We start from the raw sequence: 447,259 nt of genomic DNA on the forward strand, positions 1-447,259 counted from the left end.
CTGCTCAAAGGCCCTTACCTGCCCCAGACCACCGCGGGCCTCAGCCGCACCACCAGGGCGATCTTCGGGCGCTGAAGCCTGATCAGCTCAAGGGTGCCAGCTGCAGGCGCTCAGCGGATGTCGTACTTCAACCAGCGGCAATCGATGCCACCGTTGCTCACCGGAATCCGGCGGCTCGCCTTCATCCGCAGGGCGCCGGTGAGTTCGGGGTTGCCGCTCAGCAGCCACAGGGTCCAGCCCGAGCAGCGTTCTTTAGCCATGGCACCGAGGCCGGCATAGAGGGCTTCGAGATCCTCACCGGCACCGAGCCGCTCGCCGTAGGGGGGATTGCAGACGATCAACCCCGGTTGGGCTGGCGGCCTGAAATTGAGGCAGTCGCCCGGTTGCAGATCCAGCCAGGGGGCCACCCCGGCCGCTTCGGCGTTGCTGCGGGCCTGCTCCAGCACGGCAGGATCGCGCTCCATCCCCAGCACCGGCGCCAAGGGCTCTCCGCCGGGGAGGCTGCCTGCGGCAAGAGCCTGGGCCGCCGCCGTTTCCTGCCGCCAGCTGGCCCCATCGAAATCCAGCCAGTGCCGCAGGGCCAGTACGCGGCCCAGGCCCGGGGCACGCCCCAGGGCCGCGCAGGCGGCCTCGATCAACAAGGTGCCGGAGCCGCAGAGCGGATCGGCCAGGGGCACGCGGCCATCCCAGCCGGTGAAGCCGATCAGGCCGGCGGCCAGGTTTTCCTTCAGCGGCGCCAGGCCAACGGCGGCCCGCCAGCCGCGGCGATGCAGGCTGCCGGCCGAGCCATCGAGGCTGAGCACCGCCTCGCCGGCTGCGCTGAGGTGCAGGTGCAGGCAGAGATCGGGATGGGCCAGGTCGATTGAGGAACGCTCACCCCAGCGCTCCCGTTGCAGGTCGACCAGCGCATTTTTGACCTGCAGCGCCGTGAAGTGGCTGTGGCTGAGCCCCGGGGCGGTGCCACTCACCTCCACCCGAAAGCTGCGTTGCGGCGGTAGCCACTGGTCCCAGTCGACGGCACGCTGCACGCCGGCATAGAGCTGCTCGGGGCCATGGCAGGGGAAGCGGGCCAGCTCCCTCAGCAGCCGGAATGGCAATCGGGCCTGCAGGTGGATGCGGTAGAGCCCGGCGCTGTCGCAGCGGAAGGCGACGGCGCGGCGCAACGGCCGCACCTCCTCAGCGCCCAGGCCGGCCAGTTCGGCTGCTGCCAGCTGCTCAAGACCGGGAGGAAGGGCGGCGATGCAGGCAAGCGGGGCGTGCATGGAGGCTCGGGGGCGACGCTCAGCCGCTGTTCGTTGTTGCCCACCTTGGAGGTTGGCAACACCCTGCCGCGCCAGCTGCCACAATGAAGGGGTCCGTCCTCGGGCGGACTAGGTGACTCACACCGGTGCTTCGGACAGCGGTTCGATTCCGCTCAGCTCCACTTTCCACCTTCGGGCGGATCTTTCAGGGGGCTGCAATGGTTTCGACGGGGTAATAGGAGGGTGACTGAAGCCTGCTCGGTAAGAGCAAATCCGTAACAGCGAACAACATCGTTGCTTTCTCCCGTCAGCCCGCCCCTGTGGCCGCCTGACTCCTTAGGGAGATGGGGTAAGTCAGCCTTATCACCCAAATGACTCACGGGGGCTGGAAGGCCCCCATTTTATTGGTTGGGACTGGGGCCTCCTCAAGCCAACGCATCCCTCAAAGCGCTTCGTAGCGCACGTTGAGGTTGAGCCTGCCTGGACCCACTGCCGTGGCCTGCAGCACCAGCACGGCTGTTTTGCCGCTCGGGGTGCCATCCACGCTGGTGCCAGCCGGTGGATCGAAGACCAGATTCAAGCCCCACGCACCCGAAACGGTGTTGATCGTGCGCTCTTTGTAGCCCTGGCTGCTCAACGAAGTGCGCAGCTTGGCGAGCAGGTCATCGGGCGTGCCGCCCAGCTGGCCGTTGAGGCTCACCTGCCCGACCGCATTGGCAGCGAACAGGCTGGGCAGGGCGCTTGGGACCGGCAGCTTTAGGTTTTTAAGCAGGGAGGCGGCCGGGGCGGCAAAGGCTGCGGTGGCGGCGAGAACCAACGCGGCGGTGGCTGTGAACAGGGTGCGCAGAACGGTCAAATGGGAAGGGGCGGTGGGGCCTCAACCTAAGGCTGTTGGTTAGAAGCTTTGCTGTTCCGTTGGATTAGGCCGTTTGGAGGGAATACCGGTGGACTGGCTGTGATCTGCCCGCACCACCTGGCCATCGAAGTGAGATCCATCGATACCGACTACTAAGTGCACCACCTCAGGCAATCCCTCAAAACTTCCGCAACTCCCGCCGCTGGTCCCCCTGGGTTCCCTTCTGCCCATAGAACAAATACACCCCCAAGCCCAGACCCAGAAGCAGCACCGCCAGCACAGGCCACGGATTGCGGTTGCCCAAATTGCGGTTGCCCAGATTTTGGCCGGTCAGTTTGCGGGTGCTCAGCCTGGAGCTTGTGCGCTCGGGAAGGGCCCGTTGACGGCCGAGGGACAGGCGAAGGAAGGGGCGGCGGCGGCGAGCCATCAGCTTGGGCAGGGGGCTTCATGTTGCCTGGTGGCGCTTGGTTTCAGCCCTGGTCAGAACGTCGGTGGGTCATTGAGGATCGCTGCAACCCCTGAGATCCCCCAAGTTGTTCAACATCAAACAACGGTTGCAGTCGCTGCGCATGGTGGCCAGCCTCGCCGCTTTTCTCAAAAACCCTGGCGAGCTCAACAGTGTCTTTGGAGTGCTCCGCAGCCTGCATGGCAGCCCCCTGTCCACCCAGATGCAGCGTCACCTGCTGGCCAAACCCCGCATGGCGGCCCTGGTGGAAACGAACTGGCGACCGGACCCGATCGATCTGGCCCGGCTGGCGGCCCTGCCCGAGGGCAGCCTCGGCCGCCGCTATGCCGACCAGTTGCAGAGGCAGGGACTGACGCCCGAAAGCCTGATCGACCCCAGCCCAATCACCTCACCGGCCCAGTACATCACCCATCGCCTGCGCGAAACCCACGACATCGTCCATGTGCTCACCGGCTTTGGCACCGATGGCCCCGGTGAACTGGGGCTGCAGGCCTTCAACCTGGCCCAGGTGCGCTCCCCCTTGGCGGTGCTGCTGATCTTTGGTGGCCTGCTCAGCAGCCTGCAGAACGACGAACCACTTGAACCCCTGCTGCGGGCCCTGGCCCGGGGTTTTGAACTCGGCCTCGGAGCGCCCTGCCTGATCGCTTACAAGCTCGAAGAGGGCTGGGAGCGGCCATTGAGTTCCTGGCGTCAGGAGCTGGAGCTGCCAGTCAAGGCGTAACGCCGTTGAAGCCACTCCAGACCTTGAGTTCCTCGATCGTCAGCACCCCTTCCTTCGTTTCGCCATCCAGCACCCAGGTGGGGTAGGCCTTCACCGCGGCGGCCAGGCAGCGCTTACGACCGGCCTCGTCCCGGGCGCATTCCACATAGGGCAGGCGTTCGCCGGCTTCGGTGCCGAACAGATTCTTCTGAAAAAAACAGTGGGGGCACCACCAGGCTCCGTAGAACACCGCCCCACGCTCCACCAGGTGATCCACCAGGGCGAGCTGTTCGGCCGTTGATGGGGTCAGTGCCTTGCCCAGGCCGGAGGCCGCTCCCGGCGCAGCTGTTTGGGCCGCGATCGCGGCGCCGCCCTGGCCGACTGAACCGGAACCGCCCAGCCAAGCCAGCCCTGTGGCGAGCAGTCCGAGGGCCGCCACCCGTGCCAATCGGGGACTGCGGCATGGGGCGCTGGCCATCGAGCTGAAGGGCTAGGAACGTTCGAGGTTAGGCAGCCGTACGGGCTTCCGCCCTGCGGCGTCCCCCCAAACAGCCGCGCAGACTGGGAAACTGGACATCTGCGACCTGCACCTGGAGTTTCGATGGGCCTGCCTCGATGAGCGCCAATGGCTTCCGCGACTACTTCAAGGTTCTCGGTGTGGAGCGGGGTGCCGACGCCGAGGCGATCAAGCGTTCGTTTCGCAAGCTGGCCCGTCAGTTTCATCCGGATGTGAATCCCGATGACGCCGGCGCTGAAGCCAAGTTCAAAGAGATCAGCGAGGCCTACGAAGTGCTCTCAGATCCGGAGAAGCGACGCAAATACGAGCAGTTCGGCCAGTACTGGAGCCAGATGGGTGGCGGTTCTGGCGGCGGCGGCGCCCCCGGCTTCGATGTCGATTTCGGGCGTTACGGCAACTTCGACGATTTCATCAACGACCTGCTCGGCCGCTTCGGTGGTCAAGCGGGCAGTGCCGGCTTCTCAGGTGCGCCCGGCGGCTTCGGCTTCTCCGGCGGCTTTCCCGGAGGAGGGATCCCCTCTGGCTTCGGTGGGCCCGCGGGACGCACATCCGCGGCCAACCTGGATGCCGAAGCCACGATCAACCTCAGCTTCGCCGAGGCCTTCAACGGCTGTGAGCGTGCTCTGGCGGTGAATGAGGAGCGGGTGCAGGTGCGGGTACCTGCGGGGGTGAAAAACGGCAGCCGCCTGCGGCTCAAGGCCAAGGGCAACCTCCAGCCCGGCACCGGCCGCCGTGGTGATCTCTACCTCAATCTGCGGCTGGAAGACCATCCGATCTGGAAGCTCGATGGCGACCAGTTGCGCGCCGAGCTGCCGCTGAGCCTTGATGAGCTCGCCCTCGGCGGCGAGGTGCGCGTCGCCACCCCTGATGGCGAGGCCACCGTCCAGGTGCCAGCGGGGGTGGCCCTCGGCCGCAGCTTGCGCCTCAAGGGCAAAGGCTGGCCCCTCAAAGACGGCCGCGGCGATCTCCTGCTCAGCCTCAGTCTGAAGCTGCCGGAACGGTTCAGCGAGGCCGAGCGCGACCTGCTCGACCAACTGCGCCAAGCCCGCAGCCTTGACCCACGGGCTGAGTGGATGAAGGCCGCCAAGCTCTGAGCTGGCTGTGGGCTGGATTTCAGCTGCGATGATCATCATCGAGATGAATTCATCTTGTTGTTTATCTTTTGCTCCAGCTTTGGCTCCAGTTTTTGCTGAATGGAAACCAGCCAATGATGCTCTGGTTGATCATGACGAATGCCGGAAGATCTGAACAATCCTGATCGAGCTTTACAGTGGCTGATCCCTAACTTGCTGGCATGGAGCTCATCAACCGCCCGCGTCGATTGCGCCGCACGCCGGCCCTGCGGGCCATGGTGCGTGAGTTTCAGCTCAGCCCAGCTGACTTCATCTACCCGCTGTTTGTTCACGAAGGCACCAGCAACGATCCGATCGGCGCGATGCCCGGCGCCTGCCGTTGGAGCCTTGATGGGCTGGTGGAGGAGGTGGGCCGGGCCTGGGATCTCGGCATCCGCTGCGTGGTGCTCTTCCCGAAGGTGGCCGATGGCCTCAAAAGCGAGGACGGTGCTGAGTGTTTCAACGAAGGCGGCCTGATCCCCCGGGCGATTCGCCGGCTCAAGCTGGAGCACCCGGCGATGGCGGTCATGACCGACGTGGCCCTCGACCCCTACTCCTGCGACGGCCATGACGGCATCGTCAATGCCGAAGGGATCGTGCTTAACGACGAAACCGTCTCCCAGCTCTGCCGTCAGGCGGTGGCCCAGGCCCGCGCCGGCGCCGATCTGATCGGCCCCAGCGACATGATGGATGGCCGGGTCGGAGCGATCCGCGAAGCGCTCGATGAGGAGGGTTTCGAGCAGGTGGGCATCATCAGCTACACGGCTAAATACGCCTCCGCCTATTACGGCCCCTTCCGCGAAGCACTCGATTCAGCGCCTCGCCCCACCAGCTCCAAGCCGATCCCCACCGACAAATCCACCTACCAGATGGACCCGGCCAACGGCCGCGAAGCCCTGATCGAAGCCCTGCTCGATGAGCAGGAGGGTTCCGACATTCTGATGGTCAAGCCAGGCCTGGCCTACCTCGACATCATCCATCGACTGCGCCAGGAAACGGAGCTGCCGATCGCCGCCTACAACGTCAGCGGCGAATACGCGATGGTGAAGGCGGCGGCCGAGCGCGGCTGGATCGATGAGCGAGCGATCGTGCTCGAAACCCTGCTCTGCTTCAAGCGGGCTGGGGCCGATCTCATCCTCACGTACCACGCCTGTGATGCCGCGGCCTGGTTGCGCGACGGCTGAGGGCCTGTTTCCCGCCCGGGAGGGCAGCCCCGCCGACCAGAATGGAGGCACTCAAACAAAAACCGATGGCGGTGCAGCGACTGGGCCACGTGGCCCTGCGGGTGGAGGACATGCCCCGCGCCACGGCCTTCTATCAGGCCCTCGGGCTCCAGGTCACCTGGGAAGCCGACGACTGGACCTACCTCCAATCCCCCGAAAGCGGCGATGGCGTCGCCCTGCTCGCCAAGACCTACACCGCAGCCGGACCCCATTTCGCCTTTCACTTCTCAGACCGCGCTGAGGTCGAGCTGATTCACGATCGGCTGCAGGCCACCGGCCACAGCGTCGGCCCGGTGCATGACCACCGCGATGGCACGGCTTCGTTCTACTTGCAGGATCCAGAAGGCAACTGGCTGGAGATGCTCTACGAGCCCCCCACCGGGATCGTCTCCAACCAACCTGCCTTCAACCAGATTGCTACTAACCAGGCTGGTGTGGCGATTCAGGGGCCGGCTTGAGCGGAATCGAGGCCGAAACCCTGGCCTTGCTGGAGTGGCCGCGGCTGGCTGAGCATCTGGCCAGCTTCGCCAGCACGGTTGCCGGTCGCCAGCGTTGCCGGGCCCTGCCGCTGGCCGCGGACTGCGCCGCCAGCAAGCGGCGCCTGCTGGAAACCACCGAACTGCTCGGCCTCGATGGCCTCATCGAAGGCGGACTGAGTTTTCAGGGGGCCTGTGATCTGGCGGCCACCCTGCTGCATTGCAGCAAAGGCGGCACCGCCTCGGCGGAGGCGTTATTGGCGGTGGCCACCACCCTGGCGGCGGGGCGCCGCCTGCGGCGCCAGATCGAAGACCCCCAGCTGCGGCCGGCCTGCACGGATCTCGTCCAGGAGTTGCGCAGCCAGCCAGAGCTGGAGCAGCGCCTGCGCTTCTGCCTGGAAGAGGGCGGCCGGGTGGCGGATCGGGCCTGCCCTGCGCTCGCCGGGTTGCGCCAACAGCTGGCCGCCGGCCGCCTGCTACGGCGCGAGCGGCTGCAGGAGTTGCTGCGGCGCTTGGCGCCGCTGCTGCAAGACACAGTCATCTCCGAGCGCAACGGCCGGCCGGTGCTGGCGGTGAAAGCGGGGGCGGCGTCCCAGCTCAGCGGTCTGGTGCATGACACCTCGGCTTCTGGCAGCACGGTGTTCATCGAACCCCAGGCGGTGATCGCCCTGGGCAATCGCCTGCGCGAGTGGGAAGGCCAGGAGCGGCAGGCCGAGCAACGGGTGCTGGCCGAACTCAGTGGCTTAGTGGCGCTGCAGGCCGAGGCGCTGGGGCCCTTTCAGGAGGCCTTGGTCCAGCTGGATTTCGGCCTGGCCCGGGCGCGCTACGGGCTGGAGCTCGGCGCCGTGCGGCCCGAGCTCTCCGCTGATCCCGCCTCCCCCTGGCTGCTGCACGGGCTGCGCCACCCCCTTCTGCTCTGGCAGCAGCGCCATGCCGGCGGCCAGGCGGTGGTGCCGGTGAGTGTCACCGCCGCAGCGGCCCTGCGGGTGGTGGCGATCACCGGACCGAACACCGGCGGCAAAACCGTGAGCCTCAAGAGCGTCGGCCTGGCGGCCCTGATGGCCCGGGCCGGTCTGTTCCTTCCCTGCGCCGGTACGCCACGGCTGCCCTGGTGCTCCCTGGTGCTCGCCGACATCGGCGATGAACAATCCCTGCAGCAGAACCTCTCCACCTTCAGTGGCCATGTGCGCCGCATCGCCCGCATCCTGGCCGCCCTGCCAGAGCCTGCCCTGCCGCAGCCAGCAGCAGGCGCCAGCCTGGTGCTGCTCGATGAGGTGGGCGCAGGCACCGATCCGGGCGAGGGCGCGGCGCTGGCGATCGCCCTGTTGCGCCATCTGGCCGATCGGGCCCGGCTGACGCTGGCCACCACCCACTTCGGTGAGCTCAAGGCGCTGAAATACGGCGATCCCCGCTTCGAGAACGCCTCGGTGGGCTTTGATCTCGAGACTCTCTCGCCCACCTACCAGCTGCAATGGGGCATCCCCGGCCGCAGCAATGCCCTGGCGATCGCCGCGCGCCTGGGGCTCTCCGGCGACGTGATTGCGTCTGCCACCGACCTGCTCGCGCCCCGCGGCGATGGTGAGGTCAACCAGGTGATCCGCGGCCTGGAGGATCAGCGGCGCCGGCAGCAGGAGGCCGCCGAGGATGCCGCCGCCCTGCTGGCCCGCACCGAGCTGTTGCATGAGGAGTTGCTGCAGCGCTGGCAGCAGCAACAGGAGCAGTCAGCCGAGCTGCAGGAGCAGCGCCGCCAGGCGCTGGAGCTCTCGATCCGCTCGGGCCAAAAAGAGGTGCGACGGCTGATCCACCGCCTGCGCCAGGGCCAGGCCGATGGCGAGAGCGCCAGGCAGGCCGGCCAGCGGCTCAAGCGGCTGGAGCAACAGCACCGGCCCCAGCCCCAGCGCCGCGAGCCCAACGGTTGGCGGCCGGTGCTGGGAGAACGCATCCGTCTGCTCTCGCTCGGCAAGGCGGCGGAGGTGCTGGCGATCAGCCCCGGTGGGGCCGAACTCACGGTGCGCTGCGGCGTGCTGCGCCTGACTGTGGAGCTCAGCGCCATCGAGAGCCTCAGTGGCGAGAAGCCGGCCCCAGTGGAATCCGCGGCGCCGAAGGTGCAGATCCAGATGCCCGCCAGCCATCGCCGCTCCGGGCCGGAGGTGCGCACCGAGCGCAACACCGTTGATGTGCGCGGCCTGCGGGTCCATGAAGCGGAGGCCGCCGTGGAGGAAACGCTGCGTGGTGCCCGGGGCCCTGTCTGGGTGATCCATGGCATCGGCACCGGCAAGCTCAAGCGGGGGCTGCGCCAATGGCTGGACACCCTGCCCTGGGTCGAGCGGGTCAGCGACGCTGAAAAGGGCGATGGTGGACCCGGCTGCAGCGTGGTCTGGGTGGCCTAGGCCCTGAGATTGGGCAGTTCCGGTTCCGCCGCCGCCTCGGCCAGGCCCCTGGCCTCCGCCGGCAGGGGCAAGGCTTCCCCGGATGCATCGAAGAAGCGCCAGCCCGCCTGGTCGATTTCCAGATGGACCGTCTGGCCAGGGCTCATCTGCTGGGAGGGGTCGCCGCGCACCTGCACCAGGTGTCCACCATCCAGCAGGCGGCAGCTGATCAGCGCTTCGTTGCCGAGGGCTTCAACGTGGCAGACCTCGGCTTGGATGTTGCGGTTGGCAGCGGGGGCGATTTTGAGATTTTCTGGCCGCAGGCCGCCGGTGATTGCCCCTTCGTAGGCGCCGCTGGTGTAGTGGATCAGGGCCTGGCCGCTGGGCCCCTCCACCAGAAAGCGCCTGGAGCCCAGCTGCACCTGGTCGCCACCCACCGCCAGCACCGGCAGCAGGTTCATCGGCGGGCTGCCGATGAACTGGGCCACGAACAGATTCGACGGCCACTTGTAGAGCTGCATCGGCGTGCCGAGCTGTTGGAGCCGTCCGGCGTTGAGCACGGCGATGCGGTGGCCCATCGTCATCGCCTCCACCTGGTCGTGGGTGACGTAGAGGGTGGTGGTGCCGAGCTGGCGCTGCAGGTCAACGATCTGGGCCCGGGTGCCGGTGCGCAGCTTGGCGTCGAGGTTGCTGAGGGGTTCATCCATCAGAAACACCGAGGGCTGGCGGGCGATCGCCCGACCCAGCGCCACCCGTTGCTTCTGGCCGCCGGAGAGCTCCTTCGGCAGTCGATCGAGCAGGGGTGTGAGCCCGAGTTGTTCGGCCACCGTGGCGATCCGCCGGCTGATGGCCTCCTCCCGGGGCGAGGGAATCCTCAGGCCACGGGGCAGGGGCTGGCTGAGGCGATGCAGGCTGTCCTGGAGCAGTTGCGGCAGGCTGAGGGGACGGCTGCGCCGCAGGCCGAAGCCGATGTTGCCGGCCACGCTGAGGTGGGGATAGAGGGCGTAGCTCTGGAACACCATCGCCACGTTCCGCTGGGCCGGGCGCAGCCCCGTGACCGCCCGATCCCCCACCAGCACCTCGCCGCTGCTGGGGGTTTCCAATCCGGCCAGGATCCGCAGCAGGGTGCTCTTGCCGCAGCCCGACGGACCCACCAGGACGAGAAATTCGCCGTCGTGAATGGTCAGATCCAGCTGGCGGAGCACTTCCACCGGCGCACCTCCCCGCCGGGCTGGAAAGGTCTTACTGACCTGCTCGAAGCGAACCTCTGCCAAGACCGGTCCTCAGACGCAGCGATCCTAGGGTTGGCTCTTCACCTGCCCCGCTCTTCAGGGTCTCCTTTGCAGTTCATTGATCAAGCCCGCGTCGCCGTCCAGGGCGGCCGGGGCGGCGACGGCATCGTGGCCTTCCGACGTGAAAAATATGTGCCGGCCGGTGGGCCCTCCGGCGGCGATGGCGGCCATGGCGGGGCCATCTGGCTGGAGGCCGACCCCAACCTGCAGACCCTGCTTGATTTCAAGTACAAACGCCTGTTTGCTGCTCCAGAGGGGCGTCGCGGCGGACCCAACCGCAGCTCCGGTGCCGGTGGCGGTGATCTGGTGGTGCGGGTGCCCTGTGGAACCGAGGTGCGTGATCAGGTCAGCCTGGCGCTGATCGGTGATCTCGTGGAGCCGGGCGAACGCCTGCGGGTGGCGGCGGGAGGGCGCGGCGGGCTCGGCAATGCCCACTACCTCAGCAACCGCAACCGCGCTCCTGAGAAATTCACCGAGGGCAAAGACGGCGAAGAGCGCCTGATCCAGCTGGAACTCAAGCTGCTGGCTGAGGTGGGCATCATCGGCCTGCCCAACGCCGGCAAAAGCACCTTGATCAGCGTGCTTTCAGCAGCGAAACCGAAAATTGCCGACTACCCCTTCACCACCCTGGTGCCCAATCTCGGCGTCGTGCGCAGGCCAAGTGGAGATGGCACCGTGTTCGCCGACATCCCCGGCCTGATCGCCGGTGCTGCGCTGGGTGCCGGACTCGGCCACGATTTTCTGCGCCACATCGAGCGAACCAGGCTGCTCGTGCACCTGGTGGATGCCGGCAGCCCTGATGTGGTGGCCGATCTGGCGGTGGTGGAAGAGGAGCTGCTCGCCTATGGCCATGGCCTCAAGGACAGGCCCCGGCTGCTGGCCCTCAACAAGATCGAACTGCTCGACAGCGAGGCACTGGATGAAGCATCTGCACGGCTGGCAGAGCGCTGGGGAAGCGAGGTGCTCAAGATCTCAGCGGTGACCCGCTCCGGCCTTGACGGCCTGTTGGCCGCCATCTGGGAGCAGCTGGGGATCGCGGATCAGTCGTCGTAGACGCGGCACTCGGGGGCTTCCGGGTTGAGGTCGCAATAAACCTCTAGGGAATTGGGATCGTGGTCGTCTTCAGGGTGGTGGGTCTTGTACTCCTGCAGCGACTTGAGCTCGTCCTCGAGGTGGCCGAGCTTGGCTTGGTCGCCAACGGTCTTGGCGGCTTCGATTTCGGTCTGATCCTTACGGATGTGCTCGTCGATGGTGTTCATGGGTACGGTCGGTTTCGACAACCAGATCATGTCGGCTTCACCCTACGGGGCGCCGCCAGCCCTTGAGCAAGCTTTGTGGGCTGGAGCTGATCAAGCCCGCAGGTCGCTGAGCTCAAGCCAGCGTTCCTCGGCGCGGTGAATGCGCTCCGCCAGGGCCGAGAGCTCCTGGGTGAGGCTGTCGAGCTGGCCGTAGTCGCGCTCAGCGCCCGCCAGTAGCTGTTGCTCCAGCTGGCTGCGCTGCGCTTCGAGCCGGGGCAGCTGGCCCTCCAGCTCGCTGAGTTCGCGGTTTTCGCTGAAACTGCGCCGCCGCTCGTCTTCCGCACCAGCCGCCTTGTTTCCATTGCCTGCGCCGAGGCTGTTGCCAGTGCCTTTACCGGGGGGCTTGCTGGGGGCGCCGCTGGCTGCCTTGGGGCTCGCGGCCGCCGGTTTGGAGGTCGCCTGCGCTGTGGCCGGGCCGGCCTGGGCGAGATAGGCGCTGTAGTTGCCCTCAAAGCGCTTGAGCAGGCCGTCCTCGAACCAGAACAGGCGGTCGATGGTGCGATCGAGGAAGTAACGGTCGTGGGAGACCACCACCACGCAGCCACGGAAATCCTCGAGAAAATCTTCGAGCACGGTCAACGTCTGCACATCCAGATCGTTGGTGGGCTCATCGAGCAGCAGCACGTTGGGGGCCTGGATCAGCAGCCGGCAGAGATAGAGCCGTCGCCGCTCGCCCCCCGAGAGCTTGCTGATCGGACTGTGCTGCTGGGCGGGCGGGAACAAAAAGCGCTCCAGCAGCTGGGATGCGCTGACCTGGACCCCGCCGAGATCGATCTGGCTGGCCGCCTCCTGGACGTACTCGATCACTTTGCGGTCCAGGCCACCGCCAGCGACCAGAGCCTCGGCCTGTTGGTCGAAGTAGGCCAGCTGCACGGTGCTACCAAGTTCGAGGCTGCCGCCTTCGGCCTGCCGCCGGCCGGCGATCAGATCGAGAAGGCTGGATTTGCCTGAGCCGTTCGGGCCGATGATCCCGACCCGGTCTTCGGGGCTGAAGTCGTAGCTGAACTCCCGCAGCAGACTGCGTCCCCCGCCCGGTACGGCGATCGACACGTTCTCGGCCGTGATCGCCCGCTTGCCGATCCGCCGGCTGGCGGTGCTGAGGCTGAGCTGGCCCTTGGCCTGGCGGGTGGGTGCCTCGCGCATCGCCTCGATCCGTTGGATCCGGGCTTTCTGCTTCGTGCTCCTGGCCTGGGGGCCGCGGCTGAGCCATTCCAGCTCCCGCCGCAGTGCTCCCTTGAACTTGGCGGCGGTGGCGGCTTCGGCGGCCTCCTCATCGGCCTTTGTCTGCAGGTAGGCGGCGTAGTTGCCGGCGTAGCTGCGCGCTTCGCCCCGATCCACCTCGACGATCCGGCGGGTGACCCGATCGAGGAAGTAGCGGTCGTGGGTGACCAGCACCAGGGCACCGCTCAAGCGCTCCAGCTGATCCTGCAGCCACTCGATGCACTGGGCATCGAGATGGTTGGTCGGTTCATCCAGCAGCAGCACATCCGGTTCCGCCACCAGGGCCGAGGCCAGGGCGAGCCGCTTACGAAATCCGCCGGAGAGATTGCCGACCTGTTGCTGCACGTCCTGGATGCCGAGCCGGTCGAGCACCTCCAGGCACTGCTGCTCCAGGTCCCAGGCCTGGCATTGGTCAAGGCGGCCCTGCAGGGTGCCCAGCTCGGCCAGCAGGGCCGTGTGACCCGGATCCTCGGCGCTTGGTTCCTCCGCCAGGGCCTCGCTGACGGCGGTGAACCGACGCAGCAGGTCAATCTTTTCGCCGCAGCCTTCGGTCACCTGCTCCAGCACGGTGCGGCTGGCTTCAAGATCCGGCTCCTGGCTCACCATCACCACCTTGAGCCGTGGCGAGGCCCGTCGTTCCCCTTCCCCGGGCGTCTCCTGGCCGGCCAGCAGCTTGAGCAGGGTCGACTTGCCAGCCCCGTTGGGGCCGATCAGGCCCAGCCGCTCTTTCTCACCCACATGCAGCGTGAGGTTCTCGAACAGGGTTTTGATGCCGAAGTCTTTGCCGACTCCCACCAGGCTGATCAAACTCACGCGTTCGAGGGTTGTCGTTGGTTCTCCAGGTAAGCAAAGACACTCTTGTCGCCCACATCGGCGGCGGCAGGCATCGGGAACTTGCGCAGGCAGAGCAGCAGCAGCAGCCCCGCCTGAACCGCCAGCAGGGTGAAGGCGGTGCTGGTATCGAACAGGCCGGTGAGCCGGCCCAGCAGGCTCACCGGCAGCAGCAGCGTCACCCCGACCGCTTCGGCCCGCTGGAAGCAGAAAAATTCCTTGAAGCCCACGCCGGCGAGGGCGGCGAAGAACGGTCCAACGGCCCAGATCCAGCGGGAATCAGCGGCCAATGTGGGCAGCATCTGGGCCGGTCCCACCCGCAGTGCTAGGGCCAGTCCGCCCAGGCAGCCCAGCAGCCAGAACAGTTGCAGGGCGCGATGCAGGGGACGCACATAGATGTGAATCCAGCGCAGCGCCAGGCCGAGGCCGAGCGCCATCACGAGCAGCCAGGGCCAGAGCACGGTGCCGCCGTGGCTCCACAGCCAGAGCAGGGAGGCCTGGCCAGCGGCGACAGCCAGCAGGGCGAGGCGATAGCCCAGCACCTCGCGCCGGTCGGTGTCGGTGATGGTGTAGAGCCCGTAGACCCCCTCAAACACCGGATCAGCCGGGCCTGTGGCCGGGCCTTCTGGCCCTCCTGGCTGCTCGCTGATGGTTTCGGTCATGGCCGGCGCTCCCCTGGAGATCCAGACACCAGTGTGGCCAGATCGGGGCCCGCCGGCACGATTCCCGAGGGCTGCAGCGGGAACAGGGCACCGAAGTAGTCGCGCCGCCAGGCCTCCGGGAAGCAGGTGGCCTCCACGCCCGGCAGACCATGGAAGCGCCGCCGCCAGTCCCACAGGGCCGGGAACTGCCAGAGCGGCTTGCGGCTGCAGCCGAACAGGGGGGCGTAGACCATCTCCATCCGGATCAGGGTGGGGAACAGCACCACATCGGCCAGGCTGAGTTGGGAGCCGCAGATCCAGGGCCCATCTGCTGAGAGGGTCGCCTCCAGCTCGCCGAGAACGCCAAACAGCTCGGCTTCAGCGCGGTCATAGGCCGCCTGGGTGCGGGCGAAGCCGCAGCGGTACACCCCATCGTTGACAGCCCCCTGCAGCCGCCCGCGCCAGCCCTCGATGGCCTCGGCCAGCCCGGCAGGTTCCAGATCTGGCACACGTTGGCCTGGAGCTGGCCAACGGTTGAGCAATTCGATCAGGCGGGCGCTTTCTCCGACCACAATGCGGCGCTCCCCCCGGTCATAGAGCACCGGCACGGTGGCGCGGGTTCCCGCAGGCGCTCCGCAGCGGCGGTAGAGATCAATCAAGGCTTCTGCGCCCTCGAAGGGGGTCACGAAGCGCCAGCGCCCGGCCTTCGGATCAGGCTCCACGACCAGCAGCTCAAGCGATCCCTGCAGCTGGCGCAGGGCCCAGACCAGCCAGGCCCGGTGCGCCCAGGGGCAGCTGCGCCCCACAATCAGCACGTGCTGACCAGGCTGGCCGGCGCTGGCCGGCAGCGGCGGAAGGGCCACAAAGGCACCGGCCGGGCGGCGGTAGTTGCCTTCGGCATCGGCTGGCCCCAGCCCACCCATTAATTGATGCCACTGCCACTGCCAGGCCTGTCTGACGGCGGCCACCACGGGGGGGGGGATGGCCATCTTCAGGCTCCAGAGGCTGAATCAACTCTGGATCGCCATGGGCCACACCTGTAAGGCTGGGCAAAAGGCTGGGCGACCAGCCTGCAGAGGAAGGCGTGCTGATGGCGGATGGGCGGGTGCTGGTGGTGGGCGGGACCCATGGCAACGAGCGCAATGCAGCCTGGCTGCTGGAGCACTGGCGCCAGGAGACCAGCTCCCTGCAGAGCCATGGTCTGGATGTCGATCTGGTGATCGGCAACCCGGCCGCCCTTGCCGCAGGAGTGCGTTATCTCGATCGTGATCTGAATCGCTCGTTCCAGCCTGCCCTGCTGGAGGATCCCGAGCAGCAGGAGCTGGAGATCCAGCGGGCCCGCCAGTTGCTCGCTGCCCACGGCCCGAGCGGCGTCAGAGCCTGCCCGGTTGTCCTCGATCTGCACAGCACCACCGCGGCGATGGGCAACTCTCTGGTGCTCTACGGCCGCCGCCCCGCCGACCTGGCCTTGGCGGCCGGTATCCAGGGCCTGCTCGGCCTGCCGATCTACCTGCACGAAGACGATGACTCCCAGCATGGATTCCTGATCGAGCGCTGGCCCTGCGGCCTGGTGATCGAGGTGGGGCCTGTGCCCCAGGGGGTGATCACCGCCACGATCTGTCGCCAGACCCAGCTGGCCGTCGAAGCGGCCCTGCAGGTGCTGGCCGACGCCCAGGCCGGGCGGCTGAAGCTGCCGGCCCGGCTGATCGTTCACCTCCACCGCGGCAGCCTGGATCTCCCCCGTCAGGCCGATGGCCAGCCCGGCGCTTGCCTGCATCCCCAGCGCCAGCACCGGGACTGGCAGCCTCTTCACCCCGGCGACCCCCTCTTCCTCACCCCAGACGGCATAACGCTCGGCCTGGAGGCCACGGCCGATTCACCGCTCTGGCCGGTGTTCATCAACGAGGCGGCCTACGGGGAGAAGGGCATTGCCCTCAGCCTCACCCAGCAACAACACTGGCCCACTCAGGCCAGCTGGTCAGAGGCGTTGACAGACCTCTGCGCCGGGTTGGCGATCACAGCGCTGACTACGGAGTGATGCGAACGGGGCCGTTATAGATCACCTCAAGCACCTCGCGGCCATCGGCGGAGATCAACAGTTCCGTTTCAAAGCTGGCGGGGAGTTCCAGCTGTTGCCAACCGGGCGCTCCTCCCAGAAAACGGAACAGGACACCCTCGTCATTGCTCTCGACAAGACAATCCCCGGCGCTGCGGTCGTACATGCAGGCATCCGGTCGATAGAGATTAAGGCCACCGTTGAGTGTCTCGGCCTTCATGCGCGCCAGGTTGGTCGCCCGTTGCAGGTTGAACGGAAAGTCAGCCTGGGCCTCGACCTGGGTGGTGGCGATGCTCAAGCTGGCAATCACGCCAATAATCAGGCCGAACCAGAGTCGGACGGCGGGCTTCAGGCTCATGGGGAGGGCCAAGGGTGCCCATCCATCAAAGCAAGGATCAGGGCAAGGATTCAGCCGCAGGCCCAGGTGCCTTGTTCCATGGTGCAGGGCAGATCGCTGCTGGTTCCGTCCGCCCAGTAGATGCGCAGGCGATCGTCGGCACTGCCCATGCGGAAGGTGAGCGACTTGACCACTCCGGCTGGAGGTTTGCCGGCTGGATCAGCCGGATTGCTGCGTGCCGGGCTGGCAAGCCGTTGCTCGACCTGCTGCAATCGCTGCTCCAGTTCTTCGATGCGCTTGGTCTCTTTCTCCGGAGCAGACCAGCAGCCGCCCAGAGCAAGGGCCATGGCCCCAAGGCCAACCATGGCCAGGGAGCGCTGGGACAGGAAACGCCACGACATCGCCAGGCTCAGACCAAAGAATCACTGCACTCCTAGCAGTGCCCTCAGGTGTTGGCCAGGCGTTCGCTCCAGTAGATGACAGCCCCCTCTAGCTCCAGCTGGTGGCGGCGACGGCGAGCTTCATGAACCGGAACGGTTTCGGAGGAACGGGATCCTTTCAAATCCCAACAGATCAACACCATAAAAACGCTGAGGAGGGTGATTCCAAAAAAAACCTTAAATAGCTTTTGCAGCTATGGGCCCTGTTCATCTGCATGACCACACCTCCGAGCCGTTGCTCAGGCGCCGTGGCAGGGCAGGTGTGGTTTAGGCGCCTGGCAAGGGAGGTGTTTTACATGGATTTCCACACCTAGCGCAAGATTCCGTTACAGTGCCTAAGGCAACGGCAGAGCTTCGGCCTGTTGCGGCAAGGCTTTTCCTCTTCGGAGTTCCTTCACAGACTTCCTTAGAGAAAACGTCCCGCCTGCCATTCGTCCTTATCCTCGCTCCTTTTTGGGGCATAACCTCCCGTTCCTATGACCACCACCGTTCAGCAGCGCTCCGGCGCTTCTGCCTGGAGTCAGTTCTGTGAGTGGGTCACCTCCACCAACAACCGCCTGTATGTCGGTTGGTTCGGTGTGCTGATGATCCCCACCCTGCTGGCTGCCACCATCTGCTTCATCGTGGCCTTCGTGGCCGCGCCCCCTGTCGACATCGACGGCATCCGCGAGCCTGTCGCCGGCTCCTTGATGTACGGCAACAACATCATCTCCGGTGCTGTTGTTCCTTCCAGCAACGCCATCGGCCTGCACTTCTACCCGATCTGGGAAGCCGCCAGCCTCGATGAGTGGCTGTACAACGGCGGTCCCTATCAGCTGGTGATCTTCCACTTCCTGATCGGCATCTTCTGCTACATGGGCCGCGAGTGGGAACTCTCCTACCGCCTCGGCATGCGCCCCTGGATCTGTGTCGCCTACAGCGCCCCTGTGGCGGCTGCCTCGGCTGTCTTCCTGATCTACCCCTTCGGTCAGGGTTCGTTCTCTGATGGCATGCCCCTCGGCATCTCCGGCACCTTCAACTTCATGTTGGTGTTCCAAGCCGAGCACAACATCCTGATGCACCCCTTCCACATGCTGGGTGTGGCTGGTGTCTTCGGCGGCTCCCTGTTCTCGGCCATGCACGGTTCACTCGTCACCAGCTCCTTGGTGCGTGAGACGACCGAAAGCGAGAGCCAGAACTACGGTTACAAGTTCGGCCAAGAGGAAGAGACCTACAACATCGTGGCGGCCCACGGCTACTTCGGTCGTCTGATCTTCCAGTACGCCTCTTTCAACAACAGCCGCAGCCTGCACTTCCTGCTCGCCACCTGGCCGGTTGTGGGCATCTGGTTCACCGCCCTTGGCGTGAGCACGATGGCCTTCAACCTCAACGGTTTCAACTTCAATCAGTCGATCCTCGATGGCCAAGGCCGCGTGATCAACACCTGGGCTGACGTGCTGAACCGTGCCGGTCTGGGCATGGAAGTGATGCACGAGCGCAACGCTCACAACTTCCCGCTTGACCTGGCCTCTGCAGAAGCCACCCCTGTGGCTTTGATCACGCCTTCCATCGGCTGATCGCAGCGGAGTCAACCCTGTTGGCTCCAGCCATGCCTTTCACCTCAAGCCCCCCTCACTGCGAGGGGGGCTTTTTTGTGGGTTGATGGGGTCCTGACGGCTGCCGCCCCCGCCTGTTGCAGGGCCAGAGTGCCAACAACGCTTTTGGATGAGCTGGGGAGATGGAGAGGATCTGCGAGCCGGAACTGATGGACGCGCCCCTGCAGGCCCAGGCCTATGCGCAAGCGGATTTTGCCAGCAGCGATCAGGCGCTGCTCGATGGCATCGCTGACCAATTCGGCGCTGATCTCGGTGATCACATCGTCGATCTCGGCTGCGGACCAGGCAACATCACCTTCCTCCTGGCCGATCGTTACCCAAACAGCCTGGTGCTCGGTATCGACGGGGCTGCCGCGATGCTGGAGATCGCCGAAGCCCGGAGACAGTCCAAGCCCCATTGGCATCAGGCCGTTCGCTTTCGGCAGGCAGTGTTGCCCTGCGCCGATCTTCAGGCTGGCTCTGCCAGCGCTGTGGTAAGCAACAGCCTGCTTCACCATCTCCACGATCCCCAGGTGCTCTGGCAGACCGTTCATCAACTTGGTTCAGCCGGTGCGGTCGTTGTCGTGCGCGATCTGCATCGCCCCGAAACGGTTGCCGATCTTGAGGCACTGGTGGCTGCACAAATGGTCGACGCACCGGTGGTGTTGCGTGCCGATTACGCCCATTCGCTGCGGGCTGCTTTTTGCTGCGAGGAGGTGGAAGAGCAGTTGCGGCTTGCCCGGCTTAATGGCCTGACGGTGGCCAGGGTGGGCGATCGCTACCTGGAGGTGAGTGGTCGATTGCCGCTGGCTTAACCGTCTCATCTGTTCTAGCCGTGGCGCTGTTGCCCGGCTTGTGCCTGCTCCTGGAATGGTTTGTGGCGAGCGGACATGTGGGCTTCTGGGTCCACGCCGGCAAAGGTGGTAGGCAACCAAACACGTACAACCATCAGCAGGGCCATGGAGGCCAGGAAGGCACAGACAGCGAGGATCTGTCGCCAATCGGTTTCCAGCACCCCGGTGACAATCACTTCGCGCAAAACCGAAACAATCGCGATCTCCACGGACACACCGATCGAAACGCGCTGCTCCTGCAGATAGATGATCAGCAGCCGGAACAGTTCAACCAGGATCAGGATGAACAGGATGTCGGAGGTGACCGCGTGGAACTTCAGGGTGGTAAACAGGGCTTCCTGAAAAAGCCAAAACCCCTGCCCTGCAGCTGGTTTGAGCCAATCAAAGGCGCTAAACTGGCCATGACCGAGCAAATCCTTGCTCGCTACATCGTGTAACGGCCACGAATGTATCGGAAACATCATAATGGCCAGCTCTCCATCGAGGAGTTCCACCTTCCTTTTGGCGGCACACTTGATCCAGATAACCGCTGGGTGGTTCTTGCTCAGTTGATACCGTGGGAAGAGCTTGAATCGTCCTACGCACCACAGTTCAGCGCCACGATCGGAGCTCCTGCCAAATCAGTACGCCTAGCGTTTGGCGCTCTTTACATCAAGCAGCGGCTTGGTCTGAGTGATGAGGAGACTGTACTGCAGATCCAGGAAAATCCATACATGCAGTATTTTCTTGGCTTCTCTGGCTACTCAAGCAAAGCCCCTTTTGATCCATCGATGATGGTTCATTTCCGTAAGCGACTATCAGATAAAGATCTGCGCAAGATCAATGAGCTGATTGTGCAGCGAGGCAAAGAGATGCTGGTTGAAGCTGTAGCTGCCAGAGTTGATGACAGCGATGAGCCGGATCATCAAGATGGAGACGGTGGCGCGCAGCTCTCACTTGATTCGATGATCAAGCCAGCTGACTGGCCAGAAGGCAAGAACTGGGGAACGATCAGCATTGATGCTTCCTGCACCCCTGCAGACATCACCTACCCTACCGATTTGAAGCTGCTCAACGAGGCGAGGAATGGCACTGAAAAGATTATCGATGATCTTTGCCATCAGTCCAAAGGTTTTGGACGCCATCGCCCCCACTACAACCGCGAAAAAGCTCGTTTCAGCTTCCTCACGATCGCCAAGCAGAAAAAGCCAAGGCTGCGCAAAATCAAGGCTGCAGTGAGGAAGCAGCTCAGCTACCTGCAGCGCAATCTTGAGTCGATCGACGCGTTGATCGCTGTTGGGGCAAGCCTTTCTGCCCTCAAGCAGCACTGGTGGCAGAAGCTTCTGGCCTGCAGTGAACTGGCACGGCAGCAAGCCATCCTTCTCGAAAGCAATACCAGAAGCATTCCCCATCGGCTGGTGCACCTGGTTCAGAAGCAGGTGAGGCCGATCGTTCGAGGAAAAGCAAGGGCAGCTGTGGAGTTTGGTGCCAAAATCAGCATCACTGTGGAGAATGGTTTTCCATTTCTTCATCGCATCAGTTGGGATGCATACAACGAAGGTGGAGATCTCATTGCTCAGGCAGAAAAATATAAAGAAGACAATGGTTGCTACCCAGAGCGGATCTGCGCTGATCGTATCTACATCAATCGCGAGAATAGACACTTCTGCATGAGAAACGGAATCCGGCTCTCAGGCAAGCCTTTGGGGCGTCCCCCAAAGAACCCAGAGCTGAATGCTGCCCGCAAGCAGCAACTCAATGCTGATCAGCGCCGACGCAATGAGGTAGAGGGATCCTTTGGAGCTGGAAAGCGTAAGTATTCATTGGATCAGATCATGGCCAAACTCAAGCATGGTGCCGAGACCACGATCTCGATGGCCTTCATCGTGATGTGCTCCGAGAAGGTGCTGAGGCTGCTGCGCCTCTTTTTTGTCCTTATTCTGGGTTGGTTATTGGGTCTTTACAGCCTCCAGGAGGAGAACTCAGAGGGCTACTACTCTCTCAGAGGCCAATCGCACGATTTGCTGCTTGCGGTATAGGCAGCATCGAGTCGCTGGCTGTTTCGGCGAAGCACTTGCATTTTGCGTGAGTGCCTTGCTTTTGTTTTTCAGGAATTCCTAAACAACGACAGAAAGATGGCTCTGAGTTGCAGGGCCATCACGCAGAACAGACCCACGCACAACGACACCGCAATGAGGTCTTGAACCACTTCAAGAGCCTGGACGATCTGGACCCGACGGAAGGTCTGGTGCCAGGGCACGCCTTCTGACTGGCTGGATGGGGCTGCAGGCGACGGCTCTGTTCGGATGCGATGGCCGTTGGCGATCGCGTAGGCCATGGCTGGAGTTTTGGACTTGCTGGCCTGGTTGCCCGTTTTGGGCGGCAAATCAGAAACTCTCGCTGAGAGCTCAGCTGATTCGTGGCTGGTCTGCTCCGTGTCGTTGAACGCCCTGCGGTTGGATTCCGGGGGGCTTGTCTCCGTGTTGGCCATCAGTTCGGGTCTCTGCAGGATTGTGCTGAGGCAAGCCGGCTTGGCTGATCAGGCGTTGGGATCGAAGTTAATCCAAGTGGTTCTTATCGGTCAATTAAAAAATGATCAGTTCTGCTGATGTTGCTGATGGAGGAGGGCGGGTTGGGAGCGTTGGATCGCTGCTGCCACGATTTGGATCAGAACGCTCTCCAGGCAATAGGTCTGAGGTTTTTCGGCAGGTAAAAAGGGTGCATGGGTTGGGCGGTTTTGCCGAGGCGCAACACCTGCAGCGGCGGCAGAAAAGCCATCGCGGCGCGGTCGCCTGACAGTCGCGTCCGGCTTGCGTGCCCTGGCGGCCCCAGGCGGCAACAACCGTTGCTGAACTGGCGGCGCAGGCCCGCAGCCAGGCAGCGTTCTCAGGCCCCACCGGTTTCTCCGCCGCCAGCAGCGTGGCGGGATGGCGGGCCCGAAAGGCGAACAGGTTGGTCAGGCACAGGCCGCCATAACCCCAGTCCTGGGCAAAGCGGATGCAGCGGCGAGTGGTGGCATCGTCGCGCTGCCAGTGGCGCCAGAGCACGTAGCGATAAAGGCCCCAGGGGCTGAAGACGGCTGAGCGTCCCATCCGGTGTGCGTGTTGGTCAACGCAGCAACACGCCTATTTTGCCCAAATCCAATTTTGAACGATAAAAACAGTCAAATAACGGCCAAGAATCTTAATTCTGCCTCCCAATCTGCACATTGTTCTGGAGAAACGTTCTTTGGGGAATCCGAGTGAGTTCTCCAGTAACTTGGTCGATCTTCTGTTATCAGGGGGCAGGAGATAGTCGATGTCTTGTTCCTCGCTCAGCCCGCTGCTCTTACCTGCAACGTTGTTGTGCTGATACCAGCCAACTAACCGGTCCGTAGGGGGGAGTTTGCTGTTCGAGATTTTGAGAAAGCCGGTGATCGGACTTGAACCGACGACCTACTGATTACGAATCAGTTGCTCTACCACTGAGCTACACCGGCGCTTGCCTGAAACTAGCATCGGACTTCCCACCCCCCTTGCCGTCCATGCCATCGCGCCAACCTCGGCCCCTGGATCCGGAACTGAGGGCTCGCTTGCTCCAAGAGGTTCACGCTCCTTGGCGGGGGCTGCGCCGGGCCCTCTGGTTCGCCCTCAGCGCCTCGGCAGCGATTGGTCTGGCCACCATGGCTCTGCGGGTCTCCGCTGGTGGTGAGCTGGGCTCAGGGGATCTGCTCATTCAGGTCGGTGCGCTGCTGCTCTTCGGTCTGCTGCTCTGGCGTGATCGCAGTCCCAGGCCCAGCGACAGCTAGCGAGAGCGGTTCGGGCAGCAGCAAGGGCAGCCCCAGGCTCAGCCGTTGCTCTTGCGGCTCCGTTGGCTCCAGCGGACTGGCGGTGGCCAGTTGGGAGGCGGGCCTGCTCAGCAGCCAGAGAGCCTGCAGCAACTGCTGCCATTGCCAGAGCATCAGCCCAAGCAGGGCAGCCGCCAGCAACAGGGCCACCAGCCTGCTGCTGTGGCGCAAGGGGGAAAGAGCCGTGGCTATGGCGGCCTGACTGTCGCTGAGCCACAACACCGGCAGCAGAGCCAGAGCTCCGGCCGCTGCGAGCAGTTTCAGCGGCAAGGGCGACTGAAGACAGCTGAGCCTGCGCTGCTGCTCACTGCGCCCCTTGGCCGGTGTCTGCAGCAGCAACAGTGACCAGACATCAGCGGGCTGCTGCCAGAGCAGGGCTGCAGGCAAAAGAGCGCCGAGGCCCCAGCAGAGAAGCCGCTCGAGCCCTGGCAAGGGGCCCGGATCGCTTCCGGCCAGCAGCAGCAATAGCAGTAGCAGCTCGGCAGGAGCAGCAGCCAGGCCCAGCAGTTGGACCCAAAGCAGGGGCTCGCTGCGCGGGTTCACGGCGTTCAGTTGGTGCTCAGGGTGCGCCGCTGGGTGACCAGCTTGTAGGCCTCGACGCGATCCTTGTCTTGCCAGTTGGCGAAACGATCGCAGCCGATGCCGCACTCGAAACCGGTGGCCACCTCTTTGACGTCGTCCTTGTTGCGACGCAGGGAGTCGAGGTCGCCCTCGAAGACCACCTGTTTGGCGCGATGCACCCGGACCTTGCAGTTGCGCTGCAGCTTGCCGCTGGTGATGTAACAGCCGGCAACGGCTGTCTTGCCGATACTGAAAACGGCCCGCACCTCGGCTTCACCCAGGGTTTCCTCCACCATCTCTGGCTCGAGTAAGCCCTCCATCGCCGACTGAATGTCTTCCAGCAGCTTGTAGATCACCTCGTAGTCGCGCACGTCGACGCCGTTGGCATCGGCCGCCTTCTTGGCCCCTGAGGCCATGGAGGTGTTGAAGCCCACGATCACCGCCCCTGAGGCGGCAGCAAGATCCACGTCGGTTTCGGTGATCTCGCCGGGTGCCGAGAGCAGCACCCGCACCTGAACTTCGCCCTGGGGCAGTTGTTCGAGCGAGCCGAGAATCGCCTCAACGCTGCCCTGGACATCGGCCTTGAGGATGAGGTTGAGCTCCTTGAGCTCTCCTTCGCTGGCCTGGCCCGACATCGAAGCCAGCGACACCCGGCGGGAAGCCATCTGCTGGGCCAGGCGAGTCGCCCGAGCCACGTTGGCCCGGTCACCCACCACGGCGCGGGCGGCCTTCTCGTCGGCATAGACCTCGAATTCGTCGCCGGCTGTGGGCACTTCGCTGAAGCCCAGAGCCTCCACGGCGGAGGAAGGGCCAGCCAGCTTGACCCGTTGGCCGGTGTCATCCACCATCGCGCGCACCTTGCCAAGGATGGGTCCGGCAGCCAGCACATCTCCTGCCCTGAGAGTGCCGTTCTGGATCAGCAAGGTGGCCACTGGGCCCTTCGCCTTGTCGAGGTGGGCTTCGATCACGGTGCCTTTGGCCATCCGATCGGGGTTGGCCTGGAGATCTTCGACCTCCGAAACCAGCAGGATCATCTCCAGCAATTTGTCGATGTTCTCGCGTTTGATCGCGCTCACCGGCACCATCACCGTGTCGCCGCCCCAGTCTTCAGCGACGAGCTGCTGGTTGGAGAGCTCCTGCTTGACCCTCTCGGGCTGGGCTCCTTCCTTGTCGATCTTGTTGATCGCGACCACGATCGGCACTTCGGCGGCGCGGGCGTGGCTGATCGCTTCGAGGGTCTGGGGGCGAACGCCGTCATCGGCGGCCACCACCAGCACCGCCACGTCGGTGACCTTGGTGCCACGGGCGCGCATGGCGGTGAACGCCTCGTGGCCGGGGGTATCAAGGAACGTGATGGTGCGTTGTTCACCGGCGTGGCTGACATCCACCTGGTAGGCACCGATGTGCTGGGTGATGCCACCGGCTTCACCGGCGGCCACCCGGGTTTTGCGGATGGCATCGAGCAGGCTCGTTTTGCCGTGATCGACGTGGCCCATCACGGTGACCACCGGCGGCCGGCGAATCAAGTGCAGCTTGTCGCTTTCCTCGATCATCTCGACCGTCTTCTTGGCGGCCTCCTGGACGTCGTCTTCCAGGACCGGCACTCCGAACTCATCGGAGACCGTTTCGATCGTGGAGAGATCAAGGGTCTGGGTGACCGTGGCGATGATCCCTTTGAAGAACAGTGACTTGATGATCTCGGAACTCTCCACACCGAGGCGGTCGGCCAGTTCCTGCACCGTGAGGTTGCCCTCGGGCACGATCAGCATCTCGGGCCGGGCGCCCTTGGCCTCGCGTGCGGCGCGCAGTTCCATGGCACGGCGCCGCTGGCGCTGGCGCGTGGTTTCTTTCTTGCGTTTGCGGATTGCCGCCACTGGCTTGACACCAGGGGTGGCCGCACGGGTGCGGGGCCGGGCCGGACGGGCCAGGCTGGCCTGAAGAATCAGGGCCTCCTGTTCACCGGCGAAACCGCTGGTTTCAGTGGTGAGGGCATCATCGTTTTCACCGATGATGTGGACCTTCTGACGCTGCTTCTGCGGTGATTTACTGCGCAGGGCCTCGAGTTTGGCACTGTCATCCCATTCCGGCCGGCGGGCGCGGCTTGCGGGCTGCGGTGTGCGGAATCCAGGCCGTCTGGGGGCTGCCGGGGCCGTTGCTGTTGGCCGAGGACCGTCGGCTGTGGCATTGCCTATTCCCCCTTCCGGCCGCCGGGGTGGAGCGGCAGGGGTGCGACTGCCGGGGGTCTGGAGCTGCATCAGCTCGCCGGGAGACACGGGCTTGCGCATGCCCTGGGGCATGCCGCCCGGGCGCACGGGTGCGCCGGCCGTGCTGCGGACCGGTGCCGCGGGAGAAGCCGCATCGCGGCGGATCGGCTTGCCGACCAGCTCGAGTGGACTGCGGGGCGGAACCTGCCGCACCGGCGATGGCGCACGTTGCGGAGCACCGCTGGGCCGCTGGCTGAGTCCAGGCCGGGCTGAAGGCGGAGCCGGCCGGCTGCTGGTGGGGCTCGGTTGACCGCTCTGGGGCCGGCCGATCAGCTGGGGTTGGCTGCCACTGCCACTGCTGGCCGGGCGTGGCGACGATCCAGGCCGCTGCGGCGCAGCGGGGCGGGGTGCCGGTGCGCTGCCCCTGGGCAAGGGACGGGGGCTGGTGGCCGGCTTGGGGCTGGGAGAAAGGGCAGCCTCGGGCTTGCGGGCCGGCGCCGGTGGCTTGATCACGACCGGAGGAGCGGGCCTGGCCGGGGCTGGGGTGGTTTTAGGCGGACCGACGGGCCTGGCTGGTGAGGGCGCTGCAGCCGCCGTAACCGGCTTGACCGGTGCGGCAGCTGGCTTTGCCGGGGCGCCAACAATCTTGGGCAACGATGGAGCTGCCTTGGGAGCCGATGGGGCGGCCTGGGGCTTGCTGGGGCCGGTAGGCCTGGTTGGAGCCGTTGTCGTTGCTGGGGCAGCAGGCTTGGCCGGCGCTGTGACCGGTGCGCTGGCTGATGGAGCAGCTGGCGCGGGTGTCACGGCCTTCTTGACCGAGAGGATGGCCTTCGACGGAGCAGGGGTGGCTGGCGTTGGGGTTGCCCCTGCAGGCCTTGCCGGGGCAACTGGCCGGGAGGCCCTGTTGCCATTGGGCTTGATCAAGTCGCGGATGCGGCCGGCCTCGTCATCGCTGATCGAGCTGCTGTGGCTCTTGGCCGCGATCGACAGCTTCTCGGCGGCATCGAGCACGTCGCGGCTCTCCAGGCCCAAGTCCCGGGACAGCTCATAAATTCTGACTTTGCCGCTGCTGGTCATTCAGATCTCCAATCGGTCGGGGCAACGGGTGCCGCCGAGCCCCACGCACGGTGCGGCCACTGTTCATCTTGCCTCAGCGGCTGCAGCCCGTGCGTCCTCCAGCCGCTGTTGAAGTGCCGTGTGAATGGAATCCGCCACCTGGCAGCGCAGAGCCCGTTGCAGCTTCTTGCGGCGTCTGGCCTCCTCCAGGCACTCCAGGCTCGCGCAGAGGTAGGCCGAACGACCCATACCCTCATCAAGCACCACTTGTTTGGCTGGCAAACGGACCACCCGCAAGAGCAGTCGGCGATCCAGGAGCTGCCTGCAACTCACGCACCGGCGCAGAATTGGCCGGCCGCTCAACGGAGCCCGTCTTGGCTGATAGCAGCCTCGCTTGTAACAGCCTCGGCCTCTCCATCGCTTGCAGCGGCTTCGTTGGCCGGCTCATCAGAGCTGGCCACAGCGACCCCTTCCGGCTCGCCGGCTACGAATTCGCCCTGAGCGTCCTCGGCGTCGTCGCCCTCTTCGAATTCGTCCTCTGGCAGGGGGTAGAGCTCGCGCAGGCGGGCATCTTCCTCGGCACGGATCGCCTGTTCAGCCTCCAGCCGCGCCTCAGCTTCGGCTTGGATTCTTTCGTCTTCCTCGCGCAGGCCGATCAGTTCAGCGGCTTTGGCATCCTCGGCAACCTGGTCGTATTCCAGGGCATTTTTGATGTCGATCTTCCAGCCGGTCAGGCGGGCGGCGAGGCGCACGTTCTGACCTTCGCGGCCGATCGCCAGGCTGAGTTGGTCAGGTGGCACCAGCACGTGCGCGTGGTGGCCTTCGGGGTCCACCAGCCGCACCATTTCGACGCGGGCCGGGCTCAGTGAGTTGGCAAGGTACTGGCCTGGATCGGCAGACCAGCGGATCACGTCGATCTTTTCGCCGCGAAGTTCGTTGACCACCTGCTGGATACGCGAGCCGCGGGCACCGATGCAGGCACCAACTGGATCCACTTCACGCTCGATGCTGTCGACAGCCACCTTGGTGCGTGGACCGACCGAGCGGGACGGTGGATTGGCTTCCCGGGCCACGGCCACGATCCGCACCGAACCCTCCTGGATTTCGGGAACTTCGTTTTCGAAGAGGTAAACCACCAGGCCGGCATTAGCCCTGGAGACGAACAACTGGGGGCCGCGACGCGCCACTTCGGAAACTTCTTTGAGGAAGACCTTGAAGGTGGCGTTGGCCCGGTAGTTGTCATTGGGAAGCTGGTCGCGGCGCGGCAGCTCAGCCTCCACCTCAGGCCTTCCCAGGCCTGAGCTCACCGCCATGATCACCGACTGTCGCTCGAAGCGGATCACCCGGGACGTGAGCACCGGATCCTCCAGGTCGGCGAATTCCTCCTGGATCATGCGGCGCTGCTGATCGCGCAGTTTCTGGGCCAGCACCTGCTTGGTGGTGGAGGCCGCCATCCGGCCGAAATCTTCCTTTTCCGGGGTGACATCAAGCACCACGGTGTCGCCGATCTGGGCGTCTTCGGCTACTTGCTGAACCTCGACGAGCCCGATCTGGTGATCGTCGCTCTCCACTTCTTCGACGATGATCTTGCTGGCCAGAACCCGGTAGCCCTCTTCCTCAAGGTCGAGACCGACGTCAAAATTGCTGAAGTAATCCTCTTCAAAAGGATCCTCACTGATGCCGAGATAGAGCGTGCGGCGATAGCGCTCGTAGCCTTTGAGAAGGGCTTCCCGCAGCGCCGCTTCCACCACCTGGGTGGGCAGTTTCTTTTCGTCGCTGATGTCCTCGATCAGGTTCTGCAGGCCGGGGAGAAGAACGAGTGCCATCGGATCAAAAGAAGAAGTGGTGGTGGAAAGGAAGGGTCGGGCGTTTAGGCCTGGGGCGTGATCAGCCGCACGCTCTGCACATCAGCCCGGGGGATCTTGCTGGTGCGACCGCGCAGATTCAGGGAGACGGATTGGTCGTCCCGCCCCAGCAAGAGACCTTCTCGGGCGATCGCAGCTCCCTTGCTGTCCTGGAAGCGCACTTCCACGGGAAATCCACGAAAACTGTGAAAGTCGCGGTCGTCGGCAAGGACCTCGCCGATGCCTGGGCTGCTGATCTCCAGAACATAGGCCTCGGGCAGTCGCTCACTGACATCGAGGACCTCGCTGATGGCAGCGCTGAAGTCGGCGCATTCATCCAGGGTGACATCGCCCCCATCGGCCTTGCGGATCTGGATCTGCAGGCTCAAGGGAACACGGTTCGTCTGGATCTGGATTGTCACCAGCTCCAGAGCGCAGGCGTCAGCCACCGGCTGGGCCAAAAGCAGCAGCTCGGCTGTGAGGGGATCGCTCAATGGGGCAGAAACGGGTAGCGGTTCAAGAAGCCCGACCGGCTTCTGCAGTGAACTGCCCCCGTTTCGGGCAAGGGCCTGATGAAGCCATTGCAAGAAACTTTTGGGATAATGCCCGCCGGGCATAAGGCAATCGTAAGCGATGCCCTGGCGGAGACTGCATTCAGCTGGAGGCCGGCGGTTCGCCAGCGCCTACGGCTCCAGCCCCATCGAACGGTCCGAAACTGGGCGGTTCGCCGTAGAAGTCGTCGACCTGCACGGCCCCTCGCTGGGTCACGTCCTGGTTGAGGCAGCGTTGGGGTTCCTTGACGTACTGACAGACCCGGGCCCAGAGCTTGGCCCGGGTGCCCGGAGCTCCCTGGCTGAAGATCACTTGCTCCTGCCCCCCTGCCAAGCCCCGGATCTCGACTTGACAGAGCGAGCACCGCTTGAGGGTTCCAGGGAGGATCGTGCCCATGGTTTTGCCTGCGCTGTCTGGGCAACTTAAGCTTTCCCCCTCAGCATTGGGCTTGCCATGTTGCGAGCCGTGCCACATAGAGCACCCTCAGGTGAGGGCGAAGAGAACGGCTAGGTCGAGGAATTGGGTGAGGGCGTGAATCTGGATCTAGAGCTGGACCTTGTGCGCTGGAACTGGCTGGAATTGGATCTAAAGAGTTGATCGACAGGAGTTGCGGATGCGATGGCCACTGACCCGCTGGCATCAGACCCGCTTGCATCAGACCCACTTCCCTTGGTCCGCGTTCTCCAGCTCAGTGATCCCCACTTGCTCGCCGAGGCCTTTGCTTTGTATCGGGGTGTCAACCCACTGCGCGGGCTGCGGCACGGGCTGAAACAGGCCTTAGGCAGCCTCAAGCATCGCCCCGACCTGTTGCTGATCAGCGGCGACCTCTGTCAAGACGAGAGCTTGGCCGGTTACCGCCAGCTGCGCGAACTCGCTGGGCCCTTCGGGATTCCCCTGGCCCTGCTGCCCGGCAACCATGACGACCCTGCCTTGCTTCGCCAGGTCTTCAGCCAGGAGGCGAGCCTGGTGCCGACTGTTTTGGCTCCGGCGGTGCTGCCGCTGGGCCGCTGGCGCTTGATCCTGCTCTCCAGTCACCAGAGGGGCAGCACCGCCGGAGCCATCGATGGGGCCCAGCTCGATTGGCTGGGATGCCAGCTGGCCGGCGATGACGCTCCCACCTGGGTGGCCATCCACCACCCGCCCGTGCCGATCGGCAGCCCAGGCCTCGATGCCGTCGCCCTGCAACAACCGGAGCGGTTACTGACCCTGTTGACTGCAAGTCCGGCGGTCAAGGGGGTGGTGTTCGGCCACGTGCACCAGCACTGGCAGGGCGCCTTGCCGGGGCGACCGGAGGTGCCCCTGCTCGCCTGCCCTTCCACCCTTTGCGCCTTTGAGGCCGTCCAGCCCTGCCCGCTTGGACGCCCCGTGGATCCCGGTGGACGTTGGCTCGAACTGGGACCCGATGGGTGCTGGCGGCAGGAGCTGCTGCGCTGGTCTGCCCCGCCTTGAGCTCGATGGGTGCAAGGTGCAGGCCGTCGGCGTGCTTCGGGATTCTCCGTGAAGATTTCCTCCCTAGCCTTGTCGCCCTGCCCCGTACTGCCGTGTTGCTGGCCCGCCTGCCAACCGATTCACCTTCCCTGCCGAGCCAGGCTTGGCTATGGACCGAAGCCAAGCTGCGCTGGCGCCGCCGGGTTGCCGTGCTGATGGCTGCCCTGGTGGCTTTGCTGGTTCTGATGCCCGCCTTGCCGGTGGCGGCTGCCGCTCCGCTCGCTATCGGCGAACAGCCCTTGGCAGGCTCCCTCTCAAGCACGCCTGTTGCCGAAGCAGCCGACGCTCTGATGCCACCTGCCCACAGCTTCGTGGCCCAGGCCGCCCGGCGGGTGGGCGCCGCGGTGGTGCGGATCGATACGGAGCGCAGTGTGTCCCGTCAGGCCTTCGACCCTGCCCTGCTCGATCCGCTGTTGCGTGATCTGTTCGGCGACCCTGCCGGCAGCAGCCGTGAGCGCGGCCAGGGGTCGGGGGTGGTGATCGATGCCAATGGCCTGGTGCTCACCAATGCCCATGTGGTTGAGAGGGCTGACGTGGTTGAAGTCACCCTGGCCGATGGCCGCCAGGTGGATGGAAGCGTTGTCGGGGCGGATCCGGTCACCGATCTGGCCGTGGTGCGCATTCCCGGTCTCAGCGAGTTGCAGGCCGCTCCCCTCGGTGATTCCGAAGCGCTGGAGGTGGGGGATTGGGCGATTGCCCTGGGCAGCCCCTACGGCCTTGAGCGCACGGTCACCCTCGGCATCGTCAGCAGCCTGCACCGCAACATCAACAGCCTGGGCTTTGCCGACAAGCGTCTCGACCTGATCCAGACCGATGCGGCGATCAATCCCGGCAATTCAGGCGGGCCACTGATCAATTCTTCCGGCGAGGTGATCGGCATCAACACCCTGGTGCGCTCCGGACCTGGGGCCGGTCTGGGATTTGCGATCCCGATCAATCTGGCCCGGGGTGTGGCCGACCAATTGCGCAATGGTGGCCAGGTGATCCACCCCTACCTCGGCCTCCAACTGGTGCCGCTCACGGCCCGCCGCGCCCGCGATAACAACAAGGACCCCGATGCGGTGCTGCAATTGCCCGAACGCGATGGCGCCCTGGTGCAGCGTGTGCTCCCCGACAGCCCCGCCGAACTTGCCGGCCTGCGACGTGGCGATCTTGTCGTTTCCGCCGCCGATCAACCGGTGAGCGACCCATCCAGCCTGCTGCAACGGGTTGAAGTCTCACGAGTGGGTGAGGTGCTGCCGCTCAAGGTGGTGCGTGGAGCCAGGGAACTGCAGCTCTCGATCCGTCCTGCGGCCCTGCCCCACCCGGCATGAGCGGACCGGCTTGGTTGCTACGGTCACGGCCCCTTTCCAACCTTCCATGGCTGAGCTGCAGGACCAGGTGAAAAAGGCGGTGGCTGAAGCGGCTGTCGAGCAGATCCGCGATGGCATGGTGGTGGGACTGGGTTCTGGTTCAACGGCGGCGCTGATGATCCAGGCCCTTGCCGCCAAGCTCCGCTCCGGCCAGCTCTCCGGCATCACCGGCGTCACCACCTCCTTCCAAGGGGAAGTGTTGGCCGCCGACCTCGGCATCCCCCTGCAGAGCCTCAATGCTGTCGACCGGATCGATCTGGCCATCGACGGCGCCGATGAGGTGGACCCGCACTTTCAGTTGATCAAGGGAGGCGGCGCTTGCCATGTCCAGGAAAAGCTGGTGGCTCGGCGGGCTGAGCGTTTCGTGGTGGTGGTGGATGCCAGCAAGCTGGTGGAGCGCCTGAATTTGGAGTTCCTTTTGCCGGTGGAAGTGCTGCCGTCCGCCTGGCGCCAGGTGAAAGGGGATCTTGAGGCCATGGGCGCAGGCGTCACCCTGCGCATGGCCCTGCGCAAGGCCGGACCGGTGGTGACCGATCAGGGCAACCTGGTGCTGGATCTCAAGCTGGCCGCTGGAATCGAGGATCCCGCCAGCCTGGAGGGACAGATCAACAACCTGCCGGGGGTGCTGGAGAACGGCCTGTTCGTGAACATCACCGACCAGGTGCTGGTGGGGGAGATCAGCGACGGCCGGCCGGTGGTGCGGGATCTGGCGAAGCGCTGAGCCGCAACCGCACCGATTCGGCATGGCTGTGCAGCCCCTCGCTGCGCGCCAGGGTGACCACGGCGGGGCCCGTGGCCTCCAGCGCCGCGCGGTTAAAGCTGATCAGGCTGGTGTGGCGCAGAAAGGTCTCCACGCTCAGGGCCGAAGCGAAGCGGGCCGTGCCGGAGGTGGGCAGGGTGTGGTTGGGGCCAGCCAGGTAATCACCCACCGCCTCCGGGCTCCAACCCCCCAGAAAGATGGCTCCGGCATGGCGAATCCGTTCGGCCAGGGGTTCCGGCCGCTCCACCAGGAGTTCAAGGTGCTCCGGGGCGAAGCGATCGCTCAAGCGGGCCGCGTCCTCCAGGCTGGGGCAGACCACAATCAGGCCCCAGTCACGCAGGGCACTGCGGCAGACCTCGGCGCGGGGGTGGTCCAGTAACTGGGCCTCGATGGCAGCGGGTACCGCCTCGGCCAGGGCCGCACTGGTGGTGAGCAGGATGGCTGCGGCCAGGGGGTCATGTTCGGCCTGGGCCAACAGATCGGCGGCCACCTGCTGGGGCTGGGCGCTGTGGTCGGCGATCACCAGAACCTCGCTTGGACCTGCGAGGGAGTCGATGCCAACCAGGCCATAGACCGCCTTCTTGGCCAGGGTCACGTAGAGGTTGCCGGGGCCGGTGATCACATCAACGGCAGGAATCGACTCGGTTCCGTAGGCCAGGGCCGCGATCGCCTGGGCTCCCCCCACCCGGTACACCTCCTCCACCCCCGCCAGGTGGGCGGCGGCGAGCACGATCGGATTGGGCATGCCGTCACCGCCCGGCGGTGTCACCATCACCAGCCGCTCCACGCCGGCCACCCGGGCCGGTACGGCATTCATCAGCACCGTGCTGGGGTAGGCGGCGCGGCCGCCGGGGATGTAGAGCCCGGCGCGATCGACCGGCCGCCAGCGGCGTCCGAGCCGTTCGCCATGCACGCCGCTGACGCTGATGTCCTGGGGCTTCTGGCGCTGGTGGAAATCGAGAATGCGCCGGTGGGCCAGTTTCAGGGCTTCCTGAAGATCCAGCGGACACTGCTCCCAGGCGGCGGCGAGATCCTGGCTGGGAATGCGCAAGGGATCGGGGCGGACCCCATCGAAGCGTTCGCTCAACTCCAGCAGGGCCCCGTCGCCCTCCAGGCGCACCTGGCGCAGGATGGCCGCCACGCGCGCGGTGGCCGCTTCGCTTTCGGGGTTGCTGGTGCGGGCGGCGATCGCTTCAAGCCGCTGCCCGGCCTGGGCCAGATCGTGGAGCGCCGGAACGGTCAGCGGGGAGGTGGCGGCCACGGCGAGCGGACAGAAAGGCGAGATTCAAGCTAGAGCCCGGCCCAGGATGGGAGGGGCCAGCGCCGCGTTAAGATGAAGAGTCGCCGATTCAGCGCCAAAACTGCCTGTGGCCAATAACAAGTCTTCGAAGAAACGCATCGAGGTTGCCGAGCGCAACTGGCTGCTCAACCGCTCCTACAAATCGGCGGTGCGCACGCTGATGAAGCGCTGCCTCACGGCGGTATCTGCCTACAACCAGCAGCCGGATGATGAAACCCGGGTCGTGGTTCGCACCAGCTTGAACGCAGCCTTCAGCAAGATCGACAAGGCGGTCAAGCGTGGCGTGATGCACCGCAACACCGGCGCGAACCAAAAGTCGCGCCTCAGTGCCGTGGTCAAGCAGGCGATCGAACCCACCGCCACCAGCGCCTGAGCCGCTCCATCCGCCCGACCAGCACCACGGACATGGCCGCCACCAGCCAGCCGGTTCCAGTCGTCGAGACCCTTCCTTCAGGTTGCGTCGATTTGATCGACAGCCACTGCCACATCGTGTTTCGCAACTTCGAAGCCGATCTCGCTGACGTCTCCCAGCGCTGGCGGGAAGCTGGTGTGGTGGCGCTGCTCCACTCCTGCGTGGAGCCTGGCGAAATTCCGGCGATCCGTGCCCTGGCCGATCGTTTTCCGGAGCTGCGTTATTCCGTTGGCGTGCACCCACTCGATCCCCAGCACTGGCAGCCAGGCACTCCAGCCCTGCTGCGGCAGGCGGCCCTGGCCGATCCCAGGGTCGTGGCGATCGGAGAACTGGGCCTGGATCTGTTCAAGGCTTCGAACCTTGACCAGCAACTGGCCATGCTTCGCCCCCAGCTTGATCTCGCCATCGAGCTGGATCTGCCGGTGATCATTCACTGCCGCGACGCTGCTGGGCCCATGCTCGAGGAGTTGGGACGGCGCCAGCAGGATGGCCGCTGTCCCCGCGGTGTCATGCATTGCTGGGGCGGTACCCCCGATGAGATGAAAGCCTTTCTGGCGCTCGGTCTGTCGATCAGCTTCAGCGGCACTGTCACCTTCAACAGTGCCGCCGAAACCCACGCCTGTGCCCGGCAGGTTCCATCCGATCGCTATCTGATCGAAACCGATTGCCCCTTCCTGGCTCCCGTCCCGCGGCGGGGCAAGCGCAACGAGCCAGCCTTTGTGGTTTCAGTTGCCGAGCGCATGGCCGTCCTTCGGGAGGAGTCCTTCGCGCAGGTGGCGGCCACCAGTACGGCCAATGCGGTACGCCTGTTTGGTCTTCCAGTCCATCGTCACGCCCAATGTGTATGATGTTTTATTGGTCTGGCAGCGCGAGCGCTCCATTATCGACGTCGGCAGCCCTAAACCGAGCTCCATAGGAGTGATCATGGCCCGGGCTGTTCTCTTTTCAAGGGACACCGTGGTCAGCCCTTTGGGCTGCTTGCCGCCGGGAAACCCCCTGTCGGTTTTCCCCCTACCGCTGACATTGCCGTCTTCGGCCATTCCATCCTTCCCATCCGTTCTGCAGGTCCACGCATGAGCAGCGCGATCCAGGTCGCCAAGACCGTCACCTACCTGCCCGATCTTGTGGAGGTACAGCGGGCGAGTTTTAAATGGTTCCTGGAGAAGGGTCTGATCGAGGAGCTCGATAGCTTCTCGCCGATCACTGACTACACCGGAAAGCTTGAGCTCCATTTCGTTGGCACCGAGTACCGGCTGAAGCGGCCACGCCATGACGTGGAAGAGGCCAAGCGACGCGATGCCACCTTTGCCTCGCAGATGTACGTCACCTGCCGGCTGGTGAACAAGGAAACCGGAGAGATCAAGGAACAGGAAGTGTTCATCGGGGAACTTCCCCTGATGACCGAACGCGGCACCTTCATCATCAACGGCGCCGAGCGGGTGATCGTTAACCAGATCGTGCGCAGCCCGGGCGTCTACTTCAAAGATGAGCAGGACAAAAACGGTCGCAAGACCTTTAACGCCAGTCTGATCCCCAACCGGGGAGCCTGGCTGAAGTTCGAAACCGACAAGAACGATCTTCTGCACGTGCGCGTCGACAAGACCCGCAAGATCAATGCCCACGTGCTGATGCGGGCGATCGGTCTGTCCGATAACGACGTTCTCGACAAACTCAGGCATCCCGAGTACTACCGCAAGTCGATCGAGGCGGCCAACGACGAGGGCATCAGTTCCGAAGACCAGGCCCTGCTTGAGCTCTACAAGAAACTGCGGCCCGGTGAGCCTCCGTCGGTGAGTGGTGGCCAGCAGCTTCTGCACAGCCGTTTCTTCGATTCCAAGCGCTACGACCTGGGCCGGGTCGGCCGTTACAAGATCAACAAAAAGCTGCGGCTGACGATTCCTGATGCGGTGCGAACCCTCACCTCAGAAGATGTGCTCTCCACGATTGATTACCTGATCAATCTGGAACTCGATGTTGGCGGCGCTTCCCTTGATGACATCGACCACCTCGGTAATCGCCGTGTGCGCTCGGTGGGCGAACTGCTTCAGAACCAGGTTCGGGTTGGCCTCAACCGCTTGGAGCGAATCATCAAGGAGCGGATGACGGTCGGCGAGACCGAATCGCTCACCCCTGCCCAGCTGGTCAACCCCAAGCCCTTGGTGGCGGCGATCAAGGAGTTCTTCGGCTCCAGCCAGCTCAGCCAGTTCATGGATCAGACCAACCCCCTGGCGGAACTCACCCACAAGCGGCGGATCAGCGCCCTCGGCCCAGGCGGCCTCACCCGTGAGCGGGCCGGGTTTGCTGTTCGCGACATTCACCCGTCGCACTACGGCAGGATCTGTCCGATTGAAACGCCGGAAGGTCCGAATGCCGGCCTGATCGGTTCCCTGGCCACCCATGCCCGGGTGAATGAATACGGCTTCATCGAAACACCGTTCTGGCGGGTGCAGGACGGCATCGTCAACAAGCAGAACGATCCGATCTACCTCTCCGCTGACCTGGAAGATGAGTGCCGCGTCGCCCCTGGCGATGTGGCCACCGACGCCACCGGCCACATCACCGCCGAGCTGGTTCCGGTGCGCTACCGGCAGGATTTTGAGACGGTGCCACCGGAGCAGGTCGACTACGTCCAGCTCTCGCCGGTTCAGGTGATTTCGGTCGCCACTTCCTTGATCCCTTTCCTGGAGCACGACGACGCCAACCGCGCCCTGATGGGCTCCAACATGCAGCGCCAGGCGGTGCCGCTGCTGCGCCCGGAGCGTCCCCTGGTGGGAACGGGCCTGGAAACCCAGGTCGCCCGTGACTCGGGCATGGTGCCGATCACGAAGGTGAACGGCACGGTCACCTTCGTGGATGCCACGGCCATCGTGATCAGGGATGCGGAAGGCACCGACCACATCCACCACCTGCAGAAGTATCAGCGCTCCAACCAGGACACCTGCTTGAACCAGAGGCCGATTGTCGGCCAGGGTGATGAGGTGATCGCCGGCCAGGTGCTGGCCAATGGTTCGGCCTGCGAGGGCGGCGAAATCGCTCTTGGTCAGAACGTACTGATCGCCTACATGCCCTGGGAGGGCTACAACTACGAAGACGCCATCCTGGTCAGTGAGCGTCTCGTCCAGGACGACCTCTACACCTCGGTGCATATCGAGAAATACGAGATCGAAGCCCGCCAGACCAAGTTGGGCCCTGAAGAGATCACCAGGGAAATCCCCAACGTGGCTGAGGAGAGCCTCGGCCACCTCGATGAAATGGGCATCATCCGGATCGGCGCTTACGTTGAATCCGGCGACATCCTTGTTGGCAAGGTGACCCCCAAGGGTGAATCCGACCAACCACCTGAGGAGAAACTGCTGCGCGCCATCTTTGGCGAGAAAGCCCGTGATGTTCGTGACAACTCCCTGAGGGTTCCGAACACTGAGCGTGGCCGGGTTGTCGACGTGCGCATCTACACCCGCGAACAGGGCGATGAACTGCCACCTGGCGCCAACATGGTGGTGCGGGTCTATGTGGCCCAGCGGCGCAAGATCCAGGTGGGCGACAAAATGGCCGGTCGCCACGGCAACAAAGGCATCATCAGCCGCATCCTTCCGCGCGAGGACATGCCCTACCTGCCCGATGGCACACCGATCGACATCGTCCTCAACCCGTTGGGGGTTCCCTCACGGATGAATGTGGGCCAGGTCTTCGAATGCCTGATGGGTTGGGCCTCCTCCCATCTCGGTTGCCGCGTCAAGGTGGTGCCCTTCGACGAGATGCACGGCAACGAAACCTCCAAGAACACTGTTCAGAAGTATCTGGAGGAGGCGGCTGCCCAGCCTGGCAAGGACTGGGTCTACAACCCCGATAACCCCGGCAAGATCCAGCTGGTGGATGGCCGCACCGGCGAACCCTTTGACCAGCCGGTCACCGTTGGCTATGCCCACATCCTCAAACTCGTTCACCTGGTGGACGACAAGATCCACGCCCGCTCCACCGGTCCCTACTCGCTCGTCACCCAGCAGCCGTTGGGCGGCAAGGCGCAGCAGGGCGGACAGCGGCTCGGGGAGATGGAGGTCTGGGCTTTGGAGGCCTACGGCGCTGCTTACACCCTGCAGGAACTGCTCACCGTCAAATCCGACGACATGCAGGGCCGCAACGAGGCACTCAACGCCATCGTCAAGGGCAAGCCAATTCCCCGTCCAGGCACGCCGGAGTCGTTCAAGGTGCTGATGCGGGAGCTGCAGTCCCTGGGTCTCGATATCGCTGTCTACACCGATGAAGGCACCGAGGTGGATCTCATGCAGGACGTCAATCCCAGGCGCAGCACCCCCAACCGTCCCACCTATGAGTCACTCGGCGTTGCCGATTATGACGACGATTGAACTCTCAGCCTGATCCCCTCCGTTTCACTCGACGTCCGCGCGACACCCGGCCATGACCAACAGCAACTCCCGCATCGAGAACCACTTCGACTACGTCAAGATCACGCTCGCTTCTCCCGAGCGGATCCGGCAGTGGGGGCAACGCACGCTTCCCAATGGCCAAGTGGTGGGCGAAGTCACCAAGCCCGAAACGATCAACTACCGCACCCTCAAGCCCGAGATGGACGGGCTGTTCTGCGAGAAGATCTTCGGACCTTCCAAAGACTGGGAATGCCATTGCGGCAAGTACAAGCGGGTGCGGCACCGGGGGATTGTCTGCGAGCGCTGCGGCGTTGAGGTCACCGAAAGCCGGGTGCGCCGGCACCGCATGGGATTCATCAAGCTGGCGGCTCCGGTGTCCCATGTCTGGTATCTCAAGGGGATCCCCAGCTATGTGGCGATCCTGCTGGACATGCCGCTGCGGGATGTGGAGCAGATCGTTTACTTCAACTGCTATGTGGTGCTTGATAAGGGCGATCACAAGGATCTCACCTACAAGCAGCTGCTCACCGAAGATGAATGGCTGGAGATCGAGGATCAGATCTACGCCGAAGATTCTGAGATTGAGAATGAGCCGGTGGTCGGCATCGGCGCCGAAGCCCTCAAAAGCCTGCTTGAGGATCTCAATCTTGCAGAAATCGCCGAGCAGCTACGCGAAGACATCGCCGGCAGCAAAGGCCAAAAACGCGCCAAGTTGATCAAGCGCCTGCGCGTGATCGACAACTTCATCGCCACCGATGCCCGCCCCGAGTGGATGGTGCTCGATGCGATCCCGGTGATCCCACCGGATCTGCGGCCAATGGTGCAGCTTGATGGTGGCCGCTTCGCCACCAGCGACCTCAACGACCTTTATCGGCGGGTGATCAACCGCAACAACCGTCTGGCCCGGCTGCAGGAAATCCTCGCCCCTGAAATCATCGTCCGCAACGAAAAGCGGATGTTGCAGGAGGCTGTTGATGCCCTGATCGACAACGGCCGCCGCGGACGCACCGTGGTGGGGGCCAACAACCGGCCGCTCAAATCACTCAGCGACATCATTGAGGGCAAACAGGGCCGCTTCCGTCAGAACCTGCTCGGCAAACGGGTTGATTACTCCGGCCGCTCGGTGATCGTGGTGGGCCCCAAGCTCAAGATGCACCAGTGCGGACTGCCCAAGGAGATGGCGATCGAGCTGTTCCAGCCCTTCGTGATCCATCGCCTGATCCGGCAGAACATCGTCAACAACATCAAGGCCGCCAAAAAGCTGATTCAGCGCGCCGATGATGAGGTGATGCAGGTGCTTCAGGAGGTGATCGAAGGTCACCCGATCCTGCTCAACCGGGCTCCCACCCTGCACCGTCTCGGCATCCAGGCCTTCGAGCCCAAGCTTGTCGATGGTCGGGCCATCCAGCTGCACCCCCTGGTTTGCCCGGCCTTCAACGCCGACTTCGACGGTGACCAGATGGCCGTTCACGTGCCCCTGGCCATCGAGGCTCAAACGGAAGCCCGCATGTTGATGCTGGCCAGCAACAACATCCTTTCACCGGCCACCGGTGAGCCGATCATCACCCCGTCCCAGGACATGGTGCTGGGTATCTACTACCTCACAGCCGTGGATCGCAAGGAGTCCAAGCCTGACTTCGGTGACCGCAGCCGCACCTTCTCGGCCCTGCCCGACGTGCTCAATGCCTTCGATGAACGCCACCTCAAGATCCACGAATGGGTGTGGGTGCGCTTCAGCGGTGAGCTTGACGACGACGACGAAGGCGAAACCCCGATCAAGGAGGAAACCCTCAGCGACGGCACTCGCATCGAGCAGTGGAAGTACCGCCGTGATCGCCTTGATGAAGATGGTGCCCTGATCAGTCGCTACATCCTCACCACAGTGGGCCGGGTGGTGATGAACACCACAATCATCAGTTCTGTCGGCGTCGTCTGAGCTTCAGCTCTCCAGCCCTTCCCCGTTCAACCGTTCCCAGTCCTTCTCAACTGCGCGCCGCCATGACCACCACCCCTTCCAAATCCACGTCAGATCTGGGCCGCATCGCTCCGTTGAGCAAGGAGCCCCCCCGCTTTCGTAATCGGGAGATCGACAAGAAATCGCTGCGCAATCTGGTGGCCTGGGCCTACAAGCACCACGGCACGGCGGCCACAGCAGCGATGGCGGATGATCTCAAGGATCTCGGCTTCCACTACGCCACCCAGGCGGCTGTGTCGATCTCGGTTGAGGATCTGCGTATCCCTGGCGACAAGGCGGCCTTGCTCCAGCAGGCCGAAGAGCAGATCACAGCCACCGAGGAGCGCTACCGGCTAGGTGAGATCACCGAAGTGGAACGCCACACCAAGGTGATCGACACCTGGACGGAAACGAACGAGCGCCTGGTGGCGGCGGTGCGTCGCAATTTCAACGAGAACGACCCGCTCAACTCGGTCTGGATGATGGCCAACTCCGGCGCCAGGGGGAACATGTCCCAGGTGCGGCAGCTGGTGGGCATGCGGGGCTTGATGGCCAACCCCCAGGGGGAGATCATCGACCTGCCGATCCGTACCAATTTCCGCGAGGGTCTGACGGTCACTGAATACGTGATCTCCTCCTACGGCGCCCGTAAGGGCCTGGTCGACACGGCTCTGCGCACCGCTGACTCGGGCTACCTGACCCGCCGTCTGGTGGATGTGGCTCAGGACGTGATCGTGCGTGAAGACGACTGCGGCACTACCCGGGGCATCCCGATCCATGCCGATGAAAAGGGCCGCTTCTTCGCCAAGTTGGTGGGGCGTCTCGCCGCTGAACCTGTTGTCATCGGCAGCGGCAAGAGCCAGCAGCTGCTCGCTGATCGTGATGACGAGATTGACCCTGAACTCTCCGCGACGATCGAAGCCGCCGGCGTCAAAACCGTGGTGGTGCGCTCACCGCTCACCTGCGAGGCCGCCCGCTCCGTCTGCCGCAAGTGCTACGGCTGGGCCTTGGCCCACAACCAGCTGGTGGATGTCGGTGAAGCGGTGGGGATCATCGCCGCCCAGTCGATCGGCGAGCCCGGCACCCAGCTGACGATGCGTACCTTCCACACCGGTGGTGTGTCCACGGCTGAAAGTGGCGTGGTGCGTTCCCACAAAACCCTTGAGGGCGTCGTCGAGTTCGGCCCCAAAGCCCGCCTGCGTCCGTTCCGCACCCCCCATGGCGTGGAGGCCCAGGTGTCCGAAACCGACTTCACCTTGCAGGTCAAGTTCGCCGGAAAACAGAAGGCCCAGAAAGTTGATATCACCCCGGGCTCGATTCTGTTCGTTGCCGATGGTGACGCCGTTCCAGCCGATACGGTGATGACCCAGGTTTCCACGGGGTCCTCGGTCAAGAAAAGCGTTGAGAAGGCCACAAAGGATGTGATCTGCGACCTGGCTGGTCAGGTGCGTTACGAGGAGGTGATCCAGCCCCGGGAGGTCACCGATCGCCAGAACAACATCACCCTGAAGGCCCAGCGGCTCGGACGGCTGTGGGTGTTGTCTGGCGATGTCTACAACCTTCCCCCCAATGCCATTCCTGTAGTCGAGGGGAACTCTGAGGTCACCAATGGTGACGTGCTGGCGGAAAGCCGTCTGGTCAGTGAGCATGGCGGCGCCGTTCGTCTGCGTGAATCCGCAGGTGATTCACGTGAGGTGCAGATCGTCACTGCGAGCCTCACCCTCAAAGACTGCAAATTGGTTGGTGAATCCACCCACTCCGGCGAGATCTGGCACCTCGAAGGCAAGGACAACATCCGCTACCTGCTTAAGACGATGCCAGGCAGCAAGATCAGCAATGGCGAGGTGATCGCCGAACTCGCCGATAATCGCTTCCGCACCCAGACCGGTGGCATCGTCAAGTACGCCCCAGGCCTCTCGATCAAGAAGGCACGTTCGGCCAAGAATGGTTTTGAGGTGTCGAAAGGCGGCACCCTGCTCTGGGTTCCCCAGGAAACCCACGAGATCAACAAGGACATTTCCTTGCTGATGATCGAGGACGGCCAGTGGATCGAGGCCGGCACTGAAGTGGTTAAGGACATCTTCTCCCAGACCGCCGGCATCGTCACGGTGACCCAGAAGAACGACATTCTGCGGGAGATCATTGTGCGCTCCGGCAGCCTCCATCTGGTGGCCGACAGCAAGGTGCTCTCCCGCTACAGCGATGAGGGCAAAATGCACAACCCCGGTGACGAGCTTGCCTCAGGCCTGACCACCGAAGCGATGGTGTTTGTTGAGGCTGTGGATACGCCTGAAGGCGGTGCTCTGTTGCTGCGCCCTGTGGAGGAATATGCCATTCCCGATGAGGCCCATCTGCCCGATCTCGGCAGTGTCAAGCAAAATGGCGGCCCGTCGATGGGTCTCAAGGCGATCCAACGCCTCACCTACAAAGATGGTGAGTTGATTAAGTCGGTGGAGGGCATTGAACTGCTGCGCACCCAGCTGATCCTCGACACCTTTGACACCACTCCCCAGATGACGGTGGATGTGGAAGCGGTGCCCGACAAGCGTGCCAAGACGATCGAGCGACTGCAGCTGGTCATCTTGGAAACCCTGCTGGTTCGCCGCGACACCCTCTCTGACGCCAGCCATGGTTCCACCCACACTGAGCTGCAGGTGCAGGACGGTGTTTCCGTCAAACGTGGCGATGTGGTGGCCACGACCCAGATCCTTGGCAAGGAGAACGGCATTGTTCAACTGCCTGATCTGATCGATGGCGAACCCGTCCGCCGCATGATCGTTGAGCGGGCCAATGACACCCGCACCGTTGATATCGGCAAGGCCCAGCCGGTTGTTTCCGTCGGCCAGCGCCTGGTTGATGGTGAGCTGCTGGCCGAAGGGGTGATGGCCCCTTGCTGCGGCCAGGTGGAAGCCCTGGATCCTGGCAAGATCACGATCCGCCTTGGTCGCCCCTACATGGTGTCACCGGATTCGGTGCTCCACGTCCGCGATGGCGAACTGGTGCAGCGGGGTGATGCTTTGGCCCTGCTGGTGTTTGAGCGCCAGAAAACTGGTGACATCGTCCAGGGCCTGCCCCGGATCGAGGAGCTGCTTGAAGCTCGCCGTCCCAGGGAATCGGCGGTGCTCTGCCGCAAGCCCGGCACGGTCCAGATCAAGTTCGGTGAAGACGATGATTCTGTCACCGTCACGGTGATCGAACACGACGATGTCACCACCGATTACCCGATCCTGCTCGGGCGCAACGTGATGGTCAACGACGGCCAGCAGGTGACGGCTGGTGAGATGCTCACCGACGGTCCGATCAACCCCCACGAGTTGCTGGAGTGCTATTTCGACGACCTGCGCAGCCGCAAGCCCTCGATGGAGGCGGCCCAGGAAGCTATCTCGAAACTGCAGTTCCGCATGGTGCAGGAAGTGCAGAACGTCTACAAATCCCAGGGCGTCACCATCGATGACAAGCACATCGAAGTGATCGTGCGCCAGATGACCAGCAAGGTTCGCATCGAGGATGCCGGTGATACCACCCTGTTGCCCGGTGAGCTGATCGAGCTGCGTCAGGTGGAGCAGGTGAACCAGGCGATGGCGATCACCGGCGGGGCGCCGGCTGAGTTCACACCCGTGCTGCTGGGCATCACCAAGGCTTCGCTGAACACCGACAGCTTCATCTCTGCCGCCAGCTTCCAGGAGACCACCCGGGTCTTGACCGAAGCGGCGATCGAGGGCAAGAGCGACTGGCTGCGCGGCCTCAAGGAGAACGTGATCATCGGTCGCCTGATCCCGGCCGGCACGGGCTTCAGTGGCTTTGAAGAAGAATTGCGCGCTGAGGCCGGTCCTCACCCCGACATTCTTGATGAAGAAGGCGGCGGCTACCGGCGCATGCCCAATCTGCGTCCCGACTACACCGTCGAGATGCCGACAGCTCCCCAGATCAGCGCCAAGGCCGTGCTCGACGATCCCTCTGAAGCTCAGCTCGATGCTGTTCGCATTCAGCGGGGCTTGGAAGCCACCAAGAGCGCCTTCGCCGCCTTTGCCCGGCCAACCACAGAAGAGGGCCTGGAAGAGGAGCTGATCCCTGATCCTGCTGCCGTCGAGGGCCTCCAGGATGAAGGCCTGCTGAGCGAGGAATGAGCAGCATGACGCTTGATTCAACGCTGCCGCTGCAGCCACGGCTGGTGCCGAAGCGCCAGTTGCCACGTTTTGGCTTCCACCGCCACACCGAGCGCTTGAACGGTCGTTTAGCGATGCTCGGATTCATGGCCTTGGTTGGTCTGGAGTGGCAGTTGGGCCATGGGTTGCTGGCGTGGCCCTGAGTCCTGATCGTTTGCCTGCGGCTGTGCCCCTGCTTGGCTTAGGTCTTGCTGCTTTAGAAGCCAAGGCCAAGGCCCAAGGGCAACCTGGCTATCGCGGCAAGCAGCTTCACGATGGCCTCTACGCCAAAGGGGCCCGCCGGCTTGAACAGATCAATGTTCTGCCCAAGCTCTGGCGTGAGCAGCTTGCAGGCGAAGCACAGGAAACCGGCGCTGATCCGATCGGCCGCTCCAATGAGCTGCAACGCAGCGTGGCCAGGGATGGCACCACCAAGCTGCTGCTCTCCACCGCCGATGGCCTCAGCCTCGAAACCGTTGGCATTCCCAGCAAAGACCGTCTGACGGTCTGCGTCTCCAGCCAGGTGGGTTGCCCGATGGGGTGCCGTTTTTGCGCTACCGGCAAAGGCGGCCTGCAACGTTCCCTGCAGGTGCACGAGATCATCGACCAGGTGCTGGCCATCCGCGAGGTGATGCAGCAACGCCCCAGCCACGTGGTGTTCATGGGCATGGGCGAGCCCCTTCTCAACACCGAAGCAGTGCTTGAGGCCATCAACTGCCTCTGCAGCGACCTGGGCATGGCCCAGCGCCAGATCACCGTGAGCACGGTGGGCGTGGCCGGCCAGATTCCGAAACTGGCCGGCCTTGCCACCGAGCGCCTGGGTCGCAATCAGTTCACCCTGGCGGTGAGCTTGCATGCCCCCGACCAAGCGCTGCGCGAGGAGCTGATCCCCACGGCCCATGCCTACCCGATTGCCAAACTTCTTGATGATTGCCGCCACTATGTGACCGCCACCGGCCGGCGCATCAGCTTTGAATACATCCTGCTGGGCGGCCTCAACGACCACCCCCGCCAGGCGGCGGCCCTGGCCCAGTTGCTGCGCGGTTTCCAGAGCCATGTGAATCTGATCGCCTACAACCCGATCGACGAGGAAGATTTCCAGCGCCCCAGCCCGCAGCGTGTGGCGGCCTTCAAATCTGCGCTGGAGCTGCGCCATGTGGCGGTGAGTGTGCGCGCCAGCCGGGGACTGGACGAAAATGCCGCTTGCGGCCAGCTCCGGCGGCGGGTGGCGGTGGGTTAACGGTTGGCTGGTTTGCAGGTTTAATCAGTGATGGGTTGTGGCTCGCTCTCCTCAAGCAGCTTGTGCACCACGAAGTGCGTAACCAGCTCGTAGCCAGCTCGCATGACTTCTGCCACGATCAAACTCTTCCTGTTGTACGGAGATGCCAAGCGACTTCGGGTTGGCGAAGTTTCGAATTGGACAGGTAAGGCACTTGCGGCGCCGCGAACGGAGCTTGACGACCTTCTTGCGCGGGAGGAGCTTGAAAGCGCAGGGATCTACTTCTTGCTTGGAACAAATCCCGATACGGGGAATCCTCAGGCTTATATCGGTGAAGCTGAAGTGATCAGAGATCGGTTGAAGCAACACAAGGCCAAGGCTTTGGAATTCTGGAGCTCAGTCGTTGTCTTTGTCAGTAAGGACGAAAACCTCACCAAGGCGCATGTGCGGTTCTTGGAGAACCGTCTGTGGCAAGAATCGAAGATTGCGGGGCGGTACGAGCTCGAAAATGTGAACGGAAGCAACCCCAAGTTGCCTGAGTCTGATCGTGAGGAAATGGAAGTTTATCTCTCCAAAATTAGGCAGGTGTTGCCAGTACTCGGCTCAGACTTGCTTGCCCCCATTGCTGGATCCGCCAGCCCCACGAAGGATCAGCCAAACCTCGTTTGCAAGATTAAGAATGCTTTGGCGCATGGCAGGAGAACAGAGACCGGGTTCGTTGTCTTTAAGGATTCGACGGCTGTGCTGGCCCTACGTCCTTCTGCTGAGGTCCAACACCCGTTTGTTGTTGTCCTGAGACAGAAGCTCATCAAAAACGGAACTCTTGTCGAAAAGGAGGGTGTCTTCGTCTTTGGCCAGAGCACAGAATTTTCGAGCCCAAGTGCTGCAGCGGCAGTGATACACGGCGGTGGGGCGAACGGTCTCACCGCATGGCGCGATAAGTCTGGAAAAACGCTCAAGGAAATAGAAGAGGTCTGACCTCTCACTTGAGCTGAGCCAGCAACTGATAGCTCAAGTGGCGTCGCGAATCGGATCAAACGCGCCGATCACGCCGTTGCCCCTCCAGGGGGTGAGTCGCAGCATCAGCAGAAAAGCCGGCAGGGCCGCCAAGGCCGTGAACAGGAAAAAGCTGGGCCAGCCCACCTGCTCGGCCACCACACCTGCCGGGGCGGCCAGGATTGATCGGCTCAGGGCATAGACCCCGGAGAGCAGGGCGTATTGGGTCGCGGAGAAACGCGGATTGCACAGGCTCATCAGCAAGGCCACGAACACCGCTCCCACCATTCCGCCCGCCAGGTTCTCCAAGCTCACCGCCACCAGCAACCCCGGCACCCCACCGCCAAAACGGGCCAGCGCCCAGTAACTCAAGTTGCCAATCGCGCCGGCAATTGAAAACAGCCACAGCGAGCGGTTCATGCCAAGGCGCGCAAACAGCACGCCCCCCAACACCGTGCCGGCCATGGTGGCGGCGATGCCCCAGCCCGCCTGCACCGTTCCGATCAGCTCCGGCGCAAAGCCTTCCTGGATCAAGAACGGCACCACCATCAGCCCCAGCAGTCCATCAGGCCAGCGGTAGAGCAGCACCAGTAAGAGGATCAGCAGCGCCCGGCTGCCGCCTGTGCGGCGCAGAAATTCTTTCGCCGGCCCCACCACCGCCTGGCGCAGGCTCGTCACCGGATGGACGATCGGAGCCAGCCGTGGCGCCGCCAGGGTGAACGGCACCACGGCCAGCATCAGGGCGGCGGCGGCCAGGAAGGCCACCGGCCAGCCGAAGCGACCGGCCAGCACAAAGCCGCCGGCGCCGATCGCCAACATCGCCCCCCGGTATCCCAGCGAAGAGGCCGCCGCACCACCGCCGAGTTCGCTGGCTGGCAGCAGGTCGGTGCGGTAGGCGTCCACGGCAATGTCCTGGCTGGCACTGACCACGGCCAGCAGCACCGCCATCACTCCGATCAGCGTCAGGCTGGCCGCATCGGAGCTGGGCCGCAGCAGGGCCATGGCCCCGATCACCATCACCAGGGTGAGCTGCAGCACCAGCAACCAGCCCCGACGCCGGTCTGGCCATTGCAAAGGCCAGCGATCCAGCAACGGCGCCCAGAACATTTTGAGCGTGTAGGGCAGCTCCGCCAGGCCAAGCAGGCCGATCAGGCTGAGGGGCACGTTGCTGGCAGCCAGCCAACCCTGCAGCAGCCTGCTGCCCACCATGTAGGGGGTGCCGCTGGCCACTCCCTGGGCGGCCACGGCCACCAGCCGCGAGCGGGCGTCGCCTCCTGAATGACCCGATGTCGAGTCAGGGGGCAGAGTTTCAGGGTGCACAGACCAGGCACAACTGGGCGAACCCTATGCGTTCAGAATGCGAGGAAACCCGATCACGGCCTGTGTCCTTCATCCGCTCCACCTTGCTGCCGGCCGCGATCGTGCTGTTGTTCGGCCTGGCCCTGTTCGTTGTGAGTGCCCGGCTTTGGCTGCCCGGCGACATGATGGCCCCGGCTCCTGCGGGATGAGCGGGGAGCAGAGAAAAGCCCATGCCGGAATCTGTGCCGCCGTTTTCCACCAGCCCCGCTGAGCTTGGCTTCGATCCGGAACTGCTGGCCGGGGAGCTGGCCGAAGAGCTGGCCGTCGATCCGCTCGATGCTCTCGACACGATTGAGCTCTCCAGCTCCGACATCGCCGCCGAGTGCGATCTCGGTCTTGAGCTGCTCGCCCTTGGCCGCCACGAAGACCGCATGCAGGGGTTGCGGATCTTCTGCGAACACCGCGACCCCCGCGCCATTCCAAGGCTGCTGCCCCTGCTGGAGGCGAGCTGTCCGATTCTGCGGATGAGCGCCGTCTATGCACTGGGCCGTAACCCCGATCGGCAGGCTGTGGAGCCCCTGCTCAGCCTGCTGCAGAACGACAGCAACGGTTATGTGCGCAAGGCCGTGGCCTGGAGCCTGGGCAACTACCCCGAGGCCCCGGTGTTGCTGCCGTTGATCCGGGCCCTGCAGGTGGACGTAGCGGCCGTGCGGCTCTGGGCCGCCGGGTCCCTCGCCGATGCCGGCAGCACCGGCGCGGCCAAGGCCGACCAGGCCGCGGGTCAGCTGTTGCTCAGCCTGCGGATCGACAGTGAGCCTGCCGTTCGCAGCAACAGCGCCTGGTCGCTCGGACGTCTTTACGACCATCTCGTTGAGCCCCGTCAGCAGGTACTGGTGGAGGCGCTGGTGCTGGTGATGCTCAAGGACATCGACGCGACCGTGCGCGATGAGGCCAGGGTGGCGTTGGAGCAACTCGAAAGCCCCGCCGTTCTTGAGAAGATTCAGACGCTGGTGGAAGAGGGCCTGCTCAGCTGAATGGGCTGCTGGCTGTTAAATCACCGCTGGTCTCGCATCTCTCAGCTGAGCTGGAACCCGGTTAATGTTGAGAGCCACGACTGACCTCGTGATGTCTCAACACACCATTCGTTTTCGCATTCGGCCCGACGGCCGGGTGGAAGAGGTGGTGGAAGGAGTGTTGGGGGCCGGCTGTGAACAGCTCACCGAGCGGATCGAGGCCAGGCTTGGCACTGTTCAGCAGCGCCGCAGCACCTCCGAAGCGTTCCAAGCCCAGCCCCAGACCCTGACCCCCAGCCTGCCCCTCCAGCAGTCGGCCTCCTGACTTCAGGTCTGTTCCCTTTCCTTCGTTCGCCAGCCGATCCGATGTCCCACTTCAGCACCGTCAAAACGGAACTCAAGGATCGCGACGCCCTCCTTGAGGCCCTCCGTGACCTGGGCCATGAGCCTGAACTGGGTGAGCGTCCGGTGCGGGGTTACCGCGGCCAGACCGTGCTCGCCGAATTGGCCTTGCCCCAGAGCGAAGGCGGTGACATCGGTTTCCGCTGGAACCAGCAATCCGGCAGCTATGAGCTGGTGACTGACCTGGACCTCTGGAAGCAGCCGGTGCCGGTGGAGCGTTTCCTGGCCCAGCTCACCCAGCGCTACGCCCTGCGCACGATCCTGGCGGCCTCCACTCAGGAAGGTTTTCAGGTGAGTGAACAGTCGCAGCACACCGACGGCAGCATTGAACTGGTGGTGACCCGCTGGGACAGCTGAGTTGTGATGGATCCGTCGCTCGCCTTCACCGCACCGGCCCAGGTCCGGTCCAGTGCCAGCGGCGAGGAGCCGCTTCTGGGTGGTTCGCTCCGGCAAAAAGCCGTCTGGGTGGATGAAGCCGTCTGTATCGGCTGTCGCTACTGCGCCCATGTGGCTGGAAACACCTTTTTGGTGGAACCCCTCTGGGGCCGCTCCCGCGCCATCCGCCAGGACGGCAACAGCACCGAAAAGATCCAGGAGGCGATCGATACCTGCCCGGTCGACTGCATTCACTGGGTGGCCTATGAGGAGGTGGCGGCCCTCGACGAGCATTTGCAGAATCAGGAAATCCAGCCGCTTGGGTTGCCGTCTTCCTCCCGCATGAAGCGCACGCTTCCCCGCCATTGAGTGTGCCCACCCGGCGGTTCGGGCGCACCGAATTGGCCATGCCGCTGCTTTCTCTGGGCGGCATGCGCTACCAGCAGAGCTGGAGTGATCTGCCCGCTGATCAGATCACTGCCACAAGCCAGGACCAGGTTCGGGCCACCGTCGAGCGCGCCGTGGCGGTGGGGATGCACCACATCGAAACGGCACGCCATTACGGCACCTCAGAAAGACAATTGGGCTGGCTCTTGCCCGAGGTGCCAGACCCCCAGCGCCTCCTGCAGACGAAGGTTCCACCCAACCCAGACCCGGCCGTGTTCGAGGCCGAACTGGAGCGCAGTTTCGAGCGGCTGGGAGCTCAGCACCTGCACATGCTGGCCATTCATGGCCTCAACCTTCCCGAGCACCTGGAGCAGACCCTGCTCCCCGGTGGTTGCCTGGAGGTGGCCAGGCGTTGGCAGCAGCAGGGCCGGATCGGTTCGATCGGTTTCTCCACCCATGCGCCACTGCCCCTGATTCTTGAGGCGATCGAATCGGATGCCTTCGATTACATCAATCTGCACTGGTATTTCATCCGCCAGCAGAACGGCCCGGCGATTGATGCCGCCCGTGCCCACGACATGGGCCTCTTCGTGATCAGCCCCACCGACAAAGGGGGCCACCTGCATAGCCCTTCGCCGCGTTTGAACGAACTCTGTGCGCCGTTGCACCCGATCGTGTTCAACGATCTGTTCTGCCTCTCGGCTCCAGGAATCCACACGATCAGTGTGGGTGCGGCCGGTCCGGCCGATCTCGACCTTCACCTCGAAGCCGTGGCGTTGCTGCCGCAGGCTCCTCGCCTGTTGCCGCCGATCCTGGAGCGCCTGGAGAACGCCCGGGCAGAGACCCTCGGCGCCGCCTGGCTGGAGAGTTGGTCCCAGGGGCTGCCGGAGTGGCCCGACACGCCCGGCGGCATCAACCTGCCGGTGCTGCTCTGGCTCCACAATCTGCTGGAGGCCTGGGATCTGGAGAGCTACGGGCGGGCCCGCTATGGCCTGTTGGGCCAGGGTGACCACTGGTTCCCCGGCGCCAATGCCGATGCGCTCGATCACGGCGTTTCTGAAGGCGAGCTGCTTGCGGTGCTGGGCGATAGCCCCTGGGCCGAGCAGATCCCAGACCTCCTGCGCCGCCTGCGCCAGCGGCTGGGGGGCAGCCCCAGCCAGCTTCTGATCACGGCGGACTGACGATCTCCCAAGACGATCCTCAGGGCTCCCCTGTGTGTGGGGTCAGAGGACGCCGAGTGGCAACTTGGCCGGTACGCCCACCGGCCTGGGATAGCTGGCCGGGCAGGGGGCCAGGGGCCGGAGCACCACGGCGTGGCGCACGCCACGAGCCGATGGGAGGTCGCAGCGCTCCACCCGCTCGGCGGCCGCCAACAGTGGCTGCAGCGCCCGCTCCAGGCTTTGCTGATCGGCTGGCTCCCACTGGCCGCGATACAGCAGGGCGTGGCCAGTGGGAGCCAGCAAGGGCACCAGATATTCCGCGACCACTGGCGCCGCCGCCACGGCCCTGGCCAGGGCCCAGTCGAAGCGGCCACGGCAATCAGGGTCTTGGCCGGTGGTCTCCGCCCGCTCCCAGCGCACCATGACCCGCTGGCTCAAACCCAGGCTATGGGCCATGGCCCGTACGGCTTCCGCTTTGCGGCCCACCGAATCGACCAGGGTGACCTGGGCCTGGGGTAGGGCGATCGCCAGGGCTAGTCCTGGAAAACCGCCGCCGGTGCCGACATCGATCAGCGAGAGTGCGGTGGGCGGTTGCCGCAGCAGCTGTTGCCAGGGCCAGAGGCTGTCGTAGAGCTGGGAAATCCAGTAGTCGTCGCCCTCGACAAGCCGGGTGAGGTTGAGGCGGCTGTTCCAGTGGCGCAGGACCTGCTGCAAGGCCAGGAACTGTTCGCGTTGCGTTGCCGATGGCTGCCAGGCCAGAGCGGACCACACCGCGTCGTCCTGCTCAGCAGCCATCCACGCATCAATCAGGGAAGGTTTCTCTAGGATGGCGCAGTCTGCGGGCGTGGTTGGTGGCAGGTAGCGAAACCGCCTCGTCGGCCCCAAATCACTACCAATTGCTGCAGCTCCCCCAGAGCGCCACGCCCCAGGATCTGCGGCGAGCTTTCCGTTCTCTCAGCAAGCTTTATCACCCCGATACCACCAGCCTGCCGGCCGCTGATGCGGAGAACAGATTTCGGCTTCTGCAGCTGGCCTATCTCACCTTGAGCGATCCCAATCAACGCCGGGCCTATGACAACCAGTTGCAGGTGGTAGCTCCCCCGCCAGTGCTGGTGCGGCGGGTCGAGAGAGTCCAGTCGGTGCGCCGGGCCCTCTCGGGCGGCGAGTGGTTTGCCCTGGTTCTGCTGGCGGGGGCCCTGCTGCTGAGCCTGGTGCTTGGCATCAGCCTGGCCTGGTGGCGGGGCATGGAGCTGGTCACCCCCTCCATCAGCTGGCTGGAGGCCCCAGCGGTGCAGACTGCCCTTCCGCCAACAGACGACATCGGGGATGACCGCGCTGCCATCACGCCACACCCCCCTCTACAGCCATCCTTTGCCGGCCCTTGAGCGCTGGTTGGTGGAGCTGGGTGCGGCCCGGAGCCAGGCGGATCCCAGCAGCTGGGACCTGCCCCAACCCCTCTGGAGTGCCTTGATTGAACTGGAGGTCGAGGAACTCAAGGTGAGCTGGCAGCAGCAGGGCCGCACCACCGTGCGCTTGTTCTCCTACGGCCTCTCCCGTGCCGACGTGGAATCAGCCATCCTGGCTGGGCCCTGATCCCAAGGCGAAGCTCAAGCCCGATCCCGACCTGCGCGCCGGATCAGAGCTGGTCGAGGCTGTCTTCGATGGCGGCGTAGCACCGCTCCAGCTGGGCGTCATCGAGGCAGAGCGGCGGCAGTAGGTACACCACATGGCCCAAGGGCCGCAGGAAGACGCCATGGCCGAGGGCATGGCGCTGGATCTGGCGGCCAGCCCCGTTGAGATAGCCGGGATTCTCCACCTTCAGATCGAAGGCGGCGATCGTGCCGCGCAGGCGCGGGCGGCAGACCCGCGGGTGGCGCGCCAGGCGCAGAAGCAGCGGCTGATGGCGCGCTTCGAAGCTGCCGAAGAGCCCTGGGCGTGCTTCCAGCAGGCTCAGGCTGGCATTGGCGGCGGCGCAGCCCAGCGGGTTGGCGGTGAAGCTATGGCCGTGATACAGGGTGTGGGCGGGGTTGTCGCTGATGAAGCCCTGATAGAGGGCTTCACGGGCCAGGGTCACCCCCATCGGCAGGAAGCCACCGGTGAGCCCCTTGGAGAGAGCTACCAGGTCAGGTTGGAGGCCGGCGGCCTGGGCGGCGAACAGGGAGCCGGTGCGGCCGAAGCCGGTCATCACCTCATCGGTGATCAACAGGGCCCCAGCCTGGCGTACGCGCTCCTGCACGCCCCGCAGAAACTCGGGCCGCACCATCGCCATGCCACTGGCCCCCTGCACAAGCGGCTCGAGGATCACCGCAGCGGTGGGTACCGCCAGCAACTCTTCCAGTCTGGCCAGGGCCGCGGTTTCCTTGGCCTCCACCGCTTCGTCGTCCCACCAGCTGGCCGGCCAGGGGGCCCGGGCGACGGGGCAGAGCAGGGGCTCGAACGGGGCGGAGAACAGCGACCGCTCGCCCAGGGCCATGGCCCCGAAGGTGTCACCGTGATAAGCCCCCTCAAAAGCGATCAGCTGGCGCCGAGGGCTGCCTTGGTTCCGCCACCACTGCCAGGCGATCTTGAGGGCCACCTCCACGGCGGTGGAGCCGTTGTCGGAGAAGAACAGACGCTCCAGGCCGCTGGCGGCGCTCAGCCGCATCGACAGACGCTCGGCCTGGGGGTGGCGAAAGTTGGCGAAGATCACCTGCTCAAGCTCCAGGGCCTGGGCGGCGATGGCCGCGGCGATGCTGGGCTCCGCATGGCCGTGCAGGGTGACCCACCAGCTGCTGATCGCATCGATCAGGCGGCGGCCATCGGCGAGTTCCAGCAGGGCGCCACTGCCGCGAATTACGCGCAGCGGCGGCTCACTGCTCGCCACCTGGGTGGTCGGATGCCAGAGGTTGGGGTGCCAGGTTGAGGAAAGGCTCAACGGCAGCGGGGGTCGAGCTTGGCGGCCCTCGCATCCAGGGAGCAGTTGACCCACCGAACCGCTGCCATTTCGATGTCGGTGAACAGCACCAGGATCCCACCGCAGAGGAGGACGACAGCCGTGCTGACCAGCAGGTTGGTGCGTGTCATGGGGCTACGTTACAAGTGAGGCTCGCTGCCAGGCCGGAGTCGTGCCAGGCCGCAGCCAGGGTCTGGGCTGTGAGCGAGGCCAGCGGCGGCAGACAGCCGAGCACGGGGGCACCCGTCAGGGCCGCCAGGGTGCTGGGGTTGTCGGCATGGATGGGTCCGTTGAACACCAGGCCCAGCAGCGGGATCCCCCGCTGGGCCAGGGCCTCCACCGACAGCAGGGTGTGGTTCAAGGTGCCCAGGCCGCTGCGGGCCACCAGCAGCACCGGCAGTCCCCAATGGCGCACCTGGTCGATCTGAAGCAGGTCACGGCGCAACGGCACCAACAGTCCGCCGGCCGTCTCCACCACCAGGGGGGCCGTCCCGATCGGCAACTCCAGGCGGCTTGGGTCGAGCAGGTCGTGCTCCAGCTCGCCGGCCCAGTGGGGGGAGACCGGATGGCTGTAGCGGTAGGCCTCCGGCAGGATCCGCCCTTCCGCCTCGGCCTCACTGAGGCCCAGCAGGCGCCTGACCCGCTTGCTGTCGCCGCCGTCTTCGAGGCCGCACTGCACCGGCTTCCAGTAGCGGGCCTTCAGGCCCTGAACCAGCAGGGCGCTCACCACCGTCTTGCCCACATCGGTGTCGGTGCCGCAGACGATCAGCCGCTGGGTCATGGCAGGAAAGAGGAGGTCATGGCGCGGGTTTCTGCCCCACCAGCAGCAGCATCTCCCAGCTCAGGCGCTTGCCGCCACCCTCTGCAGCGGGGACGGCGGGCCAATGGGCCTCGATCCGGCGCCACTCCCCGGGCTGCAACGGGGCCACAGGGCTGGTGCCGGCCCCAAGGCTTCGGATCTGGCGCAGAAAGGTCAGGGCGCTCGGAGCCTGGCGGCTGAAGCGCAGGTGGTCGACGCGTTCGATCCGCAGGTGCCGGCTGGCCAGCTCCACCAGGCGGCTGGCCACGGGCAAGGGCAAGGCGCTGCAGGGCAGGCCAGCCGCCTGGGCGGCCTGGCGCCATTGGCAAAAACTGCCGGCCGTGGGAACCGCCAGGGCCAGCCAGCCTGCCGGGCCCAAAGACTGGCACCACCGCTCCAGGTGGCGCTCGGGCTGCTCCAGCCAGTGGAGGGCAAAGCTGGACACCAGCAGCGAGGCGCCCTGCAGTTGGCCGGGCAGCCCCAGGTTGAGGTCCCAGGTGAGCCGGTCGGCGGCCTGATCCAAGCCGAGCAGGGCGGCGCAGTTGTCCAGTCGCAGCAGGGCCAGGCCGGGACGCTGCTGTTCGATCGCCCGAGCCAGCAGGCCCGTTCCCGCCCCCAGATCGACGCAGGGGCCTGCCGGAAGGGGCAGGCCGCGGCAGTGGTGGGCCAGGCGCCATGCCACGGCCCGTTGCAGCTCTGCTCCGCGTTCATAGCGGCCTGCCTGGCGCTCGAAGCCGTCCCTCACCCGCGTGGCGAAATTCGAAGCAGGCCGAAGGGTAGGCTGGCTGCGCCCGGCGCTGCTCATCAGGGCCTCTCCAGCCAATCGAAGACCGGCTCCAACAGGTCGGCGCCCAGCAGGCTGTGGCCTGCCGTCTCGATCAGCCAGCGCTCGGCCAAGGGCAGCGACTGGCGCAACAGCAGGCGGCTGATCGGTGCCACGACCCCATCCTGACCGGCTTCGACGATCAGCACCCGGGCCTTGGCGGGAAATCCGGTTGGTAGGCCGCTGAGGGTTTCCATGCGGCGCAGGTCATGGAGCAGCCGCTGCGCGTTGATCGCTTCGCTGGAGTCGAGCCCCGGGCCGAGCGGCAGCAGGGCAGCTGACTCCGGTGCCGCCGCCTTGGTGAGGAAATCGCGCAGCATGGGCTGGGCGTCACCGGCCTCCAGCCGGGCGGCCATGCCCTGCAGGGCCGTGCGCCAACGCCGCCCACTCGGACCTTCCGGCACAAAGCGCCCGAAGCTGGCCAGCAGCACCACCGCATCGGCCTGCTGCAGCACCGCTGCCGACAACAGGTGCAGGCCGAGCGAGTGCACCATCACGGCCCGCCTACCAGCTCCTTCCTGGCCGGGGAGCCACTCAGGAGCCCGTGGCGTCAGGGGGCCATAACCGCGCTCCCCGCTGCCCCAGGCCCAGCCGCGCCGTTCGGCAGCGGCCTGCCAGGGTTGCCAGGCCCGGCTGTCGCCGGCCCAGCCGTGCATGGCGATCAGCTGCCATGGCGCAGGTTCCTGGCCATGATCTTGACCATGTTTCTCGGCAGCACCGGCACTCATGGCGCGCCTCGCTGGGGTGGTGCGCCCAGGGCCAGCAGCAACCGCTCCAGGCTTCCGGAGGGAAGATCGCGGCGCAGCACCAGCCGCAGCCTGGAGCTGCCCGTCGGCACGGTGGGCGGCCGGATGGCCACGCTCAACAGGCCGCCGCGCTCGAGCTGCTGTTGCAGGGCCAGGGCCCCATGGGCTGGGCCCACCGGCAGTGGCAGGATCGGGCCTTCCCCGGCTGGCCGCCCCCAGCCCGCCTGCTCCAGGGCCCGCCGCCAGTGGCGGGCGCGCGCCTGAAGCTGGCGGCCCATCGAGGGCTCCTCCTCCAGCAGTTCCAGGGCCGCCAGGGCGGCGGCGGCCAGGGGCGGGGCCAGGGCCGTTGAGTAGCGGAAGGCGCCGGAGGTCTGCAGCAACCACTCACCGATCGGACCATCGCCGGCCAGGAAAGCGCCGCCACTTCCGAAGGCCTTGCCGAAGGTGCCGCTGATCAGGCTGACCCCCGCCAGGCCATGGGCCAGGCCGCGCCCACCGGATCCGAGCACCCCAAGGGCGTGGGCCTCATCAACCAGCAGCAGAGCCCCGTAGTTCTGGCAGAGGCCGGCGATGACGGCCAGCTCAGGACTCGTCCCCTCCATGCTGAACAGGCTTTCTGTGAGCACGAGTAGCCGCCGCTGCGGATCCTCACGGCGCTGCTGTTGCAGCAGGGCCTCCAGCGCGGCGCTGTCGTTGTGGGCGAAACGCCGCAACCTGGCGCCGCTGGCGCGCACCCCAACCAAGAGCGAATGGTGGATCAGCCGGTCGGCCAGCACCAGGCTGTGGCGATCAGCCAGGGCGATCACTGCCGCCAGATTGGCCTGAAAGCCGCTGGGGAACAGCAAAACCCGCTCCCGACCGAGCCAGGCCGCCAGCCGCTCTTCCAGGGCGGCGTGGACGGGCCGGCTGCCGCTGATCAGGCGTGACGCTCCGGCCCCGATGCCTTGAGCATCGATGGCGGCGTGGGCCGCCGCCCGTAGTCGCGGATGGGCGCTGAGGCCCAGGTAGTCGTTACTGGCCAGGTCCAGCAGCAGGGGAGCCTGGGGCTGGTCGGCCTGAAGCAGGCCAGCTCCAGCGGGGCTGAAGCTTCGCAACTGGCGGCGCTGATCGGCGGGAAGCCTCTCCAGGGCTTCGCTCAGGGGAGAGAGGGGGTCGACAACCACGCGGCGAGCGGCCAGAACCGGGCATCGGCAGGGCCTTGCAGTCTGCCCAATCGGCCCGCTGCCCATAGAGTTTGTTCATGCTCACTGTCGGCTCCGACGCCCCACGCCCCGAGGCGGGGCGCGATTCACCTGCCCCCCTTGCGCCTGGGATTCCCTCGGCTGAGGTGCCTGCCCTTGAGCAGCTCTTTCCGTTTCCGCTCGATCCCTTTCAGCACGAGGCGATCGATGCCCTCAACCAGGGGCATTCGGTGGTGGTCAGCGCTCCCACGGGGTCCGGCAAAACCCTTGTGGGCGAATACGCCATCCACCGGGCCCTGGCCCACGGCCAGAAGGTGTTCTACACCACGCCGCTGAAGGCCCTCTCCAACCAGAAACTGCGCGATTTCCGCGAGCAGTTCGGTGCCGATCAAGTCGGCCTGATGACCGGTGATCTGAGCACGAACCGGGAGGCTCCGATCGTGGTGATGACCACCGAGATCTTCCGCAACATGCTTTACGCGGAGGTGGATCGCGGCGACGACCCCCTCGCCGATGTGGAGGCGGTGGTGCTCGATGAGTGCCACTACATGAACGACTCCCAGCGCGGCACAGTCTGGGAAGAATCGATCATTCATTGCCCACCGGCGGTGCAGCTGGTGGCGCTCTCGGCCACCGTGGCCAACGCCGGCCAGCTCACCGACTGGATCGAGCGGGTGCATGGCCCCACCACCCTGGTGATGAGTGATCACCGGCCGGTGCCCCTGGCCTTCAGCTTCTGCAGTGCCAAGGGGCTGCATCCCCTGCTCAACGACGAGAAGACGGGCCTGCATCCCAACTGCAAGGTGTGGCGCGCTCCAAAAGGCGAGCGTCGCAAGGGCAAGAGTTCGAGACCACCCCAGCCGGAGGCCGCCCCCCTGCCCTTCGTGGTGGCCCAGATGGCCGAGCGCGACATGCTGCCGGCCATCTATTTCATCTTCAGCCGCCGCGCCTGCGACAAGGCGGTGCGCGACCTCGGCCGGATCTGCCTGGTCAGCGAGGCGGAGCAGGCGGTGATCGACCGCCGCCTTGACGCCTTCGTGGCGGCCACGCCTGAGGCGGTGCGGGAGGGCGGCCACGCCGACGCGCTCAGGCGGGGGATTGCCTCACACCACGCCGGGGTGCTGCCGGCCTGGAAGGAACTGATCGAGGAACTCTTCCAGCAGGGGTTGGTCAAGGTGGTGTTTGCCACCGAAACCCTGGCGGCCGGCATCAACATGCCGGCGCGCACCACGGTGATCTCGGCCCTCTCGAAGCGAACCGAGCGGGGCCACCGGCCGCTGATGGGCAGTGAGTTCCTGCAGATGGCGGGCCGGGCCGGGCGGCGTGGCCTAGACGTGCAGGGCTATGTCGTCACGGTGCAGAGCCGTTTCGAAGGGGTGCGTGAAGCCGGAACGCTGGCCACCAGCCCGGCTGATCCGCTCGTGAGCCAGTTCACGCCCAGCTACGGCATGGTGCTCAACTTGCTGCAGCGCTATGAGCTGGCCAAGGCCAAGCAACTGGTGGAACGCAGCTTCGGCCGCTACCTGGCCACCCTCGATCTGCTCGACGACGAAGCCCGCATCCTGGAACTGCGCCAGCAACTCGACACGCTCAGTGGCCCGGTCAGCGATGTGCCCTGGGAAGCCTTTGAGGTTTATGAGAAACAGCGCGAGCGGCTGAGGGAGGAGCGGCGCCTGCTGCGCATCCTGCAGCAGCAGGCCGAGGAGACCCTGGCCAACGAACTCACTTTGGCCCTGCAGTTCGCCAGCGAAGGAACCCTGGTGAGCCTCAAGGCACCCCAGCTCAAGGGCCGGGTCACCCCGGCGGTGATCGTTGAGAAGCTGCAGGGTCCGGGCCAATTCCCCCTGTTGCTCTGCCTCACCGACGAGAACGTCTGGATCCTGGTGCCCTGCCAGGGCGTGGTGAGCCTGCATGCCGAGCTGAGTTGCCTGCAGGTGGGCCAGGCTGCGGCGCCCGAGCTGCGCCATGCCGGTGAGTTGCGCCACGGCGATCAGGCCAGTGGCGGCCTGGCCCTGGCGGTGGGCTCGATGGCCAGCCGCCACGACATGGTCACCCCCCAGTACGACCTGGCTGGTGAGGTGCGCAGCCAGGCCGAGCTGGTGGCGGAACAGGAGAGGGAACTCGAGCTGCACCCCGCCCACCGCTGGGGAGACCGCCGCCAGCTCAAGAAGCAACGGCGGCGCATGGAGGAGCTGGATCTGGAGATCGAGGAACGCCAGCGCCTGCTGCACCATCGCTCCAATCGCCATTGGGACACGTTTCTCTCCTTGATCGAGATCCTGCGCTTCTTCGGTGCGCTCGATGGCCCCGATGGCCTCGAGCCCACCGAAGTGGGCCGCACCGTGGCGGCCCTGCGTGGTGATAACGAGCTCTGGCTGGGCCTGGCCCTGATGAGCGGCCACCTCGATGCCCTCAACCCGGCCGAGCTGGCCGCGGTGTTCGAGGCGATCAGCACCGAAGTGAACCGGCCGGATCTCTGGAGCGGCTTCCTCTCACCGCCCCTGGCGGAAGAGGCCCTGCACGATCTCGGCGGGCTGCGCCGCGAGCTGCTGCGCCAGCAGGAGAAGGCCGGGGTGGTGGTGCCGGCCTGGTGGGAACCGGAGTTGATGGGTCTGGTCCATGCCTGGGCCACCGGCACCAGCTGGAGCGACCTGATCGCCAATACCTCCTTGGATGAGGGCGATGTGGTGCGCATCCTGCGCCGCACCGTCGACCTGCTGGCCCAGGTTCCCTATGCCGAAGCGATCAGCGCCCAGCTGCGCACCACAGCCCGCCAGGCCCTGCGGGCGATCAACCGCTTCCCGGTCTGCGAACTGCAGGATTCAGCGCCCGCTCCGCCTGCCACGCAGGATCCGATGTTATCTGGTAGTTGAGCATGGACCATTTGCAGCTGCTGGAATCCGGTTGATTTGCCTGCAACATCCGTCCCGATTCTTTATTTGAGTGGAGCGTCACTCAAAAGTTAAAATTAGAAAAATAAAGGTGAACTGGCGACTATCAAGCATAGCGAACAAGTCAATGATCGCTTCTTCTGATGACGCCAAAAACTCTCTGCAGAATCTTCAGCGATAGCTGGCAGGCTGGATATGGCAAGATCAACAGTCTTCGAAGTCAGTCTGAAAGGTCTGGTCTGCTTATTGGCCTTGTTATTGATCTTGGCGAAACCGATCCAATTCCAATAGGTAATCTGCTTGCCTGCCTCCTGATCAGGCCGGTCATTAGTGAGACAGTACCAAGATGAGACAGTACCCAGCTTTCTAGGCTTGATGCCTCTTTCCGTGGGTGATGGTCTGTTGGAAGGCAAACTTCCTATGGATCTGTTGGTGGCTTAGACGCGATGATCTTAAGGGCAGTACTAATGAATGGCGTACAGCGCCAGAACGGTTTCTCGTTGACTCACACCCCTGACTTTGGGCCGATTCCATGCTCCGCTTCCTCCACACGGCTGACTGGCAGCTTGGCAAGCCCTATGCCCGCGTCAGCGATGCTGACAAGCGGGCCCGTCTCAGGCAGGAGCGGCTGACTGCCATTACCCGGCTTGGGTCTGTGGCGCGCCAGCAGGGGGCGGCCTTTATTGTGGTGGCTGGGGATCTCTTCGATTCTCCCCAGCCCACCCGCGCAGACGTGTCGGCGGCCTGCAGTGCCATTGGAGCCCTGAAACTTCCGGTTCTGGTGATCCCTGGCAACCACGACCATGGCGGTGCCGGCAGTCTGTGGCAGGAGGCCTATTTCAAGGAGGAGCGAGCCCAGCTGGCTCCCAACCTGCAGGTTCTGCTGGACCGCCAGCCCTTTGCATTGGGCACGATTGGGCTGGCAGGTGGCGTAGTGCTGCCCTGTCCGCTGCTGCGCAAAGCCGAGCCCCTGGATCCCACTGCCTGGTTGCGACATCTCGACTTTTCGCCCTGGGTCGATCAACCACGCATCGCCATCGCCCATGGTTCGATCCAGGGCTTTGGGGCACTCGAGAGCTCCGACACCGACGACGAGAACCCACCGGTGCCCACCAACCGCATCGATCTGTCCTCCCTTCCCGCCGCCGAGATCGACTACATCGCCCTCGGCGATTGGCATGGGCTCAAGCAGGTGGGGCCGCGGGCTTGGTACGCAGGCTGTCACGAGATGGACCGCTTCCCCCGCTCCGCCGATTACTGCTCCGGTCAGGTGCTGGTGGTGAGCGTTGCCCGTGGCGCCCTCCCTGATGTTGTTCCGCTGCCCACGGGCGGCCTGCGTTGGCACCATCTCCACCATCGCTTCAACAGTGACGACGATCTCGGGCGTCTGGAGCAGTTGCTGCGCGAGGCGATCGGTTCGCGCAGCAATGAAGATCTACTGCTGCTCGAACTCGACGGCAGCCTCAGCCTGGCGATGGCAACCCGGTTGCAGGATCTGCTGGAGCGCCTGGAGGCCCGGCTGCTGCGGCTCAAACGGCGTGATCGCACCAGCGTTGCCCCCGATCCAGCCGAGTTGCGCCAGCTCACCGAGCGCGCCGGTGATCCACTGGTCGCTCGGGTGGCCCAGCGGCTGCAGCAACTGATTGAAGCCGGCGAGGGCGGTGGCGATTCCGCTGCTGCTGATGAGCTGGCCCGCATGGGTCTGCGTGAGTTGCACCGCGCTTGCCTAAGTGGCCATGCCGAAACGGCTGGCTCCCCTTAGACCCGCAGCCATCACCACCACGCCTCACGGCTCAGACCGGAGAGAACCAACCCCATGCGCCTGCTCTCTGCTCGAGTCCGCGACTACCGCCTCCACCGTGATCTGGCGTTGGCGTTCGATCCACGATTCACGGTGATTGCTGGCCCGAACCAGTCCGGCAAGAGCACCATCGCCGAAGCCCTCCACCGCGCCCTGTTCTTGCCGGTCAAGACCGGCGGCAGCGTGCTTGATGCGATGAAGAGCGACCCTTTCATGGCCGATCCCGAGGTGGAATTGGCCTTCAGCTGCGCCGGTGACAGCTGGGTCCTGCGCAAACGCTTTGCCGGCACCCGGGGCAGCGTTTCGCTGCAGGATTCCGGAGGCCGGAGCCTGCAGGGAGAGGCGGCAGAGGAACGGCTGGCCCAGCTGATTGGTACGGCAGCTGTGGCCCGCACCCGTGCGGCGGCTGAGCAGCTCAAGGAACGTTGGGGGCATTTGTGGGTGTGGCAGGGATCCTCCAGCGACAACCCTCTCGGCCTGCCCAGTTCCAGCTACGACCATGACCGCTTGGTCGAGCGGCTGCAGGCCGGTGCCGACCTGGGGGTGCAATCGCCCCTTGATCTGGCCGTGCTCGACGACATCCAGAGGCGCTGGGCTGAGGTGTTCACAGCCGGAGGCAGCAACCGCACACCCCAGGTGCGCAAGGGATCAGCCCTGCAACGAGCCGCCGCCGCCGCCGCTGCAGCCCGCAATGATCTCAAGGACATCGAGGACAGCCTGCAGCAGCAGCAGGGGTTCCAGCAGGCGTTTGATCAGGCTGTCGACATTCAGGTACGCATGGCTTCTGAGCTGCCCCGCTGCAGCGAAGAGCGCCAGGCCCTTGAAGGCCGCCTGCGCCGCAGCCGGGAACTGATCACCCGTGTGAACCAGGAGCGCCCTGTGCTAACGGGTCTGCGCAAAGAGTTTGACGATCGCGTGGCCGACAGGGACCAGCTGGACCACCAGCGCAAGCAGGCCGCAGCGCTCGAAGCTGCTCTGGCTCCGAAGACACGGCAGCAGGTTGATCTCAACAGCCGGCACCGAGCCGTTGAGCAGCAGCGTCAGTTGGCCCGCGGCCAGCTCGAAAGCCTGCGGCAGGCCAGTGCAGAGCGCACGGCTTGGGCAGAGGGGATCGAGCAACGGCTGCGTTGGTCCCGCCTCGAGCAGCGCCGGCAGCAACTTGCCAGCCGTCTGCGGGCTGGCGAGCAGCTTCAGGCGAATCTGGCGTCGCTGGAGAAGGATCTCGCTCTGCTCCCGGGGATCGATGCACAGGCGGTGGATCGTCTGCGCCAGCGGCAGCAGGCGCTGCAGGCTGCCCGGGTCAGGGCCGAGGCGATGGCCGCCGGCATCGAGGTGATCCGCGCCGGCCAACCGGTGCGGATCAATGGGGACCTGTTGGCGAGTGGCGGCACCAGGACGCTCTCTGCCACCGCCGTTCTTGAGGTGGGCGACAACGTCGAGCTGCGCTTGGTCCCGGGAGGAGGAACAACGGCCGCCGAGGCCCAGCAGCAGCTGGAGGCGAGTGAGGCCGCCCTCAGCAAGGAGCTGGCGCGCTGGCAGCTCGACTCCGTGGATGCCGCCGCCACAGCGGAGCGGCGTCGCAGCGACCTGCTGGGTGAGCGGGAACGGCTGCTGGAGCAGCGCGGTGCAGAGGATCCGGCCTCCATTCGTCAACAACTGGATGAGTTGCGGGAGCAGATGGATGCGCACGCCGCTGACTTCGCCCCTACCAACGCCAACGCCAACTCCAACTACAACGCCAACGCAGACTCCAACTCCGATTCCGACTCAGGCCTCGATCAGGACCCTGAGACTCTGATGGCCCGGCTGGAGTCCGACCTGCGGATCGCCCGGATCGCCAGGACGCAGGCCCTCGATGCCGAGCAGCGGCAGCTGCATTTTGTCCAGGAGGCCGAGAGCGCGCTCGATTCGCTTCTGAACGCGCTCAAGTCCGCCGACTTGGCCCTCAACGAGAGTCGGAACCAGCTGCTTGAGGCCAGGACCCGAATCGATGCCGTGTTGCAGCGCCGCGGCTCTAGCGAAGCCCTGGCGGCTGAAATCGCTGGCCTGGATGAACGCCGCCAGCGTGGAGCGGCCCAGCTCAGTGAGCTTGAGGCGGAATTATCCGCTCTGGCTCCGGAGGACCTGCAGCGCCAGGCCCAGGCTCTGGATCGAACCATCCGCTCGCTGCAGCAGCAGGAACGGGAGGCGAGCGAGGCCCGCATCCGCGCCGAGGGGAAGCTGCAGGGCGATGGGCAGGTGGATCGCCAGGCTGAGCTGGAGCAAAAGCAAGCCGATCTGGAGTCGCGGCTTTCCGAGCTCGAGCGCCTCCAGAAGGAGGCCGACATTCTCTCGCTGCTGCGGCGTTTGCTGGAGGAAGAACAGAACGCCATGGCCAGCCAGTACGCCGCGCCTCTGACCAAGCGCATTGGCGCCTACCTGGCCCATGTCTTCCCGGAGGCTCCGCGCGCGAGCCTGGCCTACGACGCCCGCGGCGGCTTCGGCAGCCTTCGGTGGCGCCGTGGCAACGAGGCGGCCTTTGCCTTCGAGCTGCTCAGCACCGGTGCCCGTGAGCAGTTCGCTGCCGCCCTGCGGGTGGCCATGGCCGAGGTGCTGGCGGAGGCCTACGACGGCAGCCTGCCCCTGGTGTTTGACGACGCTTTCGCCCATTCCGATCCAGAGCGCCAGGCCGGCGTCCAGCACATGCTGCAAGAGGCCGCCGACCGGGGGCTGCAGGTGATTCTGTTGACCTGTGATCCGGCCTCAACCATGGCGATTGAACCGGCGGGCCGGGTGTGGTTGGGCGGGGCTGGCTCCCCGATGCCGTAGCCGCCTGCTGCGCCAGTTCAAGATGGCCGGGAAGGCGACCGGATGCCATGCCCTGGTTCGTGAAGCTCGAAGAAGGCGTGGTCGACCGCGCCCGCTTCGATCGTTTTCTCCCCGACCATCTCACCTGGGTCAGGGAGCTTGAGCGGCTGGGCCATCACCCGAGTACGGGCTACTGGCGCGAGTCACTCGGCAGGAATGGCAGCGGTGCCGGTGGCATGCTCCTGTTCCAGGCCCATGATTTTGCAGAAGCCGAAGCGATCGTGCGCGGCGACCCGCTCATCGCCTCTGGCTGCGTGAGCTGGATCTTGCATGAATGGCGGGTCGTGGCGGGGGAACTGGGCCGTGGCAGAACGCCTAATGGCGAGCCAAAGTCAAAGCCAGACTCAAAGCTAGAGCCAGACGCAGAGCAGAAGTCTTGAGCTGATTCAGCTGCTCTTCGCGGCCCTGCCGAGCCCGTCGCTGCCTGCGCCGAAGAAGCTGGCCAGGCTGATCCCCGCCTCGTGGGCCGCCACGGTGACCTGCAGTTTCTGGTCCTCATCGAGCCCATCCCAGAAGGCGTGGAAGAGATCGAGCGAGGCCTTGCCGGCCCCCACGGCCCCCAGCAGCGAAAGGGGGAAGGCCAACCAGGGGAAAACCAGCAGCACTACGGAAAGCACCGCTCCGACGGCAACGCCGGTTTTGGCTGTTTCCAGGCTGGTGCTGAGGATCAGTTTCAACTGGGTGGCGCGGTCGATCTCACCTCGCTTGCGCAGGGCCTCGGTGCGCAGGGCGGTGAGCAGGGCCTGGTAGATCGCATAGGTGAGCACCCCACCGACGGTGGACTCGGAGATGAACTCACCACCACCGAAGGCACCGCCGTTGGCGTTGAGATCGACGCTGGCAAAGCCCGCCAGAGGAGCCACCTCCCAGCCGGCGCGTGGAATACGAAAAGGATCCTGTTCGCGGGACATGGCGGAGCTGCTAAGACGATAAGTCTGCTTCAAATCCTGCCGATTGGGCTGGCAACCGACGGACTGGCCTGCAGAACCTCTCGGAATAGGATGGATTTGATTGCGGCGCCATTGGATGATGGATGGCAGCACATGGAACTAGAGGTATGGACACCCCTGCGAAGAGGCTTCCACAGAGGCCTTTGTGAGCTCAGTAAAAGCAACTTGTCAGTGATTTAAACTAGGCTTTGGGCTGTAATCACAGGTTTTTTGCTAAATCTTGTGTCGTGAACTTAGGCTGCCCATGAAGCTACATCCTGAAGTTTTTGACAGAAATTTATGATTATGATAAAATAATTATCTTCGCGATTAATTCCATACCTATCTCCAAAACCGCTAGCCGTCAGCAATTTGAGGCTGAGATTTCAAGCGTGCTGCCGCGCGACCCAGCCTTGGTGCTCGTCACCGATCTCGATGGAACCCTGTTGGGCGGTTCACCTGAAAGCCGCCGCCAGCTCTATGGCTGGTTGGCGGATCAACGCCAGGAGGTGTTGCATATTTTCTGTACCGGTCGGGACCGTCGGGCCGTGCGCGCCATGCTGGATGGTGGAGTTCAGCCGCCGCCGCCAGCGCCCCATCTGGTGATCGGGGATGTGGGCTGCACGGTGGCCTGTGGCCTCAGCCTGGAAACCGTGCCGATGGCCGTCGATCCGATCGAGGCCCAGTGGAAGGTTGTGGCCCCTTTGGTCGATGGTTGCCTGGACGGGGTCGCCGGGCTCAAGCCCCAGGCCCAGCCCCCCGAGCGCCGTTACGCCTTCAACTACGAACCCGAAACGTTTGATCCCTCCATTCTCGCCAGCCTGGAGAGCCTGGGGGTGGATTGCCTGCTCTCCGATAATCAATTTCTCGACCTTCTTCCGGCTGGAGTGAACAAGGGCTCCACCTTGATGCGCTTGCTCCAGCTGCTGGACCTTCCCCCCGAGCGTGTGGTCACAGCCGGTGACACACTCAACGATCTCTCGATGTTCGAAACCGGTCTCAAGGGGGTCATGGTGGGAAATGCCGAGCCCAAACTCCGCGCCCTCCATCCCGAACTCAAGAACATCTACCTGGCTCAAGACCATGGCTGCGCAGGAATCATCGAAGGTCTGCGTCACTTCGGCATGGTGGCCCCCGATTGAGCCGGTCCAGGCTTTATTTAGGCCAAGATATAAGGCCAAGGCTTAAAGCCACGGCTCAAGGATCAGATAATTCACTGTCATCGCGGTTGATCGTCACTCCGAACGGAGCGAACAGGAAAACCAGTTCGCTCAGTCGTTCTTGATGGCCATTCAAGGCGTAGACGCCACCGGCCACGAAGTCCGCGGAGCGCTGGGCCTCCTCGGCAGACATGGAACCGAGATTGAGCAGCACCGTTTTGCGCTCACGCACCGCATGAACGGCATCGAGGACGTCTTCGAAACGCAGCGGTTCCATCAAAACCACCTCCGGAGGCAAGTCTGGGAACCGGCTCATCGCCACAGGGTGCCACGCACAGCCAGAAGCGACCAGCACCAAGGCTGAGCCTGTCGGGTCGCTTATAGATCAGGCAGAAAGTCTTCGCTGCGGAGATCGGGGCGCCGCTTCAGGGCGAACAGGGTGCCGGCGTTGCCCCGGCAAACCCGCAGCTCCTGATCCAGCACTGTCATGTCGAGCCAGGCGGGAGTGCTCTGCTGCACTCGGCGGAACAGTTGCAGGCGCTGATCACCGAGGCGTGGACCAAGCCAGCCCCCCTTCTGGAAGGACACGTTGACCCGCTGGTTACCCACCACCTCAAGGCTTGCCTCGACGCCGATCGCCGTCAGACCAGCGAGAGGACCGGCCGGCCGCAACAGATTCATGCCACGGCCCAGCTCCGGCCGCAGCACCTGCAGATTTTCCAGCCAGGGCGCCACCATTAGATAAGGGAGGCTGCTGCTGCTCCAGCGCAGCTCCCAGACCCCTGCCAGCGGAGCGCGGCTATCGGCGAGATCCGCTGGTTCCTCTTGCTCTAATGCCTCGATGAGCTGTTCCATCTGCCGGTCGGTGCACCGGCCTGGAGTGGCCATGGCCTGCAGCAATTGATCACGGTTTGACATGGCATCGGGCCTGGATGGTAAAGGTCAGGTGAAGATCGCAAGTTCAAAGACCTGGAATGCCAAAAGGTCGCTGGCGAGTTGTAGGGTGATTGCGGTTCATAGACCTCTGGCTAGCTCACAACTGGGCTAGAGCCCTCGACGGATCAGTTCAAGTTTTTTTACGTTACATGACAATTTACATAGGCAACCTTTCGTTCGACGCCGAACAAGAGGATCTCCGTGACCTTTTCAGTCAGTACGGAGAGGTTCGCCAGTGCAGCCTGCCCCTCGACCGGGAAACCGGCCGTAAGCGTGGTTTCGCCTTTGTCGAGCTGGCCAATGATGCCGAAGAACAGAAGGCCATCGACGATCTGCAGAACGTCGAATGGATGAACAGGATGATCCGGGTGAACAAGGCTGAGCCCCGTGGTGGCGGCGGCGGCGGCGGCAGCCGTGGCGGCGGTGGCGGCTACGGCGGTGGCGGTGGCGGTTACGGCGGCGGCGGCGGTGGCCGCAGCCGTTACTGAATTCGTCCAAGACATTCCCCGGTGCCATTGGAACCGAGTTCTGAATTCAGGCTTGTCTTACCTCGATAGATTGGCCTGAAATCAGGTTCTGTTTCTTGTCGTAATCCGCTCAAACCCCGCTTTGGCGGGGTTTTTTTATGGCCGCAGATGGCCTGCCTAACGCTCAGGGTCGATCGCCAGGCAGCAGGTAGGCGGCCCCTGCCGCCACGATCACCAGCGCCAGCAGGGGGGCTTCCTGCCAGCGGGCATAGGGAGTGAGGCCGCTGAGTACGTCGAGCTTGAAACGGGCGGTTGCCGCCTGTCCGGCAGGCAGCCGGCGCCGCACCTTCCCCTGACTGTCGATCACCTGGCTGGGACCGGTGTTGGCGGAGCTCACCAGCCAGCGGCCTGTTTCTATCGCCCGCAACTGAGCCAGCGCCGAGAACTGAGCCTGGAGCAGGAGCGGATAGGGATCGAGGTTGGCGGAGGCCAGCAGCCAGCCGGCACCGTTCCGGCTCGCTGCTGCCAAGGCCTGACCATCGGAGAGCTCGTAGCAGATGGCCACCCCAATTGCGCCCTCGGGCCGCGGCAACAGGCGTGAGCGTGCGCCTGGCTCCACTCCACCGACGGCCGATAGGCCGCTCCAGCGCCAGAGCCGCGCAAGCGGTACCCACTCACCGAGCGGAACCAGTCGGTGCTTGTCGATCCAGCTGCTGGCCACCAGTTGATCGGGACCAAAACGCAGCACGCTGCTGCGCAGTTCCTCGCCCTCCTGGCGAAAACCGCCGCTGAGCACCTCAACCGGCTCCTGGCTGGGCAAGTTCTGGCCCAGCACCAGCGACCCTTCCGGCAGCAGCAAGGGCCCCAGACCCTCCTGGGCAGCCTGCTGGCGGGCAGCAGCCAGCTGCTCAAGCAGGCGTCGTTGCCGGCCCGGTTCGAACTTCTCCCGGGTCGGCACCGCCGGCTGCAGCACGAGAACCTCGACCGAAGCCCCCCGCTCGGCTCGAGCGGGGGGCAGCTGACTCCACCCCAGCAGATGCAACGCCGCGGTCAGGGTGGCAAAGCCAAGCCACCAGCTCCGATTGCCGCTTCGCCGTCGCCCCACCTTTGCCGCCACTCTCGCCGCAGCCGTCGCCTCAAGGGCCCGCCAGAGCAGCCAGGCGATCAAGAGCTGGGCCGCAGCCACCAAGGCGGCCCCACCGAGGGCCCCCAGGCCGGCCAAGGCCCGATCTCCCGGCAGGGGGGAGGTTCCCAGGCCGATCCAGAACAGGGGGCTGCGCGATAACCAGACTTCTGCCAGCCCCCAGATCGCTGCCGTCAGCACAGCCGTGCTCCACCGCCTTGGCCCCAGCCAACGCACCAGCACCGACCAGAGCGCCACCAGGATGGCCGCCGCCAGACCGCAACCCAGCCAGAGCGCCAGGCACACGGGCAGGCTGAGCGGCAAAGGGATCCCCACCCAATCGAGTGGGTGCAGCCACAACAGCCAGCGATGGCTCGCCAGCACAGCCGTGCCCCCCCACAGGCCCGCCGCCCAGACGCCGGCGCCGAGTCCTTTCCTGCCCCGCGCTCCGGAATCCCGCAGTGACTGCCCCCAAAGCGGCACCAACGCCAGCCAGAGCAGGGGTGGCCAGCCCAACGGGGCCAGGCTCAGTCCAGCGAGGGTCCCGGCCAGGGCCGCAACGGGTGTGGAGACCACCCAGCCAGGTTGCCGGTCATCGCCCATGGCTTGGTGCCGAACCGTTGACCATGATTAAGGACCGCCAAACCAACTGTCGCCATGGACCGGGACAACCTGCTGCAACAGCTTCTGCTCCGTGGACTTGGCACCAGCTCCTTGGTGGCAGAACGTCTGCGCAGTGTGACCCAGGGCTGGGTCAGCAGTGGCCAGTTGGATCCCGCCCAGGCCACCACCTTGGTCGACGACGTGATGCGAGCGCTGCGGGGCGATAACCCCGAACTGGAGAAGCAGGCCGGTCGTCAGATGGAGCGCAACATCGACCACTTTCTCCAGGACGTGGGCTTGGCCCGCCAGAAAGAGATCGATGAGCTGCGTGGTCGCATCGACCGCCTGGAGCAACAGCTGCGAGCCAGGCGGGAGTCGGAGACCCCCGATGGTTGAGCGACCTCTCGCTGGCTGCGAGGGGCAACTGGCAGAATCAATTCTCCTTGAGGTTGACCCGGTGCGATGCGCGACATCCTGATCAGTACGACCGTCTGCGTGGCCTGTCTGATGGTGGCCCTGTTCAGCCAGATTCTGGCGCCCAGCAGCGTTGACGCTTCCAGCTCGACGCTGGGTGCTGACCAAATCGCCCTCCAGGCGGTGTCCCAGGCAGCCGTCCAGACAGCTGCCGTAAGACCCGCAGCTCAAGCGGCGGTGGCCACCGCCCCTGAACGCCTTGAACTCGACCCCGACGATCCCAACCCCACTCTTTTCACGATGGCTCCTGAATCCGTTGCACCTGAAACCATGTCCAGTGACAGCAACGACCTGGCCCAGGCGGCCAATCTTGGTGGCGAGATGGTGGCAGCCAAGGAACGGATCACGGCAAGCGGGCTGCGGATCACCGATCTGGTAGTCGGCGAGGGCGATGGGGCCAGCAGCGGCCAGACCGTGTCGGTGAACTATCGCGGAACTCTGGAAGATGGCACCGAATTTGACAGCAGCTATGGGCGTAACCAGCCCTTCTCCTTTCCCCTCGGTGCCGGTCGTGTGATCAAGGGCTGGGATGAGGGCGTTGATGGCATGAAGGTGGGCGGCAAGCGCAAGCTGGTGATTCCGCCGGATCTGGCCTACGGCGAGCGTGGGGCTGGCGGCGTGATTCCGGCCAATGCCACCTTGATCTTCGAAGTGGAGCTCCTCGGCGTCGGCCGCTAACGGCTAGGGGGGCTACCAGGCAACATCAACCTGAATCAATTGTTACAATGGAGGTGGGCGGTGTGACCCGTTTCCAGACCTCTTTCCAGTGTCTGGCCTGCCTGCAGATCGCGATCCTGGCGCCCGGGCCCTGGCGTTCACGCCCCCGCCGCTTTCCCTGAATTTCCTCTTCGAACCCCATGACCTTTCAGCTGCCGGCGCTTCCCTACGAACTCGACGCCCTTGAGCCCCATATCTCCCGCCAAACCCTTGAGTTCCACCACGGCAAGCACCACGCCGGCTACGTCACCAACCTCAACAAGATGGTGGAAGGCACCGATCTGGATGGCAAGGGTCTTGAAGAGGTGATCCTGGCGGTCGCCGGTGACGCCGGCAAGGCAGGCATTTTCAACAACGCGGCCCAGGTCTGGAATCACACCTTCTACTGGCAAGGGATCAAAGCGGGTGGCGGCGGTGCTCCCAGCGGAGCCCTTGCCGACAAGATCTCCGCCGATTTCGGCAGCTTCGAGGAATTCGCCACCCAGTTCAAGGCGGCCGGTGCCACCCAGTTCGGTAGCGGCTGGGCCTGGCTGGTGCTCGATGGCGGCACCCTGAAGATCACCAAGACCGCCAACGCCGACCTTCCCCTCGCCCATGGTCAGAAGGCCTTGCTCACCATGGATGTCTGGGAGCACGCCTACTACCTCGACTACCAGAACCGGCGTCCTGATTACATGACCACCTTCCTCGACAAGCTGGTCAACTGGGACTTCGTGGCCGCCAACCTGGCCGCCGCCTGATCCAGACAGCGATTCCGGTGTTGCTCCTTCAGCATCGTCTCAACCCTGTTTTGATGCCTCCGCTCCGTCGGGGGCTTTTTTTTGATCCGCTGCGGAGCCGCTTTCGCTGGCTGCTGCAGCGGGTCTTGCCGCCGGCCGCACGGCGGCTGGGGCGATCCACATCGCATCGCCATAGGAAAAGAAGCGGTAGCCCGCCGTGATCGCTTCGGCATAGAGATCCAGCAAGCGCTGGCGACCGAGCAAAGCGCTCACCAGCAGCAGCAGTGAACTGCGCGGTAGGTGGAAGTTCGTGAGCAGACCCTCCACCACCTGGAAGCGGAAACCGGGCTGGATCACTAGGTTCACCGGTCCCTGGTAAGGGGTCAGCACCCCGCCATGGAGCGCTGCGACCCCTTCGAGGCTGCGCACGCTGGTGGTGCCGATCGCGATCACCCGCCGTCCCCGCCGCCGGCAGGCCGCCACGGCCTCCACGGCTTCGGGGCTCACCTCCACCCATTCACTGTGAAGCTCCAAGGCCGTGAGGTCTTCGTCTTCGACGGGGCGGAAGGTGCCCAGGCCCACATGCAGGGTGATCCGGGTCAGCTCGACGCCCCGATCGGCGAGGGCCTTCAGCAGGGCATCGCTGAAATGGAGGCCGGCCGTGGGGGCGGCCACCGCTCCGGGTCTGCTGGCGTAGCGGGTCTGATAGCGCTCGTCGTCGCTGGGATCGTGTGCGTGGATATACGGCGGCAGCGGGATTTCGCCGTAGCGCTGCAACAGGCCTTCCATCGCCGCCGCCGTGTCGCGCTCGCTGGCAAAGCGGATCACCCGGCCGCCGCTTGGCCCGTCCACCCCGACGACCTCCACGGCCAACGGCGGTTGATTCTCGGCTTCGAGTTGCAGGATCTCGCCTGCCTTGAGCCGTTTGGCCGGTCTGGCCAAGGCCCGCCAGCAGCCATCTCCGAGGGGATCGAGCAAAAGAAGCTCCACAGCTCCGCCACTGGCCCGGCGGGCTTTCAAGCGGGCCTTGAGAACGCGGGTGTCGTTAACCACCAGCAGATCGCCGGGTTCCAGCTCCGCCTGCAGATCCCAGACCTGCAGGTGACGGGCCGAGCCGTCGGGCTCGACCGCCAGGAGCCGGGAGGCGTGGCGGGGCTCCACCGGCCGCTGGGCAATGCGCGACTCAGGCAGATCGAAGTCGTAGCTGGAGAGTCGTAGGTCGGGGTGGAGATCTCCGTCTTCAGGCGCTGCGCTCACGTCAGAGGGCCAGGCTTTCCGGGTCGGTTTCGATCAAGGCGGCAAGATCCTTGAGGAAGGCCGCGCCGTGGGTGCCATAGATGACCCGGTGGTCGGCGGTGAGGTTCACCTGCATCTGGCGCTTCACCGAGATGGAGCCGTCGCTGGCCGCCACCACGCAGGGCCGCGAAGCCGCCACAGCCAGGATGGCGCCGGTGCCCGGCGGCAGGATGGCATCAAAGCGATCGACGCCATACATGCCCAGGTTGGAGAGGGTGAAGGTGCCGGTGCTGTACTCGGCTGGCTTGAGCTGTTTGGTGCGGGAGCGGGCCACCAGGTCGGCCCAGCTGCGCGAGAGGGAATAAAGGTCGGTTTTGTCGGCGTTGGCCAAGACGGGCGTGAGCAGGCCACCGTCATCCATGGCCACCGCCACCGCCACATTGACGCTGGCCGGATAGGCCATGCCGGCCTCGCTGTAGGCCGCATTGACCTGAGGATGGCGAGCCAGGACAACCGCCACGGCCTTGGCCAACAGGGCCGTCATCGTGACCCCCTTGGCCTTCACCTGCTTGTAGAAGGCATCGAAGCGATCGGTGGTGATCGTGTAGCCGACGTGGAAGCAGGGGACGGTCAGGCTGGCCGCCATGTTGCGGATGACTGCCTGCTGCAGGGTGTTGAAGGCCACGGTCTCGCCGGGGCTGCCGAAGGCCTGGCCCAGAGGTGCCGCGCCCGCTGCCCCTGCGGCGGAGGCTCCGTTGCCTGCCAGCGCAGCGGTGGCAGGTGCGTAGGAACTGCTGCCTTCCGATACCCGGGGCACGCTCAGCGGCTGGCCGCTGGCCCGCTCCACGTCCTCGGCCTGGATGCGGCCATGGGGGCCGCTGCCGCGCAAACTTTCCAGGGCCACGCCGAGCTGCTTGGCCAGCTTCTTGGCCCGCGGTGTGGCCACCAACCGGCCGTTGGCTGCAGTTGTCGTGGCGTTGGACATCTCCGCCACCGGCGCCGTTGCCGGTGACGCCGCCACTGGAGCCACGAGGGCCTTCGCCGCTGGAGCTGGTTCAGCCGCCGGTTTCACCGGGGCCGTTGCCGCTGCAGGCGGCTTGGAGGGTGCCGCAACGGCAGCGGCAGAAGAACTAGGAGCGCTGGCCTGGGCGGCGGCGATCTCGGCCTCCGTTTCGACGATCAGGCCGATTGTTTCGCCCACGGGAGCTGATTCTCCTGCTGGCATCAACACAGCGGCAAGGAATCCCTCCTGGAAGGCCTCCACATCCATGTCTGCCTTGTCCGATTCGACCACCAGCACGGATTCACCGCGGGCAACTGGATCGCCGGGCTTTTTCAGCCACTCGACGATCTTGCCCTCCGTCATGGTGGAGCTCAGGGCGGGCATGAAAATGTCGTGGGTCGCCAAAGTCTTGATCCCAGAAGCTGCCGGCCACGCATTTTACCGGTGAAGGGGCCGTTAGGGGTGGAGCTGCGGCCCCGCTTTGGGCGTAGCCCTGATGGAGGAGGCCCTCATGGAGGTGCTCTCCAAGGGCGACGCCCTCAGAGGGAGATCGACTCAGAGGTCGTGGTCTCAGGGGCGGTGGTCTCGCCTCCCTCGATGGATTCGATCACGCCGTCACGCACCAGCACCGCCACCTGCAGCTTCTGGACCAGGTTGTCGCCCACCCTGATCTTGCAGGTGCCCTCGATTTGGCCCTGGTCAACGATTTGCTCGAACACCAGTTCCCGCACCTGGCGTTGCTGCTCGAGCAGGGTGCGCTTCTGCTCTTCGAGTTCGCTGCGCTTGCTCGCCACCTGTTGTTGCACGGAGCCCACCTGCTCCTGGACGCGCGGGTCGAGCGGATTGAGGCTCTGCCGGCGAATCTCGCTGACCAGTTGCTGACCTTCCTGTTCCAGCTGGGCAAGCTGTTGGTCGCTGTTGCTGACCGCGGCACTGAGTTCCCGCTCGGCATCCTCCTTCCAGCGTGGTGTCACCACGGCACGCACGGTGATCGTGCGTTTGATCGTTAAGGGATGGCCGTCAGTCATGGGAAGGGGGAAGCGTCCCCCAGGCTCTCAGGCCAGCGGTCAATGGGTCAACCAGCAGTCAAGGGGTCAACTGCGGTATAGCGACTCGATGGCCTCAGCATCGCGACTGGCGATCCGATCGCGGCGCTGCTTGAGGGTCTGGGTGAGCAGCCCGTTCTCGATCGTGAACGGCTCCACCAGAGCGACCCCACAGATCCGTTCATCGGAGCGGGAACCGGGGCGAGCGGCCAGCAGCCGGTTGAACTCTCCTTTGAGTGCACGCAGCACCTCGGGGCTGGGCCTCTCTGCTCGGGCCACCATCAGCGCCGCCAACTGGCGACGGTCCTGGCCGACCAGCATCAGCTGCTCCACCAGCGGGTGGGCCACCAGGGCGTCTTCCAGGGGGCCGGGCTCGATGTTTTCGCCACTGCTGAGCACGATCGTGTCCTTGGCCCGGCCAGTGAGCACCAGGGTGCCGTCGGGCATCAGGTGGCCGAGGTCGCCGGTGTCAAACCAGCCCTTGCCATCAAGCACCGCGGCTGTGGCCTCGGGATTACGGAAATAGCCGCCCATCACCTGGGGGCCCCGGCCCAGTACCCGGCCCCGCTCACCCCAGGTCAGGGGAGCGCCGCTCTCGGCATCGACAATCTTCAGGGCCGTGCCGGGCAGTGGTTGTCCGGCGCTGCCGCGGCGGTTGTGCCAGCGCCGCCGGCAGGCCAGCACCGGGCTGGTTTCGGTGAGCCCGTAGCCCACCAGGAGCTCGATGCCGATCGCTTCGAAGAAGCCATCCACGTGCAGGGCCAGGGCACCGCCGCCGCTGATTGCTGTACGCATCACCCCCCCCACCAGTTGCTGGCGCACCTTGGGCCAGAACAGCCGGGAGGCCACGCCATGCAGCGGCAGGCTTGCCAACGCCAGGCTGGCCGCCAGCAGCCGCCGCGCCGGGGGTTCGTTCGTGAGGGTGAGATTGAGGGCCCGCCGGCGCTGCAAGGCATGGAACCGGCTGATGCCCAGGGCCGTGCCGATCAAGCGGCGCCGGGAGGACGGCATGGCAGCGAGGGCATCCTCGAAGCCGGCCAGCAGCGCTTCCCAGAGGCGGGGCACGCTGATCATGTACTGCGGTTTGATCCGCTGGAGATCGCTGCGCAGGTGCTTGAGCGTGGTGTAGGCCTGCTGGCAGCCGCAGGAGAGCAGGAAATATTCGGCCATGCGCTCGTAGGCATGCCAGATCGGCAGCACGCTGAGCGCCCGATCTCCTGGCTGCGGAGACACCGCCACCCCGAGGCTGCCGAGCTGGTGCAGCAGGTTGGCGTGGCTGAGGGGAACCCCTTTGGGGCGCCCGGTGGTGCCCGAGGTGTACAGCAAGGTGGCCAGGCGCTGGGGGCCACCGGCGGGTAAGGCCGGCAGGGGCGCCGCCGCACCCCGCTGTGCAAAGGCGTCCCAGCTCAGGCAGGGCAGCACGGGCCGCACAGGGCCGTCTGTGGTGGGGCTGGTCGGGGCCACAGTCTGACTCACAGCCGGACTGTCCTCAATCACCAGTACGAAGCGCAGCGCTGCCCGTTGCTGGCTGCCTAGATCGAGATCCCGAAGCAGCTCGGACGATTCCACCACCAGGCCAATGGCGCCGGAATTCTCGAGGATGTAACGCAGTTCATCGATTGGCGCCGTGCTTCCCCGAACCGCGTCGGCGGCGCCGGCCCGCATCAGGCCCTGATCGGCCACCAGCCAGCGGGGAGAATTTTCGGCGAAGAGGGCCACCACATCACCGGCCCTCACCCCGAGGGCAGCAAAGGCGGCGGCGGCCTCGCCGATGGCGGTGTTGAGGCCCGTATAGCTGAGGCACTGGGGCGGATGGCTGTGGGGGGCCTCCAGGGCCAGCGCTTCGCCATAGCGTTCCGCCAGGGCCGGCCAGAGCTGCTCGAGGCCGTTCAGGCCGCTCCAGTCATGGCGCGCGGCCAGGGCCTGCTGATCAAGGCGATCGCCCTGCCAGTGGATCTCAGCTCTGCCTTTCACGAAGGATCCCGCTCGGTTGGCCCCTAGCCATATCACCTCCAGAGCCGCTCAGCCAGGGTCGGCGAACGCAGGGTCAAGCCAAACCGGCTGGCCAGCGCTTGCTGGAGCAGGGGTTGCACCTGCTCGGGGAGCAGACCGGGGATCCAGTCGCAAAGGCGGCCTACCGGACGATCAATCAGCCCACAGGGTGCGATGGCGCCAAATCCGCTGAGATCGCAGTTCACGTTCAGCGCTAGACCGTGCTGGCTGATCCAGCGTCGTGCTCCCACCCCGAACGCCGCCACCTTCTGACCCTCTAACCAGACACCGGTCAGGCCCTCGATGCGCTCGCCGGCCAGTCCGAGGACAGCCAAGACATCGAGCACCGCCGCTTCCAGCTCGCGCAGATAGAGGTGGAGGTCGGCGCCATGACGGCTCAGGTTCAGCACGGGATAGGCCACCAGTTGACCAGGCAGGTGGTGGGTGACCTCTCCTCCCCGATCGATCCGGAACAGGGGGGCCGGCGCTGCGGCCGGATCAAAGCGCAGGTGCTGCTCAGAGGCCCCCCGTCCCAGGGTGTAGCAATCGGGGTGCTGCACTAACAGCAAGGCTTCAGGCCCGCTGGAGTCGGCCAGCAGGCGCGCCTGCAGCACCCGCTGCCAGCCCCAGGCCAGCTGGAAGGGAACAATCGAAATGGGATCGAAAAGGATTGCGTCAAGTCGGGAATTCATGCACTCGCCTGCTTAGAATCAAACCAATCGGATCGCTGCAAAGGTGGTTCGATGCAGTTCAATTCGTTGCAGTGGAATTTGATGCAGTGAACGTTGCTCCGGCCGCTTGGGCAGGGGTGATTGCTGTTTCCACTGTTCTTGATGCAGAGGTGTTCGATGAAGCTCTTGATCCACGGACGCAATCTTGAGGTCACTCCAGCCATCCGCGATTACACGCAGGCCAAGCTAAGTCGGGCGATCAACCATTTCGAGGGTCTCGTCCAGGAAGCCGATGTCCATCTCTCCGTCGCGCGCAACCCGCGGGTGACCCAGCAGACGGCCGAGGTCACGGTCTTTGCCAACGGCATGGTGATTCGAGCCCAGGAACGCAGCGAAAACCTGTACTCCAGCATCGACATGGTGGCCGGCAAGCTCAGTCGTCAGCTCAAGCGTTACAAAGAACGTCTCAGCGATCATCATGGCGAAGAGTCTGCCTTGAAGCAGGTTGATCAGCTGGATGATGAGGCCACTGTGGCAGCCATCCAGCCGGGTGATCTGATCGGTGATCGTGAGCCTGCCCTGCCGCCGCCGGCGGTGCGGCGGAAGTATTTCTCCATGCCACGCATGGGCCTGGAGGAAGCCCTCAATCAACTGGAACTGATTGACCACGATTTTTATGTTTACCGCGATAGCAAAAGCGGTGAAATTCAGGTGGTCTATCACCGTAATCACGGCGGTTATGGAGTGATCCAATCCAAGGAGTCCTGAGCTTTTGGCCCGCGATCGCCCTGACCTTGCTCCTCTGATCGATCATGCCCTGCTCGATCCCCACCAAGGTCGGGAGGCGATTGGGCGTTGCTGCGACCAAGCCAGGCATTTCGGCTTTGCCGGAGTGTGCGTGTCCTCCCGCTGGCTGCCGGTTGCCCGGGAGCGACTCGGGCGTGACACCAAGGTGAAACTTATTGGCGTTGTGGCCTTCCCTTTCGGCGCTGTGCCCAACGCGATCAAGCGAGCTGAGGCTGAGGCGGCGGCGGAGGCCGGGGCTGATGAGCTCGATCTGGTGCCGGATTTCGGTGCCCTTGCCGATGGAAATGGCGGCGCCGTCTACGACGAGATTGCTTCGATTGTCGAGCTGGGCCTGCCGGTGAAGGTGATCCTCGAAGCAGGTCGACTGGGGCGCGAAGCCCTGCAATTGCTCGTGGAGGCCTCGATCGACGCCGGCGCCGCCTTTCTCAAGACCGGCAGTGGGTTCGGGCCGGCCGCCACCGCCGAGCAGGTCAGTGAGCTGCGGGAATTGGCGCGTGGCCGTGCCGCCATCAAGGCCTCGGGGGGAATCACCACCCTGGAGCAGGCCTTTGCCTTGGTCGAAGCGGGAGCCACTCGGCTGGGCACCAGCCGGGGGGTGGCCCTGATGGAGGCCCTGCGCCGTCCACCCTCCACTGGTTCAGCGTCCAGCATTCCATCGACGAGCCGCCAGAGCGGGGATGGGCCGGCGTGAGTCCGGACGGGCGGCTTGAGGGCTTGTGCCTCAAATCCGGCCCTCTTGGAGAGAACGATCGCCTACTCACCCTGCTCAGCGATGGCGAAGGCCTGACGCGGCTGGCGGTGCCCGGCGCCCGCAGGCCCCGCAGCAGCTTGGCGGCGGCTGTGCCGTTGTCACTGCTGCAGTTGCAGGTGAGTGGGGGCAGCGGCCTGCGACGGGTTCGTCAGCTCAAGGTGCTGCGCAGCTACAGCCAGCTGGCCCAAAGGCTGGAAACCCTGGCGGTCGCCCAGGCCCTTGCCGAGCTCTGCCTGCAGCTGGTGCCCAGTGGCGATGGGGTGGCCGGGGTCCTCGACGACTTGCTGATGCAGTTGGGTCGCCTGGAGCAGGTGGTCAAGGAACACCAGCCCAACCTCGAGGCCTTGGCGATCGCGGTGCAGGGCAGCGTTCACCTGCTCGCCCTCGGCGGCTACGGCCTGCCGCTGCAGAGCTGCGCCCGCAGCGGCCGTGCGCTGGAGCCCCCCGTGGGGAACTGGGACTGGCGCTGCAGCCTGCTGCCCAGCCTGGGCCTGCTGATTGGGGCCGAAGCAGGTGCCGTGCTGGTGCTTAATGCCTCGGAGCTGGCCCTGTTGCAGCGTCTGCCGCGGCCCGGTCTGCCCCGACGCCGGGACGGAACCCTGATCGGGCCCGAAGGGGTATGGCTGCGGCTGCTGCAATTGGTGGAGGTCTGGGGCGGCGAACACCTGGGCCGCCGCTGCCGTGCCTTCAGCCTGTTGCGCGGCTGTTTCGAGCCATCCACCCGGTTGGCCATGGGCTCTGAGCCATCATTGCCCCGTAACGGTTGACACCTTGAGCGGATACTCCAGACCCACGCCCCCGCCGGGGCCGGCCGATGCCGCAGCCAAACAGGACGAAACCAAGCAGGATCCACCGAAAGGGAAGGAAGGGCTTGAGGCGGTGCTGGCCCTGCCGGAGTTCCGGCGGCTGTGGATCGGGCAGATCTTCTCCCAGCTGGCTGACAGGTTCTACATCGTGCTGATGGTGTTCCTGATCGCCCAGTACTGGGTCACCGACACCCCCCAGGACAACGGAGCTTTGGCCGAGGCTGCCGCCACCCTGCGGCTCGACTTCGAGACCCGCACCCAGATGATCACGCTGCTGGCCACAGGGATCTATGTCGCCAATACCTTGCCCGCCATGCTCCTGGGCACGGTGGCTGGTGTCTGGGCGGATCGCTGGCCCAAGCGTCAGGTGATGGTCGCTTCCAATGCCCTGCGCGGCGGCCTGGTGCTGCTGGCTCCCCTGGCCCTGATTCCTGGCCCCTATCTGTTCGGCCTGAGCTGGGGGTACTGGGGATTGATCGGGATGACGCTGCTCGAATCGGTGCTGACCCAGTTCTTCGCCCCGGCTGAGCAGGCTGCCATTCCCCTACTGGTGCCCAGGCCGCTGCTTTTGCCAGCGATTTCTCTGTATCAGGCCACCAGCATGGGTGCCACGATCGTGGGCTTTGCCCTGGGGGATCCGGTGCTGCGGTTGCTGCGCAACGGCTTCGCGGCGATCGGGATCGGCGGCGGCGAGTTCGTGCTTTTGCCGCTCTGCTACGGGCTGGCGGCTTTTTCGATCAGCACCATTTCGATTCGCGAAACGCCGCGGCAGGAACGCGGAACCAGCGTCTGGAGTGAAATTGCCCAAGGACTGGACGTCTTGCGCGAGCGGCCCCGCCTGCGCAGCGCCATGCTCCAGCTGGTGCTCCTATACAGCATTCTTGCGGCGCTTTACGTTCTGGCGATCAGCCTGGCTTCAGCCATCCAGGGCCTCGGGCCCACCCAGTTCGGAACCCTGCTGGCGATGAGCGGCGTGGGTATGGCGGTGGGCGCCCTGGCCGTGGCCCAGCTCGGTCAAGGCCTGCGCCGCCGGCTGATGGCCACCTCCGGACTGGGCATGATTTCGTTCAGCCTGGTCCTGCTTGGCCAGGTCACCGGCAACTTGGTGCTCACCCTGGCGCTCTGTGCATTGCTTGGTATTGGTGCTTCGCTGCTGGCGATCCCGGCCCAGACCACCATCCAGGAAGACACGCCAGAGCCCCTGCGCGGCAAGGTGTTCGGCCTGCAGAACAATCTGATCAACATCGCGCTCAGCCTGCCGCTGGTCCTGGCGGGAACGGTGGTGAGTCGTTACGGGCTGCTGCCGGTGCTCTGGATCCTGGCGGCAATCGCCGCTGTCGCGGCCCTGCTGGAGCAGCCCTGGCGTCGCTGCTAGCGTTCAGTTTCAGAAGAGCGGGGCAGGTGGCTCATATCGCCTGGCTGGGCAAGAAATCCCCTTTCTGCGGCAACGTCTCCTACGGCCTCTCCACCACCGAGCGGCTCCAGCAGCTGGGCCACCGCATCAGCTTCATCCACTTCGATAATCCGTCATCTGGCCTGGGTTTTGGCTGGGATGGCCTGCAACTCGAAGGCCGCCAGACCCGAGGCAGTGCTGAGAGCCGATCCAGTGCGGTTGGCCGATCGGAGGGCGACAGCGGTGATGTGGCCTTGCCCTATCTGGTCAAATCCCAGGCCTACACGATCCCTTCGCCCGGAGCGCAACGGGAGCTGCGCGAATCGCTTGAACAGCTCAAGCCTGACCTCGTCCACGCCAGCCTCACCCTCTCGCCGCTGGATTTTCGGCTGCCAGACCTTTGCCAGCATCTGGGTGTGCCGCTGGTGGCCACCTTCCATCCGGCTTTTGATGCGGGCCTGCGCAACCTGTCGGCCGGTACCCAGCAGCTGACCTATCAGATCTATGCACCGACCCTGGCCAAGTTCGACCGGGTGATCGTGTTCTCCGATCGGCAGGCCGAGCTGCTCGCCCGGCTGGGGGTGCGCGAGGAGCGGCTGGCTGTCATCCCCAACGGGGTGGACACCGACCGTTGGCAACCTGCCCCCACCGGCGCGATCACGGCCGAACTCGCCCAGTTGCGCAGGCGGTTCCAAGGTCGTCGGGTGTTCCTCTACATGGGCCGGTTGGCCACGGAGAAGAACGTGGAGGCCTTGCTGAAGGCCTGGCGGCTGGTCCGCCCCCAGGGCTGCGTACTGCTGATCGTCGGCGATGGCCCCCTGCGCGGGTCACTGATGGCGAGCTCCGACGACCCCGATGTGGAGTGGTGGGGCGATGAAGCCGACTGCGACAAGCGGGTGGCCCTGTTGCAGCTCACCGAGGTCTTTCTGCTGCCGTCGCTGGTGGAGGGTCTGTCCCTGGCGTTGCTGGAGGCGATGGCTTGCGGAACGGCCTGTGTGGCCACCGATGCCGGCGCTGACGGTGAGGTGCTTGAGGGCGGCGCTGGCATCGTGATCAGTACCCAGGGGGTCACGACCCAACTGCGCACCCTGTTGCCAGTGTTGCGGGATCAGCCGGTCCTGACGGCCGCGCTCGGAGTCCGTGCCCGCGCCCGCGCCCTGGAGCGCTACACCCTCGGGCGCAACATCGCAGCGCTCGAATCGCTGTATGCCGAGCTGGTTCCCTTGCCATCGCTGGCGGCCTGAGTCTGGCCTCGGGCGGGTTGCTCAGCCGAGCATCGCGGCCTCCAGTCGGCTGCGGATCACGGCGGTGAGCTGGTCGACTGCGGTCCGGCGATCCGAGCGATAGAGCCCGAACTGATCACCCACCTCGATCGACTCCCCCACCACGATCGTCACCCGGCGCGGCCCCAGCGAGGGGGGCGCTTCCGCCTGGGGACTACGGATCCAGGCGATCGCCCCCCAGAGGATCAGCAGCAGCTCGCCGTAGCGGTCGATGCTGGGTTTTTCAGCCACATAGGAGCCGCTGATCGAGGCAAACTGCTCCGCCAGCCGCATGTGATTCATTTGGATGGCGGCTTCCTGGGCGCTCCAGTCGGCCAGGCTGAGCTCAAGGGCGGAGCTGCCCTCCAGATCGTCGCGGTACATGGCTTGCCAGCCCGCCTGCTCGATGCGGTGGCAGCGCTCCACGATCGAGCCCTTGGGCCGTAGCTGGAAATGGGCCTCAGCCTGCGCCAGGGCCCGCTCCCGCAGGCGCACGATCCTGGCCTGAAAGGCGGGTTCTTCGGCGCTGCTGGGCGTTTCTGTCTGCCCTGGGGGCTGGTCAGTGGGCTGCACTGGGGGCTGGCCGTAGAAAGCTTCCAGCTGGCCAAGCAGTTGTTCGGCCAGGTGAATCAGACGGCCGTAGCGCCGCTCGGGTTCTGCTGCAGCCCCGGTTGCTGGGAGTCCCAGCAGGTCTTCCATCCGGCCCAGCAGCTGATCGATCCGGTTCCAGTCGCAAGCCACCAGGTGGTATTGCAGCGCCACCGGCACGATCACGACCCGTTCGTCACGCCCCGCGGCGGCGAGATCATCGCAGCACCAGAAGGCCATCTGGGCCAGGCCGGGTTCAAGCGGGCCTAGCAGTTCCCCGTGGTTGTTGGTGCCCCCTTCCGGCGCGATCGCCAGCGGGAAGGGGCCATGGGCGCACAGGTTGCGGGCCGTTTTCAGGGCCCGGCGATCGAGCCTGCCGCGCTTGATTGTGATCCCGCCCAGTTTCGAGAGCATCCAGCCGGCCGTCTGGCCGGCCCAGAGCGGAATGCCCCTGTCGTAGAGGAACTGGCCGTGCACGGGCTGCGCCAGGGGCAACTTCAGGCGCCGGGCCGCCTTGGGTACCTCCTTCCAGACCAACTGGGCCATCACCAGCGGGTCGGTGGTGGAGGGATGGCGAAAGGCGATCAGGAGCCGGATCCGGCCGGCCTGGGCATCGGCGAACAAGCGGGCCAGGGGCTCGGACCCGCAAACCTCCACAGCCCGGACGCCGCGCCAACGCAGCAACAAGGGCAGCGCCAACCGGGCCAGGCGATGGAACCAGGGGGTGTAATCCGGTGGGATGAAGCGAAGGCCGGGCTGGACGCCCTGGATCGCGGCGCTGGGCATGGGGTTCCAAAGGGCAGCGTCAGGGACTGGGAAACAGGACGGGGGGATCGGAGCAGCGGTTGTCCGCGGTTGACTCAGCCGAACCGGGGGCGCTCCAGCTGAGGACCAGCTGGTCGGCCTCGGTGCTGCCTTGGGCTGGGAAACCAGGCAGAAAATCCTTATCGGTGGCCGGGCTGTAGGGGCCCTGTTTGATCTCCAGCATCACCGAATCCGGCTGCAGTGCCACCAGGGTGTGGAACTGGCGATCGAGCAGCAGCAGGCCGATCGCCCCCTGCAGCACAACGAGACACTCAAAGGCGGCGGCGGGAGCGGAGCGCAGGTGACAGTGGGGCCTCACGTAGGTGCCGGGCTGCAGCCTCTTATCGAACAAGGCCTGATCGAGCCGCTTGAGCATCAGGCCAGCTGCTTGGCGTAGCGATCGGACACCACCGGCCAGTTCACCACCGACCACCAGGCGTCGAGGTAGTCGGCGCGGCGGTTCTGGTACTGAAGGTAGTAGGCGTGCTCCCAGACATCGTTGCCGAGCAGCGGCGTGCCCCGCCCTTCTGGCAGGTCCATCAGCGGGTTGTCCTGGTTGGCGGTGCTCACCACCTCGAGCGTTCCCTTCGGATTGACGATCAGCCACACCCAGCCCGAGCCGAAGCGCCCTGCTCCCGCCGCCTTGAAACTGGCCTGGAACGCCTCGAAGGAGCCGAAATCGCGATCGATCGCTGTCAGCAGCTCGGGCGATGGTGCTCCGCCCTGGCCGGGCGACGTCAGCGAGGCCCAGAAAAAGCTGTGGTTCCAGTGGCCGCCGGCGTTGTTGCGCACCGCGTTCGAGCGCCGCGACGGCCGCTTCAGCAGCGCTTCGAGCTCCAGGCCGCGCAAGGCCGGTTCCGCTGCCACGGCCGCATTCAGGTTGTTCACATAGCCCTGGTGATGGCGGTCGTGGTGAATCGCCATCGTGGTGGCCTCAATTGCCGGCTCTAGCGCCGCGTTGGCGTAGGGCAGGGGCGGCAGCGAGAAGGCCGCATCGGCGGCCTGGGCCATCGGGGCTGGTGCGAAGGCCAGCAACAGGGCCAGCAGCCAGGACAGGAGCTTGGGCATGGCGTCGGGGGTGTGCAGGAGGGCTTTGTCTGCCAAGTATGGGAACGGCGGCTCAGTCGAGCGTCTGCTGGACCGCTGCTGCAGCGTCTTCGCCGCTGCGCACCGCCCCCTCGAAAAATCCTGGCCAGCGCTCGGCCACCTCGGTGCCCGCCCAGAACACCTGGCCATGGGGCCGGCGCAGGGCATCGCCGCAACGGCTCCACAGCCCCGGCGGCATCCAGGCGGCATAGGCGCCGCCCACGAACGGCATGGTCGGCCAGTCCTTGACCACAAAGGCCGCCGGAGTCAGGGCCTGCGGCCCCAGATAGGCAGCCAGATCGCCGAGCACCGCCTGCTTCTGCTCCGCTTCGTCCAGCTTTGCCCAGCGCTGGTAGCGATGGCCCACCACGAAGGCGGCCAGCACTCCCCAACCGCTTTGGGGATCGGAACTGTCGGCGCAGAGTTCCACCCAGGGGCGATCACCGATGGCGATTCCCGAGAGCCCCAGCTTGCGCCACCAGGGGCTGGTGTACACCACCAGCATTTTGGCGCAGGCGCCCATCGCCATCTCCCGCTGTAGTTCCAGGCGGTCGGCGGGCAGTTCCGGCATGAAGTGCAGGCGAGCGGCCATCGCCGGCGGCATCGCCACGATCGCGGCACGGCAGGGGTAGTGCGCTCGGTCGGTCTGGACCAGAACCGGGTGAGCGGCCCCAGCTCCTGGGAGTTCGCCCTCGCGCTGGTCCTGAACCACGCTTTGCAGCACGGCCCGCACCGGCTCGCCCAGCCGCACCACCCCCTCGCCCAGTTGCGTGGCCAGCAGGGCCGGTAGCTGGCCGGCGCCGCCATGCAGCAGCTCCTGTTCGGGCTGCTCGCCCTGGGAGGCGGTGCGCTGGCCCCAGAGCACATGCAACAGCGACACCTGCTCGGGCTCCGCTGGGCCGAGGAAGCCGACGGCGCGGCAGAAATAGGCGAAATACCAGGCGGCGAAGGGGGTGTGGGAGTGGGCGTCGATCCAGTCCTGGAAGCTGAGCTGATCGAGTTCAGCGGCGGCGGGATGGTGGTGGGGGTGACCTTCGGGCAATTGGGCCACCAGCTCCTCGAAGCGCGCCAGGGCCGCCATGGCGTCGTTCCAGTCGGCAGTCGGCACTGCCGGTGGCTGGCCTTCGGCAAAGCCCTGGAAGAACCCGGCGAAGCTGCAGCGGCTTTCGCCGAACACCAGCACGGTCTTGCCGCTATGGGGCGATTCGAAGCGGCGAATGCCGTGGCGATCGAGCAGGGCCTGCATGCGGCTCTGGCTGGGGCCCACCCACTGGCCGCCCAGGTCGATCCAGGGGTTCTGCTGTCCGGACAAGCTGCCACCGATCTCCCCACCAGCCAGCTGCAACCGCTGGCCGACCATGCGCCCGCCGAGCTCAGGGGCTGCCTCGATCAGGCGCACCGAGCGGCCGGCCACCTGCAGCGCCCGGGCCGCCACCAGGCCGGCGAGACCGGCGCCCAGCACCACCACATCAACGAGGCTCTCGCTGGGCGGCTCGGGGTTGTTCCGTGTCACCGCATCGCTGGGCCAGGCTCCCCAGATTGCCCGATGCTCTCGGCCATGCAGGCCGCGAAGGCTGCCGCAGGATCGCTGGCCTCACGGATCGGCCTGCCGATCACCAGCAAGCTGGCGCCGGCCGCCAGGGCTTGATGGGGTCCCATCACCCGGGCCTGGTCGCCGGCCGCGCTTCCCCTCGGGCGGATGCCGGGTGTCACCAGCAGGAAGGGGCGGGGGTGACTGGCCCGCAGCCGCCCCACTTCATGGGCGGAGCAGACGGCACCGCCCACACCGGCGGCCACCGCCAGGGCCGCGAGGCGTGAGCTGTGGCGCTCCAGGGGCTCGCCAACAGCCAGTTCATCTCGAAAGCGATCGGGCTCCCAGCTGGTGAGCACGGTCACGGCCAGCAGGGTGGGAGCGGGCAATCCCGCTTGCGCCGCTCCGGCCACCGCCGCCGCCTGGGCCGCCGCCAGTGCCTGGCTGCCGGCCGCAGCGTGCACCGTGATCAGCTCCGCTCCCAGGCGGGCGGCGCTGCCCACAGCCCCGGCCATGGTGGCTGGGATGTCGTGGAATTTCAGATCCAGAAACACCCGCAGGCCGCGGCGGCGCAGCTCAATGACGAGCGCCGGCCCGCAGGCGATGAACAACTCCAGGCCCACCTTCACCCAGCGCAGCTCGGGCAGGCGATCCACCAGCGCCAGGGCCAAGGCGGCCTCTGGGTAATCGAGCGCCACGATGATTCGATCAGCGGCATCTCCGCCCAACTTTGGGATCACAGGGGGTTCACCGACCGCTGCTCAGATTAAAGATCCCAGCCCGTCAGGTACCAATCAGCCGCCGGAACGTTTTCTTGCCGAGCTGCAGCACCTTGCCGTCCAGTTCGGCGGCGGCGAAGGCCTGGAGCGGGTCGCTGAGTTTGTCGCCATCGAGCCGTACCGCACCCCCCTGGATCTGCCGCCGGGCCTCGCCGCCGCTGGCGCAAAGCCCCAGCTCGCGCAGCAGGGCAAAGGCCTCAATGGGGAACTCCACCGCCGCCAGTGAAACCTCCGGCACGGTCGCCTCTGCCGTACCGGCTGAACCCAGCGCGCCTGCAGCCTTGCCACTGCCTGCGGCTACCAAGGCCGCGGCATCGGCCTGGGCCGCCAGCGCCGCAGCCTGGCCATGGCGGCCGGCGGTGATCGCCAGGGCCATCGCCTTCTGGCGCTCCCGTCCGCCGGTCGGCAGCTCGGTGAGGTTCAGCCCGGTGAGCAGGGTGAGGTACTCATCCACCACCGCATCGGGCAGTTTCTCCAGCTTCGAATACATCGAGAGCGGGTCGTCACAGAGGCCCACGGTGTTGCCCAGGCTCTTGCTCATCTTCTGCACCCCATCAAGCCCCGGCAGGATCGGCAGCAACGCCCCGAACTGGGGTCGCTGGCCGAAATGGCGCTGCAGATCGCGGCCCATCGCCACATTGAATTTCTGGTCGGTACCGCCCAGCTCCAGGTCGGAGCGCACCGCCACCGAGTCGTAGCCCTGCAGCAGCGGGTAGAGGAACTCGTGCAGGCTGATCGGCGTGCCGGAGCTGTAGCGGTTGGCGAACTCCTCTTTGGCCAGCATCTGCCCCACCGTGGCGGTGCCCAGCAGCTCGATCACCTTGGCCAGATCCAGGCCGGCGAGCCATTCGCTGTTGCGGCGTACCTCCAGCCGGCCGGGGGTCTGGAAATCCAACAGGGCGTGCTCCGGCGGCTGGCCCTGGCCCAGCTGGGCCAGGTAGGTGGCGGCGTTGGCGTCCACGGCGTCGGCGCCCAGCTGCACCCGGGTGGCGCTCTTGCCGCTGGGATCGCCGATGCGGGCGGTGAAATCGCCGATGATCAGAACGGCGGTGTGGCCGGCGTCCTGGAACGCCCGCAACTTGCGAAACAGGATGCTGTGGCCGAGATGGATGTCGCTGCCGGTGGGGTCGATGCCCAACTTGATCCGCAGGGGCCGGCCGGCTTGCTCTGCTTCGGCGAGCCGCGCCCCCATGATTTGATCAGGATCGCCCCCCCGTCCATTGGGAAACAGATCGGCCAAGCCCCTCTCCAGCCACGGCGGCAAGCCAAACCCCTGCCTCTGCGGCGCCCCCACCATCTGGCCCTGTCTCTCTTTGCCGGCGATCGTAGGCAGCGACCCTGCTGACCTCCCCGGCTCGCTCAGCCATGGGCAGGTTCAGCCTTCAGCGCCCAGCTCCCGCTTCATCCGCTCCAGGGTTTGGTTCATCTGGCTGAACATCTGCTCGGGTGTCATGCCGAACTGGCCGAGCTGGGTGCGCAGCTGCTCCACGGTGAGCTTGGCCTGGAAATCCTCGGAGAGCTCGAAGCGTTTCATGAACACCCGGTAGCGATCCATCAGCGTTTCCATCCGCTCGATGAACAATTTCTTGCCTTCCCGGTCGAACTTGCCGTAGTCGCCCCCGAGCTGGGTGAGCTGCTGGTAGTCGCCGAACAGGCGTTTGGCCTCGTCCTGAACGATCTCGGATTCGAAGAACCCCATGGAAGCGGCTAGCCGTGGTGCAATAGGAGCGATTCTGGGCGGCACCTGGCTTGGGCGGGAGTGCGGATTGACGTAATCGAGCCGCCACTACCGCTAACTTCGGGCCAGTTGTGCGTTTGGGCGAGTGCCGCCATGGCCAAGGGGCAGTGGTTGGATGCGCTGGCCCGCCGCCTGCTGGTGGCGACCGGACAGTTGCCGGCCCCGGCCGCCCGTGCAAACAACCCGGCTGGCCCAAAGACACCGGCCAGCGCCGCGGGCCTAGCGGGTGCCGATGAGATCGAGCGGGATCTGCTGGCTTTGAAGCTGGCCCAGGATCCGGACCTGCGGCTGCGCAACGCCGATGAGGTTGGTCAGCTGGCTGCCCTGGGTTGGCATCTGGATGTGAACAGGGCCACGGCCGCCGACTGGCTGCGCCTGCCCGGCATCACTCCTAATCAGGTGGACCTGCTGTTGCGGCTGCAGGCCGGAGGCGTTCAACTCAGCGGCATCGACGACCTGCAACGGGTGCTGGGCCTCCAGCCCGCCGAGGTGCACTGTTGGGAGCCCCTGCTGGCGTTCCGCTGGTACGGCGATAGCCCCCGCGACGGTTTGCTGGCCCTCGATCTCAACCGCGCCAGCACAGCCCAGCTGCAGGCTCAGCTGGGCCTGGATCCGGAGCGTGGTCAGCGGCTGGTGCGCGAGCGGGGCCGCGGCCCGTTCCAGGACCTGGCCGATCTGCAGCAACGGCTGCAGCTTCCCGCTGACCTGGTCGAAGGCCTGATTGGCAAGGTGAGCTTCGGTAAGGGGCCTTTGGGGCCGGAGCTGCCCCGGCGGCGATGACAAACTCCGCTCGACAGGGGGAGCTGTTCCCGGCGGGTGCCGGCAGCGGTGATGGACCCGGCGCGGCCGTTTCTGCCCTGCTGCCGCTGCGGCAGCGGCAATTGCTCGCTTGGCAAAATCGCTTGGCCAGCTTCCAGCAGCCGCTGTTCAAGGCACTGGGGACCCACCACCAGGCCCCGGGAGAGGCCAGTCAGGGGCAGCTGTTCGCCACGGGACGGCCTGGCATGGGCCCCGATCCTGCTGCTCTGGCTGCCCACTTCAACCCGCTGGCCCTCACCCCCCAGAGCCTGCAGTTCTGGCGCTGGCCGCAGCAGGCTCAGAACGGGGCGGCGCTCTATGTGGTGATTGACCAGCCGCCCCACCTCAACATCCCTTTGCTGCTGTACATCGGCGAAACCTCGCGGGCCGATCTGCGCTGGAAGGGCGACCATGACTGCAAGACCTACCTGGCGGCCTACGGCGAGGCCCTGCAGCAGGCCCAACTCAAGAGCCTGGCCAGCATCCGCTTCTGGGCGGACGTGCCGGTCGCGGCAAGGGCGCGCCAAGTCCTTGAGCAGGCGCTGATCCGCCGCTGGCAGCCCCCGTTCAACAAGGAAACGCGCCAACGCTGGGCGACGCCCTTCACCAGCGACCTCGGCTGAAACCCGTCCAGGGCAGGCCGTGGAGCCTGGCTACGATCGCGGCCTCAAGATTTGCGCCCCCCCATGGAGTTTCGCTGCACGCCCGTCTCGCTGAGCGACTGGGGCGGTGACACCCTGGCGGTGGGTCTGGCCCAGGACGATCACGGACCGTTGCAACAGGCCCTGGAAGCCCGCTTCGGCCCCGATCTGAGCGCCCTGCTGGAGCAGCGCCGCTTCAAGGGCAAAGCCGGCGATGTTCTCACCTTCACCCTGTTGGGCCAGGCACCGGCCCAGTTGATCGTGGTGGGGCTAGGGGAGGCGCAGGCTGGCGATGTCGCCGGTCTGCGCAGTGCCGCTGCAGCGATCGCCAGGGCAGCGGCAGCCTGTAAAGCCTCCGATCTCGGCATCGCCCTGCCCAGCGACGGACTCGATCCCAAGGCCGCGGCCCAGGCGATCGCCGAGGCGGTGCGGCTCACCCTCTATGCCGACCAGCGCTTCAAAAGCGAAGTCGAACCCGCTGCGGTGCCGGGCTCGATCAGCCTGTTGGGGCTGCCGGAGTCGGCCCAGGCCGGTCTGGATGGCCTGGGGGCGATCTGCAGCGGCGTGGAGCTGGCCCGCCAGCTGGTGGCGGCGCCGCCCAATGTGGTCACGCCCCAGGCCTTGGCCGACACCGCGGCCGAGATCGCCGGCACCTATGGCCTGGAGCTGAAGGTGCTGGAGCGCGCCGACTGTGAAGCTCTCGGCATGGGCGCTTATCTGGGCGTGTCCCAGGGCTCCGCGTTGCCGCCGAAGTTCATCCATCTCACCTACCGGCCCGTTGACGGGGCCAGCCGCCGGCTGGTGTTGATCGGCAAGGGGGTGACCTTCGATTCCGGCGGCTACAACCTCAAGACCGGTGGCTCCCAGATCGAGATGATGAAGTACGACATGGGCGGCAGTGCCGCCGTGCTCGGAGCCGCCCGGGCCATCGCCGAGCTCAAGCCAGACGGTGTGGAGGTGCACGTGATCGTGGCGGCCTGCGAAAACATGATCAGTGGCGAGGCCATCCACCCCGGCGACATCCTGACGGCCTCCAACGGCAAGACGATCGAAGTGAACAACACCGATGCCGAAGGCCGGCTCACCCTGGCCGATGCCCTCGTCTACGCCAGCGGGCTCCAGCCTGATGCGGTGGTGGATCTGGCCACCCTCACCGGGGCCTGCGTGATTGCCCTGGGTAACGAGATCGCCGGCCTCTGGTCGCCCAGCGATGGCCTCGCCGACGCCCTGCTCGAAGCCGGACGCCTCGGCGGTGAGCAGTTCTGGAGGATGCCGCTGCAGGCCTCCTACAAGGAGGGGCTCAAGAGCCCCGTGGCCGACCTCAAGAACACCGGGCCAAGGGCAGGCGGCTCCATCACCGCCGCTCTGTTCCTGCAGGATTTCATCGAAGCAGGACCGGCCTGGGCCCACCTGGACATCGCCGGCACGGTCTGGAGTGACAAGGGGCGGGGGCTGGATCCAGCCGGTGCCACGGGGTTCGGCGTGCGCACCCTTGTCGAGTGGGTAAGCCAGGGAGGACCCGCTTAAAGTTGGCCCCAACGCCTGACCGCAACGCATGGCCGTTCAGAAGATCCGCTGGTACCTCAGCGCCCAGCTCGGAGTGCTGCTGTTGCCGTCGGGGATCTGTCTCGTCGGTGAGGCGATCACCCGGCGAACCTTGCAGGAAGTCGCCCTGCTCAATCAGATGGTCTCGCCGGCCGGGCCCTGGTTCTGGTACGGAACGTTTGGTCTGATCTGTGTGACAGCCGGGGTGGGTCTGATGGTGGAAAGTGGGTTGCTGCGCGGCTATCCGCGCCAGGGGCGTATGCCAACCAGCACACCTGGCCGCTAACGAGCCGCTAGGCAGCCACTTGCTCCAGGCCCTGCATCAGGCTGGCTTCGGGGGCTTCCAGTTCGTGGATCTGCCAGCTCACCCGCTCGCCGAAACCGGCCAGCCGGCGATCGAGATCATCGGCCGCATGCTTGGGGCTGGCGAAGGGACCGATGTGGCGGGTCACCAGACCATCGCGAATCGTCAGTAAATACATCTGCAACCTCCTTCCCATCCACCCAGCGTAGGCTCAAATCCCCTGCCTAGGCAGGGCCTGGAGCAGGCCAGAAACCTGGGAACCCGTTGCCCATGAAGTGATCAGTGATCCTTCTCTGCAAGCGGCTGGTTCAACCCTGGGTAGCCTTCAGGACTTCTGCTCAGGCCATGGCACAGAGGTTCGAGCTTTTGAGCCCCAGATCTGATTGAGCCGCTGATCGCGTCCGCATGACCAGCGGTAATAGTTGTATTTGAGCTTGTTTTGGCGGGCGTAGTTCTGGTGATAGGTCTCGGCTGGCCAGAACTTGCTGAGCGGTCGGATCTGCACCCGTATCGCGGCTGCTTTCTGGTCCAGTTCCCTGCCCGCTGCCTGCAGGCTGGCGAGGGCCTGCTCCTGCTGACGTGTGCCGCTGGTGAAGATCGCCGGGCGGTAGGAGGCACCACGGTCACAGAACTGGCCGCCACCATCGAGGGGATCGACGTTGCGCCAGAACGCCCGCAGCAGGGTGGGATAGCTGATCTGGTCGGTCTCGAAGCGCACCTGCACGCTCTCGAGATGGCCGGTTCCACCGGCGGTCACCTGGCGATAGGTGGGGTTGTCTTTGGACCCACCGCTGTAGCCACTGACCGCATCGACCACTCCGGGGAGCACCTCAAGGTCGTGCTCCAGGCACCAGAAGCAACCACCGGCGAACACTGCCTCCTCGATCACGGCTTGAGCCGGCGCTGCGGAAATCAGCAGGACGACCAGACCTAAGAGCAGACCACGCACAAGCCCAGACCAGCGCAGGGCACCGGAGTGGCTGGTCTGCTGATTCGTCATGGCCGGCTCAGAACTGGTGGTGGGGAAGGTTGTCCGATCATCTTGCAGGGCTGTCAACTCCGGTGGGAGAGGGGGGCGACGGCTTTTCGAGGTTCGGGGGTCTCGGGCAGATGGTCGAGGATTTCGTTGGCCGCCCTGGCGGTGACACCCGGTTCGCCCAGGCACTTCCGCAGCCGGCGGTAGCCATCCAGCATCCGCTCGCGCGCTGGGCCGGGATCCAGGAGTGGCAGGGCGGCCGCCACCACCGCCTCGGCACTGAAGCTGTCCTGGAGCAACTCCGGAACGAGCCGCTCAGAGAGCACCAGATTCACCGGTGAGATGTGATCGACGCGGAAGTGAAGAAGATGGTGGGCGGCCCAGGCTGTGGGGCGGCTGACGCGGTATCCGACCACTTGGGGCACCCCGCGCAGGGCCAGCTCCAAATTCACAGTCCCTGACTTTGTCAGGGCGAGGTCGGCGGCGGCAGAGAGGACCGGCCGCAGGCGGTCCGCCGCTGCGGCGGGCACCACCTCACCCCGGACGCCAGCCTGACGCAGCAGGGCGGCCAGCGGGGCTTCGAATGCCGCCTGGCCCGCCGGCACTATCACCCGCAGGCCAGGGCGCTGGCGCTGCAGTTCAGCCGCCGCTGCCGCCAGGGTGGGCACCAGATAGCGCATCTCCTGGCTGCGGGAAGCGGGCAGCAGCAGCAGCAATGTTTCGCCTGCCGCCAGGCCCAGTTGCTGGCGGGCCTCCTCCCGGCTGGGTTGCTCGCTGAGCGTGTCGAGCAGGGGGTGGCCCACCCAGGTCACGTCGGCTCCCCGCTCGGCGTAGAAGCGCGCTTCTTCCGGAAAGATCGCCAGGATGCGATCGGTGAAGCCGATCAGCCGGGTGCTGCCGCCCTCACCGATGCGGAACGCCCATTCCTGGGGTGCGATGTAGTACGTGATCGACACCTTCGGCAGCCGGCGTCTGAGGGTGAGCCCCAGGCTGACATTGGCTCCCATGTAATCGATCAGCACCACACCATCGGGCGGGGTCTGGCGCAGCAGCCGGCCCACCCGCCGCTGCAGGCGCAGGGTGGGCAGCACCAACGGCAGCGCTTCCCACAGCCCCATCGCCCCCATCGGTGCGGTGTTCGCCAGCAGCCGGGCCCCGGCCCGTTCCATGCGCTCGCCGCCTAAGGCCAGGATCTCCAGCGGCAGTCCGCGCCGGGCGGCTTCGGCATGGAGGGCCTGGATCAGCAGCCCGCCTTGGAGATCCCCGGACACCTCGCCGGTGCTGATCAGCAGCCTGGCCATCAGCGGTGGTGGGGCAGGGGGCCGCGCCGTCCTGCGGTGATCGAGGCCTCAAGAAAGCTGCAGAGCTCTTCGGCGGCCGGCAACAGGTGGTCTTGGCGGATGCGGGCCAGGGCTTGCACCAGCACCTGATCGCCGCGGTACAGGCGGTTCCAGACCTCCTGCAATTGCTTCAGTTCGGCACCATCGGCGCGGTCTGAGAGCCCGCTGCGGCGCAGGCCGATCCGGTTGAGCCCTCGCAGCCGCCCCGGATGGCCCTCAACGATCGCGAAGGGAGGCACATCGCGGTCGATGCGGCTCATCCCACCCACCATCGCCAGCTTGCCGATGTGGACGAACTGATGAATGCCCAGCACCCCACCGATCACGGCCCGATCGCCAATCACCACGTGGCCGGCGATCGCCACACTGTTGGCCACCACAATCCCATCGGCCAGCTCACAGTTGTGGCCCACATGGCAATACGCCATCAGCAGATTGCCGCTGCCCAGTACGGTCTGCTCGCCATCGGCGGTGGCCCGATTGATCGTGACGCATTCGCGAATGGTGTTGTCGTTGCCGAGCACCACTTCGGTGGGGGCGCCGCTGTACTTGAGATCCTGGGGTTCAAGTCCGATGCAGGCGCCAGGAAAGATGCGATTGCGCGCGCCCATGTGCACCCGCCCTTCGATCACCACGTGGGGGCCGATTTTGCTGCCGGGGCCGATCTGCACGTCCGGGCCGATCACGGCAAACGGTCCGATTTCCACCCCACTGGCCAACTTGGCGTGGGGGTCCACCAAGGCAGTGGGATGGATCGATGTTTCCACGGCTGCGCTGGTCATTGGCTCAGTCCACCAGCGAGAACAGCAGGTCTCCGGAACACACGCGTTGTCCGTCCACCGTGACCTCGCCCTTCACTTTGCCGAAGCGCTGGCGTTTGAGCGATAGGAGTTCGCAGCTGATCCGCAACTGATCGCCCGGCACCACCGGCCGACGAAAGCGCACACCATCGATTCCAGCAAAGACGAACAGGCCCTTGGGCAGTTCGGGCATCTGCACGAGGATCAAGCCGCCAACCTGGGCCATCGCCTCAACGATCAACACCCCGGGCATCATCGGCCGGCCAGGGAAATGGCCCTGGAACTGGGGTTCGTTGAGGGTGACGTTCTTGATGGCCACGGCACGCTTACCGGGCTCATGTTCGATCAGCCGGTCGACGAGGGCAAAGGGGTAACGGTGCGGCAACAGATTGAGGATCTGCTCACTGGTCAGCAGAGGAGTGCCGGCGAGGGAAACGGTCAACGGGCTTCAGGCAGGTCGGATTGTGCAGCCAGGGCCGCCGCCAGAGCGGTGTGCAGCCCATGGGATCCGCGGAAGGCAAACACCTGAGCTCGGGGCAAGCCCACCAGCGCCAGATCGCCCAGCAGGTCCAGCAGCTTATGGCGCACCGGCTCCTGGGCAAATCGCAGCGGTGGATTCAACCACTGCTGGCCATCGCAGACCAGGGCGTTACTGAGGTCGCCGCCCTTGATCAGGCCAGCCTTCTGAAGCTGTTCCACCTGCTCGCGGAAGCCGAAGGTGCGGGCCGGTGCGATCTCGCTCACAAAACTCCGGGGGGTGAGTTCGAGGGAATAGAGCTGCCGGCCGATCGCCGGCTGGCTGAATTCGATCGCCGCGCCGATCCAGGGGCTGGTGCTGGGCAGTGCGGTGGCGAAGCTCTGGCCTTGCTGCAGGGTGATCGGGGCTGAGAGCTCCTGCAGGGGCGCCCGTTCGCCGAGGGTCGTCAGCCCTGCCTCGGCGATCGCCTCCACCCAGGCGAGGGCGGAGCCGTCGAGGAGGGGCACCTCCTCACCGTCCACGAGGATGTCGAGGTGGCTGAGGCCGGTGCCGACGATGGCGGCGAGCAGATGCTCAACGGTGGCCAGACGGCGCTGATCGAACCTGAGCGCCGTGCAGAGCTGGGTTTCGCAGACCTGGGAGGGATGGAGAGGGGTCAGCGCACCACCGGGCTGATTCAGCCAGCCCAACCGGTAGCCGGCCTGGTTGCTTGGCTCCAGGCGCACCTTTGACGTGGTGCCGCTGTGCAGGCCCACGCCCTGGCATTCAAGCGGGGCCGTCAGCGTTAGGGCCTGGGCATAGGTCTCAGGCCAGATCATGCTCAGAATTTCCAGCCAACCCCGAGGTTGAAGCGCCAGTCACCGCTGAAGTCACGGCTGGCCACCTCCAGGCGCAACGGCCCGACCGGCGTTGTCACGATCAGGCCGGTGCCCACCGAGAAGCCACTGCCTGGCTTGTTCAGCAGGCCGCCGGGATTGCCCTGCACATTCGACTGGGTGCCGAAGGTGGTGCCGCCATCGATGAACACTTGCCCGCTGATGATGCTGAACAGGGGAAAGCGGTATTCGATGGTGGCCTCCCCGAAGCTGCTGCCCACACCGAGGTCACAGTCGGAGAAGCCGCGCACGGAGTTCGATCCGCCCAGGCAGAAGGCTTCGTAGGGAGGCAGGTCGCCGATGTTGGTGCCCGCCGTGACCTGAAAGGCCAGGGCCTGTTTGCAATCGGTTGGTTCGCCAGGCTCCGGCCGGCAGCCTCTGTAGAACTTCAACCAGTTCACCGGGATGAAGAAGGAGTAGCTGCCGCGCAGGCGATTGAAGGTAGGGGAATCCGGGCCCACCGAGACGAACTGCTCGGTGCTGACGCTCAGAAAGCTGCCTGAGGTGGGGTTGCGCGGGTCGTTGAGGGTGTTGCGGGTGGCGGCTACACGCAGAGCCACCAACTGGTTGCTGCTGGCGCAATTGAAGGCGACACAGACCACATTCTCGATCGGCGCCTCGTCACCGTCGAAATTGTTGGTGCTCACGCCGAATGGCATGGATTCACCGGCGAAGTTGATCGGCCTCACTTCCTGGGCACTCGCCCCCAGCACGATGTTCCACATCGCCCGCTTGAACGGGTCGCCGCTATTGAGAGGCCGCACGAACTGGATGTTGCCACCCACCCGCTGGATCGCGATCGAATTGCCGTCGTAGTCAAACCAGCTGTTCCCTGGGGATTCGTCTTCGGCCTCATTGACGGAATCGAAGCGACGGCCTTCCGGGTTGCTCCTGGAGTTGATGTTGTAAGCAACGCTCGTGCTCGGAGCTTCGTAGAAGTCCGAGGCGGTGTTGATGTTGCCGTTGTCCTGGCTTTGATAGATCTGGGGAACGTCCCGACTGATGAACAACCGGGCCCGGAAGGCTGTGCGGTACTTGTCGCCTTTGATCCAGGGATCCGTGAACGAGATATCGGCCAGGCCGCCGAACTGCCCGTAGGTGAAGTTGACCGACATATCCCAGGCGCGGCCGATCAGGTTGGTGTCCTGGAGCTGAATTTGGCCGAAAACCCCCTGGCTCTGGCTGTAGCCGAGACCCCCTGAGAGAGAGCCAGTGGACTGCTCGACCATCCCCAGCACAATCACCACCTCGCCTGGCGTGGCAGGAACCGGCCGCAGAGTCACCTTGACATCGCCGAACAGGCCGGTGCCGTAAAGGCGCTTGATGTCTTCCTCGAGGTTGCGGCGGTTGAAGATCTCCCCCGGCTTCGTCGAGATCTCCCTGGTGACCACCCAGGGCTTGGTTTTGCCACGGATCGGTTCGCCCTCGTCGTTGGTGGCCGAACCCTCCCTGTTGAGAAATTGCACCTCCACCCCCTGGACGGTGCCTTCGCGAACGGTCAGTTCCACCACCCCCTCCGGGCTGACCCGACTCGGTCCAGTGATCCTGGCGAGCGAATAGCCCTGGTCCGAGTACCAGGTCTGCAACTCCTGCACGCGGGCCTGCAGGGTGTTGAGGTTGAGGGTCCTGTCGAAGTCGGCGGCGAAGGTGTCTTCGAGAACCTCCGGGGGAAGCTTGATGTCAGCTGTGCTGAACTCCACCTTCTGGAGCACGGGGTTGGCCGTGGCGATCACCACCAGTTGCACGCCGAGCGGGCCGTCCACCGGTTGGATGCGCACATCCGAAAACCAGCCGCTGGCATAGATGGCGGCGAGATCGGTCTGAAGCTCAGAACGGGAGACGCGGCTGCCGGGTCGGACCACCATGGCGTCGTAGACGGCCAGCTCCAGCCGTTCCGCCTCGGGGTGGCCATCAAGACCCTCGACCACGACCTCACTGATCAGCACCTTCGGCTCAGTTGGGCTCTCGGGCGCCAGGCTGCCCGGGCCTGGCGTGAGCGGGGCTGTTTGGGGCGGAGAGACCGGAATGGTGGTGTCCACTCCTGCTGGAGCCTCTGGCTGGCCTTCAAGCAGCTCTGCTGGCTCAGGGGTTGGCTCAGGGGCCTGGTCCGCATCGAGCGGGTCAGGCTGGCTCGATTGGGGCTCAGTGGATTCGGGTTCGCTTGCTTCGGCCTCAGGCGCCAGGGCTTCAGGCGTTAAGGCTTCAGGCTCCTCGGGTTGGGCCTGGGCGAGTTCGGCTTGGCTCTGGGCCGGATCGCCCTGGGCCTGAACCCGCGCCGGTGCCAGCAGCGAACAGAAAGCCAGCAGTGGCAGGGCCGCCATCAGGCCGACAGTGCCGTGCCGACGGATCCACCCAGAGAGGGAATCGGTGCTCGGGGCGTTGCGGGTGCCACCCATGATTCTCCGAGGCAATACGGCTACGCCGCAAATTGCCGTGACCTTACCGGTAGACGCGGGGTTGAGGGCAAACCCCTTGGACCCGTTTCAGGACCTCCCCATAGGCTTCGATCACGCCACCGAGGTCCTGCCGGAAGCGATCCTTGTCCAGAATTCGATCGCTGGGATCCTCCACTTGGCAGTCCCAGAGCCGACAGGTGTCCGGGCTGATCTCATCGGCAAGCACCATTTCACCGCCTGTGGTGAAGCCGAACTCAAGCTTGAAATCCACTAATTCAAGCTGCACACCGCTGAACAGATCTCGCAACAGGGCGTTGATCCAGCGGGCCAGCCGCTCCAGTTCAAGGCGTTGCTCGCCCGTCACCAGAGCCAGCCATTCCAGCCTGGCCTCGGTGAGCAGCGGATCCTCGAACGCGTCGTCCTTGTAGTACAGATCGAGCAGCGGTGGCTTCAGCGGGGTGCCAGCCGCGATCGGTAGCTGGCGGCAGAGTGAGCCTGCCGCCAGATTGCGGATCACCACCTCCAGGGGGATCACCCGCACCGGTTGCACCAGCATCCAGCGGTCGCCATCGATCCCCCGGTAATGGGTGGGTACCCCAGCCGCCGCCAGATGTTCGAGCAAGAGGGCGGAGATCCGGCAGTTGAGTGGCCCCTTCCCCTGCAACTGGGCCTTCTTGAGGGCGTTGAAGGCTGTGGCGTCATCCTTGAATTCGACGGCCAGCAGGTCGCTCTGATCGGTGCGAAAAACACGTTTGGCCTTGCCCTCATAGAGCAGGGGGCCGAGCTGGTAAGCAGTCATGGCGCAGGGGGGGACGGCAAGGGAACGGCAGGGGACGGGGTGGGGGTGTGCCCGCCACCCGAGCGGGGCGAGCGCAAGGCCCGCTCCAGTTGCTCGGCCCGGACCCTCTCGGCCGGGTCGTTACGCCGCAGCAGCCATTCGGCATAGGCATCGTCGATGCGCTGACTGAGCCGCAGGCGCCGCGCCTCACTGGCGCTGGAATCTGTGCCAGCGGCCTGTTGCAGGCTGGCCTGCAGATCGAGCAGTTCGGCGGCCAAACCCCAGGCGGCGGCCGCGGCGGCCTGGTCCAGGGCCATGTCCAGCAAGCGATTGCGTTCGGCGATCGGCATGGTCTCCAACACCAGGGCGGCCCGCTGCAGTCGCTGGGCTGCCACCCGCCCAGGCAGCCGGCCAGCCAGCAACAGGGCGGCGGCCTCCTGCTGATGGCCCTGCACGGCCAGATGATCGGCGAGTACGTCAAGGGCAGGCCTGGTTTCCAGGCTGCCGTCCTCCTGGCGCCGCATCGGCAGGGGCGTGAACTCGAGGCTGGCCAGATCCCCGGCGGCCAGGCGCCGCAAGGCTTCGGCAGCGCGGCGATGGTTCAGCCCCGCATTGGCCGCGCGCCATTGCTGAATCAACCATTGCTGACGCTCGGTTCCTGCGGCCGGGCCATAGCGATCGAGCACGGTGAGGGCCGCCTCCGGCGCCCGGCAGCTGATCAGGGCATTGGCGTTGGTGATCACCACATCGAATGGTTGGGGGGCCGGCCGCAGCTCCAGTAGCCGCTCCCGCATTTGCCGCAGCCGCTCGGGTAGATCGAAGCGGGCCGACTCCTGACAGGCCTGCTCAAAGGCTGGTAGTTCATCGCCAGCCAGGACGGCCGCAAACGCCTCGTCCGTCATGGCCATTGGAACCGCTTGCAGGGGTTCCAATGGCAGAGGTTCCACTGGTAGGGGGAACGGCTGGGCGCTGCCAAGCGCAGAGCCACCAGGCAGCAAGGCCGGAACCAGGAGCAGCCCAGCCATCCAGGATGGCCATCGCCCCGGCGCGGCCGCCCAGATGTAAAGAAGGAACGACACGTCGGGCGATCCAAGGGCCACAACCTAGGGAACCGCCCCCACCGTTCCGATTGATCCGATGACACCACTGGACCCTGCAACCGCTGCCACCCCCTCCCTGGTCCTGGTGGTGGGCTCCGGGGGGCGGGAAAATGCCCTCGCCTGGGCTCTGCGTCGCTGCCCGGGGGTCGAGCGGGTCTGGGTGGCGCCGGGTAACGGTGGAACGGCCAGCCAGCTGGGCTGCGAGCCCCTGCCGTTGGCCGCGAATGATCACGCCGGCCTGATCGCCGCCTGCCTGGAGCGTCAGGTGCAGCTTGTGGTGGTTGGACCGGAAGGCCCTCTGGCCGATGGATTGGCCGATCGCCTGCGTGAAGCTGGGCTGGCGGTGTTCGGGCCCGGCGGCGATGGCGCCAAGCTCGAGTCGAGCAAGCAGTGGGCCAAGGAACTCATGCAGGAGGCTGGCGTTCCGACGGCCGCCTACTGGGCCCCCACAAGCCGTGAGCAGGCCCTGGAGGTGGTCGAGAGCCATGGCTTGCCGCTGGTCGTCAAGGCCGATGGGCTGGCGGCCGGCAAGGGGGTCACCGTGGCCGACAGCCTGGCGACGACCCGGCAGGCCATTGAGGACATTTTTGATGGCCGCTTCACCAGCCCGGCCCTGGTGCTTGAAGAGCGGCTCAGCGGGCCGGAGGTCTCGGTGTTTGCCCTCACCGATGGCCGCACGATGGTGCTGCTCCCGCCGGCCCAGGATCACAAAAGAATCGGTGAAGGAGATACGGGTCCGAACACCGGCGGCATGGGCGCCTATGCCCCTGCCCCCCTGCTCGATGCCGATGGCCTGGAGAGGGTGCGTCAGCTGGTGCTCGAGCCCACCTTGAGGGCGTTAAGGGCGCGCGGCATCGACTATCGCGGCGTCATCTATGCCGGGCTGATGCTCACCCCTGATGGCCTCAAGGTGATCGAATTCAATTGCCGTTTCGGCGACCCTGAATGTCAGACCCTGATGCCCCTGCTGGGAGGCGAACTGGCGCAGGTGTTGCTGGCCTGCGCCAGCGGCAAGCTTGCCGAGGCGCCAAGCCTGGGCGTGGCGGAGGCTTGCAGTGCCTGCGTGGTGGCCGCCGCTGCCGGCTACCCCGATGAGCCTCGGCTCGGGGATGTGATCGAGGATCAGCTGGCCGCCAGCGCCGATCGTCAGTTGTTCCATGCCGGCAGCCGGCAGGAGCCTGGTGGCGCGATCGTTACGGCGGGCGGGCGTGTGTTGGCCGTGGTGGCCCAGGCGAAGGATTTCGACGCCGCCTTCTCGGCGGCTTACTCCGGGCTCGAGCAGGTGCGCTTCGACGGGATGCTTTATCGCCGCGATATTGGCCATCAGGTGCGGCGCTCCTAGGGTGGGCTAAAGCGACGGTTGGGTTGTGGCCGCCGAAATTTCCACCGGGGCAGCCCCCATCCTCACCAACCTGGCGGCCCGCCCGCCCCAGGCTGACGTGAGCACACGTCCTTCCCTGTGGAGGCGATTCCTGAGTTGGTGGGCCGAGTTCAGCTTGCAGACCAAGCTGCTGGCGGTGGCCACCCTTGTGGTCAGCTTGATGATGACGGGGATCACGTTCTTCGCCTTCAACAGCATCCAGAGGGATGCCCGGATGAGTGACACCCGCTTCGCCCGGGATCTTGGTCTGCTGCTCTCCGCCAATGTCACGCCCCTGGTGGCCGAGGCCAAGGACCGGGAGCTGGCGGCGGTGGCTGAACGCTTCTGGCGCTCCAGTCGCAGCCTCAGATACATCTTTTTCGCCGATCCCGATGGCGTGATCTATCTCGGCATCCCGATCAGCGGCACCAGTGGTGGCAGTGAGCTGCTGTTGAGTCGGCGCCTGGAGCTGCCGCCCGATCTGCAGCGCCGGCCCCAGAACCCCCTGATTCGCCAGCACCTCAGCCCCGATGGCCAGGTGACTGATGTGTTCGTGCCGATGGTGAGTGATGGCAAGTATCTGGGCGTGCTGGCGCTTGGCATCAATCCCAACGAGGCGGTGCTGGCCAGTGCGGCGCTCACGCGCCAAGTGACGGTGGCCGTGTTCATTTCGATCTGGGTGCTGGTGATCCTCGGAGCGGTGTTCAATGCGCTGACGATCACCCGACCGATCAAGGAGCTTCTGCAAGGGGTGCGGGCGATCGCCCTCGGCGACTTTGAGGCCCGTATCGCCTTGCCGGTGGGCGGTGAACTGGGCGAACTGCTCCAGGGCTTCAACGACATGGCCTCACGCCTGGAGGTCTACGACGCCGCCAACATTGAAGAACTCACCGCCGCCCAGGTGAAACAGCAGACCCTGATTGCCACGATGGCCGATGGGGCTGCCCTGCTGGATGGCGAGGGCCGCATCGTGCTGGTGAACCCCACCGCCCGCCGCCTGTTCCGCTGGGAGGGCCGCAATCTCGAAGGCAATGAGCTCTGCGAAGAACTTCCCGAGGTTCTGGCGATGGAATTACAGGAGCCCCTCCAGACCCTTCTCAGTGGCGAACGGGACAGCACCGATGTGCGTTGCAGCTTCGGTGAACCGCCGCGCACCTTGCGAATCGTTCTACAGACGGTGAAGGACCTCAGCGGCGAAAGTCTCAAGGGCATCGCCATGACGGTGCAGGATCTGACCCGGGAGGTGGAGCTGAATGCGGCCCAGAGTCGTTTCATCAGTAATGTCTCCCACGAACTGCGCACACCTCTGTTCAACATCAAGAGCTACGTGGAAACGCTCCACGACCTGCGCGATCAGCTCAGCGAGGAAGAAACCCAGGAGTTTCTGGCCATTGCCAACTCCGAAACCGATCGTCTCACCAGGCTGGTGAACGATGTGCTCGATCTCTCCCGGCTGGAATCAGATCGGGTCTGGAGTTTGGAGCCGATCGAGCTGCGCCCCGCCATTGAGCAGACCGTTCGCAATTACCGGCTCAACGCCATCGAGAAAGGCGTGGAGTTCGACATGGACGTCGACAGCGATCTTCCCCGGGTGATGGGCGACTGGGATCAGATCCTGCAGGTGCTCGACAATCTCGTCGGCAATGCCCTCAAGTTCACCCCTAGCGGTGGCCGGATCGTGCTCACCGCTTACCCCTGGCCCGACACCTGTCAGTTCGATCCCGTCCCGGCCCCGCTGGAGAACCATCCCTCCTGTGAATTGTCCTCGCCCTTGCCGCGGCTGAGGCTTGAAATCGCCGATAGCGGAGCCGGCATCTGCCGCGAAGATCAGCAGCGCATCTTCGATCGCTTCTTTCGGGTGGAGAATGCGGTCCATACCGAGGTGGGCACGGGCCTAGGGCTGGCGATCGTGCGCGGAATTCTCGACAAGCACGGCAGTCCCATCCGCATGGTCAGCGAGCCGGAGGTGGGAACCACGTTCTGGTTTGATTTCGCCCTTGAACATGTCGATCGCGACGAACTGATCCTCGAAGGGGAGCGGCGCCAATATGCCAATACCGATCAGCTTGCCCGGGCCGATCTTCAGGCCTAAAGGCTGAATCCACCAGTTATTGACCAACCCGCTGGAGCGGCTGGTTTGGAGTGGCTGAGGTTCAGCCTTCGTCGCTGCTGACTCCCCGCACAATGCGCGAGAGTTCGTTGCGCTCATCGATGCTGACCCGATGGGGGGAGCCGCTGATGATCCGCTCGAAGTTGGAGAAAGAATCGCGGATCTCCGGGCCATCCTTGGTGATCACAAATTCACGGATTCCCTTGTCATGGGCCGATCCACGCATCTTGAACACATTAATGACACGGGCCATCTCCCCTCGGATTTCCACATACTGAAGCAGCAGGATCGTGTCGGTGATGGTTGTGATATGGGAATCAGTGATCGAGTGACTACCAATGAACTCTTCCGATGTATTCGTGAAAAAGCCTGCGATCTCCTCTTTTTTCGCGTAGCCCGTAAGGCTGATCACAAACTGGCGGAAGGCATTAAGGCTCACACCCCTGGAGAGTGCAGAGAGGGAATCAATAGCTATTCTTGATGGCTTGAAATCGCTGATTTCAGTCTTGATGATCTGAAGATGGTCTTCGAGTCCGGTGGATTCTGGGTAGGCACAGATGATCCGAAGCAGGCCATCCTTCTCCATCTGCTCAAAGTTGATTCCCCAGCTCGTGGCATTGCGCATGAGTTGGGCGCGGGATTCCTCAAAGGCAAAAACGATCACCCTTTCCTTGTTGTGGTGAGCATTCTCCACAAACTTGCTGACCAGTAAGGTTTTGCCGGTGCCGGTTGCGCCAGTTGCCAGAATGATTGAATCTTTGAAGAAGCCGCCACCACACATCTCATCAAGCTTGGCAACACCAGAGCTGATGCGGATATTGGAAGAGCGTTGGGTCAGGCGCATCGCACCCAAGGGGATGAGGCTGACGCCATGGGTGCCGATCGTGAATGGAAACTCCCCTTTCATATGGGTTGTACCCCGGAGTTTGAGGATTTCAACTGTGCGCCTACGGCGTTCAAAATCGAGCACATTACGGAGAATAATGACGTTGTCGGAAACAAATTCTTCGACTCCATAGCGTGCGATCGGGCCATATTCCTCAACCCGCTCTGATGTCATCACCGTCGTGACACCGATCTCCTTGAGCCTGGCAATCACTCGGAAGATCTCTCGTCGTACTACGGCAAGGGCGTCGTACTGTTGAAATATGGCGGTGATTGAATCGATGGCAACACGGCGGGCTTTGTACTTTCTGATCGCGTAGTTCATTCTTTCGATCAGGCCCGAGAGATCAAAGTTACCAACCACATCTTGCCCGTTCGGATCGGGGGAAGCGTCGAGAATGAAAAGCTTGCCTTGATCAATCAATTCCTGTAGATCCCAGCCGAAACTGGAAGCATTGCGAATCACGTCAATCGGTGACTCTTCGAAGGTGACAAAGATACCAGGTTCGCCATATTTGCAGATTCCATTGTACAAAAAATGAAGCGAATAGATGGTTTTCCCTGTTCCCGATGTTCCGCTGATCAACGTGGAGCGGCCAATCGGCAGGCCGCCTTGAAGGATGTCGTCCAACCCCTCAACGCCCGTGGGAAGCTTCTTCACCAGTTGGGATGAGCTAGACGTGGGAGACATGGCCTGATGAATCGACGGTGGTGGAGAAAAGTGAAATCAGCCTGGAAATCCTTTTGCCGTTTCTGGAATTGAATATCTAGGGTTCGTTGAGTGAGTTGTCGATCAGATCCTGTTCGGAAAGCTCATCAAAAAGCAGATCAAGGCCAATCAGTACCCGTTCTCGATCCGAAAGATCACCGATGATCCGGCGAACGGGTGGAGGGAGGATCTTGGCCAGGGTGGGAGTAGCAAGAATTTTGTCTTCTTCTGCTAATTGAGGATTTTTTAGCACATCAATCACCTTGAGTGCATAGACGCCCTTGAACTCCGATTCGAGAATGTCGCGGAGTGTCTTGAGAGCGCGCATGGAATTCGGAGTGTTGCCTGCAACGTAGAGCTTGAGGATGTAGGCCTTCAGTGGTGACATCAACCGATCTCCCCAGCCACGCTGGCTATCCGCGCAGACCGCAAACTATTGGTGTGCAAAGACTCTGATGGCAGTGAACGCCGATACATCTCGCAGAGATTGGCCAGCACGTCCATCAAGGCCAGTCGATAGTCCCGAAGGAAATCATTTTTATGCCCTTTGAGTTTCAAGAGAGTCCAGAATTCATCGATCAGATTCATATGGATTTCTACGGTTTTGGTCACTGAAAGATCACTGAAATAAACGGTGTTTACGAAGCTGTCAAGGGCTTGGTTGGCAGCAGCCGGATCACGGAAATAGCTGATCAACAGGTCTCTGTAGGTGCGCTCAAGCGATTGGAGCAAGATTTCGCGTTCTTGCTTGGGCAGGTTACGTAAAAAACGGCTTGGGTCACGTTTGTAAAGCAAACCTGTGTAACCCAGTCGTTTTTTGAGACGGTCGGAGAAGTTCCACGGCGCAGCGGATTGATCTGCATCTGGATCGGCCTGATCGTTATTTTGATCGCGTCGTAGAAAGCGGGAGATCGCCGCATCAACGCTGTAACTGAGCTGTTCGAGTTGATCCTGGGCCAGATGGACTTCGGCAGCGTGGAAATCAAGCTGCCCTGTGATCGGACCCAAGATCACGGTGGGCAGCACCAATCCTTTGCTGCAGAGACGCTGGAGAGCGTCGCGATCCAGGAGACCCTGCTCAAGCAGCACCGCATCGAATTGCTCCCAGCGGCTCTCCAAAGCAGCCCCTGGATCAGCCATTTCACCGAGATCAAACAGCTCGTGGTGCGCCTCGCGAAGCCATTGGCCGCAGCTGGTTCGCAAGGCAGGATCCTTGATCAGCGAGGCGATCGTCAGGGCTGGCTGAGCCATCCACCAATGCTGGCTTCATTGCCTAGACAATAAATCTTGACGCCTGGGCAAACGGCAGTAGATGATGGGGGATCACTATTAACCTGGATGTGCGGCAGGCCTGAATAACGCCAAACCCTCGGCCCGTTTTCTTCCTTGCGAGATGAAGCGTTTGCCTGCCCACGCCTCCCGTTTCCCATGAGCCTCACTCCAGCCACCGATAGCCTCGCTCCGATGGGGATCGCCCAAGCGGCGTCCGGTCCTTACGCCATTGTCGAGGCTTCCGGCCAGCAGTTTTGGTTGCAGCCCAACCGCTACTACGACCTGGATCGCCTCCATGCCGAGGTCGATGAGACCGTCACCCTTGAGCAGGTGCTCTTGATCCGTGACTCCAGCGGCACCAGCCTCGGCCTTCCCCATGTGGAGGGCGCCTCGGTCACCCTCAAGGTGGTGTCGCATCGCCGCGGACCCAAGATCATTGTCTATAAAATGCGCCCCAAGAAGAAAACCCGTCGCAAGAACGGCCACCGCCAGGAACTCACCCGGGTGATGGTCGAGTCGATCACCGTGGGCGGCCAACCGATCAGCTGATCGCCTCTGGATGCTGCTCGGCTTGGATGCGGTCCTAAATTTCCCTCTCACTTCCCCCTCGTATTTGCTTCCATGGCCCACAAGAAAGGCACAGGCTCCACCCGTAACGGCCGCGATTCCAATTCCAAGCGTTTGGGCGTCAAGCGTTATGGCGGTGAAACCGTCACGGCCGGCTCGATCCTGATTCGCCAGCGGGGCACCTCGGTGATCCCCGGCCTGAACGTGGGCCGTGGTTCCGATGACACCCTTTATTCCTTGGTGGATGGAGTGGTCAACTTCGAGAGCATCACCCGCAGCCTGCGCAATCGCAAGCGCATCAACGTGGCTGCGGCTGTCACCGCCTGAGCCGGTAGGCCCGGGTTGTGATCAGCAGGGGGTGAAACACCTCTAGAAACCGGCTCTGCAGCGTCTCGAAAAAAGCCTCCACCAGGGCCGGTTCATCGAAGTGGAAGGGATATTCTCCTTGGTGGCCCTTGAAGAAATACCAGTTCATCAGGGCTAGTGCGCGCGGATTCATCCGGGCGGCGAATTCGTTGAGCTGGGCCGCTGGATCGGGTAGGTGCTCCAGCACGTCCAGGCAGATCACTGTGTCGAACCGCGCTGGCAGGGCTTGATCGCCCAGATCCCGGCATACCCTGAGTCGTTCGCTGAGCCCAAAGGCTTGGGCACGTTGGGCCACGAAGGCCCTGTTGTGGGGGTTGAGATCAACGAACCAGACCTGCTCCACCTCAGCGAGGCTGGCGGCCGCCAAAGCATGGCTACCGATGCCGCCGCCGAAGTCGAGCACCTGTCCGCTGGCCTGGCCGGCCTGGAGCCGCAGGGTATCGGCGATGTAGCCGGCACTGCCCAGATGCCAGGCAGCCAGCTCCAGTAGGTGCGCCGTGCCCACTGTTTCTTCGTAGAACGCTGTCGCCCGCTGGGGATCGAAGTCGACGGCACCGGGGTGCAGGGCCGCCAGATCCGAGCAGCTGGCGGGTAGGCGCTGCTCCAGGGTTTGCGGCGTGATCTGGAGATAGGCGGCCAGTTGGTCCCTGAGCGCGAAGCCGTCGCTAAGGAAGCGCTCGGGATCGAGCGCCGGCCGGCTCCAGGCGGCCCCTGCAAGGGTTGGGCCCGGAGCGGTCGGGATCGGACCGGCGTGGATCAGCTCAGGCACACCTGGTCAAAAATCGGGAACAGGCAAAAGGCTAGGGCGGGGCGCTCCCCCCAGCCAGCACCGTCTGCTCAATCTGTCTGCTCATTTGAGCTGCTCAGTCAGTTCCGCCCCCGCCCCTGGCACCTCCAGCCACTGGCGCAGCCAGGCCACCAGCAGGTAGAAGGGCAGGGTGTCGAGCAGGGCGGCGAGCAGCTTGAACAGGTAGCCACTGCCGATGAAGGCACCCAGCTGGGGCAGCACCGCTTCCCCCGGGCGCAGCGGCAGCACATGGGCGGCGTAGTGGCTGATCAGCACCACCGCGCTGGTGTCTACCAACTGACTCACCAGGGTGGAGCCGTTGTTGCGCAACCACAGGGCCCGGCCACCGCTGAAGCGCTTCCAGAAATGGAACAGCCGCACGTCGATGAACTGGGCGGCGAGATAGGCCGCCATCGAGGCCCCCACTGCTCCGAAGGCCAGGCGGCGCATCTCGAAGAACAGCGGCAATCGCCCATCGGCGTCGGCCACCGGTGCGCCCAGGCCACCGCCGTAGCCATCGAGGCCAGGCAGCACGCCCCCCAACCAGAGGATGAGCACGATCCAGCCATTCAGCACCAGCCCCGCCCAGACTAACTGCGTGGCCTTCTGCTCCCCCCAGATCTCGCTGATCAGATCGGTGCACAGAAAGGTGACCGGATAGGGCAGGGCCCCCACCGCCACCACGATCGGCAAGCCGGCGATCGTGCCGAGGCTCAAAAAGCGTGTCAGGCCAAGGATGTTCAGCATTCCCATCGTGCCGAGGAAGAGCCCGGCCAGCACCATGTAGGCCAGGTCGCGGCGGTTCTGCAGGCTCAAGGGACCAGGGGCGCTGAACATGGCCCCAGCCTGCAGGGGCTGGCGCCGGATGCAACAGTTCTCCTACCTTTTCGCCCCGTCACCCTGGCCCAACCCTGCGGTTTTCTGGTGCTCGACAAGCCTGCTGGCCTCACCTCCCACGCCTGTGTGGCCCGGGTGAGGCGCCGCTATGGGCTCAAGCGGGTAGGCCACGGCGGCACCCTGGATCCGGCCGTCACCGGGGTGCTACCGATCGCCCTGGGGTCCGCCACCCGGCTGCTGCCCTACCTGCCGGGTGGCAAGGCCTATCGCGGCACCATCCAGCTCGGCCTGCGCACCAGCAGCGACGACCTCACTGGTGAGCTGCTGGAGCGCGCCGCCGTGCCGGACCTCAGCCCCCAGCTCCTTGACGTCTGCCTGGAGGCCTTCCGCGGCCCCATCCTGCAGCGGCCTCCGCAGGTGTCGGCCGTTCATGTGGATGGCGAGAGGGCCTATGTCCGCGCCCGGCGTGGCGAAACCTCCGCGCTTGAACCGCGGCCGGTGACGATCCACCAGCTTGAGCTGCTGGGCTGGGATGGCGACAACCAGCGCCTGGAGTTGGCCGTGTCCTGCTCAGCGGGCACCTACATCCGCTCCCTGGCCCGCGATCTTGGTGCCGCCCTGGGCTGCGGCGGTGCCCTGGCCTGCCTGCGCCGCACGGAAGCCCTGGGCTTCGGCCTGGCCGGCAGCGTCAGTCTCGAGCGGCTGGAGGAAGACCCACTGCCTGCCCTGCAGCCGCCGCTGGCCGCGTTGGCCCATTTGCCGCAGCACCGCGTTCTGGCCCACGACTGGGCTGGCTGGCGCTGCGGCCGCAGCCAGGAGACCAGCCTGGTGTTGGCGCTCGATCAGGCCGTGGTCGTTCTCGGCCCAGATGGCAGTCTGGCTGGGATGGCCCGGCTTGCCGCCGAAGGCCGGCTCCAGCCCCGCCTGGTGCTGGACCCGGCCGGTTGAGCCCTCACCCCGCAGCGGAGCGCGATGGCAGGCCATAGCAAGTGGTCCCAGATCAAACGTCAGAAGGCAGTCGTCGATGCCAAACGGGGCGTCGTGTTCACCCGGCTCGGCCGCGAAATCATGGTGGCCGCCCGCAGCGGCGCCGATCCGGCCGGCAACTTTCAGTTGCGCACCGCCATTGAGAAGGCAAAGGCAGCCGGGGTACCCAACGCCAATATCGATCGGGCGATCGCCAAGGGCTCAGGCCAGGCGGGGGGGGAGGCCGATCGCTTCGAGGCGGTGCGCTACGAGGGCTATGGCCCTGGCGGCGTGGCGATCCTGGTGGAGGCGTTCACCGACAACCGCAACCGCACCGCCGCCGACCTGCGCCTGGCCTTCGGCAAGAACGGCGGCAACCTCGGTGAGACCGGCTGCGTCGGCTATCTCTTCGAGCAACAGGCTGTGGTGCGGATCGACCAGAGCGATCTGGCCGAAGAGGCGCTGCTGGAGAGCTTGCTGGAGCTCGAGGCGCTCGGTTATGAGCTCGATAGCGCTGGGGCGCTTGTCTTTGCTGATGCCACGGCCCTGGAGGCGCTGCAGGGCGGCCTGAAGGGCCAGGGCTGGCCTGTGGCCTTTTGGGAGCACCGCTGGATCGCCGCCAGTCCCTGCCACCTGGAGGCCGCCACTCCTTTGCGGGCCTGCCTCGATCTCTTGGATGCCCTGGAGGATCTCGATGACGTGCGCAGCGTCACCTCCAACCTGGACGCCGATGCGGAGCTGCTGGAGGAGGTCCTGGGCTGATCGTTCTGTTGGATCCTGTTTGAACCCAGGGCCTCAGGCGCCAAGCGCCGCCGCATCCACCCAGAGTTCAGCGCCGGGATGGCCCTGGAGCCAACTGGCCGGCAAGGCTGGATCGGGCGGGTCCTGGAGCAGACGGCGCAGGATCCTGGCCTTGCCGCCACCGCTGACCACCAAGACGATGCGCTGGGCCTGAAGGATCTCGGCAAGGCCCAGGGTGATCGCCAGGCTGGGCCCGGCCATTGGATCGCCGCCGAAATCGGCGCTGTTCTGCTCACGGGTGCTCGCGCTGAGTTCCAGGCAACGACAGGCTGCCGAGGCCAGGCAGGGGGGTTCGTTGAAGCCCACGTGGCCATTGAGCCCGAGTCCGAGCAATTGGAGGCTGAGACCACCGGCGTCGGCAATGGCCTGGCCGTAGTGGCTCGCCTCCTGGCCCGGATCTTCCGCCCGTCCATCGGGCAGACGCAGTTGTGCCTGGCCCAGGCCGAGTGGATCACCGAGTTGCTGCCGCATCGTGGCGGCGAACGAGCGGGGATCGCCGGCAGCGAGCCCCACGTATTCGTCGAGGTTGAAGCTGCGCCATCTCCGCCGCAGGTCTGCCTGTTGTTGCGCTGGCCAGGCACCCAGTTTGCGCACCAGGGCCGCGTAGATCGGCTCCATGGTGCGGCCGGTGGCCAGGCCGAGGATGCGGCCGGGATCTGCTTCCAGAGCCTGGGCCAGCGAGGTCGCCACCCGCTCGGCCAGGACGGCGGCATCGCTGGCCACCTGCACGCGGCCTGACCAGCAGGGCAGGACCGTGAAGGGAAGAGCCGCGACGCTCAGGGACTGGCCAGGGTGGCAACGGGATCGGAGGTCCATCCAGGCAAGCCTGCCGGATCGCCCGGCTGCTTGGCCAGGGGAGTTCCTGCTCCGCGGGGATAGGGGCGTACCACGGCCCCTTGGTAGTAATGGCGAAGAATCTCCTCAAACCGTTGGCCGCGTTTGGCCAGGGCATAGGCGCCCCACTGGCTCATTCCCACCCCATGGCCGAAACCGCGGCCGATCGCCACCAGACTGATCGCCGGTGGTGGTGGTGGGGGCGATGCCAGCAGGGCTCCCAATGGATCCACCAAAGGCCGAACTTCTGCCGGCACGGTGGCGAGGGCGGGCGATAGCCCGGCCAGGGGAATCCCGCTGAAGCTGAATGGTGCCGCTTCAAAGCGGACCCAGGTGCTGCGCAAGCCCAGCCGGCTGCGCAGCTGGGCGCCATTGACCACTAGCTGGCGGCCCAATGGCCCTGTCACCCTGGCCTGTCTCACCCGTCCGCTGGCGGTGGTGGCGATCACGTCGATCTGGCGTACACCGCCAGTTTCCGGAAACGCCTTCGCCAGAAGGTCCGGGGGAAGGGGCTTGCGCCATTGGCGCACCGGGCTGTTGTCATCGAAATCCTTAACGCTCACCAGGTAGGGGTGCTGCTGGGTCCAGAGGTCACCGCTGTTCTCAGTGGCGCCTCCACTGCTGCTGCTGTGGAACACCGCGTCGATTAAGGCGTTGCCATGCATCAGCACCAGGCCGTTTGTGCTGCTGGTCGCCTGGCGTGTGGAGTTGGTTTCACTTTCCAGTCCCTTGTAGACCTGGCTGCTGACGGTGGCCTTGAGATCGAAAGCGGCCAGGGGCTTGCGCTGGCGCAAGGCGTAGGTGCGCGCCGCCACGGCCTGGGCGCGCAGGGCCTCCAGCGGCCAGCTGGCGGGCATCTCACTGCCAACCACGCTGGGGAGATAGGTCTCGAGGGCGACCACGTTCACCGCCCGCAGTTGCCCATCGACCGGGCGAACCTGAAGCCGGCCGCGGTAGCGCCGTTGCTTCAGCCCGAAGGTGGCGCTTTCGGGGCGGCTGGCGAGGGGTTCGATCCAGAGTTCGGCAACGGAGACCGATCGGACTGTCGGGTCAGGACGGCCGGCGGCTTCGGCCTCGATCACCACACGGCCGCCGACCTGTCTCAGGGCCACAGCACCGCCGGCAGGAAGCCGGAGCAGTTCCTTGCCCGCAGTGTCCCGCAGCCGCAGACCACCCTCCCCAGTCACGCGGAATCCGGCCGACTCCACCAGCAGCACCCGCACCGGCGGGCCAGCGGTTGAAGCCCCCCTGGCGGATTCCGCCGCGGCGCTGCGGGCCGGAAGCGGTAAAACAGTTGCGGCCAGCAGCAGCGGCAAGGACAGGGCGCTGCCGAGCACCAGTCGTTTGCCGCGCCTGGCAGGCCGAGGCGGAGTTGAGCAAAGCAGGGGCAGGGATGCAGCCATAGACACGGTGTCAACGGTGGCTCAAGGCGAATCATTGTGACCAGTGCGGCTGAGCACTGCCAGCCCCCCAGCGGACAGCGCCGCCACTGGACCGGCTGCAGCGTGACAGCATGCGAGAAAGAGACGAACGGTGTGCAGGTCACCTTTCTTGGCACCAGTTCGGGGGTTCCAACGCGGGCCCGCAACGTGTCGGCGGTGGCCCTGCGCTTACCCCAAAGGGCGGAGCTCTGGCTGTTTGATTGCGGTGAGGGAACCCAGCATCAGTTCATGCGCAGTGATCTGAGGGTCTCGCAGTTGCGCCGGATCTTCGTGACCCACATGCATGGCGACCACGTCTTCGGCTTGCCTGGTCTGCTGGCCAGCCTTGGCATGGCGGGCAACTGCCGGGGTGTGGATCTTTACGGACCCGATCCCTTGCCGGACTTTCTCGAATCAGCCCTACACACCTCCTCCACCCGGATCGGTTATCCGCTGCGCACCCACCCCGTGCGCGAGGCGGCCCAGCAGGGGGGGGTGCTGCTCGATGACGGCGATCTCCTGGTCCGCAGCGCCCCGCTTACCCACCGCATTCCCGCCTACGCCTATCGGGTGGACCAGAAGCCACGCCCCGGACATTTCAACGTGGACAAGGCCCGGGAACTGGGCATTCCGCCAGGGCCGGTCTATGCCGACCTCAAGGCTGGACGTACCGTCACCCTTGAGGACGGTCGAATCATTCGTGGCGACACTCTCACCGGCCCCGCTCGCCCTGGCTGCAGCGTCGTCTACTGCACCGACACCGTGTTCTGTGAGGCTGCGGTGGAGCTGGCCCAAGGCGCCGATCTGCTCATCCACGAGTCCACCTTTGCCCACGCGGAGGCGGAAATGGCCTTTCAGCGCCAGCACTCCACCAGCACGATGGCCGCCCAGACCGCGGCTCTGGCAGGAGTGAAGCAACTCGTGCTCACCCATCTCAGCCCGCGCTACGTGGCCGGCAATGCCTTCACCCCCGAGGACCTGCTCGAAGAAGCCCGCGCCATCTTTGCCAACACCTTGGTGGCCAGGGATTTTCTCAGTGTGGACGTGAGCCCCGCCTAGCGGCTGGACGCCCCCGCCGGGCCGCGGGCCTGAAACACTTCTTGATTCCGCCCCAGACGACCCTTTGCCCGTGATACAAGGTCTCAGGCGCGGTGCCAACCGCCTGTTCGCCGGCTCCCTCCATGGTCTCCTTCTTCACTTCCAGCCTTCGGTCCCTGTCCCGAACCCTGCTGGTGTTCTGTCTGGCCCTGCTCGCCAGCTTCGGGTTGCCCGTTTTGGCTGTTCAGGCAGCCCAATGGGACGCTGAAACGCTCACCGTGGCGGGTAGCCCGGATGGCATTCCGGTCACCTTCAGCGAGGCTGAGTTCAAGGCTGGCCGCAAGGTCTTCAACCAAAGCTGCGGCACCTGTCATGCCGGCGGAGTCACCAAGACCAACCAGACCGTTGGCCTGGATCCCGAAACCTTGGCGCTGGCCACCCCTCCCCGTGACTCGGTGGATGCCTTGGTGGATTACATGAAGGATCCCACTTCCTATGACGGCGAATACAGCATTTCCGACGTGCACCCGAGCATGCGCAGCAGCGATGTGTTCGTCAAGATGCGTGATCTCAGCGAGGACGACCTGCGCCTGATCGCTGGTTACATCCTGGTGGCTCCCAAGATCAGCGGCATCCAGTGGGGTGGCGGCAAGATCTATTTCTGAGCCTGCCCTAAACTCCCTCTAATCCAGCTGCCGGCGGCTGTACTCACCCCTCCCCGGGAGACTGGGAGGGGTTTTTGGTTTCTTTGCGCCAGGCCATCCCCCTGGGGCCGCAACGCTCACGGCTCCTGAGCCGTCGGTCGAGGCCGGCTGTTGCCTGGATCGAGCGAACTGGGTTGCTTGCTGTACCACCACTCCTGCAGGTTGGCGCTCAGCCGCTGCGGGAAGAGGGTGATCACCGTGCGTGTCGGTTTGGCGCCAGGTTGGAGTAATTCGACCGCGTAGGACGGGCAGCGACGCGCGGCCAGATCGGCCACGAAGCGCTTGCCGATCCGGCGCCAGCTCGGTTCCTTGCTGCGCCAGGCCAAGCGGCAACTGGGCCAAGGCAGCTCTTCTCGATCAAACAGGCGACAACAGGGCCCCAGAACCCGGAAGCTGTACTGCCCGCCCAGGCTGGGATATTCGCTGCCGGGCTCCAGGAGGTCATCGACCGGAAAGGCCATGAAAAAGCCACCCGTTCGGGTGGCGGAGAAAAGGTCAGAGACCGAAGACAGGATCCATCGCAGGCGATGGTTGAACTCAAGCGATGGTCGAACCAAGAAAACTGGCCGCGGGAACCACGCCGGGGTCCAGAGGCCATGGCAGGGCTCAGTAGAGCTCTTCTTCCGCGTGGGTAGTGATCGTGACGTCTGAGGTGGGGTAAGCCACGCAGGTCAGCACGAATCCGGACTCAATCTGGTCGTCGTCGAGGAAGCTCTGGTCCGACTGATCGACAGTTCCGGTGGTGAGCTTGCCGGCGCAGGTGGAGCAAGCTCCGGCGCGACAGGAGTAAGGGAGGTCGATTCCCTGCTCCTCGGCGGCATCGAGGATGTACTGATCGTCAGGAACCTCAATGGTCTTGTTGAGGCCCTCACTCTCGTTGATGAGGGTGACCTTATAGGAAGCCATGGAAGAGATTAGGGCTCACAGGCGCCTGGACAGTCCGGGCCTGTAGGACCGCCCCTTCCTACATCGGACAGGGGCAGCTCCGCCGATCTGGAGGGCAGAGCATCGGAAGCCCAATCAAAGGGTGGGCACAGATAAGCGTGATTTATGCAACATCCGCTTGGTCGGCGCGGATCTCCAGCAGGCCCCAGCCCCCCTGGTCGCCGATCAGCCGCGTGCTCCAGCCGGCGCCGCGGCCCAGGGCCTGCTGCAGCCCAGGCAGCTGGCTCACCAACAGCCCACTAAGCAATCCGACACCAGCCCGGGAGAGCACGGCCTCGAACTGGGGAGCGAGGGCTTCGATCACCGGCGCCAGGATGTTGCAGAGCAGCAGGTCGGCTGGTTCCCCGTTCAGCAGCGCAGCGAGCCCCTCCACCGACCCCAGGGCCACCTGCAGCGGCCCACCGGGGCCTGGGCTGATGGCATTGAGGCGAGCATTGGCGGCGGTGGCACGCACGGCCAGGGGATCGGTGTCGCTGGCGCTGGCGCTGGCGGCCCCGAGCCGCAGGGCCCCGAGGGCGAGGATGCCGCTGCCGCAGCCCAGGTCGGCCACCCGCAGGCCCTCCATTGGGATCGCCTCCATCGCCTCCAAGCAGAGGCGTGTCGTCGGGTGGCTGCCGGTGCCGAAAGCGCTGCCGGGGTCAAGGCGGATCACCTGCCGGCTGGCGAACTCCTGCGGCAAGGCCAGCCAGGCCGGCAGGATCAGCAGCCGTTCCCCAACCGGATCGGCTTGCCAGTGCTGTTTCCAGCTCGAACTCCAGTCTTCTTCAGCTTGCGGCTGCCACTGGAGCGGGGGCAGGGCCAGGCCGAACGGATCGCCCAGCGGGGCCAGGGCTGCCGCCAGCTGCTCACGCTCGCTCAGCGGCCAGTCGACAGCCGGCAACCAGGCGAGCAAGCGGTGACGCTCCGGCTCGCGGGGCTGGTGCCGGATGGCGACCCGCTGGATGCCAAGCGCGGCGAGCTTCCAGAGCAGCGACTCTTCGAGCTCAGCTGGAGCGTCCATCTCCAGGCGCCACCAGTGGGGGGGCATCGGCTGCATCGGCGCGGCGCTCTGGTTGAGGGGTTACGGGGTGAAGGGAGGGTCAGAGCGTGACGGGATGGGCCTCCTGGATGCCGTTGATCGTGTGGATGTGGGCCAGCAGGCTGGGGGGGATCGGGTCGTCGATGCTGAGCACCATCACGGCGTCGCCGCGCACGATCCGGCGCCCCACCTGCATCGAGGCGATGTTGACGTTGTGCTCGCCCAGCAGGGAGCCGAGCTGACCAATGATGCCTGGCATGTCCCGGTGACGGGTGAACAGCATGTGGCGGCTGGGAGCCACGTTCACGGGGAACTCATCGATCGTGGTGATGCGCAGATCGCCTTCGGCGAACACCGCTCCAGTCACGCTGTGGCTGCCCTGGGACCCCCTTGAGGTGAGCTGCAACGATCCACCGGCGAAATCACGGCTGGTGTCGTCCTTGACCTCCACCACGTGGATGCCGCGGCTCTTCGCCTCCAAGGAGGCATTCACGTAGTTGATGCGATCGCCAAGGGCGCTTGATAGCAGACCTTTGAGTGCTCCAACCACCAGAGGCTGGGATGGATGGTTGGCGAACGCCCCCTGCAGCCGCACCTCCAACTCCTGTAGCGATCCTCCAGCCATCTGGCTGAGCAGCAGGCCCAGGGTCTCGGCCAACTGGAGATGGGGGCGGAGCTGCTCCATCACTTCCGGGGTGAGCCCGGGAATGTTCACGGCGCTGCGCGCCGGCAGGCCCAATAGCACGTCGCGGATTTGCTCAGCCACGTCGATGGAGACGTTCTCCTGGGCTTCAGCCGTGGAAGCTCCGAGGTGGGGCGTCAGGATCAGCCGCTCCCTCACCCTGCGCAGGGGGGAATCGGCTTCCAGGGGCTCATTGGAGTAAACATCAAGGGCAGCGCCGGCGATGGTGCCCGCCTCCAGTGCTTCCGCCAGGGCCTGCTCATCGACGATGCCGCCCCTGGCGCAGTTGACCAGACGGGCGGTGGGTTTCATCGACTGGAGCAACGCACCATCCACCAGATGCTCGGTATCGGGGGTGCGGGGCAGGTGAAGGCTGATGTAGTCGGCTTCGGCGAACAGAGGCTTGATCGCCAGCAGCTGCACCTGCAGCTGCTGGGCGCGCTCGGTGGAGATGAACGGGTCATAGGCGAGCACCTCCATGCCCATCGCCTTGGCCACCCGGGCCACGTGGGAGCCGATCTTGCCAAGGCCGACCACCCCTAGCTTCTTGTTGTAGAGCTCATTGCCCACATAGGTTTTGCGCTCCCAGCCGCCCGCCATCGTGCTCACGTGGGCCTGGGGGATATGGCGGGAGAGGGCGAACATCAGCGCCAGGGCATGCTCGGCGGCGGCGATGGTGTTGCCTTCCGGTGAGTTCACCACTAGGATTCCGCGCCTAGTGGCGGCAGCCACATCGACGTTGTCGACGCCCACACCGGCCCGGCCGATGATCTTCAGGCGCGGCGCGGCCTCGATCAGCGCCTCCGTCACCTGGGTGCCGGAGCGGATCATCAGGGCCTCGTAATCGCCGATGATCTTGATGAGCTCTTCGGCAGGTAGGCCGGTGCGCACGTCCACCTGCGCCACCTGGGAGAGCTTGTCGATTCCCCGTTGGTCGATCGGATCGGAAACCAGAACCTTTGTCATTATCGGGGCGAATCGGGGCGGTGGTGGGGATCAGGCCTGGAAGGTTCCAGACATCGCAGGGGGTGAAGTGTAGTGAGCTGTCGCCACGGTCCCCGGCGCCAGCGTTGAGAATCGGAGAGTTTGGGGCCTTCCGCTTGGGACTGTGTGTGGTGGTGGTGCTGGAGGATCGCAGCCAGCTGAACCGATTACGGGATCAGCTGAGTCAGCTCAGCCCTGCCCCGAAGGAGCTAGTCGCCGTTGGGGCAGGCGAAACGTCGATGGACGCCATCGAGCAGCTCAACCCGGCGATCGCCCGCCGCAACCGCCAGCAGGGAATGGTGCGTTGGTTGATGCCGTTTGGGTTCTTTGCCGGTCTGATGTTCAGCCTGATCACCAACCTGCACACCTTTGCCTTCGCCGGCTCCATTGGTGAACCGCTGATCGGAGGTCTGTTGGGCATGGGCTCCGGCTGGATGGGCAGCTACGCCGCTGCCGCCAGCGTCAGTTCCGAGACAGATGATCGAGTTCGCAGCCTGCGCAACCGGATCGATGAGGGCAACTGGCTGCTGCTGCTCGAATCCGCTTCCGGGGAAGAGATCCCCTGGATCCTGATTCAGCAGTCCAGGCCCAAGGCGGTGGTGCGCCTGACGGAAAGCTGAGCCCCGATGCCCCCCCCCAGCCCCCCCTTCTTGCTCCCCCGGGAGGCCCTGCTGGCGAGCAGCGCGAACCCCGCTGGTCTCGCCCCGCTTCTGCCCTTGGCCGAGCAGGCCTTACGCAACTGGGTACCGGTCTGGAGCAACTTTCTGACCGCGGCGATCCTCGAAGACGCCTTGGAACAGCTCGGCGGGCTCAGCGAGCTGACGCTTCAAGCCAGCGGCGGGCATTCCCAGGCGGAGCGCTGCTGTCTTCGCTTTGAGCGCAGCGACACGGCAAATTCCGAAGCGGCTCCGGAGTGGGCAGCCCTCGAGCAGGCCCCACTGCTGGGCCTGGAGATGCAGGGCAACTTCCTGTTCGATCCAGCCACTCCGGCTGATTTTCGCCAGGGCTTGCTTGCGGCTGGCGCAGCGCCAGGGGAACTCGGCGACCTTTGGGTGCGCGGCGATCGCGGTGCCCAGCTCATCACGACCCAGCCACTGGCCGCCAGGCTGGGCGGCCAGCAGATCCAAGTGCGCACGGTGGCGGTGGAATTGGAAGTGGTGCCCCTGAGTGGCCTGAAGCCGCCGGTACGGCCCCAGCCCAGGGTGCTCTCCACCGTGGAGGCCTCCCTGCGGCTCGATGCGGTGGCTTCGGCGGGTTTCGGCGTCTCCCGCAGCCGCATGGCCGACTGGATCCGCCAGGGGGTCGTGCGGATCAACTGGAGGGTGGTGCGCAGCCCCAGCCGGGAACTGGTTGAGGGTGATCGGGTGCAGCTGGACGATCGCGGTGAACTGACCGTTCTCAAGGTGGAGGCCACCAAGCGTGAGCGTTGGCGCCTGAACCTGAACCGAACCTGATTCCCGTGGGACCAGCCGCTGAGAATCTTCGGCGGGATCAAACGCCGCAGAGCCGGGCCTGGAGGGGCTGGCTGCTAAATTCCCGAAATGGGTCAACACCCATTTCCTGGGGCGATTAGCTCAGAGGTAGAGCACTACCTTGACACGGTAGGAGTCACTGGTTCGATTCCAGTATCGCCCACTCTTTTTCAATCAACGGCTCCACAAAACAGCCAATTGATCACAATTCAGGTAATTGATCACAGTTCAGGAAATTGATTAGCACCCGAGAAAAGGAATGACCGACGGGGCTCACCCTTTCAGTGTGGTCATCGGCATGGGCCGATCGGGCATTGGTGCCGCCCGGCTGCTGGCTACCCGGGGCGAGCGGGTGTTGTTGATGGAGAGCCGGCAGACGCCTGAACTCGACCAGATCGCCCAAGAGCTGCGCGCAGAGGGCATCGATGTCGCCCTTGGTACGCCGCTACGGCTGGAAAGTTTCTCGGCCTTGTTCCCTTCGCTCACCAACGTGGTGGTCAGTCCCGGTATTCCCTGGGACCACGCCGTCCTGCAGGTCATGCGGCAGCAGGGGCTTCCGGTCTGTGGCGAACTTTCGGTGGCCTGGGAGTTCAGCCGCGCCACCCCCTGGATCGGGATCACCGGCACCAATGGCAAGACCACCGTGACCCACCTGGTCGCCCACCTGCTGGAGCGGGCCGGTCTCGACGCGCCGATGGGCGGCAACGTCGGCCGCTCCGCCGCTGAATTGATGATCGAGTGCCAGATCCCGGGGGCTGCTGTGCCCGATTGGTTGGTGGTGGAGTTGAGCAGCTACCAGATCGAGGCCTCACCGGAGCTGGCTCCTCAAATCGGCCTCTGGACCACCCTCACCCCCGACCACCTGGAACGCCACGGAACGCTCGCCAACTACCGCTCGATCAAGCGTGGTCTGTTGAATCGCTGCGAGAGCCGCATCCTCAACGCCGACGATCCCGATCTCCTGGCCCACGCCGCCAGTTGGGACCGGGCCGACTGGGTCACTGCCGGCCGGCGCCAACAGTTGCCTGCCGGTCTCACTGCCCTGATCTGGGTCGAAGAGGGCGTAGTGCACGGCAGCGCCGGCCCGCTCTTCCCGGCCGATTGCCTGCAGATGCCTGGCAGCCATAACCGCCAGAACATGCTGATGGCCGCGGCCGTTGGCCTGAAACTCGGCATTGAGGCCAGCGTGATGGAGGCCGCCTTCCGTTCTTTCCCCGGGGTTCCCCACCGGTTGGAGAAGATTCGGGATCTAGCTGGTGCCAGTTGGTACAACGACAGCAAGGCCACCAACTACGACGCGGCGGAAGTGGCCCTCGCCGCCCTGCCCAGTCCGATGGTGGTGCTCGCCGGTGGGCAGGTCAAACAGGGCGATCCCCAGGCCTGGTTGAAGGCCCTCGATCGCCAGGCCGGGGCCGTCGTTCTCTATGGCGAAGCCCGCGAAACGTTTGCTGCCCTGCTGGCCTCCAGCGGTTACGGCGGTGAAGTCCATGCCTGGGAGGGCCTCAGCGAGGCCGTTGCTGAAGCCGGGCGGCTTGTCGCCAGCGGTGACTACCGCACCGTGCTGCTCTCACCAGCCTGTGCCAGCTTCGATCAATACGGCGACTTCGAAGCCCGCGGGAATCACTTCCGCTCCCTTGTCACGGCACTCGAACCCTGATGGCCATGGCTCATTGGTTGATGAAGAGCGAGCCCGACGTTTATGGCATCGACCATCTGGCCCAAGAAGGCAGCACGCTCTGGGACGGCATCCGCAATTACCAGGCGCGTAATTTCATGCGCAGCATGGCGGTGGGTGATCAGGCGTTTTTCTATCACTCCAACACCAAGCCCCCGGGCATCATCGGTTTGATGGAGGTGATCGAAACCGGGATTACCGACCCCAGTCAGTTCGAGCACACGTCTCCTTATTTCGATCCGTCCTCCAGCTCTGAAGCGCCTCGCTGGGATTGCGTTCGCTTGCGCTATCTGCGCCGCTTCAAGTACCTGCTGAGCCTTGATGCCCTGCGCGAGAACTTCAGCACCGAGGAACTCACGGTGGTGCGGCGAGGAAACCGGCTCTCGATCCTGCCGGTGCCAGCGGCTACGGCCCAACGGCTCTTCGACCTGCTGGAATCGGGGAACTGATCCCACGGCCTACGAGGCGATGGAGCCTGCCACAGCGCCCCCCCTGTTGATCGGGGCCACGCTGCGGCAGGGCTTCGAGGTCTTCGCGCGGGCCCCCGGGGCGTTCATCGCCTTCACCTTGATCGGTGCCGTCAGCCAACTGATCAGCCAGGCACTGCAAAACAGGGCCACTGCCGAGCTCGCCAGCCAGAGCGAACCGATCGTGGCCTTCGTCGCCCTGGCCCTGCTGGGTCTGCTTTGGAGTGTGGTCAGCACGCTCTGGTTCAACGTCGGCTTGATCCGCGGAGCCTGGCTGGCGCTCTCCGGCCATCCCCCCCGCCTGGCTGATCTCGTCCGCGTTGATGGCGCCGCGATGCGACGCCTGTTGGCGGTCTGGCTGCTGTTGTTGCTGGTCTTTGTCCTGATCCTCTCCAGCACCGCCCTGATCGCCGGCCTGGTGAGCTTGGTCTCTGCGCGTCTGGCCCTGCTGCCGCTGATCGCCGGTGCTGCGATCTTTGTTGCCGTCTGGAGCGGCCAGCTGATTCAGCTGCCGACCACGGTCATCGGTCAGCAAGGTGCGCTGGCCACTTTCCGCTGCGGGCAAGGGCTGCTGGCGGCCCAGGGGTGGCGGCTTCTCGTGCTGGCCTTGGCCATGGCCGGGATCCTGGCCCTGGGGCTGCTGGCGCTGGGAGTGGGGCTGCTGGTGGCGGTGCCCGTGGTGGGCTGTTGTCAGGCCGTGGCCTACCGGCAACTGCGTGATCTGGAGTCCGCTGTGGCGGCGCGCCCTCAGCGCTGAAACATATTGGCGACATAGCACTGGGTCACCGCCCGGCTCTGGACCCCGTTCTGGACCAGAAACCCGGCCAGAGCGGCTTGGAAGAGGCGGTACTGGTCCCAGTTCGGATGGGATTCAATGAAGCTGCGCATCGACCCCAGCAGGGCTTCGGGTACCTCCGCCCGCATGCTCACCACCGCTGGGTCGGGGGCCATCGGCTCGGCCGTTGGCCGAGCCGGCGGGGCCATCGCCGCAGCAGCAGGGTGATGGAACCCGCCGAGCTCAGAAACGTCCAGGTCAGGAGTGCTGAGGAAAGAAGCAGAGGCCATCGGCACGGGTTCGCTGAGACACCAGTTCTCCACACCGCCGCTGCGCCGTCAAATCGCCCAGCCGGGCTCCGGGAGCAGCGATCCCAGCCTGAGATTCCAATCCTCAGGGGCTTGTGCGGCGCCCAGGTCTCCAGCTGATCTGGCTTGAATCGATCGACGGCCCTTGTCAAGGGGAGAACCAACAGCGAGGCGTTTCTCCACAGGCTTGAGCAGGGGGCGGGGCTTCGAGCTCTTTGGGCTGGGGAAAACCTGTGCAAAATCTGCGGGGAAGCTGCGACCAGCCGGGGAGGGGTGCGGCGATCAGCAGTCCTGATCGCGCTCAAATCAGGCTGGCAGTCTCAACAGGGCGGACCGGGCCATGGGCTCGCTGGCCAGGCCATGGGCTCAAAGAGGTAAGGCCAGCAGGGCCTCGGCCCAGGCCCTACTGGCCGGCGAGGGCCAATGGCCCTCGATGCCCCGTTGCCAGGCCCCAGGGCTGAGAACAAAGCGCAGGGACCACTCGCCGCGATTGCCTTCGATGCTCATCCAGCAGCAGTCCCGCTCGCACTCCAGTGTGATGAGCTCTTCGGCCATCAAGCCTGAAGCGATCGCTTCGCGCTGTTCCAGCAAGCTGGCGATCACCTGTCGCAGCTGGAGCGCTTCTGCTGTGGTGAGCTCCGCCGCCCAGCCCTCACCACCGATCAACACAGAAAAAGGCTGGCGTGCCGGCTCCCAGGCCAGACGCCAACCTTCTCCCTCAGCGGACCAGCAACCTGGATTCAAGACAGGCGATCAGCCGGGCAACAGATCCGGCTGATCCTGTTCATCGCTGAGCTCAACGATCGTGCGCTGCACCGGCTTGACCATGGATTCCTCCAGGAGGCCATCAAAGTCGTCGAATCGGCGCTGCTTGGCCCGGAAGGCGATCTTCACGGTGGTGAGGTAGCGGTTGCTGGAGTGACGAATCAAACTCTCAGCCCGCTGAGCCAGCTCTTTGGGGTTGATCGCGGAACTGGTATACAAAACAATCTGTCAATTTCTCCAATATTAAGCCAGGGCCGCTTGGCAGACCCAGCTGCGCTGATCGGGCGCCGCGCTGATCCGTGCTGCGCTGATCAGCCAAGATTGCAGTTAGACCCACGGTCAGCTCAGCGTGCCTGATTCGCTTGGCCCCGTCACCGCCCCAGCGATTCTGTTGCCCATTGATTGAAGGGACGCTGGCCATCGACCTCGGCAGCACCACCACGGTGGTGGCTTTCCAGCCCGCAGGCGGTGGGGCAATTGAACTGGTGCCTGTCGAGCCGTTCAGTAGCGGTGCTCCTTGCGTCATCCCCAGCCTGGTCTGGCTGGCTGGAGCTGCTTCCGGGCAGGTTTTGATCGGCCGCCAGGTTCAGGAGGCCGGCCTGGCCCGCGCTGAGAGTCCCCAGCTCAGCCGCGATTTCAAGCGCTGGATCGGGGTTGGCCCCAACTCCCGGAGCCGCCCGGCCTTGCTCAGCCCAGAAGAGGCGGGCTCCCTGCTGCTGCATCGCATCTGGGAGCAGCTGCCAGACAGGCTCGCGCCGAACCGGCTGGTGCTCACCGCTCCGGTCGACGGCTACCGCGGCTACCGGCAGTGGTTGCAGGACATCAGCCAGGACTTGCCGGTGGCCGAGGTGGCCTTGGTGGATGAACCCACCGCCGCCGCCATCGGCGCTGGACTTGCCCCGGGCAGCCGTGTGCTCGTGCTGGACCTCGGCGGCGGCACCATCGATCTCGCCTTGGTGGCCCTGGAGGGCGGGCAAGGGCGGGCCGCGCCTATCGCCCAGCTGCTTCGCTTTGCCGGCCGTGATCTGGCCAGCAGCCGCCAAGCGTTGCGCTGTGCCCGGGTGCTGGGCAAGGCGGGCCTGGCCCTGGGCGGCAGAGATCTGGATCGCTGGATCGCCGCTGATCTCGCCGGTGCTGCTCCGCCCTCGGGGGCGTTGTTGGAAGCGGCTGAACAGCTCAAATGCAAGCTCAGTTTCGAGCCGTCCAGTTCCGTGCTCTGGTGCCCACCGGGAGAACCCAGCCGGGAACTCAGGCTCAGCCGCCAGGCCCTGGAGGAGCTGCTCGAGCGCAAGGGCCTGTTGCAGCTGCTCGATGATCTGCTCGAGACGGTGCTCGCAGGAGGACGTGCCCAGGGCGTCAGCCTTGGCGACGTCGATGCGGTGCTGCCCGTTGGCGGCACCAGCCGCATGCCCCTGATTCGGCGCTGGCTCGAGGAGCGTTGTGCCGGTGTTTCGATTCTCGATCAACACCCGGTTGAGGCGATCGCCGTCGGCGCGCTTGCCCTCACCCCTGGGGTGCGGATTAAGGATGTGCTCGGCCAAGGTGTTTCGCTGCGTTGCTGGGATTCGCGCAGCGAGGCCCACCGCTGGCATCCCCTGTTCCTCGCAGGTCAGGGCTGGCCGACGGCAGAGCCGCTCGAACTGGTGCTGGCCTGCAGCCGCGATGACCAACGGCAGCTGGAGCTGGTGTTGGGCGAACCAAGTCAGGAGCAGCGCGCCGAGGTGGTCTTCCGCCAGGGCCTACCCGAGCTCAGCCGGCGCGAGGCCGGGGAGAGCCGCGTGGAGCCTTGGAGCCGGCAACCGGCCGGTCTGCCCCTGGAGCCGCCCGGAAGCCGGGGGGTGGACAGGCTGCGATTGCGTTTCGGGATCAACGAGCAGGCCCAACTGACCATGGCCAGTGAAGATCTGGTCAGCGGCCGAGTCAACGAACCGATCAGCCTCGGATCGGTCCGTTAGCGACAGGGCCTGCCGTGCGGTGGACAATGGTTCGGCTGCCCCCTTGCCGGAGGCCATCAATCGATGGTATGCCTAGTAAGGAGTTGGTCTTCGTATTGCTTTCGCCTTGGCCCTTCGCCACCACAGGCTGCCCCGCTTCTGGTTGGCACTGACTCTCGGGCTAGTGGCTGCCGGTATCGGTGCGGCTTACTGGTGGGAATCCCAGCTACCGGGCCGACTGCAGCAGGCGGCGAGCGCTCGCAACTTTCCGGATTGCCTTAAATACAGCGATCAGCTCGCAGCCCTGCGCTGGATGAGTGGACGCGCGCCCAGGGAGCAGGGACTGTGTAGAAGGATCAAGGCCGAAGAGCTATGGCAGGCCACGGATTACACCGAGGCCCTGAAACTCCAGCTTTTGCTTAGCAACTCCACCGCCGGCACGTCTGAGGACAAGCAACGCCTCAATGCCTGGCAACAGGAGTTGAAGGCCAAGGCCCTGGCTCGCTTTGAAGCGGGAGATCTGGAGGGTGCCATCGACTTGCTCAGGCCGATGGGAGAGCACCAACACCCCGATGGCAACGCCTATGGCGACAATTTGCGTGAATTCTGGAATCGCAACCGCCTTCAGGAGGAGCGGGCCCGCAGCATGATCGCCCAGAAGCGTTGGTGGGAAGCCCTTGATGCACTCAATCGCCTCGACCATCCCTGGTGGTTGAGCCAGACCACGGGGCTCAAGCGCCAGGTGGAGCAGGAAATCTCCGGGCTCAAGGCCAAGGAACAGGAGCGCCACAGCCACGGCGAGATGGCTTTGAACAGCGTGCCGATCGCTGACTTGGACCGGGAGGTGCAGCGCAATATCAGCCTCGGTCTTGATGATTGGTCTGCCTTCACCAAGGCCTGCAACACGCTGGGTGGCAATTTGGTCGAAGCCGGCCCTGAAACGGCTTGTCAGCGTTGATGCGGGCCCATGACAGGATTGGGGCCCAGTGCCAATGCCCCCATGCAGCAGGGAGAACAGGTCAAGGTCAGCCAGAGCGTGGTGGTGTTCACCCACCCGGAACATCGCGGCAAGCCCTTTGATCTCCTGGGGCAGCAGGGGGAAGTGTTTCGGGTCCTTGACGATTGGAAGGGCCGTCCGATCAGCCCGACCCTGCCGGTGATCGTCGCCTTCGGGAAGTTCCGCGCCCATTTCCGGGCCGATGAACTCGAACGGGTTGGCGGGACGGCCTGATTAGCAGCGCTGCAGAAACACCCCGTCCACCCCATCCACGTCCTGGAGGCAGAGTTGGATGTTCTCCTGCCGACTGGTGGGCACGATCCGGCCGCAGAAGTCGGGTTGGATCGGCAGTTCCCGGTGACCACGGTCCACCATTACCAGCAGCCTGACCGCTTCGGGTCGGCCCCAGGTGTGCAGGGCCTCCAGTGCAGCGCGCGTGGTTCGGCCGGTAAAGATCACGTCATCGACCAGCACTACCTCACGGCCTTCGATCGCAGCCGGTAGGTGAGTGGCCTCCACCAGGCGGGTGCCGACCCGTTCGAGATCGTCGCGATAGAAGGTGGGATCAAGGCTGCCCTGGTCGACGGCATGGCCGGCGCTAGTCTCCAATTGCTGGGCCAACACCCTGGCCAGGGCAACTCCGCGGGTGGGGATGCCGAGCAGCATCAGCTTTCTACTGTCGGCCGCACTCTCGAGCACCTGGGAGGCGAGGCGATGAACGGTGCGGGTCAAGTCCTGAGCGGAGAGGATTTCCACTCGCCTGGCTGGACTCGAAGATTCCATGGCATGGCCTTAAGGAAAACCATCGTAGGAACCGGGCTGTTCATGGCCAAAAGCTGACTCTTGGGCACGGATAGAGCAAGGGGTCAACCGGGCCAAGGTAAATTCATGACAGAACGCGAATTGGACGCCGGCCCCGCAGGGGTGACACTGCCTAGATCTATGACCCATGGCATCCACGCGCAACCGTCTTCAGCCCCAGCTACCTCCCGCTCGGCCGTCAACTCTGAAGGTTCTGTAGCCCCTGTTGTGCTGGCGATTCTCGATGGCTGGGGCTATGGGGAGCCTTCCGAATCCAATGCGATTTCCCTGGCTGAAACGCCGGTGATGGATGCGCTCTGGGAGGCCTATCCCCATGCCTTGATCCAGGCCAGCGGCGCTGATGTGGGTTTGCCTGATGGTCAGATGGGCAATTCCGAAGTCGGCCATCTCACGATCGGCTCGGGACGCGTCATCCGCCAGGAATTGGTCCGGATCAGCAAAGCGGTCAAAGACGGCAGCCTGGCCCTCAATCCGGCCTTGAATGGCCTGGCCGATCGCCTCCTTGCCGATGGCGGACAGCTGCACCTGATTGGTCTCTGCTCCGACGGCGGCGTCCACAGTCATCTAAGCCATCTCGCTGGCCTGCTGCACTGGGCGGCTGGCCGCGGCATCCAGGACGTCTGCATCCACGTCATCACCGATGGCCGCGATACCCCTCCCCAGAGCGCCATCCCGTTCATTGCCCAGATCGAGGAGCAGATCGAGGCGGCTGGTGTCGGTCGCATCAGCACGCTCTGCGGCCGCTACTGGTCCATGGATCGCGATAACCGCTGGGACCGTACCGAAAAGGCCTATCGGTTGCTCACCGAAGCGACCGATTGCAGCGATCTGGGTCCAAGGCAAGCCATCGAATCGGCCTATGCCAGCGGTATCCATGACGAATTCATTGAGCCGGTGCGTTTCAGCAGTGATGTCCTCAGCCCCGGTGATGGGCTGGTCTTTTTCAACTTCCGACCCGACCGGGCCCGCCAGCTGATTCGCTCCTTGGTCGTCGAGCCCTTCGACGCCTTTCCCCGCCAACGTCTCTCACCCCTCCATCTGGTTACCTTCACGCAATACGAACTCGGGTTGCCGGTTGAGGTAGCTTTCCCACCCGAATCCCTCGACGGACTGCTGGGCCAGGTGGTCTCCGAGCACCATCTGCGCCAGTTGCGGACTGCTGAAACCGAGAAATATCCCCACGTCACCTATTTCCTCAACGGTGGCATCGAACAACCGTTCCCCGGCGAAGACCGCCAGCTGGTGCCCTCCCCCAGGGTTGCCACCTATGACCAGTCTCCGGAGATGTCCGCGGCCGTGCTCACGGCAAGCTGCATCGCCGCGATCAACAAGGGCTTGTATTCCCTGATCGTGATCAACTACGCCAACCCTGACATGGTGGGCCACACCGGCCAGATGGAGGCCACCACGGCGGCGATCGCTACGGTGGACCGTTGTGTCGGGCAGCTGCTTGAGGCCACCAACCGCAAGGGAGGAACGCTGCTGATCACGGCGGATCATGGCAATGCCGAAGTGATGGAAAGCAGCGACGGCAGGCCATGGACGGCCCACACCACCAATCCCGTGCCGGTGATTTTGGTGGAAGGCGAAAAGCGCAAATTGTCTGGCCGTGGTGCCAACGCCCATCTGCGCAGCGGCGGTGGTCTCGCCGATGTTGCCCCCACCTTGCTAGAGATTCTTGGCTTGCCCCAACCGGCACGGATGACCGGACGTTCGTTGATCGAACCAGCCGATGTGGTCACCACCTCCGGCAGTCAACCCCAGGCCCTGCAGGTTTAAGCCTCCTGGTTTCGGGCCTTGCTGGCCCGGGCCCGGGGTGTTGCCGTTACTTCGATAAGCTTGGCCGATGCTTATTGCCATTCTCTCCTGGGTCTGGATCGGCACCGGTGTGCTGCTGATCGTCAGTGTCCTTCTGCACAGTCCGAAGGGCGATGGCATGGGCGGTCTGGCCAGCAGCGGTGGCTCCATGTTCAGCAGCGCCCGCAGCGCTGAAGACACCCTGAATCGGATCAGCTGGACCCTGCTCGCAGTTTTTCTCGGTCTGGCCGTGCTGCTCAGTGCGGGCTGGTTGCGTTGAGCCCGATCAATCGCCGCAGTCTGCTCGCCGCCCTTGGCGCCATGCTTAGCCCGTTGCTCGGCGGCCGAGCGGCCGAGGCGGCCTCAAAGGCGAATGACCCCAATTGGCAGCTCAGTGAGGCGGCCTGGAAACAACGGCTCAGTCCGGCGGCCTTTGCCGTGCTCAGGCGCGAGGGCACCGAGCCGCCATTCAGCAGTCCGCTCGACAAGGAAAAGCGCAAGGGCACTTTTGTCTGTGCCGGTTGCCAGCTGCCCTTGTTCAGCTCCAGCGCCAAATTCGACAGCCGCACCGGCTGGCCAAGTTTCTGGCAGCCCTTGCCGAATGCGGTGGTCACCAAACTTGATTTCAAGTTGATCCTGCCCCGCACCGAATACCACTGCCGACGTTGCGGTGGCCACCAGGGGCATGTCTTCAACGACGGCCCCCGTCCCACCGGCAAGCGTTACTGCAACAACGGCGTCGCACTGAATTTCATTCCAGGCTGAAGGCGGTTATTCGGGTATCGAGGTGAGCCGATCCCTGGGTGACGGAAGTGCCCAAGGTTGATGGCCGACCATAAAAAAGGGCCCCCGAAGGGGCCCACATTCAGAGCAGTCGCTTCTGATCAGTAGTCGAAGTCGCCGCCCATGCCGCCGCCGCCGGCTGGAGCTGCTTCCTTCTTGTCAGGCATGTCAGCCACGATGCACTCGGTGGTGAGCACCATGCCGGCAATGGAGGCGGCGTTCTGCAGCCCCGAGCGAGTCACCTTGGCGGGGTCGACAATGCCGGCAGCCAGCATGTCCACGTACTCACCGGTGGCGGCGTTGTAACCCTCATTGAAGGGCATGCCCTTGACGTGCTCGGCCACGACGGCGCCGTTGACGCCGGCGTTCTGGGCGATCCGCATCAACGGAGCGCTCAGGGCGGAGGCCACGATGGTGGCACCGATCAGCTCCTCACCGGAGAGATTGGCAGCCGCCCACTCTTCCAGGGCCGGAGCCAGGTGAGCAAGGGTGGTGCCGCCGCCTGGAACGATGCCCTCCTCAACAGCCGCCTTGGTGGCGTTGATGGCATCTTCGAGGCGCAGCTTCTTGTCCTTCATCTCGGTTTCGGTGGCAGCGCCCACCTTCACCACGGCCACACCACCGGAGAGCTTGGCCAGGCGTTCCTGGAGCTTCTCTTTGTCGTAGGTGGAGTCGGTTTCGTCGATCTGCTTGCGGATCTGCTCGACCCGGGCTTTGACGGCCACTTCGTTGCCATCGGCCACGATGGTGGTGGTGTCTTTGTTGATGGTGATGCGGCGGGCAGTGCCGAGCATCTCCAGCTTGGTGTTCTCCAGCTTGAGACCGGCGTCCTCGGTGATCAGCTGACCATTGGTGAGAACGGCGATGTCTTCGAGCATGGCCTTGCGGCGATCACCGAAGCCGGGGGCCTTGACGGCAGCCACATTGAGCACACCGCGCAGGCGGTTCACCACCAGGGTGGCAAGGGCTTCCTTCTCGATGTCTTCGGCGATGATCAGCAGGGGCTTGCCGGTGCGGGCAATCTGCTCGAGCACAGGCACGAGATCCTGCACCAGACCGATCTTCTTGTCGGTGAGCAGGATGTAGGGCTCCTCGAGGATGGCTTCCATCCGCTCGGTGTCGGTGGCGAAGTAGGGCGAGATGTAGCCCTTGTCGAAGCGCATGCCCTCGGTGACCTCCAGTTCGGTGGTCATCGACTTGCCTTCTTCCAGGGAGATCACCCCTTCCTTACCCACTTTGTCCATCGCATCGGCGATCATCCGGCCGACTTCTTCGTCGTTGCCGGCGGAGATGGTGCCCACCTGGGCGATGGCGTTGGAATCGGAGATCGGCTTGGCATGCTCCTCGATCTTCTTGACGAGGAAGTCGGAGGCCTTGTCGATGCCCTTTTTGAGGGTGATGGCGTTGGCGCCGGCGGCCACGTTGCGCAGACCCGCCTTGACCATGGCATGGGCCAGGACGGTGGCGGTGGTGGTGCCATCACCGGCGGCGTCGTTGGTTTTGGAAGCGGCCTGACGGATCAGGGCCACGCCGGTGTTCTCGATGTGATCCTCGAGTTCGATCTCCTTGGCGATCGTGACGCCGTCATTGATGATCTGGGGTGCGCCGAATTTCTTTTCGAGCACCACGTTGCGGCCCTTGGGGCCGAGGGTGACAGCCACGGCTTCAGCCAGGATGTCGATGCCTTTTTCGAGGGCCCGTCGGGCGTTCTCGTTATAAATGATGCGTTTGGCCATGGGAATTCAGTCTCTGAAGAAGAGGATGGGGTGAAGCGGGAACAGCGGACCGGGAGCAGCGGACCGGGACCTGGGTTCAGTGAACGATCGCCAGGATGTCCTTTTCGGAGAGCAGCACGAATTCGTTGCCGCCGAGCTTGATGTCGGTGCCGGCGTACTTGCTGTAGAGCACCTGATCGCCGACGCTCACCTCAGGGGATTGGCGGGTGCCGTCGTCGTTGCGCTTGCCGGGGCCCACTTGAACCACCTCACCCACTTGGGGCTTTTCCTGGGCGGTGTCAGGAAGCAGGATTCCGCCGGCGGTTTTTTCGTCGGAGTCTGAAACCTTGACAAAGACACGGTCTCCGAGCGGCTTGACCGTGGAGACGGTGAGAGAAACAGCAGCCATGATTCAGTGCGACAACAACAGGGATGACGCCGATGACGTCATGAAACGGACGAGTTGGCACTCGTGCTCGTTGACTGCCAACCTATGGCAGCAGCGTGATCAGGCGCAATCCGCAGCAGGGGCGGTTCACCGAACAGCCAACGGCGCCACAATCGGTTGTTCGGGGCCAATCCCCCTGCCAGTGGTAAGTTGACTCCGCTTTCGGCGGGTATGGATCCCGCTGTGCGATCCCCAATCTTTCCTATGGCTGCTGCTGCTCCCGTCAACACCGGCTCTAAGGGCGTTGTGCGCCAAGTGATCGGTCCAGTGCTCGACGTGGAATTTCCTGCCGGCAAACTGCCACGCATCTTCAATGCCCTGCGCATCAGTGGCCGCAACTCCGCCGGACAGGAGATCGCCCTGACGGCCGAGGTGCAGCAGCTGCTCGGAGATCACCGCGTACGGGCGATCTCGATGAGCTCCACCGACGGTCTGGTGCGCGGCATGGAAGCCTTAGACACCGGCTCACCGATCTGTGTCCCGGTGGGAGAAGCCACCCTCGGCCGCATTTTTAACGTGCTTGGGGAGCCGGTGGACGAGCTCGGTCCTGTCACATCCAAGCTGACCGCCTCAATCCACCGCGAAGCTCCCAAGCTCACCGAGCTGGAAACCAAGCCCAAGGTGTTTGAAACCGGCATCAAGGTGATCGACCTGCTCGCCCCCTACCGCCAAGGCGGCAAGGTCGGCCTGTTTGGCGGTGCTGGCGTCGGCAAAACGGTGCTGATCCAGGAGCTGATCAACAACATCGCCAAGGAGCACGGCGGCGTCTCGGTGTTCGGTGGTGTGGGCGAGCGCACCCGCGAAGGCAACGACCTCTACGAAGAGTTCAAGGAATCCGGAGTGATCAACTCCGAGGATCTGACCAAGTCAAAAGTGGCGCTCTGCTTCGGCCAGATGAACGAGCCTCCCGGTGCTCGCATGCGCGTGGGCCTTTCGGCGCTCACCATGGCGGAGCACTTCCGCGATGTGAACAACCAGGATGTCCTGCTCTTCATCGATAATATCTTCCGCTTCGTCCAGGCAGGATCGGAAGTGAGCGCCCTGTTGGGTCGCATGCCGTCCGCCGTGGGTTATCAGCCCACCCTTGGCACCGACGTCGGCGAGCTCCAAGAGCGCATCACCTCCACCCTTGCAGGCTCCATCACATCGATTCAGGCTGTGTATGTGCCTGCCGACGATCTGACCGATCCAGCTCCCGCCACCACCTTTGCCCACCTCGATGCCACCACGGTTCTGAGCCGTGGTTTGGCCTCCAAAGGCATCTACCCGGCTGTGGATCCTCTCGATTCCACCAGCACGATGCTTCAGCCGGCCGTCGTCGGAGATGATCACTACCGGACAGCGAGGGCAGTGCAATCTACACTGCAGCGTTATAAGGAACTTCAGGATATCATTGCCATTCTTGGTCTTGATGAACTTTCTGAAGACGATCGCAGTACCGTGAACCGGGCCCGCAAGATCGAGAAATTCCTCTCTCAGCCCTTTTTCGTGGCCGAGATCTTCACGGGTATGTCCGGCAAATACGTGAAGTTGGAAGACACCATCAAGGGCTTCAACATGATTCTTTCTGGTGAGCTTGATGATCTTCCCGAAGCAGCTTTCTATCTGGTCGGCACGGTTGAAGATGTCAGGGCGAAGGCAGAAAAGCTGAGCGCTGAAGCTAAATCCTGACTTGATCATTGTTGAATCGCCATTCTGAAGACCCCTGCCGATGACAATCAACCTGCGCGTTCTGGCACCTGATCAGAGCGTTTTCGATGGCGATGCCGACGAGGTGATCCTGCCCAGCACCACAGGCCAACTGGGTATCTTGCCGGGCCATGTGTCCTTGCTGACGGCCCTTGATGTGGGCGTGATGCGTTTGCGGATGGGCAAGGATTGGACCTCCATTGCCTTGATGGGCGGTTTTGCCGAGGTGGAAGCCAACCAGGTGACTGTGCTGGTGAACATCGCTGAACTCGGCTCCAGCATTCAGCCTGATGAGGCCCAGAAGGCCCTTGAGGAGGCCCAACTTGCGGCCACCGGCTTTGAGGGCCAACCTTCAAGCAGCGACAAGATCAAGGCCCAGCAGACCCTGGCCCGTGCGCGCGCACGCCTCCAGGCCAGCCGAGCCTCCTGAAGACTGGAGACACCACAGCCAGGTCATGAAAAAAGCGCCCTTTGGGGCGCTTTTTTGTTGGTATGGCTTGGGCGTTTATTGCGCTTTGGCCAGCTGATTCAGGCCGTACCGCAGAAGGTGACGTCGGGGAACTTGAGCTTGGCCTCATCCAGCGACTTGCCTTTGCCTTCTTCCTGCCAGTAATTGATCACCTCAGTGGCCTTGTTGAGGATTTCAACGCGCTCGTTGTCGGTGATCCAGGATTTGGCTTCCAGTTCCGTCTTCATCGTTTCCCAGGCATCTTCGCGAGGCCAGAAGAAGTAGGAGGTGAGGGGGCTGGGGCCACCGCCGACGATCTGATCGACGGCCAGGGCGACGTTGGTGGGCAGCCAGAGGATCTTGAGCAAAAAGCGGCCCTCATCGGCTTTCGGCGTATGACCGGAAGGAACGCCGTCCTCATCAACCGTGGCGGTGGCTAAGGCCGCACTGGCGCCGCTCAGGGCCGGCCGCCCTTTCGTGGTGCCGTCGTCGTCTTCAGCGGCAGCGGCGGTTTCCGCCGGGGCGTGACGGGTGAGCTCCCGATTGGCAGCTCCCGGTTCGGGCGAGCTGGGGGCTGGCACACGCTTCAGCGTGGCTGGAACGGATGCAGCCGTGGAGGCTTCGGCCGCCTCAATCTCTGGAGCAGCACTGTCTGGGGCCGTCATGGGTTCGGCGCTCAAGGCATAAAATCAAACATCAAACCTACCAGCCCAGCTGAGACACCCCTGAGTCAGCAAGCCGTTCTGCTCTTCGATATCGATGGCGTGATCAGGGATGTGGGCGGCAGTTACCGTCGCGCCCTGGCTGAAACCGTGGAGCATTTTTGCGGTTGGAGGCCGCAAGCCGCTGGTATTGACGCGCTCAAGGGCGAAGGGATCTGGAACAACGACTGGGATGCCGCCCTGGAGCTGCTGCGCCGCCACGGCCACAACCCCTTGCCGGCCCATGCCGCCCTGGTGGACGTCTTCAGCCGCTTTTATTTCGGTGGCGATCCCCAGGGGGATCCCGCCGGTTGGAGCGGCTTCATTCGCAACGAACCGCTGCTGGTGGAGGCGGCCTTCTTCAAGGGCCTCAGCGCTGCCGGGATCGCCTGGGGATTTGTGAGTGGTGCCGAGCCCGGCTCAGCTCGCTATGTGCTTTCGGGCCGGCTGGACCTGGGTGATCCGCCCCTGGTGGCCATGGGCGATGCTCCCGACAAACCCGATCCCACCGGCCTGCTTCGGCTCGCCACCAGCCTCTGTGAAGGCGCCCTGGGGGCTGGAGCCCCACCCGTCGCCTATCTCGGTGACACCGTTGCTGACGTGCAGACGGTGCTGAACGCCCGCAAGCAACAGCCCGACCAGCGCTGGCTGAGCCTGGCGGTGGTGCCACCGCATCTGCAGGCTCCCGGTCTGGAGAAGCAGCGCAGCGCCTACGAAGACAGCCTGCGCGCTGCCGGGGCCGATCGGTTGCTCCCCTCCACCTCCGCACTTCAGCCCGCCAGCCTGCTCAAGTGGCTGGCCGCAGGCTCCTGATTCAGCGCTCCATCGCCGCCACCGACTTGAGCGCGGCGGCGCTGAGCACCTCATGGCCGCCCGCTGTCACGGCCACATCGTCTTCGATGCGGATGCCGATGCCTTTCCAGCGGGGATCGATGCTTGGTTGGCCTTCCGGGATGGGAAGCCGATCACTGACATACAGACCTGGCTCCACCGTGAGCACCATGCCCGGCTCCAGCGGCTGCGGATGTTCGCCGAGGCGATAGGCGCCGACATCGTGGACATCGAGGCCCAGCCAGTGGCCGGTGCGGTGCATGTAGAGGTGGCGGTAGGCCCCTTGCTCAATCAGGCCATCCACTTCTCCAACCAGCAGGCCCAGGTCCACCAGCCCCTCGACGAGCACGCGTAGGGCAGCCCCATGCACCTGCTCGGCATCGGCCTCGGGCCTGACCGTGGCGATCGCCTTCTCCTGGGCGGCGAGCACGAGTTCATAGAGGGCGCGTTGCTCGGCGCTGAAGCGCCCATTGATGGGAAAGGTTCGGGTGATGTCGCCGTTGTAGTAGTCGCTGAGGCTGCAGCCTGCATCGATCAACAGCAGGTCGCCACCCACAAGCGGGGCGTTGTTGCTGGTGTAATGCAGCACGCAGGCATTGTCTCCGCCGGCCACGATCGAGCCGTAGGCCGGTCCGCGCGCCCCCTGCTCCATGAAGTGTTGCTCGATCACCGCCTGCACCTGCCGCTCATTGAGCCCCGGCCGCGCCAGCTGGCGGGCCCGTTCATGGGCCTCCGCCGAGATCCTTCCGGCCAGGCGCATCCGCTCGAGTTCATCGGCAGACTTGCGCAGTCGCAGCGCGTGCAGGAGCGGGCAAGGTGCCACCAGGCCCAGGGCCGCCTGGCCGTTGCGGGGGGCACGGTCGAGCTGGGCGGCCCAGGCGGCCAGCAGCAACGGCTCCACATCTGGATGGCGCCCTATCCGGAAGGCGAGGCCCTCCGCTCCCTGGAGATAGCCGCCCAGCCGCTCCGCCAGCTCCTGGCGGGGATGGGCGAGATCGGCCCCGAACTGTTCGACGGCTCCTTCACATCCCCAGCGGAACCCGTTCCAGACCTCCGCGGCAGGATCCTTCGGCTCCACGAACAGAACGAAGGGGTGCTCCGGGCAATGGGGCAGGAACAGGGCCACCGCGCCGGGTTCATCAAAGCCGGTGAGATACCAGAAATCACTCTGCTGGCGGAACGGATGCTCCACATCGGCATGGTGGGTGACCAGCGGCGCCGCCGGAATAACGGCCGCCATGCCGCCGAGCTGGTCAAGAAAGCGCGCCCGGCGCTGGCCGAACTCTGCGGCGGTGATCACCATGGAGGCAAGCTCAGAACAGCAGGACGTTGGCACAACCGATTAAATGAATGCGATAGGTCCCAGAGTGCAAGGACGGTATGGGCATGAGCCGGCCACGATGACGCTGAGCGGATGAACGAGCTGCTTGGGCTGGCCGGACTGGTCGCCTTCATTCTGGTGGGTTCGGCGGTTTGCTCCGGCGTGGAAGCCGCCATGCTCACCGTCAACCCGCTGCGGGTCTACGAACTGGCAGGCCGCGACCGGCCGGTGCGCGGCGCCAAAGCCCTGCTGGCCCTCAAGACACGCATGGGCCGGGCCCTGGCGGTGCTCGTCATTCTCAACAACGGCTTCAACATCTTCGGCAGCCTGATTCTGGGCAGCTACGCCGGCTGGGTGTTCGCCTCCCAGGGGATCGACAGGGTGGCCCTGCCCTTGTTCTCGGTCGGACTCACCGTGCTGGTCATCCTGCTGGGGGAGATCCTGCCGAAGGCGATCGGCAGCCGTCTGGCCCTGCCGGTGTCGCTGGCCAGCGCCGCTCCGCTCGGCCTGGCCCTGAAATTGATGCTGCCACTGGTGCTGGTGCTGGAGCGGCTGTTGCCGGCGATCACCGCCGAGAGCGAACTCACCACCGATGAGGGCGAGATCCGCCTGCTGGCCAGGCTGGGCTCGCGCACCGGCCAGATCGAAGCCGATGAAGCCGCGATGATCGGCAAGGTGTTCCAGCTCAACGACCTGACGGCCCGCGACCTGATGGTGCCGCGGGTGTCGGCGCCGACCCTCTCGGCTGAGATCCAGCTGGAGAGCGCCAAGGCGTTGCTGCTGGCCAACACAGCCGCTTGGTGGGTGGTGTTGGGGCGCGAAGTGGATGAGGTGCTCGGGGTGGCCAGTCGCGAAAGCCTGCTGGCAGCCCTGGTGGAGGGCCGGGGTCAGGCGACCGCCCTGAGCCTGACCCTGCCGGTGGAATTCGTGCCGGAAATGATCCGGGCCGATCGTCTGCTGACGGCCTTCCGGCGCAGCAGCCATTCGGTGCGGGTGGTGGTGGATGAGTTCGGCGGCTTCGTCGGCGTGATCGGTGCCGATGCGGTGCTGGCCGTGCTGGCCGGCTGGTGGCGCCGCCCCCAACCGGCGGCGGAGCCGATCCCGTGAGCGCGACCCTGCAGGCCGCCCAGCCGGCCATCCAAACCGACAGCGCAAGCCGTTTCGAGGCTCTGCTGCTGCGCTGGCGCCAGCGCCTGGTTCTCAGCGAACGGGAGCGCTCAGCCCTGGCCCCCGAGCTGGCGGGCCTCGATCGCCAGCTGGAGCGCCTGGCCGCCCGCCGCCTCCAGGTGGCCGTTTTCGGCCGGGTCGGGGTGGGTAAGTCGAGTCTGCTCAATGCCCTGCTCGGCGAGGAGCGCTTTGCTACCGATCTGGCCCATGGCTGCACCCGCCTGCAGCAGCAGGCAGCCTGGAATCAGCCGATCTCCGGGCTTGCGGGCCTCGCCCTGATCGACACACCGGGCATCGATGAAGTGGCCGCTGCTGCCCGCCACCGCCTGGCGGCCCGGGTGGCGCTCGCGGCTGATCTGGTTCTGTTCGTGCTCGATGGCGACCTCACGGCACCGGAATCTCGGGCGCTGGAGCAGATGCTGCGCCTCGGCAAACCCCTGCTGCTGGTGGTCAACCGGATCGATTGCTGGCCTGCAGCTGAACGGGAGGCGCTGCTGGCGAGCATCCGCGGGCGCCTGTCGGCGGCGGCCCGGGATCTTGAACTGGTGGCCGTCTCGGCGGCGCCACGGCGGGCCCGGCTGCGCAGCGATGGCCGGGTCCGCAGCGAGCCGGTGGCGGCAGCGATCGGGCCGCTCCAGGATCGATTGCTGGCCCTGCTCGAAGAGCGGGGCCGCCTGCTGCTGGTGCTCAACGGCCTGCGCGCCGGCGATCGCTTCTGCCGGCATCTGCAGGCCTGGCGGCTGGGCCAGCACCGCAGGGCGGCCCAGGGGCTGATCGGCCGCTTTGCCGCACTCAAGGCCACCGGCGTGGCGACCAACCCCTTGGTGCTGATGGATCTGGCCGGATCGATGGCCATCGATGCGGCTTTGGTGGTGCAACTCTGCCGGCTCTACGGTCTCAAGATCAATGGGGCCCAGGCCAGGCGCCTGCTGGGCCGGCTCAGCGGCCACGGCGCCCTGCTGGGCGGCACCCAGATCGGCATCCAGCTGCTGCTGGGCGTGCTGCGCCAGCTGCTGCTTCTGGCCGCTCCGTTCAGCGGCGGCTTGTCGCTGGCGCCTGCCGCACCGGTCGCCCTGGCCCAGGCCGCCCTGGCCGTGCACACCACCCGTCGCACCGGCCAGCTGGCGGCGGCCGAACTCCAGCTCGGGGCCCGCCTCGGCCTCGGTGGTCCCGGTGGCCTGCTCAAGCGCCTGGCCGAGCAGGATCCCCAGGTGAACCGCTGGCTGCGTCACTGCCAGGCCAGCGACGGTGGCTTGGCCCAGGCCCTGCTGCCGTGAGTGATCTGGCCCTGTTCGGCACCAGTGCTGACCCCCCCAGCCTTGGCCACCGTTCCCTGCTCGCCGGGCTCGCCAACCACTACCCCGAGGTGCGCACCTGGGCCAGTGACAATCCCTTCAAGCAGCACGGGGCGTCCCTGCCGGTTCGGGCCGCTTTGCTGCAGGCGGTGGTCGATGGTCTCGCCAATCCCCGCCTGCGCCTGGCCCAGGAGCTCAGCAGCCCCCGGGCGCTCGACACCCTGGAGCGGGCGGCCCAGCTCTGGCCGGGCTCCCGGCTGGTCTTCGTGGTGGGCAGCGACCTGTTGCCCCAGATCCAAACGTGGTACGCGGTTCAGGCGATTCTCAGCCGCTGCCGCCTGGCGGTAGTGCCGCGCCATGGCTGGCCGCTGGACCCATCTCAGCTCGATGGCCTGCGCCAGCGGGGCGGCGAACTGGAGATCCTTCCGCTGGAGATCCCCGCCACCGCCAGCTCCCTGATCCGCCTCCACCCCGACCCCGAACTGGTGCCCGAGGAGCTGTGGCCGATGCTGCGGGAGCAGAATCTCTACGGCTTCCGTTCTCCTGAACCCAGCCAGGCGCCGCCTGGTCGGCCCAATCCCCTTCGCCACCGCCCCGTGCGCTGATGCGTCTTGCCCTGGCCCAGATCAACCCGCTGATCGGTGATCTGCAGGGCAATGCGGCCCTGTTGCTCGAGGCCAGCCGCCAGGCCGCAGCGGCCGGCGCCGATCTGGTGGTCAGCCCGGAACTCTCGCTCTGGGGCTATCCCCCCCGTGACCTGCTGTTGCGGCCGGCCCTGCTGCGCCAGCAGGCGGAGGTTCTGCGTGCCATCGCCAGCGAACTGCCCCGGGATCTGGGTCTGTTGGTGGGTGTGGCCGAGCCCCTGGCCGGCGAACACCTGCCGGCCCTGCACAACGCGGTGGCCTTGGTGGAGCCTGGCGTCTGGCGGATCGTGGCCCGCAAGCGCCTGCTGCCCAGCTACGACGTCTTCGATGAGCGCCGTTATTTCCGCCCGGCTGACCAAGCCTGCCTGCTTGCCGTGGAGCGTCGCGGCCGGCGCTGGGTGATCGGCCTGACTATCTGCGAAGACCTCTGGGTGGAGGAGGACGTGCTGGGCCACCGGCTCGCCGGGGCCGATCCGATCGCTGAGCTGTTGCCCCAGCGGCCCGACCTGCTGCTGAACATTTCGGCCTCCCCCTTCGTGCAGGGCAAGCCGGCCCTGCGTCGCCGGCTGGCCGCCGCGGCGGCGGCGCGGCTGGGCTGTCCGGTGGTGTACGTGAACCAGGTGGGTGGCAACGACGAGCTGGTTTTTGATGGCGCCAGCTTCGTGATGGATGGAGCCGGCCAGGTTCTGCTGCAAATGCCCTGTGCCTCTTCCTCCCTGGCGCTGTGGTCGCTGCCAGAGCCAGGGGCGGAGCCAGTGGTTCCGGCTGCGGCGCCGCTGGCCACAGACGAGCCCGAGCCGCTCGAGCAACTGTTCCGGGTGCTGGTGCTGGGGGTGCGCGACTACGCCCGCAAATGTGGCTTCGAGCGGGCCCTGCTGGGCCTCAGCGGCGGGATCGATTCGGCCCTCGTCGCCGTGATCGCGGCGGCGGCGCTGGGCGGGGACCACGTGGAGGCCCTGCTGCTGCCCTCCCCCTACAGCTCCGAGGGCTCCCGCTCCGATGCCACCGCCCTGGCGCTCAGGCTCGGCATCCGGCATCAGATCGTGGCGATTGCCAGCTTGATGAACGGCTTCGATGAAGCCCTGAGCGGCCCCTTGCAGGGCGCACCGGTTGGCCTGACCGCTGAGAACCTGCAATCGCGGATCCGCGGCACCCTGCTGATGGCGGTGGCCAACCAGCAAGGCCAGCTGCTGCTCGCCACCGGCAACAAGTCGGAGCTGGCGGTGGGGTACTGCACCCTCTACGGCGACATGAACGGTGGCCTGGCCGTGATCGGCGATCTCTACAAAACCACCGTGTTTCGCCTCTGTGCCTGGCTGGATTCGCCAGCGGCCGGCCCCTGCCGCTCCAGCTTTGCCCTGCCGTGTAACGGTGAATTGATCGGCACGGCCATCCGCGACAAACCGCCCAGCGCGGAATTGCGCCCTGACCAGCGCGATACCGACTCCCTTCCGGACTACGACGAACTCGATCCGCTGCTCAAAGCCCTGATCCAGGATCTGCGCAGCCCTGAGCAATTGATTGCCAGTGGCGTGGAGGCCTCCCTCGCCCATCGGGTGCACCGGCTGTTGCGGCGGGCCGAATTCAAGCGCCGGCAGGCGGCCCCCCTGCTCAAGGTCAGCGACAGGGCCTTCGGCAGTGGCTGGCGCATGCCGATTGCGGCAGGGCCACCCTGAGCGTCTTCCGCAACGCGCAGCGGCGCGCTTTGCCTCGGCAACACGGGATTTTCCACGCAAATCCCTGCAATTGGGCCTGATGCCCGCCAATCTGGGGTCAGCTTCTGAGTTGCATGACAGCCAATGACCCGGCGGCGCCGATCGCGAGCATCGGCGTTCCCACCGAGATCAAGCGGGATGAGCAGCGGGTGGCACTCACTCCCGATGGGGTGAGTGAGCTGGTCTCCAACGGTCTGGAAGTGCGTGTTCAGACTGGAGCCGGCACCGGCGCCGGGATCAGCGACGAGAGCTATGCCGCCGTGGGCGCCCGCCTGGTGAGCTGTGAAGAGGCCTGGGCTGCCCACCTCGTGGTCAAGGTCAAGGAACCGCAGCGGCAGGAGTTCGGCTTCCTGCGCCGCGATCTGGTCCTGTTCACCTATCTGCACCTGGCCGCCTATCCCGACGTGGGCAGGGCCCTGCTCGACGCCGGCACCACAGGGGTGGCCTACGAAACGGTCCAGCTCGACAACGGCAACCTTCCCCTGCTGGCGCCGATGAGTGAGATCGCCGGTCGCCTGGCGGCCCAGGTGGGGGCCCATCTGCTGGAGAAGCCCCATGGCGGTCGTGGCGTGCTGATCGGTGGCTGCACCGGGGTGCGTCCCGCCCGGGTGGTGGTGCTCGGCGGTGGCACGGTGGGCTGGAATGCGGCCCGGCTGGCGGCGGCCATGGACGCTGAGGTGCTGCTGCTGGACCATTCGCCCCAGCGCCTGCGGACTCTGGAGTCGGATCGGCGTGGCCGGATGATCGGCCTGGTGAGCAGCCGTACCTTGATCGAGCGGCTGGTGCCAACGGCCGATCTTCTGATCGGGGCCGTGCTCACCCCCGGAGGCCGGGCGCCAACGCTGGTGGATGAGGACCTGGTGCGGCGGATGAAACCCGGTTCGGTGATCGTTGATGTGGCGATCGATCAGGGGGGCTGCATCGCCACCAGCCGCGAAACCACTCACACCGATCCGGTCGTCACGATTCACGGCGTCCAGCACTACGCCGTCGGCAACATGCCCGGGGCTGTCCCGTTCACCTCCACCGAAGCCCTGGTGAGTGTCACGCTCCCCTACATCGTCGGCATTGCCGGCCGCGGCCTGCTTGAAGCCGTCACCGAGCGGCCTGAACTGCTCTCAGGGCTCAACACCGTCGACGGAGCGGTCTGCCACCCCGGCGTCGCCAAGGCCCTGGGGGTGCCCACCCGCCACCCGATGGCCTGCCTGCGCTGAACTCTTAGAGCGGCCGCAGGGGGGGCAGAGGGCGCTCTAAGGCCTCCACGGCAATCCCCTCGCGCAGGGCCAGCAGCACGCCGGCGGCTTCCGCGTAGCTCGCTGCTTTCAAGGCCTTGAGGCCAAGGGCTTCGGCCGTGATCGCCAGCAGGCAGGGATTGCCTTCCACCGCGATCAGGGGGATGCCGCGCTCGGCGCAGCTGAGCACCGCCTGGCCGCCCAGCGCCCCCGCCGGTGCCACCACCGCCCCGATCTGGCTGGGGTGGAGCAGGTCCGCCTGCAGCGGCGCGGCGGCGGCTGCATCGTCTGCAGAAAAGAGCTCGACCAGATCGGGCGCCCGGCTCAGCCCCACCAGCACGCAGGCCAGAAAGGTGTGGCCCAGTTCCTCGGCGGCGGCCCGGCCATCGAGGCCAGGGTCAAGCGGCAGGGGCAAAAGGGCCGGAGCGTGGGCACAGGGCAGGCCGAGGTGGCGGCCCAGCAGGTGGCTGATCAGTGCCTCGGCCCCTGCCAGGGCATCCACCCCATCGCCCTGGCGGTAGGCCTGCAGGGCGTCGCTGCCGGCGTCTTCGGGGAAGCGGGTCACCACCGCGATCGCGGTGGCTCCTTCCGAGCGCAGCCGCTCGGCGGCGCGCAGCAGGGTATCGGGGGCATCGAGCTGGCCCCAGCTCACGCCGCTGGGCCCTCGCGACAGGCTCACCCCGACGGCTTGATCGGTGGTCACCACCGGTCCGATCGAGAGGCCCAGGGTGGCCCGGCAGGCCTCGGCTACCTGCAGATGGCGCAGTTGCAACTCCGGCTCGATCGCCGCATCCAAGAGCAGGCCCAGACGCTGCTGGCGCACCGGGGCCAGGGCAAGGGCGCCGCTGGCAAAGCGATCGAGCGCCCAGCCCTCCACGTAGTGGAGGCGGGGATCGCTCCAGTAGAGGGCGGCCCCATTCATCACATTGGGATGGGTGATCAGGCAGCCGCTGGCGGCGGCCAGCAACCGCGCTGCCGGCAGGCCGTCGCCGGCAAAACCGCCGATCTGGCAGCCGATCCCGGTCGGGATCAACAGCAGGGTGGGCAGGGGCGCACACGGGGTCAGGGGCACAGCAGCACCGCCTCGATCCGCAGCCTGCGCCAACCAGGCTCGCCATCAGCGGCAGGCTCTGCGGCCGTGATCGCCCAGCGCAGCGGTTCCCCCTTTTCCCCCAACGCTGCGAGCAGCTGGGGCAGCAAGGGACCTGGCGCCGTCTCCAGCCAGAGATCCAACCGCTGCAGCTTCATCCTTCCTGGAGCGAACGGCTTGGGCCCGTCGGGGGCCGCTCCATCACTGGAACTGCCCGAACTGCAACTCATACACAGCATCTTCCTGGCCGGCCAGCAATTTGAGGTCGCTGCGGGGGTAGGAGACGCACAGGAGGGCGTAACCCTCGGCCTGCAGCTCGGCCTTTACCCCCATCGCTTCGCTCTGATCGACCGTGCCCTCGCTCAACTTGGCGGCGCAGGTGGTGCAGACACCCGAGCAACAGGAGCTGGGCAGGGGCACACCGGCCAGTTCCGCTGCCGCCAGCACGGTCTGGTCGGCGCGGCAGCTGAACGTATGCATGGTGCCGCTCAGCTCGGCAACAACCGTGAAGCTCTCACTCATGACAGGCGGGGGGAGACGGGGGTCCAGTGGTCGGGGGGGGGGGCCAGGTATTCGGAGGCGGAGGCGGAGGCGGAGGTGGCCTGCGCTGATTCCCCACGGGCGCTCAGAACCAGGTCGAAGCTGATCGAGAGGCGCACATCGTCGCCATCTTGATTGAGCGTGACGGCATGGTCGGTGCTGGCCGGGAACAGAACCAGCAGTCCAGCCTCGGGGGCCACATCCAGCCAGGCCGCATTGAGCGGATGGTTGGCGGCGATCGGTCCAGCATGGCCGACACCCAGCCCCGGCACGAGCTCGTTCAGCTGGCGTGGGGCGAACAGGCGCAGCGAACCGCCCCGCCCGGAGCCGTCGCCGTTGAGATAAAAGACGGCGCTGAGGTGGGCATTGGGGTGGTGATGGCGGCCCACCACCATGCCCTCTTCGCTGACCACCGGCCAGCTGCGCTGGATGAACAGGGCGATCTCCTCGAGCTTGAAGCCGAGGGCTTCGAGGTAGGCCCAGGCCTGAGCTTCAACTTGTTCGCGCAACCAGGCAAAACCAGGTAAGCGGTGCAGCTGCCAGACACCATTGAGATCGCCGGTCCAGGCACAACCTGGATCCGGGTTGCTGAGGGTGCTGCCGCGCAGGGCGAGCACGTCCTGCATCATCGCCGCCGTTGTCAGCGGGTCGGGCCCCAGGGCCACCCGCCCGAGGGCGAGCGGAAACAGCGGCTGAATCTGGAGCGTCTGGAGCGCCAGCTCAAGCCATCGCCGAGCCACCCACCACTTCCAGAATTTCCTGGGTGATGGCCGCCTGGCGGGCTTTGTTGTAATCCAGGGTGAGCGTCTTGGCGAGCTCCTTGGCGTTGTCGCTGGCGTTGTTCATGGCCGTCATCCGGCTGGCCAGTTCACTGGCGGCCGCCTCCTGCAACGAACGCAGCAGTTGGTTATCGAGATAGAGGGGCAGCAGCGCATTGAGCAGCTGGTCGGGGCTCTGCTCGAACAGGAATTCGCTCTGAAGCGCCGGAACCTCATTGGCAGACGAGGCGCCACGCTCCACGGTGAGCAGGCCTTCGCGGGTGGTGAGCCGGAAGATTTCGTCATCCTGGGCCGCCACACCCTGGGGATCGAGGGGTAGCAGGGTCTGGGAGACCGGAGCACTGCTCACCAGGTTGACGAATTTCGTGTAGATCATCTCAACTCTGTCGGTGCTTCCCGAGAGAAATTCGGCGAGAATCTCATCACCAATCTTGCCGGCCTCTGCTGCGGTTGGCACCTGCTCCAAGCCGGTGAAGGTGGAGAGGATCGGGTAGGAGCGGTTCTTGAAATAGCCGGTGGCCTTGCGGCCGATCAGGACCAGTTCCACCGTGAAGCCCTGATTCTTGAGCTCGGCGAAACGCTGTTCGGTGCGCTTGATGATGTTGGCGTTATAGCCGCCACAGAGGCCTCGATCGGCACTCACCACCACCAGGGTGATGTGGCGGAGGGGTCGCTCCTGTTCCAGCAGCGGCGTGTTGCTGACATCCTCGAAGCGAAGCCGCGACTGGAGATTTTCCAACATGCGTGCCAAGCGATCGGCGAAAGGCCGGGAGCGCAGCACCTGTTCCTGGGCCCGCCTGACCTTGGCTGCCGCCACCAGACGCATGGCCTCGGTGATCTTGCGGGTGTTCTTGACCGAACTGATCCGGTCGCGGATTGCTTTGAGGTTCGCCATGGTTCAGATGCCTCAGGCGGTGGCCAGAAGGGTGGATTTGACTTCGTTGATGGCCGCCTTCAACAACGCCTCAGACGCGTCGTTCATCTGCTTATCGGTCTGAATCTGTTCGATGAACGCCGAGGCATTGGATTTGAGGTACTCCCGCAGCTCACGCACGAACTGGCTGCACAGTTCAACGGGAACCTCATCGATCAGGCCCTTGACACCGGCATAGACCACAGCCACCTGCTCGGCCAGGATCAGCGGGCTGAATTGCGGCTGCTTGAGCAATTCGCGCAGGCGCTTGCCACGGCCCAGTTGCTTCTGCGTGGTGGCGTCGAGATCGGAGGCGAACTGGGAGAAGGCCGCCAGTTCATCAAACTGAGCCAGTTCCAGTTTGAGTGTGCCAGCGATCTTCTTGATCGCCTTGGTCTGGGCAGCGCCGCCGACCCGGCTCACCGAGATGCCCACATTGATGGCTGGCCGTAGGCCTGAGTTGAACAGATCAGAGGTGAGGAAGATCTGACCATCGGTGATCGAAATCACGTTGGTGGGGATGTAGGCCGACACGTCGCCGGCCTGGGTTTCGATGATCGGCAGGGCGGTCATGCTGCCCTTGCCCATGGCATCGGAGAGCTTGGCGGCTCTTTCGAGCAGGCGGCTGTGGCAGTAGAAAACATCGCCGGGGTAGGCCTCACGCCCGGGCGGGCGGCGCAGCAGCAGCGACATCTGGCGGTAGGCCTGGGCCTGCTTGGTGAGGTCGTCGTAGACCACCAGGGTGGCCTTGCCCTTGTACATGAAGTATTCAGCAATCGCCGCGCCGGTGTAGGGGGCCAGATATTGAAGAGCGGCAGGTTCCGAGGCGCTGGCGGCCACCACCACGGTGTAATCGAGGGCGCCGCGCTCACGCAGCACGTCCACCACGTTGGCCACCGAGGCTGATTTCTGACCGATCGCCACGTAGACGCAGACAACGTCTTCGCCCTTCTGGTTGAGGATCGTGTCGATGGCGATGGCGGTCTTGCCGGTCTGGCGATCGCCGATGATCAGCTCCCGCTGCCCACGGCCGATCGGGATCATCGCGTCGATCGCCGTGATGCCCGTCTGCATCGGCTCATGCACCGACTTGCGCTGAATGATGCCGGGGGCCATCGATTCGATCAGCCGGGTTTCGCTGGTGGCGATTTCGCCCTTGCCATCGAGGGGGAGACCCAGCGGGTTGATCACGCGGCCGAGCATGGCCTCACCGACAGGCACCTCAGCAATGCGGCCTGAGGCCTTCACGGTGCTGCCTTCCTGGATTCCCAGGCCTTCGCCCATCAGCACCGCGCCGACGTTGTCGTCCTCAAGGTTGAGGGCAATGCCCTCGGTGCCATCTTCGAATTCGAGCAATTCGCCGGCCATGGCCTTCTGCAGTCCGTAGACCCGGGCGATGCCATCACCCACCTGCAACACCGTGCCGACGTTGCTGACCGAAACGGACTTGTCATAGTCCTCGATCTGCTGCTTGAGGATGGCGCTGATCTCGTCAGGACGGATGGAAACCATGGATTCAGGTCCCCGCTCGGGGAGGTGATGGAAGGGGAGGGATTGGAGAGAGTGGCGGCTGGCGGCTGGGCTAGCCCGCCTTGGCCAGGGACAGGCCGAGGCGACGAACCTGCCCGGCCAGGCTGGCATCGATCACCTGGGAGCCCAGGCTGACGACAAAGCCGCCGATCAGGGCTGGATCAACGCTCAGATCGAATTCGACACTCTCGGTGCCGGCGACAGCGATCACTTTCTGGCGCAAGGCAAGCTGCTGGTCTTCGCTGAGCGGCGTTGCAGACGTGACGCTGGCCAGGGTGATGCCCCGCTGTTCTCGGAAAAGTTCCAAGAAGCGAATCAACACCGCATCGAGCAAGGAGAGACGCTGGCGATCGGCCATCAGCTTGAACAGGTTCAGCAGGGCTGGGGTGACCTGTTCGCCGAACAGGCTGACGAGAATCTTTTTCTTGACGTCCGGTTCAATCACCGGGGAGGTCATGGTGTCGCGCAGTTCGGCAGAAGACTCCCAGAGCACCAAGAGCTCTTTGGCCTCTGAAGCAATCAGGTCGGCTTCCTGCCGCTGCTCAGCCACCTGAAGCAGAGCATCGGCGTAGGGAGAGGCAATCGAATTGAGCAGCGGCATCAGCCTTGTCCGATGGTTTGGATGGACCGGTCGACCAGCAGGCCCTGGGATTGCTCATCGAGCTTGCCCGGCAGGATCGAAAGGGCGCGCTCGATCGCCTGGCGAGCGGCTTCCCGACGCAACTGATCACTGACACGGGCCGCCTCGGAATCGAGATCAGCCACCGCCGACTGCTTGAGACGGGCCATCTCTTCAACCGTGCGCTGTTCGCTCTCCAGCCGAATGGCATCAGCCCTGGCGACCCCATCAATCCTGATGCGCTCCGCTTTGGTCTGGGCATTCGCCAGATCTTCCTGGGCGACGATCAAAGCGGCATTGGCCTGCTGAAGTCGTTGCTCGGCTTCCTCCAGGTCGTTGAGGATGGCGCTGCGACGGCGTTCAAGAACGCTTCCCAACACCTTCGGCAGAAACCAGACCAGGCCAGCAATGACGATGGCCAGGTTGATGATGTTCGACTCGAACAAATCAAAGTTCAGGCCAAAACCACCTTCAACAGCCAATGAGCAGACGGGTAGATGGGCAAGGATCATTTCACGGCCAGCAAACGTTTGACGATCTGATCTCCGAGCTGATCAGCCTTGGATTTCAGTGATTCCAGCGCAAGCTTGCGCTCGCGATCGATCTCACTTCGGGCAGTTTCCCTGCTGGCGTTGGCCTCGGCTTGGGCAGAGGCCAGGGCACTGCGGTAAAGCCTGTCCATCTCCTGCTCGGCGTCGAGGATCAACGACTGAGACTTCTGGCGGGCCTCCTTGAGCTGGGCCTTGAGATCAGTTTCCAGCCGTTCAACCTGGGCAAGCTTCTGCTTGGCCTCGGAGCGACTGGTGCTGAGGTAGCTCTCCCGCTCTTCCACCGTTCTGCCAACGGGCCTGAAGAACAGGGCATTGAGAACGAAGGTGAGCACCACCACCTGAACCGCCATGAGAGGCAAGGTGGCGTCGAGGTCGAATAAACCTCCCTCGGGTGTGCCGGAGGCGGCGAACAGAAGCCAGCTGGTCATGGGGAAAGCGCTGGGGGAATCGAAAATGCTCGAAGAGGAGAAAATCCCTCAGCGAAGCGGTGATGGTGATCGGGCGTGCAGACGGCCGCGATCAGCCGGCGAAGGGGTTGGCGAAGAGAAGCACCAAGGCAACCACCAGGCCATAGATGGTGAGTGATTCCATGAAAGCCAGGGACAGCAGCAGGGTGCCGCGGATCTTTCCTTCGGCTTCGGGCTGACGGGCAATGCCTTCGACAGCGCCGCCGGAAGCAGTGCCTTGACCGATGCCAGGTCCGATCGAGCCGAGGCCAACGGCCAGACCAGCAGCCACAACAGACGCAGCGGAAGTGATGGAATCCATGGTGGAATGAGGGGATGTGGGGCGCCGGAGAGCGCGGGATAGGGCTGGCGCCAGGGACATCTCACCGAAGGGAGACGGGCCCGGAGCGAACCGGACCTGCGCGCAGGAGTTTTAGCAGAGGGCGGACCTGAGCCGAAGCAAGCGAGCGGCCGATCGGATCAGTGGGCCTCCTCGTGGACGGCCTCACCGATGTAGTAAGCGGCGAGGGTGGCGAAGATCAGCGCCTGAATGGCACTGGTGAACAGACCCAGGAACATCACCGGCAAGGGGACGATCAAGGGAACCAGGAAGGCAAGAACGGCCACCACCAGTTCGTCGGCAAGAATGTTGCCGAACAAACGGAAGGAAAGAGAAAGAGGTTTGGTGAAGTCTTCGACGATCTTGAACGGCAGCATGATCGGCGTGGGCTCCACGTAGTACTCGAAGTAACGGAAGCCTTTGCGGCTCAAGCCTGCGTAGAAGTACGCCAGGGAGACCAGCAGAGCTAGTGCAATGGTGGTGTTGATGTCGGCGGTGGGCGCTCCGAGTTCACCACTCGGCAGCTGAATCAACTTCCAGGGAACAAGGGCACCACCCCAGTTGCTCACGAAGATGAACAAAAAGAGGGTTCCGATGAATGGAAGCCAATCACGGTAGGCTTTTTCGCCGATGTAGTCGCGGGCGATGTTCCGGATGTACTCCCAGAGGAATTCCAGCAGGTTCTGGGTGCCGCGGGGATCGCGTTCCAACTTGCGGGTTCCTGCCACCACAACAGCCAGTAGTGCCGCAATGACCAGCCAGGAACTGATGAACACCTGGCCGTGAATCTGGAAATCACCGATTTGCCAGTAGAGGTGCTTCCCCACCTCAAGTTCGGCGAGTGGCAGGAAGGGAGGCAACGGAAACATCGGAGGGTACGGAAGTGCCGCTGCTGCGACGGACGGGTGAGCTCAGCCTGGGATCGAAGAAACCCTGGCGGGGATAAGGGCCTGAATCAATATCGCCGGCTTATAAAGCAGAAAGCCGATCAGTACTGGAACGATGTCCAGGGCTGGCAGACGGGCTGCAGCCAGAACCAGAACCACAGGAACCAACAACTGGGCTTTGCCCACATTGCGGGAATTGGAGCCGATTCGAGCCACTGAACGGGCCAGTAACTTCAGATAGAGCATGCCAGCGAAGGCACCGACCATCAGGCTGATGGCAGAACTGCTGCCAAACAGCAGGGTCGTCAACAGCACAGCCACCACCGCAATGATCAGCGTGGCCATCAGAAGACGGCTTTGCAGGCGGGCATAGTCGTCCATGCCATTGGCACAGGGAGGGGCTGGCAGAGCCAGGCCAGAAGACTCTGGATCAGCTGCCGAGGAGGGTTTCTGCGGAGCAAGCTCCCCATCCTTTCCCCTGGACAAATCTGAGAGCAGGGCAGAACGACGATCAAGGATTTCAGGAAAACCTTGCGTCGTCACCTCATTCACCTCATCCACCTTCTCGCCGCCAAGCGGGTGGGTTTCGGAGGTGCTGATACTCGCCGAATTGACAGCCTGCAAACGCCCTGAAGCTCTGCTAATGGCATTAAGAACCTATCACGTGAAGGCTTGCAGGGCCGTTGATTTCAGGGGGTTGCAGAGAGCAGCAGAAGCCGTTGCCGCCACAGTTGACGCCCCACCTCAGCCAGCTGGGCTGGGGGCCATCCCAGTGGAAGGTCAGCCAACGACTGGCCTGGCGCGGCGCTCTCCAGCGCCTTGAGCAGCTGCAACGGTTCGGGGTCAAGTTTCACTGGACGCAGATCTGGATCAAGCAGGCTCGCCCCGGGCCAGCCCCAGAGGCAGGGATTGCGCCTGCCGAAAGCTGCCAGCAGATCCTCGTCGCGGTCCCAGAGGCTGCACTCCAGGCCCCCCCGGCTGAGGAAGAACTCGAAATGGCTGATCTCTGGATCGAGGCTCTCCACCAGGGCCCACTGCTGCCTCTGGGGCAGGCCGCGAGCGCGCTCCAGCAATTCCCCCTGCAACAGGCGAGCCGGATCCCATTGCTGCGGGTTGGAGAATCCGGCGAAGTTCAGCCCCGAGCCTTCGACGAAGCGAAACAGCCCGTCGAGGTCGTAGCTCGTCTCCTGGGGATGGAGGTACATGTCGGCGAAGTTGGCATCCGCTGCTGTGTCTAGGGCCCAGCGTTGCTCGTGATGGCGGCGCAGGCGGTTGTTCTCTGGCAAATCCTGGAACAGTTGCCGGCCCAGGCGCACAGCGTCTGGAGCGTCAGCCACACCCAGGTCCTGCAGTGCCCGCTGGATGCGGTGGATCTCCCAGCGACCCGCCTTTGCATACAGAAAAAGGTGCAGCAACCCACCTGGCTTGAGCAGGCCCGCTAGGGCCAACAGTCCGGCGCCTGGCTCGCGCAGGTGGTGCAGCACACCCACTGAATTGATCAAGTCGAAGGGGCCTTCCCCCTCCAGATCCAGCAGGCTGCGTTGCTCGATGCGCAGATCGGCGGCCACAGCCGCAGCGCCGGAGCGTCGCAGGCGTTCGCGGGCCACGTCCAGGGCTCCGGCGCTGATGTCGATCGCCAGAATTTCTGCCCCTGGGTTGAGATGCGCCAGGTAATCTGTGCTCACGCCGGTACCGCAGCCCGCATCGAGGATTCGTGGTGGCTCCGCCAGGCTGGGCAGCCGGCCCGTGCAGGAACTGAAGGCAGTGTCGTAACACCAGCGCCAGTTGTATCCAGGCGGAGCTCCGTCTTGAAGGGGGTCGCCCGGGTAGGGGAAGCGGTCGTAGAAGGCGCTCACCTGCGGGGTGGCGGCGTCAGCGGGGGCCTGGGACATGGCGGCGGGGTGCGGTGTCCGACCAGGGGAGCATTTCACGGTGTTCGGCGTCCGCGCCCTACCAGGGGTTTGGGCTGCAAATATTTGTTCATAGCGCCAGGGGATGGCCGAATCGCAGCCGTACCGTGGTGCGGCCCGGTACGCGCCCCTCCATGACCGTGACCGCCAGCAGCGGCAGCAGCAGGGTCTCCCCCCAGCGCTATGACACCTTGCCGCTCTCCAGCGTCCGTCAGGCGGAACAGCAGGATCGCTTCCCTGAGAAGGGCGAACTTGACACTCTGATCACCTTTTTCAACAGCGGCGCCATCCGGCTTGAAGCGGCCCGGCGAATCTCGGCCAATGCCGATGTGATCGTCGCCAAGGCCGCCAACCGGATCTTTGCCGGAGGCACCCCCCTCTCCTATCTCGACGCGCCCCTCACCCCTGCTTTGGTGAGCAGTGCCGCGACGGCCCCCCTGGCTGCAGACCAGATTGCGGCCGCCACGTCTGTGCGCACCTTCGCCCAGGGCATCGGCGGCTCCGGTTTGCTCGGCCGCATTCTTGAAGGGGTTCAGGCCGATGCCGATGTTCGCGTCGTGCTTCCGGCTGGATTCAGCCCGATCAGCGTTGCCCGCTACGGCTCAGACCGCATGCGCAAGTCGTTGCGCGACATGGGCTGGTTCCTCCGTTACGTGGGCTATGCCGTGGTGGCCGGCGATCCCAGCATCCTGGCGGTGAACACCCGGGGGCTCCGGGATGTGCTCGAGAAGGGCTGCTCCCTGGCCGCCACCAACGTGGCCGTCCAGGAGATGCGGGCTGCGGCCGCCAACCTCTTCCGCCAGGAAACCGAGGCACGCCAGTTGGTGATCTCCTGTTTCAACGTGCTCCTCAAGGAGCTGGAGGTGCCCACACCTTCCACGCGCCAGCGGCTGGGCAGCCCTGTCAATCAGGGCCTGCAGTTGCCGGCCACCTATGCCCTGGCTGCTGAGAACCCCCAACGCTTCGTGATGAGGCCGGCTCTCTCCGGCCGGGAGAAAGCTGAAGTGATCCGGGCGGCCTACCGCCAGGTGTTTGAGCGCGACATCGTCAAGGGCTATTCCCAGGTGGTGAGTCCGGTGGAGGCCACCCAGGTGGCCCAGGGCCAGCTGTCGATGCGTGAGTTCATCCGCAGCCTTGGCCGCAGCAAGGAGTACCGGCGTCAGTTCTACGGACGCTTCTCCAACAGTCGGGTTGTGGAACTCGCCTTCCGCCATTTCCTCGGCCGTGGGGTCAGCTCAATTGAGGAGTTCCGCCGCTACTTCGCCATCGTGTCCGAGCAGGGGCATGCCGGCTTGGTGGATTCCCTGATCAACAGCATGGAATACGCCCAGGTCTTCGGCGAAGAGACCGTTCCTTTCCTGCGCGACCTCGGCGAAGAGGCCCAGGAAAGTGCCGGCTGGGGCTCAAACCGCAAACTATTCCGTTTCAGTGCGCCGTTTGAGGGCGCCCCCCAATACATCACCCTCTATGCCTCCTATCGCCAGCCGCTGCCCGATCAGCACGTCTATGGCGGCGGCAATGACCCACTCGGCCTGACTTTCGGCGCCATCTTCCCTTCCGGTACCGCCTCGGTGGCCACCCGCGCCGCACCGTTCAGCTACAGCACCCGCCGGCTCCTCGTGGGCAATGGCATGGCCCAGCCAGGTCAGATGGACAGCCCCCAGTTCCGTGCGGCCGTTCCCCGGCGGGTCGGCCCCAAGCTGGTGCGCCTGCAGCAGATCGCCACCGGTGGCGGTTCGGTGCCCAATCGCAGTGGGCAGGCAAGTGTGCGCAACACCGAGTCCAGCACCCAGGCGGTGATCCGGGCCGTGTACGTGCAGGTGCTCGGCACCACGGGTTACGCAGGCGAGCGGCTCAGCGTTGAGGAGATCAAGCTGGAGAACGGCGACATCAGCCTGCGGGAGTTCATTCGCCAAGTGGCCCGCTCCAAGGCCTTCCGTGGGCGTTATTGGTCGGGCCTGTACATCACCAAAGCCATTGAAGTGATCCACCGACGGATCCTGGGGCGGCCCACCTTCGGGCGTTCGGAAATCAACAGCTATTTCGACACCGCTGCCCGCCAAGGCTTCTACGGCGTCATCGACGCCATGCTCGCAAGCCGGGAGTACAACGATTGCTTCGGCGAGGACTGCGTCCCCTACGAACGTTTCATCACGGCGATGGATCTCAATGCCCGCCGGATTCCCACCTTCCGGCAACCCCTCAAGACCAGCGGCCAGGTGGTTTCCGCTCCGGTCGTCCGGCCCCAGGTTGACCAGCCAAAACCCTTCCGTGGCAGCGGCGATCTGACCCCCCGCAACCTTCCTGACCGTCGTTTGGCCCCGGTGGTGGGTGGCTGGACTGCGGCGATCAATGGTGAGGAGTCGCTTGGCACGGTGGCCACCACCAGTGCGCCATCCCAGAGTTTGAGGCAGCCTCCTAAGCCCACCCGTCGCTGGAGAGCCTCTTCCAACTGACGCCCGGTTACTCAAACCGTCCGATTGGGACATCATCCATTTGGCTCATTTTCGCCACCGGCGCCCGTGGACCGTTGATGCCGATGTCAAGGTCTGCGCCGAGGCCGGTGCTGTCAGGGCATTCTCTCCTCTGTTCCTCAGGGCCAAGCGCCGCCAGTTTTCCCCCTGTGGAGGGCCAGCCCCAAGCCTCAAAGCTCACTACCTTGGGTTTTGAGGTTGTTGTGTGGTTCCATGGCTTTATTCCAAGCCATAGTTGATTCACCCCCGGGAATGCTCAATCGACAGACCATCACCATGAAGTACGCGAAATAGCAAGAAAAATCAATATAGAGATCGGTTGCGAGCGGCCCACGCGCAACAAAGGGATTTTATTAACAATCTCTGCATAAACTTTTTGTTGATTTAACTCATCGAAAAGCCCTGGATCCAGACTGGTTGATCACGGACCCTTGGCTCAGGGGAAGGGAGGTTGATCCCTGGCTGGAATCGCCAAAAACCTTGGCAGCAAAGGGTTTGTCCTGATTTCGTTGCCGTGAAGAACTGTTACCACCGCGACGCTTGATCGCCCCTCTTCCCGCAGAATCAATTGGCGATCGGCCAGCTCGATTGTTCGCTTTGATTCCAACCCAAACCGCGTCGACCTCCAAGGTCTGCCGGAGGCAAGGAACCAAGGCATTCCCCTTACCCATCCGGATATCGGTCTCCTTTCGGTGACCGCTTGTTTCGAGGCAGAACTGCATGAGCATCGTCTCCAACTCGATCATCAACGCGGACGCCGAGGCCCGCTATCTCAGTCCTGGCGAACTCGACCAGATCAAGTCCTTTGTCAGCGGCGGTCAACGTCGTCTCAGAGTGGCTCAGGTCTTGAGCGAGAGCCGCGAGAGGATTGTGAAGCAGGCCGGCGGCGCCCTCTTTCAGAAGCGTCCCGACGTGATCTATCCCGGAGGCAACGCCTACGGAGAAGAGATGACGGCCACGTGTCTTCGCGACATCGACTACTACCTCCGCCTTGTGACCTACGGCATGGTGGCTGGAGATGTGACTCCCATCGAAGAGATCGGCATCATCGGTGCCCGGGAGATGTACCGCGCCCTCGGCACTCCCCTGGAGGCCATGGCCGAATCCGTCCGTGAGCTCAAGAACGCCTCCATGGGGCTGCTCAACGGAGCCGATGCCGAGGAGGCAGGCTTCTACTTCGACTACGTCATCGGCGCCCTCTCCTGAGGCCCGTCCCTTCCTGCCCCCTGCCTCTTCCCAGGACCCATGCAAGACGCGATCACCAACGTCATCAATCAGTCCGACGTCCAGGGTCTCTACCTGGACGATTCCTCAATCGGACGCCTTGAGCAGTATTTCGCCAGCGGAGAACTCCGGGTCAGAGCGGCGGCAACAATTGGTTCCAACGCTTCGGCGATCATCAAGGAAGCCGTTGCTAAAACCCTGCTCTACTCGGATATCACCCGTCCGGGCGGCAACATGTACACGACCCGTCGTTACGCCGCCTGCATCCGCGACCTCGACTACTACCTCCGCTACGCCACCTACGCCATGCTGGCAGGTGACACCTCGATTCTCGACGAGCGGGTGCTCAACGGTCTCAAGGAGACCTACAACTCCCTGGGCGTTCCCATCGGAGCCACTGTGCAGTCGATTCAGGCCATGAAGGAGATGGCCGCCTCCCTCGTCGGTCCCGATGCAGGCAGAGAGCTGGGTGTCTACCTCGATTACATCAGCTCCGGTCTGGGGAACTGATTCCACTCCGCCCCCGTTCCTGAGAGGAATCCTTCATGCGTCTGTTCAAGATCACAGCCTGCATCCCCTGCCCCGAAAAGGTGCGCAGCCAGAGGGAACTTCAGAACACCTTCTTCACCAAGTGGGTGCCCTATGAAAGCTGGTTCGCCGAGCAGCAGCGCATCATGAAACAGGGCGGAAAAATTCTGAAGGTGGAATTGGTCACCGGCCGCCGTCAAGTCAACGTTGGCAACTGATTGGCTAACGGGTTGAACCGGTAGGTTCTGCCCCCAGGTTTGGGTTCATTCCAACTCTGGGTCGTGGTTTCTTGATTCCTATTGGCACTACCCTCGCCCGGCATGTCCGGGCTTTTTTTTGGCCCCTGACCCCTGTCATTGAGACCCCCGGCACGGCTGAATGGGTGGACCTCCTCCGCTCCCTTCGCCTTGATCGGTTTTGCGAACTCCCGCTCCAGGAGCCAGCCGCCCCGCAGCCAAGCCGGAGGGGGCCAGGCCGAGGCCGATGATTCCCGGCTGCCCTGGGCTCAGTGGCCTGCCGAAGCTCGCTTGTTGATCGGCATGGTGGCGATCTGGAGCCTGGCTGGCCTGTTGATCCTGGCTTCAGCCAGCTGGTGGGTGGCCGCCCGTGAAATGGGCGATCCGGCTTTTTATCTCAAGCGTCAGCTGATCTGGCTGATCGCCAGTTGGGGGTTGCTCTGGCTGGCGATCAGCACCCCCCTGAGGCGTTGGCTGCGTCTGGCCGGTCCGGCTGTGCTGGTGGGGGTGCTGTTGATCGTCGCCACCCTGGTGGCCGGCACTCCAGTCAATGGAGCCAGTCGCTGGCTGGTGGTTGGACCAGTCCAGCTCCAGCCGTCCGAGCTGGTCAAACCATTCGTCGTCCTGCAGGGGGCCGCTTTGTTCGCCCACTGGAAGCGGATCGGCATCGATCAAAAGCTGCTGTGGCTGGGAACCTTTTCGATCCTGTTGTTGCTGATTCTCAAGCAACCCAACCTCAGCACTGCCGCGCTGACCGGCCTGCTGCTCTGGACCATGGCGCTCGCCGCAGGACTGCCCCTGCTGATGATGTTGGGCACGGCTTTCGCCGGCGGAATGATGGGCTTCGCCAGCATCATGATCAACGAGTACCAGCGGATCCGGGTGGCCTCTTTCCTCAATCCCTGGCAAGACGCCCAAGGAGATGGCTACCAACTTGTGCAAAGTCTTCTGGCGATCGGCTCCGGTGGTGTGCTGGGTGAGGGCTTTGGCCTCTCCACCCAGAAGCTTCAGTACCTGCCGATCCAATCGACTGACTTCATTTTCGCGGTATTCGCCGAAGAATTCGGATTCGTCGGATCGCTGATGCTGCTTCTTTTTCTGCTGTTGTTCGCTTTTATCGGTCTGAGGGTGGCCCTGGGGTCGCGCGGCAACCAGCAGCGCCTCGTGGCGATGGGTTGCACCACCTTGCTCGTCGGTCAGTCGATTCTCAATATCGCTGTGGCGAGCGGAGCGATGCCCACTACGGGGTTGCCCCTGCCGCTGGTTAGCTATGGGGGCAACTCTCTGCTGGCCAGCCTGGTCACGGCAGGGTTGCTGATTCGCTGCTCACTCGAATCGGCGGGATTCGACAATCGCCCCAGACGCAAGCGTCGCGAGCGGCAGGGATCTCTTGACGCTGCTGCCATTAACCCTGCCCCGATAGGCTGAGATCTTTAGCTTGTCCATGACCAGCCTGGGGCTGCAACTTGCCGACCTGGCTCGCTGGGGCGAGGAGCTCACCACCAGCTCCCTCAACGCTCCAGGTCCGCTGACCCTGGCGATCGTGTTTGCTGCCGGTCTGCTGACCAGCCTTGGCCCCTGCTCCCTCTCGCTGCTGCCGATCACGATGGCTTACATGGCTGGATTTCCGGACCATGCCGGCAGGCCATGGCAACGCAGTCTCAGTTTTGCCGGCGGAATCGTGCTGTCCCTGGTTGCCCTGGGTGGGGCCAGTGCCCTGCTGGGTAGCTTCTACGGCCAGATTCCCGGTTTCATCCCTGCACTGGTGGCGGTGCTCGCGGTGGTGATGGGGCTCAATTTGCTGGGACTGCTAAGCCTTCCCCTGCCCAGCGGCCCTGATCCGGAGCGTTGGCGTCGATACGTTCCTGCGGCCCTGGCCCCCCTGGCCACCGGTGCTGCCTTCGGATTGGCAGCCAGCCCCTGCACCACCCCGGTGCTTGCTGTGCTGTTGGCCTGGACAGCCCAACAGGGCCGTCCCTTGATTGGAATGACGCTGCTCACCTGCTTCGCTGCTGGCCAGGTAGTGCCCCTGCTGCTGGCTGGCAGCGCGGCCTCCTCGATGCAACGGCTTCTCGATCTGCGCCCTCTCAGCCGCTGGATTCCACCGATCAGTGGCGTCGTGCTTGTGGCCAGCGGCGGGCTGACACTCCTGGCCCAATGGCCTTGAGCACTCCTTCTGGTGGCCGCTCCAACCAGCGGATTCTCAGGCTGGTCGCCTGGATTTCCGACCTGCGTCTGGCGATCGGTCTGCTGCTGCTGATTGCCATGGCCAGCAGCATCGGCACCCTGATTCCCCAGCAGGAACCGAGTGATCGTTACCACCGGCTCTACGACAGCCAGCCGTGGCTTGGGCTGATCAATGCCGACTGGCTTCTCAGGCTGGAACTCGATCACGTCTATTCCAGTGGGTGGTTTCTTGGGCTATTGGCCTGGCTGGGCCTCGCCTTGGTGTTGTGCAGCTGGAGGCGTCAGTGGCCGGCACTGCGGGCGGCACTGCGCTGGATCGATTACCGCTCACCACGCCAGCTCAGCAAACTGAGCCTGGCTGAAACGATCTCCAGCCCCGATCCCAGCAACGATCTGCGCCGGCTGGAGGAGCTGCTCGAAGCGAAGGGCTGGCAATTACAGCCGGCCGAGGATCGCCTGGCGGCGCGGCGCGGGATCGGCGGACGGGTCGGGCCCCTGCTGGTTCACGCCGGCCTTGTGGTCTTGATGGTGGGCTCGGCCTGGGGAGCACTCGCTGGCGTGCGGCTCGAGCGTTTTCTGGCCCCTGGCCGGGAGCTGGAGCTGTTGGATTCCCGGGGGGACAGCCAGTTGACCCTGGCCGTGGACAGCTTCTTGATCGAGAGGGATCCGGCCGGTAGGCCCGAGCAGTTCCGCTCCCAACTGCTGCTCAAGAATTCCGCCGGTGAGCAGGTCGATACGGCCGAAGTGAGTGTCAATCACCCGCTGCGCTTCCGCGGGATGACTGTTTATCAGGCTGACTGGGCGCTGGCGGCGATCACCGTTCAGATCGGCCGCAGTCCTTTGCTGGAACTGCCGCTGCGAAGCTTGCCCGAGTTAGGGGAACAGGTCTGGGGTCTGGCCCTACCCACCCGCCCCGATGGCAGTGAGCCCGTCCTCCTCACCCTCAGCAACGAGCAGGGCCCGATCGAGGTGTTTGGAGCTGACGCCGTCTCGATCGGTCAGATCGTGCCCGGCGGCGCCCCGCTGGAAATCGGCGGCCTGCCGTTGCGGGTTGACAGCGTTCTGCCCGCCAGTGGCCTGCTGCTCAAGCGGGACCCAGGCGTGCCGTTGGTCTACACCGGCTTTGCGATCGCCCTGTTAGGGGGAGGATTGAGCCTGATCGCCACCCGCCAGCTCTGGGCCATCGCCGATTCGGCGCGGGGTCAGCTGCACCTGGCTGGCCTTTGTAATCGCAACCTCACGGCCTTGGCTGAAGAACTCCCGGCGCTGTTGGTCCTGGTCCAGGGTGGCCGCTCTCGGGAGGCCGATGCCCAGGAGGTTCAACAGGGCAGCTGAGTGCCGTGGCTGGCGCGGATCACGGTGTGAACGTTTCCCCGCGGGTTGAAGTCGGCCTCCAATTGCATCCAGACAGGTTCACAGGCTGCGACCAGGTCGTCGAGGATTCGGTTGGCCACTTCCTCATGGGAGATGCTGCGATCGCGCCAGCTGTTCACATACAGCTTCAGCGCCTTGAGCTCAAGCACGCGGGGACCGGGCTGGTAGGTCAGCCGTAACACCGCAAAGTCGGGATACCCCGAAAAAGGGCAGAGGCAGGTGAATTCAGGTAGTTCGATCGCCACGTCGTAGGGGCGACCGATCCGGGGGTTCTCGAAACAGATCAATTCGGCTGCGGCAATCTGCCGAGCGCCGTAGTGGGGCGTCTGGGTGTCTGTCATCGAGGAGGGGGGGCGAGGAGGCCGTGACTCTGCAAGCCGTTGCTGGGCAAGCCGTGATGCTGGAACAACTTGATGGTATGGAACGGCCTGAATGTTAAGAAAAGCAGGCTATGCGGCGGTTTTGTTCGCAATGAACGGTTTGCCTGGGCTACAAATGTACTGAAGGACAAAACGTTGAGCATGCTCCAGGTTCTCTGGGCATCTGTTGGAAGTAGCCCCACCGCGAGGCGAAGCAACGCTCCTTTCCGCGAAGCGGCGCCGGCCCTCGGGGCCCGTGATTCCAACCCTTCGAGGCCTTTCAGCCATGACTCCATCCACACGCGTTTACAGGGGCGTTGCCTACCCCGCCGACCATCAGCTCGCCCCCAGCCCCCAAGCTGTTGAGCATGTTTACCGCGGGGTTCACTTCGCCGAATCCCTGCGCCACGATCCAGCTCCTGCCAACGAATCCGTTGTTCTGCACTACCGGGGCAGCGTCTACCACCAACGCCGCCAAGATCTGGCCCCCCAGCTGCAGAGTCGCTGATCAAGCACAAGCCTGATCAGTTGTAGCAACTGAGACACCGTGACCCTGCATGCTCGGGCCTAATGGCTCCTTCGCAGGGTCTTGTCATGGATCTCGCTCTTGCCCCCACAACCTGTGGTTATCGCCTGCAACCAGCTTCGGCTGTGGGCATGCTTTGGCTGCAAACCCACTTCGAAGACAAGCACTGGCACCATCTCGCTGAAGGTAATGTCAGCGTGGAGCAAGCCTCTGCTGACTTGATCTGCGACGACGCCACCGCAGCGGGTCTCTGCGTCAGCCGCACGGGCCTCCCGACGATCGCGCCGGACTAGGCCCAAGTCCGTCGCACCAAGGTCTTGCTATGGACCTGACTCCTTCAACCTGCACATTCAAGTGATTCCATGAAAAAAGTCGAAGCCATCATTCGTCCCTTCAAGCTTGAGGATGTCAAGGTGGCCTTGGTCAATGCCGGCATTGTCGGGATGACCGTCAGCGAAGTGCGCGGGTTCGGCAGGCAGAAGGGACAGGTTGAGCGTTATCGGGGATCGGAATTCACCGTTGAATTTCTGCAGAAACTCAAACTTGACGTTGTCGTTGATGACGACCGCGTTGAAACGGTGGTCAACGCCATTCAGGAAGCCGCCCGCACCGGTGAGATCGGCGATGGCAAGATCTTCATCAGCACCATTGAGACCGTGATCCGCATCCGCACCGGCGACCTCGACAGCAGCGCCATCTAAGCCGGCGTGATCGGGGCCTACGGGCTTCGCTACTTGAGTGTGGCCCTCACCAAGGAATCGATCGCTGCTGGATCGAGTACTTCGAAACTCTGTTGCGATCCAGGCCTGAGCCAGAGCAAGTATTCATGGTTGCCAGCCGGACCAGTGATCGGTGAGGCCACCAGCCCTGCAGCCAGCCAGTCCTGTGCTGCGGCGGCTGTGATCACCGCTTCGAGGGCATCGGCATGGGCCACGGGATCACGCACCACGCCGCCCTTGCCGACCCGGGCCTTGCCCACCTCGAACTGGGGTTTGACCAGCACCACCGCCTCGGCCTGCTCCGCAACCAGCAACCTTCTCAGGGCAGGTAGTACCAGGGCCAAGGAAATGAACGACAGATCGGCCACGGCCAGATCTGCCCAGAGATCGCCAGGACCATAGAGCTGGTCGGAGTGGAGATGGCGGAGGTTGGTGCGTTCCTTCAGGACCACCCGTTCGTCTGTGCGCAGGCTCCAGGCCGTCTGGCCGTAGCCCACATCCACCCCGTACACCTTGCTGGCTCCGTGTTGGAGCAGGCAGTCGGTGAAGCCACCGGTGGAGATCCCGCCATCCAGGCAGATCCGGCCTTCGACCTGCAGCGGGAAGGCCTCCAGGGCCGCGATCAGTTTCTCGCCTCCCCTGGAGACAAAACGCGGCCCTGGGTCAACGTCTGGCACCAGCTCCGCTCGCACCTCCATGCCCGGCTTGTCGAAAATCTGGCCGCCCAGACGCACCCGGCCCGCCCGGATCAGCTGCTGAGCCTGCTGGCGACTGGCGACCAAGCCGAGGGCCACAAGATGGAGATCAAGGCGCTGCTTCGGGGCCATGGCCAGGGTTGTGCCGACCGGCTTGGTCGGAGCCGGCTGGAGATTCAGTGGGTACTGAACCACGGCCCAGGGCCAGAGAAGGCTCACAGCCGACCCATAGATTGGGAACAACATTGAGCTTTGCTAGTCCTTGATCGAGCGTTATTCCCTGCCTGAGATGGCCAGGATCTGGAGTGAGCAGGCCAAATTCCAGACCTGGTTAGAGGTGGAGCTGGCAGCCTGTGCAGCCCAGTGTGAGCTGGGCCGGGTCCCGGCTGAAGCGCTGGCGGAGATCCAGGCCAAGGCACGTTTCGAGCCTGAGCGGATTGCCGTGATTGAAGCGGAGGTGCGCCACGACGTGATTGCCTTCCTCACCAACGTCAATGAGCACGTCGGAGACTCTGGCCGCTACATCCACGTCGGCATGACCAGCTCCGATGTGCTCGACACTGGCCTGGCCCTGCAGCTGAAGGCCTCGGTTCAGGCCCTGCGCCATGAACTTGACGGTTTGGTGTCGGCTCTGCGTGAGCTGGCCGGGGCCCACAAGGACACGGTGATGGTTGGTCGCTCCCATGCCATCCATGGCGAGCCGATCACCTTCGGCTTCAAGGTGGCTGGCTGGCTGGCTGAAACCCTGCGCAACCAGGAACGGCTGGAGCGGTTGGAGACGGTGGTGGCCGTGGGGCAGATCAGCGGAGCGATGGGCACCTATGCCAACACCGATCCTGAGGTGGAAGCCCTCACCTGCCAACGGCTTGGTCTGGTCCCCGACACCGTCAGCACCCAGGTGATCGGCCGCGATCGGCATGCCGACTACGTCCAGACCCTGGCTTTGGTTGGCACCTCCCTGGAGCGTATCTCCACTGAAATCCGCAACCTGCAACGCACCGACGTGCTGGAGGTGGAGGAAAGCTTTGCCAAGGGCCAGAAAGGAAGCTCGGCGATGCCACACAAGCGCAACCCCATTCGCAGCGAGCGGATCAGCGGACTGGCGCGCGTGCTGCGCAGCTACACCGTGGCCGCCCTGGAGAACGTGGCCCTCTGGCATGAGCGGGACATCAGCCACAGCTCGGTGGAGCGAATGATGCTGCCGGATTGTTCCGTCACCCTCCACTTCATGCTGCGCGAGATGACCGCAGTGATCCGGGGACTGGGCGTCTATCCGGCCAACATGCAGCGCAACTTGAACGTTTATGGCGGCGTGGTGTTCAGTCAGCGGGTGCTGCTAGCCCTTGTCGAAGCCGGCATGGCCCGCGAGCAGGCCTACGCCATCGTTCAGCGGCATGCCCATAGCGCCTGGAACACCGAAGGCGGCGATTTTCGCGCCAACCTCAACGGTGATGCTGAAGTCTGCGGCCGTCTCAATACCGCCCAGCGCGAAGCCTGCTTCAGCACGGCCTTGCATCAGGCCCAGCTGGGCGTGATCTGGGAGCGGCTGGGCCTCTGAATCCCGCCCCAGCCCCTCGGAATGCTGCCGGACGATCGCTCTTTGTGGGGAAAAGGGGGTGGCGTTGAGAACCGGCTCCAAGGGCCTAGGGCAAATCATCCACAGCTTTGCGGGCTTGGGCCAGCAAGGTCTCCAGCTCGCGATCAGACGTCCCCTGCTCCAGCTGGATCTGGCTCTCGGGCGGTGGAAGTGGCGGCATTGGATCGGCGACCATGGCACGGGGTCGCGGTCTCCCGCGGCTCTTGCCGCTTCGCTCTGCCAGCCAGAGAATCACGAGAACCACCACGGCGACGATCCAACCGGTGGGTCCAGCCACAAACAGGGCTGCCACCAGAAGGATCAGCAGGCAGCCTCCGCAGCCTGAGGCACAGCCATCGCTTGGGGCGGTGCTCAAGGAAACATGCGCTTTGCTGGGACGGCAGGGATTCTATGGAGAGGCAGCTGGTTGCTCCGCGTTAAGAAAAATTTGTTTTCGATTAATCAAAAGAATCTAATCCTATTCCATTGGTTGAAAAGGGGCTTTTGGTTCGTACCTATTATGCAGAATGGGTCAGGAACAATTTCAGAAAAAACTAAGCAAGCCACCTGATAACAATTCTGATTAGGGCATTGGTTTCAGCCTCTGGGTTGCTCTGCAGATGGCAAAGAGCAGATTGTTGTCAGTGACCAGTTTAAATTTATGTTTATCAAGTTTTGATCTTACGCCTTGATTGACCCGAGTCTTGGACGGCTATTTCTAATAGGCAATGAGCTTTCTGTTAATGATTGGCATGCTCAACAGCTAGTCTACGTTGAGATCGGGAGATCCTTGAAATAAACGGGGCATGGCGAAGAGCGAAGCATGGCCTAATCTCAAGTCCACTCTGAAGAGTGCGGAACTTGCAGCATAAATAAGTAGTTTGCCGAAAGGTTTCCTGTTTTGATATTATTAATCGCCAATCCCTCAGCGCAGGCTTGTATAGGCTTCTCCGTCATTGTTGCTGTCCTGGTACTGGTGAGCTTGGTGTAGTAGTTCCTGGCTGCGTAGATAAGAGTTGATAGCGTTTCGGCTATATCAAAGTCCTCTTGGAGCCGATCCAGAACTGCCTCCTGTTCGAGACTGCGTACTGCTAAGATGAGAATCTTAGGCTCGAGTGATTCTGGCTGTTTGCCATACTGCAGCTTTGCGCTGACTGGACCAAAATATGGTATTCAGATAGGCTCTTTCTTTCACTTGCTTGGGCATATCTTTCTGCATGAAGGTCATCTCGTTTTCTAGTAACATCTATTGCAGATTTTCCGCCCTGATCACTTCTTCCGCCGTCTAACCGTATCAAACGACGGCCTGAGAATCCTGCCGCACCGTGCTCTGATTCGCATTCGGCTCTGGAGATATCTGAAGACAAAGGTGCATCTGCTGGCTACTAGGAAGCTCGGCTCTATCCGGGGTGAAGATGCAGGCTAAGCGCACAGTGATCTTCTTGGCTCAATTCATCATCCGGACTATGTCCTCGTCACCGATGGAGAACATGGTGATGGAGTTGTTTTGGGCTGTGAAGGCGGGAATCATTGTGGACGCAATAAGTAGAAGACAGCAAACAGTAAATTTAGTCTTTATATATTCAGTTCCTGAAGGCTGTAAAGCTGCCTGCAAATCTAATTCATAATTGGATCAATTCCCTCTAGAAAGGTGACGCTGCCTAGGCTGCTTACTAGCTCCACTCCCTCTGGGGTGCTCGTGAATTGACCTGCTTCACGATCAGGCTTGCCTTGGCCATCCTTGCTGAAGATCTCTACCATGCCATTGGTCCAAAATACGTATCTGCTGCTGTAGCCATCTTCCCACTGAACATTGTAAACAGTATGACCATTGATGTTTGTCGAGATGCTAGTTAGGCAAGAAAGTGATTTCGATTTCGAGTCGCGGTAGCTACGGAACGTACAGGAGCTCATGCCTGGTTCACTTGGGTTACTATCGGAGGGCTTGTTGCTGTTGTCTTCCTTTGGTTGGATTGGTTCCTCAAGGCGAGATGCTTCATTGATTTGAGTTTCGGCAACAGCGGGTGCGTCGGATTTGTTGGTATTGAGATTGCGTTTAGGCTTAGGCGCCGGGTTCTTTGATGGGCGATTGAATAAATCCAGCTTCTCAGGAGAAGAATTGTTGATACTTTTTCTTGTTTGATTCAGAGAGGACAGCCCAAGTGCAATAACTACAAACGCTGCCAATGAGCCCAAGAAAAACAAAGCGGGGATACCCGACTTGACCGATGTTGTTAGTGGACTGAGACTTGCCGATAGTTCTGGACTTGGAGGAGTGCCTTGCAGCCTTTTGTCTTGGACATTTTTTATTCCGGATTCGGACGTCTTCAAAGGTAAAGACGGTGGTAGGAAGGTAGACTCGTTGAGCTCATGGAGCAGTTCTTCGGCGCGAGCAGCAATGTCCTTCGGCTCCTCCCGGTGCGCCTTTTGGCTCATGGCTGCTGCTCCGAGAGTCTCAACAGGCGGTTGAGTAGATCCTGCTGGATCCGCAATTGTGAGCGAAGTTCGTTGATCTCACTGTCCTGTCTGGTCTGCTGCTGGCTGACCCGACGCTCAAGGCTCTCCAGTCGTCGCAACAGCATCGTCTGCTTCTCCTGCTCGGGGAATGGACGATTGCGGGGCACCATCTCACCTGGGCTGAACAATGTCCAGCTTTGGCCGCGCACCACCGGCTTGAAGATTGGAAGCATCTGCAAGACCAGATCTTGTTGCCCCTCAGACTCCAGGGCGGTGGGGAAGATGCGCTGAAAAGTCTCGCTGTCCCACACCCAGGCAGGGGAATCAGCTTGCACCCAGACGACGGCATCACCACCGATAAGCTCACAGAACTGGAACACCGAAGCGGACTCGGCCACGCTGAGGCGAAGGCCACGCTGGGTTGTGGCGGTGAGTTCTGCTGGAGCCTGGTAAGCCGCCAGGGCCTCGGGAGAGCGGCGCAGCAGACGGGTGAGCAGCAGCTCATCGACGGGCCACGGCCGGCGTGAGGGAGAAGCACTGGGCGGCTGTTGGGGCGGAGCCGGCCTGGCAGTGTGAACCTGCAGCTGCTCGACGTCTCGCTCCAGTTGCAGCAGGCGATCGAGCGGTGAAGGTGTGGCAGCCATCTCAGCGGTTCTCCTGACGCGTGAAGCGCAGCTCGATGCGGCGCCGTTCGGCACGATTCTTCGTGTCGGCGGGGGCATACCGACCATCTACCTCGATCAGGCTACCGGCGGAATAGGGGCGAATGATCAACCCTTCGCTGCCATCGGGATCCAGCCTGGCCCTGAGCTCATGGGCCACAGCCAGGGCGCGCAGCAGCCCCAGATCGGTGTTTGAGCCTGCCAGGAAACCGTTGAGCGTTGATGAACGGTTGGCCTTGGGCATCAGCAGATCGAGGTTACTCATCCCTGGTGAAGGTTGACCATCGGTGTGGCCAATCACTTCGACGCTGTCGATCCGGTACTTCTTGATGATCTCGCGAATGTCCGGTAAGCGTCGATCCAGGGCTTGTTTGAAGTCTGGGCTCAGCACATAGCTTCCGGTGCTGAAGCGGAAGGATTCCCGCTCCGTTAAAGGAACCAGGGGTGGTTTCTCGTTACTGGCTCGCGCCAGGGCTGCGATGGCCACGGTAATCAGCAGGATCAGCAGGCTAGTGCTGAGCAGGTCGGTATAGCCGATCCAGTAATTGGTGTCGCTGTTCTGGGAGCGTCGCCTGGAGCGAGCCATGATCAGCGCCCCCTCCCGTCAAGATCTCGGCCATCGGGCCCTGCCAGTGAGCTCAGACTGAGCAGGCGGGTCTCGAGATCCATCACTAACTCGATCAGCCCCTGGCTGAGGGCCTGGGCATTCCGGGTCGGTTGATCAAGCTCAATGAGTGCGGCTCGCTGGGTGTTGATGGCCGCACCAAGATCCTGCTGCAATTGATGACGTAGTTGCTCGATGGTCTCTCGGGCTTGCTTGCTGCGCTCGGCCAGCAGGGCCTCATCCTCGAATTTGGCATGCTGCACCGAACTCACAAAGGCGCTGGTGAGCTCATCGAGGCGCACCACATTGAGATTCCAGTTGGTGAGTGCACGCTCGAGTGCAGCGGCGAACACCTGGCAGCTTTCGGCCACTGAGGCATCGGTAGCCAGGCGAGCGCGGACTGATTCGGACACCTCCAAGGCCAGCTTGCGGTCGCGCATGACCTCCAGACGGGCTTCTCGCAGCTGCTTGCTGGCTTCCGTCGACGATTGGGTGCTCTGCTCCAGCGACAAGGTGGCCTGCTGCAGCGATTGAATCTCCTGTTGCATCTGCTGGCTGGCGAGTCGGCAGGTCTGCAGTTCTGTTTCGGCCGTTTTGGCGAGCAACTTCCATTCCGATTGGCTGAGCATCAGCCCATCTCGCACATCGATCAAGCGGGCACTGAGGCCATCGGAACTGGCTGTGATCTGCTCCTGGGATTCCTGTAGACCTCGTACCGATTGCTGCAAGGTCGAGGCGAAGTCAGTGTCACGAAAAGCCTGTGCCGCCTGCACGAAATCCTGCCCGCTTTCGTTGAAGGCATTGGCAACGCTGCCGAGCTGGCGAACGGCAATCTGTGCCTGGGAGGTGAGTGTGGTGTTGACACTGAAAATCTCCTTGAGCTTGGCGGAGAAAGCCTCGTTCATGGCTGATTCGACTGCTGCATGGATGGCGACAGGCAGTTCAAGGCTGGTTGCATTCAGATCCTGAATCGATTGGCGTAGGGGAGCCATCACCTTGCTGTCGAGCTGCTGGGGAAGCACCGTCTCCAGCCAGCTGCTCAACAGGGCTTCACAGCGCTCCAGAGCATTCCTGGTGCCGACGATCTGCGTCCAGATCAGCACGAGCAAACTCAGAAAGAGACCGACCAGGCTCGTCTGAAACGCGGCTCCCATGGGGGCCACAATTCCCGAGAGGGCTGTCATGGTTTCTTCGGTGCTGGCATTCTTGCCCAGGGCTCCAGCGATCTCACTCAGACCAACGGTCAGGCCGGCAAAGGTACCCAGAAGGCCCATCGAGATCAGGATCCCCGGGGCTTGCTGCAGCCAGCTCTGGGCTGATGCCGCTGTGATCTGACCAGAAAAAAAGGGCAGGGAGATGGTTTCGATCTCACCAGCACTGAATTCGGCGGTATCGACCTGATCGACATGGCAGAGCAGCGCGATGTAGCGAGTCTTGATGCGCTCGAGTCGATCACCCAGCTCCGGAATCTCCGAGTCGTCCTGGTGGAGCTGGGCCAGCCTGGTCGCCAATGGGCTGGTCAGGCGTGCCAGCCTGCGCGAGAGGTCAATCGCCAGAAAGGCCACCACCACCATCACAATCAGGATGACGACTTTTGAGAGATTGATCAGGTCGTCCATCAGGCGAAACGGTGCGTGAACATCTGGTGATGATGAGTATCTTCCATGCTAGTCACCGGTCTTAGGGGATGGCTCCATCCAGTTGGCTTGCACAGGCCGGCTTGAATCCTCGAATCACACCAGAGAACATGGTTAAGCTGAATCAGCAAGGCAAGCAAGGGCAAGGACGCCGACCGTGGAGGACAGCAAAATTGTCGTATCTCTCAAGTTTCTGCTGAGCAGCGTCAAGAAACTCAGTGACACCTTCATCGCCAGCGAGGAAAAGCTCACGCTGAGCTTGAAGGGTGTTGCCACTGATGTGGATGATCTGCAGGAGCGAATTGAGTGGCTGGAGAAGCAGCTGGTGGATCTCAGTGATAGCGCCCTGGTGGCTGCTCGCCCGCTGATGACACCAACATTGCCGGTGCACTCCGACAGCGAAGAGCGTGTTGTGCCGGCCCTCAATCTTTCCTTGGAGGCCATTCTTGATGCCTATGCGAGCACTCCAGTTCTGCTGGAGCCCTTCGCTCGGCCATGTAGCGTCAATGGTCGCACCCTCAGCGGTGAGATCGATGGCGTGGAGCTCGAGCTGTTTGTGCAGGGAACCACCTGGGCATTGGCAGGCCTCGATGGGGAGTGGTTGCTGGTGCCCCGGCCGGGAACCCTGGAGCGCCGGACTCAATTGGACTCACTTGAGCGGCTTTATAGCATCGAAGGTGTGAAGCAGTTTCCAGCCCTCCTGCATCTGATCCGACCGGCCAGAGCTGAAGCGGTGGTGCATGGCCGTAGATGGCAACTCAAGGAGAAAGGAGTGTTGAGCATGACTCCCGACCCCCTCAAGGCGAACATCTCAGGGCGCCTGGCTGAGCTTGAGCTTCGTTTGGCCAGGCTGGAAGCGTCTTCCAACTGATTCAGATGGGCGCAAGCACGATTCCTTTGGATATGACCTCCCAGATTCCCTCGTCAACTTGCATCACTTCAGCGGGCTTCTTTAATTCAGCGAACGAGATCGAGGTCTGCTCTTCATAGTCATAGATCCCCTTCTGGGGCTTGTTTGTCGTGAAGCTCTCCAGGGTCTGGGCGGTTGGACAGAGCCAGTGTCTGCCGCCACGCTGAATCAGCAAATAGCTCCCACCTCCAGTGACAACCTGCAATTGGGTTCTGCTTGTTGAGGTGCCCCGCGTCATTGCCTCTTCTGATTCCTGGGTAATATTCAGCCCTGCCACCGTTAACTCACGAATCGTGGCCCTGTCGTTGCGTTGAACAGCAGCTGAGTAGTCGGCCGTGACCTCGTCGGCAGGGGATACCGGCGGTGGCGTTGGATGGAGGCCGAGTGCGGACGGCTCGGGCGGGATAAGCTTTGCCGTGACAGTAGAGATTAAGTTGTCGTGTTTTGATAATTGCTCTCGGAATCCAGCTTGGCTGGCGGCAAGTTGCTTGTTGATCGACAGTAGTTTTTGAGTTGTGCTTGCTTCGCGCTCCACGAGGCCGCGCTTTATCGTATTGATTTCAAGCTGGTATTTCTCCATATCCTTTAATTTGCTCTCGAGTGCTCTGAGGCGCTTGCGTGCATCCAGCCTGTGTGGGCGAAGCCACCAATAGATGATCGCCAGGGAGCTCACCCCTGATAAAAATCCCAGCCCAGCCATGGCGGCCCAGCCGATCTCCCAGGGATCAACAGAAGAATCAGTTCGCTGTGCTATCGCTATAAAGCGATCAGGTGTATCTGCTGTGGTTTGCGTTGCAGCGCGAGCCGATGTTATTTGGGTGCTGCTTTGAACTTCGGGCTGTATTAGGGCTGGCAGAGTGACCACAAGCGATAAGGCCGTTGCCCCAGCAAGAATGAAAGGCAGGGGCGATCGCGAGCTTTGACTCTTCAGAAACTGCATGATGACTAAGCAGGTGCCACAGGGGAAAGAATCAGAAACGCTCGGCCCACTCACGGGCAAGGATCGTGATCAGGGCGCGCAGGCCCATCACAAACGCTGGTTCGGGCTCAAGGTCGCCGATCTCCTTGCCAACTTCGCCTTGGGCAAAGGCCTGTGCCTGCGTCGCTACATCATCCCAAAGGCTGTCGAGGGAAATCAGCTTGCGAATCGGCAGAAGACTGCTGATCTTTGCAGAGCCCAGAGCTTCGTCGTAGTTGCTGACAAACTTGCGCAACTCTGTGAGACCTCCAAGCTCGTAACTGTCTAGAAGATTGATGTTATTAGGAATCTCAATGCGATCCAACGGCCCAAAGGTAATGCCGTTGATCACAAGCTCTTCGCCGGAGAACATCAGGTCTTTGCGGGGATCAAAATTTCCCTGGAGATTGACGCCCTTGCTGATCAAGCCGCATGCTGTCTCATCCTTAAAAGCATTGGAGAGAGTTGTGGGAGCAGCTCCCTGGCGGCTCTCTACAAATCCAGAGCTCCTGCGCTGCAGCTCTTCCATCAGGATGTCGGCATCGCAGCCTTTGGAGAAAGCCCCACTCTCGTCGAGCCAGTTGATGAAACGGGCACCGTTGCCGCCCAGATACACCGGCATTGCAGCCTGCTTGCGAAGGCGCCCCTCCCTGGCCAAGGCTTTGAGAACCAGGCCGAGGTAGTGGTAAATCCCGCCAAAGCTCACCGCCATCAGGCTGATAAAGCCCAATAGTTGCTTGTCCTGCTCGGCTCGATGAATGGGCATGCGATCCTGCAGCAGTTCATCGGAGGCATAGCGCAGACAATTATCCAGCCAGCTGTTGAAGTTTGGATCCTGTCTGAGCTTGGCATCATCTTTCGCGATCTCTCCAGTGACCCCAGGTGCAAACAGAAATTGAATGAACGAGGGTTTTGATTGAAGAATGCTGGTGCAGATGTTGCGCCCAGCAAAGGGGATAGAAACCTGGTGCAGAAGCCCATTGTCCTGCCAGATGCTGATGTCGGTAGTGCCGCCACCTACATCCAGGCAGGCAGTATGAATCATCTGCCGGCCAAGATAGTTGCCGAAATAGCTGGCAAAAGCCACGGCTTCGGTCTGCAGACCTCCTTCCCCGCCATCCTCCACGAGCTGATGGCTCAGGCCTGTCAGAGCAGTGAGCTCCTGGCAGAGATCTCCCCACTGGCGCCTGTAGTTACGTGCTTCATTAGGCGAAAAGGCACTTGGATAAGAAACAGCCCATTGCACTTCTGCAGCACCACCAGCTGCAGCATTGCTGCTGATCAACAGGGCCAACTCTTTGAGGAATGGCTTCTGATAATTCAGTTGGCGCCACTTGAACCCTGTATGAACGCCGTTACCGCGCATCGCCAGGGCATTGGTGCTGGGCCACTGGACCCGAGCCTGATGATAGAGATCTGGAACTTTCCCTTTGACCTCCTGCCAGCCATAGGTGTTCAGGGCAGTGGACGTTGGCGGATTGGAATCTTTGGGAAGTAACAGCTCTGGGATGAAGAATTTATATAAGAGATTTAGCTGGTTTTCCTTTTGGGCCAGCGTCAAAGGAATGACGCGTGTTTCCAGAGGCTTACGAGCTGGACCGGTCCCGTCTTGGATGAAGAAATTGGTGAAGGAGGTGCCGAAATCAAACCCCACTCGCCAGGTGGCAGACATGTTTCCAGGCGGCGGTGGTGGATTAACTGGAATCAGCCCACACACCTCTCCTCTTTCAATCACTTTGATCAGGTCTGGAAATCGCTCAGAGGTGAAATACTTGACGTTTTCCTGGCCGTCTCGACCCGTGTGCAGTTCATAATCGCTGAAGCCATCAACCGTCAGGCCTGTGCTGCTGTCCTCACAGAAAATATAGTAGTTCTTCCACTTTTGATCGGGAATGTTGGGCCAGAGTGTGATCACTGGCAGGTCTTCATCGATCAGGTTCTGCTCCTTGATCGGAAATACTCTGGTGATCGGATAAGGATCCCTCTGCCCTTTTAATCTCAGCATCAGGGTCAGCTCGATCGCCATGCCGCCACCGGTCTGCACAAGCCTGAGGGAGCAGCTTTTGGCGAGTTCGGCGCTGCTGAACAGCTCACGCATCCGTGGCTGAAGTGGCAGCAGAGGCGTGACGGGATTGCCGTTCACCATCGGTTGGCCCTCTAGCCGATTTGGCAACCAGGAATTCACCAATGCCGCTGGCCCTGGCAGCAGGAATAGCTCTGCAAGGAAGATATCGTCCGGGGTCAGAACTTCAATCGTGTCGCCATAGAGCCGCAGCAGCTGGTTCTTGTCATACCCCACTGATTCCAGGGTTGCTGCTGCATGCAGGGTGATCTCGTTGGCGGGAAGACCAAGCCGATTGGGCATCTCCCGATCAACCAGAATCACCGGCCGATTTTCGGCTGGAGTCTTCGCCAAGGGGCGTTGGCGGCGATCCTCCAGCACGAGTTCTGCGTTGCTCGGGCTGGTGCCACCCTTGGCAGCCCTCGCGAGGAGTGCCACTGCTGTTGGTCGTGGTGGCAGGCTGACAATGCGGTTGTCGGAGAGAATGGGATCGAGAGATCGGCTATCGCTCAATCGTTGAATGAAACCGCTTAACACCTGGGCCATCTGGTTGGCCATCAACTGATTGTTGCGATCGGGAGCCGTGAGAATGCCTCGGCTGATATGACTGAGCCAAGCTGCGAGTGACTGCCGATGCTGGGCTCCCAGGCAGCTGGTCGGAGCACTGAAACAGCCTTCAGCCGTCCACTTCATCCCCTGGATCGCAGCAGGCAGATGGACCGCTGGGCAGAGCACCGTGACCGGTGATGTGAAGCCAACCACCACCCCGTCAACCTTCAGCACATGCAGGGTTGCCCAGGGGTTGCTGCCATCGGTCAGGGTGTAAAGCGCTTTTGCACCGCTTGGTTTTGATCCGAACAGGCTGCGGGCAAAGGGGCCAACGGCTTCATCCTGCTGTTCGATGTACTCCGCCAGACTGACCTGCTCTGCTTCTAGTTTCAAGCCGTAGATTTCCCACAGGCCAACGGTGGCGAAACAGCCGAAGAGTTCCTCGAGCAGGGCCTTGCCTGTGGGATACCGAGGATTGATCACCGCCTGCTCAAACTGCAGCGCCCTCGACCAAGGAGAGGGCAGTGAATTCACCCGGCTGCTGGCAACTTCGTACACGAGGCTGTCGGCAATGGTGCCTAAGTTCTGCTGGTCACGGCTTTGCCATTCGCCCGAGCGCGAACCTCCCGCCAGGGGGGGATCTGTTTTCGGGAACCAGGGATATTGAAGGATGGTCTCGGCGGTGTTGTCAGGGGCCATGGCGTCAGTGATGGTGGTGCGAGTCAGAAACTGAGTGTCCAGAGGGTGTCGGCCAGACCTGCCACACCGTTATGGGGGATGTCTTCGGGAGTGAGCTTGTCCATCTGGACCTTGATGTCTTCCACCATGTCTTGGCGCTCTTCCCTGGTTGGGCGCGCTGAACCTTTCACGACGCGATCCAGGGCATTGTCATAGTTGGGATTGCGCTGCAGCAAACTCTGGGTGAACAGCTCCTGGTTGAAGCCGGAACCGGTGTTGCTGCTGAACTGGTTGAGCCACTGCAGCAGGGTTTCGACATAGGCGTCGATGGCTGACTTGAGGTTCAGTTCTTCCGTACTGCGGATGCTGGGACGGCCTCCCTGGGTTCCTGTGGCCTTACCGCTGGGCTGAAAGAACTGCCGCGCCCAGGGGGCACCGCTGAGGAAAGAACCCATCGAGAGTTTCTGGGCTGCATCGAGTTCAAGACTGAAGTTGTTCAGCCAGGCCACCGCAAACCGGGCTCCGCGGGAGAGGCCCTCACCAACGATCTCATGATCGGGAATGTCGTTCCAGCTGATCTGATTCGCTGTGGCACGGCTGAGCACATAGGCGTAGCCAGGCTGGGAGGCTGGTTGGAGACTATGACGTAATCCCAGCCCCGCCAGCAACTCCACCAGATGGGCAGCGTTGCTTTGGGAGCGGCCGCCGATGCTGAAGCCATAGCGGGCTTTGATGTCGCTGCCGATCAGGTAGACATGATCGAAGCAGCTGGTTCCGCTACTGCGCAGGTACTGCAGGGCGGCATCTGTATTGAGCTGAAAGTTGCGGGCTTCGGCATGGACGCCCGTGCCCTCCTGTCCCTGGCCCTCGAAGTCGAAATAGGGCAGCAGCAGTGAGGCATTGACGCGGACTCTGGTCAAGCCAAGCTCAGCGAGCCATGTCTTGAGCATCTGCCCGAGGGTGGGCACTCCTGAGGCTCCAGTCCCTCCGAAAACGCTGCCGAAGAGGTGGATGATTGGAGTGTCGCCAGCACCGGCTGCCGCCTGGATATCACTGAGCATCTGTTGCCACTGCCCCGTCTGGGCTTCGCTCGCCAGGCTGATCCGGCTCATGACCGCTGAACCGATTGGCGGCCGTCCCCGGAAGCCCACATCGAGCTCAGCGCTTTGCTCCTCCGGTGGGAACAGGCAGTCGAACAGGGCGGCCAGGCCACTGGCCTGGGTCCGCAGCACGGCTTTGGGGAACACCTGATCCAAGCTGATGGCTCCCGATGCATTGCTCAGCGGGCTCCAGGTGCCGTAGTTGCGCAGCTCTCCGCGAGCGAAGTGTTCAGCCTTGTTTCCCAGCAAGGAGCGCATCTTGTCGTAGCGATCCATGGCGGTCTGAGCACGGGCCCGCAGGGTGCTCTGCTGATCGGGTTCCACCAGGAAGGTGCCGAGCCGCGGAGGCTGATCGCTGCCGTTTTGGAGCAGACCGCAGGCATGGAGATGGCAGAGAGCTTCGAGGCACTTGGCCCCGCTGCCCCCCACACCGATGGCGAAAAGACTCATCTCAGCGCCCTCCCAGCAGACGGACGGCACCTGGGACCACGAACCTGTAGGTGCGCGGAGAGGCCAGCAGTGTGGGCAACCAGAACAGAAGCAGAACGTTGAGCACCACGAACACCATCACCAACAACCAACCTCCGGCCGGTAAGGGGTAGTAATTCACCCCGCTCCCTTCGACAGGAGAAGCGGATTGAATCTGCCAGATCAGCACAGTAAAGAACAGCTGAGAGAGCCAACCCAGAAGCACCAGCAGAATAGTGGAGATCCACCACCTTGGCTGCATGCTCTTCACTTCTGCAGCATTGCGGGGCTTGCCATTCAACGTCGTGAAAATCCAGAAAAGCAAGGCAATAGTGCAGCTGATCCAGAGTATTGTGAAAGATGGGCTACTGATCTGAGGTAAGAATACATTCAGATTTTGGCCCAACAGAGCTGAAAAAAGGTTGAGAAAAATCCAGTTCTGAATGATGAAAACCCAGAGAATGCCGATCAGAACGGTGAGCCCAAGCCAGATGTACTGAGTGGATCGCATCGAAGGGCAGATTCAGGTGTGTTGGTAGGCAACGCATAGCGCAGCAGCAGGGGTGTTGGCTGCATTCATGCCAATCTGTTGTCCCAGGGTGGTCATGAGCAGGAGCAGGCCTTCAGTCTGCTCCCTGGCGCCGGCAGCTTTCGGGTCTGCGCGATCCCACTCGAGCCACCACTGCTCTGGTAGGCTGCCGCGGGGAATCGTGGCCCGCAGCAGACCGGCGGGAGCGGAGCTGGGAATGTCGAATTCCAGGCGCAGGTTCGAGCCCGCCACGCTCATGCTCTTGAGGCGAACCCCCCCCAGGTTATTGGAACTGTTTGGCGAGGTAGGAATCCGCTCAAGGCGGACCAGGCCCAGATCAGGGCGGGTGGTGCCTCCACTCCAGGGCGTGGTGGTGGCCAGCACAAGGCCGGTGGCTCCTGGATTCAGCCGAACGAATCCATAGTTACCGTTATTACTTGGCGAGTAAGTGATGTTCTGTAGGCGCACAGGACTGCCTGACGCTCCCTTGTTGTTGGGGATTGCCGCTGCTGACTTGACTGTCAATGTTTGCAGTCCTGTATTGCCGTCGAGGATCGAAAGTTCCTGGGTCGTGACACCTTTTTGGGCCATATTTCTCTGGATGTCCTGAAGCAGGGAGCTCACTTGATCGGGTTTGCCTGTGGCCAGAAGATAGAGAGGGCGATTGAGTTTTCCGGTATGGATATTGACACCTTGCGCATCGAAGACCTGCCCCTGGAATGGCAGCTTCAGGGCCAGAACCCCTGCGGAAGCCCCCTTGAGTAGATCCTTTCGGACAGCGCCGATCAGGCTGGAGATGTCACTCTGATTGACCTCAAGGTCACTCACCAGAAGCCGCAGCGGCGTGCTGCCTCCCTGGGGCTGCACGTCCCAGAGGGTCTGTAGGCTGGAAGCCACTGCGGAGTAACCGCCGCAGCCCTTGAAAAAGCAGGGATCAGTGGCCAGCGTCACCCGCTCGCCGCTGAGCTCCTGGGCCGTGCCGCCGCCGATACGGAAAGCTTTGCTGGAGAGCCCCTGAGTTTGGGCCGAAAGATTCACGGCCTGGAGCAGGTTGCGCCACCGGGAGGCATCGGCTGCTTGAGCATGGCCGAGCATCGAGCCACTGCCATCGATGCCGATCAACAGCTGGTTGGCTTGTGTGCCAACGGTGGCTGGAGTTGGATTGGCCGTGGCGTCGGCAGTTTTAATGACGCAGTCAGGTAGTTTGGGTGTACAGCCCAGAAGCATCAACGATGACAGGAACATCATGCTGAGCAGTGCTGTTGAGAATCTCAATCGACCTGGCATAAGGAGGCGCCTGTTGGCGTTCCTGAGATTTTTGATATCATATTCTTCACCTATCGATACCTAGTAACACTATTGGCGCATAGCTCGAGTCTGGCGAGTTTGAGGGCGATTGAAATATCTCTTGATTGTCTGACCATCTGCCCGGGCATCCTCCATCTCCGGCTGAGGGTGAGTGGTCGAAGGATCCTCTGCATCAAAAGAAACCGATGTATCTATTTTTACTGAACAAGGTTTGTAAGGCGCACTTTTTTGTTGCCTCTCTTACGGTAGTAGTTAAGGCTAAGCAGCGGTAGTCTTTGTAGTCGTTTCAGGTCATGGACTTATCATTAGACACTTCCCGGACTGGTCGCTCCCTTAATTATAGTCACCAGTTTCTGTTTTGCTGTATTTGTAGCTCCTGCTCTCTCTCCTTCGCTCAAGGTTGCTTCAAAGTGTGTCAGAGGCGGGGCTCTGCCCCCCCCCCCCCCCCCCCCCCCCCCCCTTTTTTTTTTTTTTTGGGGGGGGGGGGCAAGTTGAAGTGTTTCCAGCTCGACCACTTTCGCTGCCAAGTGGCTCGATGGATTAGTTCAATGTGTCGATACAGCGAGCGATGCCGTCTAGCTGTGTTTCCTCGCCAGGTTGTACAGGGTCTAGGATCCGATTGAGGCACTTCTGAGGCATGAGACAACTGAGAGCCATGTTTCACCTGCTGTCGTTATGGATACCCAGATAGCAAAGTGGCCAGTGAGAGCATTGCTCTCATGCCTGGTAGGTAATGACATGGACTCATCCTGGCAGGGTAGCTTGAGTTAGGTGAAGTCGACCAAAGGCCATAATGCTAGGCTTTTCGTTGGATAGTGGGGTAAAGATTGGAGTTCCACGGATATATTGAGACTGCTGAAGGCTTCTCTGGCATGAGTGCAGAACTTGGAATAAGCTTTTGCTCGTAATCGATCGGTCTGAGGTTGTCGATTGTTGAATGGCGACGCTTGCGGTTGTAGTAGCACTCGATCTAGAAGGCCAGATCGCGCTGCAGATGCTGGGGAGTGACCAAAACCTCGCTGTCGTCATCAAGATCAAGCCTGAGTTTGATGGTTAAAAAAATTCCTCCCCCACGGCTTTGCTCCAACAGCAGCCCTTGGCGGACATCCTGTATTTGAGATCATGTCTCCTCAGTAGAATGTGGTAGTCAGTGGCTCGGTAGCGACCGCCCTAATCCCTGTGGATGTGCAGTAGGCAAGGTTCCATTTGGCGATGATTGAGGGCTCGGTTGAGCGCCTCCACCACAATGGAAGTCCCCTTCCGGCTGTTGACCTACCGGCCGACGATGGGGCGACTGAACTGATCGATCCAAACCGTCAGATACTGCGCCGTCTTGCTGTAGTACGGATGGTGGAGATGTCGCCGGCCCAGCAGTAGTTATGAACCTTGGGCTTGTAGTTCATGCAGTAGCGGGTTTCCCTGCGCCCCGTACGCACCGCTGCTGGCCATGCTGCAAGTGCAGAATGCCTTGCGGGTCTTGCCCTGCAGCTGTGCACGTTTCAACCGCTGCGCGGAAGCTTGCGGCCTGAGCCTGGCCATACGGTGGCTCCCGACCTGGCGGCTGGCAGCTACCAACTTTTGGTGGACATGCGGGGAGCTGTAGAAGCAGCTGTGCTGCTGGAATACCGCCTGTAACTCAGCTGTGAGCACCGCGTTTTCGGACCCTGCTTTCCCGTGGCCTCCTGGCGACGGCTCCAGATGTAGTAGCCACTCCGGGGCACCCCCAGCTACCAGCAGAGCAAGGAGACATAGAAGCGGCCTTGCAGGTGGTGGATCAGACGAAACCTCTCGGCGGCAGATGCTTCTTTTATGTGGATGCGAGGCATCGTGGCCAAAGGATACGGAGGCCGGCCGCCCTTTTTGCTCGTCTTGGGGTGGCTGGGCTCAATCAGATCGATTAATGACTGCCAAGGCACCACTTCTTCCATCTCAGCCAGGAACTTTTCCCCGCTAGTGGCTCCGCCCTGCTCGGCCTTTGGCCTCTGTAACGGTGCGCTTCTTAGCCGTCGTCTGCTAGTAATACGTAAAGCCAAGCTGATTGATTGCCATCAACTCAGGACTGAACGGTGATCACAGGGCCATTGTCCCGCGTAATGGTTGAGTTTTTCAGAGTCTCCTTAGTACTGAAGCGTGATCATAGGTTGATTGTTTCGCAAATTGGATTGTTTTTCAAAAGTTTTCCCGGCGGCAAGTAGTGACGGGGTTCTTGAGCAATTCGATGACAAGCTTTCTCAGAACTTTTCTGATGCAGCAGATATTCTGCGGTAATCAACGCTCCCGCCTCTGTGCTGTAGGAGAACGTTCAGGCTTTTCCCTAGGATGTTGAGGGCGCCCAATCTGGTGATTGATTTCGTCCGCTTGCTGTGCTTTGCTCTTCCATTTTTTACAACTCCTTGATGGTGCCGGAGTGAGGAATATCCCCAAGCTGGCCGGGGCGCGAGACTTCAGGGCCCTCTTGTTGGAACCCCATGGCTCTCGATCGTTTCAGGCAGGCGCTGGCGACGTTGATGGAGCAGGCCCCCAACGATCCACTGGAGCGCGACGAGTTCTTTGAGGTGAACCCTCTGCCTGCTGAGGACGGCCCGTTCGAGCTGGTGGTGGTGGATGAGGAGAACGGCATCTTCGCGGCCCTCTATCTCGACTGTTTATTCGAGGAGGGAGACCCGGGTCAGGAGGCGATCGCCGCCCTGGTGCCGGCCTATCTGCAGAGCGCCTTTGGCCTGGAGCAGGCCGAATGGGAGGCCACCGCACCGTTCGACCTGGGCTGGCGCTCCCGGGACTTTCTCTGGTTTCTGGAATTCACCCTGCCCGGGCTCCAACCCCCGTGTCACAGCGACGGCTGAACCGGCTGTTGAAAGGCGGCTGGATCCGGGCCTACCTCGCTACCCAGCTCAGCGGCGGGCGTTGACGATCACCGGAGTGCCGCTGCCTGAAACCGTGCCAGGCAGGGCCGGCACCACCGAGGTCTGCCCGTCCCACTTGTCGAGGAAGAGCTTGTAGAGCACCTGGTCATCGAGGCTGGAGTTGAGGATCTGGTAGCGCTTGGCCTCCTGATCAGCAATCTTGACCTCGGTCTGGGCGCGCAGCAGCCTCTGGTCAGCGATCTGTTTCTGTTCGATTGCGGCCCGGTATTCCTCGGCGATCTGGAGGCCGGTGAGATCAAGACCCTGGACGATTACGTAATTGAACTTGGTCAGTTCTTCGGCCACTTTCTCTTGAACCAGTTCAGAAATGCTGTTCCATTCGGTGGCGATCGTCACCAGCTCGTATTGGGAAAACACCGATTTCAGCGCTTTGAGCAGCGAAGGCTGAATGACGCGCGCATAGATCTGGGAGTTGTCGGTAGCGATTGTTTCGTAGATTCGCGGAGTTTCCGTGGGCTTCACGGCGTACTTCACCGTGGCGGTGGCCTCGATCACCTGCAGATCCTTGGTGAGGGTGGAGAACTGCTCCGGCCGCACCTGGGTGCGCACATCGAACAGCGAGGTGGACTGAATCAACGGGGCCTTGATGTTCGGCCCCGGGCTGCGCTGGCCGCCCGTGACCTTGCCGAGAGTGGTGACCACTGCCACGTTGCCGGCCGGCACGATGAAGATCGTCTGGGTCAGCAGGATCAGCAGCGCCACCGCTGCCGCTGCGATCACCTGGAACGTGGTTCCAGGCCCATCCCCACCGGCTGGGCGCATTGAGCTCTGCATATGGTCACGAATCCTGTGTTAGCCACGACCCTAGGCATAGGACCAGAATGGGGTGACCAGCAAGCGTCGCAATGACCGGCAATCTTCAGGCGATCGGCTTCATCGCCAGCTGGGTGCTGGGCTGGGGGATCGGCGGCTCCCTGATCGATGCCGGCCTGATCAACGCCGGCGTCTATGAAATCGGCGCGAACCAGCTCGGTACCCTGACCACCTTCTCGGTCTGGAGCCTGCTCTGGGGCTGGCTCGGTTACTGGCTCTTTCAGCGCATCACCGGCTCAAAGGCCAAGCTCCCGTAGGGAACGCAGGCAATGGGCTGCGGCGGGATAGTTCTCCTGGCCCACGCCGGCCGGCAACAGAACATGAACGCGGCAGCCAGCCGCCAGGGCTGCCAGGGTGCCAGCCTGGGAATCCTCGAAGGCCCAGCAGTCTATGGGGTTATGGCCCAGGCGCAGGGCCGCTAACTGGAAAGCGTCCGGGGCGGGCTTGCCGCTGCCCAGGTCGGGATCATCGCCGTAGACACGGGTTTCCAGCAGCTCCAGCCAGGGGTGGGGCGCGCTCTTCAACGCCACCGAGCTGCTGGTGCTGCTCGTGACCAAGGCCATCGGGATCGCCAGGTCCTGACAGCGGGCCAGTAACTCGGGAGCCCCTTCCATCGGTTCTGCCATCGGTAGCAGATGGCGGGCAATCGGCTGCTGCACCGCCAGCAATTCTTCCGTGCTGGGCGGTTTCACGCCTTCCGCCTCGATCCAGGCGATCACCTGGCGGGCGTTGTCCAGGCGCCGACGTCCCCTTAGCCCCAGCAGCTGGCCTTCGCTCAGCTGCACCCCAAAGGCCAGGCCGGCTTCGCTCCAGGCCCGGCCGTGCAGTGGTTCGGTGTCGAGCAGGAGCCCGTCGAGGTCGAACAGGCAGGCGGCTGGGCGGAGCATGCCGCCATTCTTTCAGTTCCCGGTGCCCGGGATCCGGCTTGAATGGCGCCACCCATGGGGACTAGGCGATGAACGAGGAGACGATCGAATCGGTGCTGCAGGAAGCCCGCGTCTTCCAGCCGCCCGCAGCCCTGGCCGCCGGCGCCCGCATCTCCAGCCTGGAGGCGTACGAGGCCCTGGTGGCCGAGGTGGAGGCTGACCCTGACGCCTTCTGGGGACGCCAGGCCCGTGAGCTGCTGCACTGGTTCGAGCCCTTCCAGACGGTGCTCGACTGGAGCAACCCGCCCTTTGCCCGCTGGTTTGAGGGGGGCACCACCAACCTGGCCTACAACTGCCTCGATCGCCACCTGCAGGGCCCCAGGGCCGAGAAGACGGCTCTGATCTGGGAAGGCGAACCCGGCGACACGCGCCGCTTCACCTACACCGAGCTGCATGCCCAGGTCTGCAAGGCCGCCAATGCCCTGCTGGAGCTGGGCATCGGCAAAGGAGATCTGGTGGCCCTCTACATGCCGATGGTGCCGGAAGCCGCCATCGCCATGCTGGCCTGCGCCCGCATCGGTGCGCCCCATTCGGTGGTATTTGGTGGCTTCTCCGCCGAAGCCCTGCGTGACCGTCTGATCGATGGTGACGTGAAGGCGGTGATCACCGCCGATGGCGGTTTCCGCAAGGACAAGGCTGTGGCGCTCAAGCCGGCCGTGGATCAGGCCCTCGCCGGCGACGCCTGCCCCACTGTGGACCATGTGCTGGTGGTGCGCCGCACCGAGCAGCCCACGGCGATGACAGCAGGCCGCGACCACTGGTGGCACGAGCGGGTGGAGCCCGCCAGCTCCGAGCACACGGCCGAGCCGATGGCCAGCGAAGACCGGCTGTTTGTGCTCTACACCTCCGGATCCACCGGTAAACCGAAGGGGGTGGTGCACACCACCGCCGGCTACAACCTCTGGGCCCAGCTCACCTTCGAGTGGATCTTCGACCTGCGCGAAGACGACGTCCACTGGTGCACGGCCGACGTGGGCTGGATCACCGGCCACAGCTACATCGTCTATGGGCCGCTCTCCGCCGGCGCCACCACCGTGATGTACGAGGGCGCCCCACGGGCCTCGAAACCGGGTGCGTTCTGGGAGGTGATCGAGAAGCACAAGGTGAGCCTGTTTTATACCGCTCCCACGGCGATTCGTGCCTTCATGAAGAGCGGCCGCGAGGTGCCCGATCACTACGACATGGGCAGCTTGCGCATCCTGGGAACGGTGGGCGAACCGATCAACCCCGAAGCCTGGATCTGGTATCGGGAGGTGATCGGACATGGCCGCTGCCCGATCATCGACACCTGGTGGCAGACCGAAACCGGCGGCGTGATGATCAGCCCCCTGCCGGCGGCCACCCCCACCAAGCCGGGGTCCGCGACCCTGCCCCTGCCAGGCATCGCCGCCGATGTGGTCGACAGCGAAGGCCGCAGCGTCGGCGTGGATGAAGGGGGGTATCTGGCGGTGCGTCGCCCCTGGCCGGGAATGATGCGCACGGTTCACGGTGATCCCGAGCGCTTCCGCAAGAGCTACTGGGAGCACATCAGCGGCGCCGATGGTCGGCCGTTGTATTTTGCCGGTGACGGCGCCCGTCGTGATGCCGATGGCTACTTCTGGGTGATGGGCCGCGTCGACGACGTGATCAGCGTGTCGGGCCACCGGCTGGGTTCGATGGAGATCGAATCGGCCCTGGTGAGCCATCCGGCCGTGGCCGAAGCCGCCGTGGTGGGCCGCCCCGACGATCTCAAAGGGGAAGGCATCGTCGCCTTCGTGACCCTGCAGACCGGTCTCAGCGGCGATGAGGCGCTGATGGCCGAACTGCGCCAGCACGTGGGCGCCGAAATCGGCCCGATTGCCCGCCCCGATGAGATCCGCTTCAGCGATGCCCTGCCCAAGACCCGCAGCGGCAAAATCATGCGCCGCATCCTCAGGGCCTTAGCCGCTGGCGAAGAGGTGAGCGGCGACACCAGCACCCTGGAAGACCGCTCCGTGCTCGATGCCCTGCGGGTGTGATGACGAAAGCTGCCTGGCCTGGCTCAGCCGGGCAGCGAGGGCAGCATCAACCGATCGGTGCTCGCCAGGGAGGAGTCAACCAGTACCTGGAAACTTGTTGAGGTTGGGTACGTGGCCCCACCAATCCAGCAGTTGATCGGCCAGCCGGTCGATCTGCCGCTGCCTGGCCGGGTCATCGGCCCAGGCCCCCAGCAGGTTCTGGCGCAGGCCGGCGCTGGCTGGGGTGAGGTGGTCGCCGGGACGTTCGACCAGGGTCGAGGCGTCATCGGGGCGCTGCTGCAGGACGCCGATCAGCCGGCGGCTCTGGTCAAGGGCATCGTTGCCGAAGCGCAGCAGCAGGTTGCGCGGCTGGCGGTAATGCAGACCCACCAGCCGCAGGGTTTCCTGTGGTGAGGGGCTGAACTCGGTGCGCACGCCCAGGCGTGGGGCCAGATCAGCCAGCAGGGGAATGGAGCGGTCGGCGGAGAAATTGTTGAAGCACATCGCCACCAAACCGCTGCAGCCGCGGCCGCCGTCGGGGGCAAGCAGATGCAGTTTGCAACCCAGGCTGTGGCCCAGCCGCAACAGCGGTTGCTCGGCCGGTGAGGCCTGGCGCCCCCGGCGGAAGGCGCGCCAGGCTTCGGTGGCCTGGCTCTGGTGGTCGAAACCGGGCACGTAACTCCAGGCCCGGATCGCCAGCCCGCGTACAGCCAGGGCTTCCAGCAGGCGCCGGTAGCTGATCTGTGGGCTGGTGGCCAGCAAGGTGCCGCCGATGAACTCGACCGTTCCGATCGGCTCACCGGCTGGCCCCGGCGGGGACAGGCACCAGAGGCTGCCCTGCTGCTTCCAGCGGTTTGATGGTGGCGGGCGATCGGGGGAGATGGGATTCAGGCCGCCAGCAGCTGCAGGGCGGTGAGGGCTTCACGGGCATGGGCGGCCCCGTCGAGCAGGTTGCTGAACAGGTGTCGCACCACCCCCTGGCCGTCGATCACGTAGGTGACGCGGCCGGGCAGGAACAGAAGGGCGTTGGGCACCCCGAAGGCCTGGCGCAAGGCGTTGCCCCGATCCACCAGCAGGGGGTAGGGCAACTGGTGGCGCTCAGCGAAGCGGCCATGGCTGCCGGCGTCGTCGCCGCTCACGCCCCACACCTGGGCACCGAGTGCCTCGAGTGCTGTGTGGTTATCGCGGAAGGCACAGGCTTCCGCTGTGCAGCCGGGGGTGTCGTCCTTGGGATAGAAAAAAACCACCAGGGGCTGGCCCTGGAGTTGGTCGCTGCGACGCTCGACACCGTTCTGATCGCTCAGGGCAATCAGGGGAGCCCGATCTCCCACCTGGATGGCGTTGGCCACGCGGATCCGCAAACGTATGGATTCAGCCTAGGAAATTTGCCTGGGCCACGGCCCCTTGCCCAGCTGGGATCATGGGGTGGTGATGGGGTTGGCCATGGAGGAGCAAGAAACAGCTGGAACGGGCCAAAGCCTCTGGCAGCAGACCAATCTGCTCAGCCTGGTGAACGCGGAGCCAACGCCTGTCGTCGCCGTTGCCCCCTCGCTTGCTGAAGCCCCGCCAGCTCAGCCAGGTCCGTTAGCCGGGCGGCCGGTTCCGAACCGCCTGCTGATCCTCGATACGGAAACCACCGGCCTGGATCCAGCCCAGCATCACTGCATCGAAGTGGGAGCCGTGCTGTTCGACGTGCCCCATCGGGCGGTGCTCAGCCAGGTCTCCTTTTTGCTGCCTTGCCTGAGCAATGACGCCGAGGCCATCAATGGTATTCCGGCGGCGGTGAGTCGGCTGGATCAGCCCTGGCGCCAGGCCCTCGACCTTTTCAACAGCCTTGTTGAAGCCGCCGACGTGCTGGTGGCCCACAACGTTCCCTTCGATCGGCAGTGGTTCGGCCGCGGCCCCCTGCCGGCCTTAGGCAAACCCTGGCTGTGCAGCATGGAAGACCTGCGCTGGCCCGCCGAGCGCCAGCTGCGCGCCACCCCGTCGGTGCGGGATCTGGCCCTGGCCTACGGGGTGCCGGTCTGGGCGGCCCACCGCGCCCTCACCGATTGCATCTATCTGGCTCAGGTGTTCGAGCGCTGCGACGACCTTGAAGCCCTGCTCGCCGCTGGCCTTGAACCCCGCCAGCTTTACCGGGCCCAGCTCTCTTACGACGAGCGGCACCGGGCCCGCCAGGCTGGCTTTCGCTGGAACGATCCGATTCCCAAGGCCTGGAGCCGGCGGCTGAGTGAACGGGAAGCGGCGGTGGTCGGCTTTCCGGTGGCGCCTGTGACGGCCGAATGCGCCTGAGGTCGCGCCATCCAAACCGGGCTCATTGGCGCCTTTCAAAGCAAGGTTCCAGGGGCTGTGATCCGTCAGGCCTGACACGGTCGCCCAGATAGCAGCAGGAAGCGATCAGGCCCGCTGAAATCAGGTGCCGCGTGTTCTTCCCCATGGCTGGTCTGCTCTGGCAACGCCGTTCCCAGGTCGGTTGTTGCCTGTTGATCCAGGGCTTCCTGCTGAGTGTCTGCATTGGCCTCGAACGCGTCGTGCAGCCGCCCGTCCCCTATCCGGGCAGCGGCGGCATCGCTAGAACGCGTGGATGATCCGCACCCCGCCCGACTCCCTCATCTCCAGGCGACTGGAGGAGCGGCCGGGCCATCTGCCAAGTCAGCTGTTTGTCCATGGCGGAGCGGCCCCAACCCGGCTCTCGGTCCTGCGTTTTGAACCCGGGAGCATGGTTCAGATCCAGCTGGAGCGGCCCGACCAGCTCGCTCCCCTGATCGCCAGCGGTGATCCGCTCTGGGTGCGCCTCCAGGGACTGGCGGATCCGGCCCTGATCCGCCAGATCTTCCGGCAACTGGGGGTACCGGCCCAGCTGCAGGCCCCCCTGATCGACACGCCCCAGCGCACCCGCGTCGATGCGGCGGGCGATGCGGTGCTGGTGGTGATCCACCGGCTTGGTTTTGCCAAAACGCCCGCCCAGCTGATCAGCGAACAGGTGGGCCTGCTGCTGTTGCCCAACCTCTTGATCAGCCTGGAGGAGGTGCCCAAGCAGGAATCCTTTCCCCAGCTCACCCGTTGGCTGGCCAACCTGACGCCGCCCCCGAGCCGGGAGGATCTCGACGATGTTCTCCACTTTCTGATCGATGAGATGCTCGATGAGCTCTTTCCGATCCTTGAGCAGTTCTCCGATCTGCTCGATCGCTTGGAGGAGATGGCCCTGCGCGATCCCAAGCCGAAATTGCTGGCCCGCTCGTATCAGGCCCGGGTCAGTCTGCGCCGAATCCACCATCAGGTCTGGCCCCTGCGCCATCAGATCCTGATCCTGCTGCGCCAGAACCAGCGGTTACTTGGACCTGAGGCCCGCCGGGGTTTTGAGGATATGGAGCAGCATGTGCGCTTGATTTTCGAGAACACCGAGCTGCTGCGCCACCAGTGCGATGCCGTTTCCGATGCCTACATCGCCAGCACCGGCAATCGCATGAATCAGGTGATGAAAACGCTCACGATTGTGTCCAGCATTTTCGCCCCGCTCACCTTCATCGCCGGCATCTATGGGATGAATTTCAAAGTGATGCCGGAGCTGGATCTGCCATTCGGCTATTACCTTGCCCTCGCCTTGATGGCCTTCATCGCCATGCTGCAGACCTACCTGCTCTGGCGCCGGGGTTGGTTCGTGGATTGGACGGCAACACGCCGCTGATTGAGGCCTCAGGGAGCGGATGCCTGGGCCTGATTCGCTTCGCCCAGGCTGGGTTGGTGGGGGCTGGGTTGATTTTGGTTCCGGCGGCGGCTGATCCGCGAGCGGCAGGTGCTGGAGCAGTAGCGGGCATCCTGACGCCGCGCCTGGAACGGGGTGCCGCAGCAGGCGCAGAACTTCTGATGGCCGGGTGCTGGCTGGGGCTGGGCCTGACCCAGCCGCTTCAGGGCCCGTCCAGCCCCTTGACCCAGCACCAGATCAAGCCCGTAGCCCTCCCGCAGCAGGGCGGTGGTGTTGGCATAGCCCAGGGCGACGGCCAGTTGGGGGGCGTCGGCCAGCAACCTCCCCAGCACCTCAGCGAGGGGATAGCCATCGCCCCACAGCCAACGACGGCGCTCGCGCACCAGTTCGGCCCAGGCTTCTGGGGGCAGTTGATCGGCGCCATCGCGGTGATCGATGCGACTCCTGCCCCCAGCTCCAGGCAGCTTATGGCTGTCTTCAGTAGTGGCCAAGGACGAACCGGCGCTTCAAGAACCGTGCTGAACGAACCGGCCATTAAGGCAACGACCTCTGCCATCGCCTGGCCTCGGGCATGGTGAGGTGCTGGACTCGGTGGTCTATGGATGGAAGGCCGGCTTCAGCGGCTCTTTGGCCATTGCCTCAACCTGCGCCCATGGCTGACCCAACCAGCAGAGACCTATCCAGCACAGATCCAACCAGCACAGACCCAACCAGCCCTGATTTCAGCAGCGGCGCCTATGCCGCTGGCTTGATCCAGCGCCAGACCCGCAGGCTCGGACACCTGCAGGCTGAGGTGCTGGCCGATCGGGACCCCGAAGCCCTGCACCAGCTGCGGGTGACGCTGAGGCGGCTGCGAACGGCCCTGGGCCTGTTCGAGGCGGCGCTGGTTGTGCCGGCGGCGGTGAGCGACCGCCGCATTGCCAAGGTGGCGCGCCGCACCGGGCTCAGCCGTGATCTCGATGTGATGCGGGGCCAGTTGTGCTCCACCTGGCTGCCCCAGTTGCCCGGCAAGGAACAGAAGACCCTCAAGCCGCTGCTCAGGCAACTGAGCCGGGACCGCAAGCGGGCCTTTGAGGGCCTGGCCCACACCCTGCGCGGAGCCCCCTATCTCGCGCTGCTCGCCAAGCTGCAGAAGTGGCAGCGCTCTCCCAGGTTCACGCCGATCGGGCAGCTCCCCCTGCGCTCCTGGTTGTTTGAGTGGCAGACCCGGGCCTGCGCCGATCTGTTCCTGCAGGGCGGTTGGTTTGCTATCGATCCCAGCGACGACGCCCTGCATGACCTGCGCAAGGGCCTCAAGGGGGTGCGCTATTCCCTCGAATACCTCGAACCGTTCGGCCATGCCGTCCTCAGCGACTGGATCCGGGACCTACGCAAAGCTCAGGATTGTCTCGGTGATCTCCATGACCTGCAGGTGCTCGAGGCGGCACTGGACGACTATCTGGGGCGTGACCGCCGCAGGTCCCTGCCAGCCCTGCAGCAGCTGATCGAACTGCAGAAAGCGCAGCGCTGGGGGCAGTGGCTGAGCCAGGCGGAATACCAACTCGCCGATGACAGCCGCCGGGCCCTGCAGGCCAGCCTGCTTGCTCCAGAGTCGCCTGCCAGTGCTCCAATGGCCGCAGACTTGTCCCAGGCGCCCTCGGGCCATGCCGTCCGGAGCGACTCTCACCGATGAACTGCTGAGCCGCTGCCTGGAGCATGCGGCCCTGGTGGCGGTGGCCATGGCACTGGCGCTGGCGATCAGTCTGCCCCTGGGGCTCTGGATCAGCCGGCGGCCGCGCTGGGCAGGCCCGGTGCTTGCCGTGGTCAGCGCGATCCAGACGATCCCGAGCCTGGCGATCTTCGGGGTGCTGATCACCGTGCCGTTGGTGGGCGGCCTGGGGGCAAGGCCGGCGATCGTCGCCCTCACCCTCTATGCCCTGCTGCCCCTGGTGCGGGGGGTCGTCACCGGCCTCACCCTGGTGCCGCAGGGGCTGAAGGAGGCGGCGATGGCCCTGGGGCTCAACCGCCGCCAGCGCCTCTGGCGTGTGGAGGTGCCGCTCGCCCTGCCGGTGCTGATGGCCGGGGTGCGGGTGGCCATGGTGCTCACGATCGCGGTGGCGACGATCGCCGCGGCGATCGGTGCTGGCGGGCTTGGCGTTTTTCTGTTCCGTGGCATTGCCACGGTCAACAACGGCCTGATCCTGCAGGGCGCGGTTCCGGCGGCGCTGATGGCCTTGCTGGCCGACTGGGCCCTCTCCAGCCGTCGCCGCCTGCTCGCCGGCCTGGGGCTCGCTGTGGCCCTGGCCCTGGCAGCCGGCCTCTGGCTGGCCAGGCCTGCCGCCGCACCCAGCCTTGCGATCGGCTCGAAGGCCTTCACCGAGCAGCTACTGCTGGGGGAACTGCTGGCCCAGCAGATCGAAGCGCAGACCAACTTGCGCGTGCGCCGTGACTTCGCCCTTGGTGGCACCCAGATTTGCCATGAGGCGGTGCGCTCCGGCCAGATCGCCGGCTACGTGGAGTACACCGGCACCGCCTGGGCTTCGGTGCTGAATCAGGCCCCCCTGCCGGCCCAGCCGGGGCTGGACCGGGCCGAGGCGGTGTATGAGCGGGCCAGGACGCTCTACCGGCAACGCTTCGATCTCGAGATGTTCCCCTCCCTGGGCTTCGAGAACAGCTTTGCGATCCTGATCCGTGACGACCAAGCCAAGGCCCTGGGCCTCACCAAGCTCTCCCAGTTGGCTCCGCACACGCCGCAGTGGCGCGCGGGTTTCGGTTTTGAGTTTCTCAGCCGCCCTGATGGCTACCCCGGCCTGGCCCGGCTCTATGGCCTGCGCTTCAAGGAAGCGCCCCTGGAGATGGACCTGGGCCTCACCTACCGGGCCCTGGCCGAGGGCCGGGTGGATCTGATTGCCGGCGATTCCACCAACGGCCTGATCGAAACCCTGGCCTTGCGCAGCCTCATCGACGATCGCCAGTACTTCCCCCCGTATCAAGCCACTCCGGTGTTCAATGCGGCCGCCCTGCGGCGCTGGCCCCAGCTGCTGCCCGCGCTCAACGGTCTCGCCGGCCAGATCAGCGAAGCGGAGATGCGCCGCATGAATGCCGCCGTTGATGGCGAGGGGGAAGAGGTGGCTGCTGTGGTGCGGCGCTTCCGCCAGGGCAAGGGGTGGACAACCGCCGCCCACAAAAAAACCCCGCCAGGGCGGGGCTGAGGGGTGAAAGAAAGCAGATCACCAAAAAAGTGAACCCTGTGGAATCGGAGCGGCGGGATTTGAACCCACGACCCCCACTACCCCAAAGTGGTGCGCTACCAAGCTGCGCTACGCCCCGGTTGAAGCGAAGCTATCACAGCTCCTGGGGCAGCCATTTCTCCCAGTGGCGACGGCGTTTCAGCTGCTGCAGGATCCTGGTGGTGAGCCGCTCCCGCCCCAGGCCGGCATAGCCCCAGAGCCGTAGGCGGCGTGCCAGCAGCCGCAACTGGGACAGGCTCAGACCGGCGAGGCGCAGCTCGGGCTGACGCCGCCAGGCACTGGCGGCCACGGGCATGGCTTCGCCCTGCCGTTGGCCTGGCCAACTCTCCAGGGCACCGCCTGCCATCCATTCCGGCACCAGCACGAACAGCACGGCCAGCAGCCCATAGAGCTCGACGAGACCCTTTGGCAAAGGGTGAAGGTGGCGCTTGGCGTCTGACCTGGGGGGTAGATCCAAGACGGTTCAGAGCAGGGTGCCTTGCGGCTTGGGAGTCCGTTGGGGCGGGGCCTCCAGGGCCGGCGCCTCCTTCCACAACAGGGGTGGTTCCAGCGGCCCGTTCAAGCGGGCATACCAGAAGACCATGGCGAACACCAGGCCCAGGGTGGCCGCGAGCAGAAGAATCACCGTGCGATCAGGAAGGGTGCCCATAGCGCTCAGACCTGGTCGGTGCGCAGGCACTGAATCCGCATCGGCAGACGCTCCACAGTGAGTTCATCGCCCCTGAGGATCAGGCGCAGGGAATCGTTGCCATAGCGCACACCGGGCAGGGTGGAGGTTTCCCGGAACAGGGTGGTGACAGATCTCCCGGAGATCAGGGCCGCCTGGGCGTCGTTGCGCTCGACAATCACCTTGCTCTGGTTGCGGCAGAGAAAACTGTCGCGGCTGTCGTAGTTCTCCCACCAAGGAGAGCCCACGGCCAGGTTGGCCGCCTGGGCGGGCAGCCCGAGAAGCAAGGCAGTGGCTGCGATCAGCGCGTGAAACCGGGTTGACATCTACTCAGAGGCGGATCGGGGTGTTAGAGCTGCGCAGCACGCAGTGCTGCACCGACCAGTCGTACTGCTCCCAGACCTCTGGCGCCAGCAGGAAGGCACTGCCTGGAAAAGGCGTGAGCCGCACTCCGCTGGGCCGGGCGGAGCAATAGGGGCGGCTGCCAGGCCTCGCCAGGTATTGCTGGTGATGGGTTTCGGCAAAGAAGAAGGGGCGATCCGCCACGATCTCCGTGGTGATTTCTCCAAAACCTGCGGCCGTGAGCTGGCCCTGGTAGTGGCGGGCGCTGGCTTGGGCGAGGTTGAGCTGGTCGGCGTTGCGGGTCACGATCGCCGAGCGGTACTGGCTGCCGGTGTCATGGCCCTGGGCCATGCCCTGGGTGGGGTCGTGGCATTCCCAGAACAGCTTGAGCAGATCGCTGAAGCCCACCTGCTCGGTGTTCCAGACCACCCGCACCGCTTCGGTATGGCCGGTTCGGCCGGAGCAGACCTCGTCGTAGGTGGGATTCGGCGTATGGCCGGCGGCATAACCAACCGCCGTGCTCACGACACCGGGCAGGCGCCAGAATCCCTTCTCTGCCCCCCAGAAACAGCCGCAGCCGAACAGAACCTCCTGTTGATTGGGTTCCAGTTCAGCCTTCAGGGCCGACCCCAGCACCTGATGGGTGGTTTCCGTGGCGATCGGGCTGGGCCGCCCAGGCAGGGCTTCTTCGGCCGTGACGATCCTCCCTTTGGGGCTGCTGGCCGTTGATGTGAACAGTCCGAACACCGACAAAATGCTGCTGCCGCAACCCTAGGCAGGGGTTTCGACCTGTGGCGCCGACTCCAGGGAGACGTGGTTCAGCAGGGTGGTGGTGAAGGCGAACAGCAGAAACGGCAGCGAGAGCACCAGGATCATGCCAACGCCCACCAGGGCAAAGATGGGTTTGCTCGAGCCCATCAGGGCCAGGCCCGCCGCCAGGCTCACGAAGATCACCACCATCCAGATCAGCACCTGGCCGTAGATGTCGCCGAAGGTGAGGGTGCACCGCAATTTGTAGGCCTTGGTGGTCTCCATGGCGTGAACACGGGATCGATCCAGCTAAGCGCCGGTTGGAGCCTCTGATCGCTCACGTCAACAACTCGTTTGGTTCGGCCCTATCGGTTTGATCGCCGGATCGGCTGGTCTTGGTGTGGATCAGGCCACCTGCAGCTGCTCTTCGGCCTTCTGCCGCTCCCAGAGGCGGCGGTAGGTGCCGGGTTCAGCGAGCAGCTCCTGGTGGCGGCCCTGTTGCACCAGGCGGCCGTCGTCGAGCACCAGCACCCGATCACAGGCCGCCGCTGCCGAGAGCTGGTGGCTGACCATCAGGATCGTGCGGTCGCGTTGTTCACGGATCGAGCTCAGAATCGCGGCGGCGGTGTTGTTGTCCACGCTCGCCAGGGCATCGTCGAGCACCAGCAGCGGGGCGTCCACCATCAGGGCGCGGCCGAGGGCGGCCCGTTGCCGCTGGCCGCCGCTGAGGGTGATCCCCCGTTCGCCTACCAGAGTCTGATAGCCGTCCGGGAAGCCGCGGATGTCGCCTTCCAGGCGCGCTTCCCGCGCCACCGATTCCACCCGCTCCAGGTCGGCGTCTGGATCGCCGTAACGCAGGTTGTCGGCCAGGGAGGCGGTGAACAGATAGCCCTCCTGGGGCACCAGGGCCACCAGGCGGCGGAGGTCATGGAGCGCCAGGTCGGTGACGTCGACACCATCGATGAACAGCGCCCGTGCGGGCACCTCCACCATGCGGCCCAGGGCCCGGGCGAGGGTGGTCTTGCCGGATCCCACGGGCCCCACCACGGCCACCAGCTCGCCGGGATGCAGGCTGAAGCTCACATCACTGAGCGCCTCGCGCTGGGCGCCGTCGTAGCGAACGGTGAGGCCACGGGCTTCGATGCCACCGCGCCCTGCCACCGCAGCCGGCAACGGCTGATCCGGGGAGACCACGCGGGGCGTCCTTGAGAGCAGCTCCTCCACCCGATCCAGGCTCACCTGCCCGGTCTGGAAGGTGTTCAAGGTGAAGCCCAGCAGGGCGGTGGGGAAGACCAACCGCTCCACAAACAGGATCAGGGCCACCAGATTGCCGATGCTCAGCCGGCCGCTCTCGAGCTGGCCGCTGCCGAAGGCGAGCAGCAGCAGCAGGCTGATCGAGGAAATTCCTTCCAGCAGCGGGAACAGGGTGCTGCGGGTGCGGGCCAGGGAGAGGGCCGAATCGCGGTAGTCGCGATTGCGCTCGGCGAAGGCTTCCTGCTCGTTGTTCTCCTGGCCGTAGATCTTGATGGCGCTGATTCCAGAGAGATCCTCCTGAATCAGATCGGAGAGATGGGCCAGCGATTCCTGCTGCCGCCGTTGCTGCCGCATCATCCGGCCGCCGAACAGGCGCACCACCATCAACATGCCCGGATAGAGCCCCACGGCTGCCAGGGTCAGCAGCGGGTCGATCGCCAGCATCGCCGGCAGGGTGAGCGCATAGGCCAGGCCGGTGTTGGTGAGGCTGAGAATGGCAAAACCCAGCAGCCGCCGCACGTTCTCGACATCGCTGGTGGAGCGGCTGATGACATCGCCGCTGCCGGCGGTCTGTACCCAGCCCGGCTCCTGGCGCAGCATGTGCTCGAACACCTGCTGGCGCAGGCTCGCCTCCACCTGGCGTCCAACGCCGAACACCAGCATGCGGGAGACCAGCCGGGCTACCCCCATCAAGCTGGCCAGCAGGACGATCCAGCCGGCCTGGCGCAACACGGCTGAGATGGCGAACCCGTCCTGCAGGTCGTCGATCACACCCCGGACCATCAGGGGGATCATCACGCTCAGGAGGTTGACCACCAGCAGCGCCACGGCGCCTTTGGCCAGCACGCGGCGGTGCGGGCGGAGGTATTTCCAGAGCAGGCCGGGTCGGATGGCGGCCATGGAGCCAGGCAGGGCCCTCCAACCTACGAATCCTCTTGACGCCGCGCGGCCGGCCGTCGATGCCAGAGTTGAGCATCAGTCGCAATGGGCAGGGCGCAATGGGCAGGGACTGCCGATGACGAATTCCAGCCAGGGCGCCGCCCAGGTGCATCCCCTCCATGCCACCGACCGGGACGTCATTGATGGGCTGCTCGCGGTGGAGCAACCCGAAGAGACCCAGCTGGTGGATCTGGCCCGGCTGTTGATTCGCTACGACGGCTTTCCCGGCGCCGAAGACCTCCAGTTGGACCTGGCCAAGACCCTGCGCCACTGGGGTCTCAGCCGTGACCAGTTGCACCAGCGCACCCGGGCTCTCTGGTCTTCGGGTTACCGCCCAGGCATGGCGGTGGGCGGCGATGCGGTGGGCAGTGGTTTTGATACGGCGGCCCAGGACACCCCCTGAAGCGCACCGATCGCTCGGATTTCAGCGTTCAGATTTCAGCGTTCAGGGGGATAATCAACGCTTCCCCATCACCCGGCCCGGCGTGCTTTGCACCCGGGTTTTTTTCTGAGCCTTGCGGCCTCTGCGGCTGTCCACTCAGCGGCCTACTCAGCTACCCACTCAGCTGCCCACTCAACGGATCCCTTTGTCCGGATCCTCCTGGATTCCAACCCCCGACCGATGTCCCCATCTACAGCCCCATCCACAGCCCCATCCACCGCCTGGCCTGCCCTGCTGGAGACGCTTCTGGAGGGTGAATCGATGGGGGCGGGTGAGGCCACGGGGCTGATGCGCGGCTGGATCGACGGCCAGATTGAACCCGAGCTCACCGGTGCCCTGCTGGCCGCCCTGCGGGCCAAGGGGGTGAGCGGCGTCGAATTGGCGGCAATGGCCCAGGTGCTGCGCCAGGCCGTGGCCCTGCCCTGCCCGCGGCCCTCGCTGCGCCTGGTTGACACCTGTGGCACCGGGGGTGATGGGGCGGGCAGCTTCAACATCTCCACCGCCGTGGCCTTTGTGGCCGCCGCCTGCGGTGCCAGCGTCGCCAAGCACGGCAATCGCAGTGCCAGCGGCAAGGTGGGCTCCGCCGACGTGCTCGAAGCCCTCGGTCTCAACCTCAAAGCTCCGCCCAGTGCGGTGATCGGGGCCTTGCCCCGCAGTGGGGTTACCTTCCTGTTCGCGCCTGGCTGGCATCCGGCCCTGGTGGGCCTGGCTCCGCTGCGCCGGCGCCTGGGCGTGCGCACGGTGTTCAATCTGCTGGGTCCACTGGTCAATCCGCTTGTGCCCGAGGCCCAGGTGATCGGTGTGGCCCGGCTGGACCTGCTTGAACCGATGGCCGACGCCCTGCTCCGCCTCGGCGTCGAGCGGGCCGTGGTGGTCCATGGCGCTGGCGGCCTCGACGAGGCCTCCCTCGCGGGACCAAGCCAGTTGCGGTTGGTGGAGCAGGGAGCAGTGCAGGCCCTGGAGATCGACCCAGCGGCGATGGGTCTGCAGCCGGCTCCGTTGGAGGCCCTCGCCGGCGGCGACCTGGCCATGAGCCAGCAGATCCTTGCGGACGTGCTGCAGGGGGGCGGCAGCCTGGCCCAACGGCAGGTGGTGGCATTGAATGCCGCGCTGGTGCTCTGGGCCGCCGCCGAGGCCTCCTCGATTCAAGAAGGGCTGGAGCAGGCCACGGCCGTGCTGGCCACGGGCCAGAGCTGGCAGCGGCTGCTGGCCTTGCGTGACGCGCTGGATCCAAGCGGGCCTGCTGCTGGTGTTGCTGGTGCGGGATAATGGCTTTAACAAGCTTCAGTGCCGTTGACTGCCGCCTCTCCCCCTGCCCCTGGTGAGGCGCTGCTGGTGCTGGCGGATGGCACCTTGCTGCGCGGCCTTGCCTTCGGGGCGGTTGGAACCGCCATCGGCGAAGTGGTGTTCAACACCGGCATGACCGGCTATCAGGAGGTGATCACCGATCCCAGCTACGTCGGTCAGTTGGTCACCTTCACTTACCCGGAATTGGGCAACACCGGCATCAATGCCGAGGATCAAGAAGCCGATTCCCCTCAAGTGCGCGGCGTGATTGCCCGCCAGCTGGCTCCGGCCCCAAGCAGCTGGCGCTCCAGCGGCTCCTTGGCCAGCTGGCTCGAGCGCCATGGGGTGGTGGGAATCGCCGGGGTGGATACCCGCGCCCTGGTGCGGCGCTTGCGTGACGGCGGCGCCATCAATGGGGCGATCAGCAGCGATGGCAGCGATCCCCACAGCCTGCTGGAGCAGGTGCGCCAGAGCCCGTCGATGGAGGGCCTCAACCTGGCCGCGCAGGTGAGCACCAAGGCGCCCTACGAGTGGAACGAGCTTTGCCAGGCCGGCTTTGATCAACGCCAGCAGGCCCGTCCCAGCGATCCCTACCGGGTCGTGGCGATCGATTTCGGCATCAAGCGGGGCATCCTTGAGCGCCTCGCCGCCCATGGTTGTCAGGTGAGCGTGCTGCCGGCTGACAGCGGCATCGAGCAGGTGCTGGCCCTGGCCCCTGAAGGGGTCTTCCTCTCCAATGGTCCTGGTGATCCAGCCGCCGTGACGGCCGGCATCCAGCTGGCGGAGGGCTTGCTGGCGCAGGCCGATCTGCCCACGTTCGGGATCTGCCTTGGCCATCAGATTCTTGGCCTGGCCCTCGGCGGCAGCACCTACAAGCTGACCTTTGGCCACCGGGGTCTGAACCATCCCTGTGGCGGTCGGGGGCTGGTGGAGATCACCAGCCAGAACCACGGGTTCGCCCTCGATGCCGCCTCCTTGCCAGGCGATCAGGTGGAGATCACCCATCGCAACCTCAACGACGACACCGTGGCGGCCCTGCGCCACCGTCACCAACCGGTTTTTGGGATTCAGTACCACCCGGAAGCCAGCCCGGGACCCCACGATGCCGATCACCACTTCGGCCGTTTCGTGGCCTTGATGGCGGAGCGTCGCAGCGCCTGAATCGGCAGAAATTTGCTGATTTTGTGTTGGCTTCAGTCCTTCTCCCATTCACTCCCTACACTTCCATCGCCGTCACGCCTCGGGGCTTAGGGACATTCCTGAATTGCAGCGATTGACCGTGTCTTTGCGGGGTGGGATCGAGAAGCGGTCCACTTGCCTGCTGTTCAGCTTCACCGGCCAACTGGATGCCTACTCCGACAAACAATTCAAGGACTACGTCGTTTTGCACAAGGGCAAGGCGAGCCTGCCTGTCCTCCTGGATCTGACCCATATCGATTACATCGATTCCTCCGGCCTCGGGGTGCTCGTCCAGCTCGCCAAGCTCTGCAGCGACGACAGCATCCGCTTTCTGGTCGTCGGCAATGCCCGCGTCGTTCAGACCATCAAGTTGGTGAGGCTCGAGGAGTTTCTTCATCTCCAGCCCGACCTCGCCACGGCCCTTGGTGCCCTCACCGCCGCCTGATCTCCCCACCGGCGAGTGGCTGCGTCAGATCCAGGCCCAGACGCCGGTTGGCAGCGAACTTGGTCCGCTGCAGCTGGCCTGGCTGGGGGATGCGGTCTGGGAGCTGCACCAGCGGCGGCGCTACTGCCGGCAGCCCGGTCGCAGCGACTCCCTGCATCGGTCCGTTGTCGAAGAGGTCCGCGCCGAAGCCCAGGCCGGGGCCCTTGAGCGCTTGGAGCCCCTGCTGAGCGCCGCCGAACGCGACTGGGTGCGCCGGGGACGCAACCGGGCCGGGCGTGGACCACGGCGCGGCGACCCGGCCGTCTATGGGCGGGCCACGGGATTTGAGACAATGGTGGGCTGGCTCTTTCTGCGGAACCCCGGACGGCTTGCACAGCTGCTGGATCAACTTGAACAGCCCGGCCCCGACCCCTTGCCCGATCTCCCATGACCCCACGTATTGAGCGCCGCAGGCCTGGGGGAGGAGAGGACGGTGATCGCTCCGGGCCCGCTCCCCGCGGCGGTAAACCGTCGCGGTTCAGTGGCCCCAAAAGGGATTGGCGGGGATCGCCCACTGGTGGATCGTCAGGTTCAGGGGGATCGTCATCAGGGGGATCGGCTGGAAGCCGTGAAGGGCGCGACAACGACAGGCGTGCTGGCGGCGAAGGTCGCCCCGCCCGGGTGATCCCGGCGAGGCCGGGTGCCCGCCGCGCCGATTCCGGCGACAGACCAGGCGGCGCGAAGCCGGCCTACGGCAAGCCTGCTTTTGGCAAACCCGCCTACGGAAAACCCGCCTACGGCAAACCTTCCTTTGCTGACAAGCCCTCGTTTGGGGGCAAGCCCACGTTTGGCTCCCGGCCAGGGTCAGGAGGTGGCGGCCGGCCGTCGTTTGCAGACCGCAGCGGGGATAGGCCGAGCTTTGGCCGTAAGCCGTCGTTTGGTGGCAAGCCTGCCTTTGGTGGCCGGCCGTCCTACGGCGACAAGCCACCTTTCGGGGACAGGCCTTCCTTCGGGGAGAGGCCTTCCTTCGGTGGCAGGCCGTCCTCTGGTGGCAGGCCATCGTTTGGAGGCCGGCCCTCCTCCTTTGATCGGCCCGCCCGCGGCGGCGGGCGCCCCTCCACACCTGCTGGAGCGGGCCGGGACGGGAACGATGTTCTGGAGCCAAGCGGTGAATCGGATCGCTTCGGGGTGGAACCGGCCGAGGACATGGTCTGGGGCCGCCATCCAGCCCTGGCCGCCCTGGAAGCCGAGCGGCCGATCCACCGCATCTGGTGCACGCCTGAGCTGCGCTTCGCGCCGCGCTTCCTGCAGCTGTTGCGCGAGGCCAAGGCCGGCGGGGTGCTGGTTGAAGAGGTGACCTGGGCACGGCTGGGCCAGATCACCGGCGGCGCTGTGCACCAGGGCATTGTGTTGCAGGCCGCTGCCGCCGAAACCCTTGATCTGGGCACCTTGATCGAGGGCTGCCGGGGGCTCGGTGAGCCGCCGCTGCTGATGGCGGTGGATGGCCTGACCGACCCTCACAACCTTGGGGCGATCGTGCGCAGTGCCGAAGCGCTCGGTGCCCACGGTCTGGTGCTGCCCCAGCGGCGCAATGCCGGCCTGACCGGCTCGGTGGCCAAGGTGGCTGCCGGCGCCCTCGAGCATCTGCCGGTGGCCAAGGTGATCAACCTCAACCGCTCGCTTGAACAGCTCAAGGACGAGGGTTACCGGGTTGTCGGCCTGGCTGAAGAGGGCACGGTCAGCCTGATCGAGGCCGACCTCGACGGACCCCTGGTGGTGGTGACCGGCTCTGAATCCCAGGGCCTCTCGATGCTCACCCGCAAGCATTGCGACCAGCTGATTCGCATTCCGCTGCGCGGCGCCACCCCCAGCCTGAATGCCTCGGTGGCCACGGCCCTGCTGCTCTATGAAGTGGCCCGCCGCGGCTGGATGAAGTCGATTACTGGCACGGCTCCAGCCCCGCGCCTCGTCAGGCCCCAGTTGCCGAGCAAGGCCGCCGCTTCCGGCGCCAAAACCCCGGCTGCTGACGCTTCGAGCACGGACGTCGACCCCCTTGAGGAGGGCGCCCAGGCTCTCGCCTCTGTTGGATCTGTTCAGTCAGATGGACCTGTTGGATCTGCCGTGCCTGAGGCCGAAGCGGAGCCCGTTGTCTTCAGCGATTCCGATTCCGGATCCGAAGCTGAAACGGATTCCGAAACCGATTTCGAAGCCGATTTCGAAGCCGAAGCAGAAAAAGTCGAAGCTGAAACCGAAGCTCAGGCTTCAGGAGACCCCGACTTCGCCTTTAACCCCGATCCCGACCAGGATCCCGCTCAGACCACCACCGAGACCAGCTCCGCTGGTTCCCCGATCGTTGTCGAGCGGGATCGGCACGACCAAGCCACACCCTCCAACGGCCACGTTGTTCCCGAGGAGGTAGCGAGCGCGGAGACACCCTCGAGCGGGGAGTCAACCTCGAGCGGGGACACAATCCTGGGCGAGCAGATGGAGGCGGCCGGAGGGGTGCCGTCGTCGTTTCAAGGAGACATCCAGCTGTGAGGTCAGCGCAACGCCATCAGGCCCGTGGGGCGATCGGCAGAATGGCCCGACACGAAGGGCCAAGATGAATCCCCTGCTTCAGGTGCTGCGCGGACTTGCCAATGGCCTGGGCCTGGCCTGGTGGGCGAAGGTCGAAACCAAAGGCCCCGATGTCATCTATTGGTTTGGGCCGTTTGTGCGCCGCCGGCACCTGGAGGCCAAACTGCCGGCCTTCCTGGCTGATCTGCGTTCGGAAGCGCCGGCTTCATTGAGCCATGACCTGCTGCGGGTGCGCCGGGGTGAGCCGCTCACCGAAGAGCTCAACCCCGGCTGATAGCGTCGCCCCATCGCCGACACGGACGCCATGGGGATCGCTGAATGGCGGCAGCAACTGCAGAGCAAGGAGCTGTCCGCCCGCGAGCTCACCGACCACCATCTCGCCCGGATCACGGCCTTAGACCCCACCGTCCACGCCTTTCTGGAGGTCACCGCCGAGCGGGCCCGGGCTGATGCCGACCGCATCGATGCCGGCCTGGCCGCCGGTGAGCCCTTGCCTCCCCTGGCCGGGGTGCCACTGGCGATCAAGGACAACCTCTGCACCAAGGGGATTCGCACCACCTGCTCCAGCCGCATGCTGGAGAACTTTGTTCCGCCCTACGAATCCACCGTCACCGAACGCCTCTGGCAAGCCGGCGCGGTGCTGTTGGGTAAAACCAACCTCGACGAGTTCGCCATGGGCAGCTCGACGGAGACCTCCGCCTTTGGCCCCAGCCGCAATCCCTGGGACCCCGAGCGGGTGCCAGGCGGCAGTTCAGGCGGCAGTGCGGCGGCGGTGGCCGCCGGTGAAGCGATGGCAGCCCTGGGCTCCGATACCGGCGGCTCGATCCGCCAGCCCGCCTCCTTCTGCGGCGTGGTCGGGCTCAAGCCCACCTACGGCCGGGTGAGCCGTTGGGGTTTGGTGGCCTTCGCCAGTTCGCTCGATCAGGTGGGCCCCTTCAGCACCAGCGTCGCCGATGCGGCAGCCCTGCTCCAGGTGATCGCCGGCGCCGATCCCCGTGATGGCACCTGCCTGGATGTGCCTGTTCCCGATTACACAGCCGCCCTGCAGCAACCGGTGGCTGGTCTGCGGGTGGGCCTGATCAAGGAATGCTTCGAGCAGGACGGCCTGGCTCCAGAGGTTGCCGCCGCCGTGATGGCCGCCGCCGACCAGTTGCAGGCCCTGGGCTGCGAGCTGGTGGATGTGAGCTGCCCGCGCTTCAACGACGGCATCGCTACCTACTACGTGATCGCCCCGTCGGAGGCTTCCGCCAACCTGGCCCGCTACGACGGCGTCAAATACGGCTACCGCTCCGAGCAGGCCGGCAGCTTGGCTGAGATGACGGCCCGCAGCCGCACCGAAGGGTTTGGCGAGGAGGTGCAACGTCGCATCCTGATCGGCACCTATGCCCTGTCGGCCGGCTACATGGATGCCTACTACAAGAAAGCGCAGCAGGTGCGCACCTTGATCCGCCGCGATTTCGACCGGGCCTTTGAGGGTGTTGATGTGCTGCTCAGCCCGACGGCGCCCACCACGGCCTTCCGCTTCGGCGCCCACGCCGATGACCCCTTGGCCATGTATCTCGCCGACCTGCTGACGATTCCGGCGAACATGGCCGGCCTACCGGCGATCAGCCTGCCCTGCGGTTTTGATTCCGCTGGCCTGCCGATCGGCCTGCAACTGATCACTGGCGTGCTCGAAGAACCGCGCCTGCTGCAGGTGGCCCACCACTACGAGCAGGCCGCGCGGGTGATGGACAGCCGGCCCGAGGCGGCACTGGTGGCCTGAGGAAATCAGAATGATTTGGCTGCATCGCTGATTGCTAAACCACTGATTAAGGAATCCAGAGCGTCGCTCACTTGATCGAGCACAGACTGCCAGTTGCCACGCTCCGGCTGACGAAAGAGACGGGCTGATGGATACCAGGGTGACTGGCTCCCTTTGATGCCCCAACGTGGCAAGGGGACATGTTGGAGTAGGACCCACGTGGGCTTTCCAAGGCCGCAGGCCAGATGCACTGTGGTATTGCTCACGGAAATCACGATGTCACAAGCATCGATTAGTGCGGCCAAGTCATCAAGATTTTTGAAGTTGTCAATTTCATTGAGGCATTTGACCTCGATGCCTGTTTGTTGTTGTAACTGGGAAATTTCGCTTTGGGTCTCTCCGTATTGAAGCGAAATCAACTTGACGTTAGACCTAGCCAAGGCGCCAGCCAATCCCATGAGGGACATCGACTTAGAAGCCCCCAGCATTGGGTGTGTACTGCGCCAGGAAATCCCACAGACCAGTTTGGGCTCTCCATTGCGAATCTTTTTGGATACCTGCATCTTCAAGGCTTGATCTGCCACAAGATAACCTGCTGGCGAGGCTGGAAATTCACTGAGCGATTGACGAAAATGTCTGCCTAGGCTGCCCATGGCGATGAAGGCATCATTCTTTGTGCTGGTTGGTACTGAGATGGAATGTTGAAATTTGACCTGCGGTAAGGAGCGCTGCATCAGTGGCAAAAGCCTTGGGTCAACTAGGACAATGATGTCTTCGTGAACTCTTTTCAGGTCCGGAATCATGGTGCCAAAATTGATTTGGTCGCCAACTCCTAGTTCTGCTATTACGATGACCCTTTTTTCCTTATCTCTTGGGTGCCATGAGGGTGATGGAGGTGGAGATTGCTTAACCGTTTCTGATTTCCATCTGTACTCGAAGTGCTCCCATGCTTCTGAAAAATTCTGCTGCAGAAGCATGATCAAACAGCGGCAGTAGCGTGCTTCGACATGTCCTGAATCCTGTTCAATTGCACGATTCAGGTTTTCCATGGCTGCATCGAGCTCGCCCAAATCCTTGAGGGCAACGCCTAAATTGTATGAGGCGTCGGGATAATTGGGCTGAATGGAGAGCGCTTCGTTGAAGGCAAGGATTCCATTTTCGTAATCGCCGATCTGAGTGAGGGCATTGCCAAGATTGCAATGCACCATCGGTAATTCATGTCGAATCGCCAGTGCTTTCCTGTAGACAAGGATGGCGTCTTCAGATTTCCCAGTGCTGGCCAAGGCCTGCCCTAGATTGCTGAGCGCCATCGTGTCGGATGGATTGAGAGTGATTGCTAAATTAGCTATTTTAATGGCTTCATCGTGCCGCTTGGTCCTTCCATAGATTGACGACAGGTTGACATACACAAGGATGTTCTTGGTTTGTGAATTGATTAAAGATAGATATTTTTCTTCCGCCTCTTGAAGCTTTCCGGCCTGATGAAGTTGAAAGGCCTGCTGTATTAGAAATGCTTCTTGCCTTGTAATCGATTGCAGGAAGCCGTTCTTGGATGTCCGCAGTTTGCTGCTGGTTGGATGACTTGGTTTGCTAGAAAATCCCTGCTGCCCTGAACCTGCCCCTCCACGCGATCTGACCATGGGTTGAAGATGGACTACCGCGAAAACCTTACCGATCAAGGCATGGCTTTCAGATTCCAATCTGGTTGGAATGACAGGTTCAGCCAAGCAATGGCCTGAATCCCGGCCCGAGCAAGCAGGGATTGCGAGCTGTCGTGGCACGCTATTGGTGGTGTCTCTATGGGGTTTTGGCTGAGAAAAGCCCTTGATCTTGTGGTTTCCCTTAAAGTTCAGAGGGTTTTGTCCAGCTGGTCAGAACCGCTTCTGTCGCCCCCAACGCCCTTGGCCTTCGTCCCCCTCCATAACCACAGCGACTACAGCCTGCTGGACGGGGCCAGCCAGTTGCCGCAGATGGTCGAGCGGGCTTTGGAGCTGGGTATGCCGGCGCTGGCGCTCACCGATCACGGTGTGATGTATGGGGCGATCGAGCTGCTGAAGCTCTGCACCAAGGCGGGCATCAAGCCGATCATCGGCAACGAGATGTATGTGATCAACGGCTCGATCGATGATCCGCAGCCGAAGAAGGAACGCCGTTACCACCTGGTGGTGCTGGCCAAGAACGCCACCGGCTATCGCAATCTTGTCAAGCTCACCAGCCTCAGCCACCTGCGCGGCATGCGCGGCCGGGGCATCTTTTCGCGCGCCTGCATCGACAAGCAGTTGCTGCGCCAGTACAGCGAGGGACTGATCGTGGCCACCGCCTGCCTGGGCGGTGAGATTCCCCAGGCGATTCTCAAGGGTCGCCCGGATGTGGCCCGCGATGTGGCCCGCTTCTATCAGGAGCTCTTCGGCGACGACTTCTACCTGGAGATCCAGGACCATGGCTCCCCGGAAGACCGGATCGTCAACGGCGAGATCGTGCGCATCGCTGCCGAGCTGGGCATCGAGCTGATCGCCACCAATGACGCCCACTACCTCACCCGCCACGACGTGGAGGCCCACGACGCCCTCCTCTGCGTGCTCACCGGCAAGTTGGTGAGCGACGTCAAACGCCTGCGCTATACGGGCACCGAATACATCAAGAGTGAGGAGGAGATGGGGCGGCTGTTCGCCGACCATCTCGAGCCTGCGGTGGTGGCCCGGGCGATCGCCAACACCGTTGTGGTGGCAGACAAAGTGGAGGCCTACGACATCCTCGGGCGTCAGCAGATGCCCCGCTTCCCGATCCCGGCTGGGCATACGGCGGTGAGCTATCTGCGCGAGGTGAGCGAGCAGGGCCTGCGCCAGCGTCAGGGCTTGCAGGATTCAGACCCGTTCGAGCCTCTGTATGGCGAGCGGCTGGCCTTTGAGCTGCAGGTGATGGAGCAGATGGGCTTCCCCACCTACTTCCTGGTGGTCTGGGATTACATCCGCTATGCCCGCGAGCAAGGCATCCCGGTGGGGCCCGGGCGTGGCTCGGCGGCCGGCTCCCTGGTGGCTTACGCCCTGGGGATCACGGCGCTGGATCCGGTGGAGCACGGCCTGCTGTTCGAGCGCTTCCTCAACCCGGAGCGCCAGTCGATGCCTGACATCGACACCGACTTCTGCATCGAGCGCCGCAGCGAGGTGATCGAGTATGTGACGGAGCGCTATGGCGCCGACAAGGTGGCCCAGATCATCACCTTCAACCGCATGACCTCGAAGGCGGTGCTCAAGGATGTGGCCCGGGTGCTCGACATTCCCTATGGCGATGCCGACCGCCTCGCCAAGTTGATTCCTGTGGTGCGCGGCAAGCCCGCCAAGCTCGCCGAGATGATCGGCCCCGATTCACCGGCGCCGGAATTCAGGGAGAAGTATGAGAAAGATCCGGTGGTGCAGCGCTGGGTGGATATGGCCCGCCGGATCGAGGGCACCAACAAAACCTTTGGTGTTCATGCCGCCGGGGTGGTGATTGCCGCGGAACCGCTCGATGAACTGGTGCCGCTGCAGCGCAACAACGACGGCCAGGTAATCACCCAATACTTCATGGAAGACGTGGAGGCGATGGGGCTGCTGAAGATGGACTTCCTCGGTCTGCGCAACCTCACCATGATCGAGAAAACCATTGATCTCGTTGAGCAGAACACTGGCGAAAGGATCGATCCTGATGCCCTTCCGGCCTTTGACGACGCCACCTTCGCCTTGCTCGCCCGCGGCGATCTCGAAGGTATCTTCCAGCTCGAATCGAGCGGCATGCGCCAGATCGTGCGCGATCTCAAGCCCTCCTCCCTCGAAGACATCTCTTCGATCCTGGCGTTGTATCGGCCGGGCCCGCTCGATGCCGGCCTGATACCCAAGTTCATCAACCGCAAGCACGGCCGTGAAGCGATTGAGTTCGCCTGTCCGGCGCTGGAGCCGATCCTGAAGGAAACCTACGGGATCATGGTGTATCAGGAGCAGATCATGCGGATCGCCCAGGATCTGGCTGGTTATTCACTCGGTGAAGCCGACCTGCTGCGCCGGGCGATGGGCAAAAAGAAAGTGGCCGAGATGCAGAAACACCGCCATCAGTTCGTGGAGGGTGCCACCTCCCGAGGTGTGATGGGCACGGTGGCTGAAGCCTTGTTTGAGCAGATGGTGTTGTTCGCTGAATACTGCTTCAACAAGAGCCATTCCACCGCCTACGGCGCGGTTACGTACCAAACGGCTTACCTCAAGGCGCACTTCCCGGTCGCCTACATGGCGGCGCTGCTCACGGTCAATGCCGGCAGCACCGACAAGGTGCAGCGTTATATCGCCAACTGTCAGGCGATGGGCATCGAGGTGATGCCGCCCGACCTCAATGCCTCCGGCATCGACTTCACCCCAACCGGTGAGCGCATCCTGTTTGGCCTCTCGGCGGTGCGCAACCTCGGCGATGGTGCGATCCGCCAGCTGCTGGAAGCCCGCATCAGCGGCGGACCGTTCGTGAGCCTGGCCGACCTCTGCGACCGCATCCCCGGCCAGCTGCTCAACCGCCGGGCGCTGGAATCGCTGATCCACTGCGGGGCGCTCGATGCCCTTGAGGCTGGTGGCAACCGCGCCCAGTTGATGGCGGATCTGGATCTGGTGCTCGATTGGGCCACCTCCCGCGCGAAAGACCGGGCCAGCGGCCAGGGCAACCTCTTCGATCTGCTCGCCGGTGCGGCTGCGGATCCTGCCCCGGATTCAGGAACTCCTTCAGCAACGTCATCTCCGGCTGGTGGCGATCTGGCCACGGCGCCGAAGGCCGCTCCTGTGGCCGATTACCCCCCCAACGAGAAGCTGAAACTGGAGAAGGAGCTGGTGGGCTTCTACCTCTCCGACCATCCGCTCAAGCAGCTCTCGGGGCCGATGCGGCTGCTCACCCCGATCGGCCTGGCCAGCCTGGAGGAGCAGGCCGACAAGGCCCGCGTGAGTGTGGTGGCGATGGTGGCTGAACTGCGGCCCCTGACCACGCGCAAGGGCGATCGGATGGCCGTGCTCCAGCTCGAAGATCTCAGCGGCAGCGCCGAAGCGGTGGTGTTCCCGAAAACCTATGCCCGCCTGGCTGACCACCTGATGGTGGATGCCCGCCTGCTGCTCTGGGCCTCTGTTGACCGCCGCGACGACCGGGTGCAGCTGATCGTTGACGATTGCCGCGTCATCGACGAGCTGCAGTTGCTGATGGTGGACCTCGATGCCGAGCAGGCCGCCGACATCAGCGTGCAGCACCAACTGCGCGAGTGCCTGGTGCAGCACCGCCTCGGCCAGGACGACGCCGGCCTGCGCATCCCCGTGGTGGCGCTGGTGCATGACCAGGAGCAGGCCCGCTATGTGCGCCTCGGCCACCAGTTCTGCGTGCGCGATGGCGAAGCCGCCCTCCATACCCTCACGGCCGCTGCCTTCACCGCCCGGTTGCGCACACCGCTGCAGCTGGTCTGAACGGAGGGCGGGATCCGATCGTCCCCGGTCGCTGGATTAAGGCCTGGACGTGGGGTCAAAGCCGGTATTTGTGATCAAAGGCCGAACTTGCGATTCGCCTCTCGCCTGCAGATAGCTTTGGCCATGGTTAAGGTCTCTTTGCGCTCCAACTGCTTGATTAAGCAGCGACAGGTGAATGGGGCTAACGCATCAGGCCTTGGACGGGCGGTGCTTCTTCCTTCCATGGTCACAGCGCCCTTGCATATGGCCAGCCGAGGCTGATCGGCTAGTTATGTTATCCCTATCTTGATTGGTCCCCAAGTCTTGAGTCAAAGAGCCCAAGACTTGGAGAGACAGGAGTGCCCCTTGTGGTTAATGGCCACTCCAGTTTGGAAGGTCTCTGGAGCGAAGTCGGTTTCTGTTGAAGCTGAGTTCCACTCCGTTAAAGAGGGGTCAAGCCTTCATGCTCAGGTCATCACATCTTGTCTGCAGCGTCTGATGTGGCTTCACCGAGTTTGCCGACGGCAGACTTGAGTCCTTGCTTGAGATCGGATCCCGCCTGCATGGCGGAAGCCTGGACCTGCTTGGCCTGTCCCTTGATCTTTTCACCCGTATCACCGGTCAGATCACCGTGGGCTGCTTCAAGCCGGCCTTCGGCATCTTTGGCTGTGGCATTTAAATCTTTAGACATGAATCGTGCTGCAAAGGGAAGGTTGGCGGGATGGCTGCTCAAGGCCATGGCAGGAGCTTGAACAACCAGTGAGATGATCAAGACGATCACCGACAGAATCAGTCTGAGTGGACGCGTCCTGTCCGTTGTCATGGCATCCACAGTTGCAAGGGCCAACCTCATAGGTAGCCAGAAGACTGGCCGCTGGCCACGGAAATGCTGCTGAGAATCCCTTGAAAGGGACAACAGCTGAAAATCTCCAGGTTCTGAATTGATTGATGAGTCGCGGTGCTTATGCAATTCCAGGCAGGTTTCAGCCCTGGAACTGGGACAGGCACCGCTGAAGACATGGAACGTCAGACCATGACTCCGATCGGGGCACCAAACAGGGCCAGGGAGGAGACGTTGCCTATTTTGTTGCTGCCGCAAGCAACGCATCCGTGAGCCCGTCAGGATCGGCCATGGCATCAGTGCCCGGACCCGAACCCGCATTCCCCAGCAACTCAGGTTTGTCAACAAAGCACTCAATCAGAGCTTTGAAGAAATTGTCTTGATGACTGAGCATGTGTGTCCCCATGGTGCCCGTCCTTCCACCGAGGCACAAATCAACAGATCCATCTAGACCCGTGATGACCACTCCTGGCTGGTGAGAGAGCGAACGATGAATCATCAAAGGATTCTGAGATGAAAAGAATTCCACCGCTTCCTCTGGGGTGCTGTGGATCAACGTTGCTTCTTGGGCCAAGTGGTGGAATCGTCTGAGGATTTCATGCGTTGGCTTCGAGCCTGGCTCCAGATCCCAGGAACTGGGTTGCCAGGCCACGTCAAGGGCGATGTCAACCCCAAGCGGTATCGAACGCTCAAGAATCATCGTCAGCGTTGTGTCCTCTGTTGCGCAAATCAGGGAATTGCTGGTGATCAGCAGCCAAGAGGCTTTTGAAACGATTGGCATCATGGCTTCCACCAGGCCAGCAGGTGTTTGGGTGGAAGCACAGGCTGCGCTATAGACGGCGGAGAACTCAACAACTGCTGGAATATCTGTAGCGCTCATTGAGGAAGCTGACTCCTTGGCGGGAAGATTACTGCTGGAGCCATGCAAAGTGTTGGAAATCATGTTGTTGCGGTGATGGAGGGAGTAGGGCTGCAAGCAATAATTATCGTGATCAACGATGCATTTAGGAGTATCTTCTGATTGGCCATCAGGCTGAAGTTGGTTTTGTGTCTTAGTTGTCTTTTTCCGCAAAATTGTGAAATCGTGTGGCTAAGTCTTGGAAGAGGTGATCTGTCTGTATTAGCAGTACTTCCCAGTTTGCTTGGGTAGCTTGTTTCAGCCTCTCTGCCTGCGAATGGGCTTGATCTCGGGCCTCGGTTAGCTCCGCCACTCGCTTCTCGGTTTCGTTGCGGACTTCCGACGAGATGCTTTGCAGTGTTTGTTTGAGTGTCTCGATCTGGTGAGACCAAGCCTCAATTTGTGCCTGCTTTTTGGCGAGGATGGCTTGCTTGAGTTGCTCATCCACTTGGCTTTGCCCGTCAGCTTGGTTGCTGATGGGCGGCTGAGACGTGTTGCTCATGGTGTCTGTCTAAGGTTGGATCGGTTGATTTCAACTCAACGGCGTAGCTCGACAAATCTGCCCGAAGAACCGGAACCGTGGTTTAACTTTGTGACCAGCTACATGTAAGTGGGTCCATATTATCAGGACGTGCCTCTTCAGCTTGTCCAAAAAATCTCTCAGTGATCACCATTGACCTGTATTAATCCTTAAGATCTTCTGTATCGTGATGCGGTATCTGAGCTTTTGGTCGTGTATCTGTCTGCTACGCCAGTGCCATTGGTAGTATGAATCAAGCCCTTTTTTCTCACGAAGGTCCCACTCATGATTGAATCATCATCAACACCGAGCGTGGACCCTTGCTTGGAGTCCAATTGGTGTTGGCAAACTATGCCTGTCAGTTCATGCTGATAGGCAGCAATCGAGAGACCCAATCGATCTGGCTTTGACTTCAACCACCAGGTCAATGTTGGCGCGATCGATGGCTGGATGGATCGCCTGAGCAGAGCGCTTCTCTGTCCCAATTGCCGCTTTCCCTCATGGTTTGTCGTTTTCGTCAAAACTCCGCAGCTTTCGGCCCCTTTCGCCCCGGCAGCCATGGCTGAGCTGCTGGTCAGGGCTCAAGGCCGCTGCAAGCTCATGAGCGCTGGCTTTGAGGCCTTCAATGGACACTGCGTCTTCAAACACAAAAGGTCTGGGGATGTCGATGCCGATGTCATCACGCTCGATGACGGCACCGCTTTCAATTTCTCCGGTCCGGGTGTTCAGGCCCTGAGCGTGCGGACCCACTCCGGCATCCGTAATGTGCGGCACCAGGCCCAATCCGATCATGAGGTGTTCAGCTGGAAGGATGGCCAGCCACGTCAGCTTTCGGTGCGTCTCGACAATGTCCAGAATCCAAATGTTCGTTTCGAGGATGATGATCAGAAGGCTGACACCAGTTCGCTGGTGGGTGAGCGCGGGTGCCAGGCCCTGCGAACCCTGACCTCCAAGGGCTACAGCTACCGCGGCGGCACCAAGCTGGCTGACAGCACCTTCACCTACTGGAAGCAGCCCAGGACGAACCATTGCGTGGCGGTTCGCACCACCAACGGTCGCTATCGCTCTATCACTTACACCAAAAAGGGCGACTGCAGCTGACGGGCGGCCCCTTCAGGCGCGCTTGAGCACGCGCACGATCACCAGCAGAATCACCGCGCCCAGGGTGGCCACCACCAGGCTGCCCAGCAGGCCACCGCCGACGGCACCGGCCAGACCGCTGAAGAACAGGCCACCGATCAGGGCACCGATGATGCCGATCACCAGGTCACCGATCAGGCCGAAGCCACCGCCGCGCACCAGAAGCCCCGCCAGCCAGCCGGCGATCACACCCACCAGCAGAAACCAGAGAACGTTCATGGGCAGCGGCCTCTGTATGGATCGAACTGAGGCTAGATGGTTGGCCCGGCTCAGCCCGCCGGAGGTGTTTTGCTGCCGCTGCCCTGGCCCATGGCCCGGATCGAGGCGCGCAGCCGCGGAATGTTGACGCCGATCTGCTCAAAGCCCAGGGTGCTGCCAGGCTTGTCCTCCCAGCTGGCCGAAAGCACTCCGTAGCTGAGCCCCACCAGGCCGAGCAGGAAGCAGCCGCCGGATGTGGCCAGGGTGAGCACGGGCGGAATGTCGAAGATGCCGCGGCTCACCAGCAGGTAGCTGGCCACGAACACGGCCATGCCCAGAACCGAGGGCACCCCGGTGGCGATGGCGATGCGCACGGCCATGCGATTGGCCACGGCCCTCGGGATCACGTTGCCTCCCGAAGCCGGCTTATCGCCCTTCTGCTTGCCAGAAGCTGCCTTGCCAGAAGCCGGCTTGCCAGGAGGGCCCTGCGGCTTAAAGGGCAGCGGCTTGCGCTTGGCGGCCATGGCGGGGATCAGCCCCGGATGCCGAGCTTGGCGATCAACTGGCTGTAGCGCTCCTCGCTCTGGGCGCGGAGGTAGCCGAGCAGCCGCTTGCGGCGCCCGATCATCTTCAGCAGGCCCTGACGGGAGGAGAAGTCGTGCTTGTTCTGCTGCAGGTGGCCGGTGAGCTGAACGACCCGGGCGCTCAACATCGCCACCTGGACCTCAACCGAGCCGGTGTCGGTGCCGTGGGTCTGATGGCCGTTGATCAGTTCCTGCTTTTTGGTGGTATTAAGCGGCATGCCGGCGTCGAGCCCTGTCGGTGCAAAGAAACAACTTACCGCCCCGGCTGCCCTCAGGCCGCCTGCTGCGCCAACCAGACCAGACTCTCCTTCAGCCAGGCGTCTGCCCCCAGTGTTGGCTCCAGCCCCTGCTGGCCCACGGCCCGCAGCGCCCGGTTGATTTCAAGCGGCTCGTAACCCAGGGCCGCCAGGGTGATCTGCACGTCGTCGCGGGTGGCTTGGGCCGGGCCGTTGGCGCTGCTGCCGGCTGCTCCAGGAGCGTCTGGTGCCTCCAGCGCTGCCGGGGAGCCGGCTCCGAAGGCCTCGGACAGCTTGCTGCGCAGCTCAACAGACAGGCGCTCAGCAGTGCGTTTGCCCACGCCGGGGGCTGTGGAGAGCAGGCGCAGGTCGGCCTGAACGATCGCCCGAACCAGCTCCTCGGTGGGCATGGCCCCGAGCAGGGCCAGGGCCATCTGCGGGCCAACGCCACTGACGGCCACCAGCAGGCGGAACAGATCACGCTCGTGGCGCGCTACAAAGCCGAACAGGGTCCAGCCGTCGTCGCGGATCGATTGGTGGATGTAGAGCACCAGGCTGCAGCCGCCCTGGGGCAGGCCATCCCACTGGCGCCGGGTGAGCTGCACCTCGTAGCCCACGCCCTGGCAGCAGAGCAGCAGGCCACAGCGATTGCCCTGCTGCCACTGCTCCGCCACGGTGCCCTGCAGCCAGCCGATCATGGGGTTGTGTTGACGACACCCCATGCTGCCCGCTCCGCCCATTCCCGCCAGCCGCCGGCAACCACTGTTTGTGGGGGCGTGGATCAGCCTGGTGGCGCTTGTGCTGCTTCTGCTCGGCCTGGGCGGCTGCCAGGCTGCTGGCCAGCCACCCCGCCAGGTGCTCCTCGATGCCCTGGAGCTGCAGATTGCCCTGACCCAAGACTCCATCGCCCAGGCGCTTGAGCTGCCGCCGCCGGGGCCGCCGCAGGTGAGCCGGGTGCGGGTGGAAGGGCAGGAGACCGTGGCGATCGGCGAGGTCAAGGGGCTGCACCTCACAGGCCAGTTCGACTGGCGGCTGGCCGACGCCCCCTACCGGGTCGACAGCACTTTCGAGCTGTTCCTGCAACGGGGAGAGAAAGGCCAGAGCTGGCGGTTGGCACGGCCCAGTGAGGCCGATGGCGCCCAGGGTTGGTTGATTGATTCTTTGCCGATGAAGGGCTGAGGGTCTCAGGGTTGCGGTTCTTTTGGCCTGCCCAACGGGCGGCAGCCGGCATCAGCCTGCGTGTCGAGTCGCCAACGGAATCAGCCCCTCGCGGTCATCGCTCGCCGGCCTGGCTATGGAGAAGAGGCAGCGGCTGCTTCCTTCGCCTGGTCGCGCGATCGCAGCGAGAACCCAACGATGATCCGGCGCCAATGGCTCCTGTTGCTGATCAGCCTCTCGGTGGTGGGTGGCGGCACCGGCTTCGCCATCTGGCAGGCCTCCCGGCCTGAGCCTCTGGGCGCCGGCTTTGCCAGCAGTAACGGACGGATCGAAGCGGTAGAAATCGATGTGGCCACGAAGACGGCTGGCCGGCTCGATCAGGTGTTCAAGGACGAGGGAGATTTCGTCGTTTACGGCCAAGTGCTGGCCCAGATGAACACCGACGTTCTGGAGGCGCAGCTGCTTGAAGCGCAGGCGGATCGACACAAGGCCAACAACGCCATCGCCACGGCCCGCAGCACCGTGGCGCAGCGACGCAGCGAACAGACAGCGGCTGAAGCCGTCGTGGCACAACGGATCTCCCAGCGCAACGAAGCCCGGCAACACCTGCGCCGCCAGGAGCAGCTGTTCTTGAAAGGAGCGGTGTCGGAGGAGGATCGTGACGATGCGCGCACCGTCTCTTCCAGCGCCGATGCGGTTGTCGCCTCGACCGAAGCGACCGTGGCGGCGAGCCGCGCTGCGATCACCACGGCCGGCTCACTGGTGATTGAAGCGGAATCGGCGCTGGCGGCCGCCGCCGCCAGGATCCAGGAGATCCGAGCGAACATCACCGACAGCCAGCTCAAGGCCCCCCGAGATGGACGGGTGCAGTACCGCGTCGCCCAGCCCGGCGAGGTACTGAGCGCGGGAGGGAAGGTGCTGAACATGATCGATCTCTCCGACGTTTCGATGACCTTCTTTCTGCCCACCGACCAGGCCGGACGGGTGCGGCTTGGGGCCGATGTTCACCTGGTGCTGGACGCCGCCCCGCAGCTGGTGATCCCGGCACAGGTCAGCTTTGTGGCCGACGTGGCCCAGTTCACGCCCAAAACGGTGGAAACGGCGGTTGAGCGTCAGAAGCTGTCGTTTCGGATCAAGGCACGGATCGATCCCTCCCTGCTGAAACGCCACATCCGCAGCGTCAAAACGGGCCTGCCAGGCATGGCCTACGTGCGCCTCGACCCCAAAGCCCAATGGCCGGCGCGGTTGGCGGCGAAGGTGCCGGATTGAGCTCAGCAGTGATCAAGCTCCAAGACGTGCGCTTGCGCTTCGGCGCAACCTGCGCCCTGGACGGCATCAGCCTGGATGTGGCCAGCGGCTGCCTCAGCGGCCTGGTAGGCCCGGATGGAGTGGGAAAATCCAGCCTGTTGGCGCTGGTGGCCGGAACCCGCCGGGTGCAGCAGGGCCGAGTGCGCGTCCTCGGCGGCGACATGGCCAACCCTCGCCACCGTCGCCAGGTATGCCCGCGCATCGCCTACATGCCCCAGGGCCTGGGGAACAACCTCTCCCCCACGCTCACGGTCAACGAGAACGTCGATTTTTTCGCGCGCCTGTTCGGCTTGGGCCGCGCCGAGCGCCGCAGCCGCAGCGCTGCCTTGCTGGAGCGCACCGGGCTCGGGGCCTTCGGTGCCCGCCCCGCCGGCCAGCTTTCCGGGGGGATGAAGCAGAAACTCGGGCTGTGCTGCGCCCTGATCCATGCCCCGGACCTGCTGATTCTGGATGAACCGACCACTGGGGTTGATCCCCTCTCGCGCCGCCAGTTCTGGGACCTGATCGCCAGCATCCGCTGCGATCACCCGACCATGACCGTGCTGGTGGCAACCGCCTCGATGGACGAGGCCGCCAGCTTCGATTGGCTGGTGGCGATGGACGGCGGCCGCGTGCTCAGCAGCGGCACCCCGGCGGAACTGCTCCAGCGCACCGGCGCCAGCACAGCGGAGGCCGTCTTCATTGCCCTGCTGCCCGAGGCGAGGCGCCGGGAGCACCATCCCGTCACGGTGCCACCGCTGCCGCCGGGTGACGGCCAGCTGGCGATCGAGGCCATTGATCTGAGCAAGCGCTTCGGGGCGTTCCTGGCGGTGGATCAGGTCAACGTGCGCATCGAGCGCGGCGAGATCTTCGGCTTCCTCGGCTCCAACGGCTGTGGCAAAACAACGACGATGAAGATGCTGGCGGGTCTGCTGCCGGCTAGCTCCGGCCAGGTGCGTCTGTTCCACCAGCCCCTGGACGCGGGTGACCTCACCACCCGGCGCCGGGTTGGGTACATGTCGCAGGCGTTCTCGCTGTATAGCGAGCTGACGGTGCGCCAGAACCTGGTGCTGCATGCCCGGCTGTTCCAGGTGCCGGAGGCGGAGATCGCCGGGCGTGTGCTGGAACTACAGCAGCAGTTCGGCTTGGAGGGTCTCGAGGGCGCACTGCCCGGTGCCCTGCCGTTGGGGGTGCGGCAGCGGCTGTCCCTGGCGGTGGCGCTGGTGCACCGGCCCGAATTGTTGATCCTTGATGAACCCACCTCAGGGGTCGATCCGATCGCCAGGGACACCTTCTGGCAGAAGCTGATCGACCTGTCGCGCCGCGACCACGTCACGATCTTCCTCTCGACCCACTTCATCAACGAAGCCCAGCGCTGCGACCGCATCTCTCTGATGCATGCCGGCCGTGTGCTGGTAAGCGACACCCCCGCCGGCCTGGTGAGGCGACGCGACGCGGCCACGCTGGAGGAGGCCTTCATCGGCTACTTGGAGGAAGCGAGCGGCGCCACCGAGCCCGCTGGTTCTGCGGCCCCCACGGCTGTAGCAACCACAGAGCAATCGCCATTGGAAACGGCAGGATTCAGCCTGCAACGGCTGGGCAGCTACACCCGTCGTGAGGCCCTGGAACTGATCCGTGACCCGATCCGCATCACCACGGCCGTGCTCGGCAGCCTGTTCTTGATGGTGGTGATGGCCTTCGGCATCAGCATGGATGTCGAGAACCTGCCCTATGCCGTGCTCGACCGTGACGACACCACGACGAGCCGCGACTACGCCCTCAACCTGGCCGGGTCGCGCTATTTCATCGAACATGCGCCGCTGAATGGCGATGGCGACCTTGACCGGCGCATGCGCTCGGGGGAGCTGAGTGTGGTGATCGAATTTCCGCCGGGCTTAGGGCGTGATCTTGATCGCGGCGACCCGGTGCAGATCGGCGCCTGGATCGATGGATCAATGCCGACGAGGGCCGAGACGGTGCGCGCCTACATGCAGGGCCTGCATGGCCAGTGGCAGACGGACCGGGCTCGGCGGGCGTTGGGTCAACCCATGCCGCTCCCACCAGCGACCATCGAGACCCGCTTTCGCTACAACCCCGACATCCTCAGCCTGGTGGCGATGGTGCCGGCGACGATTCCGATCCTGCTGCTGTTGATCCCGGCGATCCTGGCGGCACTCTCGGTGGTGCGCGAAAAGGAGCTGGGCACGATCGTCAACTTCTATGCCACCCCCGTGACCCGGCTGGAATTCCTGGTTGGCAAGCAACTGCCCTACGTCGCCCTGGCGATGGTGAATTACGTCTTGCTCACCTTGATGGCGGTGACCCTGTTCGCCGTACCCCTCAAAGGCAGTGTTATGGCCCAGGCCAGCGGCGCCCTGATCTATGTGATCTGCGCCACCGGGCTGGGGCTGTTGATCTCGACCCTGGTGCGCACCCAGATCGCCGCGTTGTTCGGCACCGCAGTGCTAACGATCTTGCCGGCAACCTCTTTCTGCGGGCTGCTTGATCCGGTGGCGTCGTTGCAGGGGGCCGGCGCGGTGATCGGGGCGATCTACCCCACCAGCCACGACCTGACCATCTCCACCGGCACCTACCTCAAGGGACTGGGCTTCAGCGATCTGCTTGGCTCCTTCGCCTCACTGCTGCTGGCTGTGCCGGTGCTGCTGGGGTTGTCCGTTCTTTTGCTCAAGAAACAGGAGACCTGAGCGATGCGCGCCGCCAATGTTGTCCAGCTGGGCCTCAAGGAGCTGTGGAGTCTGGCCCGCGACCCGATCATGCTGCTGCTGATCGTCTTTGTATTCACAGTGTCGGTCTATGCGGGGGCCACGGTGTTGCCGGAATCGCTGCACACAGCCCCGATTGCGATCGTGGATGAAGACCACTCGCAGCTCTCAGAGCGCATCATTGATGCGTTCGAGCCGCCCTACTTCCTGCCACCTCAGCTGATTGAGCAGGCGCGGATGGACGAGCGGATGGATGCAGGGCTCGACACCTTCGCCCTGGTGATTCCCACCGGCTTCCAGCGCGATGTGCTGGCTGGCCGTTCGCCGGCGGTTCAGCTCAATGTGGACGCGACCCGCGTGAGCCAGGCCCTCACCGGCAGTGGTTATGTGCAGTCGATCGTGGCAACCGAGGTGCAGACCTTTGCGCAGCGCACGCAGGAGCGCTCTTTGCCGGCGGCGGAACTGGTGGTACGCATGCGCTTCAACCCCCAGCTCACCAAGACCTGGTTCGGGGCCGTGAACAAAGTGATCGACAACATCACCCTGCTCTCAATCGTGCTCACCGGTGCGGCCCTGATCCGAGAGCGCGAACGGGGCACGATCGAGCATCTGCTGGTGATGCCGGTGACGCCGTTCGAGATCATGGCCAGCAAGGTGTGGTCGATGGGCCTGGTGGTGCTCAGCGCCGGCTTGCTTTCCTTATTGATCGTGGTGCGCGGCTGGCTGGGGGTGCCGCTGGCCGGCTCGCTGCCGCTGTTTGCAACCGGTGCGGTGCTGTATCTGTTTGCCGCCACCTCGCTGGGGATCTTCCTGGGCACCTTCGCGCGTTCGATGGCCCAGTTCGGGCTGTTGTTGATGATGGTGCTGCTGCCACTGCAGATGCTCTCAGGCGGTGTCACCCCACGCGAGAGCATGCCCGAACTGGTGCGCACCGTGATGCTGGCGGCACCGAATACCCACTTCGTGATGCTCGCCCAGGGCATCCTCTTCCGCGGCGCCACGTTCTCGGTGGTGTGGCCCCAGTTTCTCGCCCTGCTGCTGATCGGTTCGGTCTTCTTCGGCGTGGCCCATGCACGCTTCCGCAGCTCGATTACGGCGATGGCTTGAGTGGGGAAGGTGGTTCGCCGTTACCAGAGCGGCGATTTACGACTGCCCAACCCATCCCCACCAGGCCAGCGTTTCGCAGCACCGTGCCAAGGGTTTGGAGGAGATCGGGAACTGGGACGAGAGCTAGCAGAAAATTGAGCACGATCCCGATCAGGAACAAGCGTGCGGTCCACCACGGAAACACTGAGGAACGAGCTGTAGCGAAGCCAAAGCAAAGACCTCCATAGACCATCACGGCGCCATGCGCTGTGTACACCCACCCGAGGCTTGTCCAGAGTTGCTCGTAGGTGGGAATGTGGGCCGTCAATGCGTAAAGAGTAGTGAAAGCAAAGTAGACAAAAGCGAAACCATAAAGGAGTGCCCCTATGAGTCCCCACTTGCCAATCTGGGGGCGCTGAAGGGCGTAGAGGCCAAGCATTATTGCTGGCATCGGTAGGAAGGCTAGATAGTTCAGCCAGAGTTGCAAGGCTGAAAAGCCACCCTGGAGCCATTCCATACCATCGGTGATGGAGTGGAGGATTGGAAAGACGATTGCTGCGATTCCCACTAGACGCCCTGTACCGCGATCCATCACTGCCTCAGCGGTATTGGACTGAATGGAGAGTGCAGCGAAAGAACTCGCCTTCGCTGTCGAAGGCGGCGGTGACTGCCAGGAAAGATGATGCGCCTGCAGGTGATCAAGCGGCCATGGCCAACGTAGCTGTTTCCTTGGCCAATTCTGGTGGTGGCGGGTTGATCCACACCACTTCTTGTTGATGCCAGCAACTAATCTATCAGCCCCAGCGTTGTGGATACTCTTAACGCGCCTGCTCGTACCCATGGGCACGGTGTGTCGGCAGATCTCCAAAGCGGTAACTTTCAGGGGTACTGGTACGTTTCCTGAGAGGGGGCTCTGACCGCTGCCGGCTTCCTGGGAGTGCTTCGTGAGCAGGATCGCAAGCTGGAGCTATTGCTGGAGAGGATGCCAGCACCGGCATCCGATCGTTGAGGCTCGTTGAACAACGTGGGGCACTTACAAGCCGGAGCGGCCAGTGAGCGCTGTCTGACGTCAAGCTCCTTCACCCAAAGCCAACGATGTACTTCGGCAGCAATCATCCTGCACTTCAGAGCCTGGTAGCTGTTCAGGCTTGGCCTCTTGCTGCGGGTGTGGCCGATCGCGGCCCAGGGGGCAAGGCATAGAGCTCGGCGAAACCCGCCAGGATCCGCTTTTCTGCTTCTGTGTCGAAGCTGGTCGTGGCGTCGCCATGGGAGTAGGTACCCCCCAGCAGGATTCCCTCGGAGCGTGGATGTAAATACAGAGATCCGGCCGAGAGCGTGTAGCGCAAGTGGGGGTCGGGGGGGAGCATCGTCAACTGGCCCTTGATCGGCACCAGTTCGTTAGCACCAAACAGCGTGGCGCTACCCAGCCCGGTGCAGTTCACCACCACCGATTCCGGCAGAGCCGCAATCTGCGCTGGAGCCTCGAAGCGGCGTTGCAGAAACACAACGCCCATGCGGCGGAGATCGCGCTTCATGGCCCGCATGTAGATCGGCATGTCGATCAACATCCCCGGCACGGCCCCCACATAGGGCGCCTGAAAAGGCAGGTCGCGATCCGAGACGTTCTCAGGCGGTGGGATCAGATCGGCCAGCAGCGCGTCGACCCAGCCAGGTGAGGGCGGCCGCAGGCCCAGACGGATGTGTGGGATCAAGTCCACGCCATAGCCTCTGCCGATCAGTCGCCGGAAGCGCTGATGCGAGAACAGCAGCGCTTTGACCAGGTTGGCCTCAATCTCTGGTGTGCGGAACTCGGTATCGAGCAGCTGGGAGGGGAACCAGCGGGCCGCCGCCACATCAGATGTCGTCGCTGGGGAGAAGCGCTCGGCGTACACCCGCACTGGGCGGCCCCGCTCGCGCAGCAGCCATGCCGTCGCCAGGCCTACCGCCCCTCCACCGAGCACGGCCACCGCCCCCCGGCCTGGCGCTGCCAGGACCAAATCCACCGCCTGCCGGGCCGTCCCCCAGGACAGGGTGACGCCAGAGCCGCCGTGCCCATAGTGATGAATCAGCGTCGTGTCGCCGATCGCTTCCACCTCAATCCGTACACCCATCGGCCGGAAGGGCCTCAGACCCACCAGGCGCCGCGCGATGCGCTCGGGAGCAAGGTCTGGCGCCGCAGCGGTGAAGTCTGTTGGCAGAAGCGACCCTTCCAGAGCGGGTGCCGCAGTGACGGGTCTCCAGGCCCCGGCCAGGACGGAGCTTGCCAGTGCCGTGGATCCAAGCAGGAACTGACGGCGCGACGCCATAGGCCTCAGCGCCCTGCTCGTTGAACATCAGGATCGCGCATTCGCTGCTGGGGGCGTGAGCCTGCTGACGGCCAAGCGGAGTACGAAGAACGTGAGAAGAATCTGTGGGGTTCTCTTTGTTCCTTGGACACCGATCACCGGTTCACAGGGGTAGTCAGGGGCCGCCCCAAAACACGTTTGACCCTGATCCCCTCAGAGTCCAGGGCCGATCCACTCCTGCTGACCATGGGGAGTTCAACTGTGGCCTGTGCTCACTGGGCCACCCAGAAACTGCAGAGGACGCCGATGCGGCCAGCCTCGCTCAGCTGCACACAGGCGGCATGGCTGTTGCGGGGGCGATTCAGAAGAATGTCGTTGTGAAGGGGCGAGCCGAGCCAGCGGCTGAGCAAACGCTCAGGGTTCCAACGGCCCCTTGCCTCCGGGCAGCCCAGAACCTCGCTCATGGGGCGCATCCGAGAGCCGGTAGAGCTGGCCTGGAACGCCTGCCAGGCCGGCAGGTTGTGGTCGCAGGTCTTGGTGGCGATCAGCTGCCGCAGCACGGATTGGGCGTAGGCGATATTGGCGGCCACCAAGGCGACGGGCAAGAGCTGCAGCGGAGCGCGTCCCTTGCCGGCGCGGGCGCCGTTGATCAGGTTCACCAAGGGATCGTTGATCGAGGCCGCTGTCGTGGGGGTGAGTTGGCTCAGGTGCAGGCTGGAGAAGTGGTTGAGACGGCCAGCAGAGCGATTGGAGGTTGAACCAGTGCCTGCAGGACGGCTGGCCAGAGCCGGGGGAGCCCTCAGTAACGCCAGGACAGGAACCACTGCCCACAGGCCGCGAAGAAGCAAGCGAAATCGCAAGGGTGAAGGCGCGGTGCTCACTGTGGGCTGCTGGCTCGTGATCTCAGCGCGTCTGGCTGGCTTCCAGAACCTGCAGGCGCCGCTGATGCCGCCAGGACCGCGCCAAATCAGTGAAGACAGAGACCATCCCGATGACGCTTTGGCCGCAGTCATCGCTCAGACCGTTGACGAGGAGGATGAAGAAACGTTACGGGAGATAAAAAATTAAATCTGCTCGTTGAGTGGTGGTTTCGATCACACCGAGTGACGTTTTCGCCGTTCCATTGCTCACTTGGCCACGGCGTCGATGCAGTCGTCCTTCCCCCCTTGCCGGCGGGTCTGAGGATTCGGTCGGTTGACCACCCGAACAGAGCACTGAGCCGCCTGCAGATGGCGAGAGAGTCCAGTCCAGCTAAGTGTGTAGTCCCACCACGTTGTTCAGCTGACCAGGGGGCATGAGATGTTCGGCGTTGGAGGTTCAGCGCCAACCAAGCGCACTCCTATCCCAGGCGTACCCATGTTCGCCCCATAGGAGTGACGCTTCCTCAGCGGTATTGGACTGAATGGAGAGTGCAGCGAAAGAACTCGCCTTCGCTTTCGAAGGCGGGCGTACCGAACAGCCAGCCAACACGAAGACGGATGGGAATGGTCACGCCTGCAAAGGATTGTTCCTGCTCAGCCGCTCCGCCGAATGGGTGGTAGGCGAAAACACCCGTGTTCCTATCGCCCCAGCGCGAGAGGCAGCAACTCAAAAGCGCGCCTGCTGGGGAAACTTCAAGGTCGAGCTCGGCATGCTCACCATGGGCATCGAAAATCGCGACGGTATGGTCACTGCCCCGGTCGACCCAGCTGACCTCCTTATCAAGCAGAGCGGCCGGAAGCCAGATGGCCTCCGCATGGAGGCGGCCTGCGGCCGCGCGGGCGATCTCTGCGCCATCGGCCTTGATGACAGGAAAAAGCCCCAGCAATTTCCAGCGCATGGCCCCCACTCCATCCACCAGCCGATCAAATCCGGTCACGGGAAGCCCGTTCACTTTGGCCGTTGCCGCCCATACGAAACCGCGGTCCCAGCGCAGCACCTGTTCAGCTTCAAACTTGCACCAACCTGGCTTGAGCTTGATCGTGCCGGTCATGCTCAGCCTTGCGCAGGTGCTGCACTTCGCACCGGGGGCAAGGGCATGCTTCAGGTATCTCTGGGCGACAGGAGGTAGCGAGCTGACTGAATTCGGATCAAACACATGCTCGCTTGGTGCAGCACTGCTCCAGAGTTCCTCGAGCCTTCTGTCGTGTCGCATGACATGGCCTTTGATAGGACTTGGCATTTAGTACGGCTGACGCTCCAGATCAGAAGCGGGCAAGTGCTTTTGCTGATGAGGATCAGGCCCTAATCCCGCCTTCTGGATCTGGATGTTAGCCAGCTCATGAGTCTGTGCCAATTCCAGGATTGAGCCATGTGGCTGGTGACACATAGAGTTTATCGACCTTGCTGAGAACCCTTTCACGAAGCTTTTCATTGGTATCCAAGCTACCAATAAAGCTGACTCCGGCCTGCTTCGTCTCCGCGATTAAGGTATCCAACTGAACAACAATATACAGACCAGGGTGTCGGCGAGCTAGCTCATGTAATGGCGCGGAGTCTGCGTTTCCATAGTAGTAAAGAATATGTTTTGCCTCCCCCTTCTCGCTCATGGATGACTCGGCCGACCATGTGTGAAGTACAGCACATCGGGCCCCATAGAGATCGCACGCTTTACAATTCAGCCTCCCACGCGAAAGCATCCAGTCAGAAACCCAACGTTCAAATCTTGGGCGAACCCTACTTTCTGTTTCGTCTGCAGCTAGATAAGCCATGTTATCGATGAAGCCGTAAGTGAGCGTGAGAGCTGGTAGTACCCACTCGCTTTCCAGCGTCTTCTCCATTGCCCGCCAACTGTGGTCGACGGCACTGGCCAGGATTGTGAATCTCCAAATCTCCTCTTCGTCCATGTCCTATGTCTGGCTAATACTGCCCCTGAGTGGCAGGCTAGGAGCCTAGGTTGCACAGCAAGATGGTTGGCGCCTGTCCACACAAGGGGCTTGTTATACGTCCCTTCATAGCGAGGAACTTCTTTGCAATGCCTTATTAAAAAAGCTTGATCAGACTCTTGTTCTCTGCGGCTGAATACATTGACAGGAGTGTCTGATCATAGACAGTCTTGGGAAAGAGAGCAGTCTCATCGTACTGGAAGCGGATGATTCTTCTGAAACTCTGGATACAAATCGGAGCAGTTCTCTTTCAGGGCAAACACCGATTTATACTGCACAGTTGCAGTTTGCTCTGAGGGGTATGCTGAATAGGCATCGCCTCCAAGTTGGTACGCTTGCCGATAAAGGCGACAAGCAGCCCGTCTGTCACCGTTAACCTCAAGTGCGTACTGTGCCTCACCTCTTACCAGCTCCTCTTGAGCGAGAAGTGAAGCAGCTTTTTCTAAAGGAATAGCCACTGCAGGCGCTGAAAACAGTAAAATAGTGATAGCAGCGAGCGTACGCGTCATGGGTCTTCAGTGTGCAATAGATAGGATGCCTCGGTGGGCGGGTGTTGGTTAAGCCTGTGCGGATAACGCTCAAGATCAGCGGCGGGGAGGATTCTTGCAGCTTTAACAGCCTTCAGCGCTCCCGCCCGCTGGATCTTGATGTTAGATGCCGAAACTTGAGCAATGGCACTAACCAAATCTGACGAAGACGTTAAAGTCATCCCATGCCAGCTTAAGTGCACCACGAAAAATTGGCCTTGCCGCGACCGTTGGCCAAGGCCGACGCCAGCGAGGACATGAGTCTCAATCGGTGCTTCCAGGGTAAACCGGTATTTTTCGAGGTGCCCTTAAGAATACCTGCCTCAATCTCTCGGTCAATTGACTTTTGAATCTTCTTTTCTGGACTCTGATCGTGGAAAAGATAATAGACAAAGTCAAAGACATCGCACAGAGTATGAATCATTGACTGGCCAATTCCGCGTTTAATGCTTGACCCATTCGGGCTCTAAGCGTATTGGATTGCGACGAGATAAATATCCGTGATTATGAAATCAGGATAGTGACATTAATGCAGAACAGCATAGGCTGTGAGGCCCTCCCTCAAGCTTCAACATCTATCGGCCCCCACCGCCGGCACTGGAGCACACCCGGCCATGGTGAGTGGCTTCCACCCCGAGGATGCTAGCTATGCCGTTTAGGGCTGATTTGAAAAAACAAGTTCTCATGATTGGTCTTGGGCGCGCAATTCTTGACAATAACAACCATAAGAAGTGATTACATCAGCGCAGCCAAAAGCTACATCTCTCAGTGAAACAATTAACACATGAAGCAAGCCAATGCGGTGGCACTAGTGAGTTAGATGATCTATTTTGTATCCACTCTAATGCCATCCTTATCCCAGTTTTCAAATGCCCCTAGATAAGGGGGATTGTGGCACCAGTCCATAACGTCACGCCTGCCATTTTGAATATAGGTGCCAGCTTCCTCATTCATTTTTTTTGTAATTTCTCTAGCCTTGTGCGACTCCTCGATCTTAAATCTTGCCAAAAGGGCAGCATCGTGGGCTGTTCTTTTGGCTTTTTTAATTTTTTCTTCGAGGTTGGCTGTTGAGCACCAATTGGCTAGATAGGCATCTTTATCTCTGGAATACAATAAGTAAATGGTGTATTTGTCTGGTCTTTCTAATGACTGTGCAGGCCTATGAGTATCTTCTTGAAACTTATTTTCTACTTTTTCGGGAGCAGTAAAGTAGGGCTTGCCAGATGGTCTAACCTTGATCCATTCATGAATTCCAGCGTATCTCCCCGTAATTCCATGGTACTTGTAATTCTTATATTTCTCAAAAACTTCTTGCTCTTTGTCAAATGCTTTTTGTCTTGACGTAAATACTGCGGTTCCCACAAGTTTAACATCAGGAACACTCTCTCTAATTGCCTTGATCCTATCTCCGAGTTTTTCAGGCTCTCTTACTCCAACCTTGTACGCACTGTGCTGGTCGGAATACAGTAGGTAAAGCACATGGCCGCTTGGCCCACATCCTGTCAGGCGCTGATACATCCCTGGCCCATCAAGCTCAGCTATTCCCGTATTGAATGTTGGGTGTCTCGATGTATTGCTACGCCTGGTAGTGTTACCACCCTTCAAGTTCGGGATAGGCAAGACCGGGTCAGCTCCATTCCACGCTTGTTTTTCAGGGGAAGGAATTGGGTTGCTGGACTCGGCAAGGGGCTGGGCAGCAATGGGGACCGCTGGGACGGCCATGGTTGCCGGATTGGCCTCCTCCAGAACAAGCTGGCGGGGGCTCCCCAGGGTCGTGGCCACCGCCTTCTCCAGCAGGGGAAGACGGCTCTGCACCATCGCCATCCAGGTGGTCGCCACCCGCACCACGGCCCGTTGACCATCCAGCCGCACCAGCTCGGCCTGCTGGGAGAGCAACATGCGTGCTGAAGGCAGCTCCAGGGCCGCCAGCATCTGTTGCCAGAGCTCGCTCAGCGGGATCTCACCCTTCGCCAGAGAAGTGGTTGAAAGGGTCGGGACTGGCAGGTGTTCCTGCTCGACCTGTGTCACCGGTGCCGCTGTCACAGATGCAACTGGTGCAGGTGTTGGACAAGGGCTAGGTACAGGTGTTGGCCTAGATGCATGTGCAGGTATTGACCTTTGTGCAGGATTGAATACTTCTTTGGCTAATGTACTTCGATTAACTTTGTCTGCGATCTCTTTCGCCACTGGGGCGTGTGATCTTTGTGACCGCGACAATTTTCGAAGCAAATAATATATGACTACAGCAATTAGAATACTCAGCAGTAATTCCATGACATTAGAAAACTAATTTTATGCTATTAATGCTGGCTGAAGTCGCTTTCGTTTCACTCAAGTGCTTCTTTTGATTGCGACCTTCCGTCTTTCTCTTCATGTCAGCTAGTTGATCTGATCGTGATTATACATCCCATTCACGCCGTGGCTGCCAGGGCAGCACCTCTACGTTCCCGCCTGCTCAGGAAGCTCACTCGTGCATCTAACGCTCAAGATCAGCGGGGGGTAGTGACTTTTGCGGCATCAGCTCCTCCTAGCCCCCCTCCGCTGGATCTTGATGTTAGATGTCCCTCTGCGTTATAACTCTAGAGAAAGTTGACCAGACGGATGGGCTTCGCATTCGTTTGAAGCATCAAATTCATGACTCATCCAATATTTGCCATTCGCTGCATACTCAAGTAGCTTCCACTCTTGATGAGGATTCCAGAAGATTATCAGGCTTTTGAGTTTGTTTGACTGAGCCCCAAGAAGGTTCTGAATCATTCCTGAAGTTCTTATGTCTGTCAATGATGGTTTAGTAGACCCATTATGAACTGGATGATTGTGATATTGACGGAGCTCGGTGCATCTTAGCTTGCTCAAGTAAAAACTCCATTTCTTAGGATTATCGGATGCAGAGCATTTATACGGCGAGCCAATCGAGGCCGTTATCCTGACTGCAATTCCATTACGCATGAATGCGGCAACAAATACTTCCCGTTTTTCGTGAAACATTCCGACTGCAAGCGCTTCTTCAAGATCTTTCTGACTTCGGCCTTGCAAGGAATATGCTTTCTTAAACGTCTCGCCCTTTTCCCTTGCGTCATATTTTTGAAAAACATGGTCAATATTTCTCCGAAGACGAGAAATCTCGCTACATATCTTAGATCTCTTTTTATTTCGTTTTTGCTGAGGCTCCCAAGCATTGTTAAATATCCAACTAATTGCAGGCGCTAGCAACATACAGGCAACCAAGTAGATAGCCCAGCTCATTACTTGGCTCAATACAAATAGTAGCAGGCAAAAATAGACAAGCGCAAACAGCCTGAAACTGGCACTAGAGGATCCTCGATCTATCTCCTCTAATTCAAGGTGTAAGGTTTCTAGCCTTGTCACCCTGCTCCTTAACTTCGGAAACGCTAGCAGTGGAACGGTCTGCCCCTATCCCTGCTTAAACTTGTTTCTGTTGGTGCATCTAATGACGGAGCTGAGCCGCACCGCCGTTCTACCGAACGACGTTCGGCTAGCAGACGGTGTCGGCTCCAGCGAAGTGTTGCTTATGCCGCGCAAGTATTCTACGCACTTAGAACAACCGTAGAAACGCGGTCAAAGCAACAGTATTTCGGCGGGTCCGGTATCCACCCACTGTCCCGGCGGTATGTCCGCATAAAATGCAACCGGGCTTGTTGCTCCTGGGCTGAGAACCTTTCCAGCATAAGGCCGTTGTCGCAATTGGCCAATAGGCGAGGGGAACTTAGGCGGGTCCGAGAACCACATGTTCCAAGCATTACGGATGGTCTGCTGCGCTCGTTAACGGCCCAACCGTAGGTGCTCCCTTTTGTTACATGCAATTCGATGATTGTGGCTTTGCCCTGCAAGTCCCGAATGCTGCCGTTGTTTGCCTTCCCTCCAGACTAAGGATGCAATAGCTCCCACTGAAACTGCCCCCGCTTGCCTACGCGGTGCGCGGCCTGCGCAAGCTGAGCAACGTGGCCATCAACACCAGAACGGCCGCCATCAAGGTGCCTGGAGCCACTAACTCCCCGAACCAGAGCACGCCCCACAGGGCGGCCAGCGGCACCTGCACGTAGCTCACGGCGGTGGCGCGGGCGGCCGGTAGGGCCATCAGGCCGCGGGTGAGGGCGAGCTGGCCCAGTTGGGTGAACAGTCCCACCGCCAGCAGCCAGCCCAGCTCCACGGCGGTGGGCAGCACCGGATCGATCCAGAGCACCGGCAGGCTCAGCGGCAAGGCCACCAGGGGGAAATAGAACACGATCACCAGCGGGTGCTCGCTGCGGCCCAAGGCGCGCACACTCACGTAAGCAAGGGCGGAGAACAGGGCGCCGGCCAGGCCGATCAGCAGCGGCAGCAGCGGCAGCCCCGCTTCGTTGCCGGCGAAGCTGGAGCCCAGCAGGGCCGGATCGGCCAGCAGCACCACCCCCAGCCAGCCCAGCGCGGCTGCCAGCAGCACCCGACCGTTCAGGCGCTCACCCAGCAGGGGCCAGGCCAGCAGGGCTGTGAAGGTGGGATGGAGGTATTGCACCACCGTGGCGGCGGCCAACGGCAGGCCTGCCAAGGCGCTGTAGACGCAATAGAGCCCCGCGCTGCCGAGCAGGCCGCGGCCGAGCAGCAGGCCGCGGCGTTCGCCCCAGGGGGAGACGCCGGCGGCGCGCAGCATCCAGACGCTGATCGTCAGGCTCACCACGGCCCGGGCCAGCATCACCTCGCCCACCGGCAGGCGACCCACGGCCTTGACGCACACGCCCATCAGGCTGAAGGCCAGGGCGCTGGTGAGCATCCACAGCACTCCCCATCTCTGGTGTTCTCCGTCAGAATGGGATCCTGCCGGACTCCACCGGTAGTGTCCTGGTGCCTGCCTCCATCCCTTGAGCCAGCCGACGCTCCAACCTCGCCTCCACCCCCGCACGATCGAGGCCGTCAAGGAGCGCGCGGACATTGTTGATGTGGTCGGCGAGCACGTGGTGCTCAAGAAGAAGGGCCGGGAATTCGTGGGGATCTGCCCCTTCCACGACGACAAATCGCCGTCGATGACGGTGTCACCGGCCAAGCAGTTCTACTACTGCTTCTCCTGTGGCGCCGGTGGCAACGCCATCAAGTTCCTGATGGAACACCAGCGCCTCAGCTTCAGCGAGGTGGTGCTGGAGCTGGCCCGCAAATACCAGCTGCCGGTCGAAACCGTTGATGGGCCCCAGCAGGAGCGCCTGCGCCGCCAGCTCTCCCATCGCGAGGCCCTGCTGCGTGCCCTCGCCCTGGCCGCCGGTTGGTTTCGCAGCCAGCTGCGCAGCCCCGCCGGCGCCCCAGCCCTCGCCTACCTCAAAGACCAGCGCGGCCTCAGCGAAAGCACCCTCGAGAGCTTCGAGATCGGCTACGCCCCCGATCGCTGGGACGGCCTGCTCGGCCATCTCACCCAGGTGGAAGGCCTCTCGCCCGAGCTGCTCGAAGCCGCCGGCCTGGTGGTCTCACGCAAGGGCGGCGAAGGCGTCTACGACCGCTTCCGGCATCGGGTGATGGTGCCGATCCACGACCGCCAGGGCCGGGTGATCGGCTTCGGCGGGCGCAGCCTCGATGGCGGTGAACCCAAATACCTCAACTCCCCGGAAACCGAGGTGTTCGAGAAGGGCAAGCACCTCTTCGGCCTGGATCGCGCCACCTCCGCCATCCGCAAGGACGACCAGGCGGTGGTGGTGGAGGGCTACTTCGATGTGATCGCCCTCCACGCCGCCGGCCTCACCAATGCGGTGGCCTCGCTCGGCACGGCCCTGAGCAGCCAGCAGATCACCCAGCTCTGCCGCTGCTGCGAAAGCCGCCGGCTCGTGCTCAATTTCGACACCGATGGCGCCGGCGTGCGTGCCGCCCAGCGGGCGATCGGCGAGGTGGAGCAGCTGGCCCTGCAGGGCCAGCTCGAATTGCGGGTGCTGCACCTGCCCGCCGGCAAAGACCCCGACGACTTCCTCAAGGAACACGGCGCCGGTGAATACCGCGCCCTGCTGGAGCAAGCGCCGCTCTGGCTGGACTGGCAGATCGAGCAGGCGCTGGAAGGCAAGGATCTGGCCCGCTCCGACCAGTTCCAGCAGGCCGTTTCGGCCCTGGTGGCACTGCTGGGCAAGCTGCCCCAGAGCGCCGTGCGCAGCCACTACCTCCAGCAGGTGGCCGAACGTCTCTCCGGCGGTCAGGCCCGCCTCGCCCAGAAACTCGAGGAAGACCTGCGCCTGCAGGTGAAGGGCGAGCGCTGGCATGGCCGCTCGGCGCGCTGGGAGAAGCCCGGCGATGGCAGCCTGCGCGAGCGGGCCGAGGCTGAGCTGTTGCGGCTCTATCTGCACGCCGCCCGCCACCGCGGCGCCATTCGGCGTGAGCTGCGCCTGCGCGAACTCGACGATTTCGCCCTTCAGCACCATCGCCTGCTCTGGGCAGCGATCAGCGAACGGGAAGAGGACAACCTCGGTGCCGGCCGGCTTGAAGCCATCAACCGCGGCGACGACCCCGGCGATGACCTCGCCGATCTCGATCTGCCCCGGCTCCTCGCCGATCAGTTGCTGGTGGAGCAGAGCGAGTTGCTCGATCGCCTCACCCCCCTGCTGGAGCCCACCGAACTCCAGACCATGACCCTCTCCGCCCCGCTGCTGCAGTTGCGTGGAACCACAGCCGTGCTGGAGCGCCAGCGTTGCCTCAAGCGTTGCCGCCACCTGCTCGATGCCTGGAGCGGTCAGCGGCTGGAAACGCTCGAGCGCTGCATTGCCCTGCTGCTGGAGGAGGAGCGAACGGAGGTTGCGGCAGCAGAGGCCAGTTCCACCCAGGTCGTCACGCCTGTCTCCATCAACATGGAAACCCGCATCGACAACCTGTTCGCCGATCTCAACAAAGACGCCCTGCGTTTTCAGGAGCTCTATTACAACGAGCGCAAACACATCGGCCACCTCGACCAGCAGCGCTGCGCCGGCCTGGCTGAAACGCTCGTGGCGGTGGCCTGAGCCTGCCAGCATCGGCCACACCATTCCCGCTTCCATCGATGCCCCCTGCCAGCGAGACCACCCCCTGGCGCCGCAGCTGGTACCCGGTCGCCTACCTCAAAGACCTTGAGCCCGGCCGCCCCACCCCCTTCACCCTGCTCGGCGATGACCTGGTGCTCTGGTACGACCAGCCCGCCAGCCAGTGGCGCGCTTTTGCCGATCTCTGTCCCCACCGGCTCGTGCCCCTCTCCCAGGGGCGGCTGAACGAACGCGGTGAGCTGGAGTGCCCATATCACGGCTGGAGTTTTGATGGCGCCGGCCACTGCACCGCCATCCCCCAGGCCGATGCCGGCGCCACGATCGACACGCCGCGCAGCCGCTGCCACGCCTACGCCACCGTCGCGGCTCAGGGGATGCTTTTCGTTTTTGCCGGTGATCCAGCCGAAGCCGCCGCCAGTCCCCTGCCGCTGCTGCCCGTGCTGGAGGAGGAGCCGGAGCTCTGGAGCGTGCAGGACACCTTCCGCGATCTCCCCTACGACGCCCTGACCCTGCTGGAGAACGTGCTCGATGTCAGTCATGTGCCCTTCACCCACCACGCCACCGTCGGCAAGCGCGACACCGCCGGCCCCGTGAACCTGCAACTGACCAGCAGCGGGCCGGAAGGCTTCACCGGCCTCTGGCCTGAGGGGCCCCGTCGCGGCACGCTCGGCAGCCAATACACCACCTTCCTGGCGCCGTCGTTGATGTGGCACGACCTCACCGCCAAGGGCTTTGCCCGCATCCTCACGGTGGTGTACGCCACCCCGATCCGGCCGGGTGAATGCCGCCTGTTTGCCCGCTTCCCGTTCCGCTTTAAGTCGGCCCTGCCCCGCCGGCTGTTGAAGCTGCGGCCCGAGTGGTTGCAGCACCTCTCCAACCATGTGGTGCTCGAAGACGACCAGGCCTTCCTGCACTGGCAGGAGCGGGCGTTGCGGGCCCGCGGCGGCAGCGCGGCCCTCGCCCAGGCCTGCCACCTGGCCACCAGCTCCGATCTCTATGTGCGCGCCCTGCACGACTGGGTCGGTCGCGGTGGCGGCCAGCCGTTCGATGCCGAAGCCCTGCCCGGGCGCTTAGGGGAAGGGCCCCTGCTGGAGCGCTACGACAGCCATACCCGCCACTGCCGCAGCTGCCGCGGCGCTGATCGGCGCCTGAAGCAGCTGCAGCCCCTGCTCGCTGGCCTGGTGCTGCTGGCCCTGGCGGCGGCGGCCTGGTGGGGTGCCTCGCTGGCGGCGGCCGTCGCGCTGCTGCTGGCTGCCGCGGCGGCGGCGCTGTACTGGCAAACCAACCGCTGGCGGAGTCAGTTGCGCTCGGGTCAGCCGGTGCCGCCGCGTAATCGCTCCTGACGACGGCCGCGCCTTTGGCGCCCGTTCAGGCCTGCACCACCGGGATGTCATCCAGCCGGGTGGTGGCGGCGCGGGAGAGGCGCTCCCGCTTCATCGCCCAGGCCGGCCGCAGGCCACAGGAGGCCCACTGGACGGTGCCACGGCCATAGCGGCGATTGAGCCCATCGACCGTGGCCATCAAGGCCTCGCGGCGACGCTGCTGGTCGGGCGGCAGGGGGGCAAACAGGTGGTGCTGCAGCCGCTCCTCGGGCTGCAGGTTCTGCAGCAGCACACCCGCCTTCTGCAGTGGTTTGTGGGGCCGCAGCAACCGTTCGGCCAGGGGCAGGGCGGCGGCGAGCAGCACGGCCGTGTCGTTGCTGGCCAGCGGCAGGGTGACGGTGGCGGCCTTGCTGTAAAAACTGGTGCCGTTGAACGGGCTGCTGCGCACGAACACCGTGATCGTGTCGCTGCGCTGGTGCTGGCGGCGCAGCTTCTCGGCGGCGCGGCTGATGTAGGTGGCGATCGCCTCACGCAACTGGGGCAGCTCGCGGATCGGTTCGCTGAAGCTGCGGCTGACGCAGGTTTCCTGCTTGGCGGGCGGCACCGCCACCAGCGGCAGGCAGCTGCGGCCGCGCAATTCCTGCTGCAGGCGCAACCCCACCACACCGGCCTTGGCCCGCAGCTCACCGCTGGCCAGCTCGCGCAGCTGCAGCGCATTGGCCACGCCGCGCAGGCGGCACCAGCGCGAGAGCTTGCGGCCGATGCCCCAGACGTCTTCGATCGCCACGGCGGCCAGCCAGGGGTCGGGATCGGCCACGGCTCCGAGATCGAACACGCCGCCATGGCAGGGATCCTGCTTGGCCAGCTTGTTGGCCAGCTTGGCGAGCACCTTGGAGGGGGCAATGCCCACCGCCACCGGCAGCCCCAGGTGGCGCCGCACCTGCCGGCGCAGGGCCAGGCCCCAGGCGCTGAGATCGCTACTGGCCGCCCGGTGCAGGCGGCCGAAGGCCTCGTCGATCGAATAGACCTCCAGCTCCTCCACCCAGGGTTCGAGGGTGGCCATCAGCCGCTGGCTCATGTCGGCGTAGAGGGCGTAGTTGGAGCTGCGCACCACCACGCCGAGACGTTCGAGTTCGCGGCGCACCTGGAAGTAGGGCGTGCCCATGGCGATGCCCAGGGCGCGGGCTTCGGCGCTTCTGGCCACGATGCAGCCGTCGTTGTTGGAGAGCACCACCAGCGGCCGGCCGATCAAGGAGGGATCGAGCGCCGCCTCGCAGGAGGCATAGAAGTTGTTGCCGTCGATCAGCACGGTGGCCCAGGTCATCGGCGCGCTCAGAGCGGGTGGATGGCGTGGATGGCCACGCCCCAGAGGCGGAGGTCGTCGGCATCGCTGAGCTCCAGTGGCGGATAGGCCGGGTGGGCGGCCTCCAGCCGCAACCGGCCCCGGTGCAGCGCCAGGCGCTTGAGCGTGAAGGCCCCCTCCAGCACCGCCACCACGATCCGGCCCGGGCGGGGCTCGACGCTGCGATCGACGATCAGCAGATCGCCGTGGTGGATGCCGGCGCCGGTCATCGAGTCACCGCTGACGCGCAGGAAGAAGGTGCTGCTGGGGTGGCGGATCAGCTGCTCGTTGAGGTCGATGCCCACCTCCACATAGTCGTCGGCCGGCGAGGGAAAACCAGCCGCCACCGACTCCACCGCCAGGGGCAGCGCCAGGCCGCGGCGAGCGGGCCGCAGCGGGCCGAGCAGCTCCAGCGGGTCAGCAGCGGAGTCGGGGCGGGGCTCAACCGACATGGGCAGGCAGAGGCGGGCTCCCAACCTTAGTGCGTTTGTACTATTCGCTTATCGAGCTGTGGTCGCTGCGGGCGGATCAGTCCTTGCCCCCTTCAGTCCTTGTCCCCTTCAGTCATCGTCGCCTTCAAGCAGCAGCTGATGGAATTCGCTGTACAGCTCCTGTTGCTCGCCGCTGGCCGCCCGCAGGCTGCGCAGCGGTCCCTGCCGCTTGGTGGTCGCCGCTGGGCCTGCCGGGCCGGCTGCAGGGGCCACGCCCCGTTCGCGGCGCTGCTGCTCCTGGCGGTTGCCCTCCAGTTCCTGCAGGCGCTGCAGCAGGTGGGGGGGCACCGTGCCATCGGGGCTGGCCCGGATCAGCTCACGGAACAGCTGATCGGGATCCTGCTCGGATTCGATCGGGTGGAGCCGCGCGGCCGCGCGGCCGGTTGGTTTGGCCTTGGCGGGCGGCGCCGGCAGCGGTTGGGGCAACTGCCGGCCCAGTTGCTGGAGGCGCTCCAGGCTGCGCGAATCGAAGCTCATTCAGGGCAGTCCAGCGTGTCGCGGGTGACGCGGCCGGTGACGGGATTGGTGCCGGTGGCGCTGGCGCAGAGCTTCTTGAGCACATCGGCCCGCAAGGGCACGTTGGTGAAGTCGGCGCCGTCGATCGCCACTTGATCGAACTTGGTGTTGAAGGCGAAGGCATCTTCCAGCACGGCATCGCGCAGGTCGGTGCCTTCCAGCACCGCCGAATCGAGCGTGGCCTGGCGCAGGTCGGCGCCGCGCAGGTTGGCGTCCTGCAACTTGGCGCCGAACAGGCTGGCGCCGCGCAGGTCAGAGCCGGAGAGATTGGCCTCGCGCAGGTTGGTGAGGTTGAAGGTCACCCCGTTCAGGTCGCTGTCGTGGAAATCGGCGCCGATCAGCACCTGTTTGGCGTAATCCATCGCCGCGTCAGCGGGGGCCAGCGGCCAGCCCACTAGCAGCAACAGGCCCAGGACCAACGAACCCAGCAAGGCGGCCATGGCAACGGTGAGACAGAGAAGGGAACTCTAGAAAGAAGAGGTCAGACCATTCCATGGGAGCGCTCACGCCGCAACAGTCGAAGAATCGGCGGCGGATTCCGGGCCAGTGGGCCGAGCAGCGCGCCCTGCGCCTGTTGCGCAGCCGCGGCTGGCAGCTGTTGGCGCGGCGCTGGCCCTGTCGCTGGGGTGAACTCGATCTGGTGGTCGCCAAGCCGGGACGCCTGCTGCTGGTGGAGGTCAAGGGCCGGCGGCGTTGCGGTGCCGACGGCTGGGGTGTGGCGGCCCTGGGTCCGCGCAAGCGAGCCCGGCTGGCCCGCGCCTGGGCCTGCTGGCTGGCGGCCCATCCACAGCGCGACACCGAGACCCTCGAAGTGGTGTTCGCCCTGGTGCCCCTGCCACCGGCGCGCGGAGCGGTGCGCTGGTTGCGGCTGGATCAATGGTCGTGAGCGACCAGGCGGCACTCTGGAGGTGTTGCCCCGCCCGCTGCCATGACCTTCGCGGCCCACCGAGCCCGCAAGCGCTTCGGCCAGCACTGGCTTAACGATGCGGCCGTGCTGCGACGCATCGTGGCCGCCGCCGACCTGCAGCCGGGCGAGTCGGTGCTGGAGGTGGGGCCCGGCCGCGGCGCCCTGACCGAACAGTTGCTGGCCTCACCGGCGGCGCTGGTGCAGGCGGTGGAGCTCGACCGCGACTTGGTGGTGGGCCTGGCCCAGCGCTTTGGCGTTGATCCCCGTTTCAGCCTGCTCGAGGGCGACGCGCTGGCGGTGCCCCTGCCCGCCGCCACCAAGGTGGTGGCCAACATTCCGTACAACATCACCGGCCCGCTGCTGGAGCGTCTGGTCGGTCGCCTCGAGAAGCCCATCGCCGTTCCCTACCAGCGGCTGGTGCTGCTGGTGCAGCAGGAGGTGGGCCAGCGCATCCGGGCCCGGCCGGGCAGCAGCGCCTTCAGTGCCCTGAGCGTGCGGATGCAGCTGCTGGCCCATTGCCGCACGGTCTGTCCGGTGCCGCCCCGCTGCTTTCAACCGCCACCGAAGGTGCACTCGGAGGTGATCGTGATCGAGCCGCTGCCGCCGGCGCAACGGCTCGATCCAGGCCTCGCCGCCGCGGTGGACAGGCTGCTGCGGCGTTGCTTCACCAGCCGCCGCAAGATGCTGCGCAACAGCCTGGCCGGCCTGCTGCCGCCCGAGGAGCTGCTGGCCGTGGCGCTGGAGGCGGGCATTGATCTGCAGCTGCGTCCCCAGGACCTGGCCCCGGAGCGCTGGGTGGCCCTGGCCCGCCAGCTGGCTGATGGAGGCCCTGGCCCATCTCCTCACTGACGCCGGCGCCAGGACAACAGGTGGTTGTGCTCATGGGCTCCGAGATCACCGTTCCTAGGTTGAGATCACAAGGGAGAGATCCCATGACGACACGAACCAACAGCGCCCCTGGCCAGGGGGTGATGGCCCTCAAGCAGGTCCGGGAGCTGGCCGGCGCCGACCCCCGCTTCGCGGAGGCCCTGGCCCATGCCCATTCCCCCCAGGAGGCGGCTGAGCTGGCAGCGGCGCAGGGCGTCACTGTCACGCCGAACGCCCTCTGGCGTAACCGGGGGCGGTTGCTGGACGGCGGACTGCCCACCTGGCGCGGCTGAGCCCATCGCTTGACTGACGCCGGGGCCGGCGGGCTTGAATCGGGCGATACCCGCCCCAGCCCGCGCGCCACCGATGGCCGATCTGCACGTTCAGGCCCCGGCCAAGATCAACCTGCACCTGGAAGTGCTCGGCCTGCGGCCCGACGGTTTCCACGAGCTGGCGATGGTGATGCAGAGCCTGGATCTGGCCGATGAGTTGGCCCTGAGCGCCCGCACAGATGGGCTGCTCCACCTGGTCTGCGACCAGCCCGCCCTGCCGACGGATGGCAGCAACCTGATCCTGCGGGCCGCCGAAGCCCTGCGCCGCCGGGTGCAACGGCCCGAGCTGGGGGCCGATCTGGCCCTGGTCAAGCGCATTCCGGTGGGCGCCGGCCTGGCGGGGGGCTCCAGCGATGCCGCCGCCACCCTGCTGGGCCTGAACCAGTTATGGGATCTGGCGCTGACTGGCGACGACCTGCAGGCCCTGGCGCAGGAACTCGGCTCCGATGTGCCCTTCTGTCTGGCTGGCGGCACCCAGCTCTGCTTCGGGCGGGGCGAGCGACTGGAGCCCTTCAGCTCTGCGGACCTGCCCAACTCCGCTGTGCCCAACTCGGCCCTGTTCAACTGGAGTGTGCTGCTGATCAAGGACCCCACGGCGAGCGTCTCCACCCCCTGGGCCTATGGCCGTTGCCGCGAACTGCGCGGCGACTTCTACCTGGAGCGCGAGCTGGATTTCGAAGAACGCCGCCAGAGCCTGCGCCAGGGTCCCTTGCTGGCCGCCCTGGCCGGGGAGCGACCATTGCCGCCCCTGCGCAACGATCTGCAGTCGGTGGTGGAGCCGGAGCAGGCCAGCGTGCGCCAGGGCCTGGCCCTGCTGCGCCAGGCCGATGGCGCGCTGGGGGTGGCGATGAGCGGCTCGGGGCCCAGTCTCTTTGCCCTGTTTGCGGATCCAGCGGCGGCCGAAGCGGCCCGGGCCCAGCTGGCCGGAGCACTCCAGGCCGAGGGGTTCGAAAGCTGGTGTTGCCGCTGCAGCAGCATGGGAGTCCGCCTTGATCGCGACGCCGCCTGACGATGAGCGATTCACGCCCCTCCCCAGCTACCCCAGAAAGCCTGGCTGAGCCCGCAGAGAGCGGCGAGGTCAAAAACCGACCGCGCAAGGGGCCGCTCAGCTTTCTCTCCGGAGCGCTCACCAGTGGCCTGTTGGCCTGGGTGTCATTGCAGCTCAGCCAGCGGGTCGTGGTTTATTACGCCCTGCATCCGCCCCAGTTCAGCAAGCCCTTTGCCCAGAGCATCGCCACGGCGATGAAAACCCTGGTGGTGGGGATGAGCTTCCTGGCCACCTTCACCTTTGCCTTTGTCGGCCTCGGACTTTTGGCGGTGTTCATTCGCAGCTTCACGCCGGCTGGTCGGCAGGAGGCTTCCCTAAGGTCCACAGAAGAGCAACGCTCAGGATCCGCATGACCCCCCACGACCTCGGTCTGCTCGCGCTGCTGCTCTCGCCGGGGATGCTGCTGTCGGTTCTGCTGCTCGCCACCTTTGCGGCCGGGGGCTGAACGGCTCCCGGCGCCGGTGCTACTGGCCTGAGATAAGTTGGCCGCTCCACCGGCAATCGCCGGGTCCGCACCCTCCCCGTGGCTGAGACGCTCCTCTTCAACGCCCTGCGCGATGCCATCGACGAGGAGATGGCGCGTGATGACACCGTCTGTGTGTTCGGCGAGGACGTCGGCGAGTACGGCGGTTCCTACAAAGTCACCAAGGACCTCTACGAGAAATACGGCCAGTGGCGGGTGCTCGACACCCCGATCGCCGAGAACAGCTTCACCGGCATGGCCGTCGGCGCCGCCATGACCGGCCTGCGGCCGATCGTGGAAGGCATGAACATGGGCTTCCTGTTGCTCGCCTTCAACCAGATCTCCAACAACATGGGGATGCTGCGCTACACCAGCGGCGGCAACTACACGATCCCCACGGTGGTGCGAGGCCCCGGCGGCGTGGGCCGCCAGCTCGGGGCGGAGCACAGCCAGCGCCTGGAGGCCTATTTCCACGCCGTGCCCGGCATCAAAATCGTGGCGGTGAGCACCCCCACCAACGCCAAGGGGCTGATGAAGGCCGCCATCCGCGACAACAACCCCGTGCTCTTCTTCGAGCATGTGCTGCTCTACAACCTCAGCGAGGAACTGCCCGAGGGTGATTACATCTGCGCCCTCGACCAGGCGGAGGTGGTGCGCGAAGGCCGCGACGTCACGATCCTCACCTACTCGCGCATGCGTCACCACTGCCTCAAGGCCGTCCAGCAGCTCGAAGCCGAGGGCGTCGATGTGGAGCTGATCGACCTGATCAGCCTCAAGCCATTCGATCTCGAGACGATCACGCGCTCGATCCGCAAGACCCACAAGGTGATGGTGGTGGAGGAATGTATGAAAACCGGCGGCATCGGTGCTGAGCTGATCGCCCTGATCACCGAGCACTGTTTCGATGATCTCGATGCCAAGCCCCTGCGGCTCTCCAGCCAGGACATCCCTACCCCCTACAACGGCGCCTTGGAGAATTTGACGATTATCCAGCCCCATCAGATCGTTAAGGCCGCCACCCAGCTCAAGACCGGCGTTTTCTGAGATGGCACGCCCACAGGGGTGGTTCGCCCTGATCCTGGCCCTGGCCATTGCCGCTGCTGCGGTGCTGGCCTCCTTCCCGCTCCAACTGGGCCTCGACCTGCGCGGCGGCAGCCAGCTCACCTTGCAGGTGATGCCGGCCGGCGCCATCACCCGGGTGGAACGGGAGCAGCTCGAAGCCGTGCAGCTGGTGCTCGACCGGCGGGTCAACGGACTGGGTGTGGCCGAATCCACCCTCCAGACCGTCGGAGACGACCAGCTGCTGCTGCAACTCCCCGGTGAGCAGGACCCCACCCGGGCCGCCAAGGTTCTCGGCAGCACCGCTCTGCTGGAATTCCGTGCCCAGCGGCCAGGCACCGAGCAGGAGATGCAGGGGCTGCTACCGCTCAAGCGCCAGGCCGAGGCGGTTCTGGCGCGCCTCGAGGGCCGAGGCCGCCAGGATCCAGCCCCGGCTTCTCCGCCGGGACAGGAGCCTCCACCGGCTCCCGCCTTTCCCAGCGAAGAGCTCGGTGCCGCCCTGACCAGCCTCGGGGTGAGCGTCCCCGAAGGAGCCAGTGAGGCCGAGCAACTCACGGTCCTGCTCGATGAGGTGAACCGCCGGGTCGTGGCTCTCTATGAACCGGCGGCCCTCACCGGCAAGGATCTGGTTACCGCCGGCCGCCAGCAACGCACCAATGGCCCCGGCTGGGACGTCACCCTGGGCTTCAACCAGCAGGGCGGTGAAGCCTTCGCCCGACTCACCCAGACCATTGCCGGCAGTGGCCGCCTGCTGGGCATCGTGCTGGACGGTCGCTCGATCAGCGAGGCCAGCGTCGGCCAGGAATTTGCTGCTGCCGGCATCGCCGGCGGAGCGGCCAGCATCACCGGCAACTTCAGCGCCGAAGAGGCCCGCGACCTCGAAGTGCAGCTGCGGGGAGGCTCGCTTCCCCTGCCGGTCCGGATCATCGAGGTCCGCACCGTCGGGCCCACCCTCGGGGCTGAGAACGTGCGCCGCAGCCTGATCGCGGCCCTCTCCGGCCTGGCCATGGTGGCGGTGTTCATGGTGGTGGTCTTCCGGCTGCCAGGTGTGGTGGCGGTGATCGCGCTCGCCCTCTACGCCCTGTTCAACCTGGCGATCTACGCGCTGATCCCGGTCACGCTCACCCTGCCGGGGATCGCCGGTTTCATCTTGAGTGTGGGCATGGCGGTGGATGCCAACGTGCTGATCTTTGAGCGGGTGAAGGAGGAGCTACGGCGGGGCAACACCTTGATCCGCTCGATCGACACCGGTTTCTCCCTGGCCTTCAGTTCGATTCTCGACGGCCACCTCACCACCTTGATCAGTTGCGCGGCCCTGTTCGGTCTCGGCACCGGCCTGGTCAAAGGGTTTGCCGTCACCCTGGCGATCGGCGTGCTGCTCAGCCTGTTCACCGCCCTCACGGTGACCCGCTCCCTGTTGCGGCTGCTGATGACCTACCCCTCGCTCAGGCGCCCGACCTACTTCGTACCCGCTGGCCAGCTTCCGGCCTGACCGTTCCTTCCCCCAATGGCGCTGACTGGCCCCTTGTTTCGCATCAACCGCTATCGCCGCCTCGCCTGGTCGGTGTCCTCCGGGTTGTGCCTGCTCAGCCTGCTGGGTCTGACGCTCTCCTGGCTCAACCCGGCGATCGGGGCGCCCTTGCGTCCTGGCCTTGACTTCACCGGCGGCACCCAGATCCAGTTGCAGCGCAGCTGCGAAGCCGCCTGCAGCACGATCGAGCCCGATCAGCTGGCCCAGGCGCTCAGGGAACTGAGCCTGCCGGCTGAGGACTCCGTCCGCTCGCCCAACCTGGATTCCGCCGCCATCCAGCTGCTCGATGAGAACCGCACGGTGGTGCTGCGCCTGCCGGTGCTCTCTCCGGCCCAGACCCAGGCCCTGATCGACGGCCTCGGCGGCGTGCTCGGTCCCCTCCAGACCAGCGGCACCGAGGTGAACACGATCGGCCCCAGCCTGGGCCGGCAACTGCTCAACGCCAGCATCGCCTCGTTGCTGGTCAGCTTCACCGGCATCGCCCTCTACATCAGCTTTCGCTACAGCCGCCTCTACGCCTTTCTGGCCCTGCTCTGCCTCGCCCACGACGTGCTGATCACCACCGGTCTGTTCGCCTGGCTGGGACTGCTCAGTGGCCTGCAGGTCGACAGCCTCTTCGCCGTCGCCCTGCTGACGGTGGCCGGCTACTCGGTCAACGACACCGTGGTGGTCTTCGACCGGATCCGTGAACGTCAGCGCGACCTGGCGGCGCTCTCGGTCGAGGACCAGGTGGATGATGCCGTCGCCGTCACTCTCACCCGCTCGGCCTACACCACGCTCACCACCCTGTTGCCCTTGCTCGCCCTGATTTTCTTCGGTGGCAGCACCCTGTTCTGGTTCGCGATCGCCCTGTCGGTGGGCATCAGCGTGGGCAGCTGGTCGAGCATCGCCATTGCTCCCACCCTGCTCGCGGTGATCAGCGGCGGCCCAGCGGTGCCCGAGCGGAGCCCCGGATGAGGCCCAGGCCCCTCATCCCCGTTCTGCTTGTGGCCCTGGCGTTTTGGGATCTGCGCCTGGAGTTGCGCCTGCTTGGCGATCACTTCACCTGGACGAGCCTGGGTGCGGCCATGGGTCAGCATCCCCTGGCCATCGCGGTGCTGCTGCTGGCTCCGGCACTCTGGCGCCGCCACGCGCTTCCTAGGTGATCCCTAATCCCTAGCCGCCGGGCTGGCTCCAGCGATCCATCACCTGCTCCACCAGCACCCGCTGGCAGATCACCTGCAGCACCACGGTCAGCGGCAGGGCCAGCAGCACGCCGGGCAAGCCGAGCAGGGCTCCGAGACTGAGCTGGGCCATCAGGGCCACCGTTGGCAGCAGGTTGACGGTGCGGCGCAGTAGCAGTGGGGTGAGCACGAACGCTTCGAAGTTCTGTAGCAGCAGCCGCAGGATCAGCACCTGCACCAGCTTGGCCGGTGAAATCAGCAGGGCCACCGCCAGCGGCAACAGGGTGGCGGCTGTGGGGCCAATGGTGGGAACGAAGGTGAGCAGGCCGCAGACCAGGCCGCTGAGCAGGGCCAGGGGCAGCTGCAACAACGCCAGACCGGCCCAGGTGAGGGCGAACACCACCAGGGCGGAGATCGTCATGCCGCCAAGCCAGCCGCCCACGGCCTGGCGGCAGTCATGCAGCAGCCGCTGCAGGTCAGGCCGGCAGAAGCGGGGGCAAGCGGCGATCAACAACTGCTGATGGCTGCGGGGATCGAGGGCCAGCAGCAGGGCCAGCAGACCCATCAGCACCATCTGGACCGTCGTGTTCGCCGTGCTGCCGGCCACGCCGAGCAACTGGGAGCCCAGGGGCTGGAGCCGCTCCCAGCGGCCCGGATCGAGCAACAGCTGCTCCAGGTTCTGCAGGCCACGGAACTGGCCGGCCAGCTCGCCCAGCCGCTGCAGCAGCACGGGCACCAGCTGGGTGAACTCATTGGCCTGCTGCACCAGTTCGGGAAGCAGCAGTTCCGACACCTTCCAGCCGATCAGGCCCAGCACCGTCAGCACCAGGGCGAGGGCGGCGGGCCGGTTGAGGGGCAGCCGGCGGCGCAGCAGCGTCACCGGCACATCGAGGGCCACGGCCAGCACCACGGCCCCGAACAGAATCAGTAGCACCCAGCGCAGTTCCCAGAGCAGCAGCCCCAGCACCACCAAGGCCATCACCCCCAGCAGGGCGCGGCTGTTCATGCGCTCAACCGCTGCCGTTTCCAGGGATCGAGCACGTCATGGATCAGCACCTCCCGGACCACCACCTGCAGGCAGACCGCCAGGGGCAGGGCCAGCAGCAGACCCAGGGGTCCGAACAACACCGTGAACAGGAACTGGGCCGAGAGGGTCAGGCCGGGGAGAAGCTTGAGCTGGTGCTGCATCACCGAGGGGGTGATCACGTAGCTCTCGAGATGCTGGATCACGATGTAGAGCCCCAGCACCGCCAGGGCCTTCCATGGGGCATCGAGCAGGGCCACGGAGATCGGAAACACCGTGCTCAAGGTGGGCCCGACGTTGGGAATGACGTTGAGCAGACCGGCCAGCAGGGCATTGGCCACCACCAGCTTCACCCCCAGCAGCATCAGGCCGATGCCTGAGAGCAGAGCCACGCAGCAGGAACTGATCAGCACGCCCACCATCCAGTTGCTGAGGGCAGAGCCGCAGAGATCGAGCACCCGCCTGAAGCGGCGCCGATAGAACGACGGAACCAGCAGCACAGCCACATCCCGGTAGGCCGTGGGCTGCACGGCCACCATCAGGCTCACCGCCACCACGAACAAGAGCTGGATCAGGCCACCGCCGAGGTTGCCGGCCAGGCCCAGCAGGCGGCTCAGGCCGCCACCCAAGCCGCTGGCCAGGGCGGCGGTGCCCTCACTGCTGCCCGGCAGCAGCTGCTGCAGCCAGCTCAGATCCAAGGCGGCGTTCTGACTGCCGTAAAGCATCTGGGCGCCATGCCTGAGCGCCCCGCGGCCCATCTCAAGCAACAGCGCCGCCGCTGCCGGCACCTTGGTGATCAACTCACCGAACTGGGCGGCGAAGGGGGGGATCAATACGGTGACAGCCAGCACCAGCAGCACCAGCAGGCCACTCAGGCTGAGCAGCAGGGCGATCTGGCGGCTGCAGCGCAACTGCTGGCCCACGAAGCCCACCAGGGTGCAGATCGCCATCGCCAGGATGATGGCGGCGAACACCTGGACCACCACATCGCGCAGGCTCCAGAGCAAGGCGATGGCGGCAATCGTGCCGGCCAGTCCCAACCAGTTGCCGAATTTCAAGCCCCTTCTTGCTCCGCCTCCTCTGCGGGCGCCTCGGTGGCTGATTCGCCGGCTGATTCCTCTTGCCCGGCGAAGCCGAGGCCGTGGCCGGCCGCGTAGCGATCGGCGAAGCGCATGAACCGAGCGAAATCGTCTTCGGTTTTCCAGGTGAAGGTGGCTTCGATGGCGCTGGCTTTGCCGTTCACGAACCGTGCATTGACCTCGCGGGTCACCAGTTCGCCTTCCTCATCGAGCAGGAACATGCCGGTGATGTCACCCATCGCCTCCGGTGCCAGGGCCTCGGGTTCCTCGAAGACAAACAGGGCCTGGCCGGTCCGTCCATCGCGGGAGCGGGTCAGGCGGATATCGGGAACAACGGGCTCATCCACGCCACGAAAGAACTGAATCGCAGTCATCGGAGGTGGCAGCAAAGGCTGATCCTAAGCAGCGCCACTGATCTGGCCCTTCTGCAGCAACAGCTCGGCGGCCTCAGGTTCGCAAAGCGTCATCAGATCCAGCGACTCGCCAGCCATAGCCTGTTGTTTGGCGGCTTCGTGATCGTAACAACGGTCGTAATAGTCCAGCATCTGGCGGCAGGCGGCGGCCCAGTCCTCCGCCGCAATCGCCTCCAGGGCCAACCGGGTCCGCTCCGGTCCCAGCCGCCGGGCGATCCGGGTCGTGGCCTCGGCCAGGGCGGCGCCGTTCTGGCTGCCGTACACCGCCACGAGCCGCCGCACGCGCTCGTCGAGGGGGCGGCGCAGCTCCAGCCGCGGTGCTGCCTGCATCTGCCGCCAGAGGCCGGCGGGGATCCGGCAGCGACCCACCTGAACACTCTCGGCCTCAAGCCAGATTGGGCCGGCAGCCACGAGGCCAACGAGCCTGGCGGCCAGGCGATTTTCGAAGTGTTCGGTGCTCGGCTGGGGCGGCAGGCCGAGGCCGCCGAAGCTGCTGCCACGGTGATGGGCCAGGCCCTCGAGATCCACCACGCCGACGCCGCGGCGCTCCAACTCCAGCAGCAGGTCGGTCTTGCCGGTGCCGGTGCGTCCGCCCAGCAGCCGCAAGGGCCAGGCTTGCTCGAATTGGGCCAGCACCCAGTGGCGATACACCTTGTAGCCCCCTTCCAGGAGCAGAACCGGCAGGTCGATGGTCTCGGCCAGCCAGGCGAGGCTCGCTGAACGCAGGCCACCGCGCCAGCAATGGAGGCGCAACGCAGCGCCCGTTCCGGCCTCGCCCGCGGCACCGGCCTGGAGGGCCCTTAGGCTTTCGCCCAGGTCGGCCAGGCGCGGACCCACCCGGGCCAGTCCCAGCATCACGGCCTGCTGACGACCCCGTTGCTTGTAGAGCGTGCCGATCTCGGCCCGCTCATCGTCGCTGAACAGGGGCAGGTTGTGGGCGCCGGGGATGTGGCCACGGGCGTACTCGGCGGGGCTGCGGGCATCAACGATGGGGCCGGCCGCGGCCAGGAAGGGCTCGATCGCCAGCCGCTCCGCCACCACCCGACCCCGGACCGTCCTGCCCTGACATAGTGGGCCAGCGCCAGCCCCGATCCAGCCGGCTGAACGTCATGATCTCAGGACCCTCCGCCACCAGCACTGTCAGTGCCGAACAGTTGTTGGAGCGGTTTTTGGCCGGCTCCAACAGGCAGCGCCGCAGCCTTCTGCCCCAGCTCGAAGGGCGAGCTGGGGAGGTGCGACCGCTGCTGCTTGATGGCCTTGGTGGTCTCGATGCCACCGGCGACGACTGGGCCGCTGGCGCCCTGATCCAGCTGTTGCTGCGCGATAACGACAGCCTGGCAGCGGCATTCCTCTCCCGCTATCCCCAGGGCTGGCTGGAGGTGCCGAGTGCCGAGGGCATCGATTACGAGCCCCTGCAAAGCGCCCTGATCCAGCAACGCTTCGAGGAAGCCGATCGACTCACCAGTGCCCTGCTCCGCCGCCTCGCCGGCCCAGCTGCGGAGCAGCGGGGCTATGTCTATTTCAGCGAAGTGCCGGCGATCAGTGCGGTCGATCTGGTCAGCCTCGACCGGCTCTGGGTCTGTTATTCGCTGGGACGCTTCGGTTTTTCGGTGCAGGCACGCCTGTTGCGCAGCGTCGGCGGGCGCTGGCCCCTGCTCTGGCCGAAGCTGGGCTGGAAAACCGGCGGCACCTGGACCCGCTATCCCTCCGGGTTCACCTGGTCGCTGCAGGCCCCTGAAGGCCACATGCCGCTGATCAACCAGCTGCGCGGGGTGCGCCTGATCGATGCGTTGCTCTGCCATCCAGGTTTGCAACAGCGCCAACCCAGTTGAAGCCTGAGTTGTTAGGTTCAACTTCAGTGATCAAAGCAGTGAATGCCCCGGCGTTTGATCACCCCCCCACCAGTTCGCTGGACCGATTTCATCATTCCCTCCACCCTCCAGCTCGGCCCCCTGCTGGAGTTGCTGCTGGAGCCCATGGCCAAGTCAGCGAATCTGGCGGATCTGCATCTGGGCCTGCAGGAGGCCCTGGTGAATGCCGTGCGCCATGGCAATGGCAACGACCCCAACAAATGCCTGCGCATTCGCCGGATCCTCTCGCCCCGTTGGATCATCTGGCAGATCCAGGATGAAGGCCTCGGCGTTCCGCTTGATCGCCGCTGCGCCGACCTTCCAGCCAGCCCGGAAGCCTGTTGCGGCCGGGGTTTTTTCCTGATTCACCACTGTTTTGATGATGTGCGCTGGAGCGGCCGTGGCAACCGCTTGCAGCTCGCCTGCCAGCGCCGCCGTTAACAACAGCGGGTTTTAACGGCTGGTCTCAACGGCCGTGGCTGGGGCAGCCCGGGTCCTTGAGATCCCCCTTCAGCCAGGCCAGACCATGTTCAAGCAGGGCGATGCTCCGCGCCTGCCCGTCACCGGCCAGTCGGTTAGGGGAGCTGTCGGCGCTGAGCAGTTGCACCAAGGCCGCCGCGATCTGCTCGGCGCCACGGCGCGGTTTCTGAGCTTTGAGCGCATGCCAATCGCGCTCCTCGATCGCCAGCAGCCTGTGCAGCTCCTCGGCCAGCTCCCGGCTGCCCTCGGGCCAGGGCCGGTTGGCTGGGGCGACGGCTGGAGGGGAGGTTTCAGGGAGGAGCGTCACTGGACGCGGGGGGGCAAGGGGATCCATCCTGGCGCCATGCCCCATGGTTTGCGCACCCGAACCCGGCTCAACCGTCCCGATGGCTGGTTGCACAGCCTCGCGTCCCTGCTGGCGGTGGTGGCCCGTGGCGAAAGGCTCGGGCCTCGCGACACCAGCAGTGCGGCCCGCCGACTGCGTCAACGTCTGGAGCTGGGCCAGCGGTTGCTGGATCCCCTGCCTCAGCCGCTTCGCAGCGGTTTGCGCGAGGGGCAGGCCTTCTGGAAAGCCCTGCGTTGGGGCGGCGGCGGCATGCTGCTGGCCTGGTGGCTGCTCGGTCGCTGAAATCCTGGGCCGCTGGCCGATCAGGCGGCGGCTTTGCTCGCTCTCCAGACCCGGGTCATGAAGTGGGTTTCGGCGCGAATGGCCCCGAAGCCGGCCTGCTCGAGCCGCCCCTCGATCCGATCACCGATGTAATCGCGGTAGTAGGGCTCGTGGAACATCCGCCGGAAGTTCTCCATCGCCGGCATGAAGTCAGGGGAGTCGGCCATCTGCACCGAATCGGCCAGCACCAGGGTGCCGCCGGGTTCGAGCACGCGGAAACATTCGTCTATCACGTTCTGGCGGGCCTCGCCGGGCAGCTCGTGCAGCAGGAAAATGCAGCTCACCGCCCGGAAGCTGCCGTCGGCGAAGGGCATGGTCTCGGCATTGCCCTGCACCAGTTGGGGCAGTTCATCGGGCAGCTGGGACAGGCAGCGGTTCGCCTCGCGCAGGTAGGCGGTGGAGAGATCCAGGCCCACCAGCTGAACACCAGGCAGGGCGGCGCGCAGCTGGCGCAGGGTACGGCCGGTGCCGGTGGCCACATCCAGCACCCGCAACTGGCCGGGGCTGCGGCCGCTGAAGGCGCGCAGACCCCGCTGCAACGGCGCCAGCAGACGGCGGCGCATCGGATCGGCCGTGCCGTTGAACAGGATTTCCACCTGCAGGTCGTAGAGGGCGGCGGAGCGATCGCTCAGGTAGCCGTCGGTCTGATGGTGGAAGTTCTGGAGGTAGTAACTGGGGAAGTCAGCAGGATCGATCGTCTCGGGCAGGTCGCGCACATCGCGCTGGCTGCGGCGGTTCCAGATGTTGGGCAGATCCAGCCAGACCAGCGGGTAGCGGGTCGCCCAGTCAAGCCAGGGGGCATCAAAGAGCAGGGAGGAGGGGTAGATGCCGCGCTCGGCGTCCTGCCAGTCGACCTCCAGCAGCCGCTCCATCGAGCTGCGGAACTGGTCGAGCAGGCCCGGTGGCAGTGGAATTGTCTGGGGAACGCTCTGGGGCGCCATCAACTGCAGCAGCTGGCTGCTGGCTTCCTTATGGGCCAGGCCCACCAGGCTTTTGCCCTGCTGCAGCGCCTGGTAGGCGAATTTGCTGACCGGATCGGACATCGGCTGGATCGGAGGCCTGAACCTGAATGGGCGTCATCCATTCCAACGGATCGCAACCGGTGCCGCGAGGGTCAGACTTTCTAGAAGGCGAGACGTTGTAGGGGGCTAGGCGTCGTAGTAGAGCCTGAATTCGTGGGGGTGGGGCCGCTGGCGCAGCTCCTGGACCTCTTCTGATTTAAGTGCGATCCAGTGCTCCAGGAAGGAGGCCTCGAACACACCGCCATCGAGCAAGTAGGCGTTATCGGCCGAGAGAGCCTCCAGGGCCGCTTCAAGTGAAACCGGCACGGTGGGAATCCCGGCCCGCTGCTCGGCTGTGAGCTCAAACAGATCCTGGTCGATGGCCTCGCCCGGGTCGATCTGCTGGCGAATGCCGTCGAGGCCGGCCAGCAGCAGGGCGCTGAAGGCCAGGTAGGGATTGGCCAGGGCATCACCGCTGCGGAATTCGAGGCGTTTTGCCGCCGGTTGGCTGCCGCTCAGCGGGATGCGCACGGCGGCGGAGCGGTTGCCCTGGGAATACACCAGGTTCACCGGCGCTTCGAAGCCCGGCACCAGGCGCTTGTAGCTGTTGGTGGCGGGGTTGGTGAAGGCCAGAAAGGAGGGGGCATGCTTCAGCAGCCCGCCGATGTACCAGCGGGCTGTCTGGGAGAGGTTGGCGTAGGTCCCTTCGCCGAAGAACAGCGGTTGGCCGCCCTTCCAGAGGCTTTGGTGCACGTGCATGCCGCTGCCGTTGTCGCCGAACACCGGCTTGGGCATGAAGGTGGCGGTGCGGCCATATTTTCTGGCCACGTTGCGCACCACGTATTTGTAGGTCTGGACGTTGTCGGCCGCTGTGATCAGCTCGGCGAAGCGAAAACCCAGTTCCTGCTGGCCGGCGGCGCCCACCTCATGGTGGTGCTTTTCGATCGGCAGCCCCAGCTGGGCCATGGTCAGCAGCATTTCACTGCGGATGTCCTGGAAGGTGTCGTTGGGAGCGACCGGGAAATAACCCTCCTTGCTGAGGATTTTGTTGGCCAGGTTGCCGCCTTCCTCGAGTCGGCCTGAGTTCCAGCCCGCTTCGATTGAATCCACGCTGTAGAAGCAGCCACTGGCGCTGGAGTCGTAACGGACGTCGTCGAACAAAAAGAATTCCGGCTCCGGGCCGAAGAAGGCCGTATCAGCCAGGCCGGTTGCATCCAGGCAGGCCAGGGCCTTGCGGGCGATCGAACGGGGGCAGCGCCCATAGGGCTCGCCGGTGCGCGGGTCCTGGATGGAGCAGATCAGGCTGAGGGTGCGGTGCCGGCAGAAGGGATCGATCCAGGCCGTCGCTGGATCCGGCACCATCGCCATATCAGATTCGTGGATCGACTTCCAGCCCCGGATCGAAGAGCCATCGAAGGCGATGCCGGCCGTGAAGCTGGCGGCATCCAGCAGGTCAGGGGCAATGGTGAGGTGCTGCCACTTGCCGTGCAGATCGCTGAATTTGAGATCGATCAGCTCGATCCCTCCCTCCCGCACCTGGGCAAGAACGTCGCTGCTGGAGCTGGGCATGGCAGGGGAAGGGGCGAGCGGGGGTGTTGGCCTGCGGTCATTGTGAAGACCACCGGACGGGGGGCGTCAATCCGGGGAAATCAGGCCGAAGGGGCTGCGTAACCCTTTCTGTCAGGTTCTTGAAATCCCATGGCTGGACAGGGTTCTGGGCAATCCCAGATGCTAGTTTCCGTGCAAGGTCTATCGATCTCCCTGTCATGCGCGACGCCATTACCGGCCTGATTGGTCGGTATGACCAGCTGGGGCGCTACTTCGATCGCGATGCGATCGAGCGGATCTCCGGCTATTTCTCCGAGGCTCAGGCGCGCCTGGCGGCCGCCGAGATGATCAACCGTGAGGCCGCCGAAATCGTCCGCGAAGCCAGCCAGCGGCTGTTCGCCCAGGATCCCGAGCTGTTGCTGCCCGGCGGCAACGCCTACACCACCCGCCGGCTGTCCGCTTGCCTGCGCGACATGGACTACTTCCTGCGCTACGCCAGCTACGCGCTGGTGGCCGGGGACCCCACCATCCTCGATGAACGGGTGCTCAACGGCCTAGACGACACCTACAAGAGCCTGGGTGTGCCCACCGGCCCCACCGTGCGCAGCATCTCCCTGCTCGCCGATGTGGTCAGCGAGCGGCTGGCCGAGGAGGGCCTCGGCGATGCCGATCTCGCGCGCATCCCCTTCAACCACATGGCCCGCGGTCTTGCCGTGGTCAACGTTCGGGCTCGCTAGGGCCTGCAACGGCTGAATGCCGCCCATCCGCCCTTGCCTGGCTGGGTAGTCTTCAACTTCTCTTCCATTCGCGCCGCTGGCCTTGGTCTCCCAGTCCCCCTCCGCCCCCGTCAGCGACCGTCATCGCCTCTCGGTCGGACCGATCGCCACCCCGGAACGGCTGCTGCTGGGTCCAGGCCCTTCCAATGCCCATCCCACCGTGCTGGCCGCCCTGGCGCGCAGCCCGATCGGTCACCTCGATCCGCTCTACATCGAGCTGATGGGCGAGGTGCAGGAGCTGCTGCGCTACGCCTGGCAGACCGACAACCGCCTCACCATTCCGATGAGTGGCACCGGCAGTGCGGCGATGGAGGCCACCCTGGCCAACACCGTTGAACCTGGCGACAGCGTTCTTGTTGCCGTCAAGGGCTACTTCGGTCTGCGCCTGGTGGACATGGCCCAGCGCTACCGGGCCGAGGTTCACACCATCGAGCGGCCCTGGGGGGAGGCCTTCACCCTGGCGGAAATCGAAGCGGCGCTGCTGCGCCACCAGCCGAAGATCCTGGCCATCGTCCATGCCGAAACCTCCACGGGCGTCTGCCAGCCGATGGAGGGCATCGGCGAGCTCTGCCGTCGCCACAACTGCCTGCTGCTGCTCGACACCGTCACCTCGCTCGGCGCTGTGCCGGTGTATCTCGATGCCTGGGGCGTCGACCTGGCCTACAGCTGCAGCCAGAAAGGCCTCAGTTGCCCCCCCGGCCTCGGACCCTTCAGCATGGGGCCCCGCGCCGAGGCCAAGCTGGCGGAGCGCCAGGGCAAGGTGCCCAACTGGTACCTCGATGTCTCCCTGCTCAACCAATACTGGGGCAGTAACCGGGTCTATCACCACACGGCGCCGGTCAACATGAACTTCGGCATGCGCGAAGCCCTGCGTCTGCTGGCGGAAGAGGGCCTGGAGAACGCCTGGGCCCGCCATCGTCAGAATGCCGAGCGGCTCTGGGCAGGGCTTGAGCGGCTGGGGCTGGAGTTGCATGTTCCCGAGCCCCTGCGCCTGCCCACGCTCACCACGGTGCGCATCCCTGAAGGCATCGACGGCAAGGCCTTCAGCCTTCACCTGCTCAACCGCCACGGCATCGAGGTGGGTGGCGGCCTGGGCACCCTGGCCGGCAAGGTCTGGCGCATCGGCCTGATGGGTTACAACAGCCGCGCCGAGAACGTGGATCTGCTGCTCAATCTGCTGGAAACGGAGTTGCCCGGTTTTCGCTCCTCCCAGCCGAGCGATCAAGGCGCTGTTGCCGTCGCCGCCGCCTGAACCAGCCTTCCAGCAGCGTGGCGGCTTCAGCGCCGAGCAGCCCGCCCTGCACCGCCATGGTGTGGTGGGCGCTGGGGTCTGTCGCCAGGTTGAGGCAGCCGCCGAGCCCCCCACGTTTGGGGTCGGCCGCGGCAAACAGCACGGTTCCCATGCGGGCCTGGATCAAGGCGCCGGCGCACATCGGGCAAGGCTCCAGGGTCACCAGCAGGGTGCAGCCGTTGAAGCGCCAGTCGCCGCGCAGCAGGGCCGCCTGGCGCAGGGCCACCAGTTCGGCGTGCCCGAGCGGGTCCTGGCGGGTCTGGCGTTGGTTGGTTCCCCAGCCCAGGCAACGGCTGCTGCCATCGAGCACCGCCGCCGCCACCGGGATCTCGCCCCGTTCACCGGCCAGCGCCGCCAGCCGCAGCAGTCGCTCCATCCAGAGCTGCCGCCATCCCGTGCCGAATTGAGTGGGAGTGAGCACGGTCTGGAGCACGCCGGTGCACGGGCCCGTTCAGGCTGGCATTTCGCCAGAGTGCGCTCTCGCTTCGGCCAGGATTCCTGCCGCGCCGACCAGCAGAATGAAATCCCAATCCGCCCTGCCCTTGGCTGTGACGCCTGATTTAGGTCGGGTGCTGGACCCCCTTCCCTTCGCCTCGCCCGGTGCGTTCGATCCCGGCCTGGAAGCCTTCCTGCAGGAGGCCGCCCACCACCTCTGCCGCTGGTTGGGAACGGCGGCTGATCGTCCGCCCCTACCGGGGCTCAGCCTGCTGCCGGAGGTGGAGCCGCAGCTGCTTGGCGTTAGTGGCGAGCGGCTGCTGGCAGATCTGCAGCTGCTGATGGAGGGCTCCTACAACCCCGGCCATCCCGGTGCCCTGGCCCACCTCGATCCGCCGCCGCTGACCTCCTCGCTGGTGGCGGATCTGGTCTGCGCCGGCCTCAACAACAACCTGCTGGCGGAGGAGCTGTCGCCAACCCTGAGCCGGCTGGAGCGCAGCCTCTGCGGCTGGCTGGCCCGCCGGGTCGGCCTGGGCGATGGCGCTAGCGGTGTCCCGGCCAGCGGCGGCAGCCTCAGCAACCTGATGGCCCTGGTCACCGCCCGCCACAGCCGCGGCCTGCAGACCTGCGGTGAGGCCGTGGTGATCGGCAGTGCCGATCTCCACGTGTCGATCGACAAGGCGCTGGTGGTGATGGGCCTGGCTCCCGAGGCCTTGCGCCGCCTGCCTGTGGACGCGGCGGGCCGGCTCGATCCCGGCCAGCTTGAGCGCGAACTGATCGAACTGGAGCGGCGGGGCAGGCCGGTGATCGCCGTGGTGGCCAGCGCCGGTACCACCGTGCGCGGGGCGGTCGATCCCCTGACTGCCATCGCTGCGGTCTGCCGCCGGCACGGGGTCTGGCTGCACGTGGATGGGGCGATCGGTGGGGTGCTGGCGCTGAGCGAGCGGCACCGCGAGCGGGTGGAGGGAATCGGCCTGGCCGATTCGATCACTTTGAACCCCCAGAAGCTGCTGGGAATCACCAAGACCTCGTCGCTGCTGTTGCTCGCCGATCCCGGCCTGCTGCCGGCCACCTTCGCCACCGGGCTGCCCTACATGGAGCCGAGCTGGGGCCCCTGCCATGGAGGCGAATCAGGGCTGCAGGGCAGCCGCAGCGCCGAGATTCTCAAGCTCTGGCTTGGGCTGCGCCAGCTGGGTCTTGAAGGCATCGACCGGCTGATCGAAGCGGCGATCGGCCGGCGCCGGCGGCTGCGCAGCGCGCTGGAAACCGCCCTTCCCCAGGGGGCCCTCAGCCTGCTGAGCGGGCCTCTCCACCTGCTGGCCTTCCGGCCCGCTGGCTTGGACGCCAGTGCCAGCGCTAGCTGGTCGGCCCAGTGCCGCGCCGATCTGATGGCGGAGCAGCTGATGCTCTCGCGCCCGCTGTATCACGGCCATCACCACCTCAAGGCCGTGCTGGGCAATCCCCACACTGGAGAGGCTGAACTGGAGATGCTGGTGGCCGTGGTGAAGCGATCCCTGCCGACGATCGCCGCTCCGAACGCCGCTCCGAACGCCGGCATCGGGGCTGCCAGCCTGGGTGCGGTTGGAAACGACAACGGCGCGAGGGTTTCCCATGGTTGAACCGAATGTCAGGGGCCGCTGGGTGGCGATCCTGACCGGAGCGATCTCGATCCTGATCGGGGTGCTCTACCTCGGGCTGATCACCGTGCTCGACGCCCGCGGCCCGCTCCTGCCCCCCCCTCCCGAGGCCCTGGGCGTGGTGGCAGCTGCGGATCCTTCCGCCGTTGCAACGGCTCCACCACCCGCTGATAAGCCGCTTCCAGAAAGCTCTTCAGGGCTCCCTCCCGCCGGTTGAGGTCGTACTGGCGGCGCACCACCTCCTGCAGACCGCCGTCTCCCCAGTCCTGGTCCTGCTCGAAATAGGTCAGCACGCTCTGGCCGGCGATACGGGTCAGCCAGGCGGCACTCACCCCCTGGACCACCTTGCTGAGGGCCAACGCCGGCAGGTTCAGCGTCAACGCTGAGCCGATCAGGCCCAGCCCTCCCTTGATCACGCCGAGGCCGGCCAGGCTGCGGCCCACCGAAAGGGCCAGCTCCTGGCCACTGGCGCGGGAGATCTCAACGCCGTAGACCCGGCCGATTTCCATCACCATCTGGGCGTTCACCGCCGCGGTGCCAAGCAGGTCGACGACCGGCAGGGGCGTGACCACCAGCACCCCGGCGCCGATCCACATGTAGCGCTCGATCAGCGTTTCGCTATCCCGCCGCCGTTGGCGCGACAGCATCTCTCGGCTCGCATCACCGAGGCGCCTGCTCTGCAGCAGGATGTTGTCGGCGATCAGCTCCTCGCCGTCCTGTTTGAGCACCGTGGCCAGACGCTGCAGCAGAGCTTCGATCTCCGGAGCGGGCTGGAGCGGTTGACCGCCGGGCCTCGGCACCGATTGGGGCGCGGCACTGGCGGGGATCACGTCCCCCGCCTCGATCCGGCCGGCGGTTCGTTGGCGCAGCAGCTGCAGCAGGCGGCGCTCTTCCTCGTCGCCGCGCAGATCACATTTGTTGAGCACGAGGATCAGCCGCTTGCCCAGGCCGGCGAGGGCCTCGAACACCTCCAGTTCCGTGGCCCGCAGATCCCCGTCCACCACCAGGATCAGCAGGTCGGCCCGGGCGGCCCGCTGGCGGGCATTGGTTTCGCGTTGGCGGCCATCTGCGCCTGCTTCGAGAATGCCCGGCGTGTCCACCAGTTGCAGCCCGCGGCGCAGACCCTTCAGCCGCAGCTGGTAGCTGTGGCAATCGGCCGTTGAGCCCATCGGCGCCCCCACCTCCCCCACCACTTCGTTGAGCAGGGCGCGGATCAAGGAGGTCTTGCCGGATGAGCCTGCGCCGAACAGCACCAGCACCAGGTCGCCGCGGGCCAGGTCGGCTTCCACCTGCTCCCGTTCCTGGCGCAGGACTTCCTTGGCGACGTCGTCGCGGACGCGCTCCAGCATCTGGTCGATGGCCTGCAGGTTGCGCTCCGCCGCCTCCTGGCGGCTGGCGAGCGGTTCACGTAGCGCTTGGGATGACACGTTCCGGCGGCGCGGCCCGCGCCAGGCCAGCAGCCACGGCCAGGCCAGCCGCAGGGCCAGCAGGCCGCCAGCTCCGATGATCAGCAGCAGCACCGGACCCACCAGCCAGGCGGGCAGCAGGACGTTGAGCTGCCAGAGCAAGGTGTTGACGGCCTGCAGCAGCAGGGAGAGAGCCACCACCGCCAGCAGGGCGGCTCCGAACCACAGCCAGGGACGCAAGCGCCGCATCAGGGTCCGGCCGCCTTGGCCTTCAACGCGCTAGCCGGCACCGGGCCGGAGGCGCGGATGATGTCGCTCCATAGCGCGGCAGCCACGGCGCTGGAGCCAGCGGTGGGCTTGTTCTGATCATTGCCCAGCCAGATGCCCATCACCCAGTGGCGCCTGGGCTCATAACCCACATAGACCAGATCGCGCCCTTCGTTGGTGGTGCCGGTCTTGCCGCCCTCCTCCCCGCCGAGGGAGGCGCCGCCGCCGGTGCCCGCGCGCACGACGCTGCGCAGCAACCCCTGCATCTGCTTGGCATGCTCGGGTTTGAGCACGGGCCTGGCCGGGCTGATCACCCGATCAGGGGCCTCCTGGCGCTCAAGGCAGCGGGCACTCTCGAGGCCGCCGCAGGTTTCGGCGTCGGTGAGGCGGCGGATTGTGCTGGGGGCATGCCAGATTCCGCCATTGGCGACGGCCCCGTAGGCGGCGGTGAGCTCGATCAAGCGCACCTCGCTCTGACCGAGGGCCAGGCCGGGAACCGCCTCAAGCGGCGTGCGGATGCCCAGGTCTTCGGCCATCTGCTTCACCTTTTCGAGCCCCACCTGCTGGGCCAGGCGTAAGGCCGCGGTGTTGCTGCTGACCGCGAAGGCCTGGCGCAGGCTGAGGTTGCCCCGGCAGGAACTGGTGAATGTCTGACCTGCCCAGGTGAGGGCATCGCAGCGAATGCCGCTGCCGGGCGCCTGGCCTTTCTGCAGTGCGGCCAGGTAGGTGAACAGTTTGAAGGTGCTACCCGGCTGGCGCAGAGCCATGCTGGCCCGGTTGAACTGGCTGCGGCGGTAGTCGCGGCCGCCGGCGATCGCCAGCACCCCGCCGCTGCGCGAATCGAGCACCACCACCGCCCCCTCGTCGACGCCGGCCGGGGCGCCGGAGTCGAGCCTGCGCCGCAACCGTTGTTCCACCACCTGCTGCAGCGCGGGGTCGAGATGGGTTTCGACCAGGAAGTTGCCTTCGGCGGCCACATCGGCTCCCAGCAGATCCTCCAGGTCGGCGCGCACCTGATCGGTATAGAAGGGCGCCGGTCGGCTGCGGCCGGCCCGGCAGGCGTTGGCCCCGAGCTGAACCGGCTGGCGCCGGGCCTGGCGGGCACGGTCGGCGCTGATGCGCCCGGTATCAGCCATTTTCAGCAACACCCCATTACGGGCTTTGAGCGCGGCCTGGGGGTTGCTGCAGGGATCGTTGCCGTTGGGAGAAGGCAGCAGGCCCACCAGCAGGGCGGCCTCCTCCAAACTGAGCTTGGCGGCAGGCTTTTCAAAAAACGAGCGGGCGGCATCTTCGAAGCCCCAGCCCACCCCCAGATAGACCCGGTTGAGATAACTCAGCAGCAGGTCTGCCTTGCTGAAACGCGCCTCCAGCTGCAGGGCCACGAGCAATTCCCGCCATTTGCGCACCAGGGTTTCCCCCTGGCCCACCTGTTCGGGATAAAGGCTGCGGGCCAGCTGCTGGGTAAGCGTGCTGCCCCCCTCCAGCACCCTGCCGCCCAGCACGTTGGTGACCAGGGCCCGGGCCGTCCCGATCGGGTCGACGCCGGGATGCCACCAGAAGCGACTGTCCTCACTGGCCAGCAAGGCCTCCACCAGCACGCTCGGATAGCCGCTCAGGGTCTTGTTTTCGCGGTGTTCGCTGGATTCAGGGGAATTGAGCGGGCGGTTCTGCCGGTCGTAGAGGGCCAGCGGGCCGCGCACGGGCGCCAGGCTGCCGCGCACCGGCACCCGCAGCAGGGAGAGCCCCAGCAGGCCGACCCCGGCGATGGCGGCGGCAGCGGCCGCCAGGCTGGCGCTCGCCGCGAGTCGCAGCAGGCGCGGCCTTGATCGGCTCTGGAAAACCAGCTCCGGCAGGCCCGGCTCGGAGGGGGGGCCAAAACGCAGCGCATCACCGTCGCGCAGCAGCAGTTGCCGGATGGGCCGGCCCTGCCAGTAGAGGCCATTGGTGGAGCTGTCGTCACGGATCAGCCAGTCCTGGCCGACCTGCTCAAGCAGGGCGTGGCGCTTGCTCACCGCCGGGTGATCGATGCGGATCTCCAGCTGGCTGTCGCGGCCGATGCGGTAGAGGCCGCCGTGAAGGCTGATCCGGCGGCTGGCCCGGCCCGGCTGGAACACGTCGAGCAAGGCCTCGCTCGGCGGGGCCGCCGCTGGCAGGCCCTTGTTCAACCTCTCAACGCCCAGCACGGCGCTGGCCCTCCCAGAAATCGAGGGCCAGGAAGAGCACCGCCAGGTTGATGGCCACATCGGCCAGGTTGAACACCGGGAACCGGATCGGCACCAGATCGAGAAAATCCACCACCCCGCCCAGCCGCCAGCGATCGAGGCCATTGCCCAGGGCGCCGCCCAGCAGGCAGCCCACTCCCAGCGCCTGCCAGCGCCGCAGGGCACTCTGGCGTTGGATCCAGATCACCAGGCCGACCGCCACCACAAAGCTCACCAGCCCCAGCACGGCGGTGGCCTGGCTGAACAGGCTGAAGGCGGCGCCGGTGTTGAACAACAACCGCAGGCGCAACACCCCGGGGATGAAGTCTCTGGGGACCGCCTCACTGAGCGCGTCCACGGCCCAGAGCTTGCTGAGCTGATCGAGCAGCACAACGACCACGGCCGCCAGCCAGGCGATGCGTCGGCCTCGGTTGGGGCTGGCTGTCATTAGGGGATGGCTGTCATCAGGGAATAGCTGGCTTCATGATTCGACCAGAAGGAGTTTGCGCAAGGGCACCGCCAGCACGGCCACGGCACAGCAGAGCAGTGCCTGGGGCAGGAGTGGTCCGAGGCTGTAGCCGATCAGCAGATCGCCCAGGCTGTCACCCCAGCGGCCGGCCAGCCCACCGATCAGCAGGTTGGCGATGCCAGAGAGCTGAATCACCAGCAGGCCCATCAGGGCCGCCCCCAGCAGGCGCAACAGATCGCCCATCCCCTCCTGGCGGGCGAGGCGGCCGGTCAGCCAGCCCGCTGGAACGAAGCCAGCCAGATAGCCGAAGCCTGGATCCAGCAGATAGGCCAGGCCGCCACCGCTTTGAAAGACCGGCATCAACAGCAGCCCCAGGCTGAGGTAGGCCACCGCTGCCAGCAGGGCGGGCCGTGGGCCGCAGACCAGGGCAGTGAGCAGCAGGGCTGGCACCTGGGCGGTGACGGGCAATTCCTGAAAGATGACGCCACCCCCTGAGGCCGGCAGCGGAATGAAGGTCTGAATCAGACCTCCACTGATGATCAGCAGCAATCCGACAACGGCGCCGCTCCAGTTGGCTAAGGCCCGCACACGCAGAGATAATGGTTCTCTCCATCCTGCTGTAGTGGAGAGTCACGGAGCGTTTTTGATGATGGCTTCTGCGGATCTTGAGCACCCCACCCCCCTGAGCATCGGCGCCAGGGTGCGTTTGAAGCTGCCTCCCGACTACCTCAAAACCGCCGATTCCAGGCCGATGCTGCGGCCTCCCGACCTGGTGGATGTCGGTGAGATCGGCCAGGTGACGGCCCTCAAGTCGGGCAACGAGCTGGCCGTTCGCTTCCGCCGCGGCACCTTCCTGCTGCGGGCCGATCAGCTCAGCGTCGCCGAGACCGAAGAGCTCAGCGGATGAGCGGACCAGACCCGCTCGGCGGCTGAGAGGGCCGAAGTTGGACCACAGAGACTGAGGCTGGGCCCAGCCAGCAGGCTGCGGGCGCAGGTCCAGAGATCGCCTGGGGTCAGCTTCTCGGCGCGGCGACTGGCCTCATCCGGGTAGGTCCACTCCAGACCGTGACCCAGCACCAGAACTTGGCGATCGGCAATCTGACCGCAGGTCTGACGGCCCGCGGCGACCAGACCCCGGTATTTGGCCAGAGCCAGCTGCCATTCCGTGTCGCTCAGCGGTTGATCCAGCAGCCGTTGCCATTCCTGCAGCAACTGACTGGTGGCTTCAGCGGCTCGCTCCGCCGAGCTGGAGAGATGGAAGACAAAGGGGGCCCCGCCGCGTCGCGCCGGCAGGTGAACGCCGACGTCGTAGGCCAGGCCCTGCTCTTCGCGCAGGGACACGAACAGGCGACTCGACATGCCGATGCCCAGATGGCACTGGAGCAAGCGCAGGGCCAGTGAGCGGGGATCGCCGAGCGGAACCGTGACGGCTCCCAGCATCAGCACCAACTGTTCGGTGTCCTGGGCCTCACAGGCCAGGGAGGCGACGCTGCGCCCGGCAGGCCCGGGTGCCATCGCCGGAGCAGTGGTGGGCCAGCCATCTCCGCTGGGCTCGAGAAGGGCCCGCAGCTGGGTTGGCGGCTGACCGGCGATCACCAGCACCGCTCCCTGGCGGCCGAGTTGGTCGGCGGCCTCCAGCAACTGGGGTCGCCCCAGGGCGGCCAATTCCTGGTCCACCCCGAGGGGGTCATGGCCATAGGGACCGTCGCCATAGAGCTGGTGGCGCAGCAGATCATGGGCCTGCTGGAAGGGGTCCTCCCGCTGGCGATTGAGGGCCTGGAGGTTGAGCTGGCGCTCCAGGCTGATCTGGTCGTTGGCCAGCCAGGGGTTGCGCACCATCGTCTGCAGCAGGGGCAGCAGGGCCGGGCTGTCGGCACTGGCGCACTTGAGGCTGATCAGCAGGCCGTCTTCCGACGCCTCGCAGCGCAGCTCATCGCCCAGACCTTCAACCAGATCGGCCAGGGCCTCACCACTGAGGTCACCGCAGCCCCGGCTGAGCAGTCCGGCCAGCAACTGGGCGCGCCCCCGTTGTCCGGCGGGGTCTCCAGAGCTGCCGCCCCGGATCAGGAGCTTGACGGACACGATCGCCGGGCCGGGCCTTTGAATCACCCAGACCGGGCAGCCGCCTTTCAGCGTGAAGCTCTCCGGCTCCGGCAAGCGGGGGGTGGGGGCATGGCTCATGCCGGCAAGACAAGCAGACGGCAGGCCAGGTCGGGATCCAGTCGCGGCAGCATCTGCTCCTTGAGCCGCTCCACGCTCCAGCCGGCGAGTAGCTCAAGTGGATGGTTCAGCGGAGTCAGCCGCCCCCAGAGGCCCTGGTGGCCGGTCAGGCCAGCCACCGAGGAGGCCGATTCCAGGCCGAAGCGATAACCGTTGGAAACCAGGCGCCGCGCGCGCTCCAGTTCCTGCTCGGTGGGGAGCTGATCGGCGAGCTCACGCAGCACCTTGGCGATCTCGGCTTCAACCTGGTCGGCCTGCTCCGCCTCAAAGACGGCTTCGAGCATGGCCAGGCTGCCGGCCTCCAGCACGTTGAGATCCAGGTCGATGCTCTCGACGATCCTGAGGTCTTCCCGCAGCCGTTGCACCAGCCGACTGCGCTTGCCCTCAGCCAGCAGGGTGGTGAGCAGGTCGGCGCCGGCAATGGCGTCGAGATCGGCTGCAGCCGGAAACTCCCAGACCATCAACAGGCGGGCAGCCTCAAGCCGTGGTAGACGCAGGTCGTGGCGGCCGCTTTGCAGGTGCAGGCTTGGAAAGGGTGCACCGCCCGGATCCTCGATCAGATCGTTGGCGGCGGGCAGAGTGACCAAGGCACTGGCGGCCACATGGCGCTCCAGCTCCAGCGCCCCGACCGCACCGGCCATCGCCAGGCTGCAGTTCTCGGCCCGGTAGCGCCGCCGATGGAACTGGGCCATCCGTTGCGGGTCATGGTCGAGCAGGGCCTGGCGGTCGCCGAGGATCGGACGGCCATAGGGATGGCCGGGACAGGCCAGGGCCAGCAGCCGCTGAAACGCCACCTCTTCAGGCTGGTCTTCGCTCTGGGCCAATTCCTCCAGCACCACCTGCTTCTCCATGCCGAAGTCGTCGGCATGGAGGCGGGGATCAAGCACCAGATCCAGCAGCAGGTCGAGGGCTTCGTGGGCCGCTTCCGGTGGAATCAGCACGTGATAGTGCACATCGTCGAAGCCGGTGGCGGCGTTGCTGCTGCCACCGAGGGCCTCGATGCGCCGATCGAATTCACCGGCGGCGAGCTGGCCGCTTCCCTTGAACACCATGTGCTCAAGGAAGTGGGCGATCCCCGACTCCTCAGCTGTTTCGGTGCGGCTTCCTGCCGCACACCAGAAATCCAGGCAGACCACCGGCGCCTGCTCCTGGTCGACGCTCACCACACGCACCCCGTTGGCAAGGTTGGAGCTGTGGGGCGCCGGGAAGATCTCGGGCGATTCGGCTGGAAGCGGCAAGTGGGGAACTGTGCAGGCAGAACCTGCAGGCATGGGAGGATCTGCATTCTGCTGGCTGAAGCAGCGTTCGTGACCAGAACCGCTCCCCACGCCGGAAGCATCCACCCCTTGGTGGATGCCCTGGCTGACCAAATCCGCGAGAGCTGGAGCAGCCTGCCGGGGTTAGCTCCCCTGCCGATCGCTCCAGACCTCGAAGCGATCAGCGGCAGCCTCGATGGCGAGAAGTTGTTCATCCGCAACGAGTTGAAGCAGTGCCGGGGCCTGCGCAAACTTCACCTCGAAACAGCCCGGCTCGGTGCCGGTCTGCAAATCCTTCACTGCGTGTTTTTCCCGGATCCCCGCTTCGATCTACCGGTGTTCGGTGCCGACATCGTCGCGGGCCCGGCCGGTGTCTCCGCCGCCATCGCCGATCTTTCGCCCACCGGTGCCACCCTGCCTGCCGGCATCGTCACTGGCCTGGAGGCGTTGCCGGTCCACCCGTTCAGCCAGCCGCGCGAGCTGCCGGCCTGGGGCACGATCTTCTCCCCTTTCGTGCGCTTCGTGCGGCCGGTGACCCCCGCCGAAGAGGGCTGGTTCATCGAGGAGGTCAAGGGGCTCCTGGCCGTGCTCGGCAAGGCCGTGATTGAAGGCAGCGAGCAGCCCCCAGACCACGCCGCTAGCCTGAATCGCTATCACGGGCAGCTGTCGTATTGCCAGCAACAGAAACGCAACGACAAGACACGACGGGTTCTGGAGAAGGCGTTCAACCCAACCTGGGCGAACCGTTACATCGAGGAACTCCTGTTCGACGACCCGAGCCCGCCGCCGTCCCTGGGGCCTGGTGGCAGCGTCGCTGGCTGATCGCTCTTGTTGGGCTACTCGTGCTCGGCGGCGCTGGGGCCCTGGTCTGGAAGCTGGGCCAGCCATCGGCCCCGCCTGCGCAGGCGGCCCTGCCCAAGCAGGTGGTTCCAGCCGAAGCCGTTTCGGCCCTCGGCCGGCTTGAGCCAGCCGGAGATGTGCGCAAGCTCGCCGCCCCGATCACCGGCATCGGCGGCAGTCCCCGGATCACCGCGTTGCTGGTGCAGGAAGGCGATCGGGTTGTGCCCGGCCAGCTGCTGGCCCGCTTTGATAACGGCCCTCCGTTGCAGGCGGAACAACAGTTGCTGCGCAGCCGCATTGAGAACCTCAGCCGCCAGTTGGTGGTGATCGAGCGTGACATCAACCGCTATCGCCAGTTGGCCAAGGCAGGCGCTACGGCCGCGGCGGATCTGGAGAACCGCGAGCTGCGCTTGATCGAAGTGCAGGGAAGCCTGCGGGAAGCCCGCGACGAGCTCGTCAAGGTGGAGGCCGATCTGGTCAACACCGTGCTGACGGCCCCGATCGCCGGCACCGTGCTGCGGCTGCAGGCCAGGGTCGGCGAACGGCCCGGCGATGCCGGCATCCTTGAGCTCGGCGCCGGCGACCGGATGGAAGCGGTGGCTGAGGTTTATGAAAGTGACATCAACCGGATCCAGGTGGGTCAACCGGCCACAATCACCAGTGAGAACGGCGGTTTCAGCGGCACCCTCAACGCCAAGGTGATCCGCATCAGCCCCCAGGTGCGTCAACGGGACGTGCTCTCCACCGACCCCACCGGCGACGCCGACGCCCGGGTGGTGGAAGTGCGGCTGAGCCTCGATCCAGAGGATTCCAACCGGGTGCGCAACCTGGTGGGAATGAAAACGATCACCCGTTTTCTGCCGTGAGCGGGCGGGGCTGTTGGGGCCGGCTCTGGGGGGCGCGGGCGATTCCGCTGGCCTGGCTGCTGCTCACCCGCCAACCGGTGCGGCTGGCGGTGGCGCTGGCGGGCATCAGCTTCGCCGGCATCTTGATGTTCATGCAGCTGGGCTTCCGCGACGGGCTGTTCGATGCCAGCGTCACGATCCACAAGGAGTTCGACGCCGATCTGGTGCTGATCAGCCCGCGCACGATCAGCTCGGTCAGCATGTCCGGCTTTCCGAGGCGGCGGCTGGTGCAGAGCCTCGCCGATTCCGAGGTGGCAGGGATCACGCCGGTGAACTGGAACCTGATGATCTGGCGCAACCCAGAAAACCGCAGCACCCGCTCGATTCTGGCGATCGGCTTTGAGCCCAACGATCCGCTGTTTCTCGACCCGGAGCTGAAGATCAAGGCCCAGGCGCTCACCCAGCAGGGCCGGGTTCTCTTCGATGAGCAGTCAAGGGAGGAATTCGGTCCGGTGGGCGAGTGGTTCCGCGAAGGCCGCACCGTTGAAACCGAGGTGGACGGCAAACGGGTGCGCGTGGCCGGGCTGGTGGGCCTGGGCCCCTCGTTTGGTGCCGACGGCAACCTGATCACCAGCCGCGAAACCTTTCTGCGCCTGAGGCCCGGCACGCCGCCCGGGAGCATCGAGGTGGGCCTGATCCGGGTGACCCCCGGGGCTGATCCGGTCGCCGTGCAGGCGCGCTTGCAGGCCCTGCTGCCCCAGGACGTGTCGGTGCTGACCAAGAGCGAATTCGAAGAAGCCGAGAAGGACTACTGGCGCAGCAGCACGGCGATCGGTTTCATCTTCACCCTTGGCGCTGGCATGGGCTTTGTGGTCGGCTGCGTGATCGTCTATCAGATCCTCTACAGCGACGTCAGCGACCACCTGCCGGAGTACGCCACCTTGATGGCGATGGGTTATCCGCTCCGTTCCCTGCTGGGGGTGGTGGCCCGGGAAGGCCTGCTGCTGGCGATGCTCGGCTATCTGCCGGCCTATGGCGTGGGCCAGGGGCTCTATGCCCTGGTGCGTGCCGCCACCAAATTGCCGGTCGAGATGAACACCACCCGAGCGGTGGTGGTGTTCAGCCTGATTCTGGTGATGTGCATGGGCTCAGCCACGATGGCGATGCGCCGCCTGGCCGACGCCGATCCAGCCGAGATCTTCTGATCGGCCCAGAGCTTCAGAACCCATCGCGGCCCCCAACCCTTCAGCCCATGGCCTCCTCCACTCACCGCAATGGATCCCAGGCCAATGGATCAAATTCCGACGGATCCCAGCCCCCGGCGACGGTGGAGGTTCGTGGCCTTTGTCATTGGTATGGCGAAGGGGAGATGCGCCGCCAGGTTCTCGCGGACGTCGATCTCTCCATCCACCCGGGCGAGGTGGTGCTGCTCACGGGCCCATCGGGATGCGGCAAGACCACCCTGCTCACCCTGGTGGGGGGATTGCGTCAGGTTCAGCAGGGCCAAGTGCGGGTGCTGGGGCAGGCCCTGAAGGGATCGAGCCGGGGCCAGCGCCAGCGCCTGCGCCGCCAGATCGGCATGATTTTCCAGGGCCACAACCTGCTGCGTTGTCTCAGCGCCGAGCAGAACGTGCAGATGGGCTCCGACCTGCTGCCGGGTCTGAGCTACCGGGCCCGGCGTGATCAGGCGCGCGAATGGCTGCGGGCGGTTGGGCTGGGCGACCACCTGGCCAAGGCCCCCCACGACCTCTCCGGTGGCCAGAAGCAGCGGGTGGCGATCGCCCGGGCGCTGGCCGCCCACCCGAGGCTGCTGCTGGCCGATGAACCCACCGCCGCCCTTGACAGCCGCAGTGGCCGGGATGTGGTGGATCTGCTCAAAGGTCTGGCCCGCGAGCAGGGCTGCGCCGTGCTGCTGGTGACCCACGACCCGCGCATCCTCGATGTGGCTGATCGGTTGGTGGAAATGGAGGATGGCCGCCTCCGGCTCTCTCCCTCGTCTGCTCCACTGGTGGCCCTGGCCTGATGGCCAGGAGTAGGATGGTTTTTCTATCCCCAAGAACAACGGTTCTCGATGTCGAAACGCAGGAATCTGAAGAAGGAAAAGCAGGAACGCAACCGCTCCTACGCCCGTAAGTTCAAGAAGCGCAAGTTGCGCAACGACGGTCGCGGTGAAGGCGCTGGCAACGGCGTCACCGGCACGGCCAACAACGGCGGCGCCGCCGACTGACCCGCAGACGCATGTTTCCAAGCGTCGTCATCCCCACCTACAACCGGCGACCGATCCTCGAGAAGTGTCTGCGCGCCCTGGAGAACCAGGACCCGGCCGCTTCGGTTGATCGTTATGAGGTCGTCGTCGTTGACGACGGCTCCACCGATGGCACCGCCGAGTGGCTGCGCCAGGAGGCAGCCAGTTTTCCCCATGTGCGCCTGATCGAGCAGGACCATGGCGGTGCCGCTGCCGGGCGCAATCGCGGTGTGGATGAAGCCCGCGGAGACGTGATCGTTTTCATCGACAGCGATCTGGTGGTGACGGCCGGCTTCCTTGCCGCCCATGCCACAGCCCTGGAGCGCCACTGGCGCCAGAGCGGTAACAAACTGTGCTTCACCTACGGCGCGGTGATCAACACCAGTAACTTCGCCGATCCCAGCAGCGAGCCCCACAAGCTCAGCGATCACTCCTGGGCCTATTTCGCCACCGGCAATGTGGCCATCGACCGCGACCTGCTGGAGCGCTCCGGCCTGTTTGACACGGGCTTCCGGCTCTATGGCTGGGAAGACCTGGAACTGGGTGAACGGCTGCGGCGGATGGGCGTGGTGCTGGTGCGTTGCCCGCAGGCCCCCGGCTATCACTGGCACCCGGCCCTGAGCCTGGAGCAGGTTCCCGATCTGGTGCGCCTGGAGCAGGAACGGGCCCGGATGGGTCTGGTTTTTTACCGGAAACACCCCACCCGTCGGGTGCGCTTCATCATCCAGTTCACCTGGCTGCATCGGCTGCTCTGGGAACTGCTCACCGCCGGTGGCCTGCTCAATGAGCGCAGCCTCAGGCCCTTGCTGGCCTGGCTGCTGCGCCGTGGCCATTCCGACCTGGCGATGGAACTGCTGCGCCTGCCGCTCAACCGCATCGGTGTGCGCGCCCTCTTCCGCGAAGCCCGCGCCGCTGGGCTCAGCTGAAAATCAGCCCAGCAAGCGCTTTGGTAGCTTGGGTAGTCCCTAAAAACACCGCACACCTGTCCGTTTCGGGTGCTCAGGCGAATCCCGGCCGCTCCTATCCCCACTCCCACTGGAGCTGGCGATAGAGCTGCTCCGCTCTGATCCCTGGCAGGTGGAGGCGAACCCGAAACCCCACCCCTTAACCATGGCTGTCGTAACCCTCTCCGAAATGATGGAGGCGGGTGCCCACTTTGGGCACCAAACCCGTCGTTGGAACCCCAAGATGTCGCGCTACATCTATTGCGCGCGCAACGGAGTTCACATCATCGATCTCGTGCAGACCGCCATCTGCATGAACAACGCCTACAAATGGACCCGCAGTGCCTCCCGCGCTGGCAAGCGTTTTTTGTTCGTCGGCACCAAGAAGCAGGCCTCCGAGGTGATCGCCCTTGAAGCGGCCCGCTGCGGTGCCTCCTACGTGAACCAGCGCTGGCTGGGCGGCATGCTCACCAACTGGAGCACGATGCGCGCCCGCATCGATCGGCTCAAGGATCTTGAGCGGATGGAATCGTCTGGCGCCATCGCCATGCGCCCCAAGAAAGAAGCCGCTGTGCTGCGGCGCGAACTGGACCGTCTGCAGAAGTATCTGGGCGGTCTCAAGAACATGCGCCGCCTGCCCGATGTGGTGATCCTCGTCGACCAGCGCCGCGAATCCAACGCGGTTCTGGAATGCCGCAAGCTCGATATCCCCCTGGTGTCGATGCTGGACACCAACTGCGATCCCGATCTCACCGACGTGCCGATTCCCTGCAACGACGACGCGGTGCGCTCCGTTCAGCTCGTGCTCGGTCGCCTCGCCGACGCGATCAATGAGGGCCGCCACGGCGACTCCACCGATCAACGGGCCAGCGAAGACGAGGAGGGCTGAGGCCCCGGGGCCGTCCGCCTGGCCGGCCCTCCCTCACCCATCCCATTCCAGCTCTCCTCCCCCTTTCTCTCTTCTCCTTTTCTCCCCATGGCTGAGATTTCAGCAAAGCTCGTCAAGGAACTGCGCGACAAGACCGGCGCAGGAATGATGAACTGCAAGAAGGCGCTCCAGGAAGCCAATGGCGACATGACCAAGGCGACCGAGTGGTTGCGTCAGAAGGGGATCGCCACCGCCGAGAAGAAGGCGGGTCGCACCGCTGCTGAAGGCTCGATCGGCAGCTACATCCACACCGGTGCCCGGGTGGGCGTGCTTTTGGAGCTGAACTGCGAAACCGATTTCGTCGCCCGCGGTGATGTCTTCCAGGATCTGCTGCGCAACGTGGCGATGCAGATCGCCGCCTGCCCCAGCATCGAATACGTCAGCACCGATCAGATTCCAGCGGAGATCGTTGAGCGCGAGAAGGTGATCGAAATGGGCCGCGACGACCTCGCCGGTAAGCCCGACAAGATGAAGGAAAAGATTGTCGACGGGCGCATCGGCAAGCGACTCAAGGAGCTGGCCCTGCTGGATCAACCCTTCATCAAGGACAGCTCGATCACGGTGGCCGAACTCGTCAAGCAGGTGGCCGGCCAACTCGGTGAAAACATCCAGGTTCGGCGTTACACCCGCTACACCCTCGGCGAAGGCATTGAGGTCGAGCAGAGCGACTTTGCTGCCGAAGTGGCTTCAATGGGCGTCGGCACCGCCTGAGCACCTCCTGAGCTCCATCGCGCCTGAGCACCTTCGCCTGAGCCCTGCCCAGCCCTCTCCTCCTCCCCCCATGGCCTTGGATTCCAGAGCCACTGCATTGACGGAGGCCACCGACCAGCTTGAGCGGCTTTCCCAGCGGCTGCTGGAAGGCAACGGGGCTTTGTACAGGGATCTGGCCCTCTACCTGCAGGTGCTCAGGGAAGGCCTGCCGATGGCGGTGCAGCAGGCCACCTTCCATGTGGCCACCCAGCTGGTTCCAGAGCGTTATGGTGCCCTGGCTGAAGGCCGGCGTCAGGAGCTGCAGCAGCGCTTGGCTGAGCTGGTGAAGCGCTGCGGTTGCTTGCTCACCCTGGAGCAACTGGTGGTGCTCGGCCAGCAAGTGCGACGGGAGCGGAGGCGCCAGCAGCGGCGGGAGCAACAGCGGCTGATGGCGTCGATGCTGGACGGGGGCGATTCAGAGACGGCTTCCTCGCCTGCGGCCCAGGCTCCCTTGCCACCGGGTTCGGTGCGGCTCGGCCTTGATCTGCCCCTCTCCGCTGAGTTGTTCGCCTCGGGCCTGCCGGGGCTGGCGGGTCTCACCGACCTGGCCACCCTGGTGGGACCGATAGGTGCCTCAGAGGCCAGTCGCTCCAGGGCGGACGTTGCCGTTGACGACAGCGACGACGAGGGCCTAGGCGACGAAGACAATGACGACTCAGGCGATGACGATGAAGACGGTTCTGACGACGACGACTCTGAAGATGACGACTCAGACGTGGTTGAAGTCCTAACCGCCGAACTGCTGGGAGAAACGGAGGCTGAGCTCGAAGGACAAGCGGAGAGGAAGGCTGACGATCAGGAAGGAACGCCAGGGAATGGGGAGACCACCGAAGCGATCGAGCCCTCGCTTGTGCCCCGGCAACCGCTTGAGCTGCTCAAGTGGTGGGACTCCCTCGATCGGGCCCTGGAGCGGCGGCTGCGCAACCTCTCCCATGCGATCAATCTCGACCTGCTTCGCCTCGGTCTGACCCGCAGCTTGCTGCCGATCAATCTTCTCGACGCCGTGCTGGCCGGTCAGGTTGAGGCGATGCCTGCCCCAGCCAACCTGTTGCGGCTGTCGTTGCCCTTTGGCCCTGACGGCATGGCCGGCCAACTGGAGGCGATCGGTTTGCTGTTGCGCAGTGCTGATCTGGAGTTCGATCAGGCCCGTCTGCGCACCTGCCGCCGCCGGTTGGAGCGCAGACGGCAAGATGTGAGCAAAATGGCCCGGCAGTATCGCCACTGGCAGCGGCGGGCCCGGTCGCTTGAGGCGGAGCAGCAGTGGTTGGAAGACAGCCAAACCAACCTGCCGACTCCTCCCTGAGCCGCTCCCCCCAGCCTGGGGCCGACCAGCCTCTGGCAGGCAGGATCGCGACCTTGCAGAAGGCCCTGGAGCTGGAAGCCGCGCGCGGTTTCGCAGATCTCGAAGGCCGGCGGGAGCGCTTCAGCAGCTTCCTGTCGCGCAGCTGCCACGAGCTGGCCGCAAGGCCTGCTTCACCCAGCCTTGATGCTGCCCTGGCCGCCCTGGCGGCGGAATTCAGCGCCTACGCCAAGCTGAGCCTCAGCGCCCGGCAGAACCTGGTGCGGCGCTGCCGCGAGCGGCTGCATGGCCTGCGCCGCAGCCTGGAGCCGGCAACCCCCTTCGCCCCGCCGCGCCTGCGCCTGGCTGCGAGCCAGACCGTGAGCCAGACCAGAGCCACCCCGCTGGCCGCGCCGATCGGGCCGGACACCCCCTTGGCCGCAATTGCCGGCATCGGCCCCAAGACCGCCACACGGCTGGCTGGCCTTGGCCTGTTGCTGGCCCGCGACCTGCTGCGCCATTACCCCCGTGACTACCTCGACTACGCCCATTTGCTGCGCATCGATGCCCTGGTGCCGGGTGAGACCGCCACGATCGTGGCCACGGTGCGGCGCTGCCATGCCTTTGCCAGTCCGCGCAATCCCAACCTCTCGATCTTGGAACTGCAGCTCCAGGACATCACCGGACGGCTGCGGATCAGCAAATTTTTCGCCGGCAAGCGTTTCACCTCCACGGGCTGGCTGAGGTCCCAGGGACGCCTGTACCCGCTGGGCTGCACCCTGGCGGCCAGTGGGTTGGTCAAGGAAACGCCTTACGGTCCCAGCCTGCAGGACCCCTTGATCGAAGTGCTCGAAGCCCCCAATGCGCCGGTGCGCTCCAGCCAGATCGGTCGTCTGCTGCCTGTGTATGGGCTCACCGAGGGCCTCACCGCCGATCGCCTACGCCAGGCGGTGGCAGCGGTGCTGCCGGCCGCCGGCCCCTGGGGCGATCCCCTGCCCGCTGCCCTGCGCCAGCGGCTCGAGTTGATCGATCGCCCGCAGGCCTTGCAGGGAATCCATGCGCCCACAGACCGGCAGCAGCTCAGGGCCAGCCGGCACCGCCTGGTGTTCGATGAGCTGCTGTTGCTGCAGCTGAACCTGCTGCAACGGCGCCAGCAACAGATCAGCCGTCCCACCCAGCCCCTGGTGCTGCCAGCGAGCCAGGGAAGCCTGGTGGCGGCCTTCCTGGACCTGCTTCCCTTTCCGCTCACATCGGCCCAGCAGCGGGTGCTCGCTGAGATCCGCGCCGACCTCCGTCAGGAGCAGGCCATGGCCCGTTTGCTGCAAGGCGACGTCGGCAGCGGCAAGACCGTGGTGGCGATCGCGGCCCTGCTCACCGCCATCGAGGCGGGTTGCCAGGGTGCCCTGATGGCTCCCACCGAGGTGCTGGCCCAGCAGCACGCCCGCAAGCTGGGCGAATGGCTGCCCCAGATGCACATCAGCACCGCCCTGCTCACCGGCTCCACACCGCGGCCGCGCCGCCAGGAACTGCTGCAGGATCTGGCCAACGGTCAGTTGAAGCTGCTGGTCGGCACCCACGCCTTGCTCGAAGACCCGGTGCAGTTCGCCCGGCTTGGCCTGGTGGTGGTCGATGAACAGCACCGCTTCGGCGTGCGCCAGCGCAACCGCCTGCTTGGCAAGGGACTCCAGCCCCATCTGCTCACGATGACGGCCACCCCGATTCCGCGCACCCTGGCCCTCTCCGTGCATGGCGATCTGGAGGTGAGTCAGATCGACGAACTGCCCCCCGGTCGCACGCCGGTGTGTACCCAACTGCTGCGGGGAAGTCAACGGCAGCAGGCCTACCAGCTGATTCGCCAGCAGGTGGCCCTGGGTCTGCGGGCTTATGTGGTCTTGCCCCTGGTGGAGGAATCGGAAACCCTGGACCTGCGCTCAGCGGTGGAGGTTCACAACCAGCTCAGCGGCGAGGTGCTCGCCGACCTGCGTGTCGGCCTGCTGCATGGCCGCATGGACAGCCACGACAAGCAGGCGGCGATCACCGCCTTCGCTGGCGGCGCCACCGATGTGCTCGTGTCCACCACGGTGGTGGAAGTGGGCGTGGATGTGCCCGAGGCCAGCGTGATGGTGATTGAGCATGCCGATCGCTTCGGCCTGGCCCAGCTGCACCAGCTGCGCGGCCGGGTGGGCCGGGGTGCGGCGGTCTCCCACTGCCTGTTGATCAATGACAGCCGAAATCCTCTGGCCCGCCAGCGCCTGGAGCTGTTGGTGCGCTCCGCCGACGGCTTTGAGATCGCCGAGATGGACCTGCGTCTGCGCGGTCCTGGTCAGGTGCTTGGCACACGCCAGTCCGGCCTGCCGGATCTGGCCCTGGCCAGCCTCAGCGATGACGGCGAGGTGCTCGAGCAGGCCCGCCAGGTGGCCAAGGAGATCCTGGCGGGCGACCCTGAGCTGGCGGTCCATCCGGGCCTGCGCCAGGCCTTGAGCGAACAGCGCCAGGCCGACGCCGCCCGCTTGAATTGAGCGTTCATCGTCTGCGGCGACCCGCCAGCTGATCCCTTGCCACGTCCCTGGAGCACGGTCGCGATCGACGACAACGGCGAAACGCTGATCCCCCTGCCGGCCAGCCTGCATCGCCTTGAGCCCCATCCGTATCAGAGCCTCGGAGCCCCCTATGGCAACGGCGGTTGTCCCTTCCGGCTGCGCCAGGGCGTGGTGGAGCGCCTGTTGATCGCCCAGGCCCAGCTGCAGCGCCAGGATCCAGCCCTGCGGCTGGCGATCTTCGATGCCTGGCGGCCGGTGGCGGTCCAGGCCTTCATGGTGGAGCACGCCCTGGCCAGTGAATGGGCCCTCCGGGGCGTGGCGGCTGAGACGGCCAGTGCCGAGCGGGAGGCCATCCGCGAGCGGGTGAGCCGCTTCTGGGCGCCACCCAGTGAGGATCCAGCCACGCCGCCGCCGCACAGCACCGGCGCGGCCGTTGACCTCACCCTGGCTGAGGCCAGCGGTTCCCCCCTGGCGATGGGCGGCGAGATCGATGCGATCGCTGCGGTTTCAGAGCCGGATCACTACGCCGAAGCGGCGCGCGATCCCAGCAGCCAAGCCGCCCTCTGGCACCATCGCCGCTGCCTGCTGGCCGAGGCGATGGCCGTGGCGGGATTCAGCCAGCATCCCTACGAGTGGTGGCATTTCAGCTATGGCGACCAGCTCTGGGCCTGGCGTTCCCGGCAGCCAACCGCCTGTTACGGCCGCTGGCTAGCCGAGGGTTGAGGCAAGGGCATCGCCTGGAGCTCACGCCAGATCCGGTCGGCCTCATCGCGGCTGAGCAGGTTCTGGCTGGCACAGTCCTTCAGGCTCGCCTCAGCCATTTCAAGCTGCACCTGGCGCAGCCGGAGCAGAACCTTGGTGGATTGGCCAGCGAACTGCTGCAGCTGGCGCCGGTAGGCGCCGAGCATGTTGTCGCTCTGGCAGGTGGCTTGATCGGGACGGTAGGTCGTGACCGGGGCCGCTGGCGGCGGCGGCATCGAACGGCCCTGGGCCAGGGCGGCGCCGGCGGCAAAGGCGGCGATCGGGCCGATCAAACCGAACAGTAACTTTCTCAACGGCAGTCCTTTGAACGGCAGCCTTTTCAACAGCAGGCGACCGATCATCAGTTGGTGGGCAACAGGGCCCGCACCGCTTCAGGACCGAGCTTGCCGACGAAGTCACCAAAGCTGCGCGGCCGGCCCCCGTTTTGGGTCGATTTCCATTCGCACAGCAGGGGCTCCAGGGTGCACTCCAGATCGCTCAGCGGCATCCGCTCCAGGTAGGGGGTGGCCAGGCAGGTGAGGTTCGGTGTGCCGCCCAGCCAGAGCTGGTATTGCTCCACCCCACTGCCCACCAGACCGACTTCGGCCATGTAGGGGCGTGAGCAGCCATTGGGGCAGCCGGTCATGCGCACCAGCAGCGGTTGCTCGATCTCCAGCCGCTGCAGCAGTACTTCGAGGCGATCGAGCACGGCCGGCAGGATCCGCTCCGCTTCGGTGATGGCCAGCCCGCAGGTGGGCAGCGCTGGGCAGGCCAGGGCATGGCGCGCGAGAAGACCCGGTGCTTCCGGTGCGGCAAAGCCCAGGGCAATCAGGGCCGCCCGCAGGCTGGAGCGCTGGGAGGTGCCGATGTTGCAGAGCAACAGGTCTTGATTCGGGGTGAGGCGCACATCGAGCTGGTAGGTCTCAACGAGGCGCCGCAAGCCCTGTTTGACCGTTCCCTCCAGGCGCCCGCAGAGCAGGGGCAGGCCGACGAACCAGAGGCCGCTGCTCTGGCGATGCCAACCGAGATAGTCGGTGAGCTTGGCCTTGGGTTCCGGCCGCAGGCTTTTGAGCGGATGGGGGAAGTAGCGGAGCAGCTCGCCTTTGAACCAGGCGATGCCCCGGTCATGGATCAGGTATTTCATCCGGGCGTGGCGGCGCAGCTCCCGGTCGCCGTGGTCGCGCTGCAGGGCGGCGACCGCCTGGACGAGATCGAGAATGTGCTCGGCGGCCACGTAGCCGAGCGGATCGGCCGTGCGGGCGAAGGTGTCCTCCTTGTTGTGGGTCCGCCCCATGCCGCCGCCCACATACACGTTGCAGCCGCGCAGCCGTCCGCCCGGATCGGTGAACACCACCAGGCCGATGTCCTGGGTGAGCAGATCAACGGAGTTGTCGCCTGGCACCGTGACGGCCACCTTGAACTTGCGCGGCAGGTAGGTGCCCCCGTAGAGGGGCTCGCTGGCATCGCCGCTGAACAGGGCCCCCTGCTGCTGCCGGGCCCGTGCCTTGTTCACCTCAGGGGCAGGGCGGAAGCGATAACTGTGGTCGCCATCCACCCAGAGATCGAGGTAGGAGCCTTCGGCGGCCTGGGGAGCGAGCAGATCGGCGATCTGCTCGGCGAGGGCGCGCGCGGCGGGATAGCCCCCCTTCTCGAAGGGCGCTGCCGGCGCCATCACATTGCGGTTGATGTCACCACAGGCGGCCAGGGTGGAGCCCATGGCGCGCACGATGGTGCCGATCACCTCCTGCAGGTCGGCCTTGGCGATGCCATGCATCTGGAACGCCTGGCGGGTCGTTACCCGCAGGGTGCCGTTGCCGAGTCGGTCGGCCAGATCATCCATGGCCAGGTAGAGCGGCACGGGAATCAGGCCGGCGGGGCTGCGCAGGCGCAGCATCATCTGCCAGTCCTTCTCCTGGCCTTTCTGGCGATGGTCGCGGTTGTCCTGCTGGTAGCTGCCGTGGAACTTCAGGATCTGGACCGCCCCATCGGTGAAGAACGGCTTCTCGTTCTTCAGCTCGGTGGCCAGGGGTTCCTTGAGGTGGTCACTGCTCGCCTTGAGCTGCTCGAACTTGCTCGGAGGCGTCGGGGAAAGGGTCACAACAACGGCGCCGTCATCCACAGAAGGTAGCGAAGCAAGGGGCGCTCCAAAGGCGTTCAATACAGTCAGGGGCTCCCGAGAGGCAACCGTGGCCACATTCCTGCTGGAGATCGGCACCGAGGATTTGCCAGCGGATTTTGTCCGCCTTGCGATCCCCCAGCTGGAGCGGCAGGTGCGCGAGGCGCTGGCTGGCTTGCGCCTCGACCATGGGCTCGTCCATGGCACCGGTACCCCGCGGCGCCTGGCGATCAGCGTTGCAGGGCTGGCGGAGCGCCAGAGCGATCTCGAAGAGGAGCGCAAGGGACCGCCTGCTGCCCAGGCTTTCAGCGAGGGCGTGGCCACCGCGGCGGCCATCGGTTTTGCGCGCCGCTGTGGCGTGGCGCCCGAAGCCCTCGAGGTGCGCGAGACGGCCAAGGGACCGTTCGTGTTTGCCCGCAGCCTTCAGCTCGGCCAGCCCACCCTCTCGGTGCTGGCCGAGCAGATCCCGGGCTGGGTGAGCGCCCTGCAGGGCCGGCGGTTCATGCGCTGGGGCACGGGCGAGCGCCGCTTCAGCCGGCCGGTGCGCTGGCTGGTGGCCCTGCTCGATGACCAACTGATTCCAGTGGCCCTGAGCGGCTGTGATCCGGCTGTCGAGAGCGGGCGCCTCAGCCGCGGCCATCGCCTCAGCGCCGAAGCGGTGACGATCCCAAGCGCATCAACCTATGCGGCCACCCTGGCGGCGGCCGGCGTGCAGGTGGAACGGCAGCAGCGAGCTGACTGGATCCACAGCCAGCTGCAACGGGCTGCCGGGGAGTTGTCGGCCAGCCCCGACCTTCCAGACGAGCTGTTTGATGAGCTCGTTGACCTGGTCGAGTCGCCCACGTTGATCCAAGGACGGCTCGACGAACGCTTTCTTGCCCTGCCGCCGGAAGTGCTCAGCACGGTGATGCGCTCCCACCAGCGCTATGTGCCCCTGGTGCGCGCCGAGGCCGAGTCCGACCCGCTGGCCTTGAGCGCCACGGCCACACTGCTGCCCGCCTTCCTCTGCATCGGCAACGGCCGGCCGGAGGCCCAAGCCACGGTGCAGCGCGGCAACGAACGGGTGCTCAGGGCCCGCTTGGCCGATGCGGAGTTCTTCCTGGCGGCAGATCGGGCCATCCCCAGCGCGCAACGCCGCTTGCAGCTGGCCAGCGTCACCTTCGCCGAAGGGTTGGGCAGCCTGCTGGAGCGGGCCGAGCGACTGGAGTGGCTGGCTGGGTTGCTGCTCGAGCATCTCGCCCTGGCGGAGCCCGAAACGGCAGCGGCACGGCGGGCCGCCCACCTCTGCAAGCACGACCTCGTCAGCCAGATGGTGGGCGAATTCCCCGAACTCCAGGGCGTGATGGGGGCCAAATACCTGCTGGCTGAAGGCGAATCCCGGCCGGTGGCCCTGGCCGTGCTGGAGCATTACCTGCCGCGGGGAGCCGGTGATGCCTTACCCAGCTCCGAGGCCGGCGCCGTCGTCGCGCTTGCCGAGCGGCTTGAGTTGTTGCTCAGTGTCTATGCCAAGGGTGATCGGCCCAGTGGCTCCTCCGATCCCTACGCCCTGCGGCGGGCAGGAAACGGGCTGGTGCAGATTCTCTGGGAGCGGGGCTGGGCCCTGGATCTGATCGCGGTGTTGCGTCAGGCCACCGTGCAATGGCAGCAGCTGTTGCCGGCGCTGGGGATCGAGCCGGCGGCCCTGGCCACGGAGCTGGCTGAATTTCTGCGGTTGCGGCTGATCAGCTTGCTCGAGGAGCGCGGTTTTGACGCCGACTTGGTCCAGGCCGTGGCCGGCAGCAGCGTGGCGGCCGAGCGCCTGCTGGCTGACCCTGCCGATGCCCGCCAGCGGGTGGAACTGCTGGCCGAGCTCCGGGCCAGCGGGGCCCTGGCGCCAGTGCAGGCCGTGGTGCAGCGGGCCACTCGCCTGGCCGAGCAGGCAGATCTGGCTGCAGGAATCCTCAGCCCTGCGGGTGTGGTCGACCCCAGCCTGTTCAGCGCCAGCAGTGAGCAGGCCATGCTGACGGTCCTCCAGACCCTGGAGCCCCTGGCCAATAGCTCCAGCTACGAAGCCCTGGCTTCCAGCCTGGCGGCAAGCTCAGGAGCCCTGGCGGCCTTCTTCGATGGCGACAGCAGCGTGATGGTGATGGCCGATGACCCGGCCATCCGCAGCAATCGTCTCAACCTGCTGGCCCTGCTGCGCAACCAGGCCCTGGTGCTCGCCGATTTCAGCCAACTGGCCAGCAAAGCCGGCAATTGAGCCGGCTTTGCTGGCCAGTTGGCTCAGGGCTTGCTCGCCAGGGCCGGTTCGCGCACCTGTTTGGTCATGTCCACGGCTGATCCGGCTTTTGAATGGCCGGCAGCGGAGTTGCCGTTGGCAGTGGAGTGCACCTCGGGAGCATCAGCTGTGCCGGTGGCTGTGCCCGCGGCATTGGAGAGATGGAGCCGCTGGGCAGCCATCTCCTCCTCGGTTCTGACCGCGCTGGGCACGGGTTTATAGCCCTGGGGAGCGAGGGCGTGGCCACGCAGTACGGAAGCGAAGGTGAGCAGCGTCAGCTTGATCTGCTGCCAGGGATTCATCATCACCACCCGCTTGTAGAGGTAGCTGTCGAAGGTGAGGCGTTGAACATCCTTGTCATCGCACATCTCGACGAAGGCTTCTCTGGCGGCGTCGTTGCGATAAAAAATGTTCTGGAGAATTTCCAACACCTTGTAGGTGGCGCCGTACTGGCGATCCCACTTCTTGATATAAACCTTGAGATCTTTCTCCGTAGGGATTGTGTTGCCGTTGGCGCTGGCCGCAACGATCTGCTCGGCGCACATCCGCCCACTCTTAGCGGCGAAATAAATGCCTTCCCCGGAGCTCTTGGTGACGTAGCCGGCGGCATCGCCCACCAACGCCATCCGGCCCACCACCCGCCGCGGACGGGGATGCTCGGGAATCGGGTGCGCTTCCACCTTGATCACCTCGCCACCGAGCAAACGGTCGCTGGCCCTGGCGCGAACGCCCTTCTGCAGGCCCTTGATCAGGGACTGGTTCTTCTGCATCGTGCCGGTACCCACGGCCACGTGGTCGTACTTGGGGAACACCCAGCCGTAGAAATCAGGGGACACATCGGTGCCCACATACATTTCGGCGAGGTCCTCGTAGTAGCTCATCTCCTCCTTGGGAAGCCGAATGCGCTCCTGGAAGGCGATCGCCATGTTGTAGTCACCTGCGTCCATGGCCTTGGCCACCCGGCTGTTGGCCCCGTCGGCGCCGACGATCAGATCCACCTCCAGGGTTTTGATCTCGCCGGTGGGGCCACCAGCGGAATAATCGGCGTATTGGAGGGTGTAAGGACCCTGGCGATTCTTGCCGGTGTCGATGCTCTGCACCAAACCGTTGACCAGCTTGGTTCCCAGGCTGGCGGCGCGGTCGCGCAGGAAGCCATCCATGACTTCGCGCCGGCACATGCCGATGTATTCGTCTTGATTGCCGAGATGAATATCAACCTCGCGATTGGAGGGAGAGATCATTCGCATGTTGCGAACCTTCCGGTCAATGATCGACTCGGGAAGATCGAACTCATCGACCATGCAAAGCGGAATGGCCCCACCGCAAGGCTTGGCATTGTCGAGCTTGCGCTCAAACAGCCAGGTCTGAATGCCGGCCTTGGCCAGCACCTCAGCAGCACAGGATCCGCTCGGGCCGCCACCCACTACCGCGACTCGCAACATCTTGAAACCTGCTCCGCTGGAACGATCTTGAGCCCGAAGCTAACACCGTTAGAGGCCTCTGCGTTGATCCTTCGCCAGGGCGCCTCTACGATTGTTTCGAAGCTTGTTGGAGAGGGTGCGTGCCACCGCGAGTGCCGCCCCGTTCACTGTTCCGGGACTCGACAAAGGAGATCCCCGATGACATCCCGCTCGCCCGGCGCAGCGCCCGGCCAGCCCTGGTGTCCTCGCGGCGCTGGCCGTTCCTGCTCGCTGCTGCCCTTGGCCTGGCCACGCTGACGGCGGTGCTGGCCCTCTCCTTTCCCCAGGTCCTTGGTCAGCGCAGCACGGACCCCATGGCCGGCATCGAGGCGCGCCCCAGCCCCGATGGCCGGCTGCTGGGGCATTACCCCTATCTCGAAGCGACGCCGGAGAGATTGGTCAGCGTCGCGCCCGGACTGCGGTTGCATGTCGATGCGGCCGAATCCCTGCTGGCGATGAAGCGCGATGCCGCCGCCGCCGGCGTTGATCTGCGGCTGCTGAGTGCCTTCCGTGACGTTGAGTTGCAGAAAGCCATCTTCTTTGAGGTGAAATCAGAGCGCAATCAGAGCGCTTCAGAGCGGGCCAAGGTGAGCGCTCCACCTGGATTTTCGGAGCACAGCACGGGCTTTGCGGTGGATCTGGGTGATGGCAGCCGGCCGGAAACGAACCTGAAGGACGTCTTCGATCGCACACCGGCCTTTCTCTGGCTGGAGCGCAACGCCAACCGTTATCACTTCAAACTCTCCTTCCCGCAAGGCAACGACCAAGGGGTCAGCTATGAGCCGTGGCACTGGCGCTTCGAGGGATCAGCCGAAGCTCTCAAGCTGTTTGAAACGACCCGGCAAGCAGCTGAGATAAGGTGATCAATTGACCCGGCCGCTGTATGAGCGCCCCAGCTAAGCGCGCACCGATTCGCAATATCGCGATCATTGCCCACGTTGACCACGGCAAAACAACTCTGGTCGATGCCCTGTTGCAGCAGTCGGGCATCTTCCGTGACGGTGAGGCCGTTCCCACCTGCGTGATGGACTCCAACGACCTGGAGCGGGAGCGGGGGATCACCATCCTCTCCAAGAACACGGCCGTCACCTACGGCGATACGCGCATCAATATCGTTGACACCCCTGGTCACTCTGACTTCGGCGGAGAAGTGGAGCGGGTCCTCGGCATGGTCGATGGGGCCCTGTTGATCGTCGATGCCAACGAGGGGCCGATGCCCCAGACCCGCTTCGTGCTGCGCAAGGCCCTGGAGCAAGGCCTGCGGCCGATTGTGTTCATCAACAAGATCGATCGGGCGCGGGTCGACCCCGAGCAGGCGGTCGACAAGGTTCTCGATCTCTTTCTGGAGCTCGGCGCCGACGACGACCAGTGCGACTTCCCCTATCTGTTCGGCAGCGGCATGGGCGGATTCGCCAAGCCGGACATGGCGACTGAAAGCGACAACATGAAGCCGCTGTTCGACGCGATCCTGCGCCATGTGCCGCCCCCGGTTGGGGATGTGGACAAGCCACTGCAGCTGCAGGTCACCACGCTCGACTACTCCGATTTTCTCGGTCGCATCGTCATCGGCCGCGTCCATAACGGTGTGATCCGCTCTGGCCAGACCGCCTCACTGATTCGTGAAGACGGCAGCATCAAGCGCTGCCGGATCAGCAAGCTGCTGGGCTTCGAAGGCCTGCAACGGGTCGAGATCGCCGAAGCCAGCGCCGGTGATCTGGTGGCTGTGGCCGGCTTTGACGAGGTCAACATCGGCGAAACGGTCGCCTGCCCCGACCATCCCGAGGCCCTGCCGTTGATCCGGGTGGACGAACCCACCCTGCAGATGACCTTTGTCATCAACGATTCACCGTTTGCCGGTAAAGAAGGCAAATTCGTGACCAGCCGTCAGTTGCGCGACAGGCTCCAGCGGGAGCTGCTCACCAACGTGGCCCTGCGGGTGGAAGACACCGACTCCCCGGATCGCTTCGCCGTCAGTGGCCGCGGTGAACTTCACCTGGGCATCCTGATCGAAACGATGCGGCGCGAAGGCTTCGAGTTCCAGGTGTCCCAGCCCAAGGTGATCTTCCGCACCATCGATGGCACCCCCTGCGAACCGGTCGAAACCCTGGTGATGGATGTGCCTGAGGCCGCTGTCGGCAACTGCATCGAGAAGCTCGGCATGCGCAAGGGCGAGATGCAGAACATGGAAACAGGCGCCGACGGCCGAACCCAGCTGGAATTTGTCGTGCCGGCCCGTGGTCTGATCGGCTTCCGTGGTGAGTTCGTGCGGGCCACCCGCGGTGACGGGATCATGAGCCACTCCTTCTTTGAATACCGTCCGATGCAGGGCGAGTTCGAAACCCGCCGCAATGGCGTGCTGATCGCCTACGAGGAAGGAACCGCCACGTTCTATGCCCTCAAGGGCGCCGAAGACCGGGGACAGTTCTTCATCACCCCTGGCACCAAGGTGTACAAGGGAATGATCGTGGGCGAGCACAGCCGCCCGCCCGACCTCGAACTCAATGTCTGCAAGGCCAAGCAGGTCACCAACATCCGCTCGGCTGGCGCTGAAGTGCTCGACACGCTGCAATCTCCAATCCAGATGACCCTGGAGCGCGCCCTGGAGTACATCGGCCCCGACGAATTGCTCGAGGTCACCCCCGAGTCGATCCGGCTGCGCAAGCTGGCCATGAAGAAGCCAGCCAAGCGATGAGCCAGGAACTGGGAGCTGATCCCCGTTTCCTGGCCGCTGTGGCCCTCTTCAACTCCGGCGATTGGTATCCCTGCCATGACGGGTTCGAGGAGCTCTGGCACCAGACCCTCGGCCCCGATCGGGATGTCCTGCAGAGCTTTCTGCAGATCGCCGTCGCCCACCTACACCTCGAGCGTGGCAATCGCCGCGGGGCCACCTTGTTACTGGGAGAGGGGCTCGGTCGCCTGGCCCCTTTCCCCGCTGTTTGCCTCGGTCTCAACCTCGCCCCGCTGCGGGATCAGGTTCGTGACCGCTTGCAGTGCCTGCAGGGCAACGGAAACCCCCAAGACCTGCCCCTGCCCCAGTTGCAGCCAATCACATCCCTGGGTGGGTGAGGTCCGGCTGTGATCTGTAGATTGGTCCTGATCTGGGGCGAGCGCTGGGCCTGGCCGCGATCACCACGCACACCCCTGCTTCCCAGTTTTGCTCCCCTTCATGCGGAACCCTGAGCGGACCATTCCGGCTCAGATGACCCGCTGGCCAGCGCCGCGCAGCTTGCGCTTTGCACTGCCACTGGGCCTGTTGCTGCTCGCCGCCTTCTCGCCTCCCGTCCCGGCCAGGGGCCAGAACCCTGGCGTGGCGACCGCGCCGCCAGCGGCTGCCCCCACCGGCCTGCTCACGATTGAATCCGACAGCCAGAAGGCCGACAACGTCACAGGGGTGATCACGGCGATCGGCAATGTGCGGATTCTTTATCCCGATCGGCGCCTGGTGGCCACCTCCCGCCAGGCCCAATACTTCACCAACGAAGGTCGCATCGTGCTGAGCGGCGATGTGGATGTGGTGCAGGAAGGCGGAAATCTGCTGCGGGCTGAACGGGTGATCTACATGGTCGACAGCGAGCAGGTGCTGGCCCAGCCCAGCAATGGTCAACAGGTGTTCAGCCAACTGCGCCTCCAGGAGACCCTGCCGGCGGCTGCCCCCTCCCTGCCGCGATGAGCCTCACGCTCGAAGACGTGGCCCTCAGCCTGGGCGGGCGCCCCCTGGTCAAAGGTGTGAGCCTGGAGCTCAATCCCGGCGAAGTGGTGGGGCTGCTTGGGCCCAATGGCGCCGGTAAGACCACCACCTTTAATTTGGTGACAGGCCAGCTGAAACCCGATCGCGGCAGGGTCGTGCTCGATGGCAAGAATGTGGAAGGACTGGCCATGCCGCAGCGGGCGCGCCTGGGCATCGGCTACCTGCCCCAGGAACCCAGCGTCTTTCGCCAGCTCACGGTCCGTCAGAACCTGCAGCTGGCCCTCCAGGAAAGCGGGGCACCGATGGCCCAGCGCCGGGAGCGCCTGGACCAGCTGATCGATGAGTTCCACCTCGGCCCCTTCCAGCAACGGCAGGGTTTTCAGCTCTCCGGCGGCGAGCGTCGCCGCTGTGAGGTGGCCAGAGCCCTGGCGGTGGGTCCCAAGGGGCCCCGCTACCTGCTGCTGGATGAACCGTTTGCGGGCGTTGATCCTCTCGCTGTTGCCGATCTGCAGGCGTTGATCAGCAAGCTGAAGGAACGATCGATGGGATTGCTGATCACCGATCACAACGTGCGCGAAACCCTGGCGATCACCGATCGGGCCTACATCCTTACCGAAGGCAGCATTCTTGCCGCCGGTCGCTCCAACGAAGTGGCGGACAATCCCCTGGTCCGCCGCCACTACCTCGGTGACGCCTTTCAGCTATGAACATCAGCTTGGCCATCGGCCGGCCGGCCCGTCAATTGGGGATCCAGCTGCAGCGACTGCCGCTGATGGATCGCTGGCTGGTCGGCGAACTCGTCGGTCCGCTGCTCTTTGGTATTGCCGCCTTCACGGCCGTCTCGTTGTCGGTGGGGGTGGTCTTCGAGCTGGTGCGCCGGGTGGCGGAATCCGGGTTGCCAGTGGCAGCCGCCATGCAGGTGTTAGGGCTGCGCATGCCCGGATTCCTGGTGCTGTCGTTTCCGATGGCAACCTTGATGGCCACCTTGCTGGCCTACAGCAGCCTGTCGAGCAACGGCGAACTCAAAGCCTTGCGCAGCCTGGGTGTGAGCACCTGGCGGATGGTGGTTCCAGCCCTGCTGGTGGCGGTGCTGATGAGCCTGATCACCTTCCTGTTCAACGACCTGATCGTGCCGAATGCCAACCTCCAGGCGACCGACACGCTCCGTCAGGCGCTGGGCAAGTCAGTGGCGGCGGAGACGGGAAGCAACATCATCTATTCCCGCTTCAGCCGCAGGCAAAAGGCCGATGAGGAAGGGGAGAGCGAACGCTACCTCTCGCAACTCTTTTATTCCCGCCAGTTCAGGGATGGTGAGATGAAAGATGTCACCGTGCTCGATTTCAGCCGCGACAGCGGAACCCAGATCCTCAGTGCCGATCGTGCCGTCTGGAGTGAGGCCGAAGGGATGTGGGAATTTCTTGACGGCAAGATCGTGCTGGTGGGGCAGGGTGACCAGGCCACCACTTCGGCCCGCTTCAACAACTACCTCTATCCCCTCGATCAGGGGCCGATGAAGCTGGCCGAACTACCAAAAGATGCCGCCAGCATGACGGTAGCCCAGGCGATCAGTGCGGAGAAACTGCTGAGCGAAGCGGGTGATCGCAAAGAAGCCAGGCGCCTGCGGGTGCGGATCCAGGAGAAATTCGCCTTCCCGGCCATCTGTGTTGTGTTCGGGCTGATCGGCAGCAGCCTCGGGGTCAGGCCGGCTGGTCGAACCAGTCGCAGTCAGGGGTTTGGCATCAGCGTCCTGCTGATCTTCTCCTACTACCTGATGTCCTTCATCTTCAGTTCGCTTGGGGTCAAGGGAACGGTGGGACCGTTCCTGGCGGCCTGGGCCCCGGTGCTGATCGGCCTGGCGATTGGCCTGGTGATGTTGCGCCAGGCCAGTCGCTGAGGCGGGGTCAGCGGGCAGACTGGTTGAAACCTGTTGGCTTCTTCGACGTGCTGGCTGCCGTGAATGACCCGGTCCTCGCCCTTGGCCTCCTGGCCTTTGGGCTATTGCTGGTTGCCCTGCCGCTGGCCTTCTGGAGTGTGAGTGGGGAAGCCACCCGCAGTGTCACGGCCGTGCGCCTGTTGGTGGCGGCCGCGAATCTGAGCCTTACGGCCCAGCTCACCCTGCGCTGGTGGGAATCGGGCCATTTCCCGATCAGCAATCTCTACGAGTCGCTCTGCTTCCTGGCCTGGGCCTGCACGCTCACCCAGCTGCTGGTGGAGCGCTCCTGGCCCTCACCGCTGGTGCCAGCTGCCGCCACGCCGATGGGACTGGGCTGCCTCGCCTTCGCCAGCTTCGCTCTGCCTGATCGGCTGCAGCAAGCGGCACCTCTGGTGCCGGCGTTGCGCTCCAGCTGGCTGGTGATGCACGTCAGCGTGATCATGGTGAGCTATGCCGCCTTGCTGGTCGGCTCGCTGCTCTCCCTGGCGGTGCTGTTCACCGATCGCGACCAGGCCCTGCAACTGCGCAGCAGCTCGATCGGCAGCGGTGGTTTCCGCCAGGCCAAGCTGGCCACCAGCGGCGGCGATCTCCAGCTGAGCAGCGTGGCGATCGGCATCAACGAGCAACTCGACAGCCTCAGCTATCGCACGATCACCGTTGGCTTTCTGCTGCTGTCCGTTGGGCTGGTGAGCGGCGCGGTCTGGGCCAACGAGGCCTGGGGCAGCTGGTGGAGCTGGGACCCGAAAGAAACCTGGGCCCTGATCTGCTGGCTCGTCTATGCGGCCTATCTGCACACGCGCCTGAGCCGTGGCTGGCAGGGCCGGCGCCCGGCGCTGGTGGCGGTGGCAGGACTGGTGGTGATCGTGGTCTGCTACATCGGCGTCAACCTTCTCGGCATCGGCCTGCACAGCTATGGCTGGTTCCTCGGGGCTTGAGCCCAGGCCGGCGAATGATGACAATCGGTGACCATCCATCCTGGCCGGTTTCCATAAAAAAACTGCCGATCAACCCATCGGGGGCTGATCGGCAGAGCGGGTGGTCAGGGGCGCAGCTCAGACAAGCAGGGCTTCGCGGCGGCTGTTGCGGATGCCGCTGATCGCTTCGCGGTAGTCGGGCTGGTTGAACACCCCAGAGCCCGAAACGATCGCATTGGCGCCCACTTCGATCACCTGCCAGGCGTTGCCAGCCTTGAGGCCGCCATCCACTTCGATCCAGGGATCAAGGCCGCGCTCATCGCACATCCGCCTGAGACGGCGCACCTTCTCAACCGCTGAGGGGATAAAGCTCTGGCCGCCAAAGCCGGGGTTCACGCTCATGATCAGGACGAGATCGCAGAGCTCCAGGCAGTACTCCAGGGTGTCGAGCGAGGTGCCGGGGTTGAGCACGGCTCCGGCCTTTTTGCCGAGATCCTTGATCTGGCCCAGGTTGCGGTGCAGGTGCGGGCAGGCTTCAACCTGCACATAGATGTGATCGGCTCCCGCCTTGGCGAAATCCGCCACATACTTCTCGGGCTCGACGATCATCAGGTGCACATCGAGCGGCTTGGCGGTCACAGGCCGCAGCGCTTCGACGATCAGTGGGCCGATCGTGATGTTGGGAACGAATCGGCCGTCCATCACGTCCACGTGGATCCAGTCGGCTCCCGCCTCATCGACGGCGCGCACCTCATCTCCGAGGCGGGCGAAATCAGCGGAAAGGATCGAAGGGGCGATCACCAGAGGCTTCGTGCTCATGGTTGGGGCCACCGGGGCGGAGGGTGCTCAGCGATTGTAGGAATCGGCCGGAACGCCTCGCCCCGGACGCCGGGACCAAGCCAATCGGCGCTGATAGAGTATCGATTGCTTCAACCCTGAAAGGCCTTGCGGCAGCTGACCTGCCGGTCTTTCCCTTGTTGCGCTCTCTCCCCCCTGCCAGACCCACGTGGATCGCACCCTCATTCAGGAACTGCTCGAAGTCGTCGAGCAGGCCGCCATCGCCTCGGCCCATCTCACCGGTCTGGGCCAGAAGGATGAGGCCGATGCAGCTGCCGTCGAAGCGATGCGCACCCGGATGGGGTCGATCGCCATGCAGGGCCGCATCGTGATCGGTGAGGGCGAGCGCGATGAGGCGCCGATGCTTTACATCGGCGAGGAAGTAGGCAGCGGCACGGGTCCGGGCGTGGATTTCGCCGTGGATCCCTGCGAAGGCACCAATCTCTGCGCCAACGCCCAGGACGGCTCGATGGCCGTGCTGGCCGCTTCTGACCGCGGGGGCCTGTTCAATGCACCTGATTTCTACATGAAGAAGCTGGCGGCGCCCCCGGCCGCCAAGGGCAAGGTGGACATCCGCAAGAGCGCCACGGAGAACATCGCCATCCTCAGCGCCTGCCTGGGCATGCCCGCCAGCGATCTGGTGATCGTGGTGATGGAGCGGGCCCGCCACAAGGATCTGATCGCCGAGATCCGCGCCACCGGCGCCCGGGTCAAGCCGATCAGTGATGGCGACGTTCAAGCTGCGATCGCCTGCGGCTTTGCCGGCACCGGCACCCACTGCCTGATGGGCATCGGCGCTGCTCCTGAAGGGGTGATCTCAGCGGCGGCCTTGCGCTGCCTGGGCGGCCACTTTCAGGGCCAGCTGGTCTATGACCCGGCCATCGCCCAGACCTCCGAATGGGCCGACTACACCAAGGAGGGCAACATCGAGCGCCTCAACTCCATGGGCATCACCGACATCGACAAGGTGTACGAGGCCGAGGAACTGGCCTCGGGCGAGAACGTGGTGTTCGCTGGCAGCGGCATCACCCCTGGCCTGCTGTTCAAGGGCGTGGTGTTCGAGGCCGACTGCACCCGCACCAGCAGTTTGATCATCAGCTCGCTCGACACCAGCGCCCGCTTCACCGACACGATCCACATCAAGCCCGGCGCCCAGAGCGTCGCGCTGCGCTGAGCGCCCACCCTATGCACATCGCCGTCGTCGGCCTCAGCCATCGCACGGCTCCGGTCGAGATCCGTGAGCGGCTGAGCATTCCCGAGCAGACCATGGAGGATTCCCTCCAACAGCTGCGCGGTGACGCCCAGGTGCTGGAGGCCTCGATCCTCAGTACCTGCAACCGGCTGGAGATCTACACCCTGCTGCGCAGTCCAGAGCAGGGGATCACGGCGGTGGGGTCCTTCCTCAGCCGCCATTCTGGCCTCGATTTCGGCGAACTCACCCCCCACCTGTTCACGTATCACCACGCCGAGGCGGTGTCCCACCTGATGCGGGTGGCTTCCGGGCTCGACAGCCTGGTGCTGGGGGAGGGGCAGATCCTCTCCCAGGTCAAAAAGATGGTGCGGCTCGGCCAGGAGCATGGCTCGATTGGCCCGATCCTCAACCGCCTGCTCACCCAGGCCGTCAGCACCGGCAAGCGGGTGCGCACCGAAACCAACCTGGGCACCGGCGCCGTCTCGATCAGCTCGGCGGCCGTGGAGCTGGCCCAGCTCAAGGTGGGCCAGGCCCGGGGCTTAGACGAACTCGTCAGCCTTGACCAGGAACAGGTGGCGGTGGTGGGAGCCGGTCGGATGGCCCGCCTGCTGCTTCAGCATCTGCAGTCGAAGGGCTGCAAGGCCCTGGTCTTGCTCAACCGCACCGTTGAGCGCGCCGAAGCCCTGGCGGCCGATTTCCCGGAGCTGCCGGTGCAATGCCGGCCGCTCAGCGATCTCGACCACTGCCTGAGCACCTGCTCGCTGGTGTTCACCAGCACGGCAGCAGAGCAGCCGATCATCGATCAGGCCCGGCTGCAGTCGCTCAACCGGCGCTCCTCGCTGATGCTGGTCGACATCGGCGTTCCCCGCAACATCAGCTCAGGGGTCAGCGTCCTGCCGGGCGTGGAGTCTTTTGATGTCGACGACCTGCAGGAGGTGGTGAACCGCAACCAGGAGTCACGGCGGGAGATCGCCGCCGAGGCCGAGGGTCTGCTGCAGGAGGAGGCCCAGCAGTTCCTGGAATGGTGGGACGGGCTTGAGGCGGTGCCCACCTTGAACCGACTGCGCCAGACCCTGGAGGTGATCCGCGAACAGGAGTTGCAGAAAGCGCTCAGCCGCATGGGGCCCGATCTCTCGGCGCGGGAGCGCAAGGTGGTCGAAGCGCTCAGCAAGGGGATCATCAACAAGGTGCTGCACAGCCCGGTCACCAACCTGCGGGCCCCCCAGCCACGGCAGCAACGGCACCTGGCCATGCAGGCTCTCCATGACCTCTTCGCCCTCGATGAAGGCAGCGGCGAGGGCTGAGCCTGGCTGCCAAGCTCCCTCTTAACCAGAGATTCATGGGTTCTTGGCGGGGGCTTGGCTGTCTGGGTCAGCCGGTCCAGTACGGTTCAGGTGTGCTGCATGCAGCCCTACAAGGAGTGAGTGATGAAGCGGGTTTTGGCGATCATCCTCGGCGGTGGAGCAGGCACGCGCCTCTACCCGCTCACCAAGATGCGGGCCAAGCCAGCCGTGCCCCTGGCCGGCAAATACCGTCTGATCGATATTCCGATCAGCAACTGCATCAATTCTGGTGTCAACAAGATCTATGTGCTGACCCAGTTCAACAGCGCCTCCCTCAACCGGCACCTCACCCAGACCTACAACCTCTCGGCCGGCTTCGGCCAGGGTTTTGTCGAGGTGCTCGCCGCCCAGCAGACGCCCGATAGCCCCAGCTGGTTCGAGGGAACGGCTGATGCGGTGCGTAAATATCAGTGGCTGTTCCAGGAATGGGACGTGGACCACTACCTGATCCTCTCCGGTGACCAGCTCTACCGGATGGACTACAGCCAATTCGTGGACCACCACATCAACAGCGGCGCTGATCTGAGTGTGGGCGCCCTGCCGGTGGATCAGGCCCAGGCCGAAAGCTTTGGCCTGATGCGCGCCGAGCGCGACGGCCGCATCCGTGAATTCAGCGAAAAGCCCAAAGGTGCGGCGCTGGAATCGATGAAGGTGGACACCGCCAGCCTTGGTCTGAGCGAAGCCGAGGCGGCCCGGCGCCCCTATCTCGCATCGATGGGAATCTATGTGTTCAACCGGCACACCCTCTTCGACCTGCTGGCCCGCAATCCCACCGCCACCGATTTCGGTAAGGAGATCATTCCCCTGGCCCTGGAGCGTGGCGACAACCTCCAGAGTTATCTCTTCGACGACTACTGGGAAGACATTGGCACCATCGGTGCGTTTTATGAGGCCAACCTGGCGCTCACCGATCAACCCAGGCCGGCCTTTTCCTTCTACGACGAAAAATTTCCGATCTACACCAGGCCGCGTTATTTGCCTCCCAGCAAGTTGCTGGACACCCAGGTCACACAGTCGATCATCGGCGAGGGCTCCTTGCTCCAGGCCTGCAGCATTCATCACTGCGTGCTCGGTGTGCGCTCCCGGGTCGAAGGCGAGGTGGTGTTGAAAGACACCCTGGTAATGGGTGCGGATTACTACGAATCCTCGGAGGAACGGGCCGTGCTGCGCGAGCGCGGCGGCATCCCCCTTGGCGTCGGCCATGGCACCACCGTCAAGGGCGCGATCCTCGATAAAAACGTCCGCATCGGCCGCAACGTCACGATCGTCAACAAGGACCGCATCGAGGAAGCTGACCGGCCAGAGCTGGGCTTCTACATCCGCAACGGCATCGTCGTGGTGGAGAAGAACGCCACGATCGCCGATGGCACGGTGATCTAGGGGCTTCTGAGCGCTTGCTGACACACCCTGCAGCGACACCCATGGGCGTCGCTGCGAAGGGCACACTGGCTAGGACCGGTTCATCCAACCCAACCACACATGAGCAAAGCGCACTTCGGCCTGATCGGCCTGGGGGTGATGGGCGAGAACCTGGTGCTCAATGCCGAGCGCAATGGCTTCTCCAGCGTCGTCTACAACCGCACCTACGCCAAGACCGAAGACTTTCTGAGCGGCCGGGGCGCTGGGCTCAACATCGTCGGGGCCCACACCCTGGAGGAATTCGTGGGTGCCCTGGAGCGCCCACGCCGCATCCTGATGATGATCAAGGCGGGTGAGCCGATCGACGCCATGATCGCCACGCTCTCGCCGTTGCTCGAAGACGGCGACCTGCTGATCGATGGCGGCAACTCCCTCTACACCGACACCGAGCGGCGGGTGAAGGAGCTGGAGAGCAAGAGCTTCGGCTTCATCGGCATGGGCGTCTCCGGCGGTGCCAAGGGCGCCCTGGAGGGGCCAAGCATGATGCCCGGCGGCACCAAGAGCGCCTACGACGCGATCGAAGGCCTGGTGCGCAAGATGGCTGCCCAGGTGGAAGATGGCCCCTGCGTCACCTACATCGGCCCCGGTGGCGCTGGGCACTTCGTCAAGACGGTGCACAACGGCATCGAATACGGCATCGAGCAGATCCTCTGCGAGGCCTATGACCTGATGAAGCGTTCGGCCGGCCTCAGCGGCCTGGAGATGGCCGATGTCTTTGATGGCTGGAACCAACTGGAGGAGCTCTCCTCCTATCTGGTGGAGATCACCGAGGTGTGCCTGCGCACCCGCGACCCCGAGGACGGCGGCGATCTGGTCGAGAAGATCCTCGATGTGGCGGGCCAGAAAGGCACCGGCCTCTGGACCGTGGTCAGCGCCCTGGAGATGGGCATCGCCGTGCCGACGATCTATGCGGCGCTCAATGGCCGGGTGATGAGCTCCCTGCACGGCGAGCGCCAGAGCGCATCCAGCGTGATCGAAGCCCCACCGGCCCCGCCAACGGCCGATCTCGGTGCCCTCGCCGATGGGCTGCCGGCCCTGCGCGATGCCGTCATCCTGGCCTGCATCGCCAGCTATGCCCAGGGCATGGCCTTGATGGTGGAAGCCTCGGCGCTGCACGATTACAACCTGCAGCTCTCCTCGATTGCCCAGATCTGGAAGGGGGGCTGCATCATCCGCGCCCGCCTGCTGCAACGGATCCAGAATGCCTACGACACCAATCCGCAGCTGACCAACTTGATGGTGGATCCCTGGTTCGCCGCCCAGATCAACAGCCGACTGCCCGGCTTGCGCCAGGTGGTGGCCGCTGCCGCCCTGGCCGGCATTCCCGTGCCCTGCCTGAGCAGCACCCTCGACTACATCGACAGCTACCGCAGCGGCCGCCTGCCCCAGAACCTGCTGCAGGCGATGCGTGATTGCTTCGGCGCCCATACCTATCAGCGGGTGGACCAGCCCGGCAGCTTCCACACCGAGTGGTTGTTGTGAGCGCCCATCCCCCGGCCTCCTACCGGCTGGAAACAGCGGCCGATCGGGGGGCGCTCTCGCGCCTGGCCGCCGAAACGATCGCGGCCAGCATCGATCTGGCCCTGGCGGAACGGGAGCGGGCCCAGATCGCCCTGGCCGGCGGCACCACACCGGAGCAGGCCTATCACCTGCTGGCGGCCAACCACCTGCCCTGGCAGCGGGTGGATGTGCTGCTCGGCGATGAACGCTGGGTGCCGGCCGATGACCCGTCCAGCAATGCCCTGATGCTGCGCCGTTCCCTGCTGGCTGAGGGCCCCGGGGCCCAGGCCTGCTTCCATCCGGTCCCCACCGCTCTGGAGAGCCCCGAACGGGGCGCCGCCGCCTACGACGCGCTGCTGGCCCAGCTTTGCCCTGGCCAACCGCCGATCTTCGATCTGATTCTGCTGGGGCTGGGCGATGACGGCCACACCGCTTCGCTCTTCCCCGGCACCGCCGCCACCGGCGTGGTCGATTGCAATGTCACGGTCAGCGAGGGCAAGGGGCTGCCCCGGGTCACCTTTACGGCGCCGGTGCTGAGCGCGGCCCGGCAGGTGGTGATCCTGGTGAGTGGTTCTGGCAAACAGCAGGCCCTGCAACGGCTGCTCGATCCCAACGAGCCCGCAGCCCGCACGCCGGCCCGGCTGGTGCGCCCCCGCACCCCCGTGCTGATCCTGGCCGATGCCGCCGCTGCGGCAGGCTTGGAGGATCCAACGAAGCAGCCCTGATGGCGACCCCCTTGCTTGTGGTGAGCGGTGATGGTTTCAGCGGCTGGCTGGCCCTCAACGACACCGTCATGGGGGGCAACAGCACGGGCGTCTGCCGGGTGGGGCCCGAGGGGCTGGTGCTGGAGGCCGAGGTGGTGGAGCAGGGCGGCGGCTTTGTGAGCTGTCGCTCGCCGCTTTTCTCCCCTCCCCTGGATCTGGGTGCCTACCGGGCCCTTGAGTTTGAGCTGCGCGGCGATGGCCGCCGCTACAAGCTGGCTGTGGCCTGTGCCGACGGGCTGGCCGGCCTGACCGAGCTGATCCCCGGAGGCTTGCGCTGGGTGACGGAATTCGACACCAGCGCCGATGGAGTCAGCCGGGTGGAGATCCCCCTGGATCAGTTGCGGCCCTCGGTGCGGGCCCGGCCGCTCAACCTGCCGCTGCGCTTCGATGCCTGCCGGATCACCCGCCTGCAGGTGCTGCACTCGAAATTCGGCGACGACGGCCAGCTCAATGCCGGCTTCCGGGCCGGACCGCTGCGCCTCGGGCTGGTGGCGATCCGGGCTCTACCTTGAGGGCCGTGCGTTGAGCGAGCCCGGTGCCCTCTGCAGGCGGGTGGCGGCGGCGGCAGACCTCTGCCTCAAGCCCCATCTCCATGCCGTGGTGGCTGGCGATGGCTTCGGCGAAGAGCAGCTCGATTGCACCTTGCGAATCCAGCCGCGCAGCAGCGACGGCACCCGCCTGCCGCTCGATGACATCGAACTGGAGATCTACCGCAGCGGCGAAGACCTGCACCTGATGCTGAGCTGGCCGGCCCAGCCGCAGCAACCCATGCTCTGGCAAGGCAACCACCCGGTCTGGATGGATGGGGAGAGTGGCCTGCGCTGCGAGCGCCCCGACTGCGGCGCCCCGCTCGAAGCCCTGGCCCGGCGGCTGCGGGCCCTGCTGGGACCCTCGCTTCAGCCGTCCTGATGGTTCAGGGCTGTTAGTTCAGGGCTGATCCGTGACCGCTCCCAGGCTGCTGCTGCTCACCTGGCGGGCGTACTTGCCCAGCACGCCGGTGCGGTAGCGGGGCTCGGGGGCGCACCAGATGGCGTGGCGGCGCTCCAGCTCGGCGGGGGTCACGTTGAGCTGGAGCAGGCGCAGGCTGGTGTCGACGGTGATCGTGTCGCCGTCCTGGATCAGGGCGATGGCGCCACCGACGGCGGCCTCGGGGGCCACGTGGCCGACCACCAGCCCATAGGTGCCGCCACTGAAGCGCCCATCGGTGATCAGGGCCACCGAATCCCCCAGTCCCTGGCCGATGATCGCGGCGGTGGGTGAGAGCATCTCGCGCATGCCGGGGCCACCGACGGGGCCCTCGTTGCGGATCACCACCACATCGCCGGCCACCACCTCGCCGGCGAGGATGGCCTCAAGGCCGCTCTCCTCACTCTCAAACACCCGGGCTGGCCCGGTGATGGTGGTGGTCTTGATGCCGCTGATCTTGGCAACGGCGCCTTCGGTGGCCAGGTTGCCCTTCAGGATCGAGAGGTGCCCCTGGTCATACAGCGGATCAGACAGGGGCCTGATTACCTCCTGGCCCGCGGGGGGGGCACTGGGCACAGCAGCGAGCAGTTCGGCCAGGGTTTTGCCTTCGATCGTCGGGCAGTCGCCGTGCAGCAGGCCGGCATCGAGCAGCAGCTTCATCACCTGGGGGATACCGCCGGCGTTGTGGAGATCCACCGTCACGAAGCGGCCGCTGGGCTTGAGATCGCAGATCACCGGCACCCGCTGGCGGATGGTTTCGAAATCGTCGATGCAGAGCGGCACGCCGGCGGTGCGGGCGATCGCCAGCAGGTGCAGCACCGAATTGGTGGAGCCACCCACCGCCATGATCACGCTGATCGCGTTCTCGATCGAGGCGCGGGTGATCAGGTCGCTGGGGCGGATGCTCGCGGCGATGGCGGCCACCAGCACCTCGGCGGAGCGGGCGGCGCTCTCGGCTTTCTCCGGGTCTTCGGCCGCCATGGTGGAGCTGCCCGACAGGCTCAGGCCCATGGCCTCGAAGGCCGAACTCATCGTGTTGGCGGTGAACATGCCGCCGCAGCTGCCGGCACCGGGGCAGGCGTTCTTCTCGATCGCCAGCAGTTCGGCCTCATCGATGCGGCCACCGGAGAACTGGCCCACTGCCTCAAAAGCGCTGACCACGGTGAGGTCGCAGGGACCGAGCTTGCCGGGCTTGATCGTGCCGCCGTAGACAAAGATCGCCGGGATGTCCATGCGGGCCATGGCGAGCATGGCGCCGGGCATGTTCTTGTCGCAGCCGCCGATCGCCAGCAGCCCGTCCATGCTCTGGGCGTTGCAGGCGGTTTCGATCGAATCGGCGATCACCTCGCGCGACACCAGCGAATATTTCATCCCCTCGGTGCCCATCGAGATGCCGTCGCTGACGGTGATGGTGCCAAACGTCTGCGGCATGGCGCCCGCCTCCCGCGCGGCAACCACGGCCCGCTCGGTCAAGGCGTTGAGGCCGATGTTGCAGGGCGTGATCGTGCTGTACCCATTGGCGATGCCAATGATCGGCTTGTCGAAGTCGCCGTCGCCGAAGCCAACGGCCCGCAGCATGGCCCGGTTCGGGGAGCGCTGGACCCCGGCGGTGATCGCGGCGGAACGGAGCATGGGCATCGGCAGGGAGGCGGATAGCAACCTAACGATTCGCCAGACCCGGCTTTGGCACTCCCCTCAGCTCTCGGGGCTGAGGCCTTCGAGCTGGCGGCGCACGTCTTCGATTGCCCGGTTCAGCTCCTTGACCTTGTGCTGCAGTTCGGAGTCCATCAGCGGACGTTGGCCGCCGAGCTCCCCATCCCGTGACCCTTCCTGCAGGCGGGAGAGCCGGACGCTACGGCGCTGGCGCAGGGCCAACCGTCGCCGTTCCGCTTCCGATAACAGCCACCAAGCCAGTCCTGCCGCGCCGAGCACGGCACCGCCAATGACGCTGGCCAGCAGGCCGCTCTGGGAGCCGTTATCTCTGGCCTCGGCCATGAACGATCACCTCTGCCAAATCCTGGGCCACCACCCTAAAGGGAACGGCTCAGGCGATCCGATTCCAGACCCCGCTCAGGCGATCGCTTCAGCCAAGCGAAGGGCGTTGGCGATCACCGTCAGGCCGGGCGAGAGGCCTGGGCAGCTGGGAAAAACACTGGCGTCGGCCACGGTCAAGTTGCCCACTTCGTGACTACGGCCGTTGAGGCCCACCACGGAGATGGCGGGATCGCTGCCCATCCGGCAGGTGCCGCAGGCGTAGCCCATCACCGCCAGCGGCGCCTCGCCACGGGGATGGATCCAGGCTTTCTTGACCACCTGGGTCTGGGGGTCGGCTTCAACGGCCTGCAGGGTGTCGAGCCAGCGGTAAACCAGCCGGTCGTGGGCTTCGAGATTGTTGGCCAGGTATTGAATGCGAATCCGCTTGTTGCGCAGGGTGATGCGGTTTTCAGGGTCTGGCAGCACGGCGCTGGTGGCCCACCAACAGACCGAGCGGGAGGCGAGCTGGGCCAAGGTTGCGTTGGGCAGCAGCTTCGTGACCAGCGACAGCACCGGCGGCGATTCGGCGAAGAGCGGATCCTGAAGAACGCCGCCGCCGTTCTCGATATGGCCGAGCGGAAAACTGACGTTCTGATCGCCCCAGTAGTAGTCGTTGACGCCGAGGCTGCGGGGATAGCGAGCGGAATTGGCTGATGTGGCCAGCTGCAGAATCGCGCTGAGCTGCAACTTCATCAGATTGCGGCCCACCTGGCCTGAGCCGTTGGCCAGCCCTTCGGGATGGCGATCACTGGCCGACGCCAGCAGGATGGCGGGGGTGTTGATCGCCCCGGCGGCGAGCACCACCTGGTCGCCGCGGAACAGCCAGCTCTGGCCGTCGATCACCGCCTCCACCCCCCGCACGTCGCTGCCACTGGGGTTCACGTGCAGGCGGGTGACCTTGGCCCCGGTGCGCAGCTGGGTGGCCGGGTGCTTCAGGGCGGCGGCCACACCGAACAACTCGGCATCGCCGCTGGGATCCTCTGGATCTTCTGACCAGGTGAGTGGCAGGTCGTAGGGACGGCAACCCTGCCGCTCCAGGGCCGAGCGCAGCGGCTCGAGAAAGGGCTCGATCGCCAGGGGCCGGTGGGGAAAGTCGGTGGCCCGTGCTGGCTCGGTGGGATCGATGCCAGCCTGCCCGTGGACCCTGTACAGGGCTTCGGCCCGGTCATACCAGGGGGCCAGCTCGGCGTAGCTGAGGCCCCAGCGCGGGGCCTGACCTTCCTGCATCGCCAGGCCGTCGAACTCGGCCTCGCGCATGCGTTCAAGCACGGCGCCCCAGATCTTGGTGTTGCCGCCCAGGGCATAGATCGCCTGGGGGTTGAAGGGGTCACCGTCGGTGCCGAACCACTGTTCACTGGGGTGATAGCGATCCTTCTGAAAGAGATCGACATCGGAGACGTTCTGGTCTTCCAGGGGCAGGGAGCCGCCCCGCTCCAGGATCAGGACCCTGCGGCCTTTGGCGGCCAGGGAAGCCGCCACGGTGCCTCCAGCGGCGCCGCTGCCGATCACGATCATGTCGTAGTGGGCGTCGTCAATGATCATGCCGGCCAGGCGTAAAGCAGAAGGAACAGCAGCACCCAGATCACATCGACGAAATGCCAGAACAGCGAGGCGGCCACCACCCCCTGCTCGCCGCCTTCATAATTGCCGGCGCGGAAGGAACGAATCAGCATCAGCCCCATCAGCAGGACGCCGCTGGCCACATGCAGGCCGTGGAAGCCCGTGAGCAGGTAGAAGCAGCTGCCGAAGCTGCCGCTGGTGATGCCAAAGGACAGCCCAGCCCACTCCACCGCCTGGCCATAGAGAAAGACCGTGCCCATGGCCATGCTCAGCAACCAGAAGGCACGGAATCCCCAGAGGTTGCCGCGATTCAGGAACCATTCGGCCAGGGCGATCGTGCCGCTGCTGGACACCAGCACCGCCGTGTAAGCCAGGGGCGTGCGCCACTCCAGGCCCTCCACGCCAGGGGGGAGCCAGTTGAGCGAGGAGAGCTTTAACACCGCGTAGCCGGTGAAGAAGGCGAAGAAAATAATGCTCTCGGAGCACAGAAAAATGATGAATCCCGTCAGGCTGTGGTTGGCATGGCTGCTGTGACCGGACGCGTGGCCGTCAGTCGGGCCGGCGTTCTGATCAAGGCCTGAGAGGGGATCTGGGCTGGCGGGGGTGAGGGTCATCGCTTCAGGCCTGCCCAGTGGCGAGGAAATCAGTGGCGCGGGGATAGCGCTCCTGGTGTTCCACCAGGGGAAGGCCGCTGCCGTAGCCGTAGGGGCCGCTGATCACGGTGGGTACGTTCTCCTCGAAGTTCTCGGCCGGAGGTGGCGAGGGCAGCAGCCACTCCAGGCCGATCGCGTTCCAGGGGTTGGCCGGCGCCTGCTTGCCGCGCACCAGTGAGCTGACCAGATTGAGCAGGAAGGGAATGATCGAGACCCCCAGCAGAAAGGCACCGAGGCTGGCAAGCACATTCCAGAAGGCGAATTCCGGGTCGTAGGACGACACCCGGCGGGGCATGCCCATCAGCCCGAGCGGGTGCATCGGGAAGAAATTCAGGTTGGTGCCGATGAAGGTGAGCAGGAAATGGAGCTGCCCCAGGCCCTCGTAATACATCTTGCCGGTGAATTTAGGGAACCAGTGATAGATCGCGGCATACACGCCCATGGTGGCAGCGCCATAAATCACGTAGTGAAAGTGCCCCACCACAAAATAGGTGTTGTTCACATGGATGTCCACCGGCACCGTGGCCAGCATGATGCCGGTGACGCCGGCAAACACGAAGTTGAACAGGCCGCCGAGGGCAAACAGCATCGGCGTATTCAGCCGTAACTTGCCGCCCCAGAGTGTGGCGAGCCAGGCGAACACCTTGATGCCGGTGGGCACGGCGATCAGCATGGTGGTGACCATGAACAGATCACGCATCCACTGGGGCACGCCGCTGGGGAACATGTGGTGCACCCAGACCACCAGGCTCAGCGCCACAATCACCAACGAGGCCATCGCCACAAAGCGATAGCCGAAGAGAGGCTTGCGGGCATAGACCGGAAACAGCTCGGAGAACACCCCGAACACCGGCAGGATGATCACATAGACGGCGGGGTGGGAATAAAACCAGAAGAAGTGTTGATAGAGCACCGGATCACCGCCGCCCTCCGGCCTGTAAAACGAGGTGCCCACCACCAGGTCAAACAACAACATCAGGGCGCCACCGGTGAGGGCCGGCAGGCCGATCAATTGAATGATCTGGGCGGAGAGCGCCGTCCAGCAGAAGATCGGCATCCGGAACAGGGTCATCCCCGGCGCCCGCATGCGCAGGATCGTGGTCACAAAGTTGATCGCCCCCATGATCGAGGACACACCCGAGAGGGCCACGGCCACAATCCAGAGCGCCTCGCCGTTGATCAGGAAGCCCAGCGGGTTCTGCAGGCTCACCGGCGGATAGGACCACCAGCCGGAGGCGGCCGGACCACCCGGCACCAGGAAGCTGGCCATCAGGATCACACCGAAGACGGGCACAAGCCAGAAGGCCGCCGCATTCAGCCGCGGAAAGGCCATGTCCGGGGCGCCGATCATGCAGGGGATCAGGAGGTTGTTGAGCCCATTGAGTACCGGGAACATGAACAGGAACAGCATGATCGTGCCATGCATGGTGTAGAGGCCGTTGTACACCGTTCGATCAACAAGATCAGCCTCAGGGGTGATCAATTCGCCGCGCATGATCATGGCCAGCAGCCCGCCGACCAACAGAAAGATCAGGGCGGTGGCGATGTATTGAATCCCGATCACCTTGGCATCGGTGTTGAAGCTGAAGTAACGCTTCCAGCTGTTCGGAGCCTTGGGCTGCGGCGTGGGGGCGGCGCTGAGGCCCGGATCGAAAGGGGTGATGGTCATGGCGCGATCAACCGTCGTGGGGAAGGGTGTTGGAGCCGGGGACGTTCACCATCGGCGGCGGCGCAGGAACCACAGTGGCGTATCCCGACGGCCGCGTGCGGCTCTGGCGCAGGGCGTACTCCCTGGAGGCATCGCTGAGTCCGGGCTGCAGCGGCAGGCGGCTGGCCCGGCGCAGCCAGTCCTGGTAGTCGGTTTCGCTCTGGACCACCACATCCACCTGGTTGGCGGCGAACCAGGTGCCGCTGTATTCCGAATCCCGCAGCCGGTAGCGGCCCTCCCGGGTGGGTGTGAGGAAAAAGGCGATCGAGCGGCCCGGGATCACCTGCTGCTTGAGCCGGAACGCCGGCACGTAGAAGCCATGGATCACGTCCTCGCTGCGCAGCTGCAATCCCACCCGGCGATCCAACGGCAGGTGCAGCTCGGTGGCGCTGACTGCCGCACCGGGGTAGCGGAACTCCCACGACCACTGGCGGGCGATCACCTCGATCTCGGCCTGCGGGGCCACGGCGGCACCGCTGGCGGGCTGCTGATCACTGGCCAGCCGATCGCCGTGCACATGGTCCATCGGTCCGATCAGACCGATCTGGCGGTTCACATCGATCGTGTAATAGGCGATCCCCATGACCAGCAGCAGTGGAATCACCGTCCAGATGATCTCGAGCTTGGTGTTGCCCTCGATCGGCTCTGCGTCACTGATGTCGTACTTCGCCGCCCGGTTGAACAGCATCACCCAGGCCATCACCGACACCACCCCGGCGAAGACGAAGGTGGCAACGGCTGTCTCGAAGCTGAACAGGCCATCCACCAGGGGTGCGGCGCTGGAGGCCTGCACCGGCAGCCAGCCGAAGGACTGCTGGCCCATCCAGAAGCTGAACCAGACCAGCAGCCCGATCCAGAAGACCAGCCCAGCGATGGCTGGCAGGTTGGGGCGCGACGGCGTGCTGGTCATGGCAGGGCCTCGTTGAGATCGGCACCGGCCGCCAGCAGCTGGTTGGCCGTCACATGCACCCCGAACTCAACAGCCAGCTGGGCGCCGAGGGTGCCATGCCAGGCCATGGCGCCCAGCAGCAGCACGCCGGTGAGCAGGTAGCTCCACTGCACCTGACGGCCCATTTCGCTGCGCCAGTCGAAGCGCTGGAAACCGCGCCAGAGCGTCATCGCCACGATCGCGAACAGCAGGGCCACGCCGCCGGCTCCATGCCAGAGCATGGTGGCGGTGCTGCCCATGCCGAAGCTGCTGACGACGCCCGGCAACGGCACCGCCAGCTGCATCTCCACGAAGCCAGCGGCCACGGTGAAGAAGCTGATCAGGCAGCAGGCCAACAGGTTGTACCAGCCCACATCGTGAAAGCCGGCGCGGGTCACCGGCAAGGCCAGGAAACGGAACAGCCGTTTCTCCAGGGGAAACACCGCCCCGGCGATGTCGAAGGCAATCGCGATCACGAACAGGCCGATGCTGAGATGCACCAGGTTCGGATGGATCGGCAACCGGTAGGGCAGGTTGTTGGCACCCAGGCTCAGCAGGTGCAGGTTGGCTGGATCCATCACACCTGTCCTGCCCGCATCGCTTCCACCACCCTGACGGTGTGCAGCCCGTAGACCCAGATCAGCTGGTTGCCCAGTATCACCTGGACCACCACCAGGGCACTGAGCAGCGCGCCGGCCCCCAGGAAGGCCAGGGGCAGCTTGAGCGGGTCACGGCTGCGGATCACATAACGCCAACCGGTGAGCACCGAGAGCACGCCGGCTAGCACCCAGCCCAGGGTGCTGTGCAGGTTGAGGATGTCGCGCGAGGCGCCGTAGGGGTTGGCCAGTCCGGCCTCCACCTGGCCGAAGATGATCGCGATGAAGATCGCCGCAGTGGCGAACAGCAGATTCCAGAAGCTGACCTCGAACAGGGCCGGCCGCTTGGCCCAGACCCCGATCAGATCAAAGACGAAGGCGATCAGGGCCATTGCGATCACAAAGTGCACCACGATCGGATGGATCGTGTCCATCCAGGGCAGGTTGCGATCGTTGAGCTGGGGCAACAGCTCGAACATGGGCGGGGATGAAGCTGTCCCCCCATTCCAGCTTGCGGAGGGGCCTTCTGCGAACCCTGCTCGCTTATCCAAACGCTCCTTGAGCTTGTTGATCAGACCCCCCTTAGCCTGAACGCACTCGTTTTTTCGCTTTGACGGCTCCCGCCTCCCGCCCGCTGCGCTGGCTCACCGCCGGTTTGCTGTTCGCCGCCGCCGGCCTTTCAATCGCCCTTCCCTTCGTCTCGGCCACCCTGCTGACCATCGGCATCGGTGGGGTGGCGATCGCCGCCGGGGTGGCCCAGCTGATCCGACTGACCGGTAGCGGCAGCCTCAGCGACAGGGTGTTTCGCGGCTTCTCTGCCCTGCTCTACATCGGGACCGGCGTTTGGATCTTGCTCAATCCGGTGGGCAGCGAGGTGAGCCTCACGCTCTTCGTTGGCCTGCTGGTGGCCTTCGAGGGGGTGATGGAACTGGCCGCCGCCGCTGCCAGCGCCGTTCCGGCTCGGGGTCTGGTTCTTATTGATGGGCTGATCACCACCTTGCTCGGGGGACTGCTGGTTGCCCAGTGGCCCAGCGACAGCCTCTGGGCCCTCGGCACGCTGTTCGGTGTGGCCCTGGCGCTCTCGGCCGTGAATCTGTTAACGGCGCCAGCTTCGGCTGCAGAGGCCGCTTCACCCAGCTGAAGGTTCGTTCTGTCAGCAGCTCATTTTTTTTATTCTTCCTTGCGGCGTCCCACCAGCCAGAAGGCACCGAGCACGGCGCCAAGGAGCAGGGCAATCTGGATCAGCCCGCCGCTCCACATCCATTCCTGGGAGGTCATCTCGGCGACAGGGCCCAGAGGGGCGAGGGAAGCAAGCAAGGATCCAGCTGCAAGGGCGCTACCCACAGTCTGCGGGAGTGGGCTTCATTCGCCGATGGCCAGGGCTCCGGAGCGGCGGGGGTCCGCCACCCCCAGGCTGCCGCCTTCCGGCAGGGCCTCAACCGAATGGGCAGAGCCCATCGCCCGTGATGGCTGCAACTGGTGGCCCAGGTTTTGCAGCAACCGCAGGCTGTCGGGGCTGAGGCCCTGCTCGTGGCTGAGCTGATCGGGCCAGAGCTGGCTGTGGATCCGGCTGGTGGCCACGGCTGAGGCCAGGTTGAGGCCGTGCTCGAGGCGATTAAGCAGCACCTGCAGCACGATGGTGATGATGCGGCTGCCACCCGGGCTGCCGGTGGCCAGGAGTGGCCCGCCGCGTCGGTCGAGCACCAGCGTGGGCGCCATCGAGGAGAGCGGCTGTTTGCCCGGCGCGATCGCGTTGGCCTCCCCTTGCACCAGGCCGAAGGCGTTGGGCACGCCCGGTTTGGCCGTGAAGTCGTCCATCTCGTTGTTGAGCAGGAAACCGGCTCCGGGCACACTCACCCCATTGCCGAAGGCGAAGTTGAGTGTGGTGGTGGTGGCCACCAGGCTGCCGTCACGGTCGATCACCGAGAGGTGGGTGGTGTTGGGGCCTTCCTGGAGGCCAGGTGCCTGTGGCGAGAGCTGCAGGGAGGGCGTATGGCGGTTGAGCTGGATGCGGGCCCGTTGGCGGGAGGCGTAGGCGGAGCTGAGCAGCTTCTCCAGGGGCATCGCCACGAAGCGGGGGTCACCGAGCAGGGCGTTGCGATCCAGGTAGGCCAGGTTCATCGCCTCCACCATCAAGTGCAGGCTGGCGGCGCTGTTGAGCCCCATGGCCGCCAGATCGAAGCCCTCGAGCATGCGCAGCAGCTGGATCAAGGTGACGCCCCCAGAGCTGGGTGGCGGCATGGCGATGACGGCATGGCCGCGCCAATCACCGATCAGCGGAGCCATCGCCCTGGCGCGGTAAGCGCTGAGGTCGGCGGCAGTGATCAACCCGCCTTGCTCACGCATCAGGGCCACCAGCTGGTCCGCCACCGGCCCGGCGTAGAAACCCTCTTCCCCTTCGCGGGCGATGCGGCCGAGGGTGGCGGCCAGCAGGGGCTGGCGCAGCCGATCACCGGGCGCATAGGCCAGACCGCCGGGCTTGAAGAACAGCTGGGCTGAGGTGGGGTCGGCCTTGAGCCGTGGGGCCGCCGCCTTCAAGGAGCCCGCTAGCTCGTGGCTGACCACGATTCCATCTTTGGCCAGGGCGATCGCAGGGGCGATCACGGCGGCGAGCGGCAGGCGTCCGTAGCGGCGCTGGGCCAGCACCAGCCCGGCCACGGTGCCAGGCACGCCCGTGCTCAGCAGGCTGCGGGTGGCCTTGAGGCGATCCACCGATCCATCGGCAGCAAGGAAGAGATCGGCCCGGGCAGCCAGGGGGGCCTTCTCCCGGAAATTGATCGTCACCGCCCGCCCCCGTCCCACCCGCGTCTCCCCCCCCAGCAGGGGCGCTCCTGCCGTTGCCGTGTCGGGCCGCCACAGCACCAGAAAACCGCCGCCGCCGATGTTGCCGGCCTGGGGCAGCGTCACCGCCAGGGCGAAGGAGGTGGCCACCGCGGCGTCCACGGCATTGCCACCCCGGCGCAGGATGTCACGCCCTACCCGCGACGCTTCAGCTTCCTGGCTCGCCACCATGCCGCCACTGGAGCGCACCGGCGAAAAGCGCTCTCCGCCTTCCTGCAGCACGTTGGCGCTGGCCAGAGGTGTCAGCAGCAGGCCGCTCCCCAGAAAGCACTTCGCCAGCAGGCCCCAACTCAGAAGGCCCAGCCGCTGTTCAGGCCTTGCCATAGCCACCGCCACCGGGAGTTTCGATGATCAGTCTGTCGCCGGCCTCCACGGCCAGCTCAATGCTGCCACCCAGCTCCTGCTCGCGGCCATCGGCGCCGATCCAGCGGTTGCGGCCCGGCTGGCCAGGACCACCGCCGGCGAGGCCGAAGGGCGCCACCTGGCGCGATCCGGAGAGGATCGCAGCGGTCATCGGCTCGAGAAAGCGGATCTCCCGCACCACCCCGTCGCCACCGGGCCAACGGCCGCTGCCACCGCTGCCCCGCCGCAGGGCGAACGATTCCAGGCGCACCGGAAAGCGTTCCTCAAGGATTTCGGGATCGGTGAGGCGAGAGTTGGTCATGTGGCTCTGCACGGCCGAGGCGCCGGCAAACCCCACTCCATCCAGCTGGCGGCCGGCGCCGCAACCACCGCAGATCGTCTCGTAGTACTGGTGGCGGCTGTCGCCGAAGCTGAGGTTGTTCATCGTGCCCTGGGCCGCGGCCATCACGCCGAGCGCTCCAAACAGGGCGTTGGCGATCGCCTGGGAGGTTTCGACGTTGCCGGCCACCACCGCGGCCTCTGGCCCCGGGTGCAGCAGGGAGCCGGGCGGCACGATCAGCTGCAGCGGCCTGTAGCAGCCGGCGTTGAGTGGCACCTCTTTCCCCACCAGGCAGCGAAACACGTAGAGCACCACTGCCTGGGTGATCGCCAGGGGCGCGTTGCGGTTTCCGCCATCCTGGCCGGATGTGCCGCTGAAGTCGATCACGGCCCGGCGGCCGCGGCGATCGATGCGCACCGCCACCTCAATCATCAGGCCGCCATCGAGGGGCAGGCGGAACTGACCCGAAGTGAGGCGATCGATCACCTGCCGTACCGCCTCGGCGCCGTTGTCCTGAACGTGGGCCATGTAGGCCCGCACCACCCCCAGCCCCTCGCGCTCAGCCAGGGCTTGCAGCAGCCCGGCGCCCAGCTGGTTGGCGGCCACCTGGGCCTGCAGGTCGGCCAGGAGCTGCTCGGGATTGCGCACTGGCCAGGGGCCAGCCGCCAGCCGCCGCCGCCAGTCATCGGCCAGGAGTTTGCCCTGGCGCAACAGCGGCACATTGTCGAGCAGCAGCCCCTCCTGCTCAAGCGTTTGGCTGAAGGGGGGCATCGAACCTGGGGTGATCCCGCCCACATCGGCGTGGTGGCCGCGAGAGGCCAGGAAGAAATCAGGGAGTGGAAAGGGCTGCTCGTTGCCGTTGCTATTGCCATTGCCATTGCCAGTCCCGCCTGTGAACACCGGTGTGATCACGGTGAGATCGGGCAGGTGGGTACCGCCGTGGGCGGGGTGGTTGGAGACGATCCCATCGCCGGGCCGCAGCGCTGGATGGTCGCCGCGGCGCACCGCCGCCAGCAGGCCGGCGACGCTGGCCCCCATCGAGCCCAGATGCACGGGGATGTGTGGTGCATTGGCCACCAGCTCGCCGGCCCCGTCAAAGACAGCGCAGGAGAAATCGAGACGCTCGCGGATGTTCACCGAGCGGGCGCTCTGCTGCAGCCGTACGCCCATCTGCTCGGCCACCGCGCTGAAGCGATGGTTGAACAGCTCCAGGCTGACCGGATCGACGGCCTCGGAGCCCCGATGGGCGTGTGCATCGCCAGGCGCTTCGGTGTGGGTCAGCAGCAGGATCTCGCCGGCCTGCAGTTCCGCCCTCCAGCCAGGGGCGAGCACCAGGCTGCCGTTGGCCTCCACCACCAGCGCCGGCCCGCTCAGCCGCGCTGCCGGCGGCAGATCCTCGCGACGGTGCAGGGGAACGTCGTGCCACTCGCCTCCCCAGTAGAGCCGGATGGGTTGGTCCTTGCCCCCTTGCGGCGAGGCGGATGGAGGTGGGCAGACAGCTTCCGGTTCGGGGCCCGGGTCCACCAGCTCCACCAGCAGCCACTCCACCACCAGATCCGGACCTTCTGGCCCGTCGCCCTCGGGGCCATGGCCGAAGCGCTGGCGATGGGCCCGCTCGAACGCCTCGCGCAGGGCCGGCGCCGCAGCCAGGGGCAACGGCAGGGTCAGCTCACTGGCGGCGAGCCGCACCCCAACACTGAACTCGGCCCTGGGGGCGGGATTCGCTTCAACCAGCGCGGCGGCCCGCTGCCGCAGCCGTGCCACCAGCGCCGCATCGAGGGGTTCACGCACCACCTCCTCGCGCAGCAGCCGCTGGTCGGCCAGGCCGATGCCATAGGCCGAGAGCACTCCGGCCAGGGGATGGAGCAGCAGCCGACGGATGCCCAGCCGCTCGGCGAGGGCGCAGGCGTGCTGGCCGCCGGCGCCGCCGTAGCAAACCAAGGTGGCACCGCGGATGTCATGGCCGCGCTGGATCGAAATCCGCCTGATCGCTTCGGCCATCCGGTCGTTGGCGATCGCCAGGGCTCCTTCGGCCAGGGCTTCAGGCGTGCTCGCCCGTCCCGTCGCCAGGGCGACCCGCTCGGCCAGCTCCTCGAACAGCTGGCTCACCAGCTCCGGATCGGGCCCCTGATCTCCGCCGGGGCCGAACACCGCCGGAAAGGCCGCCGGCTGCAGGCGGCCCAGCAACAGGTTGGCGTCGGTGATGGTGAGCGGCCCGCCGCGGCGGTAGCAAGCCGGGCCTGGATCGGCCCCGGCCGAGGCCGGCCCCACCTGCAATCGCTGGCCATCGAAGTGGAGCCGCGAGCCACCCCCGGCCGCCACGGTGTGGATCGGCAGTCGTTCCGCCTGCAGGCGGAGACCGGCGATCTCCGTCTCCTCCAGCCGCTCCAAGCCACTTCCTCTGCAAACGCCATCGCCACGTCCATTTCCACTTCCCGGCCCGGCGGCCTCGGCATGGAACACATCGGTGGAGGTGCCGCCCATGTCGAAACCGACGATCGGCGTGGACCCGCCCGCCAGCTTGACGGCGGCCACCAGGCCACCGGCGGGGCCGGAGAGGATCGTGTCCTTGGCGCAGAGCAGTTCCGGGGCGATCAATCCCCCGCTCGACTGCATCACCCGCAGGCGGCAATGCGGCCCCAGCTCGCGTTGCAGCCGCTCCAGATAGGCCGCCAGCACCGGGGCGACGCAGGCCTCGACGACGGAGGTCTGGGCGCGGGGCAGCAGGCGGGGGCGCAGGCCCACCCGGTGGGAGAGCACCACCTGGTGGAAGTCGAAGCGCTGCAGCCAGTCGCCCAGCTGCCGCTCCTGGCGGGGATGGCGGCAGCTGTGCAGCAGGGCAACGGCGCAGCTGCTGATTCCGCCGGTCCGGGCCTGGCTGATCGCCTCCTCCAGCTCGGCATCGAGCCGCAAGGGGGCCAGTTCCTGGCCATCGGCCGCCAGCCGCCCCTCCACCTCCAGCACCTGCCGATACAGGGGAGCCGGACGCTCGATGCCAAGGGCAAACAGATCGGGGCGGTGCTGATCGCCGATCCAGAGCGCATCGGCGAATCCGCGCGTGATCAGCAGCAGCGTCGGGGCGCCCTGGCCCTCCAGCAGGGCGTTGGTGGCCACCGTGGTGCCCAGCCGCACCTCCTCCACCGCCCCTGGCGGCAGCGGCAGGCCAGCGCCCACCCCCAGCAGCGTGCGCATGGCGGCCACGGCGGGATCTCCCGGCTGCCCGGGTTGCTCGGAGAGCACCTTGCGCACCACCAGCTCGCCGCTGGGGGCGCGACCGACCAGATCGGTGAAGGTGCCGCCCCGGTCGATCCAGAACTGCCAGCCGGAACCGGAGCACACAGCTTTCAGGGAGCTGGCTTCAGCGATAGTTCTCGAACTGCAGCGGCAGCTCCAGGTCCTCGGCGCGCAGCAGCTGGATCACCTGCTGCAGGTCGTCCTTGTTTTTGCCGGTGACCCGCAGGCTCTCGCCCTGGATGGCCACGGTCACCTTCTTGATCTGGTCGCGCACGGTTTTCGAGAGCTTCTTGGCCAGCTCCTGGCTGAGGCCCTTGCGCAGCTTCACCACCTGCTGGACGCGGTTGCCGCCCACCGGCTCGGCGGTTTGAAAATCGAAGATCTTCAAGGACAGCTCCCGTTTGGTGGCCTTCTGGCGCAGCACGTCGGTGACGGCCTCCAGGGTCATGTCGCTGGCGGTGGTGATCGTCAGGCTGGCTTCCTCCAGCTCGATCTCGGTTTTGGAATCCTTGAGGTCGTAGCGCTGGCCCACTTCGCGGCGCGCCTGATCAATGGCGTTCACCAGCTCCTGCCGATCGAAATCCGAAACCACGTCAAAGGAGTAGCTGTCGGCCATGGCAAGGGAGCGCGGCGAGGGGGGCGCCCAGCTTAGAAAGAGGCCTCCGACCCTCCGCAGCCGCCATGTTCGCGACCCTTTTCGCCACTGTCTCCTTGGGCAGCCCGGCGGCAGCTCCGGCCTGGTCGTTGCTGCTCGCTGGCGCCGTGGTGGTCTTCAGCCTGGTTCCGCTCGGCATGGGCCGCGCCAAGGCCGATTTCACCCCCGCCGATCTGGCTGCCCCGCGGGCGATGTTCGAGCGGCTGCCGGCCTGGGGCAAGCGGGCCAGCTGGGCCCATCAGAACTGCTTCGAGTCGTTCAGCCTGCATGCGCCGGCCTGCCTGCTGGCGCTGCTGGCCGGCGTCGATGCCCCGCTGGCGATTGCGGCGGCCTGGCTGCATCCGCTGCTGCGTGTCGCCTACATCGGCGCCTATGTGGGCAATGTGCCGCCCCTGCGCGGGCTCTGCTGGCTGGTCGGTCTGCTCTGCAGCGCCGTGCTCTACGGCGAGGGGCTGAAAGCGGTGGTGGCGGGCTGAAGCTGCTGAAGCCTGGCGGGCCTGGTGCTGGCCGCTCACCCCTGCTGCAGTCCGCGCAGGGCGGTGAGCAGCGAGGCCGGGCTCTGGGGATCCACCATCAGCACGCTGCCGCCTTTGGCGTTGCTGAGCTCTTCTCCCATGGTGATCCAGTCGCGGGCCAGCAACAAGCGCAGGGCTTCGGAGCCTGACGGGCTCGAATCGATCAGACGGGCCAGTTCGCCGGCCGCCAGGGCCCGGGCCTTGGCCAGCATCTCCTGCTGCTTGGCCTGGGCTTCGGCATCGAGCAGCACCGCCTCGGCCCGGCCTTTGGCGGCATTCACCTCGGCCTCCCGCAGCCCTTCAGAGCGCAGCACCGCCGCCCGCTTCTCGCGCTCGGCGCTCATCTGCATCTCCATCGCCTGCTGAACGCCAGGCGAGGGCATGATGTCGCGCAGCTCCACCCGGGTCACCTTGACCCCCCAGGGATCGGTGGCCTGGTCGAGTTCGCGCAGCAGCATCTCGTTGACGTCCTGGCGGGTGGTGAAGGTCTGGTCGAGGTCGAGCTTGCCCATCTCGGCCCGGATCTGGGTGAGCACCAGATTCACCATCGCCGCCTGCAGATCATCGACGGCGTAGTGGGCCTTGGCATGCTCCAGCAACTGCCAATACACCACCGCATCCACCGTGATCGAGACGTTGTCGCGGGTGATGCACTTCTGGGGGGCGATGTCGAGCACCCGTTCCTTCAGCGACTGGTTGCTGACCACCCGCTCCAGGCCCGGCAGCACGAACGAGAGGCCAGGCTGCAGCTGGCGGTCGTAGCGGCCCAGCCGCTCCACCAGCAGCGAGCGGCCGCCGCTGGTCACCTTGACGCCGCTGGCACCGAGGACGGCGATCACCAGCAGGGCGGGAATCGAAAGCAGACCTTCCATGGGGTGCCAGTGCGCAGGACAACTCCCCTCAATCGAGGAGCCGAACCAGGCTAGGGACGGCGCGTTCTCGCCCCGAGCAGGCAGTTCCTCCAGACTGGATTTCGCCGCCCTGTTTCGATGAGGCCCCTGCCCTGATGATCCCCCTGATCTGGCTGGTGGCCGGAGGTGGCCTGTTGTTGCTGGAATGGATCTTTCCCAGCATCGATGGCCTGCTGATCGGCGCTGTCGCCGCCCTGTTGCTCTCGGCGCTGACCGCCCTGTGGCCGGGCCTGGCCGCCGGATTGCAGCTGGCGGGATTCCTGGTTCTGTTCCTGGCGGGCTACGGCGTTCTGCGCCGCTGGTCGTTGCGGGGTCGCCTCCAGCCCGACGCACTCAGCAGCCCCGGCAGCGAACGGGCTGAAGTGATCCAGGCCTTCAACCATCTCGGCAAGGGCCGGGTGCGCTGGCAGGGCCAGAGCTGGCGGGCCGAACTGCTTGAGGCAGCGGCCGGCAGCCTGGCTGCGGGCGATGAGGTGGTCGTGCTGCGCCGGGTCGGCACCCGACTGGAGGTGCTGGCCGCCCCTGATCCCTGATCGGGGGTTGATCAATCGAAGAACAACAGGCTGACCACCTTGCCCATGTCCTCGGCGGTGCGGCAGCTGGAGAGCAGGGTTTCGCTGTCGTGGAAGGCGAAGCAGATCAGCTGGTCGGAGCGGCCGATGATCTCCTGGTTGCAGAGGCTGCTGGCCATCGGCAGGGGCAGGTCGTCGTGCTCGGGCTTCTCCACGAGGTGGAGCACCTGCTCGAGCTGGTCGCGGGATTCGCCTGGCTGGCGATCGAGGCTCTGGGGCAGCAGCACCGTCAGCCGGGCCGGGTCGACGCTGAGCACCCCGCGGATGACCGCCGCATTCACGCCCTGGGAGCCTGAGGTCACCAGGTTGTGCCCTTCCTGGGCCAGGGATCGCGACACCAGCTCCACCAGGTGGATCGACACCACCGGCACGTGACGACTGCCGAGGATGGCGATCCGGCGCTTGCCCGTGTCCTGAAGCAGGGCCAGCTCCTGGGCGAGGGTATCCACCCGGTCCAGCGAGGGCAGATCAAGAGACCGGGTCACCGAGATCAGGCAATCGACCGCAAGAAACTAGCAGCGCCCTTGCGGGGCAAGCCCATTCGCCAGCTGCAGGCGCTCGAGCAGGCGTTCGAAGCGGCAGTGCTCCTCCACCAGACGCATCGCGTAGCTGGCCTTGACGGACTCATGCAGGCGCACATGGCCGAACGCCCGCTCGATCACCTCCACGGTGGTGAGGGTGTCGTGTTCCACCTTCAACACCGGAACGTCCAGTTCCTCCGCCCGGCTGATCAGCTGGGCCATCGGTTCACCGACACCGGTGAGGATCAGGCACTGGGTGGACGCTTCTAAGGCCGCCAGCTGGATGTCGGTGCGATCAGCGCCGGTGACCACGGCCATGTTGCGGCGACGGCGGAAGAACTCCATGGCGGAGTTGACGTTCATCGCCCCGATCGAGAGGGTTTCCACCAGCAGATCGAGCCGCTCGGGGCAACACAGAACCCGGGCGCCGAGGCGCTCGACCAGTTCCTCGACCGTGACGCTGCGCAGCAACGGACTGCGCGGCATCACACCGAACACCGGCAGCCCGAGCCGTTCGATCGCTGGCACCACCTCGGCGTTCATCCCCTCGACGTCCTCAGGGTTGACCGCATTGAGCACGACCCCGGCCAGCCGCTCACCAAGCTGGGAGCGGGCCTGCAGCAAGGGCTCCACGCTGCGGCTGTCGGCCCAGAGGTGGACCAGCACCACCGGCGCTTCAAGGCCTTGGGCCAATTGGGAGAGGCTGAGCCCGTAAAGCAAGCCTTCACTGAGGCTGCCGGCGGCTTCCAGCAGGTTGATCCCATCGGGGTAGGCCTGCAGCTGCTGCTGCAGCTGGGTGAAACGATCACCGGCGCTCAATGACCCCGCCAGCAGGCGATCGCTGGCGGTGTCCGGGTGCTGCAGATCCAGGGACGGCAGCAAATTGGCCGCGGCCAGGCCCAGCATGCTGCCGATGAAGGCAACGTCATCGTCGATCAGGCGTGTCTCGCCATCGTCTTGGCCGGAGCGACCGAGGCGAAGGCTGGTGGCCAGCGGCTTGCCGAAGCGCACGGGCACGCCCTGGCGGGTGAGCATGCGCGCCAGACCGAGCACAAGGGCCGACTTGCCGCTGAAGGGATCGCAGGACCCGATCAGCAGGGTGCTGCTCATGAATGATCTGCGCCAGGGAGACCCAATCTAGGTGGGGGCCGCTCAGCCGATGGCAACCGGCCACCGACACTGGGTGGCCGTGTGATTCCCTGCCGGTGTTCCGCCCCCTTCTTCCCCTGCGCGATCGAACCGTGGCGGTCAGTGGCGCCGCTGGTTCTCTGGGTCAGGCCCTGCTGCGCCGCTTCGATGGCCAGGGAGCACGGCTGATCGGCCTGACCAGCCAGACCAGCCCCCTCAGCATCGCGGGCAGCTCCGGTGCGCCGATCCCCCTGCGTTCGGTTCAGTGGCGCTGCGGGGAGGAGCAGGCCCTGGGCGCGTTGCTCGAGCAGGTGGACATTCTGGTGATCAACCACGGCGTTAATAGCTTTGGTGACCGCAGTGCTGGAGCGGTTGAGCGCAGCCTGGAGGTGAACGCGCTCAGCGCCTGGCGGCTGGTGGAGCTGTTCCTCTCCCTGCCGGAGCGCCCGGCCGGTAGCCCGGCCCGGGAGCTGTGGGTGAACACCTCAGAGGCGGAGATCCTGCCGGCAGTGAGCCCGCTGTATGAGATCAGCAAGCGGCTGCTGGGACAGCTGCTGAGCCTACGGGCCCTCGATTGCAGCGGCGCCAACCCCTGCCGCATCCGCCGCCTGGTGCTAGGGCCGTTCCGGTCCGGCCTCAATCCCTACGGCGTGATGGGCGCCGACTTTGTGGCCGGCCAGGTGATCGCCCAGGCACGCCGCCATCTGGGCCTGATCATCGTGACCCCCAACCCGCTCACCTATGCGCTGATGCCGCTGGTGACGGCCCTGCGCCACGGCTACTTCCGCTTGACCAGTCGGGCTTAGAAGTCGCGGTCGGTGAGGATCTCGCAGCCGTCACTGGTAACCACAATCGTGTGCTCCCACTGGGCCGAGAGGCTGCCATCGGCGGTGACCACGGTCCAGCGGTCGGCCAGGGTGCGGCAGACCTTGCTGCCGGCGTTGAGAATCGGCTCCACCGCCAGGGTCATGCCGGCACGCAGCTTGACGTTGGGCAGGTCGTTGGTGCGGAAGTTGAACACCGAAGGCTCTTCGTGCAGGTTGCGGCCGACGCCATGGCCGGTGTAGTCCTCCACGACGGCATAGCCGTGGGCTTCGACGTGGTCTTGAACAGCGCCAGCGATGTCGAGCAGGGTGTTGCCGGCCTTGACCTGGGCCAGGCCCTTCATCAGCGACTCCTGGGCCACCCGACTCAGCCGGCGCGCCTCCTCGGAGCTCTCACCCACGCAGACGGACACGCAGCTGTCGCCGTGATACCCCTCGTAGTAGGCGCCCGTGTCGATCTTGAGCAGGTCGCCTGCGCGGATCACCTGTTTGGAGCTGGGGATGCCGTGCACCACCTGGTTGTTGATGCTGGCGCAGATGCTGGCCGGGAAGCCGTGATAGCCCTTGAAGCTGGGGGTGGCCCCCATCGAGCGGATGCGCTTTTCGGCCTGACGGTCCAGGTCGGCGGTGGTCATGCCGGGAGCGGCCAGTTCGAGCAGTTCGCGCAGCACGGTGGCGACGATGCGGCTGGCCTGGCGCATGATCTCGATTTCGCGCGCCGACTTGATCTCAACGCCACGGCGGCCTTTCTGGATGCGCGGACCGGTCTGAACGGCGGTGGCCGTCGCCGCTTTCTTCGGTGTGGCGGTGCCCGTGGCCAGCAGGTCGGCGAACAGATTCATCGACGGGCGCCCTAACAATTCAGAATCACAAGCTACCAACTTTCCGGCAGCGACCATGCAGGCCATGGCAAGACTGCGGCGCTGGCACGGCCGCTTAGCCCCGCTGGTGCTGGCACCACTGTTGCTCACCGTGCTCAGCGGCATGGGTTACCGCCTGCTGCGTGACTGGGGAGGCCTGAGCCGGGACCAGGCCCACGTGCTGATGGTGCTGCACGAGGGCGAATGGCTCGGTCGCCATGGCGAAACGGTTTATGTGGCCCTCAATGGGCTGGGCCTGCTCTGGATGCTGGCGACCGGCTTCGGCATGGCGGTGCAGCAATGGCGCCGTTCAGCGCAGGCGAAGCCCAAGACAGAGCCTGAAAGCTGAGGCGTTACAGTTGTTGTTTGGCCAGAAACCTCGGAACTGGGATGGCAGCGGAAATCAACGAAACCGATTCAACGGCAGCTACTGCAACGGCAGCTCCAGAGGCAAGCCCAGAGGCTGCCAAGCCGGCTGGCCCCAAGCTTTGCGCCTATGACCTGATTAAGGCCTTTGAAGCCGAGCAGCTCAAGAGCGATCTGCCTGAGCTCTATGTGGGCGACACCGTTCGCGTGGGCGTGCGCATCAGTGAGGGCAACAAGGAGCGGGTTCAGCCTTACGAGGGCGTGGTGATTGCCAAGCGCCACGGCGGCATGAACGAAACGATCACCGTCCGGCGCATCTTCCAGGGCATCGGTGTGGAGCGGGTGTTCATGCTGCACAGCCCGCAGGTGGCCACGGTCAAGGTGGAGCGGCGCGGTAAGGTTCGCCGGGCCAAGCTCTTCTACCTGCGCGATCGGGTTGGTAAGGCCACCCGCGTCAAACAGCGTTTCGATCGCTGAAGTTTCGTTCCAACGTTTTTATTCGTCGTTTCAATTTCCCGGTGCTGCCCTTGGGCACCGGGCGAAAGGGCCTCTTCTTGCGCCGTTAGTTCAGTTGGTAGAACGCAGGTCTCCAAAACCTGATGTCGGGGGTTCAAGTCCTCCACGGCGCGCTCGATGCCCTTTCCTGCACTTTCCTGGTTCCGGACATGGAGTTGGATTTACAGCCCGGTGATGTGGTCAAAGTTCTGGAGTCTGCGGCTCTTGGCTGGGTCCGTGCCCGGGTGATCCGGGTCAAATCCGGTGGTCGTGTTGTTGTCCAAAGCGACCAGGGTCGTGAGTTCACCGCCCGGGGTAACCAGGTGCGCTTGATCGAACCGGCCGGCTTCCGTCCCTAGGCTCCCTGCAGCTTTGGCGTCTTCATGCTCATCCTGGCGGCCAGCAATGGCCATAACCTCGTCTTGGCGCGACGCGTCAGCTCGATTGCGGCGGAGCAGGGGCACGGCGTTGAGCTGATCGATCTTGTCGCCCTGGGTCTGTCGCTCTACACCCCGGCGGCCGAAGCGGTGGGACCAGGAGCGAATCTGGATCGGCTCGCCACTGAACTGCGCCTGCACCAGCGGCTGTGGATCTGTGCGCCTGAGTACAACGGCTCGCTGCCCCCCAGCCTCTCCAGTGCCCTGGCCTGGCTTTCGCGGACCACCAGCGATTTCCGCAGCCTCTTCAACGGCCTGCCGGTGGCGCTCTCCAGCCACAGCGGCGGCAGCGGCCAGAAGGCCCTGAGCGCGATGCGGCTCCAGTTCTCCCACCTCGGCTCCACGGTGCTGGGGCGCGAGTTGAGCTGCAGCGACGAACGGGCGGCCAATCCCGAGAGCATCGCGGCGATGTTGGTGGAGCTGCACCGCCTGCCCACTCCTGGTTGACGGCGGGACAGGCGGCGGTTGATACTGCCGTGGTCGCTCTGGCGGCACCGATAGCCGCACCGGCGCCGGGTTGATTCCCGTCTGCCAGTACGCTGCCGGTTCGCATCATCTGGGACTGTAGTTCAACCGGTTAGAGCACCGCCCTGTCACGGCGGAAGTTGCGGGTTCGAATCCCGTCAGTCCCGTTTGGCTCTTTGAGCCCTTGTCATCAAGGAGAACGTTGTTGTGACGGTGCGGGTACGCCTGGCTCCCAGCCCCACCGGCACGCTTCATATCGGCACGGCCCGAACCGCTGTTTTCAACTGGCTGTTCGCCCGCCATCACGGCGGTGCGTTCCTGCTGCGGATCGAGGACACCGACAAGGAACGCTCCAAGCCGGAATTCACCGCCAACATCCTCGATGGCCTCTCCTGGCTCGGCCTGGGCTGGGACGGCGAGCCGGTGATCCAGAGCGAGCAGATCGAAGCCCACCGCGCCGCCATTGCCCAGTTGCTCGCCAGCGGCCACGCCTACCGCTGCTTCATGAGCGAGGCGGAACTCGAGCAGATGCGCCAGGAGCAGAAGGACCTCAACGCACCGCCACGCCACAACAATGCCCACCGCGATCTCAGCGCTGCCCAGCAGGCAGCCTTTGCCGCCGAAGGCCGCGAGGCGGTGATCCGTTTCCGCATCGACGACCAGGCCACGATCGGCTGGAGTGATCTGGTGCGGGGTGAGATGCGCTGGAGCGGCAACGACCTCGGCGGTGACATGGTGATTGCCCGCCGCGCCCCGGCAGCGGACATCGGCGATCCCCTCTACAACCTGGTGGTGGTCGTCGACGATGCCGCCATGGCGATCAGCCATGTGATCCGCGGCGAAGACCACATCGCCAACACCGCCAAGCAGCTGCTGCTCTACGAGGCGCTGGGGCTGCCCCTGCCGGTGTTTGCCCACACCCCGCTGATCCTCAATGGCGAAGGGCGCAAGCTCTCCAAGCGCGATGGGGTCACCTCGGTGGCTGATTTCCGCGACCGCGGCTACACCGCCGAGGCGCTGGTCAATTACATGACCCTGCTGGGTTGGTCGCCGCCCGAGGGCATGGCTGAACGTTTCGGCCTGGCGGAGGCGGCGGCGGCCTTTGGTTTTGAGCGGGTCAACCGGGCCGGAGCCCGCTTCGACTGGGACAAGCTCAACTGGCTCAACAGCCAGGTGCTGCATGAGCGCAGCCCTGCCGTTCTGTTGGCTGAACTGCTGCCGCTCTGGCAGGCCGCAGGCTGGTGGGATTCGAGTGCTGATGGGGCCTGGGGCGAGCAACTCGCCGCCCTGCTCGGCCCGTCGCTGGTGACCCTGCAAGACGGCCTCGACCAGGCCCGTCCGTTTTTTGAATGGCCCGGCTACGACGCGACCGCGACCGGACAGCTGGCTTCGGCGGAGGCCCGCTCGGCGCTCGCTGCCCTGCTGGAGGCGCTGCCGGCTAGCGATCAACCGCTGGCCGACGCCACGGCCCGGGAGCTGTTGGCTGTAGCCGCCAGTGGGGCTGGCGTCAAGAAAGGCGTGGTGATGAAGAGCCTGCGGGCGGCACTGCTCGGCAGCCTGCAGGGCCCGGATCTGATCACCACCTGGTGCCTGCTGCACCCAAGCGGCGAAGATCGCTCACGCCTTGAGCGCAGCCTCGCCACCTGAGCCAAGCGAATCTTCGCTGGTCTCTTCGCCGTCCACTTCGTTTTCGCTGGGGGCGGGCCGCACCAGGCCGAGCAGTTTCGCCAATGGGGCCGCCGTCAGCCCCTGGATGCCCACCGTCATCAGGATCGTCAGGAAGACCAGGCCCTGCAGCTGGCCGGCCCCGGGAACCCCGGCTTCATCGAGCCGCAGGGCGAACAGGCTGGCCACCGCAGCGGTGACGATGCCGCGTGGGGCCAGCCAGGCCAGCAAGACCTTCTGGGGCAGGCTGAGCGGTAAGCCGGCTGTGGCGATCCCCATGGCCAGGGGCCTCACCACCAGCATCAGGGCCAGCACGCAGGCCACGCCACCGAAACCGAGCGGGCTGAGCTCCGCCCAGGAGACATCGGCGGCCAGCAGGGGGAACAAAATGCTGACCGCCAGCTGAGCCAGCTGGCGGATCAGGGTTTCGAGCTGGGCGGAATCGAGCTGGTCACGGCGACCCACCATCCAGCCAGCAGCCACGGAGGCCGGCAAGCCCGACTCGGGCAGCAGCACTTCGCAGCCGGTGAACATCAGAAAGAGGATGCCCAGGGTGAGCTGCAGGCGCAGGCCACTGGTGGGATCCACCGGCAGGCGGCGCAGCAGCTCGGAGAGCAACAGGCCACTGAGGAGGCCGATCACCACACCGCCACCGAGGCGAATCACCAGGTCGATACCGAGTTGCTTCCAGCCGCCCAGACCACCGAGTACCAGCTCCAGCAGCAGCAGCGCCAGGACGGCCGCGAATGGTTCGAGTACCAGGCCTTCGCCTTCAAGCACCTCTCCGAGGGGCGGCGCGAGGCGCATCTGCTGCACCAAGGGGGTGACCACCGTGGGGCCGGTGCCCAGCACGATCGCGCTGAACACCGCCGCCAACGGCCAGTTCAGCCCCGCCAGCCAGTGGGCCGCCAGCAGGCCGCAGGGCAGGGCCAGCAGCAAGCGCACCAGCACGATCCGCAGCACCGCCAGCCGTGCCACCTGCTGGGGCAGGTTGAGCTTGAGGCCGCCATCAAAGAGCACCAGGCTGACCAGCAGCCCCACCACGGTTTCGAGGCCGCTGCCCAGCTGAAAGGGGTTGACCAGGCCAAGGCCGGAGCGGCCGATCACCAGGCCGGCGGAGAGCAGCAGCACCACCGCCGGCAGGCCCGTGAGCACGGCCGTCAGCTGGGCCAGAGCGCCAGCAAAAACAGTGACTCCCCAGAGCAGTTCAAGCCGCTCGGGAGCATCGGTGATCGGAAGATTCAAGCGTTGATCGAGGTGTCTTGGGGGTCTTTCGGTTCGATCTCAATGGTGCTCAAACCAGAGCTGAAAGAAACCGATGGTAGGCAAGGGGATCTGCTCGCTCACAATGCCCCAGGAAGTGGCAGGCTGGCGCGAATGAAGGCAGCCCCCCAGTCCCAGGCCGGTCCGCCTCAGCAGCCCCTGTTGCTGCTGGTGGATGGCCACTCGCTGGCCTTCCGCAGCTTCTATGCCTTCGCCAAGGGCGGTGAGGGGGGTCTGGCCACCAAGGAGGGGGTGCCCACCAGCGTCACCTATGGCTTCCTCAAGGCGTTGCTGGACAACGTCAAGGGCCTCACCCCCCAGGGGGTGGTGATCGCCTTTGACACCGCCGAGCCCACTTTCCGCCACGAGGCCGACGCCAGCTACAAGGCCCACCGCGATGTGGCCCCGGAGCACTTCTTCAGCGATCTGGCCAACCTGCAGGAGATCCTCTCTGGGGCCATGGATCTGCCCCTGTGCATGGCACCGGGTTTCGAGGCCGACGACGTGCTCGGCACCCTGGCCAACCGGGCGGCGAACGCCGGCTGGCGGGTGCGCATCCTCTCGGGTGATCGCGACCTGTTCCAGCTCGTCGATGACGCGCGCGACATTGCCGTGCTCTACATGGGTGGTGGCCCGTACGCCAAGAGTTCAGGGCCGCTGCTGATCCGGAGTGAGGGAGTGGTGGCCAAGCTCGGCGTGACGCCGGAGGAGGTGGTGGACCTCAAGGCCCTCACCGGCGATGCCAGCGACAACATCCCCGGCGTCAAGGGGGTGGGCCCCAAGACCGCCATCACCCTGCTCAACGCCCACCTCAACCTCGATGGCATCTACGCGGCCCTCGATCAGCACAAAGGTGCCCTCAAAACAAAGCTCGAAACCGACCGTGAGAACGCCTATCGCTCGCGCATGCTCGCCGAGATCCTGATCGACATCCCCCTGCCGGCCGAACCGCGGCTGACGCTCGGCGCCGTGGATGGGGCCGCCTTGGGCCTGCGCTTAGAAGAGCTGGAGCTGTTCAGCCTGGCCCGGCAGCTGGCGGCCTTTGAGAAGGCTTTCTCGGCCGATCACCAAGCTGAGGGCTCGCCGGATTCCGCAGCGGCCAGACCGTCGTCTGCAGCATCAACGGCCGCCAGCACAGAGGAAACCGCACCAGGCCCCGCTGATCCAAGTGCGCCCAGCCTGCAGCCCCAGATCATCCAGAGCCCAGAGCAGCTCGAAGCCTTGCTGTTGCGGCTGATGGCGGCCAGCGATCCCGCCCGGCCGATCGCCCTCGACACCGAAACCACTTCCTTGAATCCCTTCCAGGCGGAGCTGGTGGGAGTGGGCCTCTGCTGGGGTGAGGCCCCCGCCGATCTGGCCTACATCCCGATCGCCCACCAGTTCGGGGAAGCCACTGATCTGCTGGAGCAGGCACCGGTGCCACCCCGGCAGTTGCCCCTCGATGGGGTGCTCACGGCCCTGGCCCCCTGGCTGGAGAGTGCCCAGCACCCCAAAACCCTGCAGAACGCCAAGTACGACCGGCTGATCCTGCTGCGCCATGGCCTGAACCTGGAGGGGGTGGTGATGGACACCCTGTTGGCCGATTACCTGCGCGATGCCAATGCCAAGCACGGGCTGGAGGTGCTGGCCGAGCGCAATTTCGGTTTCGCGCCCGAGGGCTTCAGCGCGCTGGTGGCCAAGGGCGACACCTTCGCAGGGGTGCCGATCGAAGCCGCCGCCCGCTACTGCGCCATGGATGTGCACCTCACCTGGCGGCTGACGCCGCTGCTGCGCGGCCAGCTGCAGCAGCTGGGGGAAGCCCTGCCGCAGTTGCTCGATCAGCTGGAGTTGCCGCTGGAGCCGGTGCTGGCCCGCATGGAGGCCACCGGCATTCGCATCGACAAGCCCTATCTGGCGACCCTGAGCGAAGAACTGGCCGGCGCTCTCGCCAGCCTCGAGGCCGGTGCCCGCGAAGCCGCTGGTGTGGAGTTCAACCTGGCCTCACCCAAACAACTGGGCGAGCTGCTGTTCGACACCCTGGGGCTGGAGCGCAAAAAATCGCGCAAGACAAAAACGGGCTGGAGCACCGACGCGGCCGTGCTCGAAAAACTCGAGGCCGATCACCCGGTGGTGCCGCTGGTGCTGGAGCACCGCACCTTGAGCAAGCTCAAAAGCACCTATGTGGATGCGCTGCCAGCCCTGGTGGAGCCAGAAACCGGCCGCGTTCACACCGACTTCAACCAGGCGGTGACCGCCACCGGACGGCTCTCCAGCAGCCATCCCAACCTGCAGAACATCCCCATCCGCACGCAGTTCAGCCGCCGCATCCGCAAGGCCTTCCTGCCCCAGGAGGGCTGGCAGCTGATCAGCGCCGATTACTCCCAGATCGAGCTGCGCATCCTCACCCACCTCTCAGGCGAAGAGGTGCTGCTGGAGGCCTACGCCAACGGCGACGACGTGCATGCCCTCACCGCCCGCCTGCTACTCGACAAAACCGAGGTGACAGCAGAGGAGCGCCGCCTGGGCAAAACAATCAACTTTGGCGTGATCTACGGCATGGGCGCCCAGCGCTTCGCGCGCGAAACAGGCGTGAGCCAGGTGCAGGCCAAGGAGTTTCTCTCGAAATACAAAGAGCGCTACCCCAGGGTTTTCGGTTTTCTGGAGCTGCAGGAGCGGCTGGCCCTCAGTCGCGGCTATGTGGAGACAATCCTGGGGCGTCGCCGCCCCTTCGCCTTTGACCCCGGTGGCCTCGGCCGGCTGAAAGGCAAGCCACCAGAAGAGATCGAGCTGGAGGTGGCCCGCCGCGCGGGAATGGAAGCTCAGCAACTGCGGGCGGCGGCCAATGCACCGATCCAAGGCTCATCGGCCGACATCATCAAGCTGGCGATGGTGCAGCTCGATCAGGAGCTGCGCGCCTCAGGGCTGCCCGCCCGACTGTTGCTGCAGGTGCACGACGAACTGGTGCTGGAGGCGGCCCCCGACGCCCTCGACACCGTTCTGGCCACGGTGAAACGGGTGATGGAGAACGCCGTTCGCCTCCGCGTTCCCCTGGTGGTGGACACCGGCTGGGGAGCGAACTGGATGGAGACAAAGTGATTGAAGAAGTGATCGAAGCGGCAGTCAGAGCGACCCTGCCAAGTCAGAATTTGATCCCTATTCGTGCCGCTGAGCACACCTGGTCTTGACGCCCTCCTTCCTGCCACCAGCTGAAACGCCGCGTCGCAACCGCCGACCACGCAAGCGGGAGTTGTTCTGCCCAGCCCACCCTGAGCAGCAGTTGCTGGGCAACGGCCGCAAGTATTTTTTGCATCTGCTCACCCCCGAAGAGCTCAAGCAACGGGGCATGAGCGACAAGAAGGCCCGCCTGCTGATCCAGGCCTACCCGGTGCTGGTGCTCAGCAACGAATGGCTGGAGCAACTGTTCTGTCCTGAGTGCGGCTGCAGCCGCTGGTGCCATGTGGCACGGCTGGATCGGGTGGAGCACACGGTGCGCTGGGCACCGCGCGAACTCTGGGAGCAGGTGGCCCATGTGGATCCGGTGGTGGCCAACCCGAGCGTGAGCGAGTTCAGCCGCCGGGAAGCAGGGCGCCAGCGTCAGAAGCGTGCCGACAACAGCCGGTACTTCGATCCTGGCTAGGGGGTGATTGCGGGCTCATTATTCGCAGTATTCGGCCCGTACTCGGGCACCAGTTGCTGCAGAACAGCCACAGCAGCTTGCTCATCCCAGACCGCCAGAGCCTGTTCCATCTGGTCCATCAGCTCGGAGAGGCGATCGGCGGCTAGAGCGCTCTCGTGGGCCAGATGAATCAGCGGATGGGCGGTGGGACAATCTGAGTCCCCGATCAGCAGCTCCTCATAGAGCTTCTCGCCGGGTCGTAGGCCCGTGAACTGGATCGAGATGTCGCCGTCGGGATGGTTGGCGTCGCGGAGTCGGCAACCGGAGAGCCGAACCATCTGGCGCGCGAGGTCAACGATGCGCAACGGTTCGCCCATGTCGAGCAGGAAGACCTCACCGCCCTGGGCGAGGCCCGCGGCCTGCAGCACCAGCTGGGCCGCCTCCGGAATGGTCATGAAGTAGCGGGTGATCTCGGGGTGGGTCACGGTGAGCGGCCCGCCGCTGGCGATCTGCTCACGAAACAAGGGCACCACCGAACCGGAAGACCCGAGCACGTTGCCGAAGCGAACCATCGAGCAGACCGGACCCGCTCCGGTGGCGGTGATCCTGGCCGCGGCAGCCTGAACCAGCAGTTCACAGGCGCGCTTGCTGGCCCCCATCACATTGGTGGGGCGCACGGCTTTGTCGGTGGAAATCAGGATGAAGCGTTCGAGATCGCAGGCCATGGCGGCCTCCAGGACCGAGCGGGTGCCCAGGAGGTTGTTGCACAGCCCCGCACAGATGTTGCCCTCCACCAGAGGCACGTGTTTGTAGGCCGCTGCGTGGAACAGCGCATCAACGTTGTGCTCCAGCAGGAGTTGTTGGAGGCGCGATTGATCCCGCACATCGCCCAGCAGAGGAATCAGCAACGGATGGCTGTGCAGGCCCGGTTCCGTCGCCAGCGATCCGAGTAACTCCTGCTCGATGGCGTAGAGGCCGGCTTCGCTCTGTTCCAGCAACACCAGCCGGGCGGGCTGCTGGCGCAGGATCTGGCGGCAGAGTTCCGAACCGATCGAGCCGCCGGCACCGGTGACCAAAACCGAGCGCCCGCAGACCGGAAGCCGCAGCAGATCAGGGTCAGGCGGGCTGGGGTCGCGGCCGAGCAGCTCCTCGATCGCCACGGGGCGGAGATCGGTCACGGCCTGTTCGCCCGTGGCGATCCGGGACAGGGAGGGCATCAAGAGCACGGTCAAGCCCATCCCACGGAGCTGCAGCGCCAATTCGCGTCGCCTGACCAATGGAGCTGAGGGGATGGCCAGCAGTACCTGGCGGATGCCGTAGCGATCAATCAGCGCCGCCAGATCACGGCTGGAATGGACCGGCAGCTGCTGCAGCTGCCGCCCGCTGAGCGTGGGGTCATCATCCACCGCCGCCACGAGCTCGAAGCGCGGGTGGTGGCGCAACTCAGAGAGCAGCAATGAGGCGGCCTGGCCAGCGCCGAACACCAGGGTGGGAATTTTGGGGCTCGCTGGACGAGAGGCCAACGCCACAGCCGCTGGGCCGTCGCCGCGGACGCGCAGCCAGTAACGCAACAGATCACGCAACACAATCCGGCTGGCGATCAGGGCACCTGAACAGAACAGCCAGACCAGCGGCCAGAAGGCACGGAAGGGCGGATCGTCATGGCCAACCAGGGTGCTCACCAGCAGCACCAGCAAGACGATCAAGGCCGTGCGAGGCAGCAGGGCATAGAGCGCATGACTACCCGTGTAACGCGTCAGACCCCGATACCAGCCACTGATCCCCAGCACGGCGATGCCGATGGCCACCGCCAAGGGCAACAGGAACAGATTGCTGCGCAACATCGGCGAGAACGGTTGATTCAGCCGCAGGGCGAAGGGCAGCCAGAAGCTGAACACGAACAGGGCCGAATCAAGGGCGATCAGCATCAGGCGCCGGCTCAGCACCTCGGGGAAGGGCAGCGCCTCCAGCAGGCGCAGAACAAGCCGATCAGGCCGGATCATCGGGGCAGGCTTTCCCACAGGCAAGTGTTGGCGCGGTAAGGCCGCAGGCCGGCCAGCCAGGTCCCAATCTCCTGTGGGCTGGGCCGTTGGGGGGCCTTCCAGGCCTGCCAGGCCGCGTCGGTGGGCTGCTCGCTCAGGATCGTTCCATTCCTATCCAGCACGACGCAGCGCCCTTTGCTGCCCGGTCCGATCAGGGCCGGGCCGATCGCCTCGACAGGCATTTCGACGCCGGTGCCGCTGCTGGCCAAGGTGAGCAGACGCAGCCGAATCGGTGCCCCCCCGCCAGCGCCGGCGGGCTGGTAGTTGGCTGCTGCCACCAGGGTGAGTGCTGGCGGGGGATCGCCAGGATCGTCAGCCGCCGGCCCCCGCTGGTAGAGACGGCCCTGACGCTCGAGTTGATCCGGCAAGGCTGGCCACGGCCCGGCCCCGGGCGAGCGGAACCAGGTTTCCAGTGAGAGCAGCGTGGCCCAACCGGCCAGGGCGAAGAGAGCCCACGGTGCCCCAGTCATGGCTTTGTGCCCTGCATCAGGCGGGTGTGGCGCAGATTCAGCTCCAGCACCAGCACCCACAGCAGGCAGGTCAGGGCCATGGCCGCCAGCGAGAAGAGATTCGCGCCCAGCCCCTCATGCCAGAAGCTGAAGCTGCGCCACTGGTCCAGGCCTTCGAGGCCGGGGCTGAAATCGGTGTAGGCCAGCAAGACGATACGCAGCGTATTGACAACGAACGCCATCACAACAGCGAGCAGGCCCAGAACGATTCCGGCTGCCAGAGAACGCCATCGCGAGGGGAAGGGCGGACGGGCAGGAGGTGGCAGCAGAATCACCAAGACCAATGCCGCCGCCAGGCAGAGCGCCATGGTGTTCACGCCCGTGCAGCTGGCATCCACCACCAGAACTTTGTCATTCAAGAGGATGTTTCTGCCCTCGGAGAAGGCAGGACGACCCAGCACCCAGAGCAGCAGCGAGGAGATCCAGGCGGTGAGCGAGGCCAGAGCATCGGTGGGCAGGAAGCGATTGATCAACACCTGGCCCGGCAGCAAAGCGCCAATCAGGCCCAGGCTGGCCAGATCAGTGGAGCGCCAGGCCAGGCCGCTGAGCAGGCCCAGCCCCAGCAGGGAAGCCAGGGGCAGCAGATGCAGCAAGGGGTCGTAGAGGCGAGCCACGCGGCTGAGCACCAGCAGGCTCCAGAGCAGCAACAGCAGGGCAGGCACCACCCTGTAGCCCGACAACTGCTGCAGGGGAGGGTTGGAACCCTGCTCTTCGCGCTCCAACAGCAGCAAGCCCCCCGCCAGCCAGGAGAGGCTGGCCATGATGGCGAAATCAGCCAAGCCCGAGCGGACCAGCAAGGTGAGCTGGGCTGCCGCAAGGGAGCAGAGCAGGGTGAGCCGAGCCCAGCCTTCCGCCGAGGCCCGGATCATGCGGCAGTCTCGCCCGAATCTGATTCGGGCTCCAGCTCGTCGTCTTCCAAAGCCTGCCTGAGCCGGCGGGCCTCAAGCACCCGCTCCACGGTGGTCTGCAACGACCGCGGCCAGATGAACGCCGCAGCGAGGTAATACAAGGAATAGAACAGTGCTGTGAGGCCAAGCCTCACCATCTGGCGGGCCAGCTGACCGGAGGCATTGGCGCGCGCCACCTGGCTCTGGCGGCGCAGGTTGGCCTCGGCCCTGGTGAGCAGCCGTTCCACTTGCTGTCGCAGCTCCGGCAGCGTGCTGTTCTGATCCAGGGGGGTTCCCTCCTGTTGCAGGGCCTGCAGGATCTGGGGCTGGCCGGCCACCACCCGCCGCAGCCGCTCCACGCTGGTTTCCCCATCCAGCTGCCTGCGGAACTCGCTCAGGCTCTCCTGGGAGGTGCGCACCTGACCCTCAAATGAAGCCGACGCGTTAGTGGAGATCTGTTGCCCCACCCCGACCACCGCCACGGCCGTGAGCAAGTAAAGCAGGGCTGCCAGGCGCAGCAGAGGCCGCAGCCAACGCGCCAGCCAGCATTCCCAGAGGGCCGGCAGGGCGTCGCCGCTGAAACCAAAGAACAGAAACAACAGCGCCACCGCTGGCAGGGTGGAGCGCTCCAGCACCTCAGCCATCACCGCCAACAGTCGCTGGGAATCACCGAACGGGGGCGGCAGCAGCGTTGTCAGCACACTGGCCAGGAACACCAACAACAAGGTGTAGGAGCAGAGGCGTCCGAGGCTGCGAGCTTTGCGACGGCTGAAGTCGTCCTGCAACTCAATTGTCATGGAGGGTGGACGACCTCAACCTGCCGCGACGTTACGACGCATGCCTGCGAATGAAGCGCGTGCGTGCGTGCGTGGAAAGACTTCAGCGGCCATGGCCTGTCCCCTGACTTGATTTCCCATACACTCAGCTCAAAGGGCTCCAGAAATGGCTTCCAGCACACCGGACACCCCAGCGCCAACCGCCTATGCGCTGCTGCCGGCGGCCACGCCCCGAGAAGAAAGTGGCGGCATTGGCCTTAATGGGATTGTTCGGATGCTGCGGCGTCGCCGCCGCATTTTTCTGATCACCGCGGTGGCCGTCACGCTGGTCGCGGGTCTGCGCGCGGTCTATTTGCGCATCAACAATCCGGTGTTTCTGGGCGGCTTCAGCCTGCTGATCTCCGATCCGATCAATGAGAGCGGCGGGGCCGGCGGGGAAGCCGGTGCCGGTACCGGCGCCATCGCTTCGGTGGCCCGCAACGTCAGCCGCAACGACGTGCCCACCTTGATCCGGGTGCTGGAGAGCCCAGCGGTGCTGGAGCCAGTGGTCAGCGAACTGCAGAGCCGTTATCCCGATCAGGCGATTCCCCAGGTGGACGTGAGCCTGGTGGCCGCCGATCCCAACCAGGCCAATCCAATCCTGGCGGCGGGTGTGCTCTCCGTGCAAGCCAGAGGTGGCAGCCCTGAGATAGTGAAGGAGACCCTGCTGCTCACAGAGCAGGCCTACCTGAACTGGGCCCTGCAGCAGCGCCGGGAGAAGCTCAACGAAGGGGTCAAATTCCTTGATAAACAGGCTCCTGATCTGCAGGCGCGCAGCACTGAGCTCCAGGGCGAACTCGAGCGCTTCCGAACCAGCAACAACGTGTTGGCGCCTGAGGCGGAAGCGGCCTCGGTACGCGGCCAGGCCGAAACGCTGCGCCAGTCGTTGGAGAACCAGCTGGCTGAGCGTCGCCGTCTGCAGCAGGTGCGCGCCGATGTGGCCGCCGGGCGGCTGACAGCCCGCACCTTCACAAGCACCGCTGGAGATGGAGGTGGCAGCGAATCAGCCCGATCGGGCACGAGCGTGACCCTTGATGTGCCCAACCAACCTCTGCTCAGCGAACTCAACCGCTTAGACGCCGAGATCGCCACGGCCCGCTCGATCTACACCGCCAATTCGCCTTTCCTGGTCAACTTGATCAGCGCTCGCGAGAAGCTGCAGCCAGCGCTGCAGCGCAAGGAACTTGAAGCGGTGGATGCCACCCTGCAGCAGCTGGACGGGTCGATCGCGGCACTGCGCTCCCAGATTGGCGGCACCGACGCCCGTTTCCGCAGCCAACCAGCGCTGCTGCGCGAATACGAAGCCCTCCAGTCCAAATTGGCCATCGCCCAGGGAAACCTGGCGAGTTACCAAAGCACCCGCGATCAATTCCAGTTGGAGATCGCCCAGAGCAACGTGCCCTGGAAGGTGATCGGCCCCACGGCGGTGAATCCAAACCCCGTGGCACCGCTGCTGGGCCAAGGGCTGCTGCAAGGCTTGCTATTCGGCGTGGCCGCCGGAGCTGGTGCGGCCCTGATTCGTGATCGCCTCGATCATGTGTTCCACTCGGCCGGTGAAGTGCGTGACGAACTCAAGGTGCCGCTACTGGGTCACATTCCCTACATTTCGTTTTTCGAAGGGGTGCGGCGCGACAAGCGCTTCCTGTTCAAAGACCTTGACGCCCAGCAGACCGGCATGGCCGGCTACCAGCGTTTCACCTATCAAGAAGCCTTCCGTAACCTCTACACAAGCCTGCGCTTCTTGAACAGCGACCGAACAGTGAAATCGGTGGCCGTGAGCAGTTCGGTGCCCTCGGAGGGCAATAGTTTGCTGATTGTGCTGCTGGCCAAAACCCTGAGTGAACTGGGCAAGCGGGTGCTGCTGATTGATGCCGACCTACGCCAACCCCAGGTGCATCACAGGCTCGGACTGAACAACTTGAGCGGCCTTTCCAACCTGCTCACGGACCAGGGCACTGACTGGCGCTCCATGCTGCAGACCGTGCCAGAACATCCCAGTTTGCAGGTGATCACTGCCGGCCGGCGCGTGCCGGATCCACCGCGGCTGTTGAGCTCTGAGCGAATGGGCCATCTGGTCAAGGAGATTGCCGACACCGACGCTTTCGACCTGATTCTGTACGACACCCCACCAGCCCTGGGATTGGCCGATGCCTCCCTGCTGGCCGAAAACCTCGACGGCATCCTCTTGGTGGTGGGCCTGAACAAGGTGGACCGCCAGCTCCCGGCTCAGGCGGTGGAGCGCATCAAGTCCGCCGGTGCCCCGCTTCTGGGCGTGGTGACCAATTCGCGGATCGCCACGGGAGATCGCACCAACATTTACGGCTACTCAGGCTATGGCTATGGGAGTTACAGTGAGGGAGCTCAAGGACTTGATCCAAGCACCGCTTACAATTACTATTCCGATATCCATTCTGAGCCAAGCCCCTCACCCAGGGGGCTGGCTTCCTTGGCTCCCAATCGCCAAAATCTCAAGCGCTGGAAAAAGGGGCTTGACACCTGGCTCAAATAAGCCAATTCTGCACCGTGCCACTTCCGCGACTGTCCAGCTGATGAAGTCAAACGCTCAAGTCTTGTAATAATCAATTTCATGATCAGTCATTCGCCACGCTTCTTCTCTGCCCTTACTCTTGGGGCAGCTGTGGTTGGCTTCGGGCTTGTGGCGCCATAATCGGCTAATGCGCTTACGCCTGTTGCTCAAGAGTTGTTCATTTCAATCGATGTGTCTGGCAGCATCGATACATCCGAATATAACTTACAACTTGGTGGATATCAACTCGCTTTTCTTGACCCCGTTGTCCAGGCAAATATAGTCAACTCAGGAGGTATTGCTGTTGCTGTAGGTCAGTGGAGTACAACTGCTTTTGCTCCCTCCATTGGCTGGACTTTGCTCCAGACTAATGCTGAAATCACAGCTTTCGCTAATCTATTTCCCGGCCTTGCAAGGGAAGGTGACGATTTCACCTGCATCAGTTGTGGCATCAACGCAGGGGTTGCTCAGATTACAAGTAATGAGTACCACTCTTCTAATCTTGTTATTGATGTTTCAGGTGATGGAGTAGCCAATAGTCCTGGCAATGACGAAAATGCAAGACTGGAAACTGTAGCTGCTAGGAATGCTGCTGAAGCTGCTGGCATTCGGGTCAATGGCTTGCCGATTGGAGGAGGTAATGCTCTTCTTACATATTTTCAAGATAATGTCATTACAGCAGATGGGTTTGCAGTTCAGGCAAACTCTTTTGCTGATTTCGATGATGCTGTTCGCGACAAGATCGTGACAGAAGTTGTTCCCTCTCCATTCTCTGCTGTTGCAGTTGCACCATTTTTAGCATGTCTTGCTAAGCTCAGAAGACGATACACTTCAACTAGCAGCAAAAGCTCTTACAAAATGTCCTGACCGTTTAAAGCCGGATATAGTTTTAAATTTCTCTATCTTCCGTTGGTAGACTTTTCCGGAATGGTTAAAGTCATTTACCCTTTAATGCAACGGGCTGGCGATAATTTTTCCTGTTCCAATTGGGTTGATTATTAATGGTTTCGACAGATTTGGATTCCTTTTTTGTGGACAGATGACAGCTTCTAGTGGTATTGAGTTAAGAGCTAAAGAAGTGAAAGCTGCTGATCAGGCGTTCTGTTTTAAGTAAGCTGGTTGTTGTGAGCTTATAGACGCGAAAGTCACAAGCAGAAATGTGGCGCCACGGAGAAGCTTGATAGGAATGACAATTTCAGTGTGATCAAAAATCGAAAAGTACCAGAGTCTTGATCAGGTGAATTGATGGAAAAAAACAACAGTACCTGCTCTGATCCTTGGCTCTGACGGTTCGTTTCTGCCTTCTGTCCCTAGGTGTTGGCAGCATTTTCAAAAGGCACTGCAGTCGTGCGCTCCAGCCATCGACCCCAGCCACCAGGAGTAATCCAAGACCATCACAGGAAACCCAGCAGGGCTCCCACGAGGGGCTCGAGCCACGCCTGTCCGGAGTTGATCGCGGCTGGGGCAAAGATCAGCAGGGAACACACGTGACCAGGGCAACGGCCAGCAGCAGCCGGCTGAACCAGGCGCCGACGAACACCGCCGTGATCGAGGCGGCTGCACGTTGAAGGGCTGGGGCGGACGCCAGGGCAGATCAGCGCTCAACCGCAACACCGCTTCAAAGGCTTTCGGTGCCAGCAGCAGCGGTGCAGCCGGCAACGGGCCGCGCGCGGATTACCCGCCTGGATCCGCTCCAAGGGAAACACCTGCACCTCATCCTGGAACAGACAAGTGCGTGCGCCCATCAAGCGCCCATCCTTCAGGCTGATCCTGGGCAGGCAAGTGTCTCTAGTCGATAGCGAAGCCCCCACAGCTCAAGGAAGTGTCTTACTGAGCCATGGGAGAATTCGCATGCGCATCACCAGCAAGGGCCAGGTCACGATCCCCCAGGCCATTCGTGAGCAGGCGGGCTTGCATCCCAGCTGTGGGGTGCAGTTTCGGCTGGTTGGCGATCGGGTGGTGCTCGAGAAGGTGGAAGACGAGGGGCCTCAGCGCGCCCAGGAGGCGATGGTGGATTCCTATGTGCTGCTGGATGTGATCACCGGGCCCGCTGCCTAACCGCTGGACCCGTAGCGATCAATGCGCTGATCGATGGCGATGTGGCTTTTGCCTATGAAAGGATCGAGGTGGTGGATGAGGCGCTGCCGCTTCATCTTTACAACTATCGGCCGATTCCCCGAGAAGCTGCCTTTCTGGCGGCCCGCGCCCATGCCGCTTACCGCTCCAGAGGTGGCACACGCCAAATGATCCTGTCGGATGTCCTGATCGGTGCCCATGCGGTGATCGAGCGCTGCGAGCTGCTGACGCGTGATGCCCAGGGCTATCGGCAGGTCTTTCCTGTGCTGCAGCTCATCCAAGTCTGATCATCCAGCCAGCACAGGGCAATCACGAAGTGCGTCACACCTTCTAAGCGGATGCCAATTCGAAGACATGATCGCCACCTGCTGCATCGCCCGGTCGACTGGCTTGATCTATCCCTGACATGCCGTGAAGCCCTACGAGACGTCCTACAATTTGTGATACAGAAAAACTTGCAGAATGTGCTTCATGGGTGCCGTCAGCCTAAGACTGCCAGAGGACTTGGTGCAAAAGCTCAGCCAGGAAGCCAGCCTCAGCGGCCAGCCCCGCTCCCAGCTGATCCGAGAGGCCCTGGAAGCTCTCCTCTCCCGTAGGGAGCGAGAGCGCCTGGAAGCGGCCATGGAGGCCGCCGCCAGGGTGCTGGCCTCCGACCCAGCGGCCTGCGCCGAAGCCCTCGCCGCCGCAGCCGACTTCCTGCCGGCCGAGAACGAAGCCCTGGAGCGGGCGGAGACAGATCCCGTAAGTGGCGATGCCGATACACAGAACGATCTCTGGTGGCGATGATTCGCCGCGGCGAGATCTGGGTGGCGCGCCTCCACCCGAATCAGGGCGCAGAAGTAGGGAAAGTCCGTCCGGTGGTGGTGATCCAGGCGGATCCGCTTTCGGAGGCGGGGCTCGCCACAGTGCTTGTTGTGCCCCTCACAACCCAGCAGCGCCGCGGTGCCGAAGCCCTGCGGGTGAGCGTGCCCGCCCGTGATCGGCTCCTGCGCAACAGTTATGCCATGGCCGAACAGCCCCGCGCCCTCGATCGCACACGAATCGGTGAAGGCCCCCTCACCATCCTCACCAGAGCGGAGATGGCCACCCTCGAGCAGGCACTTAGGAGCGTGATGGGGATGGTCTGAATCGATTCAGCCTCCCCGCTCCTCGGCCTGCTGAACTGCCGTGGAAAACGGCACCACCCCGGCGAACACTGCCCCCATGAACAGCCGCGCCGGGCTCCAGTAGGGCGCAGAAAAGGATTCCAGCCGGACATAACCTTCACCTCATCAAGGACAGGCCTTTTCGGCTCTTAAACAGCTAGCTTGATCATCTAGCCAGGAAAAGGCCATGGCATCGGAAGTCTGGACCCTGCAGGACGCCAAGAACTGCTTCAGTGCAGTGGTGAACGCCGCCATGGCCGGTCGCCCCCAACTGGTCACACGGCGTGGCAAACCCGCCACGGTGGTGTTAGGAGTTGAGGAGTACGAACGCCTGCGACGGCTGGAGCGCTCAAACCAGCCCAGCATGGTGGAGCTGCTCCTGGAGCTGCCTCAGGACGACGGCAGCATCGAGCGCGCTGAACTGGAGCCCCGGCACTGGGAGGAGTAAGTGTTTCTACTGGATACGGTTGTCATCTCAGAACTGCGCAGGCGTGGGCGGGATCCAGGCGTGGTGGCCTGGCTCAGTGAGCAGAATTCCGATGATCTCTATCTAAGTGTGATCAGTCTTGGAGAGATCGAGCGGGGCATCGTGATTAAGCAGAAGGTTGATGCCGTATTCGCCAGGCGTCTGCAGGGCTGGCTGGAGGGATTGCTGTTGTTGTATGGCCAGCGAATCCTTCCTGTCGATGGTGCCATCGCCAGACGCTGGGGCCAGCTTTCAGCGGAGATCGGCCATGACGGCGCTGACCTGATGATCGCAGCCACGGCACTGGAGCACGGATTGCAGGTGGTGACACGCAACGTTCGCCATTTCATCCCCACAGGGGTGCAGGTGCTGAATCCCTTCAGCCCAGAATCCCCGCCAACCGTTCCACCGCTGCCGCCCAGGTGAACGCATGGCCCTGCTGTGCAAGGGCCTCTCTCCGGACCAGGTCGATGTCCTAGGGCATCAGGCGCATCCTGAGACTGCCTGAGGACTTGGAGCAAAAGCTCAGCCAGGAAGCCAGCCTCAGCGGCCATCTCCATCACCGATCCGCCTGCTGAACCGCCGTGGAAAACGGCACCGCCAGCGTGCGATCGAGCGCCACACCCCAGGCCAGCACCACGGCCGCCGCAGCCGACCCAGCCACCCCGCCACCCGCCAGCAGCGCCGCACCGATCAGCGCGGTTGCCACCAGGTAGACCAGGCACACCCGACGGTGCGACCAGCCGGCCTGCTGCAGGCGCTGGTAGAGGTGCAGCCGATGGGCCTGGAACACCGGCTGGCCGGCCATCAGCCGCCGCAGTACGCAGATCAGGGCATCGGCCAGCAACGGCACGGCCACCAGCAGCAACGCCAGGCCATCGGCAACGCCGGGAGCCTGCAGCACCACCCCGGCGAACACCGCACCAAGGAAGGTGCTGCCCACATCGCCCATGAACAGCCGCGCCGGGCTCCAGTTCCAGATCAGGAAGCCCAGCAGGGCCCCCACCAGGGGCCAGAGCCAGGACGCTCCGGAGCTGATCGCGGCTACGGCGAACACCACGGCCGAGCAACCGGCCACAAGGCCATCGAGGCCATCCATGAAATTGAAGAAGTTGATCACTGCCGTGATCGCCACTAAGGCAACGGCCAGCAGCAGTGGCGCAATCGGTGACGGCCCGACGGCCAACACTAAGGCGATGGCGGTGGCCAGCTGAGCTCCGTAGCGCAGGGCCGCCGGCAGATTCAGCCGATCATCAAGGAGCCCCACCAGCGCCAGGGGCGCGCAGAGCAGCGGAACCAACGGAAAGCCCCAGAGGCAGCTCACCAACACGAAGCCCACCCCACCGCCACGCGGCGTGGGCAGGCGGTGGGCGCTGCGGGCATTGGGCTGATCGAGCAGGCCCCGGCGCAGCAGGGGCAGCAGCACCAGCAGCAGCAGCCAGCAGCTCAGTGCCGCCAGCGGCACGCTGATCCAGGCCGAGGCGAGGGGAGTGCTCATGGCGGCGGCTGCACCTGGAACGGCTGGGGCGAACGCCCGAGCAGATCAGCAACACAAGTAAACCCGGCCAGATCCGCGCTCAAGCGCAACACCGCCTCGAAAGTTTTCGGCGACACCAGCAGCAGCGGTGACGCCAGCCACTGAAAAAAAGAGGTGGGCAGGGTGAGCAGCCGGCAGCGGGCCGCGCGCGGATCGCCCGCCTGGATCCGCGCCAGCAGGGCGTGATAGCTGAGGGTTTCGTCTCCACCCAGCGGCAGCACGGCTGATTCACTCAGGGGCGATTCCTTCGCGGTGCTGGCCATCTCACGCCCCTGTTGAAGAGCCACCGCAGCCAGATCGGCGGCGGCAATCGGCTGGCGCAGGCCCGTCTGGGCTGGAAGGGGAAGCAGCGGCAGCCGGCGCAACAAGCTTCGCAGCGCTTCCACATTGCGGTCGGCGTGATGGGCGCTGCGGCCGTGAATCAGGGTGGGCGCCAGGATCCGGGCGGGAACGCCCAGCTGCTCGCAGGTCTCCAGAAGCAGGGTCTGGGAGTGAGCCAGACGCGCCGCCAGCTCTCGATCGAAGCGGTTGGCGGCGAAGCGCTTGGTGATCACGCTCGACGACGAGCAAGCCACCACTCCCCTCAGCTCTGCGAGTGCTTCAGGCTTGTGGCGGGCCATCGCAGCCAGGAAGGGCGCCAGCAGCCAGATGGGGGCGAAGCCGATCCAGATCTGGGGCCCCGGGGGCAGGGCAGCGGCGGCGGCCTCAAGCCCTTGCCCCGAGAGATCGCTGAGATCGCAGTGGTGCCAGCACAGCCCGGCCACACCTGGTGGGCGGTGTCGCCCAAGCCCAACCCAGGAGGTGCCCGCCTGCAGCAGCTTGATCAATGCCTCAGCGCAGAGGCTGTTGGCACCGAAGATCACCAGGGTTGGCGCACCGCTCACCACAACCTGCGGCAGGGGAAGCTGGCCAGGGCAGGATCGACCGTGACCAGGGTGAGACCATCGAGTTCCGCCTGAGCGGCAAGCAGGCGATCGAAGGGATCACGGTGAGCCAGGGCGTAGCTGCCGGCCCGCAGGCCATGGCGCCAGGTCACCGGCAGAGCCACGAAGCCCTGAGCTTCCAGCAGCGTCCATCCCTCCTGCAGCAGGATGTCGGCGGAGGGCAACCGGCCCAGACGGTGCTTGGTGGCGATCTCCCAGGCCGATGCCGCACTGACGAAGACCTGCTGAGATGGATCGACGAGAGCAGCAAGCACCTGTGCGGAAAGTCGTTCCGGCTCGGCCAACCACCAGAGAAGGGCGTGCGTATCGAGCAATAGCTGCATCAGGGAAGCAAGGAGCTCTCGAAGGTGTGCAGCTCTTCCTCAGGGAGCGGAGCCAGCAACACCTCCAGCCCGGGTAGGTGTAGGCGGCCCTTCAACACACCGGGCTGCCGCCTGGGCTGGGACTCCTCCAGGGGAACAAGCCTGGCCCAGGGACGCCCACCCTTGGCGATCACAATCGTCTCGCCGGCATGGGCCGCATCGATCAGACGCGAGAAGTGGGTCTTCGCTTCATGCACGTTCACCATGCGCCTCGCTTCAGCCGGTGACTCTTCAAGTTGCATGGATTCGAAGAGACCTCTGAAATCAGGTTAGTCCACCCCTGGACCAGATCGTTCACTCCAAAGGCCAGGCGATCGGCTCCACGCCATGAGGTCATGGCCGAAGCCTGCCATCCCAGCCGGTGGCGCGCCAGAACTGCGAGCGGAGTTGGTCGCGCAGGCGCCGCAGCGGGTTTTCGGCCGGTTCGTCGATGGGCACCCCCAGACCCTCCACGCGGATTCCTTTGGCGCCGAGCACGATTTCAGCGATGGTCTGGGCCCTGGGGAGATGGGGCTGATCGGTCACCAGGGTGACCTGGCCCAGCGGCAGGCTGCCGCTTTGGCTGCGGATCCAGTCGGCCAGGCAGGTGAGCTGCCCCACCGTGTCGACGCCGCAGGTGAGCGTGGTGACCCGTGCCAGCGCCGCCGGTCCCGGTTGGCGAGCGGCAATCTGCCTGCGGGCGATTCCCTGCAGGTAGGGAAAGCCCTGGATCACCAGCTGCCGCGTGGGATCCTGCTGCCAGAGATCAAGGGCTGCTGTGGTGCGGCGCGGATCCTCGGAGAGCACCACGATCGCTGCGCCGCCGGCCGCGGGCCAGAGCGTTGGCGCCAGCCAGGGCCAGGCCAGCCAGCCGCTGGCCGCCACTGCAGCCAGCGCCACCAGGGCAGGTGGTTTACGCCAGCGCACTGAGAAACCTCTGGGCGTAACGCAACAGATAGGGGAAGGGCCAGCAGCAACCAAAGGCGCGCTGGTAGGCGCGACGCACCTCTTGGAGGCGCCTGCGGTGCTGGACGCCGCTGACGCCTCCCAGCGCCATGTGGACGAGTTCAAGATCAAGCGTCTGCACCCGCAGTTGCGGATCGCGGCAGAGCTGCAAGAAGTAGTCGAGGTCTGCGGAGAGGCGAAAGCCTGGGGCGTAACGGGACAGGCGGGAACGGGCGCCTGGCCCGATCAGGGTGGCCTGGTGGGGGGGCGTCGACCCCAGAAACAGGGAACGCCGGTAGGTTCCGCGCCAGCGAAAAGCGGTGGCACGGCCTGGGCGAGAGCCCTTCACATAGCGGCCCCTGCAAACGAGCAGATCAGGCGGTGCAGCCTGTGCAGTCAGATCTTCTATTGCTGCCATGGCTCGCTCCAACACATCCAGTGCTGGTGCCCAGTCATCGGAGCCCCAGAACAGCAGCCAGTCATGCGGGGCGGCGGCGGCGAAGCCCTGGTTCATGGCCGCGAAGATCCCAGGCTCGGCTGGATCCTGCGGCTGCCAGCGGAAGCGGGCATCCTGATGGCAAAGCTGATCGAGAACAGCGCGATGCTCTGGCCCGCTCGGCCCGTCGATGAACAGCACGCTCCAGCCCGTGAACGTCTGGCGGCGCAGCGAGTCGAGCAGCCGCGGCAACAACCGGTAGGAATCCAGCGTGGGAACAATTATCAGCAGGGTGGGCTCCAACCCATCTGCTTTCAGCCTGCTCTGTTCGTTCAGCATGCTGGCTTGCGCGCAGACCGGCTCCACGCATGAGCAACCAAGCGTTCAGCTCGATCGTGATGCCCTGCCTGAATGCGGAGGCCACGATTGAGGAGGCGATCACCTCGGTGCTCGGCCAGCAGGACGCGCCACTCGAACTGATCGTGATCGATGGCGGTTCGTCCGACAACACCCTGCAGCTCTGTCGCCGCTTTGAGGATGCGCGCCTGCGGATCAGCAGCCAGAGCGATCAAGGGGTCGCCGACGCCTTGAACAAAGGCTTTGCGATGGCGAGGGGAACCATCCTTGGCTGGCTCAATGCCGACGATGTTTATGTCAACGCCAGGGCCATCAACCTCGCAGCGCGCGCTATGGCTCAGCATCAGGCCGACGCCGTGATCGGGCACAGCGCCCTGCTCGATCGTCATGGCCGGGTCAGCCGCACCACCTACACCTGGACGACCGATCTGGATCATTCTCAGCGCGGCGCCAACATCTTCACCGGCAGCCTGTTGTTCTCCAAGGCGATCTGGCAGCGTTTTGGTGGCTTCAACGTGAATCTGAAGGTGGCTTTCGAATATGAACTGAGCGATTTTCTGTTCAGTACCACAAACCCGCAGCTTGTTGATCAACTGCTGGCGGGTCTGCGTTGTCATCCCGGCAGCTTGAGTGAGCGATTCCCGCAGCTGATGCGCGAGGAAATTGCCCGGATCCGGCCATCGGTGGCAATAGAACAGCCAAGACTGGCCCAGCGGTTGCTGGCCCATGCCAGCGACGGAACCCTGCCGCGGGTGCTGCGCAATGCCCTGCACGACCGTTATGCCGGCACTCCCTGGCACACGCTCTACCAACGATCGATCCAGCAGCCCCTCCGCTAGTGCTTCAGGGGTCAACTTGGCGCTCCACGAACCCAGGGCATGGCGCCTCTCCGAGCAACCAGCCATACAGCTGGGCAGCCATGGCCGCGACCCGAGGCCAGCTGAACTGCGCTGCCACCAACGCCTGGCCGCGTGCCCCCATCGCCGCGAGCTCCGCGTCGGGAAGATTCAGCAGTTCGCGCAGACCCCGCTCGAGATCGTCGGCTGTGGGCTCCACCTTCAGCGCCGCTCCGGCGGCGTAGGCCTCAGTCAGATTGCAGGCCGGGCTGAGCAGAGCAGGCAACTGCCAGCTCATCGCCTCAAGCGCCGCTAACTGCAGTCCCTCGCTCAGCGACGGCAGCACGAAGGCTGAAGCTGCCGCCAGACAACCCTCCTTCTCGGCAGCAAAACGGGCCCCTAAGGTGAGGCAGCGATCGAGATCCGCCGATCCATACCGGCTGAGGCGATGCAGCGGCTCTTCCGGTCCTACCACCGCCAGCCACCAACCTTTCCGGCGCGCTTCCGGCCCAAGACGGCTCCAGGCTTCCAGCAACGGGGCCACACCTTTCTTCGCGTGCAGGCGGCCCAGAAACAGCAGCACCCGCTCACCGACAGGCACGCGCTCGCTCCAGGGCGGCGGTGGACGCGGCTGGGAGCGATCAATGCTTGGGGTGCCATTGGGAAGGATGGCGATCGGCCCGCGAAAGCCGAGGGCCCGGATCGAGCGGGCCTCCGAGTGGCTGAGCGCATGCAGGCAACGGGCCTGCTCCAGGGTCTGCTGTTCCCAGAGATGCCAAACCGGCGATTTCTTCCAGCGATGCCGGGCCAAGGCCCAGGCATCGAGCATGCCGTGGGGAGCGATCAGCACGGGCAGCTCCTGCTCCAGCAGCCGCGCTACGCGGGTGGGGAATTGCCAGAGCCCATGAACATGCAGCAGATCCGGCCGCAGGCTGCGCAACTGAGCGGCCAGGCGACGATCGCCCAGTACGGGCAATTGGCCGCAACTGGAATACCACTCCGCGGCGACCTTTCGCTGCTGCAGAGCCTCCACCAGCTGGCCAACGGAGCTATCGACACCCCCTGGAGCAATCCCGTCGGTGCGGGAGAGATGCAGGATCGAAACCGGCTCGGAAGGCAGGTGCAAGGAATCCATTCGCTGCCGGAGCATAAGCAAGCTCCTCAGCGACGTCCCACCACCAGCGCCGGGTGCCCTGCCACGATCACGCCCGGCTCGATCAGCCCGGAGGCCACCGCAGCCAACGCCACCACCGCTGCAGCCCCCACCTGGGTGCCAGGTGCCAGCACGGCCTGGGCTGCGATCCAGGCGTCGCTGTCGATCTGGATCGACGCCACCTTCAGATCGAAACCGGGCGAACGAACATCGTGGTTGCCGGTGCAGAGATAGGCACCCTGGGAAACGCAGACCCGATCGCCGAGGGTTACCAGCGCCAGGTTGTCGATCCACACCGCCTCCCCCAGCCAGCAGTGGTCGCCCACCACCAGGCGCCAGGGACATTTCACCCGCAGCCTGGGTTTGATCCGGCCACCAACGCCGATCTGCGCCCCGAACAGCCGCAGCAGCCATTGGCGCCAGGGCGTGCCCGGCAGATCGGAGGCCAGCAGCGGTTGCCCGACCAGGAGCCAGAGGGCCTGGCGCCAGCGCGGGGCTCCAGGAGTCCACCAGCTGGGGAGGCGGTAGTGGCCGAGGTCTTGCACGGGCCGGGGCAAAAGGGTGACCACTGCTAGCTTCAAGTCATCATCACGGAGATGAAGTGATGGCGACCATCAGTGACAACACAAGGCACGAGTCGAGCGACTTGCCCCATTCCGCCTCTCACCACGATCTCGATGCCCTGATCGGCGTCTGGAGTCAGGAGGAAGCGGCAGAATTTGAAGCCGCCGTTGCCCCATTCCAGACCATCGATTCAGATTGGCAGGCAAGCGCCAGCGCCAGAAAGGCAGCCCCGCGCGGAAACCTGGGATAGCCATGGGCCTGGACAACGGCTTGTTCCAGCCCACCAGCAAAAGAATCCAGGCTGAACGCCTCCAAGCGCCGTTGCGCGGCAGCCAACATCGCTAGGCGTTGAGCGGGCTGCTGGGCTTCGGCGCGGTGCAGGGCGGCGGTGAGCTGGTCGGGATCGGCTGGATCAAACAGCCAGCCTGTTTCGCTGGGGGTGATCAGATCAGCCGCGCAGCCGCAGGCCGTGCTGACGATCACGGGCAGCCCTGCCGCCATCGCTTCATTCACCACCAGACCCCAGGTGTCCTTGCGGCTGGCCAGAACCAGGGCTGAGGCCTGGCCGTAGGCGCGGGCGATCGCATCCTGGTTGAGGAAGGGCTCCACGCCAACGTGCTCCGGCTGGGGCAGCCGAGCGATCGCCTCGCCCAGGGCTATGGCCTGCGGGCCCTCTCCACCGCCGCCGATCAGGCGCAGGCCCCAGCCGCCGCCCTGGCGCTGATAGGTGGCATAGCCGGCCAAGAACCCATCAAGATTCTTCTCGGGGATGGTGCGCCCTACCCAGAGAAAGTGGGGCAGCTTGTTCAGCGCTGACGCCTCGCTGCGGGCGCAGGTTGCAGCAGCCGAGAAGAAGGCGTTATCCACCACATCCCACGGCTGAACAATGGCTGCTGCGGGGAATCCGAGCTCTATGAGATAGGCGCGACTTTCCTGGCCGGCCACGAGCGCGGCGCTGTAATGGCGCAGCAGCAGGCGCTTGCTCCACTCCCTGAGATGCTGCCGCGGCGCATCTCGCCAGCGGCTGTCGGCAATCAAAACCGCAGGAATGTGGCGGCGCCGCGCCTGCCAGAGCAGCTGTCGGTAGGCCCGATCGGCCCAGCCCACGGTGAGCACCACATCGGGGCGCACGCCATCGAGCAGGGCGGTGAGTTGCCGCTCAAGCAAACGTGCAGCTGGATCCTGCTCTGGGCCGTCGGCACCCTGAAGCGCATGGCGGCGATAGGTGCCGGCAGGCTCGAAGCTCCAGGGATATTCCTGCGAGTGGGGCCGGGTTTCGAGCACCTCCAGATCGAGATGCGCGAGCGCGGCCTGGAAGCGGGCATTGTGATACGGGCCGATGCGGTGCAAAGCCAGAAGGGCCCTCATGCGCCGATCGCCCCCAGCACCGCCAGCAGCCGCTCGCCATAGCGGGCCCAGCTGTACTCCTGGGCCCGCTGGCGAGCCGCCGCCGCCATGGAATGGCGTAAGGCCCTGTCCGCCAAAAGCTGCTCGATACGATCGGCCAGGGCTTCGGCGTCGCGGATGGGCACGAGAAAGCCCTCGATGCCGTCGCGGATCACGGAGCCGCACTGGGGCGTGGTGATCACCGGCAGGCCAGAGGCCATGGCTTCGAGGGCCGAGAGCGCCATGCCTTCGGCGAGGGTGGGCAGCACGAACAGATCAGCTCGGCGAAACTCCTGCTGCACCTGGTTGCGGGGCACCGCTCCGAGATAGGTGGGGCCCAAGAAAAGGGGATCGCTCACGTTCACCAGCTGCGGACCCACCACCCGGCACTCGAAGCGCAGGCCCTTCGCCTGCAACAGGCGGCAGGCCGCCGCCAGCACGTGGCTGCCCTTGCGCAGGCCCACCTGCCCCACCATCAGCAGCCGGCCAGGTTGGGGATCAGGCTCCAGCGCCAACCACTGCTCCGGCACGCCATAGGGCACGATCCGCAGCCGGGCCCGATCACAGCCCAGCGCCACGGCGCTCTCCAAGCAAGCGGCTGACGGCACCAGCACCCGATCACACAAGCTCCATTTCTCAAGGGTGCGGCTCAGATCCCTCGCCACGGAATCTTTGCCGGGACCGCGGCGTTCGATGCCGGGATAGCGGCGTTGCTCATCGAGCAGCAGCAGGCCGGCGGCTGGATCCAGGAACTGCTCATGCACCACCTTCAGGCCCCACGCCTTGGCTTGGCGGAGGGCGTCAAGGTCGTTGTGAACGAAGTTGGTGTAAACGGCTTCTGCCCCCGCGAAGCGCTCGCGCAGAGCGCGCTGCAGCAAGGGAGCGGCGCTGTCGCGGCGGCAGAGCATGGCGAGCGGCTGGTCGTGCACCAGATTTCGGGGCAACTCCTGGGGTAGACGCCGGCTCAGGAGGCGCTCAAGGGGTCGAGGCCGTAGACGGCTGGGCAGCCATCGCGCCAGCGCCTGCAGCGGGCGGTGCTCGGCGTGGATGTCGGTGTAGAAGGCAGCCAGGCAGGCGGCATCGGCCAGCACGGCCGGTACGGCGTAGTGGTGGCGGGCGCCGGGTTGGAGAACGGCGTAGCGAGGCATCAGTGCGCCTGGCCACAAAATTCAGTCATTCATGACGGTGTTGATCTCCTCCACCTCGCATCCTTTGAAGCAAATCAATTTTGTGTAGCTCACAAGTCCACCAAAACAATGAGGCGCTGTAAGTGGCCAAGATAAGCGATTTTACAAGGCCATGAATTTTGCTCGCAGCCTATTAAATTAATCTTCATTGCGAGAGGGTGTCATCGCATTCGATGGATATGTGGCGCTATCAACAACCGGCCAACAGCGAAACCGAACATCCTTAACGGTTTAGTACGCACTAAATCATGCCAAGAAAGCGAACGGCCAGCCAGCAATCGAGCCCACCCCCAAATCCTAGCTCGCAACCGAACTCGCAAGAATGTGGCCTTGCTGCCACGGGCGTAGAAGGGCATGAAGGCCAAAGGACCTTTTAGCGCATCAGCTTGGTGAGACCGGCCTAACCCTGATTTCGAATGTTCTGGATTAGCAATGCCACCATGTTCCCCAAACTGCCGATAGGGGAGGTAGCTTTCAACACCGCGTGCCTTAAGCCAATAGCCTAACCCTGCATCCCAAGGAGCATAGACACCGCTGGGATTGACAATGCACTGTTCTTCAAAAAATTTCAGCATCATCATTGCCACTGCTGGAGCTATTACATACGCCACCGTTCCCCCGGCATGGCCTCGGGCACATTTTGGAGACGACGGCATATCCCAAAACTGAGGGCCACAGGCATAAAGATATGCCAAGCTAGTATGAATACGATCTGCAGGAATGGGCAGTGTCAGCCCTCCAAAGCCCAATACCGGAACAAAATCTGCCTCAACGATAATCGAGGGTGCATCACTCATTGCAACCATGCGCCAGGCATTGGCATGATTAACGAGACATCGATAGATGGCGGAACAGGATTGCTCTTGTTCCGAGTAGGGACCGCGCACAATCTGCACTAGAAAACCTTCGGAGATCAGCACTTTGCTCAATACTGAGACGTCTTCTCGGTGGGCAACAATAAAGACATTTTTGGAGAATTGATTTAATGCTGCTGACATCGTAACTATGCGATTTTCATTGTTTTCAAGCGCTCCTCCATCAACATCACACTCAGCAGAAGCTCCACATACATCCGCTGAAACGCATAGAACCAGCCGCGCCAGCCATCCAGCAGGCCCCGCTTCCAGATCAGACAGATCAACAGAATGGCAAACGGGGCGATCACATAGAGGCGGCGGACGCGGTCGGAGCGGGAGAGCTGTGCGGTGGGGGTGGCGTTCAGCTTGGCCACCTCCAAGCGCAGGTAACGCTCCTGGGCCCAGAGCCAGCGGGACAGTGGCTTGCGATCGTCGTGCAGGATCGGCTCACTCAGCACTCCGCAGCGGCCAGATAGCACCAGATCCTGGGTGTGGCCATCATCCACGTACCGGCCTACTTCGTGGCGAAACAAGGCGATTCGGGGGGGAAGAACCGTGCCAGAGAGGGGCCTCCCAAACACGCAGTAGCGGAAGGGAATTCGGTAGCCAGCCATGAATGGAGAATCGCTATCAATGACCCGCGCGATGGCCTGCTGCAACCGGTCGGTGATCAGATAGTCGGCATCCAGACTGAACACCCAGCCCTCGCTGATCTGGTCCAAGCCGAAATTCCATTGGCGCGCATGCGTATCGAAACGGCGCCTGAACACCTCCACCTGGGGATGCCGGCTCAGGATCTCCAACGTGCCATCCGTGCTGCCGCTGTCAATCACCACGATCCGCCGGGCCCAACTGAGCCGCTCCAGCACCCGGCCGATGTTGTCTTCCTCGTTGTAAGTGAGGATCAGCAGGGTGATTTTGTCAAGCGAAGCCATTTAGAGCGGCTGTAAATCAAGGGCATTTCCTGGGAGGGCTATTCAGTAAAAACTTCCGCCGAGGCAAGTGAATTTACCGGAAGAATTAAAGACTCTTGACTAGAGTGCCGTTTAACAATCGAGGGGATCGACAGACAGGATCCCGCGCAAATCCCCAACAATAGCAATACAAAGGGGTCTCCGTAGATTTGACTGGCTCCCATGAAGAAGGGGATGTTGGCAATCGCAAAACCGAACAGGCCCCAGTAGAGATTGCTAGTGGCAGAATCGAACATGGTAAGGAGGCTAAGATTTCGGCGAATCAGCAAGAAGAAATGATAAACAATCAATCCGATCAGGATGATTCCAGGAAGGCCAAGTTCTAGGATTAGCTTGCTAAGGCCTCCCTCTGCGACGTATTCAAACGTACTAGCGCGCACCCCTTGTAACGCCTCGACCTGATTAAATTGAATGTCTCCGGCCTGCGCCGCAGCACCTGCGCCGAAACCGATACCACCGGTTAGAAAAAGTGCCGGAAGAAGTGTGTTTATTCCAAGAAGGTGAAACCTGGGGATAATTTCCCCCCATGCTGTACTAGTGCGCCATAAATACGGGTTGATATCTAATAATAAATCAGGAGAAAGAATGATGATTGCGATCACAGACAAGCCCAAGGGGCCAAGAATTCCCGTTATCAGGCGATCTCGCTGACGGATGTTTCCACTCAGGCTGAACAGCACCAGCATGACAAGCACGAAGGTCACGACTAGAACAATTGATTTCCGTCTGCCTGTTAGAAGGGTTAGGAAGCTGCAAACGATCGATCCCAAGCCATAGATGTTGAAGGTAGATCGCTGTGGCCCTGACCATCCAAAAACGAGGAGCAGGCATGCCGCTGCGGCAAGATGCCAGGCTGCTACCTCGCTAGTGCGCCAAAACCCTGATGCGCCCTGCTTTGAGAAGCCTTCGAAGTTGATCAGAATCCCCCCCCCAACTTCTTTCAACAGCAGCCCCCAATCCATGCCCTGATGAGAGAGCCAGACTGAGAAGGACCAAGGAATGGAAAGCAGCAAATAAACACCCAACAGTTTGCGTAAGGACTTCGGCTCTAGGCCAACCTGATAGCCCATCCACAGGCCAAGAAAGGGGGCCAGATAGAAGCCGATACCAATCATTGTCAGAGTAGGAGATCCGAAACGCAGGAACGACTGAACAGCCTGTAATCCAATCAGAACAAAGAAAAATGGCACAAGAGTGGTTAGCTGACGTTGTCCCTGGAAGATCTGTGGCATCATCAAGCTGCCGCGTCTCCGGTAGCAGAGTGCGGCGCTGAGCAGGAAGAACACCAGCACCAGGCTCACCATCAGGCCAGGCTGGTTGGATGTGATCTTGCGCAAGGGATCCTGAACAAACCCCACCGCAATGGTGGCCGTGAGAGCTGTTCTCCAGTCGGTTCCTAGAAGCAGCAGTGCCAGATCGCCGAACAGCAGCAGGATCAAAACGAGCGACATGCCGGGGACTCCTCCACAACCGCATTGAGACTATTGGCGTATGCCGTTTTTAGTTCGATGGCAATCGCGTCCCAACAAAAAGACGTTTCGGCCAGCCGGCGAGCAGCCTGCCGCATTGTTACGGAAGGGCCCATGAGGGATTTCATTAGACACTCAGCCAGCGCCTCAACGTTGCCCTCCACCAAGCGGCCGGCACCAGCAGCCCCAATCTGGCTAGCGATGCCCACCTCAGGCGTCAGGATCACGGGTGTGCCGGAGGCCAGTGCCTCGATCGCAGCGATGCCGAAGTTCTCGGCGGCGGAGGGCAGCACGAACCAGTCGGCCTTTTGCAGGAGCTCGGCCTTGGCCTGACCCGCCACGAAGCCATGCCATTGAAGCTGCTCAGTCAGGCCAAGTTGATCTGCCTGGCGCCGCAGTTCAGCCACATAGGCAGGCTCGCCATCGCCAGCGATGTCGAGATGCCATTGGGCGTGCGGCCTGCGGCGCCGCATCAGGGCGAGGGCCTGCAGCAACAGCGGCAACTGCTTCTTGGGGTGAAGACGCGAGAGAAACAGAAAGCGGACCGGCGCGTCGAGACGCTCGCTAACAAGCTGGCCAAAAACTTGCGGCAGCTCCACACCCAGCGGCAGCACGAAGGAGGGCGTTGACAGAGTCAGTGAAGCGGCCTCGCGCCGCTCAGCGTCGCTCGTGAAATGAAGAGCGGAAGCTCCCTGGAGGTTACGGCGTTCGATCAGGCCCAGCAGCAACCGCTTGCGGCAGGAACTCTGCCGCAAGCTCCAGTGCTGCAACTGGCCGATGGTGCGGACGATGTAGGGCACCCCCCGTCGCCGTGCCAGCGCCATGCCCACCGTCGAGGGAAAGGAGAACAAGGCATGCACATGCAGAAGGTCGTAGTCGGCCAGGTGAGACCGCAACCAGCTCACCAGAGCGGGGCTGACAGCGAACTCGCGCAACACCCGCAGCGGTGGGCTCCAGCGCGCAAAAGCTAGCACCGGCACGCCGGCATGCTCGTGCCAGCGGCCCAGAGGAAAGCCACTCAGATGATCAGGGCCGTCGTCGTTGGTGGTGAGAATCGAAGCCTCGACGCCTTGGTGGCGCAGGGCAGACGTCATCGCCAGTACTGCCTGACTGGGACCCCCGCGCCGGGGGCTGATTGAGGGGATCAGGTGCAGGACACGCATCGGCTCAAACGTACTGACCCAGGACCTGAAAGACCGGTGCGGTGCTCACCCGCTCGCGTGCCCAGTCGAGGTCACGGATCCATAGCTGGTTGCCGCCACAGGCGGCTACATCGAGGCTGAGGGTGCGAGTCCAGGGGTCGTAGGAACAGGCCTGGAACCCGGCTCCACTCAGGTGCTGCTGCACTGGCTTGCTGCGGTCTTCACAGAGGATTGCGGCGGGGGGCGCCTCGGCAAGGGTGCGGGCGGCACCCGCCAGGACGGAGGGCTCATAGCCCTCTACGTCGAGCTTCCAGCAGCAGGCGTGGGCGATCGAGGGGATGTCATCGAGGGGATGTCATCGAGGGCAACAACCTCAACCGGCTGAGAGTGGCCGCTGTAGCCAGCGGCCACAACCTGGTTCATGCATCCCTGGTCGATGCGAAAGAACACTGTGCCCCGCGCAGCGCCCGCAGCTGCTTGATGAGCAGTAACAAGGCCTTCGAGGTGGTTCAGGGCCAGGTTGCGCTGCAGCCAGGCGAACGTGTCGGGTGTTGGCTCAAAGGCCACAGTGCTGGCACCCACCGCGGCGGAGGCCAGCACTGTGTAGCTGCCCACGTTGGCTCCGATGTCAGCGAAGGTGTCCCCGGGGCGGAGCAGATGCAGCACGAAGGCCATATCGGGCCATTCGTGCAGGCCGCAGTAGAGATTGCCGGTGGCACCGGTGAGGCCGCGATCCACCCAAAGGGAGGTGCCATTGATCCATGGCATGACCACCGGCCCGGGCCGCAGACGGCAGCGCAGCTGCCATCCCGCGTAGCGCATTAGCGTGCTGGCGAAGTGGCGCCGGCCGAGCGGGTGACCCCAGAGGTAGGGAAGGGAAATGCGCAGGCTCACGAACGTGCGCTCATCGGAGGGGCGGTGGGAAGGATGAGCCCCAGATGCCGCTGCAGCCAGTCGTTCAGCACCATCAGACCCCAGCGACGAGCCCACGGTCCCATGTCCAGCCCCGCCGGCGTGCTGGGGTTGGGCAGCAGGAATTGCTCGCCCGTTTCGGATCCAGGCGTGTCGAACCAGGGCTGGAAGGGAAACAGGAATCCCTGCTTCGGACGATCCGGCAGCACGCTCCTGAGTTCCGGTACCGCATCCCGCAGCAGGCGCTTGCCGGTTGCCAGGCGCTGCGCCGCCGGCTGGGAGGCCAGGGCGCGAAACAGTGCGGCATCCACCAGCGGCAGCCTCAGCTCAAGCCCGAAGGCCATCGTCATGGCATCGCCATCGCGCAACAGTTGGTTGCCCATGTAGAGGCTGCTCTCCAGCCAGGCGACCCGATCGGACGGGTCGGGGTAGCGCTGCTGGTCCTCGGGGTCGATGATCGGTTCGTGGCCGACCCGGCCGTGCTCCGGCGCGGAGGCCAGCGCCCAGTGCCCCAGTAGCCGCTCCACCTCCGCCGGAGCAAACAGGCCCCTTAGGCAACGATAGGTGTTGTCAATCGAGGCAGGACGGCGCAGGGCGGCCGCGAGGCGCTGGGCACCGGCACGGTGGCTACGGCTCAGCCAGGCGGCCCCCGCCGGCGCCAGCGGATCTAGGCGGCGATGCAGGGCCCAGGCGCTGGGCACGCGGGCGAAGCTCGGATAACCGCCGAACAGTTCATCGCCGCCCAGGCCGCTGAGCACCACCTTCAGGCCAAGCTCGGCGGCGCGGCTGGCCACGCAATAGCTGTTGAAGCCATCCACGCTTGGCTGGTCGATCGCGGCCAGGAAACCAGGCAGGAAGCGCCACGCCTCGGCGGCGCCGAGAGGGAGGACGTGATGCTCAGCCCCGAAATGGCGGGCGAGGGCCGCCGCCTGCTCCGATTCATCGAAGGCCCGCTCAGCGAAGCCGATCGTGATCGTGGTGAGCGGACGGCTCACAAGCGCCAGCACCGCCGCAGAATCCAGCCCGCCAGAGAGGAACAACCCCACCGGCACATCGGCGAGCAGGTGGGCCTGGACGCTGGCTTCAAGAGCTTGCCGGGTGTAAGCCACCAGATCCGGGTAGGGAAGCGGCGCTTCCGGTGCGTAGCTCGGCTGCCAGTGGAGCTGGGTGTGCCAGCGGCCCTCCTGCCAGATCCCTATGCCGCCCGGCGGCAGGGCGCACACCCCTTCCACCAGGGTGCGCTCGGCAGGCAGGCTGCCCTGGGCCAGGAATGCTCTCAACCCCCGCGGATCGAGACGCCGCGGCACCCGCCCCGTGGTCAGAAGGGCCCGCAGTTCCGAAGCGAACAGCAGCTCGCCACCTGGCCCCTGCCAGATGTAAAGCGGCTTGATGCCGTAGGGATCGCGGGCCAGCAGTGCCCGGCGTTCCTGGCGGTCCCAGAGGCAGTAGGCGTACATGCCGCGCAGCCGGCCCAGGGCGGCGCTGCCATAGCGGATGAGCAGCTGCAGCAGCACCTCGGTGTCGCCGCCGGAGCGAAAGCGGTGGCCCTGGCGCTCAAGATCGGCCCGCAGCTCGCGCTGGTTGTAGATCTCGCCGTTGAACACCAGCACGTAGCGGCCGCAGGCGGAGGCCATCGGCTGGTGGCCGGCGGGTGAGAGGTCCTGGATTGCCAGGCGCCGGTGAACCAGGGTGGTGCCGTTCTCGTGCCAGTGGCCGGCGTCGTCGGGGCCGCGGTGGGCCAGGGCCTGATCGAGGGCCGCCGCCAGTTCGGGCCCGGCGTCGCCTGGGCGAGTGGAGAGTAGGCCGGCGATGCCACACATGGCCTAAGCCTCCACCCCAAGGACCGGCAGCCGCGCCAGCAGGGACTGCAGCCCGGCCAGGAAGGCGCCGGAGCCAAACCGTTCGGCAACTGCAGCGGAAAGAGCCTCGGGCCGGAACCAGAGCTCCTCGCCATAGCCCTCCAGCAGGGCCCGCAAGGGCGGCGCCAGGGGCAACCGCGGATCCACCAGGCAGCCGAAGGCCCCATCAGCGAGGGGATCCACTGAGCCATCGCGGTTGCCGGCCAGCACGGGCTTGCCGCAACCGAGCGCCTCGAGAAAGACGATGCCGAAGCCCTCCCCCTCGCTCGGCAGGGCGAAAAGGCTGGAGAGCCGGTAGTGATCGGCCAGCTCGGCGTCGGCAATGCGGCCAGGCAGCAACACCGCTTCGCTAAGCCTCAGCTGCTGAACGCGCCGGCGCAGCCGCGGCCGGTCGTCGCCGTCGCCACCAATCAGCAGCACGAGATCGGGCCAGAGCTTGCGCAACTCTGGCATCGCGGTGATCAGCGCGTCGATGTGCTTATAACAATCCTTGCTGGAGAGGCGCGTGATCGAGAAAATCAGGGGTTGCTCCGGCCTCAGGCTGTAGCGCTCCAGCAGGGCCACTGGGCGCGGGCCAGGGCGGAAGCGGTTCTGGTTGAAGCTGTTCGGCAGCACCACCAGCTCGGGGCAGCGCCGGCCGAGCTGGTGGTGCAGCTGATCACGGGTGTAGCGGCTAACCGGCAGCACCAGCTCCAGCCGCTGCAGAGCCCAGCGGCGCAGCCCGAACCGCAGGGTCCAGACGTCGATCCCATGGGCCGCCGCCCAGGTGGGGCAGCCCGCCAGCCGGCCCAGCAGAAGCTGGAGGGGAGCCAGGTGCGGATGGGTGGCGATCACCAAGGCCGGGCGACGGCGCATGGTTGCCATCAGTGCCACGAGCACCAGTTGAAGCAGGGAGAGCAGCGGCAGGCGGGATCCGCAGGGGTGGAGTTCCAGACGCGGATCTACAGCCACAGGCATGTGGGAGGAAAAGTCGTTGCGCACGAACACGCGCAAGCGCGTTTCGGCCGGGAGCACCTGCAGCAAGCCCTTCAGCAGGGTGCGACCGTAGTTCTGCACGCCGCCATCGCGGGCATAGAGCTCCGGGCAGAGCAGATCAACCACCGTCGGACGGCTCATCGAAACACGGCCGCCCGCAGCAGTTGGTGCAGACCGGCTGTGGTGGCCGAATAGCTGAACCGATCGATGTGCTTTCGAGCCGCCACTCCCATGCGGCGCAGGCGGGCCGGATCGGAGAGAGCGTCAGCCAGGGCGGCGCGCAAGGCGGCGCCATCACCTGCGGGGACGATCCAGCCAGTACGGCCGGGGATCACCAGATCGGGCCCGCAGCCTACATGGCTGCTTACGAGCACCGGCCGGCTCAGGTTCATGGCCTCGTTGATGCACAGCCCCCAGGTTTCAGCGGCTCCCACAGAGGGCAAGACGACCAGATCCGCCAGCGCATAGACGCGGGGCATGGCGCTCTGGTTCTGAAACGGCAGGATCCAAACCCTCCCGGCAGGTTGGGCGGCGGCGCGGTGCCGGAGCTCAGACTCCAGGGCACCGGCGCCCACCAGCACCAACACGGCGCTGGGGTGATCGAGGCGGCTGAAGGCTTCGACCAGATCGAGCGGCCGCTTCTTGGGCTCGAACTTGCCGGCAAACAGCACAACAGGAGCGGCTGGGTCAATGCCAAGCTTATGGCGCCAGGCCTGCGCCTCACGCTCAGCGGCAGGGGCAGCGGCCTGAAAACGCTGATTGTCCACGTCGTGGGGGGCCAGCACGATCCGATCCGCCTGGATGCCGGCGGCGCGGAGGTAAGCCGCGTTGGCCTGGCCCACGGCCAGGGCCGCCGTGAAGCGGCGAAACAGCATCCTGCGCAGCATGGCGACAAACCCAGTGCTCCAGGAGTACTCACCGGCAAGGTTGTGGGAATCACCCCGCAGAACGATCGGAATCCGCCTCAGACGTGGATCAAGCAGCAGGCGTAGGTGGCTGCGGAAGGGGTAGCCGAACAGCAGCACGGCATCGGGTCGCCAGGCCAGCAGCACCGATACCAGCTTGGGATTATCGAGGCCACCGAAATGGTGCGTGCCTGGATCAGGCGAGCGGTTGGGTATGAAGCAGCTGGGGTAGCCTTCAAGCAACGGCAAATCCCAGCGAACACTCTGCGCGAAGCCCTTATCATGGCGCTCGGCAATACCGAAGTCCCAAAGGTAGAACACCTTTGACTCCAGCCCAGGATCGGCCGCCAGGAGAGCAAACCAGGGGGCGTAGTACTGAATCGGGTGGCTGACAACAACAGCAAGACGGATCATGAATTATATGAGTCTGCAGACAAGCATTTAATATGGAAGAAGCCTTTCAATAGAAAGTCTCAAAAGGCTCGAAAATAATGCTTGGTAATACAGAAGGAAAATGCAACGATGATCAAGAACTGAGAAAGCCACATGGTGGCGAAAAGCTTGCCTGATCCGGCGTTAGCAGAACCGCTGTCAATGCAGCCTGCATGGAAACTTTAAACTCCAAGCAGAACAGCAAAGCTCAGGGTCTTGAACATCTGCTGATTGCCTAAGAAGATGTTCCGGAGCAGGAGTCGCAGCCTCAATCACCACAACTGGCGCTCTTGGAGGCCATTGGTGCAGAGCGTAACTCGTACCAGAGCCGGACCACTGTAATGCAATCTAAGAGCCCAGGCCAATCCACGCAGCTGCGCCAGAAGGCCCAGCGGAATCCACCAGGGTCTGCGTAAATGATGGCGTGTGATCACCGACCGGAGCAGATCACGTAAACATCCCAGCAAGGCAGGCAGCAATGGCTGCGTACGCAGGCGAAAATAAAACGAACCAACACAGTGATCAGGCCGAGTTGTTGTGAGGTGCTGGCCATAACTGCGGGTGCCGCCACGCTGAGCTTGGAGATGGTCTATCAACGCCTCAGAAATATAACGAATACTCAACCCAGCCTGGCGCCAGCGATATGCAAGTTCTGCTTCGTAGCGATAGGCAACACGCACAAAGTTCTCATCAAAGCCGCCCAGATCGAGCGCCATTTGGCGTGGAAGGGAGAAGTTGCCTCCCATGAACTCACTGCACGGGCGGGGTTGCAAGCTGTTGAAGCGAAAGGGTGCCGCAGTTTCCGCATCGGGCTGTCCCTGGTGCCAAGGCTGCAGCACCCTGCCCGCAATTAGGGCTCCAGGCCAGTGGCGGTGAGCCTCCAGGTGGGCGTGCAGCAACCCAGGCGAGGGGATGATGTCGTCGTCAAGAAACAGCACACGCTGGCCTTGGGCCTCCAGCAGGGCTCGATTCATGGCAGCGGTAATCGACGGTTGCTTCAGGCGGATCCAGCGCAGCCGTCCCTGTTGATTCCAGTCTTGTAGGTGCGCTTTGGTGCTGGGCTCGTGATCGGGCGTCTGATCAATGACCAGCAGCTCCTCCGGCGGTGGATCCAGAGCAAGCAAGGATTCGATGGAATCGATCAACACCTGCTCGCGCCCATAGGTGGGGATCGCCACCGAAAGTACAATCATGGATGCGCGGAGAGATGCAGCGATTGGGTAGCTCGAAGCCACACCTTCGGCAGCCAGGGACCGTGGCGAAAAGCTTCGGCAAAATAGCGCCGACAGCGCGGATCACCGTTGCGGCGCAGTGACTCGGCAATGAAATAGGCGCCTTCGGCCTGGTGTCGATCGAAAGGCCACCAGCTTGGCAGACGCCAACCTGGTGGCCTGGGGCGAACTCGGGCAGCTTGGACCAGCAGAGGGGCTTCAGGATGGCCACTGCGGCGGGCTGCGTAGCAGGCTCGGGAGAGGGCCGCAATGGCACGTTGCTCACGCCAATGACGCGAAGAGAGCCCACAGGTAAACAGTCGCACACGTGTCAGCACCTCAGGGATGTGGATGAACGTGCCCTGCTCCGCGAGGCGATACCAAAGGTCCCAGTCTTGCCCGAAATAGAACTCCGGCCGGTAGCCGCCTGCGGCCTCATAGGCACTGCGCCGGAACATCACCGAAGCGTGGTGGGGGATATCGATCGAGAGACCCTGCTCAGGAGGGCCGGTGTTGACCCAACGCGGCTTAGCCATGGGGAGTTGGCATCGCTTCACAAAGAGGTGCTCCCATCGAGGGCCACAGACCTCAACATCACTGGTTACAAGAACGCATTCGGGGTGGCAGTCAAGGATGGAGGCTTGGTGGTGGAGCCGATCTGATGCCATAACATCCCCAACATCAAGGCGGGCGATGTAGTCTCCACGAGCCATGTCACATCCAGCAAGTAGGGCCTTGGTGAGACCAAGCTTCTGTGCAGCAACAACGATCAACCTACTCTCATCTCCCCATATTGTATTCAGGTCGGCGCTCAGATCAGTATCAATCCCGCCATCGAGAACAAGAATGCACTCCATGTCTCCGCGATAGGAGGAAAAAACTGAAGTCAGAGAATCCAGCAATTGAGCAGCATGGCCATGGGCTGCAATAACGACAGATATCTTCATCAATGTAGCCAGCGTTCAGCCAAAGCACAGGCTACGCAGGATTGCCACTAGATCCTTGCAAACACTCCACAGACCTGAGGCGTAGCGACGGTAGCCACCGGATAACAACAGGCTGATGAATTCACGTAGACGAACACTGAGACGCGTTGATGAATCTCGAACCCTAAGCCTGGTGCTCAGGAAGCAGCAAGCGTCATCGAGCTGGTCCAGCTTGACAGAGACATCGGTAAGCGCGCCTGTGGCCGAACATCTGGCTTTAAGCATCGATCGGCAGTAGTGAAGTTTCTGCAGGCGGCTTTCGGTATTGGCCGGTGGCGAGAGCAGGTTGGCAAAGGATGGTTCTGACTTCGCAGCCTGCCTGGAAGTATGGCTGGCCTGGAGGGGATGGCAGCGGTATAGGGTGAGAGCTTCTGGGATCAGGACCAGATCGCCGTAACAGGCGGCCACACTGGTGAGCCATTCTTCAAAGAACCACTGTGGAATCGAGGCGGGCTTCGCAACAATCGCGTCCCGAAGCGAGAAAGGGAAGGCAAGAGTGTGGGCCAGACAGGGGAGACCGCCCTTGAGATAAGAAGAAAAACTTCCCATCCTCCGATGTTGCTTGCAGATCCGAATCGAGCTGGCGAACCCACCACGCAGGGTTCCACCGGTTGGATTTACTTGGGCATCTGCAAGCAGGCTGTCGCAGCAAACAAGCGTGGCACTTTGGTTCTGCAAGAACGCATCAAGCAGGCACTCAAGTCGACGGGGAACCCATACATCATCATGATCAGCAACTGCCACGTAGTCGCATGGAGAGACGTAACGAAGGGCGTTGAGATAGTTCTCAGTTATGCCAGCAGGATCATGATTCACTACAAAGCGAACTGGAACTGGCGCATTCGCGGCAGCCGCACGAACAATATCTGCGGTTTTGTCGTGGGATCCATCATCAGAGATCAGAATCTCACAGGGCAGCAGAGTTTGATTGAAAATAGAAGCAAGGGTGTTACCTACATAGCGTTCAGACCGATAGGTGGGCAGGATCACGCCAAACGAGGGTCGCCTAGGCATCAGCAAATCCCTGGCGGCCTGTTTTTCTCAACAAACTGGCAAGATGGCCGCCAATCCACCCCTGTTTGAGGCAGTCGAAGTTGCCGCTAAACCCATAGCTCACAGCAGATGGATAGGTATTGACATGCTGACTAAAATACACTGGAAAGGTGGTCGCAGTGATGTAATTGATGTGGGTAGGATCTGAAAAGGCAGCCCGTGAAGGGATTGCGGGAGTAAGGCTAAGAAAAAGACCTTGGGGCTTGAGCACCCGATAAATCTCGTTCATGAGCTCAACAAAGCAAAATCTTGTTGCGCCCCTCAGCCAGAGAACCCTCGGAACATGCTCAAGAAAGTCGAAAGCAGTAACATAGTCAAAAGAATTATCCAGAAAGGGGATTGGCTGCACTGTTAGATCTGTCTTCCGCAAGAAATCAGAATTAGCAGAATCCTCAATCCGAATATCAATACCACAGCATCGATTGGCGCTAAATGGATTTTTCGGATGAAAACCACATCCAAGATCAAGGCTTACTGAGTGAGCCTCGCTGGCGCAGACTGGAGGATCCAAGGCCAGAAAATGATGGAGGCTCCGATAGCGATCTAGATCATCGCATTCACTCCAAGCATGGCGGATGGAAGAAATCAGAGTAAGCGTCTTTCTATGAGCACGCAAGACTCGCTGGTAATTGAGTGAGAAGACATACAGAGACTGGCTGGCTAGCGCTCAGAAAAAGGCCTGGAGAAAAAGCGGAATATCTGGTGCCTATTAAAGACGAAAGAACTTAGGGAGTCTGCACAACCAGTTCCAACCAGGCTGAGTGCTAGGCGCCAGAGGATCTGCTTTATCCTGATAAGCATAAACGGCCGTGCAGCCTGCTGAGCAAGCCGATCGAACTGTGCGGAGATGGAACGTTCACCAGCCAAGGCCGATTGGCGCGCCAAGAGAAAGACAGCCTTGGAAAAGTGCATCATCTCTGGTGCACGCGGTTGTACACCAGCCTTGCCTGCACATTCCAAAATCGAGCGACGAGCCATGGCACGATCAGCCAGTTTACGCGGATTTGTGCTACCTCCAGCGCTCAAATGCTCCTCGCTTAGATTGATGCGGCGAATCGAGCAGAGCTCATTTACCCAGACTAGGCGAGTCCCAGTGGAACCACAACGGGCGTCGTATTCCCAGTCTTCCTCGTTGATCCACGGCTGCCATGGCCCGATCTGATCCAGCAGGGTACGGCGGTACAGAGGGGAGCTGGTGGTCCACCACCGTTCCGTCAACAGCCTGGGGAAGAGGTGATCGATGAGTTCACCGGTGGCCCTCATCGGACAGTCGCGTCCTGGTGGGTTGGAAGCATGATTCTCTTCAGCACTGGGTCCGTAGCAGATGCCACACTCAGGCCGGCGCTGCAAGGTAGCAACCTGGGCGGAAAACTTTGCCGGCAAGAGCAGGTCGTCGCTGTCGAGGAATTGAATGAATTCGCCCCGTGCCTCATCCAGACCCCTCTGCCGGGCTGCGCCTGGACCACTGTTGACCTGGCGAATCACCTTGACGGGGATGATGGCTTCTCTCGAGAGCGTATCGGCAACATCTGCAGTAGCGTCAGTGGATCCATCGTCCACGATCACGATCTCGATGGAGGGATAAGTTTGCTGCAGCACGGAACGAACCGCTTCCGCAAGCAGCCGTGGCCGGTTGTAGACGGGAATAATCGTACTGACGAGACCCTGATTCATTGAGAAGAGAACGACATACGATCTGGGCGACCAGACCGGGTTCTCACGGAGAAGTACAGGAACCCACTGAAGGAAATGAGGAACCTAGGCTCGAGCCACAATGCCTTCGGTATGCATCGCAAGGGCGCATGCCAGACGCAGCCCTTCATTTCAACCAGGCGTCTGCGATAAGCTTGCATCGCTGGCGGCCACAGCAGGATGCGATCCTTCAATGATCGACAACGAGGCTTCAAGTAGCGGTAGACCAAGGAAATGGCCGCAAGAAAATCCCGGCACAGCCGCTCCTGCTGAGCCTGGGTCGTCGCGCCCCAGGCTTCCCAGTGGCATAGATTAAAAACAGTGTGATGAACCAAAGGCTTATCGAAATAAATGCAACTACCTCGGTTGAGAAGGCTTGCGAAGTAGAGAATCGGGAAGAAGGCATTGCTTTCGTATCTCGCCCAGAACTCCTGGTCAACCAAATCTGGGCGAAAGAACAAGCCGGTGAGGATGTAGCCCTTGTCCGCAAGGCGCATCGTGGTCACCGGGTCAGAGGGAAACACAACGTCGGCCGATGCGATGCGGCAACTGGTGCAGGCATGCGCACCTGATTCCGTGTAGGAGTATCGCGGGTAAAAAATGCTTGAAACTGAATGGCTACGATCGTTTTCGAGGCGACGGATCACAGAGAGCAGGTGGTCGATGCTTCCTGGCTCAAGCCAGTCGTCGTCGGTGAGGATCGAACAGAATGCAGCCTTGCATTCAAGAACCATGGAACGGATATTCGCCGACATGCCGAGATTCACGGCATTGAAATCTATAGAAATACAGGGATGGATGGACAGTAACTGAGCCTTGAATCGCTCGGAATCCATGCTTTTCGAAGCGTCGTCGCGAACATGAAGCGTCAGCGAGCCTTGCGACAGCTCCTGGTGGGCCTGACTGACGACAGAGCGAACAGCTCGAATGGCTCCTTCCTCACGCTGATAGACGGGAACGAGGATGGCAAGCTCAGCCACGCTCAAGGCCTCCTCCAGCGGATGAGCCTGGTGAGCCCAGTGAGTATGCGCTGAGCACGCGAACGGGTTCGCTGCATCGCAATGAGAGATGTGGCAGGAAGGTCGCTCAGGTAGATGGCGCAGAGGCTGAACGATGAGTTTCCAGGATGGATGATGGCGTGGCATGACGACAACAACACCATGTCCATGAGTGCATCCCTGGTTTGCTCGAGACGGGGTTGGCCGAAATCGGTGAGGTGCAGAGGCGATTCATCATCGGAGAAAGGCTTCTGCCTCACAACGGTTCCAGGAAAGACCTTCAGAAACCAGTGCTGCGTCGGCAGATGGTCGGTAGACAGAAACACTCCATCGTAAAGACCGGTATTAAGCTTCCGCCGGACTGCTGCAAGAATCGCAGATTTACTAGGCGACGACTTCGTTACTACTTGTTCATTGGCTGCTCGGATATGTACGCCCAGCATGGCCGAGCCAAAGTGCTCGGCAGTAAACGCTGTGCGCCTCAGCTCGATCTCAGGTTGCAGGCGCAGACATTTGCGCACTCCAGCCTGGATGTCAGAGAGACTGTAGCTTGCTAGAGCATCAAAGTCCCACATGACACAGACCTGAGCATCATGTGGCTGTTTTTGATCGAATGAATAGATATCCCGCGCTTCCTGCCGATCCCATCCTCTCATCCTATCCTCAATCCACAGGCTGAGCATCGTTCGCTGGAGACTGCCATCCCAGCGCGGCGGGAGCACTGAGGTGCTGTTTTGAACAGCAGAGAATTCAGCCTGGGCGTGCTGCCCTTCCAGGCGAAACAGCAGTTGGAACACATTGTCCCCTTCAGGGCCGAAGGTGCCATCATGCCAATCGACGAGCACCTTTCGATCGTTTTTTTCAGCATAGAGCAATGCCAGAATCACTGCTCGCAATGCATCGCCCAGACCGGCACCCCGGAAGGACTTCACAAGGACATAGCCACCGCGATCTGCAGATGATTGCACAGACATGACTAGGCTTTCTGAGCGGCTCGCTCAAGCCTGGGACTCCAACCATAAAACAGCTTGATTAGGCAGCAAGCTCCGCAGGCAGCCCTTTTGGGACCTAGGCTGGTACGCATATACCAGTCGTCACTGCCATGGCTATGAATCGGATCCAGTTCCAGGCCAGCCTGTCGCTGCCCCAGTTTATTGAGCTCTACGGAACCGAGCAAAAATGTGAAGTTGCCCTGGAACAGGCGCGCTGGCCTGATGGTTTCCGTTGCCCACGTTGTGAGGGCAAGGAGTACGGGCTCATCATTGGCAGGCGCCACAAGCGCTATCAGTGCCGGAGCTGTCGTCATCAAGCCACCCTCACGGCCGGTACCATCTTGGAGGCAACAAAGTTACCTCTGACCACCTGGTTCCTTGCCTTCTACCTCGTCGGCCAAGCCAAGACAGGAATCTCCTCACTAGCTCTGAGGCGTCATCTCGGTGTGAACTACCGAACGGCATGGTTGCTTCAGAACAAGATCATGCAGGCAATGAAAGAACGTGATGGCGCCTATGTCCTCAGAGGAAGGGTGCAGGTGGATGATGCCTACCTTGGCGGAGAACGCTGTGGTGGCAAGCCTGGTCGTGGATCGGAGAACAAGGTGCCGGTCGTGGCAGCCGTCTCTGTCGATGAGGCGGGCCACCCCCGGTATATAAAACTTGCCACCGTGCCCACGTTCTCTTTTGCCGCTATTGCTGATTGGGCCCAAGATTCACTGGCGATAGGCTGTGAAGTGATCTCCGATGGGCTGGCTTGCTTTCGCGCCGTTGCAGAAGTCGGTTGCTTCCATCATCCTGTGGTCGTAAAGGGTCGTCATCCCAATGAATTACCAGAATTCCGTTGGATTAACACGGTGCTCAGCAACTTGAAAACCAGCTTCAGCGGCAGCTTCCATGCCCTTCGCTTCGAAAAGTACGCTGATCGCTACTTGGGCGCCTTCAGCTACCGCTTCAATCGGCGGTTCAATCTGGCGGCAATGACCGAGCGTGTGGTTCATGCCATCTGCAGCTGTCAAGCACGGCCGGAACGACTCCTGAGGTGTGCGGAGTTTGCTACCTAATCGAGTGGGGAGATGCCACCCCCGGTTTCAAGAAAGTTGTCACCCCTCTCATCAGTACACCCGGGGGCTTGAGGACATGACCAATGCGCGGATACAGCGAGGCCGTCAAGGCTGATGTGAGAAGGCGGATGAGCCCGCCGCACAGGCAGAGCGTGGCCAGGATTTCAGAAGAGCTGGGCATTCACGTGATCACCCTCTACAAATGGAGGAAGACCTGGCGGTTGCAGGGAGAGGTGGTGCCGGCATCCGAGAAGGAACCAAACGGCTGGAGCGCTGCCGACAAGTTCACAGTGGTGCTGGAGACCGCTGGCCTGAATGCCACTGAGCTCAGCGCCTACTGCCGGGAGCGGGGCCTGTTTCCCGAGCAGGTGGAGCGTTGGCGCCAGGCAGCCCAGGATGCCAATGCCAAGCCGGTGCTGACGATGGCCGAGCAGAAGGAGCTCGAAAAGCTCCGCGCCCAGGACCAGCGAGAGATCAAAGCCCTCAAAAAGGAGCTGCAGCGCAAGGAGAAGGCCATGGCGGAGATGGCGGCCTTGCTGGTGCTGCGAAAAAAGTGGGAGGCCTTCTGCTCGGAGGACGCGGAAGGCTGACCAGCACCGCGCACCGGCGGGAGGCAATCGAGCTGATCGGCGAGGCGAATGCCGCTGGCGCCAGACTGGTAAGCGCCTGCGCTGAGATCGGCATCAGCCTGCGAACCCTCAGGCGCTGGCGTAAGGCTTTTGGTGGTGATGGGGACGGCGAGGACCGCCGTAAAGGCAGTTCACGCCTGGTGGGTCACCGGCTAAGCGAGGAGGAACGCCAGCGGATCCTGCTCACCTGCAACCAGCCGGAGTACGCCTCGCTGCCGCCAGGACAGATCGTACCGGCGCTGGCTGATCAAGGCCTGTATATCGGCTCTGAATCGAGCTTCTATCGGATCTTGCATCAGGCAGGTCAGTGCCACCGCCGCGGTCGCGCCCGGCTGCCGCAGGAACCGCGATCAGTGCCGCGCCTCAGGGCGGATTGCCCCAATGAGGTTTGGTCGTGGGATATCAGCTTTCTGCCGACAACGGTGCGAGGTGTGTGGCTCTACCTGTACCTGGTGGTCGATGTCTGGAGCCGCAAGGTGGTGGCTTGGGATGTAGCCGAGGTGGAGTCATCCGAGATCGCAGCTGAGCTGGTGCAGCGGGCCTGCCTGAAAGAGCGCTATCACCGGCCAAGGGGCTTTGACGGCCACCAGAGCCAGCAGCAGCCGCTGATCCTCCACGCCGACAACGGCAATGCCATGCGCGGGGCCACGCTGGAATCGAGGCTGGAGGAGCTGGGTGTGCTCAGATCCTTTTCCAGGCCAAGGGTTTCAAACGACAACCCCTACTCAGAATCCCTGTTCCGAACGCTCAAGTACCGTCCCGACTACCCGAGACGGCCATTCGCAAGCAAAGACGAGGCCTGCGAGTGGGTGGCGGCGTTTGTCGGCTGGTACAACCACTGGCACCGCCACAGCGGCATCAAATTCGTCACGCCCCATCAGCGTCACAGCGGAGCCGCCAGCACAATCTGCAAGAAGCGAGCCGATATCTACGAGAAGGCCCGTCGGGCCCATCCGCGACGCTGGAGCCAAACCACCCGATGCTGGCGTCAGCCAGAAGAAGTGTGGATCAACAAGCCACCAGAAAAGCCAAAACCGACCCTGGCGCTACCATCAGCGAGGGCAGCCTGAATAGCCGCCAAGGAGTGACAACTTTCTTGAAAGTCACCGCCACAGCCATAATTCAAGATCGATCAACTTTAAGGACAGACTTGGATCCACGAGGACCATCGGCAACCTTCATCAGCAAGGTATAAAAGATGCATAGAGCAGGTATTCCAAGTAGAGAATAGACTTGACAAGTGCCTGACTCGCCTCACTATTACAGAGGAAGATTGGCTAATATTCACCTCTGGGGCTTAATCCAGCACGTTTTGACGGCGTCGAGGCCTCATCCCTCCCGCGCACAACGGCTTTGTCCGTCTCGGAGTAGGACCCTATGGATCACGCCATCAGCCTTCTAGCTGACTGAAGTGATAGAGCTGCGGCTGCGTCTACGTTCATAGGAAGAGGTCCTGCCGCGGCAACGAAATGCCGCTGGTACCTTGCCATAAACATATACCACGTGCAGCACTCAAGCCTTTTGATCAGCCTTTGCAGAGAGCTTCCTTAAAGGCAGCCGGCAACTGATCAAGTCGAGTTTTTTCAACAGCTAAAATATCTATTTTTGACCCTTTCTGAATGAAAGTTTTTATATCAACCTTAGTCAACGGCCGGCATGAGCCTAACGCATGAAAGAAGGTGTAACTCCCAGACGTTGACAAGACCTCTCTGACATTGCCAAAATGCCCTAACGTAGAGCATTCAAACGCAATATTGGGTTTTGCATTTCGAAGGTCGTCAAGGCCACCATTTAGCACGCTGGCCTCGGAGCCCTCTACATCAATTTTAATCAGATCCGGTGGCAAAATTAGATTGTTTGCCGCTAGGTCGTCAATTGTATAGACGGTGACACTTGTTGCTCTTTTTGTTTTTGTGTATTGTAGTTTCTCATTGGATATAAGGCTAGCATGCCCGTCGTGGGCGAAGTGAGCGAGCTCGGCGCTACCTTGCACATCTCCCAGTGCGGCTTCAAATAGTCGAATTCTAGGGCTGAGGTTGTTCGTCTCTATTGAGATTTTCAACGCCTTTGCCAATTCCGCCTGGGCCTCGAATGCGAAGCTAGTGGCAAGAGGCATGGAATGGACTAGCTCGATACACATGTAGCCAACATTTGCGCCAATATCATAAAATATACCCTTATCAGGCATAACCCATCTGCACGTATCATGAACCCAGTGCTCCCATGAATCATTCCAATTCTTCATGGTTACAAAAAAAATCAAGGCCAGAAGGGGCAATCGCAAGCTTCGCCCCATATCTAGTGGTCAGATAGCTACTTATTAGGTACTCTCTCAGGAAAAACCCTGCAGATCGAGCCAAAAAGCCTTTTCCGCGAGGGGGCAAACGTACTATCGATGCAATCAGCAATCAGATTAAGTATCCACGGATCTTCATGCATTTTGATGAAAGAACCAAATATAACTCTAAAGTTTACTGAGTGCTGTTACTGCGTGATGCCTTGTAAAGTTCATGAAAGGCATGCGGGAGCCTCAGCGCGCCCTCGGCGGTGAGGAGCTCATCGAGGTGCCGGTAGAAGGCGGGGCAAACTTATCGCGAGGCCACCGCCGCCGACAGGCCGGAGGGATCGAAGCATAGCGGCTGGCTGCAGCGCTCCAGCAGGGCACGCAGATGTTGGGCCAGGGGCTGATCGGGGTCCACCAGCAGCCCGAAGCGCCCATCGTCCAGGGGATCCACCGAGCCATCGCGGTTGCCTGCCAGCACCGGCCGCCTGCAGCCGAGGGCTTCGAGGAAGAGGATGCCGAATCCCTCCTTCTCGCTCGGCAGAGCGAAGACGCTGGCCAGGCGGTAGTGATCAGCCAGTTCATAGTCGGCAATGCGCCCCGGCAGCAACACAAAACCCTGCAGACCCAGATCTTCCACCAAAGCCAGGAGACGCGCCCGGTCGTCCCCGTCGCCGCCGATCAGCAGCATCAGGTTGGGATGGGATCGGCGCAACTTCACCATGGCGGTGTCTAGGCGATCAAGATGCTTTGCGTGATCGCCGCGACTCAGACGGCAGAGACTGAACACCACGAGCTGACTAGGAAACAGGCCATAGCGTTCAAGCAGGGCTACCGACGCATGCCCGGGAGAGAAGTCTTCAGCGTCGTAGGTGTTCGGCAGCAGGGTGAGGGAAGGGCACTGAACACCGAGCTGTGAGCGCAACCGAGCGGCCGTGATGCGGCTCACAGGCAACAGCAGATCGGCACGGGAAAGGGCCAAGCGGCGGAGTCCGTCTAGCGGCCGCCATGCCTCGATGCCGTGAACGCTGATCCACAGACGCGCTTCGGCAAGCCTGGCCGCCGGCCAGCCGATCGGCGCGAGGTGCAGGTGGCTGCAGGAGCACCAATTGAGGGCGACGACGGTTCGTAGCCAAGGCAGCCACCACCAGGGGCAGCCAACAACGAGCGTCCATAGCGCTGCACGCCCCCGTCTGCACTCCACACCTGGGGAGCAAGCACCTGCACACGGGCTGGCCAAGCAGAGCTCATGACGCCACCAGGGACATGGCGCTGCGCAGGCAAGAGTTAGCGAACCTATCGATGCACGACCAGAAAAAAGCACCTGCCCCCGTGTGGCGGAAGACTGAGACAGCTGCTGCGAGGGCATCGAGAAGAACCGGAAGTTGCGGCGATTAACCAGGCACAGACGGAGCAGACGGGGGTTAAGTTGTCTTCATCGAAGACAGTCGCAACTGCAACATCACCCAATTACGGCTGCCAGTCGCCTGGCAAGAGCATCCTTAATGCCATGGACATTGACGCTTACGTTGTAGATTTCCATGACCCGACTGCGGGCCGCGTTGCCCATGGCATCTGCCCTTTCTCGATCCTCGCTGAGCCAGTGCATTGCGCCTGCCAGTGCATCAATATCTCCAAATGGGAAGGTAAGCCCTGTGTGCTCATGGAGCACGAGATCTTCCGCGCACCCAACTTGATCACTCACAATCGCTGGCAGACCACATGCCATTGCCTCATTCACGACCAACCCCCAGGTTTCACCAGAGTCTGATGGGAGGACAAGTGCGTCTGCTACTACATAAGCTTGAGTGATTTCAGTCTGGTTGAGAAAACCCGCAAAGCTCACCGCCAGGTCATGGTCTTGAGCATATTGTCGACACTTATCATTCAATTCACCTGAACCCACGAACAGCACATGAATTCTCTCCGACAACCCTTGTTCCTGTAGGCGCTCCAGGGAAAGGAGAAGATCGAGAGGGTGCTTCTTTTCCTGAAACTTGCCAACAAAAAGAAAGCAGAAGGCCTCACCAGGAATTGCCCATTGCTTACGCAGCTCTTCTCGGAATGGGGCGATGCTCTTGGCACGTTCGGCAAAGAACTGGTTATCCACAAAATAGGGAGCCGACCAGAGACGGTCTGCTGGAGCTCCGTTTCGGCGATAAAAGCGGGCATTGGCTTTTCCGATCGGCAACAGTGCCGCTGCCTGGGCAACGATCAGCCGATGCGGCAGCCTCACAGGCCATGACCTGGCCCGAAGATCATTGGCTTCGGTGCGCAAAAGAATCGGTAAGCAGCGAAGCCTCGCAGCGATCAGCATCTGGAGCATGCCCAAGCATTGCCAGCCGGTGATCAACACCGCATCAGGCATCACCCGCTCTGGGCCAAAGGCCAATTCAGCCATAGGCTTGGCTAGCCAAAGACGAAGGTATTGAGCTTGGTCGCCGCGGCTCCGGGTTGACGTTGCCACTCGCCAATGGTAACCATCGAGCAGAGGCACATCCCAAGTGAAAGGCAGGCCGAAGCCCACGCCCTGGAGCTGAGCATCGGGCAAGGTGAGAAATAAGACCTCGATTCGCATGGAGCCATCGGAAGCCAGTGCTCGAAATAGAGGAGCCTGATACTGAATCGGATGGGTCGTGACAATCAGCAGACGACGTACCTTCGTCGACAGCAACCTTGGGCCTTTTACCGATAACCAAAAAGCCCAGAATAGGCCGCGCAACTCAGCCAGGAGGGTGAGGGGGATCCACCAAGGCCTATGCAGGTGATGGCGTGTGCGAGGAGCACGAAAGAGCGCAGCAGCAGAGCGAAACACTGCCGAGTGAAATGGACGGGTACAGAGCAGGTGGTAATAACGACCAACGGCATGATCCGGACGCAGGGTACGAAGGTGTTCTCCATAGCTGCGTGTTCCACCACGGGAGGTATGCAAATGATCAATCAGGGCCTCTGGTATGTAGCTGATTGATAGCTCACATTGCCTCCAGCGATGGGCAAACTCAGCTTCAAAGCGATAGGCTACACGCGTGAAGTTTTCGTCAAACCCCCCCAGTTCGAGCGCCATTTGGCGGGGAAGGGAGAAGTTGCCGCCCATGAACTCACTGCACGGGCGGGGTTTTAAGCTGTTGAAGCGGAAGGGTGCCGCAGTTTCCGCATCGGGCTGACCCTGGTACCAGGGCTGCAGCACCCTGCCGGCAATCAGGGCTCCAGGCCAGTGGCGGTGAGCCTCCAGATGGGCGTGCAGCAATCCTGGCGAGGGAATGATGTCGTCGTCGAGAAACAGCACACGCTGGCCTTGGGCCTCCAGCAGGGCTCGATTCATGGCAGCGGTAATCGACGGTTGCTTCAGGCGGATCCAGCGCAGCCGTCCCTGTTGATCCCAGTCTTGTAGGTGCGCTTCGGTGCTGGGCTCGTGATCGGGCGTCTGATCAATGACCAGCAGCTCCTCCGGCGGTGGATCCAGAGCAAGCAAGGCTTCGATGGAATCGATCAACACCTGCTCGCGGCCATAGGTGGGGATCGCCACCGAAAGTGCAGTCATGGATGCGCGGAGAGGTGGAGCGATTGGGCAGTTCGTAGCCAGATCTTTGGCAGCCAGGGACCGTGGCGAAAAGCTTCGGCAAAATAGCGCCGACAGCGCGGATCACCGTTGCGGCGCAGCGATTCGGCAATGAAATAGGCGCCTTCGGCCTGGTGTCGATCGAAAGGCCACCAGCGTGGCAAACGCCAGCTTGGTGGTCTGGGGCGAAGCCGGGCAGCCTGGAGCAGCAGAGGGTCTTCAGGATGGTCGCTGCGGCGGGCTGCGTAGCACGCTCGGGAGAGGGCAGCACTGGCACGCTGCTCACGCCAATGACGCGAAGAGAGCCCACAGGGAAACAGACGCACACGTGTCAGCACTTCAGGGATCTGGAAGAAGCTGCCTTGCTCGGCAAGCCGGTACCAGAGATCCCAGTCTTGCCCGTAGTAAAATTCATTGCGGTAGCCACCGACTAATGCATAGGCACTTCGGCGGACCATCACAGACGCATGGTGGGGAATGTCGATAGACAGACCAGCCTCAGCAGACAGCGTGTCGGCCCGCTGGGGCTGCTGCATTGGAAATGGGCAACGTTTTACTTGCAGTGGTTCCCAAAAAGGTCCGCAAACCTCAACATCACTGGTGACCAAAACGCAGCCGGGATGCTGTTTTAGCACTTGAAATTGGCGATCGAGCCGTGAGGGGGTCATCACATCGCCGACATCGAGCCGGGCGATAGCTCTTCCTTTCGCCAAAGAGCAGCCCTTGATCAGGGCCCCGGTGAGCCCAGGCTTCTCTAGATATTCAAGCCGAATACAAGGAAGCTGCTTGCGCAGAACCGCAACTGCCTCTTGATATCGTTTGCGGCAAAGCCCGTTAAACACCACGATGAGCTCCCAGCCCACTCCTCGGGAGCTGATAACACTCGCGAGGGTTTCGACCAATTGTATCGACAACTCATGGGTTCCAATTATACAGCTGACGCTGGGAATCATTTTTGGAACCAGGGACGAGCTATTCATTCAAAAAGTTTTGAATGTCGTCATTCCACTTCGAAAACAGAATCGAGGTACATGCTCAAAAAAAATCATATGCGGTTACTAGGACAACTGAGAATGGCGGAAAAGGGATTCGGCTCACGAATAAGGCTGCCGAGATGACGCTCGAATTATTTGGCACAAAAATATCAATTCCGAATACTTGTTTGCACTTTAATGGGTTCCTTGGAATTGCTCCACAGCCTAAATCAAGAGATGTAGCGTCTTCAGGCTTGATCCAATGAAGATTTGAAATCAAATAGAATTGATCTATAGTTCGTATTTGTGGTGTTTGCAGAGAGTGGCGAAGAGAGGGTGGCAAGCCCATACTTCGCGTGACAAGTGAAGACAACTTGGAGACAAAGTTCATATTGTCAAGGTAGGCATTGATGCTGGGATGCTAGTTGCTGGTCTTGCAAACTGTTTGCTAGCTAGAGAAGCTTTGAAAGCAGGATTATGCTAGTCGCAATATTATCTTTGCGACGTGATTATCGACAACCAAATCAATGAAGCTCTCGAAGTGGTTGAATGGGTGAGTGGAGAAAAAATATTGGCAAACTTTGCTCCTCGTCTCCAGCCAAACCAGTGGGCCACTAGACCATAGAAGAAGTAGTACAGAAGGCGAAAGCTTGTGGGAGTGGACGCGCATCTAGCCAAGTTCAGAAGTGTTATCGATTCTTTGTCTAACCCTGCCAAGCCGCACTGGCGGCAAAGCAAGAAGGTCGAGCGAGCAAAGAGTCGCATCTCCGGTGCTTCCAATGGAATCCCTGCCTGGCGGGCGCTGATATAGATCGATTGGCGTGCCATGCTCCGATCCGATAACTTGCGAGGATCCACGCTGCCCCTCTGGCTGAGGTGGTCATTGCCGAGGTTGATGCGCCGTACAGAACAGGGATCCTCAACCCAAGCCAGCCGTGTGCGCGTGGCACCGCAGCGCGCATCATATTCCCAGTCTTCCTCGTTGATCCACGGCTGCCATGGCCCGATCTGATCCAGCAGGGTACGGCGGTACAGAGGGGAGCTGGTGGTCCACCACCGTTCCGTCAACAGCCTGGGGAAGAGGTGATCGATGAGTTCACCGGTGGCCCTCATCGGACAGTCGCGTCCTGGTGGGTTGGAAGCATGATTCTCTTCAGCACTGGGTCCGTAGCAGATGCCACACTCAGGCCGGCGCTGCAAGGTAGCAACCTGGGCGGAAAACTTTGCCGGCAAGAGCAGGTCGTCGCTGTCGAGGAATTGAATGAATTCGCCCCGTGCCTCATCCAGACCCCTCTGCCGGGCTGCGCCTGGACCACTGTTGACCTGGCGAATCACCTTGACGGGGATGATGGCTTCTCTCGAGAGCGTATCGGCAACATCTGCAGTAGCGTCAGTGGATCCATCGTCCACGATCACGATCTCGATGGAGGGATAAGTTTGCTGCAGCACGGAACGAACCGCTTCCGCAAGCAGCCGTGGCCGGTTGTAGACGGAACAATCGTACTGACGAGACCCTGATTCATTGAGAAGAGAACGACATACGATCTGGGCGACCAGACCGGGTTCTCACGGAGAAGTACAGGAACCCACTGAAGGAATGAGGAACCTAGGCTCGAGCCACAATGCCTTCGGTATGCATCGCAAGGGCGCATGCCAGACGCAGCCCTTCATTTCAACCAGGCGTCTGCGATAAGCTTGCATCGCTGGCGGCCACAGCAGGATGCGATCCTTCAATGATCGACAACGAGGCTTCAAGTAGCGGTAGACCAAGGAAATGGCCGCAAGAAAATCCCGGCACAGCCGCTCCTGCTGAGCCTGGGTCGTCGCGCCCCAGGCTTCCCAGTGGCATAGATTAAAAACAGTGTGATGAACCAAAGGCTTATCGAAATAAATGCAACTACCTCGGTTGAGAAGGCTTGCGAAGTAGAGAATCGGGAAGAAGGCATTGCTTTCGTATCTCGCCCAGAACTCCTGGTCAACCAAATCTGGGCGAAAGAACAAGCCGGTGAGGATGTAGCCCTTGTCCGCAAGGCGCATCGTGGTCACCGGGTCAGAGGGAAACACAACGTCGGCCGATGCGATGCGGCAACTGGTGCAGGCATGCGCACCTGATTCCGTGTAGGAGTATCGCGGGTAAAAAATGCTTGAAACTGAATGGCTACGATCGTTTTCGAGGCGACGGATCACAGAGAGCAGGTGGTCGATGCTTCCTGGCTCAAGCCAGTCGTCGTCGGTGAGGATCGAACAGAATGCAGCCTTGCATTCAAGAACCATGGAACGGATATTCGCCGACATGCCGAGATTCACGGCATTGAAATCTATAGAAATACAGGGATGGATGGACAGTAACTGAGCCTTGAATCGCTCGGAATCCATGCTTTTCGAAGCGTCGTCGCGAACATGAAGCGTCAGCGAGCCTTGCGACAGCTCCTGGTGGGCCTGACTGACGACAGAGCGAACAGCTCGAATGGCTCCTTCCTCACGCTGATAGACGGGAACGAGGATGGCAAGCTCAGCCACGCTCAAGGCCTCCTCCAGCGGATGAGCCTGGTGAGCCCAGTGAGTATGCGCTGAGCACGCGAACGGGTTCGCTGCATCGCAATGAGAGATGTGGCAGGAAGGTCGCTCAGGTAGATGGCGCAGAGGCTGAACGATGAGTTTCCAGGATGGATGATGGCGTGGCATGACGACAACAACACCATGTCCATGAGTGCATCCCTGGTTTGCTCGAGACGGGGTTGGCCGAAATCGGTGAGGTGCAGAGGCGATTCATCATCGGAGAAAGGCTTCTGCCTCACAACGGTTCCAGGAAAGACCTTCAGAAACCAGTGCTGCGTCGGCAGATGGTCGGTAGACAGAAACACTCCATCGTAAAGACCGGTATTAAGCTTCCGCCGGACTGCTGCAAGAATCGCAGATTTACTAGGCGACGACTTCGTTACTACTTGTTCATTGGCTGCTCGGATATGTACGCCCAGCATGGCCGAGCCAAAGTGCTCGGCAGTAAACGCTGTGCGCCTCAGCTCGATCTCAGGTTGCAGGCGCAGACATTTGCGCACTCCAGCCTGGATGTCAGAGAGACTGTAGCTTGCTAGAGCATCAAAGTCCCACATGACACAGACCTGAGCATCATGTGGCTGTTTTTGATCGAATGAATAGATATCCCGCGCTTCCTGCCGATCCCATCCTCTCATCCTATCCTCAATCCACAGGCTGAGCATCGTTCGCTGGAGACTGCCATCCCAGCGCGGCGGGAGCACTGAGGTGCTGTTTTGAACAGCAGAGAATTCAGCCTGGGCGTGCTGCCCTTCCAGGCGAAACAGCAGTTGGAACACATTGTCCCCTTCAGGGCCGAAGGTGCCATCATGCCAATCGACGAGCACCTTTCGATCGTTTTTTTCAGCATAGAGCAATGCCAGAATCACTGCTCGCAATGCATCGCCCAGACCGGCACCCCGGAAGGACTTCACAAGGACATAGCCACCGCGATCTGCAGATGATTGCACAGACATGACTAGGCTTTCTGAGCGGCTCGCTCAAGCCTGGGACTCCAACCATAAAACAATGTGCTCTCGCGTAGCTGGGATCTATACAACCGCTGATCTCGGGAGAAGAGATGCAAGATTCTGGATTCTGTGAGGAATGCCGCCCAGACGCTGAAGGTAGATGGGGGGTCAATGATCACGTCACACAGCGACAGAAGCAGCTGATCAGTAGGCCCATCAGAGAGTGGCGAGACGGTGAGAGAATCTGATGCCTGTGCCTGCAGGAATCCGGGCTCATTCGAGCAGAGCAAAAAATGTATTTGGCCCTCATCAGCACGCCGAAATTCGTGTTTTGCCTGCTCAATCCAGTCTAGATAGTCGCTCTCATTATAATGCCAGACCCCACCTCGATGCCTAGAATAGTCTCCACGCCTGGCATGGATGCCGATCAGGATGCTGGATTTCGCACGTGCATCAGCATATACCGAATAGGCTTGTTGGTGATATCGCTCACGATAACGGAAGATCTTTCTGATGACTGGAGCCTCGGCATGGGAGACTGCCGGCATGCTCGAACACCAGTCTCCGGCCTGATCAATGATCCAGAGGCCGCGTTGAAGCGTGCTGGGTGGAAGGTCCGCCCATGAACGTGTCTCATTGAGATAGTTGATCCCAGGACAGCACTGCAGGATTCGCCTGGAAAAACGATTTGAGACAATGCGGCACAACAGCCGGTAAAGGCTCAATGGCAGAAACAGCAACGTAATTCGGTGTGTTCGGTCACCGGCTTCGAACATCTCCCTGTAGTCACTCAATGACAGGACAAGGACACGGATATCATGTCGTATGCAGAAACTCGTCAGGGCTGCAAGGGCAACCAGCCGGTTGGAGATCTGGGATCGCTGCCGCAGTACGAGAATCATTTTGCTAAATCATTTCTTCCCAGGAGGATCTCTCTGGTTTTCTCGAGGTATTGCAGTCCCCAGTGCTGATCCGGCTCGAGGTGATTCCCCTCTGCCCACTCATTCCAGGCATTGATGAACAGTATGGGCTCGGGCAGCCTCCGCTCCGGCAGTCGGCTGACTTCATGATCCAGCCACTCTGCGTAGAGATCCGGCGTGGAGCCATGAAGGATGGTGGCATGGGTTGCTCTCCGTGCTGAGTTGTCCCAGGAAGGGGTCACGCAGGGAAAGCGGGGATACGAGGGGATCGGCTTCGTACGCATCCCGTCCACCACAGCACCGTAGGAGAACACGCTGTCTTGCACAAAGCTGGGACTGGACAGTCCAAGCCCCCTCATCAATCGCCATCGTCTGCTCCGGCGAAGGGGCGCTGGCAGACAAGTCCAGTCCGGCTGGAACTCCACGGCGTAGTCAAAGCCGATCTCTCGCGGATCACCATGGCATTCCTGGATCGATTCCACAGTCAGCAGGGAGATCTCGCCAATTCCCAGTGCATGGCATTCCTGTCGCCAGCGCGCTGCGGTAGCGGCTGGATCAGGGAGTTTGCTCACCCGGTAGACCAGAAAGATGGGCTTGCCATCGATGCGCATGTAGCGCGGATCCCGGAACGCAGCGGTGAGCTGCCGGATATGACGGATGTCGTCTTCTGCTGAATAGGTCTGGTGGAGCAACACATCCCTGTCGCGTCCGTTCCAGCTTCTTGTCCAGTGTTCGTTGGCCCAGCAGAGGCAGAAGGGAAAGTCTGGATCACCGGAACGAAGCACCTCTTCGAAGGGCCTTTGCAGAAGCTGCTTACCGTGGAACCAATAGTGGTAATAGCAGAATCCACTGATTCCATGGCCACGGGCAAGATCTGCCTGCGCCACCCGGGATTCAGGAAGTCTCAGGTCGTAGAAGCCAAGATCGGCGGGAAGGTGGGGCTGAGAATGTTCGGTAAATCGGGGACGTGCCGCCGTGACATTCGTCCATTCCGTAAAGCCTTGGCCCCACCAGGCATCATTCTCGGGAATGGGATGGTACTGGGGAAGGTAGAAGGCAATGGTGCGAATCTTCACGTCTTTTGGGCCGCCTCATTCCGCAGGCTCTCGTAGATCGCGTTCCGTCGCCGGCGGACGGCGTCGGCGCTGAAGGTCTGCCTGAGTCGGTCGTGGGCATTCGTTGCCAGTTGCTCGCAAAGCGATTGAGAGTGCAGCAGGCGTGCAATGGCCTCCGCAAAATCTTGGCTCGTATCCGCAAGCAGGCAGTGCCGGCCGGATTGAAACCCAGTGCCTTCACAGCCCACACCGGTGCTGACCACCAGGGCACTGCAGGCCGCGGCTAGCAGCACCTTCGTGCGCAGGCCGGCGCCGGTGAACACCGGATTCACCGCGATGCAGCCGGCGATCTCCTCGGCGAGGCCGGGGACAAAGCCATGGAAGACGGCCCCCTGATCCTGCAGGGACTGTTGGATCGGCAGAGGCCATCTCCCGTAGACATGCAGCGTGCACTGGCTGGGGGTGGCGAGCTCCAGGAGCAAAGGCCGGACCTCGCGGCAGAACCAGCCGACGGCCTCCACATTGGGATGCCAGTGGCCGGGCCCGACGAACACCAGACGCTGCCGCCAACGCCCGATGTTCCGGGGGGCCATCGGCTGGATGTCAGCGGGGAGGGGAAACGGGCTCACCTCTATGGGCAGCCCGGCATCCGCACGGAGCAGGGCTTCGCGATCCTCGGCCGTGAAGGTGATCACCCGCTGGAAGCGCCGCAGCACGGCGGCCTCCATTGAGCGGGCAGCCTGGCTGTCCGATTCCCTCAGCCAACCAAGCAGCTGAGGATCCGAGACTGAACTGCCATTGGCCTGAGAAGCGCAGAGCTGCTGGTAGAAGCGCTCGCAGAACAGGGCGTGGGCCTGATGACAGACAAACAGGCGAGGAAGGCCGGCCAGCGGGAGAAAAGCGGTGAACAGGCTTTCATGAAATTCGGCCTGGATCAGCCCGGCCCAGTGCCGCTGGCTGAGGATCCTTTCGATGCACTCGATTGGGAGCGGCACGAACGGGTAGTAGGGCCTCTCGGGCAGGGGGCAAGCCTCCAGCTCCGCTGGAGGCTTGCGGCGTCGGCGCATCCACTGCCGCACGCCAGACAACACGCGGGCCAGCGCAGATCTGGCAGCGGAGGCTCGCGGCAGCGGCGGCGCGACCTGCTCGCCCCGGATCACCTGCACGTGGGGCAACCGGGCTTCAAGCTCGGCGGCGAGAGCGTGGAGATTCTCGATCGGGCGGGTGAGCACGATCCTGAACACGTGGTCGTCCTGTAGGGCTCGCAGGGTGGCGAACTGCGCGGCACGGCCACCGGCATCCGGTGGCCAGGGCAGCTCCGGCGTCACGATGAGGATGTTCATCAGAGGTCGGCCCCGCGCAGCAGCGCCTCCAGGTGCGTGAAGTTGGCCTGGGCCAGCCGCTGCAGCTCCGGGAGGTTGCGCTGCAGCGCAAAACGGCTCTGCTGCCGGCTCTGCCAGAGGCTGTGAAGTGTGGCTTCGAAGCTGGAGGGGTAGCAGAGGGAATCCGCGGAGATCACCATCCGCTCGGGGCTCGGCGTCAAGCCGGCATAGGCCATGGCGGCGAGAGCCTGGGCCTTGAGGGAGTAGGCCACCAGGGCCGTGGGCACCAGGGTGGACAGGCCGGCGATGGCTGCGTGCATGCGCTCGGCAACCAGCATCTCGCAGCCGCCGATCAGGCGCTTGTACTCGGCGGCGCTGAGGTCCTCGGCCGCCACCGTCACCGCAGGATGGAACCCCGTGGCGCGATGCAGCACCGTCGCCATGGTGCGGTCGTCACCGTAGGGCTCATGCACGTGGGGGATCAGGAGAACGGCCAACCCCCACTGCGTGACGGCCACCTCAAGGAGCCGGGCCCATGTTTGCTGGTGCTCCAGAGCGCTCAGCGAACACCAGCGGTGTAAGCCCGCGCTGATGGCCAGGGCGAGCACAGGGAGGCCGGCCTCAGCGAGCCCCAGGTTAGGCACGCGGTGCGCGGGGGGAAGCGCAAAGGCCACATCGGCACAGATTTCGGTGCGCTCGGCTAGGGCGTCGATCTGCTCGAGATAGTGATAGCTGAGGCGATCGCGCGTGGTGAGCAGGCTCACATGGGCAACGGCGGAGCGCCAGGCCTGCTCCTGGGCAGGATCATTGAACCGACCCACGGTATGGCCGAGCAGCACAACGATGAGCCCTTCGCGAGCGGCCGTGTGGATCAGGGAGAGGTAGTAGAGGAGCGACTCATGGCCATACTCCGAGGAATACACATCGCCGCCTGTGACGATCAGAAGGCGATGGCCCCGCAGCTGTCGGGCGAGGGTGGGATCGATCAAGCCGGCAGCCCCGGGCTGCTCCGGGCCCCGGCGAAGGAGGGTCCTGATGGCATGCCGGAACCGGACGTGGCGCGGGCGGGGGGGCGCGGAGGCGCCGAAGCGGCGGAAGGCTGTGGACTGCAGCGCCACCTCCGGCCAGGTGATGCGCTGCTGGTCGTAGTCCGGGCTCCAGGTGAGCACGGTGATTGATTGGGCAGGCCTGCGCTCACGCAGAAAGGCCAGCACGGGAAGGACAAGCGCCTCGACACCTCGGTTTCGGAATCCGGTGATACCGGCAACCGCAATCGTCATGGTCAGCGGAGCTCCATCAGATCGTCGGCGACAAGCCGGCGGGATTCGGCCACCGCAATCTCAGGAGGCAGCGAGCCCACGGCGATCATCATGGCGATCGCATAGGAAGCCGGGATGTTCAACGCCTTCTTGAGCTCGGCGTCCCGCTGGTTGTCCACACTCCAGTTGAGGCAACACGTGCCAAGGCCCTGGGCATGAAGGGCGTAGACCAGGCTCATGGCGAACAACCCGCCCTCAATCCATGGCTGGTTGCGCTCCCCGATCGAGGCGAAGCAGGAGCGATCCGAAGCCACGATCAGCACATGGCTGGCGAGGTGGCCGAAGCCCTGGTTGCCGTTCTGCAGTGCTAGTGCCGCCTGTTTGGCCTGATCAGACTGGCAGATCAGCACGCGCCATGTCTGCCTGTTGCACACCGAAGGCGTGTGGCTGGCGAGGCTGATTGACTCCCGGATGCGGTCGATGCTCACCGGCTGGGAGGGGTCGAAGCAGCGGATGCTATGGCGCGAGGTGAAGAAAGCCCGCGCGTCGATGGAGCTGGCGGAGAGAACGTTGTCGCGGGTGAGGGTTCGCCAGCCCACCGTGGGTGCGTCGCTCCCCTTCAGCTCCCGTTGGTACGACGCCAGCACCTCCCCGGCATAGGCCGTGATAGGTGTGCCCAAGCCGCGCGCGTGGGCTTCGCCCAGGGCATCCTCCAACCGCTGGGCTGCGTCGGCACCGAAGGAAGCACGGCGCTGGACATGGGAGAGCCCTTTCTCCAGGCGGTGATACTCAATGGAGATCAAGGCCTCGAGGTTGGCGTCGCTGAGACCAGTGGCTGAGCGATAAAGCGTTCCGCTCGAAAAGGCTGCGTAGTCATGAAAGAGACTGTAATCGCAAAGATATTCCTGACGCAGCCGATCCTCGCAAGTGGGTTGGGGAGGACCCACCAGTGATCGGAATCTGTGCCGGAGATAACGAAGCGCTCGTCTCAGCATCTGGGGCCGGGAAGTCTGGATAGGAGCTGAGGGGTCAATTGGTCATCCACGATCACCGGCATGGGTGGAAGGCGGTTATAGCGTCGGCTTCCACCAGCATTCGGGAAGCACGAGCTGGGGCCTGGATGTGTTGTCCACATCCAGGGGATGGGGGAATCGATGAAGAGGAGACGCGGCAGCGGAAACGCGGTCTTTTCTGAGGAACGTGAATTCCATGATCCGCGGAATCTCCAGACCACCGCGCACGATCGAGCCGCAGCAGTTGTTGGGATGGAGGTGAACACAGTAGTGACTTCTTAGCAGGCGCTTGAAGATCGGGGCCACAAGGTAGAGAAAGCCCTGGTTCCATAGATGGTCGAGGTGATGAAACTCGATGATGATGATCCTGAATCTAGAGAGCAAAGCATCACTCACACTCGCCAGCACCTGGTACTCGGCGCCCTCGATATCCATTTGCAGCATTAAGTCGGCCTTCCTGTCATCTGCCTGAGTGGAATCAACCCAAGCATCCAAGGTGGTGTGTGTGTCGTCCTCCCAGCAGGCCAGAAACTTCTTTGTGAAGGAGAGCCCGGGATGCTCCACGGGAAGCTCATCAACCGATGCATCCGCAAGGAAGACCTTCATGCCGCGCTGCGCGCAGTCAAGGTCAAAACCGATGGTGTCGCTGACACCTGGCGAGTAGCAGGCTGCTATCCCAGACAAGTCGTCGGGTACCAGGTAGCCTCCATCGCCATCGGGCCCGACCCGGATGAGATGGTGCTCCGTAGCCAGCGGACTCAGTTGTTCGATGAGTCGGTTCAGTTTCCATGAAGATCCAGAGGGAATGATCAGCCCAGGCGGTGCCCCCTCAATTCGATATTGCATACTATGGTAGACCCCTCTCAGGCCATTAAGCAGGGGAGAGCGGTAGAAGTTTGACAAAAGACTCATTATGTTAGATGGACTAAATGTGGGCCACAAAGGAAACAAGAGAAGCAGGGCCGACCGTCGTTTTGTAAGCCATCGATTTGGAATCTAGCCGTTCTACCCAATTTTTTAGCATTGATCATCCTGAAGCAGCAAGTGCAGAGATGCTGGTCTCATGGCCAATATTTCCCACCGTAGATGGCGTCACACCATCCATTCATATTGAAAACAGCTTGACAAAGATAAAGGCCGTGTGACCTCAGCTCAGAAGAAATATCAATGTAGGTTACACCTCCATCATACAACTTGATTAGGCAGCAAGCTCCGCAGGCAGCCCTTTTGGGACCTAGGCTGGTACGCATATACCAGTCGTCACTGCCATGGCTATGAATCGGATCCAGTTCCAGGCCAGCCTGTCGCTGCCCCAGTTTATTGAGCTCTACGGAACCGAGCAAAAATGTGAAGTTGCCCTGGAACAGGCGCGCTGGCCTGATGGTTTCCGTTGCCCACGTTGTGAGGGCAAGGAGTACGGGCTCATCATTGGCAGGCGCCACAAGCGCTATCAGTGCCGGAGCTGTCGTCATCAAGCCACCCTCACGGCCGGTACCATCTTGGAGGCAACAAAGTTACCTCTGACCACCTGGTTCCTTGCCTTCTACCTCGTCGGCCAAGCCAAGACAGGAATCTCCTCACTAGCTCTGAGGCGTCATCTCGGTGTGAACTACCGAACGGCATGGTTGCTTCAGAACAAGATCATGCAGGCAATGAAAGAACGTGATGGCGCCTATGTCCTCAGAGGAAGGGTGCAGGTGGATGATGCCTACCTTGGCGGAGAACGCTGTGGTGGCAAGCCTGGTCGTGGATCGGAGAACAAGGTGCCGGTCGTGGCAGCCGTCTCTGTCGATGAGGCGGGCCACCCCCGGTATATAAAACTTGCCACCGTGCCCACGTTCTCTTTTGCCGCTATTGCTGATTGGGCCCAAGATTCACTGGCGATAGGCTGTGAAGTGATCTCCGATGGGCTGGCTTGCTTTCGCGCCGTTGCAGAAGTCGGTTGCTTCCATCATCCTGTGGTCGTAAAGGGTCGTCATCCCAATGAATTACCAGAATTCCGTTGGATTAACACGGTGCTCAGCAACTTGAAAACCAGCTTCAGCGGCAGCTTCCATGCCCTTCGCTTCGAAAAGTACGCTGATCGCTACTTGGGCGCCTTCAGCTACCGCTTCAATCGGCGGTTCAATCTGGCGGCAATGACCGAGCGTGTGGTTCATGCCATCTGCAGCTGTCAAGCACGGCCGGAACGACTCCTGAGGTGTGCGGAGTTTGCTACCTAATCGAGTCATACAAAGGCTCTGCTGCAGTTTCGATCATGGCGCCTTTTAGAGATCCGGAAGAGAGGAGCCCTTTAGCGCCCTGAAGAATTAAGAATTCAGCCCCCTGTGCATCGATAACCAGAAAGTCAATATCTGGCGGGATTCGGCCCTCAGCAATCAGGTCATCGACAGTAGAGGTAGTTAGGCTTATTCTTTTGGAGTAGTATATTGTTGGATACGCTTTTCCGTGACGCCCCAGCTCGAGCAATGAGGATGACAGGCCAGAATTGCTTGAAATGTTAAAGGATACTTGCTTGCCACCAGCACTGGATAGACAGGCAAGTATTGGGTGTTGAGAGAGATTTTGCTGGCAGTTCCTAACAAGGAGATCCAGAACTTCTGGAATAGCCTCAACATGCCAGGCTTCAATATCATTCTCGCTATAATACTTCGTTTCTGCCCCAGTATTTGCCCCAACATGCAACAGCTTCTTCGGCTTCTCAATGCCATAAGAGGAAATTCGCTGCAACAGCGGCAAGGCTGAAAGTGGGCGAATAGGAGGGCGAAGTAAATGCCAGTAGCTACGCAAGTAGTTTGCAAATTGAGATTCGCGCAGTGCTCTCAGTGAAGACATCGGCAGCTTGAAGAATGAAAATAATGACCAGCAGCCAGATTAATTAAATCAAGGCATTCGGACACGACAGGGCAGTTCCATGTTCCATGCACCATACCAGAAATACAGAATGAATGCTCTATGAACTTATTCAGCAGAACCAATACGCCATGCCCAAGTAAGAAGCTAAAAATACTCGACTAGATTGAAGAACGATTGGCTTGCTCTTTACTTGTGCTCTTAATTTGAAAGACAGTGCCACCACGACTAAAGATCTTTAGGGGCAGAAAGACTCCAACATTGCTTGTCGTCGTCACAATGGTTGGCCCGTGGGCGATCGATTCTGCCATCACAACAAGCTGCTGGCCAGAATATTCCCTGAGCACAGAGTGATCGCTGAGGTAGTGTATCCCAACACTTCCCTTCGTAACCGGGATATCCTCAATAAATCTACATCGGTCAAGATAGTGATTTCGCGCATAGTCGCGAACTTGCTGCTGGTCTGTTTGAATTAAGATGGCTTGGCCGGAGCCTGAATGTGAATCCACATATGAGAATACTTGCGAGGGAGAAACTGGCTCAATCTCAAGAAACTTGTCAGTGCCGCGATAATAGGCGGCTAATGGTTTGGTTTCCATAATGCTTGCCGATGCTTTGTAGCCTTGAGACAGTTCTGAAGAAAACAGGGATGGCTTGCAATAAATATCCAGAAATTCTACAATCCATTCATGCCCAAGTGCATGCAAGATGCCATTGTAGTCACTATGAGGAGAAATGTTTCTTGCTATTTCTTTTTCGCACGGGAGCTTTTCAAGGGCAAACATCTCAGCCCTATGAGCCTCGACTTCCTGGAAGAAAGCTGGCCAGTTGTTATGGAAGCTACAGTCTTTGTACATTTCCATGCACAACGTATTGTCAATACTTCTGATCGCAATCTGCTGCTGCTGGCACTCCAAGACTGTAATCAGTAGTTTTGATAGGGACACAAAGAAACCGCTACCAGTATATTGATCTGGATACAACCTTCCAGGCACTGGATAAAAGGTACCATTTCCTGTGTCAATAAATCCATATCTAACACGTTTGAGTGTATTTACGTTTTCCAAGATTCGGAGCAATGAGAATTGCGAGTTCCACAACTCAATAATCGTATTAAGCCGTTCGTCATGCGTCGAATGTCTCTCTAGATGCAGCCCGATGGATGCAAGTATTTGTTTCAGATAGGGGATCATAGAGATCTGGAAGATTTCCATATTGAGTATCGCTTGCTACAAGACATGATCTATCATGCGCACAAGAAAAGGATGGGAGGAGGCAAGGTTAGAAAGGGATCTTTTCGAGAGGATGAAATGATCAGATCTCATCTTTGCTATCTTCGAAGGCCGATTGAACCAGTTGGCTTCACGATGGCTGACACCCGCATAGTGAATCATATGACTGCGAAAACGGTGGCTGCTCTTGCCGGGCGCAAGTGTATGGTTAAATTGATAGCCAATATCGGCTAAAGCTAAGCTGTATTTCTGGGCAACATAATTCATGAACGTCTGATCACTCATATAACAATTATGTGAGTCGAATTTAGCCCAAACCTCTGCGGGGCGCATTTCCTTGCCAAAGTACTCTCCAGTTTTTCTCGAACAAACAAGAACTCCAGAATTGAATGACTCGTAGATTTCAGGATTTCTAGCTTCTCGCTGCCAGGCTATCTCGCCGAGAATGCACAGGATCGCTTCAACTGATGGGTTATGAAGATCACTGTAGCGGCTGGCGATGAATACACCGAGATGCTCCTCATCGACCACATCGAAAAGGCTCGGAGCAGCTGGCGCAATGAGTATATCCGCATCCAGAAAGATAATGCGCTCATAATAGGAAAACAGATTAAATATCTGGAACTTTTCATAATTGAGAATTCCTTGAAATTTATTGGCAAGACGTGGCGAAAGCCTAATGAAGTCTGATTTAATGTTTTCTGCATATTTCATCATGAGCGGAATCGAAAGCTTGGCAATCGGCTCCATCCTTGCTCCCGCTGCTAATGTTACAATAGCTGTTTTCATTACTTATTACTCAATTTCTCAGCAATAATTTAGAAGATAACATTGAAGATTGATGATGACAAGAAGCAGTGAATCCGGCTTTTCTTGACTCTAATCTCGTTACGGGACAAGAAATTGATATCGTTTGTCATTACAGTCGATAAGGTTGATTTCCGGTGCCTCTAAAGCATTGAAGAGACCCAGACTAGGTAGCAAGATAAGGTCATTGTTTTCCGATATCCAAGCTGCAAGCCATGCAAAAGTGCTGGTCGACAGAAGAACTCTTCGGGCAGCACGAATAATCTCGAAGTCGAGGCCTGCTCGATCTGAGAAAAAGAACTCTTCATCCGGGAATGCCAGACGAAGTGCTCTGGAGTATTCTGAATCCTCCAATTGTCCAATAAAGATTAGCGACGTGTTGAATTGACTTTTTGCATATCGAATCATCTCGATTGGCAGGGGTTGATGTAAGCTATTTTTAAGCGAAAGGATATCGCCTGCTCTGATATGTACGTACAGAGCATCGTGCGATCTATCCACAACAAACTTGGCAGCTACTGCCCTGCACTCAGCGTCGCCAGGAATCAAGAATTGTGCTTCGCAACGGGAAGGGAGATAGCCAATATTGCAAACCGTGCTATCTATATCAAGCAACAGATCCCCTCCTAGCGAGGCAGATCTTATGGGATAAAGATTTGGAGTATTTGTCGACAGGATATAGCGAGAGTAACAGTCTCCGACCCTTTTCCCATGCAGAATTGCGTCTTGCGACGGGCACAGCCTGGATGCAATTCCAAGCATGAGCCTGCGTGAAATTGTTCTTCCAAGCGATTCCGGCTTTGGCCATGGGTAGCTTGAATCTCTGTCAATATAATCATACTGTTCACTTAGCAGGCTTGGATTGTCTGGCTGCACTCCTAGCTCTGGTACACCAGAAAAGCCTATATCGCAAGATCCATGAATCAGTCTGGACAAATTCCGGGCAAACAACCATGCCAGGAGATGATTGCCAATCTTGAGGGGCCTGACCCTGATGACATGGTGGCGACGGTAGGTTAACTGACTTGATATTCTCACTGGACAAACGTGAGGATTCTCAGCTCATTCCTCTGAGTTTCGGAGATTTCTAAGGCTAGAAAACATTCACCCATTGATTCACTGGGGCCAAGCTTTACCAACCAAGATTCGAAGCCTTCCGCAAATAGGTCGTTCATATTCGAACATCTTGAGCAGTCATCCACTCACCGCCTGTTCCCTGCCGAGCTGCTGCCGCCAAAGCCCCGCATACGCTATGCCCTGCCCCAGCAGCTCGGCGTGGCTCCCCTGCTCCACGATCCGACCACGCTCCACCACCAGGATGGTGTCGGCGTTCACAATCGTGCTCAGCCGGTGGGCGATCACCAGCACCGTGCGCTGCCGCTCAAATTGCTCGATCGCCTGCTGCACCAGCCGCTCGCTCTGGCTGTCCAGGGCACTGGTGGCCTCATCGAGGATCAGCAGCTCCGGGTTGCGCAGGATTGCCCGCGCCAGGCTGATGCGCTGGCGCTGGCCGCCACTCAGCCTGTAGCCCCGCTCCCCCACCAGCGTGTCGAGGCCCTGCGGCAGTTCGGCGATGAAGCCCGCCGCCTGGGCCCGCGCCGCCGCGGCCTGCACATCTGCCCGCGTGGCCCAGCCGCAGCCGAAGGCGATGTTCTCCGCCAGCGAGGCATTGAACAGAAACGTGTCCTGGCTCACCACCCCCAGCCGCTGCTGCCAGCTGGGCAGGTGCAGCGTGGCCAGGTCCTGCTCGTCGATCAGGATCCGCCCGCCGGTGGGGGCGTAGAGCCCAGTGAGCAGATCAGCGATCGAGCTCTTGCCCGCCCCGCTCGTGCCCACCAGTGCCAGCGTGTGGCCCTTGGGCAAGGTAAAGCTCACCCCATCCAGGGCCGGCGGCGAATCCGGCTCGTAGCACAGGCTCACGTCCTCGAAGCGGATCCCGCGCTCCAGTGCCCGGAACGGCACGCCCCCCAGCCGCCGGAACTCCTTGCCCGCCGGGCTGAGGATCTCGTTGAGCCGCTCGATAGAGGCGCTGTTGTTGCTCAGGCGGGTGAACACCCCGGCAATCACCTCCATGCGCATATTCATGCGTTGGAGCGCCAGCACGAAGGTGGCCAGGCTCGGCAGCACCCCCGTCACCCGGCCGCCGAACGCCAGCAGGCTCAGGGCCGCGATCACGGCGATTGCCAGCACGGGCAGGACTCGCGCGATCGGACTGATCGCGGCGGTGAGCCGGGTCTGACGCCGCTGCAGGGCCTCCAGCTCGTGCATCTGGCCAAGCACCGTGCGGTCAGCCGCCTCCAGCTGCCCCAGGCTGTGCAGCAGCCGCAGTCCCTGGATGTCCTCAGTGATGCGACTGCCCAGCCGCACCTGGCTCACCGTCAACCGCTGCGAGCCATCGCGGATGCGCGGCAGCAGCTGCTTTTGCACCAGTGTGATCAGCAGCGCCATCCCCGCTGCCCCCACCAGCAGCCAGGGCGAGAGGGCCAGCAGCACCCCCAGGTAAGTGAACAGCAGCAGCCCGTTCACCAGCAGCTGCGACAGAGCGGTGATGGTGGTGTTGATCGCAACCGGGCCCTGGCCGGCGTAATTGAGCAGGTCGCCCACCCGGTAGCCGCTGGCGCAGGCGTAGCTCAGCGCCAGGATGCGCTGGTGGATCAGGGTTTTCACCGACACCATGCAGCGGGCGGCGAAGTAGCCCACGCTCACCTGGTTCAGGTAGGCCGACAGGCTCATCAGCGCCTGCAGCAGCACCGCTAGAGCCAGCAGGCCCAGAAACAGTGGCGTGCGCGGCGCCTGGGCGACCGCCTCCTGCAGCGGCCCCGGGAAGCCGATGCTGGGGTAACGGCCCAGGTTGAGCACTGCTCCGCCGGAGGGGGCCGAGAGCAGCTCCAGCGCCAGGAAGATCACCGCCAGGGTCGCCCCCTCGCTGAAGGCCTCCACCAGGCTGGAGCCCAGGTTCAGCGCCAGCAGCTTCCACTGTTGGCGGGCCGTGCTGCGCAGCAGCCGCGCCGCCGGCTGCTGGCTCGCGAACGGCAGCAGCAGCGGCCCGGCGATTCGGCGCGCCAGGCGGCGCAGCAGCGAGGAAGGGCTGGAATTACGGATCAAAATGAGGCTTGATTTCGAACGTTGGGCAGATTCAGGTTGCTCAATCGGGGAAGGGGTTGATCAACCCGATGCTGGTGTCGCTGAAGTGGCGTGTGTTGCGGGTGGCCAGCTGGGCGCCACGGGCCAGGGCAATCCCGGCAATCAAAGTGTCACGCAGATCGACGGAACGTCCCTTGGCTTTGCGTTCAGCGGCTAAAACTGCAGCTCTTTGGGCCGCAAGGCCATCGAGGGGTGCAATTCGATCCTGCACCAAGTGTTTCAGCAACTGATTCAGCCCTTGCTCCAGGGAGCGACGGCGCTGAACGCTTGGCAGTGTGGCCACTCCATAGCACAACTCAAACACCACCACACTCGGCACCCACACGTCTTGGCTGGACTGGTTATCCAACCAGCACACCTCCTGTATCAGCCTGGCTCTGCATCACAGCCGAAATCATATTGGTATCAATCAAGATCACGAGCCCCATGCCGCCGGTGCAGCCTCCTTCACCCATCCATCCAGATTCCGAACCAGCAACTGCGCCAACCAGCCATCCCAGATCTATTCGTTATCACGCTATTAGCGGTTTGGGCTTGCTGCTGAGAGTTTTTTCTGGGTTGCAGAGACGAAGCGGTATGTCCAGCCGAGCTCTGCTCAGGGCAGCACCTGAGCCGCGAGGCTCTGTAACCGCCGGTCAGCCGTCAGCAAGGTGGCCGCCTCCCGCCGGGCTAGCGCCAAATAGAGGCAGTCGTAGACCGGGTGATTCAGATGGCAAGCCAGAGCCAGGGCTTCCACCTGCAAATGGCGGTCTGGCTCAATCTGATCGACCAGATCGCGTGCATCAGCGGGAAGCAGCTGGGGATCGAGCCCGTTCAGGTTGCCGGCACGATGCAACTTCCAAAGTGTGTTGGCCACTTCGGAGAGCATCAGCTCTGGTGCCAGCACCAGAGCCGCCTGCTGCAAGGACTCAGCCCAAGCAGCAGCGCTGGGATCGCAAGTGATGACCCTCAGCGCCGCCGAAGCATCGAGCACAGCAGCGGATGCCATCAGCGTTCTCGATCGGCGCGGATTAGGGCCTCCGGCAGTTCTGACCACTGCAGGGGTGATCGCTGGCGCCAACGCTGTTCGATCCGCTCTAGGGCCTGCTGACGCCGCTGACGCGGGTCGCCACCGCTGAGTACCTCAAGGTCGGCGAGGGCCTGTTGGCTGAGGCTGCGCTTGTGTTCGCGTGCCCGACGCTGCAGCAGACGATGCAAGGGCTCCGGTAGGTCTCGGATCTGCAGAGATGGCATCAAGCCTGGGACAGCGCACTTAGATAATTTACTCAAACTGCAGGCGTTGCGCAGCTCACACCGTCAGTCGATCCATTGGCAGGGAAGGCTCAGGGCATCGGCCAGGGCTGACTGAAAGTCAGGCACAAGGGTCGTTGTGCGGCCAAGCTGGGCCTGGTTTTATCGGGACTGCTCTTGTCCATTGGCCCAGCTTGCTGCCAGTCCCGATCTGATCGCCTTCCTGCAGGCCTTGCCGGAGGGCCGTAAGCGCCGAGGGGTCCGTTACCCCCAGTGGTTGCTTCTGTTGATGGCGATCCTGGGCATCCTCAGCGGCTGCCGCAGCGCCAGGGATCTGGAGCGTTTTGCCAAGCGGCATCACCAGGCGTTCGGCGCGGCGCTGGATCTGGAGTTGCCCAAGGCACCTTGCGACTCCACCTTCCTCTACCTGTTCGAGCGCGTGGAGCTGGAGGAGCTCTTTGGGTTGCTCAGGGACTGGATGCTCGCTCAGATCGCAGATCAGGACAAGGATTTCGACCAGCTGATCTGTGACGGCAAGACCCTGCGAGGCTCAGCTGCTCAGCCTGATGGCGCTGATGGGGCGACTCGGTTTGTCACCCAGGTCACGCTCTACGCCCGGGAGCTGGGCGTGGCGATCGCCCAGACCTCCTTCGATACCGGTGAATCCCACGAGCGCGCGGCTCTGAAAGCCCTGCTGAGCACGCTGGAACTTGAGGGTGTGTTGATTCAGGCGGATGCGCTCCACACCTCGCCAGTGTTTTTCAACTCGCCGCCGAGCAGGGCGCCGACTTGCTCCTGACGGTCAAAAACAACCAGCGCCGGCTTTACCAACAGATCGTCTCCCAGTTCCGCGGCCACCGGCATTTCCCTGTTGAAGTCAGCGATGTCGAGGCCAGCCATGGCCGCCAGGTGCGCTGGCAGCTCAGAGCCCGCAATGCCACAGACACCATCCGTGAGCGCTGGGCGGGTGCCAGCTGGATCATCGAGCTGGTGGTGAGCAGTGGGTTGCGCGACGGCAAGCCGTTTCACCACGTCCACTTGTTCATCACCACCCTGCGCACCAGCCCAAAAGCAATGCTGCGACTGGTGCGGCAGCGCTGGGCAATCGAAAACCAGTGGCACTGGCCCCGCGACACCCAGCTCGGTGAGGACGCTCACCGCTACGCCCAGCGCAACGGTGTTCAGGTGCTGGCTCTGCTGCGGACCTTGGCTCTCAACTTGTTGCGCTGCAACGGTTTCCGATCGATCCGCGCTGGCCTGATGGCCGTGGCGCATGACATCAGCCGCATGCTCGGCTGGGTCGGCATCAGCCTGGCGGAGACGGGATGAATGGACTTTCAGTCGGCCCTGGGGCATCGGCTGCCCTGGCCAGGTTTCGATCAGCTGTGGCGATCAGGAGATTGTGCCGCTTCGCCAGGGCCAGATGCAGAGTATCATGGTGCCTTCCTGGTAAGACTGCTGTTCTTCGGGCACAAGCCGGGCCACAACCCGACCGCGCCGGGTTGATCTGGGATGCGCTTCAGCTTGCCCAGATCTCTTCAAGATCCAGCTGCAGGCCTGGAAACTCAGGGCCTGCTTCGAGATGCGTGGCCTGTTCCTTGCGCTGCGGGTCGCCGTTGGCCTGATAGGCGGCCATCTTGCGGCGCAAAGCGCTGACGCCACGGGGGCCATCATCGCTGGGGCTGGCAGGCGGGCGACATCACGATTCAGCGGGTGATGCACGACAACTACGGGCCGGTGATCTGGGATGCCAACGACGGCGGTGAGGAGTTGCGCCGCAGCATCCGCGAGCAGCTGGTTGCACGGGCCAAGGGAGCCGGCCCGGAAACCAGCAGCGCCTTCATCGCCTTCAGCCGTTCCGCCGTGATGCAGGCCCGTGGCGATCAGCTGGCGGTGGAGATCGATCGCAACGGCACCTCATGGGCCCTGGCCGCCGACCTGCTCGGCCTCTATGAGATTCCCTACGAATGGGACCCACGTTAGCGGCGCCTTCTGATCGGCAGCAGCGATGTGGCCTCCACCTACCGCGACGAAGTCTGCAGGACACCAGCGGCCAGCCGATGTTCGAGATGGCCCTGCTGGGCGGCTAGTCGCCCGTGATCCTGCGGGGTCTGGTGATCGAGAACCGGGCCTGGTGCCGGGTGCTGGAATTCGCCGAGGAATTCGGCATCACGGCCTTCTTTTCTCCCTTTGCCTTGGGCGAACGCCGCGGCGGCCGAGGGGGTTCGCCCCGCCCAGATCTCAGCCAGCTCAAGGCTCCTCAACGGCAGGTGTGAGGCCGAGGCCGGCAGCACAGCGGGCCAGGGAGCGATCAAAGCTGATCAGGGCACGGCAGCCCTCGCTGCGGGCCAGATGCAGGGAGTCGGCAAAGTCGAGCCCATGGCGATGCCACTCCAGGGCATTCAGCACCTGATCATCATGCTCGAGATGCACCTGCGGGATGGCCATCAGACCTTCAAAGGCACGGATGACCACCTCGGGCGACAAGCGATAGGCACCACGCAGCACCCATTCCAGCTCAAGCGTCACCGTGATCGGCACAAAGCAGGCGGAGCTGCCATCGATCAGATGCGCTGCCCGCTCGGCCTGCTCTGGATCATCGTTGGTGAGCAACCGCACCAGGACGTTGGTGTCGAGCGCCAGCGGCAGACTCATGGGTGCTCTGGGCGCTTGGCGAACAAGGCTGGATCCATCTGCTTCAGGGAAACGGTGGGTCCGTGGTAGCCCGCAGCGCCGATCAGGGCGCGGGCAGAGCCGGGTCGCCCTGCCCCCTGGGGTGTGAGGCGCAGACCATCCGGTTCCAAGCTGAGAGCCAGGCGATCGCCCGGCTTCAAGCCCAGTAGCTGACGCAGCCGGGCCGGAATCACCAGCTGCCCCTTCGAGGAGAGGGTGAGGATGGCGTCCATGGTTCAACTCCAGCACGTCTTACCAGAGTAAGACAGATCACTGCGCCCTCGCTGATCGCCTGCGGCAGGCTCGCGCCCAGGCTCACCCCAAGGAAGCGCCACTGCTGCCCACGGCGGCTGAGGCAGCCGTTGCAGAAGCGTGATGGTGAAGCGAAGAATCACGCGGGAGTCTGGATCTACAAGTGGGGTGGGAGTGATGGAGCGGTGTTACTCGCGACACAACCCCAGCAACTGTCTCAGCCGCGCCGGAATCACAAACTGACCCTTCGACAAGAGGAAGAGAATCGCATCCACTGGAAGGCCTCGCCGAGCTTCTTAGTGGCGCCGGGGCCTTGTAGTCGCGTTGTCCTCAAGACCGGCGGAAGCCCAGGCAGACACACTGGGGGAGTTGGGTCTTCTGCAGCCATGGCGGAAGCGGATGTGCGCTGGCTGCAACGCCTGGACAATGACTGCCGCGTCCTCTGAGTGAGCTGGAGGAGCAGGGGTTGATTCAGGCCTTTGAATTCCCCATGAACTGAGCTGGCAGCTGTTGAAAGATGTCCTGGTGGACCAGGATGTGAGTGGCATCAGCGGTTCGCGGGATGCGGTGCGGGAGGCCGTGGTGAGGGATCTGCTCAGACCAGGCAAAGCAGCATTGAGCGCATCCACAGAACTGATCGAGATCGCCATCCCTGGTCTTCCGGCGGATCCGACATTGACCTGTGCCTGGAGGCCCCGGCCCTGGGGCTGGGCGAGCTGCTGCTGCTCGGCGCCCAGCTGGATGATCTTCTGCTGCCCTGGCGGATCGATCTGCCAGGGCAGGGGTGCTGCTGTGGGAGCAGCCAAGGCAGCGAATCGCCAAAGGGAAGCTGCACTCCGAAGGCGACGTCACTTAATAACCCAGGACTGATTCAGGCCCTGCTCCAGGGAGTGACGGCGCTGACAGCTCGTCCGCCACACATCTTGGCTGAACTGATCAGCCAACCAGATGCACCATCTCGATCATCAGCTGCTCCACCACGCGTTTCGGCTCCTGGAGGCTCTGCTCAGGGCAGCACCTGAGACGCCTGCTGCAGGGCTCCGGTAGGTCTCGAATCTGCAGAGATGGCATAGAACGGGGGCTAGCGCAGCTCACGCCGTCAGTCGATCCATTGGCAGGGAAGGCTCAGGGCATCGGCTGCCCTGACCAGGTTTCGATCAGCTGTGGCGATCAGGAGATTGTGCCGCTTCGCCAGGGCCAGATGCAGAGCATCGCCGCTGCGTAGCGCGACGGCTCTGAACTCCTGAAGCCAATGACGAGCCTGAAAGAAATCGCCGCCACGGGGCTCGATCAGGCTCAGCCGTTGCTGACGAAACAGCTCTAACTCAAGCAGAACCCAGTGACTGACCCAAAGCGGTTGATCGCCCTGAAGCAGGAGCCACGTCTCAGCAGCGCCATAGCCGCCATCGCCGAGGAACAGCGACAACACCAAACAGCTATCCACATAGGTCGGTGTCATTTCTCATCCCTCCTCCCGCAGCTCATCCACCAGATCCACCGCACTGAGAGCCAAGCGGGGCCGGTCCGCATGGAAATGTCTGATTCGCTCAGGCCAGGAGATGGTGGCTTCCTGGTAAGACCGCTGCGCTTCGGGCACAAGCCGGGCCACCACCTGACCCCGTCGGGTGATCACCACCTCATCACCTGCTTCCACTGCATCCAGCAGCGCTGAAAGCTGAGCCTTGGCCTCCGCCAAGCCCACTGTTCGCATGGTCAACAGGTCAGCTGGTCATCAGCAGCCTAGGGACGGGTTGACCTGGGATGCGCTGCCGGCTGCCCAGATCTCTTCAAGGTCCAGGCGCAGGCCTGGAAACTCAGGCCCTGCTTCGAGAGGCGTGGCCTGTTCCTGGCGCTGGGGGTCGCCGCTGGCGGGCCAGATTTCGACGGCCCGTTCGTCGGGGAGCAACAACCAGCCAAGGCGAGCGCCGTTGGCTTGATAGGCGGCCATCTTGCGGCGCAGAGCACTCACGCCGCGGGAGCCCTCATCACTGGGGCTGGCCAGCTCCACCACCAGATCGGGGCAGAGGGGCGGGAAGCCGTGGCGCTGTTCGGCAGTGAGAGCCTGCCAGCGCTCCAGGCGCACAAGCGCCGCATCAGGACTGAGGATGGCTCCATCAGGCAAACGGAATCCTCCCGAGCTGTCGAGAACGGTCCAGCCGCCTTGCTGATCCGCCCACACCAGGAGACGCATCAACAGACGGGAATTACGGACGCTGGTGTCACCACCTGTCGGGGTCATCGTGATCAGCTCGCCATCGGCGCTGAGTTCGAGCACCGACTCAGGGTTGGCGGAGCAGATCCGCTCAAATTGTTCAGGTGTGAACCGCAAATCATCAGGCCATCGCAGCGGCGCCAGGACGTCCATCGCAGCTGAAGATGATGAAGTGGCTGGGCTGGTAACCAGTGTCATGGCCGTACTCGGGCTCATGGCTCCAAAGTAGCGGCGATCTGAATGCAGCATCCAGGGGCTTTGGCGAAGCCCATGAGCTGAAAGACCAGCCCGCTGTTGCAGGTACCCGTTTCAACGCCTGTTGGGGTCCTGTAGATCAATCAGCCGTGGGCGCTGAGCTCGGGCACTGCCTCAGGGTTAGCCGCGCACACCAGATCAAACGGGGCAACGCCTCAAATCACGCTGACGGTGGCTATGGAATCCATGCAGCACTGCTGCTCCTTGATTGGACTTGTGCGTATTAAGTACAACTAAAATACTTTATCTTGACGTGATGCTTTGGCCTGTATTCAATTCCAGCCATCGCTCCCTTTCGGCTCGCCACGCTGATGCCAGCCACCATCTATCTGCACTGGGCCGCCACCCCTTACACCTGGGTGCGCTCCGGCCTGTATCACACCATCATCAGCGGCGATGGCCGTCTGCGGCGCCTGCACGCCTACAGCATCGATCTACCGGCCCACACCTGGCGACGCAACAGCAATGCGGTGGCCCTGTCCTGCGCCTGCATGGGTGGCCGCCCCGATCCCTGGAGCATTCCTCCCACCGAGGCCCAGCTCAACGCCATGTGCCGCGAGACCGCTGCGATCGCCCGCAGCTGGGGCTGGGGTCAGGCCGATATCACCATCGAGAAGGTGATGACCCACGCCGAGGCGGCCGCCAACCGCGACGGTCGCTCGATGCACGACAACTACGGCCCGGTGATCTGGGGTGGTAGTGGCGAGCGCTGGGATTTCCTGCAACTCAGCAAAAACGGCCCGCCCAGCGGTGGCGATGCATTGAGGCAACGCATTCGGGGCTTTCTGGCTCAAGCCAAGCCTGAATTTGAGCCGCTCGCCTTCCGTCGCCCCACCAGCATCCGTGCCCGCAGCCAGGAGCTGGCTGTGGAGATCGACGCCAATGGCAGCTCCTGGGCCCTGGCCGCCGAGCTGCTTGCTCTCTACGAGATTCCCTATGACTGGGACGCCAATCGGCGCCGCATCCTGATCGGCAGCCTCGATGTGGCGCCCACCTTCCAGGAGAACCAGGTGCAGCCCAGCGTCGGCTGGCCTTTGTTTGAGATGACCCTCCAGCACGGCAACGCGCCGGTGATCCTGCGCGGCATCCTGCGCGAAAACCGCGCCTGGTGCCGCGTGCTCGAATTTGCCGAAGAATTCGGCATCAGCACAAGCTTCGAACCCTTCACCCTGATCGAACGTCGTGGCGGCTGAATCAAGACACACGAATCGCCGAAAGTCGGGCGGTCGCGAGCGGAGCTCCAGCGACTCGATCCCTTTGCCGTTCTACAGCTGGCTCAGGCTACTGCTGGCTGCTGGAATCGCATGGAAGCCGTCAGCAATGGCAAGCCTCTCAGCACCGCCAGCTGCTCGGGCAAAGGGCTCGTGCCGGGATGGGTTTGCTGAACATACTCCAGGGCCGCCTGCCAGCCCATGCGGCGGCTGTGCATCAACCAGGCCATCGCCACCAGGGGCGAGCGTTCCACGCCGGCCACGCAATGGAGATAAACCGGGCCATAGCCGCGCAACCGGCTCAGTTCAGCCAGCACCACAGAGATCTGCCGGGCCGTGGGGACGCAATCGTAGTGGTGATCTGGCAGCGGTAGGCGAACCCACTCGAAACGCTCGGAGATTCCGTCGCTCAGCTTGATCTCCTCAGCTGCGCAGAGGCTGATCAGCGCCTTGACGCCCTCCTGCTCGAGCTGATCGAGATCTTCGCTGCTGCAGGGTGCCGTTCCCACGGCCAATTCATCGCTCAACAGCCAGGTGATGCGCATTCAGTTTTAATTGTTGCTGTCGAGCAGGCGGAACAAGGTCAACACATTGACCAATCCGCTCAGGGGCTGGCTGACGGCCCCGATCGCATCCGCGCTGATCGCATAGCGGCTGCGATTGACGATCACCGTGTCGCCATCCACCAGCGGAGGGTTGCTGGCCGTGGAAACTCCCTGGTTGTAATCAAGGCGATATTGGCGGCGCATGGCCGAGCCGTTGCGGTTGATCCGCACCAGTTCCAGCTGTGACGTCTTGGCGCGCCAGGTTTCCACGCCCCCGGCCGCCAGGATCGCCTGCATCAAGGGCGTGCTGGCAGGAACCTGCAGCCGTCCGGGTGATTTCACTTCGCCAATCACGTTGACGGTGATCTGCGTCGGAGCCAGGGTGGTGACTGCCAACTTGGCCGAATTGCTGGCATCTTCCTGGGCAACGCGCTCCAGCTTGATCGTGTCTCCATCGAAGAGCAATGGATTCTGGAGCTGGTCACCGTCGCGCACCAGCGCCAGCAGGTCCACACGGGTGCGCTTGAAGCGGGAGTCGGCACCGGGCAGACGCCGCTGCACCACCACCCGCTGCAGGTTGGCCATCGATGTGATCCCACCCGCCTTCTGGATCGCATCCACCAGCGTGGGGGGCCCACTGATCGACACCGACGCCTGGGTCGTGGAGGCTTCTGAGGTGGTGAGGGTGTAGAGACCAGGGCGCTCCACCTCGCCGACCACAGCGATGCGCAGGGGGCGTGGACGCACCACGCTCAGCAACAGATCCGGGCGCTGCAGCTGATTTTTGTAGAGAGTTTCCAGCCAGAGACTGGCCTGGGACAGGGTCAGGCCCGAGAGCATCACGCTGCCCAGCAGCGGCAGGGAGGCGGTGCCGTCATTGAGGATCTCCAGCGGTCCGCTGAGGTCCTCTACGGCCAGAAACCTCAGGCTCAACCCATCGCCAGAGCCCAGGATGTAGGCGTCGTCCTGAAGGGTTGTTTCAAATCCAGTGGAGCTTGGACCTGCCTGGGCGATCGCTTCACGCCGCAACTCGGCCGCCGCAATGGGAAGCGTGGGGCTGGAGAGGCCTAAGGCCAGCAGGAGTGGCAGCGGCGCGACCCAACGCTTTCCCACTGGTTTCAAGCGCAAGAGCGTCATTGAGGCAATTGACAGTGAGGCGGTTGGTGCCATGGGGCGAATGTTGCCATGAACCGTGTAAAAAAGTGGGTGTATGGGGCCAGTCATCAGCTGGCCATCGACGATACATTGGCGCAACTTAATCGCCACGGCCCTCAACGTGTCATTTCGGCTGTTTGCGTCCAGCTTCACGCCTTGGCTCAGCCTGCTGACGTCGCTTGGCGTGGTGGCGGGCTCGGCGGTCGAAGCCCAGATCTTGCTCTCGGAGCTGCCCGAACCACCGCCCCCCGTGCTGGCCGTTCCTCTGCCGCCTCCACCAGTGGCGGCTGTCCCGTTGCCACCACCGCCCGTACCCATGTTGCGGGCCCAAGCTGCTGAATCACGTTCTGAATCAGGCCCTGAATCTGAGCCTGAGCCGCAGTCCACAAGCCTCGTCTGGGAATTGGTTCCGCCCAGCCCCCAAAGCCCCCAACCCCTTCAGCCCACGCCGCCCCCGCCAATCGCTGCCACGCCGGAGCGGTCCCTGGCCTGGGAGCTGGTTCCCTCGCAAGACAACCGCCTGGCCGTGATGTCTCCGGCGCAACCCGCCAGCCAGGACGTTCAAATGATGGGCCAGATGCTGGCCAGGGACAACAGCCTGCGCTGGTTTCTGGTTCCTGAGGATGAGGTGTTTCGGCCTTCTGCTGCACTGGCCAGAGGCGAGGTCAGGCCGGACCCGCCTTACCTTCCCGAGCAGCCAGCTCCGCTCTGGCCCAAGGTGCGGGGCCTGGCTCGGGGCATCACCGTCAACGGCGACCCCTACCCCGACACGGGCTTGAACGTGCCCAACGGTTTTGCCCAGGACAGGGAATTCACCATATCCACCACACTCACAGCCACGAGCCGGACCCGCGCCTGCCGCGTTCCAGCAGGAGGAGATTGGATCGACTGCGCCGACAGCGAGGCCTACCTCGACTTCACGCCCTTCAAAGGTGAGTACGCCAGCCTGGGCTTCCAATACACGATTCAGAGCCTCACCAGCCGCAATCGGGGAACAGGCCAGTTCGCCGGCCAGAGCATCGGCTTCCGCACCGCCTTCAACCTCACCCCTACCACCGGGATTGCCTTCGGCGGTGAACACATCATCCAGCTTGATGACACCACGGATCTGGGCCGCAACTTTTACCTGGTGCTTTCCCAGGCCGTGCCGATCAGCCGTGGCCAGAACCCGATCCTGTTGGTGGCCACCGCAGGCATCGGCTCCGATTTTTACGGCTTTGGCGGCAATGGCACCTTGGGATCCACCAACTGCCTGAGTGGCAACAACGTCACCAGCCTCAACTTTCCAGAAGGCACCGATTGCTTCTGGGGACCCATCGGCGCCCTCAGCCTTCACCTGGGTAGCCAGGTCTCGATCGGCTACGAGTGGTTTGGCTTCGGCATCGGAGCAGGCATTTCCGTACGTCCGATCAAAGACCTGCCGCTCACGTTTTCCCTCTACGCCACCGACTTTCTCGGCAACACACCCAGCTACATCGAGGGGCTCTGCACGACCAATCCTTGCGAACCGCGCTACTACGGCAGGCTGACGATGTCGTTCTGACCACGCCCTTCTGGCCCTGCCTTCCAGGTCTGGTAGACAGTTTCCAATCTGGTTTGCGACCTGTTCCCCTTCCTCTTCACATCTGGAAGTAAGTTGGCAGGCATTCTAGAATTAGACAAAGAGTTTCATGCGTTTCACTGTTTCTCTGGCGCTGGCCACGGCCACGGCATTTTCTGTCAACTCCTTGCCCGTGAGAGCGTTTCCAGGGGGCAGCGTCAATTTGGTGCGTGTGAATGGTGATGGGGTCACCGCTCTGCCGGGCTTTCAACCTCCTGCCGCCCAAACACCCTCTTCAGTTCCAGGGGCGTTCGAGCTGATCAGCCAGGCGTCTGGTGACGTCCAGTCGGCAAGCGACGTCACGGTTATGCCGGTCGGCAGCAATGAGCTGGAGATCACCTATGAGGGCGCATTGCCCCGGTTCTCGAACAGCGAGTACATCTCGGTTCGTAACAAGGTCACCGGCGAAGAAGTGGAGCGTATCTTGCTCAACTCTGACCGTGTCTCTTTCTCCAGCGATCGCCGCAGCATCACGATCAATCCCGAAACCACCCTCACCCCGGATGAGGTGCTGTGCGACTTGCTGCCCGATTGGCCAGGCAATCTGCCGGCACGCAGCGCACCCTTTTGCTTCACCGCAGCCGCTGCCGTTCCTGCTCCTCCCGCAGCCGTTGCGCCTCCAGTCACCAATCCTTTCCCCTGGTGGATTATTCCCGTGGGTCTAGGCGTTGGCCTGGGAATCTGCGCCGCAGCTGGCTGCTTTGACGGCGGCGGCGGTGGTGGTGGCGGCAGCAACAACGTGTCGCGTTAAGGCAATTCCTTCCGCTTACCATTCATTCAACTCAACGTACTTTCAACATGCTCAAACTCTTTACCACCGGTGTCGCACTCGCGCTCGGTTCTGTGGCAGCACCAGCCTTCGCTGCCGATCTCGCTGACAGGCCCAGTTGCCTGGGGCCCCGCACGCTCGCTTCGGTCACGTCCACCATCACCCAGGCCAGCGTGGTCAAGGATCCTTTGCTTGCGCAAGGATTCAGGATTTCGGATCCAGCCTGCACTTATCAGGTGGCACGCCCGGCTCCTGTCGAATTTGTGCCCATTCGTGGTCTCTGGTGATCGGCTCAAGGCAAGCCGCCGCCGCTGAACCCTTACGGTTCGTTCAACCTGAGCCGGCCAGCCTTGACCCTGCAGTTCACCAACACCCTCACCGGGCGCACCGAGGCGTTTCAGCCTCGGGTGTCGGGTGAGGTTTCCATTTATTGTTGTGGTGTCACGGTCTACGACCTCTGTCACCTGGGCCATGCCCGCAGTTACATCGTCTGGGATGTGCTGCGCCGTTATCTGATCTGGAGCGGTTACCGGGTCACCTTTGTTCAGAACATCACCGATATTGACGACAAAATCCTGAAGCGGGCTGCCCAAGAGGGTTCGTCGATGCAAGCGGTGAGTGAGCGCAACATCACGGCCTTCCGTGATGACATGGCTGCCCTGAACATCCTCCCGCCTGACAAGATTCCCCGCGCCACCCAATGCCTTGAGGGCATCCGCGCCATGATCGGCGAACTCGAAGCCTCTGGCGCCGCCTATTCCGCCGCTGGCGATGTTTATTTTGCTGTGCTCGGCCAGCCTGATTACGGCAAGTTGAGTGGCCGCAGCCTCAGCGAGCAGCAACAGGGTGCCAGCGGTCGCCTCAACACAGAAGAGGAATCGCGGAAGCGGCATCCTTTCGATTTCGCCCTTTGGAAAGGTGTCAAACCTGGAGAGCCCAGTTTTCCCTCCCCCTGGGGGCCCGGTCGGCCGGGTTGGCACATCGAATGCTCGGCGATGGTGCGTCAGGAACTGGGCACCACCATCGACATTCACCTGGGAGGTTCAGACCTGATCTTTCCCCACCATGAGAATGAAATAGCGCAGTCAGAAGCAGCTAACGGTGAGCCGCTGGCCCATTACTGGCTGCACAACGGCATGGTGAATGTTGACGGCGAAAAGATGTCTAAATCACTCGGTAACTTCACCACAATTCGATCACTGCTCGCCAGTGGGGTATCAGCCATGACCCTGCGCTTCTTCGTGCTCCAAGCCCACTACCGCAAGCCCCTTGACTTCACCACTGAAGCGCTCGCCGCCGCCGCCGCCGGCTGGCAGGGCCTCAACCAAGCTCTTGGGCTGGGCCTGAAACCCAGCTTGCAAGCGCTGCTGGCCTGGGATGGTGAATCTGTTGCTGAGCAAGGAGCTGAGCAAGAAGAAGCTGCCAAGGAAGCAGATGGTGCCCTGTTGAGCTGTCGCGCTGCCTTCGTTGCGGCCATGGACGACGACCTCAACACCTCAGCGGCCCTGGCGGTGCTGTTCGATCTGGCCCGCCCGCTGCGAGCCCTCGCGCGCAGGCTGGAGCGGGGAGACCAACGCATTGACGAAGACCGAGATCTGCACGGGCGCTGGCAGTTGCTGCAGGAACTCAGCGGTGTGCTTGGCCTGGAGCAGGAGGCCAGCCCTGAGCCTGATCCGGGCGCTGAAGCCGGCCCGGATCAGGCGGAGATCCAGACCCTGATCAGCGAACGCCTCACTGCGCGCCAAGCGAAGCGCTACGGCGATGCCGACGCCATTCGCGATCGTCTGCGGGCCAAGGGGATCGAACTGATCGATCGCCCCGATGGAACCACCGAGTGGATTCAGCGTGGGGCCTGATCGCGCATCAAGGCTTCGATCCGGCGGATGCGGATCCTCGTGGTCTCCCACACCTCGAGCCTGAAGGCCTCTTCTCCAGCGGCGGCTGGGGCCACTGCTGGGGCCTCAGCCAGTACGCGGCGCAAGGCTTCCACCTTCAGCTCGATGTCCTCACCCCCCTCAAAGGCATCCCAGAGCTCGCGCTCCAGCCGTGCCCGCTCGATGAAATTCCAACGCTTGAGCCAGAGCATCGCGGCCGCCAGAGGTGAAACCATCGCTGCGCTCAGTGTGCACGACGCCCCTGCCCTGCCACGCGGTCCGCTGGGATCGATGGGATCGATGGGAGACTGGCAGCCAGCAGATGCGGGCCAGCCTGATGAAAGCGATCAGTGTGCTGGGCTCCACCGGCTCGATCGGCACCCAGACCCTGCAATTGGCCGAGGAGTTCCCGGATCGCTTCGGCGTTGTTGCCCTGACGGCGGGCCGCAACCTGGCCCTGCTCAGCGAGCAGATCGGCCGCCACTCCCCCGAGGTGGTGGCCCTGGCCGATCCCGAGCTGCTGCCCGAGCTCCAAGCCAGGCTTGATGCCCTGGAGCCCTCCGCTCGGCCCGCCCGCCGTCCTGAGCTGCTCGCCGGCAGCGAGGGCCTCTGCGCTGCATCCGCCTGGAGCAGCGCCGAGCTGGTGGTGACCGGGATCGTGGGTTGCGCTGGCCTGCTGCCCACCCTGGCGGCGATCCGCGCCGGCAAAGACCTGGCCCTGGCCAACAAGGAAACCCTGATCGCCGCTGGACCGGTGGTGCTGCCCGAGTTGAAACGCAGCGGCAGCCGCCTGTTGCCCGCCGATTCCGAGCATTCCGCCATCTTCCAGTGCCTGCAGGGCACCCCCTGGGCCGATACCGCCCGCCTCTCCACGGGCATTCCCACCCCGGGCCTGCGCGGCATCCAGCTCACCGCCTCCGGAGGCGCCTTTCGTGATTGGCCCGCCGCCGATCTGGCCAAGGCGACGGTCGCCGATGCCACCAGCCATCCCAACTGGAGCATGGGCCGCAAGATCACCGTCGATTCGGCCACGTTGATGAACAAGGGCCTGGAGGTGATCGAGGCCCACTATCTGTTTGGCCTCGATTACGACGCCATCGAGATCGTCATCCATCCCCAGAGCATCATCCACTCGATGGTGGAGCTCGCCGATTCCTCGGTGCTCGCCCAGCTCGGCTGGCCCGATATGAAATTGCCGTTGCTCTATTGCCTCAGCTGGCCGGAGCGCTTGCCCACCCCCTGGCGCCGCCTCGATCTCACCGCCGTGGGCCAGCTCAGCTTCAAGGCACCCGACCAGAGCAAATACCCCTGCATGGCCCTGGCCTACGCCGCAGGCCGCAGCGGCGGCACCATGCCGGCGGTGATGAATGCGGCCAACGAGCAGGCTGTCGCCCTGTTCCTCGACGAGCGCGTTCACTTCCTCGATATCCCGCGCCTGATCGAGCGGGTCTGCGACCGCCACCGGGCCGAGGTCAAGGCCGATCCCAGCCTCAGCGACGTGCTGGCCGTCGATGCCTGGGCGCGCCATGCCGTGCTTGAAGCCTCAGCCAGCCTGGCCCCGAAACTGCTGCTGGCCTGATCGACCAGCTCAACACCACTGACTTGACATTGCCTTGAACCTGCCTGGAAGCGTTGGCCATCACCTGTTGCTCTGCGCCATGCCATCGAATCCGCTCTGCGTGGATCCCGTGCTCGGGGCAGCGAGCTGGAGCCGGCTGAAGGAGCTGGTGCGGGAGCTGGGCCTGGAGGACCCAGCCCGGCCGGGCGGGGTTGTGCTGCGCAGCAAGGCCGACTGCCTGCGCATCTGTGCCGCGGGGCCGATCCTGCTGATCTGGCCCGAGGGGATCTGGTACGGGGGCGTGACGCCCGAGCGGATCGAGCGGATCGTGCGGGAGCACGTGGTGGGCGGCACCCCGATCGAGGAGTGGATCCTCAGGCGCACTCCGTTTGTGCCTGCTGCTTCAACCGCTGCTCTGCCAGCACCTGCTGCTTCAACCACCGCAGCGTGAGCTGATCCGACCAGCTGCCGCCTGCAGCATGGAAGCCGTTGTGGCCGCCGCCGCCCGTGAGCACGACCTGCAGCCCAGGAGGCGCTGCCTGGGCCAACGCCACCGCCGGGGCGGCCGGCACCCAGGGATCGTCAAGGGCCTGAACCACAAGAGTTGGCGGCAGGGGAGCCTGTGCCTGTTCTTGTGCTTCCGTCGAGGCGGGCCCACCGCTGGCCAACTCCAGCAGCTGCGGCAGCGGACTGGCGGTGGCGTAGTAGGCCTCGGCTGAGGCGAAGCCCCAGCGCGGCGCGGTGATCAGGGCGTCGAAGTCTCGGATGCTGCCCACGTCGGGCAAACCCCGCCGCTCGCGGGGGCTGATGCCATGGGGATCCGCCAGGGTCTGGCGGCGCAGGGCCCGCACCAGCCAGCGTTCGTAGAGCCGGTTGCGCGGCCGGCCGATCGATGCGGAGCAGGCCGCCAGATCGAGCGGGCTGCTGATCACCACCAACCCATCCAGGCCGCTCTGCGGCGTGGAGGCACCCAGAACAGCGTTGAGCAAGACCGTGCCGCCCAGGGAAAAACCCACCCCGAACAGGGGCCGCTCGCCCGCCAGCTGCCGGGCGAGCGCCAGGGCAGGCTGCAGGTCGCTGTTGCAGTGGGCGGCGTAGGTGCCTCGGGCCAGGGCCCGGCCGGCGCCAGCCCCGCGCAGATTCAGCCGCAGCACCGCAAAGCCAGCCTGTTGCAGCGCCAGGGCCAGGCGGCGCACCCCGGTGGCCTGGCTCGATCCTCCCAGCCCATGCAGCAGCACCACCAGGCCCAGGGGCTCAGCGGCGGCCGGCCGGTCATGCAGGGCCAGCAGCTGCTCCCCCGCTGCGATCGCGATCGGTAGGGGCATCCCTCGATCGATCGGGAACTGGGGCGGCCGGACCGTATCGCGCAGGGTCTGGAGATCCGCCCCCCACCAGGGCGGCCGCGGGCGGAAGGGTGGGACCAGCAGACGCTCAGGCACGGGCGGGCGTTGCCTCGTGCTGCAACCACTCAGACAGTTGGATTGGCTCGAGCTCCGGGCTGCTGGTCACCTCGATGATCCGGCCGATGGCGGCGGGTTGCTCCAGGGCATCCAGGCAGACCCGGGCCACCAGGCGGCGCGGAATGCTGTTGCTCTCCTGCTGGTCGGGGCCGCTGAAACGCAGGCCTTCGCTCTCGAGCTGCTCCTCAGACTCCTTGAGTCCGCCGGGGCGCACCACGGTCCAGTCCAGGCCGCTTTCCTGCAGCCAGCGTTCGCCCAGCCGCTTCCAGATCAGGATCAACCCGAACAGGTTGAGGGGGTGGAAGAGGCGGCCGCTGCAGAGGGAGCTCACCAGCACCGCCCGCTTCACCCCACTGGCGTGGCAGGCGGCGATCTGGGAACGCATGGCCAGGGCATCCACCTTCAGGGGGCCGGTCAGATCGATCGATGGGCGTGCCCCGGTGGCGATCACCAGGGCCTCCACGCCCTGCAGGGCCTTCTCAAGGGCGGGGCCATCGCTGAGTTCGAGCCGAATCAGTTCCGCGCCCTGCAGGCCTTCGGGCACGGCGGAGCTGGGCCGCAGCAGCGCCTTCACCCGATAGCCCCGCCGCAGGGCCTCCTGCACCACCCGCCAGCCAGTCTTGCCGGAAGCACCGCTGACGGCGACAACGCCTTTCGCTAGGGAATCAGTCATGGCTGGAATTCAAAGCAGCGGAAGCAGCTCCTGTTCTAGGCATCGGGCCGGGCCCAGCTGACCGACGCTGCGCAACAGCCGTGCCCGCAGGATGAGCGGATCGAGGTCACATTCCAGGCGCAGACAACGCTGCAGGTGGAGGCGACATCCCGGCGCTGGTGGAAAGGCTGAACCCTGGGCCATGGCCGGAAGTTAAAGAAACCCCGGCCCCGCGCGCCTGACGAGAAACACTCATTCATCCCTTCCCCCACCACAATCTGTTCAGCAGCGCCATTGATTCGGCCGCACAATGACGGTCCCGGGTCCGTGGCCATGGCTTTCCCTTCCTTTGACCTGGCCGCCGGGCCATCGCCAGCGGGAGCACCGGCTCTGCCCAGGCCGCGCCAGTGGCAGAGCCAGATGATTGCCCTGCTGCGCCGCCGCCTGGAGCGTGGCAGCCAGGATGTGCTCATCCATGCCGGCCCCGGTGCGGGCAAAACGCTCGGGGCCCTGCTCAGCTTTCAGCGACTGCAGCAAGAAGGGAAGCTCAGCCATCTGCTGGTGTTCTGTCATCGCAGTTCGATCGCCGATCAGTGGCGAACGGCGGCCCGCGGGCTCGGCATCGAACTGGCGCTCTGGCAAGGCGAGGCTGCCGAGCTGCCCAAGGGCGGTGGTCTGTTACTCACCTACCAGGGAGCGGCCCGGCAGCTGGAGAGGGTCGAGAAAGGGCTGGCCTGGGTGAGGGCTGCCAAGGTGCTGGCGATCGCCGATGAGGTGCACCACCTGGGGGTGGATCCGGACGAACCGGAGTCCACCGCCTGGGGTCATGCCTTTGAGCGCCTCAGCCAGGCCTGCGTGTTGCGCCTGGGGCTGAGCGGCACGCCGTTTCGGGCCGACAACCTGGCCTTCTGCGCTGCCAGTCGCGTTCTTGAGTGGGAAGACGGTGAGCGGGTCGAGCGGATCGCGGCGGATCTGAGCGTCGAGCCCCGGCAGCTGATCGCGGCCGGGGATGTGCGCCCCCTGGAGTTCCGCTTCCAGGACGGCTGGGTCGACCATGGCCGCACGGGTGAATCGGAGCGCTCGGCGTTGTCGCTGGAAGGGCGCGAAAGCTGGCGAGCCCGGAACCTGCGCCGGGCGATCCAGCTGGGCGACCCCAGCAGCATCGCCTTGCGGGTTCTGGTGTTGGCCCGTTGCAAGCTGGCCAAGTTGCGCTCTGGCGAGCATCGCGGAGCGGGTGGCCTGGTGATCGCCCGGGATATTGACCATGCCAGGAGGATCGCCGGGCTGCTCGAAGAGGAGGGGGATCGGGTGTTCCTGGTCCATTCCCAGGATTCCGAAGCGGCCAGTCGCCTGGAGGCCTTCCGCCGTGGCGAGGCTGACTGGCTGGTGAGTGTGGATATGTGCGCCGAGGGGTTCGACGCACCGCGCCTGCGGGTGGTGGCCTACCTGACCACGGTGGTGACCCGCAGCCGTTTCGTACAGGCGATCACCCGGGCCGTGCGCATGGAGGCGGAGCGCTGCGCCGTTGAGGCGATTCCTCGCCACGCTTCCTTCGTGTTCGCTCCCGCCGATCCCCGGCTGATCGGCTTTGCCCGCAGCTGGTCGGTGGCCGAGCCCTACCTGATCCGGCCCAAGCCCGTGGCGGTGGCCCATCTACAGGCAGGCGGAGCCGGTGGCAGCGCGGCGCTGCCCCTGCAGGCGCTGCGCGAGGGGGTTGGTGAGCTGATCCGCCTCAAAGGCCCTCAGCTTCCCCCGTTTGTGGCCCGCCAGGCCTGAGCTGCAGCCTTGACTACATTGCCGTTCTCAAAAAAATGCGACGTTCGCTTCACAACACCACTGAAGGTCTGCTTGGCCGCCAGTTTGGTAACGATTCGGAGTTAGGCCATGGACCATGCGTCTCTCCAACGCCACTTGTCTCCCTTGGTGCATTGGGCGATCTCTCGGATGGCCCAGCTCGATGCTGAGCAGCGCTACGAGGAGAGTTTTGCCTTGTCCGAAGAATTCCGTGACTGGATCGTCTGCCTCGACGACCATGCCGAACGCCTCGACGTTCTGATCACGCCCTTCAGAACGCCGTTTGACCCCAAGCAGCCGCGAAAGTGCTCGGACGGTGCTGGCACTTTTCAGAGAACGGAGCAGCAGGCCGCGGATTGAACGCACAGCTTGAACGCAGCGCAGAGCGCTGACTCAGCGGCGCCTGGGGCCACCGGGTCGGTTGCCGCCCGGGCGGGGGCCGGTGGTGCCGGCGTTGCGTTCGCGGTAGGTGATCCGGCCGCGGGTGAGGTCATAGGGGCTGATCTCGACCAGCACCTTGTCGCCAGCCAGCAGCTTGATGCGGAACTTGGTGAGCTTTCCGGCGGCACGGCAGAGGCACTGGTGACCGGAAGGCTGATCGAGGGTGACCAGGTAGAACCCATTGCCCTGTTCCTTCTCGATCACACCCGAGGTTTCGATCATGCGGGACTGGTGCTCAAAGCGGAGAATTGATTCAGCTTAAATTGACGCCTCGCCAGCCCAGGCGGTGGCTAGGGTCACCCCTCGCCTGAGGCCTTCTTTTGATCACTCCGCCCCTATCGCTGGATCTCGGTCTGCTGTTGATCTCGATCGGGGTGGTGAACCTCTGGAAAGCGCGCCAGAACAGCAACCCCAGCTGAGCAGCGCCGTTGGCCGTTCTGCTGTTTCACAAGCCCTATGGGGTGTTGAGCCAGTTCACGCCTGAACCCGGCAGTTCCTGGGCCAGCCTCGCTGCGTTCATTGATGTCCCCGGCGTCTATGCCGCCGGCCGCCTCGATGCCGACAGTGAGGGCCTGTTGCTGCTCACCAGCTCCGGCCCCCTGCAGCAACGGCTCACCGATCCCCGCTGGGGCCACTGGCGCCGCTATGCGGTTCAGGTGGAGGGCACGGTCACGCCAGACCATCTGCAGCAGCTGCGCAGTGGGATGATCGTGCAGGGGAAGCGCACCCTGCCGGCGAAGGCCGCCCTGCTCGCCGATCCCGCCGTTGCTGAGCGGCAGCCCCCGATCCGGCACCGCCTTTCCGTGCCCACCGGCTGGCTTGAGCTGGAGTTGCGCGAAGGCCGCAACCGCCAGGTCCGGCGCATGACGGCCGCCGTCGGACTGCCCACCCTGCGCCTGATTCGCACCGCCATTGATCTGATGGACGGCCAAGCGCCGCTCAACCTTGAAGGCCTGGCCCCTGGCCAGTGGCGGCAGGCTGATTCAGGCGAAAATGCGCGTCTTGAGGGGGTGCTGCGGCGCCCAGCCGTTCACTCTCCAGGACGCGGCGGCAGGGCCGGCGGCGGAAAGGGTGGCCAGGGTGGCGCCGGTGGGTAAGGCGGTTTCGCGAGGGCTGCCCCTGCGTTCAGCTGATCACGCTTGAGCAGATCAGCGTTCAGCCGATCACCTGTTGCAGTTCCCGCGCCGTTTGCAACTGGCCGTAGTAATAGTTGGCGCGCGAGCGGCGATCGGGATCCTCAAGGGAATCAAAAGCATCGAAGCCAACAGTCAGCCAGAGTTCATGGCCGCAGCAGCGATTCAGTTCCTCCACCGCCTCCTGCTCAAGGTTGGCGAGACGGCGCTGCAGGTTTTTGATCTGGGCAATGGACATGGCGTGCAAGAGCTGGAGGGGTGAGGGCGATACCCAGAGGTGACGGGCAAAATCAACGGAAATAGTACGCCTGAACTGCTCAGAAGGGAAGTTTTTTCTTGGCATCCTTGGCCAGGTCCACATCCAGCTCCCGCAGCCGCTTCAGGATCGTGCCGAAATACTCCTTGAGGTAGGCATCGAGGTGGGTCGTCTCGGCTGGATCGAGCCCGAAGGCCGCGTAGCTCTCCTCCATCGGCGCCTCCAGGCTGATCCCCCCACCGGTCACCTCGTCGAAGGCCAGTCGCTCGGCCACATTCACGCCCGGTTCGAAGAAGGCCGCAATGCCCTGCATCAGCCGGATCAGTACGGGCCTGACCCGAAACACCCGCGCCGCCTTGCCGCTGTACTTCTCACAGAGCTGGGTGACTTCACCGGTGTTCCAGGCCCTCGGCCCGACCACGGCAAAGGCCTGACGGACCGTGGCGGGGTGGTCGAGGGAGGCAACGGCGAAACGGGCCACGTCCTGGGTGTTCATGTAAGCGATCGGCGTTGGCGTGCCGCTCACCCAGACCGTCTGGCTCTCGAGCACCGGCATGGCGAACTGACCGATCACCCCCTGCATGAAGGCCACACACCGCAGGATCGTGTAGTCAAGATCTGACTCGATCAACAACTGCTCGGTGCAGTATTTGATCTCCATCAGCGGCACGCTGCGGTGCTTTTCGGCATCCAGCAACGACACAAAGATGAAGCGCTTCACCGCCGCCGCCCGGCAGGCGTTGATCAAATTGAGCTTGCCGCTCCAATCGATCGTGTAGATGCTGTGGTTGTCGGTGGCGCGGGCCGTGGCGGCGTCGATGACCGCGTCTTGACCCTCCAGGGCGTAGTCGAGGCTGGCAGGCTCGAGCAGGTCGCCGCGGGTGAGCTCGCAGCCCCATTCCTGCAGAAACGAAGCCTTGCGCGGTGAGCGCACCATGCAGCGCACCTGATGCCCCTGATCGAGTGCGCGGCGGGCGATCTGGCGACCCAGCGTTCCCGTGCCACCGACGACCAGAACCTGCATGAACCACGGGCGGCGAAGGGCTGAGCCTAAAGCTGCGACAAGACCTGACGCGGGCCGACAGGGGTGCCAGCTGGTTCAGTCTTTCTGCAACTTGAGCAGCACGGCGCCGCCGACCAAGCCGACCGGAATCAGCACCCAGAAGATCGCTGCGATGCCGAAGATTTCTGAGGCCATGGGAGTGGTCGGGAACGACTACCTATTTAGCGCCTCCGCCACGCCCAGCACCACGGGCCAGGGCGCGTCGGTGCGCACCTGCGCTGGCATCAGGGCGCTGGCGGACGCCGACCAGCCGTCGCCGCGCAGGGCGCTCAGCAGCGCGGCCAGTGCCGGTGGCCCACCGCCCAGTCGCTTGCCGATCTCGGCGGTGGGCCAGCAGCGGGCTGGCAGGCCTTCGTCGTCGGCCAAGCGGGCGAGCAACCGGTTGGCTTCGCGGCCCAGGCTGGGATCAGCTGGGGCCATGGCCGTGAGGGTGGGGCCATGTTGCAAGGGGCCGATCCAGAGTGGTCCGCTCACCGCCAACGGCCGATCGGCACCGCAGCATGGCGCCCAGGCGCGCAGGCTGATCAGCGGCTGCACCTGCTGGTCCCCGCAGCGGTGGCAATAGGCCGTCATACCCAGCTGCCTCTCCTCCGCCTCGGCAGGCCGGCGCCGCAGGCGCACCGCCGTGCGGAAGGTGCGCCCCTCACTGAAACTCAGCAGGGGCTCCAGCCCCCGACCCATCGCCCAGGCCGTGCGGGCGATCACCCCCAGCTGCAGGCGCAGGGCCAACTCCCAGCTGGCTGGATGGGCCCGGGCGGCAGCCCCCAGCAGCCGGATCGCGGCGGGCCGGTCGTGGCCGGTGGGGGAGCGGCCATCGCTGCTGGCCACATAGAGCACTCCGCCGAAGCTGACCGCATCGAGGGCCAGGGGCAGCAGGGCACTCGGGCAGCCGAAGGCATCGAGATCGACCAGCTCGAAGCGTTCCTCCCGGATCAGGCAATCGGCCAGCAGTTTCTGGGCCGTGAGTGTGCTGACCCGCAACGGAGTGGGCAGCCGCAGCCGCAGTGGGGCCAGGTTGGCCTGAAGCAAGGCCAAGCGGTCGGGGTCGGCGTCATTGGCCCACACCGCTTCGGCCTGGCTTTCCTGGCCGTAGCGCAGGGCGCGAATGCCGCAGCCGGCCATCAGGTCGAGCACCCGCAGCGGGCCGCAGCCCGCCAGCTGGCGCGCCAGGAGCACGCCAAGATCCCGCGACGGCCGTGAGCTGGCCTGAAAAAAGCCGCTGCCGAGACGCACTCGGGCGGAAGCTTCGCAATAGTGAGAGTCCTCCTGCGTCGGATCGGCTCCGGTTGTGACAACCCTCTGCCAGCCTGTCGCAACGAGCGGCATCGATTGGGGCGAACATGCGGTTTGGCGGTGGCAGGGGATGGCCTGCCACTGGCGGCAGCTTGGGAATCCAGGCCATCCGCCCCTGCTGTTGATTCACGGTTTTGGCTGTGGCAGCGGCCACTGGCGCCGCACGGCGGGTCCGCTGGCGGCGGCGGGCTGGTGCGTCTATGGCCTCGACCTGATCGGCTTCGGCGATTCCGCCCAGCCGGCCCGCCGCCTCGACAATCGCCTCTGGGCGCGCCAGGTGCAGGCCTTTCTCGAAGAGGTGGTGCAGGCACCGGCTGTGCTGGTGGGCCATTCGCTCGGCAGCCTGGTGGCGCTCAGCTGCGCCGTGTTCTTTCCCGGCTGGGTGCGGGCCGTTGCGGCGGCCACCTTGCCTGACCCCACCTTGCTGGTCGCCGTGCCGCGGCGCCGGCCCCCCTGGCGGCGACGGCTGCAGCGGCTGGTGGTGATCCTGCTCTGCCGGCTGTTGCCGCTGGAGTTGCTGGTCCCGCTGATCGCCCGCACTCCCCTGCTCGATCTCGGCATCCAATCCGCTTACGCCACTGCCGTGATCGGCGACAGCGAACTGCGTCAGCTGATTGCCGCCCCGGCCCGCCGGCCCACCGCCTCCTGGGCGCTGCGGGGCATGAGCATCGGCATGGCGTTGCGGCCACGGCAGGCCACCGCCGCCGCCCTGCTGGCCCGCATGCAGCAGCCCCTGCTGGTGCTCTGGGGCGAGGCCGACCGGCTGGTGCCGATTGAGGTCTCGCGCCAACTGGTGCGTTACAAAAGCGATCTCGAACTGACCTTGCTTGAAGGGGTGGGGCATTGCCCCCACGACGAAGCCCCAGCCGAGTTCAGCCAGCAGCTGCATCCCTGGCTGAGCCGCCTGAAGGCCGCAACGTAATTTGGCCTCAGGATTCCGGGCCCCAGCGAGCGCTGCATGAAGCACACCCTTTCCGTGCTGGTTGAAGACGAATCAGGCGCCCTCAGCCGGATCTCCGGTCTGTTTGCCAGGCGCGGCTTCAACATCGAGAGCCTGGCGGTTGGGCCTGCCGAAGGCAAGGGAGTGTCCCGGCTGACCATGGTGGTGGAAGGGGATCAGTCGACCCTGCAGCAGATGACCAAGCAACTCAACAAGTTGGTCAACGTGCTCAATGTGATCGACCTCACCACGATTCCTTCGGTGGAGCGGGAACTGATGTTGGTGAAGGTCTCGGCACCGCCGGAGCGACGCTCCGAAATCCTCGAACTGATGCAGGTGTTCCGCGCCAATGTGATCGACGTCTCCAATCACGCCCTGATCCTTGAGGTGGTGGGGGATCCAGGCAAGTTGGTGGCCTTGGAGCAGATTCTCGAAAGTTACGGAATTCTCGAGATCGTGCGCACCGGCAAGGTGGCCCTGGAGCGGGCCTCAGGCGTGAACACGGCCTTCCTGAAGATCAGCGCGTCCAGCAAGCGGGTGCCGGCCTGAGGCTCCGCTCTCTCAGGGCTTGCCCTCCACCAGCTCGCCGCCCTCCAGCACGGTGGCCTTGACCAGCTTGTCGCCCTGGCGGATCTTGTCCACCACCTCCAGGCCCTTGACCACACGGCCGAACACCGCATAGCGGCCATCGAGCTCCACCAGGGGTTTGAGCGCGATATAGAACTGGGCGCTGGCCGAATTGGGATCAGCCGAGCGGGCCATGGCGATCGCTCCGCGTTCATGTTGCAGGCGCAGCTGCCCCAGCTCAGCGGGATTGGTCAGCTCCTGGCCGTAGCGGGGTTCCGCCTCGCCTTTGAGTGCGATCTCCAGCGGCACGAAGCGGGCCTGGCCGCTGGTGGGATCAAGAAAACTGCCGGTTCCGTACAGGTTGGCCGGCACCTTGGCATCGGCACTCTGGGGATCGCCGCCCTGCACCACGAAGGGCGAAGGTTCGCGCACCACCCGGTGAAACACGGTGTTGTTGTAGGTGCCCCGTCGCACCAGATCAACGAAGTTGCCTGCTGTCAGCGGCGCCGCCTCACCGTCGAGTGAAACCTGCACCTCGCCGCGGCTGGTCTGCAGAGCCACCAGGGCCTGGCCGCTCAGGCAGGGGCTGGTTGCGGCTTCGCAGCCGATGGAGCCTTTGACCGGATCGGCTGCGCAGGCCGTGAGCCCCAAGGGCGAGAACAGCAGCAAGCCGACGAGCAGAACGCGGGGAAAAGAGATCGCCATTGGATTCAGACGCCCTCCAGGGGCACCTTGAGGAAACGAGCCAGCTCAGCACCGCTCTGCTCGAGTTCGGCCAGGGGAAGGGGTTCGCCGATCCGGGTCAGGGGTAGATCGCGGCGGCCCTGCAAGCGCAGAGCCAGGCGGCGGCGGGGATTGATCCCATCGCGCACATCCACCTTGACCGCCTGGATGTCGCGCAGGGGCAGGTCGAAGCGAATCCACTGGCGAAAGCCCCGCCGACTGATGGTGGCGGTGCCACTGGTCTGATCGAAACGGTTGCTGCCGGCGCCGACATCGATAGCGATCACCCCCCAGAGGTAGGTGGAGAGCAACAGCGCCGCGATCCCGTAGGCCCCCATCACTAGCCCTTGGGGAACCCAGACGAGGGCAGCGGGGTGGCCGATCGGCATCAGGTCGATCCCCAGCTTGCTGGAGAGGCTGGCGAGCAGGAAACCGGCTCCGCCGGCTGTCACAGCCAGGGCGACAACCAGATTCGAGGGCCGCCGGGAGCCCAGCACCGCCTGATCGAGCACCTGGGAGGAATTGCCAGCCGGTGGCCGGGGCGGCGAGGCGGCCGAGGAGGAGACCGAAGCCATGGGGGACGCAGCAGGGCGGAGACCTGCCATCTTCGCCTTCCCGGCGCAGCCCTGCGGGCGGGGCCGCAGCGATCGGGCCGCCCTGAATGGGAAGAAATACCTAAAACCCTGGCTGCAGCGGCGATGTCAGGCCGTTGCAAGGTCCCCCGCTACCACCTCCCAGATTGTTACCATCGCCGGGTATTTCATCGACAAGCGGGTTTCCGACCTGCCTATGCACCCATGACGATTGCTCTAGGGCGCGCGCCAGCAGCCCGGGGATGGTTTGACGTCCTCGATGACTGGCTCAAGCGCGACCGTTTCGTTTTTGTGGGCTGGTCCGGCCTGCTGCTGTTCCCCACGGCCTACCTGGCCCTGGGCGGCTGGCTGACCGGCACCACCTTCGCGACCTCGTGGTACACCCACGGGATCGCCAGCAGCTACCTGGAAGGCTGCAATTTTCTCACCGCAGCGGTGAGCACCCCGGCCGATGCGATGGGCCACAGCCTGTTGCTGCTCTGGGGCCCGGAAGCCCAGGGCGATTTTGTGCGCTGGGTGCAGCTGGGTGGCCTCTGGCCATTCGTGGCGCTGCACGGCGCTTTCTCGCTGATCGGCTTCATGCTGCGTCAGTTCGAGATTGCCGCCTGGTGGGCATCCGCCCTACAACGCGATTGCCTTCTCCGGCCCGATCGCGGTGTTCGTGAGCGTCTTCCTGATCTACCCACTGGGTCAGAGCAGCTGGTTCTTCGCACCGAGCTTCGGTGTGGCGGCGATCTTCCGCTTCCTGCTGTTCCTGCAGGGCTTCCACAACTGGACCCTGAACCCGTTCCACATGATGGGCGTGGCGGGGATTCTGGGCGGTGCGCTGCTGTGTGCCATCCACGGCGCCACGGTGGAGAACACGCTGTTTGAGGATTCCGATCAGTCGAACACCTTCAAGGCGTTTGAGCCGACGCAGGAAGAAGAGACCTACTCGATGGTGACGGCCAACCGTTTCTGGAGCCAGATCTTCGGGATTGCGTTTTCCAACAAGCGCTGGCTGCACTTCTTCATGCTGTTCGTGCCTGTGATGGGCCTGTGGACCAGCAGCATCGGCATCATTGGCCTGGCGCTGAATCTGCGTGCGTATGACTTTGTGAGCCAGGAGATCCGGGCGGCTGAAGACCCGGAATTCGAGACCTTCTACACGAAGAACATTCTTCTGAATGAAGGCCTGCGTGCCTGGATGGCACCGGCAGACCAGCCCCATGAAAACTTCGTCTTCCCTGAAGAGGTCCTCCCCCGTGGTAACGCTCTCTAATCCTTCCCTTGTTGCCGTTGGCGGCAAGGATCTTGACTCCACCGGCTACGCCTGGTGGGCAGGCAATGCCCGCCTGATCAACCTCTCCGGCCGACTGCTGGGTGCCCACGTGGCCCACGCCGGCCTGATGGTGTTCTGGGCAGGCGCGATGATGCTGTTCGAGGTGAGTCACTACAGCCTCGATAAGCCGATGTACGAGCAGGGCCTGATCCTGTTCCCGCACGTCGCCACCCTTGGCTACGGCGTCGGCCCCGGCGGCGAAGTCACCAGCCTCTATCCCTTCTTTGTGGTCGGTGTTCTGCACCTGATCAGCTCCGCCGTGCTTGGCCTCGGCGGCCTTTATCACGCCCTGCGTGGCCCTGAAGTGTTGGAGAACTATTCCTCCTTCTTCTCCCAGGACTGGCGTGACAAGAACCAGATGACCAACATCATTGGTTATCACCTGATCCTGCTGGGCGTCGGCGCCTTGCTGCTGGTCTTCAAGGCCATGTTCTTCGGCGGTGTCTACGACACCTGGGCACCGGGTGGTGGTGACGTGCGCATGATCACCAACCCCACCTTGAGCCCTGCCGTGATCTTCGGCTATCTCACCGCCGCTCCGTTTGGTGGCGAGGGCTGGATCATCGGTGTCAATTCAATGGAAGACATCATCGGTGGCCACATCTGGGTCGGCCTGATCTGCATCTTCGGTGGCATCTGGCATGTGATCACCAAGCCCTTCGGCTGGGTGCGTCGTGCCTTCATCTGGAACGGTGAGGCCTACCTGAGCTACAGCCTCGGCGCCTTGAGCCTGATGAGCTTCATCGCTTCCACCTTCATCTGGTTCAACAACACCGCCTATCCCTCCGAGTTCTACGGCCCCACCAATGCCGAGTCTTCGCAGGCCCAGAGCTTCACCTTCCTGGTGCGTGACCAACGCCTCGGTGCCAACATCGGTTCGGCCATGGGCCCCACCGGCCTGGGTAAGTACCTGATGCGCTCCCCCACCGGTGAAATCATCTTCGGTGGTGAAACCATGCGTTTCTGGGACTTCCGCGGCCCCTGGCTCGAGCCTCTGCGTGGCCCGAATGGCCTCAGCCTCGACAAGCTCCAGAACGACATTCAGCCCTGGCAAGTGCGCCGGGCGGCTGAATACATGACCCACGCTCCGAACGCCTCCCTCAACTCCGTGGGCGGCATCATCACCGAGCCCAACTCGGTGAACTTCGTGAACGTGCGTCAGTGGCTCTCTGCCACCCAGTTCATCCTGGCCTTCTTCTTTCTGGTCGGTCACCTCTGGCATGCGGGCCGCGCCCGCGCCGCAGCGGCCGGTTTCGAGAAAGGGATCGACCGCAAGGCCGAGCCCACCCTGGCCATGCCTGATCTCGACTGATCTCGCGAACCATCCAACGTTCACGGTTCATTCGTTCAGGGTTCATTCACCCCCCTTACCCCCGCATTTGCGGGGGTTTTTTCATGGGCAGAACAGATCAGAGGTCAGGCCAGAAACCAGACCAGCCTTGTCATCACCTCAGCCTTGAGAGAAACAGTTGGGACAGGTTTGATCGATCGATCGTTCCTACGTTTGAAGGATCAACGCTGTGATCCCGTGCCTCTCCATCCATTCACCGGCCGCGTCCTTGCCTATGCGGCCCTGCCCTTGGCCTTGCTGCCTGTGGCTGCTAGAGCCAGCACGATCGATTTTCCCCGCCAAGGCGTGGTCTGCGATCTGCCTGCCAGGAGGTGCTACACCGCCCAAGGTGTTTCTTTGGCGCTCACCCGCGAATTTTTCGGCAGCTACGCCGAGCGTGAACTGAGTTCCACTCAGTCGGGCAACAGGCGCTCGAATCAGTTCAAGTTGAGCGATGGAGATGTCTGCGATCTGCGCCAGCAAACCTGCTGGGATGACGGCCGGGGAGGCAAGAACGTCAGCAACGCGCTCAGCAGGCAACTGTTCGGCAGCAACGGAGCCTGGGGAAACAACGGCTCGCAGCAATCCGCCCAAGGCAGCCGCTCCTGTGAGCTTCGCCGGGGCAACCGTGGCCTTTTCGACGGCTCCTGCCAGCTCAATCGGCGCGAAACGTCCAATGGGACCGCCTACAACGTGGAGCTCAGTGATGGACGGCGATACAGCTTCTTCAACCGGGATGGACGGCTGGTGATGCGGGACGCCAACAATGTCCTCAGGCCCGCCCAGATCAGCAACCGCAACGGGGCCGTGGCCTTCCGCTGGGATGATCTGCAACTGTCAACGCGGAATCCAAGCTGGGGAAACCAGGGGCCGCAGGGGAGCAGCAGCGATTTCAACCCAACCAGCAACTTCCTCCAGGACGTCTTCAGCAACCTGTTTCGTTGACGGCTGACTCTTCTTGCAACCAGCGCCGCAACAGCGGCAGGCTCAGGCCGATCACGTTGCTGAAGCAGCCCTCAATCTGCTCCACCAGTAGGCCACCGCGGCCTTCAAGCGCAAACCCACCGGCGCAGTGCAATGGTTCGCCTGTAGCCACATAGCTGTCAATTTCGGCGTCGCTGAGGGCCGCGAATTGAACCCTGGTGGTCACTGTGGTCAGCTGCAGTGGTGCCAATACGGCCGGCCCGCGGCGCAGGCAGTGGCCGGTGTGGAGCTCCGCCCACTGGCCCGCCATCCTTCGCCAGCGCCGGCTCGCCTCGGCGGCATCGACGGGCTTGCCAAACACCTCGTTGTCAAAGACCAGCACGGAATCGCAACCCAGCACCAGCTCCTCCACTCCGACTCCGGCTCCGGCCAGCGCTTCGGCTTTCGCCCTGGCCAGCCGTTGCACCAGTAGCTCTGCTGCCAGCTGAGGCGCCCCGGACGCAATCGCGTCTTCGTCAACGCCACTGACGGCGTAGCGGTGTGGAATGGCGGCCTGCTCCAGCAGGCGCCGGCGCGCCGGCGAGGCGGAAGCGAGCAAGAGAGCCTGCATCGGCAGATCGTGGCAGCAGACGGTGGCTGTCATCCTCGACCGTCGCTGCCGGTTATCCAAGAGAATCGTGGGATGGAGAGCGATTCCCCAAGCAGTCCTGCACTTATCAGTGACGCCCGCTCGCTCAGCCGTGCCGCCAGCGGTCTGCGCTGTCTGCCCTTCTCGCGGGCGTTCTATGCGCTGGTGCAGGGCGAGGCGATCAGCAGCGAGGCGCTTTGCCAACGCTCCGATTGGCGCAGGTTCTGTTTCGTCTCGATGGGTCCCGACCGGGTCGAGGAGCATTTCCTCTGGCTGATCAAGCTCGGTGTGCTCCGCCGTGAGGTGGATGGCCAGGGCCTGACTGAGCGCGTGCGGCTGACGCCGATGGGGCGTGAGCTGGTGGCCGGCTGGCCTGGTGAGATTCCCCGGGCCGCTCTGGCGGAGCGGATCCACCAGAACCTGCGCCGTCACCGGCCCCGGCTATGAGCGGCCGCCAGCTGGGGCATCCCCACGCCCTGATGGTGCTGGGCACCAGCAGTGGCGCTGGAAAATCACTGATGACAGCGGCCCTCTGCCGGGTGCTGCGCCGCCGCGGTGAGCAGCCCCTGCCCTTCAAGGGGCAGAACATGAGCCTCAATGCCTGGGTCGACCGCGATGGCGGCGAGATGGCCTACAGCCAAGCCCTGCAGGCCTGGGCGGCGGGCCTGGAGCCGGAGGTGGCGATGAATCCGGTGCTGCTCAAGCCCCAGGGCGATAGCCGCAGCGAGCTGATTCACCTGGGTCAGTCGGTGGGGGTCGCCCAGGCGGAGCACTACTACCGCGACTGGTTCCGCCCCGGCTGGCAGGCGATCCGCCAGGGCCTGGCCAGCCTTCAGGACTCCCATCCCGGCGGACGGCTGGTGCTGGAGGGGGCCGGCAGCCCGGTGGAGGTGAACCTGCAGCACCGCGACCTCACCAATCTGCGCCTGGCCCAGTTCCTGGGGGCCCGCTGCCTGCTGGTGGCCGACATCGAAAGGGGTGGCGTGTTTGCCCAGATCATCGGCACCCTGGCCCTGCTGCGGCCCGTTGAGCGGCCCTTGATCGGCGGCATCCTGATCAACCGGTTCCGCGGCCGGCGCTCCCTGTTCGATGAAGGCCGCCGCTGGCTGGAGCGGGAAACCGGGATTCCGGTGCTGGGGGTGATGCCCTGGCTCGATGAACTCTTCCCCCCCGAAGACTCCCTCGATCTGCTTGAACGGCGCGCCCGTAAACCCGACGCGGAGCTGGAGATCGCCGTGATCCGGCTGCCGTCGATCAGCAATTTCTCCGATTTCGATCCGCTCGAAGCCGAACCGAGCGTGAGGCTGCGCTGGCTGCGCCCCGGCGAGGCGCTCGGCCGCCCCGATGCCGTGCTGATTCCCGGCAGCAAGCAGACACTGCGCGACCTGGCAGCCCTCAAAGCCAGCCCCATGGCGGCGGAGCTGGAGCGCTTCGTGGCTGGGGGTGGCCACCTGTTCGGACTCTGCGGTGGCCTGCAGATGCTGGGAAAGGCCCTGGAGGATCCCGAGGGGCTGGAGGGTGGCGGCGGTGCCGGCGGGGGTGGAGGCACTGTGGCGGGCCTCGGCTATTTGCCGCTGCTCACCCGCTTCGGCGCCGCCAAGGCCCTGCGCCAGTGCCAGGCCCAGGCCCTCTGGCCCGCTCCGGCTGATCTGGAGCTGGCGGGTTTCGAGTTGCACCGGGGCCTCAGCCAGGTCTTGGAGCCCGAGATGGAGAACGGCCTGGAGCAAGGCCATGGCTGCCGGCCTCTGGCCAGTGCGGCCGATCTGGGCTGGTGGCAGCCCAGCGCCGGCGGTGGGGTGGTGGCCGGCACCTACCTGCATGGGGTGTTTGAAAGTGGCCCCTGGCGTCGCCGCTGGCTGAATCAACTGCGGAGGCAACGGGACCTGCCCGCCCTCAGCGAAGACCAGCCCCACCACAGCTGCCAGCGCGAGGCCCTGCTCGATCGTCTCGCTGATGCCTTCGAGGCCCACGTGAACCTGGAGCCGCTGCTGGCTTTGCCCAGACGCCAAACCGATCTGCCACCCAGAATGGCCCTGCCGCTCGGTTCGCCCCTGTTGCCGTGACCCCTTCCCTGGTCAGGATCACCTGGCCCGATGGCCGCACTACCCTCGAACCCAGCGGCCGTGACTGGCTGGCAGCGGCGGCGGCTGCAGGTCTGTTGATCCCCACCGGTTGTCTGGGGGGAAGCTGCGGGGCCTGCGAAATCGAGGTCAATGGGCGTGTGGTACGCGCCTGCATCAGCAGCGTGCCTCCGGCCCGCAGCGGTGCCCTGGCGGTGTCTCTCGCCAGCGATCCCTACTGGTGAGAGGCCGCCGTGGCAGGTTCCGGCTGAATCAGCCCACCGCCCAGCAGCACGGCACCGTCGTAGAAGACCGCCGCCTGGCCCGGGGTGATCGAGAACTGTTCCTCCTTGAACTGCAGCTGGCAGCGGGCCGGCCGGCCTGCGGCCGCATCGGCGAGGCTCGGCTCCAGCGGCGTCAGCAGGGCCTGCACCGGCGCGCTGCGGTAACGCACCTGCACCTCCAGCTCCAGCGGCCGCTTGGGTGGGTCGATCGACACCCAGTTGACCGCCCCGACCAGGCAACCGCCACGGGCCGCCTCAGAGCGCGGCGCTACCACCACCCGGTTCATGGCCGCATCGATGCGCAGCACATGCAGCGGCTCGCGCCAGGCCACGCCCAAGCCTTTGCGTTGGCCGATGGTGAAGTGCTCGATGCCGTCATGGCTGCCGAGAACCGTGCCATCGGCCAGGCAGATTTCGCCCTGACGGGGCGGCAGGTAGGCATCGAGGAACGCCTTCATCGAGCCGTGATGGTCGGCTAAGCAGAGGTCCTGGCTTTCTGGCTTGGAGGCGGTGCGCAGCCCGAGCCGTTCGGCTTCCAGCCGGGTGTCGGCCTTGCTGATCTCGCCGAGGGGAAAGACCAGCCGCTCGAGCACGGACTGCGGCAGGTCGTAGAGGAAATAGCTCTGGTCTTTCTGGCCATCGAGGCCGCGCAGGAGCTGGGTGCGCCCGCTGGGGCTCAGCTCCGCCGGCAGCAGCCGGGCGTAGTGACCGGTGGCGATCCGGCCAATCCCCCGCTGCTCGGCCGCCCACTCGAGCATGGGCGTGAATTTCACTTCCCGGTTGCAGCGCGAGCAGGGAAGCGGGGTCACGCCTGCGGCGTAGCCCTCAACAAGAAAATCGATGATTTCGGCCTTGAAGCGTTCGCGCGAATCAACTACGTGATGGGGCACCGCCAACTGTTCGCAGATGCCGGCGGCATCGACGAGGCCCTCGGCGCAGCAGCTGCCCTTGCCGCTCATCAGCCAGAGGGTGAGTCCTTCCACCTGCCAACCGGCCTGCACCAGCAAGGCCGCGCTCAAGGAGCTGTCGACGCCGCCGGAGAGACCCACCGCCACGCGCTGTTCACCCGGCCAGGCGCGCAGGCGCTCGATCGCCTCAGCTGTTGCCTGGGTGGGGGAGGAAGAGCTGGTCAAACCGGACGACCTCAACGCTGAAACGGAGCAGAACTAGGCGCTGCTCCCATCATGGGACCAGCCCGCGCCGATGCCGCCGTGTTCCTATGGCCCGCTCCGGATGCCGCCCACCTGCTGGTGCGCTCCGAGCAGATGGCGGCCCTGGAAGCTGCCCTGTTCGCCAGTGGTCTGCCGGTGGCGGCCCTGATGGAAAAGGCGGCCCTGCAGATCAGCCGCCGGCTGCTGGCCCAGCCCGCGCGGCTGGCCGCTGGCGTGCTCGTGCTGGTGGGTCCGGGCCACAACGGTGCCGACGGGCTGGTGGTGGCGCGGGAACTGCACTTGGCGGGCGTCGCCGTGCGGATCTGGTGCCCCTTCGAGCGCCAGAAACCCCTGGCCGCAGAACACAGGCGTCATGCCTGCTGGTTGGGGATCCCGGCCCTGACGGCTCCGCCAGACCCCGTTGATGCGGCCCTTTGGATCGATGCCCTGTTCGGCATCGGCCAACACCGCGTGCCGGCTGAGGATCTCCAGCAGCTGTTCGCCGAGCGGCAGGCCGCCCGAGCCGGCCAGCTGGTGGCCATCGACGTGCCCACCGGTCTCTGCGCCGATGGGGGCCGGGTTCTTGGGCGCGTGGCGGCCTGCGCCAGCCAGACGTTTTGTCTGGGATTGCTCAAGCAGGGCCTGGTGCAGGACAGCGCCCTGGCCTGGGTGGGCCAGCTGGAGCGATGCGATCTGGCCCTGCCCGCCGCCCTGCTGGCGACCTTGCCTCTCGATCAGCCGCTGGGCCTGGGCGCTGCCGACCTGAAAACGGCGCCCAGGCCTGTTCTGCCGCCTGAGGCCGCGAAATACGGCCGGGGCCGGCTGCTGGTGGTCGCAGGTAGCGATCGTTACAGGGGTGCGGCTTTGCTCAGCCTTTTGGGTGCCAGCGCCAGCGGCTGCGGCAGCCTTCGGGCTGCGCTGCCGGCTGCCGTGGCGGCCGGTCTCTGGGCGGTGCAGCCCCAGGTGGTGATGGAGGCTGCCCTGGAGGAAAGACCCACCGGTGGCCTGGCCCTGGCTCCGCTGGCTGTACCGGGGGTTTTGGACCGCCTCGATGCTGTTTTGCTCGGCCCGGGCATCGGCCTTGGATCGGGGATCGGCGGCGGGACGGCTTGCGCTGACGAACCTGCCTGGCAGGCCCTGCAGGACTTCCCGGGCTTGTTGGTGCTCGATGCCGATGGCCTCAACCGGCTCGCTGGCGGAGCGGCGGGGACGGCGGGCACCACCTGGTTGCAGCAGCGCCGGGGACCGACCTGGCTGACCCCCCATGCCGGCGAATTTGCCCGACTCTTTCCCGATCTCGCCGGCAGGCCCCCGCTCGAGGCCGCCGCCGCCGCCGCGGGGCGTTGCCAGGTTTCGGTGTTGCTCAAGGGGGCTCGCAGCGTGGTGGCCTCCGCCGATGGTCGGCGCTGGCAGCTGCTGGCGGCGGCGGCCGCCGCTGCCCGCGCCGGACTGGGAGACGTGCTGGCCGGCTATGCGGCCGGACGGGGGGCCGCTGCGGGCTGCGGCGAGGGCGGGGCCCTGCTGGCCGCTGCGGCCCTGGAGCATGCCCAGGCCGGCTTGGCGTGCTGCAAGGAGCTGGGCGAGGGCGCAGCGACGCCCCAGGCGATTGCCCAGCAGTTGGCCGGACGTGCTGGCCGGGTGGCTTAGTGGAGGTCAGCAAGCCTGATCATCCAGATCAGTAACCCTGAAGTTCACTGCAACCACTGATAGCCGAGCCGAAGCGAGAGGCCAGTGACAGTATCTGTTGTGTTGTTTTGCACTTAGGCCCTGGAACAGTTGTTGAAATCACATCCAGGAATTGGTATTTCCAAGAGATTGGCGATCAACTTTTCAGGATTCATGCCAGTCGCCAGTCTTCAGATCAGGGAAAGCAGTCGTCGGCGTAGCAACGATCCCGTCAGCTGGTACCTGGCCACGATCGGGCGCGAACCGCTGCTCACCCCAGCCGAGGAGATCGAACTGGGCAATCAGGTCCAGACGATGATGCGCTTGTTGGAGAACGGTGAGCCCGCCTCTCCAAGCGAGCGTCAGAAGAAGTTGTTGCGCATCGGCCGGCGCTCCAAGCAGCGGATGATGAAGGCCAACCTGCGGCTGGTGGTCAGCATCGCCAAGAAGTACCAGGGCCGGGGCTTGGAGCTGCTGGACCTGGTTCAGGAAGGATCCCTGGGCCTGGAGCGGGCCGTGGAAAAATTTGATCCCACCCGCGGCTACAAATTCTCCACCTACGCCTTCTGGTGGATCCGCCAGAGCATGACCCGGGGGATCGCCTGCCACTCGCGCACGATTCGCTTGCCGGTCCATCTTGGAGAACGGCTCAGTGCCGTGCGCCGGGTGAGCCTGGAGCTGGCCCAGAAGCTGGGTGCCATGCCCAGCCGCAGCGAGATTGCCGAAGCCATGGCGATCCCGATCGAGGAGCTTGATTCGTTGCTGCGTCAGTCGCTGACCACATCCAGCCTGGATGCGCCGATCCATGGCGACGAGGGTCGCAGTTCCCTTGGCGATCTGATGGCCAACCCGGCCAGCCAGGAGCCCCTGGAGCTGCTGGAGCGGGCCATGCACCTGGACCAACTCGAGGCCTGGCTTGGCCATCTGTCGGAGCAGGAGCGCAAGGTGCTGGAGATGCGCTACGGCGTCAATGGAGCCCAGCGCAGCACCCTGGCCGAAATCGGCCGACTGATGCAGGTGTCAAGGGAGCGGGTGCGGCAGGTGGAGCTCAAGGCCCTAGGCAAGCTGAGGGCCCTCACAGAGCAACCGCGAACGGAGCAGCTACGAACAGTGCAGCCACTCAGTCTTCAGCCCAGATGTAGCGGGTGAGTTCGCTGGGGTCGGGTTCCGGAGCCGCCACAGCAAAACTGACCGCGTCAGCCACTTCGGCGTCGATCTCCGCTTCGATCGCCTTGAGCTCCTCGGCCGTGGCCAGCTCGCCGCTGATCAGCTGGGCGGCCAGGGCCTTGATTGGATCGCGCTGGGCCCAGAAGGCTTTTTCCGCCTCGCTGCGCAGTTCGTCGGGATCGGCCAGGGAATGACCCCGGAACCGGTAGGTGAGGCACTCCAGCACCGTGGGGCCGTCGCCTGCTCTGGCCCGCTTGACCGCCCGCTGGGCAGCGGCGCGAACCGCCAGCACGTCCATGCCATCCACCTCTTCGCCGGCCATGCCGAAGGCGGCCGCTTTGCGCCAGATCTCCGGTTCACTGGTGGCCCGTTCGTGGGCCATGCCGATCGCCCACTTGTTGTTCTCAACCACGAAGAGAATGGGCAGTTTCCAGAGCGCCGCCATGTTCAGGCACTCAAAGAACTGACCGTTGTTGCAGGTGCCGTCACCGAAGAAGGCGGCGGTGACGGAATCGCTGCTGGCATCCCCGAGGCCATCGCGCTTGTAGCGGCTGGTGAAGGCGGCTCCGAGAGCCACCGGAATCCCCTCGCCGATGAAGGCATACCCGCCCAGCAGATGGTGCTCGCGTGAGAACAGGTGCATGGAGCCGCCACGGCCCTTGCTGCAACCGGTGGCCTTGCCGAACAGTTCGCTCATCACCTCACGGGCCGGCACGCCGCAACTAAGGGCATGGACGTGGTCGCGGTAGGTGCTGCAGAACCAGTCGTGCTGGGCCTTCATCGCCTTGATCACCCCGGTGGCGACGGCTTCCTGGCCGTTATAAAGATGCACGAAGCCGAACATCTTGCCCCTGTAATACATCTCGGCGCACTTATCTTCAAAGCGCCGGCCCAGGGTCATGTCGCGGTAGAGCATCAAGCCCTCCGAACGGTTCACCATGGCCGGAGCGGCAGCGGCGAAGGCGGCCAGGCGTTGGGCGTGGCTGCCGACGCTCTCTGGCGCTTCAGCGGGGAGTGTGACAGCAAACTCCTGGGTCATGGCAGGGATGCCGGGTTCTATTGATGGCGACTGTACGGGGTCCAAACTCGAAGGGGAGTCAAAATCGATGCCGCTGCTTACACTCGGCGCACTGACGACCCACGCGGGTCTGGGAGCCGCTGCGATTGGAACTTCCGATCGATCACTACCGCTTGCTGGGGGTGAGTCCTGCCTCCGACTGCCAGACGGTGCTGCGCACCTTGCAGCACCGTCTGGATCACCCACCCAAGCAGGGATTCAGCCACGAAGCGCTGCAGAGCAGGGCCGCCTTGCTCCGCTCCAGCGCCGACCTGCTCAGCGACGAAGATCGGCGCAGTGCCTATGAAGCCGATCTGATTGCCTTCGAGGGCAGCGGCGGAGATGGCGCTCCCGGACTTGACGTGCCTAGCAGCAAGGAGTTGGGCGGACTGCTGCTGCTGCTGGAGGCCGGTCAGCCGTTGGACAGCTTCGAAGCAGCACGACGCAGCCTGCAGCCTCCCCAGACGCCGGCCTTGGGCAGCTCCCGCGAAACCGATCTCACCTTGTTGGTCGGTCTGTCCTGCCGCCAGGCCTCGTCCGATCTGCGCGATCAGCGGCACTTCGAGGCGGCGGCTTCTCTCCTGCAGCAAGGGCTGCAGCTCTTACAACGCATGGGCCAGGCACCGGAGCAGCGACGCCAGCTCGACAGCGACCTCCACGCCCTGCTGCCGTTCCGGGTGCTGGATTTGCTCAGCCGCGACCTGGCCGCCAGCCATGAGCGTCAGGAAGGACTGCGCTTGCTTGAGGTGCTGGTCAAGAAACGGGGAGGTCTCGAAGGCGACAGCGACCCTGAATTGCCGCGCCAGGACTTTCAGTCCTTCTTCAAGCAGATCCGCCAGTTCCTCACCGTTCAAGAGCAGGTGGATCTCTTCGGCCGCTGGGCCGGTGAAGGATCGCCCACCGCCGAGTTCCTGACCAGCTACGCCCTCACCGCCTCCGGTTTCTCCCAGCGCAAGCCCGAGCGGATAGCCGCGGGCCTGGAGCGGTTGGCGGCCAGCGGCCAGCCCGGCGTCGGGCCCTTCCTCGCCTGCCAGCACCTGCTGCTCGGCCAGGTTGATACAGCCCACAGCCACTTTGAAGCCAGCGCCGGCGAAGATCTACGCCGTTGGGCCGAAGCCCAGGGTGATGACCCCCTCGCCCAGCTCTGTGCCTATTGCCGCGACTGGCTCTCCAGAGACGTGTTGCCGGGCTACCGCGATATCGAAACCGATGCCGATCTCGAGGCCTATTTCGCCGATCGTGACGTCCAGGCCTACGTCGAGAAAAAGGATCTGGCACCGGCTGCCTGGGTGCCAACGGCTCTTGGTCAAGGCGTGAGCGCTGCGGACTGGCCAGCTCTCGGCGAGTCAGGCAACGGCGAAAGCCTGACGTCAGTTCAACCTGTTGAGCCCTTCGGCAGCGCTGAGCTGCCTGCCCAGCCCTCCCCGCGGCGCCAGGGTCGGGGGCTGCCCTGGCTATGGCCCGCTGGGCTCGGCCTGGCAACGGTTGCCGTCGCGGCTGGGTCCTGGATCGCCTTTCGCCCCCTTAATCCGAGCCCAACTGCTCCTTCGCCGTCGCAGGCCGGCTCCTCAGCGGTCAAACCCGATCCAGCCAAACCCGATCCCGGCAAGCCAGATCCCAGCAAGCCAACGCCGCCCCCGGCGGTGGCTGCGCTCAGCCTGCCGCTCAAGGCCCAGGCCCCCAGCGACGCCGAGATTCAGGGCTTGCTGGAGGCCTGGCTCAAGACAAAGGCGGAGGTGCTCGATGGCAAGACCCCCGGCCGCCCGCCGGGCGAGCTGGCACGGCCGGCCCTGGTCGCCTCCCTCCAGGCTGAAAGGCGCAGCCACGTGGCCCGGGGTGAACGCAAGCAGGTGAAGGCTGAAGTGGAGCAGCTCACTGTGGTCAGCCGCAGCCCACGGCGGATCGAAATCAACGCCCAGCTCGGTTACAGCGATCAGACCACCAACCTCGCTGGCGCCGTGCAGCAGCGCACACCTGCGATCACGGTGCGCAACACCTACGTGTTCGGCCGCGACGGCGATACCTGGAGGCTGGCCGGCTGGCGGCAGCGCAGCTGATCCGTCCGGTGCCGGTCGGTTTTTAGGATCACAGCGCGATAGCGCGTTCTCCCAGCCCGGGCCTTTCCATGTTCGATGAGCTCTCCCAGCGTTTTGAAGACGCGGTCAAAAGCCTGAGGGGCCAGGACAAGATCACCGAAAGCAACGTGGAGGGGGCGCTCAAGCAGGTGCGGCGCGCCCTGCTCGAAGCCGATGTGAGCCTGGAGGTGATCAAGGTCTTCATCGAAGACGTGCGCCAGCGGGCGGTGGGCGCCGAGGTGGTGCGCGGGGTGAGTCCCGATCAGCAGTTCATCCAGCTGGTGCACCAGGCTCTGGTGGAGGTGATGGGAGGGGCTAACGCGCCTTTGGCCAAGGCCGAAGCGGCCCCCACGGTGATCCTGATGGCCGGCCTGCAGGGGGCGGGCAAGACCACCGCCACCGCCAAGCTCGGTCTGCACCTCAAGGAACAGGGTCGCCGTGCCCTGATGGTGGCCGCCGACGTGTACCGGCCAGCGGCTATCGATCAGCTGCGCACCCTCGGTGAGCAGATCGACGTGGAGGTATTCAGCCTCGGAACGGCGGCGAAACCCGAGGAGATCGCCGCGGCTGGTGTGGCCAAGGGCCGCGCCGGAGGCTTCGACGTGGTGCTGGTGGACACGGCCGGCCGCCTGCAGATCGACTCCGGGATGATGGAGGAGATGGTGCGGATCCGCGCTGCCGCCCAGCCCGATGAGGTGCTGCTGGTGGTGGATTCGATGATCGGCCAGGAGGCGGCCGAACTCACCCGCGCCTTCCACGACCAGGTGGGGCTCACCGGCGCGGTGCTCACCAAGCTCGACGGCGACAGCCGTGGCGGTGCCGCCCTTTCGATCCGCCAGGTGAGCGGTGCCCCGATCAAGTTCATCGGCACCGGCGAGAAGGTGGAGGCCCTGCAGCCCTTCCACCCGGAGCGCATGGCCAGCCGGATTCTCGGCATGGGGGATGTGCTCACCCTGGTGGAGAAAGCCAGCAAGGAGGTGGAACTGGCGGATGTGGAGAAGATGCAGCAGAAGCTGCAGGAAGCCACCTTCGACTTCTCCGATTTCGTTCAGCAGATGCGGATGATCAAACGGATGGGCTCCCTGGGTGGCCTGATGAAGATGATCCCCGGCATGAACAAGATCGACGACGGCATGCTCAAGCAGGGCGAAAGCCAGCTCAAACGCATCGAAGCCATGATCGGCTCGATGACCGAGGCCGAGCGCAAGCAACCCCAGCTCCTCGCCGCCCAACCCTCCAGGCGCCGGCGCATTGCCGCCGGCAGTGGCCACACCCCGGCCGATGTGGACAAGGTGCTCGCCGATTTTCAGAAAATGCGGGGGATGATGCAGCAGATGACTCAGGGCGGCCTGCCCGGGATGGGTGGGATGCCGGGCATGGGCGTTGGTTTCCCTGGTCTGCCGGGCATGGGTGGTGGCATGCCTGGCATGGGAGGACTGCCCGGTCAGCAGGGCCTGCCTGGAGCGGGCCCTGGGCGCGGCGGCAGTTCCCGCAAGCCCCACCGCCCGGCTAAGCCGGCCAAGAAGCGCAAGGGATTCGGCTCGCTCTAAGCCCATCTGCGTGGGCGGCTGAGCCGCCTGCAGCAGTGCCAGGCCGCGCGGATTGGCGATCCGATCAAAAATCACTGCTGAAACGACCGCTCCTGATTATAAAAAACTTCAAATCTTGATGGCTAAATTCTACTTCTCCTGTTCCTTTGCGTCCTCCGCCCACGGGCTCACGCGTCCAAGGCCAGGGGGTGTCGCGGTAGGATCTCGGTTTGGAAGCCAACTGACTCCGTCTCAATGATCAAGCTCCGCCTGAAGCGGTTCGGCAAAAAGCGTGAAGCAAGCTTCCGCTTGGTCGTCACCAACAGCACCTCCCGCCGGGATGGCCGTCCGCTCGAAGAGCTGGGCTTCTACAACCCCCGCACCAAGGAGACCCGGTTGAACACCGAAGCGATCCGGGTGCGTCTCAGCCAAGGCGCCCAACCCACCGACACCGTGCGCTCCTTGTTGGAGAAAGGTGGCTTGATCGAGCGAACCATTCGTCCCGGTGAAACCGTCGGCAAGGCCAAGCAGGCTGCCGCTCGTGAAGCCGTGATCAAAGCCGCGGCCAAGGAAGCTGCGGACGCCAAGGCTGCTGCCCAAGAAGCCGCTGCCGAGGCCGCCGCCGCTGAAGCCAAAGCAGCTGAGCCTGAACCCGAACCTGCCGTCGCCGAAGCTTGAGCGCTCGCCCCATGGCCGGGGCAGAACGCGTCCATTCGTTTGTGATCGATCTCCCCGATCAAGCTTCGGCTCTAGCCTTGGCTGGGGAGGCCGAAGCCACCCTCCATCGCCTGGAGGCCCTCACGGGCGCTTCCCTGGTTTTGCGTGGCCTGCAGCTGGTGATCCAAGGGCAGGCTGAGCAACTCGAGCGGGCTTCTGCTCTTGTGGAGTTGATCCGTCCGCTCTGGCTGGAGGGCCAGTCGGTGGGTCAGATGGATCTGCAGACGGCCCTGGCGGCTCTCGATTCCGGCAGCGGCGAGGAGCACCGTGCGCTCGGCAAGCGTGTGCTGGCCCGCAGCTTGAGTGGCAAGTTGTTGCGGCCTCGCACCCTGGGTCAGCGGGCCTACGTGGAGGCGATCGAGCAGCACGACCTCACCCTGGCCCTGGGACCGGCAGGCAGTGGCAAAACCTTGCTGGCCACGGTCCAGGCCGTGCGCATGCTGAATGAACGCCGTGTCGAAAGGTTGATCCTCACCCGGCCGGCTGTGGAAGCTGGCGAGCGCTTGGGTTTCCTTCCCGGTGACCTGCAGCAGAAGGTGGATCCCTACCTGCGACCTCTGTACGACGCCCTGCACAGTCTGCTGGGAGCCGACCGCACCACAGGGATGCTGGAGAGGGGTGTGATCGAGGTGGCGCCGCTGGCCTACATGCGGGGACGCACCCTGGCTGATGCGTTCGTGATCGTGGATGAAGCACAGAACACCACGGCCGCCCAGATGCGCATGGTGCTCACCCGCCTGGGGGAGAACTCGCGGATGGTGGTGACAGGCGATCCCAGCCAGGTTGACTTGCCTGCCCACCAGGTCAGTGGTCTCAGCGAGGCCGCCCGGGTGCTCGACGGGGTCGAGGGCGTGGCGATCTGCACCCTGACGGTCGCCGATGTGGTGCGCCATCCGCTGGTTCAGCGGGTCGTGCAGGCCTACGCCCGACTGGATGCCGAACGCCATGGCGAAGAGCCAAGGCAGCCGCCCCGTGAGGGCCCCAGATAGGGAGATCCACACTCCCTCGGCCCGGCGGCGCTGGCAGGATAAGGGAGTTCGAATCTTGAGCCATGCCGGCCAGCAGCAATTTCCAGGAAGCGATCCGCGAGGCCCAACAGGGTGCCCTTGTGGGCCCCAACGTGGTCAACAAGGCCCTGCCCTATGTGGGCGGCGGCATGGTGCTCACCGCCGCTGGTGTGATCGGTGGCCTGTCGTTGATCGGCAACCCGATCTTCATGCCTCTGTTCTGGGTGGCCCTGATCGGCAACTTCGTTCTCTTCTTCGTGGCGCAGAACGCGGCGATGAAAGGCAACAACGGCACGGCTCTGCCGATCCTGGCGGCCTACAGCCTGATCACCGGCTTCACGCTCAGCGGCATCGTGGCGATGGCGATCGGCACGGCCGGCATCGGTGCGATCGGCACGGCAGCCCTGGCCACCGGCATCACCTTTGTGATTGCCTCGATCGTGGGCCGCAACATGAGCGACAGCCTCGGCCAGGCCCTCAGTGGCGTGGTGGGGCTGGGCATCGTTGGTCTGCTGATTGCGATGGTGGTTCAGATCGTCGGTGGCATCTTCATCCCGGGTTTTGGCGGCAACAGTTTTGAACTGCTGATTGCCGGCTTCGGCACCGTTCTGTTTGTGGGGGCCGCTTTCGTCGATTTCTACACGATGCCGCGCACCTACAACGACGACCAATACCTGGCCGGTGCCCTTGGCATGTATCTCACCTATATCAATCTGTTCATCTTCATTCTGCGTCTGATCATCGCTCTCAACGGCGGCGGTCGTCGCAACTGAATTCTTTGCTAGAGAAGTAGCATCGCCAGAGCTTCGGCTCTGGCTTTTTTATGGCTTGACTCAGTCTTCGGTCCCGTTACCCTTCACCCCTTCTTCAGCCAGGCAGGCAGCGCATGACCAAAACCGCTCTGATCACAGGAATCACAGGCCAGGACGGCAGCTATCTTGCCGAGTTGCTACTTGACAAGGGCTATCAGGTGCATGGCATCAAGCGGCGGGCCAGCAGCTTCAACACCAGCCGCATCGATCACCTCTACCAGGATCCGCATGAGGGTGATCCCCGCCTGGTGCTCCATTACGGCGATCTCACCGATTCCACCAATCTGATCCGGATCGTGCAGCAGGTGCAGCCCGATGAGATCTACAACCTCGGCGCCCAGAGTCATGTGGCGGTGAGCTTCGAGAGCCCGGAATACACCGCCAACGGCGATGCCCTCGGCACCCTGCGCATTCTTGAGGCGGTGCGCATTCTTGGCCTCACGTCGAAAACACGGATTTATCAGGCCAGCACCAGCGAGCTCTATGGCCTGGTGCAGGAGACCCCCCAGAAGGAGACCACCCCCTTCTATCCCCGTAGCCCCTACGGCGTGGCCAAGCTCTATGCCTACTGGATCACGGTGAATTACCGCGAGGCCTACGGCATGTATGCCTGCAACGGCATCCTGTTCAACCACGAAAGCCCGCGGCGTGGCGAAACCTTCGTGACCCGCAAGATCAGCCGTGGCCTGGCGCGGATCGCTGCCGGCCTCGATCAATGCCTGTTCATGGGCAACCTCGACTCGCTGCGCGACTGGGGCCACGCCCGCGATTACGTGGAGATGCAGTGGCGGATGCTGCAGCAGGACACCCCGGAGGATTACGTGATCGCCACCGGCCGCCAGGAGAGCGTGCGCCGTTTCATTGAGCTCTGTGCCCTGGAGCTGGGCTGGGGTGGCATCGACTGGCGGGGTGAGGGCCTGGGCGAAACCGGGCACCGCGCCGATAGCGGTGCCCAGGTGGTGCGCATCGACCCGCGCTATTTCCGTCCAGCGGAGGTGGAAACTCTGCTGGGCGATCCCACTAAGGCCCGCGAAAAGCTGGGTTGGACGCCCACCACCACCCTGGAGGAGCTGGTGGCGGAGATGGTTGAAGCCGATCGGCAGGATGCCGCCAAGGAAGCCACGCTCCGCCGTGAAGGTTTCACGGTGGTGGGTTCGATGGAGAATCCACCGGCTTTGTTGCGGTCTTGAGAGGCGTCGGGAGCCAACCATGAGCCTGACCCCTACGACCTTGATCCAACAGGACGACCGCATCTTTGTGGCCGGTCATCGGGGCATGGCGGGGAGTGCCATCTGCCGGGCCCTTGCTGCCAGGGAGTACGGCCATGTCTTGACGGCCGGGCGCGACGAGCTTGACCTGCTCGATCCGGTGGCGGTGCAGGCCTGGTTTGCCGCGAATCGCCCCGATGTGGTGGTGCTGGCGGCGGCGAAGGTGGGCGGGATTCTGGCCAACAGCACCTACCCCGCCGACTTCCTGCTCGAGAATCTGAAGATCCAGAACCATGTGATCGAGAACGCCTGGCGCCATGGGGCGCGCCGGCTGTTGTTTCTCGGCAGCAGCTGCATCTACCCGAAATTCGCCCCCCAGCCGATCACCGAGGAATCGCTGCTCACCGGGCCATTGGAGCCCACCAACGCCTGGTATGCGATCGCCAAGATCGCCGGCATCGAACTCTGCCGGGCCCTGCGCCAGCAGCACGGCTTTGATGCGATCAGCCTGATGCCCACCAATCTCTATGGCCCTGGCGATAACTACCACCCCACCAACAGCCATGTGCTGCCGGCCCTGATTCGCCGCTTCCACGAGGCCAGGCAAGCCGCTGCGGCGCGTGTCACCTGCTGGGGCAGCGGCAACCCGCTGCGGGAGTTTCTGCACGTGGATGATCTGGCCGATGCGGCGCTGTTCTGCCTGGAGCGCTGGCAGCCGGCGATCACCGCGGCCGATCCCGATCCGCTGCAGTTCCTCAACGTGGGCACCGGCCTGGATCTGCCGATCCGGGAGCTTGCCGGCCTGGTGGCCGAAGCCGTGGGCTACGAGGGCGAGATCCTCTGGGACACGAGCAAGCCCGATGGCACCCCGAAAAAACAACTCGACGTCAGCAAGCTGGCGGCCCTCGGCTGGAAGGCCCGCATTCCCCTGGCCGAAGGCCTGCGCCAGACCGCCCAGGCCTATGCCCTCAGGGTTGCCACCGACGGGCCATCCGTTCGCCGCTGAACTTGGCTTCCTGGCCATCGATCGAGGGCCTCATCTCAGCGATCAGGTGGCAACGGAATGGACGGCGACCGCGATGGATTGTTTCTGTTCTTCGTCGTAGCCCCATCGCTTCAAGAACCCCACGTCTTCCCCCTGGCCGCCGGTGGCTGCCAGCAACGTTTCCAGCCTCTGCTTGACAGCCCCCGGTTCCAGCCCACGCAACAGATCCCGACAACGGCGTTGGACGCGCAGCGATTTGTCCTGTTGCTCACTGTCGCCGCTGCGGCCGTGGTGCTGCGCCATGGCCGTGCTCATGGCCAGGTTGCGTGCTGTGAGATCCACCACCGCTTCGCCAGCGATGCGCAGTTGCAGCACCAGGGCCTCCGGCAGCCGGTCCATCAGGGCGCTGTCTCCGGCCAGCGAGACCACGAAGAAGCCGCGGGCGCCGTCTCGGCTGGCCACCAACTCCCCGACCCGATCGGCGATCACCTCATCGCTCAGTTCACCGTTCTCCCAGAGCCCCAGCCAATGGTTGGCGATCTCCATTGCTTCGGCAAAGTCAGGTACCTTGGCGGTGGAGGCACTCTGGGGCGATGACATCGACATGGTGACGGGTCAGGCTGTCACTGTTGAGCGTATGCAAAACCCAATGCCGCCGGGGCCCGGCATGATCGATAGCGCTCCCGATGGCTTCCGCTCTGGCTTCGTCGCCCTGATCGGTCGGCCGAATGTGGGCAAGTCGACCCTGCTCAACCAGTTGGTGGGCGAGAAGGTGGCGATCACCTCCCCGGTGCCCCAGACCACCCGCAACCGGCTGCGGGCGATTCTCACCACCCCCGCCGCCCAGCTGGTGCTGCTGGACACCCCTGGCATCCACAAACCTCACCACTTATTGGGCGAGCGGCTGGTCAAAAGTGCCCGCGGTGCCATCGGTGAAGTCGACTTGGTGCTGTTGCTTGTGGATGGCAGTGAGCCGGCCGGGCGCGGCGACGCCTTCATCGTCCAACTCCTCCAGCATGGCCGGGCTCCGGTGTTGGTGGCGCGCAACAAGCAGGATCTCGTTGATCCCGCCGCCGCCGTTTCCCTGCAGAACAGCTATGCCGATCTGCTCGAGGAGCATGGACTCAACGCGGCCCAGATCGATTGCAGTGCAAGCACCGGGGCGGGCTGCCTGGAGCTGGTTGACGCCCTGGCCGCCCAGCTGCCCCTCGGCCCCTACCTCTATCCCAGCGACACAGTCAGCGATCAGCCCGAGCAGCTGCTGCTCGCCGAGCTGATTCGCGAGCAGGTGCTCACCCACACGCGCGAGGAGGTGCCCCATTCGGTGGCTGTGCAGGTGGAGCGGATCGTTGAAGATGGCAAGCGCACCGCCGTGCTGGCCACGGTGCTGGTGGAGCGATCCAGCCAGAAAGGCATCCTGATCGGCAAGGGCGGGTCGATGCTCAAGGAGATCGGCACGGGCGCCCGCCATCAGATGGAGAAGGTCTTCGACGGGCCGGTTTATCTGGAGTTGTTCGTCAAGGTGGTGCCCAACTGGCGGCGCAGTGCCTCGCGGCTGGCCGAGCTGGGTTACAGCGGCGATTGAGCCTGGCTCCTGCAGGATGGGGGCTTCTCAGCCTGGCTCTGCCGTGACCGGCTCCTCACCCAGTTTTCCACCCACCACGTTGCCGGCCTTCCTGGAACTCTGTGCGGGCCAGTGGATGGGTCTGCGCAGTCAGTTCTCGACCTCCCCCACCCCGGAGACTGCCCCGCCTGACTCCAGCACGTCTGGCCCTGGCGACGATGACGCCTGGCACAGCAGTGAAAGGGGCGACGTGGTGGTGAGCTTCGAACCGTCCCGCTCTCCCGCCACACTCGGCAGCCTGCTGGTGACCGCTCCCACCGGAACAAGCCAGCGGCTCGTGTTCCAGGTCGATGGCCGCCTAAGCGAAGAAGACGGCAGCGCCGGAACACAGCCGCAAACGCCACTGCTGGGCCATTTGATCGGCCATTGGCAGCTCTGGACCGATGGCAGCCTGGAGCTCAGCGGCGAACGGGGCGGCAGACAGTGGAAGGAGCGGATCTGGTTCACCAAGCCGAACCTTCGGTTGCGCAGCAGAGTCGAGCACAACGCGGATGACAGTGCCGCTTCTGCCTACTTCTGTTCGGAGATTCGCCGGGTGTCGGCGGCGTGAGTGGCTTGCGCCTCGATGTGATCAGCCTGGCGCCGGAGGCCTTCGCGCCGCTCCAGGGCCTTGGCGTGATTGGCCGGGCCTTTGGCGCTGGTCTGGCGGAACTTCACACCCACAATCCCCGGGACTTCGCCACCGATCGCTACCGCAAGGTGGATGACGAGCCCTACGGCGGTGGTGCCGGCATGGTGCTCAAGCCCGAACCGGTGTTCGCCGCCTTCGAGTCGATTCCGCTGCTGCCGCGCCGGCGGGTGCTGCTGATGAGCCCGCAGGGCCAGCCGTTGCAGCAGCAGGATCTGCGCCGTTGGGCCGGCGATTACGGCCAGCTGGTGTTGCTCTGCGGCCACTACGAGGGCTTCGACGAGCGCATTCGCGGCCTGGCTGATGAGGAGGTTTCGATCGGTGATTTCGTGCTCACCGGCGGTGAGCTGCCGGCGATGACTGTGATCAATGGCGTTGTGCGACTGCTTCCTGGCACCCTCGGTGCCGCTGCTTCCCTGGACGAGGAAAGCCACACCTCCCTGTTGCTGGAGCACCCGCACTACACCCGCCCAGCCAGCTTTCGCGGCCTGGACGTGCCCCAGGTGCTGCGCAGCGGCGACCACGGCGCCGTTGCCCGTTGGCGCGCCGAGCAGCAGCAGCAACGCACCCGTCAGCGCAGGCCCGATCTCTATGCCCGCTGGCAGGCCCAGAGCACGCCCTGACCTGGGCAGCTGACCTGCGCAGCAGCCGGATCGCGGGGCTGGGAGACTGGACGGATGCAAACGGGCTGAGGGGGATGCAGCTGCGCATCGGCAACGGATACGACATCCATCGCCTGGTGGCGGGTCGGCCCTTGATCCTGGGCGGTGTGCGCCTGGATCATCCGCTCGGGCTCGATGGCCATAGTGATGCTGATGTGCTCGTGCATGCCCTGATCGACGCCCTGCTCGGTGCCCTCAGCCTCGGCGACATCGGCCTCCATTCCCCCCCCGAGGACCCGCGCTGGAAGGGGGCCGACAGCCTGCTGCTGCTCGAGCAGGTGAGCGGCCTGGTGCGCCAGCGCGGCTGGCAGGTGGTCAATGTGGACACGGTGGTGGTGGCGGAGCGCCCGAAGCTCAAGCCCCACATCGAAGCGATGCGGGCCGCCATCGCCGCGCGTCTGGGTGTAGCCCCTGAGCAGGTGGGGGTGAAGGCCACCACCAACGAGGGGCTGGGGCCGACAGGTCGCCAGGAGGGCATCGCTTGCCATGCCGTCGCCCTTTTGCAGCAACCATGAGCAGGGCCCTGGTGATCGGCCTCGCGGCGCTGTTCCTGGTGGGTCTGCTGGCTCTGGGCTGGGCTTGGCCCTTTCTGGGGACTGCCCGGGCCAGCAGCCTGTCGCTGCAGGTCGGTGCGAGTGAAGTGGTGGAGGTGCTGCGCCTGAAAGTGCCCGCCGAGCAACGGGGCTGCTGGCTGCAGGCCGAAGCGCTGAGCTGGGACCCCTGGCTGCGCCAGCAAACTGGTTACCGGGGCCGGCAGCTGTTCTGGGATGCCAAACGCCAGGAAGGCGTGCTGCTGATCGGCTGGGCTCGCCGCGCCGACTGGCAGGCGATCACAGCGGAAAATGTGGCGGTGGTGCAGAGCCGCTTTGAAGCCGACGCCCGCCGTTGTCTGGGTCTCAAAGACGCCCGGCCGCCACAGGCCGAGGCCGCTCAGCCAGAAGGGACGCTTGATTCCAGCAACAATCCCTTCCCCCTGATCAGCAGCGAGGAATGGCTGCCGGAGCTCACCGGCGACCCGTTGGATCCCCAGCGATGACAGGCAACGCTCCGGCCCCGGCGCCGCAGGATGGCTGGATCGACGGACTGGCCGAGCTGGACCTGGAGCGGAGCGCCCGTCTGGGCATGGCCGAAGCAATCTGGGGAGAAGACAAGAGCCCCGCCCAGATCAGCGCCATCCTCGAGCGCCTCGGCGCACTCGGTGCTGTGGCCCTGGTCACCCGGGTGTCGGCGGAGAAAGCCAGCACCGTGCTGGAGCAGTTCCGCCGACACCGGGCCCAAGCCATGCCCATTTACCACCGTGAGGCTCGTTGCCTCAGCTTTGGAACCTTGCCGGAGCTGGAGTCCGCAGCTGGGCCTGCTCGTGTGGCGATCGTCTGCGGCGGCAGCAGCGACCTGGTGGTGGCCCACGAAGCGCGCCTGGCTCTGCGCTGGGCAGGGCTTGGCGCCGATCTGCTGGTGGATGTGGGGGTGGCCGGCCTGCAGCGGCTGCTGGGCAAGCTGGAGCAGTTGCGGCAGGCCCGGGTGTTGATCGCCTGCGCCGGCATGGAAGGGGCCCTGCCCACCGTGCTGGCCGGCTTGCTGCCGCAGCCAGTGATCGGTGTGCCGGTTTCGGTGGGCTACGGGGTGGCCGCCGGCGGCATGGCGGCCCTGAACGGCATGCTGGCGAGCTGCTCTCCGGGTCTGAGTGTCGTGAACATCGACAACGGCTACGGGGCCGCCATGGCGGCCGTCCGCATCCTCAGAGGTGCTGCAGCTGCGGATAGGCGGTAAGAAGTTCTTCGGTACTGAGCACCTCCCCTTCGCCTTCCGGCTGCCAGATCACTTCGAGCGCCAGCAGATCGGTCGCCGAGACCGCACCGATCAGACGCAGACCTTCGCGCAGGCTTTCGGCGCTGTTGACGGTCTTGACGGGCAGGCGGCTGCGGCTGGCGACCAGCAGGGTGATGGCGATGAAGTCGCTGGTGGCATCGGCATTGCCCGCCGTTACAGCGGAATCCTGCAGGCGTTGGCCGGCCACGTTCGAGGTCACTTCGCTGCGCAACTTGCTGCGCTCGGTCATCGAGAGGCGGTTGAAGGTGGACTCCGCGCTCACGAAAGGCACCTGGCCCACTTCGCAGTTGGCATAGACCCAGAGCTCGGGCTGACGCATCAGGGCTAGGCAGGTTTCCTGCAGCACCTTCTGCAGGCCGGCGCTGTTGGAGGTGTTGGCCGTTTCGGCCAGCCGGCGCAGATCCTGCTGCAACTCGCGGGCATTGGCCAGCAAGCCAACCTGCAACTGGGCCACCGCCACCGGGCCATCGGGCTTGGTGACATAGCTGCGCCCATTGGCCGACGGCAGGGCACCACCACCGCCGCCTGCCCCACCGCCGCGCAGGGCGTTGACCAACACCCCGGCGATCGTCATCAGGATCAGGAAGCCGAACAGGCCGCCGCCGCCGAATCCGAACATCGGGATAAGGAACGGGAATCCGATCCCGCCACCGCCGAATCCACCGCCACCCCGAGCGCCACCGCGAAAATTACCGGCGCCGCCGCGGGAAAAGGAAGGAGCGGAACGGAAGCTGCCGCCACCGATGCGGCCACCGCGGGCGGCGTCACTGGGTTGGGGATAGGCAAATAGAAACAGACCAGACGCCAGCAGGGGCAACAGCAGCCAGATGGAGAGTCGACGCAGCATCGAAGAACGAAAGAAAGAACGGGGAGAGGGCACGGGAGAGACCGGACGAATCGCCCATAAAACATGCATTGAATCTAGGAACCCCCTCCAACGATGGTGACCACCTCAAGGCCATCACGAGCCTGTACCGCTTGGTTTGGCCAGTGCTTGCGCGCCAGGATCTCGCCGTTGAACTCCACCACCACCAGGCGTGGTTCGTAACCAAACCAGCGCAGGGCCGCGTCGAGGCAGAGACCGGCAGGGCAGGGTCGCAACTCGCCGTTGAGCTGAACCATCACCGTTGGCTCCGTGCTCATGAGCTTGCGGCCTGCAGGGTCGCCAGCAGCTGGCGGCAGGCCGCGCCAGGATCCTCTGCCGCCATCACCGCCCGCACCACGGCCACCTGCCTGGCGCCTGCAGCCACCACCGCTCCCAGGTTGCTGGCGTCGATGCCGCCGATCGGAAAGAAGGGAATCGGACTGGTCGCCGCCGCCTGGCGCACATAGGCCAACCCCACCGGCTCACGTCCCGGCTTGGTGGGCGTGGCATGCACCGGCCCCACCCCGACGTAATCGCAGCCGTCGGCCACGGCGGCCTGGAGCTGCTCCAGGCGGTTGGTGCTGCGCCCGATCAGGCGGTCGCGGCCGAGCAGGCGCCGGGCGATGGCCGGGGGCAGGTCCCCCTGGCCGAGGTGGACCCCATCGGCCTCCACGGCCAGGGCCAGATCGATCCGGTCGTTGACGATGAACAGGGCCCCATGGCGGGCGCAGAGCTGGCGCAGGGCGCGGGCCTCGATCAGGCGCTGTTGGTCCTCGGCCTGCTTGGCGCGGTACTGCACCAGACCGACCCCCGCCTCCAGGGCTGCGGCCACCGTGGCTTCGAGCTGCCGCAGCGGCGCATCCGCTGGATCGGTGATCAGATACAGCTGCTCGCTTGCGAGTTGGCGGCGGCGCTGTTCGCCGCTGCCAGCGCTGGCCAGCAGATCCGCCTCCAAGTCGTAGAGGGCATAGCGCAGGCTGGCGGCCTCGGCGGCCAGCACGGGGTCGCTGCTGCGGCCGAATTCCTCCAGCACCCGCAGGGCTTCCTGCACCCGGCCGGCATTGGCGGCCACCACCTGCTCTGGGGCCTGGCGCTCCTGCTGGGCGGGGTGTGCCAGGCCGGCGCCGCCATCGCTGGCGCTGTGGCGGGAGCGTTTGTAGCTGGCGCGGTGGCAGCGACCCAGCCGCTGGCGCATGTCCTTGCTGCGCGCCACCAGATCCTGGCGATCCAGGCCGAAACGGCACCAGTCTTCGATCACCCGCAGGCCCTCGCGGGCGCGATCGAGGTTGGCGTCGATCAAGCGCCGCACGCTGGCTGTCGGTTCCGGGGAAGGGGTCGGATCGGGTGGCATCAGGGCTGCATCAGGGCTGGGATTGGGTGGCGCTGAGATGTGAGCGGCTTAACACGAGCCAAGCATCGTGCCGCGCTGTTCCTAAGTTGGATTCACTCGATCAGGTGGCCCTTGGCCAACGATGCCGGCAGCAGCGAAAATCCGATGCTGGTCCTGATTTCAGGAATTCTGCTGCTCGGAGGCATCGGCGCGTTCATCAGCTGGGGCCTCACCCACGCTTACCCAGCCGGCTGAAATTACCCGGCCGGCTCAAGCCTGAGCAGCTGGCGGGCTTGCTGGGCGTCGGCACTGATCTGGGCACTGAGCTCCTCGAGATTGTCGAAACGCTGTTGCTGGCGCAGCAGGGCCACTGGCTCCACCTCCAGCTCCCTGGCTTCGAGATCCAGCTCCCGATCCAGCAGGTGCACCTCCACGGCCGAAGAGGCCAGCGGGTCCACGGTGGGTTGGCGGCCGAGATTCATCACCGCTGCCATCACGTCCGACAAGCCGCTGCGGCCAACCAGGCGCGCCCAGGCGGCGTAGACCCCTTCAGCAGGCAGGAATTTGCGACCGTCCACCTGGAGGTTGGCGGTGGGCCAGCCCAGGCCCCGCCCCAGCCCCCGGCCGCGCACCACCGGGCCGCTGAAGCGGTAGGGGCGCTCCAGCAAGCGGGTGGCTTCGCTGATTTGTCCTGCCGCCAGGGCGCGCCGGATGCGGCTGCTGCTGACCCGCTCCTCGCCATCCCAGAGCATGGGCAACACGTGCACCCGCAGCCCATGGCGGTGGCCGATGGCCTGCAGATCGGCGCAGCCGCCGCTGCGCCCCACCCCGAAGCGGAAGTTCTCACCGACGGCCACATCGCGGGCCTCCAACTGCCCCACCAGCACCTGCTCAACGAACGCCTCTGGCGTCAGTGCAGCCAGCTCGTGGGTGAAGGGAACCAGCACCAGTTGCTGGATGCCACAGGGCCCCAGCAGCGCCAGCTTCTCGGTTGGCAAATCAAGCCTTAGCCGGGGCTCGCCGTGGAGCAGCTCGCGGGGGTGGGGCCAGAAACTGACCACCGTGGGCACCAGGCCAGGCGCAGGGTCGGCGGCGATCGCGGCAATCACGCGGCGGTGCCCCTGGTGCAGACCATCAAAACTGCCGAGCGCCAGGGCCGTGGGGCGTAGCGCGTCCCGGGGGGATCGCAGGGGAATCAACGGTGCGTCAGGGCCCTGGTGGAATCCATCTTTCCATGGGGCCGTGGCAAGTTTGGGGTCCGCCCCAGCACGTTTTGCCCCGATGGCTGACCAGCTCGATCTTCAGAGGGTCTCGGCGGCCCTGCGCCGCATCGGCTGGGGGCGGTTCTGGACCCAGCTGGCGCTGGGGGTGGTGGTGGTCGGGGTGTTGCTGTTCAACAACATCAGCGGACGGCTGGCGGCCAACTCCAATCGGGCCCTGGGGCTCGGGCCGGGGCTGTCTCTCACCACCCTGTCGTTTTTGCTGCTGCTCTGGTCGTTGTGGCAGGCCTGGCAGGTGATCCGCTGCGGCCGCGCCCTGGCCAGTCCGGTTCGGCCCAGCCGCGGCGAAACCAGCCGCCTGATCAAACGCAGCCTGCTGATCGACCTGGTCGGGCTCAGCCTGGCGGCTGTCGGCTACCAGGCCCTGGCTGGCAGCCTGTTTGTGCAGGCCTCGATGCAGGTGCCGGGGTTCTTCGGGGCCCAGCTGGCTGTGCCCCCTGGCACCCGCGGCAGCTTGATGGGCTTGCCGATCACCTCGATCGAAATGCTCTCGGTGCTGAGCAACACCCAGGTGCTCTTTGCTCACCTGATCGGTCTCTGCGTCAGCCTCTGGCTGCTGCAGCGGGTGTACCGGCCCTCCTGAGCTGTTGCGCAGACTGTTGAGCAGCCAGTTATTCAGATGCTGGCGCTTTTCGGCTCCCTAATCCCCCGCGCTGGGTGACAGGGACGGCCGAGAGGGCATGGAAGGAAGCGAGGGCAGCTCAGCCACGCTTCCCCGCCAGAACAGTTCGGGCTGCAGGGGGGTGAGGGCGGCACCACCGGCATGGATCTGGGCCACATCGGTGGGCCAGTCAGCCGGGCCAGCTGTGCCCGACTCCAGATCGAACACCACCTCTCCGGCCAGCCAGTAGTAGGTGCGGCCGCGAGGGTCGAGGCGTTTGTCGAATTGGTCGATGTAGCGACGCACCGCCGGCCGGCACCAGCGCAACGGGCCGATCTCGCCGGCCGGGAGGGCCGGCACGTTGAGGTTCAGCAGCAGCCCGGCGGGCCAGCCGGCAGCCACCATGCGCTCGGCCACATCCAGGGTCAGGGTGGCGGCCGGCGCGAAATGGCGCCACTGGAAGCAGGCGCTGCTCACCGCCAGGGCCCGCAACCCCTCAAGGGTGCCTTCCATCGCCGCCGAAACGGTGCCTGAATAGAACACATCGGTGCCCAGGTTGGGGCCATGGTTGATTCCGGACAGCACCAGCTCCGGGGGTCTCTCCAGCAGCCGGCCAAGCGCCAACTTGACGCAATCGGAAGGGGTGCCGCTGCAGGCCCAGGCCGTCACCCCAGGCGCAAACAGGGCATCGGCCCGCTCCGCCCGCAGTGGCGCCTGCATGGTCAGGCCGTGGCCAGTGGCGGAACGTTCCTGGTCAGGGCAGACCACCGTGACCTGGTGGCCCCTCGAAACGGCCTCGGCGGCCAGGGCCTGAATCCCTTCAGCGAAGATCCCATCGTCATTGCTGATCAGGATCCGCAGGAAGGGCATCGTCAGAGCGCACGCAGCAGTAGCCAAGCGAAACTTAGACGGCTTCGATTCATGGCCGCCTCGATCTGTAGCCGCCTCAATCCGTACAGTCAGCCCATCCTGCCCCCGATCCGTGAGCGCCACGATCAGCCTCCAGCAGCTCAGCGAGCAACTCGACAGCCTGGAAGCAGAAGCGGCGGCCGCGATCCAGGCCGCCGGCAGCGCTGCCGATCTCGAGACCCTGCGGGTAGGGCTGCTCGGAAAAAAAGGCCGGCTTTCGGCGGTGCTTGGCGCCATGGGGCGGCTTTCAGCCGAGGAACGTCCCCTGGTGGGTCAACGCGCCAACCGGCTGAAGGAACAACTCCAGGAGCTGCTCGCAGAGCGGTTGGGTGGGCTGAAACGGGCTGTGCTGGAGCAGAAGCTGGAGGGTGAACGCCTTGATGTCACGGCACCGAGCCGGTATGTGCCGGCTGGTCACCGCCATCCACTGATCGCCACGGTCGAGGAAATCGTCGACATCTTTTCCGGCCTTGGCTATCGGGTCGCCGAGGGACCGGAGGTGGAGAGCGACCACTACAACTTCACCGCCCTCAACATCCCGCCCGATCACCCGGCCCGGGACATGCAGGACACGTTTTATCTGTCTGAGTCGACCCTGCTGCGCACGCACACCTCACCGGTTCAGATCCGCCACCTTGAGAGCACGCCCCCGCCGGTGCGGATCGTGGCTCCCGGCAGGGTCTTCCGGCGCGATGCGGTGGATGCCACCCACTCGCCGGTGTTCCACCAGGTGGAGGTGTTGGCGATTGATGAAGGTCTGGATTTCAGCCATCTGCGCGGCACCGTCACCACTTTTTTGCAGCAGTTCTTCGGGGATCTGCCGGTGCGCTTCAGGGCCAGCTACTTCCCCTTCACTGAACCGTCGGCTGAGGTGGATGTGCAGTGGCGCGGCCGTTGGCTCGAAGTGATGGGTTGCGGCATGGTCGATCCAGCCGTGCTCGAAGGGATGGGCTTGGATCCGGAACGCTGGAGCGGTTTCGCCGCCGGCCTTGGTGTCGAGCGCTTCTGCATGGTCCGCCACGGCATCGATGACATCCGGCGTCTGTACAGCAGCGATCTCCGCTTCCTCGAGCAGTTCTGAAGCCGTTGCATCGGGGCGCCCCATAAACTCGACACTTCCTCGCCTGCGATCGGTGCCCTGCGTCGGACTGATCGTCAACGATGGCAAGGACCTGGCCGTGCAGACGGCCAACGCCATCGAAGCCCATTTCAGTGCGGCCGGCACCAGCGTGCTGCGGGTGAGCAGTTCAGGCGGCGTGGTTGGTTTCGCCAATCCCGACCAACATCTCCGGACCCTTGGCTACAGAGCCTGCGTGCCGCCGGAGTTCCACAGCGAGATGGATCTGGCGCTGGTGCTCGGTGGAGACGGCACCGTCCTCTCCGCGGCGCGGCAGACCGCACCGATCGGTGTGCCGATCCTGGCGATCAACACCGGCCACATGGGCTTTCTGGCCGAAACCTACCTGCATGAGCTCGAAGAGGCCCTGACCCAGTTGCAGGCGGGCCGCTGGAGTGTCGAGGAGCGCACCATGCTGGTGGTGAGCGTGATGCGCGGTGAGCAGCGCCGTTGGCAGGTGCTCTGCCTCAACGAGATGGCCCTGCACCGGGAGCCGCTCACCAGCATGTGTCACTTCGAAATTGCCATCGGTGGCCATGTGCCGGTGGACATCTCCGCCGATGGGGTGATCCTCTCGACGCCGACAGGCTCGACCGCCTACGCGCTCAGTGCCGGTGGGCCGGTGATCACTCCCGACTGCCCGGTCCTGCAGCTCACCCCGATAGCCCCCCACTCCCTGGCCTCGCGTGCCCTGGTGTTCAGTGATCGCGAGCCCGTCACGGTGTTCCCGGCCACACCCGAGCGGCTGATGATGGTGGTGGATGGCAGCGCGGGCTGCTACGTCTGGCCGGAGGATCGGGTGCTGATCCGGCGCAGCGAACACCCGGCCCGCTTCGTGCGCCTTCAAGACCATGAGTTCTTCCAGGTGCTGCGCAACAAGCTGGGCTGGGGTCTGCCCCATGTGGCCAAACCGGGCAGCTCCGATCCCGGTCTCAGCCAGCGGGGAGAGCCACGCCGTGGCCGACGATGAACGGCCCCCTGATCCTTCTGGTGGGGCCTGCCGCGGAAGCCCGGGCGGCGAGGCTGGAAGCCTCCGGTTACCGCATCGCCCAACTGGGTGCCCTGCCTGAACCGCCTGCCCTGGTGTTGCTCTGTGGCAGCGAAGGGCTTGCGATGCTCCCCACCCTGCGCCTGACGCTGCCGGGAGTGCCCCTCTTGCTTGATATTGAAACCGACAGCATCGAGGGCCGCTCCAGCTGCCTCAGCGCCGGCGCCGACGACTTCTGGCTCTCCTCGGCTGGATCCAGCGACCTGCTGCTGCGGCTGAGCTCGCACCTGCGCCTGCGCAGTCATCGCCCCCTGCCGGCCAGCAGCCAACTCCAGGTGGCCGATCTCCGGGTTGATACCGGTCGGCGCGAGGTGAGCCGTGCTGGCCGGCTGATCGCGCTCACTGCCAGGGAGTACCAATTGCTGATGGTGCTGATGCGCCATGAGGGCGAAGTGC

457 protein-coding genes, 5 tRNA genes and 4 pseudogenes (2 of these 466 cut by a window edge) are annotated in these 447,259 nt (G+C 64.0%); 222 read left to right on the forward strand and 244 right to left on the reverse strand.

What is annotated here, in order from left to right; all coding sequences use genetic code 11:
- Window positions 1–75: the end of a phage holin family protein gene (locus tag BM449_RS09895; RefSeq protein WP_071801077.1), read on the forward strand. It extends 339 nt beyond the left edge of the window; 75 of the gene's 414 nt are visible here — the last part of the coding sequence; the start codon falls outside the window, past its left edge; the stop codon is at window positions 73–75.
- A gap of 35 nt (window positions 76–110) precedes the next feature.
- Here BM449_RS09895 and BM449_RS09900 read toward each other — a convergent pair whose 3' ends face one another.
- The 3 genes from BM449_RS09900 to BM449_RS09915 form a co-directional block, all read right to left on the reverse strand.
- Window positions 111–1,262, reverse strand: a complete 1,152-nt coding sequence (locus BM449_RS09900) for a THUMP domain-containing protein (protein WP_071801078.1) — start codon at window positions 1,260–1,262, stop codon at window positions 111–113.
- Between the two features lie 421 nt (window positions 1,263–1,683).
- Window positions 1,684–2,097 (reverse strand): hypothetical protein, encoded by a 414-nt coding sequence (locus BM449_RS09910; protein ID WP_071801079.1) that lies wholly within the window; start codon window positions 2,095–2,097, stop codon window positions 1,684–1,686.
- A gap of 178 nt (window positions 2,098–2,275) precedes the next feature.
- Window positions 2,276–2,524 (reverse strand): hypothetical protein, encoded by a 249-nt coding sequence (locus tag BM449_RS09915; protein ID WP_071801080.1) that lies wholly within the window; start codon window positions 2,522–2,524, stop codon window positions 2,276–2,278.
- A 142-nt stretch (window positions 2,525–2,666) separates the two neighbouring features.
- Here BM449_RS09915 and BM449_RS09920 point away from each other — a divergent pair, with 142 nt between their 5' ends.
- Window positions 2,667–3,284, forward strand: a complete 618-nt coding sequence (locus tag BM449_RS09920) for a Coq4 family protein (RefSeq protein ID WP_071802187.1) — start codon at window positions 2,667–2,669, stop codon at window positions 3,282–3,284.
- Here the strand turns inward: BM449_RS09920 and BM449_RS09925 are convergent.
- A complete protein-coding gene (locus BM449_RS09925; protein ID WP_071801081.1) occupies window positions 3,274–3,741 on the reverse strand; it encodes a hypothetical protein in 468 nt (155 codons plus the stop codon). The genes BM449_RS09920 and BM449_RS09925 overlap by 11 nt on opposite strands.
- 137 nt (window positions 3,742–3,878) lie before the next feature.
- Between BM449_RS09925 and BM449_RS09930 the strand changes: the two genes are divergently transcribed.
- Genes BM449_RS09930 through BM449_RS09945 form a run of 5 tightly spaced genes read left to right on the forward strand, consistent with a single transcriptional unit; the run spans window position 3,879 to window position 8,981 of the window.
- The gene (locus tag BM449_RS09930) at window positions 3,879–4,874 is read left to right on the forward strand and encodes a J domain-containing protein (protein ID WP_071801082.1); all 996 of its coding nucleotides are present in this window, start codon (window positions 3,879–3,881) and stop codon (window positions 4,872–4,874) included.
- 28 nt (window positions 4,875–4,902) lie between these two features.
- Entirely contained in the window at window positions 4,903–5,028 is a 126-nt protein-coding gene (locus BM449_RS15525; protein WP_255448133.1) for a hypothetical protein, read from the forward strand.
- A gap of 46 nt (window positions 5,029–5,074) precedes the next feature.
- Entirely contained in the window at window positions 5,075–6,076 is a 1,002-nt protein-coding gene (hemB, locus tag BM449_RS09935) for a porphobilinogen synthase (protein WP_071801083.1), read from the forward strand.
- Between the two features lie 41 nt (window positions 6,077–6,117).
- Window positions 6,118–6,573, forward strand: a complete 456-nt coding sequence (locus BM449_RS09940; protein WP_186437635.1) for a VOC family protein — start codon at window positions 6,118–6,120, stop codon at window positions 6,571–6,573.
- Window positions 6,570–8,981: an endonuclease MutS2 gene (locus tag BM449_RS09945; RefSeq protein ID WP_071801085.1), complete on the forward strand. Its 2,412-nt coding sequence runs from the start codon at window positions 6,570–6,572 to the stop codon at window positions 8,979–8,981. The genes BM449_RS09940 and BM449_RS09945 overlap by 4 nt, the downstream gene beginning before the upstream one ends.
- On the opposite strand, the gene BM449_RS09950 is transcribed toward BM449_RS09945, so the two are convergent.
- On the reverse strand, window positions 8,978–10,234 hold the full coding sequence (locus BM449_RS09950; RefSeq protein WP_071801087.1) for an ABC transporter ATP-binding protein: 1,257 nt from the start codon (window positions 10,232–10,234) through the stop codon (window positions 8,978–8,980). The two genes, BM449_RS09945 and BM449_RS09950, sit on opposite strands and share 4 nt — an antisense overlap.
- A gap of 66 nt (window positions 10,235–10,300) precedes the next feature.
- Here BM449_RS09950 and cgtA point away from each other — a divergent pair, with 66 nt between their 5' ends.
- The gene (gene cgtA, locus BM449_RS09955) at window positions 10,301–11,305 is read left to right on the forward strand and encodes an Obg family GTPase CgtA (protein ID WP_071801089.1); all 1,005 of its coding nucleotides are present in this window, start codon (window positions 10,301–10,303) and stop codon (window positions 11,303–11,305) included.
- On the opposite strand, the gene BM449_RS09960 is transcribed toward cgtA, so the two are convergent.
- The 4 genes from BM449_RS09960 to BM449_RS09975 form a co-directional block, all read right to left on the reverse strand.
- Window positions 11,293–11,511 (reverse strand): CP12 domain-containing protein, encoded by a 219-nt coding sequence (locus BM449_RS09960; RefSeq protein WP_071802189.1) that lies wholly within the window; start codon window positions 11,509–11,511, stop codon window positions 11,293–11,295. The two genes, cgtA and BM449_RS09960, sit on opposite strands and share 13 nt — an antisense overlap.
- A gap of 90 nt (window positions 11,512–11,601) precedes the next feature.
- Window positions 11,602–13,584 (reverse strand): ABC-F family ATP-binding cassette domain-containing protein, encoded by a 1,983-nt coding sequence (locus BM449_RS09965; protein ID WP_071801091.1) that lies wholly within the window; start codon window positions 13,582–13,584, stop codon window positions 11,602–11,604.
- Window positions 13,581–14,264, reverse strand: coding sequence for a DUF2301 domain-containing membrane protein (locus BM449_RS09970; RefSeq protein ID WP_071801093.1), 684 nt, complete (start codon window positions 14,262–14,264; stop codon window positions 13,581–13,583). Before BM449_RS09970 ends, BM449_RS09965 begins: the two co-directional genes overlap by 4 nt.
- Window positions 14,261–15,232, reverse strand: coding sequence for a glutathione S-transferase C-terminal domain-containing protein (locus tag BM449_RS09975; RefSeq protein WP_071801094.1), 972 nt, complete (start codon window positions 15,230–15,232; stop codon window positions 14,261–14,263). The genes BM449_RS09970 and BM449_RS09975 overlap by 4 nt, the downstream gene beginning before the upstream one ends.
- A gap of 101 nt (window positions 15,233–15,333) precedes the next feature.
- On the opposite strand from BM449_RS09975, the gene BM449_RS09980 reads away from it, so the two are divergent.
- A complete protein-coding gene (locus tag BM449_RS09980; protein ID WP_071802190.1) occupies window positions 15,334–16,281 on the forward strand; it encodes an aspartoacylase in 948 nt (315 codons plus the stop codon).
- Here the strand turns inward: BM449_RS09980 and BM449_RS09985 are convergent.
- Entirely contained in the window at window positions 16,271–16,657 is a 387-nt protein-coding gene (locus BM449_RS09985) for a hypothetical protein (protein WP_071801095.1), read from the reverse strand. The genes BM449_RS09980 and BM449_RS09985 overlap by 11 nt on opposite strands.
- 50 nt (window positions 16,658–16,707) lie before the next feature.
- On the reverse strand, window positions 16,708–17,037 hold the full coding sequence (locus tag BM449_RS09990; protein WP_071801096.1) for a hypothetical protein: 330 nt from the start codon (window positions 17,035–17,037) through the stop codon (window positions 16,708–16,710).
- Window positions 17,038–17,552: 515 nt separating this feature from the next.
- On the opposite strand from BM449_RS09990, the gene psbA reads away from it, so the two are divergent.
- Window positions 17,553–18,632 (forward strand): photosystem II q(b) protein, encoded by a 1,080-nt coding sequence (gene psbA, locus BM449_RS09995; protein ID WP_071800883.1) that lies wholly within the window; start codon window positions 17,553–17,555, stop codon window positions 18,630–18,632.
- A gap of 161 nt (window positions 18,633–18,793) precedes the next feature.
- On the forward strand, window positions 18,794–19,465 hold the full coding sequence (locus tag BM449_RS10000; protein ID WP_071801097.1) for a class I SAM-dependent methyltransferase: 672 nt from the start codon (window positions 18,794–18,796) through the stop codon (window positions 19,463–19,465).
- Window positions 19,466–19,479: 14 nt separating this feature from the next.
- Here the strand turns inward: BM449_RS10000 and BM449_RS10005 are convergent, their stop codons facing one another.
- Entirely contained in the window at window positions 19,480–19,998 is a 519-nt protein-coding gene (locus BM449_RS10005) for a phosphate-starvation-inducible PsiE family protein (RefSeq protein ID WP_233830632.1), read from the reverse strand.
- Here BM449_RS10005 and BM449_RS10010 point away from each other — a divergent pair.
- A pseudogene (locus BM449_RS10010) lies at window positions 19,951–21,463 on the forward strand (IS5 family transposase); the annotation flags it as partial. The gene BM449_RS10005 and the pseudogene BM449_RS10010 sit on opposite strands and share 48 nt — an antisense overlap.
- A 127-nt stretch (window positions 21,464–21,590) precedes the next feature.
- Here the strand turns inward: BM449_RS10010 and BM449_RS15595 are convergent.
- The 9 genes from BM449_RS15595 to BM449_RS10060 all read right to left on the reverse strand — a co-directional run bounded on the left by BM449_RS15595 (window position 21,591) and on the right by BM449_RS10060 (window position 29,922).
- The gene (locus BM449_RS15595; RefSeq protein ID WP_071801099.1) at window positions 21,591–21,974 is read right to left on the reverse strand and encodes a hypothetical protein; all 384 of its coding nucleotides are present in this window, start codon (window positions 21,972–21,974) and stop codon (window positions 21,591–21,593) included.
- A 94-nt stretch (window positions 21,975–22,068) separates the two neighbouring features.
- Complete coding sequence (locus BM449_RS10020) at window positions 22,069–22,575, reverse strand: DUF1643 domain-containing protein (RefSeq protein ID WP_071801100.1); 507 nt, start codon at window positions 22,573–22,575, stop codon at window positions 22,069–22,071.
- Window positions 22,576–22,889: 314 nt separating this feature from the next.
- Window positions 22,890–22,961, reverse strand: a tRNA-Thr gene (locus BM449_RS10025).
- 219 nt (window positions 22,962–23,180) lie between these two features.
- Window positions 23,181–23,852 carry a low-complexity tail membrane protein gene (locus BM449_RS10035; RefSeq protein ID WP_071801102.1) on the reverse strand — a complete coding sequence of 224 codons (672 nt, stop codon included), beginning with the start codon at window positions 23,850–23,852 and terminating at the stop codon, window positions 23,181–23,183.
- A 5-nt stretch (window positions 23,853–23,857) separates the two neighbouring features.
- Entirely contained in the window at window positions 23,858–27,151 is a 3,294-nt protein-coding gene (gene infB / locus BM449_RS10040) for a translation initiation factor IF-2 (protein ID WP_071801103.1), read from the reverse strand.
- Window positions 27,152–27,214: 63 nt separating this feature from the next.
- Complete coding sequence (locus tag BM449_RS10045; protein WP_071801104.1) at window positions 27,215–27,493, reverse strand: YlxR family protein; 279 nt, start codon at window positions 27,491–27,493, stop codon at window positions 27,215–27,217.
- Entirely contained in the window at window positions 27,490–28,956 is a 1,467-nt protein-coding gene (gene nusA, locus BM449_RS10050) for a transcription termination factor NusA (RefSeq protein ID WP_071801105.1), read from the reverse strand. The genes BM449_RS10045 and nusA overlap by 4 nt, the downstream gene beginning before the upstream one ends.
- Window positions 28,957–29,000: 44 nt before the next feature.
- Window positions 29,001–29,468 carry a ribosome assembly cofactor RimP gene (locus tag BM449_RS10055; protein WP_233830637.1) on the reverse strand — a complete coding sequence of 156 codons (468 nt, stop codon included), beginning with the start codon at window positions 29,466–29,468 and terminating at the stop codon, window positions 29,001–29,003.
- A gap of 160 nt (window positions 29,469–29,628) precedes the next feature.
- Window positions 29,629–29,922, reverse strand: a complete 294-nt coding sequence (locus BM449_RS10060; RefSeq protein WP_071801106.1) for a hypothetical protein — start codon at window positions 29,920–29,922, stop codon at window positions 29,629–29,631.
- 273 nt (window positions 29,923–30,195) lie between these two features.
- Between BM449_RS10060 and BM449_RS10065 the strand changes: the two genes are divergently transcribed.
- The 3 genes from BM449_RS10065 to rpiA all read left to right on the forward strand — a co-directional run bounded on the left by BM449_RS10065 (window position 30,196) and on the right by rpiA (window position 33,087).
- Complete coding sequence (locus BM449_RS10065) at window positions 30,196–30,975, forward strand: metallophosphoesterase (RefSeq protein ID WP_233830640.1); 780 nt, start codon at window positions 30,196–30,198, stop codon at window positions 30,973–30,975.
- A 329-nt stretch (window positions 30,976–31,304) separates the two neighbouring features.
- A complete protein-coding gene (locus tag BM449_RS10070) occupies window positions 31,305–32,327 on the forward strand; it encodes a trypsin-like peptidase domain-containing protein (protein WP_233831322.1) in 1,023 nt (340 codons plus the stop codon).
- Window positions 32,328–32,373: 46 nt separating this feature from the next.
- Complete coding sequence (gene rpiA, locus BM449_RS10075) at window positions 32,374–33,087, forward strand: ribose-5-phosphate isomerase RpiA (RefSeq protein WP_071801108.1); 714 nt, start codon at window positions 32,374–32,376, stop codon at window positions 33,085–33,087.
- Here rpiA and hisD read toward each other — a convergent pair.
- The gene (gene hisD, locus BM449_RS10080) at window positions 33,044–34,387 is read right to left on the reverse strand and encodes a histidinol dehydrogenase (RefSeq protein WP_233830645.1); all 1,344 of its coding nucleotides are present in this window, start codon (window positions 34,385–34,387) and stop codon (window positions 33,044–33,046) included. The genes rpiA and hisD overlap by 44 nt on opposite strands.
- A gap of 106 nt (window positions 34,388–34,493) precedes the next feature.
- Here hisD and rpsT point away from each other — a divergent pair, with 106 nt between their 5' ends.
- From rpsT to BM449_RS10120, 8 genes are all read left to right on the forward strand, one after another.
- Window positions 34,494–34,799: a 30S ribosomal protein S20 gene (gene rpsT / locus BM449_RS10085; RefSeq protein ID WP_071801110.1), complete on the forward strand. Its 306-nt coding sequence runs from the start codon at window positions 34,494–34,496 to the stop codon at window positions 34,797–34,799.
- A 32-nt stretch (window positions 34,800–34,831) separates the two neighbouring features.
- The gene (locus BM449_RS10090; protein WP_071801111.1) at window positions 34,832–35,686 is read left to right on the forward strand and encodes a TatD family hydrolase; all 855 of its coding nucleotides are present in this window, start codon (window positions 34,832–34,834) and stop codon (window positions 35,684–35,686) included.
- Window positions 35,687–35,911: 225 nt separating this feature from the next.
- Complete coding sequence (rpoB, locus tag BM449_RS10095) at window positions 35,912–39,202, forward strand: DNA-directed RNA polymerase subunit beta (RefSeq protein WP_071801112.1); 3,291 nt, start codon at window positions 35,912–35,914, stop codon at window positions 39,200–39,202.
- 52 nt (window positions 39,203–39,254) lie between these two features.
- Window positions 39,255–41,159, forward strand: coding sequence for a DNA-directed RNA polymerase subunit gamma (locus tag BM449_RS10100; RefSeq protein WP_071801113.1), 1,905 nt, complete (start codon window positions 39,255–39,257; stop codon window positions 41,157–41,159).
- Between the two features lie 62 nt (window positions 41,160–41,221).
- Complete coding sequence (locus tag BM449_RS10105; RefSeq protein ID WP_071801114.1) at window positions 41,222–45,304, forward strand: DNA-directed RNA polymerase subunit beta'; 4,083 nt, start codon at window positions 41,222–41,224, stop codon at window positions 45,302–45,304.
- Window positions 45,305–45,309: 5 nt separating this feature from the next.
- On the forward strand, window positions 45,310–45,486 hold the full coding sequence (locus tag BM449_RS10110; RefSeq protein WP_071802193.1) for a high light inducible protein: 177 nt from the start codon (window positions 45,310–45,312) through the stop codon (window positions 45,484–45,486).
- On the forward strand, window positions 45,477–46,562 hold the full coding sequence (gene rlmN, locus BM449_RS10115) for a 23S rRNA (adenine(2503)-C(2))-methyltransferase RlmN (protein ID WP_233830647.1): 1,086 nt from the start codon (window positions 45,477–45,479) through the stop codon (window positions 46,560–46,562). Before BM449_RS10110 ends, rlmN begins: the two co-directional genes overlap by 10 nt.
- A 102-nt stretch (window positions 46,563–46,664) precedes the next feature.
- Complete coding sequence (locus tag BM449_RS10120) at window positions 46,665–47,519, forward strand: GIY-YIG nuclease family protein (RefSeq protein ID WP_071801115.1); 855 nt, start codon at window positions 46,665–46,667, stop codon at window positions 47,517–47,519.
- A gap of 33 nt (window positions 47,520–47,552) precedes the next feature.
- On the opposite strand, the gene BM449_RS10125 is transcribed toward BM449_RS10120, so the two are convergent.
- A complete protein-coding gene (locus BM449_RS10125; protein ID WP_233830649.1) occupies window positions 47,553–48,788 on the reverse strand; it encodes an MFS transporter in 1,236 nt (411 codons plus the stop codon).
- 131 nt (window positions 48,789–48,919) lie between these two features.
- Between BM449_RS10125 and BM449_RS15530 the strand changes: the two genes are divergently transcribed.
- From BM449_RS15530 to BM449_RS10150, 6 genes are all read left to right on the forward strand, one after another.
- Window positions 48,920–49,045, forward strand: coding sequence for a hypothetical protein (locus BM449_RS15530; protein WP_255448082.1), 126 nt, complete (start codon window positions 48,920–48,922; stop codon window positions 49,043–49,045).
- Window positions 49,046–49,066: 21 nt separating this feature from the next.
- Entirely contained in the window at window positions 49,067–49,870 is an 804-nt protein-coding gene (locus tag BM449_RS10130; protein WP_071801116.1) for a HEAT repeat domain-containing protein, read from the forward strand.
- 91 nt (window positions 49,871–49,961) lie between these two features.
- Window positions 49,962–50,174, forward strand: a complete 213-nt coding sequence (locus BM449_RS10135; RefSeq protein WP_071802196.1) for a DUF2997 domain-containing protein — start codon at window positions 49,962–49,964, stop codon at window positions 50,172–50,174.
- 41 nt (window positions 50,175–50,215) lie between these two features.
- Entirely contained in the window at window positions 50,216–50,608 is a 393-nt protein-coding gene (locus tag BM449_RS10140) for a DUF1257 domain-containing protein (RefSeq protein WP_071801117.1), read from the forward strand.
- Window positions 50,609–50,614: 6 nt separating this feature from the next.
- Window positions 50,615–50,995: a ferredoxin gene (locus BM449_RS10145; protein ID WP_071801118.1), complete on the forward strand. Its 381-nt coding sequence runs from the start codon at window positions 50,615–50,617 to the stop codon at window positions 50,993–50,995.
- Window positions 50,996–51,033: 38 nt separating this feature from the next.
- Window positions 51,034–52,194 (forward strand): aldo/keto reductase, encoded by a 1,161-nt coding sequence (locus BM449_RS10150; RefSeq protein WP_083544658.1) that lies wholly within the window; start codon window positions 51,034–51,036, stop codon window positions 52,192–52,194.
- A 42-nt stretch (window positions 52,195–52,236) separates the two neighbouring features.
- Here BM449_RS10150 and rsmG read toward each other — a convergent pair whose 3' ends face one another.
- Entirely contained in the window at window positions 52,237–52,968 is a 732-nt protein-coding gene (rsmG, locus tag BM449_RS10155) for a 16S rRNA (guanine(527)-N(7))-methyltransferase RsmG (RefSeq protein WP_071801120.1), read from the reverse strand.
- Between the two features lie 56 nt (window positions 52,969–53,024).
- Between rsmG and BM449_RS10160 the strand changes: the two genes are divergently transcribed.
- Together BM449_RS10160 and BM449_RS10165 are read left to right on the forward strand one after the other, a co-directional pair.
- Window positions 53,025–53,558, forward strand: coding sequence for a J domain-containing protein (locus BM449_RS10160; RefSeq protein ID WP_071802197.1), 534 nt, complete (start codon window positions 53,025–53,027; stop codon window positions 53,556–53,558).
- The gene (locus BM449_RS10165; protein ID WP_311134195.1) at window positions 53,545–53,766 is read left to right on the forward strand and encodes a DUF3143 domain-containing protein; all 222 of its coding nucleotides are present in this window, start codon (window positions 53,545–53,547) and stop codon (window positions 53,764–53,766) included. The genes BM449_RS10160 and BM449_RS10165 overlap by 14 nt, the downstream gene beginning before the upstream one ends.
- A gap of 43 nt (window positions 53,767–53,809) precedes the next feature.
- Here BM449_RS10165 and bioA read toward each other — a convergent pair whose 3' ends face one another.
- Genes bioA through BM449_RS10190 form a run of 6 tightly spaced genes read right to left on the reverse strand, consistent with a single transcriptional unit; the run spans window position 53,810 to window position 58,636 of the window.
- Complete coding sequence (bioA, locus tag BM449_RS10170; protein WP_233830651.1) at window positions 53,810–55,087, reverse strand: adenosylmethionine--8-amino-7-oxononanoate transaminase; 1,278 nt, start codon at window positions 55,085–55,087, stop codon at window positions 53,810–53,812.
- Window positions 55,084–55,236 (reverse strand): hypothetical protein, encoded by a 153-nt coding sequence (locus tag BM449_RS15030; protein WP_162922868.1) that lies wholly within the window; start codon window positions 55,234–55,236, stop codon window positions 55,084–55,086. The genes bioA and BM449_RS15030 overlap by 4 nt, the downstream gene beginning before the upstream one ends.
- On the reverse strand, window positions 55,233–55,886 hold the full coding sequence (bioD, locus tag BM449_RS10175; RefSeq protein ID WP_071801122.1) for a dethiobiotin synthase: 654 nt from the start codon (window positions 55,884–55,886) through the stop codon (window positions 55,233–55,235). The genes BM449_RS15030 and bioD overlap by 4 nt, the downstream gene beginning before the upstream one ends.
- 16 nt (window positions 55,887–55,902) lie before the next feature.
- Window positions 55,903–56,709 carry a hypothetical protein gene (locus BM449_RS10180; protein ID WP_071801123.1) on the reverse strand — a complete coding sequence of 269 codons (807 nt, stop codon included), beginning with the start codon at window positions 56,707–56,709 and terminating at the stop codon, window positions 55,903–55,905.
- The gene (locus BM449_RS10185) at window positions 56,709–57,455 is read right to left on the reverse strand and encodes an alpha/beta hydrolase (protein ID WP_083544508.1); all 747 of its coding nucleotides are present in this window, start codon (window positions 57,453–57,455) and stop codon (window positions 56,709–56,711) included. Before BM449_RS10185 ends, BM449_RS10180 begins: the two co-directional genes overlap by 1 nt.
- On the reverse strand, window positions 57,452–58,636 hold the full coding sequence (locus tag BM449_RS10190; protein WP_233830653.1) for an aminotransferase class I/II-fold pyridoxal phosphate-dependent enzyme: 1,185 nt from the start codon (window positions 58,634–58,636) through the stop codon (window positions 57,452–57,454). The genes BM449_RS10185 and BM449_RS10190 overlap by 4 nt, the downstream gene beginning before the upstream one ends.
- A 77-nt stretch (window positions 58,637–58,713) precedes the next feature.
- On the opposite strand from BM449_RS10190, the gene BM449_RS10195 reads away from it, so the two are divergent.
- The 4 genes from BM449_RS10195 (at window position 58,714) to BM449_RS10210 (ending at window position 66,573) form a co-directional block, all read left to right on the forward strand.
- Window positions 58,714–61,527 carry a DEAD/DEAH box helicase gene (locus tag BM449_RS10195; protein WP_083544509.1) on the forward strand — a complete coding sequence of 938 codons (2,814 nt, stop codon included), beginning with the start codon at window positions 58,714–58,716 and terminating at the stop codon, window positions 61,525–61,527.
- 550 nt (window positions 61,528–62,077) lie between these two features.
- A complete protein-coding gene (locus BM449_RS10200; RefSeq protein ID WP_071801124.1) occupies window positions 62,078–63,307 on the forward strand; it encodes a DNA repair exonuclease in 1,230 nt (409 codons plus the stop codon).
- A gap of 54 nt (window positions 63,308–63,361) precedes the next feature.
- Window positions 63,362–66,154 (forward strand): AAA family ATPase, encoded by a 2,793-nt coding sequence (locus BM449_RS10205; protein ID WP_071801125.1) that lies wholly within the window; start codon window positions 63,362–63,364, stop codon window positions 66,152–66,154.
- A 47-nt stretch (window positions 66,155–66,201) separates the two neighbouring features.
- A complete protein-coding gene (locus tag BM449_RS10210) occupies window positions 66,202–66,573 on the forward strand; it encodes a YciI family protein (protein ID WP_071801126.1) in 372 nt (123 codons plus the stop codon).
- A 6-nt stretch (window positions 66,574–66,579) separates the two neighbouring features.
- Here the strand turns inward: BM449_RS10210 and BM449_RS10215 are convergent, their stop codons facing one another.
- On the reverse strand, window positions 66,580–67,104 hold the full coding sequence (locus tag BM449_RS10215) for a hypothetical protein (RefSeq protein WP_071801127.1): 525 nt from the start codon (window positions 67,102–67,104) through the stop codon (window positions 66,580–66,582).
- Window positions 67,105–67,538: 434 nt separating this feature from the next.
- On the opposite strand from BM449_RS10215, the gene BM449_RS10220 reads away from it, so the two are divergent.
- Window positions 67,539–68,264 (forward strand): HAD family hydrolase, encoded by a 726-nt coding sequence (locus BM449_RS10220; protein ID WP_233831324.1) that lies wholly within the window; start codon window positions 67,539–67,541, stop codon window positions 68,262–68,264.
- 55 nt (window positions 68,265–68,319) lie between these two features.
- Here BM449_RS10220 and BM449_RS10225 read toward each other — a convergent pair whose 3' ends face one another.
- Window positions 68,320–68,637, reverse strand: coding sequence for a cell division protein SepF (locus tag BM449_RS10225; protein ID WP_233831326.1), 318 nt, complete (start codon window positions 68,635–68,637; stop codon window positions 68,320–68,322).
- 23 nt (window positions 68,638–68,660) lie between these two features.
- Window positions 68,661–69,200, reverse strand: a complete 540-nt coding sequence (locus tag BM449_RS10230) for a PAP/fibrillin family protein (RefSeq protein ID WP_071801128.1) — start codon at window positions 69,198–69,200, stop codon at window positions 68,661–68,663.
- Window positions 69,201–69,367: 167 nt separating this feature from the next.
- Between BM449_RS10230 and BM449_RS10235 the strand changes: the two genes are divergently transcribed.
- Entirely contained in the window at window positions 69,368–69,706 is a 339-nt protein-coding gene (locus BM449_RS10235) for an RNA-binding protein (RefSeq protein ID WP_071801129.1), read from the forward strand.
- A 163-nt stretch (window positions 69,707–69,869) separates the two neighbouring features.
- Here BM449_RS10235 and BM449_RS10240 read toward each other — a convergent pair whose 3' ends face one another.
- Window positions 69,870–71,411, reverse strand: a complete 1,542-nt coding sequence (locus tag BM449_RS10240) for an apolipoprotein N-acyltransferase (protein ID WP_071801130.1) — start codon at window positions 71,409–71,411, stop codon at window positions 69,870–69,872.
- 54 nt (window positions 71,412–71,465) lie between these two features.
- Between BM449_RS10240 and BM449_RS10245 the strand changes: the two genes are divergently transcribed.
- The 3 genes from BM449_RS10245 (at window position 71,466) to BM449_RS10255 (ending at window position 73,342) form a co-directional block, all read left to right on the forward strand.
- Window positions 71,466–71,807, forward strand: coding sequence for a hypothetical protein (locus tag BM449_RS10245; protein ID WP_071801131.1), 342 nt, complete (start codon window positions 71,466–71,468; stop codon window positions 71,805–71,807).
- A gap of 66 nt (window positions 71,808–71,873) precedes the next feature.
- Window positions 71,874–72,563 carry an FKBP-type peptidyl-prolyl cis-trans isomerase gene (locus BM449_RS10250; protein ID WP_071801132.1) on the forward strand — a complete coding sequence of 230 codons (690 nt, stop codon included), beginning with the start codon at window positions 71,874–71,876 and terminating at the stop codon, window positions 72,561–72,563.
- A gap of 179 nt (window positions 72,564–72,742) precedes the next feature.
- Complete coding sequence (locus BM449_RS10255) at window positions 72,743–73,342, forward strand: superoxide dismutase (protein ID WP_071801133.1); 600 nt, start codon at window positions 72,743–72,745, stop codon at window positions 73,340–73,342.
- A 39-nt stretch (window positions 73,343–73,381) separates the two neighbouring features.
- Here BM449_RS10255 and queA read toward each other — a convergent pair whose 3' ends face one another.
- The 5 genes from queA to lipB all read right to left on the reverse strand — a co-directional run bounded on the left by queA (window position 73,382) and on the right by lipB (window position 79,290).
- The gene (queA, locus tag BM449_RS10260) at window positions 73,382–74,578 is read right to left on the reverse strand and encodes a tRNA preQ1(34) S-adenosylmethionine ribosyltransferase-isomerase QueA (RefSeq protein WP_083544510.1); all 1,197 of its coding nucleotides are present in this window, start codon (window positions 74,576–74,578) and stop codon (window positions 73,382–73,384) included.
- 1 nt (window position 74,579) lies between these two features.
- The gene (locus BM449_RS10265; RefSeq protein ID WP_071801134.1) at window positions 74,580–75,965 is read right to left on the reverse strand and encodes a dihydrolipoamide acetyltransferase family protein; all 1,386 of its coding nucleotides are present in this window, start codon (window positions 75,963–75,965) and stop codon (window positions 74,580–74,582) included.
- Between the two features lie 134 nt (window positions 75,966–76,099).
- Complete coding sequence (locus BM449_RS10270; protein WP_071801135.1) at window positions 76,100–76,588, reverse strand: YlqD family protein; 489 nt, start codon at window positions 76,586–76,588, stop codon at window positions 76,100–76,102.
- Between the two features lie 66 nt (window positions 76,589–76,654).
- Entirely contained in the window at window positions 76,655–78,580 is a 1,926-nt protein-coding gene (locus BM449_RS10275) for an AMP-binding protein (RefSeq protein WP_071801136.1), read from the reverse strand.
- A gap of 32 nt (window positions 78,581–78,612) precedes the next feature.
- On the reverse strand, window positions 78,613–79,290 hold the full coding sequence (gene lipB, locus BM449_RS10280; protein ID WP_071801137.1) for a lipoyl(octanoyl) transferase LipB: 678 nt from the start codon (window positions 79,288–79,290) through the stop codon (window positions 78,613–78,615).
- Window positions 79,291–79,446: 156 nt separating this feature from the next.
- On the opposite strand from lipB, the gene raiA reads away from it, so the two are divergent.
- From raiA to BM449_RS10305, 5 genes are all read left to right on the forward strand, one after another.
- Window positions 79,447–80,037: a ribosome-associated translation inhibitor RaiA gene (raiA, locus tag BM449_RS10285; protein ID WP_071801138.1), complete on the forward strand. Its 591-nt coding sequence runs from the start codon at window positions 79,447–79,449 to the stop codon at window positions 80,035–80,037.
- A gap of 4 nt (window positions 80,038–80,041) precedes the next feature.
- Window positions 80,042–80,767: a deoxyribose-phosphate aldolase gene (gene deoC / locus BM449_RS10290; RefSeq protein WP_071801139.1), complete on the forward strand. Its 726-nt coding sequence runs from the start codon at window positions 80,042–80,044 to the stop codon at window positions 80,765–80,767.
- A complete protein-coding gene (recO, locus tag BM449_RS10295; protein ID WP_071801140.1) occupies window positions 80,764–81,594 on the forward strand; it encodes a DNA repair protein RecO in 831 nt (276 codons plus the stop codon). The genes deoC and recO overlap by 4 nt, the downstream gene beginning before the upstream one ends.
- Before the next feature lie 112 nt (window positions 81,595–81,706).
- Window positions 81,707–83,008 (forward strand): MFS transporter, encoded by a 1,302-nt coding sequence (locus BM449_RS10300; RefSeq protein WP_233831328.1) that lies wholly within the window; start codon window positions 81,707–81,709, stop codon window positions 83,006–83,008.
- A gap of 26 nt (window positions 83,009–83,034) precedes the next feature.
- Window positions 83,035–84,270: a glycosyltransferase family 4 protein gene (locus tag BM449_RS10305; protein WP_071801141.1), complete on the forward strand. Its 1,236-nt coding sequence runs from the start codon at window positions 83,035–83,037 to the stop codon at window positions 84,268–84,270.
- Between the two features lie 21 nt (window positions 84,271–84,291).
- Here the strand turns inward: BM449_RS10305 and BM449_RS10310 are convergent, their stop codons facing one another.
- From BM449_RS10310 to BM449_RS10340, 7 genes are all read right to left on the reverse strand, one after another.
- Window positions 84,292–85,662, reverse strand: a complete 1,371-nt coding sequence (locus tag BM449_RS10310) for a 1-acyl-sn-glycerol-3-phosphate acyltransferase (RefSeq protein ID WP_071801142.1) — start codon at window positions 85,660–85,662, stop codon at window positions 84,292–84,294.
- Window positions 85,663–85,681: 19 nt separating this feature from the next.
- Entirely contained in the window at window positions 85,682–86,056 is a 375-nt protein-coding gene (locus tag BM449_RS15235; protein WP_071801143.1) for a hypothetical protein, read from the reverse strand.
- Complete coding sequence (locus BM449_RS10320; RefSeq protein ID WP_233831330.1) at window positions 86,056–86,691, reverse strand: superoxide dismutase; 636 nt, start codon at window positions 86,689–86,691, stop codon at window positions 86,056–86,058. The genes BM449_RS15235 and BM449_RS10320 overlap by 1 nt, the downstream gene beginning before the upstream one ends.
- Window positions 86,692–86,800: 109 nt before the next feature.
- Window positions 86,801–88,279 carry an FAD-dependent oxidoreductase gene (locus tag BM449_RS10325; protein WP_071801144.1) on the reverse strand — a complete coding sequence of 493 codons (1,479 nt, stop codon included), beginning with the start codon at window positions 88,277–88,279 and terminating at the stop codon, window positions 86,801–86,803.
- Complete coding sequence (gene pyrF / locus BM449_RS10330) at window positions 88,276–89,037, reverse strand: orotidine-5'-phosphate decarboxylase (RefSeq protein WP_071801145.1); 762 nt, start codon at window positions 89,035–89,037, stop codon at window positions 88,276–88,278. The genes BM449_RS10325 and pyrF overlap by 4 nt, the downstream gene beginning before the upstream one ends.
- 43 nt (window positions 89,038–89,080) lie before the next feature.
- Window positions 89,081–90,373: a tyrosine--tRNA ligase gene (gene tyrS, locus BM449_RS10335; RefSeq protein ID WP_071801146.1), complete on the reverse strand. Its 1,293-nt coding sequence runs from the start codon at window positions 90,371–90,373 to the stop codon at window positions 89,081–89,083.
- A gap of 78 nt (window positions 90,374–90,451) precedes the next feature.
- On the reverse strand, window positions 90,452–90,775 hold the full coding sequence (locus BM449_RS10340; RefSeq protein ID WP_071801147.1) for a DUF1825 family protein: 324 nt from the start codon (window positions 90,773–90,775) through the stop codon (window positions 90,452–90,454).
- Between the two features lie 132 nt (window positions 90,776–90,907).
- Between BM449_RS10340 and BM449_RS10345 the strand changes: the two genes are divergently transcribed.
- The 4 genes from BM449_RS10345 (at window position 90,908) to BM449_RS10360 (ending at window position 94,084) form a co-directional block, all read left to right on the forward strand.
- On the forward strand, window positions 90,908–91,594 hold the full coding sequence (locus BM449_RS10345) for a type II secretion system protein GspK (RefSeq protein ID WP_071801148.1): 687 nt from the start codon (window positions 90,908–90,910) through the stop codon (window positions 91,592–91,594).
- A complete protein-coding gene (locus BM449_RS10350; protein ID WP_071801149.1) occupies window positions 91,591–92,235 on the forward strand; it encodes a hypothetical protein in 645 nt (214 codons plus the stop codon). The genes BM449_RS10345 and BM449_RS10350 overlap by 4 nt, the downstream gene beginning before the upstream one ends.
- Before the next feature lie 63 nt (window positions 92,236–92,298).
- Window positions 92,299–93,780, forward strand: coding sequence for a leucyl aminopeptidase (locus BM449_RS10355; protein ID WP_071801150.1), 1,482 nt, complete (start codon window positions 92,299–92,301; stop codon window positions 93,778–93,780).
- 28 nt (window positions 93,781–93,808) lie between these two features.
- Window positions 93,809–94,084 carry a hypothetical protein gene (locus BM449_RS10360; protein WP_071801151.1) on the forward strand — a complete coding sequence of 92 codons (276 nt, stop codon included), beginning with the start codon at window positions 93,809–93,811 and terminating at the stop codon, window positions 94,082–94,084.
- Between the two features lie 7 nt (window positions 94,085–94,091).
- On the opposite strand, the gene BM449_RS10365 is transcribed toward BM449_RS10360, so the two are convergent.
- The 9 genes from BM449_RS10365 to BM449_RS10405 form a co-directional block, all read right to left on the reverse strand.
- A complete protein-coding gene (locus BM449_RS10365; protein WP_071801152.1) occupies window positions 94,092–94,280 on the reverse strand; it encodes a hypothetical protein in 189 nt (62 codons plus the stop codon).
- A gap of 147 nt (window positions 94,281–94,427) precedes the next feature.
- Complete coding sequence (msrA, locus tag BM449_RS10370; protein ID WP_071801153.1) at window positions 94,428–95,102, reverse strand: peptide-methionine (S)-S-oxide reductase MsrA; 675 nt, start codon at window positions 95,100–95,102, stop codon at window positions 94,428–94,430.
- Window positions 95,103–95,155: 53 nt separating this feature from the next.
- The gene (gene lpxB / locus BM449_RS10375) at window positions 95,156–96,379 is read right to left on the reverse strand and encodes a lipid-A-disaccharide synthase (RefSeq protein WP_071801154.1); all 1,224 of its coding nucleotides are present in this window, start codon (window positions 96,377–96,379) and stop codon (window positions 95,156–95,158) included.
- A complete protein-coding gene (lpxA, locus tag BM449_RS10380) occupies window positions 96,379–97,200 on the reverse strand; it encodes an acyl-ACP--UDP-N-acetylglucosamine O-acyltransferase (protein WP_071801155.1) in 822 nt (273 codons plus the stop codon). Before lpxA ends, lpxB begins: the two co-directional genes overlap by 1 nt.
- Before the next feature lie 4 nt (window positions 97,201–97,204).
- On the reverse strand, window positions 97,205–97,660 hold the full coding sequence (fabZ, locus tag BM449_RS10385; protein ID WP_233830655.1) for a 3-hydroxyacyl-ACP dehydratase FabZ: 456 nt from the start codon (window positions 97,658–97,660) through the stop codon (window positions 97,205–97,207).
- Window positions 97,657–98,514 carry a UDP-3-O-acyl-N-acetylglucosamine deacetylase gene (gene lpxC, locus BM449_RS10390; protein ID WP_071801156.1) on the reverse strand — a complete coding sequence of 286 codons (858 nt, stop codon included), beginning with the start codon at window positions 98,512–98,514 and terminating at the stop codon, window positions 97,657–97,659. The genes fabZ and lpxC overlap by 4 nt, the downstream gene beginning before the upstream one ends.
- Window positions 98,515–98,516: 2 nt before the next feature.
- The gene (locus BM449_RS10395; protein WP_071801157.1) at window positions 98,517–100,967 is read right to left on the reverse strand and encodes a BamA/TamA family outer membrane protein; all 2,451 of its coding nucleotides are present in this window, start codon (window positions 100,965–100,967) and stop codon (window positions 98,517–98,519) included.
- A 43-nt stretch (window positions 100,968–101,010) separates the two neighbouring features.
- Complete coding sequence (gene purC / locus BM449_RS10400; protein ID WP_071801158.1) at window positions 101,011–101,766, reverse strand: phosphoribosylaminoimidazolesuccinocarboxamide synthase; 756 nt, start codon at window positions 101,764–101,766, stop codon at window positions 101,011–101,013.
- Window positions 101,763–102,770, reverse strand: coding sequence for a hypothetical protein (locus BM449_RS10405; protein ID WP_071801159.1), 1,008 nt, complete (start codon window positions 102,768–102,770; stop codon window positions 101,763–101,765). The genes purC and BM449_RS10405 overlap by 4 nt, the downstream gene beginning before the upstream one ends.
- 112 nt (window positions 102,771–102,882) lie before the next feature.
- On the opposite strand from BM449_RS10405, the gene purD reads away from it, so the two are divergent.
- Window positions 102,883–104,187 carry a phosphoribosylamine--glycine ligase gene (purD, locus tag BM449_RS10410; RefSeq protein WP_071801160.1) on the forward strand — a complete coding sequence of 435 codons (1,305 nt, stop codon included), beginning with the start codon at window positions 102,883–102,885 and terminating at the stop codon, window positions 104,185–104,187.
- Window positions 104,188–104,284: 97 nt separating this feature from the next.
- Window positions 104,285–106,297 (forward strand): ATP-binding protein, encoded by a 2,013-nt coding sequence (locus BM449_RS10415; protein WP_233831333.1) that lies wholly within the window; start codon window positions 104,285–104,287, stop codon window positions 106,295–106,297.
- A 61-nt stretch (window positions 106,298–106,358) separates the two neighbouring features.
- Here the strand turns inward: BM449_RS10415 and kaiC are convergent, their stop codons facing one another.
- From kaiC to BM449_RS10430, 3 genes are all read right to left on the reverse strand, one after another.
- Window positions 106,359–107,891: a circadian clock protein KaiC gene (kaiC, locus tag BM449_RS10420; protein ID WP_071801161.1), complete on the reverse strand. Its 1,533-nt coding sequence runs from the start codon at window positions 107,889–107,891 to the stop codon at window positions 106,359–106,361.
- A gap of 76 nt (window positions 107,892–107,967) precedes the next feature.
- Complete coding sequence (gene kaiB / locus BM449_RS10425; RefSeq protein ID WP_071801162.1) at window positions 107,968–108,297, reverse strand: circadian clock protein KaiB; 330 nt, start codon at window positions 108,295–108,297, stop codon at window positions 107,968–107,970.
- Window positions 108,297–109,160 (reverse strand): circadian clock protein KaiA, encoded by an 864-nt coding sequence (locus BM449_RS10430; RefSeq protein ID WP_071801163.1) that lies wholly within the window; start codon window positions 109,158–109,160, stop codon window positions 108,297–108,299. The genes kaiB and BM449_RS10430 overlap by 1 nt, the downstream gene beginning before the upstream one ends.
- Window positions 109,161–109,337: 177 nt before the next feature.
- Between BM449_RS10430 and rplU the strand changes: the two genes are divergently transcribed.
- Window positions 109,338–109,730: a 50S ribosomal protein L21 gene (rplU, locus tag BM449_RS10435; RefSeq protein WP_071801164.1), complete on the forward strand. Its 393-nt coding sequence runs from the start codon at window positions 109,338–109,340 to the stop codon at window positions 109,728–109,730.
- A 72-nt stretch (window positions 109,731–109,802) separates the two neighbouring features.
- Window positions 109,803–110,075, forward strand: coding sequence for a 50S ribosomal protein L27 (gene rpmA, locus BM449_RS10440; RefSeq protein WP_071801165.1), 273 nt, complete (start codon window positions 109,803–109,805; stop codon window positions 110,073–110,075).
- On the opposite strand, the gene BM449_RS10445 is transcribed toward rpmA, so the two are convergent.
- Window positions 110,065–110,856: a class I SAM-dependent methyltransferase gene (locus BM449_RS10445; protein WP_071802208.1), complete on the reverse strand. Its 792-nt coding sequence runs from the start codon at window positions 110,854–110,856 to the stop codon at window positions 110,065–110,067. The genes rpmA and BM449_RS10445 overlap by 11 nt on opposite strands.
- Before the next feature lie 108 nt (window positions 110,857–110,964).
- Window positions 110,965–111,738 (reverse strand): queuosine precursor transporter, encoded by a 774-nt coding sequence (locus BM449_RS10450; RefSeq protein ID WP_071801166.1) that lies wholly within the window; start codon window positions 111,736–111,738, stop codon window positions 110,965–110,967.
- An 87-nt stretch (window positions 111,739–111,825) separates the two neighbouring features.
- On the opposite strand from BM449_RS10450, the gene truB reads away from it, so the two are divergent.
- Together truB and BM449_RS10460 are read left to right on the forward strand one after the other, a co-directional pair.
- Complete coding sequence (gene truB, locus BM449_RS10455; protein ID WP_311134053.1) at window positions 111,826–112,686, forward strand: tRNA pseudouridine(55) synthase TruB; 861 nt, start codon at window positions 111,826–111,828, stop codon at window positions 112,684–112,686.
- Between the two features lie 24 nt (window positions 112,687–112,710).
- Window positions 112,711–113,466 carry a YebC/PmpR family DNA-binding transcriptional regulator gene (locus BM449_RS10460; RefSeq protein WP_071801168.1) on the forward strand — a complete coding sequence of 252 codons (756 nt, stop codon included), beginning with the start codon at window positions 112,711–112,713 and terminating at the stop codon, window positions 113,464–113,466.
- 33 nt (window positions 113,467–113,499) lie between these two features.
- Here BM449_RS10460 and BM449_RS10465 read toward each other — a convergent pair whose 3' ends face one another.
- Together BM449_RS10465 and BM449_RS10470 are read right to left on the reverse strand one after the other, a co-directional pair.
- The gene (locus BM449_RS10465) at window positions 113,500–114,321 is read right to left on the reverse strand and encodes a glucosamine-6-phosphate deaminase (protein ID WP_083544512.1); all 822 of its coding nucleotides are present in this window, start codon (window positions 114,319–114,321) and stop codon (window positions 113,500–113,502) included.
- Entirely contained in the window at window positions 114,282–115,742 is a 1,461-nt protein-coding gene (locus BM449_RS10470) for a SpoIID/LytB domain-containing protein (RefSeq protein WP_120352784.1), read from the reverse strand. The genes BM449_RS10465 and BM449_RS10470 overlap by 40 nt, the downstream gene beginning before the upstream one ends.
- A gap of 132 nt (window positions 115,743–115,874) precedes the next feature.
- On the opposite strand from BM449_RS10470, the gene BM449_RS10475 reads away from it, so the two are divergent.
- Together BM449_RS10475 and psbV are read left to right on the forward strand one after the other, a co-directional pair.
- Window positions 115,875–116,819, forward strand: coding sequence for a ribonuclease Z (locus BM449_RS10475; protein ID WP_071801170.1), 945 nt, complete (start codon window positions 115,875–115,877; stop codon window positions 116,817–116,819).
- A gap of 122 nt (window positions 116,820–116,941) precedes the next feature.
- A complete protein-coding gene (gene psbV / locus BM449_RS10480) occupies window positions 116,942–117,463 on the forward strand; it encodes a photosystem II cytochrome c-550 (protein WP_071801171.1) in 522 nt (173 codons plus the stop codon).
- 116 nt (window positions 117,464–117,579) lie between these two features.
- Here the strand turns inward: psbV and BM449_RS10485 are convergent, their stop codons facing one another.
- The 4 genes from BM449_RS10485 to serA form a co-directional block, all read right to left on the reverse strand.
- Complete coding sequence (locus BM449_RS10485; protein ID WP_071802210.1) at window positions 117,580–117,963, reverse strand: hypothetical protein; 384 nt, start codon at window positions 117,961–117,963, stop codon at window positions 117,580–117,582.
- A gap of 145 nt (window positions 117,964–118,108) precedes the next feature.
- Window positions 118,109–118,408, reverse strand: coding sequence for a ferredoxin (locus BM449_RS10490; RefSeq protein WP_071801172.1), 300 nt, complete (start codon window positions 118,406–118,408; stop codon window positions 118,109–118,111).
- Window positions 118,409–118,550: 142 nt separating this feature from the next.
- Window positions 118,551–119,474, reverse strand: coding sequence for a 50S ribosomal protein L11 methyltransferase (gene prmA / locus BM449_RS10495; protein WP_071802211.1), 924 nt, complete (start codon window positions 119,472–119,474; stop codon window positions 118,551–118,553).
- Between the two features lie 52 nt (window positions 119,475–119,526).
- Entirely contained in the window at window positions 119,527–121,113 is a 1,587-nt protein-coding gene (gene serA / locus BM449_RS10500; protein ID WP_071801173.1) for a phosphoglycerate dehydrogenase, read from the reverse strand.
- A gap of 134 nt (window positions 121,114–121,247) precedes the next feature.
- Here serA and BM449_RS10505 point away from each other — a divergent pair, with 134 nt between their 5' ends.
- The 6 genes from BM449_RS10505 to BM449_RS10530 all read left to right on the forward strand — a co-directional run bounded on the left by BM449_RS10505 (window position 121,248) and on the right by BM449_RS10530 (window position 125,502).
- Complete coding sequence (locus BM449_RS10505; protein ID WP_071801174.1) at window positions 121,248–121,751, forward strand: hypothetical protein; 504 nt, start codon at window positions 121,248–121,250, stop codon at window positions 121,749–121,751.
- 6 nt (window positions 121,752–121,757) lie between these two features.
- A complete protein-coding gene (locus tag BM449_RS10510; RefSeq protein WP_071801175.1) occupies window positions 121,758–122,585 on the forward strand; it encodes a photosystem II S4 domain protein in 828 nt (275 codons plus the stop codon).
- Between the two features lie 109 nt (window positions 122,586–122,694).
- Window positions 122,695–122,766 (forward strand) — tRNA-Val (locus BM449_RS10515).
- Between the two features lie 96 nt (window positions 122,767–122,862).
- Window positions 122,863–124,260, forward strand: a complete 1,398-nt coding sequence (murD, locus tag BM449_RS10520; RefSeq protein ID WP_071801176.1) for a UDP-N-acetylmuramoyl-L-alanine--D-glutamate ligase — start codon at window positions 122,863–122,865, stop codon at window positions 124,258–124,260.
- Between the two features lie 5 nt (window positions 124,261–124,265).
- Window positions 124,266–124,727, forward strand: a complete 462-nt coding sequence (locus BM449_RS10525) for an EVE domain-containing protein (RefSeq protein WP_120352851.1) — start codon at window positions 124,266–124,268, stop codon at window positions 124,725–124,727.
- 19 nt (window positions 124,728–124,746) lie between these two features.
- Window positions 124,747–125,502, forward strand: a complete 756-nt coding sequence (locus tag BM449_RS10530; RefSeq protein ID WP_071801178.1) for a hypothetical protein — start codon at window positions 124,747–124,749, stop codon at window positions 125,500–125,502.
- On the opposite strand, the gene BM449_RS10535 is transcribed toward BM449_RS10530, so the two are convergent.
- From BM449_RS10535 to BM449_RS10545, 3 genes are all read right to left on the reverse strand, one after another.
- The gene (locus BM449_RS10535) at window positions 125,493–125,696 is read right to left on the reverse strand and encodes a DUF2811 domain-containing protein (protein WP_120352852.1); all 204 of its coding nucleotides are present in this window, start codon (window positions 125,694–125,696) and stop codon (window positions 125,493–125,495) included. The genes BM449_RS10530 and BM449_RS10535 overlap by 10 nt on opposite strands.
- A gap of 498 nt (window positions 125,697–126,194) precedes the next feature.
- The gene (locus BM449_RS10540) at window positions 126,195–126,572 is read right to left on the reverse strand and encodes a DUF1818 family protein (protein WP_071801179.1); all 378 of its coding nucleotides are present in this window, start codon (window positions 126,570–126,572) and stop codon (window positions 126,195–126,197) included.
- A gap of 9 nt (window positions 126,573–126,581) precedes the next feature.
- A complete protein-coding gene (locus BM449_RS10545; RefSeq protein WP_071802213.1) occupies window positions 126,582–126,794 on the reverse strand; it encodes a DNA-directed RNA polymerase subunit omega in 213 nt (70 codons plus the stop codon).
- A gap of 197 nt (window positions 126,795–126,991) precedes the next feature.
- On the opposite strand from BM449_RS10545, the gene BM449_RS10550 reads away from it, so the two are divergent.
- The 3 genes from BM449_RS10550 (at window position 126,992) to BM449_RS10560 (ending at window position 129,758) form a co-directional block, all read left to right on the forward strand.
- Window positions 126,992–128,548, forward strand: a complete 1,557-nt coding sequence (locus tag BM449_RS10550; protein ID WP_311134054.1) for an Hsp70 family protein — start codon at window positions 126,992–126,994, stop codon at window positions 128,546–128,548.
- Between the two features lie 106 nt (window positions 128,549–128,654).
- Window positions 128,655–129,485, forward strand: coding sequence for a hypothetical protein (locus BM449_RS10555; protein ID WP_071801181.1), 831 nt, complete (start codon window positions 128,655–128,657; stop codon window positions 129,483–129,485).
- 42 nt (window positions 129,486–129,527) lie between these two features.
- A complete protein-coding gene (locus BM449_RS10560) occupies window positions 129,528–129,758 on the forward strand; it encodes a ferredoxin-thioredoxin reductase variable chain (protein WP_071801182.1) in 231 nt (76 codons plus the stop codon).
- On the opposite strand, the gene pyrR is transcribed toward BM449_RS10560, so the two are convergent.
- On the reverse strand, window positions 129,759–130,307 hold the full coding sequence (pyrR, locus tag BM449_RS10565; protein ID WP_071801183.1) for a bifunctional pyr operon transcriptional regulator/uracil phosphoribosyltransferase PyrR: 549 nt from the start codon (window positions 130,305–130,307) through the stop codon (window positions 129,759–129,761). It abuts the gene before it with no gap.
- A gap of 246 nt (window positions 130,308–130,553) precedes the next feature.
- Here pyrR and gpmI point away from each other — a divergent pair, with 246 nt between their 5' ends.
- From gpmI to msrB, 3 genes are all read left to right on the forward strand, one after another.
- Window positions 130,554–132,125 (forward strand): 2,3-bisphosphoglycerate-independent phosphoglycerate mutase, encoded by a 1,572-nt coding sequence (gene gpmI, locus BM449_RS10570; protein WP_233830657.1) that lies wholly within the window; start codon window positions 130,554–130,556, stop codon window positions 132,123–132,125.
- A gap of 67 nt (window positions 132,126–132,192) precedes the next feature.
- Complete coding sequence (secG, locus tag BM449_RS10575; protein WP_071801184.1) at window positions 132,193–132,423, forward strand: preprotein translocase subunit SecG; 231 nt, start codon at window positions 132,193–132,195, stop codon at window positions 132,421–132,423.
- A gap of 5 nt (window positions 132,424–132,428) precedes the next feature.
- Window positions 132,429–132,908 carry a peptide-methionine (R)-S-oxide reductase MsrB gene (gene msrB / locus BM449_RS10580; protein WP_233831336.1) on the forward strand — a complete coding sequence of 160 codons (480 nt, stop codon included), beginning with the start codon at window positions 132,429–132,431 and terminating at the stop codon, window positions 132,906–132,908.
- 119 nt (window positions 132,909–133,027) lie between these two features.
- Here the strand turns inward: msrB and groL are convergent, their stop codons facing one another.
- Entirely contained in the window at window positions 133,028–134,662 is a 1,635-nt protein-coding gene (groL, locus tag BM449_RS10585) for a chaperonin GroEL (RefSeq protein WP_071801185.1), read from the reverse strand.
- Between the two features lie 76 nt (window positions 134,663–134,738).
- Window positions 134,739–135,050, reverse strand: coding sequence for a co-chaperone GroES (gene groES, locus BM449_RS10590; protein WP_071801186.1), 312 nt, complete (start codon window positions 135,048–135,050; stop codon window positions 134,739–134,741).
- Window positions 135,051–135,293: 243 nt separating this feature from the next.
- Between groES and atpD the strand changes: the two genes are divergently transcribed.
- On the forward strand, window positions 135,294–136,760 hold the full coding sequence (gene atpD / locus BM449_RS10595; protein ID WP_071802216.1) for a F0F1 ATP synthase subunit beta: 1,467 nt from the start codon (window positions 135,294–135,296) through the stop codon (window positions 136,758–136,760).
- A 40-nt stretch (window positions 136,761–136,800) separates the two neighbouring features.
- Window positions 136,801–137,208, forward strand: coding sequence for an ATP synthase F1 subunit epsilon (gene atpC / locus BM449_RS10600; protein WP_071801187.1), 408 nt, complete (start codon window positions 136,801–136,803; stop codon window positions 137,206–137,208).
- Between the two features lie 98 nt (window positions 137,209–137,306).
- Here atpC and BM449_RS10605 read toward each other — a convergent pair whose 3' ends face one another.
- The gene (locus tag BM449_RS10605; protein ID WP_233830659.1) at window positions 137,307–137,906 is read right to left on the reverse strand and encodes a 30S ribosomal protein PSRP-3; all 600 of its coding nucleotides are present in this window, start codon (window positions 137,904–137,906) and stop codon (window positions 137,307–137,309) included.
- 45 nt (window positions 137,907–137,951) lie between these two features.
- Here BM449_RS10605 and BM449_RS10610 point away from each other — a divergent pair, with 45 nt between their 5' ends.
- Entirely contained in the window at window positions 137,952–138,740 is a 789-nt protein-coding gene (locus tag BM449_RS10610; RefSeq protein ID WP_071802217.1) for a TIGR01548 family HAD-type hydrolase, read from the forward strand.
- A 1-nt stretch (window position 138,741) separates the two neighbouring features.
- Here BM449_RS10610 and BM449_RS10615 read toward each other — a convergent pair whose 3' ends face one another.
- Window positions 138,742–140,061 (reverse strand): aminopeptidase P N-terminal domain-containing protein, encoded by a 1,320-nt coding sequence (locus BM449_RS10615; protein WP_071801189.1) that lies wholly within the window; start codon window positions 140,059–140,061, stop codon window positions 138,742–138,744.
- Window positions 140,062–140,172: 111 nt separating this feature from the next.
- On the opposite strand from BM449_RS10615, the gene BM449_RS10620 reads away from it, so the two are divergent.
- The 5 genes from BM449_RS10620 (at window position 140,173) to ald (ending at window position 146,114) form a co-directional block, all read left to right on the forward strand.
- Entirely contained in the window at window positions 140,173–141,186 is a 1,014-nt protein-coding gene (locus tag BM449_RS10620; protein ID WP_071801190.1) for a CNNM domain-containing protein, read from the forward strand.
- A 29-nt stretch (window positions 141,187–141,215) separates the two neighbouring features.
- A complete protein-coding gene (locus BM449_RS10625; RefSeq protein WP_120352853.1) occupies window positions 141,216–142,523 on the forward strand; it encodes a DUF697 domain-containing protein in 1,308 nt (435 codons plus the stop codon).
- Window positions 142,520–143,146, forward strand: coding sequence for a nicotinate-nucleotide adenylyltransferase (locus tag BM449_RS10630; RefSeq protein ID WP_071801191.1), 627 nt, complete (start codon window positions 142,520–142,522; stop codon window positions 143,144–143,146). Before BM449_RS10625 ends, BM449_RS10630 begins: the two co-directional genes overlap by 4 nt.
- A complete protein-coding gene (locus tag BM449_RS10635) occupies window positions 143,146–144,861 on the forward strand; it encodes an NAD+ synthase (protein ID WP_071801192.1) in 1,716 nt (571 codons plus the stop codon). The genes BM449_RS10630 and BM449_RS10635 overlap by 1 nt, the downstream gene beginning before the upstream one ends.
- 113 nt (window positions 144,862–144,974) lie before the next feature.
- Window positions 144,975–146,114: an alanine dehydrogenase gene (ald, locus tag BM449_RS10640; RefSeq protein ID WP_071801193.1), complete on the forward strand. Its 1,140-nt coding sequence runs from the start codon at window positions 144,975–144,977 to the stop codon at window positions 146,112–146,114.
- A gap of 4 nt (window positions 146,115–146,118) precedes the next feature.
- On the opposite strand, the gene BM449_RS10645 is transcribed toward ald, so the two are convergent.
- The 13 genes from BM449_RS10645 to BM449_RS10705 form a co-directional block, all read right to left on the reverse strand.
- On the reverse strand, window positions 146,119–147,198 hold the full coding sequence (locus tag BM449_RS10645; protein ID WP_071802219.1) for a DUF3326 domain-containing protein: 1,080 nt from the start codon (window positions 147,196–147,198) through the stop codon (window positions 146,119–146,121).
- Window positions 147,195–147,380, reverse strand: a complete 186-nt coding sequence (locus BM449_RS10650; RefSeq protein WP_071801194.1) for a hypothetical protein — start codon at window positions 147,378–147,380, stop codon at window positions 147,195–147,197. The genes BM449_RS10645 and BM449_RS10650 overlap by 4 nt, the downstream gene beginning before the upstream one ends.
- Before the next feature lie 43 nt (window positions 147,381–147,423).
- Complete coding sequence (locus BM449_RS10655) at window positions 147,424–147,744, reverse strand: 2Fe-2S iron-sulfur cluster-binding protein (RefSeq protein ID WP_071801195.1); 321 nt, start codon at window positions 147,742–147,744, stop codon at window positions 147,424–147,426.
- The gene (locus tag BM449_RS10660; protein ID WP_233830665.1) at window positions 147,741–148,502 is read right to left on the reverse strand and encodes a TIGR02466 family protein; all 762 of its coding nucleotides are present in this window, start codon (window positions 148,500–148,502) and stop codon (window positions 147,741–147,743) included. Before BM449_RS10660 ends, BM449_RS10655 begins: the two co-directional genes overlap by 4 nt.
- Window positions 148,483–149,436: a F0F1 ATP synthase subunit gamma gene (locus BM449_RS10665; protein WP_071801196.1), complete on the reverse strand. Its 954-nt coding sequence runs from the start codon at window positions 149,434–149,436 to the stop codon at window positions 148,483–148,485. Before BM449_RS10665 ends, BM449_RS10660 begins: the two co-directional genes overlap by 20 nt.
- Window positions 149,437–149,448: 12 nt before the next feature.
- Window positions 149,449–150,966, reverse strand: a complete 1,518-nt coding sequence (gene atpA, locus BM449_RS10670; RefSeq protein WP_071801197.1) for a F0F1 ATP synthase subunit alpha — start codon at window positions 150,964–150,966, stop codon at window positions 149,449–149,451.
- Between the two features lie 70 nt (window positions 150,967–151,036).
- Window positions 151,037–151,585, reverse strand: a complete 549-nt coding sequence (gene atpH, locus BM449_RS10675; protein WP_071801198.1) for an ATP synthase F1 subunit delta — start codon at window positions 151,583–151,585, stop codon at window positions 151,037–151,039.
- On the reverse strand, window positions 151,585–152,115 hold the full coding sequence (locus BM449_RS10680) for a F0F1 ATP synthase subunit B (RefSeq protein WP_071801199.1): 531 nt from the start codon (window positions 152,113–152,115) through the stop codon (window positions 151,585–151,587). Before BM449_RS10680 ends, atpH begins: the two co-directional genes overlap by 1 nt.
- Entirely contained in the window at window positions 152,112–152,582 is a 471-nt protein-coding gene (locus BM449_RS10685) for a F0F1 ATP synthase subunit B' (protein ID WP_071801200.1), read from the reverse strand. The genes BM449_RS10680 and BM449_RS10685 overlap by 4 nt, the downstream gene beginning before the upstream one ends.
- Window positions 152,583–152,673: 91 nt before the next feature.
- Window positions 152,674–152,922, reverse strand: coding sequence for an ATP synthase F0 subunit C (gene atpE / locus BM449_RS10690; protein WP_071801201.1), 249 nt, complete (start codon window positions 152,920–152,922; stop codon window positions 152,674–152,676).
- Window positions 152,923–153,080: 158 nt separating this feature from the next.
- Window positions 153,081–153,809 carry a F0F1 ATP synthase subunit A gene (gene atpB, locus BM449_RS10695; RefSeq protein WP_071801202.1) on the reverse strand — a complete coding sequence of 243 codons (729 nt, stop codon included), beginning with the start codon at window positions 153,807–153,809 and terminating at the stop codon, window positions 153,081–153,083.
- A gap of 42 nt (window positions 153,810–153,851) precedes the next feature.
- A complete protein-coding gene (locus BM449_RS10700; protein ID WP_071802221.1) occupies window positions 153,852–154,208 on the reverse strand; it encodes a hypothetical protein in 357 nt (118 codons plus the stop codon).
- Between the two features lie 308 nt (window positions 154,209–154,516).
- Window positions 154,517–155,719 (reverse strand): class I SAM-dependent methyltransferase, encoded by a 1,203-nt coding sequence (locus BM449_RS10705; RefSeq protein ID WP_071801203.1) that lies wholly within the window; start codon window positions 155,717–155,719, stop codon window positions 154,517–154,519.
- Between the two features lie 152 nt (window positions 155,720–155,871).
- Between BM449_RS10705 and BM449_RS10710 the strand changes: the two genes are divergently transcribed.
- From BM449_RS10710 to BM449_RS10740, 7 genes are all read left to right on the forward strand, one after another.
- Window positions 155,872–158,193, forward strand: coding sequence for a phycobilisome rod-core linker polypeptide (locus tag BM449_RS10710; protein ID WP_083544514.1), 2,322 nt, complete (start codon window positions 155,872–155,874; stop codon window positions 158,191–158,193).
- A 738-nt stretch (window positions 158,194–158,931) separates the two neighbouring features.
- Window positions 158,932–159,417, forward strand: a complete 486-nt coding sequence (locus tag BM449_RS10715) for an allophycocyanin (RefSeq protein WP_071801204.1) — start codon at window positions 158,932–158,934, stop codon at window positions 159,415–159,417.
- Between the two features lie 39 nt (window positions 159,418–159,456).
- On the forward strand, window positions 159,457–159,945 hold the full coding sequence (gene apcB, locus BM449_RS10720) for an allophycocyanin subunit beta (protein ID WP_071801205.1): 489 nt from the start codon (window positions 159,457–159,459) through the stop codon (window positions 159,943–159,945).
- 35 nt (window positions 159,946–159,980) lie between these two features.
- A complete protein-coding gene (locus tag BM449_RS10725) occupies window positions 159,981–160,181 on the forward strand; it encodes a phycobilisome linker polypeptide (RefSeq protein WP_006171988.1) in 201 nt (66 codons plus the stop codon).
- A gap of 276 nt (window positions 160,182–160,457) precedes the next feature.
- The gene (locus BM449_RS10730) at window positions 160,458–161,627 is read left to right on the forward strand and encodes a putative peptidoglycan glycosyltransferase FtsW (RefSeq protein WP_255448093.1); all 1,170 of its coding nucleotides are present in this window, start codon (window positions 160,458–160,460) and stop codon (window positions 161,625–161,627) included.
- Between the two features lie 16 nt (window positions 161,628–161,643).
- Window positions 161,644–162,366: a cytochrome c biogenesis protein CcdA gene (locus BM449_RS10735; RefSeq protein ID WP_071801206.1), complete on the forward strand. Its 723-nt coding sequence runs from the start codon at window positions 161,644–161,646 to the stop codon at window positions 162,364–162,366.
- A 32-nt stretch (window positions 162,367–162,398) separates the two neighbouring features.
- Window positions 162,399–163,721: a cytochrome c biogenesis protein ResB gene (locus tag BM449_RS10740; RefSeq protein WP_233831338.1), complete on the forward strand. Its 1,323-nt coding sequence runs from the start codon at window positions 162,399–162,401 to the stop codon at window positions 163,719–163,721.
- Here the strand turns inward: BM449_RS10740 and queF are convergent.
- Window positions 163,706–164,101, reverse strand: a complete 396-nt coding sequence (gene queF, locus BM449_RS10745; RefSeq protein WP_071801208.1) for a preQ(1) synthase — start codon at window positions 164,099–164,101, stop codon at window positions 163,706–163,708. The genes BM449_RS10740 and queF overlap by 16 nt on opposite strands.
- A gap of 304 nt (window positions 164,102–164,405) precedes the next feature.
- Here queF and BM449_RS10750 point away from each other — a divergent pair, with 304 nt between their 5' ends.
- The 3 genes from BM449_RS10750 (at window position 164,406) to BM449_RS10760 (ending at window position 165,346) form a co-directional block, all read left to right on the forward strand.
- The gene (locus BM449_RS10750; RefSeq protein WP_071801209.1) at window positions 164,406–164,627 is read left to right on the forward strand and encodes a DUF4278 domain-containing protein; all 222 of its coding nucleotides are present in this window, start codon (window positions 164,406–164,408) and stop codon (window positions 164,625–164,627) included.
- 149 nt (window positions 164,628–164,776) lie between these two features.
- Window positions 164,777–164,938 carry a hypothetical protein gene (locus BM449_RS10755; RefSeq protein ID WP_233830668.1) on the forward strand — a complete coding sequence of 54 codons (162 nt, stop codon included), beginning with the start codon at window positions 164,777–164,779 and terminating at the stop codon, window positions 164,936–164,938.
- Between the two features lie 69 nt (window positions 164,939–165,007).
- On the forward strand, window positions 165,008–165,346 hold the full coding sequence (locus BM449_RS10760; protein WP_071801211.1) for a P-II family nitrogen regulator: 339 nt from the start codon (window positions 165,008–165,010) through the stop codon (window positions 165,344–165,346).
- Window positions 165,347–165,375: 29 nt separating this feature from the next.
- On the opposite strand, the gene BM449_RS10765 is transcribed toward BM449_RS10760, so the two are convergent.
- The gene (locus BM449_RS10765) at window positions 165,376–166,191 is read right to left on the reverse strand and encodes a TlyA family RNA methyltransferase (protein ID WP_071802223.1); all 816 of its coding nucleotides are present in this window, start codon (window positions 166,189–166,191) and stop codon (window positions 165,376–165,378) included.
- Between the two features lie 130 nt (window positions 166,192–166,321).
- On the opposite strand from BM449_RS10765, the gene purB reads away from it, so the two are divergent.
- Complete coding sequence (gene purB, locus BM449_RS10770) at window positions 166,322–167,617, forward strand: adenylosuccinate lyase (protein ID WP_071801212.1); 1,296 nt, start codon at window positions 166,322–166,324, stop codon at window positions 167,615–167,617.
- An 85-nt stretch (window positions 167,618–167,702) separates the two neighbouring features.
- On the opposite strand, the gene BM449_RS10775 is transcribed toward purB, so the two are convergent.
- From BM449_RS10775 to BM449_RS10790, 5 genes are all read right to left on the reverse strand, one after another.
- Complete coding sequence (locus BM449_RS10775; protein ID WP_071801213.1) at window positions 167,703–168,011, reverse strand: hypothetical protein; 309 nt, start codon at window positions 168,009–168,011, stop codon at window positions 167,703–167,705.
- 1,241 nt (window positions 168,012–169,252) lie between these two features.
- Window positions 169,253–170,071 carry a hypothetical protein gene (locus BM449_RS15035; protein ID WP_145536653.1) on the reverse strand — a complete coding sequence of 273 codons (819 nt, stop codon included), beginning with the start codon at window positions 170,069–170,071 and terminating at the stop codon, window positions 169,253–169,255.
- Entirely contained in the window at window positions 170,068–170,736 is a 669-nt protein-coding gene (locus BM449_RS10780) for a hypothetical protein (RefSeq protein WP_071801214.1), read from the reverse strand. Before BM449_RS10780 ends, BM449_RS15035 begins: the two co-directional genes overlap by 4 nt.
- 1 nt (window position 170,737) lies before the next feature.
- Window positions 170,738–171,340 (reverse strand): OmpA family protein, encoded by a 603-nt coding sequence (locus BM449_RS10785; protein WP_071801215.1) that lies wholly within the window; start codon window positions 171,338–171,340, stop codon window positions 170,738–170,740.
- A gap of 2 nt (window positions 171,341–171,342) precedes the next feature.
- A complete protein-coding gene (locus BM449_RS10790; protein ID WP_071801216.1) occupies window positions 171,343–172,977 on the reverse strand; it encodes a hypothetical protein in 1,635 nt (544 codons plus the stop codon).
- A gap of 175 nt (window positions 172,978–173,152) precedes the next feature.
- Here BM449_RS10790 and BM449_RS10795 point away from each other — a divergent pair, with 175 nt between their 5' ends.
- Complete coding sequence (locus tag BM449_RS10795) at window positions 173,153–173,866, forward strand: hypothetical protein (RefSeq protein ID WP_071801217.1); 714 nt, start codon at window positions 173,153–173,155, stop codon at window positions 173,864–173,866.
- A 1-nt stretch (window position 173,867) separates the two neighbouring features.
- On the opposite strand, the gene BM449_RS10800 is transcribed toward BM449_RS10795, so the two are convergent.
- The 6 genes and pseudogenes from BM449_RS10800 to BM449_RS15450 form a co-directional block, all read right to left on the reverse strand.
- Window positions 173,868–174,605: a hypothetical protein gene (locus BM449_RS10800; RefSeq protein WP_071801218.1), complete on the reverse strand. Its 738-nt coding sequence runs from the start codon at window positions 174,603–174,605 to the stop codon at window positions 173,868–173,870.
- Window positions 174,606–174,876: 271 nt separating this feature from the next.
- Window positions 174,877–178,173, reverse strand: a complete 3,297-nt coding sequence (locus BM449_RS10805; protein ID WP_071801219.1) for a cell division protein FtsA — start codon at window positions 178,171–178,173, stop codon at window positions 174,877–174,879.
- Between the two features lie 23 nt (window positions 178,174–178,196).
- Window positions 178,197–179,702: a hypothetical protein gene (locus tag BM449_RS10810; RefSeq protein ID WP_071801220.1), complete on the reverse strand. Its 1,506-nt coding sequence runs from the start codon at window positions 179,700–179,702 to the stop codon at window positions 178,197–178,199.
- Window position 179,703: 1 nt separating this feature from the next.
- Window positions 179,704–180,231, reverse strand: a complete 528-nt coding sequence (locus tag BM449_RS10815; protein ID WP_071801221.1) for a hypothetical protein — start codon at window positions 180,229–180,231, stop codon at window positions 179,704–179,706.
- Window positions 180,232–180,243: 12 nt separating this feature from the next.
- On the reverse strand, window positions 180,244–181,371 hold the full coding sequence (locus tag BM449_RS10820; protein WP_145536658.1) for a hypothetical protein: 1,128 nt from the start codon (window positions 181,369–181,371) through the stop codon (window positions 180,244–180,246).
- 1,994 nt (window positions 181,372–183,365) lie between these two features.
- Window positions 183,366–183,494 (reverse strand): annotated as a pseudogene (locus BM449_RS15450) (IS5/IS1182 family transposase); the annotation flags it as partial.
- A 531-nt stretch (window positions 183,495–184,025) separates the two neighbouring features.
- Here BM449_RS15450 and BM449_RS10825 point away from each other — a divergent pair.
- On the forward strand, window positions 184,026–184,400 hold the full coding sequence (locus BM449_RS10825) for a hypothetical protein (RefSeq protein ID WP_071801223.1): 375 nt from the start codon (window positions 184,026–184,028) through the stop codon (window positions 184,398–184,400).
- A 48-nt stretch (window positions 184,401–184,448) separates the two neighbouring features.
- Here BM449_RS10825 and BM449_RS10830 read toward each other — a convergent pair whose 3' ends face one another.
- Window positions 184,449–185,255, reverse strand: a complete 807-nt coding sequence (locus tag BM449_RS10830) for a prohibitin family protein (protein WP_071801224.1) — start codon at window positions 185,253–185,255, stop codon at window positions 184,449–184,451.
- A gap of 71 nt (window positions 185,256–185,326) precedes the next feature.
- Between BM449_RS10830 and BM449_RS10835 the strand changes: the two genes are divergently transcribed.
- Window positions 185,327–185,551: a hypothetical protein gene (locus BM449_RS10835; protein ID WP_071801225.1), complete on the forward strand. Its 225-nt coding sequence runs from the start codon at window positions 185,327–185,329 to the stop codon at window positions 185,549–185,551.
- Here the strand turns inward: BM449_RS10835 and BM449_RS10840 are convergent.
- Window positions 185,531–186,181 carry an HAD family phosphatase gene (locus BM449_RS10840; protein ID WP_071801226.1) on the reverse strand — a complete coding sequence of 217 codons (651 nt, stop codon included), beginning with the start codon at window positions 186,179–186,181 and terminating at the stop codon, window positions 185,531–185,533. The genes BM449_RS10835 and BM449_RS10840 overlap by 21 nt on opposite strands.
- A gap of 68 nt (window positions 186,182–186,249) precedes the next feature.
- On the opposite strand from BM449_RS10840, the gene acs reads away from it, so the two are divergent.
- Entirely contained in the window at window positions 186,250–188,217 is a 1,968-nt protein-coding gene (gene acs / locus BM449_RS10845) for an acetate--CoA ligase (protein WP_071801227.1), read from the forward strand.
- Between the two features lie 75 nt (window positions 188,218–188,292).
- On the opposite strand, the gene BM449_RS10850 is transcribed toward acs, so the two are convergent.
- Together BM449_RS10850 and BM449_RS10855 are read right to left on the reverse strand one after the other, a co-directional pair.
- Window positions 188,293–189,078 (reverse strand): DUF1350 family protein, encoded by a 786-nt coding sequence (locus tag BM449_RS10850; protein WP_071801228.1) that lies wholly within the window; start codon window positions 189,076–189,078, stop codon window positions 188,293–188,295.
- A gap of 5 nt (window positions 189,079–189,083) precedes the next feature.
- Window positions 189,084–189,545 (reverse strand): peroxiredoxin, encoded by a 462-nt coding sequence (locus tag BM449_RS10855; RefSeq protein ID WP_071802224.1) that lies wholly within the window; start codon window positions 189,543–189,545, stop codon window positions 189,084–189,086.
- A gap of 55 nt (window positions 189,546–189,600) precedes the next feature.
- On the opposite strand from BM449_RS10855, the gene BM449_RS10860 reads away from it, so the two are divergent.
- The 3 genes from BM449_RS10860 to corA all read left to right on the forward strand — a co-directional run bounded on the left by BM449_RS10860 (window position 189,601) and on the right by corA (window position 191,884).
- Complete coding sequence (locus tag BM449_RS10860) at window positions 189,601–190,488, forward strand: 3'-5' exonuclease (protein WP_233830671.1); 888 nt, start codon at window positions 189,601–189,603, stop codon at window positions 190,486–190,488.
- Window positions 190,489–190,631: 143 nt separating this feature from the next.
- Window positions 190,632–190,784, forward strand: coding sequence for a hypothetical protein (locus BM449_RS15040; RefSeq protein ID WP_162922869.1), 153 nt, complete (start codon window positions 190,632–190,634; stop codon window positions 190,782–190,784).
- The gene (gene corA, locus BM449_RS10865; RefSeq protein ID WP_071801229.1) at window positions 190,781–191,884 is read left to right on the forward strand and encodes a magnesium/cobalt transporter CorA; all 1,104 of its coding nucleotides are present in this window, start codon (window positions 190,781–190,783) and stop codon (window positions 191,882–191,884) included. Before BM449_RS15040 ends, corA begins: the two co-directional genes overlap by 4 nt.
- 8 nt (window positions 191,885–191,892) lie before the next feature.
- On the opposite strand, the gene BM449_RS10870 is transcribed toward corA, so the two are convergent.
- Complete coding sequence (locus tag BM449_RS10870) at window positions 191,893–192,393, reverse strand: hypothetical protein (protein ID WP_071801230.1); 501 nt, start codon at window positions 192,391–192,393, stop codon at window positions 191,893–191,895.
- Between the two features lie 161 nt (window positions 192,394–192,554).
- Here BM449_RS10870 and BM449_RS10875 point away from each other — a divergent pair, with 161 nt between their 5' ends.
- Both BM449_RS10875 and BM449_RS10880 read left to right on the forward strand, forming a co-directional pair.
- Window positions 192,555–193,574: a CHAD domain-containing protein gene (locus BM449_RS10875; protein ID WP_071801231.1), complete on the forward strand. Its 1,020-nt coding sequence runs from the start codon at window positions 192,555–192,557 to the stop codon at window positions 193,572–193,574.
- Window positions 193,546–195,093, forward strand: coding sequence for a glycine betaine ABC transporter substrate-binding protein (locus BM449_RS10880; RefSeq protein WP_071801232.1), 1,548 nt, complete (start codon window positions 193,546–193,548; stop codon window positions 195,091–195,093). Before BM449_RS10875 ends, BM449_RS10880 begins: the two co-directional genes overlap by 29 nt.
- 44 nt (window positions 195,094–195,137) lie before the next feature.
- Here BM449_RS10880 and BM449_RS10885 read toward each other — a convergent pair.
- The 7 genes from BM449_RS10885 to BM449_RS10915 all read right to left on the reverse strand — a co-directional run bounded on the left by BM449_RS10885 (window position 195,138) and on the right by BM449_RS10915 (window position 199,045).
- Window positions 195,138–195,211: transfer RNA gene (locus tag BM449_RS10885), tRNA-Pro, on the reverse strand.
- 15 nt (window positions 195,212–195,226) lie between these two features.
- Window positions 195,227–195,544 (reverse strand): hypothetical protein, encoded by a 318-nt coding sequence (locus BM449_RS10890; RefSeq protein ID WP_186437607.1) that lies wholly within the window; start codon window positions 195,542–195,544, stop codon window positions 195,227–195,229.
- Window positions 195,545–195,595: 51 nt separating this feature from the next.
- Window positions 195,596–195,781 (reverse strand): hypothetical protein, encoded by a 186-nt coding sequence (locus BM449_RS10895; RefSeq protein ID WP_071801234.1) that lies wholly within the window; start codon window positions 195,779–195,781, stop codon window positions 195,596–195,598.
- 5 nt (window positions 195,782–195,786) lie between these two features.
- Complete coding sequence (locus tag BM449_RS10900) at window positions 195,787–196,086, reverse strand: hypothetical protein (RefSeq protein ID WP_233830673.1); 300 nt, start codon at window positions 196,084–196,086, stop codon at window positions 195,787–195,789.
- Between the two features lie 43 nt (window positions 196,087–196,129).
- The gene (msrA, locus tag BM449_RS10905; protein WP_071802226.1) at window positions 196,130–196,888 is read right to left on the reverse strand and encodes a peptide-methionine (S)-S-oxide reductase MsrA; all 759 of its coding nucleotides are present in this window, start codon (window positions 196,886–196,888) and stop codon (window positions 196,130–196,132) included.
- A gap of 24 nt (window positions 196,889–196,912) precedes the next feature.
- Complete coding sequence (locus BM449_RS10910; protein WP_071801236.1) at window positions 196,913–197,176, reverse strand: hypothetical protein; 264 nt, start codon at window positions 197,174–197,176, stop codon at window positions 196,913–196,915.
- Window positions 197,177–197,296: 120 nt separating this feature from the next.
- Window positions 197,297–199,045, reverse strand: a complete 1,749-nt coding sequence (locus tag BM449_RS10915; RefSeq protein WP_071801237.1) for an ABC transporter ATP-binding protein — start codon at window positions 199,043–199,045, stop codon at window positions 197,297–197,299.
- A 115-nt stretch (window positions 199,046–199,160) separates the two neighbouring features.
- Here BM449_RS10915 and BM449_RS10920 point away from each other — a divergent pair, with 115 nt between their 5' ends.
- The 8 genes from BM449_RS10920 (at window position 199,161) to gatA (ending at window position 206,758) form a co-directional block, all read left to right on the forward strand.
- A complete protein-coding gene (locus BM449_RS10920) occupies window positions 199,161–199,487 on the forward strand; it encodes a DUF3288 family protein (protein WP_071801238.1) in 327 nt (108 codons plus the stop codon).
- A gap of 219 nt (window positions 199,488–199,706) precedes the next feature.
- Window positions 199,707–200,795, forward strand: a complete 1,089-nt coding sequence (trpD, locus tag BM449_RS10925) for an anthranilate phosphoribosyltransferase (RefSeq protein WP_071801239.1) — start codon at window positions 199,707–199,709, stop codon at window positions 200,793–200,795.
- 24 nt (window positions 200,796–200,819) lie between these two features.
- The gene (gene carA, locus BM449_RS10930; protein WP_071801240.1) at window positions 200,820–201,974 is read left to right on the forward strand and encodes a glutamine-hydrolyzing carbamoyl-phosphate synthase small subunit; all 1,155 of its coding nucleotides are present in this window, start codon (window positions 200,820–200,822) and stop codon (window positions 201,972–201,974) included.
- 112 nt (window positions 201,975–202,086) lie between these two features.
- Window positions 202,087–202,437, forward strand: coding sequence for an STAS domain-containing protein (locus tag BM449_RS10935; RefSeq protein ID WP_071801241.1), 351 nt, complete (start codon window positions 202,087–202,089; stop codon window positions 202,435–202,437).
- Between the two features lie 19 nt (window positions 202,438–202,456).
- Window positions 202,457–202,867, forward strand: coding sequence for a ribonuclease III domain-containing protein (locus BM449_RS10940; RefSeq protein ID WP_186437610.1), 411 nt, complete (start codon window positions 202,457–202,459; stop codon window positions 202,865–202,867).
- Window positions 202,864–204,954 carry a 23S rRNA (guanosine(2251)-2'-O)-methyltransferase RlmB gene (gene rlmB, locus BM449_RS14520; protein ID WP_083544516.1) on the forward strand — a complete coding sequence of 697 codons (2,091 nt, stop codon included), beginning with the start codon at window positions 202,864–202,866 and terminating at the stop codon, window positions 204,952–204,954. Before BM449_RS10940 ends, rlmB begins: the two co-directional genes overlap by 4 nt.
- A gap of 64 nt (window positions 204,955–205,018) precedes the next feature.
- Complete coding sequence (locus BM449_RS10950; protein ID WP_071801242.1) at window positions 205,019–205,267, forward strand: DUF1816 domain-containing protein; 249 nt, start codon at window positions 205,019–205,021, stop codon at window positions 205,265–205,267.
- 30 nt (window positions 205,268–205,297) lie between these two features.
- Window positions 205,298–206,758 carry an Asp-tRNA(Asn)/Glu-tRNA(Gln) amidotransferase subunit GatA gene (gene gatA / locus BM449_RS10955; protein WP_071801243.1) on the forward strand — a complete coding sequence of 487 codons (1,461 nt, stop codon included), beginning with the start codon at window positions 205,298–205,300 and terminating at the stop codon, window positions 206,756–206,758.
- Between the two features lie 5 nt (window positions 206,759–206,763).
- On the opposite strand, the gene BM449_RS10960 is transcribed toward gatA, so the two are convergent.
- On the reverse strand, window positions 206,764–208,464 hold the full coding sequence (locus tag BM449_RS10960; protein ID WP_145536666.1) for a tetratricopeptide repeat-containing glycosyltransferase family protein: 1,701 nt from the start codon (window positions 208,462–208,464) through the stop codon (window positions 206,764–206,766).
- Between the two features lie 174 nt (window positions 208,465–208,638).
- Here BM449_RS10960 and BM449_RS10965 point away from each other — a divergent pair, with 174 nt between their 5' ends.
- On the forward strand, window positions 208,639–212,196 hold the full coding sequence (locus BM449_RS10965; RefSeq protein ID WP_071801245.1) for a DNA polymerase III subunit alpha: 3,558 nt from the start codon (window positions 208,639–208,641) through the stop codon (window positions 212,194–212,196).
- A 454-nt stretch (window positions 212,197–212,650) separates the two neighbouring features.
- On the opposite strand, the gene BM449_RS15455 is transcribed toward BM449_RS10965, so the two are convergent.
- From BM449_RS15455 to BM449_RS10980, 3 genes are all read right to left on the reverse strand, one after another.
- On the reverse strand, window positions 212,651–212,998 hold the full coding sequence (locus BM449_RS15455; RefSeq protein ID WP_233830675.1) for a CsbD family protein: 348 nt from the start codon (window positions 212,996–212,998) through the stop codon (window positions 212,651–212,653).
- A gap of 256 nt (window positions 212,999–213,254) precedes the next feature.
- Window positions 213,255–213,992: a fructokinase gene (locus BM449_RS10975; protein WP_145536669.1), complete on the reverse strand. Its 738-nt coding sequence runs from the start codon at window positions 213,990–213,992 to the stop codon at window positions 213,255–213,257.
- 76 nt (window positions 213,993–214,068) lie between these two features.
- The gene (locus tag BM449_RS10980; protein WP_071801247.1) at window positions 214,069–214,416 is read right to left on the reverse strand and encodes a hypothetical protein; all 348 of its coding nucleotides are present in this window, start codon (window positions 214,414–214,416) and stop codon (window positions 214,069–214,071) included.
- 576 nt (window positions 214,417–214,992) lie between these two features.
- On the opposite strand from BM449_RS10980, the gene BM449_RS10985 reads away from it, so the two are divergent.
- Complete coding sequence (locus BM449_RS10985; RefSeq protein WP_071801248.1) at window positions 214,993–215,535, forward strand: hypothetical protein; 543 nt, start codon at window positions 214,993–214,995, stop codon at window positions 215,533–215,535.
- 12 nt (window positions 215,536–215,547) lie between these two features.
- Here the strand turns inward: BM449_RS10985 and BM449_RS10990 are convergent, their stop codons facing one another.
- From BM449_RS10990 to ruvA, 4 genes are read right to left on the reverse strand one after another with little or no spacing between them, the layout of a single operon-like run.
- Window positions 215,548–215,793, reverse strand: coding sequence for a GlsB/YeaQ/YmgE family stress response membrane protein (locus BM449_RS10990; protein WP_071801249.1), 246 nt, complete (start codon window positions 215,791–215,793; stop codon window positions 215,548–215,550).
- Window positions 215,794–215,843: 50 nt separating this feature from the next.
- The gene (locus BM449_RS10995; RefSeq protein ID WP_071801250.1) at window positions 215,844–216,296 is read right to left on the reverse strand and encodes a PAM68 family protein; all 453 of its coding nucleotides are present in this window, start codon (window positions 216,294–216,296) and stop codon (window positions 215,844–215,846) included.
- 8 nt (window positions 216,297–216,304) lie between these two features.
- On the reverse strand, window positions 216,305–216,574 hold the full coding sequence (gene rpsO / locus BM449_RS11000; RefSeq protein WP_071801251.1) for a 30S ribosomal protein S15: 270 nt from the start codon (window positions 216,572–216,574) through the stop codon (window positions 216,305–216,307).
- 53 nt (window positions 216,575–216,627) lie between these two features.
- Window positions 216,628–217,290, reverse strand: coding sequence for a Holliday junction branch migration protein RuvA (gene ruvA, locus BM449_RS11005; protein ID WP_071801252.1), 663 nt, complete (start codon window positions 217,288–217,290; stop codon window positions 216,628–216,630).
- A gap of 22 nt (window positions 217,291–217,312) precedes the next feature.
- Here ruvA and BM449_RS11010 point away from each other — a divergent pair, with 22 nt between their 5' ends.
- The 4 genes from BM449_RS11010 to BM449_RS11025 are packed head-to-tail and all read left to right on the forward strand — an operon-like array spanning window position 217,313 to window position 222,867.
- Entirely contained in the window at window positions 217,313–217,771 is a 459-nt protein-coding gene (locus BM449_RS11010; RefSeq protein WP_071801253.1) for a hypothetical protein, read from the forward strand.
- 60 nt (window positions 217,772–217,831) lie between these two features.
- Window positions 217,832–219,019 carry an HlyD family efflux transporter periplasmic adaptor subunit gene (locus BM449_RS11015; protein WP_205526823.1) on the forward strand — a complete coding sequence of 396 codons (1,188 nt, stop codon included), beginning with the start codon at window positions 217,832–217,834 and terminating at the stop codon, window positions 219,017–219,019.
- Window positions 218,983–221,742 (forward strand): ribosome-associated ATPase/putative transporter RbbA, encoded by a 2,760-nt coding sequence (gene rbbA / locus BM449_RS11020; RefSeq protein WP_071801254.1) that lies wholly within the window; start codon window positions 218,983–218,985, stop codon window positions 221,740–221,742. The genes BM449_RS11015 and rbbA overlap by 37 nt, the downstream gene beginning before the upstream one ends.
- Window positions 221,743–221,745: 3 nt before the next feature.
- Window positions 221,746–222,867: an ABC transporter permease gene (locus BM449_RS11025; RefSeq protein WP_071801255.1), complete on the forward strand. Its 1,122-nt coding sequence runs from the start codon at window positions 221,746–221,748 to the stop codon at window positions 222,865–222,867.
- 1,121 nt (window positions 222,868–223,988) lie between these two features.
- Here the strand turns inward: BM449_RS11025 and BM449_RS11035 are convergent.
- Window positions 223,989–225,152: an FAD-dependent oxidoreductase gene (locus BM449_RS11035; protein ID WP_071801256.1), complete on the reverse strand. Its 1,164-nt coding sequence runs from the start codon at window positions 225,150–225,152 to the stop codon at window positions 223,989–223,991.
- Between the two features lie 251 nt (window positions 225,153–225,403).
- The gene (locus BM449_RS11040; RefSeq protein WP_145536672.1) at window positions 225,404–225,955 is read right to left on the reverse strand and encodes a CAP domain-containing protein; all 552 of its coding nucleotides are present in this window, start codon (window positions 225,953–225,955) and stop codon (window positions 225,404–225,406) included.
- 49 nt (window positions 225,956–226,004) lie between these two features.
- On the opposite strand from BM449_RS11040, the gene BM449_RS11045 reads away from it, so the two are divergent.
- Window positions 226,005–226,199 (forward strand): hypothetical protein, encoded by a 195-nt coding sequence (locus BM449_RS11045; RefSeq protein ID WP_071801258.1) that lies wholly within the window; start codon window positions 226,005–226,007, stop codon window positions 226,197–226,199.
- 316 nt (window positions 226,200–226,515) lie between these two features.
- Here BM449_RS11045 and BM449_RS11050 read toward each other — a convergent pair whose 3' ends face one another.
- The 6 genes from BM449_RS11050 to BM449_RS11060 form a co-directional block, all read right to left on the reverse strand.
- A complete protein-coding gene (locus BM449_RS11050) occupies window positions 226,516–227,292 on the reverse strand; it encodes a DUF6544 family protein (protein WP_311134042.1) in 777 nt (258 codons plus the stop codon).
- A gap of 97 nt (window positions 227,293–227,389) precedes the next feature.
- Complete coding sequence (locus BM449_RS15045) at window positions 227,390–227,659, reverse strand: hypothetical protein (RefSeq protein WP_162922870.1); 270 nt, start codon at window positions 227,657–227,659, stop codon at window positions 227,390–227,392.
- Between the two features lie 524 nt (window positions 227,660–228,183).
- A complete protein-coding gene (locus BM449_RS15050; protein WP_145536680.1) occupies window positions 228,184–228,504 on the reverse strand; it encodes a hypothetical protein in 321 nt (106 codons plus the stop codon).
- 843 nt (window positions 228,505–229,347) lie between these two features.
- Window positions 229,348–230,550: a hypothetical protein gene (locus BM449_RS15600; protein ID WP_071801260.1), complete on the reverse strand. Its 1,203-nt coding sequence runs from the start codon at window positions 230,548–230,550 to the stop codon at window positions 229,348–229,350.
- A gap of 543 nt (window positions 230,551–231,093) precedes the next feature.
- Window positions 231,094–231,768 carry a hypothetical protein gene (locus tag BM449_RS15055; protein ID WP_145536683.1) on the reverse strand — a complete coding sequence of 225 codons (675 nt, stop codon included), beginning with the start codon at window positions 231,766–231,768 and terminating at the stop codon, window positions 231,094–231,096.
- A 682-nt stretch (window positions 231,769–232,450) separates the two neighbouring features.
- Window positions 232,451–233,452 (reverse strand): DMT family transporter, encoded by a 1,002-nt coding sequence (locus tag BM449_RS11060; RefSeq protein ID WP_311134044.1) that lies wholly within the window; start codon window positions 233,450–233,452, stop codon window positions 232,451–232,453.
- Between BM449_RS11060 and dnaG the strand changes: the two genes are divergently transcribed.
- Entirely contained in the window at window positions 233,382–235,484 is a 2,103-nt protein-coding gene (gene dnaG / locus BM449_RS11065) for a DNA primase (RefSeq protein ID WP_071801262.1), read from the forward strand. The two genes, BM449_RS11060 and dnaG, sit on opposite strands and share 71 nt — an antisense overlap.
- A 38-nt stretch (window positions 235,485–235,522) precedes the next feature.
- The gene (locus BM449_RS11070) at window positions 235,523–236,845 is read left to right on the forward strand and encodes a Rieske 2Fe-2S domain-containing protein (RefSeq protein WP_071801263.1); all 1,323 of its coding nucleotides are present in this window, start codon (window positions 235,523–235,525) and stop codon (window positions 236,843–236,845) included.
- Between the two features lie 25 nt (window positions 236,846–236,870).
- On the opposite strand, the gene BM449_RS11075 is transcribed toward BM449_RS11070, so the two are convergent.
- From BM449_RS11075 to BM449_RS11090, 4 genes are all read right to left on the reverse strand, one after another.
- Window positions 236,871–238,148 carry a Y-family DNA polymerase gene (locus BM449_RS11075; RefSeq protein ID WP_071801264.1) on the reverse strand — a complete coding sequence of 426 codons (1,278 nt, stop codon included), beginning with the start codon at window positions 238,146–238,148 and terminating at the stop codon, window positions 236,871–236,873.
- A gap of 8 nt (window positions 238,149–238,156) precedes the next feature.
- A complete protein-coding gene (gene umuD / locus BM449_RS11080) occupies window positions 238,157–238,618 on the reverse strand; it encodes a translesion error-prone DNA polymerase V autoproteolytic subunit (RefSeq protein ID WP_071801265.1) in 462 nt (153 codons plus the stop codon).
- 108 nt (window positions 238,619–238,726) lie between these two features.
- Complete coding sequence (locus BM449_RS11085) at window positions 238,727–239,134, reverse strand: hypothetical protein (RefSeq protein ID WP_071801266.1); 408 nt, start codon at window positions 239,132–239,134, stop codon at window positions 238,727–238,729.
- Window positions 239,131–239,613, reverse strand: coding sequence for a pentapeptide repeat-containing protein (locus tag BM449_RS11090; RefSeq protein ID WP_071801267.1), 483 nt, complete (start codon window positions 239,611–239,613; stop codon window positions 239,131–239,133). Before BM449_RS11090 ends, BM449_RS11085 begins: the two co-directional genes overlap by 4 nt.
- Window positions 239,614–239,666: 53 nt before the next feature.
- On the opposite strand from BM449_RS11090, the gene BM449_RS11095 reads away from it, so the two are divergent.
- From BM449_RS11095 to BM449_RS11135, 9 genes are all read left to right on the forward strand, one after another.
- Window positions 239,667–240,059: a YraN family protein gene (locus BM449_RS11095; RefSeq protein ID WP_071801268.1), complete on the forward strand. Its 393-nt coding sequence runs from the start codon at window positions 239,667–239,669 to the stop codon at window positions 240,057–240,059.
- A gap of 42 nt (window positions 240,060–240,101) precedes the next feature.
- Window positions 240,102–240,929: a 16S rRNA (adenine(1518)-N(6)/adenine(1519)-N(6))-dimethyltransferase RsmA gene (gene rsmA, locus BM449_RS11100; protein ID WP_071801269.1), complete on the forward strand. Its 828-nt coding sequence runs from the start codon at window positions 240,102–240,104 to the stop codon at window positions 240,927–240,929.
- Window positions 240,930–241,012: 83 nt separating this feature from the next.
- The gene (locus BM449_RS11105; protein ID WP_145536686.1) at window positions 241,013–241,240 is read left to right on the forward strand and encodes a hypothetical protein; all 228 of its coding nucleotides are present in this window, start codon (window positions 241,013–241,015) and stop codon (window positions 241,238–241,240) included.
- Between the two features lie 73 nt (window positions 241,241–241,313).
- Window positions 241,314–242,288: a 4-(cytidine 5'-diphospho)-2-C-methyl-D-erythritol kinase gene (gene ispE / locus BM449_RS11110; RefSeq protein WP_071801271.1), complete on the forward strand. Its 975-nt coding sequence runs from the start codon at window positions 241,314–241,316 to the stop codon at window positions 242,286–242,288.
- Between the two features lie 2 nt (window positions 242,289–242,290).
- Window positions 242,291–242,680: a DUF3082 domain-containing protein gene (locus BM449_RS11115; protein ID WP_083544519.1), complete on the forward strand. Its 390-nt coding sequence runs from the start codon at window positions 242,291–242,293 to the stop codon at window positions 242,678–242,680.
- A gap of 170 nt (window positions 242,681–242,850) precedes the next feature.
- A complete protein-coding gene (locus tag BM449_RS11120; RefSeq protein WP_071801272.1) occupies window positions 242,851–243,834 on the forward strand; it encodes a pyruvate dehydrogenase complex E1 component subunit beta in 984 nt (327 codons plus the stop codon).
- Between the two features lies 1 nt (window position 243,835).
- The gene (gene secD / locus BM449_RS11125; protein WP_071801273.1) at window positions 243,836–245,341 is read left to right on the forward strand and encodes a protein translocase subunit SecD; all 1,506 of its coding nucleotides are present in this window, start codon (window positions 243,836–243,838) and stop codon (window positions 245,339–245,341) included.
- A 15-nt stretch (window positions 245,342–245,356) separates the two neighbouring features.
- Complete coding sequence (gene secF / locus BM449_RS11130; RefSeq protein WP_071801274.1) at window positions 245,357–246,337, forward strand: protein translocase subunit SecF; 981 nt, start codon at window positions 245,357–245,359, stop codon at window positions 246,335–246,337.
- Window positions 246,334–246,525 (forward strand): hypothetical protein, encoded by a 192-nt coding sequence (locus tag BM449_RS11135; protein ID WP_071801275.1) that lies wholly within the window; start codon window positions 246,334–246,336, stop codon window positions 246,523–246,525. Before secF ends, BM449_RS11135 begins: the two co-directional genes overlap by 4 nt.
- A gap of 10 nt (window positions 246,526–246,535) precedes the next feature.
- On the opposite strand, the gene BM449_RS11140 is transcribed toward BM449_RS11135, so the two are convergent.
- From BM449_RS11140 to mnmH, 4 genes are read right to left on the reverse strand one after another with little or no spacing between them, the layout of a single operon-like run.
- Window positions 246,536–247,549 (reverse strand): AI-2E family transporter, encoded by a 1,014-nt coding sequence (locus BM449_RS11140; protein ID WP_071801276.1) that lies wholly within the window; start codon window positions 247,547–247,549, stop codon window positions 246,536–246,538.
- Window positions 247,546–248,625, reverse strand: a complete 1,080-nt coding sequence (locus tag BM449_RS11145; RefSeq protein WP_071801277.1) for an AI-2E family transporter — start codon at window positions 248,623–248,625, stop codon at window positions 247,546–247,548. Before BM449_RS11145 ends, BM449_RS11140 begins: the two co-directional genes overlap by 4 nt.
- Window positions 248,622–249,020 carry a photosystem II reaction center protein Psb28 gene (psb28, locus tag BM449_RS11150; protein ID WP_071801278.1) on the reverse strand — a complete coding sequence of 133 codons (399 nt, stop codon included), beginning with the start codon at window positions 249,018–249,020 and terminating at the stop codon, window positions 248,622–248,624. Before psb28 ends, BM449_RS11145 begins: the two co-directional genes overlap by 4 nt.
- Window positions 249,021–249,044: 24 nt before the next feature.
- Window positions 249,045–250,097 (reverse strand): tRNA 2-selenouridine(34) synthase MnmH, encoded by a 1,053-nt coding sequence (mnmH, locus tag BM449_RS11155; RefSeq protein ID WP_071802232.1) that lies wholly within the window; start codon window positions 250,095–250,097, stop codon window positions 249,045–249,047.
- Window positions 250,098–250,168: 71 nt separating this feature from the next.
- Here mnmH and BM449_RS11160 point away from each other — a divergent pair, with 71 nt between their 5' ends.
- On the forward strand, window positions 250,169–250,891 hold the full coding sequence (locus tag BM449_RS11160; protein WP_071802233.1) for a GUN4 domain-containing protein: 723 nt from the start codon (window positions 250,169–250,171) through the stop codon (window positions 250,889–250,891).
- Window positions 250,892–250,933: 42 nt separating this feature from the next.
- A complete protein-coding gene (locus BM449_RS11165; protein ID WP_071801279.1) occupies window positions 250,934–251,350 on the forward strand; it encodes an ATP-binding protein in 417 nt (138 codons plus the stop codon).
- A 25-nt stretch (window positions 251,351–251,375) separates the two neighbouring features.
- Here the strand turns inward: BM449_RS11165 and BM449_RS11170 are convergent, their stop codons facing one another.
- A complete protein-coding gene (locus BM449_RS11170; RefSeq protein ID WP_233830681.1) occupies window positions 251,376–251,696 on the reverse strand; it encodes a DUF6439 family protein in 321 nt (106 codons plus the stop codon).
- Window positions 251,697–251,732: 36 nt separating this feature from the next.
- On the opposite strand from BM449_RS11170, the gene BM449_RS11175 reads away from it, so the two are divergent.
- A complete protein-coding gene (locus BM449_RS11175; RefSeq protein ID WP_120352785.1) occupies window positions 251,733–252,017 on the forward strand; it encodes a hypothetical protein in 285 nt (94 codons plus the stop codon).
- 20 nt (window positions 252,018–252,037) lie between these two features.
- Here BM449_RS11175 and BM449_RS11180 read toward each other — a convergent pair whose 3' ends face one another.
- Both BM449_RS11180 and glnA read right to left on the reverse strand, forming a co-directional pair.
- Complete coding sequence (locus BM449_RS11180; RefSeq protein WP_071801281.1) at window positions 252,038–253,099, reverse strand: class I SAM-dependent methyltransferase; 1,062 nt, start codon at window positions 253,097–253,099, stop codon at window positions 252,038–252,040.
- Between the two features lie 105 nt (window positions 253,100–253,204).
- Window positions 253,205–254,626, reverse strand: coding sequence for a type I glutamate--ammonia ligase (gene glnA / locus BM449_RS11185; RefSeq protein ID WP_071801282.1), 1,422 nt, complete (start codon window positions 254,624–254,626; stop codon window positions 253,205–253,207).
- A gap of 197 nt (window positions 254,627–254,823) precedes the next feature.
- Here glnA and BM449_RS11190 point away from each other — a divergent pair, with 197 nt between their 5' ends.
- Window positions 254,824–255,342 carry an allophycocyanin subunit beta gene (locus BM449_RS11190; RefSeq protein WP_071801283.1) on the forward strand — a complete coding sequence of 173 codons (519 nt, stop codon included), beginning with the start codon at window positions 254,824–254,826 and terminating at the stop codon, window positions 255,340–255,342.
- 82 nt (window positions 255,343–255,424) lie between these two features.
- Window positions 255,425–256,633 (forward strand): alanine--glyoxylate aminotransferase family protein, encoded by a 1,209-nt coding sequence (locus tag BM449_RS11195; RefSeq protein ID WP_071801284.1) that lies wholly within the window; start codon window positions 255,425–255,427, stop codon window positions 256,631–256,633.
- On the opposite strand, the gene BM449_RS11200 is transcribed toward BM449_RS11195, so the two are convergent.
- Window positions 256,551–257,093, reverse strand: coding sequence for a nucleoside deaminase (locus BM449_RS11200; protein WP_255448087.1), 543 nt, complete (start codon window positions 257,091–257,093; stop codon window positions 256,551–256,553). The two genes, BM449_RS11195 and BM449_RS11200, sit on opposite strands and share 83 nt — an antisense overlap.
- A gap of 97 nt (window positions 257,094–257,190) precedes the next feature.
- On the opposite strand from BM449_RS11200, the gene BM449_RS11205 reads away from it, so the two are divergent.
- A complete protein-coding gene (locus BM449_RS11205) occupies window positions 257,191–258,726 on the forward strand; it encodes a pyridoxal-dependent decarboxylase (protein ID WP_071801285.1) in 1,536 nt (511 codons plus the stop codon).
- An 80-nt stretch (window positions 258,727–258,806) separates the two neighbouring features.
- On the opposite strand, the gene BM449_RS11210 is transcribed toward BM449_RS11205, so the two are convergent.
- Genes BM449_RS11210 through BM449_RS11225 form a run of 4 tightly spaced genes read right to left on the reverse strand, consistent with a single transcriptional unit; the run spans window position 258,807 to window position 263,675 of the window.
- Window positions 258,807–260,399 carry a GTP-binding protein gene (locus BM449_RS11210; protein ID WP_120352786.1) on the reverse strand — a complete coding sequence of 531 codons (1,593 nt, stop codon included), beginning with the start codon at window positions 260,397–260,399 and terminating at the stop codon, window positions 258,807–258,809.
- Window positions 260,399–262,600 carry a transglycosylase domain-containing protein gene (locus BM449_RS11215; protein ID WP_233830685.1) on the reverse strand — a complete coding sequence of 734 codons (2,202 nt, stop codon included), beginning with the start codon at window positions 262,598–262,600 and terminating at the stop codon, window positions 260,399–260,401. The genes BM449_RS11210 and BM449_RS11215 overlap by 1 nt, the downstream gene beginning before the upstream one ends.
- Window positions 262,587–263,066 carry a signal peptidase II gene (gene lspA, locus BM449_RS11220; RefSeq protein ID WP_071801287.1) on the reverse strand — a complete coding sequence of 160 codons (480 nt, stop codon included), beginning with the start codon at window positions 263,064–263,066 and terminating at the stop codon, window positions 262,587–262,589. The genes BM449_RS11215 and lspA overlap by 14 nt, the downstream gene beginning before the upstream one ends.
- 33 nt (window positions 263,067–263,099) lie before the next feature.
- Window positions 263,100–263,675, reverse strand: a complete 576-nt coding sequence (locus tag BM449_RS11225) for a biotin transporter BioY (RefSeq protein ID WP_071801288.1) — start codon at window positions 263,673–263,675, stop codon at window positions 263,100–263,102.
- Between the two features lie 58 nt (window positions 263,676–263,733).
- Between BM449_RS11225 and BM449_RS11230 the strand changes: the two genes are divergently transcribed.
- Entirely contained in the window at window positions 263,734–263,994 is a 261-nt protein-coding gene (locus BM449_RS11230; protein WP_233830687.1) for an NAD(P)H dehydrogenase assembly family protein, read from the forward strand.
- On the opposite strand, the gene BM449_RS11235 is transcribed toward BM449_RS11230, so the two are convergent.
- Together BM449_RS11235 and BM449_RS11240 are read right to left on the reverse strand one after the other, a co-directional pair.
- Window positions 263,955–265,268, reverse strand: a complete 1,314-nt coding sequence (locus tag BM449_RS11235) for a pitrilysin family protein (RefSeq protein ID WP_071801289.1) — start codon at window positions 265,266–265,268, stop codon at window positions 263,955–263,957. The genes BM449_RS11230 and BM449_RS11235 overlap by 40 nt on opposite strands.
- A complete protein-coding gene (locus BM449_RS11240; RefSeq protein ID WP_083544667.1) occupies window positions 265,265–266,578 on the reverse strand; it encodes a pitrilysin family protein in 1,314 nt (437 codons plus the stop codon). The genes BM449_RS11235 and BM449_RS11240 overlap by 4 nt, the downstream gene beginning before the upstream one ends.
- A 36-nt stretch (window positions 266,579–266,614) precedes the next feature.
- Here BM449_RS11240 and BM449_RS11245 point away from each other — a divergent pair, with 36 nt between their 5' ends.
- The 11 genes from BM449_RS11245 (at window position 266,615) to BM449_RS11290 (ending at window position 277,657) form a co-directional block, all read left to right on the forward strand.
- Complete coding sequence (locus tag BM449_RS11245; protein WP_233830689.1) at window positions 266,615–267,385, forward strand: phycocyanobilin:ferredoxin oxidoreductase; 771 nt, start codon at window positions 266,615–266,617, stop codon at window positions 267,383–267,385.
- A gap of 20 nt (window positions 267,386–267,405) precedes the next feature.
- Entirely contained in the window at window positions 267,406–268,269 is an 864-nt protein-coding gene (locus BM449_RS11250; RefSeq protein ID WP_233830691.1) for an HlyD family efflux transporter periplasmic adaptor subunit, read from the forward strand.
- Entirely contained in the window at window positions 268,266–269,453 is a 1,188-nt protein-coding gene (gene devC, locus BM449_RS11255) for an ABC transporter permease DevC (RefSeq protein ID WP_071801291.1), read from the forward strand. The genes BM449_RS11250 and devC overlap by 4 nt, the downstream gene beginning before the upstream one ends.
- Before the next feature lie 47 nt (window positions 269,454–269,500).
- Window positions 269,501–270,271, forward strand: coding sequence for a DevA family ABC transporter ATP-binding protein (locus BM449_RS11260; protein ID WP_071801292.1), 771 nt, complete (start codon window positions 269,501–269,503; stop codon window positions 270,269–270,271).
- 48 nt (window positions 270,272–270,319) lie between these two features.
- Complete coding sequence (locus tag BM449_RS14690) at window positions 270,320–270,475, forward strand: hypothetical protein (RefSeq protein WP_120352787.1); 156 nt, start codon at window positions 270,320–270,322, stop codon at window positions 270,473–270,475.
- A gap of 11 nt (window positions 270,476–270,486) precedes the next feature.
- The gene (locus BM449_RS11265; RefSeq protein ID WP_071801293.1) at window positions 270,487–271,419 is read left to right on the forward strand and encodes a glycosyltransferase family A protein; all 933 of its coding nucleotides are present in this window, start codon (window positions 270,487–270,489) and stop codon (window positions 271,417–271,419) included.
- Between the two features lie 184 nt (window positions 271,420–271,603).
- A complete protein-coding gene (gene rpsB / locus BM449_RS11270; RefSeq protein ID WP_071801294.1) occupies window positions 271,604–272,326 on the forward strand; it encodes a 30S ribosomal protein S2 in 723 nt (240 codons plus the stop codon).
- An 87-nt stretch (window positions 272,327–272,413) separates the two neighbouring features.
- Window positions 272,414–273,076, forward strand: coding sequence for a translation elongation factor Ts (gene tsf, locus BM449_RS11275; protein WP_071801295.1), 663 nt, complete (start codon window positions 272,414–272,416; stop codon window positions 273,074–273,076).
- Window positions 273,077–273,146: 70 nt separating this feature from the next.
- Window positions 273,147–274,418, forward strand: coding sequence for a hypothetical protein (locus BM449_RS11280; protein WP_071801296.1), 1,272 nt, complete (start codon window positions 273,147–273,149; stop codon window positions 274,416–274,418).
- A gap of 44 nt (window positions 274,419–274,462) precedes the next feature.
- Window positions 274,463–276,913, forward strand: a complete 2,451-nt coding sequence (gene recG, locus BM449_RS11285) for an ATP-dependent DNA helicase RecG (protein WP_071802240.1) — start codon at window positions 274,463–274,465, stop codon at window positions 276,911–276,913.
- Window positions 276,914–276,949: 36 nt separating this feature from the next.
- Entirely contained in the window at window positions 276,950–277,657 is a 708-nt protein-coding gene (locus BM449_RS11290) for a M15 family metallopeptidase (protein ID WP_071801297.1), read from the forward strand.
- Here BM449_RS11290 and BM449_RS11295 read toward each other — a convergent pair.
- A complete protein-coding gene (locus BM449_RS11295; protein WP_071801298.1) occupies window positions 277,630–278,037 on the reverse strand; it encodes a hypothetical protein in 408 nt (135 codons plus the stop codon). The genes BM449_RS11290 and BM449_RS11295 overlap by 28 nt on opposite strands.
- Window positions 278,037–279,773 (reverse strand): sulfite reductase, ferredoxin dependent, encoded by a 1,737-nt coding sequence (sir, locus tag BM449_RS11300; RefSeq protein ID WP_233830693.1) that lies wholly within the window; start codon window positions 279,771–279,773, stop codon window positions 278,037–278,039. The genes BM449_RS11295 and sir overlap by 1 nt, the downstream gene beginning before the upstream one ends.
- Before the next feature lie 88 nt (window positions 279,774–279,861).
- Between sir and glyS the strand changes: the two genes are divergently transcribed.
- The gene (glyS, locus tag BM449_RS11305; protein ID WP_071801300.1) at window positions 279,862–282,030 is read left to right on the forward strand and encodes a glycine--tRNA ligase subunit beta; all 2,169 of its coding nucleotides are present in this window, start codon (window positions 279,862–279,864) and stop codon (window positions 282,028–282,030) included.
- A 23-nt stretch (window positions 282,031–282,053) separates the two neighbouring features.
- Here the strand turns inward: glyS and chlP are convergent, their stop codons facing one another.
- Complete coding sequence (gene chlP / locus BM449_RS11310; RefSeq protein WP_071801301.1) at window positions 282,054–283,490, reverse strand: geranylgeranyl reductase; 1,437 nt, start codon at window positions 283,488–283,490, stop codon at window positions 282,054–282,056.
- A 131-nt stretch (window positions 283,491–283,621) separates the two neighbouring features.
- Here chlP and BM449_RS11315 point away from each other — a divergent pair, with 131 nt between their 5' ends.
- The 7 genes from BM449_RS11315 (at window position 283,622) to ccsB (ending at window position 290,064) form a co-directional block, all read left to right on the forward strand.
- The gene (locus tag BM449_RS11315) at window positions 283,622–284,371 is read left to right on the forward strand and encodes a M15 family metallopeptidase (RefSeq protein ID WP_233830695.1); all 750 of its coding nucleotides are present in this window, start codon (window positions 283,622–283,624) and stop codon (window positions 284,369–284,371) included.
- Window positions 284,372–284,391: 20 nt separating this feature from the next.
- Complete coding sequence (typA, locus tag BM449_RS11320; RefSeq protein ID WP_071801303.1) at window positions 284,392–286,200, forward strand: translational GTPase TypA; 1,809 nt, start codon at window positions 284,392–284,394, stop codon at window positions 286,198–286,200.
- Window positions 286,197–286,574: a DUF309 domain-containing protein gene (locus BM449_RS11325; protein WP_071801304.1), complete on the forward strand. Its 378-nt coding sequence runs from the start codon at window positions 286,197–286,199 to the stop codon at window positions 286,572–286,574. The genes typA and BM449_RS11325 overlap by 4 nt, the downstream gene beginning before the upstream one ends.
- A 133-nt stretch (window positions 286,575–286,707) precedes the next feature.
- The gene (locus BM449_RS11330) at window positions 286,708–287,178 is read left to right on the forward strand and encodes an organic solvent tolerance protein OstA (RefSeq protein WP_071801305.1); all 471 of its coding nucleotides are present in this window, start codon (window positions 286,708–286,710) and stop codon (window positions 287,176–287,178) included.
- On the forward strand, window positions 287,175–287,903 hold the full coding sequence (lptB, locus tag BM449_RS11335) for an LPS export ABC transporter ATP-binding protein (RefSeq protein WP_071801306.1): 729 nt from the start codon (window positions 287,175–287,177) through the stop codon (window positions 287,901–287,903). Before BM449_RS11330 ends, lptB begins: the two co-directional genes overlap by 4 nt.
- Window positions 287,900–289,090 carry an LptF/LptG family permease gene (locus BM449_RS11340; RefSeq protein WP_071801307.1) on the forward strand — a complete coding sequence of 397 codons (1,191 nt, stop codon included), beginning with the start codon at window positions 287,900–287,902 and terminating at the stop codon, window positions 289,088–289,090. Before lptB ends, BM449_RS11340 begins: the two co-directional genes overlap by 4 nt.
- Before the next feature lie 59 nt (window positions 289,091–289,149).
- Entirely contained in the window at window positions 289,150–290,064 is a 915-nt protein-coding gene (gene ccsB / locus BM449_RS11345) for a c-type cytochrome biogenesis protein CcsB (protein ID WP_071802241.1), read from the forward strand.
- 117 nt (window positions 290,065–290,181) lie between these two features.
- Here ccsB and rpe read toward each other — a convergent pair whose 3' ends face one another.
- Complete coding sequence (gene rpe, locus BM449_RS11350) at window positions 290,182–290,862, reverse strand: ribulose-phosphate 3-epimerase (protein ID WP_071801308.1); 681 nt, start codon at window positions 290,860–290,862, stop codon at window positions 290,182–290,184.
- A gap of 187 nt (window positions 290,863–291,049) precedes the next feature.
- Between rpe and glpX the strand changes: the two genes are divergently transcribed.
- From glpX to BM449_RS11385, 7 genes are all read left to right on the forward strand, one after another.
- A complete protein-coding gene (gene glpX, locus BM449_RS11355; protein ID WP_071801309.1) occupies window positions 291,050–292,054 on the forward strand; it encodes a class II fructose-bisphosphatase in 1,005 nt (334 codons plus the stop codon).
- An 11-nt stretch (window positions 292,055–292,065) separates the two neighbouring features.
- On the forward strand, window positions 292,066–293,376 hold the full coding sequence (locus BM449_RS11360; protein ID WP_071801310.1) for a glutamyl-tRNA reductase: 1,311 nt from the start codon (window positions 292,066–292,068) through the stop codon (window positions 293,374–293,376).
- A 123-nt stretch (window positions 293,377–293,499) separates the two neighbouring features.
- A complete protein-coding gene (locus BM449_RS11365; RefSeq protein ID WP_071801311.1) occupies window positions 293,500–294,795 on the forward strand; it encodes a glucose-1-phosphate adenylyltransferase in 1,296 nt (431 codons plus the stop codon).
- Window positions 294,796–294,894: 99 nt separating this feature from the next.
- The gene (gndA, locus tag BM449_RS11370) at window positions 294,895–296,316 is read left to right on the forward strand and encodes an NADP-dependent phosphogluconate dehydrogenase (RefSeq protein WP_071801312.1); all 1,422 of its coding nucleotides are present in this window, start codon (window positions 294,895–294,897) and stop codon (window positions 296,314–296,316) included.
- Window positions 296,313–297,059, forward strand: a complete 747-nt coding sequence (pgl, locus tag BM449_RS11375; protein WP_071801313.1) for a 6-phosphogluconolactonase — start codon at window positions 296,313–296,315, stop codon at window positions 297,057–297,059. The genes gndA and pgl overlap by 4 nt, the downstream gene beginning before the upstream one ends.
- Window positions 297,059–297,610: a CIA30 family protein gene (locus BM449_RS11380; protein WP_071801314.1), complete on the forward strand. Its 552-nt coding sequence runs from the start codon at window positions 297,059–297,061 to the stop codon at window positions 297,608–297,610. Before pgl ends, BM449_RS11380 begins: the two co-directional genes overlap by 1 nt.
- A 10-nt stretch (window positions 297,611–297,620) precedes the next feature.
- The gene (locus tag BM449_RS11385; RefSeq protein WP_071801315.1) at window positions 297,621–298,007 is read left to right on the forward strand and encodes a hypothetical protein; all 387 of its coding nucleotides are present in this window, start codon (window positions 297,621–297,623) and stop codon (window positions 298,005–298,007) included.
- 18 nt (window positions 298,008–298,025) lie between these two features.
- On the opposite strand, the gene ilvD is transcribed toward BM449_RS11385, so the two are convergent.
- The 8 genes from ilvD to BM449_RS11425 form a co-directional block, all read right to left on the reverse strand.
- Window positions 298,026–299,696, reverse strand: coding sequence for a dihydroxy-acid dehydratase (ilvD, locus tag BM449_RS11390; RefSeq protein ID WP_071802242.1), 1,671 nt, complete (start codon window positions 299,694–299,696; stop codon window positions 298,026–298,028).
- Window positions 299,697–299,759: 63 nt separating this feature from the next.
- A complete protein-coding gene (locus tag BM449_RS11395) occupies window positions 299,760–300,059 on the reverse strand; it encodes a hypothetical protein (protein WP_071801316.1) in 300 nt (99 codons plus the stop codon).
- A gap of 75 nt (window positions 300,060–300,134) precedes the next feature.
- Complete coding sequence (locus BM449_RS11400) at window positions 300,135–301,640, reverse strand: GMC family oxidoreductase (protein ID WP_071801317.1); 1,506 nt, start codon at window positions 301,638–301,640, stop codon at window positions 300,135–300,137.
- Window positions 301,637–302,272: a heme-copper oxidase subunit III gene (locus tag BM449_RS11405; protein WP_071801318.1), complete on the reverse strand. Its 636-nt coding sequence runs from the start codon at window positions 302,270–302,272 to the stop codon at window positions 301,637–301,639. The genes BM449_RS11400 and BM449_RS11405 overlap by 4 nt, the downstream gene beginning before the upstream one ends.
- Before the next feature lie 4 nt (window positions 302,273–302,276).
- On the reverse strand, window positions 302,277–303,980 hold the full coding sequence (ctaD, locus tag BM449_RS11410; RefSeq protein ID WP_071801319.1) for a cytochrome c oxidase subunit I: 1,704 nt from the start codon (window positions 303,978–303,980) through the stop codon (window positions 302,277–302,279).
- A 7-nt stretch (window positions 303,981–303,987) separates the two neighbouring features.
- The gene (locus BM449_RS11415) at window positions 303,988–304,929 is read right to left on the reverse strand and encodes a cytochrome c oxidase subunit II (protein ID WP_071801320.1); all 942 of its coding nucleotides are present in this window, start codon (window positions 304,927–304,929) and stop codon (window positions 303,988–303,990) included.
- Entirely contained in the window at window positions 304,926–305,525 is a 600-nt protein-coding gene (locus BM449_RS11420) for a DUF2231 domain-containing protein (RefSeq protein WP_071801321.1), read from the reverse strand. Before BM449_RS11420 ends, BM449_RS11415 begins: the two co-directional genes overlap by 4 nt.
- Window positions 305,525–306,022 (reverse strand): DUF2231 domain-containing protein, encoded by a 498-nt coding sequence (locus BM449_RS11425; RefSeq protein ID WP_071801322.1) that lies wholly within the window; start codon window positions 306,020–306,022, stop codon window positions 305,525–305,527. The genes BM449_RS11420 and BM449_RS11425 overlap by 1 nt, the downstream gene beginning before the upstream one ends.
- A gap of 131 nt (window positions 306,023–306,153) precedes the next feature.
- Between BM449_RS11425 and BM449_RS11430 the strand changes: the two genes are divergently transcribed.
- Window positions 306,154–306,684: a DUF308 domain-containing protein gene (locus BM449_RS11430; RefSeq protein WP_071801323.1), complete on the forward strand. Its 531-nt coding sequence runs from the start codon at window positions 306,154–306,156 to the stop codon at window positions 306,682–306,684.
- Between the two features lie 29 nt (window positions 306,685–306,713).
- On the opposite strand, the gene BM449_RS15060 is transcribed toward BM449_RS11430, so the two are convergent.
- The 4 genes from BM449_RS15060 to BM449_RS11445 are packed head-to-tail and all read right to left on the reverse strand — an operon-like array spanning window position 306,714 to window position 312,916.
- Complete coding sequence (locus tag BM449_RS15060) at window positions 306,714–306,860, reverse strand: hypothetical protein (RefSeq protein WP_162922871.1); 147 nt, start codon at window positions 306,858–306,860, stop codon at window positions 306,714–306,716.
- Window positions 306,861–306,905: 45 nt separating this feature from the next.
- Complete coding sequence (ggt, locus tag BM449_RS11435) at window positions 306,906–308,708, reverse strand: gamma-glutamyltransferase (protein ID WP_083544523.1); 1,803 nt, start codon at window positions 308,706–308,708, stop codon at window positions 306,906–306,908.
- Entirely contained in the window at window positions 308,695–312,405 is a 3,711-nt protein-coding gene (locus tag BM449_RS11440; protein ID WP_071801324.1) for a hydantoinase B/oxoprolinase family protein, read from the reverse strand. The genes ggt and BM449_RS11440 overlap by 14 nt, the downstream gene beginning before the upstream one ends.
- A 19-nt stretch (window positions 312,406–312,424) precedes the next feature.
- Window positions 312,425–312,916 (reverse strand): YajQ family cyclic di-GMP-binding protein, encoded by a 492-nt coding sequence (locus BM449_RS11445; protein ID WP_071801325.1) that lies wholly within the window; start codon window positions 312,914–312,916, stop codon window positions 312,425–312,427.
- A gap of 65 nt (window positions 312,917–312,981) precedes the next feature.
- On the opposite strand from BM449_RS11445, the gene BM449_RS11450 reads away from it, so the two are divergent.
- The gene (locus tag BM449_RS11450; RefSeq protein ID WP_071801326.1) at window positions 312,982–313,431 is read left to right on the forward strand and encodes an MAPEG family protein; all 450 of its coding nucleotides are present in this window, start codon (window positions 312,982–312,984) and stop codon (window positions 313,429–313,431) included.
- A 35-nt stretch (window positions 313,432–313,466) separates the two neighbouring features.
- Here the strand turns inward: BM449_RS11450 and BM449_RS11455 are convergent, their stop codons facing one another.
- Window positions 313,467–314,342, reverse strand: coding sequence for an SPFH domain-containing protein (locus BM449_RS11455; protein ID WP_071801327.1), 876 nt, complete (start codon window positions 314,340–314,342; stop codon window positions 313,467–313,469).
- A 134-nt stretch (window positions 314,343–314,476) separates the two neighbouring features.
- On the opposite strand from BM449_RS11455, the gene BM449_RS11460 reads away from it, so the two are divergent.
- The gene (locus tag BM449_RS11460) at window positions 314,477–314,914 is read left to right on the forward strand and encodes an NfeD family protein (protein WP_071801328.1); all 438 of its coding nucleotides are present in this window, start codon (window positions 314,477–314,479) and stop codon (window positions 314,912–314,914) included.
- Between the two features lie 11 nt (window positions 314,915–314,925).
- On the opposite strand, the gene BM449_RS11465 is transcribed toward BM449_RS11460, so the two are convergent.
- Window positions 314,926–315,438 carry a DNA recombination-mediator protein A gene (locus BM449_RS11465; RefSeq protein ID WP_071801329.1) on the reverse strand — a complete coding sequence of 171 codons (513 nt, stop codon included), beginning with the start codon at window positions 315,436–315,438 and terminating at the stop codon, window positions 314,926–314,928.
- 27 nt (window positions 315,439–315,465) lie between these two features.
- The gene (locus BM449_RS11470; RefSeq protein WP_071801330.1) at window positions 315,466–316,584 is read right to left on the reverse strand and encodes a phosphotransacetylase family protein; all 1,119 of its coding nucleotides are present in this window, start codon (window positions 316,582–316,584) and stop codon (window positions 315,466–315,468) included.
- Window positions 316,585–316,679: 95 nt separating this feature from the next.
- Here BM449_RS11470 and BM449_RS11475 point away from each other — a divergent pair, with 95 nt between their 5' ends.
- On the forward strand, window positions 316,680–317,408 hold the full coding sequence (locus BM449_RS11475; RefSeq protein ID WP_071801331.1) for an NAD-dependent epimerase/dehydratase family protein: 729 nt from the start codon (window positions 316,680–316,682) through the stop codon (window positions 317,406–317,408).
- On the opposite strand, the gene map is transcribed toward BM449_RS11475, so the two are convergent.
- The gene (gene map / locus BM449_RS11480; protein WP_071801332.1) at window positions 317,405–318,268 is read right to left on the reverse strand and encodes a type I methionyl aminopeptidase; all 864 of its coding nucleotides are present in this window, start codon (window positions 318,266–318,268) and stop codon (window positions 317,405–317,407) included. The two genes, BM449_RS11475 and map, sit on opposite strands and share 4 nt — an antisense overlap.
- A 55-nt stretch (window positions 318,269–318,323) precedes the next feature.
- On the opposite strand from map, the gene BM449_RS11485 reads away from it, so the two are divergent.
- The 7 genes from BM449_RS11485 to gltX all read left to right on the forward strand — a co-directional run bounded on the left by BM449_RS11485 (window position 318,324) and on the right by gltX (window position 321,696).
- Complete coding sequence (locus tag BM449_RS11485) at window positions 318,324–318,635, forward strand: peptidase (RefSeq protein ID WP_071801333.1); 312 nt, start codon at window positions 318,324–318,326, stop codon at window positions 318,633–318,635.
- A 41-nt stretch (window positions 318,636–318,676) separates the two neighbouring features.
- On the forward strand, window positions 318,677–319,129 hold the full coding sequence (rplS, locus tag BM449_RS11490; RefSeq protein ID WP_071801334.1) for a 50S ribosomal protein L19: 453 nt from the start codon (window positions 318,677–318,679) through the stop codon (window positions 319,127–319,129).
- Window positions 319,130–319,208: 79 nt separating this feature from the next.
- A tRNA-Trp gene (locus tag BM449_RS11495) sits at window positions 319,209–319,281 on the forward strand.
- Window positions 319,282–319,317: 36 nt separating this feature from the next.
- Window positions 319,318–319,506: a hyperconserved protein Hcp gene (locus BM449_RS11500; RefSeq protein WP_006043540.1), complete on the forward strand. Its 189-nt coding sequence runs from the start codon at window positions 319,318–319,320 to the stop codon at window positions 319,504–319,506.
- Window positions 319,507–319,530: 24 nt separating this feature from the next.
- On the forward strand, window positions 319,531–320,031 hold the full coding sequence (locus tag BM449_RS11505; protein ID WP_071801335.1) for an NAD(P)H-dependent oxidoreductase: 501 nt from the start codon (window positions 319,531–319,533) through the stop codon (window positions 320,029–320,031).
- 111 nt (window positions 320,032–320,142) lie between these two features.
- A tRNA-Asp gene (locus tag BM449_RS11510) sits at window positions 320,143–320,216 on the forward strand.
- A 40-nt stretch (window positions 320,217–320,256) separates the two neighbouring features.
- Window positions 320,257–321,696, forward strand: a complete 1,440-nt coding sequence (gene gltX, locus BM449_RS11515; protein ID WP_071801336.1) for a glutamate--tRNA ligase — start codon at window positions 320,257–320,259, stop codon at window positions 321,694–321,696.
- On the opposite strand, the gene BM449_RS11520 is transcribed toward gltX, so the two are convergent.
- On the reverse strand, window positions 321,667–322,959 hold the full coding sequence (locus tag BM449_RS11520; protein ID WP_233830698.1) for a cation:proton antiporter: 1,293 nt from the start codon (window positions 322,957–322,959) through the stop codon (window positions 321,667–321,669). The genes gltX and BM449_RS11520 overlap by 30 nt on opposite strands.
- 132 nt (window positions 322,960–323,091) lie before the next feature.
- Here BM449_RS11520 and polA point away from each other — a divergent pair, with 132 nt between their 5' ends.
- Entirely contained in the window at window positions 323,092–326,052 is a 2,961-nt protein-coding gene (gene polA / locus BM449_RS11525; protein WP_071801337.1) for a DNA polymerase I, read from the forward strand.
- Window positions 326,053–326,137: 85 nt separating this feature from the next.
- Window positions 326,138–326,593 carry a hypothetical protein gene (locus BM449_RS11530; RefSeq protein ID WP_071801338.1) on the forward strand — a complete coding sequence of 152 codons (456 nt, stop codon included), beginning with the start codon at window positions 326,138–326,140 and terminating at the stop codon, window positions 326,591–326,593.
- Here BM449_RS11530 and BM449_RS11535 read toward each other — a convergent pair.
- The 4 genes from BM449_RS11535 to BM449_RS11550 are packed head-to-tail and all read right to left on the reverse strand — an operon-like array spanning window position 326,590 to window position 330,807.
- On the reverse strand, window positions 326,590–328,575 hold the full coding sequence (locus tag BM449_RS11535) for a nucleoside-diphosphate sugar epimerase/dehydratase (RefSeq protein WP_071801339.1): 1,986 nt from the start codon (window positions 328,573–328,575) through the stop codon (window positions 326,590–326,592). The two genes, BM449_RS11530 and BM449_RS11535, sit on opposite strands and share 4 nt — an antisense overlap.
- Complete coding sequence (locus BM449_RS11540) at window positions 328,572–329,084, reverse strand: hypothetical protein (protein WP_071801340.1); 513 nt, start codon at window positions 329,082–329,084, stop codon at window positions 328,572–328,574. Before BM449_RS11540 ends, BM449_RS11535 begins: the two co-directional genes overlap by 4 nt.
- Window positions 329,081–329,992, reverse strand: a complete 912-nt coding sequence (locus tag BM449_RS11545) for an archaeosortase/exosortase family protein (protein ID WP_071801341.1) — start codon at window positions 329,990–329,992, stop codon at window positions 329,081–329,083. The genes BM449_RS11540 and BM449_RS11545 overlap by 4 nt, the downstream gene beginning before the upstream one ends.
- The gene (locus tag BM449_RS11550) at window positions 329,989–330,807 is read right to left on the reverse strand and encodes an HpsJ family protein (protein ID WP_145536695.1); all 819 of its coding nucleotides are present in this window, start codon (window positions 330,805–330,807) and stop codon (window positions 329,989–329,991) included. The genes BM449_RS11545 and BM449_RS11550 overlap by 4 nt, the downstream gene beginning before the upstream one ends.
- Before the next feature lie 145 nt (window positions 330,808–330,952).
- On the opposite strand from BM449_RS11550, the gene BM449_RS11555 reads away from it, so the two are divergent.
- The 8 genes from BM449_RS11555 to BM449_RS11585 all read left to right on the forward strand — a co-directional run bounded on the left by BM449_RS11555 (window position 330,953) and on the right by BM449_RS11585 (window position 337,465).
- On the forward strand, window positions 330,953–333,334 hold the full coding sequence (locus BM449_RS11555) for a polysaccharide biosynthesis tyrosine autokinase (protein WP_071801343.1): 2,382 nt from the start codon (window positions 330,953–330,955) through the stop codon (window positions 333,332–333,334).
- A 192-nt stretch (window positions 333,335–333,526) separates the two neighbouring features.
- Window positions 333,527–334,219, forward strand: coding sequence for a DUF1194 domain-containing protein (locus tag BM449_RS11560; protein ID WP_071801344.1), 693 nt, complete (start codon window positions 333,527–333,529; stop codon window positions 334,217–334,219).
- Window positions 334,220–335,203: 984 nt separating this feature from the next.
- Complete coding sequence (locus BM449_RS14525) at window positions 335,204–335,410, forward strand: AbrB/MazE/SpoVT family DNA-binding domain-containing protein (protein ID WP_083544526.1); 207 nt, start codon at window positions 335,204–335,206, stop codon at window positions 335,408–335,410.
- 41 nt (window positions 335,411–335,451) lie between these two features.
- Window positions 335,452–335,715 carry a hypothetical protein gene (locus BM449_RS11565; RefSeq protein ID WP_083544527.1) on the forward strand — a complete coding sequence of 88 codons (264 nt, stop codon included), beginning with the start codon at window positions 335,452–335,454 and terminating at the stop codon, window positions 335,713–335,715.
- Between the two features lie 184 nt (window positions 335,716–335,899).
- Window positions 335,900–336,214 carry a ribbon-helix-helix protein, CopG family gene (locus BM449_RS11570; RefSeq protein ID WP_071801345.1) on the forward strand — a complete coding sequence of 105 codons (315 nt, stop codon included), beginning with the start codon at window positions 335,900–335,902 and terminating at the stop codon, window positions 336,212–336,214.
- Window positions 336,211–336,555 carry a type II toxin-antitoxin system PemK/MazF family toxin gene (locus BM449_RS11575; protein ID WP_186437608.1) on the forward strand — a complete coding sequence of 115 codons (345 nt, stop codon included), beginning with the start codon at window positions 336,211–336,213 and terminating at the stop codon, window positions 336,553–336,555. The genes BM449_RS11570 and BM449_RS11575 overlap by 4 nt, the downstream gene beginning before the upstream one ends.
- Before the next feature lie 205 nt (window positions 336,556–336,760).
- Window positions 336,761–337,021 carry a type II toxin-antitoxin system Phd/YefM family antitoxin gene (locus BM449_RS11580; RefSeq protein WP_071801347.1) on the forward strand — a complete coding sequence of 87 codons (261 nt, stop codon included), beginning with the start codon at window positions 336,761–336,763 and terminating at the stop codon, window positions 337,019–337,021.
- A complete protein-coding gene (locus BM449_RS11585; protein WP_071801348.1) occupies window positions 337,022–337,465 on the forward strand; it encodes a type II toxin-antitoxin system VapC family toxin in 444 nt (147 codons plus the stop codon).
- A gap of 133 nt (window positions 337,466–337,598) precedes the next feature.
- On the opposite strand, the gene BM449_RS11590 is transcribed toward BM449_RS11585, so the two are convergent.
- The 6 genes from BM449_RS11590 to BM449_RS11615 all read right to left on the reverse strand — a co-directional run bounded on the left by BM449_RS11590 (window position 337,599) and on the right by BM449_RS11615 (window position 341,581).
- Window positions 337,599–338,537, reverse strand: a complete 939-nt coding sequence (locus tag BM449_RS11590) for a glycosyltransferase family 4 protein (RefSeq protein WP_071801349.1) — start codon at window positions 338,535–338,537, stop codon at window positions 337,599–337,601.
- Window positions 338,534–339,460, reverse strand: a complete 927-nt coding sequence (locus tag BM449_RS11595) for a hypothetical protein (protein ID WP_145536701.1) — start codon at window positions 339,458–339,460, stop codon at window positions 338,534–338,536. The genes BM449_RS11590 and BM449_RS11595 overlap by 4 nt, the downstream gene beginning before the upstream one ends.
- Entirely contained in the window at window positions 339,457–339,843 is a 387-nt protein-coding gene (locus BM449_RS11600; RefSeq protein WP_071801351.1) for a type II toxin-antitoxin system VapC family toxin, read from the reverse strand. Before BM449_RS11600 ends, BM449_RS11595 begins: the two co-directional genes overlap by 4 nt.
- Window positions 339,843–340,124 (reverse strand): type II toxin-antitoxin system prevent-host-death family antitoxin, encoded by a 282-nt coding sequence (locus BM449_RS11605; protein ID WP_233830704.1) that lies wholly within the window; start codon window positions 340,122–340,124, stop codon window positions 339,843–339,845. The genes BM449_RS11600 and BM449_RS11605 overlap by 1 nt, the downstream gene beginning before the upstream one ends.
- A 91-nt stretch (window positions 340,125–340,215) precedes the next feature.
- Window positions 340,216–340,761 carry an ElyC/SanA/YdcF family protein gene (locus BM449_RS11610; RefSeq protein ID WP_162922872.1) on the reverse strand — a complete coding sequence of 182 codons (546 nt, stop codon included), beginning with the start codon at window positions 340,759–340,761 and terminating at the stop codon, window positions 340,216–340,218.
- Window positions 340,762–340,774: 13 nt separating this feature from the next.
- The gene (locus tag BM449_RS11615) at window positions 340,775–341,581 is read right to left on the reverse strand and encodes a glycosyltransferase (RefSeq protein WP_083544671.1); all 807 of its coding nucleotides are present in this window, start codon (window positions 341,579–341,581) and stop codon (window positions 340,775–340,777) included.
- Window positions 341,582–341,610: 29 nt separating this feature from the next.
- On the opposite strand from BM449_RS11615, the gene BM449_RS11620 reads away from it, so the two are divergent.
- The gene (locus tag BM449_RS11620; RefSeq protein WP_071801354.1) at window positions 341,611–342,438 is read left to right on the forward strand and encodes a glycosyltransferase family 2 protein; all 828 of its coding nucleotides are present in this window, start codon (window positions 341,611–341,613) and stop codon (window positions 342,436–342,438) included.
- 4 nt (window positions 342,439–342,442) lie between these two features.
- Here the strand turns inward: BM449_RS11620 and BM449_RS11625 are convergent, their stop codons facing one another.
- The 20 genes from BM449_RS11625 to BM449_RS11720 form a co-directional block, all read right to left on the reverse strand.
- A complete protein-coding gene (locus BM449_RS11625) occupies window positions 342,443–343,561 on the reverse strand; it encodes a glycosyltransferase (protein WP_162922873.1) in 1,119 nt (372 codons plus the stop codon).
- Window positions 343,562–343,596: 35 nt separating this feature from the next.
- Window positions 343,597–344,133 (reverse strand): WcaF family extracellular polysaccharide biosynthesis acetyltransferase, encoded by a 537-nt coding sequence (locus tag BM449_RS11630; RefSeq protein ID WP_071802246.1) that lies wholly within the window; start codon window positions 344,131–344,133, stop codon window positions 343,597–343,599.
- Window positions 344,134–344,287: 154 nt separating this feature from the next.
- A complete protein-coding gene (locus tag BM449_RS11635) occupies window positions 344,288–345,520 on the reverse strand; it encodes a glycosyltransferase family 4 protein (RefSeq protein ID WP_071801356.1) in 1,233 nt (410 codons plus the stop codon).
- Window positions 345,517–346,686, reverse strand: a complete 1,170-nt coding sequence (locus tag BM449_RS11640; protein ID WP_071801357.1) for a glycosyltransferase family 4 protein — start codon at window positions 346,684–346,686, stop codon at window positions 345,517–345,519. The genes BM449_RS11635 and BM449_RS11640 overlap by 4 nt, the downstream gene beginning before the upstream one ends.
- A gap of 200 nt (window positions 346,687–346,886) precedes the next feature.
- A complete protein-coding gene (locus tag BM449_RS15065) occupies window positions 346,887–347,723 on the reverse strand; it encodes a hypothetical protein (protein ID WP_071801358.1) in 837 nt (278 codons plus the stop codon).
- A 5-nt stretch (window positions 347,724–347,728) separates the two neighbouring features.
- A complete protein-coding gene (locus BM449_RS11650) occupies window positions 347,729–348,517 on the reverse strand; it encodes a glycosyltransferase family 2 protein (protein WP_071801359.1) in 789 nt (262 codons plus the stop codon).
- A gap of 38 nt (window positions 348,518–348,555) precedes the next feature.
- Window positions 348,556–350,007 carry a hypothetical protein gene (locus BM449_RS11655; RefSeq protein ID WP_071801360.1) on the reverse strand — a complete coding sequence of 484 codons (1,452 nt, stop codon included), beginning with the start codon at window positions 350,005–350,007 and terminating at the stop codon, window positions 348,556–348,558.
- Window positions 349,992–351,188, reverse strand: a complete 1,197-nt coding sequence (locus tag BM449_RS11660) for a glycosyltransferase (RefSeq protein ID WP_071801361.1) — start codon at window positions 351,186–351,188, stop codon at window positions 349,992–349,994. Before BM449_RS11660 ends, BM449_RS11655 begins: the two co-directional genes overlap by 16 nt.
- Window positions 351,189–351,192: 4 nt before the next feature.
- Complete coding sequence (locus BM449_RS11665; protein ID WP_071801362.1) at window positions 351,193–351,372, reverse strand: hypothetical protein; 180 nt, start codon at window positions 351,370–351,372, stop codon at window positions 351,193–351,195.
- 92 nt (window positions 351,373–351,464) lie between these two features.
- Complete coding sequence (locus BM449_RS11670; RefSeq protein ID WP_071801363.1) at window positions 351,465–352,061, reverse strand: FkbM family methyltransferase; 597 nt, start codon at window positions 352,059–352,061, stop codon at window positions 351,465–351,467.
- Complete coding sequence (asnB, locus tag BM449_RS11675; RefSeq protein WP_071801364.1) at window positions 352,058–353,899, reverse strand: asparagine synthase (glutamine-hydrolyzing); 1,842 nt, start codon at window positions 353,897–353,899, stop codon at window positions 352,058–352,060. The genes BM449_RS11670 and asnB overlap by 4 nt, the downstream gene beginning before the upstream one ends.
- Before the next feature lie 3 nt (window positions 353,900–353,902).
- Window positions 353,903–355,054, reverse strand: a complete 1,152-nt coding sequence (locus BM449_RS11680) for a glycosyltransferase (protein ID WP_071801365.1) — start codon at window positions 355,052–355,054, stop codon at window positions 353,903–353,905.
- Window positions 355,051–356,232 (reverse strand): glycosyltransferase family 4 protein, encoded by a 1,182-nt coding sequence (locus BM449_RS11685; RefSeq protein ID WP_071801366.1) that lies wholly within the window; start codon window positions 356,230–356,232, stop codon window positions 355,051–355,053. The genes BM449_RS11680 and BM449_RS11685 overlap by 4 nt, the downstream gene beginning before the upstream one ends.
- A 290-nt stretch (window positions 356,233–356,522) precedes the next feature.
- The gene (locus BM449_RS11690; protein ID WP_071801367.1) at window positions 356,523–357,443 is read right to left on the reverse strand and encodes a glycosyltransferase; all 921 of its coding nucleotides are present in this window, start codon (window positions 357,441–357,443) and stop codon (window positions 356,523–356,525) included.
- Entirely contained in the window at window positions 357,440–358,408 is a 969-nt protein-coding gene (locus BM449_RS11695) for a glycosyltransferase (protein WP_071801368.1), read from the reverse strand. Before BM449_RS11695 ends, BM449_RS11690 begins: the two co-directional genes overlap by 4 nt.
- 15 nt (window positions 358,409–358,423) lie before the next feature.
- Window positions 358,424–359,437, reverse strand: coding sequence for a glycosyltransferase (locus BM449_RS11700; protein ID WP_071801369.1), 1,014 nt, complete (start codon window positions 359,435–359,437; stop codon window positions 358,424–358,426).
- Window positions 359,438–359,453: 16 nt separating this feature from the next.
- Window positions 359,454–360,011, reverse strand: coding sequence for a class I SAM-dependent methyltransferase (locus BM449_RS11705; protein WP_071801370.1), 558 nt, complete (start codon window positions 360,009–360,011; stop codon window positions 359,454–359,456).
- Between the two features lie 149 nt (window positions 360,012–360,160).
- Window positions 360,161–361,174 carry a glycosyltransferase family 2 protein gene (locus tag BM449_RS11710; RefSeq protein WP_071801371.1) on the reverse strand — a complete coding sequence of 338 codons (1,014 nt, stop codon included), beginning with the start codon at window positions 361,172–361,174 and terminating at the stop codon, window positions 360,161–360,163.
- A complete protein-coding gene (locus BM449_RS11715) occupies window positions 361,171–362,172 on the reverse strand; it encodes a glycosyltransferase family 2 protein (protein ID WP_071801372.1) in 1,002 nt (333 codons plus the stop codon). Before BM449_RS11715 ends, BM449_RS11710 begins: the two co-directional genes overlap by 4 nt.
- A 2-nt stretch (window positions 362,173–362,174) precedes the next feature.
- The gene (locus tag BM449_RS11720; protein ID WP_071801382.1) at window positions 362,175–363,164 is read right to left on the reverse strand and encodes a nodulation protein NodZ; all 990 of its coding nucleotides are present in this window, start codon (window positions 363,162–363,164) and stop codon (window positions 362,175–362,177) included.
- Between the two features lie 128 nt (window positions 363,165–363,292).
- Between BM449_RS11720 and BM449_RS11725 the strand changes: the two genes are divergently transcribed.
- Both BM449_RS11725 and BM449_RS11735 read left to right on the forward strand, forming a co-directional pair.
- On the forward strand, window positions 363,293–364,246 hold the full coding sequence (locus tag BM449_RS11725; protein ID WP_071799713.1) for an IS1595 family transposase: 954 nt from the start codon (window positions 363,293–363,295) through the stop codon (window positions 364,244–364,246).
- Window positions 364,247–364,329: 83 nt separating this feature from the next.
- Window positions 364,330–365,945, forward strand: a pseudogene (locus BM449_RS11735) (IS3 family transposase).
- A 455-nt stretch (window positions 365,946–366,400) separates the two neighbouring features.
- Here BM449_RS11735 and BM449_RS11740 read toward each other — a convergent pair.
- The 12 genes from BM449_RS11740 to BM449_RS14540 all read right to left on the reverse strand — a co-directional run bounded on the left by BM449_RS11740 (window position 366,401) and on the right by BM449_RS14540 (window position 381,610).
- Complete coding sequence (locus tag BM449_RS11740; protein WP_083544532.1) at window positions 366,401–367,171, reverse strand: FkbM family methyltransferase; 771 nt, start codon at window positions 367,169–367,171, stop codon at window positions 366,401–366,403.
- Between the two features lie 292 nt (window positions 367,172–367,463).
- A complete protein-coding gene (locus BM449_RS15070) occupies window positions 367,464–368,138 on the reverse strand; it encodes a glycosyltransferase (protein ID WP_071801377.1) in 675 nt (224 codons plus the stop codon).
- Window positions 368,139–368,618: 480 nt separating this feature from the next.
- The gene (locus BM449_RS11750) at window positions 368,619–370,697 is read right to left on the reverse strand and encodes a glycosyltransferase (RefSeq protein WP_071801378.1); all 2,079 of its coding nucleotides are present in this window, start codon (window positions 370,695–370,697) and stop codon (window positions 368,619–368,621) included.
- A complete protein-coding gene (locus BM449_RS11755; protein WP_071801379.1) occupies window positions 370,694–371,668 on the reverse strand; it encodes a glycosyltransferase in 975 nt (324 codons plus the stop codon). Before BM449_RS11755 ends, BM449_RS11750 begins: the two co-directional genes overlap by 4 nt.
- Before the next feature lie 513 nt (window positions 371,669–372,181).
- Window positions 372,182–373,246 (reverse strand): glycosyltransferase family A protein, encoded by a 1,065-nt coding sequence (locus BM449_RS11760; protein ID WP_083544535.1) that lies wholly within the window; start codon window positions 373,244–373,246, stop codon window positions 372,182–372,184.
- 9 nt (window positions 373,247–373,255) lie between these two features.
- Entirely contained in the window at window positions 373,256–374,209 is a 954-nt protein-coding gene (locus tag BM449_RS11765; RefSeq protein ID WP_071801381.1) for a glycosyltransferase family 2 protein, read from the reverse strand.
- Between the two features lie 2 nt (window positions 374,210–374,211).
- On the reverse strand, window positions 374,212–375,201 hold the full coding sequence (locus BM449_RS11770; RefSeq protein ID WP_071801382.1) for a nodulation protein NodZ: 990 nt from the start codon (window positions 375,199–375,201) through the stop codon (window positions 374,212–374,214).
- A gap of 892 nt (window positions 375,202–376,093) precedes the next feature.
- Window positions 376,094–377,191, reverse strand: coding sequence for a glycoside hydrolase family 99-like domain-containing protein (locus BM449_RS11780; RefSeq protein ID WP_071801384.1), 1,098 nt, complete (start codon window positions 377,189–377,191; stop codon window positions 376,094–376,096).
- Window positions 377,188–378,513, reverse strand: a complete 1,326-nt coding sequence (locus BM449_RS11785; protein WP_071801385.1) for a glycosyltransferase — start codon at window positions 378,511–378,513, stop codon at window positions 377,188–377,190. The genes BM449_RS11780 and BM449_RS11785 overlap by 4 nt, the downstream gene beginning before the upstream one ends.
- Entirely contained in the window at window positions 378,513–379,772 is a 1,260-nt protein-coding gene (locus BM449_RS11790) for a polysaccharide pyruvyl transferase family protein (RefSeq protein WP_071801386.1), read from the reverse strand. Before BM449_RS11790 ends, BM449_RS11785 begins: the two co-directional genes overlap by 1 nt.
- Before the next feature lie 2 nt (window positions 379,773–379,774).
- Window positions 379,775–380,554 carry a nitroreductase family protein gene (locus tag BM449_RS14535; RefSeq protein ID WP_162922877.1) on the reverse strand — a complete coding sequence of 260 codons (780 nt, stop codon included), beginning with the start codon at window positions 380,552–380,554 and terminating at the stop codon, window positions 379,775–379,777.
- 267 nt (window positions 380,555–380,821) lie between these two features.
- On the reverse strand, window positions 380,822–381,610 hold the full coding sequence (locus BM449_RS14540) for an FkbM family methyltransferase (protein ID WP_162922878.1): 789 nt from the start codon (window positions 381,608–381,610) through the stop codon (window positions 380,822–380,824).
- Between the two features lie 422 nt (window positions 381,611–382,032).
- Between BM449_RS14540 and BM449_RS11805 the strand changes: the two genes are divergently transcribed.
- On the forward strand, window positions 382,033–382,986 hold the full coding sequence (locus BM449_RS11805; protein ID WP_071799713.1) for an IS1595 family transposase: 954 nt from the start codon (window positions 382,033–382,035) through the stop codon (window positions 382,984–382,986).
- Here the strand turns inward: BM449_RS11805 and BM449_RS11810 are convergent.
- The 8 genes from BM449_RS11810 to BM449_RS11835 all read right to left on the reverse strand — a co-directional run bounded on the left by BM449_RS11810 (window position 382,979) and on the right by BM449_RS11835 (window position 389,997).
- Complete coding sequence (locus BM449_RS11810) at window positions 382,979–383,503, reverse strand: FkbM family methyltransferase (RefSeq protein WP_071801387.1); 525 nt, start codon at window positions 383,501–383,503, stop codon at window positions 382,979–382,981. The genes BM449_RS11805 and BM449_RS11810 overlap by 8 nt on opposite strands.
- Before the next feature lie 275 nt (window positions 383,504–383,778).
- A complete protein-coding gene (locus BM449_RS15075; RefSeq protein ID WP_145537055.1) occupies window positions 383,779–384,810 on the reverse strand; it encodes a hypothetical protein in 1,032 nt (343 codons plus the stop codon).
- Between the two features lie 36 nt (window positions 384,811–384,846).
- A complete protein-coding gene (locus tag BM449_RS11815) occupies window positions 384,847–385,599 on the reverse strand; it encodes a glycosyltransferase (protein ID WP_071801388.1) in 753 nt (250 codons plus the stop codon).
- A gap of 138 nt (window positions 385,600–385,737) precedes the next feature.
- Window positions 385,738–386,205 carry a hypothetical protein gene (locus BM449_RS15080; protein WP_162922879.1) on the reverse strand — a complete coding sequence of 156 codons (468 nt, stop codon included), beginning with the start codon at window positions 386,203–386,205 and terminating at the stop codon, window positions 385,738–385,740.
- Between the two features lie 645 nt (window positions 386,206–386,850).
- A complete protein-coding gene (locus BM449_RS11820; protein ID WP_233830708.1) occupies window positions 386,851–388,761 on the reverse strand; it encodes an ABC transporter ATP-binding protein in 1,911 nt (636 codons plus the stop codon).
- A 40-nt stretch (window positions 388,762–388,801) separates the two neighbouring features.
- Entirely contained in the window at window positions 388,802–389,125 is a 324-nt protein-coding gene (locus BM449_RS11825; protein ID WP_205526824.1) for a PIN domain-containing protein, read from the reverse strand.
- 270 nt (window positions 389,126–389,395) lie between these two features.
- Complete coding sequence (locus tag BM449_RS11830) at window positions 389,396–389,788, reverse strand: type II toxin-antitoxin system VapC family toxin (protein WP_071801389.1); 393 nt, start codon at window positions 389,786–389,788, stop codon at window positions 389,396–389,398.
- Entirely contained in the window at window positions 389,788–389,997 is a 210-nt protein-coding gene (locus BM449_RS11835) for a hypothetical protein (protein WP_233830710.1), read from the reverse strand. The genes BM449_RS11830 and BM449_RS11835 overlap by 1 nt, the downstream gene beginning before the upstream one ends.
- A 217-nt stretch (window positions 389,998–390,214) precedes the next feature.
- On the opposite strand from BM449_RS11835, the gene BM449_RS15500 reads away from it, so the two are divergent.
- The 4 genes from BM449_RS15500 to BM449_RS11855 all read left to right on the forward strand — a co-directional run bounded on the left by BM449_RS15500 (window position 390,215) and on the right by BM449_RS11855 (window position 392,306).
- Window positions 390,215–390,829, forward strand: coding sequence for an ISAs1 family transposase (locus BM449_RS15500; RefSeq protein WP_071801391.1), 615 nt, complete (start codon window positions 390,215–390,217; stop codon window positions 390,827–390,829).
- A complete protein-coding gene (locus tag BM449_RS15505; protein WP_071801392.1) occupies window positions 390,820–391,359 on the forward strand; it encodes an ISAs1 family transposase in 540 nt (179 codons plus the stop codon). The genes BM449_RS15500 and BM449_RS15505 overlap by 10 nt, the downstream gene beginning before the upstream one ends.
- A 387-nt stretch (window positions 391,360–391,746) precedes the next feature.
- Complete coding sequence (locus BM449_RS14545; protein ID WP_071801393.1) at window positions 391,747–392,013, forward strand: hypothetical protein; 267 nt, start codon at window positions 391,747–391,749, stop codon at window positions 392,011–392,013.
- 113 nt (window positions 392,014–392,126) lie between these two features.
- Entirely contained in the window at window positions 392,127–392,306 is a 180-nt protein-coding gene (locus BM449_RS11855) for a hypothetical protein (RefSeq protein ID WP_071801394.1), read from the forward strand.
- Here the strand turns inward: BM449_RS11855 and BM449_RS11860 are convergent.
- The 5 genes from BM449_RS11860 to BM449_RS11890 all read right to left on the reverse strand — a co-directional run bounded on the left by BM449_RS11860 (window position 392,281) and on the right by BM449_RS11890 (window position 395,320).
- Window positions 392,281–392,685, reverse strand: a complete 405-nt coding sequence (locus BM449_RS11860) for a type II toxin-antitoxin system VapC family toxin (protein ID WP_071801395.1) — start codon at window positions 392,683–392,685, stop codon at window positions 392,281–392,283. The genes BM449_RS11855 and BM449_RS11860 overlap by 26 nt on opposite strands.
- Complete coding sequence (locus BM449_RS11865) at window positions 392,682–392,936, reverse strand: AbrB/MazE/SpoVT family DNA-binding domain-containing protein (protein WP_071801396.1); 255 nt, start codon at window positions 392,934–392,936, stop codon at window positions 392,682–392,684. The genes BM449_RS11860 and BM449_RS11865 overlap by 4 nt, the downstream gene beginning before the upstream one ends.
- Window positions 392,937–394,054: 1,118 nt before the next feature.
- Window positions 394,055–394,414, reverse strand: coding sequence for a type II toxin-antitoxin system VapC family toxin (locus tag BM449_RS11880; RefSeq protein ID WP_071801397.1), 360 nt, complete (start codon window positions 394,412–394,414; stop codon window positions 394,055–394,057).
- Window positions 394,415–394,417: 3 nt separating this feature from the next.
- Window positions 394,418–394,666 (reverse strand): type II toxin-antitoxin system prevent-host-death family antitoxin, encoded by a 249-nt coding sequence (locus tag BM449_RS11885; RefSeq protein ID WP_083544542.1) that lies wholly within the window; start codon window positions 394,664–394,666, stop codon window positions 394,418–394,420.
- Between the two features lie 21 nt (window positions 394,667–394,687).
- Window positions 394,688–395,320, reverse strand: a complete 633-nt coding sequence (locus BM449_RS11890) for a Uma2 family endonuclease (RefSeq protein WP_233830712.1) — start codon at window positions 395,318–395,320, stop codon at window positions 394,688–394,690.
- Window positions 395,321–395,733: 413 nt separating this feature from the next.
- On the opposite strand from BM449_RS11890, the gene BM449_RS11895 reads away from it, so the two are divergent.
- Complete coding sequence (locus BM449_RS11895) at window positions 395,734–396,615, forward strand: N-acetylmuramoyl-L-alanine amidase (protein ID WP_071801400.1); 882 nt, start codon at window positions 395,734–395,736, stop codon at window positions 396,613–396,615.
- A gap of 83 nt (window positions 396,616–396,698) precedes the next feature.
- Here the strand turns inward: BM449_RS11895 and BM449_RS11900 are convergent, their stop codons facing one another.
- Together BM449_RS11900 and BM449_RS11905 are read right to left on the reverse strand one after the other, a co-directional pair.
- Window positions 396,699–397,178: a dual specificity protein phosphatase gene (locus BM449_RS11900; protein WP_071801401.1), complete on the reverse strand. Its 480-nt coding sequence runs from the start codon at window positions 397,176–397,178 to the stop codon at window positions 396,699–396,701.
- 6 nt (window positions 397,179–397,184) lie between these two features.
- Window positions 397,185–398,291, reverse strand: a complete 1,107-nt coding sequence (locus BM449_RS11905; protein ID WP_233831344.1) for an SLBB domain-containing protein — start codon at window positions 398,289–398,291, stop codon at window positions 397,185–397,187.
- Window positions 398,292–398,454: 163 nt separating this feature from the next.
- Between BM449_RS11905 and BM449_RS11910 the strand changes: the two genes are divergently transcribed.
- The 3 genes from BM449_RS11910 (at window position 398,455) to cysS (ending at window position 402,558) form a co-directional block, all read left to right on the forward strand.
- Window positions 398,455–399,876, forward strand: coding sequence for a hypothetical protein (locus BM449_RS11910; protein WP_145537061.1), 1,422 nt, complete (start codon window positions 398,455–398,457; stop codon window positions 399,874–399,876).
- A 127-nt stretch (window positions 399,877–400,003) separates the two neighbouring features.
- Entirely contained in the window at window positions 400,004–400,684 is a 681-nt protein-coding gene (locus tag BM449_RS11915; protein ID WP_071801404.1) for a hypothetical protein, read from the forward strand.
- A 368-nt stretch (window positions 400,685–401,052) separates the two neighbouring features.
- Complete coding sequence (cysS, locus tag BM449_RS11925) at window positions 401,053–402,558, forward strand: cysteine--tRNA ligase (RefSeq protein WP_071801406.1); 1,506 nt, start codon at window positions 401,053–401,055, stop codon at window positions 402,556–402,558.
- On the opposite strand, the gene BM449_RS11930 is transcribed toward cysS, so the two are convergent.
- A complete protein-coding gene (locus BM449_RS11930) occupies window positions 402,543–402,788 on the reverse strand; it encodes a hypothetical protein (protein ID WP_071802250.1) in 246 nt (81 codons plus the stop codon). The two genes, cysS and BM449_RS11930, sit on opposite strands and share 16 nt — an antisense overlap.
- 125 nt (window positions 402,789–402,913) lie before the next feature.
- Between BM449_RS11930 and BM449_RS11935 the strand changes: the two genes are divergently transcribed.
- Window positions 402,914–404,155, forward strand: a complete 1,242-nt coding sequence (locus tag BM449_RS11935) for a 1-deoxy-D-xylulose-5-phosphate reductoisomerase (RefSeq protein ID WP_071802251.1) — start codon at window positions 402,914–402,916, stop codon at window positions 404,153–404,155.
- Window positions 404,156–404,234: 79 nt separating this feature from the next.
- Complete coding sequence (locus BM449_RS11940; RefSeq protein WP_071802252.1) at window positions 404,235–404,585, forward strand: ferredoxin; 351 nt, start codon at window positions 404,235–404,237, stop codon at window positions 404,583–404,585.
- On the opposite strand, the gene BM449_RS11945 is transcribed toward BM449_RS11940, so the two are convergent.
- The 3 genes from BM449_RS11945 to BM449_RS15085 are packed head-to-tail and all read right to left on the reverse strand — an operon-like array spanning window position 404,509 to window position 406,450.
- Window positions 404,509–405,573: an alpha/beta fold hydrolase gene (locus tag BM449_RS11945; RefSeq protein ID WP_233830714.1), complete on the reverse strand. Its 1,065-nt coding sequence runs from the start codon at window positions 405,571–405,573 to the stop codon at window positions 404,509–404,511. The two genes, BM449_RS11940 and BM449_RS11945, sit on opposite strands and share 77 nt — an antisense overlap.
- Window positions 405,566–406,267 carry an SDR family oxidoreductase gene (locus BM449_RS11950; protein ID WP_071801408.1) on the reverse strand — a complete coding sequence of 234 codons (702 nt, stop codon included), beginning with the start codon at window positions 406,265–406,267 and terminating at the stop codon, window positions 405,566–405,568. The genes BM449_RS11945 and BM449_RS11950 overlap by 8 nt, the downstream gene beginning before the upstream one ends.
- Window positions 406,268–406,276: 9 nt before the next feature.
- Window positions 406,277–406,450, reverse strand: coding sequence for a hypothetical protein (locus tag BM449_RS15085; protein WP_162922880.1), 174 nt, complete (start codon window positions 406,448–406,450; stop codon window positions 406,277–406,279).
- Window positions 406,451–406,579: 129 nt separating this feature from the next.
- Here BM449_RS15085 and BM449_RS11955 point away from each other — a divergent pair, with 129 nt between their 5' ends.
- The gene (locus BM449_RS11955; protein ID WP_071801409.1) at window positions 406,580–408,022 is read left to right on the forward strand and encodes a DEAD/DEAH box helicase family protein; all 1,443 of its coding nucleotides are present in this window, start codon (window positions 406,580–406,582) and stop codon (window positions 408,020–408,022) included.
- A 168-nt stretch (window positions 408,023–408,190) separates the two neighbouring features.
- Complete coding sequence (locus tag BM449_RS11960) at window positions 408,191–408,400, forward strand: hypothetical protein (protein WP_145537067.1); 210 nt, start codon at window positions 408,191–408,193, stop codon at window positions 408,398–408,400.
- A 33-nt stretch (window positions 408,401–408,433) separates the two neighbouring features.
- Here the strand turns inward: BM449_RS11960 and infA are convergent, their stop codons facing one another.
- On the reverse strand, window positions 408,434–408,703 hold the full coding sequence (gene infA, locus BM449_RS11965; RefSeq protein ID WP_071801411.1) for a translation initiation factor IF-1: 270 nt from the start codon (window positions 408,701–408,703) through the stop codon (window positions 408,434–408,436).
- A gap of 206 nt (window positions 408,704–408,909) precedes the next feature.
- Here infA and BM449_RS11970 point away from each other — a divergent pair, with 206 nt between their 5' ends.
- Window positions 408,910–409,578: a pseudouridine synthase gene (locus BM449_RS11970; RefSeq protein WP_071801412.1), complete on the forward strand. Its 669-nt coding sequence runs from the start codon at window positions 408,910–408,912 to the stop codon at window positions 409,576–409,578.
- 58 nt (window positions 409,579–409,636) lie between these two features.
- Here BM449_RS11970 and BM449_RS11975 read toward each other — a convergent pair whose 3' ends face one another.
- The 4 genes from BM449_RS11975 to BM449_RS11990 all read right to left on the reverse strand — a co-directional run bounded on the left by BM449_RS11975 (window position 409,637) and on the right by BM449_RS11990 (window position 412,166).
- The gene (locus tag BM449_RS11975) at window positions 409,637–409,852 is read right to left on the reverse strand and encodes a hypothetical protein (protein ID WP_071801413.1); all 216 of its coding nucleotides are present in this window, start codon (window positions 409,850–409,852) and stop codon (window positions 409,637–409,639) included.
- Window positions 409,853–409,931: 79 nt separating this feature from the next.
- Window positions 409,932–410,894: an NAD(P)H-binding protein gene (locus BM449_RS11980; RefSeq protein ID WP_071801414.1), complete on the reverse strand. Its 963-nt coding sequence runs from the start codon at window positions 410,892–410,894 to the stop codon at window positions 409,932–409,934.
- 75 nt (window positions 410,895–410,969) lie between these two features.
- Window positions 410,970–411,068, reverse strand: coding sequence for a cytochrome b6-f complex subunit PetM (gene petM / locus BM449_RS11985; protein WP_071801415.1), 99 nt, complete (start codon window positions 411,066–411,068; stop codon window positions 410,970–410,972).
- Window positions 411,069–411,086: 18 nt separating this feature from the next.
- On the reverse strand, window positions 411,087–412,166 hold the full coding sequence (locus BM449_RS11990; protein ID WP_071801416.1) for a N2,N2-dimethylguanosine tRNA methyltransferase: 1,080 nt from the start codon (window positions 412,164–412,166) through the stop codon (window positions 411,087–411,089).
- A gap of 130 nt (window positions 412,167–412,296) precedes the next feature.
- Between BM449_RS11990 and BM449_RS11995 the strand changes: the two genes are divergently transcribed.
- Window positions 412,297–413,148, forward strand: a complete 852-nt coding sequence (locus tag BM449_RS11995; protein WP_083544545.1) for an alpha/beta fold hydrolase — start codon at window positions 412,297–412,299, stop codon at window positions 413,146–413,148.
- 36 nt (window positions 413,149–413,184) lie between these two features.
- Entirely contained in the window at window positions 413,185–413,715 is a 531-nt protein-coding gene (ilvN, locus tag BM449_RS12000) for an acetolactate synthase small subunit (protein WP_071801417.1), read from the forward strand.
- Between the two features lie 12 nt (window positions 413,716–413,727).
- Here ilvN and BM449_RS12005 read toward each other — a convergent pair whose 3' ends face one another.
- Entirely contained in the window at window positions 413,728–414,438 is a 711-nt protein-coding gene (locus BM449_RS12005) for a peptidylprolyl isomerase (protein ID WP_071801418.1), read from the reverse strand.
- A 5-nt stretch (window positions 414,439–414,443) separates the two neighbouring features.
- Window positions 414,444–415,031, reverse strand: a complete 588-nt coding sequence (locus BM449_RS12010) for a photosystem I assembly protein Ycf4 (RefSeq protein ID WP_071801419.1) — start codon at window positions 415,029–415,031, stop codon at window positions 414,444–414,446.
- 222 nt (window positions 415,032–415,253) lie between these two features.
- Here BM449_RS12010 and psbD point away from each other — a divergent pair.
- The 3 genes and pseudogenes from psbD to BM449_RS12030 all read left to right on the forward strand — a co-directional run bounded on the left by psbD (window position 415,254) and on the right by BM449_RS12030 (window position 418,645).
- A pseudogene (gene psbD / locus BM449_RS12020) lies at window positions 415,254–416,310 on the forward strand (photosystem II D2 protein (photosystem q(a) protein)).
- Window positions 416,294–417,682, forward strand: a complete 1,389-nt coding sequence (psbC, locus tag BM449_RS12025) for a photosystem II reaction center protein CP43 (RefSeq protein ID WP_071801421.1) — start codon at window positions 416,294–416,296, stop codon at window positions 417,680–417,682. The pseudogene psbD and the gene psbC overlap by 17 nt, the downstream one beginning before the upstream one ends.
- 216 nt (window positions 417,683–417,898) lie before the next feature.
- On the forward strand, window positions 417,899–418,645 hold the full coding sequence (locus tag BM449_RS12030; RefSeq protein ID WP_162922881.1) for a YcgJ family protein: 747 nt from the start codon (window positions 417,899–417,901) through the stop codon (window positions 418,643–418,645).
- Here the strand turns inward: BM449_RS12030 and BM449_RS12035 are convergent.
- A complete protein-coding gene (locus BM449_RS12035; protein WP_233830716.1) occupies window positions 418,626–419,267 on the reverse strand; it encodes a nucleoside triphosphate pyrophosphatase in 642 nt (213 codons plus the stop codon). The genes BM449_RS12030 and BM449_RS12035 overlap by 20 nt on opposite strands.
- Before the next feature lie 39 nt (window positions 419,268–419,306).
- Here BM449_RS12035 and BM449_RS12040 point away from each other — a divergent pair, with 39 nt between their 5' ends.
- The 3 genes from BM449_RS12040 to BM449_RS12050 are packed head-to-tail and all read left to right on the forward strand — an operon-like array spanning window position 419,307 to window position 421,557.
- Window positions 419,307–419,699 carry an Npun_F0494 family protein gene (locus BM449_RS12040; RefSeq protein ID WP_071801423.1) on the forward strand — a complete coding sequence of 131 codons (393 nt, stop codon included), beginning with the start codon at window positions 419,307–419,309 and terminating at the stop codon, window positions 419,697–419,699.
- 32 nt (window positions 419,700–419,731) lie between these two features.
- Window positions 419,732–421,315, forward strand: a complete 1,584-nt coding sequence (locus BM449_RS12045) for a cobyric acid synthase (protein ID WP_083544673.1) — start codon at window positions 419,732–419,734, stop codon at window positions 421,313–421,315.
- A complete protein-coding gene (locus BM449_RS12050; RefSeq protein ID WP_071801424.1) occupies window positions 421,312–421,557 on the forward strand; it encodes a 2Fe-2S iron-sulfur cluster-binding protein in 246 nt (81 codons plus the stop codon). Before BM449_RS12045 ends, BM449_RS12050 begins: the two co-directional genes overlap by 4 nt.
- On the opposite strand, the gene mnmA is transcribed toward BM449_RS12050, so the two are convergent.
- Entirely contained in the window at window positions 421,548–422,729 is a 1,182-nt protein-coding gene (gene mnmA / locus BM449_RS12055) for a tRNA 2-thiouridine(34) synthase MnmA (RefSeq protein ID WP_071801425.1), read from the reverse strand. The genes BM449_RS12050 and mnmA overlap by 10 nt on opposite strands.
- 51 nt (window positions 422,730–422,780) lie before the next feature.
- Here mnmA and BM449_RS12060 point away from each other — a divergent pair, with 51 nt between their 5' ends.
- Window positions 422,781–424,394, forward strand: coding sequence for a bifunctional ADP-dependent NAD(P)H-hydrate dehydratase/NAD(P)H-hydrate epimerase (locus tag BM449_RS12060; protein WP_071801426.1), 1,614 nt, complete (start codon window positions 422,781–422,783; stop codon window positions 424,392–424,394).
- Window positions 424,395–424,586: 192 nt separating this feature from the next.
- Entirely contained in the window at window positions 424,587–425,561 is a 975-nt protein-coding gene (locus BM449_RS12065) for a sigma-70 family RNA polymerase sigma factor (RefSeq protein ID WP_071802255.1), read from the forward strand.
- Here BM449_RS12065 and pdhA read toward each other — a convergent pair.
- Window positions 425,533–426,618 carry a pyruvate dehydrogenase (acetyl-transferring) E1 component subunit alpha gene (gene pdhA, locus BM449_RS12070; RefSeq protein ID WP_071801427.1) on the reverse strand — a complete coding sequence of 362 codons (1,086 nt, stop codon included), beginning with the start codon at window positions 426,616–426,618 and terminating at the stop codon, window positions 425,533–425,535. The two genes, BM449_RS12065 and pdhA, sit on opposite strands and share 29 nt — an antisense overlap.
- 125 nt (window positions 426,619–426,743) lie before the next feature.
- Between pdhA and BM449_RS12075 the strand changes: the two genes are divergently transcribed.
- From BM449_RS12075 to BM449_RS12105, 7 genes are all read left to right on the forward strand, one after another.
- Window positions 426,744–428,693 carry an IMS domain-containing protein gene (locus BM449_RS12075; RefSeq protein WP_071801428.1) on the forward strand — a complete coding sequence of 650 codons (1,950 nt, stop codon included), beginning with the start codon at window positions 426,744–426,746 and terminating at the stop codon, window positions 428,691–428,693.
- Between the two features lie 68 nt (window positions 428,694–428,761).
- Window positions 428,762–430,261 (forward strand): signal recognition particle protein, encoded by a 1,500-nt coding sequence (gene ffh / locus BM449_RS12080; protein ID WP_071801429.1) that lies wholly within the window; start codon window positions 428,762–428,764, stop codon window positions 430,259–430,261.
- A 234-nt stretch (window positions 430,262–430,495) separates the two neighbouring features.
- Window positions 430,496–430,918, forward strand: a complete 423-nt coding sequence (gene rpsP, locus BM449_RS12085; protein ID WP_071801430.1) for a 30S ribosomal protein S16 — start codon at window positions 430,496–430,498, stop codon at window positions 430,916–430,918.
- 11 nt (window positions 430,919–430,929) lie between these two features.
- On the forward strand, window positions 430,930–431,946 hold the full coding sequence (locus BM449_RS12090) for a PhoH family protein (protein WP_071801431.1): 1,017 nt from the start codon (window positions 430,930–430,932) through the stop codon (window positions 431,944–431,946).
- Window positions 431,947–432,008: 62 nt separating this feature from the next.
- On the forward strand, window positions 432,009–432,737 hold the full coding sequence (locus tag BM449_RS12095; RefSeq protein ID WP_071801432.1) for a Bax inhibitor-1 family protein: 729 nt from the start codon (window positions 432,009–432,011) through the stop codon (window positions 432,735–432,737).
- A 113-nt stretch (window positions 432,738–432,850) separates the two neighbouring features.
- Window positions 432,851–433,966, forward strand: coding sequence for a GDP-mannose 4,6-dehydratase (gene gmd, locus BM449_RS12100; protein WP_071801433.1), 1,116 nt, complete (start codon window positions 432,851–432,853; stop codon window positions 433,964–433,966).
- Window positions 433,967–433,985: 19 nt separating this feature from the next.
- A complete protein-coding gene (locus BM449_RS12105; RefSeq protein ID WP_071801434.1) occupies window positions 433,986–434,990 on the forward strand; it encodes a GDP-L-fucose synthase in 1,005 nt (334 codons plus the stop codon).
- A gap of 42 nt (window positions 434,991–435,032) precedes the next feature.
- Here BM449_RS12105 and BM449_RS12110 read toward each other — a convergent pair whose 3' ends face one another.
- Window positions 435,033–435,575 carry a hypothetical protein gene (locus BM449_RS12110; protein WP_233830718.1) on the reverse strand — a complete coding sequence of 181 codons (543 nt, stop codon included), beginning with the start codon at window positions 435,573–435,575 and terminating at the stop codon, window positions 435,033–435,035.
- A 61-nt stretch (window positions 435,576–435,636) separates the two neighbouring features.
- On the opposite strand from BM449_RS12110, the gene era reads away from it, so the two are divergent.
- The 6 genes from era to larB all read left to right on the forward strand — a co-directional run bounded on the left by era (window position 435,637) and on the right by larB (window position 439,653).
- Window positions 435,637–436,554, forward strand: coding sequence for a GTPase Era (gene era, locus BM449_RS12115; protein WP_233830720.1), 918 nt, complete (start codon window positions 435,637–435,639; stop codon window positions 436,552–436,554).
- 43 nt (window positions 436,555–436,597) lie between these two features.
- The gene (locus BM449_RS12120) at window positions 436,598–437,143 is read left to right on the forward strand and encodes a phycobiliprotein lyase (RefSeq protein WP_233830723.1); all 546 of its coding nucleotides are present in this window, start codon (window positions 436,598–436,600) and stop codon (window positions 437,141–437,143) included.
- A 5-nt stretch (window positions 437,144–437,148) separates the two neighbouring features.
- On the forward strand, window positions 437,149–437,844 hold the full coding sequence (gene trmD, locus BM449_RS12125; RefSeq protein WP_071802257.1) for a tRNA (guanosine(37)-N1)-methyltransferase TrmD: 696 nt from the start codon (window positions 437,149–437,151) through the stop codon (window positions 437,842–437,844).
- A 74-nt stretch (window positions 437,845–437,918) separates the two neighbouring features.
- Window positions 437,919–438,398: a 2-C-methyl-D-erythritol 2,4-cyclodiphosphate synthase gene (gene ispF, locus BM449_RS12130; RefSeq protein WP_071801437.1), complete on the forward strand. Its 480-nt coding sequence runs from the start codon at window positions 437,919–437,921 to the stop codon at window positions 438,396–438,398.
- Window positions 438,395–438,919 (forward strand): TIGR03792 family protein, encoded by a 525-nt coding sequence (locus BM449_RS12135; protein WP_071801438.1) that lies wholly within the window; start codon window positions 438,395–438,397, stop codon window positions 438,917–438,919. The genes ispF and BM449_RS12135 overlap by 4 nt, the downstream gene beginning before the upstream one ends.
- On the forward strand, window positions 438,916–439,653 hold the full coding sequence (gene larB, locus BM449_RS12140; protein WP_071801439.1) for a nickel pincer cofactor biosynthesis protein LarB: 738 nt from the start codon (window positions 438,916–438,918) through the stop codon (window positions 439,651–439,653). Before BM449_RS12135 ends, larB begins: the two co-directional genes overlap by 4 nt.
- On the opposite strand, the gene BM449_RS12145 is transcribed toward larB, so the two are convergent.
- The 3 genes from BM449_RS12145 to BM449_RS12155 all read right to left on the reverse strand — a co-directional run bounded on the left by BM449_RS12145 (window position 439,622) and on the right by BM449_RS12155 (window position 441,929).
- On the reverse strand, window positions 439,622–440,560 hold the full coding sequence (locus tag BM449_RS12145) for a DUF1517 domain-containing protein (protein WP_071801440.1): 939 nt from the start codon (window positions 440,558–440,560) through the stop codon (window positions 439,622–439,624). The two genes, larB and BM449_RS12145, sit on opposite strands and share 32 nt — an antisense overlap.
- Before the next feature lie 74 nt (window positions 440,561–440,634).
- Window positions 440,635–440,856 carry a sulfur carrier protein ThiS gene (gene thiS / locus BM449_RS12150; protein ID WP_071801441.1) on the reverse strand — a complete coding sequence of 74 codons (222 nt, stop codon included), beginning with the start codon at window positions 440,854–440,856 and terminating at the stop codon, window positions 440,635–440,637.
- A complete protein-coding gene (locus BM449_RS12155) occupies window positions 440,853–441,929 on the reverse strand; it encodes a thiamine phosphate synthase (RefSeq protein WP_071801442.1) in 1,077 nt (358 codons plus the stop codon). The genes thiS and BM449_RS12155 overlap by 4 nt, the downstream gene beginning before the upstream one ends.
- A 111-nt stretch (window positions 441,930–442,040) precedes the next feature.
- Between BM449_RS12155 and BM449_RS15535 the strand changes: the two genes are divergently transcribed.
- The gene (locus BM449_RS15535) at window positions 442,041–442,163 is read left to right on the forward strand and encodes a hypothetical protein (protein ID WP_255448140.1); all 123 of its coding nucleotides are present in this window, start codon (window positions 442,041–442,043) and stop codon (window positions 442,161–442,163) included.
- A 2-nt stretch (window positions 442,164–442,165) separates the two neighbouring features.
- Here the strand turns inward: BM449_RS15535 and BM449_RS12160 are convergent, their stop codons facing one another.
- Window positions 442,166–443,107: a bifunctional riboflavin kinase/FAD synthetase gene (locus tag BM449_RS12160; RefSeq protein ID WP_071801443.1), complete on the reverse strand. Its 942-nt coding sequence runs from the start codon at window positions 443,105–443,107 to the stop codon at window positions 442,166–442,168.
- Between the two features lie 82 nt (window positions 443,108–443,189).
- Between BM449_RS12160 and BM449_RS12165 the strand changes: the two genes are divergently transcribed.
- Complete coding sequence (locus tag BM449_RS12165; RefSeq protein WP_071801444.1) at window positions 443,190–443,771, forward strand: DUF3611 family protein; 582 nt, start codon at window positions 443,190–443,192, stop codon at window positions 443,769–443,771.
- Between the two features lie 57 nt (window positions 443,772–443,828).
- On the opposite strand, the gene surE is transcribed toward BM449_RS12165, so the two are convergent.
- Window positions 443,829–444,659: a 5'/3'-nucleotidase SurE gene (surE, locus tag BM449_RS12170; RefSeq protein ID WP_071801445.1), complete on the reverse strand. Its 831-nt coding sequence runs from the start codon at window positions 444,657–444,659 to the stop codon at window positions 443,829–443,831.
- Between the two features lie 112 nt (window positions 444,660–444,771).
- Here surE and pheS point away from each other — a divergent pair, with 112 nt between their 5' ends.
- The 3 genes in view from pheS to BM449_RS12185 are tightly spaced (at most 52 nt apart) and all read left to right on the forward strand, a layout consistent with a single transcriptional unit that may run on beyond the window.
- Window positions 444,772–445,779 carry a phenylalanine--tRNA ligase subunit alpha gene (gene pheS, locus BM449_RS12175; protein WP_071801446.1) on the forward strand — a complete coding sequence of 336 codons (1,008 nt, stop codon included), beginning with the start codon at window positions 444,772–444,774 and terminating at the stop codon, window positions 445,777–445,779.
- A 52-nt stretch (window positions 445,780–445,831) separates the two neighbouring features.
- A complete protein-coding gene (locus BM449_RS12180) occupies window positions 445,832–446,785 on the forward strand; it encodes an NAD(+) kinase (protein WP_071801447.1) in 954 nt (317 codons plus the stop codon).
- On the forward strand, window positions 446,782–447,259 hold the 5' portion of the coding sequence (locus BM449_RS12185) for a winged helix-turn-helix domain-containing protein (RefSeq protein WP_071801448.1). Its footprint extends 188 nt past the window's final position; the window shows 478 of its 666 coding nt (coding positions 1–478); its start codon is at window positions 446,782–446,784; its stop codon lies off the right edge, out of view. The genes BM449_RS12180 and BM449_RS12185 overlap by 4 nt, the downstream gene beginning before the upstream one ends.

The sequence above is a fragment of the Synechococcus sp. SynAce01 genome (genome assembly GCF_001885215.1).
Classification (GTDB): domain Bacteria; phylum Cyanobacteriota; class Cyanobacteriia; order PCC-6307; family Cyanobiaceae; genus Regnicoccus; species Regnicoccus frigidus.

Bases quoted from the DNA above. Each gene is read 5' to 3' on its own strand.
- rplS (WP_071801334.1), top strand. From the start codon at position 318,677: ATGGCAGCGGAAATCAACGAAACCGATTCAACGGCAGCTACTGCAACG.
- BM449_RS10000 (WP_071801097.1), top strand. From the start codon at position 18,794: ATGGAGAGGATCTGCGAGCCGGAACTGATGGACGCGCCCCTGCAGGCC.
- BM449_RS11685 (WP_071801366.1), bottom strand. From the start codon at position 356,232: ATGATCCGTCTTGCTGTTGTTGTCAGCCACCCGATTCAGTACTACGCC.
- BM449_RS10830 (WP_071801224.1), bottom strand. From the start codon at position 185,255: ATGCAGAGCTCAATGCGCCCAGCCGGTGGGGATGGGCCTGGAACCACG.
- tyrS (WP_071801146.1), bottom strand. From the start codon at position 90,373: ATGGTGGGGGCGCCGCAGAGGCAGGGGTTTGGCTTGCCGCCGTGGCTG.
- BM449_RS14540 (WP_162922878.1), bottom strand. From the start codon at position 381,610: ATGCAATATCGAATTGAGGGGGCACCGCCTGGGCTGATCATTCCCTCT.
- BM449_RS10255 (WP_071801133.1), top strand. From the start codon at position 72,743: ATGACCTTTCAGCTGCCGGCGCTTCCCTACGAACTCGACGCCCTTGAG.
- BM449_RS11865 (WP_071801396.1), bottom strand. From the start codon at position 392,936: ATGGACGCCATCCTCACCCTCTCCTCGAAGGGGCAGCTGGTGATTCCG.
- BM449_RS10680 (WP_071801199.1), bottom strand. From the start codon at position 152,115: ATGATCCTTGCCCATCTACCCGTCTGCTCATTGGCTGTTGAAGGTGGT.
- BM449_RS15595 (WP_071801099.1), bottom strand. From the start codon at position 21,974: ATGGCCAACACGGAGACAAGCCCCCCGGAATCCAACCGCAGGGCGTTC.
- rpsB (WP_071801294.1), top strand. From the start codon at position 271,604: ATGGCTGTCGTAACCCTCTCCGAAATGATGGAGGCGGGTGCCCACTTT.
- BM449_RS10995 (WP_071801250.1), bottom strand. From the start codon at position 216,296: ATGGCCGCCAAGCGCAAGCCGCTGCCCTTTAAGCCGCAGGGCCCTCCT.
- BM449_RS10835 (WP_071801225.1), top strand. From the start codon at position 185,327: ATGACCGGCAATCTTCAGGCGATCGGCTTCATCGCCAGCTGGGTGCTG.
- BM449_RS11555 (WP_071801343.1), top strand. From the start codon at position 330,953: ATGGCTTCCAGCACACCGGACACCCCAGCGCCAACCGCCTATGCGCTG.
- BM449_RS09980 (WP_071802190.1), top strand. From the start codon at position 15,334: ATGGCGGATGGGCGGGTGCTGGTGGTGGGCGGGACCCATGGCAACGAG.
- ruvA (WP_071801252.1), bottom strand. From the start codon at position 217,290: ATGATCGGCTGGCTGCAGGGCACCGTGGCGGAGCAGTGGCAGCAGGGC.
- BM449_RS10060 (WP_071801106.1), bottom strand. From the start codon at position 29,922: ATGGGCACGATCCTCCCTGGAACCCTCAAGCGGTGCTCGCTCTGTCAA.
- BM449_RS11975 (WP_071801413.1), bottom strand. From the start codon at position 409,852: ATGTCCATTGCCCAGATCAAAAACCTGCAGCGCCGTCTCGCCAACCTT.
- rsmG (WP_071801120.1), bottom strand. From the start codon at position 52,968: ATGGCTGCTGAGCAGGACGACGCGGTGTGGTCCGCTCTGGCCTGGCAG.
- BM449_RS11425 (WP_071801322.1), bottom strand. From the start codon at position 306,022: ATGTTCGAGCTGTTGCCCCAGCTCAACGATCGCAACCTGCCCTGGATG.
- BM449_RS10510 (WP_071801175.1), top strand. From the start codon at position 121,758: ATGCCCCCCCCCAGCCCCCCCTTCTTGCTCCCCCGGGAGGCCCTGCTG.
- BM449_RS11725 (WP_071799713.1), top strand. From the start codon at position 363,293: ATGGCTATGAATCGGATCCAGTTCCAGGCCAGCCTGTCGCTGCCCCAG.
- BM449_RS10840 (WP_071801226.1), bottom strand. From the start codon at position 186,181: ATGCTCCGCCCAGCCGCCTGCCTGTTCGACCTCGACGGGCTCCTGCTC.
- BM449_RS10365 (WP_071801152.1), bottom strand. From the start codon at position 94,280: ATGTATTTACTGACGATTCGCGATGGTCTGGTGACCCGCCACATCGGT.
- BM449_RS11930 (WP_071802250.1), bottom strand. From the start codon at position 402,788: ATGCTCTGGCTCAAGCGTTGGAATTTCATCGAGCGGGCACGGCTGGAG.
- rplU (WP_071801164.1), top strand. From the start codon at position 109,338: ATGAGCCTCACTCCAGCCACCGATAGCCTCGCTCCGATGGGGATCGCC.
- BM449_RS11420 (WP_071801321.1), bottom strand. From the start codon at position 305,525: ATGGATCCAGCCAACCTGCACCTGCTGAGCCTGGGTGCCAACAACCTG.
- atpH (WP_071801198.1), bottom strand. From the start codon at position 151,585: ATGCCGCTGCTCAATTCGATTGCCTCTCCCTACGCCGATGCTCTGCTT.
- BM449_RS11805 (WP_071799713.1), top strand. From the start codon at position 382,033: ATGGCTATGAATCGGATCCAGTTCCAGGCCAGCCTGTCGCTGCCCCAG.
- BM449_RS09975 (WP_071801094.1), bottom strand. From the start codon at position 15,232: ATGGCCATCCCCCCCCCCGTGGTGGCCGCCGTCAGACAGGCCTGGCAG.
- BM449_RS11955 (WP_071801409.1), top strand. From the start codon at position 406,580: ATGGCTTTCCCTTCCTTTGACCTGGCCGCCGGGCCATCGCCAGCGGGA.
- BM449_RS11785 (WP_071801385.1), bottom strand. From the start codon at position 378,513: ATGAACATCCTCATCGTGACGCCGGAGCTGCCCTGGCCACCGGATGCC.
- BM449_RS11090 (WP_071801267.1), bottom strand. From the start codon at position 239,613: ATGGCCGCCTTGCTGGGTTCGTTGGTCCTGGGCCTGTTGCTGCTAGTG.
- BM449_RS11770 (WP_071801382.1), bottom strand. From the start codon at position 375,201: ATGTCTGTGCAATCATCTGCAGATCGCGGTGGCTATGTCCTTGTGAAG.
- BM449_RS11680 (WP_071801365.1), bottom strand. From the start codon at position 355,054: ATGAGCCGTCCGACGGTGGTTGATCTGCTCTGCCCGGAGCTCTATGCC.
- BM449_RS15050 (WP_145536680.1), bottom strand. From the start codon at position 228,504: ATGACGCGTACGCTCGCTGCTATCACTATTTTACTGTTTTCAGCGCCT.
- BM449_RS11755 (WP_071801379.1), bottom strand. From the start codon at position 371,668: ATGATTCCCAGCGTCAGCTGTATAATTGGAACCCATGAGTTGTCGATA.
- BM449_RS10710 (WP_083544514.1), top strand. From the start codon at position 155,872: ATGACCGTGACCGCCAGCAGCGGCAGCAGCAGGGTCTCCCCCCAGCGC.
- BM449_RS09930 (WP_071801082.1), top strand. From the start codon at position 3,879: ATGAGCGCCAATGGCTTCCGCGACTACTTCAAGGTTCTCGGTGTGGAG.
- BM449_RS09915 (WP_071801080.1), bottom strand. From the start codon at position 2,524: ATGGCTCGCCGCCGCCGCCCCTTCCTTCGCCTGTCCCTCGGCCGTCAA.
- BM449_RS11935 (WP_071802251.1), top strand. From the start codon at position 402,914: ATGAAAGCGATCAGTGTGCTGGGCTCCACCGGCTCGATCGGCACCCAG.
- BM449_RS15455 (WP_233830675.1), bottom strand. From the start codon at position 212,998: ATGACAACGGACAGGACGCGTCCACTCAGACTGATTCTGTCGGTGATC.
- BM449_RS11010 (WP_071801253.1), top strand. From the start codon at position 217,313: ATGCTGCCCGCTCCGCCCATTCCCGCCAGCCGCCGGCAACCACTGTTT.
- BM449_RS10240 (WP_071801130.1), bottom strand. From the start codon at position 71,411: ATGGGCGATGACCGGCAACCTGGCTGGGTGGTCTCCACACCCGTTGCG.
- BM449_RS11160 (WP_071802233.1), top strand. From the start codon at position 250,169: ATGATCTCAGGACCCTCCGCCACCAGCACTGTCAGTGCCGAACAGTTG.
- BM449_RS11570 (WP_071801345.1), top strand. From the start codon at position 335,900: ATGGGTGCCGTCAGCCTAAGACTGCCAGAGGACTTGGTGCAAAAGCTC.
- BM449_RS09970 (WP_071801093.1), bottom strand. From the start codon at position 14,264: ATGACCGAAACCATCAGCGAGCAGCCAGGAGGGCCAGAAGGCCCGGCC.
- BM449_RS11960 (WP_145537067.1), top strand. From the start codon at position 408,191: ATGGCCCAGCTCGATGCTGAGCAGCGCTACGAGGAGAGTTTTGCCTTG.
- groES (WP_071801186.1), bottom strand. From the start codon at position 135,050: ATGGCTGCTGTTTCTCTCACCGTCTCCACGGTCAAGCCGCTCGGAGAC.
- BM449_RS12045 (WP_083544673.1), top strand. From the start codon at position 419,732: ATGGTGCTGGGCACCAGCAGTGGCGCTGGAAAATCACTGATGACAGCG.
- BM449_RS10185 (WP_083544508.1), bottom strand. From the start codon at position 57,455: ATGAGTGCCGGTGCTGCCGAGAAACATGGTCAAGATCATGGCCAGGAA.
- rpe (WP_071801308.1), bottom strand. From the start codon at position 290,862: ATGAGCACGAAGCCTCTGGTGATCGCCCCTTCGATCCTTTCCGCTGAT.
- corA (WP_071801229.1), top strand. From the start codon at position 190,781: ATGATCCGCACCCCGCCCGACTCCCTCATCTCCAGGCGACTGGAGGAG.
- trpD (WP_071801239.1), top strand. From the start codon at position 199,707: ATGTCCCCATCTACAGCCCCATCCACAGCCCCATCCACCGCCTGGCCT.
- BM449_RS11710 (WP_071801371.1), bottom strand. From the start codon at position 361,174: ATGAATCAGGGTCTCGTCAGTACGATTATTCCCGTCTACAACCGGCCA.
- BM449_RS10345 (WP_071801148.1), top strand. From the start codon at position 90,908: ATGGCCAAGGGGCAGTGGTTGGATGCGCTGGCCCGCCGCCTGCTGGTG.
- secF (WP_071801274.1), top strand. From the start codon at position 245,357: ATGGCGCTGACTGGCCCCTTGTTTCGCATCAACCGCTATCGCCGCCTC.
- rsmA (WP_071801269.1), top strand. From the start codon at position 240,102: ATGACCTTCGCGGCCCACCGAGCCCGCAAGCGCTTCGGCCAGCACTGG.
- BM449_RS11995 (WP_083544545.1), top strand. From the start codon at position 412,297: ATGGCCTGCCACTGGCGGCAGCTTGGGAATCCAGGCCATCCGCCCCTG.
- psbV (WP_071801171.1), top strand. From the start codon at position 116,942: ATGGTCTCCTTCTTCACTTCCAGCCTTCGGTCCCTGTCCCGAACCCTG.
- BM449_RS11210 (WP_120352786.1), bottom strand. From the start codon at position 260,399: ATGCGGCGCTTGCGTCCCTGGCTGTGGTTCGGAGCCGCCCTGCTGGCG.
- BM449_RS10685 (WP_071801200.1), bottom strand. From the start codon at position 152,582: ATGACCAGCTGGCTTCTGTTCGCCGCCTCCGGCACACCCGAGGGAGGT.
- BM449_RS11095 (WP_071801268.1), top strand. From the start codon at position 239,667: ATGGGAGCGCTCACGCCGCAACAGTCGAAGAATCGGCGGCGGATTCCG.
- BM449_RS10810 (WP_071801220.1), bottom strand. From the start codon at position 179,702: ATGAGTCTTTTCGCCATCGGTGTGGGGGGCAGCGGGGCCAAGTGCCTC.
- BM449_RS11075 (WP_071801264.1), bottom strand. From the start codon at position 238,148: ATGACCTGGGCCACCGTGCTGATCGACGGCAACAACTTCTATGCCTCC.
- hemB (WP_071801083.1), top strand. From the start codon at position 5,075: ATGGAGCTCATCAACCGCCCGCGTCGATTGCGCCGCACGCCGGCCCTG.
- BM449_RS11165 (WP_071801279.1), top strand. From the start codon at position 250,934: ATGCCCCGGCGTTTGATCACCCCCCCACCAGTTCGCTGGACCGATTTC.
- BM449_RS10485 (WP_071802210.1), bottom strand. From the start codon at position 117,963: ATGGCCTTTCCGGTCGATGACCTCCTGGAGCCCGGCAGCGAATATCCC.
- prmA (WP_071802211.1), bottom strand. From the start codon at position 119,474: ATGCCCCCCCACTGGTGGCGCCTGGAGATGGACGCTCCAGCTGAGCTC.
- BM449_RS11400 (WP_071801317.1), bottom strand. From the start codon at position 301,640: ATGATCATTGACGACGCCCACTACGACATGATCGTGATCGGCAGCGGC.
- BM449_RS10205 (WP_071801125.1), top strand. From the start codon at position 63,362: ATGCGCCTGCTCTCTGCTCGAGTCCGCGACTACCGCCTCCACCGTGAT.
- BM449_RS10785 (WP_071801215.1), bottom strand. From the start codon at position 171,340: ATGGCTCGCTCCAGGCGACGCTCCCAGAACAGCGACACCAATTACTGG.
- map (WP_071801332.1), bottom strand. From the start codon at position 318,268: ATGAATCTGTTCGCCGACCTGCTGGCCACGGGCACCGCCACACCGAAG.
- BM449_RS11600 (WP_071801351.1), bottom strand. From the start codon at position 339,843: ATGCAGCTATTGCTCGATACGCACGCCCTTCTCTGGTGGTTGGCCGAG.
- BM449_RS11260 (WP_071801292.1), top strand. From the start codon at position 269,501: ATGGCCTCCTCCACTCACCGCAATGGATCCCAGGCCAATGGATCAAAT.
- ggt (WP_083544523.1), bottom strand. From the start codon at position 308,708: ATGGCAAGGCCTGAACAGCGGCTGGGCCTTCTGAGTTGGGGCCTGCTG.
- lpxC (WP_071801156.1), bottom strand. From the start codon at position 98,514: ATGATCTGGCCTGAGACCTATGCCCAGGCCCTAACGCTGACGGCCCCG.
- BM449_RS09985 (WP_071801095.1), bottom strand. From the start codon at position 16,657: ATGAGCCTGAAGCCCGCCGTCCGACTCTGGTTCGGCCTGATTATTGGC.
- msrA (WP_071801153.1), bottom strand. From the start codon at position 95,102: ATGACGAATCAGCAGACCAGCCACTCCGGTGCCCTGCGCTGGTCTGGG.
- surE (WP_071801445.1), bottom strand. From the start codon at position 444,659: ATGCCCTTCCTGCGGATCCTGATCAGCAATGACGATGGGATCTTCGCT.
- BM449_RS10270 (WP_071801135.1), bottom strand. From the start codon at position 76,588: ATGACTGACGGCCATCCCTTAACGATCAAACGCACGATCACCGTGCGT.
- BM449_RS09900 (WP_071801078.1), bottom strand. From the start codon at position 1,262: ATGCACGCCCCGCTTGCCTGCATCGCCGCCCTTCCTCCCGGTCTTGAG.
- BM449_RS10800 (WP_071801218.1), bottom strand. From the start codon at position 174,605: ATGGCTGGGCTGGGATTTTTATCAGGGGTGAGCTCCCTGGCGATCATC.
- BM449_RS11025 (WP_071801255.1), top strand. From the start codon at position 221,746: ATGCGCGCCGCCAATGTTGTCCAGCTGGGCCTCAAGGAGCTGTGGAGT.
- BM449_RS11500 (WP_006043540.1), top strand. From the start codon at position 319,318: ATGGAGTTGGATTTACAGCCCGGTGATGTGGTCAAAGTTCTGGAGTCT.
- BM449_RS10665 (WP_071801196.1), bottom strand. From the start codon at position 149,436: ATGGCGAACCTCAAAGCAATCCGCGACCGGATCAGTTCGGTCAAGAAC.
- psbA (WP_071800883.1), top strand. From the start codon at position 17,553: ATGACCACCACCGTTCAGCAGCGCTCCGGCGCTTCTGCCTGGAGTCAG.
- BM449_RS10100 (WP_071801113.1), top strand. From the start codon at position 39,255: ATGACCAACAGCAACTCCCGCATCGAGAACCACTTCGACTACGTCAAG.
- atpE (WP_071801201.1), bottom strand. From the start codon at position 152,922: ATGGATTCCATCACTTCCGCTGCGTCTGTTGTGGCTGCTGGTCTGGCC.
- BM449_RS11235 (WP_071801289.1), bottom strand. From the start codon at position 265,268: ATGAGCCATGCCCCCACCCCCCGCTTGCCGGAGCCGGAGAGCTTCACG.
- queF (WP_071801208.1), bottom strand. From the start codon at position 164,101: ATGACAGACACCCAGACGCCCCACTACGGCGCTCGGCAGATTGCCGCA.
- lipB (WP_071801137.1), bottom strand. From the start codon at position 79,290: ATGAATTCCCGACTTGACGCAATCCTTTTCGATCCCATTTCGATTGTT.
- BM449_RS11815 (WP_071801388.1), bottom strand. From the start codon at position 385,599: ATGGAGCCGATTGCCAAGCTTTCGATTCCGCTCATGATGAAATATGCA.
- BM449_RS11535 (WP_071801339.1), bottom strand. From the start codon at position 328,575: ATGATCCGGCCTGATCGGCTTGTTCTGCGCCTGCTGGAGGCGCTGCCC.
- BM449_RS11655 (WP_071801360.1), bottom strand. From the start codon at position 350,007: ATGTCGCTCGTTTTGATCCTGCTGCTGTTCGGCGATCTGGCACTGCTG.
- infB (WP_071801103.1), bottom strand. From the start codon at position 27,151: ATGACCAGCAGCGGCAAAGTCAGAATTTATGAGCTGTCCCGGGACTTG.
- gndA (WP_071801312.1), top strand. From the start codon at position 294,895: ATGAGCAAAGCGCACTTCGGCCTGATCGGCCTGGGGGTGATGGGCGAG.
- BM449_RS10450 (WP_071801166.1), bottom strand. From the start codon at position 111,738: ATGTTCAGCGCCCCTGGTCCCTTGAGCCTGCAGAACCGCCGCGACCTG.
- BM449_RS15030 (WP_162922868.1), bottom strand. From the start codon at position 55,236: ATGACACGCACCAACCTGCTGGTCAGCACGGCTGTCGTCCTCCTCTGC.
- BM449_RS12060 (WP_071801426.1), top strand. From the start codon at position 422,781: ATGGGACCAGCCCGCGCCGATGCCGCCGTGTTCCTATGGCCCGCTCCG.
- BM449_RS10210 (WP_071801126.1), top strand. From the start codon at position 66,202: ATGCCCTGGTTCGTGAAGCTCGAAGAAGGCGTGGTCGACCGCGCCCGC.
- BM449_RS15065 (WP_071801358.1), bottom strand. From the start codon at position 347,723: ATGTCAGCAGCATTAAATCAATTCTCCAAAAATGTCTTTATTGTTGCC.
- BM449_RS14690 (WP_120352787.1), top strand. From the start codon at position 270,320: ATGTCGAAACGCAGGAATCTGAAGAAGGAAAAGCAGGAACGCAACCGC.
- rpsP (WP_071801430.1), top strand. From the start codon at position 430,496: ATGATCAAGCTCCGCCTGAAGCGGTTCGGCAAAAAGCGTGAAGCAAGC.
- BM449_RS09920 (WP_071802187.1), top strand. From the start codon at position 2,667: ATGGTGGCCAGCCTCGCCGCTTTTCTCAAAAACCCTGGCGAGCTCAAC.
- groL (WP_071801185.1), bottom strand. From the start codon at position 134,662: ATGGCCAAACGCATCATTTATAACGAGAACGCCCGACGGGCCCTCGAA.
- BM449_RS10635 (WP_071801192.1), top strand. From the start codon at position 143,146: ATGCGTCTTGCCCTGGCCCAGATCAACCCGCTGATCGGTGATCTGCAG.
- lptB (WP_071801306.1), top strand. From the start codon at position 287,175: ATGAGCCTCACGCTCGAAGACGTGGCCCTCAGCCTGGGCGGGCGCCCC.
- BM449_RS10230 (WP_071801128.1), bottom strand. From the start codon at position 69,200: ATGTCAAACCGTGATCAATTGCTGCAGGCCATGGCCACTCCAGGCCGG.
- polA (WP_071801337.1), top strand. From the start codon at position 323,092: ATGAAGGCAGCCCCCCAGTCCCAGGCCGGTCCGCCTCAGCAGCCCCTG.
- psb28 (WP_071801278.1), bottom strand. From the start codon at position 249,020: ATGACTGCGATTCAGTTCTTTCGTGGCGTGGATGAGCCCGTTGTTCCC.
- BM449_RS10985 (WP_071801248.1), top strand. From the start codon at position 214,993: ATGGCTGAGCTGCTGGTCAGGGCTCAAGGCCGCTGCAAGCTCATGAGC.
- BM449_RS10530 (WP_071801178.1), top strand. From the start codon at position 124,747: ATGGAGCCTGCCACAGCGCCCCCCCTGTTGATCGGGGCCACGCTGCGG.
- BM449_RS11740 (WP_083544532.1), bottom strand. From the start codon at position 367,171: ATGGGGCGAAGCTTGCGATTGCCCCTTCTGGCCTTGATTTTTTTTGTA.
- BM449_RS12010 (WP_071801419.1), bottom strand. From the start codon at position 415,031: ATGGCTTCGGTCTCCTCCTCGGCCGCCTCGCCGCCCCGGCCACCGGCT.
- BM449_RS14545 (WP_071801393.1), top strand. From the start codon at position 391,747: ATGCACGACAACTACGGGCCGGTGATCTGGGATGCCAACGACGGCGGT.
- purD (WP_071801160.1), top strand. From the start codon at position 102,883: ATGACACCACTGGACCCTGCAACCGCTGCCACCCCCTCCCTGGTCCTG.
- BM449_RS10235 (WP_071801129.1), top strand. From the start codon at position 69,368: ATGACAATTTACATAGGCAACCTTTCGTTCGACGCCGAACAAGAGGAT.
- BM449_RS11070 (WP_071801263.1), top strand. From the start codon at position 235,523: ATGCCCCCTGCCAGCGAGACCACCCCCTGGCGCCGCAGCTGGTACCCG.
- BM449_RS11330 (WP_071801305.1), top strand. From the start codon at position 286,708: ATGACCCGCTGGCCAGCGCCGCGCAGCTTGCGCTTTGCACTGCCACTG.
- BM449_RS11635 (WP_071801356.1), bottom strand. From the start codon at position 345,520: ATGAGGGCCCTTCTGGCTTTGCACCGCATCGGCCCGTATCACAATGCC.
- chlP (WP_071801301.1), bottom strand. From the start codon at position 283,490: ATGTTGCGAGTCGCGGTAGTGGGTGGCGGCCCGAGCGGATCCTGTGCT.
- BM449_RS12165 (WP_071801444.1), top strand. From the start codon at position 443,190: ATGGCTGACCAGCTCGATCTTCAGAGGGTCTCGGCGGCCCTGCGCCGC.
- BM449_RS10790 (WP_071801216.1), bottom strand. From the start codon at position 172,977: ATGGACGACCTGATCAATCTCTCAAAAGTCGTCATCCTGATTGTGATG.
- BM449_RS10655 (WP_071801195.1), bottom strand. From the start codon at position 147,744: ATGAGTGAGAGCTTCACGGTTGTTGCCGAGCTGAGCGGCACCATGCAT.
- BM449_RS11640 (WP_071801357.1), bottom strand. From the start codon at position 346,686: ATGCCTCGCTACGCCGTTCTCCAACCCGGCGCCCGCCACCACTACGCC.
- BM449_RS11660 (WP_071801361.1), bottom strand. From the start codon at position 351,188: ATGCGTGTCCTGCACCTGATCCCCTCAATCAGCCCCCGGCGCGGGGGT.
- BM449_RS11545 (WP_071801341.1), bottom strand. From the start codon at position 329,992: ATGATCCGGGCCTCGGCGGAAGGCTGGGCTCGGCTCACCCTGCTCTGC.
- BM449_RS12145 (WP_071801440.1), bottom strand. From the start codon at position 440,560: ATGCTGCGTCGACTCTCCATCTGGCTGCTGTTGCCCCTGCTGGCGTCT.
- BM449_RS10815 (WP_071801221.1), bottom strand. From the start codon at position 180,231: ATGCGATCCACTCAGTACATCTGGCTTGGGCTCACCGTTCTGATCGGC.
- BM449_RS11060 (WP_311134044.1), bottom strand. From the start codon at position 233,452: ATGTCCGCGCGCTCCTTGACGGCCTCGATCGTGCGGGGGTGGAGGCGA.
- BM449_RS11415 (WP_071801320.1), bottom strand. From the start codon at position 304,929: ATGACCAGCACGCCGTCGCGCCCCAACCTGCCAGCCATCGCTGGGCTG.
- BM449_RS10405 (WP_071801159.1), bottom strand. From the start codon at position 102,770: ATGGCTGGGCTGCTCCTGGTTCCGGCCTTGCTGCCTGGTGGCTCTGCG.
- lpxA (WP_071801155.1), bottom strand. From the start codon at position 97,200: ATGACCAGCGCAGCCGTGGAAACATCGATCCATCCCACTGCCTTGGTG.
- BM449_RS11880 (WP_071801397.1), bottom strand. From the start codon at position 394,414: ATGACACCGACCTATGTGGATAGCTGTTTGGTGTTGTCGCTGTTCCTC.
- BM449_RS11615 (WP_083544671.1), bottom strand. From the start codon at position 341,581: ATGCTGAACGAACAGAGCAGGCTGAAAGCAGATGGGTTGGAGCCCACC.
- acs (WP_071801227.1), top strand. From the start codon at position 186,250: ATGAACGAGGAGACGATCGAATCGGTGCTGCAGGAAGCCCGCGTCTTC.
- BM449_RS11915 (WP_071801404.1), top strand. From the start codon at position 400,004: ATGCGTTTCACTGTTTCTCTGGCGCTGGCCACGGCCACGGCATTTTCT.
- BM449_RS11450 (WP_071801326.1), top strand. From the start codon at position 312,982: ATGTTCGCGACCCTTTTCGCCACTGTCTCCTTGGGCAGCCCGGCGGCA.
- BM449_RS10340 (WP_071801147.1), bottom strand. From the start codon at position 90,775: ATGGGGTTCTTCGAATCCGAGATCGTTCAGGACGAGGCCAAACGCCTG.
- BM449_RS10880 (WP_071801232.1), top strand. From the start codon at position 193,546: ATGCCGTCCGGAGCGACTCTCACCGATGAACTGCTGAGCCGCTGCCTG.
- BM449_RS11830 (WP_071801389.1), bottom strand. From the start codon at position 389,788: ATGGCATCCGCTGCTGTGCTCGATGCTTCGGCGGCGCTGAGGGTCATC.
- BM449_RS11405 (WP_071801318.1), bottom strand. From the start codon at position 302,272: ATGACCCTCACCCCCGCCAGCCCAGATCCCCTCTCAGGCCTTGATCAG.
- BM449_RS10430 (WP_071801163.1), bottom strand. From the start codon at position 109,160: ATGGCTCAGCCAGCCCTGACGATCGCCTCGCTGATCAAGGATCCTGCC.
- BM449_RS10915 (WP_071801237.1), bottom strand. From the start codon at position 199,045: ATGGCCGCCATCCGACCCGGCCTGCTCTGGAAATACCTCCGCCCGCAC.
- larB (WP_071801439.1), top strand. From the start codon at position 438,916: ATGACAGGCAACGCTCCGGCCCCGGCGCCGCAGGATGGCTGGATCGAC.
- BM449_RS10130 (WP_071801116.1), top strand. From the start codon at position 49,067: ATGCCGGAATCTGTGCCGCCGTTTTCCACCAGCCCCGCTGAGCTTGGC.
- BM449_RS12090 (WP_071801431.1), top strand. From the start codon at position 430,930: ATGGCCGGGGCAGAACGCGTCCATTCGTTTGTGATCGATCTCCCCGAT.
- rpiA (WP_071801108.1), top strand. From the start codon at position 32,374: ATGGCTGAGCTGCAGGACCAGGTGAAAAAGGCGGTGGCTGAAGCGGCT.
- BM449_RS10825 (WP_071801223.1), top strand. From the start codon at position 184,026: ATGGCTCTCGATCGTTTCAGGCAGGCGCTGGCGACGTTGATGGAGCAG.
- kaiB (WP_071801162.1), bottom strand. From the start codon at position 108,297: ATGTCACCACTGAAGGCCTACATCCTCAAGCTCTACGTTGCAGGCAAC.
- BM449_RS10105 (WP_071801114.1), top strand. From the start codon at position 41,222: ATGACCACCACCCCTTCCAAATCCACGTCAGATCTGGGCCGCATCGCT.
- bioD (WP_071801122.1), bottom strand. From the start codon at position 55,886: ATGACCCAGCGGCTGATCGTCTGCGGCACCGACACCGATGTGGGCAAG.
- BM449_RS12110 (WP_233830718.1), bottom strand. From the start codon at position 435,575: ATGTCGATGTCATCGCCCCAGAGTGCCTCCACCGCCAAGGTACCTGAC.
- BM449_RS11395 (WP_071801316.1), bottom strand. From the start codon at position 300,059: ATGGCCGAGGCCAGAGATAACGGCTCCCAGAGCGGCCTGCTGGCCAGC.
- BM449_RS11360 (WP_071801310.1), top strand. From the start codon at position 292,066: ATGCACATCGCCGTCGTCGGCCTCAGCCATCGCACGGCTCCGGTCGAG.
- BM449_RS11860 (WP_071801395.1), bottom strand. From the start codon at position 392,685: ATGAGTCTGCCGCTGGCGCTCGACACCAACGTCCTGGTGCGGTTGCTC.
- BM449_RS11750 (WP_071801378.1), bottom strand. From the start codon at position 370,697: ATGACTGCACTTTCGGTGGCGATCCCCACCTATGGCCGCGAGCAGGTG.
- BM449_RS11940 (WP_071802252.1), top strand. From the start codon at position 404,235: ATGCCATCGAATCCGCTCTGCGTGGATCCCGTGCTCGGGGCAGCGAGC.
- BM449_RS09960 (WP_071802189.1), bottom strand. From the start codon at position 11,511: ATGAACACCATCGACGAGCACATCCGTAAGGATCAGACCGAAATCGAA.
- rpoB (WP_071801112.1), top strand. From the start codon at position 35,912: ATGAGCAGCGCGATCCAGGTCGCCAAGACCGTCACCTACCTGCCCGAT.
- BM449_RS11580 (WP_071801347.1), top strand. From the start codon at position 336,761: ATGGCATCGGAAGTCTGGACCCTGCAGGACGCCAAGAACTGCTTCAGT.
- BM449_RS11035 (WP_071801256.1), bottom strand. From the start codon at position 225,152: ATGGCGTCGCGCCGTCAGTTCCTGCTTGGATCCACGGCACTGGCAAGC.
- BM449_RS10245 (WP_071801131.1), top strand. From the start codon at position 71,466: ATGGACCGGGACAACCTGCTGCAACAGCTTCTGCTCCGTGGACTTGGC.
- rlmB (WP_083544516.1), top strand. From the start codon at position 202,864: ATGACCCCACGTATTGAGCGCCGCAGGCCTGGGGGAGGAGAGGACGGT.
- BM449_RS11540 (WP_071801340.1), bottom strand. From the start codon at position 329,084: ATGACTGGGGCACCGTGGGCTCTCTTCGCCCTGGCCGGTTGGGCCACG.
- BM449_RS10705 (WP_071801203.1), bottom strand. From the start codon at position 155,719: ATGTCCCAGGCCCCCGCTGACGCCGCCACCCCGCAGGTGAGCGCCTTC.
- BM449_RS10725 (WP_006171988.1), top strand. From the start codon at position 159,981: ATGCGTCTGTTCAAGATCACAGCCTGCATCCCCTGCCCCGAAAAGGTG.
- BM449_RS11590 (WP_071801349.1), bottom strand. From the start codon at position 338,537: ATGAGCACTCCCCTCGCCTCGGCCTGGATCAGCGTGCCGCTGGCGGCA.
- BM449_RS11885 (WP_083544542.1), bottom strand. From the start codon at position 394,666: ATGCGAACAGTGGGCTTGGCGGAGGCCAAGGCTCAGCTTTCAGCGCTG.
- secD (WP_071801273.1), top strand. From the start codon at position 243,836: ATGGCACGCCCACAGGGGTGGTTCGCCCTGATCCTGGCCCTGGCCATT.
- BM449_RS10395 (WP_071801157.1), bottom strand. From the start codon at position 100,967: ATGGGTGGCACCCGCAACGCCCCGAGCACCGATTCCCTCTCTGGGTGG.
- BM449_RS11180 (WP_071801281.1), bottom strand. From the start codon at position 253,099: ATGTCCGATCCGGTCAGCAAATTCGCCTACCAGGCGCTGCAGCAGGGC.
- BM449_RS10910 (WP_071801236.1), bottom strand. From the start codon at position 197,176: ATGGAGACCACCAAGGCCTACAAATTGCGGTGCACCCTCACCTTCGGC.
- BM449_RS10070 (WP_233831322.1), top strand. From the start codon at position 31,305: ATGCCACCTGCCCACAGCTTCGTGGCCCAGGCCGCCCGGCGGGTGGGC.
- BM449_RS10620 (WP_071801190.1), top strand. From the start codon at position 140,173: ATGAACGAGCTGCTTGGGCTGGCCGGACTGGTCGCCTTCATTCTGGTG.
- BM449_RS11695 (WP_071801368.1), bottom strand. From the start codon at position 358,408: ATGAAGATATCTGTCGTTATTGCAGCCCATGGCCATGCTGCTCAATTG.
- BM449_RS10180 (WP_071801123.1), bottom strand. From the start codon at position 56,709: ATGAGCAGCGCCGGGCGCAGCCAGCCTACCCTTCGGCCTGCTTCGAAT.
- BM449_RS10765 (WP_071802223.1), bottom strand. From the start codon at position 166,191: ATGGCCCCGAAGCAGCGCCTTGATCTCCATCTTGTGGCCCTCGGCTTG.
- lspA (WP_071801287.1), bottom strand. From the start codon at position 263,066: ATGACAGCCAGCCCCAACCGAGGCCGACGCATCGCCTGGCTGGCGGCC.
- BM449_RS10760 (WP_071801211.1), top strand. From the start codon at position 165,008: ATGAAAAAAGTCGAAGCCATCATTCGTCCCTTCAAGCTTGAGGATGTC.
- pyrR (WP_071801183.1), bottom strand. From the start codon at position 130,307: ATGGAATCTTCGAGTCCAGCCAGGCGAGTGGAAATCCTCTCCGCTCAG.
- BM449_RS11895 (WP_071801400.1), top strand. From the start codon at position 395,734: ATGCCAGCCACCATCTATCTGCACTGGGCCGCCACCCCTTACACCTGG.
- BM449_RS11575 (WP_186437608.1), top strand. From the start codon at position 336,211: ATGATTCGCCGCGGCGAGATCTGGGTGGCGCGCCTCCACCCGAATCAG.
- ilvD (WP_071802242.1), bottom strand. From the start codon at position 299,696: ATGCTCCGTTCCGCCGCGATCACCGCCGGGGTCCAGCGCTCCCCGAAC.
- BM449_RS10320 (WP_233831330.1), bottom strand. From the start codon at position 86,691: ATGGCCCAGGCCGCCGATGCGGCCTTCTCGCTGCCGCCCCTGCCCTAC.
- BM449_RS10140 (WP_071801117.1), top strand. From the start codon at position 50,216: ATGTCCCACTTCAGCACCGTCAAAACGGAACTCAAGGATCGCGACGCC.
- BM449_RS10250 (WP_071801132.1), top strand. From the start codon at position 71,874: ATGCGCGACATCCTGATCAGTACGACCGTCTGCGTGGCCTGTCTGATG.
- BM449_RS10560 (WP_071801182.1), top strand. From the start codon at position 129,528: ATGCAGCAGGGAGAACAGGTCAAGGTCAGCCAGAGCGTGGTGGTGTTC.
- pdhA (WP_071801427.1), bottom strand. From the start codon at position 426,618: ATGACCCAGGAGTTTGCTGTCACACTCCCCGCTGAAGCGCCAGAGAGC.
- BM449_RS11135 (WP_071801275.1), top strand. From the start codon at position 246,334: ATGAGGCCCAGGCCCCTCATCCCCGTTCTGCTTGTGGCCCTGGCGTTT.
- BM449_RS12135 (WP_071801438.1), top strand. From the start codon at position 438,395: ATGAGCAGGGCCCTGGTGATCGGCCTCGCGGCGCTGTTCCTGGTGGGT.
- BM449_RS15235 (WP_071801143.1), bottom strand. From the start codon at position 86,056: ATGCTCAAGCGGCTCGATCAGGCCTTGTTCGATAAGAGGCTGCAGCCC.
- BM449_RS12040 (WP_071801423.1), top strand. From the start codon at position 419,307: ATGGAGAGCGATTCCCCAAGCAGTCCTGCACTTATCAGTGACGCCCGC.
- BM449_RS10780 (WP_071801214.1), bottom strand. From the start codon at position 170,736: ATGGCTGCCACACCTTCACCGCTCGATCGCCTGCTGCAACTGGAGCGA.
- ffh (WP_071801429.1), top strand. From the start codon at position 428,762: ATGTTCGATGAGCTCTCCCAGCGTTTTGAAGACGCGGTCAAAAGCCTG.
- BM449_RS11205 (WP_071801285.1), top strand. From the start codon at position 257,191: ATGAAATCCCAATCCGCCCTGCCCTTGGCTGTGACGCCTGATTTAGGT.
- secG (WP_071801184.1), top strand. From the start codon at position 132,193: ATGCTTATTGCCATTCTCTCCTGGGTCTGGATCGGCACCGGTGTGCTG.
- BM449_RS12035 (WP_233830716.1), bottom strand. From the start codon at position 419,267: ATGACAGCCACCGTCTGCTGCCACGATCTGCCGATGCAGGCTCTCTTG.
- BM449_RS15525 (WP_255448133.1), top strand. From the start codon at position 4,903: ATGATCATCATCGAGATGAATTCATCTTGTTGTTTATCTTTTGCTCCA.
- BM449_RS12005 (WP_071801418.1), bottom strand. From the start codon at position 414,438: ATGGCGATCTCTTTTCCCCGCGTTCTGCTCGTCGGCTTGCTGCTGTTC.
- infA (WP_071801411.1), bottom strand. From the start codon at position 408,703: ATGATCGAAACCTCGGGTGTGATCGAGAAGGAACAGGGCAATGGGTTC.
- typA (WP_071801303.1), top strand. From the start codon at position 284,392: ATGAGCGCCCCAGCTAAGCGCGCACCGATTCGCAATATCGCGATCATT.
- asnB (WP_071801364.1), bottom strand. From the start codon at position 353,899: ATGTGTGGCATCGCCGGCCTACTCTCCACTCGCCCAGGCGACGCCGGG.
- BM449_RS11980 (WP_071801414.1), bottom strand. From the start codon at position 410,894: ATGCAGGTTCTGGTCGTCGGTGGCACGGGAACGCTGGGTCGCCAGATC.
- BM449_RS10700 (WP_071802221.1), bottom strand. From the start codon at position 154,208: ATGGACGACTATGCCCGCCTGCAAAGCCGTCTTCTGATGGCCACGCTG.
- rpsO (WP_071801251.1), bottom strand. From the start codon at position 216,574: ATGCCGCTTAATACCACCAAAAAGCAGGAACTGATCAACGGCCATCAG.
- murD (WP_071801176.1), top strand. From the start codon at position 122,863: ATGACCGACGGGGCTCACCCTTTCAGTGTGGTCATCGGCATGGGCCGA.
- BM449_RS10120 (WP_071801115.1), top strand. From the start codon at position 46,665: ATGACTTCTGCCACGATCAAACTCTTCCTGTTGTACGGAGATGCCAAG.
- BM449_RS10715 (WP_071801204.1), top strand. From the start codon at position 158,932: ATGAGCATCGTCTCCAACTCGATCATCAACGCGGACGCCGAGGCCCGC.
- BM449_RS09940 (WP_186437635.1), top strand. From the start codon at position 6,118: ATGGAGGCACTCAAACAAAAACCGATGGCGGTGCAGCGACTGGGCCAC.
- thiS (WP_071801441.1), bottom strand. From the start codon at position 440,856: ATGAGCACGGAGCCAACGGTGATGGTTCAGCTCAACGGCGAGTTGCGA.
- BM449_RS10090 (WP_071801111.1), top strand. From the start codon at position 34,832: ATGGCCGCCACCAGCCAGCCGGTTCCAGTCGTCGAGACCCTTCCTTCA.
- BM449_RS10460 (WP_071801168.1), top strand. From the start codon at position 112,711: ATGGCAGGCCATAGCAAGTGGTCCCAGATCAAACGTCAGAAGGCAGTC.
- BM449_RS09990 (WP_071801096.1), bottom strand. From the start codon at position 17,037: ATGTCGTGGCGTTTCCTGTCCCAGCGCTCCCTGGCCATGGTTGGCCTT.
- BM449_RS11230 (WP_233830687.1), top strand. From the start codon at position 263,734: ATGATGGCTTCTGCGGATCTTGAGCACCCCACCCCCCTGAGCATCGGC.
- BM449_RS11605 (WP_233830704.1), bottom strand. From the start codon at position 340,124: ATGCAACTTGAAGAGTCACCGGCTGAAGCGAGGCGCATGGTGAACGTG.
- BM449_RS15055 (WP_145536683.1), bottom strand. From the start codon at position 231,768: ATGAGCTGGGCTATCTACTTGGTTGCCTGTATGTTGCTAGCGCCTGCA.
- BM449_RS11720 (WP_071801382.1), bottom strand. From the start codon at position 363,164: ATGTCTGTGCAATCATCTGCAGATCGCGGTGGCTATGTCCTTGTGAAG.
- BM449_RS10535 (WP_120352852.1), bottom strand. From the start codon at position 125,696: ATGGCCCCCGACCCAGCGGTGGTGAGCATGCGGGCGGAGGTACCCGAA.
- BM449_RS10110 (WP_071802193.1), top strand. From the start codon at position 45,310: ATGACGCTTGATTCAACGCTGCCGCTGCAGCCACGGCTGGTGCCGAAG.
- BM449_RS11460 (WP_071801328.1), top strand. From the start codon at position 314,477: ATGATCCCCCTGATCTGGCTGGTGGCCGGAGGTGGCCTGTTGTTGCTG.
- ispF (WP_071801437.1), top strand. From the start codon at position 437,919: ATGCAGCTGCGCATCGGCAACGGATACGACATCCATCGCCTGGTGGCG.
- BM449_RS10195 (WP_083544509.1), top strand. From the start codon at position 58,714: ATGCTCACTGTCGGCTCCGACGCCCCACGCCCCGAGGCGGGGCGCGAT.
- BM449_RS10650 (WP_071801194.1), bottom strand. From the start codon at position 147,380: ATGAAGCTGCAGCGGTTGGATCTCTGGCTGGAGACGGCGCCAGGTCCC.
- BM449_RS11280 (WP_071801296.1), top strand. From the start codon at position 273,147: ATGGCCTTGGATTCCAGAGCCACTGCATTGACGGAGGCCACCGACCAG.
- lpxB (WP_071801154.1), bottom strand. From the start codon at position 96,379: ATGGCCAGGCTGCTGATCAGCACCGGCGAGGTGTCCGGGGATCTCCAA.
- BM449_RS10875 (WP_071801231.1), top strand. From the start codon at position 192,555: ATGGCTGACCCAACCAGCAGAGACCTATCCAGCACAGATCCAACCAGC.
- BM449_RS10150 (WP_083544658.1), top strand. From the start codon at position 51,034: ATGCCGCTGCTTTCTCTGGGCGGCATGCGCTACCAGCAGAGCTGGAGT.
- BM449_RS10470 (WP_120352784.1), bottom strand. From the start codon at position 115,742: ATGGCTGCATCCCTGCCCCTGCTTTGCTCAACTCCGCCTCGGCCTGCC.
- BM449_RS11620 (WP_071801354.1), top strand. From the start codon at position 341,611: ATGAGCAACCAAGCGTTCAGCTCGATCGTGATGCCCTGCCTGAATGCG.
- atpC (WP_071801187.1), top strand. From the start codon at position 136,801: ATGACAATCAACCTGCGCGTTCTGGCACCTGATCAGAGCGTTTTCGAT.
- BM449_RS10350 (WP_071801149.1), top strand. From the start codon at position 91,591: ATGACAAACTCCGCTCGACAGGGGGAGCTGTTCCCGGCGGGTGCCGGC.
- BM449_RS11140 (WP_071801276.1), bottom strand. From the start codon at position 247,549: ATGAACAGCCGCGCCCTGCTGGGGGTGATGGCCTTGGTGGTGCTGGGG.
- BM449_RS11105 (WP_145536686.1), top strand. From the start codon at position 241,013: ATGACGACACGAACCAACAGCGCCCCTGGCCAGGGGGTGATGGCCCTC.
- BM449_RS10895 (WP_071801234.1), bottom strand. From the start codon at position 195,781: ATGGGCACCCTTCCTGATCGCACGGTGATTCTTCTGCTCGCGGCCACC.
- BM449_RS10750 (WP_071801209.1), top strand. From the start codon at position 164,406: ATGACTCCATCCACACGCGTTTACAGGGGCGTTGCCTACCCCGCCGAC.
- BM449_RS11365 (WP_071801311.1), top strand. From the start codon at position 293,500: ATGAAGCGGGTTTTGGCGATCATCCTCGGCGGTGGAGCAGGCACGCGC.
- gatA (WP_071801243.1), top strand. From the start codon at position 205,298: ATGGGGATCGCTGAATGGCGGCAGCAACTGCAGAGCAAGGAGCTGTCC.
- BM449_RS11505 (WP_071801335.1), top strand. From the start codon at position 319,531: ATGCTCATCCTGGCGGCCAGCAATGGCCATAACCTCGTCTTGGCGCGA.
- BM449_RS11790 (WP_071801386.1), bottom strand. From the start codon at position 379,772: ATGACGATTGCGGTTGCCGGTATCACCGGATTCCGAAACCGAGGTGTC.
- BM449_RS11890 (WP_233830712.1), bottom strand. From the start codon at position 395,320: ATGGACGTCCTGGCGCCGCTGCGATGGCCTGATGATTTGCGGTTCACA.
- BM449_RS10145 (WP_071801118.1), top strand. From the start codon at position 50,615: ATGGATCCGTCGCTCGCCTTCACCGCACCGGCCCAGGTCCGGTCCAGT.
- atpD (WP_071802216.1), top strand. From the start codon at position 135,294: ATGGCTGCTGCTGCTCCCGTCAACACCGGCTCTAAGGGCGTTGTGCGC.
- BM449_RS12155 (WP_071801442.1), bottom strand. From the start codon at position 441,929: ATGCCACCCGATCCGACCCCTTCCCCGGAACCGACAGCCAGCGTGCGG.
- BM449_RS11325 (WP_071801304.1), top strand. From the start codon at position 286,197: ATGAGCCAGGAACTGGGAGCTGATCCCCGTTTCCTGGCCGCTGTGGCC.
- BM449_RS09925 (WP_071801081.1), bottom strand. From the start codon at position 3,741: ATGGCCAGCGCCCCATGCCGCAGTCCCCGATTGGCACGGGTGGCGGCC.
- atpA (WP_071801197.1), bottom strand. From the start codon at position 150,966: ATGGTTTCCATCCGTCCTGACGAGATCAGCGCCATCCTCAAGCAGCAG.
- BM449_RS11115 (WP_083544519.1), top strand. From the start codon at position 242,291: ATGAGCGATTCACGCCCCTCCCCAGCTACCCCAGAAAGCCTGGCTGAG.
- BM449_RS15075 (WP_145537055.1), bottom strand. From the start codon at position 384,810: ATGATCCCCTATCTGAAACAAATACTTGCATCCATCGGGCTGCATCTA.
- gmd (WP_071801433.1), top strand. From the start codon at position 432,851: ATGACCAAAACCGCTCTGATCACAGGAATCACAGGCCAGGACGGCAGC.
- purC (WP_071801158.1), bottom strand. From the start codon at position 101,766: ATGACTGCTTACCAGCTCGGCCCCCTGCTCTATGAGGGCAAGGCCAAA.
- BM449_RS10360 (WP_071801151.1), top strand. From the start codon at position 93,809: ATGGCCGTTCAGAAGATCCGCTGGTACCTCAGCGCCCAGCTCGGAGTG.
- tsf (WP_071801295.1), top strand. From the start codon at position 272,414: ATGGCTGAGATTTCAGCAAAGCTCGTCAAGGAACTGCGCGACAAGACC.
- BM449_RS11455 (WP_071801327.1), bottom strand. From the start codon at position 314,342: ATGGAAGGTCTGCTTTCGATTCCCGCCCTGCTGGTGATCGCCGTCCTC.
- BM449_RS11950 (WP_071801408.1), bottom strand. From the start codon at position 406,267: ATGACTGATTCCCTAGCGAAAGGCGTTGTCGCCGTCAGCGGTGCTTCC.
- BM449_RS10980 (WP_071801247.1), bottom strand. From the start codon at position 214,416: ATGAGCAACACGTCTCAGCCGCCCATCAGCAACCAAGCTGACGGGCAA.
- BM449_RS11085 (WP_071801266.1), bottom strand. From the start codon at position 239,134: ATGAGCTTCGATTCGCGCAGCCTGGAGCGCCTCCAGCAACTGGGCCGG.
- BM449_RS10310 (WP_071801142.1), bottom strand. From the start codon at position 85,662: ATGCCCAGCGCCGCGATCCAGGGCGTCCAGCCCGGCCTTCGCTTCATC.
- BM449_RS14525 (WP_083544526.1), top strand. From the start codon at position 335,204: ATGCGCATCACCAGCAAGGGCCAGGTCACGATCCCCCAGGCCATTCGT.
- BM449_RS12105 (WP_071801434.1), top strand. From the start codon at position 433,986: ATGAGCCTGACCCCTACGACCTTGATCCAACAGGACGACCGCATCTTT.
- BM449_RS11470 (WP_071801330.1), bottom strand. From the start codon at position 316,584: ATGAGCAGCACCCTGCTGATCGGGTCCTGCGATCCCTTCAGCGGCAAG.
- BM449_RS10135 (WP_071802196.1), top strand. From the start codon at position 49,962: ATGTCTCAACACACCATTCGTTTTCGCATTCGGCCCGACGGCCGGGTG.
- BM449_RS10755 (WP_233830668.1), top strand. From the start codon at position 164,777: ATGCTTTGGCTGCAAACCCACTTCGAAGACAAGCACTGGCACCATCTC.
- BM449_RS10950 (WP_071801242.1), top strand. From the start codon at position 205,019: ATGAATCCCCTGCTTCAGGTGCTGCGCGGACTTGCCAATGGCCTGGGC.
- BM449_RS10200 (WP_071801124.1), top strand. From the start codon at position 62,078: ATGCTCCGCTTCCTCCACACGGCTGACTGGCAGCTTGGCAAGCCCTAT.
- BM449_RS10215 (WP_071801127.1), bottom strand. From the start codon at position 67,104: ATGTCCCGCGAACAGGATCCTTTTCGTATTCCACGCGCCGGCTGGGAG.
- BM449_RS12095 (WP_071801432.1), top strand. From the start codon at position 432,009: ATGCCGGCCAGCAGCAATTTCCAGGAAGCGATCCGCGAGGCCCAACAG.
- ald (WP_071801193.1), top strand. From the start codon at position 144,975: ATGACAGCCAATGACCCGGCGGCGCCGATCGCGAGCATCGGCGTTCCC.
- BM449_RS10525 (WP_120352851.1), top strand. From the start codon at position 124,266: ATGGCTCATTGGTTGATGAAGAGCGAGCCCGACGTTTATGGCATCGAC.
- BM449_RS11650 (WP_071801359.1), bottom strand. From the start codon at position 348,517: ATGGCTTCGCTTGACAAAATCACCCTGCTGATCCTCACTTACAACGAG.
- BM449_RS10920 (WP_071801238.1), top strand. From the start codon at position 199,161: ATGACGAATTCCAGCCAGGGCGCCGCCCAGGTGCATCCCCTCCATGCC.
- kaiC (WP_071801161.1), bottom strand. From the start codon at position 107,891: ATGTCTCCCACGTCTAGCTCATCCCAACTGGTGAAGAAGCTTCCCACG.
- rpmA (WP_071801165.1), top strand. From the start codon at position 109,803: ATGGCCCACAAGAAAGGCACAGGCTCCACCCGTAACGGCCGCGATTCC.
- raiA (WP_071801138.1), top strand. From the start codon at position 79,447: ATGAAGCTCTTGATCCACGGACGCAATCTTGAGGTCACTCCAGCCATC.
- BM449_RS15085 (WP_162922880.1), bottom strand. From the start codon at position 406,450: ATGGCCCAGGGTTCAGCCTTTCCACCAGCGCCGGGATGTCGCCTCCAC.
- BM449_RS11050 (WP_311134042.1), bottom strand. From the start codon at position 227,292: ATGCCAAGTCCTATCAAAGGCCATGTCATGCGACACGACAGAAGGCTC.
- BM449_RS10465 (WP_083544512.1), bottom strand. From the start codon at position 114,321: ATGGACCTCCGATCCCGTTGCCACCCTGGCCAGTCCCTGAGCGTCGCG.
- BM449_RS10990 (WP_071801249.1), bottom strand. From the start codon at position 215,793: ATGAACGTTCTCTGGTTTCTGCTGGTGGGTGTGATCGCCGGCTGGCTG.
- BM449_RS10735 (WP_071801206.1), top strand. From the start codon at position 161,644: ATGACCAGCCTGGGGCTGCAACTTGCCGACCTGGCTCGCTGGGGCGAG.
- atpB (WP_071801202.1), bottom strand. From the start codon at position 153,809: ATGTTTCCGTTGCCTCCCTTCCTGCCACTCGCCGAACTTGAGGTGGGG.
- BM449_RS15035 (WP_145536653.1), bottom strand. From the start codon at position 170,071: ATGAGCCAAAAGGCGCACCGGGAGGAGCCGAAGGACATTGCTGCTCGC.
- BM449_RS12065 (WP_071802255.1), top strand. From the start codon at position 424,587: ATGCCAGTCGCCAGTCTTCAGATCAGGGAAAGCAGTCGTCGGCGTAGC.
- BM449_RS11690 (WP_071801367.1), bottom strand. From the start codon at position 357,443: ATGATTGTACTTTCGGTGGCGATCCCCACCTATGGGCGCGAGCAGGTG.
- BM449_RS11175 (WP_120352785.1), top strand. From the start codon at position 251,733: ATGCCCCATGGTTTGCGCACCCGAACCCGGCTCAACCGTCCCGATGGC.
- BM449_RS11900 (WP_071801401.1), bottom strand. From the start codon at position 397,178: ATGCGCATCACCTGGCTGTTGAGCGATGAATTGGCCGTGGGAACGGCA.
- BM449_RS10490 (WP_071801172.1), bottom strand. From the start codon at position 118,408: ATGGCTTCCTATAAGGTCACCCTCATCAACGAGAGTGAGGGCCTCAAC.
- BM449_RS10355 (WP_071801150.1), top strand. From the start codon at position 92,299: ATGGAGTTTCGCTGCACGCCCGTCTCGCTGAGCGACTGGGGCGGTGAC.
- nusA (WP_071801105.1), bottom strand. From the start codon at position 28,956: ATGGCACTCGTTCTTCTCCCCGGCCTGCAGAACCTGATCGAGGACATC.
- BM449_RS10805 (WP_071801219.1), bottom strand. From the start codon at position 178,173: ATGGCCCCTGACAACACCGCCGAGACCATCCTTCAATATCCCTGGTTC.
- BM449_RS15045 (WP_162922870.1), bottom strand. From the start codon at position 227,659: ATGAGCGAGAAGGGGGAGGCAAAACATATTCTTTACTACTATGGAAAC.
- BM449_RS15040 (WP_162922869.1), top strand. From the start codon at position 190,632: ATGGCTGGTCTGCTCTGGCAACGCCGTTCCCAGGTCGGTTGTTGCCTG.
- BM449_RS11340 (WP_071801307.1), top strand. From the start codon at position 287,900: ATGAACATCAGCTTGGCCATCGGCCGGCCGGCCCGTCAATTGGGGATC.
- BM449_RS11550 (WP_145536695.1), bottom strand. From the start codon at position 330,807: ATGACAATTGAGTTGCAGGACGACTTCAGCCGTCGCAAAGCTCGCAGC.
- rbbA (WP_071801254.1), top strand. From the start codon at position 218,983: ATGGCCGGCGCGGTTGGCGGCGAAGGTGCCGGATTGAGCTCAGCAGTG.
- apcB (WP_071801205.1), top strand. From the start codon at position 159,457: ATGCAAGACGCGATCACCAACGTCATCAATCAGTCCGACGTCCAGGGT.
- ctaD (WP_071801319.1), bottom strand. From the start codon at position 303,980: ATGACCATCACCCCTTTCGATCCGGGCCTCAGCGCCGCCCCCACGCCG.
- BM449_RS11265 (WP_071801293.1), top strand. From the start codon at position 270,487: ATGTTTCCAAGCGTCGTCATCCCCACCTACAACCGGCGACCGATCCTC.
- petM (WP_071801415.1), bottom strand. From the start codon at position 411,068: ATGGCCTCAGAAATCTTCGGCATCGCAGCGATCTTCTGGGTGCTGATT.
- ilvN (WP_071801417.1), top strand. From the start codon at position 413,185: ATGAAGCACACCCTTTCCGTGCTGGTTGAAGACGAATCAGGCGCCCTC.
- era (WP_233830720.1), top strand. From the start codon at position 435,637: ATGATCGATAGCGCTCCCGATGGCTTCCGCTCTGGCTTCGTCGCCCTG.
- BM449_RS10020 (WP_071801100.1), bottom strand. From the start codon at position 22,575: ATGGGACGCTCAGCCGTCTTCAGCCCCTGGGGCCTTTATCGCTACGTG.
- serA (WP_071801173.1), bottom strand. From the start codon at position 121,113: ATGACAAAGGTTCTGGTTTCCGATCCGATCGACCAACGGGGAATCGAC.
- BM449_RS11380 (WP_071801314.1), top strand. From the start codon at position 297,059: ATGGCGACCCCCTTGCTTGTGGTGAGCGGTGATGGTTTCAGCGGCTGG.
- glnA (WP_071801282.1), bottom strand. From the start codon at position 254,626: ATGCCCAGCTCCAGCAGCGACGTTCTTGCCCAGGTGCGGGAGGGAGGG.
- BM449_RS11485 (WP_071801333.1), top strand. From the start codon at position 318,324: ATGCAGGCCATGGCAAGACTGCGGCGCTGGCACGGCCGCTTAGCCCCG.
- BM449_RS11295 (WP_071801298.1), bottom strand. From the start codon at position 278,037: ATGATCGGTCGCCTGCTGTTGAAAAGGCTGCCGTTCAAAGGACTGCCG.
- BM449_RS10615 (WP_071801189.1), bottom strand. From the start codon at position 140,061: ATGGTGATCACCGCCGCAGAGTTCGGCCAGCGCCGGGCGCGCTTTCTT.
- BM449_RS11240 (WP_083544667.1), bottom strand. From the start codon at position 266,578: ATGCCTGCAGGTTCTGCCTGCACAGTTCCCCACTTGCCGCTTCCAGCC.
- BM449_RS11445 (WP_071801325.1), bottom strand. From the start codon at position 312,916: ATGGCCGACAGCTACTCCTTTGACGTGGTTTCGGATTTCGATCGGCAG.
- ispE (WP_071801271.1), top strand. From the start codon at position 241,314: ATGGCCGATCTGCACGTTCAGGCCCCGGCCAAGATCAACCTGCACCTG.
- umuD (WP_071801265.1), bottom strand. From the start codon at position 238,618: ATGTCGGTTGAGCCCCGCCCCGACTCCGCTGCTGACCCGCTGGAGCTG.
- BM449_RS11190 (WP_071801283.1), top strand. From the start codon at position 254,824: ATGCGCGACGCCATTACCGGCCTGATTGGTCGGTATGACCAGCTGGGG.